The organism is Streptomyces tagetis (assembly GCF_018069565.1).
Taxonomy (GTDB): Bacteria; Actinomycetota; Actinomycetes; order Streptomycetales; family Streptomycetaceae; genus Streptomyces; species Streptomyces tagetis.
Map to the genome: position 1 here is coordinate 228141 of NZ_JAGPNL010000003.1, position 454687 is coordinate 682827.

Genomic DNA, 454687 nt, shown 5'->3' on the forward strand with positions numbered 1-454687 from the left:
ACCCCGTGCTCGTCGAGCCCGACCGGCAGCGCGCCCGCGCTGTGGCACAGGTCCCACACCACCTGCGCCCCCGCCGCCCGCACCGCCGCCGTCAGCGCGGGCAGGTCGTGCAGCTCGCCGGTGCGGTAGTCGACGTGGTTGAGCAGGACGGCGGCGGTCCGCCCGCCGAGCGCCGACGGCACCTCGGCCGGCGTCACCGGGCGCAGCGTGCGGCCGGTCATGCGGGCCGCCGACGCGGCGATGTACCCGTCGGTCGGGAAGGTCGTCGCGTCGACCAGGATCTCGTCGCGGTCCTCACCGGCCATGCGGACGGCGGCGACCAGCGCCTTGAAGACGTTGACGCTGGTGGAGTCGCCCACCACGATCTGCCCGGGGGCGGCGCCGACCAGCGGGGCGATCCGGTCGCCGATCCGCTCGGGCGCGGTCCACCAGCCGCTCTCCTCCCAGGACCGGATGCGCAGCTCGCCCCACTCGCGGGAGACCACGTCGGCGATCCGCGCGGGGACGTGGGCGGGCAGCGCGCCGAGCGAGTTGCCGTCCAGGTAGACCGTGTCGTCCAGGGCGAAGCGCCCGCGCAGGGTGGCCAGCGCGTCGGCGGCGTCGAGTTCGTCGGCCCTGCTCCTCAGCTCAGACATGGGACCGCGCCGTCCACAGCTCGGGGAAGACCTGGTTGCGGGCCCGCTTCTCCAGCCAGGCCACCCCGGCCGAGCCTCCGGTGCCGGTCTTGGCGCCCATCGCGCGGCGGGTGGCGACGAGGTGGTCGTTGCGCCAGCGCCACACCAGTTCCGCGACGTCGGTCAGCGCCTCGCCGAGGCGGACCTCCTCGCTGTCCTGGTCACCCGCGTAGACGGCCGCCCAGGCGGCCTCCACCTGCGGCGACGGCTCGTGGCGGCGGCTCGTGTCCTGGTCCAGGACGGCCTGCGGGACCTCGTGGCCGCGCCGGGCCAGCAGCCGGATCACCTCGTCGTACAGGCTCGGCTCGTGCAGCGCCTTCTCCAGCTCCGCGTGGACCCGGGGGGCGCCGCGGTGCGGGACGAGCATGGAGGCGGACTTGTCGCCGAGCAGGAACTCCATCCGGCGGTACATCGCCGACTGGAAGCCGGAGCCGTCGCCGAGGGCGCCGCGGTAGGCGTTGAACTGGGCCGGGGTGAGCTGCCCCAGCGGCTTCCAGGAGGCGTTCAGCGCCTCCAGCTCCCGCACCGACCGCCTGAGCGCGTCGACCGCCGGCGGGACGCGGTCCTCGCGCAGGGCGCGCGCGGCGGTCTCCCACTCGTGGACGATGACGGTGAACCACAACTCCATGACCTGGGTGGTGACCAGGAAGACCATCTCTCCGGGGTCGTCGGAGAGGGTGTGCTGGAGGTGGGTGAGCACGTCCGCCTTGACGTAGTCCTCGTACGGCGTGGTGCCGGCGAAGTCGAGATGCGGAGCCTCGGGCTCGTGGGCCTCCGGGGGCGTCGTCTGAGCCTGGTGGGACATCGCTGTCTCCTGAAGTGCACTCCGGGTAGCGGTCCGCCCTGCCGTAACCGGCACGGGGCCCCGGTCCCCACGGGCATCCTCCGTAATCGTGCCCGCACCTCGCAAGACCCGCCCGCCCGGCTGCTCCCACCGGGCGACACCGGCCCCGGGAAACCTCCCGGGACCGGTGCGCCGTGCCGGCCGGCGGCCTCCGGCTAGCCGAGCACCTCGGCGGCGGACGGCGAGGAGTCCTTCAGGAACTGGCTGCAGCGCTCGTACTCCTCCTCCTCGCCGATCTCCCGGGCGGCGCGGGCGAGGGCGTGCAGGGCCCGCAGGAAGCCGCGGTTCGGCTCGTGCTCCCACGGCACCGGGCCATGGCCCTTCCAGCCGCTGCGGCGCAGCGCGTCCAGGCCCCGGTGGTATCCGGTGCGGGCGTAGGCGTACGACTCCACGACGCCGCCCCGTTCGTACGCCTCGTCGGCGAGGCGGGCCCAGGCCAGCGAGGAGGCCGGGTACTTCGCGGCGACGTCCGTGGCGGAGGACCCGCCGGCCAGCATCTCGCGCGGCCCGGGGTCGTCGGGGAGGTGGGTCGGGGGCGGTCCCCCGAGGAGGTTCTCGTGAATGGCCATGGCTCCAGTCTGCGCCATCGCCCCCGCACCCCGGCCCGCGCAGGGCGGTCCCCGAGGGGGCGGCCCGCGTCAGCCCCCCCGGCTCACCCGCCGGCCGGCCCCGGTTCGCTCGCCGGCCGGCCCCGTTCCCCTTCCAGCGGGGGGACCGCGACCGAGCCGTGGGTGCGGCACTCGGGCCGGCGGCAGCCCGGCGCCGGGCGGCGCACCGTCGTGAAGGCGATCAGCGAGCCCACCACCAGCACCCCCGCGCAGATCGGCATCGCCGAGCCGAACGCCGCGTCGAACAGGTGCGGCGTCCGGTACGCGTCCTGCCCCATCCCGGTGAGCAGCGGCAGCGCGGCCACCGCGACCAGCCCCGCCGCCCGCGCCGTCGCGTTGTTGACACCGCTGGCCAGACCGGCGCGCGCGGTGTCCACGGAGGCCAGCACGGTCGCCGTCAGCGGCGCGACCAGCGTGACCATCCCCATCCCCATCACCACCAGGGCGGGCAGCACGTCCGCCGGGTAGGAGGCACCCGGCCCCACCCGCAGCATCAGCAGCATCCCGAGGGCGCACAGCAGCGGGCCGACGGTGAGCTGGAGGCGCGGGCCGATCCGCTCGCCCAGCTCCCCGGAGCGGGCGGAGAGCAGCAGCATCAGGACCGTGGTCGGCAGCAGCGCGGTCCCCGCGGCCAGCGCCGACCAGCCGACGACCACCTGGAGCTGGAGCGCGGTCAGGAAGAAGAAGCCGCCGAAGGCCGCGTACACGCAGAGCGTGACGACGTTGACCGCGGTGAACTGGCGGGAGGCGAAGACGTCCGGCGGCACCATCGGGTCCGGCCGGCGCCGCTCCACCATGACGAAGGCGACGGCCGCCGCCACCCCGGCCACCGCGGCGATCCCCACCGCCCACGACGCCGAGCGCGCCTCGATCAGCGCGAAGGTGATCAGCGCCAGGGCCACGGCGCCCAGGACCGCGCCGAGCACGTCGAAGCGGGCGTGGGCCCGCTCGTCGGAGGACTCGGGCACGTGCCGCAGGGCGATCGGCGCGCACAGCAGCGCCAGCGGCACGTTGAGCAGGAACACCCAGCGCCAGCCGGGCCCGTCCACCAGGAAGCCGCCGAGGAACGGCCCCACCGCCGCGCCGACCCCGCCGAACCCGGACCACAAGCCCACCGCCCGGCCCCGGTCGTCGGGGTGGAAGGTCGCCTGGATGAGGGCGAGCGAGCCGGGCGTCAGCAGCGCGCCCCCGGCCCCTTGCAGCGCCCGCGCGGCGATCAGCACCTCGGCGGTGGGCGCGAGCCCGCACAGCAGCGAGGCCGCCGCGAACCACACCACGCCGAGCACGAAGATCCGGCGCCGGCCGAACCGGTCGCCGAGGGCGCCGCCGAGGAGGATCAGCCCGGCCAGCGTGACCATGTAGGCGTTGACCGTCCACTGGAGCGCGGCGAGGCCGGTGCCGAGGTCGCGGCCGATGTGCGGCAGGGCGACGTTGACGACGGTCGAGTCCAGCAGGGCCATGCTGGAGCCGAGGACGGTGGTGAGCAGCACCCAGCGGCCTTGCGTCGAGGCCAGCCGTACGTCGGGCATGCCCCAGGTATACAGCGAGCCCGGCGCGCGCGGCGCCGGGCTCGTGTGGGTCGGCCGGGTGACGGCCGGGGTGCTACTTGATCCGCGTACCGGCGGAACGCAGGTGACCGCAGGCCGAGACGACCCGGGCGGCCATCGACGCCTCGGCCAGCTTGCCCCACGTCCGCGGGTCGTAGGTCTTCTTGTCGCCGACCTCGCCGTCGACCTTCAGGACGCCGTCGTAGTTGCGGAACATGTGGTCGGCGACCGGACGGGTGAAGGCGTACTGCGTGTCCGTGTCGATGTTCATCTTCACCACGCCGTTGTCCAGCGCGGTGGCGATCTCCTCCTCGCTGGAGCCGGAGCCGCCGTGGAAGACGAAGTCGAACGGCTTGCTGCCGGCCGGCTGCCCGTACTTGGCGGCGACGCCCTCGTTCAGCTCCTTGAGCAGCTCGGGGCGGAGCACCACGTTGCCCGGCTTGTACACGCCGTGCACGTTGCCGAAGGAGGCGGCCAGCAGGTAGCGGCCCTTCTCACCGAGACCGAGCGCCTCGGCGGTGCGGATCGCGTCCTCGACGGTGGTGTAGAGGGAGTCGTTGATCTCGTGGGAGACGCCGTCCTCCTCGCCGCCGGTCGGGGTGATCTCGACCTCCAGGACGATCCTGGCGGCGCGGGCGCGCTCCAGCAGCTCCTGGGCGATGGAGAGGTTGTCCGCGAGGGTCTCGGCCGAGCCGTCCCACATGTGGGACTGGAACAGCGGGTCGCGGCCGGCCTTGACGCGCTCCTCGGAGACGGCGATCAGCGGACGCACGTAGCCGTCCAGCTTGTCCTTGGGGCAGTGGTCGGTGTGCAGGGCGATGGTGACGTCGTACTTCGCGGCGACGATGTGCGCGAACTCGGCGAGGGCGACCGCGCCGGTCACCATGTCCTTGCTGTGCTGGCCGCCCAGGAACTCGGCGCCGCCGGTGGAGATCTGGACGATTCCGTCGCTCTCCGCCTCCGCGAAACCGCGCAGGGCCGCGTGCAGCGTCTGGGAGGAGGTCACGTTGATGGCCGGGTAGGCGAACTGTCCTGCCTTCGCCCGGTCCAGCATCTCGTTGTAGACCTCGGGAGTTGCGATCGGCATCTGTCCGCTCCTTGTGTGCGCGGGTGGGCACGTACGGATGGTGTCGTGTACGTCTTACGGCCCTGACCTGAACCTTGGGTGCGACGTCATCGTCGTGCCCCATCTTTCCAGACGAAGCGGGATACTCCGAGTGGACCCGGAGGGACCTAGTCCAGCCCCAGCTCGTCCTTGCCGTACGCGTAGAGGTACGGCACTCCGGCCCCCGCCCGGATCTTCTCGTCGGCGCCGGTGGCCCGGTCGACGATGGTGGCCACGCCGACGACCTCCGCGCCGGCCTCGCGGACGGCCTCGACCGCGGTGAGCGGGGAGCCTCCGGTGGTGGAGGTGTCCTCGACGACCAGCACGCGGCGGCCCCGGATGTCCGGGCCCTCGACGCGCCGCTGGAGCCCGTGGGCCTTGGCGGCCTTGCGGACGACGAAGGCGTCGAGGCGGCGGCCCCGCGCGGCGGCGGCGTGCAGCATGGCGGCGGCGACCGGGTCGGCGCCCATGGTCAGCCCGCCCACGGCGTCGAACTCCAGGCCCTCGGTCAGGTCCAGCAGCACCTGGCCGACCAGCGGGGCGGCCTCGCCGTCGAGGGTGACGCGCCGCAGGTCGACGTAGTAGTCGGCTTCCAGACCCGAGGAGAGGGTCACCTTGCCGTGCACGACGGCCTTGTCCTTGATCTGCTGCAGCAGCGCGCCGCGTACCTCACTCATGACCGCCAGCTTAGAGCCGGCGCCAGCTCCAGGTCGTATGGGCCTCCAGCGGCTCCAGGGGCGTGACCAGGCGCGGGTGGGTGTTCAGCCCGTCGGGCGGGCCGGTCTGCGGTTCGACGCAGACGGCGGCGTCCTCCTCGTCGTAGACGACGACCCACGGCTCGCGGCTGGTCACCCGCAGCTCCAGGCGCTCGGGCCAGGTCAGGGTGACGTCGACGCCGTCGGGCATGCCGAAGCAGTCGTCCCGGGGGCCGGGGAGCGGGTCGATCCGGCGGCCGGTGGGCAGGTGGTCGGCGCCGCGCTCCTCCTGCCAGGCGGGCTCGAAGGCGATCCGCACGCCCTCGCAGGTGCCGCCGAGGGTGCGGTCGAACCACGGGTGCCAGCCGACCTGCGCCGGGAAGGAGGACTCGTACGTCTCCACCGAGAGGGTCAGCGTCAGCGCGTCCGGGGCGAGCGCGATCACCTGGGTGACCCGGCCGGGGTAGGGCCAGGGCGCGGTGAGGTCGTGGGTGAGCACGGCCTCCGTCGCGTCGGCGCGGGCGGTGCGCCAGACGCCGTCGCGGGCGGTGCCGTGGATGGCGTGCGGCGGGGAGTTCAGCGGCATCTGGTGGACGTCGGCGCCGTCCCGGAAACGGCCGTCCCGGATGCGTCCGCACCACGGGACCATCGGGAAGCTGCCGTAGCGGTCGCCCTGGCGGAGCAGTTCGGTGCCGCCGACGCGGAGCCCGCCGATCCGGCCGCCGTTGCCCGGCAGCACGGTCGCCTCCGCGTCACCCGCGGTCAGCGTGATGGGTGTGTCACTCACGCCCCGACCCTACTGGGGTGATCGACTTCGGCGCCCGCTCTTCCGCCGACGGGCTTCCCCGGGGCCCCTTTCCCGCAGGCTCCGTCAGCGGCGGCGGCGCAGGGCGCGGCCGACGACGATCGCCGAGGCGACGACCAGGGCGGCGGCGGGGGCGGCCCAGCGCAGCGGGGTGGTGGTCGCGGCGGCTTCGGGGGCGGGCACGGGCGCGTACCGGCCGCGCGGCGGGGCGTGGTCGACCTCCTCGGCGCTGCGCCCGATCATCGTCCGCCGGGCGTGGGCCGCCTCGGCGGGGGGCTCGGTGCCGGGGGGCTCGGTCAGCTCCGGGGTGTCCGGGGTCTCGGTCAGCTCGGGTACGTCGGGGGTGTCGGGGACCTCGGGGAGGTCGTGGTCGTGGTCGTGCTTGCCCTCGTCGGCGTCGGCGTCGGCGTCGGCGCCCGTGTCCGTGTCGGCGCCCGTGCCCGGGGTGCCGTCCGTACCCGCCTCCTCGCCGGTGTCCGGAGCGAGGGCGGACGGCGGGACCTCGGTGTCGAAGACCGAGGCGGGCCGGTCCTGGGCCGCGGCGGCGCCCGCGTTCTCCGCGAAGCGGGTCAGCAGCCGGGCCGCCGCGGCGGCCACCGCGTCCCCGTCCAGCTCCGTGACCCGGCCGTCGGCGACGGCCGTGCCGTCGAAGACGAGGGCGCAGCCGCCCTCGGCGTCCCGCAGCCGCAGCGTCAGCGCGAGCGAGACCGTGCCGCTGCCGCGCGCCTCGGTGGCCTCGCCCTCGACGTCGTAGCCGCCGTCGGTCCGGGCGGTGACGCCGAGGGAACCGCGGTAGGTGATGGAGTGGCCGCCGACGCGCAGCTTCAGCCGGCCCGTGCCGGGACCGGCACCGGCGTCCTGCTGGAGCCCGGGAACCGCCCGCGCGACCCGGGCCGGATCGGCCAGCACGCCCCTGAGCCGCTCGGCCGCCACCGGTACGAACACCTCATGCTCCATGTCTCCGCACCCTACCCACCCCACCCCCGCCCCACCCCTCACCGCGGAGAAGTCGCCCCCTGCCGGGGATGTCCGGGCCCCCTTCAGTACCGGGGGTGGACCAGGGTCGAGGGCGGCAGTCCGGGGACCCGGGTGGGCCCGGCGGAGCGGGCCGCCTCGGCGAGGGCGGCGGGGGTGAGGGTGCGGGGGCGGGGACCGGCGCGGTCCACCCGCAGGGCGGGCGAGGCGCGGGCGGCCAGGACGAACCCCCAGTCGGCGGGGGCCGCGGCGTTGCCCGGGGCGCCCGCGGTGCCGGGAGCTGAGCCGGGGCCCCGGCCGTCGACCCGGTAGGGCAGGGTGCGCAGGCCCGCCGCGCGCAGCGTCGAGTCCACCGTCCAGAAGGCCACCGGGTGCGAGGCGAGGGGGCCGCCGTGCACCACCAGCCGCCCCTGGGGCGCGAGCACCCGCCGGACCAGGGCGTAGAACTCCTGCGAGTACAGCTTCGTACTGGCCGTGAGCCCCGGGTCCGGCAGGTCCGAGATCACCACGTCGTACGGGGCCGCGGGCTCCCCGCGCAGCCGGCGGAAGGCGTCGGCGGCGGTGACGTGGACGCGCGGGTCGCCGTAGGCGTGCTCGTTCAGGGCGGACAGTCCCGGGTCCTGCCGGGCCAGCTCGACGAGGGCGGGGTCGAGTTCGAGCACGTCGACCCGGCGCACGTCCGGGTGGCGCAGCACCTCCCGCGCGGCGAGCCCGTCGCCGCCGCCGAGGATGAGCACGCGCGCGTGCGGCCCGGTCATGGCGGGGAAGACCAGCGCCTCGTGGTAGCGGCGCTCGTCGTCGCCGCTGACCCGCAGCCGCCCGTCCAGGAAGAGCCGTAACGGCCGGCCGTCGGTGCCCCCGGCGAGGACCACCTCCTGCACGTCCGTCCGGACGGCCACGCGGACGTCCTGGCCGTAGACGGCGTGGCGGGCGGCGCGTTCGAAGTCGTCGGCGAGGACGGTGGCGGCGGCGAGGACGGCGAGCACCACGATGTTGACGGTCACCAGCAGCCAGCGGGCCCGCCGGGTGAGGTCGCCGCGGAAGAGGCCGAGCACCAGCGCGGCCCCGACCACCGCGTTGACCGTGCCGGTGACGAGCGCGCCGGTCAACTGGCCGAGGAAGGGCAGCAGGACGAAGGGGAAGGCGAGGCCGCCGACGAGCGCGCCGACGTAGTCCGCGGCGAACAGGTCGGCCACCGCGCCGCCCGCGTCCTGCCGCCGGATGCGCTGGATCAGCTCCATCAGCAGCGGCACCTCGGCGCCGATCAGCAGGCCGATGGTGAGCGAGAAGGCGACCAGCAGGACGTGCGGCCCCTCGGCCCACAGTCCGCCCCAGCCGCCGGTCCAGGCGAAGACGGCGTACAGGGCCATGGCGCTGGAGCCGCCGACCAGGGCGAGGACCGCCTCGACGGCGCCGAAGCCCGCCGCGGCGAACCGGCGCAGCCGTTTGGCGGCGAGGGACCCGATGCCCATGGCGAAGACCATCACGGAGAGCACGACGGACGCCTGGGTGACCGAGTCGCCGATCAAGTAGGAGGCGAGGGCGACGAGTTCGAGTTCGTACACGAGCCCGCAGGCCGCGCAGACGAACACGCCCGCCAGGACCAGGAACCGCCCGGTGCCCGGCCGGACCGGCAGCCCGGCCGCCGATGCGGGGGCGACCGGGCCGGGTGCCGGGCCCGGGGCACCGCCTGGGCGGCCCCAGGACGGCGGGGAGCCGGGAGGGGCGGGCACTTGCGGTTCGATCACGCAGTGACGTTACGTCACACACCGGTCGCACATCGTCACCCACACGTGTGAAACTACCGGACAGGTGAGCCCCAGAGGTTTACGCGGCTCACACTCCGGACGGGCTGAGCTGCGGCGACGGCACCCGGACACCCACCCGGGTCCGCGTCGCCACCAACTGACCGTCCTGTGGATAGGCGTGCCAGGTCCGCCAGTGCACCTGCCCCTCGTGCCGGCGGGCCATCAGGGCGGTGAAGGCGTGGGGGCTGCCGGGGAAGACTCCGGCCAGCCCGTGCGGATGGTCGGCGACCAGTGCCAGCAACTCCTGGGCGCGGCCCGCGAAGGAGCCCGGCGTCATCACCTCCACGCGGGCGGCGAACTCGTACTCCCAGTCCCCGACCCGCTTGGCGACGCCCAGCGGGAGGGGGGTGCTGCTGCCCGGGATGCAGGCCACCGTCTCCGAGCAGACGCCGCGCTCCTCCTCCAGCAGGACTTGGTGCGAGGCGCCGAGGAGCCGCAACTGCAATCTGGCTCCGGCGAGTTCGAGGTCGAGAGCGGCCAGCGCCGGCAGCGGTTCGCGCCCCAGGGCCCAGGCCAGGTCGGCGGCGCGCGTGTCGGTGTAGGCGGTGTTCAGGGTCGTGAGCATGGATCGGCTCCGCAAGCGCACATGGTGAGGAAGGTGTGGGCCTGCCCCCGGTCGGTGCCCGGGAAGGCGGCCCGGTCAGCCCAGTCGGCCGGCCGGAAGGAAGTCGAGAGGTGGCCGAGGGGCTGCGTCGGTGAGGAGAGCGAATCACGAACTGGGCCGCTGCCACAGCGTTTTTACCCAACTTCGTGGTGTTTCCATCCCTCAGAGGGCCTCACAGTTCACCTGTTCAACAACACGGCACGCAGGGCTCGCACACGGCCGGCCGCGCGCCGGTACGCGAAAGCGCCCGCCGGCCATGTTCCGGCGGGCGCTCCCCTGGTCCGGGTCCCGGTTCCCGGGCTCGGGGCCCGTGGTGCGGACGCGGTTCCCCCTGGCAGGAGCTCAGCTACCCCGTGCTAGCTGCCTCCACCGCATCCCCCTCCCCCGCAGGACGACCCGCCCGAGCAGGACGAGCCGCCGGAGCAGGAGTGGCCTCCGTGGTGGCCGCCGGACGAACCGCCGTCGCCGGCCCACCAACTGTGTCCGCCGCTGTCCCCGCCGCCCCCGGCGTCGCCCGAGGACCCGGCCCGCCGGCCACGAGCCGCCCCGCGGCCCGGACCGGCCGGACGCCGGGGTGCCGGACGGCGGGCCGGGCCGTGACGGCGACGGCCGGACAGCACGCCCCAGCCGGTCAGCGCGGCGACGGCGAGCAGGACGATGACGATGCCCATGGCGCACCCTCCTTCCGATACCCCCCTCGGCCGGAGCCCGGAGGGTCCCGAAGCGCCCCCCGTGGGTGCCTCGCTCGGTGCGTGCCCGGGACATGCCCCCGCCCGAACCGCGTCAAAGCAGAGTTGAGGAACTCCAGAGCTTGGGCGCAGGATGGCCGTCATGACCTCCAGTACCCGCCCGTACCTCAACCGCCGGCTCGCCGAGTTCGGGACCACGGTCTTCGCCGAGATGTCCGCCCTGGCCGCCTCCACCGGGGCGATCAACCTGGGCCAGGGCTTCCCGGACACGGACGGCCCCGAGGAGGTCCGGGAGGCGGCCGTACGGGCGCTGCGCGACGGACGCGGCAACCAGTACCCGCCGGGTCCGGGCGTACCCGAGCTGCGCGCCGCCGTCGCCGGACACCAACGCCGCCGCTACGGGCTCGGCTTCGACCCCGACACCGAGGTCCTGGTCACCGCCGGCGCCACCGAGGCCATCGCCGCCACACTGCTCGCCCTGGTGGAGCCCGGCGACGAGGTGGTGGCCCTGGAGCCGTACTACGACTCCTACGCGGCCTGTGTCGCCATGGCGGGCGGCACGCGCGTGCCGGTGACGCTGCGCCCGCGGGAGGGCGCCTTCCGGCTCGACCTGGACGAGCTGCGCGACGCGGTCACCGACCGCACCCGCCTGCTGCTGATCAACACCCCGCACAACCCGACCGGCACCGTCCTGACCCGCGAGGAGCTGACCGCCGTCGCCGAGCTGGCCGTGGAGCGGGACCTGCTCGTCGTCACCGACGAGGTCTACGAGCACCTGGTCTTCGACGGCGCCGAACACCTCCCGCTCGCCTCCTTCCCCGGGATGCGCGAGCGCACGGTCACCATCAGCTCCGCCGGGAAGACCCTCTCCTTCACGGGCTGGAAGGTCGGCTGGGTCAAGGCTTTTTCGCCTGCCTATTGGACGCTGGCCGCGTGAACGCCTTGCCGGGCATCGGCCAGGATGGTCTTCGAAGGATCGACGGACACCCAGGTGAGGACGGTGGAGACATGAGCGGCAGGCCGCTGCTGAACCGCAGGCTGAACGGACTCGGGACGACGATCTTCGCGGAGATGTCGGCACTGGCGACCGCGACGGGCGCGATCAACCTGGGCCAGGGTTTTCCTGACACGGACGGGCCGGAGTCCGTACGGGAAGCGGCCGTGCGAGCGCTACGGGAGGGCCACGGCAACCAGTACCCGCCGGGACCGGGTATCCCGGAGCTGCGCGCGGCCATCAGCGACCACCAGCGCCGCTTCTACGACCTGAGCTTCGACCCCGACACGGACGTCCTGGTCACCGCAGGGGCAACGGAGGCGATCGCCGCGACCATGCTCGCCCTCCTCGAACCGGGAGACGAGGTGATCGCCTTCGAGCCCTTCTACGACTCCTACGCGGCCTGCATCGCCATGGCCGGCGCGAAGCGCGTACCACTCACCCTGCGGGCCCCGTCCTTCCGCCCGGATCTGGACGAGCTTCGAGCGCTGATCAACCCGCGGACCCGTCTCCTTCTCCTCAACACCCCCCACAACCCGACCGGGATGGTCCTCACCTCCGACGAGCAAAGCGCCATCGCCGCACTCGCCGTCGAACACGACCTGCTCGTAGTCACCGACGAGGTGTACGAGCACCTCGTCTACGAAGGCGTACACCGCCCCATCGCGGCCCTGCCCGGCATGCGTGAGCGCACCGTATCCATCTCGTCCGCCGGCAAGACCTTCTCCTTCACGGGATGGAAGGTTGGCTGGGTGACGGCGGACGGCCCGCTCATCGCCGCCGTCCGCACGGCCAAGCAATACCTGACCTACGTCAGCGCGGGCCCCTTCCAGTACGCGGTCGCCGAAGCGCTGCGTCTGCCAGACACGTACTTCGACAATTTCCGCACCGACCACCGACGCAAGCGCGACCTGCTCGGCGACGGCCTGCGCGCGGCCGGGTTCGAGGTCTACCAGCCCCAGGGGACGTATTTCATCACCACCGACATCACCCCCTTGGGCGAGAAGGACGCCTACGCTTTCTGCCGCGCCCTCCCCGAACGCTGCGGCGTCGTCGCCGTCCCCAACTCTGTCTTCTACGACAACCCGGAAGCCGGCCGCAGCCAAGTCCGCTTCACCTTCTGCAAGAGGGAGGATGTTCTCGCCGAGGCCACCAGCCGCCTGCAACACCTGGCGTCCTCAACTCGCGACCTTGAGGCATGAAGAACCAGCAGAATATGCATCGCCCACCGGGCTGAGAGAGTCTCAAGGAGAAACCTCGGCCCGGGTTACCCTCGCGCTTTCACGCAGCGGGCTGTCCGGTAGTTGATTAAGGGGAAGCTTCAGCTTCCGGAAACCTCTTCGCCTGTACCGCCGCCCTGCCTATGCTGCGCCCCGACCCCTTCCTCGACTGACGAGGCCGACATGCAGCAGTCATGGAACAGCGACCGCCGCCGCACCGCGATCGGTCGCTCCAGCCTCTCCGTGCCGGCGCGCCAGGCTCTGGCCGACCGCCAGCTCAACGCGGACCGCACGATCCTCGACTACGGCTGTGGCCGAGGCGGCGACGTCGCCTCCCTCCAGCGCCTCGATTGCAAGATCACCGGTTGGGACCCTCACTACAGCTCGAGCGCACCGGTGGCCCCCTCCGACGTCGTCCTCCTCACCTACGTCCTGAACGTCATCGAGGACCCCGTCGAGCGTCGGCAGACGCTCAAGGAGGCATGGAGGCTCGCCACCTCCGTACTCATCGTCTCGGCTCGCCTCACCTGGGAGCGGTCCAAAGTCCGCGGCCAGGAGTACGGCGACGGCCTCCTCACCAGTCGGCAGACGTTCCAGCACCTCTTCAGCCCGGACGAGCTACGGATCTACGTCGAGGAGGTCACAGGAACACGCTGCATATCAGCGGCCCCCGGCATCGTGTACGCCTTCAAGGACGACTCAGCCCGACTGGGCTACCTCGCACACCGCATCGTCCCCGACGCCGAGTGGCTCGCTTCAGCCGATACCACTTCCGCTATCGCCTCGCTGGTCGACTACGTCGAACGACGTGGCCGCCCGCCCCGTGTCGACGAGATGCCCCGGCCGATGGCCGAACAGCTCGCCCACCTGAAACCCGGCGAACTCAAGCGCCTCATACGCGACTCCGCCGACGCCGAGAAGGTCTCCGAGGGCGCCAAGCGCACGACGCTGAACACGCTACTGTTCCTCGCCGTCGAGCTCTTCAACGGCCGAGGTCCGTTCAGCAGCCTCCCCCTCGGCGTCCAGCTCGACGTCCGTTCGTTCTTCACCTCGTACAAGGAAGCCTGCCAGCGCTCCGACCGTCTGCTCCTCAAGCTCCGGGACGACACCTATATCCGGGGCGCCATGAACGCATCCGCCGTCGGCAAGATCACCCCGACCGCGCTGTACGTGCACCGCCGGGCGATCGACCGGATGCCGACAGTCCTGCGCCTGTACGAGCACTGCGCCTCCGTCGCCGCCGGCCGCCCTCAAGAATGGACCATCGCCAAGCTGAAGCACCAGGGGCGAGCCGTCAGCTGGCTCGACTACCCGGAATTCGACAAGGACCCACACCCGCGGATCACGTCCTCGTACCTCGTAGATCTCAAGACCCTGGAGACCTCGCACATGTCCTACGCGAACTCCGCCAACCGTCCTTTGCTCCACCGCAAGCACGAATTCCTGGCGCCTGACGACCCAGACGTGCTGCGTTACCGCCGTCTGACCGAGTCCGAGCTACGCGCTGGCCTCTACGAGAATCCACACCTGATCGGCACCGAGAATGGCTGGGAGGCCGAACTGATCAGGTGCGGTCGCATGCTTCGGGGACACCGGCTGGTCCGGCGCCCCGAAGGCTGAGCAGCTCAAACCGTCAGGGAGCATCCGGTTGCATGTAAGCAATCGTCTCCGCCAAGCCCTCTGGGTCGAAGCCCGAGACCTGCCCGGGGAACCACGAGAAGCGGAGGCCATTGGTGGCCACCTCCTCCGGGAGGCCCATTGCGGTCAGCACGTGGCTCGGCGTGTACGAGGCGCTGGTGCATGCGGAACCGGTCGCCACGGCCACCTGGTCCTTGATCCGTACGATCAGGGCTTCGGCGTTGAGCCCGTCGAAGGTCACATTGAGGATGTGCGGGACCGTGTGGTCGGTATCGCCGTTGATCTGGAAGCGGGTTCTTTCGAGCACGGCGAGCAGCCGCTCCCGCATCTCCTTCGCGTCCCGCTCCCAACGCGACCAGTTCTCCTGGAAGACCTTGGCTGCTTCGTACAGCCCCATGATCAGTGGCACGGGGAGCGTCCCGGGGCGCAGCTTTCGTTCCTGCCCGCCGCCGAACATGATCGGCTCCAACGGCACCTTGTCCCAGCCTCGACGCCGGGTCACCAGAACGCCGATCCCCTTGGGTGCACCGATCTTGTGGCCGCTGATGCTGATCAAATCGATGGGCGCCTTCAGGTCCTCGGGAACCTTCGCGTACCCCTGCGCGGCATCGACGTGGAGATAAGTCGGGGTTCTCTGGAGCTTCTCCGCCAGCTCGGCCACGGGCTGGATGACGCCCGTCTCATTGTTCACGTGCATCAGCGAGACAAGCAGGGTGTCCGGCCTCAACTTCTCCAGCACGGCCTCCGTGGAGATCCGCCCCGAGGGGCCGGGCTCCAGGAAATCGACCTCGAACCCCTGCTTCTCCTGCAGATGCAGCAGGGGTTCGATGACCGCCTTGTGCTCGATGGCGGAGGCGATGATGTGCTTCCGGCCGTGCTTCTCACCGTACGGGGCCATGCCGAGCAGCGCGATGTTGTTGGACTCCGTCGCTCCACTGGTGAAGATGACCTCTTCAGTCCTCACACCGACTGTCCCGGCAAGGAACGCCCTGGCCTCCTGGACCGCTTTCTTTGCCCGGGCTCCGTACTCATGGGTACGGCTGCCGGCGTTGCCGAAGTCTTCGGTCATCCAGTGGAGCACCACGTCAGCCACCCGCGGCTCCACACGGGTCGTCGCCGCCACATCCAGATACGCCACCACTGCGCTCACCCATCCCAGAGCAATCATCCCGTTACCGGGTACGTCAAACCGTTAACGTACACGCATGCTCGACTGACACACAGCGCGGCGTCTCAGAGTCGTCGACGCAGACATCGACGTACGCCCTCCCGGGCAGGAGCGCCCTTCGCGCGAGCCGGGCGTACCCTCAGACATGCCGGTACGTCTTACGTACGTGAAGGGTACGTAACTTCCGCAAGCTTCGTACGTTAAACGGGTGACGTACGCTAAAGTTGCCGGGTGAAGATCGAAGCAGCGACACCAGCAACCAGAGTCGTAGCTCCGCACACCTCGACGGGGTTCGAATACATGTTCCCTGCGATCCGCGGCATCCAGGCAGGGCGCGAGTATTACGTCTCGATGTGCCCCCTGCGCCTCATTCCAAAGATCTTCATCTTCGACGAAGACGAGCTCTCGCCGGAACTGCGTGCCCAGCGGATCCTCAACAAGGGACGCCTCCCGGCACTCACGAAGTACATTCTGGACAATCCAGAGGATTACGTCTTCAGTGCTTTGACCGCATCCGTCGACGGCGACATGGAGTTCGACCCTCTCGGCTCCGACGGCAACGCCTTCCGTACCGGGCAGCTGCGCATCCCCATGGACTCCCGCTTCCTGATCAACGACGGCCAGCACCGGCGCGCAGCCATCGAGCAGGCCCTCAAGGAGAACCCGGATATCGGCAACGAGACGATCGCCGTCGTCTTCTTCCATGACGCGGGGCTCGCCCGCTCGCAGCAGATGTTCGCGGACCTCAACCGGCACGCGGTGCGTCCGGCCCGGTCTATCGGCGTCCTATACGATCACCGGGACAGCGAAGCCCAGGTCGCACGCACACTGGCTGGCCAGTGCAAGGTCTTCAAGGGCTACGTCGAGATGGAGAAAAGCACCCTCTCCGCCCGCTCCCGGATGATGTTCACCTTGAGCGCTCTCTACTACGGCACCCAGTCCCTCCTCCAGGGCATGGAGATCGAGACAGACGCCGCAGCCGAGCTGGCACAGGAGTACTGGGAGCACATCGACACGACGCTTCCCGAGTGGGAGATGGTTCGCAAGCGAGAGCTTTCGGCACCCGAGATGCGACGCGACTTCATCCACAGTCACGGAATCGCACTGCACGCTCTCGGCCGCATCGGAAATTCCCTACTTCGGGAATCCACCACGCCCAGCAAATGGAAACGGAAACTCTCTCCCCTGAAAAAGGTCGACTGGACTCGGTCGAATACAGACTGGGAGGGCCGCGCCATTGTCGGTGGCCGCGTTTCCAAAAGCCACCAAAATGTAACTCTTACAGTCAACTACCTGCGCAATCACCTGCGCCTCGGCCTCAGCGCCGAAGAGCAGCGGGTAGAGGACGCATACCTGCGAGGCGAAGCATGAGCACCATCCCTCTGCAACTCGGCATCACGCCGGTCCGGCGGAAGCCGTTCGACGGGCAACCCCTCGAAGAGGTCATCGCCAAGCTCTCAGACGAGGTCCGTGAGCTCTACACCGCCGACCAGGTGCCCTGGGTCATCGGATACAGCGGCGGCAAGGACTCCACCGCGGTCCTCCAGCTCGTATGGAACGCCATCTCCGCTCTGCCGGCGGAGCAGCGCACCAAGAGGGTCCACGTCATCAGCACCGACACCCTCGTCGAGAACCCCGTCGTCGCGGCGTGGGTGACGACGTCCCTGGAGACCATGGAGAAAGCCGCCGCCGAGCAGGGCCTCCCTATCGAGCCTCATCGCCTGACGCCGGAGATCAAGGACACCTTCTGGGTCAACCTGATCGGTCGGGGCTACCCGGCGCCACGCCCCAAGTTCCGCTGGTGCACCGAGCGCCTCAAAATCAAGCCCTCCAACTCCTTCATCCGGAACGTCGTGGCAGCACATGGCGAGGCGATCATGGTGCTCGGTATCCGTAAGACCGAGAGCCAAGCGCGCGCCCGTGCCATGGAGAAGCACGAGAAGCGGCGCGTCCGTGATCGTCTCTCCCCCAATGCGAACCTTCCCAACTCCCTCGTCTACAGCCCGGTCGAAGACTGGACCAACGACGATATCTGGGAGTACCTGATGCAGAAGCCCAACCCGTGGGGCTACAACAATCAGGATCTCCTCACCATGTACCAGGGCGCCTCCGGAGATGGCGAGTGCCCGCTCGTGGTCGACTCGACCACTCCCTCCTGCGGTTCCAGCCGCTTCGGGTGCTGGACATGCACGCTCGTCGAGCAGGACAAGTCGATGTCGGCGATGATCCAGAACGACGAGGAGAAGGAGTGGATGAGACCGCTCCTGGACCTCCGCGACAAGCTCGACGCCCCGTTCGGCTACTTCGAAGAGGGCGAGGAAGGTCTCCCCGTCGGCCGGAAGCTCCCATACCCCCGCCCTGACCAGCCGGCCCGAGACTTCCGCCGTATGAACGGCAAGGTCATGGTCTACACACGCCGGACCGACGGCGAAGAGGTCCCGATCCACGGCCCGTACCTGCAGAAGTTCCGCCAGGAATGGCTCAAGGACCTGCTGGACGCCCAGACCTGGATCCGCGCCAACGCGCCGGAGCACGTCAAGAACATTGAGCTGATTACCCTCGACGAGCTGCACGAGATCCGCCGCATCTGGGTCTTCGACAAGCACGAGGTCGAGGACTCCCTCCCCCGTATCTACAAGGAGTCCACGGGCAAGGACTTCCCAGGCGGACCTCTGGACGAGCAGCTCGTCATGGGCGCGGACGAGATGGAGCTCCTGAAGGAGCTCTGCGGGGACGACGACTTGCACTACGACATGGTCCGCGAGCTGCTCTCCGTCGAGCGTAAGTACCGGACAATGTCCCGACGCGCTGGCCTCTTCCAAGCCCTGGAGACCGCCGTAAAGAAGGGCTACTACGAGAACAGCACCGACGCCATCGACTTCGCGCAACGCAAGAACAAGTGGCGTAAAGAATCGCCGACCCACCTGACCCTGGACGAAGAAACCAACATCGATGCTCCTGCGTAAGATCACTCTCGAAGAGTTCGGGGCTTACCGCGGCACCCAGTCGCTGGATCTGACTACCAAGAAGAACAAGCCGATCGTCCTCATCGGCGGACTCAACGGATGCGGCAAGACGACCCTTCTCGACGCTATCCAGCTGGCGCTGTACGGGCCGCGAGCACGTTGCAGCGGTCGAGGCAGCAAGTCGTACGAAACGTACCTCCGCGAAAGCATCAACCGGCAGGCCGACCCGACCCGCGGTGCACAGATCATCCTGGAGTTCACGGTCACGGTGGACGGCACGGAGCACTACTACAAGGTGGTCCGCAGCTGGCACACCAGCGGCAAGACAACGCTCAAGGAATTCGTGAACGCGTTCGTCGACGAGGAGTACGGCTCCAGGTCGAAACCGGGGCGACGCGTCGAACCTGAGCTGAAGTACAGCCGAGTTCTCAGCCAGGAGTGGGCCGATCACATCGAAAGCCTGCTCCCCCTCGAAGTCGCCTCGCTGTCGTTCTTCGACGGAGAGAAGATCGAATCGCTCGCCGACCCTGAGCGCGCGGCATCGGTCATCGAATCGGCCATCCACTCGCTACTCGGTGTCAACACCGTCCAGCAGCTCCGCACAGACCTGCTCGCGCTCCAGCGCCGGCAGAAGTTGTCGGACGAAGAGCAGCACCTGATGGACAAGATCCACGCGGAGGAGCAGGAACGGCAGACGGCCGACGCCGCTCTGGAGAACGCAGAACAGCAGGCCGCGCAGCGCAACATCGAGCTCGGCAAAGCTCGGCGCACTCTCGAAACGCTGGAGGCTGCCTACAAGCACGAGGGCGGAAACCTCTTCGAGCGCCGTGTCGAGATCGAGCGCGAGTACGCGCAGGTTTCCGCTCGCCTCGCCGAAATCCGCAGCTCTCTCGTCCAGTTGGCTGCAGGCCCGCTTCCACTGCTCATGATGGGAAGCCACCTCAAGGAACTGCGCAAGCAGGCCGGTCGCGAGCGGACAGCAGCCGAGTCTCACCAGGTACTGGGGGTACTCGAAGAGCGTGACCAGTGGCTGCTGGACATGCTCCCTGCCGAGGCGAAGGCCGCCGTAATGGAGAAGCTGGAGGCTGACCGCGCCAAGCGCGCCAAGTCTGCCGGCCTCAATGTGGATCTCGGCCTCTCCCCGGACACGCTCCCCCAGATGTCGGCACTCGACGAGGCACTCAGTCGCGACAAGACACGATCTGCCGAGCTCCTTCAGCAGGCTGCCGAAGCCGCTGAAGAGCATGTGCAGCTGGAGCGCCAGCTGGCAGGTGTACCGGCCAAGAGCAAGGTCGAAGCCATCCAGAAAAAGCGCGAATACCAGCTCCAGGAAGTCGCACGGCTGGAACAAGAGCACGAGAACAGCCTCAACAACGTTGTTGAGTTGAAGCGCCGCCTCGAATACGTCTCTGCCTCCCTGCAGCGTGCCCACGAAGAATTCGTCCGCACCAAGGTGAAGGCCGAAGAGGTCGAGCGGATCATCAAGTACTCGGAGAAGGCCCGGAAGACGCTGGAACAGTTCGGCGATGCCCTCCTCAAGCGTCACATCAGCCGCCTCGAGGTAGCAATGCTCACAAGCTTCCAAACCCTCATGCGCAAGCAGGGTCTGGTGAGTGACCTCCGTATCGATACCGACAAGTTCACGCTCACCCTGGCCGACTCCGACGGCGAGCTGATCGACCCCGGCCGTCTCAGCGCGGGCGAGCGCCAGCTACTCGCGATCTCTCTCCTCTGGGGTCTGATGAAGGTCGCCGGCAACCACCTGCCCAGCGTCATCGACACGCCGCTCGGCCGACTCGACAGCCGGCACCGCGAGCACTTGGTGGACCGGTACTTCCCGTACGCCAGCGACCAGGTCCTCCTCCTCTCCACCGACGAGGAGATCGACGAGTACCTGCTGGGCCGCCTCAAGAAGTCCGTCGCCCACACCTACACCCTGGTTCACGACGACACCACCTTCACCACCAGCGTCGTCGAGGGTTACTGGTGGAACGCAGGAGCCAGCAATGCCGCTTGAGAACATCCGCCTCGCCACAGCGAGCAAGGACCGTCTGATCCGCCTGAAGCGCACCACCGGCATCACCCAGTGGAACGTCCTGTGCCGCTGGGCTCTGACCCTCTCCCTGTCGGATGCCTCCACCCCCCTGGTCCGTGAGGTCGTCACCGACTCCAACGTCGAGATGTCCTGGAAGACCTTCGCCGGGCCCCACGGCGACCTTTACCTCGCACTGCTCAAGCAGCGCTGCGTGGCCGACGGCCTGGAGCCAACGGACGAGAACGTCTCCAAGACGCTGACGATCCATCTAGCGCGAGGGATCGGGTACTTGGGGGCAGACAAGGAGATGACCTCGATCGAGGGGTTGATCGGGGCCGTGGCAACCGCATGAATCATTAGCCTCGCCGTTTCGCTCGGGTACGGCTGACTTTGGGGCGGAAACGCGAAAGTGCCTTCCTGACCTGGGACGATGAACCTTGCTGAGGGGTTCTGTCGGTCCAGGCGGAGGGCACTTTCTACGTGCAGGCTATCGGGTTGCGTCCCAGGGTCCATGTCAGTGCCGATGGTTCGGGGTGGCCGGGCATGCCGGGGCACGGTTGCTGGCGGATCTCGCTGACGCCCCAGGGCTGACCACCGCGTACTCCGCCGCTCTCAGGCCACTTCGGCCACGCGGTACCGGACATGATCCGGGCCGGGCCGCCGTCGATCTCGCGGTGGTGCTCGCCGACGGCGGCGAGGCGATCGCCGATCTGGCCGTGCTGCGGGACCAGGGCGAGATGTTCGGCCCGGTCGCCTCCACACCCACAGCCTGGCGTCTGCTCGCCGACACCGATGAGGCCGCACTCGCCTCACTGCGAGCGGCCCGCGCTTCAGCCCGGGAAACCGCCTGGAGGCAGGCCGCCGAGACCGGCGAGGCCATACCTGCTGTCCGGGCCCGCGGACGAGAGCTTCCCGGCCTGGTTCTGGACCTCGACGCTACGCTGATCACCTGCCACTCGGAAAAGGAACATGCCGCCCCCCACCTACAAGGGCGGCTTCGGCTTCCACCCGCTGCTGTGCTTCCTCGCGAACACCGGCGAGGCCCTGTCCGGCCGGCTGCGACCCGGTAACTTTGGAGCCAACACCGCCGCCGACCACATCACGGTCCTCGACCAGGCGCTCGCGCAGATCCCCGACGCCCACCGGCACGGCACCGACATCCTCATCCGCGCCAACAGTGCCGGATCCGCGAAAGCCTTCCTCGCCCACGTCCGCGACGTGAGGAAACGAGGAATCCGTACCTTCTTCTCGGTCGGATACGCCATCACCGAGCCGGTCTGCCGCGCTGTCCGGGCTATCCCCGACCGCCTCTGGCATCCCGCCCTGGACCAGGACGGCACTCTGCGGGACGGCGCCGAGGCCGCCGAGCTGACCGGCATGGTCGATCTGGCCGGCTACCCGGCCGGCACCCGCATCATCGTGCGCCGCGAACGGCCGCACCCGGGAGCCCCACTGTCCCTGTTCGACCAGGACGAGGGCCTGCGCCACCAGGTATTCCTCACCGACACCCCGTACTCCGGGGGTGGCTCCGCACAGCTCCTGGAGGTCCGCCACCGCGGACACGCCACCGTCGAGGAGCACATCCGGTGCGGCAAGACCACCGGCTTCGGCCGCTTCCCCTCCCGCCACTTCGGCGTCAACACCGTCTGGCTCGAACTCAGCCTCACCGCAATCGACCTGCTGGCCTGGGCCCGCTTCCTGCTACTGGACGGCGAACTGGCCGCCGCCGAGCCCAAGAAGCTCCGCTACCGACTGCTGCACGTCGCCGCACGCCTCACCCGCGGCGGCCGCCGCCTGCACTTGCGGATCTCGGCGACCTGGCCCTGGAGACACGAACTCGCCACAGGCTTCCATTGCCTCGCCGCACTGCCCCGTACCGTCGGCTGACCGGCGAACCCCGACCGCCCACGACCCAAAGGACCTTGAAGAACCCGACCACCGCGCCGGGACTCTGCCATGTCCGAGCACCGAGATCACGTCGGCCACCCGACAGCGGCCCCTCAGCGACGCCTCATTGCCTCAACCGAAACGGCGAGGTCAGTGCCTGCCAGGTCCTGGAGGGCCCGTGTCCACACGCCTGATCGTCCCAGCCTCTTACGGAGGGACAGACGGTCCAGGCGATGGCGCGTGTGCAGACCTACTTCGACAGCGTGGGCTGGACCGCGCGTCACGTTTCGACGGACCCGCGTGCATCATTCCGATTTCAAGCCCGAAGCGGCATTCGACACCAGCCGGTTGCTCATTATCAGATTCCTGACCCTCGCGCCGGAAAATCACTATAACTCTATCGGTCCCAGCGATTTTCGGCCGACACTCTCTGTAACGAAACCCTTCCATCGGCACATCATGAGGGTTTCCGATTTGCAACACAGGGGATCCGGACATCATTCTGAATGAAATCGGAACGAAGAGTTCCGAGGCTCAGGATAGTCTTCGCGCGCACCACTCAGTACTTGAATGAAGTCACCCTCACGAGGTGTGGCTTCACTGCCTGCGCGCACCATCGTCCGGACCAGCAACTTTAGGGTAACAGTCGAGGGAATCGAACCTTCCACATTTCCACGACTGCCGCTAGAAGCTAAGCCGTATCGTTCGCGAGGCGCACTGCAACTTAGTGCACTGCTGCACGAGCATGCTTTGCGCACGTCGCAACCGTGTGTCGGATCCATGGAGCTTGAATTTATGAATCAAAGACTGTGACTGACGGTTAAGGATAGCTGTGGGCGAGAACGTCCCGTTCCAAAGCGGTAGGTGACTCCGATGGTGTCAGAGTTACCCCGTCACGGTCGTTCCTCTTCCCCTTGGATCGCTACAGCTGAGGGGGAGAGGCAGTCGGGCTCAGCCGTCACCTGCTGCCTAGCAACCGAATGAGCCCGATGAGAGGAGCAAAGTGCACAATCCGCTTGACGACAATCACCGCTGCACCTCGGCGTGCCTGCGGGATGAGGGCCAGAGCACGTCCGATGGTCAGAGCAGCGAGGGACCCCCGAAGGGGCGTATGACTCCGGAGACAATCACGGCTGTTGCCACCCTGATCACTTCCCTGGCTGCACTGATCGCTGTTTTTCGGTAGCAACAGCTCTACTGCAGCAATAGGGACACGCCGCCAATTCGTGTATGAGTTGCAGGTGATGCCGGCTTATCATCTGGGATCACCTTCAGCATCTTGTCAAGAATCGCACGACTGCCGAGCCCTTTGGCCCTCTCGGTATCAGCGGGTCAAAGGGCATGAAGCGCTCCGGTTCTAATGGAGGCTTGATTCCTTGAGCGGATCGAGTCATGGGCCCGCCCGTCCCCTTACCCTGCCGAGCTTCGCGAGCGCGCGGTACGCATGGTCGCGGAGATCCCTCATACTGAGCTTGAACTCGTGATGTCGTCTTCGGTGATCAGGGGTTGATGGTCAGTCCCGTCTCGGTAAGGCAGCCGTCTATGAGGTGGCTGCGGTACTGGATGTGGCGGAGACCGCGCCGGATGCGCTGGACGAGGTGTTCGGGGGTGCTGAAGGCGACGTTGGAGAGCCAGCCGCGTCGCAGGAGCGACCAGATGCCTTCGACGGGGTTGAGGTCGGGTGCGTAGGGCGGCAGGTAGTAGATGGTCAGCCAGTCCCGGGCTGCCGCCCATTCCCACAGGTCGGCGGCCTTGTGGACGTTGAGGTTGTCCCAGACGAGCACGATCGGGCCACCGAGTTGCTGGTGTGCTGCGATCAGCAGGTCCCGGTAGTCGCGCCAGGAAAAGCTCTTTCGGCCGTCGCGGTTGCCGTCGTCGCGGCGGGGCCGGTAGATCAGCCTTGAGCGGTGGCCGGGTTTGTAGCAGGTCAGCGCCGCGATGGAGATGCTTCTGCGTGATCGGCCCCGCACCCGCACCACTGGGGTGCGGCCGCGCTGTGACCAGGTCTTGGCCTGCGGCGGCGTCATGGAGAATCCGGTCTCGTCCTCGAAGACCAGCCAGGCCCCACGGGCCGCCGCGAGTCTTCCGCGCAGGGCCACACCTCCTTGACCCACCCGGCCACCGCCTCGTCGTCCCGCTCCATCGCCCGTCGGGCCGGGACCTGGCAGGACCAGCCGTTGCGCACCAGGAGCTTGCGCACGCCCTGGATGGTGTAGGTGAGGTGGAAGCGCCGTCCGATCACCGTCTTCACACGGCTCAGGGTCCAGCGCTGGTCCTCCCAGCCATGCGCGGCCGGCCCCTTGGCCAGTTCCGCCTCGAGCTGGGCGAACTGCTTTCCGCTCAGCCTCGGCAGCGACGCCGGCCCCTGTGACCGCAGAGCCCGCGGGCCGCCCTCGTCCCACATCTGCCGCCATCGCTGCACGGAGCGGACGCTGACCCGCAAGTCCCTGGCGATCACCGAGCTCGCGACACCCTGAGCGAACCTCTCGGCTGGCTTCAGCCGTAACTCTCCGCGGAACTGCTGCCGTTCGGCGGTCAGCCCGCCCCCTTGTGGATACCGCATGCCCCGGTGATACCGCATGGATGACGAAGTGTCAGCCCCTACGACTCCACGAGTTCAAGCTCAGTAACTACCCCACCGAATGGACCGTGCATGAAAGCGGTCACCGCGAACCTGGGCATCGGCGCCACGGCCATCGCAGAGTGGGTCGACTGGTTCAACAATCAGCGACTCCACACCGCCATCGGAGATATTTCGCCCCACGAACACGAGATCAACTAATACGCTCCGCATCCGCCCCAATCGGCGGCTTGAGTCAACGCATAAAGCCCCCAGCGATTCCGGAGCAATTCATCCCCTATGACACCGACCTCAGGGAGCAGTTCGCGCTCACCACCGTGGGAGGAAGCGATTCATAGCTTGCCCGGTACTACCTGAGCACCCTGGAGACAACAAGTCGAAAGGAGTCCCAGCCGGAGTTCTTTCCCAACAGCAACCCGAGCCAGGTCAACCTGGAACATATTTTCCCGCAGAACGCCAAGGAAGCCGACGGGGAGACTGCGTCAAGAAAAGCGGGGCAAACAGGACGCTTCCAGCTGGGTCTACCGCATTGGCAACGTGGTGCTCCTGCAGACTGGAGTGAAACTCCAAGATCGGGAACAAGTCGTTCGCCGAAAAGATCGAGGTCTTCAAGGCGTCGGGCTTCGAGCTGACCAGAAAAATCAGCGAGAAGAGCGAGTGGACCCCGGACAGCATCCGACTTCGGCAGTCCGTCCTTGCCGAACTCGAGGCCAAGACCTGGTCGCGCTGACGCAGGGCTCACCGGGTGTGGCAGCCGAACGACTTCCGGCCGCCACACCCCCTGGCCTGGGGAAGCGGCTTTACCAGTCCAGATCAGCGCTGGCGAGGATGTCGCCAACGTCGTCCTTCTCTTCCTCCGGCGGCGTCCTAAGCCCTTCGAGGACGAGGTTCGAGATGATCGTGTCAAGGTCCTGGTCGGACTGACGGTTTATAAGGGTCTGCAGGTGGGACAGGCCGGCGTTCGCGTACTCCTCGAAGATGAGGACCCGCTCAGGCTGACGGTCCGCGCTGAGGATCTTCGGGTCGTCGGGGCACTCGACGGCTCCGAGCATGTCGAGGAGCACCTCCCCGTAGTCCCGGCTCTCCATGAGTGCGAGGCGGATCGGCTCATCAACCTGGTCGAACGGCTTGCGCTCGCCTCGGCGATGGCCGAGCAGCGCGGCGAACATCATCGCCTCGACCATGGTCGCGAACGTCCCGGTCTTTCTGTCGGTGAGCTTACCTAGCAGGTCCTCATGCTCTTGGGGACGGCGGAATCGGTCCGTGTAGGCCATCAGAAGGTCACCTTCTCCAGAACAGTGTGCTCGAAGTCGCCGTGTGACACGTACGGAACCTCACGGTTGTTGATCACGATCGTCTCTTCGCCCGCTGACTGGTTCGGCGTGTAAGAGCGCAGTACGTACATCTGATTGGCAGCCTGCTGAAGGTTCTCCAGAACCTTGCCCCGCGCCTGCGACTGCGAGAGCAGGGTGATGATCTGGGATGTCAGCGCCGGGAGGGCCTTAGAGATCTCTTCCTGATAGGTCAGGTCGAGGCTGCCGAAGGGGGCATCCATGACGACCGGGTAGACACCGCCACTGCCGGTCTCGATAGTCGCCTCCCCCCTGTTCTTCTTTCGGGCACTGATGTTCCTGGCAACCTCGGAGACCGCGCCAACGAAGCTGAGGCCAAGGATCTGGTTCTCACCGGTGGAACGGATGGCCACTCCGCTCGCGGTGTGCAACTCCAGCTCGAAGTCGTCGTTCAGCTCGGGTACGTAGCTCTTGATGAAGATGCGGGAGAAGACCTCCTTGACCTTCTTGTCGAGCTGGTCCCGGACCTCCTCGGTCTTGATCTCGAGGATCTCCTTCAGCGCGGCACGCACCTTCTCGACGAGCTCGACCTGCTTCTGAACCTTGCGGGCCTTCTCGCTCTTGACCTCAGCATTCCGGTACTGACGGCCTGCGGCCTCTGCCTCCTGCTTGATCGAGGTGACCTTGTTCTCAGCCTCCTTGTGCGCGACGCGGGCGTCGGTCTCCTTAGCGGCATAGTTCTTCCGGCGCTCGATGAGGCGCTGGACGTTCTGGACGTTCACGCCTTCCAGCTGCCGATCGACATCGGAGCGTTCCGCTTCCAGCTCGCTGATCTCGGCGTCTGCCTTCTGAATATCGGAAGCGTTGAGGGTGAGCTGCTCCAGAATCTCCTGGCGCCTCTCCTCCAGGTTCTTCATCTTGCCGCTGACCCGCATCCAGCTCTCCTGGACGTCCTCGAGACCGGCGTTGTACTTGCGCTTGTCCAGCTCCTCGTACTCCTGGGTCCCCTCGCGGACCTCACGGCCGCACATGCACAACTGGGCTTCGAGGATGTCCTCGATGAAGCTGCGCTGAATGCCTGCGGGCAGCTGGCGGCGCTCTCGCATCTCGTCCGCGAGCTCAATCACCTTGGTGTCGATCCCGCTGGTCAGAGCCAGGAAGCCGTGCCGCGACAGCATCTCGCGCTTGCGGCTCTTGTACTCCATATGCCGGTCGTGCGCGGCCTTGATTCGGCGGGTCAGCGAGTCCCGCTTCTTCTGGAGCGGCTCCGCCTCCCTGTTCTGGAGCAGGGCGCGGTCAATGGACTGGACTTCCTTCTGGAAGGCGCTGATCTCGCCGGAGAGGCGCAGCATCTCTGCCTCCTCTTCCTTCTCGCGGATGGCGAGGTGGTCCATATGGTCGGACAGCTGCTTCAGTCTGCTGTCCTCCTTGGAGTCGATCTCGCTGGCGAGCTTTCGGGAGACCTTCGGCAGGTCCTTCAGAGCACGCTCGATGGCTTCCAAGTCCAAAAGGGTCTTGATCGCCTTCTGGACCTCCTGGTTCTTGCCTTCGCCTTCCCGCTTCACGTCACCGGAGAACATCTTCTCCATGCGCTCACCGTTGAAGAAGAAGAACTGACGCAGGCCCTTGGGCAGGATCTTCTCGATCCGGTCCTGGCCGTTGAGGATGCTCTGGGCTTCGCCGTCTGTCCCGATCTCCGTGACCGTCAGCTCAGGATCGACGGGCTCCTGCTCTGCCTTCTCCTTGATGACAGTGACGTGCCGGACCACGGAGAACCGGGTCCCGTCGTGTTCGAAGTCCAGCCGAACCGAGGCCGTGATCTCCTCCCCGAACGCGGTGTCCGCCCATGCCTTGTCGTGAATGACGCGATGCTGCTGTTCCACGTCTTCCGAGAAGGTGCCGTAGAGGGCCCAGGCGAACGCGTTGAGCAGAGTGGTCTTGCCGGCACCGTTGTTACCGAAGATGAGGACTGCGGGCTTACCCTCCTCCACAGACAGGTCGAGAACCTGCTCACCGTAGAAGGCGCGGAAGTTCTTCAGCGTCAGCTTGAGCAGCTTCACTTGGTCAGCTCCCTCACGGCTTCGATGATCTTCGGTTCGACCTTGGTCGTCTCCCTGATGTGGATGTTCTCGGTCTCCAGGTCGATGACCTTCTGGACGAGGATCCTGGCTTCCCGCGGCAGCTCGTTCAGGACGTCGCGCACCGTTCGTGCGGGAGGCTGGTCGGTTGTTTCGTCGCTCACGGGTTACTCCTGGTTCGAGGTAGCGGGTACGGAAGGAGTGGGGGTACTTGCGGTGGGGGCTCAGGTGTCGAAGAGGCCGTAGCGCTCGCGCACGGGGCGGAGGACATTGAGGGTGTCCCCCTCGTTGTCAGCGAGGTAGGCGAACTCTTCGACGCGAGCCAGCTCGCGACGGAGCAGGCTGCGTTCGGTCTCGTACTGGATCGCGTCCCCGCCCGCAGGCGGCACGACGACGAAGTCGATGATGTCCGCGCGCTCCTTGCCGGGCGCCTTACGCAGGACGCGGCCGCGGCGCTGGATGAACTGGCGAGGGTTGGAGGAGCTGGACAGGAGGTAGGCGGTCCGGGAGGCCGGGACGTCCACGCCTTCGTCCAGGCAGCGCATGGAGGAGATGACCTGGAGGTCGTTGTTCGCGAAGCGGCGCAGGATGTCCAGGCGGGCCGAGCGCTTCGTCTCCGAGGTGTAGCGGGCAGCGGGCATGCGCAGCTCGTTGCCGACCATCTCCATGACCTGGTCAATCTGACGCGGGCCGTCGGTGCCGTGTTCGTAGAGGAGGGGGTGCTTGCCCTCGGCGCAGTAGATCAGCTGGTGGCTGGTGTCCCGGCGCTTCTCGATCTCCGCGTGGAGGATCTCCAGCTTGCCGCGGGCATGGCCGATGATGTCGGCGCGCTTCTTCAGAAGTCGGCCGAGCGGGCTGTCCCGGTCGGCGGTCTCCTTCAGGTCGGTGCCGGCCGCGATCAGGCGGGCGATCTTCGCGCTGGTCTCTGCGTACAGTTCGGCTTCTTCGTCGTCCAGCTCCACGAGGATGGGCGTGTAGGTATAGCGGCACAGGGCGCCGCGGCGGATGGCTTCGCCGATGCCCATCTCGAAGACGACTCGGTCGAAGTAGTCGGTGAGGGCGTCGGTGCCCTCCTCATCGAACCAGCGCTCCGGGGTGGCGGAGAGGCCTAGGCGGTACTGGGCGTTCTCCGGGAGACGGGTACGCAGGTGCGCGGCGCCGAGGTTGTGGGCCTCGTCAGCGACGAGGAGGAGGTGCCCCCGGTAGGAGCTGAGCAGGTTCTGGAAGGCATCGCCGCCGAAGGTGGCGTTGGTGGTGACGATGACTCCGCCTCGAGTACCGCCGAGGGCGATGTTCTGGAGCAGACTGTGAGCGCGCGGGGACCATTTGCTGGTCGCCTCGTAGGCCCGCAACGGTGTCACGCCGAACCACTCGATGTCCTTGGCCCATTGGTCGACCAGATGCTGGTACGGGGCCACGACGACGGTGAGGAGCGAGGCGGACGCATCGTTCTTCCGAAGGAGCGTGCCGAGCTGGGAGGCAGCGGAAAGTGCGGTCAGGGTCTTGCCTGTGCCTGTGGCCATGCGGAGGATGCCTCGGCACTGGTTGTGGAACCAGTTCTGGACAGCTTCCTTCTGGTAGTCGCGAACCTTCAGGCTGGGCGGGATCGCAAGCGTGCCAGGAGAAGGCAGTGGCGTGGTGCGGATGGGGGTTCCGCCGGTCGGGAGGTCGTCCAGCTCGTACCGGTCGGCGGTGGCCCGGGCACTGCGCTCGACGATCACCTTGGCGGCCTCGGTGAACGGGATGACGCGCAGCATCTGCGTGCGGTTCTCCCAGAGGTCATCGAAGTCCTTGCTTATGCGCGCGACCCGGCGTGCATCGCTCGGGTCCCAGCTCCGGTAGACCTCGATCGCCTCGAAGTTGCCGACGAGACCGGAGCGGGTCTCGTTGGCGCTGCCCTTGAAGGCGATGACGTCTCGGCCGTCCCGGAAGACACCGATCTTCTCGTGGTACATGCCGACGCGGCCACGCTCTTCGACATAGGCCAGCTTGAAATCGACTCGGTTCTCGGCGACCAGTTGTCCGAGCTTGCCGAGGCCGCGGGCTGCCCGCGCGTCCTCGACCGCCTGCTCCAGGTCACGGAGGGCGGCACGCTGGAGGACTTCGCGCAGCTCGTAGCCGTCCTCAATGTCCTTGATATCGGCCAGGTCAAGGTAGGGGGAGGCGATGATCCGCATGGTGCCGCCGCGCGCGGTGAACTTGTCGATTCCCTGCCCGAGCGTGGCAATCACGGACGCAGCGAAGTAGCCCACGGCCCGGTCGTAGGCGGTGGAGGCGGCGAGGGCAGGCAGGTAGAAGTCCTCGACAAGGTCGTTGCGGTCGCTGCGGTAGTCGGACTCCGCACCGCAGTCGCGGAGGAAAGGGGAAGCCGCCATCAGATCAGCCCCAGGTGGTCCATGAGGTCGTCCACGTCGGGGGCCTCGTCGACGGGGCGGGGCTGGTGCTCGGCCGACGCGTCGGTCTCAGCAGTGCGGGCTGCGGGGACAGCTGCTTCCTCGGAGCCAGTGTCCAGGTCTTCACCTATACGGCGGACGATCCCTCCGCGTGCGGTGAAGGGCGCAATGGACATGGCGGCCCGCAGGCTGGACTCCTTGATGTCGAAGTCTCGGCGGAGAAGCGCCACGACCTTGTCTGCCTCAACCTGGCCGCCGTGCGCATCGACCATGTCAGAGATCAGTTCCTTGATCGGCTTGTACACCGGGAGGTGCCACTCGGTCAGCGCCCACTGGTTCCGCTGACTCCGGCTGAAGCGGGCATCCCCTTCGATCTGTTGCCGGAGATACTGGATCCCGATGGTGACGCCCGTGCGCTCCTTCAGCTCCTCGGCAGTCAGCGGGGTGTCCGCCTCGCGCAAGGCGGCCTCCACCTTGTCGAGGCGCTCGCGCTCACGCTGAAGCCCGCCACGCGAGCCGACGCCGCCGACGGCCTCGGTGGTTGAGGTGGACGCTTCTTCTTCTCGGGAGGAAAGTCCCTGGGCCAGGATCGCTGCAGCGGAGGGTGCAGTCGTGTCGGAGCCGTCCTGGAGGCACCAGGCTCCCCTGGCCGTGATCGCGAAGCGCGCATCCGTGAAGAGCGCCTCTGTCACTTCTCCCTGGGGCATGACTCCGTCCAGTGCACCCTCGATGAGCGAGGTGCTCATGCCCTCAGCGCAGCCTTCGAGGAGCTGCGCGATGAGGTCTCCGGGCGACGCCTCCAGACCCGCTTCGTCGGCATCCGCCAACGTGCCTGCAAGCAGAATGGATCCGTCACTCTCTGCTTCCCTTTTTTTGACTTCTTCGGTCACACTCGAAGTGCTACTACCCTCTGTAATATTTAGCTCCGCCGAGGTTCCTTCGTCTCGCACTGCCCGACTCCGCTCGGAATCGGTGGAGCGATCCGGCACAACCCAGCCCCCACCCACCGTGAAGGTGGTGTCGCGGAGCATACGGGAGACCACTCCAAGCTCCCCGTCCGTCGTCTCCGCCTCACCAAGAATGTCACCGAGAGTAAGAGTGCTCTCGGTGTTTTTATTTACTAGGAGGAGGGCGGACAGCTGCTCGACCAACTCGAACAGCCCGCCAGAGACGACAGCGGTCTCAGTCGGCTGGGGCTTGGAGCGAGTCAATGAGATCTGGTTGCCCTCACAGTCGAGACCACAGTGGATCATCCACTGACGCAGGGTGTCGAGATCGCTGGGGACAGGCACCTGGTGTGCGTCGAGGAGAGCGGAGGCTGTCGACAGGCTCATCACCTCGTCGACATCAAGTTCAAGGGCTCTCACCGTGGCGGCGCCACACTCTTCCAGATCATTCATGAAGATCCACTGTCCGGTCGGGGACGCAGAGGTGGTCACGTCCAGCCAGCGCATGCCGGTGAACAGTCGGAGGACGGTGAGCCTGTCCCCAATGTTCTCGCCAAGCCAGGCGTGGCGGTCCAGAAACGAACTGATGAGGCAAGGTTTCCGCAGGTCAAGCTCTGCGCGCTTTATCCAGACACGCAGTATCGAATCCCCCTCAACACTGCGGTTGAACTCGTCCATGAGGAAGTTTCGGCACTGCCGCGCAGTCTCCCGAAGAAGGGCATGTTGAGAAGCAAGCTCGCTCAGCGGAACCGGAGTCTCTGCGCAGAAATGTTGCAGGACGAGGTCCCGGTTGAAGTTGCTCAGCCCCTCGTACCAACGGTCGAATGCGTTCATGGCCTTCAGAGGTAGGGGTGTACAACGGTTAGCACGCTGGGAACAGCGCCTCATCACACGCGGCGATCGGGTTGCCGGTCACCGCACGTCAAAGGCGTCATTGAGTTGTTCGTTCCAGCACACCCCTGTGCCTCTTCCCCCCCTCCTGGGACACCAGCGACAGCGCTGTCGCCTTGACGGTACAGGGGACGCCCTAAAGTCATCCATGGTTCCTCGATCTGTAGCAGAGACAGAACGATGGGCACGGCTTCCTGAAGCCTCACGCCCACCGTCCATGTAGCGAGCACCCCTCCAGATCGGGCCCGGCCTGCCCGACAGCCTGCCTTCGCCGATCAGTGGCAACCCTTCCGCTCCAGCAAAACCGGCACGCCCACGTTTCGTTCCGGTTCGCCGTCTCTCCCAGCTCTCGAGCGCAGGTGGGCATAGTCCGCGTCCGAGAGGGTCACGCGGGTGCGTTATCCACCTCGCCTCCAAAGAGGCACCTACGGGGTGCCCTGGGTTACGGCCGAACTGCGCTGCTAGGGCTGGCTGGTGAACCACAAGCCGCGTCGAGCGAATCATGCGGTAGCACGGCATCATCGGGCACAGCCAGCGCACCGGGCGGCGCAGTCTGACCCGGCAGGACTCCAAGGCCGCACTGGCACCGGACCTGATCGGGCGCGGCTTCCACGCGGACCGGCCCGACACGAAGATCGCCAGCGACATCACCTCTATCCCGACCGGTGAGGGCTGGCTCCATCTCGCCGGCTGGCTGGGTCATCCGCGAGGTGCTCGGCTTCTCGATGGCCGAGCACCACCGTGCGGGCCTGGTTGTCGACGCTCTGGATGGCCACGAACTCCAGCCGTCTCCAGCACCCAACGCCTTGCCGACAGGTGCGAGGAACTCAGCCACCCGATCTCCTAGTCGACTCAGTGGTCCGGAGCCGGTGCCCGGCGTCGGTACCCTGGAGCGCCTGTCTACTGCCCCGGTTCGCGTTCGTTTCGCCCCGTCCCCGACCGGCATGTTCCATGTCGGTGGTGCACGGTCCGCTCTCTACAACTGGGCGGTGGCACGACAGTCCGGCGGCACGTTCGTCCTCCGCGTCGAGGACACCGACGTGGCCCGGAACAAGCCGGAGTGGATCGACGGCATCATCAACGCTTTGGCCGCGATCGGCATCCACGGCGAGGACGCCGCGTTCGAGGGCCCGTACTTTCAGTCGCACAACGCCGCGCGACACAGCGAGGCCGCTCAGCAGCTGTACACGGCGGGCCGGGCGTACTACTGCGACTGCACCCGAGAGCAGCTGAAGGAGCACACAGGTTCGGAGCACCTCGGGTACGACGGGTTCTGCCGTGAGCGCGGACTCGCGTTCGAGGAGGGGCGCGCGCTGCGGTTCAAGACCCCGAACGAAGGCGAGACCGTCGTGATCGACCTGATTCGCGGGGAGCCGGCGTTCCCGAACAACGAATCGAGGACTTCGTGATCGCCCGTGGTGACGGGTCCCCGGTCTTCCTCATCGCCAACGTGGTCGACGACCAGGACGAGGGCATCACGCAGGTCATCCGCGGTGAGGAGCATCTGTCGAACACGCCGAAGCAGCAGCTGCTGTGGGAGGCGCTGGGTGCGAAGCCGTCGGTGTGGGCGCACCTGCCGGTGATCGTGAACGAGAAGCGGCAGAAGCTTTCGAAGCGCCGTGACAAGGTCGCGCTGGAGGACTACCTCGCCGAGGGCTTCCTGCCCGAGGCGATGGTGAACTACCTGATGCTCCTCGGCTGGGGCCCTGGCGACGACCGGGAGATCATGCCGTACGAGGAGCTGGAGCAGCTCTTCCGGATCGAGGACGTCAACACCGCGCCGGCCTTCTTCGACGTGAAGAAGCTCATGGCATTCAACGGCGGCTACATCCGCGCACTCTCGCCGGAGCAGTTCGCCAACGCCTGCGCGCCATGGCTCGTCGCCCCGCACGCGCCATGGGCCCCGGAGGCGTTCGACAAGGACCTTTTCGAGGTGGCAGCCCCGCTGGCCCAGACCCGACTGGCGCTGCTGTCGGAGATCACCAGCTACGTGGACTTCCTGTTCCTCTACGAGCCGGTCGAGGACGAGGCGTCGTGGAACAAGGCGATGAAGGTCGGCGCCGGCGACATCCTGACCGATGCCCGTGCCGAGCTGGCTACGGTCGCGGACTGGAAGGCGGATGACCTGAAGGCCGTGCTGCTCGTAGTCGGCGAGAAGCACGGCCTCAAGCTGGGCAAGGCCCAGGCGCCCATCCGGGTCGCGGTCACCGGCCGGACGGTCGGACTCCCGCTGTTCGAGTCCATGGAGCTGCTCGGCCGGGACCGCGTGCTGGCCCGTCTGGATGCCGCGGCCAAGAAGCTGGCTGCAGCCCAGGCGTAGCCGTACCTCAGGCGACCTTTGCGAGGAGGTCGCCCCAGGCGTTGCCGAAGTTCCATCGTGAAAGACGCGGAAGCACGGATGGATGCCCCGCCCTGGACCCCTTCGTGACATGGAAGAGGTGCCGGTGTGACGGTCCGGCCTCACTTCAGGTGTCGGGTGAAGAACCGGGTCGCGCTGTCTCCCGCGGACTGCGGGACGCCGGTGTGCCCGCCCATGTGGGCGTGCAGGGACTTCTCCTTGGAGCCGAAGGCGTCGAACAGGTCCAGGGCCGCCTGCCGGTCGTTGCCTTCGTCGTCCCACTGCAACAGGACGTGCAGGGGAATGGTGACCTGCCGGGCCTCCTCGAACATGGTGCGGGGCACGAGACTCCCGGCGAAGAGACCGGCGGCCACGATGCGCGGCTCGACCACCGCGAGCCGGATGCCGATGGAGATCACTCCTCCCGAGTACCCGACCGGGCCGCCGATCCCGGGCAGCGAAAGGAGGGCGTCGAGGGCGGCCTGCCACTCCGGGACCGACTTCTCGACCAGCGGGAGGATGAGGGCGTCGACGGTCTCGTCGCTGACCGGCTCGCCGGCCTCCAGCGCCCGGCGCAGGTCGGCGCGGGCCTGCTCGGCGGCGGGCAGGCGGGGCCGGTCGCCGCTTCCGGGAAGCTCGATGGTGGCCGTGGCGAAGCCCTCCGCCGCGGAGTGCCGGGCCCGGACCACCAGTCGGGGGTACATCCTGCGCAGTCCGAGGGGAGGGTGGCCGAGAAGGATCAACGGCACCGGTGCGGATGCGGACGCGGACGCGGGTGTCCACAGGATGCCGGGGATCTCACCGAGGGTGAATTCGCGTTCGAGGACGCCGTCGTCGAGGCGCCGCTCGGAAGTGAAACGCATGGTCGTGCCTTTCGGGGATGCGCTGGAACGGCGCTCCCGGACGACCTATCGCCCGACCGTGACCCCGGAGGGGAGCACCCATGTCGACACTGCGTTCACGGGTACCACCTCCTCGCTCTCCGGCACGGCCTCCGGAAACGTAGCAGTGGTCGCCCTCCGCACGTCAAACGGGTTTCTGCGAAGCCTCCGCGGCCGGATGCCGGGGGCCGGGCGCGGCGAGAGCCCGGTAGCGGGGTGGGGCCGCGGGGGGCGGCCCGTGCTCCGGCACCGGGCTCCTGTTTCGGGGGGACGGACTACTCGCCGTCCTGCTCTACCGGCCTGTCCGCCTGGCCGGTCTCGTCCGCCTGGCCGGTCTCGTCGGCCCCGTCGGCCTCCTGCTCCAGGCCGAGCTGCTCCACGAGCCACCGGTCGAACTCGATGGCGGCGCGGACCCAGCTCACCGTGGAGGAGACGAAGTGCTCCAGGCTGACGCCCATGCCGATCAGCATCTGCGCCTCGCCGATGAGGCGGACGGTGCCGTCGTCGTGGGTGTGCGTGTAGACCTTGGGCCACAGGGTGCGGCGGTTCCAGTCGTCGACGGACTCCAGGAGCTGCGGCTTCTCGTCGATCTGGTGGGGGCGGTCGTAGAACGTCCGCACCGAGAAGACCTGCTGGTCACCCTCGCCGCGGAACATGAAGTACGTGCGGAACTGCTCCCACGGCGCCGCGAGGTCGCCCTCGTCGTCGACGACGTACTTCAGCTCCATCTGTTCCAGGAGCTGCTTCACGAGATCCTGATCCGGGACGACGGGGCCCGCCGGTCCTTGGGGCTGCGGGTCGGGCTGGCCCCCGAAATTCGGAATCGAGGACGGGTCGATGCTCACCGTGTATTTCCCTTCGTACGGATCTGGCCATCCTCCCTCATGCGGGGAGGGGGGTGGCAAGCCCGCCGGGCGGCGGGCTGCCACGGTCTGACGTGATCCGGCCGGTCGGCGGCGGCCGGCGGCCCGCCCGTCGCCGCGAGGGGCGGGCCGCCGTGCCCCGCGAGGGGGCGCCTACAGCGTCTTCGCGCCCGCCGGGCCGACGATCAGCTCGTCGCCGACGCGGTCCACGCGGACCGTGTCGCCGTCCTTGATCTCGCCGGAGAGGATCTCCCGGGCGAGCCGGTCGCCGATGGCGGTCTGCACCAGCCGGCGCAGCGGGCGGGCGCCGTAGGCCGGATCGTTGCCCTCGTCGGCCAGCCAGTCCAGGGCCTCGTCGGTGACCTCCAGGGCGAGCCGCCGCTCGGCCAGCCGCCGGGCGAGGGCGTCGATCTGGAGCCGGGCGATCCGGCCCAGCTCGTCCTTGGAGAGCGCCGAGAAGACCACGAGGTCGTCGAGCCGGTTCAGGAACTCCGGCTTGAAGGAGGCCCGCACCACCTCCAGGACCTGTTCCTTCTTCTCCGCCTCGCCGGTCAGCGGGTCGACCAGGTACTGACTGCCGAGGTTGGAGGTGAGCACGAGGATGGTGTTGCGGAAGTCGACGGTACGGCCCTGCCCGTCGGTGAGGCGCCCGTCGTCCAGGACCTGGAGCAGCAGGTCGAAGACCTCGGGGTGGGCCTTCTCCACCTCGTCCAGCAGGACCACGGTGTACGGGCGCCGCCGCACCGCCTCGGTGAGCTGGCCGCCCTCCTCGTAGCCGACGTAGCCGGGCGGGGCGCCGACCAGGCGGGCCACGCTGTGCTTCTCGCCGTACTCGGACATGTCGATGCGGACCATCGCCCGCTCGTCGTCGAAGAGGAACGCGGCGAGCGCCTTGGCCAGCTCCGTCTTGCCGACGCCGGTCGGGCCGAGGAAGAGGAAGGAGCCGGTGGGCCGGTCGGGGTCGGAGATTCCGGCCCGGGAGCGCCGTACGGCGTCCGAGACGGCCCGGACGGCCTCGGTCTGGCCGATCAGGCGCCGGCCCAGCTCCTCCTCCATCCGCAGCAGCTTCTGCGTCTCGCCCTCCAGCAGCCGGCCGGCGGGGATGCCGGTCCAGGAGGCGACGACGTCGGCGATGTCGTCGGCGCCGACCTCCTCCTTGACCATCGTGTCCCTGGCGACCTCCTCCTCGGCCTCGGAGGCGGCCTCCAGGTCCCGTTCCAGGGTGGGGATCTCGCCGTACAGCAGCTTGGAGGCGGTGTCGAAGTCGCCGTCGCGCTGGGCCCGTTCGGCCTGACCGCGCAGCTCGTCCAGGCGCTCCTTGAGCGCGCCGACCCGGTTGAGGGACTCCTTCTCCTTCTCCCAGCGGGCGGTGAGGTGGCGCAGTTCCTCCTCCTTGTCGGCGAGGTCGCGGCGCAGCCGGTCCAGGCGCTCGCGGGACGCCTCGTCGGTCTCCTTGCTCAGCGCCAGCTCCTCCATCTTCAACCGGTCGACGGAGCGCTGGAGTTCGTCGATCTCCACCGGGGAGGAGTCGATCTCCATGCGCAGCCGCGAGGCGGCCTCGTCGACGAGGTCGATCGCCTTGTCGGGCAGGAAGCGGGAGGTGATGTAGCGGTCGGAGAGGGCCGCGGCGGCCACCAGCGCGCTGTCGGCGATCTGGACCTTGTGGTGGGCCTCGTAGCGGCCCTTGAGCCCGCGCAGGATGGCGATGGAGTCCTCGACGGTCGGCTCGGCCACCAGCACCTGCTGGAAGCGCCGCTCCAGCGCCGGGTCCTTCTCGATCCGCTCCCGGTACTCGTCCAGGGTGGTCGCGCCGACCATGCGCAGTTCGCCGCGGGCGAGCATGGGCTTGAGCATGTTGCCGGCGTCCATGGCGGAGTCGCCGCCCGCGCCGGCGCCGACGACGGTGTGCAGCTCGTCGATGAAGGTGACGATCTGCCCGTCGGAGTCCTTGATCTCCGCGAGGACCGTCTTCAGCCGCTCCTCGAACTCGCCGCGGTACTTGGCGCCGGCGACCATCGCGCCGAGGTCGAGCGAGACCAGCCGCTTGCCGCGCAGCGACTCGGGCACGTCGCCCTTGACGATCCGCTGGGCCAGCCCCTCGACGACGGCGGTCTTGCCGACGCCGGGCTCGCCGATGAGGACGGGGTTGTTCTTGGTGCGGCGGGAGAGCACCTGCACGACCCGCCGGATCTCCTGGTCGCGCCCGATGACGGGGTCCAGCCCGCCCTCGCGGGCGGCGGCGGTCAGGTCGGTGCCGAACTTCTCCAGCGCCTTGTACTGGCCCTCGGGGTCGGCGGTGGTCACGCGGCGCCCTCCCCTCGCCTTGCGGAAGGCGTCCTGCAACTTCTGCGCACCGGCTCCCTGTCCCTCCAGCACCTCACCGGCCGCGCCGCCCTTCGCGGCGATGCCGAGGAGCAGGTGCTCGGTGGAGAGGTACTCGTCCCCCAGCTCCTTGGCGCGCGCCTGGGCGTCGGCGACCACGGCGAGCATCTCACGGCTGGGCTGCGGCGGGGCGACGGTGGAGCCGGTCACGCTGGGCAGCGCGGACAGCACCCGCTCGGCGCCGGAGCGCACGGCCGCGAGGTCGGCCTCGACGGCGGCGAGCAGGTCGGTGATGTTCTCGTTGTCCTGGCCCTGGAGCAGCGCCAGGAGCAGGTGGGCGGGGGTGAGGTCGGGGTGTCCGTCGGTCACGGCGCGGCTGGTGGCCGCGTTGATCGCGTCCCGGCTCCGGTTGGTCAGCTCGGCGTCCACGTTCTGGCTCTCCTCCTCGGGTTCGGCGGTGCGCCCTGTCTCCCAGTGCTGACATGCTCAGCGTGTACAAAGTTGAGTCTATTCCACTCAAGGGGAAAACGGCACGCACCACGGGCACGAGAACGGGCCGGGCGGGCAGGAGCCGAGCGGGCAGGGGCCGAAACAGGCAAGGGCCGAACAGGCAGGGAGAGCGGGCGTTCCGGCGCCGAGGGCAGAGGGAGGCGGCCCGAGCGCCCAGGAGGGGGCGGGAGCACCGCCCGGGGCGCGCGCCACCGGACCGGTGGGCGGCGGCGGGCGGCGGCGGTCCGCCGCGCGAGTGTTTTTTCGGCCAGGCTCAGAACCGGCCGACGTCGTGACATGTCCCCGGAAAACGACAGCGGCGTCACCGTGTTCAGGTCACGGTGACGCCGCTGCGGGGGGAAGCGCCTGAGCGATCTTTTACGACGGGGGAATCGCGTCAGGCACTGCGGGGGGTGGCCGAGATGGTCCTCAGGTCGGAATCCTCCGGCTCGCCGAGCCGGTGGTCCCGCTGATCCAGGTTCACAAAGATCATTCCGTACCGGATGGCACACCGCACGGGCTGCGGCGCCCCCCGAGGCCGCCGCAGGCACCGGTACGCCCGTACGTCACCGTCCTCCTCCAGCGTGACCACGACCGGCTCACCGAAGACCGTCACCATCAGCGAGTCGCCGGCGTGGGGGAGCGCGGTGACCAGATCGATGAAGTGCCAGCCGGAACGGTAGGCCGTCGCCATCTCGCGGCGGAAGGAGCGGTCGTCAGGTGGAGTAGTCATGTCACGACCAGATGGTGTCATTCGTGATGGCACGCGCGTCCTGGCCGGCGGATGCGGCGGACACCACTGACCCGGCACTGCTCGCTCGCCCGTCGTTGTGCGCAGTGGCGAGGCCATTCAGCGTTCCGAAGGCCACAACGGCGGAGAAGGCGGCGACAAGCACCGAGCGAAGCAATCTCTTAGACATAGTCGGCTTCGTCCTCACTTGAAGGTCCCCTCTTCCCCCGTCGGATAAGACGATGGCTCATTCAGGCACGTCATGGCCACACGATCGGTGCATCATGTTCCTGCATGTTCAGGACCCTGGGGGGTGGAGATTTGACAATAAATCGGACCAACGAGACACATCCCCACAGCATTACTGAACTGTGCGGGGAGGGAGGGCGTCTCTACGCGAACGCGCTGCGCACAGGACGTATCGCCCGCGCGGACGTGGCGCCCGCCCCGTGCCTCATGGAACTCGCGCTCCTGCACCCCGACCCCGACGACGCCGACTGGCTGCGCCCGGTGGCCCCCTCGGTCGCCCTCGCCCAGCGGCTCAATCCCATCGAACAGGAGATCGCCGACCGCCGCCGCACCTCGATCGAACTGGCCGAGGCGTTCGAACCGTTCATGGCGCTCAGCGCCCAGGGCGCCACCCCCACCCACTCGATCGCCGTGCTGGAGGGGCTCGACCGCATCAACTCCGCGCTCGACCTCGCCACCAACCAGTGCACCAACGAGGTGCTGACCGTCCAGCCCAGCGCCCGCCACCCCGAACGCCGCGTCATCGAGGGCCTGGAGCGCGACAAGACCCTCACCGAGCGCGGGGTACGCATCCGCACCCTCTACCAGCACACGGCCCGCTACAGCCCCGAACGGCTCGCGTACGTCGACCGGTTCACCAACGGCAAGGCCGAGTACCGCACCATCGACGAACTCGTCGAGCGCCTCATCATCTGCGACGAGACGGTCGCCTTCATCCCCGTGCGCGACGACCGCCAGGTCGCCCTGGAGATCCGCCACCCCGGACTCGTCGGCTACCTGGCCAAGGTCTTCGAGTTCATGTGGGGCCGCGCCGTCCCGCTCAGCGCCGGCGCCCCCTACGAGACCGCCCCCGACGGCATCACCGACATCCAGCACTCCATCGCCAAACTCCTCGTGGAGGGCCACGTCGACGAGGCCATCGCCCGCCGCCTCGGCATGAACGTACGCACCTGCCGTGCTCACATCGCCAAGCTGGCCACCGCCCTCGGCAGCGGCAGCCGCGCCCAACTCGGCTACCTCATCGCCCAGTCGGGCATCCTCGAACAGGACCAGCCGGCCTCCGGCGAAGGGCGGCGCCCGTGACCGCACCGGCGCACCCCGAGGAGAGCGGTCCGCACCCGGGGCACGGCCCGGAGGACCTGTGCCCGGCCGGCACCGAGCTGTACGCACGCGCCCTTCGCGAAGGACGGCTGCCCACCGCGGAGGCCGGGGCGGCGCCCTGCCTCGCCGAGTTCGGCCTCTTGCAGCCCGCCGTGGGCGCCCCGCGGTGGGTGGAGCCGGTGGCCCCCGCCGTCGCCCTGCACCGGCTGCTCGCCGCCTCCGCGCGCCGCGTCGCCGACGAACGCCGCCGCGAGGCCCGGCTCGCCGAGACCTTCGAACCCCTGATGCGCATCGACGGCCGCCGCACCGCCGGCGAGGACACCGGCGCCCTGCGCGTCCTGAGCGGTCTGCCCACCATCAACCAGGCCATCGGCGAGGCCATGGCCGAGGCCACCGCCGAACTCCTCTGCGTCCAGCCGAGCGCCCACTACGCCGGGCGGCGCGGCGAGGTGATGCACGAGGTCTCGCTCCGCCGCGACCAGGCCATGCTCGACCGCGGCGCCCGCATCCGCGCCCTCTACCAGCACACCCAGCGCCACCTGCCGCTGGTCCGGGCCCGCTACGAGCAACTGCGCGGCGACGCCCAGGCCCGCTCCCTGGACGAGGTCACCGACCGGCTCATCGTCGTCGACCGCCGGATCGCCTTCATCCCCGCCGAGGAGGACGCCACCCTCGCCCTGGAGGTCCGCCACCCCGCGCTCATCTCCTACTTCACGACCACCTTCGAGCGCCTGTGGCGGCTCGCCACGCCCATGTACCCCCAGACGGCCCCGCTGCCCTCCCTGGGCGGCGTGACGCCCCGCCAGCGGGCCATCGCGGCCCTCCTGGTCGAAGGGCACACCGACACCGCCATCGCCGCGCGCCTCGGCATGAACGTCCGTACCGCCCGGGTGCACATCGCCAAGCTCGCCGCGACCCTCGGCAGCGAGAGCCGCGCCCAGCTCGGCTACCTCATCGGGCGGTCGGGGCTCCTCGACCCGGAAGCCGCCCCGGGGCGCTGACCCCCGCGGCCGGGCCCGGCGGACCGTCCAGGCCCGCCTGCGCGATCCGCACCCCGAGCTGGGTGCGGCTGGCCGCGCCGAGCGTCTCGGAGAGGCGGGCGATGTGGGCCCGGCAGGTGCGCACGCTGATCCCCAGCCGCTCGGCGATCACCGCGTCCTGGTGCCCCTCGGCCAGCAGCGCCGCGATGGAGCGCTCCCGGTGGGAGATGCCCTCGATGCCGGTGTCCGGCAGCGGCGCCGTCAGCGGGAGCGCCAGCCGCCACATCCGCTCGAAGACCGTCACCAGATAGGAGACGAGCGCCGGGTGCCGCAGCTCCAGCGCCATCGTGCGCTCGGCGTTGGCCGGGATGAAGGCGACCGTGCGGTCGAAGAGGATGAGCCGGTCGACGACCTCGTCCAGGGTCCGCGCCTCCACCGTGTCGCCCATCAGCTCCAGGTAGTTGAGCAGCCCCTGCCCGTGCCGGGCCACGTGCGTGTAGAGGTCCCGCATCCGCACCCCGCGCCCGCGCAGCGCCAGCGCCCGGTGCAGCCCCTCCGACAGCTCGTGCTCACGCCGGATGCCGCCCGGCTGCACGGTGAGCACCTCCGAGGCGCACGCCTCCGTCGCCTCGTCCATCGCCGCCTGGATGCGGGCCAGTCCGTCCAGCACCCGGATCGCGGTGCCCTCGGTGCCGGGCGGCGCCCCGAGCCGGCTGCCGAGGCCCGCGTACCACTCGAAGGCGGCCACCGCCGCGCCGACCCGGCGCTGGCCTGCGCTGACCTCGTCGTACACCTCGCGCAGCAGCCGGGTCATGACCTCCTGCGGGGACGTCGGCACCAGCCAGTCCATGTCGTCCGGGTCGGGGTGCAGCAGGGCCAGTTCCAGCAGGCACGGCACCGGCTCGGCGTCCCGGCGGGCGACCCGGCCGCGGCGCACGGCCCGGGAGTACACGCGGTCCCCGGCCGTGCACAGCCGGTCGGCACCGTGCGGATGCTCCTCCGTCCCGTGCCCGGCCATCGCCCATCCCACCCCCGGTTCCGGCTGCTTCCGCAGCGCAACTATGCGTGGCCGGGACCGGGTCCGCAACACGGGTCGGCAGGGGGCGGCGGCCGGTTGGCGCCGGTTGCACGGGTATGCCCGGACGGTCCGCCGCGCCGGTCCGGGCTGGTCCGCGCCGGTCCGGGCCGGTCGGCGAGGCCCGGACGGCGGGGGCCGGACAAGCGGGGGCCGGACAAGCGGGGACCGACGGGACGGGACCAACGGGACGGGACCGGTCAGCGGAGACCGGTCAGCGACGTCCGGTCACTTCAGCCCGATCTCCGTGCAGGCCGTCGCGTACTTGCCGGTGCAGATGTCGGAGATCTTGTAGATGCCGTCCGCGACCACCGTCGCCTTGATGTTCTCCTTCGTCAGCGCCACCACCGGCACCAACTGCGCCGGGATGCCCTTGTGGGTGGGGCTGTCGACCTTGTCGCGGGTGAGCGCGTCGAACTGGATGTCCCGGCCCTGCACGCGCGCCACGGCCATCTCGGCCGCGTTCTCCGCCTCGCGCGGGTAGGACTTGTACACGCTCATGTACTGCTCGCCCGTGATGATCCGCTGCACCGCCGGGAGTTCGGCGTCCTGCCCGGTGATCGGGGGCAGATCGGTCACCCCGGCGGCCTCCAGGGCCTTGATGACCCCGCCGGCCATGCCGTCGTTGGCGGAGTAGACGGCGGCGATCTGGTCCGCGCCGATCGCGGCGATCGCCTCGGCCATGTTCGCCTGGGCGTTCTCCGGCTTCCAGTCCTTGGTGTCGTACGACTTGGCGATCGTCACCTTGCCGTTCAGCTCGGAGAGCGCCCCCGCCTTGAACTGCTTGGCGTTCGGGTCGGTCGACGAGCCGTTCATCATGACGACCTTCTCGGAGCTGCTGCCGCTGACGCCCAGCGCCTCCAGCAGGGAGCGGCCCTGGACCTCGCCGACCAGCGCGTTGTCGAAGGAGATGTAGGCGTCGATCGGGCCCTCGGCGAGCCGGTCGTAGGCGATCACCGGGATGCCCGCGTCCTTCGCCTTCTGCACCCCGTCCGCGATCGCGTGCGCGTCCACCGCGTCCAGCACGATCACGTCGACCTTGTCGTCGATCATCTGCTGCAACTGGTCGTTCTGCTTCGCCGCGCTCGATTCGGCGTTGGCGTACTCGACCTTGCCCTGCTCACGCGTGAGGTCGGCGACCTTCGCCTTGAAGAAGGGGTAGTCGAACTCCTCGTACCGCGTGTTCTCCTTCTCGGGGAGCAGCAGGCCGACGGTGATGTCGTTGCCCTTCGACGGACTCGCACCTCCGCCGTTCTCGGATGCCCCCAGTACGCCGCAGGCGCCCAGTGAGACGGTCAAGGCGGACACGGCCGCGGATATGGCGATACGACGCATGCAGGAGCTCACTTCTGGTGACTTACGGACGCGGGTGCCGCATTGCAACCCAGGTGACTGAAAAGCCAACGCGTCGGCGCACCCACCGTCAAGCGGAACCACTTAACGAGATGACAACACCACGCTCCGCAGTCATGGTGAAGACGGAGCGGAACCGCCTCCCAACTCCCTTCACACGGACTCCATCAGACATGCATGTACGAGGCACGCACCACCCCCGCCCGGAAACGTGCCGGGGGCCCGGAGGTTCCGCCGAACCTCCGGGCCCCCGGGCCGTGTGTCACCGGCGCCGTCAGTCCGGCGCCTGCTGCTGCCGCTTGGGCCGCCACACCACCAACGCGCTGGTCTGCTGGACCTCCTGGTACGGGACCAGGTCACGGCGGTAGGAGGCGTGCACCGCGGCCTCCCGCTGCCGCATCGCGGTCGCCGCGCCGTCGAGGGCGGACTCCAGCTCCGCTATGCGGGACTGGAGCGCGGCGACCTGGTTCTCCAGTTCGATGATGCGCTTGATACCGGCCAGGTTGATGCCCTCGTCCTGCGACAACTGCTGCACCTGCCGGAGCAGTTCGATGTCACGGGCAGAGTAGCGCCGGCCTCGCCCGGCCGCCCGGTCGGGGGAGACCAGGCCCAGGCGGTCGTACTGGCGGAGGGTCTGCGGATGCAGACCGGAGAGCTGGGCCGCCACCGAGATGACGTAGACCGGGGTGTCCTCGGTCAGTTCATACGGGTTGCGCCGACGACCGTCCATCTCTCTCAAGCTCCCTTCGCCGCCTGGAACAGCTCCGCTCGCGGGTCCTCGTCCACGGTCACCTCGCGATACGCCTCCAGTGCGTCACGAGCCTTCCCCGTCAGCTCCGTCGGGACACTCACCTCGACGGTGACCAGGAGGTCGCCGCGGGTACCGTCCTTGCGGACCGCGCCCTTGCCCCGGGCGCGCATGGTGCGGCCGTTGGGCGTGCCCGCCGGGAGCTTCAGCGTGACGGGCGGCCCGCCGAGCGTCGGCACCCGCACCTCCCCGCCGAGCGCCGCCTCCGGGTAGGTGACCGGGACGGTGACGGTGAGGTTGTCGCCCTTGCGGCCGAAGACGGGGTGTTCCTTGACGTGGACGACCACGTACAGGTCGCCCGCGGGACCGCCCCGCTCGCCGGGCGCCCCCTTGCCCCGCAGCCGGATGCGCTGTCCGTCCGCCACCCCGGCCGGGATGCGGACCTGCATCGTGCGCGAGGACTTGGCGCGGCCCGAGCCGTGGCAGATGTCGCAGGGGTTCTCCGCGATCAGACCGCGGCCCTTGCAGTCGGGGCAGGGGTCGGTGAGCGAGAAGCCGCCCCCGGAGCCCCGCGCGACCTGCCCGGTGCCGACGCAGGTCGGGCACACCCGGGGGGTGCCGTTCTTGTCGCCGGTGCCCGAACACGCCTTGCAGGGCTGCTGGGAGGACATCCGCAACGGCACCGTGGCCCCCTCGATGGCCTCGGTGAAGCTCAGCGTGACCTCGGACTCGATGTCCTGGCCGCGCCGGGGCTGGGTCCGCGTGCCGGTGCCGGTGCCGGTCCCGGTGCGGTTGAACAGCCCGCCGAAGACGTCGCCGATGCCGCCGCCGAAGCCGCCGGCACCGCCGCCGCCCTGGCCGCCGCCACCGCCGCCGCCTCCGAAGAGGTCGCCCAGGTCGAAGTTGAAGGAGCCGCCGCCCGCGCCCGGCCCCGGGCGGTATCCGCCGCTGCCGAAGAGGGCGCGGGCCTCGTCGTACTCCTTGCGCTTCCTGGGGTCACCGAGGATGTCGTTGGCCTCGGAGATCTCCTTGAAGCGCTCCTCGGCCCGGAGGTTCCCCTTGTTGGCGTCCGGGTGGTACTCGCGGGCGAGCTTCCGGTACGCCTTCTTGATCTCGGCCTCGGTGGCGTCCTTGGGGACGCCGAGGACCTTGTAGTAGTCCTTCTCGATGAAGTCCTTGGTGCTCATCCCCGGCGTCCCTCCTCTCGTGCGTACGCGGCTGCGGTGTGCGGGGTGCCCTCGTACGACGTGACGTCAGCCCTCCTCCGGGCCACCGTTCTCCTTGTCTTCCGCGGACTCCGCGGCGTCCGCGGCCTCCGCGGACTCGGCCGGCTCCTCCGCCTTGACGGTCTGCGCGCCCGGCTGCGGCTCGGCCACCGCCACCCGCGCGGGGCGGATGGTGCGCTCGCCGATCCGGTACCCGGCCTGGAGAATCGCCACGCACGTCGTCTCGGTGACGTCGGGCGCGTACGAGTGCATCAGGGCCTCGTGGATCGTCGGGTCGAAGGGCTCGCCCTCCTTGCCGAACTGCTGGAGGCCCATCTTCGCCACGACCGTCTCCAGCGACTCGGCGACGGACTTGAAGCCGCCGACGAGTTCGCCGTGGTCCCGGGCGCGGCCGATGTCGTCGAGCACGGGCAGCAGTTCGGAGACGATGTTCGCGACCGCCATCTCCTTGACCGCGATCCGGTCCCGCTCCACGCGGCGGCGGTAGTTCTGGTACTCGGCCTGGAGGCGCTGGAGGTCCGCCGTGCGCTCGTTGAGCGCCGTACGGGCCTGGTCCAACTGGGCCACCAGGGCCGCCTTCTCGTTCGCGTCCCCGGCCGGGGCCGCCTCCTCCTGGGGGGCGGCCGTCGGCTCGGCGGCGTCAGGGGTGGCGCCGGAGGGGACGTCGGGCTTCTCCTCGAAGCCCGGGGTCTCCTCGGTCACGCCGCACCGTCCTTGCGCTCGTCGTCCACGATCTCGGCGTCGACGACGTCGTCGTCGGCCCTGGCCTGGCCCGCGTCACCGGCACCGCCGGCGGCCTGCGCGCCCTGGGCGTCGGCGTACATCGCCTGGCCCAGCTTCTGCGAGACGGCGGCGACCTTCTCGGTGGCCGTGCGGATCTCGGCCGGGTCCTCGCCCTTGAGCTTCTCCTTCAGCTCGGCGACGGCGGCCTCGACCTCGGTCTTGATCTCGCCGGGGACCTTGTCCTCGTTGTCCTTGAGGAACTTCTCGGTCTGGTAGACGAGCTGCTCGCCCTGGTTGCGGGACTCGGCGGCCTCGCGGCGCTTGTGGTCCTCCTCCGCGTAGCGCTCGGCCTCCTCGCGCATGCGGTCGACCTCGTCCTTCGGCAGCGAGGAGCCGCCGGTGACGGTCATCTTCTGCTCCTTGCCGGTGCCGAGGTCCTTCGCCGTGACGTGCATGATGCCGTTGGCGTCGATGTCGAAGGAGACCTCGATCTGCGGGACGCCGCGCGGCGCCGGGGGCAGACCGGTCAGCTCGAACATGCCGAGCTTCTTGTTGTACGCCGCGATCTCGCGCTCGCCCTGGTAGACCTGGATCTGCACCGACGGCTGGTTGTCCTCGGCCGTGGTGAAGATCTCCGAACGCTTCGTCGGGATCGTGGTGTTGCGCTCGATCAGCTTGGTCATGATGCCGCCCTTGGTCTCGATGCCGAGGGACAGCGGGGTGACGTCGAGGAGCAGGACGTCCTTGACCTCGCCCTTGAGCACACCGGCCTGGAGGGCGGCGCCGATGGAGACGACCTCGTCCGGGTTGACGCCCTTGTTGGCCTCCTTGCCGCCGGTCATCTGCTTGACCAGTTCGGCGACGGCGGGCATCCGGGTCGAACCGCCGACGAGGACCACGTGGTCGATCTCGCTGAGCTGGATGCCGGCGTCCTTGACGACGTTGTTGAACGGCGTCTTGCAGCGCTCCAGCAGATCGGCCGTGAGCTGCTGGAACTGGGCGCGGGTCAGCTTCTCGTCGAGGTGCAGGGGGCCCTCGGCGGAGGCGGTGATGTAGGGGAGGTTGATCGAGGTCTCCGTGGAGGAGGACAGCTCGATCTTGGCCTTCTCCGCCGCCTCGCGCAGCCGCTGGAGGGCCATCTTGTCCTTGGACAGGTCCACGCCGTGCCCGGACTGGAACTGCTTGACCAGGTAGTCGACGACGCGCTGGTCCCAGTCGTCACCACCGAGGTGGTTGTCGCCGTTGGTGGCCTTCACCTCGACGACGCCGTCGCCGATCTCCAGCAGCGAGACGTCGAAGGTGCCGCCGCCGAGGTCGAAGACGAGGATGACCTGCTCGTCCTTGTCGAGGCCGTACGCCAGCGCGGCGGCCGTCGGCTCGTTGACGATGCGCAGCACGTTCAGGCCGGCGATCTCGCCGGCCTCCTTGGTCGCCTGGCGCTCGGCGTCGTTGAAGTACGCCGGGACGGTGATGACCGCGTCGGTCACCTTCTCGCCCAGGTATGCCTCGGCGTCCCGCTTCAGCTTCTGCAGCACGAAGGCGCTGATCTGCTGCGGGTTGAAGTCCTTGCCGTCGAGGTTGATCTTCCAGTCGGTGCCCATGTGGCGCTTGACCGACCGGATGGTCCTGTCGACGTTGGTGACGGCCTGGCGCTTGGCGACCTCGCCGACGAGCACCTCACCGTTCTTGGCGAAGGCGACGACGGACGGCGTGGTCCTGGCGCCCTCGGCGTTGGTGATGACGGTGGGCTCGCCGCCCTCCAGAACGCTGACGACGGAGTTAGTCGTGCCCAGGTCGATGCCGACCGCACGTGCCATGGTGATTTCCTCCCGCTGACTTGAGTGGAACAGGCTCAAGTGTGCATGACGCCCTGCGCCGGGTCAACAGAGGTGAGTCGGGCGGACTCAACTCTTATCCGTTCCTTACGCGCAACGACATCGTGACCTGCGATTTCTCGCCGGGGGTGGCCTGCCGCACCGGAAAATCGGCCCGCCGAAGCGCCCCGGTCAGCGGTACGCCACGGTCGCTGAGCGGAGCGGGGCGGTTGTCGGGGAGGGGGCCGGGGTGGCCCTCGGGGAGGCGGCCCCAGTAGTGGTCGGTGTGGCCGTCGGGGCCTGCGCTCCGGTACGCGTCCCCGGGACCGGGGTACGTGCCCTCGGGGACGCCGGCGTACGCGTCACGCGCCCCGCGCCCTCCGCGCACCGGGAAGGCGCCCGTGCCGGTCGCGCCGGACGGGAGCCCGCGGGACACGCCCGTCGGGGCGCCGCTCTTGCGGAGTGCGGGCGACACGCCGTCGCGGCCGAAACGGAGCCGCCACGACACGCCGCTCCCCGCCGAGAACACCCGCGCCACGCCGATCCTTCCGTTCCGCGCCCTCCGCGACACGCCGCCACCGCCCCGCGGCGCCCGCGACACGCCGGTCGTGTCGGCAGAGTGCGCCCGCGACACGCCGGCCGTGTCGGCAGACCGTCCGCGCGACACGCCGGTCCGCGGCCCCGGGGGCGCCGCCGCCCGTACCAACACCGCGCGCGGCGACGTCCGTACCGGACGCACCCCCGTGGGCCGCGGGTCGCGCCGCGCTCCCCGGGTGCCCGCCCGGAGCACTCCCAGCACCAGGGCGGTCCAGCCGCCCGCCACCCACGCCACCGCGGTCTCCCCGGCCCCGCCGGTGTGCACGAGCACCCCCGCGACCACCCCGCAGAGCGCGCCGGCCCCGAGGAACACCACCGTGCCCTGCGCCGTGAGCCCGAGCCGCCGCAGCCGTTGCACGAGGTGCCCGGGACCGCGCGGACCGGCCCCGCGGGCGGACCGGCGCGCGAGCAGGAACAGCACGCCGTCGGCGCTCACCACGGCGGTCAGCACGAACAGCACCCCGGCGCCCGTCCCGGGCCCGTGCCCCGCCCGGGAGAAGACCGCTCCCCCGGCGAGCAGAAAACCGGTGAAGGCGGAGCCGGAGGTGCCCAGCGTGATCCGCGCGGGGTGCCAGTTGTGCAGGAGGAAGCCGGTCAGCGCGGCGGCGAGCACGCTCAGCAGCACCGCGAGCCCGTCCATCAGTTCCGCCGCCGCGCAGATGCCGACGCCGAAGGCGGTCACGACGCCGACCGTGCCCGCCGCCCCGTCGGCGTGGTCCAGCCCCCGGAAGGCGGTGGCGACCAGCGCGATCCACAGCGCCGCGCAGAGCCCGGCGGCGATCCCGGTCTCGGCGTACGGCACGGCGCAGGCGGCGGCGACGGCGGTACCGGCCAGCACCCAGCGCCGGCGCAGTCTGAGGAGGTCGGCGACCAGGCCGAGCCCGCCGACGGCCGCGGCGGCGGCGAGCAGCCGCCCGGTCCCCGAGCCGAGCGGGACGAGTCCGGCCCGGTCGCAGACGACGGCGACGAGGCAGGTGACGAGGAGGACGGCGACCCCGCCGAGCACCGGCACCGGGCGCCGGCGGCGCCGGTCGGTCAGGCCGAGGCGCAGGGCGGGGGCCCGCAGCAGTGCGGTGAGCAGCGCGGCGAGGAGGAAGGAGGCGGTGGCGGCGGCGATCCCGTAGAGCACGGGCACTAAACTAAGCCGAATATCACGATTTGCGATGAACCGCCTGCCCAGACCGGCGTGGCGGCGGCCGTCCGGAACGGCCACTCGCTGAGGCATGCCTCAGCGACGCAGATCACCGCCGCCCTGACTACAGTGCGGCAGGGGATACGGGTAGTCTCGGACCGACTGGGTAAGTTACCGCTTAGTAATCTCCGTTATCACCACACCCGTTCCCCCTCCGCCAACGCCTCAGCAGAACGCCTCGCAGGCCCGAGGAGCCCTTCATGCAACTCGCCGCGATCATCGTGTCGCTGGTCCTGACCGTGGTCGGCGTCGCATTGATCGCGCGCGCCATCGGCCAGTTCATCCGGTACTTCAAGCTGGGCCAGCCCGTGCCCGCCGGCACCCGCACCGACAACCCCTACCAGCGCAGCGTGACGCTGGTGAAGGAGTTCCTCGGCCACACCCGCATGAACGCGTGGGGCGTGGTCGGCGTCGCCCACTGGTTCGTGGCGGTCGGCTTCCTGACCCTGCCGCCGACCCTCGCCCAGGCTTTCGGCCAGCTCTTCAAGGCCGACTGGGTGCTGCCGGTCCTCGGCGGTTTCCTGCCGTTCGAGATGTACATCGAGTTCATCGGCGTCATGACCGTGCTCGGCATCGCCGTGCTCATCGTCATCCGCCTGCTGAGCCTGCCGTCCCGCCCCGGCCGCAAGTCCCGCTTCGCCGGCTCGAAGTCGGGCCAGGCGTACTTCGTCGAGTACGTCATCCTCACCATCGGCCTCGCCATCTACGTCCTGCGCGGCCTGGAGGGCGCCCTGCACGACGTGGGCCACTACGAGGCGTCGTACTTCGCCTCGTACCCACTGGTCCTCGCCTTCAAGGGCCTCGGCGTCACCACGCTGCAGAACCTGGTCTACCTGGTCGCCATGATCAAGATCGGGACCTCGTTCGTCTGGATGATCGTGGTCTCGCTCAACACCAACATGGGCGTCGCCTGGCACCGCTTCCTCGCCTTCCCGAACATCTGGTTCAAGCGCGAGGCCGACGGCGGGACGGCCCTGGGCGCCCTCCAGCCGATGACCTCGGGCGGCGAGCCGATCGACTTCACCGACCCCGGCGAGGACGACGTCTTCGGCGTCTCCCAGGTCGAGCAGTTCTCCTGGAAGGGCCTGCTGGACTTCTCCACCTGCACCGAGTGCGGACGCTGCCAGTCGCAGTGCCCGGCCTGGAACACCGGCAAGCCGCTCTCCCCCAAGCTCCTGATCATGTCCCTGCGCGACCACGCGCACGCCAAGGCCCCCTACCTGCTGGCCGGCGGCGGCAAGACCATGGAGGGCGAGGAGAAGGCGTCCGAGGAGCAGCTCGCCTCGGTGCCCGCGGCGGCGCTGGCGGAGGCCGAGCGCCCGCTGATCGGCACCGCGGAGGCTGCATCCGACAGCGGCTTCGCCGCGGGCGGCGTCATCGACCCGGACGTCCTGTGGTCCTGCACCACCTGCGGCGCCTGCGTCGAGCAGTGCCCGGTGGACATCGAGCACGTCGACCACATCGTCGACATGCGCCGATACCAGGTCATGATCGAGTCCTCGTTCCCGTCCGAGGCGGGCACGATGCTCAAGAACCTGGAGAAGAAGGGCAACCCCTGGGGCCTGGCGAAGAAGCAGCGCCTGGAGTGGCTCAAGGAGGTCGACTTCGAGGTCCCGGTCGTCGGCAAGGACATCGAGGACCTCACCGAGGTCGAGTACCTGTACTGGGTCGGCTGCGCCGGTGCCCTGGAGGACCGCGCCAAGAAGACCACCAAGGCGTTCGCCGAACTGCTGCACATGGCCGGCGTCAGCTTCGCCATCATGGGCGGCGACGAGAAGTGCACCGGTGACTCCGCCCGCCGCCTCGGCAACGAGCCCCTGTTCCAGGAGCTCGGCATGGAGAACGTCATGTCCCTCAACGCCGCCTTCGGCGAGGAGATGGACGACGACGGCAAGGTGACCGAGGAGTCGAAGAAGCCCAGGTCGGCGAAGAAGATCGTCGCCACCTGCCCGCACTGCCTCAACACCCTCGGCAACGAGTACCCGCAGATCGGCGGCGACTACGAGGTCGTCCACCACACCCAGTTGCTCCAGCACCTGGTGGACGAGGGCAAGCTGGTCCCGGTCACCCCGGTCGAGGGCATCATCACGTACCACGACCCGTGCTACCTCGGCCGCCACAACAAGATCTACACGCCGCCGCGCGAGATCATCGCCAGCGTCCCGGGCATCCGCAACGAGGAGATGCACCGCCACAAGGAACGCGGCTTCTGCTGCGGCGCGGGCGGCGCCCGGATGTGGATGGAAGAGCGGATCGGCAAGCGCATCAACGACGAACGCGTCGACGAGGCACTCGCCCTCAACCCCGACATCGTCTCCACCGCCTGCCCGTTCTGCCTGGTCATGCTGACCGACTCGGTCAACGGCAAGAAGAACGACGGCAAGGCCAAGGAGTCCATCCAGGTCGTCGACGTCGCCCAGCTCCTGCTGGAGTCCGTCAAGACCCCGGCCGACCCGGCCGGTGACCCGCAATCGGAGAACGAGCCGACGCCGGAGCCGGTGAAGTAACACCGCCCGCCCGTACGGACACCCCCAGGACCACGCCGTCCTGGGGGTGTCGGCGTCCCGGGAGGCCGCCGGTCCTCGACGGCCTCCCCGGCGGGCTCCTCGGCGGGCTCCTCGGCGGGCTCCTCAGCGGCCTCCTCGGCGGCGCTCCCGGGCGCGACTCAGGGGCGCACTCGGGGGCGTACCCGGGAAAGCCTCGGGGAGGAGCCCGTAGGGGATGTCACAGCTCGGCCGCAAACCCTCACCCGAACGGACCGCCCCCACACCTCACTCTCCGGGACCAGGTACGTTCGATGACGTGGCTGGATTCAGGATCGGACGCGGCCGGGACAACGGCGCTCCTCACGCGCGACCGCAACACCCTCCGTACGGGCAGCAGACGCCGCAGGGACCGTCGTACGGCGGCCCCGCCGCGCCGCGACCGCCGTACCCGCAGCAGCCGTACGGCGCCGGCGCCCCCGGCGGCTCGCCCTGGCCGAACGCCGGCGGGCACGGGGAGCCGGAGTACTTCGGCGACGGCGGCTACCCGCAGGGCGGCCCGCAGGCCCCGCACGGCGGGGGCGTGCCGTACGACCCGTACGCGGCCAACAACCCGGGCCACACCCAGGCGTTCTCGCTCGGCGAGGACCCCTACGGCCAGGGCGACACCTACCGCGCCGGCACCGCCCCGCAGCCCGGCCCGATCGGGCCCCGCCTGCCCTGGAAGGACCTCCTCAAGGGCATCGTCCTCTCCCCCGACCGCACCTTCCTCCGGATGCGGGACTACACGATGTGGGCCCCCGCCCTCGTCGTCACCTTCCTCTACGGCCTGCTCGCGATCTTCGGCTTCGACACCGCCCGCGAAGACGCGATCAACGCCACCCTCGCCAACGCGATCCCGATCGTCCTGATCACCGCGGTCGCCATGGTGCTCAGCGCCTTCATCCTCGGCGTGGTCACGCACACCCTCGCCCGCCAGCTCGGCGGCGACGGCGCCTGGCAGCCGACGGTCGGCCTCTCCATGCTGATCATGTCCATCTCGGACGCACCGCGCCTGGTCTTCGCCCTCTTCCTCGGCGGCGACGCGTCGTTCGTGCAGATCCTCGGCTGGGCCACCTGGGTCGCCGGCGGCGCGCTGCTGACCCTGATGGTCTCCCGCTCGCACGACCTCCCCTGGCCCCGCGCGCTGGGCGCCTCGGCCATCCAACTCGTCGCCCTGCTCTCCCTGGTCAAACTGGGCACGCTGTAGTCCGCGGCCATCCGGCACAGGGCGTCGGTGCGTCCGCACCAGCGCCGCACCGCCGTACGCGAGTTGGGGCCGTAGCGACCGGACGGCGACAGCGTGCGGCGGGACGACCGAGTGACGAGGAGGGCGCGTGCGACTCGCGCTGGACGCACTGTTCGCCGACGTGCCCGCGGAACAGGCCGAGGAGGCCCGCGCCTTCTACGCGTCGAGGAAGGCCGGGCGCGGCCCCGCCACCCCGGAGGAACTGGCGAAGGCCCGTGCGCGGCGGTCCGCGCCGCGTCCCGCCGATCCGCCCGCCGTCGAGGAGACCGCCGAGGCCGCGGGGGCGCGCGTCCCGGTGAGAATCCTCACCCCCTCCGGCGGCCCGCCGGCCGGCGTCCACCTGGAGATCCACGGCGGCGGCTTCTACATGGACTCCGCCGCCCGGAGCGACGCCGGCAACCGGCGGCTCGCGGACGCCCTGGGCGTCGCCGTCGTCAGCGTCGACTACCGGCTCGCGCCCGAACACCCCTGGCCGGCCGCGCCGGACGACTGCGAGACGGCGGCACTCTGGCTCGTCGAGCGGGCCGGGGCCCGCTTCGGCACGTCCCGGCTGACCATCGGCGGCGGCTCGGCGGGGGCCACGCTCGCCCTGACGACGCTGCTGCGGCTGAAGGACGGGGGCGCGGCCGGCGCCTTCCGCGGCGCCGCGCTCCGCTACGGCACGTACGACCTGAGCGCCCGTACCCCGGCCGGCCGCCGCATCGCCGACGAGTACTTCCTCCGGGCGTACGCGGGCCATGTGCGGGACCGTACGGTGCCCGACGTCTCCCCGGTCTACGGCGCCCTCGACGGGCTGCCCCCGACGCTGCTGGTGGTCGGCGCGGCGGACGTGCTCCTGGAGGACAACCTCGCCATGGCGGCCCGGCTCTCCGCCGCCGGCAACGACGTGGAGCTACGGGTCTACCCCGGGGCCCCGCACGGCTTCACCGGCCACCCCACGGCCCTGGCGAGGACCGCGCTGACCGGCGTGGAGCAGTGGCTGCGCGCCCGGCTCACGGACCGCTGAGCCCGGCGCGCGCCGGAGCGCTCAGACCCCTCGGAGCCTCAGAGCGCCTCGGTGTCGACCCTGGCCGTCTCACCGGACCGGTGCACGGGCGGCAGGACGCTCCAGGGGAAGTTGATCCAGTCGTCGGTGCGCTTCCAGACGTACTCGCACTTCACCAGCGACTGCGACTTCTCGTAGATCACCGCGCTGCGGACCTCGGCGACGGCGTCCAGGCAGAAGTCCCGCACCAGCTTCAGCGTCCTGCCGGTGTCGGCGACGTCGTCCGCGATGAGGACCTTCTTGTCGGAGAAGTCGATGACGTCGGGCACGGGGGCGAGCATGACCGGCATGTCGAGCGTGGTGCCGACCCCGGTGTAGAACTCGACGTTCACCAGGTGGATGTTCTTGCAGTCCAGCGCGTACGCCAGCCCGCCGGCCACGAAGACGCCGCCGCGGGCGATGGAGAGCACGACGTCCGGTTCGTAGCCGTCGTCGGCGACGCTCTGCGCGAGTTCGCGGACGGCGGTGCCGAACTGCTCGTAGGTGAGGTTCTCCCGTACGTCGCTCATACCTGGGTCCGGTGGAAGTTCTTGAAGGAACGGGACGCCGTCGGCCCGCGCTGCCCCTGGTAGCGGGAGCCGTACCGCTCGCTGCCGTAGGGGTGCTCGGCCGGCGAGGTCAGCCGGAAGAGGCAGAGCTGCCCGATCTTCATGCCGGGCCACAGCTTGATCGGCAGGGTCGCCAGGTTGCTCAGCTCCAGGGTCACGTGACCGGAGAACCCGGGGTCGATGAACCCGGCGGTCGAGTGCGTGACGAGGCCGAGCCGGCCGAGCGAGCTCTTGCCCTCCAGCCGGGAGGCGAGGTCGTCCGGCAGGCCGATCACCTCGAAGGTGCTGGCCAGCACGAACTCACCCGGGTGCAAGATGAACGGTTCGTCCCCCACCGGTTCCACGAGCCGGGTGAGGTCCTCCTGCTCGATGGAGGGGTCGATGTTCGGGTACCGGTGATTCTCGAACACCCGGAAGTAGCGGTCGAGGCGCACGTCGATGCTCGACGGCTGCACCATGGAGTCGTCGAAGGGATCGATGCGCACCCGTCCTGCGTCGATCTCGGCCCGGATGTCCTTGTCTGAGAGAAGCACGTCCCGAGGATACGCAAGGCGCGCGGCACGACGACAACCACCGCCGCACCACGCGCCGACGCCGATGGTGTAACCACCGGCTCCCGCCCCCTTCCGAGGCGGGCCACCGCTCCCGGGCGGCTAGCGCTTCCGCCCGTTCACCGGCACCGCGCTCCGCAGCCGCGCGCAGCGCGGACATCGCACGAGCCGGCAGGGGCCGAGCCGCTCGGCCTGCTGCATCGGGAACGAGGTGGCGGTGAACACGTGCCCATCGGCACAGCGGACGACGGTGCGCTCCATCAAGTCCTTCAAGTCCCTTCCCCAAGAGCCGCGTCTGGCTTGCTGCCCTGACGACAAAAGCCACATTACGGGATCAAAGGGAGGACTCTCCAGGCGGCACTCCGGCCCACGCACACCCCTCCGCGACCGCCCCACCGTACGCCCCAACTCCGGCCCACCGCAGCCGGTTCACCCCCGGAAAGCACCACGGGCCCCAACGGCACGAACACCGGGGGCCTGCGATGCGGTACAGTGAGCGAGCATCCGGACACCGACTCGAAGCGGCGTCCGTATCACGCGGGTGTAGTTTAATGGTAGAACATCAGCTTCCCAAGCTGAGAGCGCGAGTTCGATTCTCGTCACCCGCTCTGCGAAGAAGGCCCAGGTCAGAGACCCGGGCCTTTTTGCTGTCCGTCGTGATCAGTTGTCGCGTGCCAGGTTCGTGCCAGAAGGCTTGTCGCCCGCCTTCTTGGCTGCGGCAGCCCGAGCCTTCCGGACGGTGGTGTCGAGGCCGGCGGCGACCTCCTCCTGCCGCTCCTCGTCGGAGTGCTGGTAGATCAGCGCGGCCTTCTCGGAGGACTGCCCGGCGCGGACCATCGTGTCCTTGAGGGTGGCCCCGGACAGGGTGGAGAGCGTGTGCCCCGTGTGCCGCAGATCGTAGAACCGGAAGCCCTCGGGTATACCGACGCTCTCCCGCGCCCGCCGCCACTTCCGCCCGAAGGTGCTGCGCCGGAACGGCGCTCCCTTCTCGCCGACGAAGATCAGCCCATCCGGTCCCGGCTCGGCGTAGCTCTCCAGGTGCCACCGGAGCTCGCGGCGGAGGAACGCGGGAAGAATCACAGTCCGAGTTCCGGCTTCGGACTTGGTATCGCCCTGTCGGCCGGCGCACCCGCCGTCGTGGCTGACTGTCGTCGGCTGAGGTTCGTGCCACAACCGTGCGAGATGCAGGAGTCAGCTACGGTCAACACCGGTGCTCCGCGGCCGAGTGCCCGGCCCTTCCTCGGTCAGCGAATCCGCAGTTCAGCCCGTGTTCTGGCATGCGGTCGCTGCCTACTGCGCGCCAACTTGGCAATAGGGCAGATCGTTTTGCTGTTCGACATCTCTATTTTTGCCTTTTGGGGCATTTGTTGCACTAGGAGCTCGTAACACGATCTTGCTGAAACGTCCTGGTTGGCCGTGACTGGTGTGAGGATTCGGCCGTTCGTGAGCGTGTGACTACCCAGCCGTGGACCGTAGACGATGACTTGTGGGCGCTGATCGAACCGTTACTGCCGCCGTGGCCGGAGCGGTCCCCGGGGCCACGACCGGTGGCGGACCGGCTCTGCCTGCAGGGCATCCTGTACGTCCTCCACAACGACATAGCCTGGCAGCTCCTGCCCTTGGAGCTGGGTTTCGGCTCGGGGCAGACCTGCTGGCGGCGCCTGGACCGGTGGCAGAAGGCCGGGGTCTTCGAGCAACTGCACCGATTACTGCTCGCCGAGCTGAACGCGGCCGGTGAGCTCGACTGGTCCCGCGCGTGCGTGGACGGCTCCCACGTCCGCGCGAAAAGAGGGGTGCCGCGACCGGTCCGTCGCCGGTCGACCGGCGGAAGTCGGGCAGCAAACACCATCTGATCTGCGACGGCAGGGGCACCCCGCTGCACGTCATCACGACCGCCGCCAACGTCAACGACATCACCCAGACCCTGAACCTCATCGACGGCATCCCGCCCATCGCCGGGCGGCCCGGCCAGCCGCGCCGACGCCCCGACTCTGTCCTGGGCGACAAGGCGTACGACTCCCGGGCCGTCCGGCGCGAACTGCGCAAACGCCGGATCGTGCCGGTGATCTCCCGCAAGGGCGCCCCGAACATCAAGGGCCTGGGCAAACTCCGCTACGTCGTCGAGCAGACCTTCGCCCTGCTCCACCAGTTCAAAACGCCTTGCCATCCGCTGGGAACGCCTCCCCGAACTCCACGACGCCTTCCTCTCGTTGGCCAGTAGCCTGATCTGCTGGCGGCGGCTGAAGAAGACCAGATCATGAACCTGGCACAGGCTTCTAGGATTTTCGGCTCACGATTGAGTTGGCGTATGACGCGAGATCGTGGACCAAAACCTGCAGTCGCCGTCTTCTGAGCGTGCCCAGAAGCGGGAGGGCGTGCTGGTAGGTTGCTGACCAGGTGATGTTGGTGCCGCCGTGGGGTGCTCGAGCCAGGTCCACAGACCCCCGATGAGACGCGAACAGCCCGGCGGCCTGTTCGTAGCTGAACCGCTGGTCGGGAACCAGCTCAACAATGCGCTCGCGGCAGCACACCCGTCCAAGGCGGGAACGGATGGTGCGGAGGTCATCTACGCGTGCCGGTCGCTCGACCCCCGCGGGCAACTCCCACTGGACCTCGTAGTAGGAGGTCCACGCCGGCCAGGATTCTGCATCCAGGAGGGCGGCGTAGACGAGAGCGGCAGGTGCGGATGAGTGCGACGTAGCAGTAACAGCGAGGGACGACACCCGGCAAGGCTAGACCGTGTCCCGCCATGATCGTGTTACGAGCTCTAGGTGATGTCAAAACGGTTCCATCTGCAAGGTGTTGGGCGCCGGGGTGCAGACTGGGGCGATGGTCGATCCAGCAGGCGTCGCCGCTTCGTCTTTGGCGAAGGCGGTCGGCAGCATTGTCACGAAGCAACTCCAGTCCAAGGCCGGCGTTCGACTCGGTAGCAGGGACGAACGACGCCAGGTGTACGCGCGTTTCCAGCAAGCGGTGACTGAGGCGTACACCATGATTGCTGTTGTCCATTTGGAACAGCGCCTGCACACGGTTTGGTTTCGGAACGGGCGATGGCCTGTGTCGTACCGCCCGTGGGCGGTCAACGAATCCACGCGCAGGGCGTTGGCCGCGACGCGGGCCTCCCAGAGCGAAGTGCTTCAGGCGTACTTGGACCTCCGGCTCGTCGCTAACCCTGCGCCTCTGCAAGCTGCCAATCACGTCTTGGATCGCCTCAACGAGGTACTCGAAACGAGGATTGGCACCAAACTTGACGAACAGGCAGCTGCGACCAGCAGAGTTGCCGAAGCGCAGCGGGAGTTCGTCGATGTCTGCCGAGATGACCTGTGGTACCTACCAAAGCGCTGGCAGGTATATCGAGGCGCCTGGTGGACGAGTCAGAGGTGGGTGCGTCGGTTGCTTCGGAAGCCGCTTTCCTGACCGGCGCCCAGGAGCAGCGACGCCTTCAGCTTCCCAAGCTGATTTCACATGTCAGCACCGACCAGTAGCCTGCGACGATCAGCCGTGGCCACGCCTGGAGGTTCCGTGGAAGCTCTCATCAGTCCTGACCGGTTGTGGTCGGCGCAGGAGGTCTTGGTGCGCCCGAGTCCTGTCCCGGCGGCGGCAGGGGTCTACGGGTGGCACTTCAAGCAGCCGCCGCACCCAGATCTGGGCGCTGGGCGGCTGCTCTACGTCGGAATAGCCCCGCGGTACATGGCGAATCGGACTAGTACCCAGAACCTACGCAAGCGGGTGCGCTACCACTACCGGGGCAACGCGGCAGGCTCGACGCTGCGGCTCACCCTCGGAAGTCTGCTCGGACTCGAGCTGCGCCGCGTGGGTAGTGGTAAGCGGATGACCTTCGGCAAGGCCGGCGAAGCCGCCCTGAGCCAGTGGATGGCGGACAACGCACGGGTGTGCTGGATCGAGCAAAGCGAACCGTGGACCCTGGAGTCACAGCTCATCTCTCAACTCGACCTTCCGCTGAACCTCGACCAGAACCGCCACAACGCCTTCCACAGTCGCCTGAAGGAGATACGGGCCCAAGCCCGTCAGCGAGCAAGGGAGCTGCCCATCAGCTCATAGGCCGCCGAGCGAGCCACCGGGCCGTTCTCTGGGCCGTCCAAGGACGCCCAACGGCGGCCAAGGACGACGACCAAGCGCATGCGTCCACCGTGCCTGAGCAGCGAAACGCAGGTCACCAAGATCCCCGACAAGACCCAGGGCAAGAAGACAGTTCTTGACTGGCGCATGAGTTCGGTGAGCTGGCATGTCTGGCGGAGACGGTCGACCAGGTTGAATCGCAGCCTAGTCCAGTCAGCCATTCTCGTGCGGGCCGTTGACTTTCAGCAAAATCCTGCGCTGCCAACGTTCCATCCGTCAAAATACAACTACAGGCGTTCCAAACAAGGTCGGCATTCCCGGATTCCGGAAGGTGATCATGATCGGACAGGTTGCGGTAGATGAAGCGTCCATCATTCAGGCTTTGCGAAGAGTATTCCAATTCGATGAAACTCAAAGCGGAGATTTCACCCTGCATACACCTATTCGAGTAACTCGCGAGAAATCTGTAACTGGCACAAGTAGCACCGAAATATCCGCCATCGCAAAACGCCTCAACGAGGCAAAAAAGAGAGACGAAAGCTCCTTCCAATGGGAAAACGAAGCAGAGTTCTCATTGGTTTCGCTTGATCAAATCGGCGCCTTCGATAGATTCTTCGAAGACAGGGAATTTACGGGACAGGGAGACAACCCTGTGACTTTCAGATTTGGTAGGCCATCCCGAGAGTTCGCCGTCTACCTACTTTGCACCGTTATGCAAAATGATTTGTTCATGAGGTCAGGAAGAGGAAGGATGATACTGAATCGAATCAGAGGCGGCGATCATCGATCCCTGGATTTGCCGCTACGGCCTAGATCGTCGCGGCAACCGCTCGAAGTCGAATCGCTTTTTGATGTCATTGCGGAGGGTTTGCGCGCTACAACTTTGCGCATTACTGCCACCAAAGCTAACTCAGACTTTGAGACACTTGCTAACTCTTTCCTATTCCACGCCGCTTACAACATCGACGCGGCGGCCCGGATCGGCCTAGAGTCGTGGTTCCGACCCCAGACTATCCAGCGGAACCAAAGGACCCAAGCTGACACCCTTGAAGCACCTAGGCAAACGTATGACACGGACCTAGTGCACCACTATCTCATGGGCGTAGCGGCAGAAATTCCACTGCTAGAATACCTGGCCTACTACCACATCGCCGAACATTTCTTCGACAAGGTCTTTAACGAGGACTTGGTGAATCAAGTTCGATCGAGTATAGCCGACCCCTCTTTCTCGGCTCGTCGAACTAAAGACATCCAGTCGGTAATCCGGATCGTTACAAAGGTTCAGCGCCAAGTCAAGAATGAAGGTGGCGTGAACGAGCAACGGTCACTGCAATTGGTGCTCGACAGATTCGTCGATGTGCCCCGCCTTGCCGCCGACCTCGACGCTTACGACGCCACCTTGGTCGACTACTACAACAACAACGAAGCCCCCTTCGCTGGCGCAAACAAGGTGAACTTTCACGGGGCAGATGAGGATGTCACACGAGGGGCGATTGCAAAGAGGATTTATAAGGTGAGGAATGCTCTAGTGCACGCTAAAGAGGGTGAACTACCGAAATATGCACCGTTCGCACATGACGAGGAGCTGGCGCGCGAAATTCCTCTAATGCGGTTTACGGCTGAGCAGATCGTCATCGCCCATGGAAAGGTCCTGTGACTCTCCGGGCATCCTTGCGGTGCACGCTGGATGCCAGCCGAGTACTGCGGCAGTCAGCACCCGGCGATGGAGCGCTGCATGACCACCGACACACCGGCTTATCCCGAGGTCAACCCGTGCGGTCCAGCGGCCTGGTTCTCTCCCAGCGGGAGGACGATGACGGGCGGATCTGCCGGACACTGTGGAGGTGTACCGGTCGACACACCTGGTGGCGTGGGGTCGACCGGCCGGAGGAGCCATTGGAGCCCTGTTCGATGCCCCAGCAGTTGCGCTGACATCCAACGCTGACATCAACGACCCGGGACGGCGGCGACACGCCGCGCCCGCGCACGGCAATGGTGCACGAGGCGAACCATGACCGGGCCGAGGGAAGATCGAACTCCTAAAGCGGTGCTCACCTTCCACTCAGGGCCAGGGCGTGAAGTCGGCGGACAAGTTGAGGTGGAAGGGGGATCTTGAAGCCGTTGGAATCCAGCCCTCGCACAGGGCGCGTTCAATGGCTCGGGCAACGTCGGACGGCAGCACCGCTTCAGCCTCGCGCCCGATCCAGTTGCTCGGGTGCGCCTGACTGGTGGTGACCACGAGCGTTGTCCCCGGAGTGTCCGCGTGCTCGACCGCGTACGTGCACGGTGACCAGGCCAGGCCCTGAAAGTAGGTCGGCCGGCGTCGCAACCGCCAGCGGTAGGCCGTGCCATCCACGACGATGCGCCGTGCGCCCTTACGCCCCAGTGCCATGACTCCCCCTCAATATGGAGGATGCTAGCGACTCCAGCTCTGCCGTCCGTAGAGGGCAGACGTGCCAGACCCGTGCCAGATCGTGCGGGGAACCACGGGGAACACCGGGTACCGGTCCAACACGCAATCGGACGCTGGCAGCGCTCCCGCCCAGGTCATCCGGACAATCGCCCGTAGATCACCTCAGCTTCCCAAGCTGAGAGCGCGAGTTCGATTCTCGTCACCCGCTCCACGGAGAAGGCCCAGGTCAGAGACCTGGGCCTTGTTGTTGTGGGTAGTGATCAGCGGCTGCGTGCCAGAAGCGTGGGCTCCAGGAGTTCCGGGGGCTTCTCCCACCGGAAGCCGCTACCCCGTCGGCGGGCGCACAGGTGAGGTCTTCGGGCCCCTCGAAGTGCGGGACGAGCTGGCAGGACCGTATCGACCAGCTCGTCAAGGACACCACCGACGCCGACGCGGGCGTCGAGGTCGCCTTCAACGCCGTTGTCGTCGACCCGACCTCACCGACGGCACCACCAACGGCTTCAACGGCCAGGCCCAGGACGACATCGAGAAGTACGAGGCCGAGAACGCCAAGGACATCGCCACGAGGATCGCGGGAGGCGAGAAGGTCTCCGCCGCGCGACTCGCCGAACTGGACCGTGCGTTCCGGGGACAACGGCAAGAGCAGAGAATTCACGCAAACCCTCCTCAGCGGTCTTGGCGCTTCGGGCACCATCGAGCTGGCCAACCGGCTCAGCACGCTCAGCCACGGCGGCAAGGACAGGGGAACGTTCGCAGCCCTTCAGAAGGGCTTGGCCGACTCCCTGGCGACGGCGACGAAGGGTCCCGGCTCTGCTTTCTCCGAGAAGTTCCTCGCCGACATGCGGAGAGCCGGTGTCCAGAAGTTCGACCTCGACGTCGCCGCCCAGAGAGTCCCGGTCGGTGTCGGACACGGTCAGCCAGTGCGGGGCTACCAGAGCCTGGTCACTCTGATGCAAGCGGGCGACGGGTACTCCGGGCACTTCCTCAAGGACCTGGCCACCGACATCCGGGCCGTCGAAGACAAGAAGCAGGGTGGGGACCCCGACGTGTGGGACCTCAGCGGCGGCTTCGGCGGAGAGGATGTCGGCTGGTTCGCCGATGATCCGCTCGACGGAGTGCTGGGCATCATGGCCAAGGACCCTGGTACGGCGACCGGTTATCTCGACCCGGGCCCCGACGGGAAGAACGACAACCTCACGTACCTGCTCACGGAGCGGGATTGGCACCATGTCGACACCACCCGCTGGCAGGGCAAGGTCGAGGTGACGGGTGAGGACACGTTCGACCAGGACGTACGGACCGGACCGGGGCTCGCGCTGGCCGCCGGCTCCACGGGCGACGTGGCGGGAGCCGACGGAACCGCGTTCGGTCGCCACACTGCCGCGCAAGCCCGCGTCATGCACGGCACGGTCAACCTCCTGGACTACGGACACATTGACGGCACGTTCGGTGAGGACAGGAAGGAACCGCGCACCGGGAAGGCCGACGAGCTGCCGGCCCGTGAGGAGTACGCCGCCTTGCGCGGGCCCCTCTCCCAGGCACTCGCCGACTACTCACCGGATGTCGTGGAGGCCATCAACGGCGATGCCCCGGGTGGTCGCGCCGGAAAGGTGGGCGTCTACGAGAATGGCGACGATTCCCAGATACAGAACAGCCGCAGCAGTCTGATACGCATCATGCGTGGCGTATCGGAAGCAGACGATATCGGTGGACCTCTCTCTCAACAACTGGCTGGCGGGAGTACAGGTGGAAGAGGGGGCTTTGGCCAAGGAGGAGTTGAACCGGAGCAACGACGTGGCGCAGGACGGCACCGACCGCTACTTCGACAAGTGGGGCGAGGAACGAAGTCTGGCCCCGGAGATCGCCAAGGACGCGGCCGGCGAGGCCCAGCAGAGCTATGTTTCCGGACGGCAGACCGCGTACGAAGCTTTGCGGTCCCGCTGAACCCACGCCCGAGACAAGGAATCGATACGCACATGGCCACCAGTGCACGCAGGAAGAAAACACTGCTCATCACTGCGGGAGCACTGGTTTCCGTCAGCGCTCTCGTCTCGGCGCACATGTGGACGCACGGGCTGCCCTGAATTCCTCGGGCCGGGTCTCGGAAGGGCGCGTACAAAGCTCCCCCGACAAGCCGGAATTCACCTGCGTGATCGAGCGCGCCAGCCGCATCCCCGGGCATGGGGACCAGCAAATCACCCTGAAGACCGCGAACGAGCACGTGCCCTTCCCGTACACCACGCATGTGTGGAAGAAACCCGGCGCACGTTCCTACTTCAAAGGCGAGACGAACGGAGCCGTGACGCCCACCGGCGGTTACGTCGTCCTGCCGAAGTCGTGCTGGAGCAAGGTGGGCAACATACGGGGGCCCTCGCCGTCCCGCCCGACGGTGACAGTGTGTCCGCCGTCGAAGCCACCGTGACGAAGGGCGAGGCCGACCCAGAAGGGCTGGCCCGCCTTCTGACCCGGGTGGCCCGGAAGGTCGCCGCGGACGCCGGATGCGCCACTCCGGCGCTGAAGGAGTCACCGGAACTCGCCCCACCCGACGACGTGGGCACGACGGACGTCGGGAAGGTGTGCGGAGTGCCTGGCTTCTCCTTGCCCGACGACGCCGTGATCACCGGTGTCGCCGAGCCCGATCAGGAGCAGGTCAGCAAGGACGCGGAGGACGTGTGGGCGTGCGATCTGGCCCTGGCCGGCAGTGCCGGGGGCGCCGTCTCCTTTGCCGCGACCTCGGACCGGGACATGGTCGACGCGGCCCTTCAGGACACTTACGGTTTCCGCGAGCTGCCCGACGGTCACGGTGTCGCCTCCCTCGACCAAGCCGTTCTGCACTGCGCCGAAGGCGACGTGCACTTCGCCGTTCACTGGAACAGCGAGTACACCGGCGCCCTTTCCGACAGGCACGATCGGGCCTCGAAGGTTCGAGGGGACACGTTCGCCGCCTTCGTCGCCTCAGCCGCCGGCCTGTATTCCTGTCCCGACGTCACGCTTGCGGAAAGCTGAGACGGCGGAAGTGCGGGCAGGGGACGCCAGTACGTGGTCGGGTGTGAGTTCCTGACGGCGTGCCGGGTGGGGCTGAGACCGGCACGTCGGCCCTTCGTGCTCATGCCGGGTCGGGGGAGCGTGTCGGAGTACAGTGATCTTCGCTCTCGTTCCGTCGTCCATCGAGGTGGCCATGGAGTCCCCCGACACGCCCTCGGGCGGTTGTGCCGAGGTTCAGGTCACCGCCGCGTCGCCCGAGGTCGCACGGCGGGTGGCGGAGGTTCTCCGTCGTTGCTTCGCCAGTACCGAGCAGCGCAGTTATCCCGCCGGTGACGGGGGCGGGACCCGTCTCGAACTCACCGTGGACACCACGCGCGCGGCGGGGCCTGCCCGCTCCTGGCTGGAGTCCAGCCGCCGTGACGGCGACGCCGACCAAGGGCCCGGACGGGACTGAGACCGTGCCTCGCCGGGGCTTCGGAGGCCGGGCGTTTCCGGTGGGGTGCTTCCGGTAAGGGGCATTCCGCGCTGTCGGGGAGTACTCTGAGGTCATCGGGGGCTCTCTCACACCGGCTCCGCTGCCGGTCTCGTTCCCGGTGAGCAGCTCCGGGCGGGTCGTCCGCAGGCGGAGGTCCGGAGACAGGTGTCACACCATGCCCCTGAGCACTATCGCTTCCCCGCCGTCCGTCGAGCCCTTCAGGACTCCGTCCGCCCGCCTCTCCCTGAGGCAGGTGAGCCCTTCCCGCGCGCGGCCCGGTCCGGACGGCGCCTGGTGGCCGCGTACCCGCGACCTGGCGCGGGAACTCTGCGAGCTGGCCGACGTCCTCGATCCGCTGTGGGGACGGATCACCCACGTCGCCGCCAACCCCCGCCACTGGTCTCCCGTCCCGAGCGGCACCGTCCTCGTCAACGAGCACGAGGTGAGGGTCGACTGGTTCGTCCAGGGCCTGAACCCGCACCGGATCCTCCTGCGGTCCTACTCCGCCGGGCGATGGGACCTCCTCGTGGTACCGCCACGAACCGCCGCGCCGTCGGCCGCCCGGCTGATGGCCGCCGCGAGTGCGGGCCGGAAACGGAAGCCGCCGGGCCGTCGCCACGCGGATGACGGTGTGGCTGCGTGACGGTGTCGCGGTGTCGCGGACGCGGGCGCGGTTGGCGGACGGTGGCCCGCGGCGCCTCTCCGGGGCGGTGAACGCCGCACACCCGAATGCCCGGCTCACCGCCGTACCGCCTTCCTCGGAGTCGTCGCCGCCCCACGTGTCGGCGATGCGACGCGTGGCTCGGCGGGAGACCATCGGTGTACTCGTGTGCGCCGGTTTCGGCGGCGCGCACGCCCGCGATCCCGCGCGACCGTGTCACGGCTTGGAGGGCGGCATGACGGACGGTGTGAGTCGCGGGGCGGGCGACGAGCCGGGCTTCTGGCAACAGGTCGTGGAGCAACTGCAAGTCGCCGTCGGCATCGTGGACCCGACCGGACGGGTCCTCATGGTCAACCCGGCCGGCGAGCGGCTGCTGGCCCGTACCGAGGCGACGATGCGGGACAGGAACATCCACGACCTGCTGCACCGTGACACGGACGGCGGCAGAATCCCGCGTGAGAGCTGCCCCCTGCTGCGGACGCTGGCCGAGGGAACCGCGGCGAGCGGGGAGAGCGAGACCTGCCTGCGGGGCGACGGCCGGCGGGTCTCGTTGGCCTGGTCCGCTTCTCCGCTGCCCGCGGGGGGACCGGCCCGGGGCATGACCGTACTGTTCACCGACATCACGAAGGACCGAACCGCGCGTCGGGAGCGGGTCGCCTACACGAGCGCTCTGGAGGATCTCGCCGGACGGCTGACCCTGGTGGCGGAGATCACCGATGTCCTCGGTCAGACCCTGGACACCGACGAGGCCCTCAGCCGGCTCAACCGCCTCCTGGTGCCCCGGCTCGCCGACTGGGCCGCGGTGGACCTCCTGGTCGGCGCCGATCAGGTCCACCGGGTGGCGGTGACCGGTCCGGACGGCAGGGACACCGGCCAGGAGGACTGGCGCGGCGGGCTCCCCCCGGCCGGTGAGGCCGCCTCCTCCCCGCTGGTCCAGGTGCTGCACGGGGGCGAGCCCGTCCTCCAGACCCCGTCGGAGGCGAGCACCGCGCCCGGCTCTCCCCCTCCCTCTCCCCCTCCCCCTCCGTCTCCCTCTCCGTCTCCCTCTCCCCTGGCCGCGGTCCACAGCGACTTCCTGCGGGCGGTACGAGCGACGTCCGCCGTCTCCGTCCCGCTGGGAGCCCCCCAGCAGGTCGTGGGCGCCCTGACACTGGCGCGTGTCAGCCCCGACCACCCCTTCGACGCGGCTGACCTGGAGGTGGTGGCCGACATCGGCCACCGGGTGGGGCTCGTCATCGACAACGCGCGCCGCTTCGGCCGTCAGCGCGCGATCGCCGAGGCCATGCAGCGCAACCTGCTCGCTCCGCTGCCCCGGCACGGCCGGCTGCGGCCGGCCGCGCGCTATCAGCCGGCCCCGGCCGGTTCCCAGGTCGGTGGCGACTGGTACGACGCCTTCGTGCAGCAGGACGGCGCGATGGCCCTGGTCATCGGCGATGTCGTGGGGCACGATCTGACCGCCGCCGCCGGCATGGCCCAGCTCCACGGCATCCTGCGCTCGCTGGCGTGGGACCACGCCGGTTCACCCGCCGCCGTCGTCGACCGGCTCGACATCGCCCTGCCCGCCATCACCACCGTCCCCATGGCCACCCTGATCCTGGCCCGCGTCGAAGGCCCGGACACCGGTCCGTGGACGCTGCGGTGGTCCAGCGCCGGACACCCGCCGCCCCTGCTGCTGACCCCGGACGGACGGGCGCGCTACCTGGAGGCCGGACAAGGGCTCCTCCTCGGCGCCGGGCCGGGGAGGGGAGAGCCGAGGCCCGACGGAACCGAGCCCCTGCCCCCCGGCTCCACCCTCCTGCTCTACACCGACGGCCTGGTCGAAGTCCCCGGCAGCGACCTGGACACCGGGCTCGACCGACTGCGCCGTCACGCCCTCGCGCTGGCCGGCGAACCGCTGGACACGATGTGCGACGAGCTGCTCTCCCACACGCCCCCCGGCAGCACCGACGACGTGGCCCTGCTCGCCCTGCGCCTGCCGCCGGCGTGACGGCACGGGGCCCGCGCCTTCCGGACGGCGGTGGCGTCGGGTCGCTCCCCGGGGGAGGGGCGGTGAGCGCCGCCGGCACGGTGCCCGCCGTTGAACCCCTCCCCGCGAGCGTCCGTTGTCCTGTCGACGCGTGGCGACGCGTACGGGAAGCGACGAGACGGGAAGATCCTTGGCCACTCCTGCGGAACCCACGTACCGGGAAGAGGCGTTTCCGAGCATCGACGAGGCCGAGGCGGCGGCCGTCGGCGAGGGACGGAGATCCGCTTCCCCGGAACCCGACGTCAACCAGGGCGGGCACGGCGGCATCCGGGCCCTGGGGGACGCTCGCCGGATTCTGGAGAAGCCCGCTCCGTACGACTCGGTGGAGAACGAGTTCTACCGGAGGGTCCGCGCGGGCGAGTACCCCGAGTTCACCCCGGTCGTTCCGGCTTCGTACACGGCCGACCAGGTACGCGGCATGCTGGGCGGCGAGTTGAGCGCCGCGGAGAGCGCCGGGCTCGACGACGGGAACTGCGTCTACCTCCAGAACATCACCTCCGACCTGGACCAGGCCAAGACCCTCGACACCAAGATCGGCAGGTCGACGACCAGTTACCGCGAGAACCGGGCACAACAGGACAAGTCCGCCTGGGACGCCGGGCTCAAGTCCTTCAAGTTCGTCTTCGGCGCCGACCTGGTCACGGGCTCGACGCTGCGCGGCTGGCGCGTCGTCGCGGGCACGGACGCGGGCGGGAACCGTCTCCTGGACGGAATGCAGTCGCAGCAGATCCTGAGCAGGTTCTCCGACGACCCCGCGGTGTGGGACCGGATGATCGGCAAGATGAAGGAGATCAGGACGGCGGCGGACAGCTCCGAACTGGGCTTCGTCGCCGCCAGTGTCTTCTCGGTCCACGGGACGCGGAACGGCGAGACGAGGGTGGACGCCAAGCTCATCGACTTCGCCCATGTGATCGACGCGCGGAACCCCTTCAAGAGCCCCCCTCCCAGCGCCGAGAGCAGCCCGCGTCTCGGCGGAGCGCCGGCCGCCCGCGACCTGACGAGCGCCGGGAACAAGTACCGGGACCGGTTCGTCTCCGGCATGGACGCGTTGATCGCCGACGCCACCAGAATCCGCGCGACGAAGGCCGCGCGGGCGGCGATGGCCCCCGCTTCCGGGCAGACGCAGTCCTCCGCGGCGGCACCGGCCGCCGTCGCCCAGACGGCGAAGAACGTCAAGAGCACGGGCCCGAGAAGGTGACCTCCTGGATACCGCGTACGGCGGTGACCGTCAGGTGGCGGGCCCGCCCGGGGGCGCGGGGGGCGGCGGCCCGAACGGGTCCGTCATCGTGACGGACGGCGTTTCCTTGGGCCGGTGCGCCTGCGGCTTGCAGCCGGCGAAGGGGCCCTGCGGGTCCCGCAGGGAGGACATCACCGGGCCCAGGTAGTCACGGTGCCAGTTGGCGGGCCCGGTCGTCGCGGAGTCGGGCCCGGTCAGCTCCCCCCAGGCCAGCCACAGGGCGTGCAACTGGGCCACCGCCTCCGGGTGTTCCCACCACTGGCCGCACCAAGGCGCCGTCGACGTCACCTCCCTGCCGTACACCGGCAGCAGCACGTGATGCGTCCACAGGGTGAGGCGGCGCAGGGTGTCCGCGTACTCGGCGCCCTCCAGATAGAGGATGAACCTGGGCGGGGGCGGCGGAGCGGGTTCGGGGGGCGGCGCGGCTTCCCGTTCCCACTTCTGCCGCCCGGCGGAGGTCTCGGTCGTCATCGTGCTCCCGGGTACGGTGGCCCGGCGGCGGCCGGAGCGGACCCGCCGGGCGGTCTCGAATCGTGGCCCTGGGGCCGGCCCGCGCCCACCACGTGCGCGAGGGACGGCAGCCGGGCCTGTTACTTGCGGCCCCGGCCACGCTGACCGTTGCCGTTGCCGTTGCCGTTGGTTCTGGCGACGGACCCGGGCACCTCCGCACCCGTCGCATCCCCCGTCTCTCGCCCTCTTGTGCCCCTGCCGGACCCTCCTGCCGGGTAGTCGGGCGTCACGGTGGTGGGGTTTTGGGGTGTTCGTGTCGCCGGTTGCCGGGAGGACTCGCCGGGCGTGCTCCGGTCGGCCGCGTTCAGCACGCTTCCGAGCGAGAGGTCGCTGGGGAAGCTCCCCAGCGAGACCCGGGGCGGTTCCGCGGGGACCCGCGTCTGTTGCCGCTGCTGACGCTGCTGACGGCTCTGTTGATACCAGGCGCCCCCCAGCGCGGCCGACTGGATGACCGCGCCGGCCGCCTGCGCGCCGGGAGTGGGGCCGAAGCCGTAGGCCACCGATCCCGCGGTTCGTGCCGCTCCGAGGAAGGCGGCAAGGACGTCGGGCCGGTCGTTGGGATGGGGCCTGAGTGCTTTCCTGCCCTCCAGGAAGACCGTCCGCACACCGCTGGCGCCGTTCAGCGCGACGCCCCAGTTGTAGAACGAGGCGGCTCCTCGGCCGGAGTCCTGCAGTGCGGTGCCGATGCCCTGTGCGGTGACCGACGCCGGTTCCAGGGCGTCGATGGCGGCATCGATGACCGCAGGGGCCCTTTCCACCGCCCAGTTGACGGCGCCGCCGGCCCTGTCGGCCACGCCGGTCATCAACTCGGAGCCCGCGATGTAGTGGTACGCGTTCGTGACGGGACTCCACCACGGCTCCGAGGCGTAGTCCCCCGGAGGCGGGGACGGTGTCCGGGACGGCCCCCTCTCCTCGTCTCTCGATGTCTGGTTGCTCCGACTCGGAGGAGTCGTCATGGTGATCTCTCCGTCCTCGCAGTGAGTTGCTCCTCAGCACAACGGAGCCGGAGGACCCCCGGTTCAACGCGCGGCGGGGCCGGGTGCCGGCTGAACCGGGCGGGGTGACAGGCACGTTGTACCCGTCGCCAAGGGCGTGTCGTCTCGCCTGGGGGCCGCGGTCTCGCAGGGACTGCCACGAGGCATGGAGGAAACGCGAGTATGGACCGGCAACACTCCCAGCCCGACGCTCAAGAAGGACCCGAAGCCCCGCCGAGCTACAGCGAGGCGATGCGGCAGTCGGGCCCGAACCCCTTCGCCTTCCTGGTCTCAGAGGGTCAGGGCCGGGACTCCGGAGGGGACGGCCCCGGTCACGGAACCGGCGCGGGGCCCGCTGCGGCGGGCGGGGAACCGCCCCGGCGGCCGGGCCCGAACGCCCTGGACTATCTCCTGCCCGAGTCACGGGAACTCCACGACCGGATCACCGGTCACGGAACCGGCGCGGGGCCCGCTGCGGCGGGCGGGGAACCGCCCCGGCGGCCGGGCCCGAACGCCCTGGACTATCTCCTGCCCGAGTCACGGGAACTCCACGACCGGGTCACCGGCAACCGGGACGGCGCGCTCCCCGTGCCGGGAAACCAGGACATGGCGCGGGGGGTGCGGATGACGGCGCCACCCCGTGCGCCGGGCCGGCCCGCCGCGGACCCGGCGTCCGGTGCTCAGCCGTCCGAGCCTCGGTCTCGCAGGACCAGGGACGCGCACAATCCCGCGAAGAAGAAGAGGAGGGGCTGATCAGGGACGCGGACGTGGCAGGGCCGGCCCGGCGAGGAGCCGTGTGACCACGGCCGAGAGATCAGGCGTTGGGTCGCTTGCCGTGGTTGGCCTTCTTCTTCTTGCGTCCGCGTCGCTTGCTGCCTCGCTTGGACATGGCGTGTCTCCCCAATAATTCAGGACTTTTCCGGGCCGTCGTCAGTTTAGAACCGGCTCGTGGGGTCCGCATCAGCGGAGCCGGCGCCGGTGTTCTCCGCCCGTCCTCAGACCGTCCTCAGACCGCCCTCAGACCGTCCTCACCGCCCGTCGGCCGGGGCGACGGCTCGGGCCTCGGGTCCCATGCGGCGGTGGTGCGTACGTAGCCGTAGATCACCGAGGCCATCGCCAGTACGAGCAGGGGGCCGTAGAGGCGCGGGTGCCCGGCCATCTCCAGCGGCAGGAAGCGGTACGAGAGCAGGAGGGCGGTGAAGACCGCCGCCCCGTGGGCGACCAGCCGGGTTCCCGAGCGGTCCCAGCCGCGGTCGTACGAGCGCAGGGCCGCCTCGACGGTCAGCACGAACACCACCCCGGCGATGAGGTCCACGCCGTAGTGGTAGCCGAAGCCCAGGGTCGCGGTGAGGGTGGCGACCAGCCAGAACGTTCCTGCGTACCGCAGGAGGCGGGGGCCCTTGCGGGTGTGGATGAAGATGGCCACGGCCCACGCCGTGTGCAGGCTGGGCATGCAGTTGCGCGGGGTGATCCCGTCGAAGGGCATGGGGTGCGGGGTGCCGACCGGCGGCAGCGTCCGAGGCCACAGGTCGGCCACCGCCCACTGCGCGCTGGACGGGATGTCCGGCGCCCAGAGGCTGACCTGCGCCCAGTAGTCGGTGCCGGTGCCGTAGGCGAAGAGCGGTCCGACCACCGGGAAGATCATGTAGAAGGCCGGTCCCAGGAGGCCGATCACCAGGAAGGTGCGCACCAGGTGATGGGCCGGGAAGCGGCGCTCGGCCGCCACCCCGCGCAGTTGGTACAGCGCGACGACGACCGCGGCCACCGCGAGCTGGCCGTAGACGATGTCGAGGAAGTTGAAGCCGACGGAGCCGGTGGCCGCGACCGCCCGCCCCACCAGCCAGGACGGTTCGCCCAGCGCGTGGTCGGCCGTGGCCACGTACTGGTCGAGCACGGTCGGGCGGGTCTTCGAGGTGATGAGCAGCCAGGTGTCCCCGGTCTTGCGGCCGGCCACCAGCAGCAGGCCCAGCCCGGCGCCCTTCAGCAGCAGGACGCGTTCCTCGCCGGTGCGGCGGGTGACCGCGACGGCCGCGCAGCCGAGGATCACCCACAGCGCGCCGTTGCCGAAGGGGTGGCCGCCGGTCGTCTCCACGTCCGCCGCCCACCGGACCAGCGTGAAGACGAGGTCGAGACCGATCGCCGCGCCCGCCGCGAGGAACCGCTGCCGCCAGGTGAGGACCACCATCGTCAGCGCCAGGGCGGCGTACAGCAGGCCGCCCGACTTGGGGGCGCCCAGCAGCTCCCGCGCCTGGCCGGCGATCGGCCCCGGCAGGCCGTGGCGGCGCGCGGTGAACTCCAGCGCGATCAGGAATCCGACGGCCGCGACACCCGCGGCGGCCCAGAGTCCCGCCCGGGGCGGCGGGCTCGCGGAGAACACGGATCTTCGGCTTGTCGGCGGGGCGTCCCGCGGCGGTATGGGTATCAACGTGTGACTACTTTGTTAGATATTGACCATTTAGGGCGGGGTTCAGCTCGTCACTTGCGACCGGAACTGCTCATTCCTCGCAAAGAGCTGCCCACAGAAGTAAGACGCACGATCACGGCCGGGGTTGCGGCGGGACCGCCACCGTCCTGCCGAGCCACCCCCCGGCCGGCGCCCGGTGAAAGTAAGCATGGGGATCTGTGCAGGTCAAGAGGTATGCGGGCAGGGGGAAGGCCCGAGTCGTGGGACCCGGGCCTCCCTGTGTCCTGCTGACTGCCGCCTGTCGTGGTCGGGTGGCGCCCGTCTGATCCGGGCGCCGGTGGGTCACCAGATCAGGGCGTCCTCCATGGTCGCCTGCCAGTACGAGACGCCGATCGAGTCGTCCACGTACACGCCCTTCGCCGGGAGCGCCGGGCGGGCGGTGCCCGCGCCGTCGTTGAAGAAGACCTGGAGGGACGTGGCGGTGTAGCCGTGGGAACCGCTGCCGTCCGCGGCCGAGAGCAGGACGCTCGCGTAGCCGGACTCGCCGGGGGCCAGCGTGACCACCGCCTGCGGCTTGGACTCCTCGAAGGCCGGCGGTACGGACTGGGCCTCGCCGAAGCGGACCGCCGGGTAGCCGACGAGGTCGCAATTCTTCGTGCCGGTGTTGGTGACGGTCAGGAGCAGGTGGTTCAGGGGGCGGGTGACCTCCGCGGCGGTCACCCGGGTGGAGGTGCCGGTGCAGGGCGTCGAGGCGGACGCCGAGTCCTTGGAGCCCGTGGCGCCGGTCGAACCAGCGGAGCCCGTGGAGCCCGTGGTGCCGGTGGTGCCCGTGGAGCCCTTCCTGCCGTTCGCGCCGGCCGCGGCCTCTCCCGAACCCCCGGAGGCCCAGCCCGCCTGGCCCGCCTCGCCCGACCCCGAGGCTCCCCCGCTCGCCTGGGGCGAGGACTCGGGCGCCGACGGGAACGCGGAGCCGGCCGAGGCGGCCCCCTCGTCGTGGAGGCCCTCTCCCTCACCGCACGCCGTCAGCGTCAGCGCGGCGGCGGCGAGCGCCGCGGCGGCGAACAGGCGGGTGCGGTGGGTGCGGTGGATGCGGTGGGTGCGGTGGGTGCGAGTGAACATGTGATCCCCCTTGGGTGGTGCACGTGGTGGTCATGGCCGCTCGCCCGGTGGCCGGGAGCGGCGTGCTTGGATGTCCCCAAGCTTGTGCGGCGTTCCGTCCCGGGCACCACGGCTGACGGGGCATCCGGGACGCTGGAACGCCTTCGATGGCCCTGACCTGGGGGAATGACCTCCCCCTGGGATGGGGTCCCGGGACGCGGGAAGGGAACGGAACAGTGGCGGGGGACGAATTCTCCGAGTTGTTGGGCCACTTGAAGGAGCGGTCCGGGCTCAGTTACGGGGTACTCGGGAAGCGACTGCACACGAGTACGTCCACGCTGCACCGGTACGTCAACGGGGAGGCGTTACCGACGGACTACGCGCCCGTGGAACGGTTCGCGCGGGTGTGCAAGGCCACGCCCGCGGAACTGGTCGAACTGCACCGGCGATGGGTGCTCGCGGATGCCCGGCGCGGGCAGAGGGCCGGCGGGGCCGGCAAGGAGAAACCGCGGACCCGGGAGGCGGCCGAACCGGCAGCGCCGGACATGGTGGTCGAGGCCGGGCCCGGGGGTGAGCCGCGGCCCTCGGCGAAGCGCCCCGTGGCCCGGCGGCGTACCGCCGTCCTCGCCGGGGCCGCCGCCCTCGTGTCGGTCGCGCTCGCCGCGGGTCTCGTCCTCGGCCGGGACGCGGACGACCCGGACGGACAGCGGTCGGTGGGAGCCGTCTCCCGCTCCGCCGACGCCACCGCCGAAGGCTCCGGCGCCTCCGGGCCGGCCGACGCGAAGGACCGGTCGGCCTCGCCGTCCGCCTCGCTCGGCGGCAGCGCGGCGCCGTCCGTCTCCGCCTCCGCGACCGGGGCGGGCGGGGCGGCCGGGGCGGACCGGAACGGCGGGGCCGTGGACGGGGCCACCGCGCCCGCCGTCGCCGTCAACCCGTACAAGTGGGAAGGGCCGTGCAGCCAGCACTACCTGGTCGACCGGAAGCCCGAGCGGGTGTCCCCGCCGCCGAGTGAGCCGGACGCGCGCGGGTGGGTCACCGCGCTGGGCGGGGTCGCCGGCGGGCAGCAGTTGCTCGCGCTGACCGTGCAGGGCACCGGCGGCGCCACCGTCGTCCTGGAAGAACTGCACGTGCGGGTGGTGGAGAAGAGCGCGCCCCTCGCCTGGAACGACTACGTGATGGGCGTCGGGTGCGGAGGCGGCGTGGAGACGACGGCCTTCGAGGTGGACCTCGACGCCGGGCGGCCCGCGCTCTCCCCCAGGGCGGGCCAGCGCGACTTCCCGTACAAGGTGAGCGAGTCCGATCCGGAGGTCTTCTACGTCTTCGCCGACGCGCGGGCGCACCACGTGAGCTGGTACCTGGAGCTGACCTGGTCCAGCGGCGACCGGCGGGGCACGGTGCGCGTCGACGACAACGGCTCGCCCTTCCGGACGAGCGGCAACGTGGGCCGGCCCGCGTACACCTACCCGCTCGGCTCCTCCGAGTGGGGGCGGGACGAGGTGTACCCCGACGTCGCCGGCTGAGCGCGGTCGGGCGCGCGGGCGGGGCCCGTCAGTTCAGGCCGCGGGATTCCAGGGCGGTGCGCAGGCTGCGGAGGGCGTAGTAGACGCGGGACTTGACCGTGCCCTGGGGGACGCCGAGGGCGTCGGCCGCCTGTTGGGTGGTGTGGTCGGCGAAGAACGTGGCGTGCAGGACCTCGCGGTGGGCCGGCGTCAGCTCCTCCAGGGCGTCGTGGACCACCATGGAGGACAGCATCCGTTCGATCTCGTCGGCCTCCGCGCCGAGTTCGGTCAGCCAGGTGGCGCCGCCGACCTCCGGCGGGCGGGCACTGCGCGTGCGGTGCGCGTCGATCACCAGGTTGCGCGCGACGCGGAACATCCAGGGCCGGACGGCCATCCCCTCGTCGTCCGCGAGGTTCTGCTTGTTCCAGCAGCGCAGCAGCGTCTCCTGGATGACGTCCTCCGTGCGGTGCGTGTCCCCGCCCAGCAGGCGCAGCACGTACGCGTAGAGCGCCGGGCCGTGTTCCAGGTAGAGGTCCCGCAGTGCCCGTTCCTCGGGGGAGACCGCGCTCGCCGATCCTATGACCGTCACGTTCATGGTGTGCTCCTGCTCCTCGGGGTGGCCGGCGGCGGCCCGGTGAGGGCAGGCCGTCGGCTTCCGGCGGAACGGAGTGTTCCGACGCAGGTTCCACGTTCGTTTGACGCTTGGTGTACGGATCGATGGACGTGCTGGTCAGACGTACGCCTCCAGGGCCTCGACATGGCCGCGGACCCGTTCCGCCAGGGCCACCTGCTCGGGCGAGAGGCGTCCGCGCGCGTCCAGCCGCCCCCACATGTGGAGCAGTTCCCGGCCGTGGATCACCACGGCCCGGTCGTCGTCCAGGTGCTGCCAGGCCGCCGCCGCCCGCGCCACCTCCTCCGGTGCGCGCCGGTCACCCGCCCCGCACCGGATGCGGGCCACGCCCAGGGCCAGGACGGTCGCCTCGCGGGGGTCGCCGCGCAGGTGGGCGAGGTACGCCGCCACGGAGCGGGCCTCCAGCGCGTTCGGGTGCGCGGCGCCCACCTGGGCGGTCATGGTCTCGCGCAGCTCGGTCGCGTCGTCGAACGCCTCGTCCAGCCGGCCGGCGGAGGCCAGCACGTTGATCCTGGCGATGCGTTCGGCCAGTTCGGGGGCGAGGTCCACCGCGACCACCGGGGCGGAGAGTTCGTCGATGACGTCCCTGCTCGTTCGCGGTTCGTCGGGGGCGCCTTCGGGCTCGGGTGTGTCTTCCGGCTCCGGTGCGTCTTCGGGGCGCGGCTCGGGGCGCGGATCGGGGTGCTCGGGGGCCGGGTTCGGGGGTGGGGTGCGGGCTGCCGCCGTGGCGCGGGCGCGGGCCACCGCCGTGGCGATGGCGGAGGCGGGGGCCTCGGGTTCCGGGGCGGTCGGTTCCTCCGGGGCCGCCGCTTCCTCCGGGGTCTCCTCCGGGACCAGGACGCGGCTGGAGCCGTCGGGGGCGACCTCCAGGACGAAGTGGGTCTCGCCCGGCCCGTCGGTCACCGTCGCCTCCACGGAGGTGCCGTACCGCTCCGCGTGCCGTTGCAGGCGGTCCAGTACGGCCTCGTGCACCGACGCGTCCGGTGCGGGGGCGAGGGGGTCTCCGTCGATGTAGGCGAGCCCATCGTCGGACATGTACACATCGAAGCGGGTCATGGCTGTCCTTCTCCTGCGGCGGTGGCCGTGTCGGCGGGCTCGGGACCGGCGGTCTCGTCGGGGCTGGGCGTGACGCCCGGGGTGGCGCCGTCGGGCGGGGCGGCGATGCCCGCGTACTTGGCGAACTGGGCGCGGACGGTGGCCAGATAGCCCTGGGCGTCGTCGGTCTGCGGGACGCCCTTGGCCTCGACGACGGTGTCCATGCCGACCTTGTAGGCGGCCAGGGTGATGTCCAGGACCGACCCCTCGACCTTCTCGGCGTCGATCGCGCTCTTCGCCTGCTCGGCCAGCGCGCACATGTAGCGGCCCAGCGCCATGATCGAGTCCGCGGTGTCCAGGGCGTCGACCTTGTCGTTGTCGTCGTCGTCCTCGCCGTACTCCGCGAAGACGTCGGGCGGCAACTGTGCGACGCCCTGCTCGCCGTGGGGGCCCTTCATCCCGGCGTTGAAGCCGGAGGCGGACTCCAACTGCGAGGCGATGACGATCGGGCCGATCTCCGCGCACAGGTCTCCGGCCTTCTTGACGCTGTCCACCAGGTCGTCCGGGACGGTGTTCTCGTCCAGGTCCTGCTTGCCGTCGCCGTGGAAGACCTCCTCGATCTCGTAGCCGAGGTCCTCGTTGGCGGCGTCGCTGCCCCCGCCGCCGCCGAACAGCAGGATCAGCGCGATCAACGGAGCGAGCAGTACGCCGAATCCGCCGATGACGATGACGATCGCGGCGCCGCCCACCAGGACCACCGGCGACATCAGGCAGCCGCAGCCGACGCCCGCCGCGGCCACGTTGCGGACGGTGTTCGCGCCGCTGCCTTCCGATTCCGCGCTCATCGGGCGCCGCCTTCTTCCCTTCGCCTTGAACCGCCGTGCCGGTCGGCCCGTTGTGCTGTCCGACGGGCTCGGGAGATCAAACGGGGCCCGGGGCAAAGAAGTTCAAACCGGTGGAAACCAGATGAGCCAGAGCAGCGGAACCACGAGCCATGAGGGGGGCGGGGAGCGCATGGGGACTCCTTCGGCACCGTCGTCGGACCTGCGGGGGTGGGTACGGGGGCCGAAGCCCGCCCGCCCGGGGGCCGGTACGGACGCGGCCGAGCCGGAGGGGCGCAAGGCCGCCGCGGTCCCCGCGGAGACGGTCCCCGCGGAGGCGGTCCCCTCGGAAACCGCCTCCACGAGGACGCGGCCGGCCCGGCAGGCTCCGCCGCCGGCCCGGCCTCAACCCGCCGCTCGTCCCGCCCGGAAGGCGGCACTGCCGGTCACCGCCAGGACCCCGGCCACCGCCAAAGCCCCCGCCACCCCGAAAGCCCCGGCCCCACGCGCGACCCCGGCCACGCCCAGGAAGCCGGCCCCGGACAGGACCCCCCGCACCACCCCGCCCCCGCGCCGCCCCGCCCCCGGCCGCCCCGCCCGGACCGACACGCCCCCCTGGGCCGACGACGACGCGCCCCGCTCGACCCGGGCGAAGTCGCCGGAGGACATCGGGTGGGTCAAGGCACACGGCGGGGCCGGCGCGACCTCGTTGTGCGAGGTCCTCGGCGGCGTCGACGTGGGCGCCCGCTGGCCCGAGCCCGCGAAGGGCGAGCCCCGCCGGATCGTCATCGTCGGCCGGACCAGCGCGCGCGGCATCCGCTCCGTCTCCCGGGCGCTGGGCGCGCTGCGCGAGGGCAAGGCGCCCCAGGGCCTCGACCTGGTCGCCGTCGTCCTGGTCGCCGACGCCCCGGCCCGGCTGCCGCTCGGCCTGTTGCGCCGTATCCGGGTCATCCGTTCCGTCGTCCACGTCCACCGGGTGCCGTGGATACCGGCCTGGCGTGTGGGCGGCCGGCCGCGCTCGACACCCCGGAACCTCACCAAGCTCGCCCGGTTGGTGGGCGCCGACATCCGCCCCGGGGGAGCCGCCTCATGAACCCACTGCTGTTCCCGGGCCACCTGGCGGCCGGCTTCGACCCGACCGTCGGCGGCGGCGCGATGACCATCCTCCGGCTCCTCGCCTGGTGCGCCTCGGCGGCCGGGGTGGCCGGGCTGATCATCGTCGGCATCAACATGTCGATCCAGTTGCGCCGCGGCGAACCGGGCGAGGGCGGCTCGCACTTCCGCGGGGTCTTCTACATCGTCCTCGCCTCCCTGGTCGCCACCTGCGCCGCGCCCCTCGTCGAGTTCCTCGGCGACCTGTCGCTCCACTGACCCCGGGCGACGGTCCCGACCCCGCACCGCCCGTCCCACCGCTCACCACCTGCCCCGCCCGCCCACCGGGCCGGGCACCCGACTCTCGGAGAACCCCATGTCCTCCTCACTCCTTCTCAAGGCATCGGTCTTCCTCGCCTCCGACGTGCCCAACCCCACCCGGAAGGCGCCGGGGGACCTGACGGAGAAGGTCAACACCGTGCTCGGCATAGCCGCCTGGGCCGGTACCGCCGCCGGGGTGGCCGGGGTGCTGATCACCGGCACGATGATGTCCATCTCCCTGAAGCGGGGCGAGAGTTCGGAGCACATGAGCCGGCTCGGCATGGTGCTCGGGGGCTGTGTCCTGGTGGCCACCGCGGGCCCGCTGATCTCGTTCGTCTTCAACTGACCGGCGGTCGTCCGAGATGCTCACACGCAGGCAGCGGCGGCCCGAGGAGGCCGGACCGTACTGGCGCCAGCGCGGCTGGCAACTGTCGGCCGGCTTCCTCGCCGCCGCGGTGCTCCTCGGCGGGGTCGTCGCGCTGACCTCCGGCGGCGACGGTTCCGGCCGGTCGGCGGCGGGCCCGGTGCCGGTCGCCGCACACGGGCGCCCCGGCGACTGCCGTACCGACGACAGCGCCGGCGACGCCCTGCCCGAGGCCGCGCCCGAGGACGTCGCCTGGCGCATGATCGGCGCCGTGCGCGTGCCCGTCTCCCCGACGGCCGGACCGGTGCGGACCGGCTCCACGCCCTGGTGGTGCTTCGCCCACACCGCCGACGGTGCCGTGATGGCCGCCCACGTCATCACCTCCCAGATGGGCATGGCCGACTGGGAGTCCGTGGCGGAGCGGCAACTGGTGCCGGGGCAGCCGCGCGAGATGTTCGTCTTCAAGCGCCGGACCATCGAGGACGCCCCGTCGCAGACCGCGGACCGGGCCTCCGTCGCCACGTACACCGGCTTCTCCGTCGGCTCGTACGCCGAGGACGCGGCCAGCGTGAACCTGCTGATGCGCAGCGGCGACGGCTTCACCGGCACCACTGTCAACCTGCGCTGGCAGGAGGGGGACTGGAAGGTCCTGCCGTACGGCAACGGCAGCCTCTACTCCACCGTGCGCGCGGTGCAGAACACCACCGGCTACCTGCTGTGGGGGTCCTGACATGGCGTCGTGCAGCAGTACCGGGGTGCCCGTCCTGGACGCCCTGGTGGGGTTCTTCAAGTTCCTGGGCAACCCCATCGGCACCATCATGGAGGCGGTCGCCGACTTCGTCCTGGGCGCCGCGATCGAGGTGTTCGGGTCGCTGGTGACCTCCATCCCGACGCTGACATGGAGTGAGAGCCAAGGCGGGGGCGAAGGGGGCAACCCCGCCTCCACGATCAACCAGGCCTCCCAGTGGATCGTCGTCTACCTGGCGGTCGGCTCCCTCCTCTTCGCCGCCGCCCGGATGGCGCTCGAACGGCGCGGGGACGCGGGCCGGACCGCCCTGAAGGGCATCCTGCGGGTCGTCTTCGTCTCGGCGGCGGCCACCACGGTCCTGACGGCGGCGGCCGGGGTGTCGGACCGGTACGCGCAGTACCTCTTCGACGAGGGGGCGAAGCGGCAACTGGAGCACATCGGGCGCTGCACCACGGGCGACACCCTCCAGTCGTTCCTGCTGCTGGTGCTCGCCTTCCTGCTGCTCATCGCCGGCATCATCCAGACGATCCTGCTCTACATCCGGCTCGGCATCATGATCCTGCTGCTGGGCACCCTGCCGATCGCCGCCGCCGCGTCCATGACGGACTGGGGCGCCGGCTGGTGGCGCAAGCACATCGGCTGGATGATCGCCTGGCTGTTGTACAAACCGGCCGCGGCCCTGGTGATGTACGCGGGCTCGGTGCTGGTCAGTTCGGACAACGGCGAGGTCAGCATCCACGAACGCATCGCGGGCATCGGCATCATGCTGCTCTCCGCGGTCTCGCTGCCCGCGCTGCTGCGGCTCGTCATGCCGGCCACGGCCGCGCTCGGCGGGGCCGCGGCCACGAACGGCGCCATGTCGGCGGCGGGCGGCGCCCTCGCCTCCGGGGCCCGTTCGGTCGCGGGCGGCTCCGGCAGCGGCGGCCGGGCCGGGCAGTCCGGGCCGGCCGGTGCCTCCCGGGCGGGCTCGGGCGGCGCCGCCGGCGCGTCCGGGGCGTCGGGGGCGTCGGGCCTCTCCGGCGGGGCCGGTGGGACCGGCAAGGGCGGTCCCAGCGGTGCCGTCGGCGGGAGGGGGGCCGGCGCGGGCGGCGGAGGCTCCGGACCCGGCGGGGCGGCGGCCTCCGGGGCCGCGGGCCGGGCCGCCGCCGCGGCCGGACCGGCCGGGGCGATCGCCGGAGCGGCGATCACCGCGGCCCAGGTGGTGACCAGTACCGCCGCGGGCGCGGTGGACGACGCCGACGGCGACCGGGGGCACAACCACTGACCACCGGGCCGGCGGCGCCCCCCGCCACCGGCCCCTTCCCCCCGAACGGCCGCCGGGCTCCCGCACCCCCCAAGGGAGCCCGGCGGTCCCGTCCCCCCGTCCCCCCCTTCGTACGGCCGCCGTCCTCCCTCACTCCCCGAAAGGAGTCCAGACCCCCATGAGCGCAGAAGCCGCCTCCCACCCGACCTACGGAAACTGGCGCCGCCCACGGCGTCCGGGGCTCGGGCCGCTCGGGCTCGTCGGCACCTTCGGTGTCTTCGGCGGGCTCGTCATCACCCTCCTCGCCTCGCTGATCTCGCTGTACGCCGCGCTGGTCGTGCTCGTGCCGGCCGTCGTCCTCCTGGTGCCGCTCGCCATCCGCACCCAGGACGGCCGCAACGTCTACCAGTTGACGACGTTGCGGATCGGCTGGTGGCAGCGGAAGTCCAAGGGCGCCCACCTCTACGTCTCCGGGCCGCTGTCGCCCCGGCCGGGCGGCCGGTTCCGTCCGCCGGGCCTGCTGAACAAGGTCACCGCGACCGAGGGCCGCGACGCCTACGACCGGCCGTTCGGCGTGCTGCACCACCCGGCGCGCAACCTGTACACGATCGTCCTGGGCTGCGATCCCGACGGCGGTTCCCTCGTCGACCCGGACCAGGTGGACGTGTGGGTGGCTCTGTGGGGCGAGTGGCTGGCCCGGCTGGCCCACGAACCCGGCCTGCGCGGCGCCTCCGTCGTCGTGGAGACCGCCCCCGATCCGGGCACCCGGCTCGCCCACGAGGTGCTGCCCCGCATCCACGCCGACGCGCCCGAGGCGGCCCGCGCCGTGATGGAGGAGGTCGTCGAGCGCTACCCGACCGCCTCCTCCGAGATGCACACGTACATCACGCTGACCTACGGCGTCCCGGCCGCCCAGCGGCGCCAACGGGACGACGTCGTCACCGACCTGGCCATCCGCATCCCCGGCCTGCTCAGCGGGCTCGTCGCGGCCGGCGGCGGGGCCGCGTACGCGCTGTCGGCGGAGCGGATCGCCGAGGTGGTCCGGGTCGCCTACGACCCGGCCGTCGCCGCCGACGTCCTCGACGCCCGCGCGCAGCACGGCGGTACGGGCCTGGAGTGGGAGGACGCCGGTCCGGCCGCGGCCGTCGAGACGGTGGGCAGCTACCAGCACGACTCGGGCGTCTCCCGGACCTGGCTGATGACGCTGGCCCCGCGCGGCACCGTCCGCTCCTCGGTGCTGCGCGGCATGCTGGAGGCCGCCCCCGGCACCCGACGCAAGCGGGTCGCGCTGGTCTACCGGCCCATCGACCCGGCCACCTCGGCCCGGATCGTGGAGGCCGACCGGCGCAGCGCCCAGTTCATGGCGACCTCCGGGCGCGGCATGGTGCAGGCCCGTGCCGCCTCGGAGATGCGCGCGGCGGAGCAGACGGCGGCCGAGGAGGCGTCGGGCGCCGGTCTCGTCGAGTTCTCGCTGATGCTGACCGTCACCGTCGACGACATCGCCGAACTCGCCGACGCCAACGTGTCGGTGCGCAACCTGACGGCGGCCTCCCGGGTACTGATGCGCCCCGCCGACCGGATGCAGGCCGCCGCGTTCACCTGCACCCTGCCCGCCGGAATCCTCCCCTGGGAGCAGACCCTCATCCCGCACGAACTCCAGGAGGCGCTGTGAGCCGCCGCGGCGAGGAACGCAGGGCGGAGCGCGCCGACCGGCTCGCCGAGGAACGGGCCCTGGCCGCGCTCACGGCCGGCGAGGCCCCGTACGACCCGTCCTGGAAGCGGGTGCCGGAGCGCCCCGGGAAGACCGGCCGCAAGGCGGAGTCCGGCACGGGGGACGGGCGGAAGGCGGCGCCGCGCGCCCGGCGGCCGTACGTGCCGCCGCGCGGCTGGTACGGGGTCGGCGGCGGGCGCGTCGGCTACCTGGACCCGCCCACCATGTGGCGGGCGACCACCGTGCAGGCGTGCGGGATGTGGCCGTTCACGGCCGGGTCCGGTTCGCCGATGACCGGGGTGCCGCTGGGCCAGCACCTGTACACCGGGGCCACGGTCTGCGGGGACCCGCTGAACTGGTTCACCCGTGCCCGCTACATCTCCAACCCGTCGCTGTTCATGCTGGGGATGCCGGGTCTGGGCAAGTCGACGCTGGTCAACCGGATGCTGATCGGACTGGCCGCGACCGGTGTCGTGCCGCTGGTCCTCGGCGACCTCAAACCGGACTACGCCGACACCGTACGGGCGCTGGGCGGCCAGGTGATCTCCATCGGGCGGGGCCGGGGCGGCATCAACGTGCTCGACCCGGGCGCCATGGGCGCGGCGGCGGACCAGATCGGCGGCGAGGCGGGCGAGGTGCTGAAGGCCGAGACGCACGGCCGGGTGCTGAACATGGTGGCCGCCCTCGTCACCATCGTGCGCGGGCGGCCAATGGACGACCACGAGCAGTCCGTGCTGTCGGCCGTCCTGCACCACCTGCGCGAGCGCACCCCGTCCGGGCGGGCGCCGCTCCTGCCCGATCTGCTGCGGGTGCTCACCGAGGGGCCCGACCGGGTGCGCGCGGTCACCCTCGACCGCGGCTCCGACACCCGGTACCGGGACGCGGTGGACCCGCTGCACCGTTCGCTGCTGGGCATCCTCGACGGGCCCCTCGGCGACACCTTCGCCTCCCCCACGTCGACCAGGATCGACCCGCACGCGCCCGCCGTGTGCATCGACATCTCCGGCATCGGTGAGGCGGACACGCAGCTCACCGCGGCGGCGATGCTGGCCGCCTGGTCCGACGGGCTCGGCACGGTGGCCGCCTCGCACGCGCTGGCGGACGCGGGACTGATGCCCCGGCGCTGGTTCTTCACCGTCCTCGACGAGCTGTGGCGTCCGCTGCGCGCGGCCTCCGGCATCGTCGACCGCATCGACGCGCTCACCCGGCTCAACCGGTCCCTGGGCCTCGGTGACGCGAAGATCACCCACACCCTGAAGGACGCCGAGGCGCTGGGCACCGACTCCGACCGGGCCAAGGCCCGCGGTTTCGTCGAGCGGGCCGGGATGGTGGTCTGCGCCGGGCTGCCGAAGACCGAGATGGAGGAGCTGGGCAAGGTGGTGGGCCTGTCCCGGCGCGAGATCGACCTCGTCTCGTCGTGGTCGTCGCCGCCGGGCTGGGGCGTCGCCGGCGAGCACGAGGAGCCGCCCGGCCGGGGGCGTTTCCTCATCAAGGTCGGCGGGCGGCCCGGTATCCCCATCAAGGTCGCCATCACCGACGCGGAGCGCCGCCTGCACGACACCAACACCCGCTGGACGCCGAACGAGGAGCCCGTCGAGCAGGCGGTCCGGCGGGTCACCGAGCGGGTGCGGCGGGCCGCCGAGGCGGGCACGCCGCCGGTCCCCGCCGACGGCCGTCCGGGCCCCGGCGGCCCCGGCGTTCCCGGCGTTCCCGGCGACCCCGCGGGGCTCGGCGGGGCGGGCGGGCCGGGGAGGTGGACGGCGTGAGCGGGCGCGGTCCCGGCGGCGGCGACCACCACCCCCTGCTCTCCTGGGCCATCGTGGGCATCGCCGCCGCCGTCCTCGTCGTCTTCACCCTCGCCTGGGCCGGCGGCACCCTCGGCGCCTGGGTCGCCGGACACGGCTGGGACGCCCCGCCGTTCGCCCTGTCCACCCTCGGCGACCTGGTCTCCTCGGGGGCCTCGGGCCCGTGGCCGGGCGTGCCGGCGGCGGCCGTGTACGGGGGGATGCTGGCCCTCCTCGCCCTGCCGGCGCTGCCCGGCGCCCTCACCGTACGGGTCCTGCTGGAGCGGGCCGGCCGGCAGAAGGGCCTCGCCGGACGCGGCGACCTGGCCGCGATGTGCCCCAAGGGGATCGCGGCCCGCGCCCGCGAACTGCGCCCCTCACTCGAAGGACGCGACCGGCTGCACGCCGACGAGACCGGCAACCTCCTCGGCGACCTCATGCCCAACGGGCCCGAGCTGCGCAGCAGTCACGAGGACGTGGAGCTGGACCTGATGGCGCCCCGGGCCGGCAAGTCCACCGGGATCGCCGTGCCCCGGGTGCTGCGCGCCCAGGGCGCGGTGCTGCTCACCTCCAACAAGTCCGACGTGTACGCGGTGACCCGCGCCGAGCGGGAGAAGGCCGGCACGGTGTGGACGTTCGACCCGCAGGGCATCGCCCACTCCCCGCGCGCCATGTGGTGGAACCTGCTCGGCGAGTGCCACACCACCGAGGGCGCCCGGCGGCTCGCGGGCCACTTCGTGGCCTCCGTCAACGACGACAGCGCGAAGAAGGACTTCTGGATCTCCGCCGCGCAGAACACCCTCACCGCCCTGTTCCTGGCCGCCGCCCGCGGCGGCGCCCCGGTGCGGGAGTTGCTGGGCTGGCTCGCCGACCCGGCCGACCGCACCCCGGTCGACCTGCTGCGCGACGCCGGACTCGTGGCCATGGCCGAGCAGTTGCAGGGCACCGTGCGCGGTGCGGTGGAGACCCGCGACGGCATCTACGAGACGGCCCGGCAGACCGTCTCCTGCCTCCTCGACCCGGAGATCCTCGCCTGGGTGACGCCCGACCCCCGGCTGCCCGAGTTCCGCCCGGAACGGCACGTGCTCGGCCACGACACGCTCTACCTGCTGTCCAAGGACGGCGGCGGCTCGGCGGCCGGGGTCATCGCGGGACTCGCCGACGCGACGATGCGGGCGGGGGTGGTCGCCGCCGAGCGGATGGGCGGCCGGCTCGACCCGCCGCTGACCGCGGTCCTCGACGAGGCGGCCAACGTGTGCCGCATCTCCGATCTGCCCGACCTGTACTCGCACTTCGGCTCCCGGGGCATCAACGTCGTGACCCTGCTCCAGAGTTACCGGCAGGGGGCGCGGGTGTGGGGCGAGATCGGGATGGACGCGCTGTGGAGCGCGGCCACCGTCAAACTCCTCGGCGCGGGCCTGGACGACGCCGACTTCGTGCAGAAGATCTCCACTCTGGTCGGCCAGTACGACGTGCGCACGCCGACGGTCTCGCGCGGCAAGGAGGGCACGTCCCGCTCGTACTCCTACCGGCAGGAGTCCGTGCTGCCGCCCGACCGCATCCGCGCCCTGCCCAAGGGCACCGCGCTGCTGCTGGCCACGGGCGTGCGGCCGGCGCTGATCCGGCTGCGCCCCTGGTACAAGGAGCCGGGCGCGGGCGCCATCTCGGCGGCGGCGAAGGCGGAGACCGCGGCCATCACGGAGCGGGCCGCGGCGCGGCTTCCGGGCGGTCTGGGCCTGGAGCAGGCCGGCCGGGACGCCGCGCCCGCGTGAGCGCGCGCAGCAGCCACTCGGCGGGTCCGTACCGGACGTGGGGCGCGAGGCGGGCGCTCACGGCGAGCTGGGCCGCGTACAGCGCGAGGCAGCCGAGCAGGAGGGCGGCGCTGCCGACCCGGCCGTACCGGGCGAGTCCGGGGCCGGTGAAGACCCAGGCGAGGACCAGCGACTGGGTGAGGTAGTGGGTGAGCGACAGGCGCCCGGCGGCGGCCAGGACCCGGCCCGCCGCCGGGCCCACCGCGTCCAGCAGCAGGAGCAGCCCGCAGGCGTACGCGGCGGCGAGGGCCGGCCCGGTGAGCACCGACACGGCCCGCCCGGCCAGGAACCACCGGCCGTCCAGCGGTCCGGCGGTGCAGCACGCGGAGAACGCCCCGCCGGCCAGGCCGACCGGCAGCCACCGCACGACGACCCGCCGCTGCCACTGCCGGTCCCGGCCGCGCCGCTCGGCCAGGGACCACTTCGCGGCGGCGAGCCCCGCCAGGAACCCGGCCAGCTTGTGCGGCGCGTACAGCAGGGCCGTGGCGAACGCCGCCGCCGGCCCCGGCGGGCCCCCGGCCGGAGCAGGCGTGGGGGCGGTGGCCGGGTCGGTGAGGGCGACGGTGAGCAGCCCGTAGGCGAGCAGCAGCGCCGCGAGCCCGGCGAGGAGCCCGGCCGCCAGGCGCAGCGCGGCCCGCGGGGAGAGCCCGCGCAGCCCGTACAGCACCAGCGCCAGCACGGCGTACGTGGTGAGGATGTCCCCGGGGTACAGCAGCACCGCGTGGACGAGCCCGATGCCGAACAGGCCGAGGACGCGCCGCAGATGACGCGGGGCGAAGGGGACGCCCGCCTGCCGGGCGGAGCGCCGCTGGAGGGCGAAGCCGTAGCCGAACAGGAAGGAGAAGAGGAACGAGAACTTGCCGGCGACCAGCGCCGTCAGCAGCCAGGCCACGACCCGGTCCGCGAGCGGCGCCCCGGGGCCGCCGCCGGTGAGCGGGTACGGGCCCGCCATCAGCTCCGCGTTGACCAGCAGGATGCCGAAGAGGGCGAAACCGCGCAGGACATCCGGTTCCCGCAGCCGCCGGACGCCGCGCTCCGGCAGCGCGCCCGCGCTCACCACGCCACCAGGACCCCGGCGGCGAACGACGGCGCCGCGCCGAGGAACCAGCCGAACGACCACGCCGGCAGATGGCCGGGGCGCCACAGCCGGGACACGGTGGGCCGCTCACGCCGGCAGAGAACCGGCACGCTCCCGCCGGCCGGGGGCAGCCCGTACAGCGGCCCGAACCGGCCCGGATCGAGGGCCCGTTCACGGCGTCGGTGGTCCCGGACGCGGGCCGGCCCGCCAGGGTGCGGGTCGGCCGGCGCGCAGTGGGTGCCGACGCCCGTGACCCGCACCCCCCGTACCCGCGGGCCGAGCGGGGTCAGCGCCGCCCCGACCGCCGCCGGCAGGCAGCCGGTGCCGAGACCGAGGCACGGCGCGAGCAGCACCACCTCACTGGACATACCGCTCCTTCGCCGGCCGGCGGAGACCCGCGGCGCCGGGTGCCGGCCGCCTCCACCGCCACAACGGGGGCCGCCCCGGGCCCGGTTCATCCCCACCCCTCTTGAACCGCGCGTGTCACGGCCCCCGTTGTGTGGATGCCCCGCCCCCACAGCCCCTGTGGGCACACGAACCCCCTGCGGGGCACACGAGAGGAGCCCCGGCCCCGATGACACGGACCCCGCGCGCACCCGGCAGGCGGACGGCCGCGGCCGTCGCCCTGGTCTGCGCGCTGACGGCGACGGTCCAGGCGCCCGCACGGGCCGACCCGGAGCCCACCACCCTGACCGGGATACGGGAGCGCGTCGAGCGCCTGTACCACGACGCCGAGGCCGCCACCGACCAGTACAACCTGGCCGGCGAGAAGGTCACCGCCAAGGAGAGACGCGTCCGCGAACTCGACGCCGAGGTGGCCGCCGCCGAGGCCCGGCTCGCCCGCCTCACCACGCAGGCCGGGGCGGCGGCCCGCGCCCAGTACCGGGGCGGCGGACTCCCCGCCGAGGTGCAGTTTGTCCTCTCCGGCGACCCCGAACGCGCCCTGGACACCGCCGCCGTGGCCCGCCAGGCCCAGCAGTCCACCCGGCGCGTGCTGACCGCGCTGGCCGAGACCCGCGGGGAGCTGGAGGAGCGCCGGGCGTCCGCCGCCGCCGAACTGCGCACACTGCGCTCCGAGCGCGAGAAGAAGGCCGCCCACCGCGCGACCGTCGAGAAGCGCATCGCCGCCGCCGAGGCGATCGAGGCCCGCCTCGCGGAGGACCAGCGCCGCAGGCTGGCCGCGCTGGAGAAGGAGCGGGCCGACGCCTCCCAGGAGGAGTGGGAGCGCACCGGCGTCCTCGACCGCGCCCCCGCCGCCACCTCCGACGCCGGGCGCGAGGCCGTCGCGTACGCCACCCGCCAGCTCGGCAAGCCCTACGTGTGGGGTGCGGTCGGCCCCGGCTCCTTCGACTGCTCGGGGCTCACCTCGAAGGCGTGGCTGGCCGCGGGCGTGCCCATCCCGCGCACCTCGCAGGAGCAGTGGCGGCTGCTGCCGCGCGTCCCGGTGGAGGACATGCGCCCCGGCGACCTGATCATCTACTACGCCGGTGCCACCCACGTCGGCCTCTACATCGGCGACGGAAAGATCATCCACGCCCCGCGCCCCGGCCGTTGGGTGACCGAGGCGCCGGCGGGCTCGATGGAGATCCTGGGGGTGGTCCGGCCGGACGCGGGGTGAGCGGGCCGGGGGTCACCTGGACAGGGCGGACGCGGGGTGAGCGGGCCCGGGGTCACCTGGACGGGCCGCCCGGCGACCTGGCGGGCCCCGCGACCACGGGCCGGGTGGGTGCGGCGGTGTCGCGCGGGGCCGCCGACGGTTCGCGGGGTCCGCGGGTCTCGCCGGCGGACCTCAGTCCCTCCCGGCTGAGCAGGGCGTGCGGGACCTCGGGGCTCACGGGGACCGGCGGGCCGGAGGGGGCGAGGGATTCGGCGGGGGTCAGGGGGCTGGGCGGGGTGGGCGGGGTGGGGCGGGTGAGGTCGGTGGTGGGGGTGCCGGTGGGGGTGTTCCCGGGGGTGGTGGCCGGGTCGATTCGGGACGGGTCCGATGGCTCGGGCGGGGCCGCCATGAAGGCCAGGGCGTCGTAGGACTGGGTGCCGTCCACCGGGTCCAGCCGGGAGCCCTCGGGGAGCGCGTCCACGCGCAGCCGCTCCGACAGCACCGGGTCGGGGGTCATCGCCGCCCACCGGGCCAGGGACTCCGGCGGGGAGGAGGCGAGGAGGTCCGCCCGCTCCTGCCCAAACGACGGAGGCTCCGGGGTCCGGTGCCGCTGCCCCTGCTCTGTCGACGTGGCTTCCGCCGACCGCCGTTCGGCTACCGGTGCGGTGGTCGCGGGAGTGTCGTGCCGGGCCTCCCGAGCCTCGCGGACGAAGCGGGCGCCGAGGGGCGCGGGCCGCGCCGCCTGCCGCGCCGCCTCCTCCCGGGCGCTGTCCCGCAGGGCCTTGCGGGTGTGCGCGTTGGCGACGTACTCGGCGACGAGCGGCATGCTCTCCGGGGACCGCTCGAACCGTCTCCGCCACGTCCCGGACGACACCACCAGCTTCATCAAGGCGTCCTCGAACGCCTCGTGTTCGCGGTGGGACGCACGCCGCCTGCCGTCGATCTCGGACCGCAGCCGGGTCAGTTCCCCGGGCTCCCGGCCACCGTTGTGCGGAACGGCGCCGGCCTGCCCGTACCCGCCCTGCCCGTACCCGGGTTGTCCTCCCGCGCCTTGCCCGTACCCGCCCTGCCCGTACGGTTCTCCCCCGTCGCCTCCGGCGTCGAAGGGGGCCGGGCCGCCCCGGTCGTAGCCGCGCCGGGACCGGCCGGTGAGGTCGCGCCAGGCGTTCCGCAGGGCCCGCCACAGGCGCTCCCCGGCGTCCGGTCCCCGCGCGCCGCGGCGGCTGCCCGCGCTCAGCTCCCACTCGGCCCGGAGCAGGTCCCGGGCGAGTCCGGCCGCGCTCCGCCGCCTGGTCAGCCGGTTCGGTTCTCGGGGAACGGGTCGGCTGTCGGCCATGGTCGCCCTCTCTCCTCGGGTGGCTCTCCGGGCCGGACCTTCCGGGTCTCCGGCACGGGACACGACGGGCGCCCCCGGCGAACGGTTCAACGCGACGGGGGTTCTCCCGCCGCCGCGTCCGGGGACGGTGAACCATCCGCCGCGCGCATCCGTCGTGCCTGCGCAAGCGAAACCCGATCGTCCACGACGCGCACGCCCGACAGGGGAGACACCTTTCTATGCGCAGACGCACATCGATTCTGCTGGCGCTGCTCCTGGTCGTCGTCGGTGTGACCGGCACCGCCTGGGGCATCCAGGCCCACCGGTCCGGCGGCGAGACCCTCGACGGCGCCCCGGCCGGCGGCACCGCCGACCACACGCTGACCTTCCGGAACGAGACCGGCGCCACCCTCTGGATCGGCAGCACCGTCAACGCCGACGGCTCGGCCGCGCTCACCGGCCTGCCGGTGCTGGAGCCGGGCCAGGCCGCCACCATCGCCGTCCCCGAGCACGAGGGTGCCGGGCACTGGCGGGGCACGTTCTTCGCCCGCCAGGGCTGCTCGGGCGAGGAGGGCTCCACCTTCCACTGCGAGGTCGGCGACTGCGGACCGTACGCCGACCACTGCACCACCGGCGAACAGCCCACCGGGCTCGCCGAGTTCAACTTCGACCCGGCCGACCCGCTGGCGCCCTGGTACGACGTCAGCTACGTCAACGCCGTCGCCGCGGCCGTGACCATCACGCCGGACGGCGTCGACGCCCCCGACGGCGGCGAGTGCGCCCCGATGGGCTGCGTCGAGGACCTGCTCTCCGGCTGCCCGCCCGACAACCTCGTCAAGGGCGCGAACGACCAACCGCTCGTCTGCGTCAACCCGGACCGGGACGCCAAGACGCCCTACAGCGACGCCATCAACCAGAAGTGCCCGACGGCGTACGCCTGGTCGAAGCAGGACGCCGAGCCGGGCAACCAGGTCATGCGGCAGTGCGCGCGCTGCCAGGGCATGACGGTCGCCTTCCACGGCACCGGCACCGGCGGCGCCGCCGGGCAGCAGCCGGCCGCCGAGCCCACCGCGACCCCGCGGACCGAGGCCCCCCGGGACCCCGTCTCCGCCCCGGCCCGCAAGGGCGTCAGCCTCAACCCGGTCGACGGCGCCGCCCAGGCCCTGGCCGACTCCCGCGCCTCCTGGTACTACAACTGGACCTCCTCCACGGGCCCGGTCACCCGGCCGGAGGGCGTCGACTACGTCCCGATGATCTGGGGCCCCGGCTCGGTCACCGACGCCGAACTGGGCGCCGCCGCGGCGGAGGGCAGGGAACTCCTCGGCTTCAACGAACCCGACATGGCCGGCCAGGCCGACATGAGCCCCGAACAGGCCCTCGACCTGTGGCCCCGGCTGGAGGCCACCGGCCTGCGGCTCGGCGCACCGGCCGTCGCCTTCGGCGGCGACGTCGAGGGCGGCTGGCTGGACCGCTTCATGAAGGGGGCCGAACAGCGCGGCCTGCGCGTCGACTTCATCCCCCTGCACTGGTACGGGGGCGACTTCGGGCCCGACGCGCCGAACCAGCTCCGCCGCTACCTGGAGGCGGTCCACGAGCGCTACCGGAAGCCCATCTGGCTCACCGAGTACGCGCTCACCGACTTCTCCCAGGCCACCCCGCGCTACCCCAGCCCGCGGGAGCAGACCGACTTCGTGACGTCCTCGACGCGGATGCTCGACAGCCTGGACTTCGTGGAGCGCTACGCCTGGTTCACGCTCTCCACGCGGACCAGCCCGACCGGCCTGTACGACGGGGCGACCGCGAACGCCTCCGGTCAGGCATACCGGGACGCGGGCCGGGCGCGGGATTGAACCGCTCCCGGTCCGCGTCCGTTGTGCGGGTGCCACCTCGCCGTGACCCGACCGGGGCCACGGCGAGGCCGTGACCGGGGGGAGGCGCATGTCACGCCGTCCGCCGTGCGGGGCCTTCGCCTGCGCCGGGGTCCGGAACGCCGGTGTCCCGAACGCTGGTGTCCCGTACGGCGTCATCCCGTACGACGGCTTCGGGTCCGGGGGCGTCCCGTACGGCGTCGTCCCGTACGGCGTCGTCCCGTACGGCGTCGTCCAGGCGGCGGAGCTTGACCCGGACCTCCTCGGCGTCCGGGTGGTCGAACTCGGCCAGGATCGCCAGGGCTTGGGACCAACTGGACCGCGCGGACTCCGTGTCGCCCACCGACAGCCGGACGTCGCCGAGGTGGCCGAGGGTGTGGCCCTCGCCCCAGCGGTTGCCGATGTCCCGGTGCACCGCGAGCGCCTGCTCGTAGTGGGCGACCGCCTCCTCGGGGTGGCCCAGCCGGTGGTGGACGGTGCCGAGGATGTCGAGGGCGACGCCCTCCACCCAGCGGTTGCCACCGGCACGCAGCACCTTCAGCGCCTGCTCCAGGCAGTCGATGGCCTCGTCGAACCGGCCGAGCCGCTGGTAGGCGTCGCCCAGGTTGCTGAGGGAGATCCCCTCGCCCCACGTGCTGCCGAGCGCCCGGTCCACCGCCAGTCCCCGGCGGCTGTACTCGACGGCCTTCTCCAGCCGGCCGGCCTGGAGGTAGGCGTCCCCCAGGTTGCCGACGGCGCGGAGCCGGCCCTCGGCGTCCCCGAGGTCGCGGAAGGCGACCATGGCCTGGAGGTAGTGGTCGATGGCCTCGTCGTGGCGGCCCAGGTTGCGCAGCGCGGCCCCGGTGTCCAGCAGGGCGTGGGCCTCCCCGTCGCGGTCGCCGGCGGCGCGGGCCGCGCCCAGTCCGGCCTTGCCGGTGTCCAGCCAGTCGAGCGAGTGGCTGCGCAGGTAGAAGAAGCCCCACAGGGCGGCCGGGAGCCGCCAGGCGATGCCCGACAGGCCGGAGGCGGCGGCCCGGTGCACGGCCGCCACCAGGTTCGGCCGTTCCGTCTCGCACCACTCCAGGGCCTCGTCGTGCCCGGTGAACTCCAGGGGCGTGAAGCCGGGCGGCGCCGGTTCCAGCGGGACCCGGCCGCGGCGCGGGGCGAGGTGCGCGTAGGCGGCGTCGGCGGTGTGCAGGTACCAGGAGAGCAGCCGCTCGACGGCACGGTCGCGCTCCGCGGGGGCCTCCTCGGCCGCGACGCGTTCGGCGGCGTAGACGCGCAGCAGGTCGTGGAGGGTGTAGCGGCCGGGATAGCGCTCGGTCAGCAGGTGCGCGCGGGCGAGTTCCGCGAGCGACCCGCGGGCCTGCCGCAGCGGCAGCCCGGCGAGCCCGGCCGCGGCGGGCGCCGAGACGTCCGGCCCCGGGAGCAGCCCCAGCAGCCGGAACATGCGGGCGGCGGGCGCGGACAGCGCCTTGTACGACCAGGAGAAGACGGCCCGCACGTCGGTGGTGAGGTCGTCGCCGTCGGCGAAGGCGTCGAGGCTGCCGTGGCTGTCGCGGACCTCCTCGGCGATGGCGCTCAGCGGGAAGCCGGGGTGCGCGGCGGCGTGGGCGGCGACGATGGCCAGGGCCAGCGGCAGCCGGGCGCACCGGGCGACGATCTCGTCGGCGGCCCGGGGTTCGGCCGCGAGCCGGTCGCCGCCGAGGCGCCGGGCCAGCAGGTCGTGTGCCTCGGCGGCGGTCAACTGGTCGAGGGTGATGGGGAAGGCGCCCTCCCCGGCGACCAGGCCGGCGAGCTGGTTGCGGCTGGTGACGACGACGAGGGAGCCGGGCGATCCGGGCAGCAACGGGCGGACCTGGTCGGCGTCGCGGGCGTTGTCGAGGAGGATCAGCATCCTGCGCCGGGCGAGCAGCGAACGGTAGAGCGCGACCTGCGCGTCGAGGCTGGCGGGGATGCGGGCCGGGGGGACACCGAGCGCGTCGAGGAAGATGCGGACCGCTTCCTCGGGGGTCACGACCGTGCCGGTCGGGTCGAAACCACGCAGGTTGATGCAGAGCTGTCCGTCGGGGAACCGGTGGGCGATCCGGTGGGCCCAGTGCACGGCCAGGGTGGTCTTGCCGATGCCGGCCATACCGCCGATCGCGTTGATCACCACGGTCTCGGGCGGGCTGCCGTCGGCGGGCAGGAGGGCTTCGACGCGGCCGAGTTCGGCTTGGCGTCCCACGAACGTCGGCAGGTCGGCGGGGAGTTGGGCGGGACGCGCAGCCTGGCCGGCGACGGGGGCGTCCACGGCGTCCATGGCGTCCACGGCGGGCGGGGTGGACGAGGTGGGCGGGGTGGCTGGAGTGGGGGCTTGTGTGGTGGGGGTGGCTTGTGGGGCGGGGGTGGTTTCTGTGGTGGGGTGCGGGGACGGGTCGGCGGGCGTGGCGGCGGGCGGTGGGGCGGGCTCGGGCGACCGGAGCGAGGCCGGTGTCGGCGGCGCGGGGCGCGGAGGCGGCGGGGCGGGGACCAGGGAGGCGTCGGCCGCCAGGATGCGGTCGTGCAGGTCCCGCAGGGCGACGCCGGGTTCGATGCCCAGCTCGGCGACAAGTTCGGCGCGGGTGCTGCGGTACGCGGCCAGCGCCTCCGCCTGCCGGCCCGCCCGGTACAGGGCCAGCATGAGCAGCCGGCACAGGTCCTCGCGCAGTGGGTGACGGGCGTTGAGGGAGATCAGCTCGGCGATCGCCTCGCCGTGCCGGCCCAGTTCGACGTCGTTGTCCAGCCGGGTCTCCAGAGCCGCCAGCCGCTCCTCCTCCAGCCGGTCGCGCTCCGACTCGGCGAGCGGTCCGGGCAGTCCGGCCAGCGCCGTCCCGCGCCACTCGGCCAGCGCCGCGTGCAGCAGGTCGGCGGCCCCGGCGGCGTCACCGGCGGCGCGCAGCTTCTTCGCCCGCCCGGTCCGCCGCTCGAACAGGGACAGGTCGAGCGCTTCCTCCCTGACCCGCATCAGGTAGCCGCCGCCGACGGAGACCAGGACCCGCGGGGGCGCGTCCGGCTCTCTGTCCGGCTCCAGCACCTTGCGCAGCCGCGACGCGTAGGTCCGTACGACGGACACGGCGGCGGCCGGTGGTTCCTCCCCCCAGACGGCGGCGACGAGTTCGCCGACCGTGACGGGGTGCCCGCGCCGCAGGAGCAGAGCGGCCAGGACGGCACGCTGCTGGGGCGAGCCTAAATCCAGTTCCTCTTCACCACGCCATGCCCGCATCGGTCCCAGCACGGCGAAACGCAGGGAATTCGCATAGACGTTCACACCGCGGACTGTACTGGCCCAACACCCCCGAACAGCGGCGTTACCCGAAGGTTCACCTCCACACGCCGTTTCCCCAACCCCCTTGCCCCGCACCCGCGTTGAACCATTTCCGGCCGGGCCCCGTTGCGGTACGCGGGCCCGCCGTGGCGGCGCCCCCACCGGGCCGCACGGCCGGGAACCTCAGGGAGGAACAGGCATGAGCCGGGACGAGGAAGCGGACCAGCCGCACACGGGAGGCGGCCCCGCCGACGCCGGGGAACCGGCGCCTTCACGCCACACGGACCCCGCCGGGGAGACGCCCGAGCCGGTCCGTCATTTCGCCGTCGTCATCTCCGACGACGGCTCCGCCACCATCGACGGCGAGCCCCTGCCGGCGGACGCGGACGACGTCGACACCGCGATCCTCGACGCGCTGCACCGGCACGCGCGCGAGGACGGCGGCCCCGTGACGGCGGCCATCTCCGACCCCACGGCGGGCTACGTCGCCCACGTGGAGGTCGCCCCCGACGGCGCGAGCAGACTCCTGGAACAGCACGGGGGGCCGGCGGAGCCGGACGGGGAGGGGGCCGAGGAGGCCGAGGCGGGGGCTGCGGGGGCCGAGGTGGCGGGGGCCGAGGTGGCGGGGGCCGAGGTGGTGGGCGAGGTGGAGCGCCGCCCCACCGCCCCGTACAGCCTCAGGAAGGCCGACTTCGACGAGAGGGACGACGAGGACCGCGAGGGCCACGAACTGGAAGAACACGATGAGCGCGCCGCGGTAGACGAAGCCGACGAGGACCTGACGGACCAGGGCGACGAAGCCCCCGACGCCCCGGACGCCCCCGCCGGCCCCGAAGCCTCCGAAGCCTCCGAAACCGACCCGGCCTCCTACCGCCTCCCCGAACCCCAGGGCACCCCCGGCCCCCGCCCCGCACGCCCCACCCCCTCCGCCCCCGCACCCGGGCGCCTCTCGAAGGCCGAGCGCCGGAACCGTCCCCGCCAGTCGGACGACGAGTACGAGGGCCCCGGGCTGCTCAACCGCCCACTGGTCGTCGGCCCGGCGGCACTGATCGTGGCCGCCCTCGTCGTGATCCCGTTGGTCGTACTGGGCAGCGGTGGGTCGGACGACGGCGGGCACCAGAGCAAGGCGGCGCGGGCGACCACCGAGCCGGTACCGTCCCCGCCGGCCGGGTCGTCCCCGACGCCGACCGTCTCGGTGTCGGCCGGCACGGCCCCGCCCTCCCCGTCGCAGTCGCAGTCCCCCTCACCCAGCCCGTCGAAGAGCGAGGCCAAGCCCAACCCCAAGCACGAGCCCAAGCCCGAACCGGCCCCGGCGACCACGGTCACCGTGACCGCCGAACCGCCGCGCGTCACGACGACCGTGACCGCGAAACCCAAGCCGGCCACCGCCGCCACCGAGGTGAACCGCCTCGCCAAGAACGACCCCGGAGGCCGGCACATCTGCTACCGCGCCTACGTGGACGGGCAGGGCTGGCAGAAGCCCGTGTGCGACGGCACCCTCGCCGGGACGACCGGCAAGGGCAAGTCCATCAAGGCCCTGAACATCTCGGTGCACGGCACGGGCGGTTCGGCGGCCAACGCGGTTCTGCACAACCCGGACTCCACCGACGGCAACGGCTCCTGGCAACCGTCGTGGACGGCCATCACGCAGGACGGCAAGGACTTCTACATCGGCAACCCGAAGAAAGACGGCCCGTACATGACCGGCTTCGCCATCAACATCGGCAGCGGCCAGATCTGCCGGACCGCCGCCATCCACGACGGCGGCTGGGGCGCCCGGGAGTGCGTGGGCAAGCGTCCGGCCTTCGTCTTCGGCGGCACCATGCGCAACGACGTGGGCCTGGAGGCCGTCAAGTTCACAGTGTGAGCGGTATAGACGACGTATCCGGTGTGAACGGCATAACGAGTGTGAACAGCGCGAGCCGTGTAAACACGTGAACGGCACAAACAGCGTGAACAGCCCGAACGGTGCGAACACTGTGAACACTCTGAGCGCTGTAAGCACTGTGAGCGCGATCAACCACGTACACAGCACCATCGAGTCCACGCCACGGCATCGACGAGGGGAAAGGATTTCCCGGCCGGGGTAAACCACTGGGGCGACGGCGGCTGTATCAGGGTGTCACTGCTCTGATCCCGAAGGGGGACGCTGGAGATGGTCGAGCCTGTGGTGGTGGTCGTGGCGCTCGCGGGCGCCCGGCTGGTGTACGCGCTGGTGGCGCTGTGGACGCGCCCGGCGTGGGAGCGCGCGTGGGCGCACGCCGTGGCCACGGTGGTGCGGGCGTCCGGGCCCGGCGGCGTGGTCGAGGTCACCCGCGCCGACGGAGACAAACTCACGGCCCGCCGGGCCACGCAGCCCCCGCCGGCCACGAAGCCCGGAGCCACCACGAAGACCCGGACGACCGTGGCACCCCGGACCACCCGGACCACCCCGACCACCCGGACCACCCAGACGTCCGGAACGGACCGCCGATGACCGCCGAACCGGCCGTAGGGCCCCGCGACTTCGCCCGTGACTTCGCCCGTGACTTCGAGACCTTCTTCTCCCGCGCGTACGCGCGCCTGCTGGCCCAGCTCATCATGGTGTCCGGCAGCCGGGAGGACGCCGAGGACGCCCTCCAGGAGGCGTTCGCCGAGGCGTACCGGGCCTGGGACCGCATCGCCGGGTACGACCTGCCCGAGGCGTGGGTGTACCGGGTCGCCGTCCAGCGGGTGTGGAAGACGACGCGCCGACGCCGCAGGGGCCAAGAGCGGCTGCCGGACCTGCCGGTGCCCGTCCGGGCGAGCCCCCAGCAGAGCGCGGAGGCCCGCGAGGTGCTGGCGTTGCTGGCCGCCCTGCCACCCCGCCAGCGGATCACCATGGTGCTGTTCTGCCTGCACGGCTGGAGTCAGAGCGAGATCGCCGAGGCGCTGCGGATGACGCGGGGCGGCGTCGCCGCGAACGTGTCCAAGGCGCGCGCGACCCTGAGGGAGGCCCTCGACATGGCGGCGGACGACACGACAGGCCGGGACCCGTTCGTGGCCGCACCGGAGCCGACCGGCATGGGCCGCTTCACGGCGGCCGGACCAGCCGGACCAGCCGCCCCCGCCGACGACCCCGTCGTCACCGCCCTGCGCACCACGGAGGCGTGGCTGCGCGCGGCCCTCCAGGCGGCCCCGGAGGCCCGCGAACGGGCGCGCGCCGCGCTGGCCCGCCGGTGGGAGAAGTGAGCGTGACCGCCCTCGTGGGGTGGGTGCGAGGGCTGCTCGCGGTGGGCCTGCTCGCCGGGTTCTACGTCGTGGCGTTGGCGCTGCTCGCCGCCGACACGGTCCTGGTCGCCCTGGTGCTGTGGGCGATCCTCGAAGCACCGGCGCGGGCGGGCAACTGGTCGCTCGCCATCGGCGGCAGCATCCCGGCGGTCTTCGCCCTCGTGTACGGCATCGCCACGGTCAGCCGCGCCGAGACGCACCCGCCGGGCGCGGTCCTCGTCCGCCGCGCCGAGGCGCCCGGCTTGTGGCGGCTGGTCGAGGAACTCGCCCGGCACCTGCGCACCCGCCCGCCCGGCCGCGTCTACCTCACCCCGGACGCCAACGCCTCGGTGTCGGAGGAGGCCCGGCTGCTCGGCTTCGCCGTCGGGCGGCGCACCCTGTACCTCGGCGTGCCCCTGCTGCGGCTGGAGCCCCTGGAGCTGCGCGCCGTCCTCTGCCACGAACTGGGCCACTACGCGGGCCTGCACACCCGCTTCGGCGCGCTCACCCACCGCGGGGCGGCCTCGCTGCGCTCGACGCTGTTCCGGCTGCGGATGACCGCGCGGTCGGACGGGTCCAGGATCGGGTACGCCTGGCTGTTCCAGGCGGTGATCGGCGCCTACGCGTGGCTGTACCTGCGCGTGTCGCTCGCCGTGCGCCGGCGTCAGGAGCTGGAGGCGGACGCGGAGGCGGTCGCCCTGGCCGGACCGGCGGCGACGGCCGGGGCGCTGCGCTCGGTCCACGCGCTCGGCATCACCTGGGCCGGGTTCGTGAGCCGGTTCCTGCGGCCGGTGCAGGGGGTCGGTTTCGTCCCCGAGGACGTGTACGGGGCGTTCGGCGCGATGCTGGACGACCCGCGTGTCCGGGAGCGGACGGCGGCGCTGCGGGCGCACCCGGTCGAGGCGGGCCGCTCCCCGCTGGACTCCCATCCGCCGCTGGCCCGGCGGCTGGCGCTGATCGAGGCCCGGCCCGCGGGGGAGCCCCGGATCGCCGTCGAGGCGGGGCCGCTGCTCACCGACCGGACACCGGCGTCACGGGTGCAGCGGAAGCTGCTCGCCGAGACGGGCGGCCCGGCGACCGCGCTGCCGACGGCGGTGTGGGCCGAGGTGGCAGCGGAGGCGTTCGCCATCGAACCGGCGAGCCTCCTGCTCGACGCGGCGGGCGGCACCGACCCGGCCGAACGGCCCACCCTCGGCACCGTCCTCGACCTGCTGGAACACGGCGGACCCAGCGAAAACGGCAGGCACGACGAACACGACGGACACGGCGAACGGGCCGCCCTGCTGCGCCGCCTCACCGACGCGCCCGACCCCGAAGGACAACTGGCCGAAGCGCTCTACGCGTTGACCGGACAGGCCCTCGCCGGGGCGGGCCGGGCACGCTGGGTCCTGAGCTGGACCCGGGGCTACGTGCTGGAGTGCCCGCAGGACCCGGACGGCAGCCTGGAGGCCCTGGTCACGGCCGCGGCCCGGGACCGTACGGGGGTACGCGCGCTGCGCGGCGAGCTGGCGCGGCTCGGTCTGGACACCGGGGCGCCGGTCGTCCTGGCCCTGCGGACGGTCGCGGCACCGGCCGGGCGGACGACGACCCGGCGCACCGCCCGACGCGCCCCGGACCTGGTCGTCGAGGAGCTGCGGCGGCAACGGAGGGTCGCCAGGGTGACCGTGGGCGCGCTGGTCGTCACGGCGATGGTGTGGGTGGCGGCGCTGATCGGCGCGGACCCGTACCGGCCGGGCCCGCCGCCGTACCGTCCGGTGCCTCCGCAGGGGCCCCTCCTGCCGACGGTGTCCGCCCCGGTGCGGCTTCCGGACCCGGGCCTCGGCGACCCGCTGCCCTGGCCCAGCCTCACGGTACGGCTCCCGGTCCCGTCGGTCAGCCTGCCGATCGTGCCGCTCAGCCCGACGGGGTGACCCGGGGGCGGTGCCGGTCGGGTCAGCGACGGCGGTGGCGCCGTCTCGGCGGCGGCTCCTCGGCGGGAGGACCGGGCCGCCACCAGCCGAACCGGTCCTCCCGCCGCCAGGAACGCCCGGGGTCCGGCCCGGGTGACCCGGGTGAGGGGACGTCGGCGGCGGGGCCCGTACCCGTGCCAGGGGAACCCGGCCCGGCGCCGGGCTCCCAGGCGAAGGGGTCGGCCGCCGGGGGCGGCGGAGGCGTCGCGCCGGTGTCCGGGCGCGCGCGGAAGCCCGGCGGTTCCCCGGCCGCCGCCCGGGATGCCCCGGCCGCCCCGGACGCCGCCCCGGACGCCCGTGGGGCCGTACGGCGACGGTCGTACGCGGCCCGCCGCGCCGGGTCGAGCAGGGTCTCGCGGGCCCGCTGCAAGCGCCGGAAGGTCTCCGCGTCGCCGCCCCGGTCGGGATGGTGGGCGAGGGCCCGGCGGCGGAACGCCCGGGTGATCGCGGCCCCGTCGGCGTCGGGAGGGACGCCGAGCACGGCGTAGGGGTCGGGTTCGCCGGCCGGGGTCATCGCACCGCGACCTCGGCCCGGCGGCAGACCAGCCGCCAGGAGGCGCGGTGCGCGGGCCCGGACAGCCCCGCCCCGTGCCCCGACGCGAAGGTCACCCACCGCCGTCCGGCGAGATAGCACCAGACGTCCAGGTCGTTCTGGTCGCCGCGGTAGTGGAAGTCGCCGCGGTCGAGGACGTCGCCGTTGACGTACGGCCACTGCAACCGCGCCTGCGCCTCCTCCGGCAGATGCCCGAGGAACCCCCGCATCCGCGCCGACAACGGCACGCCGTCACCGCCGAGTCCGTCCTCCCGCCCACCCTCGCCGGAGGGCGCCCGTGACGCCTTCCGCACGACCACCGCGTGCCGCAACGAGGACGGCACGAAGGGCACCACCGTGAGCAACTGGGCGGGCCGCCCACGGTCGTTGACGGTCGGCGTGCACTCGGCGAGCCCCCGCTCCCCGAGGACCACGGCGTACGGGCGCTCGCCGCCACGGTGGCAGTACGCCCACCAGTCGACGACCGGCCCGACCCGCGCCTCCATCCGCTCGCGCACCCCCTCGCCGAGCCGGTCCCACCAGAACTCCCGTCCGGGCCGGTCGACGAAGCCGAGCACCCCGGCCTCGTACAGGGGCCCCGCGACATGCCGCTCCCCCGGAGGCCCCCCGCCCCGCCGCTCCAGGGAACCGCGCCGCCCCACCACCCCGCCCCGCCGCACCGGCCACCACGCCATCCGGCCCCTCCCCCGAAGCCCCCCGCGAACCCCCCATTCTCCCCACCCCACCCCCACCGAGAAAGAGGCCGACCGACTGCCCGGCCCTCCCGGCGTCCTCCTCAAGTCCGCTACCCGTCCCTACCGTTGGACCCCTCGGTGCCCGCCGATGCCCGGCCCGTCGCCCCGGCGGGCTCCACGCTCCCCCGGCTCGCGGCGACGCTCCCGCACACCCTGGCCCTGCTCGACCCGCGTCACGGCGCCGAGGACGTCACCCGCCGGGTGGAAGAACCGGCGGAACACCTGAATTCCCCGTGGATCGACCTGCTGGACGTGGGCGGAGACATCCTCGCCCGGGGCGACGAGCCCACCCTCGGGAGCCCGTTGGCCGACGTCCTCGCTCTGGCCGGCTGCTCCCGGGCAAACGCCCCGGTCCGGCTGCTGATCGCGGGACCGGGACTGGACGGCGAGGTCCCCTTGGACGCCCTGCGGCGGCTGCTGGGCCCCCTCGTCCACGCCTTCACCGAGCGCGACACGGAGGCCCTCGGCGGCATCCTGGACCGGCACCCCTCGGAGGCGACGGCCATGCTCGCCGCGGCGGCCCGCGGAATCCGCGGCACCTGCGAGGTACGCGACGCCGGACTCCCCGGCCCCCTGACCCGGCGTCCGGGTCAGCCGTAGACCACCGACCACGGGCGCGGGGTGCCTTCCGGGGGGCGGGCGCGGGTGGCCGTGTGGTCGCGGGCGAGGACGTCGGCCGCGAGGTCCGCGAAGCGGCGGGCGGCCGGGTGGGCGCCCCGTCCGGCGGGCCAGGCGCCGCTGATGCGCAGGGTGAGCGGGCGTCCGGCCAACGGCCGCCAGGCAACGCGGGGTTCCTTGCGGGCCACCGGACCCTGGTCGAAGGCGACCCCGTGCCCCGCCGTCACCAGCGCGAGCAGGAACTCCGGGTTGGAGGCGTGCCGCAGCCGCCCGGGGACGAAGCCCCCGGCACGGCACACGTCGAGGACCCGGTCGTACCAGCCGGGCGCGTGGGCGCGCGGGAAGAGCACCAGGTCGTGGCCGGACAGCTCGCCGAGCGACACCTCCGGCAGCCGGGCCAGGGGCGAGGTGCGCGGCAGGACGACGCCCAGGTCGAGGGAGACCTCGGGCCCCAGCCGCAGGTCGGTGGCGTCGACGGGGTGGTGGACGAGCCCGGCGTCCAGCCCGCCCGAGGCGAGCAGCCGTACCTGCTCCTCGGTGGAGACCTCCTGGAGGTCGACGGTGAGTCCGGGGGCATGCTCGGCACAGGCGGCCAACAGGGCGGAGAGCACGGCGGCCGTGGTGTCGGGCGGCACGCCCGCGCGGAGGGTGCCCAGCGCGCCGTCACCGGCGCGGCGGGCCAGCGCGCGCAGCCGTTCCTCCCGGGCGAGGAGGTCGTGGGCCTCCTCCAGCAGGGCCGCCCCGGCGGCGCTCAGCCGGACACCGCGCTGCGAACGGTCGAACAGCTCCGCGCCGAGGTCCCGCTCCAGCCGCCGGATCGCCTGACTGAGCGGCGGCTGCGCCATCCCCAGTCGCTCGGCGGCCCGGCTGAAGTGCAGCTCGTCGGCGACGGTGACGAAGAGACGCAGGTGGCGCAAGAGATCCACGCCCGGGATCGTACGGGGACCACCTCCGGGTGGCCAGCACGACGCACCCACGCACCCACGCACCCACGCACCCACGCACCCACGGAACGGCCCATCGACGGCAAGGAGTTCACAGTGACCGAGGAACGCATCCGGCAGGTCTTCACCGGAGCGGGCGCCGAGGGACAGGTGCACGTCCTCCCCATCGAGGGGCCCGCCGACGCGCAGGGCGAGAGACGCGCGGAGCCGGAGGACGGCCCGGAGGTCGCCGTGGGCGCCGACACCCCCGTCGTGATCGCCTCGATCTTCAAGGTGCTGCTGGTGCTGGAGTTCGCCCGGCAGGCCGCCGCCGGCCAGCTCGACCCACGGGAGCGGGTACGGGTGACCGCGGCCGACCGGCTCGGCGGCTGGGGCACGGCCGGCTGCCTGGACGACGTCGAACTGTCCCTGCGCGATCTGGCCCACTTCGCCCTGTCGGTCAGCGACAACACCGCCGCCGACCTGCTGCTGGACCGCGTCGGCCTGGACACCGTACGGCTGCTCGCCGCGAGCCTCGGGCTGGAGCGGACCCGGATCACGGGCGGCCCGCGCGACCTGCTGGAGTCGATGCTCGCGGAGGTCGGGGCGCGCGACGAGGCCGAGTTCGCCGTCCGCTACCCCGCCCTGCCCGACGACCGCAAACGGCGGCTCGCCGTACTGGACCCCCGCCACACCACGGCGAGCACCCCCCGCGACATCACCCGCCTGCTCCGCCTCGTCTGGAACGACACCGCCGCCCCACCCGAAGCCTGCGCCCTCGTACGTGACTTGATGGCTCGTCAGGTATTCCGGCACCGGCTGGTGTCGGGCTTCCCGGATGACGTCGCGGTCGCGGCCAAGACCGGCACCCTGCCGGGGCTGCACATGGAGGCGGGCGTCGCCCGCTACCCCGACGGAGCGCACTACGCGATCGCCGTCTTCGCCCGCACCCACGACCTCGCCGCCTCCCGCGCCACGGTGGACGCCGCGATCGGCCGGGCCGCGGGCATCGCCGTCGGCCACCTGCGGGACGGCGGCCACCGCCGCTGACCAGGGCACATATGCGTTCGCGTATCACCTGGGGCCGATTCCGGTCTTGGACAGGCGTGTTCACGCCCTGGTCTGCTCCTCCCATGACTCAGGACACCCACGTCACGGGCGGACCGGACGCCCCCTCCCGCCGCGGGCTCGGCCGCCGGATGCTGCTGCGCGGTGCCGCGCTGGGCGCGACCGCCCCGCTGATCGCGGCCTCGGCCGCCACCGCCACGCCCGCCACCGTCACGCCCGCCGCCCCGGCCGGGAGGGGCGGGCGGGGCCCGGCCGCCGGCGCGGCGTCGTTCCGCTGGCTCGGCACCGCCGGCTGGCGGATCGACGTGGGCGACCGGACCGTCCTCTTCGACCCGTACCTCACCCGCTTCCCCACGGGCCTCTTCACCGGCGGCTTCGACCCGAAGACGCCGCTGCTCTGCAAGCCGGAGACCGTGGACGCGCACATCGGCCGCCCCGAACTCGTCCTGGTCAGCCACTCCCACTGGGACCACCTCGCCGACGTCCCCCACATCGCCAAGACCACCGGCGCCCGCGTCGTCGGCACGGAGACCACGTACCACCTGCTGGTGGCCCTGGGCGTCGACCCGGACCGGATCTCCGTGGTGAAGGGCGGCGAGGTGATGGACTTCGGCGGGATCACCGTCGAGGCCGTACCGAGCCTGCACAGCCGCAACAAGGCGTACTCCTACTTCGCCCCGGGCACCCTGCACGCCCCGCCCGCGACCGCCCCGAGCACCATCGCCGACCTGCCCGAGGGCGACACGCTCGCCTTCCAGGTGACCGTCGGGACCGACGGCCCGTCGGCCTTCCTCATGGGGGCCAGTGACTTCGACGAACGGGCGGTACGCGGCCTGCGCCCCGACCTCGCCATGGTCGCCGTCCCCGCCGGCACCGTCACCCCCCGCTACGTGCCCCGCCTGCTGAAGGCACTGGACCACCCCGGCGTCCTCGTCCCCGTCCACTGGGACAACTTCGAGGTCCCGCTGAGCGGTACGCCCCCGCGCGACCCGGCGATGGACCTCGACGCCTTCCTCACCGAGGCCGGCAGGACGTCCCCCGCGACCCGGATCGTCGTCCCGGACTACCGGACGGTCTACGACGCCACCCTGCACCCGACGACGGACTGAACAGGGACGGGGCGGCCCCGGGCCCAACGGCGAAGCGCCGAACGGGGGCCGACGCCTCGCGTCGCCACTCGGGCTCCTCCTCGTCCGTCCGCGCGAGGATCACGCCCGGACGGGGCCGTTCGTCCAGCCATGCCCCCAGCCCTGTGACGTCACCGGTGATGACGGCCGCGAGCAGGCACGCGTGGCACTCGCTCTCTTCCCCAACGCGCGCCGGGATGCGTCTCGTCGTCGCCTTCCAGCCCGACGCGCCAGGTCGGCCGTGCGGTCATCCGCCCACACAGTGGGGCAGTTGTCGCCGTTGGTGTCGGGGCCCTCGCCGAAGACAGTAGAACCGTGATCCGGGCCCCTGCCTACTCGGTTGTGCCCTGTTGCATGAGCCTCCCGCCACGCCTGACGAGCGTCCAGGGTGACCCCCGGCCACCATGGATTGTCGGCCGGCCTCCCTGAATCCCAACTGGTCGCCCTCAGCGGGACTGGGTACTGCCGAGCCGTCGGCCCTCGCCCCGCGCCGGGTGGACAGACCAGGGCGGGGGCGCGGAGAATCGGGGGCGGGTCCGTGCCGCACCGCTCCGTGTCCGTGCGGTCCGTCCCGTGAGGTGAGGACTCCACGGCGGCTCCACCAGAACGGATGGTCAGGGCACTGGACGGTATAGCGAGCGCCGGGTCCTTCGATGCTCGGGGGCGGGTCCCGGCCGCCACGCCTGTCCACGCGCCGCGGGTGGCTCTGGTCGGGTCCCTGGTGGTCGCGTTGCTCCTGGGGGCGTTGTCGCTGCTGGTGCTGTTTCCGGCCGCCCAGCACCTGCGGTCCCTGCGGGGCGGTGAGCGGGTCGAGGCGACGCTTGTCCGGCAGGGCGGGTGCATGGCGGGCAACTGCCAGGTCGAGTTCGAGGCGGCCGGGCGGACCGTCGTGGCGGACCTGCCGGTCGGCAGCGGCGCCGGCAAGTCGTCCGTCGGCACGCGGCTGCCCGTCCGGTACCGGGCGGACGATCCTCAGGTGGTCGCCCTGGACGGGGACGTCGGCGGTGGCGGAGCGGCCGTCGGGGCGGTCATGTCGGCCGGCGGCGCCCTGCTCTTCCTGGCCGTGTCCGTCCTGGCGGGGATCTCCCTGCTCCGGCAGGGCCGCCCGGACCCGGCGGACGGCCCGGCGACGTCGCCGGACGAGCCGCATGCCGGTGAGTAGCGCGGGCGCCGTATCCGCCGAGAGCGGCCCGGCGTCGTCCGTACCCGCTCCCGGCGGTGCCCGGCCGGTCACCGGCGGAACGGCGTGGGGTGCCGGATGAGACCGGTGAGTTCGCGGACGGCCGTCCTCGGGTTCTTCATGGCCGTCGGAGGGCTCGCGGGCGGGCTGCGCGGCGCGGTGGACGGGGAGGGCGTCTGGGCCGTCCTCGGCCTCTTCGCACTGGGCCTGCTCGGTGTGCTGCTCGTCGTACGGTACTTCGTCCGCCTCGACGGACGGCGCTGAGCCACCGGCCTCCCCTTCGGCGGGAGCCGGTCGCCCCCGGGGTCACCTCACGTCACCCTCGCCGGGAAGCCCCGACCGGCCCCCCTCGGCGCCCCCGCCCCGGCCGCACCGTACGGACGGCGTAGGCCAGGGCGAGGGCGAGGGCGACCACCGCGAGCGGAGCGGTGGCCGCCAGCCAGGGCGGGGTGCCGGACGGGGCGGAGGCGGTCAGCAGGACCGCCACGGCCGCGGCGGCGGCCAGCCCGGCGGCCAGGACCGCCGCGACACTCCCCCGCCCACCCGCCGGGCCGGCCTGGGGACGGGGCCGGCCCAACTGGGCCCAGGTGAGGGCCGTTTCGCGCGCCCCGCGCCGACGGTGCACCGCCGCCCGCGCCGCGAGGCCCGCCGTCAGCGCCGCGCCCGCCCCGGCCACCGCCCCGGGTGTCCACCAGCCGTCGGCGACCAGGAACAGCAGGGCGAGCGCCGCGGCCGTGCTCCAGCCGCTGAGGCAGGCCGCCGCCGCACTGCGCGCCGGGACGGGACGGTCGGTCCCGGCGCGCAGGTCGGCGAGGGCGGGGACGTACCAGACGCAGCCGGAGGCGGTCACCACGGCGGTGCCGAGGGCGAGGACGGGGTGGGACACGGTCACTTCACCGCCTCGATGGCGGCGATCTCCGGGTGGTGCAGGTCGAAGGCGGGGGACTCGGAGCGTATGCGGGGCAGGGAGGTGAAGTTGTGCCGCGGCGGCGGGCAGGAGGTCGCCCACTCCAGCGAACGGCCGTATCCCCACGGGTCGTCGACCTCGACGGGCTTGCCGTACTTGGCGGTCTTCCAGACGTTGTAGAAGAACGGCAGGATCGACAGGCCCAGCAGGAACGACCCTATCGAGGACAGGGTGTTGAGCGCCGTGAAGCCGTCGGCGGCCAGGTAGTCGGCGTACCGGCGGGGCATGCCCTCGGTGCCCAGCCAGTGCTGGACGAGGAAGGTCAGGTGGAAGCCGGCCGTGAGCGTCCAGAAGGTGATCTTCCCGAGCCGTTCGTCGAGCATCTTGCCGGTGAACTTCGGCCACCAGAAGTGGAATCCGGCGAACATGGCGTACACGACGGTGCCGAAGACCGTGTAGTGGAAGTGCGCGACGACGAAGTACGAGTCGGAGAGGTGGAAGTCCATCGGCGGCGAGGCCAGGATCACGCCGGTCAGACCGCCGAAGACGAAGGTGATCAGGAAGCCCGTCGTCCACAGCATGGGTGTCTCGAAGGAGAGGCTGCCCCGCCACATGGTGCCGATCCAGTTGAAGAACTTCACTCCCGTCGGCACCGCGATGAGGAACGTCATGAAGGCGAAGAAGGGCAGCAACACCCCGCCCGTGGTGTACATGTGGTGCGCCCAGACGGTCACCGACAGACCCGCGATGGAGATCGTCGCGCCGATCAGGCCCATGTAGCCGAACATCGGCTTGCGGGAGAAGACCGGGATCACCTCGGAGACGATGCCGAAGAACGGCAGCGCGAGGATGTAGACCTCCGGATGGCCGAAGAACCAGAACAGGTGCTGCCACAGCAGCGCGCCGCCGTTCGCCGCGTCGAAGACGTGGCTGCCGAACTTGCGGTCGCACTCCAGCGCGAACAGGGACGCCGCCAGGACCGGGAAGACCAGCAGGACCAGCAGCGAGGTCAGCAGCACGTTCCAGGTGAAGATCGACATGCGGAACATGGTCAGGCCGGGCGCCCGCATGCAGATGATCGTGGTGATGAAGTTGACCGCGCCGGCGATCGATCCGAAGCCGGAGAGCGCCACGCCCATGATCCACAGGTCGGCGCCGAGGCCCGGCGAGTGCACCGAGTCGGAGAGCGGCGCGTAGAGGAACCAGCCGAAGTCGGCGGCCCCGCCCGGGGTGAGGAAGCCGGCCGCGGCGATCGTCGAACCGAACAGGAACAGCCAGAAGGCGAGCATGTTCAGCCGCGGGAACGCCACGTCAGGGGCGCCGATCTGCAACGGCATGATCCAGTTGGCGAACCCGGTGAACAGCGGCATGGCGAACATCAGCAGCATGATCGAGCCGTGCATCGTGAACGCCTGGTTGAACTGCTCGTTCGACATGATCTGCGTGCCCGGACGGGCCAGCTCCGCGCGCATCACCAGCGCCAGCACACCGCCGACGACGAAGAACACGAACGCGCTGACCAGGTACAGCGTGCCGATCTTCTTGTGGTCGGTGGTGGTCACCCAGTCCACCCAGGACGCGCGCGTGGCCCCGGGCGCGGCCCCTCGTACGGGCGCGGGCGCCTCATCGGCCACGGTGACCGCGGAGGTTGCCCCCGCGGCCTCCTTCTGTCGTCCCTGCCCCTCGTCCACCGACGGTGCCTTCCTTCCGATCCTGTCCGTCACACGGATCTCCGTGTCGTGGACGGCGGGGAAGTGCCGCGTGGCCGGGAGGGAACGCGGCACTTCCCGGCCGCTGTCACATGATCGGTGCGGGGGTACGGGGGCCGGACAGGGCCGAACAGTCCCTGCCGGGTCCCGGTCGCGGGGGCCCAACGTCCCTCGTGGGCGGGGACGTCGGAAAGGGGCGGCCGTTTCACGGCGGTGTGCGGGGGTTTGACGGGTGAGCGGACTCTCAGCGGATGTCGTCCACCGCGAGGTCGGTGCCGACGACGAGCGTCACCACGCCCGCGGTGGCCTCCGCGTCCTGCTGGGTCCGCACACCGGGCAGCCGGCCGGCGAGGACCGCGGCCCGCCGCTCCAGGCCGGGCGGGTAGGCGACCGTCGTACGGCCGGTCTTCTCGGCGTTGCCGGTGCCGACGACACCGATCCCGGCCGCGGTCAGCTTCTCGGCCACGGCGGCGGCCCTGCCCGGGACACCGGTGCCGTTGAGGACCTGGACGCGCACCTGGGAGGCGTAGACGGGGTCCTTCGCGTCCGCCTCCACCCGCTTCTTGTCGATCTCCTCGTCCTTGGCCAGTGCCGTGAACACCTCGCCGGCCTGCGGGTACTGCCAGACGACGTTGGCCTTGTCGCCCGGCACGTCCGCCTCGCGCGGGTAGTTGGGCACGGTGAGGAAGGTCAGCCGGTCGCCGGGGATGTCCTTCAGCTCGGAGGCGAGGCCGGAGAGGGGCTTGATGCCGGCCAGGGCCTCGTCGGTGGTGAGGGACTTGGTGGCGGACTGGAGGAAGCCGTAGAGGGCGCTCGGGCTGGTCAGCTTGGAGCGGGCCTTGTCGGCGAGGGCCTGCATGAACTCCTGCTGGCGGCCGATGCGTCCGACGTCGGAGCCGTCGCCGACGCCGTAGCGGGCGCGGACGTAGCCGAGGGCCTTCTCGTCGCGGACGGTCTGGCAGCCGGCCTCCAGGTCGAGGTGGGCCTTCTCGTCGTGGATGGCCTTCTCGGGGCAGATCTCGATGCCGTCCAGGGCGTTGACCATGCCCTTGAAGCCCTGGAAGTCGACGGAGACGAAGTGGTCGATGCGCAGGCCGGTGTTGGTCTCGACGGTCTTGATGGTGCAGGCGGCGGCCCCGGCGACCTCACCGGCGCTGCCGCCGATGGCGAACGACTCGTTGATCTTGAAGTGGTGCGGGTCGGAGGTGCTGCCGTCGCCCTTGTCGCAACTGGGTATGCGCACCCAGGAGTCGCGGGGCAGGGAGACGACGGCGGCCCACTTCCGGTCGGCCGGGATGTGCAGCACCATCAGCGTGTCGGACTGCATGGTGGTCAGGCCCTTGCCGTACTTGGCGTTGTCGCCGTCGCGGCTGTCGGAGCCGACGACGAGGATGTTCTTCGAGCCGGGGCTGAGGTTGACGGGACGGTTCCCGCCGAGCTTGTCGTCGAGGTCGGCGGAGTGGATGTTGTCGTTCAGGTCGTTGTAGACCCAGGCCCCGACCCCGGCGACGCCGAGGACCAGTGCGGAGCACACGCCCGCGCCCCACAGCAGGTATCTGCCCCGCTTGGTCAGCCGGGCCGGTCCGTCTCCCGTGGCAGCGCGCCGCCGCCTTCCGCTACCGCTCACTGAGGTACGTCCCTCTGTCCGGCCGGTCCCAGCCCGCTTCACGTACGGGCGTCCGACGCTCTTTCCGACGAACAAGCGAACTCTACAGTCATGTAGAACGGGGGTGGAGGGGTTGCCGAGGGTGAAGGTGTACGGAAGGACCAGCGGGGGCAGAAGGGCGGGCCCGCCCTCCGCCGCCCTCCGCCGGGCTCGCCGGTTACCGACGGTCACCAAAGGCCGCCCCGGCAGGCTCAGACCCCCCGCGGGTGCAGGCCCCCGCGGCCCCGGCCCCCCGCCGCGTCACAGCGGCGCCGCCGCCTGGAGCACGAAGAACATCGTCACCGCCGAGTTCGCCGACGACATCGCCGACACCGCCGTCCCCGCCGCCGCCGCCCACGCCGCCAGCCCCACCGACGTGAACACCGACCGGAACACCGAGGGCCAGGCACGCGCCGCCGGAGCCGGGCCGAGCAGCGCCGCCACCCGGCGCGGGACCGGCCCCGGACCCGCCAGCCCGGCCAGCGTCGGCACCGGGGTACCCCGCGAGACCAGGGCCGCCTTGCCGATCGCGCGGGCCACCACCCGGCGGCTGCCCACCTCCCGCGCCGCCTCCTCGTCGGCCCACCGCTCCGCCGTGTACGCCACCGCCGTGCGCAGCGGGCGCAGGAACGGGTTGGCCAGCGCCGCGAGCCGCACGGTCAGCAGGAACCGGTGGTGCCGGGCGGTGAGATGGGCCCGCTCGTGCGCGAAGAGCGCCCGCCGCTCGGCGGACTCCAGCCGCTCCAGCAGGGCGGTGGTCACCACCACCCGGTCCCGCCGCCCGCCGGGCAGCGCGTACGCGTACGGCACCCGGTCGGGCAGCACGGCCACGGAGGTGTCCGGCAGCCCGGCCAGCGCGCGCTGGGCCCGGCGCCGTACCCGCCCGTGCCGCCACAGCGCCCGGACGCACGCCACCAGCACCGCGCAGAGCGCGGGTATCGCCGCCTTGCCCGCCACCTCGTCGTACGGCACCGCCTCGCGCACCTGCGGGTCGGACCAGCCGTCGGGCAGCGGGTTGCCCGGGAGCTGGGCGGTGCCGACCACCATCACCAGCGCGAGGGAGACCGTGCTGCACAGCGCCATCACGGCGGCGACGCCGGTCAGCAGTCGGGTCGCGGTGCGCGGGTGCAGGTGCTGCTCGGCCAGCCGGGCGATCGGCCACGCGGTCAGCGGCAGCACCAGGGGCAGGAAGACGAAGACCCCCATGAGGCGTCAGTCGTCCCCCGGGCCGTGCGCCTGCCCCAGGAGCTCCCGCAACAGCCGTTCGTCGGCCGGCCCGAGGCCGGTGACGAAGCTGGCCAGCACCGCTTCCCGGTCGCTCTCGGCGTCCAGGACCTTGCGCATCTTCCGCGCGGCCAGGCCCGCCTGGTCCGCCGCCGCCGTCCAGGTGAACGACCGGCCGGCACGCTCCCGGCTGACCGCGCCCTTCTCCAGCAGCCGCGTCAGGATCGTGATCACCGTGGTGTACGCCAGATCGCCGCCGAGGCGTTCCTGCACGCCGCCGGCGGTCTCCGGGGCCTGCGCCTCGCGCAGCGCCGCCAGTACCAGTGCCTCCAGCTCGCCCTGGCCGCGCCGCCGCGGACGCGGGTGATCCGTCACGCCGAGCCTCCTTCCGCCACCGCCCGCACTCCGGGCGGACATCGTATAGACGCCCGGTTCCCCTCCCCGCCCGCCGTCAGGCCCGCGGCCGGTCCCGGCCACATCTTCTACACAAGTGTAGAAGCCAGGCTTCCCGAGCACGTCATGGGAGACAGGACATCGTGAGAGGAGTACGGAAGAGATGGGTGTCATCGCCTGGCTGGTACTGGGACTGCTCGCCGGAGGGATCGCCAAGCTGATCCTGCCCGGACGGGACCCCGGCGGCTGCATCGGGACCACGTTCATCGGGATCGCGGGCGCCTTCCTGGGCGGCTGGCTGTCGGCGCGGTTCCTGGGGCGGCCGGTGCAGCGGGAGTTCTTCGACGCGGCGACCTGGGGATCGGCCGTCGTCGGCGCCCTGGTGCTGCTGATCGGCTACCGCCTGCTGTTCGGCAGCTCGCGGGAGTGAGGCGGCCGACCGGCGCGCGCCGTCACCGTTCCGGCCGGGGGCCGAGGGACTCGGTGGCGGGCTCGGTGGCGGCGGGCACGGGGAGGCCCGGGAAGGGGGTGGGGGCCTGGGAGGCGGAGAGGGAGGGGGTGGGACGGGGGTCCGCTTCGGACGGCGCCACGATGAGGTCGGACGGGGAGGGGGACGGGTCGGCCGGGCCGGTGGCGGGCGGTGGCGCCAGCGGCACCACCGGCCGGGTGGCCGGCGATTCGACGGACCGGTGCAGCGGCAGCGCGACGAGGACGGCGGCGGCGCAGGCCACGGCGGCCCCGGCGGCGGTACGGAACAGCCGCCGGCGGGCGGCGGCCCGGCGGACCGCCTCGTAACGCCCGGGGGACGGGCTCAGCCGGTCGCCGCCGGGGCGCAGGACCACCAGCAGCGGATCGTCGGGGCCGAACTCCGGGTCGTCGTCACAGCGTGTGGTCAAGGCTCCTCCTCAGGTGGACGCGGAGCAGTTCGCGGGCCGCGTGGAGGTCGGCCTTGACGGTCCCTTCCTTGCGCCCGGTCAGCGCGGACACCTCCCGGATCGGCATGTCAGCGTAGTAGTGGAGGAGGATCGGCACGCGCAGCCGCTCGGGCAGCGACTGCACGAGGAGCCGCACCGACGGGTCGGCCTGTTCGGTGTGCGGGCGCACGGCCGCCTCCACGGTGACCCGGCGGACGGCCCGGCGCTCGCGCTCCAGCTTGCGCCAGTGGTCGCGGACGAGGTTGGCGGCGGTGACGTAGAGGAAACCGCGGGGCTCCTCCACGGACGTCCAGCGCGCCCAGAGCCGGGTGAACGCCTCGGAGGCGATCTCGTGGGCCGTCTCGTCGTCGTCGACCAGCCTGCGGCACCAGCCGGCCAGGCGCGGGTAGAGCACGCCGAACAGCTCGGACGCCTCCGTGGCACGGGACCGTTTCACCGTCTCAGCGCTCTTCGGGGTCGTCGTCGGGGACGCCGGCCGTGCGGTGGGGCGGGCCGGAGGCGCCGTCCGGGGCCGTGAGCACGGCGAAGACGATCACGTTGTCGCGGTAGCCGGTGCCGGAACGGGGGCCGCCGCAGGTGACGAGCCGCAGTTCGGGGCGGTCGACGTCGCCGTAGACGTCGTCGGTCGGGAACCGGGACTTGGGGACCGTACGGACCTCCGTGACGGCGAAGGGGGCGGTGGTGCCGTTCTCCAGGCGGGCCAGGACCCGGTCGCCGGGGCGCAGCCGGTCCAGCCGGCGGAAGACGCCGTCGCCGTGGGTGCCGACGGTGACGTGGCCGAGGAGGACCGAGGGCCCCCTCTGGCCGGGGGTCGGCGAGTGCCGGTACCAGCCGGCCGGGTCGTGCGCGGTGAGCGGCGGGACCTCCACCGTGCCGTCCGGGTTGAGCCCGAGCCGGGTCACGGGGGTGTCGACGCCGATCGCCGGGATGCTCAGGCCGACCGGCTCGGACCGCGCGAGCGGCCGTGCCGGGGGCCCCGCGGCCGTCACCGACGGCGCCGCCGTACGGGCGCCGGGCGCGGCCGGGGACGCGGGTGCGCCGGAACCGGCGCAGCCGGCGAGCAGCGAGGCCAGGGCGAGGGCGGCGAGGGCCCGCCCGGAGAACGGGGTCACGCGCCGGTCGCCCGCCGGCGCCGTACGACGTAGACGGAGGCGCCGGCCGCGAGGAGCGCGGCGGCACCCACACCGGCGGCGCCCGCGCTGGGCCCGGAGGCGTCCCGCGCCACGGCACCGGTGTCGGGGGCGCCCTCGGGGACGGCGGAGACCTGGGCGTCCTCGGGCACGGCGGAGAGCTCGGCGTCCTCGGCGGGCGCCTCGGCCGCGTCCGGGGAACTGACGGACGGCACCGGCGTGGGCTCGGCGGGGGTGGCCGGGGCCAGGGTGGGCGAGGGGGCCTGGCCGGGGACCGTGTCGTCGGCGAGGGCGGGGGCGGTGGCGGCCATGACGGCGGCGCACGCGAGGGCGGCGGCGGACAGCAGGGTTCGGCGCATCGGATCGCTCTCTCTCGGGGTCGATCCGCCCGGCCACGACGGCCGGACGGGTCCACGGAATCGAGCGGAGAGACGACCGGCGAACGGGCCGGGTTGCAAAGAGACGGTAAAGCTCCGCCGGGGGCCGGGGTGGGCGCCTCGGCGGGAAGCGGTCATGGGGCCGCGGCCGGGCCCGGGACGCACGAAGGGCCCGCACCGTGCGGTGCGGGCCCTTCGTCGCGATTCACCCGTGCGTTACGCGGGGGTGATGTTCTCCGCCTGCGGGCCCTTCTGGCCCTGCGTGACGTCGAAGTTCACCCGCTGGCCCTCCTGGAGCTCGCGGTAGCCCTGGGTGGCGATGTTCGAGTAGTGAGCGAAGACGTCGGCGCCGCCGCCGTCCTGCTCGATGAAACCGAAGCCCTTTTCGGCGTTGAACCACTTCACGGTACCGGTGGCCATGTCATTAACTCCTAGGCAGTGCTGGAGACCCGCACTGTGCGGATCTTCCCATCGCTGCGATGATCACCCGCCCGGAAACCCGGTAACGCATACGGCAACCACAACTGCAACTACCGACGACCATAACACCGTCGAAGCCCACGCATTTCAACCGGCGGGCGGGAAAATAATCGCCCGGAATAACACTTGGTGAATGCCGTCGAAATGACTCTCCGGCCGTCGGGGAATATCTGTCCTGTCGGGGACAGATATTCACCCGCCGTTCGGACCGGCCGCCGCGCGCAGCTCCTCGTTGGCGCGCAGGGCCGCGTCCAGCTCGTCCTCCAGCCCGACGATGCGGCAGGCGACCTCGACCGGCGTGCCCTGGTCGACCAGCTCCCTGGCACGGGCGGCGCGGCGCAACTGGCGCCGCGAATAACGGCGGTGACCGCCGTCCGACCGCATCGGAGTGATCAGCCGCGCCTCACCGAGGGCACGGAGGAATCCGGGCGTGGCACCGATCAGTTCGGCGGCCCGGCCCATCGTGTACGCCGGGTAATCGTCGTCGTCGAGCCGGTCGGCGGCCTGCGGCCGACCTTCGGCGTCCGGCCTGCTCTCCGGGGTCATGCATACCTTCCCGCGGACCGCTGGGGACACGGCCCGCCGCAGGGAATCCTCCTCCCCCGCACCAGAATTCTAGTCGCGCCCTCGGCATACCTGTCCCGGCGAACACAGTTCCACCCGTCCGGCCGCCTCCCCCACGGAAGACGGCCCGGACGCGTCCGCTCAGCCCGCGGCCGACGCGGCCTCGGGCACGGCCCGCCGGGGGGCCGGACGCTCCAGCGCGCTCACCACCGAGCCGTGGAAGCGGTGCACGGCGTCGTCGACGCTGCGGATGAACCCGGTCTCGGCCTTGCCCCGGGCGTTGCCCATCCCCTTGAAGAGGGAGAGGCGGAAGCCGGTGATCCGGTCGCCGTTCTTCGGCAGCATGTCCCCGGGCTCGGGACGCAGCCGCTCCAGGGTGCCGCGCGGACCGCCCGCGTCGCCGTCGACCAGCGTCTCGACGTGCAGGTCGGCGGGGGCCTCGGCCAGCCGCTTGACCAGCCGCTTCGCCCAGGTCAGCGGGTAGCCCTGGTCGGGCGCCGGGACGTCGACGGAGGTCCGCAGCCGGCCGGTGCGCAGATCGGCGGTGATCCCGAGCACGCCGGGGGTTCCCTCGATGCGCAGTTCGGCGTGGAGCCGGCCCTCGGTGCACAGCCGGTCCGCCATCCGCGCCCGGCGGGCCCCGGGATCGGCGCCGCGCTGGGCCCGCCGCACGGGGAGCACCCGCTGGCCGAGTTCGCCGCCGAGGCCGAGGCAGACCTGCCGGATGAGCCGTTCCCAGCTCTCGACCACCTCCAGCAGGTGCGGGTCGCCCTGGCTCAGGGTCTCCTCGTCGATGCCCCGGCGGACGGGGACCCAGGCGGCGCCCATGTTCTGGAAGCCGTGGCAGCCGGAGTTCTCGTGCTGGAGGTAGTGCAGCAGTTCCTGGAGGAGCCAGGCGTGCGCGGCGTTGCCGACGCCCTCGTGGCGCAGGAGCATCTGCGCCTGGTGGGCGACCTCGGCCCAGGACAGGTGCCAGAGGGCCACCTTGTGCTTGCGCCGGCGGTCGATCTTGACGTCGACGAGGGGGCTGCCCTCCAGGGCGACGTCGTTCGAGAGCGTGATGACGGCCTCGTAGCCGCGCCGGGCGGCGATGTCGGCGTACGCCTGCACCTGCTCGGGCTTGAGCGGGTTGCCGTTGGTCTTGGTCTCCATCAGCGCGGTCCAGAGCTTGCCGGCCCGCTCGACGCGGATCACGCCGTCCGGGCGGCGCGGGGTGTCCCCGTGGGGCAGCGAGACCTCGGTGAAGGTCTCCATACGTCCGGCCGGGGAGCCGAACCCGGCGGTGAGCCGCCGCCCGAACTCCGGCACCTGCGTCATCACCGACAGCAGCACCGAGGTGGCGCGCGTCTCGCGGTCCCGGTCGCTCTTGAGTACGGAGACGGGGAAGAGCCGGGCCCGCCGCCAGGAGTCGTTGTCCGCGAGGGACCTCCGGGGGGCCTTGGGCAGGGTGACCTTCTTCTTGGCGGTACGCGGCCGGGCGGCGGCGACGCGGGCGGGTTCCGTGGCGTCCCCGGCCTGCCGCGGGGCGGGCACGGCGGGCGGCGCGGCGGCGGGCTCGGGCTCCGGCTCCTCCGGCGGGGCCACCCGCTCGACCGCCGGGGCGGGCGCCACGGGGGCACTGGGAGTGTCGGTGGCCTCGGCAGTATCGGCGGCACCAGCGGCACCAGCGGTTTCGACGCCGGATGGGATCGCCTCGACGGCTTCGACGGCTTCGACGGCCTCGACCGCCCCGCCGGCCCCTTCCGCCCCGCCCGCCTCTTCCGCCCCGGCAACCTCAGCGACCTCGGCAACCTCAGCGGCTTCAGCCGCCTCCGCCGCCTCCGCCGCCTCCGCCGCCTCCGCGTCGTCGTCGATGTCCACGCCGAAGTCCGTGGCCAGCCCGGCCAGTCCGTTGTCGTACCCCTGGCCGACGGCCCGGAACTTCCACTCCTCGCCGCGCCGGTACAGCTCGCCGAAGATGACGGCGCTGACCGCCCCCGCGTCCTCGATCGAGAACCGCAGCAGCGCGTCCCCCGAGGCGTCCGACAGCGTCACCCGCAGGTCGTCCAGCTCCCCGAAGCCGGCGCCCTCGTAGCGGCTCGCGGCGACGACGATCCGCTCGACGCCGGGCGCCACAGCCGTCAGGTCGAAGCCGATCCGGTCCTCGCTGCCCTCACCGCAGGGTGTCTTGCCGAGCAACTGCACGCTGCCGTCGGCCGCCACCGGGTTGTTGTAGAAGTGGAAGTCGGCGTCGCCGCGCACCTTCCCGCGTCCGTCCAGCAGCAGGACGGAGACGTCGGCGTCGCCCTCGCCGGTCGGGCTGGACCAGCCCAGACTCACGAACACGGAGCCGACGTCCTCGCTCAGGGCCGCCAGTGAGACGTTGGCGCCCTTGACCATTTCGCGCACGAAACCCCCCAGATCCCTTTCCGCGTGCACGGGTCGGGCCCCCCGGCCCGCCCGTCGTGTGGCGCTCTGTGACGCGTCGCACACGCTGCGCACGGCGGCACTCTAATGCGTACCGGCGCCCGGGTGGGCCGGGTCGGGGGAGGGGGCCGGTCAGGGGGCCGTCGGGGCGGGGCCGACCAGTTCGGTCAGGACGTCCTCCATCGTCACGAAGCCCAGGACGGCGCCGCTCTCGCCGGTGACGGCGGCGAGGTGGCTGTCCTCGGCGCGCAGGGCGGTGAGGGTGTCGTCGAGGGGGGTGTCGATGCCGACCCGGGTGACGCGGTGCAGCGCGGCGCGCGGGAAGGGACGGTCGCGGTCGGTCAGGCCCAGGGTGTCCTTGACGTGCAGGTAGCCGAGGACGGTGCCGCCGGGTCCGGTGACCGGAAAGCGGGAGTAGCCCGCCTCGGCGGCCAGGCGTTCCAGGCCGGCCGGGGTGATGGTGTGCGGAGCGGTGCGCATCCGGGGGACGGGGACGAGGATCTCGCCGACCGGGCGGGTGCCCAGTTCCAGCGCGTCGCGCAGGCGTTCGCCGTCGGCCGGGCTGAGCAGTCCGGCCTCGCTGGCGTCGACGACCATGCGGGCGAGCTGGTGGTCGGTGAAGACCGACTCGACCTCGTTCTTCGGCTCCACCCGCATCAGCTTGAGCAGGGTGTTGGCGAAGGCGTTGATGCCGAAGACGACCGGCCGCAGCGCCCGGGTGAGGGCGACCAGCGGCGGGCCGAGGAGCAGCGCGGTGGGCGCGGGGGCGGCCAGCGCGATGTTCTTCGGGATCATCTCGCCGATCAGCATGTGCAGGTAGGTCGCCAGGATCAGGGCGATGGCGAAGGCGACCGGGTGGACCAGCCCCTGCGGCATGCGGACGGCGGCGAAGACCGGCTCCATCAGGTGCGCGATGGCCGGTTCCGCGACGGCGCCGAGCACCAGCGAGGAGACGGTGATGCCGAGCTGGGCGGTGGCCATCATCGCGGAGAGGTGTTCCAGGCCCCACAGGGTCATGCGGGCCCGTTTGTCACCTGCCTTGGCGCGCGGCTCGATCTGGCTGCGGCGTACGGATATCAGGGCGAACTCGCCGCCCACGAAGAAGGCGTTGGTCACCAGCGTCAGGGCGCCGATCAGGAGCTGGACGGCGGTCATCGGGCCGCCTCCGGCTCACGGCGGGCGGCGGGGCCGGCCTGCGGACCGGGCACGGCGGCTCCACCCGGTGCCGGCCCGGTGGCGCCGTCCGGCACCGCGGGGGCGCCGGACGCGGCCGGGGCGGGCGCGGTGACCCGGACCCGGTGGGCGCGGTGGTGGTCGACGCCGAGGACCTCCAGGCGCCAGCCGTCCAGCTCGACCACGTCGCCCACGGCGGGGATGCGGGCGAGGTGGGTGGCGACGAGCCCGGCCACGGTCTCGTACGGGCCCTCCGGCGCGGTGAGGCCGGTGCGGGCCAGCAGGTCGAGGCGGAGCGAGCCGTCGGCCACCCAGGCCGGCGGCGCGTTCCCGGCGGCGGGGACGGGCATGAGGTCGGGGGTCTCGGCGGGGTCGTGCTCGTCGCGGACCTCGCCGACGACCTCCTCGACGATGTCCTCGACGGTCGCCACGCCGGCGGTGCCGCCGTACTCGTCGATGACGACGGCCATGGTGCGGCTCGCGCGCATCCGCTCCAGGAGCCGGTCGGCGGGCAGGCTGTCGGGCACCAGCAGCGGCGGGGCGGCCAGCTCGGTGACGGGGGTGGCCGCGCGCCGCTCGGGCTCCAGCGCCAGGACGTCGCGGATGTGGACGGTGCCGATGACCTCGTCCAGCGTGCCCCGGTAGACGGGGAAGCGGGAGCGGCCGGTGGCGTGGCTGAGGTTGGCCGCGTCGGCGGCGGTGGCGTGGGCCTCCAGGGCCTTGACGTCCACGCGCGGGGTCATGACGTTCTCCGCGGTCAGTTCGCCCAGGTGCAGGGTGCGGACGAAGAGTTCGGCGGAGTCGGCCTCCAGCGCGCCGAGGGCGGCCGAGTGCTGGGCGAGGGCGACCAGTTCCTCGGGGCTGCGGGCGGAGGCCAGTTCCTCGGCCGGTTCGAGGCCGAAGCGGCGCACGACGCGGTTGGCCGTGTCGTTGAGGTGGTGGATGAAGGGCCCGAAGGCGGCGGTGAAGCCGCGCTGGGGGCCGGCGACCACCTTGGCGACGGCCAGCGGGCGGGAGATCGCCCAGTTCTTGGGGACCAGTTCGCCGACGACCATGAGCACCACGGTGGAGACGGCGACGCCGAGCACCGTGGCGACGGTGGGCGCGGCGCCGTCCAGGCCGAGCGCCGTCAGCGGTCCGCGCAGCAGCACGGCCAGGGACGGTTCGGCGAGCATGCCGATGACCAGGGAGGTCACGGTGATGCCGAGCTGGGCGCCGGAGAGCTGGAGGGTCAGCCCGCGGACGGCCTTGAGGGCGCCCTCGGCGCCGCGCTCGCCGGACTCGGCGGCGCGTTCGAGGTCACCGCGCTCGACGGTGGTCAGGGAGAACTCGGCGGCGACGAAGACGGCGCAGGCGAGTGTGAGGAGGAGGGCCAGCAGGAGCAGCAGGACCTCGGTCACCGTGCCACCCCGCTTCCCTCACGCACGGTGCGCAGGGGGCACGTGGACGGTGCGGGTGACGGGCCGGCCGCGTCGCGGCCGGTACTGGGAGGCTCCATTACGGAACGGGGCTCCTATCGAGGTCGGCGGGGGGCCGGGGGGACCGGCCGCCCGAGGACGGTCCCCCCATGGTAAAGGACGCGCAAAGGCAGGCGTCCGGGTCTTTCGTCCCGACTTCTCCACGGCGGTTTTCGGCCTTTCCGGGGCCGGGGACCGCGCCCGGCGGCGGACACCCGCCGGAGCACGCCGACGGCGGATCTCCCCGCCCTATGCTTCTACCCGCTTGCGCGGGAACCGCCGGTGACCTGCCGACGTTCCCCGTACGCGCTGCACGGACGCACTCGGGAACACGAAGGAGTGAGCGCCGCGATGGTGTTCAAACGGCTGCTCGGTTCGCTCGGCGTGGGCGGGCCCACGGTCGACACGGTCCTCGATCCGGGCGCGGCCCGGCCGGGCGGCGCGCTGTCGGGCCGGGTCCACCTGGTCGGCGGGGCGTCCGACGTCGAGATCGAGCACGTCACGCTGGAACTGGTGGCGCGGGTGGAGGCCGAGCACGAGGGCGGGGAGAGCGAGGGCGTGGTCGCCTTCGACCGGCACGTGATCGCCGGCGCCTTCCGGCTGGCGGCGGAGGAGCGCCGGGAGGTGCCGTTCACGCTGGCGCTGCCCTGGGAGACGCCGGTGACCGAGCTGTACGGGCAGCCGCTCGGCATCGTGCTCGGGGTGCGCACCGAGCTGGCGGTGGCCGGCGCCCGTGACAAGGGCGACCTGGACCCGCTGACCGTGGCGCCGCTGCCGGCCCAGGAGGCGATCCTGGAGGCCCTCGGCCAACTGGGCTTCGGCTTCCGCTCGGCCGACCTTGAGTACGGCCGGATCGGCGGTACGGGGCAGCAGCTCCCCTTCTACCAGGAGATCGAGCTGAGCCCGGCGCCGCAGTACGCCCACCAGGTCAACGAGATCGAGCTGACCTTCCTCGCCACGCCCGCCGGGCTGGAAGTCGTCCTGGAGGCGGACAAGCGCGGCGGCCTCTTCTCCGACGGGCACGACGCGCTCAGCCGCTTCACGGTCCCGCACGACGGCATCGCGCCGAAGGACTGGAACGCCCTGGTCGACGGCTGGGTCCGCCGGCTCGTCGAGCACCGGGCCTCGTACGGCTCGCACGCGGTCTACGGCCACGAGGCGGGCCACGGCCACCACGGCGGACACGGCGGACACGGCGGGCGCTCCGGCATCGGCACCGCCGTGGCGGCGGGCGCGGCCGGGCTCGCGGTCGGCGTCGTGGGCGGGATGGTGGCCGCCGAGGTGATCGACGAGGTCGGCGACTTCTTCGAGGGCGACGACGAGAGCGACGACGGCGGTGACGAGGAGTGAGCGGCGCCCGTGACGGGAAGGCCGACCTGATAACTTCTACAGAACTGTAGATATCCGCCCGCCGGGGTGAACCACCTCTCGACCTCACGGAGTTCGCATGGCCCTCTGGGATCGTTTCAAGGAATCCGCATCGCAGATGCAGAACCAGCTCGTGGCGAAGAAGAACGACCTCAAGAGCGGCGCCTTCCGCGACGCGAGCATGGCGATGTGCGCGCTGGTCGCCGCCGCCGACGGCTCCGTCGACCCGGCGGAGCGCCGGCGGGTGGCGCAGCTCATCGCCGGCAACGAGGTGTTGCAGAACTTCCCGGCCGACGACCTGCGCCGCCGCTTCGAGGGCTACCTGGACAAGCTGACCGCCGACTTCGACTTCGGCAAGGTCAGTGTCCTCCAGGAGATCGCCAAGGCGAAGAAGAAGCCCGCCGAGGCGCGCGCGGTGGTGCAGATCGGCATCGTCATCGGCGGCGCCGACGGCGACTTCGACCAGACCGAGCGGGCCGTGGTGCGCGAGGCGTGCTTCGCGCTCGACCTGCCGCCGCACGAGTTCGACCTCTGAGCCGTCCTCCCACCGGGCACCCGGCCGCCGCCCTTCGGCCGGGGCTCCGGCCGGGCCCGCGACGGGACCTTTCCGGCCCTCGGCCGGTCGACCGCCGGCCCCTGTCTGCCGTAGATTCCGTCCGGGCCCGCGGGTGCGGGTCCGGACCGCATGCCACCCGGGGAGCAGCGTCGTGTTCGGACTGAGCGAACTCGCGATCATTCTCATCGTCGTCATAGCCGTGCTCGCCGCCAAGAAGCTCCCCGAGCTGGCCCGCTCGGCGGGCAAGTCGGCGCGCATCCTCAAGTCGGAGGCGCGCGCGCTCAAGGAGGAGCAGGGCGCCGCTGCGGCGCCGCCGCCTCCGGCCGAGGAGGCGCCCCGCGAGCCGGCGCCGGACGGCCCGGCCTCGCCCCGGGTGATCCAGGGCGAGGTCGTCGACCGGGACGAGCGGCGGCCCGGCACGGAGCCCTCCCGGGACTGACCACCGCACCCGGACCCACCGCGCGCCCGTGGACCGGCCGCCGAACCCTGGACCGCCCGCCCGCCCATGGACCGACCACCGGACCCGGGGTCGGCCGCGTGCCCGTGGACCGACCACCGGACCTGACCGCCCGCGTGCCCGTGGACCGACCGCCCGCCCGTGGGCTGACCACCCGCCCGTGGACCGACCACCCGCCCGTGGGCTGATCGCCGGTCCTCCGACCTGCGCGGATCGGCGATCCGGACATACCGGGAGCTTTCTCTCCGTTTCGGGTACATAATCAGAACATGAGTACGGCAACGTATGTCCTTCAGGCCGCTCCCGACGCGCTCGCGATGACCGGGGCGTTCGTCGGTGGCCTGGTGATCGTGGGTGCGTTGATCCTGGCCGTGCGGATCGGTATGCGGGTCATGGACCAGGAGCCGACCCGGCCGCGCGCCGACGAGCAGCCCACGCTCCCCGCCACCGGCGCCGTCCGCGAGGAACGCGAGATGCGGGAGCCCGACGAGATCCCGCTGACGTCGGACGGGAGCCCACGGCTGATGCCGTACCAGCTCCACCACGCCGGGAGCCGACGGGGCGCCGACCAGACCCGGCGCCGCTGGCTGCCCGGATCGAGCGGCGCCTTCGGCAGCGGCGGCCCGGGACACGTGTGACCCTCGGCGACCGCCGGTGAACCCCGGGTGCGCAACGGCCCCGGGGCAGGGGGAGTACGTACCCCCGGCCAAATCCGTCGACCCCCGCGCGGCCCCCGTGTTACGGCCGCCCCGCTCCGTTCGTTCCCCTGCCCCGGGCCTTCCGTACCCGGGAGAAGAGGCTTTGCGCCCCGGCCCGCGCCGAGCGCGCCTCGCAGCACCGCCTGACCGGCCCGGTCCTCGACGCCGTCCCCCGCGGACGGTGACCGGACGCCGCCTCGCGGCGCCCTGATCCCTCGCCGAGGCGCTCGGCCTGCTCTTGCCATCACGCGGACTTCCTCGGCAAGGAGCCCCCGGGTGTCCCACCCGCACGACCCCCGCGCCGCCACGTTCACCTGCGCCTGGTGCGGCCTGACGGTGTCCTCCGCCGCCGACGGCGGCGCCCCGCGCAACCACCACCGGCCTCGCCCGGGAGGCACCGCGCGTGCTGTGACGCGACCCCCGGGGCGGTGACCGGCGACGGTCCACCGCCCCGGGGGAAGCTCCCCGGGCCCGGTGTGCGGCCTGCACAGTTTCCCGTCCCGGACCGGTCCTCGTGCCCACTGACCCGTGTCATCCGGGCGCTTACCTTCAGCGGAATGTTCCGTTCCCAGCCCGGGAGACGCCATGGAATCCACCGCTGAACAGCACGACGACTACGCCCTGAGCCGGGTGCCCACCGGCCGGCGGCACCACTGGTTCTCCATCGCCGTACAGCGCTTCGGGATGCTGAGCTCGCTCGCCAGCTTCCTGATCGGCGCCACCCTCGGCTTCGGGATGACCTTCTGGGACGCGGTCCTCGCCATCACCTTCGGCGCGGTCGTCCTGGAGATCGTCACGATCTTCACCGGCATCGCCGGACAGCGCGAGGGGCTGTCCACCTCCGTCCTGGCCCGCTGGACCGGCTTCGGACGGGCCGGCTCCTCCCTGATCGGCCTGGCCATCAGCGTCTCGGCGCTCGGCTGGTTCGGCATCCAGAACGCCGTCTCCGCCCAGGGCCTGGTCAGCCTGATCGGCGTCCTGCCGCTGTGGGCGTGGGCCCTGGTCTTCGGCCTGACCGTCACCGGCATCGTGATGCTCGGCATCGGCTCCATGGCCTGGACCGCCTACATCGCCGTGCCCGCGTTCCTCGCCCTCGCCGGCTGGTCCATCATCAGCGAACTCTCCCGGCACGACCTCGGCGACCTGCTCCACGCGGCACCGGCCGGGCCCCAGCTCAGCCTGCTCCAGGGCACGTCCATCGTGGCCGGCGGATTCATCGTCGGCGCCGTGATCACCCCGGACATGAGCCGCTTCAACCGCACCTCCGGCGACGTGGTCAAGCAGACCGTCGTCGGCATATCCCTCGGCGAGTACGTCATCGGCCTGATCGGTGTCCTGCTCGCGCTGGCGCTGCGCACCAACGACGTGGTCGCCATCGTCACCTCGACCTCCGGGTTCCTCGGCACCCTGGTGATCATCGCCGCCACCCTCAAGATCAACGACTGGAACCTGTACGCCGCCTCGCTGGGCATCGTCAACTTCGTCGACCAGGTCTTCGGCCGGCGCGTCCACCGCACCCTGGTCACCCTCGTCGTCGGAATCCTGGGCTCCGTGCTCGGCGCCGTCGGCATCCTCGACCGTTTCACCGATTTCCTGGTGCTGCTCAGCGTGGTCTTCCCGCCCATCGCGGGCATCATGGTCGCCGAGTACTTCCTCGGCCGGGTCTGGCGCCCCGAGCTGGACGCCTCCCGCGAGCGCGGCGCGCTCCCGGACACCGCGCCGACCTGGGTCCCCGCCGCCCTGGCGGTGTGGGCCTGCGCCTCCCTGATCGGTCACTTCGTCGAATGGGGCCTGCCGTCCGTCAACTCCGTCGTCGTCGCAATGGTCCTCTACCTGGCCCTGGCCCGGCTGGGCCTCGTCCGGGGCGTCGGCCGGTCCGCCACCCACCTGCCCCCCACCACCCCGTCGACGGCGGCCGGGCGCCGCGCGTCGGCCGGGTGAAGCCGACCGAAAGAGAACGAGACACCATGCTGAGACTGGGAATCGACGTCGGAGGCACCAACACCGACGCCGTCCTCATCGACGGGAACCGCGTCCTGGCCGCCACCAAGGCGCCCACCAGCCCCGACGTCACCACCGGAATCGTCACCGCGATCGCCGGCCTCAAGCAGGCCGCGGAGTTCGACCCCGCCGCCGTGGCCGCGGTGATGATCGGCACCACCCACTTCATCAACGCCCTCGTCGAGGGCGACCGGCTCGCCCCCACCGCCGCCATCCGCTTCGGGCTGCCCGCCACCAGCGCCCTGCCGCCGCTGGTGGACTGGCCCGACCGGCTGCGCACCGCCATCGGCGAGCACAGCCACCTGTGCCACGGCGGCCACGAGTACGACGGCAGCCGGATCGCGGACTTCGACGAACGGGAGTTCCGCGCCGTCCTGGAACGGGCCGTCGAGGCGGGCGCCCGCTCCTTCGCCCTCTCCTCCGTGTTCTCGCCGGTCAACGCCGAGTTCGAGCAGCGCGCCGCCGAGATCATCGCCGAGGAGCTGCCGGGCCGCCCCATCAGCCTCTCCCACGAGATCGGCCGGATGGGCCTGCTCGGCCGGGAGAACGCCACCGTCATCAACGCGGCCCTGCGCGAACTGGCCGAGCACGTCGCCGCCGGACTCACCCGGACCGTGGCCGAGGCCGGCATCAGCGCCCCGCTCTTCCTCAGCCAGAACGACGGCACGCTGATGGACGTCGACTACGCCCGCCGCTACCCGGTCGCCACCTTCGCCTCCGGTCCCACCAACTCCATGCGCGGCGCGGCCTTCCTCTCCCGGCAGGCCGACTGCGCGGTGATGGACGTCGGCGGCACCACCACCGACGTCGGCATCCTGCAGAACGGCTTCCCCCGCGAGGCGTCCACCGACGTCTCGGTCGCCGGGGTGCAGACCAACTTCCGGATGCCCGACGTGCTCTCGGTGGGCATCGGCGGCGGCAGCCACGTCACCCACGAGGGCGGACCGCGGGTAGGCCCGAAGAGCGTCGGCTCCCGGCTCACCGAGCGGGCCCTCGTCTTCGGCGGCGACCAGCTCACCGCCACCGACCTCGCCGTCGCCGCCGGACTCGCCGACATCGGCGACCGGGACCGCGTCGCCCACCTCGGCAAGGACCTCGTCCGCGCGGGCCTCGACCACATCGCCGAGCGGATGGCCGAGGTCGTCGACCGGATGCGGATCTCCCCCGACCCCGTCCCCGTGGTCGCGGTCGGCGGCGGCAGCATCCTCGTCCCCGACCGGCTCGCCGGCGCCTCCCGCGTCGACCGCCCCGAGCACTACGCCGTGGCCAACGCGATCGGCGCGGCCATCGCCGAGGTCGGCGGCGAGGTCGACCGGGTCTTCTCCGTCCAGCCCGGCCGGCGCGACGCCGTCCTGGACGAGGCCCGGCAGGAAGCCGTCGACCGGACCGTCGCGGCCGGCGCCCGCCCCGGCTCCGTACGGGTCGTGGACATCGAGGAAGTGCCGCTCGCCTACCTGCCCGGGAACGCCACCCGGGTCCGCGTCAAGGCCGTCGGCGAACTGAGCCTGGGAGACAGCCTGGGAGAGCTGGGAGACAACGATGCGTGAGATCACAGTCGACGACCTGCCGGACATGGCGCGCGGCGCCGCCGTGCTCGGCACCGGCGGCGGCGGCGACCCGTACATCGGGCGGCTGCTCGCGCAGCAGTCGATCCGCCGCAACGGACCGGTCACCCTCGTCGACGCCGACGAGGTGCCCGACGACGCCGTGGTCATCCCCACCGCGTTCATGGGCGCGCCCACCGTCATGCTGGAGAAGCTGCCGGCGGGCACCGAACTCACCGCCGCGCTGCGGGCCCTGGAGAACCTCATCGGGCGGCGTGCCACCCACACCGTCTCCATCGAGGCGGGCGGGCTCAACTCGATGATCCCCTTCTCCGCCGCGGCCGAACTCGGCCTGCCCCTGGTCGACGCCGACGGGATGGGCCGCGCCTTCCCCGAACTCCAGATGCTGCTGCCCACCCTGGGCGGCGTCTCCGCGACCCCGATGGCCCTCGCCGACGAGCGCGGCAACAACGTCAGCCTGCGCACCCTCGACAACTCCTGGGCGGAGCGCTTCGCCCGCTCGGCCACCATCGAGATGGGATGCAGCGCCGCCGTCAGCCTCTACGTCCTCACCGGAAGACAGCTCAAGGACCTCATGGTGCACGGCACCATCACCCTGTGCCGGCGCATCGGCGCCGCGATCCGCGAGGCCCACGAGCGCCACGCCGACCCGGTCGCCGCAGCCGCCGGCGAACTCGGCGGACGCACGGTCTTCCAGGGCAAGCTGGTGGACGTGCGGCGCACCACCGAGGGCGGATTCGCCCGCGGCCACGCCGTCCTCGACGGGCTCGGCACCGACCTCGGCGGCCGTATGGACGTCTCGTTCCAGAACGAGAACCTGGTCGCCGAACGCGACGGCACGGTCGTCGCCAGCGTCCCCGACCTCATCTGCGTCCTCGACACCGACACCGGGGAGCCGGTGACCACCGAGACCCTGCGGTACGGGCTGCGGGTCAGCGTCGTCGTCGCCCCCTGCGACCCGCGCTGGCGCACCCCGGAGGGACTGGCCCTGGCCGGCCCCGGCTACTTCGGGTACGACCACGCCTACGTGCCGGTGTGAGACCCGGGGCGACGTCCCGCGGGGTCACCGACGGGGTGGTCCCCCGGGTGAGCGCCCGTACCGCGCGCCCCGCCGCCGGTGCGATGTCTGCGATCATCAGGATATGACGCGTTTCGGGCCCGATGTGCTCCGCGGTATCGCCGTGGAGCACATCGACGCCCTGGCCGCGGGGGCGGCCCTGCTCGGCTCCGGCGGCGGCGGGGACGTCGCCCTCGGCAGTCATCTGCTGCGCCGCGCACTGGCACCCGCCGGGCGCCGGGTCGAGGTGGTGCCGGCCGCCGGGCTCCCGCCCGGCGCCCTGGTCGTCCACGCCGGCGTCGTCGGCGCCCCCGACGTGCTCGCCGAACGGCTCCTCGCCCCCGGCGACCTGGCCCGCGCCGTCGAGGCCGTCGTCGGCCACCTCGGCGGCGACCTCGCCGCGGTCGGCGTGATCGAGATCGGCGGGCTCAACGCCGTGGCCGCCGTCCTCACCGCCGCCCACCTCGGCGTGCCCGTCGTCGACGGCGACCTCATGGGCCGGGCCTTCCCCGGCATCAACCAGACCACGGCCGCCGTCGCCGGCCACCCGGCCGCCCCGCTCGCCCTGGTCGGCCCCGCCGCCGACACCGTGGTCGTCCCGGCCGCCTCCCCCGCCATGGCCGAAGCGCTCATCCGAAGCTGCGCCGCCACCATGGGCGGCGCGGCCTCGCTCGCCATGTACCCGCTCACCGCCGCCGTGCTCGCCGCCCACGGCGTCCGCTCCAGCCTCAGCGCCTGCCACGCCCTCGGCACCGCCTACCTCACCCGCGACCCGGCGGCCGGCGCCCGCGCGCTGGCCGCCCGGCTCGGCGCCCGGCTGCTCTTCGAGGGCCGCGTCGACGAGATCCGCCCCCCGCTCGCCGGCTCGCCCGGCTGCACCACGCTCACCTCCCCGGACGGCGGCGCGACCGCCCGCCTCGACCACCAGGAGGAGTTCCTCGCCGTCACCCTCGACGGCGTCACCGTCGCCGGCACCCCCGACATCATCGTCGCCCTCGCCGTCGGCAGCGGCGCCCCGCTCCGCGCCGACCAGCTCCGGCCGGGCCACTCCCTGGTCCTGCTCGGCCTGCCCGCCCTGCACACCTGGCCGCCCGGGACCGCCGCGCTGGTCGGCCCGCCCGCCTTCGGCCTCGACCTGGAGGCGGTGACGACCCCATGACCGGCCGCCCCCGGGTCGCGGACCTGCTGCACGACCCCGTCCTGCACGGCGTACGGACCGTGGCCGGCGCCGCCGGCACCGAACGCGTCGTCGAGGACGTGCGCTGGTACGAGGGCGACCTCGACGACGTCGACGGCCACCTGCTGCTGTGCGGCGAGGCCGACGTGACCCCGCTGTACCGGCTCGACGCGCTGGTCCGCCGGGCCGAGGAGGCCGGGGCCGCCGCCCTCCTCGTCATCGCGGGCCCGGCCCGGCCGCTGCTGTCCAGCGTCCGCCTCGCCGACCGGCTCCGCATCCCCGTGCTCTGGCTGGCGGAGGACCACCCGGTCCGCCTCGTCCAGGAACTGACCGCCCGGGTCCGCGCCCCCCAGCAGGACCGCGCCCGGACCGTGGAACGGCTGCTGCGCCAGCTCGGCACCAAGCGCACCGGACAGGAGATCCTGGCCGCGGCCGAGGCGGTGCTCACCGCCCGGCTCTCCCTGGTCACCTCCGAGGGCGACGCCGTCCTCGGCGACCCGGTCCCGCCGGACCCCGCGCTCCGGCCGGAACGCCCGGTACCGCAGCGCGGCGACCACGTCCTGGTCCACCCCGTCCTCGACCCGGACGTCCACCGGGTCGCCGCCTGGCTCGCCTGCCCCTACGAACGCGCCGCCGAGGCCCGGCTGGAGACCCTCGCCATCGGACTGGCCGTGACCGAGCCGTTCCTGCGCTCCTGGCTCTCCGCGCAGCGCGCGCAGACCGTCCGCGACTCGGTCTTCCAGACCCAGTTGCTCTCCGAGATCCTCACCGGCGGCGACTCGGTCAGCCGCGACGTCGTCGAGGGCGCGGTCTCGCTCGGCTGGCAGCTCCAGGGCTGGCACGTCGGCGTCCACCTGGTCGCCGACCCGCCCGGCCGGGCCGGGGCCCGCGACCCGGTCGTCGAACGGTTCCGGGCCGGGCTCGCCGCGCACGGCGTGGAGCCGGCCGGCGCCGTCCACCGGGGCAACGGCTGGGCCCTGTGGACCAGTACGGACACCGAACCGGCGCCCGAGGACGCCCGCGCGACCCTCGACGCGGTCCGCCGGGTGATCGCCGCCCTGCCCCGCGACCGCGACCTGGCCGCGGGCATCGGCCGCCCGCACCGCGGGCCGGGCGGCCTCGCCGAGACCCTCGCCGAGGCCCGGGACGCCGCCGAACTCGCCCGCAGCCACGACTACCGGCCCGCCGTCGAGCACTCCGACGAACTCGGCGTCGCCCGGCTGCTGGCCACCTGGCAGCGCTCCGAGGTCACCCGCGCCTTCGCCGACACCTCCCTCGCCCCGCTGCGCGACCCCGCCCACGCCCACCTGCTGACCACCCTGCGGGCCTACCTGGAGAGCGGCGGCTCCGTCGTCCTCACCGCCCAGGCCCTCGGCGTGCACCGCAACACCGTGACCGCCCGCCTCCAGCAGGTCCGCGAACGCCTCGGCGTCGACCTCGACGACCCCAGCCGGCGGCTCGCCCTCCAGGTCGCCTGCCGCGCCCTCGGCGTCTGACGGCGCCCACCCGGCCGGACCCGGCACTCTGCACAGGACACCGGGCTCCACGGGGCATCCCGCACATTCCCGGACCTTCCCCGGCTGCCTAGTCTCCCCGTACCGCTACCCAAGGAGACGACATGCGCATTCGGGTCATCCTCCCCGTGATCGGCGACGCCCTGATCGACCACGTCCGTACGGAGGTGACCGGCTGGGCCGCCGCCGGCACCGAGGTCGACGTGGTGTCGCTGGAGCGGGGCACCGCCAGCATCGAGTCCGAGTACGACGAGGCGCTGGCCGGTCCCGGCATCCTCCAGCGGGTCGAGGAGGCCGCGGCGGACGGCGTCGACGGCGTGTTCATCACCTGCTTCGGCGACCCGGGGGTGCACGCGGCCCGCGAGATCATCGACGCCCCGGTGGTCGGCGGTTTCGAGCCCGCCATGCTCACCGCGCTCAGCCTCGGCGAGACCGTCGGCATCGTCACCGTGCTCCCCAACGTGCTGCCGATGCTGCGCTCCCTGGGCCGCCGCTACGGCATCGAGGGGCGGATCGGCGCCCTGCGCGTCGTCGACCTGCCGGTACTCGGCCTGGAGGACCGTGAGGTCCTGCTCGACCGCCTCGCCGAGCAGGCGTCGGACGCGGTCGCCCGGGGCGAGGCGGACGTCATCGTGCTCGGCTGCACCGGGATGCTGGGCGTCGCCGCCGAACTCCGCGACCGGCTGGCCGCCGCGGGCCACGCCGTCCCGGTGGTCGACCCGACCGGTGCCGCCGTGACCTGGCTGGAGAGCAGCGTCCGCCTCGGCGTCACCCCGAGCCGCACCACGTACATGCCGCCGCCGGCCAAGGCCCGCTCCGTGTGAGGGGACGAGGGACGAGGGACGGGGGACGGGAGGCGGGAGGCGGGAGGCGGGGGACGGGAGGCGGGAGGCGGGAGGCGGGCCCGGACCGGCCGGCCGCGGGCCGACGCGCGCCCGCCCGCCCGCCGGTCCGCTCTCCGTGGGTACGGGCGCGCGCCCGCGCGGTGAGCGGTCCGCGCGGGCGCGCTGCCGGGCACCGGGGCCGGGACCCGGGAGTCAGTCGCCGGGAGCCGGGACCCGGGGCGTCGCCGCCCCGGCCGGTGCCCGGCCCGGCTCAGGAGCCGGCGGCGTTGCGGCGCCGGGTGGCGACGACGATCGCCATACCGCCGATGAGCAGCACCGCGGCGCCGATGGCGACCGGGCCGGTGTTGCTGTCGGCGCCGGTCTCCGCGAGGTTGCCGGTGCTCCCGTCGGGGGTGACGTCCGAGCCGGCGACCGGCTGGGAGGCCGAGGCGGACGGCGTGCCGTCGGGGGCCTCGGAGGGCGCCCCGGCCGACGGCGTACCGCTCTCGGGGGTGTCCGACGGCGTGGCGGGCGCCGGCCGCGTGGTCTCCGGGGTGCCCGGCTGCGACGTGTCCGGCTGCGGGGAATCGGTCTTCTCGCCGGCCGGGGTCGTGCAGTCCTTGGTGCCGCCGTTCCAGGCCGCGATCAGCTTGTCCTTGATGACCGGGCGGTCCGGTCCCTTGGGCAGCTCACCGTGTTCGAAGCCGTCGTCGGCGCCGGTCTTGCCGTCGAAGCGGACGGCGCCCCGGTACAGGTCGATCTGGGCGAAGCAGCCCGCGTCCGGCACGGCGATGTCCAGGGTGCCGGTCTCGCCCGGCTTGACCGTCGCGGTGGAGAAGTCCACGAAGACCTGCTCGCCGGAGGTGGCGAAGGTCGGGCCGTGGGCGAGGAACGAGGAGAGCGAGGCGGTGCAGGAACCGGCGCCCCGGGCCGCGCGGACCCAGACGCGGACCTTGCCGTCCTGGGTGGGCCGCAGGCTCTGGTCGTCGACCTCGACCGAGTCGCGGAAGTCGGTGCCGTCCAGCGAGAACTGGCAGCGGTCCTCTCCGGTGGCCGTCCCGGCGCCGCTGCCGGGCTTGTAGGAGCCGCCCTTGTTCCAGCCGTCGCCTCCGGGCGTGCCGTGGGCGAGGGCGCCGGAGGCCCCGGCGACGGAGGCGGCGCACAGGGCGAGGCTCGCGGCGCCCGTCCCCAGCAGGCGGCGCATGGTGACACGTCGTGCTATCGACATGCGGGTCCCATCTTGGCGTGTGCTGCACCCGGGTGACGGCGGCAGGGCAGCGACCGAGCGCGCGCCGGCCGTACCGGGGTGAGTGAGTGAGAAGGACTGGGCCCTTCGATCACGCGGGCCACAGTGGGAGCCATCGTGGTCCTGACGTCGAATACTGTCAACTTGCGATTATTTCAAGGCAGTTCCTGACCGCTCACCGCTTCGCCACAGAGGGAACGTTCCGTTCCGCACGGTGACACGCCCTCACGTTCCGTCGCGGGGGACTCGCCCCGCTTTCCCGCCCGGGGGCCCTCGGGTGAGGGCGGGCTAGAGCGGCGGCTGTGCGGGCGCGGGGCCGAGGGTGGTGGTGCCGGGGGCGGTGCGGTGGCCGAGGCCGGTGCGGTAGGCGTCGAGGGCGGCCTCCACCCGGCCGGTACGGCGCAGCAGGTCGCCCAGGAGCCGGCACAGGTCGGCGAGGTCCCCGGCGGCGCCCGCGCGCTCCAGCAGGCTCAGCGCCCGTACGTAGTGCTCCTCGGCGGTCTCCGTGTCCCGGGCGTCCTCGGCGATGATGCCGAGCAGCCGGTGCGCGCCCGCGGAGTGCACGGCGCCGCGTTCGGAGGACAGGTCGTCCAGCACGCCGCGCAGGAGACCGGCGGCCTCCTCGGACTTGCCGCGCCGGTGGAGCACGTCGGCCAGTTCGACGGCGACCTGGCTGCTGTAGAGGGCGGCGCGGGTGGCGGAGAGCATGCCGAGGGCCTCGCGCAACTCCTCCTCAGCGCGGGGAAGTTCCCCGTTCTGGGCGTAGACGTAGCCGCGCATCCAGTGGCAGTTGGCCAGCTCGGTGCGCAACTGGAGCGTGCGGTACAGCTCGGCCGCCTTGGCCAACGAGGCGTCGGCGTCGGCGAGGCGCCCCTCGGCGAGCAGGGTGCGGGCGACGGACCGGTGCATGCGCGCCACCAGCGCCGGATCACCGGCCCGGGGGGCGAGCGCGAGGGCGTACTCGGCGGCCTTGGCGGCCCGCGCGTGCGCGCCCATGTCCATGTAGGGGCCGATCACGCTGGCGTAGAGCAACAGCAGCGCGTCGGGATCGTGCAGCCCGCCCCGGTTCAGCTCGTCGAGCGCCGCCTCCAGCAGGTAGACCGCGTAACGGAGTTCACCGGCGAGGTAGTGCGTGACGGCCCGTCCGCGCAGCGCCGGGACCCGGGCCGGCAGCGGGGCGTCCGCCAGGCACGCCTCGGCCTTCTCGAAGTGCTCGTGGGCGGCGCTCAGTTCGCCGGTGTCCACCGCGCACTCGCCGAGCCCGAGCAGCGCGGCGGCCCGCTCCTCGTCCAGGTGGTACGCCTCCGCCTCCGCGAGCAGCCCGCCGTACAGCTCCGCCGCCCGCCCCGCCTCCCCGGCGGCCAGCGTGCGCTGCGCCTCGGTGAGCCGGAGCCGCAGATCGGTGGCGAGCCGGGCGGGACGTCCGGTGACCAACTCCTCGTAACCGACGCCGAGCCGGTCGGCGATGTGCCGCAGGGCGTCGTCCGAGGGGCGGACCCGGCCGGCCTCCAGGGTCGAGATGTAGGCGGGCGTGTACGCCGGTTCCGCGAGCTGGCGCTGCGTCATACCGCGCTCCACCCGCAACCGCTGCACCCGTCGTCCGATGGTGCCCCGGTCGTCACGGTCCCCCACTGCCAACTCCCCCTGTGCCTCTTGCCGTTAGGCTCCGACGGCCCTAGGTTAAACCGCGAATTAAGCGCGCTTAACAGCGCTTGACACGATCCCGCAGAGGACGCCGTGGCCACACGCACCCGCACCGCCGAACGGTACGCCAGGGGCCTCGCCGCCGCCGTGGCGGCCGTGGCCTGCCTGTTCCTGGCCGGAACCGCGGGCCAGTCCCGTACGGCCGAACCCGCCTCCCCGGCTGCCCCGCCCCAGAGAGACACGGCCCCCATGGCCGACTCCCTGACCCCCCTGAACCCTTAAGCCGCCCCGCCCCCGCGGCCCGGACCCGGCGCGTCGCGGCGGTCGCCGAACGGGATTCACTCCGACGAGGGGCCTCGGTCACGAAAGGCGCTCTCGCCATTCCCTGGAACCGGTCGCCGCGGGCATAACGCGTCGATCCCCTCCCCCGGTCCGCGCCCGGCCACCGCCGTACGACCCGCTCCCCGGACCCGCGCGCCCCGGACACCCGGTGCGGACCCCTGGGCCTCCAGCGGCCCGCGGACGTACGTGGCCATCGCGCCTCCGGGAGGTGAGGACTCCTCGTCACCGGAATCCGACGGTAGAGCGTCTCCCGGCCCCACGGGAAGGGAATCCAGGGGTGGTACTCCTGCCGCCGGGCGGAGGAAACTCCTGGTGGCGGCCTCGGACCGGCGCCCGCACAGCCGGAGCCGACCCGGCCCGGGGCCCCCTGGGTCAGGGGTGGGCCTGGAGGCGGTGGAGTTCTCGGTGCACGTGGGCGAGGGCGCCCTCGCGGCGGCCGGGGACGTGGCTTCGGAGGGCGGCGAGGGCGGTACCCAGTTCGCGGGCCCGAGCGGGGACGGTGATGCGGCCCCACTGGTGGTGGGCACGGTCGACGGCGGCCTCGACGGCGGGCGCGTCCGGTGCCTGGCCGGCCCGGAGGCGGGCCTCGGCGACGGCCAGCCAGGCACGGCAGCTCCGCACCGGGTCACCCGCGAACATCGCCAGGTCGGCCCGGACCTCCGCCCAGTGCAGGGCGTCCTCCGAGGCGGGCCCGTGGACGTGCGCGGCGGTCCGTTCGTGATGGGCGGCGAGGGCGTCGGCCTCCGTGTGCCGGCCGGAGCGTACGGCGTCGGCGACCCGGGCGTGGGGATCGCCGGCCGCGGGTCCCGGCGCCGTGAGCACCAGGCCGGGGCCGGTCGCCGCGTCCTCGGCGGCGAGACGGGCCAGCACCTGCTGGTGGAGCTGGTCCGGCGGCGGGCGGTGTCCGCTGCGCAGGATCGTGGCGAGGGTGCGCATGTACGTCGGGGTCCCCACCGTCCGCCGGGAGGGCGGGGGTGCGATACGGCCGTAGACGGCGTTGTTCCTCCCGGAGTCGAGGGGGAGGGGTGGGGTGGGGTGGGGGGCGGTGGGTCGGGGTGGGGTGCGTCGGGGTGGGGTGGGTCGGGGCGGGGTGGGCTGGTGTGAAGCGGGCTGGGGGGCGGGGGGCTGGTGTGAGGCGGGCTGAGGGGCGGTGGGCCGGCGTGGGGGTGTGAACCCGTTGGGGGCTGTGAACTCGGTTGCCGGTGTTGACGCGTGATCGGTCGCGGGGCTCCGCGCCGCTGTGAACCCGGGTGGGACTGTGAACTCGGGTGAGGCTGTGAACTCGGTCGTGGCTGTGAACCCGTGTACCGGGGCGTCGCCCGGGGGCGCTGTGAATTCAGGTGTCGCTGTGAACCCCGGCGCCGGTCCCGGTGCGGAGGGTGCCGCTGTGAACCCGGGTGGCGCCGTGAACCCCGGCCCGGAGGGTGCCGCTGTGAACCCAGGTGGCGCCGTGAACCCCGGCCCGGAGGGTGCCGCCGTCTGCCCGGCGGAGGCTGTGAACTCCGGTGGTGGTGTGAACTCGTGTGCCGGTGCCGGGCCGGACGGTGGTGTGAACTCCGGTGGACCTGTGAACCCGCCCGGCGCACCGCCTCCCACCGCCACGCCCCCGAACGCCACCGCCCCCTCCCCGGCCGCCCCGCCCCCCGCCGCCGATTCCCGTTCCCGGAGCCACCGCCACGTCTCCTGGTCCGCGTGCAGGTCCAGGAACAGTGTCGTCGCCCCGCTCGGCCGCAGGCGCAGCTCCTCACGGACCCAGTGCCACGGCAGCGCCGTGTACCGCATCGTCGCCGCCGTCGTCCGGGCCAGCGCCAGGTGCGGCAGGCGCTGGCGCCGGTCGAGCTGGAGCTGCCCGGCGATGTACACCGTCAGCGGGCCCGGTGCCGCCGCCGCGGCGCGCAGCCGGGTCAGGACGGCCTGCGGGTCCAGCGGGTCGGCGAGTTCCACGACGTTCGCCGTCTCCGTGCCGGAGAGCACGGCGGGCGGCACGGCCGCGAGCACGGGGAGGACGGACGCCGCGTCCACCAGGCACCCCCGGCCCACGGGCGACGCCGCGAGCAGCAGCACGGTTCCGGACAACGGACCCTCCCCCGATCGATCACGTACATCAGCACGTTAACCGCTCGTACCCCACCACGGGGTGCTCACTTCACGACCCGCCGCACGGCGAAGATCGTGGTGTCGTCGACCAGCAGCCCCCGGCAGTGCCGCAGCGTGCCGTCGCGTACCAGGGCGACCAGCCGCTGCGGCGCGACGACGCCGTCCGGGTCGACGGCGAGGGCGCGGACGATGTCCTCGGCCGGCTGGTAGAAGCGGCCCTCGGGATCGCGGGCCTCCGTCACCCCGTCGGTCATCAGCAGCAGGGTCTCGTCGCGGGCGAGGGTCACCCGGCACACCGGCGGCAGCACACTGGGCGCGATGTCGGCCATGCCGAGCGGCAGACCGGCCTCGGATTCCAGCCTCCGGACGCCTTTGGGGCCGACGACCAGGGGAGGTTCGTGGCCGAAGACCACGGCGTCCACCGCGTCGGGCAGGTCGTCGGAGAAGCCGACCAGCACGGCGGTGGCGAAACGGTCGCCGTCGCCCCCGGAGTAGCCGAGCCCCTGGGTGTGCTGGCGGTGGCGCAGGAGGCGCTGGTCGAGCCGTTCGGCGACCGTCAGCAGGTCCGCCTCGTAGTAACCGGTCTCCCGGAAGGTGCCGAGCAGCGCGGATGCCGTCTCGACCGCGCCCAGCCCCTTGCCCTGTACGTCCCCTATGAGGACGCGGGTGCCGTGCGGGCCGAGCTGGATGTCGTAGAAGTCGCCGCCGACGCGGGCCTCGGTGTCCGCGGCGAGGTAGACGGCGGCGTGGTCGAGGCCGCCCCAGCCCTGCGGGATCGGGCGCAGCACGGTGCGCCGGGTGGTGTCGGCGATGTCCCGCATGTGCAGCATGCGTTCCTCGCCGCGCACCCGGACGCTGGAGGCCACCACGGCGATGACGCTGCCGAGCAGCACCAGGACGAGTCCGGGCAGGCCGGTGTGGTTGTGGTCCTGCCAGACGAGGTCGGCGAGGAGGTAGACGCACACCGCGAGCACCCCGAGCCCGGCCGTCGTCCAGACTCCGCAGATGGCGGCGGCGATGCCGGGCACGAGAACGGTCCAGGAGATCACCTGGAACGCGCCGGTGGTGACGTCGATGACGGCGATGACCGCCAGCAGCGCCAGCGGGAACAGCCAGGAGATGCTGCGCCCGCGCACGCTGAACAGTTCGTGCCGCAACTCGACGTCGGTCCGCCCGACCAGCCGGCCGACGAACTTCCATCGGCCGGTCACCCGCCTGTGGACACGACCCCTCACGCGCCCCAGCGAAACACGCGGGCACGTCCCCCGCATCCCGGACTTGCCAGGCGGCCGATCCGGGTGTGCTCTGGTAGCCGAGGCGACGAGGAGAGGAGTCCTCTCATGGCTCACCAGGCACTACCGACGTCCGGTACCTCTGGCACCTCACGCGGCACACCTGCGGGGCCGCGCAGGACACCCGACATCTTCGGCGAGCGCGCCCATCTGGCGGCCCACTGGATGCTCCCCGTCGTCCTGGGGCTGGTCTACGGCTACTGGGTGGCGGCCAACCGCCGTTTCGGCGGACCGATCACCGGCTGGAACATCTTCTACGGCTTCATGACGGCGCTCGCCTTCGCCGTCCTCTACGTGGCGGTCCGGGCGGTGGCGCAGCGGCTGCCGCGCGAGGGCCACGCGGCGCTGTGGGCGGCGTTCACAGGCAGCGCGCTGGGCTTCCTGTACACACAGACCGGCGTGGCGATGTTCACCTGCATCGGCCTGTCGCTGGTGGTGGCGGCGGCGACGTTCCTCGTCCTCTTCTACCGGTACTACACCCACGAGGACGCGGAGGGCCGCCGTACGAGCTGACGGCGGGCGGCGCGCGGGGCGGTGGCGTGCCGCGCGCCGGGCGCACGTTCGGCGGGGCGGGGAGGGCCATATGCAGTCACGCGGCTCGCCCGTCCCGCGCGCGGGGCGTTGTCTGGGAGGGTGTCCCCTCGTCTGCGGAGCCGCCTGTCGGCCGTCCTGATCGTCCTCGCCTGCCTGCTCGCCCCGTGCGGCGCGCTGGCCGCGTGGGCGGCGTACGGGCTGGGCGACACGGGCCGTTACGTCGCCGCGATGGCACCCCTGGCCACCGATCCCCACGTACGGGAGGCGGTGGCCGACGCGGTGGGCGAGGGCGTCCTGGAGGAGGTGGAGACGGCCGCCGCGCGGGACGGCGGCGTGCCGGGCGCCGGGGAGGCCGTGCCGGCGAGCGACAGCGTGCGCCTGTTCGTACGGGACGCGGCGCGGTCGTTCACCCGGACGGCGGCGTTCCGCGCGGGCTGGGAGACGGCCAACCGCACCGTGCACGGCGCCGTGCTGCACGCCCTGCGCGACGACCGGACGGCCGGCCGCGCGGTCACCGTCGACCTCGCCCCCGTCACCGCCCGCGTCCGCAGCCGGCTGGCCGAGGACCACGTGCCCATGGCCGACCGCATCCCCGTCCGGCCCACCCCGGTCACCGTGCTCCCGGCCCACGACGTGGACCGGCTCAGGAAGGGCTACCACGTGGTCGACGTCGCCGCGTTCTGGCTGCCGCTGGCGGCCGTCGTCTTCGCCGTGGCGGGCATCGCCGTCGCCGCCTGCCGCCGCCGGGCGGTGACCGCCACCGCGCTCGGCACGGCGCTCGGGGGCGGGCTGCTCGCGCTCGCCGTCGTGGTCGGCCGGCGGCTCACCGTCGCGGGCCTGCCGGGCCCGGTGGACGGCCCAGCCGCAGGCGCCGTCTACGACGCGCTCACCACGACCCTGCGTACGGCGGCCTGGGTCCTGGTGGGCCTCGGTCTCGCGGTCGCCGTGCTCTCCTGGCTCGCGGGCCGCCTCCACACCCGCCGCCAGGGCCCCACCGGACCCGCCGTCGGCCCGGCCCCGAGCCGCGCCCGCCTCTGACCTGCCGCGGAACGCCCCGCAGCCCGGCCGAAGCGGCGGCCTGCCGGAGGCCGCCCCTCGAACCCGCCGATCCGCCCCAGGGCCAAAACCCGCCCCCGCCCGCCCCGGACGGGAACCTTCCGCCCACCTCCCCCGTCATCCGGGCGGAAGGGCACGGAGACTGGAGGGGGCCGGCGGCCCGGACGGACCCCGGACCGAACGGACCCTCGGGCCACGGCCCGGACGGCCCACCCCCAGGCGGCGTGCCCGGCGAGCGGAAGGCGGCATGTGGACACCGACACGGCGACCGGCGAGTGGACGGAGGAGCCCGGCGCACCGCGTCCGGAGCACCGGCCGGGGCGGGGGCCGCGGGCCTGGTGCGGCGGGCTGCTCTTCGCCGGGGTGAGCGCGGTCGTCGGCTGCCGGGCGGCCGACACCGACGGCGTCACGCCGGTGCCGCAACTGCTCGCCTTCCTGCCCTGGCTGCTCGTCCCGGTCGGCCTCGGCCTGCTGCTGGCGCTGCGCGCCCGCTGGTGGACCGGCCTGGTGTGGGGCGTGGCGCTGCTGGGGCTGCTCGCCTGGTACACCGGGCCGTACGGGAAGACCGGCGGTCCTCCGGCCGGGCCGCCCGTCGCCGAACTGCGGGTGCTGACCTCGAACGTGGAGTTCGGGCAGGGCACGACCGCGCTGATCGCCACCGTACGTGGCGAGAAACCCGACCTGATCTTCGTACAGGAGTGTGACCCCGGGTGTGAGGCGGCGCTGCGCAAGGAGCTGGGGGCCGACTACCCGCACCGCCGTGCCGTCTCCGGCGGCGGCTCCGAGGGGTCCGTCATCCTCAGCGCCCACCCGCTCACCGCGGCGCCCGGCGTCCCCGCCACGATGGGCATGCCCGCGGCCGTCGCCGACGTGCGCGGCCACGCCGTACACCTGCGGCTGGCGCACCCGATGCCGCCGCTGCCGGGCCAGGTGAGCCTGTGGCGTACGGAGCTGGGGGCGCTGCGCGCCGCCGCCGCCGGGGACGGCGGGGGCCCCGCCATCCTCGCCGGCGACTTCAACGCCTCCCAGGACCACGCCGCCTTCCGGCGCCTGCTCGACACCGGGCTGACGGACGCGGCCCGCCTGGCCGGGGCCGACCGCGCGCCGAGCTGGCCGTCCCGGAGCACCCCGGCGTTCGGCGTGCAGATCGACCACGTGCTGGTCTCGGAGCACTTCACCGCGCACCGCGCCCGGTTCCTGCGCCTGGCCGGCACCGACCACCGGGCGCTCGTCGTCGACCTCACCCTGCACGGCGACGGCTGATCCGCCGCCGCCCGGCCGCCACCTCGCCGCCCCGGGGCTCCTCCGGCTCAGACGCCGATGTCGGCGCCGTCCGCGCGCCACACCACCACGACCGCCGGGCGCACGATCCGGCCCGGTCCGTCCGGCCAGGTGCTGGCCGGCTTCTCGACGGAGGCGCCGTCGACCTCGCCGGGGTGCTGCACGGCGACCAGGACCCGGCGGTCCTGGATGAGCGGGCCGCAGGTCTCCGCGCCGGTCGGCACGGTCAGGAACTGCTTCAGCTCACCGCGCCGGCTGCCCGTGGTGGCGACGCCGAAGAGGCCGTCGTGGGTGCCGAGCGCGTTGCCGTCGGTGGAGATCCACAGGTTGCCGTGGTCGTCGAAGGCCACGTTGTCCGGGCAGGAGATCGGGCTGACGGCGTCCTTCGGGAAGCCCGCGAAGTAGGTCGACGGGTCCTTCGGATCGCCCGCGACCAGGAACAGCGACCAGGCGAAGGTGAGGCTCTCCGCCTTGTTGCCGCGCTCGGTCAGCTCCAGGATGTGGCCGTGCTTGTTGGCGTTGCGCGGATTGGCCTCGTCCGCCGCGGGGTTGGAGCCGACGCCGCGGTTGGTGTTGTTGGTGAGGGCGACGTAGACCTTGCCGGTGCGCGGCGAGGGCTCGATGTCCTCGGGGCGGTCCATCTTGGTCGCGCCGGCCTTGTCGCCGGCGAGCCGGGTGAAGACGCAGACCTCCTCGGCGGTCATGCCCGCGACGTGCGAGACGGCGCCCCGGGCGGTCGCGGTGACCAGCGGAATCCACCGGCCGCTGCCGTCGAACTCGCCGTCGCGCGGCAGCTTCCCCGTGCCGTCGATGTCCCCGGCCGGGGAGTCGCCGGTCAGCTTGGCGACGTAGAGGGTGCCTTCCTCCAGCAGCGTCAGGTTGTGGCGGCGCGCGGCACGGCCGGTGCCCGGCATCATGCGCTTGCTGCCGACGAACTTGTAGAAGTAGTCGAACCGTTCGTCGTCGCCCGAGTAGACGACCGGGCGGCCGTCCCGGGTCATGCGCACGGTCGCCGCCTCGTGCTTGAAGCGGCCGAGCGCGGTGTGCTTGCGGGGCGTGGAGGTGGGGTCGTACGGGTCCAGCTCGACGACGTAACCGAAGCGGTGCACCTCGTTGGGCTCGCGGGCGATGTCGAACCGCTTGTCGAAACGCTCCCACTTGCGCTCGGTGGCGCCGGTGCCGATGCCGTACCGCTTGTCCGTCGCCCGGTCGCCGCCGGTGAAGTACTGGTTGAAGTTCTCCTCGCCGTGCAGTGTCGTGCCCCACGGGGTGGTGCCGCCGGAGCAGTTGTTGAGGGTGCCGAGCACGGTGGTGCCGGTGCGGTCGGCGGAGGTCTTCACCAGGGCGGAGCCGGCGGCGGGGCCGGTGAGCCGGAACTCGCTGGTGGCGGTGGACCGGCGGTTGAGGGGGTGGCGGGGGACGGGGGTGAGGTTGCCGGTGCGGCGGTCCTCCTCCACGACGACGGTGGACAGTCCGTGCGCCGCCCACGCGATCTCGACCTGCTCGCGGGTGGGGTTCTCGGGGTCGTAGCCCCGGAACATGAGGACCTCGTCGGTGTACTCGTGGTTGGCGACGAGGACCTGGCGGCCCCGCTCCCCGGGCAGCGGCAGCAGCGCGAGGAAGTCGTTGTTGTACCCGAACTGCCCGGCCTGCGCCCTGGCGGTCTGCCGCTCCGGGTCGAAGGCGGGTGCCCCGCGCAGGATCGGGTCGCCCCAGCGGATGACGACGTCCTGGCGGTAGCCGTCCGGGATCACCACGGCGTCGCGGGTGTTGGGGGCGACCGGGGTGAAGCGGAGCCCGCGCGCGGCCTTCGGTTTCGGCGGTTTCCCGGTGCCGTGGCCATGGCCCTTGCCGGCGGCGGGGACCGCCTGGGCCGGCGGCGCGAGGGCGGTGCCCACGGCGCCGGCCCCCGCGGCGGCCACGGTGACGACGGCGGCGGCGCGCATCATCGAACGGCGGCTGAGCGCGCCCGCGATGACGTCGCCGACGTACTCGTTGGAGCTGGTGTTGGGTACCTCCTGGAAACAGGCGTCACCACACCGGAAACGGCAGGTCATGGCGGACCGTCCGCCGGGATGCGTTCCGGACGGCGTTCCGATCAGCGGCAGCATCTTGCGCACTTCGTTCTCCCCTGGCAGACCCTTGGTGTCAGCGCGACCGTAGGGGCACATACGTGCGGGAGCCGGGCGGCGGAGTGAACGCCGGATGAACCCGTGGCAGCCGGAGGGAAGTTGATCGCCGGCCCGGCCGGATCGGCCAGGACGGCTCGTTACCGCTCTTGACGCGCCCTGACTTCCATGGCAGACCCTGCACAAGATCACAAGCCGGGGCCGCTAACCTTACGTGTCCGTCCTGGCCAGGGATTGACGGGCATCAACTCACGCGAAGGGTTGCGCACATGGGCATTCTCACTCTCCTGCGGAACGCGTTCGGTCGGTCACGCAAAGCAAGGACCGCCCAGGCGGAGGGTGTGACGCCGGAGACGGCGCCGCCGACCGCCCCCGACGACGACGCCGCACCGGCCACCCCGGAGCCGAAGCTCCCCTCCCAGTCCACCGCCCCCACCTCCACCTCCACTTCCACTCCCACTCCCACCCCCGCTCCCACTCCCGCAGCCGAACCAGCCGCCCCGGCCGCCCAGGTCCCCGAGCCCCGGCCGGCCACCCCGGAGGAGCAGGATGGCGGGGAGCACGAACTCGTCACCGCCGCCTTCGCCAACATCACGGTCCCCCACCCCACCTCGCCCCACGACTCCGACCAGCCCACCCCGGCGGAGCAGCCGAAGCCCGAGGCGGCGACGGAAGCCACTCCGGCCACCGAGGCAGAGGCGAAGCCGGAGCCGGAGCCGGAGCCGAAGGCAGAAACGGCGGCAGAGCCCGAGCCGGAAGCATCTCCGGAACCGACCCCCGAGCCGGAACCGACGGCTGAAGCCCAGCCGGACCCGGCCCCCGCCCCGGACCCGGAGCCGGAGCCGGACCCGGACCCGGAGCCCGCGGCGGAGGCGACCCCCGAGCCCGCGGCCGAGACGCCGACCCCGGCAGCCGGGGAACCGACGCCCGAGCCGGAACCGGCACCCGAGCCCGAGGCGGCCACCGAGCCGGAGCCCGAGCAGCCGGCGGAGGAGCCCGCCCCGGAACCCACGGCGGCAACGGAGCCGACCCCGGCCCCGGCGCCCGTGACCGAAGCGGAGCCCGAGCCCGCGGCCGACACAACCCCGGAGCCCGCTGCCGAGGCGGCCCCCGACCCGGAGCCCACGCCCGAGGCCGAGCCGGAAGCCACCCCGGAACCGACCCCCGAGCCCGAGCCCACGGCCGAAGCCCAGCCGGACCCGGCCCCCGAACCCGCAGCCGCCCCCGAGCCGGCCCCGGAACCGGCCCCCGCCCCCGCCCCCGCCCCCGACCAGGAACCCGCAGCCGCCGACGGCGAGGACACCCCACAGGCGGCACCCGCACCCGACAACGCATCCCGCACGGGTGGTGCGGGTGGGAACACCCCGGCCGAAGGCGAAGCCGAGGCCACCCCCGCCCCCGCCGGAGGCGACACCGCCGCCGCCTCCCTCCACACCCACGCCCTCACCGGCACCCGCGCCAAGGTCTACCTCGTCCTCGACCGCTCCGCCTCGATGCGCCCGTACTACAAGGACGGCTCCGCGCAGGCGCTCGCCGAGCAGACCCTCGCCCTCGCCGCCCACCTCGACCCGGAGAACACCACCGTCCCGGTCGTCTTCTTCTCCACCGAGGTGGACGGCACCGGCGAGCTGACCCCCGCCGCGTACGAGAACAAGATCGACGAGCTGCACGGCTCGCTGGGCCGCATGGGCCGTACCAGCTACCACGCGGCCGTCGAGGCGGTCCTCGCGCGGCACGACGAGGAGCCCGCCGGCACACCCGCGCTGGTGGTCTTCCAGACCGACGGCGCCCCGGACGCCAAGACACCGGCCACCCAGGCGCTCACGGCCGCCGCCGAGAGCCACCCCGGCGTCTTCTTCGCGTTCGTCGCCTTCGGCGACCCGGAGAACAAGGCGTTCGACTACCTCCGCAAGCTGAAGTCGCCGAACACGTCGTACTTCCTCGCCGGCGAGACCCCGCGCGAGCTGACCGACGCGGAGCTGTACGAGGGCGTCCTCGCGGGCTGGCGCCCCTAACCGGAAACGCCCCCCGCGAAAGCGACCCCGTCCACACCCCCGTCCGCCCCCCGGAGCCACGGCCCACCCGCCGCCGCCGGGGGGCGGACCCGTTCCAGCCCCCGGAACGCGGGTGAGGCGACCCCCCGCGGACCAGTAGGATTTCGCCCATGGCGGCCACTGGAACCGAGAAGCAGGGTGGCAAGGCGTTCTACGTCAGCACCCCCATCTACTACGTCAACGACGCTCCTCACCTGGGCCACGCCTACACGACCGTCGCAGGGGACGTGCTCACGCGCTGGCATCGTCAGCGCGGCGAGAAGGTGTGGTACCTCACCGGCACGGACGAGCACGGTCAGAAGATCATGCGTACCGCGGAGGCGAACGGCGTCAGCCCCCAGGAGTGGGCCGACAAGCTCGTCGACGAGGCGTGGAAACCCCTGTGGGACCACCTCGACATCGCCAACGACGACTTCATCCGCACCACGCAGCAGCGGCACACCGACCGCGTCCGGGAGTTCGTGCAGGACCTGCACGACAAGGGCGAGATCTACAAGGGCGGCTACGAGGGCCCGTACTGCGTGGGCTGCGAGGAGTACAAGCTCCCCGGCGAGCTGCTCGACGGCGAGGGCGAGTACGCCGGCCAGAAGCTGTGCCCGATCCACAAGAAGCCGGTGGAGATCCTCGCCGAGGAGAACTACTTCTTCAAGCTGAGCGAGTACGGCGACAAGCTCCTCGCGCACTACGAGGCCAACCCGGGCTTCATCCAGCCCGAGTCCGCGCGCAACGAGGTCGTGAACTTCGTCCGCCAGGGCCTCCAGGACCTGTCGATCTCCCGCTCCACCTTCGACTGGGGCATCCCGATCCCCTGGGACGACAAGCACGTCATCTACGTGTGGGTCGACGCGCTGCTGAACTACGCCACGGCGGTCGGCTACAACGAGAACCAGGAGAAGTTCGAGGCCACCTTCCCGGCCGACGTGCACCTGGTCGGCAAGGACATCCTCCGCTTCCACGCCGTGATCTGGCCGGCGATGCTGATGGCGCAGGGCCTGCCGCTGCCGGGGAAGATCGCCGCCAACGGCTGGCTGATGGTCGGCGGCGAGAAGATGTCGAAGTCGAACCTGACCGGTATCAAGCCCCAGGACCTGACCTCGCACTTCGGCGTCGACGCCTACCGCTGGTACTTCCTGCGGGCCATCGCCTTCGGGCAGGACGGCTCGTTCTCCTGGGAGGACTTCTCCGCCCGCTACACCAGCGAGCTGGCCAACGACTACGGCAACCTCGCCTCGCGCGTCACGGCCATGGTCGGCAAGTACTTCGACGGGGCCCTGCCGGAGGCGACCGCGGACGGCGACGCCGAGCGGGCCGTCCACGAGGCGCTCTCCCAGGCCGTCGCCGAGTCCGACCGGAAGATCGGCGAGGAGCTGGACTTCCAGGGCGGCATCCTGGCGATCTTCGACTTCGTCAAGCGGGTCAACGGCTACATCACCGAGCAGGAGCCCTGGAAGGTCGCCAAGGACACCTCCGAGGAGGGCCGCGCCCGCCTGGCGACGATCCTGTACACGGCCGCCGAGTCGCTGCGCGCGGTCGCCGTGCTGCTGAACCCGGTCATGCCGGAGACCAGCGCCAAGCTGTGGGAGTCGCTGGGGGCCGAGGCGTCCCTCGGCGCGCTCGCGGACCAGAAGGTCGGCGAGGCCGCCGACTGGGGCCGGCTGCCGGCCGGGTCCACCGTCACCAAGGGCGCGGTCCTGTTCCCGCGTCTCGAGGAGAAGCCGAGCGCGTAACGGCTCTGCCGCGACCGGGGCCCGGGAGGGGCGTTTCCCCCTCCCGGGCCCCGCGCTCTTGCGAGGATCGCGGTACGGCGGCCGGCCGGCCGCCGCGACGCACCGGGGGAGTCACCCATGGCACTGTTCGGCAACGCGCACGGCATCGACCCGGCACAGGCGCAGCAGGAGTACGCGCGTCTGCTGGGCCACGGCGAGCAGGTGCGGACCGCCTACCTGCTGATCCGCGACACGATCCTCTTCACCGACCGGCGGCTGCTGCTGATCGACAAGCAGGGCCTGACGGGGCGGAAGACGGAGTACCACTCGATCCCGTACCGGAGCATCACGCACTTCTCGGTGGAGACGGCCGGGCATCTGGACCTGGACGCCGAGCTGAAGATCTGGATCTCCGGCACCTCGGAGCCGGTGGAGAAGACCTTCACCAAGGGCGTCGACATCTACGAGGTGCAGGCGATCCTCACCGAGTTCGTGGCCCGGTAGCGCGCCCGCGGCCACGGCGAACGGAGGCGGGCGGGGCCCGGCGCCGGTGAACCGGTGCCGGGCCCCGCCCGCTGCCTCTTGTGGCCTGCCGTCCGTTACTTCGGCTACTTCGGCTGCGGCTTGCGCACCGTCAGGTGCAGTTCCCTCAGCCGGGCCTCGTCCAGCTCGCTCGGGGCGCCCATCATCAGGTCCTGGGCGTTGCCGTTGAGCGGGAAGGCGATCGTCTCGCGGATGTTGGGCTCGTCGGCGAGGAGCATGACGATGCGGTCGACGCCCGGGGCGATGCCGCCGTGCGGCGGGGCGCCGAAGCGGAAGGCGCGCAGCATGCCGGCGAACTCGCGCTCGACGGTCTCGGCGTCGTACCCGGCGATCTCGAACGCCTTGAGCATGATCTCCGGCTCGTGGTTCCGGATCGCGCCGGAGGACAGTTCGACGCCGTTGCAGACGATGTCGTACTGCCAGGCCAGGACGTCCAGCGGGTCCTGGTTCTCCAGGGCCTCCAGACCGCCCTGGGGCATCGAGAAGGGGTTGTGGGAGAAGTCGATCCGGCCGGTCTCCTCGTCCTTCTCGTACATCGGGAAGTCGACGATCCAGCAGAAGCGGAAGACGTTCTCCTCGAAGTGGCCGGCCCGGCGGGCGGCCTCGACCCGCACCGCGCCCATGATCTTGGAGACCTCGTCGAACTCGCCGGCGCCGAAGAAGACCGCGTGGCCGGCGGCGAGCGAGAGCCGCTTGGTCAGCTCGGCGACGTTCTCCTCGGTGAGGAACTTGGCGATCGGGCCGGTCAGCGAGCCGTCCTCGCCGACGCGGACCCAGGCCAGGCCCTTGGCGCCCTGCGCGATGGCGTAGTCGCCGAGCTGGTCGAAGAACTTGCGGGTCTGGCCGGCGACGTCCGGCACCGGCAGGGCGCGCACGTGCTTGCCGGCGAACGCCTTGAACGCGGAGCCCTCGAAGACGTCGGTGATGTCGACCAGCTCCAGGAGGGCGCGCAGGTCCGGCTTGTCGGAGCCGTACTTGACCATCGCCTCGCGGAACGGGATGCGCGGGAAGGGCGAGGTGACCTCGCGCCCCTCGCCGAACTCGGTGAACAGCTCGGTCATGAGCTGCTCGATCGGGCGGAAGATGTCCTCCTGCTCGACGAAGCTCATCTCGACGTCGAGCTGGTAGAACTCGCCCGGCGAACGGTCGGCGCGGGCGTCCTCGTCGCGGAAGCACGGCGCGATCTGGAAGTAGCGGTCGAAGCCGGAGACCATCAGCAACTGCTTGAACTGCTGGGGGGCCTGCGGCAGGGCGTAGAAGCGGCCCGCGTGCAGCCGGGAGGGCACCACGAAGTCGCGGGCGCCCTCGGGGGAGGTGGCGGTGAGGATGGGCGTCGCCATCTCGTTGAAGCCGAGGGCCACCATCTTGTGGCGGATGGCCGAGATGACCGCCGTGCGCAGCATGATGTTGCGGTGCATCCGCTCGCGGCGCAGGTCGAGGAAGCGGTACTCCAGGCGCCGCTCCTCGTTGACCCCGTCCTCGGTGTTGATGGTGAAGGGCAGCGGCTGGGCGGCGCCGAGCAGCTCGACCTCGCCCACCTCGACCTCGACCTCGCCGGTGGGCAGCTCGGGGTTGATGTTCTCGGCGCCACGGGAGACGACCTTGCCGTCGACGCGGACGGTCGACTCCTTGGTCATCCGGTCCAGCGCCTCGTACGCCTCCGTACCCGGACGGGCGACGAGCTGCGTGATGCCGTAGTGGTCGCGCAGATCGATGAAGAGGATGCCGCCCAGGTCGCGCCGATTGTGCAGCCAGCCACTCAGCCGGACGTCGGTGCCGACGTCAGAGGCGCGGAGCTCGCCGCAGGTGTGGGACCTGTACCGATGCATCGTCGTTCATCCAGTCTTCGCGGATCGGGGTCTGGGGATCACGGTGTCTCACGGTGCCGCACGGCCCATGCGCTCACGGTCCGTGTTTCACGTGAAACAACCCCAGCGTACCGGGGACTCGCGGCCTGCTTCCTCCCGCTTGTCGAGGGGCCGAGCGGTGGCAGCCTTCGATCACCTCTTCCTAAAGTGGGGCAATGCGCACTGGTGAGCCCCTGCCCGACGTGGGGGACGTCCTGGCCGCTCTCGCCACCGGCCTGTGGCAGTGGGACACCGCCGCCGGTGAGGTCACGGTCGACGCGGAGGCCGCCCGGCTGCTCGGGCTGCCGGCCCGCGGCGCCCTGCTCACCGAGGCCCAGGTGCGGGCCCGCGTCCACCCCGAGGACTGGAACGAGATCACCGGCGTGGTCCGGCTCGCCGCCGTCGAGGGCACGCTCGCCGAGGTCCGGCTGCGGATCATGGACGAACGGGACCACGTCGTCCGGGTGGCACGCAGCCGCTCCCGGCCCACCTTCAATCCCGGCCGCAAGTCGTACGAGCTGATCGGCACCCTCCAGGAGGTCGCCCAGCCGGAGCCGGGCACCCCGGCGGGGCGCCGGGCCGTCACCGGCGACTGGCGCCGCTCCCGGGAGGCGTTCCTGCTGGACGCGGGCCGGGCGCTGGCCGAGGCCCGGTCGACCAAGGAGGTGCTGCGGGTCGCGGCCGGACTGGCGATGCCGGGCTTCTCCCCGGAGGGGCTCGCGGTGTTCGGGGTGGAGGGCGACCGGCTGACCGTCATCGGCCACCACGGGCAGCAGGAGGGCGACGAGGGCCCCTTCGCCGACATGCCGCTCGACACCGCCTATCCGGCGGCCGAGGTGGTCCGCACCGGCCGGGCCGTCTACCTCTCCTCCCCCGAGGAGTACCGCGCCCGCTACCCGCTCACCTGGCCGCTCGCCGAGCCCTTCGACCGCCGCTCCTGGGCCTTCCTGCCGCTCACGGTGGCGGGACGCACCATGGGCGCCTGGATGGCGGGCTTCACCTACCCGGTCGGTTTCACCCCGGACGAGCGCTCGGTGCTGACCACCGTCGCCCGGATGCTGGCGCAGGCGCTCTCGCGGGCCGGGGCGGCGGAGACGCAGCGGGAGCTGACGGACGGGCTCCAGCGCTCCATGCTCCCGGTGCTGGGCCCCGACATCCCCGGCGTGGACATCGCCGCCCGCTATGTGCCCACCGGCGGCGGGCTCCAGGTCGGCGGCGACTGGTACGACCTGATCCCGCTGCCCGGGGGCCGTTTCGCCCTGGTCATCGGAGACGTCCAGGGGCACGACGTGCGGGCCGCCGGGCTGATGGGCCAGTTGCGGATCGCGCTGCGCGCCTACGCCTCCGAGGGCCACCGCCCGGACGCGGTGCTCACCCGCGCCTCCCGCTTCCTGTGCGGGATCAACGGCTCGGACGACGACCCCGGCGACGCGCGCTTCGCCACCTGCCTCTACGTCGAGGTCGACCCCCTCACCGGGACCGCGCAGAGCGCCCGCGCCGGGCATCTGAACCCGGTGGTGCGGATGGCGGACGGGACGGCGCTGATCCGGGCCACGGCGGGCGGGCTGCCGCTGGGCATCGACGCCGACGCCGACTACCCGACCACGCGGCTCGCCCTGGAGCCGGGCGACACCCTGATGCTCTGCACCGACGGGCTGGTCGAGACGGGCGGGCACGACCTCCAGAGCGGCTGGGTCCGGCTGCGGGACGTCCTGGAGCGGCACACGGGCGACCTGGAGGCGCTGGCCGACGCCCTGGTCGGGGTCGTCCACGGCCCGACCTCGTACTACACGACCGGTCCCCTCGTGGACCGGCGCGAGGACGACATCGCCCTGCTGCTCCTCTGCCGCCAGGACGTGGCGGCCGGGGCCCCGCCGCGGCGGGGGGCGCCGGCCCGGCGGACGATGCTGACGATCGCGCAGGCCGAGCCGGAGCGGATCGCCGCCGCCCGGGAGCACCTGCGCGACCTGCTGTACGACTGGCCGGACGGGGAACAGCGGGACGCGGCGGTGCTGCTGCTCTCCGAGATGCTGGCCAACGTCCTGGTCCACACCGACGCCGACGCCCTGCTGGTCGCCGAGGTGACCGGGGAGCCCGGCGAGCGGCGCATCCGTGTCGAGGTCAGCGACTCCGGCAAGGAACTGCCGCACAAGCGGCGACCGGGCGAGATGGCGTCCTCCGGGCGCGGCCTGGTGCTGATCGAGATGCTCGCGGACGCCTGGGGCGTCGCCCCGCGCGGCACGGGCAAGAGCATCTGGTACGAGGTCTACGAGTCCGGTCCCCCGGCGGAACCGGAGGACGGTCCGGGCGGCGGCGGGGCCGCGTAACGGTCCTGGAGTTCGTGCACGATGGCGAAGGCCGCCGCGGTGAGCGGCACGGCGAGGAGCACGCCGAGGATGCCGGCGACGGCGGCGCCCGCGGTCAGCGCGAGCAGCACCACCGCCGGATGCATCTGCACGGTCCGGCTCTGGACCACCGGCTGGAGCACGTGCCCCTCCAGCAACTGCACGGCGACCACCACCCCGAGCGCCCACAGGGCGACGACGAACCCCCGGTCGGCGAGGGCCACCAGCACGGCGACGGTGCCCGAGATGAAGGCGCCGAGGTAGGGGATGTAGGCGCCGACGAAGACCAGGGCGCCGAGCCCGAGCGCCCCGGGGACGCGCAACACCAGCAGGCCGATGGTGATGCAGAGGGCGTCGATGAGGGCGATGAAGGTGGTGCCGCGCATGAAGCCCTCGACGGCGCCGTAGGCCCGCCGGGCCATGGCCTCGACCGTGTCGGCGCTGTGCGGCGGGGCGATGGCCCGCACCGTGGCGACGGCGCGGTCGGAGTCGCGCAGGAAGAAGAAGACGAGGAGGAGGGCGAGGACGGCCACGGCGATGGTCTCGCCGACCACGCTCACCCCGTTGATCACCCCGGAGGCGGCCGTGCCGCCGAACTTGCCCAGCAGCTCGCGGGCGTTGGAGGCGACGTCGTCGAGGGAGGTGCCGGCCGCCCCGAAGTGCTCGGCGATGCCACGGGCGGCGTGCCGCAGCGAGGCGAGGATCTGGGCGCCGCTGTCGACGAGCGCGGCCACCACGATGTAGACGGCGCCGCCGACCACGGCGACGACGGCGACGCAGGTCAGCCCGGCGGCGAGCGAGCGCTGTACGCGGGCCCGCACGAGCCGCCGGTGCAGCGGCCGGAGCAGGGCGGTGCCGAGCAGGGCCAGCAGGACGGGGGTGACGGCGGTGCGCAGTTCGACGCAGATCCGGATGGCGACCCAGGCGACACCGCTGGCGAGCAGGAGGACCGCGCACCAGGCGGCGAAGCGTCGTACCGGGCCGGGGAGGAGCTGCACACCCCCAGCCGATCACGCATCGGCGCCCCTGTCCTGCGCGGACGGCCCGCCCGGGTGACGCCACGTCAGAAGCGGAAGCCTTGGGCCGGGCCCGGCCACCCGGCACGGGCGACGCCCCCCCCGGGCGGCCCCGGACCGCCGGGCACGGCGGCGGCCTCTTCACCGCGCCCCCGCCCGGACCGGCACCGCCTCGACTAACGCTCCGGCGGGCAGCCGTGAGCCCGGGTGACGGGCCACCCGCCCGCCCTCGGTTTCCCAGACCGCCTCCCGGAGCCTGTCCCCGAGCCCGTCCGCGAGTCTGTCCGCGAGCCCGTCCGCGCCGGCCGCCTCCTCCGCCCCGGTCCGGAAGGCGTCGGCCTCCCGGAGCAGAGCGCTCGCCGTGAGGCTCCGCGACGGGTCGCCGGCCGCGGCCATCAGCCAGGCCGCGGTGGCCGGGTCCGTCTGCGGCGGGATGATCAGCAGGTCCCAGCGGCCGACGGTGTAGGAGAGCAGCAACAGCTTGTGCGGGTCCTGTTCGGCCCTGAACCAGCCGACGCGCACCACGTGCCCCGACACGGGCACCCTGGGCGGGACGACCGGCCAGAAGGAGGGGTTCACCGTCACCCGCGTGATCCGCCCCCAGAGCGGGTCGAGTGCCTCGACGAGCGCCGGAAGCTCCGCCGTCAGGTCGCGGGAGCGGGGCCACCAGGCACCGTCGACGAGTGCGGGCGCGCTGCCGACCGGTGCCAGCGCGAACCGGGGCGGCCGAGCGGAAGGAGGGACCCGGTCTTGGACGCCGGGCGCGAGCGGGACGGTCGTGGTCATGAGGAGGACCCAACCCCGGGCCGGTCGTGGCCGGCCCGATCTCGTGGATCACCGCGAACGACGCCGGCGTGGAAGCCGGCGTACGGAGTGCTCTCGGTCATCACCCAGCGTACTCCTCGCCCTCCTCCGACGGGGGGCCGCGGGCCGCCGGCCGGCCGGGAGGCTCCGCGTCCGCCGCCGCGCGCGGCCCGCGCGCTCTCGGCACATGATGGAAATCCGGCCGAACACGCGGAGCTGACGATGACCGGGTGGCATGTGAGGGACTACGCCCAGGACGACCTGGAAGCGGTGATCCGTGTCGACGCGGAGAGCCGCCCGGCCGAGGAGCCGCCGCTCTTCCCGCTCGCGGACGCCGTGACGGCGCTCCAGAACCTCCATCCGGCGGTGGTGGCCACGGCGGACGACGTGGTGGTCGGCGCGGCGGTGAGCAGGGCGGAGGGCGACCGGGCGTGGATTCTGCGCATCTGCATGGCACCGGAGTGGCGGCACCAGGGGCTGGGCAGTGCCCTCATCACCGCCCTGGAGCACCGGCTCTTCTCCGCCGGCGTCCGCACCGTGCAGGCGGTCCTGCCCGAGGGCGGGACGGGTGCCGCGGCCCTGCACCACTGCGGTTTCGGCGCCCGCTCGGGGCTGGTCGTCTTCGAGAAGCGCGGGCCGGTGTCCCCTCAGGCGGTCGGCATGCTCTCCTCCCTCGGGGCCGAGCTGCCGCGCGGGGGGCTGTGGCAGAAGGTCTCGGGCATGCAGCGCGAGAAGCGGCTCATCGAACGCCGTCTGGTCCTGCCGCTCGCCCACCCCGAGCTGGCCGCCCAGCACGGGGTGGAACTGCCCCGGGCGGTGATGCTCTTCGGCCCGCCCGGCACCGGGAAGAGCACGTTCGCGCACGCGATCGCCGACCGCCTGGGGTGGCCCTTCCTGGAACTGTTCCCGGCCCGGCTGGCCGCCGAGTACGGCCTGGCGAGCGGGCTGAGCCGGCGTTTCGACGAGATCGCCGAACTCGACCACGTGCTCGTCTTCATCGACGAGGTCGAGGAGGTCGCCGGGGCCCGCAGCGGTGCGGACGCCACCGCGGTCGGCGTCGTCAACGAGCTGCTCAAGGCGATCGTCCGGTTCCGCGGCCAGGACGGGCGGCTGCTCGTGTGCGCCACGAACGACGTGACGACGCTCGACCCGGCCTTCCTGCGCCACGGCCGCTTCGACTACGTGCTGCCCATCGGACCACCCGACCACACCGCCCGGACCGCGCTGTGGGAGAGCTACCTGACGCGGTCGGGCGCGGAGGCCGACAGCGCGGTGCTCGCCTCGGCCAGCGAGGGGTTCACCCCGGCCGACATCGCCCATGTCGCGCGGACCGTGTCCCAGTTCCGCTTCGAGCGCACCTTCGACACCGGTACCCGGACCGTGCCGACCACGGACGACTACCTGGCGACGATCCGCGACACCCGGCCCACGGTCGACGCGGCCACGGCGCGCGAGTTCGCCGAGCAGACGGACACCTTCGCCCGCATCTAGGGGCGTCGACGAGGCCGGAAGGCGCGGTCAGAGCCAGTCCTTGCGCCTGAAGGTCAGGTACAGCAGGAGGGACACGATCACGATGAGGGCGCCGGAGGAGAGGAGCCCGGACTCGCGGCCGAAGCCGGGGTAGGGCAGGTTCTGGCCGTAGTAGCCGGTGATCGCGGTGGGCACGGCGATGATCGCGGCCCAGCTCGTCACCTTCTTCATGATGAGGTTCATGCGATTGGCCTGGACCGAGAGGTTCGTCTCCATGACCGAGGCCACGAGGTCCCGCAGTGACTCGGTCCACTCGGTGGCACGCAGCACGTGGTCGTAGACGTCCTGGTAGTACGGGACGAGCGGGTCGGTGATCAGGTGGAGGCCGGGCCGCATGAGGGAGTTGACGACCTCCCGCATGGGGAGCACGACCCGGCGCAGCCGGACGAGCGACTTGCGCAGGGCGAACGTGCGGCGCTGCACGGCCTCGATCTGCCGTCGCCCGCCCTCGAAGAGCAGGCTCTCGACCTCCTCGATGCTGTCGTCCAGTTGCTGGACCGCGGCGAAGTGGCCGTCCACGACGTGGTCGAGCAGGCCGTGCAGCAGGAATCCGACGCCGTGGCCGGCCAGGTCCGGGCTCTCGTCCCAGCGGGCGACGACGCCCTCGATGTCGAACCCGTCGTCCTTGCGGACGGTGATCATCGCCTGCCCGGTGAGGAACACGGCGATCTCGCTGTACGTCAGCTCCGCACCGTCCGGGCTGACGGTGACGGCGTACGCGTTGAGGAACGCGTGGGTGCGGTAGCGGTCGAGCTTCGGCCGCTGCCCGCGCTGCGAGGCGTCCTCCAGCGCGAGTTCGTGGATGCCGAACTCCTCGCCGAGCAGCGCGAACTCCTCGGCGCCGGGGCGGTACAGGTCCAGCCACACCACCGACGCCGGATCGGTGAGATGCCCGGAGACCTCACGGACCGGGACGTCCTCGCTGACGAGAGTGCCGTCGTGGTACAGCCGGGTGCGCGTCACCATGGCCCGAGGCTAATGTCTCCCACCCGGTTCCCAACGATTCGCCCGCCTCCCAGCGCGGCCGGAGCTCCCAGCCGAAACCCTTCCCGGTCGTTCACGACGAACGGACCGCAGTGCGCCATCGGCTCCCGCGGTTCACATGGATCACGACCACACCCGCCCTGCACGCTCGGTACCGTCTCGAATGGCGGTTTCGAGCCCGGCCCGAACGTGACGCGGATCAAGGGGAGTTCAAGTGACTGACGTGCGGCCCAGCCAGCGGATGCGGGACCTCGGAGTCGTCCAGCTCGGCGCCGGCGTCCTCGCCGAACCGGCCCGCGCCTTCGATCTGCCCGCCGAGCGCGACGAGGCCGAGCGCATCACCGACGAGTTGTTCGCCGCCATGGAGCGGATCGGCCAGGTCCACCCCTTCGCCAAGGGCATGGGCATCGCCGCCCCGCAGATCGGCATCGCACGCGCCGCCGCAGTCGTCCGGCCGCCCGGCGACGCCCCGGCCGTCATCCTGCTGAACCCGCACATCACGGACTGCTCCGGGGAGACGGACGAGCAGTACGAGGGCTGCCTCAGCTTCTTCGACGTCCGGGGCCTCGTCCCCCGCCCGTTGAGCATCACCGTCGAGACCACGACCCTGACCGGCGAGCCCGTCACCACCGGGTACGCACGCGGCCTCGCCCGCCTCGTCCACCACGAGATCGACCACCTCGACGGGCTGCTGTACACGGCTCGCATGAGGTCCGGCGTCGGCCCGATCCCCGTCGAGGAGTACCGGCAGACCGGCCGGGCCTGGGCCTACGAGTAGGCCCAGGCCACCGACCCGGCCGACGAAGAGGCCCGTGGTCCGGCCGACGGAGGCCTCGGTCTGGAGCTTGCTCGTAAGCTCGGCCCCCTGTAATCCCACTCCCAGCACGTGCTTGCTCCAGCAGCATCAGGAGAAACCAGCGATGAAGGCCGAAGGCCGAGGCGATGAAGAACACTCTCGATGGCAGATGCATGCTCACGCCGAGGGGGAGGGGCGCGTGTATCAGGCCGGCCGCGATCAGCACCTGACGGTGCACGTTCACGATGGGCGGCCACAGCCCACCTCGGCTCGGGACCTTCGCACTGCCCTTGCGCCGCTCTACGTACTACTTGGGTTCGTGGGCTTTGCCACATTGGCAGTCGGTGGCCTCACTGCCTGTCTGGTGTTCCGGGGCTCCGGTTTAAGCATCATGTTCTTCCAGTCCTGCGGGATTGCTGCCGCGGGACTGGCACTGACGATGATCGTGGAGCGGAGCTTCACCGGGCGTTGGCACAGGTGGTCCCGCAACCGTCGACGAGCACGGCGCCGGTAAGCGGGAGGCTGATTGCCTGCCCCCGACTGACCAGGTCGAAGCCCGACAGCAGGTGCGTACGAGCCCGGACCAGAACCGGACCGGGCTCGTACGCATACGGAACACGCCCGCCGAGGCCCCCTACAGACCGCCCTCCGTCATCCCGTGGACGGCCGGGATCGAGCCCAGGCGGCCCTTTTGGAAGTCCTCGAAGGCTTGCTGGAGTTCCTCGCGGGTGTTCATGACGAACGGGCCGTAGTGGGCCATCGGCTCCCGGATCGGCCGGCCGCCGAGCAGGACGATCTCCAGGTCGGGGGTGTGGGAGTCCTGCTTCTCGTCCGCGCGGACGGTCAGCGAGGAGCCCGCGCCGAAGACGGCGGTCTGGCCCAGGTGGACCGGGCGCCGCTCGGCGCCGACGCTGCCGCGGCCGGCCATGACGTAGGCGAGGCCGTTGAAGTCCTCGCGCCAGGGCAGGGTGACCTCGGCGCCCGGCGCCAGCGTCGCGTGGATCATGGTGATGGGGGTGTGGGTGATGCCGGGGCCCTCGTGGCCGTCCAGCTCGCCCGCGATGACGCGCAGGAGCGCGCCGCCGTCGGGGGAGGTCAGGAGCTGGACGCTGCCGCCGCGGATGTCCTGGTAGCGCGGGGCCATCATCTTGTCCTCGGCCGGCAGGTTCACCCAGAGCTGGAGGCCGTGGAAGAGGCCGCCGGAGACGACCAGTTCCTCCGGCGGGGCCTCGATGTGCAGGAGGCCGGAGCCGGCCGTCATCCACTGGGTGTCGCCGTCGGTGATGGTCCCGCCGCCGCCGTGGCTGTCCTGGTGGTCGAAGGTGCCGTCGATGATGTAGGTGACGGTCTCGAAGCCGCGGTGGGGGTGCCAGGGCGTTCCCTTGGGCTCGCCGGGCGCGTACTCCACCTCACCCATCTGGTCCATCATGATGAACGGGTCGAGATGGCGGTAGTTGATCCCGGCGAACGCGCGGCGCACCGGGAAGCCCTCCCCCTCGAAACCGCCGGGCGCGGTCGTGACGGTGAGCACGGGACGCGCGACGGCGTCGGCGGGCGCGGATACACGGGGCAGCGTCAACGGGTTCTCGACGGTCACTGCGGGCATGTCGGTACCTCCTCGGGTACGACCACTTTAGTTGAGCGTTGAACTTCTTGCCACCCCCAACCGAGAGAGCCCGGAGGGCATTCCCTCCGGGCTCGCTTCGAGTGGGGCACGTCAGCCGCGCGTCCGGCGCGTCATCCGTACATCCGGCGCATGGCGAAATCGACCATCTGTTCGACGGCCTTGGCGTCGAACACCATCCGGTGCTCGCCCTCCATGTCCAGCACGAAGCCGTACCCCGTCGGCAGCAGGTCGATCACCTCCGCGCCGGTGATCACGAAGTACTTGGACTCCTTGCCCGCGTAGCGGCGCAACTCCTTGAGCGAGGTGAACATCGGGATCACCGGCTGCTGTGTGTTGTGAAGGGCCAGGAAGCCGGGGTTGTCGCCGCGTGGGCAGTAGACCTTCGAGGTGGCGAAGATCTGCTGGAAGTCCTCGGCGGCCATCTGCCCGGTCGTGAAGGCGCGCACCGCGTCCGCGAGCGAAGGCGGGGACGGCTCGGGGTACAGCGGCGGCTGTTGCCCGTATCCGCCGGACATCGGCTGCTGCGGCGGGGCGTACTGCTGCTGAGGGCCCGCGGTCTGGTCGTAGCCGTACATGCGGCAAAGAGTAACGAGTCACAGATGGACCGCTTGGGGTTGCTTCTTATTACCGACGGGTAGCATCATCGAAACACCAATCGGAACGTGTACGGACGCGAGGAGACAGTGCCTCGCCGATCTCTCAACGGAGCCATCGCCATGGGGCACTACAAGCCGAATCTCCGGGACATCGAGTTCAACCTCTTCGAGGTGCTCGGCCGCGACAAGCTGTACGGCACCGGCCCGTTCGCGGAGATGGACACCGACACCGCCCGCAGCGTCCTGGAGGAGCTGACCCGGCTCGCCGAGAACGAGCTGGCCGAGTCCTTCACCGACGCCGACCGCAACCCGCCGGTCTTCGACCCGGAGACGAACACCGCTCCGGTCCCCGCGTCCTTCAAGAAGAGCTACCAGGCCTTCATGGACTCCGAGTACTGGCGGCTCGGCCTGCCCGAGGCCATCGGCGGCACCACCGCGCCGCCCTCGCTGATCTGGGCCTACGCCGAGCTGATCCTGGGCGCCAACCCGGCCGTGTGGATGTACTCCTCCGGCCCCGCCTTCGCCGGCATCCTCCACGACGAGGGCACCGACGAGCAGAAGAAGATCGCCAAGATCGCCGTCGAGCGCCAGTGGGGCTCCACCATGGTCCTCACCGAGCCCGACGCCGGCTCCGACGTGGGCGCAGGCCGCACCAAGGCCGTCCGGCAGGAGGACGGCTCCTGGCACATCGAGGGCGTGAAGCGCTTCATCACCTCGGGCGAGCACGACATGTCCGAGAACATCCTCCACTACGTCCTCGCCCGCCCCGAGGGCGCCGGCCCCGGCACCAAGGGCCTCTCCCTCTTCCTCGTCCCGAAGTACCTCTTCGACGCCGAGACCGGCGAGCCGGGCGAGCGCAACGGCGTCTACGCCACCAACGTCGAGCACAAGATGGGCCTCAAGGCGTCCAACACCTGCGAGATGACCTTCGGCGACCGCCACCCCGCCAAGGGCTGGCTGATCGGCGAGAAGCACGACGGCATCCGCCAGATGTTCCGCATCATCGAGTTCGCCCGCATGATGGTCGGCACGAAGGCGATCTCCACCCTCTCCACCGGCTACCTCAACGCCCTGGAGTACGCCAAGGAGCGCGTCCAGGGCCCCGACCTGGCCAACTTCATGGACAAGGCCGCGCCCAAGGTCACCATCACCCACCACCCCGACGTGCGCCGCTCGCTCATGACGCAGAAGGCGTACGCGGAGGGCATGCGCGCGCTGGTCCTCTACACCGCCTCCGTCCAGGACACCATCGCGGTCAAGGAGGCCGAGGGCGAGGACACCAGCGCCGACCACGCCCTCAACGACCTGCTCCTGCCCATCGTCAAGGGGTACGGCTCCGAGAAGGGCTACGAGCAGCTCGCCCAGTCGCTCCAGACCTTCGGCGGCTCCGGCTTCCTGCAGGAGTACCCGATCGAGCAGTACATCCGCGACTCCAAGATCGACACCCTCTACGAGGGCACCACGGCCATCCAGGGCCAGGACTTCTTCTTCCGGAAGATCGTCCGCAACCAGGGCGCCGCGCTCAACTCCCTCGCCGAGGACATCAAGAAGTTCCTCGCCCTCGCCACCGGCGGCGAGCAGCTCTCCGCCGCCCGCGAGCACCTGGCGAAGGCCGCCGTCGAGCTGGAGGCCCTGGTCGGCCTCATGCTCACCGACCTGGCCGCCACCGAGCAGGACGTCAAGAACATCTACAAGGTCGGGCTCAACACCACCCGCCTGCTGATGGCCTCCGGCGACGTGATCGTCGGCTACCTGCTCCTCAAGGGCGCCGCCGTCGCCGCCGAGAAGCTGCCGACCGCCTCCGCCAGGGACCGGGCCTTCTACACCGGCAAGATCGCCGCGGCGACGTTCTTCGCCGCCACCGTCCTGCCCGGCGTCACCCTGGCCCGCAAGGTCGCCCAGGGCGTCGAGCTGGACCTCATGGAGCTGGACGAGGCCGCCTTCTGACCCCGGTCCGGGCCGCGCGCCCGGACCCCCGAAGGGTGCCTCCACACTCTCCTCACGGGGCCCGCTCCCACCGACGGGAGCGGGCCCCGTCCCGTCGTTAAGGTGAACCCATGAGCGAACCTCCCCGTTTCGACCGCGGTCACACCGACGACCTGATGTCCTTCCTGGCCGCCAGTCCGACGCCGTACCACGCCGTGGCCAACGCCGCCGAACGGCTGGAGAAGGCCGGCTTCCGGCAGGTCTCGGAGACGGCCTCCTGGGACGAGTCGGCGGAGGTCTCCGCCGCGGGGAGCGGCGGACGGTACGTGCTGCGCGGCGGCGCGATCGTGGCCTGGTACGTGCCCGAGGGCGCCCGGCCGCACACCCCCTTCCGCATCGTCGGCGCGCACACCGACTCGCCCAACCTGCGGGTCAAGCCCCGCCCGGACAGCGGGGCGCACGGCTGGCGCCAGGTCGCCGTGGAGATCTACGGCGGACCGCTGCTCAACTCCTGGCTCGACCGCGACCTCGGCCTCGCCGGCCGGCTGAGCCTGCGCGACGGCACCACCCGCCTGGTCGACGTCGCCCGGCCGCTGCTGCGCGTGCCCCAGCTCGCCATCCACCTGGACCGCACGGTCTCCGCCGAGGGCCTCAAGCTGGACAAGCAGCGCCACCTCCAGCCCGTGTGGGGCCTCGCCGACACCGTCCGCGACGGCGACCTCGTCGCCTTCCTGGAGGAGGAGGCGGGGATCGCCCCGGGCGAGGTGACCGGCTGGGACCTGATGACCCACCCCGTGGAGCCCCCGGCGTACCTGGGCCGCGACCGCGAGCTGGTGGCCGGCCCGCGCATGGACAACCTGCTCTCCGTGCACGCCGGGGTGGCCGCGCTGACCGCCGCCGCCTCCTCCGGCGGGCCGCTGCCGTACGTCCCCGTCCTCGCCGCCTTCGACCACGAGGAGAACGGCTCCCAGTCGGACACCGGCGCCGACGGCCCGCTGCTCGGCGGGGTGCTGGAGCGCTCCGTCCTGGCACGCGGCGGCTCCTGGGAGGACCGGGCGCGGGCCTTCGCGGGCACCGTGTGCCTCTCCTCCGACACCGGGCACGCCGTCCACCCCAACTACGCCGAGCGGCACGACCCGACGCACCACCCGCGCGTCAACGGCGGCCCCATCCTCAAGGTCAACGTCAACAACCGCTACGCGACGGACGGTTCGGGCCGGGCGGTGTTCGCCGCCGCCTGCGAGAAGGCGGGCGTGCCCTTCCAGACCTTCGTCTCGAACAACTCCATGCCCTGCGGCACCACCATCGGCCCGATCACCGCGGCCCGGCACGGCATCCAGACCGTCGACATCGGCGTGGCGATCCTGTCGATGCACAGCGCGCGGGAGTTGTGCGGCGCCGAGGACCCCCACCTCCTCGCCGAGGCGCTGACGGCGTTCCTGACGGGCTGAGGCGGGCCGGGGCGGGCCGGGGTGTTGCCGGGGCGTACCGCTGCGGCTCGCGTCGGCAACACCCCGTCGCCGCATGGGTGTTCCGCCCGGGGGTACCCGAACGGACCGGATCGGCCGGAGAGTCCGGCCCGACCGGACCTACAGGGAGGCGACGCTCATGGGCCTCGGCGGATGCATCATCCTCATCGCCGTGGGAGCCATCCTCACGTTCGCGACCGACTGGGAGATGCGGGGCGTCGACCTCGACCTGGTCGGCGTCATCCTCATGGTCGTCGGACTGATCGGGGTCGCCACGTTCGGCAGCATCGCCCGGCGACGCCGGGTGGTGATGCCGCCGGCGACCCCGATCGTCGAGGACCGGCCCCACCACCACCCCCGCGACGGGTACGACGACGGCTACGGCGTCTGATCCGCGCCGGCGCCGGCTTCGGCGTCCAGTCCGGCGAGGACCAGCGGCAGCCGCGTGGCGCCGGACGCGGTCAGCCGGACCGGGACGCCCCAGTCCTGCTGGTGGACGTGGCAGGCCGGGTACTCGTTGGCCGGGTCGTCGTCGCAGGACGCGGCCATCGCGGAGACGTGCAGGACGCCCTCCGGCACCCCGGAGTCCAGCTCCAGGACCCGGCGGAGGTCGGTCCCCGCGCCCTCCCCCGAGCGCAGCAGCTCGGGCGGGGTGGCGGAGACCAGCAGCCGGGTCGAGGGCCCGTAGCGGGTGTCGAGCTTCTGCCCGGCGGGCGCCTGGAAGACCACGTCGAGCCGGAGGGTGCCCGGGGCCACCTCGGTCGCCTCGCGCCGCGTGCGGTGGGCGACCGCCTCGACGCGGACCGCCTCCTCGGGCAGCCGCAGCCGGGTCAGCCGGTGCCGGGCCGACTCCACGACCACGATGTCGTCGCCCACGAGGACGGCGTCGCTCGGCTCGCGCAGGTCGGTGGCGAGCGTCGTCACCTGCCCGGTCGCCGGGTCGTAGCGGCGCAGGGCGTGGTTGTAGGTGTCGGCGACCGCGACCGAGCCGTCGGGGAGCACGGTGACGCCCAGCGGGTGCTGGAGCAGGGCCTGGCCGGCCTCCCCGTCGCGGTGGCCGAAGTCGAACAGGCCGGTGCCGACGGCGGTGTGGACGGTGCCGTCGGCGTCCACGAAGCGCAGGGCGGAGGTCTCGGAGTCGGCGAGCCAGAGCCGGTCGGCGCCGGCCGCGAGCCCGGACGGCTGGGCGAACCACGCCTGGGCGCCGGGTCCGTCGACGAGCCCCTCGTTGGTGGTGCCGGCGGTGACGCTCACACGGCCGTCGGCCGGGTCGTAGGCCCAGAGCTGGTGGACGCCGGCCATGGCGATCCACACCCGGTCCCGCCACCAGGCGACGTCCCAGGGCGAGGAGAGGCCGACCTCGCGCCCGGGGCCCTCGGTGGGCTCGCCCTGCATCCACTGGCGGCCGGTGCCGGCCAGGGTGGTGACCTCGCCGGTCGCCGGGTCGAAGCGGCGCAGCGCGTGGTTGACGGTGTCGGCGACGACGACCGTGCCGTCGGGCAGCGCCGCGAGGCCCTGCGGCTCCTGGAAACGGGCCCGGTCCGCCGGGCCGTCGGCCAGCCCCCGGGTGCCGTCGCCGATCCGGCGCAGGACGCTCTCCCCGTCCTCGGCCAGCTCGACGAGCTGGTGCCGGGTGGTGTCGCTGACCAGGAAGGTCCCGGTGGGCAGCAGCAGCGCCTTGCCGGGGAAGCGCAGCACGGTCGGCTCCGGCTCCGGCGCCACATAAGGCCCGTCGCCACGCCGCAGGGTGCCCTTCGCGGCGTGCTCCGCCTCCAGCTCCTCCACCAGCTTCTCGATGGCGTGCGCGTGCCCCTCGCCGGCGTGCTGGGCGACGATGTGGCCCTCGGGGTCGATGACGACCAGCGTGGGCCAGGCCCGCACCGCGTACTGCTTCCAGGTGGCCAGCTCCGGGTCGTCGAGCACCGGGTGCTCCACGCCGTACCGCTCGACCGCGTCGACCACCGCCCGGTGCTCGGCCTCGTGCGCGAACTTCGGCGAGTGCACGCCGACGATCACGAGGGTGTCCCGGTGCTTCTCCTCCAGCTCCCGCAGCTCGTCGAGGACGTGGAGGCAGTTGACACAGCAGAAGGTCCAGAAATCGAGCACCACGATCCGGCCTCGGAGCTCCGCGAGGGACAGCTCCTTGCCGCCGGTGTTGATCCAGGACCGTCCTCGCAGCTCAGGGGCGCGGACGCGGGCACGTCGGGGCGCGGGGGTGGGCGCCGGAGCATCGTTCATGCTTCAAGCTTGCCACCCTGGTATGAACGTCGGATCACACCCGTACGGCGGGGGGCGCGACGAATGGACGAATGGCTGCAGGCGGGAACGAAACGACTATCCGTGAGACAGCGCCCGGCGCTGTGTAGCCAGGGCGGCGCAGACCCCGGGGTTGCATGGTTCTCACCTGAGTGTCTGCAGGGCGCTCGTGATCAGCCCGCGGGCCTTCACGCCGTAGACGGCCATGTCGGCGAGTTCGGTGAACGTGTCCGCGTACGCGGCAACCTCACTCGGCTGGGTAAGCGTGAGGTAGCCGGAGACCAGCTCAACGTTCACCTGTCCGGTGTCGAAGATCCAGAACCCTTCCACCGGCATCCGGGAGCGTTCGGTTCGTGTGGGGACCACGCCCAGGCTGACGCTGGGCAGTGAGCCGACCGTGAGGAGGTGGCGGAGCTGTTCCTCCTGCACGTCCGCCCCGCCGAGCCCGTTCCGCAAGACCGATTCCTCAACCAGGAAAGCAAACCGCCGGTCACCTTCGTAGAGGACGCGCTGACGTTCCATGCGGACGGCGACCGCGTCGGCCACGTCGTCCACCTCCACGCGCCTCCGCTGGACGGCACGCAAAACCGCTTCGGTGTAGCCGTAGGTCTGGATCAGGCCCGGAATGAACCACGAGGAGTAGGAGCGGAACCGGCGGGTTCGCCCGAAGAGCGGAAGACGGGCTTCCTGTGCCTGCTTGAGCCCGGCGCGTTCCATGCGCCGCCACCCGACCCACATGCCTTCGACGGTACGCAGCGAGGCCAACAGGTCTTCCGTTTGATCTTCCGACCCGCACGCCTGGCACCACGCCCGGATGTCGTCAGCGGACGGAGGCGTGCGCGCGTTCATGATCCGTGACGACTTGGACGGGTGCCAGGAGCACAGACGGGCGATGTCCCGTCCAGTGAGGCCGGCATCCCGGCACAGCTCGGCGAGTCGATTCGCCAGATCCTGCCGGGCCTGCTGTGCGCTTGATGAGGGTGAGATGGCCATGGTGGTGACAGCTCAGCGCGGTCGATACTCCTCGTGCGGAACGGCCCGTTGCCAGGCTGCTTCGAAGGCGAGGGCGCACAGTTTCACCCGCTCGGGCTCGTCCGTATACTCCCGCCCGTCCTGGTCGAGTTGCCTGTTCCCGGTGAAGTGGTGGAACAGCGCTTGCCCACTGTCGAACAGCCAGAAGTCAGTACCCGGCAAGGCCAAGTCCGTGGTCTGCCGCCGTGGCAGCCACCGGACCAGTTCACCCGCCGCGATGTTCGTGAAAGTGCAGTCGTACTCGTACCACACGTAGTCGCTGATCGGCTCCGACACGATCCGAAGCCGCCGGACCACGACCCCTCGGGCCGTCGCTTCGCTTACCGCGTCGTGCCAGCCGCCCCACCACGAAGAACGGTCAGCGGGGTCGAGGCGCTTCCCCTGCTGCCACGCAATGAACTCGGGGTCATCGAGCATGTAACTGTCACGCATCTCAAGGAACACCGCCGAGTTCTGTGCTCGTGCCAGTGCATGACGGGCGGGTGGCTGCACGACCTGCCTCTCAGTTGTCGTCCGGGCGCGGGATGTACTTCAGCATCACCGCGGGCAGCCGGATGATCGTCTCGTGATCCGGAACGTCCGTGGAGTGGCCCGGGATCGAACCGATCTCCTGGCACGCCTTCACCTCGTCCTCGGTCGCCTTGTACGACTGAATCAGAAGGTCGCCGGTCTCCTCGTGAAGCCAGATCGTCGGAAACTCGTCAGTCGGCGTGTTCGGGATGATGCCGAGGAACTTTAGGGTCATGGCCGCTCCCGCCGTCGAGTGGGTTGCACCAGCATGCACGAGCCTCACCCCCTGCGGTTGAGCAAGGCAAGAGGGCATTCCGACAAAGTGGTTGGGGTGCCTGCGAAGGGACGGGAGCGCTCGCGGTCCCGATCAGGGGGCTCCGCCCCAGCCGCGTCTCTGGTCGCCCAGACGATCCGGCAACGCTCGTCACCGTTGAACCTCACGCCCGCCCTGCCTCGCCGGATTGCGGGGCCAAGGCGTTCGTGTCTTCCAGCCGCACCGTCGGCTCCCCGCACCCGCCCGCCCCGGCCGCCGGCAGGCCCGGTGGTGCGCCGTCGGTGTGGTGGGCCGGGTTCCGGGGGGACGGACGGGGAAGCGATCCGGCATGAGATTCCTCGTGTACGACCGGCTCCTCGGCATCGGCGACGACTACTGGATCGAGGACGCCGACGGCAACAAGGTGTTCCTCGTCGACGGCAAGGCCATGCGGCTGCGCGACACCTGGGAGTTGAAGGACACCCGGGGCCGCGTCCTGATCGACATCCACCAGAAGATGTTCGCGCTGCGCGACACGATGGTGATCGAGCGCGGCGGCGAACCGCTCGCCACCCTCAAGCGCAAACGGCTCTCCCTGCTGCGCAACCACTACCGGGTCGCCATGGCCGACGGCACCGAACTGGACGTCAGCGGCAAGGTGCTCGACCGCGAGTTCGCCATCGAGTACGACGGTGAGCTGCTCGCGGTCGTCTCGCGGCGTTGGCTGACCCTGCGCGACACCTACGGCGTGGACGTGGTCCGCGACGACGCGGACCCCTCGCTGCTGATCGCCCTGGCGGTCTGCGTGATCCACCTGGCGGAGAAGGAACGGGAGGACTGAGGCGGCGGCCCCCGGTGTCAGGCGCGGGGGGCCGGTCGGTCCAGGCCCAGGACGCGGTCCTTGAGGGCCGGGAAGCGCTCCCGGGTCCGGCCGACCTCCGCCGGGTCGAACTCCACCGTGAGGACCTCCTCGCCGGAGCCCGCCTCGGCCAGCACCTCGCCCCAGGGGTCGACCACGATCGAGTGGCCCGCCTGCGGCATCCCGGCGTGGGTCCCGGCCGTACCGCAGGCCAGGACGAACGCCTGGTTCTCCACCGCCCGCGCGCGGGCCAGCAGCGTCCAGTGCGCGCGGCGGCGCTCCGGCCAGCCCGCCGGCACCACGAGGGTCTCGGCGCCCGCGTCGACCAGGGCGCGGAACAGCTCGGGGAAGCGGAGGTCGTAGCAGGTGGCCACGCCGAGGGTGGTGCCGGGCAGGGCGACCGTCACCAGCGTGTCGCCCGCGCTCATCAGCACGGCCTCGCCCTTGTCGAAGCCGAACCGGTGGATCTTGCGGTAGGCGGCGGCCAGGTCACCGGAGGGGGAGAAGACGAGGGAGGTGTTGTAGAGCGCGCCCCGCTCGTCCCGCTCGGGGAAGGAGCCCGCGTGCAGCCAGACGCCGGCCTCGCTGGCGGCCTTCGCCATCGCCTCGTACGTCGGCCCCTCCAGCGGCTCGGCCCGCGCGGCGAACTCCTCGAAGGCGAACGCCCCCGTGGTCCACAGCTCCGGCAGCACCACGAGGTCGGCCCCCGCCTGGGCGCGGACCAGCGACGCCGCCCTCAGGCGGCGGGCTTCGGCCGTTTCGTCCTCGTTCACGGCGATTTGGATCAATGAAGCGCGCACACTACCACCGTCCTGGCATACGAGTCGTTCACTCGGGCCTACGATCGTCACACGAAAGCACTGCCGGGGTGCCGCACAGCAGCGTAACTTGGGGGTCCCTCCCGGCTCGAGCGGAGGCGAGAGCTCGGGGGGCCCACGACGCCCGACGACCGCAGCCACTCCCACTGGCACCGCCGCCACCACCTGCCCGTGTACCGACCGCCGAGGGGTCCCGTTCCGTGAGTCTGCATCCCACCCTCCAGCCCTACGCCGACGCCTGGACTCACTCCATCGAGGCGATATCCGCGCTGGTCCAGCCGCTCGTGGAAGCAGATTGGAACCGTCGAACCCCCTGCCCGGGGTGGTCCGTGCGGGACATCGTCTCGCACGTGATGGGCCTGGACTCGGAGATGCTCGGCGACCCGCGCCCGATCCACGCCCTGCCGCGCGACCTCTTCCACGTCACCAACGAGCACCAGCGGTACATGGAGATGCAGGTCGACGTGCGCCGCCACCACACGGCGCCCGAGATCACCTCCGAGCTGGAGTACATGATCATCCGGCGCAACCGGCAGCTCCGGAACGAGAACCGGCTCCCGACGGCGACGGTGCGCGGCCCCCTCGGCACCGAACTGACGCTGGCGGAGTCCATGCGCCGGCACGCCTTCGCGGTGTGGGCGCACGAGCAGGACCTGCGCGCGGCCCTCGGCGTGCCGGGCAACCTCGACTCCCCCGGCGCGTACGTCGCCCGGGACGTGCTCCTCGCCGAGCTGCCGCGGGTCGTCGCGGACGACGCGCAGGCGCCCCGCAGTTCGGCCGTCGTCTTCGACGTGAGCGGCCCCGTCGAGTTCCTGCGCACGGTCCGGGTCGACATCCAGGGCCGCGGCACCCTGGAGACCTCCCCGGCGCTCGGCCCGGCCGCGAGCCTCGCCCTGGACTGGGAGACGTACGTGCGCCTGGCCTGCGGCCGGATCACGCCGGAGGCGGCGGGGGACCGGGTCAAGACCGACGGTGACCCGGAGCTGGCGGCGGCGATCCTGCGGCACTTCACGGTCACCCCGTAGCACCACGGCCCGCGCCGCCTCTCCCGTGCCCGGTGGCCGGGGAGGCGGCGCCGCCGTCAGACGGGGACGTGCACCGTCTCCACGCGGCTGGCGACCAGCCGTTCCCGCTCCCGGCGGACGGCCCGGCCGCGCAGGCGCAGGATCTGCGAGAGGCCGAGCGCCTGGAGCACGAAGACGGAGGAGAAGGCGACGGCGTAGTTCTGGCCGGTCGCGTCCAGCAGCACGCCCACGGCGAGCAGCGTCGTCATGGAGGCGACGAAACCGCCCATGTTGGTGATGCCGGAGGCGGTGCCCTGACGTTCGGGCGGGTTGGCGGGGCGCGCGAAGTCGAAGCCGATCATCGACGCCGGTCCGCAGGCGCCCAGCACCACGCAGAGCACCACCAGCAGCCACATCGGGGCGTGGTCGGCCGGGTAGAGGAGGGTCGCGGCCCACAGGGCGGCGGTCGTGCCGATTGTGCCGAGGACCAGCGGCATCCGGGCGTCGTGGTGCCGGCCGACGATCTGCCCGTAGACCAGTCCGACGCTCATGTTGGAGACCACGACGAGGGTCAGCAGTTCGCCGGCCCCGGCCTGGGAGAGGCCCTGCGCCTCCACGAGGAACGGCATCCCCCACAGCAGCAGGAAGACCATCGCCGGGAACTGGGTGGTGAAGTGCACCCACAGCCCGAGCCGGGTGCCCGGCTCCCGCCAGGACGTGGCGATCTGGCGCCGGACGTACGCGGCGCCGTGGTGCGGCAGCGGCTCCGGCTCGTGGCCCTCGGGGTGGTCCTTGAGGAAGAGCAGCAGCAGGACGAGGACGACCACACCGGCGAGGGCGCTGCCCGCGAAGGCCGCGGTCCAGCCGACGCCGTGCAGCAGCCGGGCGATGACGAGCGTGGAGACGAGGTTGCCGGCCATGCCGACCAGCCCGGCGAGCTGGGCGACGAGCGGCCCGCGCCGCGCGGGGAACCAGCGCGAGCCCAGCCGCAGCACGCTGATGAAGGTCATGGCGTCGCCGCAGCCGAGCAGGGCGCGCGCGGCCAGCGCCATGCCGAAGCTCGGCGAGAAGGCGAAGCCGAGCTGGCCGGCGGTGAACAGCACCACGCCGATGCCCAGCACCTTCTTGGTGCCGAGCCGGTCGACGAGCAGGCCGACGGGTATCTGCATGCCCGCGTAGACGAGCAGTTGGAGGATGGAGAAGGTGGACAGGGCCGAGGCGTTGACGTGGAAGCGGTCGGCGGCCTCCAGCCCGGCCACGCCCAGCGAGGTGCGGAAGATGACGGCGACGAAGTAGACCGCGACGCCGACGCCCCAGACGGCGACGGCCCGGCGCCCGCCCGGCGGATCACCGGGGAGCGCGCGCCGGCGGGCGGGCCCGGAGGGCCGCGCGGGGTCCGCCGGGCTCATCGCACTTCCCCGCGGGCCAGGTGGGAGAACCAGCCCACGTGCCGGTGGACGACGCCGACGGCCGCCTCCGCGTCGCCGTCGCGCAGCGCCTGGAGGATCTCGCCGTGCTCGACGAGGGTCTTGGCGATCCGGTCGGGGTGGGAGTGCATCACGGCGACGCCCATGCGCAGTTGGCGGTCGCGGAGCTGGTCGTAGAGGCGGGAGAGGATCTCGTTGCCGCCGCTGCGCACGATCTCGGCGTGGAAGCAGCGGTCGGTGACCGCGGCGGCGGCGAAGTCCCCGGCGGCGGCCTGCTCGCGCTGGCGTTCGAGGAGTTCCTCCAGCCGGTCCAGGAGTGCGGGCGGGGCCGGTACGGCCTTGCGGGCCGCGTGCTCCTCGACGAGCAGCCGCGTCTCCACCACGTCGGCGATCTCCTGCGCGGAGACCGGCAGCACCAGGGCGCCCTTCTTCGGGTAGAGCCGGAGCAGTCCCTCGGCCTCCAGCCGGAGCAGGGCCTCGCGCACCGGGGTGCGCGACACGCCCACGGCCTCGGCCAGCTCCCCCTCGGTGAGCAGGGTGCCGCCCTCGTAACGGCGCTCCAGGACGGCTTGCTTGACGTGGGCGTAGACGCGGTCGGCGGCGGGGGGTTGCTTCACGGCCAGGGACATGCCGACAGGATAGATACAACAGGGGTGCAAGGAGGCCGCCGTCCACCATGCGGACGGCCCGCACCCGACCTGGGACGCCGCGATTTCCCCCGCGCGGGGCGCAACCATCCGGGCCTCTGAGGTGTCGCACTGTTGCGGACCCTTCCGCTCACATCCGTTCACACCCACAACCCGGCCGCCCCGCAGGCGACTTCAGACAATCGGGGTAAATCTCTTGATCACTGGCATTCCGGGCACCCGTCTCCGCAGAGCCGCCGTCGTCGCCGTGACCACCGGCGCCGTGCTCGCCGGCGGAGCCCTCGCCACCGCGCCCGCCCAGGCCGCCACCGCGCCGACGATCGCCGCCAAGGGCGGCTTCGTGATGAACGACGCGAACGGCTCCGCCCTCTACACCAAGGCGGCGGACACCAAGCTGTCGACCGGCTCCACGACGAAGATCATGACCGCCAAGGTCGTGCTCTCCCAGCCCAAGCTGAACCTGGACCGCAAGGTCACGATCCAGATGGCGTACAGCGACTACATCGTCTCGAAGAACGCCTCCTCCGCCCGGCTGATCGTGGGCGACAAGGTCACCGTCCGGCAGTTGCTCTACGGGCTGATGCTGCCCTCCGGCTGCGACGCCGCCTACGCGCTGGCCGACGCCTACGGCACGGGCTCGACGCGGGCGGCCCGGGTGAAGTCGTTCATCGGCCAGATGAACACCACCGCCAAGAACCTCGGGATGAAGAACACCCACTTCGACTCGTTCGACGGCATCGGCAACGGCACCAACTACTCCACCCCGCGCGATCTGACGAAGCTCGCGAGCAACGCGATGAAGAACGCCAACTTCCGCGCCATCGTCAAGACCAAGTCGTACACCGCCAAGACGACGACGAAGACCGGCGGCACCCGCACCATGGCGGCCTGGTCCAACACCAACACCCTGCTCGGCAGCTACAAGGGCGCGACCGGGGTGAAGACCGGCTCGGGCCCCGCGGCCAAGTACTGCCTGGTCTTCGCCGCGACCCGGAACGGCAAGACCGTGATCGGCACCGTCCTGGCGTCCTCCTCCGCCGACCAGCGCGGCAAGGACGCGACCCAGCTCATGAACTACGGCTTCGCCCGGCTGGGCTGACGCCCGCACCACCCCACGAAGGGCCCGTCGCCTCGGCGACGGGCCCTTCGGCGTTCTCCGAGCCCTGCCGGTCCCGGAGCCCACCCGCAGCCCTCCCGGAATGGAGCGCATGGTGATAGTGTCAGTAGCACCATGCTGCTGAGTCTCGACAAGAACGACACCCGTCCCCTGCACGAGCAGGTCGCCGGAGCGATCCGGCGGGCCATCGCCGAGGGCGAGTGCGGGCCCGGCGACCGCCTGCCGTCGGCCCGCGACCTCTCCGAGGCCCTGGACGTCAACGTCAACACCGTGCTGCGCGGACTGCGCGGACTGCGGGACGAGGGCCTGCTCGACTTCCGCCGGGGCCGGGGCGTCACCGTCGCCGAGGGCGCCGACGCGCGCTCCGTGCTGCACCTGCGGACACGGGAGCTGATCGCCGAGGCGGCCCGGCTGGGCTACAGCAGGAACGATGTCGTCGACATGATCAGGGGGCTGCCGTGACGGACAGGACGAAGGGGACGCCGGGCGCGAGGCGCGGACCCAGGACCCCGGCCGCGCCGAGGACGGCCGGCCACGGTCCGGGCGGGCCGGCCGGCGCCGGGACGGGCGGGCTCGGCACCGGGAGCGGGACCGGTACGGGCAGCGGGGGCGGCACCGCCGCGCGCCGGGCCGGTCCGGTGTGGCCGGCCTGGCTCTGGACGGCCGGGATCACGGCGGTGCTCGCCGGGTCCCCGCTCCTGGCGCGCGAGCGGCTGCCCGACCGTCTCGCCACCCACTGGAACTCCTCCACGCCGGACGGGTCGATGCCGCTGTGGGCGGCCTCCGCCGTCCCCGCGCTGGTCTGGCTGGCGATGGCGGTGGCCGTGATCCTGACCGCCCGGCGGACCCCGGGACTGTGGCCGGCCGTCCTGCTGCCGACCGGCGTCGTGCTGGGCGGGGCGCAGGCCGCCATCGTCCGGTCCAACCTCGACGTCGCCGACTGGCACCAGGCGCGGATGCCGGGCTGGTGGGTCGCGGCGGTCCTGATCGGCGCGACGCTCGCCGGGGTGGCCGGCTGGCTCCTCGTCACCCGGCGCCACACCGGCGGCCGGGACGGCGGGGACGGCACGCCGGCGCTGGAGATCCCCGAGGGCCGGCGGATGGTGTGGTTCTCCCGCGCCGCCAACCCCTGGCTGCAACTGCTCGCCGCTCTGACCGGCCTCGGGGCGGTCGCCACGCTCGCCGCGCTCGCCGGGGGCGTGGCCGAACCGGACGCGCTGTGGGGGCTGTTCGCCGGGCTGGCCGTCGCCTCGCTCGCGGGGGGCCTGTGCTCCTCGGTGCAGGCCCGCGTCTCGGAACGGGGGCTGGAGGTCTCCTTCGGCCCCTTCAACTGGCCCCGGCGCCGCTGGCCCGCGGCCGACATCGTCACCGCCCGCGCGGAGCGGCGCAGTCCCTCGCAGGTCGGGGGGTGGGGGTACCGCTTCAGCGGCCTGGGCACGACGGTGATGCTGCGCGCCGGGGAGTGCCTGGTGGTACGGGCCCGGGGGCGCCGCTCGGACTTCGCGGTGAGCGTCGACGACGCCGAACGGGGCGCGGCCCTGCTCAACGCGCTGGCCGGCCGCACCGGCTGACCCGGTCCGGCGTCGTACCACCGCGCCATCCGACCACTGCGGACACCGGAACGCCGGGGCAGCCCCACTGGGCCGCCCCGGCGTTCCGTGTCCCGTCCTGCGCTCAGCCCCAGGTGAGCAGGCGCTTGGGGCGCTCCAGGATCGCCGCCACGTCGGCGAGGACCTTGGAACCCAGCTCCCCGTCGACCAGGCGGTGGTCGAAGCTCAGCGCCAGGGTGGTGACCTGACGCGGCTTCACCTTGCCCTTGTGCACCCACGGCTGGAGCTTGATCGCGCCCACCGCGAGGATCGCCGACTCCCCCGGGTTGAGGATCGGCGTACCGGTGTCGACGCCGAAGACGCCGACGTTGGTGATGGTCACCGTGCCGCCCTGCATCGCGGCCGGGGAGGTCTTGCCCTCCCGGGCCGTCGCCACCAGGTCGCCCAGGGACTCGGCCAGTTGCGGCAGGGTCCGGCCGTGGGCGTCCTTGATGTTCGGCACGATCAGGCCGCGCGGGGTGGCCGCGGCGATGCCCAGGTTGACGTAGTGCTTGACCACGATCTCCTGGTTCGCCTCGTCCCAGGAGGCGTTGATCTCCGGGTTGCGCCGGATGGCGACCAGCAGGGCCTTGGAGATCAGGAGCAGCGGGTTGACCCGCAGACCCTCGAACTCGCGGTCCTGCTTCAGCTCCTCGACCAGCTTCATGGTCCGCGTCACGTCGACGGTCACGAACTCCGTGACGTGCGGCGCGGTGAAGGCCGAGCCGACCATCGCGGCGGCCGTCGCCTTGCGGACGCCCTTGACCGGCACGCGGGTCTCGCGCGCCGTGTCGTACGACACCGCCGCCGGGGGCGCGGCGGCCACCGGCGCGGCCGGGGCCGGTTCGGGGGCGGGAGCGGCGGCCGGTGCGGGCGCCGCCGCGGCGTGCACGTCCTCGCGGGTGATGACGCCGTCCGGGCCGGAGGGCACCACGGTCGTCAGGTCGACGCCGAGGTCCTTGGCCAGCTTGCGCACCGGCGGCTTGGCCAGCGGGCGTTCCCGGGTGGCCGGGGCCTGCCCGTTCGCCCCGGCGGGGGCGGCGGGCGCGGGCGCGGCGGGGGCGGCCGGCGCGGTGGCCGGTTCCTCGGCGGCCGGGGCCGGGGCGCCCTTGCGGGGGCGGCGGCGGGTCGAGGAGGTGGCCACCCCATAGCCGACCAGGACGGGCTGGCGGCCCTCCTTGCGCGGCTCCCCGGCGGCCTCGGCCGGCGCGGCGGCCGGCTCCGGCGCGGGCGCGGGCGCGGTCTCCTCGGCGGGGGCGGGGGTCTCCGCGGGTGCGGGCACCGCCGCGCCGCCGCCGACGGCGACCGCGATGATCGAGGTGCCCACGTCGACCGTGGCGCCCTCGGGGAAGTGCAGGGCACTGACCACGCCGTCGTAGGGGATGGGGAGTTCGACGGCGGCCTTCGCCGTCTCGACCTCGCACACCACCTGTCCGTCGGTGACCGTGTCACCGGGCTTGACGTACCACGTGAGGATCTCGGCCTCGGTCAGCCCCTCGCCCACGTCGGGCATCCTGAACTCGCGTACCGAGCTGTCGGTCATCGTCGTCACGGCCTCTCCTCAGTACGCCAGCGAGCGGTCGACGGCGTCCAGCACCCGGTCCAGATCGGGCAGGTACTCCTCCTCCAGGCGGGCCGGCGGGTACGGGGCGTGGTAGCCGCCGACCCGGAGCACCGGGGCCTCCAGGTGGTAGAAGCAGCGCTCCGTGATCCGGGCGGCGATCTCCGCGCCCGAGCCGAAGAAGACGGGCGCCTCGTGCACGACGACCAGCCGGCCGGTCTTCTCCACCGACGCCTGGACGGCGTCGAAGTCGAGCGGGGAGACCGAGCGCAGGTCGAGCACCTCCAGGGAGCGGCCCTCCTCGGCCGCCGCGTCGGCGACCTCCCGGCAGAGCTTCACCATCGGGCCGTACGCGGCGAGCGTGAGGTCGGTGCCCTCGCGGACCACGCGGGCGGTGTGCAGCGGGCCGGGGATGGCCTCCGTGTCGACCTCGCCCTTGTCCCAGTAGCGGCGCTTGGGCTCGAAGAAGATCACCGGGTCGTCGCTCTGGATGGCCTGCTGGAGCATCCAGTAGGCGTCCGACGCGTTGGACGGGGAGACCACCTTGAGGCCCGCCACGTGGGCGAAGAGCGCCTCGGGGGACTCGGAGTGGTGCTCGACCGCCCCGATGCCGCCGCCGTAGGGGATGCGGATGACGACCGGCAGCTTGACCCTGCCCAGCGAGCGGGCGTGCATCTTGGCGAGCTGCGTGACGATCTGGTCGTAGGCCGGGAACACGAAGCCGTCGAACTGGATCTCCACCACCGGCCGGTAGCCGCGCAGGGCCAGGCCGATGGCGGTGCCGACGATGCCGGACTCGGCGAGCGGCGTGTCGATGACGCGGTCCTCGCCGAAGTCCTTGTGGAGCCCGTCCGTCACCCGGAAGACGCCGCCGAGCTTGCCGACGTCCTCGCCCATGACGAGGACCTTCGGGTCCGTCTCCAGCGCGCGGCGCAGCGACTCGTTGATCGCCTTGGCCAGGGCCAGGTTCTTCACCGTCTGCGACATCTCAGACCCCCTCGGAGTCCGCGAACGACGCCTGGTAGGCGGCGAACTGGGCCCGTTCCTCGTCGACGAGCGCGTGCCCGTCCGCGTACACGTTCTCGAAGACGGCGAAGCGGTCCGGGTCCGGCATGGCGCGGACCACCTCGCGCACCCGCCTGCCCAGCGCCTCGCTCTCGGCCTCCAGCTCGCCGAAGAACGCCTCGTCCGCGTGGCCGTCGGCCTCCAGGTGGCGGCGCAGGCGCAGGATCGGGTCCTTGGCCTCCCAGGCGGCCCGCTCGTCGTCGTGGCGGTAGCGGGAGGGGTCGTCGGAGGTGGTGTGGGCGCCCATGCGGTAGGTGAACGCCTCGATGAGCGCCGGGCCCTCGCCGCGCCGGGCCCGGTCCAGGGCCCAGCGGGTGACCGCGAGGGAGGCGAGCACGTCGTTGCCGTCCACGCGGACGCCGGGGAAGCCGAAGCCCTGGGCGCGCTGGTAGAGCGGCACCCGGGTCTGCTTCTCGTTGGACTCGGAGATGGCCCACTGGTTGTTCTGGCAGAAGAACACGACGGGGGCGTTGTAGACCGCGGCGAAGTTGAACGCCTCGCTGACGTCGCCCTGGCTGGAGGCGCCGTCGCCGAAGTAGGCGATCACGGCCGAGTCGGCGCCGTCCTTGGCGACGCCCATGGCGTAGCCGGTGGCGTGCAGCGCCTGGGAGCCGATGACGATCGTGTAGAGGTGGAAGTTGTTGCCGTTGGGGTCCCAGCCTCCGTTGTTGACCCCGCGGAACATGCCGAGGAGGTTGGTCGGGTCCACCCCGCGGCACCAGGCGACGCCGTGTTCGCGGTAGGTGGGGAAGACGTAGTCGTCCTCGCGGGTGGCCCGGCCGGAGCCGATCTGGGCGGCCTCCTGGCCGAGCAGCGAGGCCCACAGGCCCAGCTCGCCCTGGCGCTGGAGGGAGGTGGCCTCGGCGTCGAAACGCCGGGTCAGCACCATGTCGCGGTAGAGGGCGCGCAGCTCGTCGGCGGTGATGCCGTCGACGTACGACGCGTACTCCGCGTCGGCGGCGTTCTTGACGCGCTTGCCCTCGGGCGTCAGCAACTGCACGAGCTGCGTCTCGGAGCCCTTCTTGGCGGTGGTGCGGGTGGTGCGTTTGGTGCCGGTGGTACTGGCCTTGCCTCCGGCGCTGCGTCGCGGCTTGCGCGCGGCAGTGCTCTCCACGGTCACGTGTGCTCCTCCGTCGGTCCGGCGCCCGGGTTCGCCGGGTGCTGGGATTCCCCCGGCTCCGTTCAGGAGATGGGGGAGCGGCTCGCCCGAGCTCCTCCGACGCACAGGGTGGGTGCGGACCGGACGGAGTCAGGCGTGACAGGTGCCCCGGCGAGCGCCCTGCACAAGGCACGTTACCCAGTGCTCCACATTTCTGTGAAACCCTGCCTGACCTGCGTTTTTACTTGGGTTTCCAAGTAAATCGGCACAGTCCGGAACAGTGCTGGTCAACAGCCTTGCAGGGGGCCGGAACAACGGCACGTTATCCCGGGCACCCCGGGCACGGGAAGAGTCGGTGTGTGAGACTGACTCCGTGCGCGAATGTGAACAAATCCGGGTATTCCTCCTTGATGACCACGAGGTGGTCCGCCGGGGGGTGCACGAGTTGCTCGCCGGCGAGCCCGACATCGAGGTGGTCGGCGAGGCCGGGACGGCGGCCGACGCCCTGGCGCGCATCCCCGCCGCCCGCCCCGACGTGGCCGTGCTGGACGTGCGGCTGCCGGACGGCAGCGGGGTGGAGGTCTGCCGCGAGATCCGCTCCGGCGACGAGTCCGTGCGGTGCCTCATGCTCACCTCCTTCTCCGACGACGAGGCCCTCTTCGACGCGATCATGGCCGGGGCGGCCGGCTACGTCCTCAAGGACATCCGCGGCACCGAGCTGCTCTCCGCCGTCCGGGACGTCGCCGCCGGCCGGTCGCTGCTGGACCCCTCGGCCACCGCGCGCGTGCTGCGCCGGCTGCGGGAGGGCGAGCGGCGCGGCGACGACCGGCTGGCCCGGCTCACCGGGCAGGAGCGGCGCATCCTGGAGCTGATCGGCGAGGGGCTCACCAACCGCGCCATCGGCGAGCGGCTGCACCTCGCCGAGAAGACCATCAAGAACTACGTGTCGAGCCTGCTGGCCAAACTGGGGATGCAGCGGCGCTCCCAGGCCGCCGCGTTCGTCGCCCGGATGCAGGCCGAACACCGCTGACCGGGCCGGCCGGTCCGCCGTACGGGTGCCGGCCACCCGCCCGGTCCGCCGCATTCGGGACTTACGTCCCCCCGCACCGGGGGCGGGCGACTCTGTGCGAAACGCGTCCGCTCACGCACAGTGAGTGCATGCGTTCCGACGAACAGCTCGCGGTCGGCCTGCTGGGCCGCACCGCCTACGGCCGGGCGGCCACCAGTCTGCGCGCCCTGCCCACCCTCGCCTTCGCGCGGCACATCGTGGCCGACGGCCACGTCCTGCTGCGCATGCCCCGAAGCTGCGGATACCACGAGGTCTGCGCCGGGAGCGTCGTCGCCTACGGCTCGGACAACCTCGGCTCGGCCCGGCCGGGCGAGGGGCTGTGGGCCGCGCAGGTGGTGGGCCGCTGCGAGCCGCACGAGCCGACCGCCGCCGAGATCGAGCGGTTCGGGCCGGCCCCGCTCCAGGTGGACGGCGAACCGTACGACCCCGTCTACCTGCGCATCGAGCCCCGCTTCGGCACCGTGCACGCCGCGGACGGCGTCCCGGAGCAGCAGTGCGCCTCCGCGCTGCGGCCCGCCGCCCCCGGCGAGCGCTGAGCGCCGTACACCCCCCGACGCGCCGCGCGCGTGCTCCCCGTCGTCGGGGCGCACGCGCGCGGTGGGCGGTTCGGGTACGGCGGGCTCGGATCAGCCGCCGCCGGGGTTCTCGACGCCGCCGCCGGGGTCCTCCTCGCCCTCACCCGGCGGGGTGACCGGCGGCGAGGGGTTCGAGGTCTGGCCGCCGCCCGGCTGCTCGTTCGACGGCGAGGTCGGCGGCGTCTGGTCGTCCGGCACGTCGTCGCTCGGCTCCTGCGTGGTGGGCTGCGTCGGCGGGTAGGACGGCGTGTACGGCGGGGTGTAGCCGCCGCCGTAGCCGCCGCCGTTGCCGCCCTGGCCGGCGTTGGGGTCGGTGGTGTGCTCGGTCGCCTCGTCGCTCGGCGTCTCGCTGGGCTCGTCGTTCCGGGCGGTCGGCGAGGTGGTGGGCGACTGGCTGGTGCCGGTGTCGCCGCTCGTGCCGTCGCCGCCGTTGTTCAGCGCCAGGGCGACTCCCGCGACCACGGCGATCACCGCGAGCACGGCCAGCACCCACAGCTTGCCCCGGCCGCCGCCCGCGTTGCCGTGGCCCTCGAAGCCGCCGTCGTCGCGCCCGCCGTAGCCGGCGGGGAGTATCGGCTGGGGGATCTGCGTGGTGCCCGCGCCCATGTCCGGGTGGGGCAGCGCGGTCGTGCCCGCCATGCCGCCCGCCGGGGTGTGCCGGCCGTCGTGCATGTCGACCGGGCCGGTGTTCCAGGTGCCGGTGTGACCGCCCTGGTCGTAGAGCATCTGGAGCGCGTACTGGATCAGACCGCGCATCTCCTCGGCGGTCTGGAACCGGTCGTCCGGCTCCTTCGCCAGCGAGCGCATGACGAGCCCGTCCAGCTCCGGCGGGCAGGCGTCGGAGACCTCGGAGGGCGGCGTGGGGATGTCCTGGACGTGCTGGTAGACCACCGACAGCGGGGTCTCGCCGGTGAACGGCGGGCGCAGCGTGAGGAGTTCGTAGAGCATGCAGCCGGTGGCGTACAGGTCGGAGCGGCGGTCGACCGGCTTGCCGAGGGCCTGCTCCGGGGAGAGGTACTGCGGGGTGCCCATGACCATGCCGGTCTGCGTCATCGTCGTCGACGCCCCGTGCAGGGCGCGGGCGATGCCGAAGTCCATGACCTTCACGGCGCCGTTGTGCGTGATGATCACGTTCGCCGGCTTGATGTCGCGGTGCACGATGCCGTGCTGGTGCGAGTAGGCCAGCGCCTCCAGGACGCCCGTGACGATGATCAGGGCCTGCTCGGGGCCGGGCGCCTCGGCGTTGAGGAGGAGGTCGCGGATGGTGCGCCCCTCCACGATCTCCATGACGATGTACGGCACGGACTGGCCGCCGACCATGTCCTCGCCGGAGTCGTACACCGCCACGATGGCATGGTGGTTGAGACCGGCCACGGACTGCGCCTCGCGCGTGAAGCGGGCCTTGGAGGTGGGGTCCTCCGCCAGATCGGCACGGAGCAGCTTCACCGCCACGGTGCGCCCGAGCCGCACGTCCTCGGCGGCGAACACCTCGGCCATGCCGCCCCGGCCGAGTCTGTGCGTCAGCCGGTACCGGCCGTCGCCGACCAGTCCGCCGTTCCCCCAGGCCTCCGGCGCGTCAGACGTACCGCCGCCAGTCGCCTCGGGGTCGGACGGGCCCTGGGCGCGCTGCTGCTGTGCCATCAGTCCTCGCCGTCGTTTCTGCCCGCGATGCGCGCGGTGTTGTCACGGTCTCCGTCGGCCACGCTACAGCCTTCGCAGGGGCCTCCGGTCCGAGATGGGCGCCAGGACCGGCACGAGACGGACCGGTCATGAAACCCCGCCCCCGCGCCGTCGTGCAAATCCCGCACACCTGCCGTGTGCCCGCTGTAACGCTTCCGCGACGCTTCATTCGCGTACGGTCACGGAACGGGCACCGCGCTTGACGTGTCGGTGCCCTGGGGCAGACTTGGCCCGGAATAACACTTTCGATCAACGAGCGCTCGCGTCGCTGCCTCCGGCGCCGGAGCGCCGACGGGGGACACGGATCATGAGCCAGGACGGCGGACAGGGCCGTTACGCGGGGCGCGCTCTCGCCGGCGGCCGGTACCAGCTTCGCGACTTGCTCGGCGAAGGCGGCATGGCCTCGGTCCACCTGGCGTACGACGCGGTGCTGGACCGGCAGGTCGCGGTCAAGACCCTCCACACCGAGCTGGGCCGCGAGCAGGCGTTCCGCGAGCGCTTCCGCCGCGAGGCCCAGGCAGTGGCGAAGCTCACCCACACCAACATCGTCTCCGTCTTCGACACCGGCGAGGACGACGTCGACGGACTGACCACGCCGTACATCGTCATGGAGTACGTCGAGGGCCGCCCGCTCGGCTCCGTGCTCGACGAGGACATCCGCCGCCAGGGCGCCATGCCCGTCGACCACGCCCTCAAGGTCACCGCCGACGTGCTGGCGGCCCTGGAGATCAGCCACGAGATGGGCCTGGTCCACCGGGACATCAAGCCGGGCAACGTGATGGTGACCAAGCGCGGCGTGGTCAAGGTGATGGACTTCGGCATCGCCCGCGCCATGCAGTCCGGCGTCACCTCGATGACGCAGACCGGCATGGTCGTCGGCACCCCGCAGTACCTCTCGCCGGAACAGGCCCTCGGCCGCGGCGTGGACGCCCGCTCCGACCTGTACTCGGTCGGCATCATGCTCTTCCAACTGGTCACCGGGCGGCTGCCCTTCGACGCGGACTCGCCGCTGGCCATCGCCTACGCGCACGTGCAGGAGGAGCCGGTCGCCCCCTCCTCGGTGAACCGCTCGCTGCCGCCCGCCGTGGACGCGCTGATCGGCCGCGCGCTGCGGAAGAACCCCAACGAACGCTTCCCCAGCGCCGAGGCGATGCGCTCCGAGTGCCTGCGGGTGGCGGCCTCCGTCCAGGCGGCCCCGCCGAGCATCGTCCCGGGCGCCGCCACCGGCAGCGGCGCGGGCGTCGGCTCCGCCGTCTTCCCGCCCGTCGGCCAGGGCACCCCGGCGCCCACGGGCCCCGTCCAGACGCCCTACCAGCCGGTCCCGCCGCAGCACCCGTACGGCACCCCGGCGCCCGCGCCGTCCTACGGCTACCCGCAGCAGGGCGGGTACCCGACGCCGCACCCCGCGGGCTACCCGCAGCAGGGCACGCCGACGCCCCCGCCGTACGCCGTCGGGCCCCCGCCCCGTGGCGGCGGCCGGAGCGGCAGGGGCCTGCTCGTCGGGCTGGTCGCGGGGGCCGTGCTGGTGGCCGGCGGCGTGGTCGGCGCGGTGCTGTACGCCAACGGGGACGGCGGCGATGACTCCGGGGCCGGGGGCGAATCCGCCTCCGCGTCCGCCCCGGCGTCGAAGGCCGAGGGCTACCGGGGGCCGGACACGAGCAAGACGATCGACTCCGACAAGTGCACGGAGCCCGACGAGTCGTACAACGACCCCGACAAGGTGAAGGTCCCCGACTTCACCTTCAAGCACATCGACTCGGTCAAGGAGTGCTTCCAGGCCGCGGGCTGGCAGATGAAGATCGTCCACGTGGACGAGAACACTTACGGCGAGGGCTCGGTCCGGGACCAGTTCCCCTCGGCGGGCACGGACGTCGACCCCGACGAGATGCCCGAGATCCAGCTCAAGGTCTCGACGGGCAACCCCGCCTCCTGACCCTCCCGCCCACGACGAAGGGCCCGGCAGCCTCGGCTGCCGGGCCCTTCGCACACGCGGGTGCGGTGGGGGTGTCTCAGAGGTAGGGCCCGCCGGTACGACCGCCGGGGTGGGGCTCCTCGCCGTCGTGCCCGGCGCCGGGCGGCAGGGCACGGCGCATCTGCTCCAGTTGCGCGCGGGCGGCCATCTGCTGGGCGAACAGCGTGGTCTGGATGCCGTGGAAGAGCCCCTCCAGCCAGCCGACCAACTGGGCCTGGGCGATCCGCAGCTCGGCGTCGGTGGGTGTGGCGTCGTCCGTGAAGGGGAGCGAGAGCCGCTCCAGCTCCTCGACCAGCTCGGGCGCCAGACCGTCCTCCAGCTCCTTGACGGAACTGGCGTGGATCTCCTTGAGCCGGACCCGGCTCGCCTCGTCCAGCGGCGCGACCCGCACCTCTTCGAGCAACTGCTTGATCATGCTGCCGATCCGCATGACCTTGGCAGGCTGCTCGACCTGTTCCGTCACCGGGATCTCCCGATCCTCGCCGCCGTCACCGCCGCCGCTCAGCGCCATACCGTCCTGGCCGACGACCAGGATCTGGGGCTTCTCCGGCGACCTGTCGTTCCTCGGCATCTCCATGCCTCCATTGTCGCGCACCCGGCAGGCCGGTTCACGTGGCGCCCCCCGGGCCGGAGACCTTCTCGCGTTCGGCGGCATCCGGAATGCCGCGAGGTCCGGGGAATGTGACGCTTGTCCCGTCGACCGCGCCGACGGACCGGGGTCGACCACACCGACGGACCGGGAGGGGTCCCCGCATGACTCCATGGCGCCGCACCCTGCACGCGACGGGCCTCGCGGGCGCGCTGACCTTGGGCAGCCTCCTGACGGCCCCCTTTCCGGCGGAGGCCCACGGGGCGGGGGCTCTGGTGGGCGGGGCTGGGGCTGGGGCCGGTGCCGGTGTGGTGCGGGTCGGCGGGTCGGCCGGGGCTGCCAGGGCTGCCGGGGCTGCCGGGGCTGCCGGGGCTGCCGGGTCGGCCGGGTCGGCCGCGGGGGTGCCGTCGCCCGGCGGTGCCGCCCCGCACGCGGTGGGCACGGCGGCCGGGGACGCCGACGGTGGCGGCCAGGCGGGCCGGGAGGAGGCCGACGGCCGGGACGATCCGCCGGGTCCCGGGGACGGCGGCGGCACCGGAGTCGCCGAGGACGGGGACGGCGGGAACGGCGGGGACGAGGGCGCCGGGCAGGACGGTGACGGTACGGACCCCACCGCGGCCCCCGGCGGCGGACCGGCCCACGCCCCCGGGCCGCCGTCCGCCGACCCCTCCGCCTCCACCGCGTCGCCGTCCGCCCCGGCCGAGCCGTCCCGGGCGGGCAGCCGGCCCGGCGAGGGACGACAGCGGCCGGGACGCCCGGAACCGGAGGAGAACGACGACACCGGAGACGACACCGGAGACGACACCGGCGACGAGACCGAGGACGGCGACGCCCAGGGCGGCGGCAGCGGCTTCCCCGACGACCCGGACACCGCCGTACCGCCCTCCGCGGCGATCCACGTACCCTCCGAGACCCCGCGGGCCACGGACGTACGGACCGCCACGCCCGCCGCGGCCACCGCGCCCGTCCGGCGGCTGCTGCCGCTCGGCACCGGACTGGTCCTCGTCGGCCTCGGCCTGGCCCTCGCCTTCGTCGGCCTCCGCCTGCGCCACCCTCCGCACCGCCACTAGGGCCGGTCCGTGTTGTCCCGCCCGGCCGTGTGCCGTGCGATCGCAGGGCGGACCCGACGCCGCGAGCCCCGCCCCTACGGCCCCGGCCCGCCCGGCACAGCCGCTACGAACCGGCGATCAGCAGCACCTTGCCGATGTGCCCGCTCTCCTCCAGCACCCGGTGCCCGTCCGCCGCCGCGCTCAGCGGCAGCTCGCGGTCGATCACCGGACGCACGTGGCCCCCGGCGATCAGCGGCCAGACGTGCTCCCGTACGGCCGCCACGATCGCCGCCTTCTCCTCCAGCGGGCGGGCCCGCAGCGAGGTGGCGCTGACGGCGGCGCGCTTGGCCAGGAGCGCCCCGATGTTCAGCTCGCCCTTCACGCCGCCCTGGAGACCGATGATCGCGAGGCGGCCGTTGACGGCGAGGGCCCGCACGTTGCGGTCGAGGTACTTGGCGCCCATGTTGTCGAGGATGACGTCGGCGCCCGCGCCGCCGGTGGCCCGCTCGACCTCGGCGACGAAGTCCTGCTCCCGGTAGTTGACCAGGATGTCGGCGCCCAGCTCGGCGCACCGCTCCAGCTTGGCCGCGGTGCCCGCCGTGACGGCGACCTTCGCGCCGACGGCCTTGGCGAGCTGGATCGCCATGGTGCCGATGCCGCTGGAGCCGCCGTGCACGAGCAGCGTCTCCCCGGGGCGCAGGTGGGCGACCATGAAGACGTTCGACCAGACCGTGCAGACCACCTCGGGCAGCGCCGCCGCCTCCGTCAGGCCGACGCCCTCGGGCACCGGCAGGAGCTGTCCGGCCGGGACGGCGACCTTCTCGGCGTATCCGCCGCCCGCGAGCAGCGCGCACACCTCGTCGCCGACCGCCCAGCCGGAGACGCCGGTGCCGATCGCGGCGATGCGCCCGGAGCACTCCAGGCCGGGGTAGGGGGAGGAGCCGGGCGGCGGGTCGTAGAAGCCCATGCGCTGCATGAGGTCGGCCCGGTTGACGGCACTGGCCGCCACCTCGACCAGGACCTCGCCCTCGCCGGGCACCGGATCGGGGACCTCGGCCCACACCAGCGCCTCGGGGCCTCCGGGTTCGGGAATCGTGATCGCATGCATGGGGCCGACGCTACCCTTCCGCCACGTTCCGGGAACCGGCGTGGCGGAAGGGACGCCCCGTCAGTCGCGGGGCAGCGGACGGATGTCGGGCGTCACCTGCCGGCCCGGCGTGGCCCGGACGATGGTGATCAGGCGGTCCGTCAGTTCCAGTCCGCCGACGGCCGGATCGTCGTAGCCGAGCACCCGGTGTCCGCGCAGGACGCTCACCACGAGGTCGTCCAGCTCGCGCGGGTTCCGGCCCACCTCGGCCTTTATGACGGGCCGTTCGACGAGGTCGAGCCCGGTGCCCTGGTGGATGAGGTCCTCTATCACCATGCCGGCGGCGGGGCTGAGCACGGAGAGCCCGAGCAGCCGGCCGGCGGCGCTGGCGCTGGTGATCACCGCGTCGGCGCCGGACTGCTTCAGCAGCGGCGCGTTCTCCTCCTCGCGGACCGCGACCACGATCTTCGCGCCGCGGTTGATCTGCCGGGCGGTCAGCGTCACCAGGACGGCCGTGTCGTCACGCTGGGTGGCGATGATGATCTGCCGGGCCCGCTGGACCTCGGCCCGCTTCAGTACGTCGCTGCGGGTGGCGTCGCCGACCACCCCGGCGTAGCCGTCGTTCGTGGCGGCGTCGATCGCCTTGCTGCTCGGGTCGACGACGACGACCTGCTCCTTGCGGAGCCCCGTCGCGCAGACGGTCTGGAGCGCCGAGCGTCCCTTCGTACCGAAGCCGACGACGACGGTGTGGTCGCGCAACGCGGACCTCCAGCGGTTCAGGCGCCATTCCTCCCGGGTGCGTTCGGTGAGGACTTCCAGCGTGGTGCCGACGAGGATGATCAGGAAGAGCACCCGCAGCGGCGTGATGACGAGGATGTTGGTCAGCCGGGCGGCGTCCCCGACCGGGGTGATGTCGCCGTACCCGGTGGTGGAGAGGGTGACCGTGGCGTAGTAGCAGGCGTCGAGGAAGTCGACGGAGTCGCCCGCGCCGTCGTGGTAGCCGCCCCGGTCGGCGTAGACGATCACCGAGGTGACCATCAGGACGAGCACCGCCATCGACAGCCGCTTGGCGACCTGGCGGAACGGCCGTTCCACCGCCTTCCTCGGGAGTTTCACCCGGTGGGTCACGAGGTGTTCGTCCGCCTGGCGGGCGATCGCGTCCTGGCCCGGAAGTTTCACGTGAAACACACTCCGATTCCACCGGCCGCCCAGGGCAGGTCGAGGATCTCGGTCTCCTGCCCCGGCGGCACGCCGCCCGGCGGGACGACCGCCAGGGCGTCGGCCGCCGCGATACCGCGCAGCATGGCCGGACCGTTGTAGTGCAGCGGCAGAGCGCCGCCGCCGCGCAGTACGACGGGGACCAGCCGGGTGTCGTACGGATGGCCGGGCACCGCGTCCCGTACCGGCAGCGCGCAGGGCTCGGGGGCGGGCCGCGCGGCGAGGGTGCGCAGCAGCGGCTCGGCGAGCGTGAGCAGGCCGGAGACGGCGGCGAGGGGGTTGCCGGGCAGCCCGACGAGGTACTGGGCCTCCCCGGTCCGGGCCAGCAGCATGGGGTGCCCCGGGCGCACCCTGACGCCGTCCACCAGCAGGTCGGCGCCGATGCGAGCCAGGACCGGGTGGACGTGGTCGACGGGGCCCGCGGCGGTGCCGCCGGTGGTGACGATCAGGTCGGCGGCCGATTCCGTGATCGCCCGGTACAGGGCCTCGGCGTCGTCGCCGATCCGGCGGACCGTGCCCGTCTCACCGCCCAGGGCCCTGAGCCAGGGGGGCAGCATCGGGCCGAGGGCGTCCCGGATGAGGCCGTCGCGGGGCAGTCCGGAGGTGAGCAGTTCGTCGCCGAGGACGAGGAGGTCGACGCGGGGCCGGGGGACGACGTCGAGGGCGTCGTAACCGGCCGCCGCCGCCAGCCCCAGCACGGCCGGGGTGACCAGGGTGCCGATGGACAGCAACTGGTCGCCGCCCCGGCACTCCTGGCCACGGGGGCGGATGTCCTGGCCGTGCACGACCTCGCGGGTGGCGTGCAGCCGGTCGGGCCCGTCCGCGCGCCGGGGCTCGGTGGCTCCGTGCCCGGTGCGGCCCGGCTCGGCCCGGCCCTGCTCCGTACGGTCCGTACGGCCGTGTTCGGTGCGTCCGTGCTCGGTGCGCAGGACGGCCGTGGTGTCCGGGGGGACGCGGGCGCCGGTGGCGATGCGGACGGCCTCGCCGTCGGTGAGGGGCGGGGCCGCCGTGTGCCCGGCGAGCACACCGTCCTCGCGGACGGTCCAGGGACCCGGTCCGGCGACCGCCCAGCCGTCCATGGCGGAGGTGTCGAAGGAGGGCAGGTCGGTGAGGGCGGGCAGGGCGGCGGCCAGGGTGAGGCCGAGGGCGGCGTCGAGGGAGACGGGAACCGGGGCGCGGCCGGCCGCGCGGACGGCGGCGCGCGCGGCGCGCTCGGCGGTCGCGCGGGCCTCGGGCCAGGGCATGGCGCGGTGGCGGGAGTCCGGCGTACGGGCCGGGGTGCCGCGGGTGTGCGGGCGGGGGTTCTCCTGCACCAGGGCGAGTGCCTCCTCGGCGCCGAGATCGTCCGCTTCCTCGCCGGCCCGCGTGCCCGGGGCGGACATCAGAGGTCCGGCTGGCTGTCGGGACTCGCCCCGGTTCCGTTGCCGCCCGGCGGGACGGCGCTCGTGGCCTGGCCGGGGGGCGCCGTCTCCGCCGCCTCCTCGGCCCAGCGCAGGGCGAGTGCCTCGGCCTTGCGGACGGCGTCGGCGACCGCCTGCGGTCCCCCCTCGGCCCGCCCCGCGGCGTAGCCGACGAGGAAGGTGGTCAGCGGGGCGGCCGGGCGGGCGACACCGTGCGCGGCGTCGCGGGCGAGGTCGAGCAGGAGGGGGATGTCGACGTCGAGGTCGATGCCCAGCTCGTCCTTGGCTGCGGAGATCCATTCATCCAACACGTGACCATGCTCCCTGATACGTGCCCTTGCGGTGGCGATGTCGTCCCAGGTGTCGCAGTCGAAGGACGCGACGGCGTCGGGGACGCGGCTGAGGTGGAGTGCGGCGGTGAGCCGGCGCAGGGGCAGCCCGGCCAGACCGCCGTGGTCGTCGGCGAGCCCGGCCAGGACACGGCGCACCGCGCGTGCGCGGTAGGCGGCGACGAGGGGCTGGTCGCGGCCCTCGGCGTCGGTGAGCAGCACGGCGTCGGCGGGGCCCGCGGCGAGTTCCGCCAGCAGCCGGCCGACGACGGCGGCGTCGAGGAAGGGCAGGTCGGCGGAGACCACGAGGACGTGCTCGGCCGTGGTGTGCCGCAGTCCGGCGGCGAACGCGGCGAGCGGTCCGCCGCCCGGCGGGTCCTCGCGCGCCCAGACCACGGGCCGGGCGGTGGGGCGGGGGTCGGCGACGACGACGGTGGTGCGCGCCCCGGCGCCGGCGGCGAGCACCCGGTCGAGCAGGGCCCGGCCGCCGACGCGGAGACCGGGCTTGTCCGCGCCGCCGAGCCGCCGGGCGGCCCCTCCGGCGAGCACGACGGCGTCGTACGCGACGGCCGCCGTCCCCGGCGCGGGGGCGGGGCCGGCTCCTGGGTCACCGGGCGATTCGTACGCGGTCACCCCCCGAGTATGCGTGTCCACGCGATCACAGGGAACGCGGGGGCGACTTCCTCCCGGGGCCGGGTCCGTGACGCGGGGTCGTCCACCCCACGAGCGGGACGTGGCACCGTGCACGCGCGGTCACCCGGCGAGGGCATCCGCGCACCGGACACGCGGCGAGGGATCGCCCACGTACCGGTCACCCGGCGGGCGGCCCTGGCGACGCCAGGACACGCGGACCGGGCCCAGCGAGCCGGACGGGCCTCGCGGACCGGCCCCCACGGGCGACAGAGGCCAGCAGGCCGGCGCCCCCGTCACAGCACGCGGGACCGCCCACCTACCGGGCACCCGGCGAGGGGACGTCCGCGTACCAGCCGCCCAGCGCGCGTCCCGGCGACGCCATGAACGAGCGGACCGGAGGCCGCGAGCCGGGCAGGACACCGCAGACCCGGCCCACAGTGACGGGCAGCAAAGGCGACCGGACCGGCGCCCCCGTCACAGCGCGAGCAACCGCCCGCGTACCAGCCGCCCGGCGAGCGGCTCGGCGACGCCCCCGACGCACAAGCCGCGCGCCGCGAGCCGGACGGACCGTCGTGGACCGGCCCACGACGACGGGGCGCCAAGGCGACGGACCGGCGCCCCCGTCACAGCACGCGGGGCCGCCCGCCCACCGGGCACCCGGCACGCCGCCCACCCCCGGCGCGCGGGCCGAGCCCCGCCCGCCGTGCCGGCGCCCCCGTCACAGCGTGCGCAGGAGCACCGCCGGCTGTTCCACGCAGTCCGCCACGTACCGCAGGAAACCTCCCGCGGTGCCGCCGTCGCAGACCCGGTGGTCGAAGGTGAGCGAGAGCTGTACGACCTGGCGGACCGCCAGCTCGCCCTCGTGGACCCAGGGCTTGGGGACGATGCGGCCGACGCCGAGCATGGCCGCCTCGGGGTGGTTGATGATCGGGGTGGAGCCGTCGACGCCGAAGACGCCGTAGTTGTTGAGGGTGAAGGTGCCGCCGGTCAGCTCCCCGGGGGTCAGCCGTCCGGCGCGGGCGGCCTCGGTGAGCCGGGCGAACTCGGCGGTGAGCCCCTCGGCGTCCCGCGTGTGCGCGTCCCGGACGACCGGCACCACCAGGCCCCGGTCGGTCTGGGCGGCGAAGCCGACGTGGACCCGGTCGAGGCGGACGACCTCCCTGGCCTGGGTGTCGACGGTGGAGTTCAGCTCGGGGAAGCGGGCGAGGGCGGCGGTGCAGATCCGGGCCAGCAGAGCGACGAGGGAGATCTTCGGGCCCCCCGCGGCGTTCATCGCGGTACGGGCCCGCATCAGCTCGGTCGCGTCGGCGTCCACCCAGCAGGTGGCGTCGGGGATCTCGCGCCGGCTGCGGGAGAGCTTGTCGGCGACGGCGCCCCGGACGCCCTTGAGCGGGGTCCGCGTCCCCTCGGCCGGCGGCGCCGCCGCGACCGGCACGGCGGGGCGCGGCCCGGTCTCCGCGGCCGGGGTCCGCACCCCCTGCGCGGCGGCGGCGCGCAGGGCGTACTCCACGTCGGCGCGCAGGATCAGCCCGTCGGGTCCGGAGCCGGTCATCTCGCGCAGGTCGAGGTCGTTCTGCCGGGCGAGCCTGCGCACCAGCGGGGAGATGACGGGGACCGGCCCGTCCGGCTGCTCGGCGGGGACCGGGCGGCCGTCGGCCCGTACGGGCGGACGCGCGGTGGGACCGGTCCGCTCCGGCCGCACCCGGCGCCGGCGGGCGGGCGCCTCGGAGGTGCCGTAGCCGACCAGGACGTTGCCCGAGCCCTCGGCGGGTGCCGCCTGCCCGCGCTCCGTGTCCGTGCCCGGCGCCCGCTCCCCGTCCGGGGCCGGCCGCGCGTGGTCCGCACCCGTCTCCGGGCCGGTCGCCGGCGTCCCGTCCGGGGCCGGCTCGCCCACCGCGACGGTGATCAGCGGCGCCCCGACGGGCAGCTCCGTGCCCTCCTCGCCGAAGCGGGCGGTGACCACCCCGGCGTAGGGGCAGGGCACCTCGACCATCGCCTTGGCCGTCTCCACCTCGACGACCGGCTGGTCGACGGCGACCGGTTCGCCGACGTCGACGAGCCAGCGCACGATCTCCGCCTCGGTGAGCCCCTCACCGAGGTCGGGGAGCTTGAACTCCAGCACCTGTGCCATCAGCTCTCGGCCTCCCACTGCAGACGCCCCACGGCGTCCAGGATGCGGTCCACACCGGGCAGGTGGTGGCGCTCCAGCATCGGCGGCGGATACGGGACGTCGAACCCGGCCACGCGCAGCACCGGCGCCTCCAGGTGGTGGAAGCAGCGCTCCGTGACCCGGGCCGCGATCTCGCCCCCGGGGCCGCCGAAGGCGTGCGCCTCGTGGACGACGACCGCGCGTCCGGTCCGCCGCACCGAGGCGCACACCGTCTCGTCGTCGAACGGCACCAGCGAGCGCAGGTCGACGACTTCGAGGTCCCAGCCCTCGGCTCGGGCCGCCTCGGCGGCCTCCATGCAGACGGCGACCGAGGGCCCGTACGTGAGGAGCGTGGCGCTCCGGCCGGAGCGCCGCACCACCGCGCGGCCTATCGGCTCAACGGGCGAGGGCCGCTCGGGGTTCCAGGCGTCCTTCGACCAGTACAGCCGCTTGGGTTCGAGGAAGACGACCGGGTCGTCGGAGGCGATGGCGGCGCGCAGCAGCCCGTAGGCGTCGGCGACGGTCGCGGGCGTGACGACATGGAGCCCCGGAGTCGCCATGTAGTACGCCTCGGACGAGTCGCTGTGGTGCTCGACGCCGCCGATGCCGCCGCCGTAGGGGATGCGGATGGTCAGCGGCAGGGGCAGCGCGCCGCGGGTGCGGTTGCGCATCTTGGCGACGTGGCTGGCGAGCTGCTCGAACGCCGGGTAGGCGAAGGCGTCGAACTGCATCTCCACGACCGGGCGCAGCCCGTACATCGCCATGCCGACGGCGGCGCCGAGGATGCCGGCCTCGGCGAGCGGGGTGTCGGCGCAGCGGTCCTCGCCGAACTCGGCGGCGAGCCCGTCGGTGATCCGGAAGACGCCGCCGAGGGTGCCGACGTCCTCGCCGAGGACGTGCACCGCGGGGTCGTCGGCCATGGCGTCGCGCAGCGCCCGGGTGAGGGCCTGCGCCATGGTGGCCGGCTTGGCGGCGACGGTCGTCGTCATCGGGGTCCTTCCGTGATCACGGCGGTCTCGGTGGTCTCGGCGGCCTGGGCGGCCTCGACGGCTTCGGCCTCGGCCGCCAGCTCCGCCCGCAGCAGGTCCCGCTGCTCGCGCAGGTGCGGGGTCGGCTCGGCGTAGACGTGCGCGAACAGGTCCATCGGGTCCAGGCGCGCGTCCTCGTTCATCCGCGCGCGCAGGTCGGCGGCCATCGTCTCGGCGTCCTCGCGCGCGGTCCGCACGGCGTCCTCGGTGAGCAGCCCGCGCCGGGTCAGCTCCTCCTCCAGCAGGGCGATCGGGTCGTGCCGGCGCCAGGTCTCGACCTCCTCGTCGCCCCGGTAGCGGGTGGCGTCGTCGGCGTTGGTGTGGGCGTCGACGCGGTAGGTCAGCGCCTCGACCAGGGTGGGGCCGCCGCCCGCGCGCGCGTGGCGCACGGCGTCGGCGAGGACCTCGTGCACGGCGACGGCGTCATTGCCGTCGACCAGGCGGCCGGGCATCCCGTAGCCGACGGCCTTGTGGGCCAGCGAGGGGGCCGCGGTCTGCTTGGCGAGCGGGACGGAGATGGCGAAGCCGTTGTTCTGCACGAGGAAGACGACCGGGGCCTGCCAGACGGCCGCGAAGTTCAGCGCCTCGTGGAAGTCGCCCTCGCTGGTGCCGCCGTCGCCGACCATGGCGAGCGCGACCACGTCGTCGCCCTGGAGGCGGGCCGCGTGCGCGAGGCCGACGGCGTGCGGAAGCTGGGTGGCGAGCGGCGTGGACAGGGGGGCCACCCGGTGTTCACGGGGGTCGTAGCCGGTGTGCCAGTCGCCGCGCAGCAGGGTGAGGGCCTCGACGGGGTCGACGCCGCGGGCGATGACGGCGAGGGTGTCGCGGTAGCTCGGGAAGAGCCAGTCCCGCTCGCCCAGGACGAGGGCGGCGGCGATCTCGCACGCCTCCTGGCCGGTGCTGGACGGGTAGACGGCGAGCCGGCCCTGCTTGGTGAGGGCGGTGGCCTGCGCGTTGTACCGCCGGCCCTTGACCAGCTCCGCGTGGAGCCGGAGCAGCAGCGCGGGGTCGGCCCCGGCGGCGGCGTCGGTCCCCAGGACGCGGTGGGGTTCCGCGTCGGGCAGCAGGGGCGCGGGATCGGTACGGGGCTGCCAGGCGGGCGGCGGTGTGGGCCGGTAGGCGCCCCGCTGCTCCATGACCGTCATGACGGCACCTCCTCGTGGGAGCGGCTTCGGGCTCGCCACGGGTGTGACGGGCCTCACCTACCGATTGTTCGGTCGCCGGTGCATTTTGGCTACAGGCGGCCCCAGGCTGTGGACAATCGGTTCTCCACAGCCTGTGATGGACGCAGTACGTCCATGGTAGGAAGGCGGGGGGACATGGCATCTGAACAAATGGCCGAGCGCCCGGAGGAGTCCGGCGCCCCGCCGCCCCCGCGCCCGCTCGACGCGGTGGACCACGACATCCTGCGCATGCTCCGCGCGGACGGCCGCGCCTCGGTCCGCTCGGTCGCCGAACGGGTGCACGTCTCGCGCGCCAACGCCTACGCGCGCATCAACCGGCTCGTCGAGGACGGCGTCATCCGCGGCTTCGGCGCCCGCGTGGACCACGAGCGGGCGGGCCAGGGCACCTCGGCCTACATCACGCTGAAGATCGTCCAGAATTCCTGGCGCACGGTGCGCGAGCAGCTCAGGCAGCTCCCCGGCGCCTCCCACATCGCCCTGCTGGGCGGTGACTTCGACGTCCTGCTGCTGGTGCACACGCAGGACAACCGCGCCCTGCGCGAGCTGGTGCTCACCCGCATCCAGGCGATACCGCAGGTGCTCAGCACCCGCACGCTCCTGGTGTTCGAGACGGAGGACCTGGAGCCGCAGGGCTGAGCCTGCGCGGCGGGTCAGGCCGTCCGGTCGCCGCGGAGTCCGCCGAAGACCAGCCGCGCGACGGCGTCGGCCACCTCGCGGGCGCCCGCGCCGCGGCCGTCGGGCCGGTACCACTCGACAATCGAGTTGATCATGCCGAAGACCAGCCGGGTGGCGAGCCGCGGCTCCACGTCGCCGCGTACGTCCCCCTCGGCCGCCGCGGCCTTCATCAGAGCGGCGACCCGGTGGTCGAACTCGCGCCGCCGCTCCAGCGCCCACCGCTCGGTGCCGGTGTTGCCCCGCACCCTCAGCAGCAGCGTCACGTAGGGCAGTTCGGCCAGCAGCACCTCGACCATGCGCCGCACGACGTGCTCCAGGCGCTCGGCGGCGCTGCCCTCGCGCGCGTGCTCCTCGTCGAGGATGCCGAAGAGGCCGTCCAGGGCGCGGCTGACGGCGCGTCGCAGCAGCTCCTCCTTGCCGGAGACGTGGTGGTAGATCGACGACTTGGAGATGCCGGCGGCCTTGGAGAGGTGCTCCATGGAGGTGCCGTCGTAGCCGCGTTCGTTGAAGACCCGGACGGCGACGGAGAGCAGCGTCTCGGGCGTGTACGTGTCGCGCTTGGCGGTGGTCATGGGGAACTGCCCTCCGTTGCGTCGCAGGCGTGTGCGTGGCGGTGGAGCGCGAGGGACGGGACGCAGCGCCCCGCGGGGTCGCGCCGGTGCACCTCGGTGAGCAGGGCGTGGGCCCATCGGCGGCCGAGCCGGTCGCCCCACGCGAAGGGACCGAGCGGGTAGTTGACGCCGAGGCGCATCGCCGTGTCGACGTCCTCGCGCGTGGCGACGCCCTGGGCGACGGCGTCGTGCGCCAGGTCGACGATCCGGGCGACCGTACGGGCGACGATCATGCCCGGGACGTCGCCGACGACGCTGACCTCCTTGCCGAGCGCCTGGAACAGGCCGGTGGCCTCGGCCAGGGTGCGCGGCGCGGCGCCCGGCCGGCCGGCCAGGGCGATCCGGCCGGCCGCGCGGTAGTCGAGCGCCAGGTCGAACTGGACGGCGTCCCCGAGTTCGGCCGAGGTGCGCCCGTCGGCGAGCCGGAGCCGGCCCCCGCCGGGCAGGAGCAGCGCGCCCGCCCCCTCCGTTCCGCCCTCGCGGACCTCGATCCCGGCCTCCCGGAGCAGTCCGGGCAGGTCGGCGGCGGGGCCCAGGTCGCCGGTGACGACGACGTGCGCGGGCGGGTCCGCCGGCGCGGCGGTGTGCGGTGCCGGGCGCTCGGCGCCCTCCCCGTACGCGTACCAGCCCCGGCCGCTCTTGCGGCCGAGCCGGCCGGACTCGACCAGCCGGCGCTGGGCGAGGGACGGCGTGAACCGCGCGTCCCGGAAGAAGGAGCGCCACACGGAGTGCGTGACGGACTCGTTGACGTCCTGCCCGATCAGGTCGGTCAGCTCGAAGGCGCCCATCCGGAAGCCGCCCGACTCGCGCAGCACGGCGTCCACGGTGGCCGGGTCGGCGCCGCGCGCCTCGTACACCGCGAACGCCTCGGCGTAGAAGGGCCGGGCGATGCGGTTGACGATGAAGCCGGGCGTGTCCGCGCAGTACACGGGGGTCTTGCCCCAGGCGCGGGCCGTCTCGTACGCGCGCGTGGCCGCCGCCGGGGCGGTGGCGAAGCCGGAGACCACCTCGACCAGCGGGAGCAGCGGCGCCGGGTTGAAGAAGTGCAGGCCGACGAAGCGCTCCGGCCCGTCGAGGGCCCCGCCGACGGCGGTGACCGACAGGGAGGAGGTGTTGGTGGCGAGCAGGCACCCCTCGCCGACGACGGACTCCAGCGCGCGCAGCAGCTCCTGCTTGGCGTCGAGCCGCTCCACGACGGCCTCGACGACCAGACCGCAGCCGGCCAGCTCCGCGAGGCTCCCGGCGGGCGCCAGACGGGCACGCGCCGCGTCCCGCTCGGCGCCGCCGAGCCGCCCCTTCTCGACGAGCCGGTCGAGCCGGGCGCCGATCGCCTCGGCCGCCTGGCCGGCCCGCCCGGGGACGGCGTCGTGGAGCCGCACGGGATGCCCCGCGACCAGCGCCACCTGGGCGATCCCCTGCCCCATGGTGCCGGTGCCGACCACGCCCACGGGGCTGTCGAGGTCGAGTGCTGTCATGGCGGAATCCTCCCCCACGGGGTTTTCCACAGAAGCGGCGGACCCCCTTGTACCGACCGATCGTTCGGTTACTCTAGCCCTGTCCGCCCGTTCCTGCCCAGGCCGTGCCGGGTCGTGGACACCGTGAACACCGTGGAGGCTGTGAACACGGTGCCCGCGGTGAGCCCGGCGACCGCGCGCGGACCCACGGCGTACGCAGCCCGCACCGCCCCGACGCAGAGCCGAGACGAGGAGTTGGTCCCGCATGGCCGCCGCACTCACCGCGCCCGAGCTGACCGCCCAGCACCGGTCCACCCTCGACCGGGCGCTGGAGACGATCCGCACGCGCGCGTACTGGTCCCCCCACCCCGAACACCCCAAGGCGTACGGGGAGGGCGGCAGCCTCGACCTCGCGGCGGGCAAGGCCGCCTTCGACGCGCTGCTCGGCACCCGCCTCGACCTCGGCCAGCCCGGCACCGACGACTGGGTGGGCGGCGAGGTCTCCCCGTACGGCGTCGAGCTGGGCGTGACCTACCCGCACGCGGACGTCGACGTGCTGCTGCCCGCCATGCTGGCCGGCCGGCGGGCCTGGCGGGACGCGGGCCCCGAGCTGCGCGCGATGGTCTGCCTGGAGATCCTGCGGCGGATCGCGGACCGGACGCACGAGTTCGCGCACGCGGTCATGCACACCTCGGGACAGGCGTTCATGATGGCGTTCCAGGCGGGCGGCCCGCACGCCCAGGACCGCGGCCTGGAGGCGGTGGCGTACGCCTACGCGGAGCAGGTCCGCACCCCCCGGACGGCCGAGTGGACCAAGCCGCAGGGCAAGCGGGACCCGCTCGTGCTCACCAAGGAGTTCACGGCGGTCCCGCGCGGCATCGGCCTGGTCGTCGGCTGCAACACCTTCCCGACGTGGAACGGCTACCCGGGCCTCTTCGCCTCCCTGGCCACCGGCAACGCCGTCCTGGTCAAGCCGCACCCGCGGGCGGTGCTGCCGCTCGCGCTCACCGTGCGCATCGCGCGCGAGGTGCTCGGCGAGGCGGGCTTCGACCCCAACCTGGTCGCGCTCGCCGCCGAGCGGCCCGGCGAGGGCATCGCCAGGACGCTCGCCACCCGCCCGGAGATCCGGATCATCGACTACACCGGGTCCACCGAGTTCGGCGACTGGCTGGAGGCCCACGCCCGCCAGGCCCAGGTGTACACGGAGAAGGCCGGCGTCAACACGGTGATCGTGGAGTCGACCGGGAACTACCGGGGCATGCTCGCCAACCTGGCGTTCTCCCTCTCGCTCTACAGCGGCCAGATGTGCACCACCCCGCAGAACCTGCTGGTCCCCCGCGACGGCATCGCCACCGACCAGGGCCCGAAGAGCTTCGACGAGGTCGCCGCCGACCTCGCCGCGGCGGTGGACAAACTGCTCGGCGACGACGCCCGCGCCACTGGAATCCTCGGCGCGATCGTCAACCCCGGCGTGAGGCAGCGCCTGGAGGACGCCGCCGGTCTCGGCGAGGTCGCCCTCGCCTCCCGCGCGATCGTCCACCCGGAGTTCCCGGACGCCACCGTGCGCTCCCCGCTCATCGTCAAGCTGGACAGCGCCAAGCCGGCGGACGAGGCGGCCTGCGCCACCGAGTGCTTCGGCCCGGTCTCCTTCCTCGTCGCCGTCGACTCCGCCGAGCACGCGGTGGAGCTGCTGCGCCGCAGCGTCCGGGAGCAGGGCGCGATGACCGTCGGCGCCTACACCACCGACGCCGGGGTCGAGGAGGCGGTGCGCGAGGCGTGCCTGGACGAGGCGGCCCAGCTCTCGCTGAACCTCACCGGCGGGGTGTACGTCAACCAGACGGCCGCCTTCTCCGACTTCCACGGCTCGGGCGGCAACCCGGCGGCCAACGCGGCCCTGTGCGACGGCGCGTTCGTCGCGGACCGCTTCCGGATGGTGGAGATCCGCCGGGAGGCGTAGGCACCCCCGGGCAGGACGCCCAGGGCGCCGTGGCGGTCCGGTGGCACGACGGCGGGGCGCCTGAGGGCACACCGGCCCGGTGCGCACCGGGTACGGGCGCCAGGACGGCACAGCGGCACCGTGGCACAGCGGCACCGTGGCACGCCGGCACCGTGGCACGCCGGTCACGGCCCGTCGTGCCGCCCGTTCACCCGCCCTGGGCCGGAGCGCCCGGCACGGGGCGGGCGGCCACGGCGGGCCCCCCGCCGGGGCCGTCCACGGCGCTTCCCGGAGGGCCGCCGGCCGTGGCGCTCCAGTGGTAGAGGGCCATGGCGACACTGGTCGCCAGGTTGTAGCTGGAGACCTGCGGGCGCATCGGCAGCGCCACCAGATGGTCGGCCCGCGCGCGCAGCTCGGGCGTGAGGCCGCTGCGCTCCGAGCCGAAGGCCAGCAGCGCGTCGTCCGGCAGGAGGGTCCCCCGGATGTCCTCGCCCTCCGGGTCGAGCGCGAAGACCGGGCCCGGCGGCAGCTCCGCCGCGGTCAGCCGTTCCACGACCGTCGCGTAGTGCAGCCCCGCCCCGCCGCGCACCACCGTGGGGTGCCAGGGGTCGAGGGTGCCCGTGGTGACCACGCCGGTCGCGCCGAAACCGGCGGCGAGCCGGATCACGGCCCCCGCGTTGCCGAGGTTGCGCGGCTGGTCGAGGACGACGACGGGCGCGGTGCGCGGCAGCGCCGCCAGCCTCCGCAGCCCCTCCTCGCGCGCCGGGCGCACGGCCAGCGCGGCCACCGCGGTCGGGTGCGGACGCGGCACCAGCGCGGCGTACGCGTCCCGGTCCACCGGCACCAGCAGCCCGTCCAGGGCGTCCCGTACGTCCGGCGCCAGCTCGTCGGCGAGGGCCAGGGCGCCCGCGCGGTCGGCGGTGACCGCCACGGGGACCTCGGCGCCGAAGCGCAGCGCGTGCTTGAGGGCGTGGAAGCCGTCCAGCAGCACGCAGCGGCCGGCGTGGCCGCGCCAGGCGGCCAGGGCCTCGGAGGCGGGGTCGGTCATGCCGGGAAGCCTACGCGCGCCGCCGCGTCCTCCTCCCCGGAGCGCGGGGCGGGCACCTCGGCGGGCGGCCGTTCCCCGTCGCCGGTGCGCCGGGCGAGGCGGGCCACCCGGGCGCCCAGGCGGCGCAGGAAGGACGTCGGCAGGAAGACCGCGTCGGCCGCGATCATCGCCAGCGAGAAGAACGGCAGCCCCAGCACCACGGCGATCACGGCGTGCTCGGTCATCATCACGGCCAGCAGGAGGTTCTTGACCCGCCGGTTGAAGAGCGTGAACGGGAAGGCGACCTGCACCACGACGGTGCCGTAGGTGATGAGCATGACCATGGTGCCGCTGGCCGCCAGCACCTGCGACAGGGCGGGCCACGGGGCGAAGTAGTCGAGGTGCAGCGGGTAGTAGACGGCGGTGCCGTCCTGCCAGCGCGAGCCCTGGATCTTGTACCAGCCGGCGGTGGCGTAGATCAGGCATGCCTCGGCCATGATGACCAGCAGGGCGCCGTTGTGCACCACGCGGGCGACGACGTCGAGCAGGACGCGCGGCTCGTCGCTCCGCGCGCGGCGCAGCACGGTCCACCACAGGGCCTGCGCGAGCCACACCGTCCACAGCAGGACCGGGACGAGACGGTCGCCGTCGAGCCGCCCGGCCAGCGTCACCGCGACCAGCACGCAGCCGAGCACGGCCCACAGGACGGGCCCCGTCCGGTCGGTGACGCGCTCGCCCCGCGCGCGGGCCGCCTCCGCGCGCCGGGCCCGGCACGCGTCCAGGGACCACACCTGGGCGCACCGCGTGAACACCAGGTAGATGCTCATCAGGTGCAGGACGTTGTCGCCGCCGTCGCCCATGAAGATGCTGCGGTTCTGGAGCGAGAGCACGCCGATCATGAACAGCACCGACGTGGTGCGGGTGCGCCAGCCGAGCAGCAGCAGCACGCTCGCCAGGACGGCGAGGACGTAGACCGCCTCGAACCAGAACCGGCCGTCCCACCACAGGAGCGCCGTGAAGGCGCCGTTGTCCGCGATCAGTTGCTCGGCGAGATCGCGGCTCCAGGGGCCGTCGGGGCCGTACAGCTCGTGCCGGTGGGGCAGTTCGCGCAGCAGGAAGAGAAACCAGGTGAGGCTGAAGCCGATCCGGATCACGGCGGTCTGGTACGGGCCGAGCGCGGACCCGGTGACGCGGGCGATGCCGCGGGAGAGCGAGAGGGCGAGGCCGTTCACGCGGCGCCCCCTTCCGTGTCGCGGGCGGGCATCGGCCACCAGGGCAGCTCGCGGTGGTCGGGCCGCTGCGCGGAGACCTTCTCCCCGCTCCACGGGGGCGGCGCGACGGCGGTGGTGCGGGAGCGGTACTGGACGCGGTCGACCGAGCCGCCCGGACCGGCGACGCCGTCGCGCTCCAGGCGCAGGGCGGCGATGCGCAGCAGGTAGCTCTCGGAGAGGGCGCCCCTGAGGCCCACGGGGCGGTTGTCGGAGTCGTGGGTGGCGAGGAAGAAGTCCCAGGCGCGGCGGAGTTCGTTCTGCTGGGTGTGGCTCGGCAGCGGGTTGCCGCGGATGGCCAGGCCGTCCTGGGCGGAGAGGTCGTACCAGCCGGTGGTGCGCACCCCGCCGTCCGCCGTGCTCACCTCGGCGCGGACCTGGACGGAGATGTTCTGCTGGAGCGGGTTGGGCGCGAACAGCTTCCAGTTCTGCTCGAACTCCGGGTAGATCCACTCGTCGACCACGGCGCCGTGCTGCTTGGTGAGGGTGTTCGAGGGGGCGACGTGCAGGAACATCAGGCCGACGTGGACACAGACGACGACGGCGACGACGGCGAGCGCGAGCGCGGCGCCGACCTGGTAGCGCGGGGACAGCGCGTCGACCCCGGCGCGGGGCCCTGCGGGCGGCGGGTCGGGCGGTGAGGCGGGGTCCTCGGACGGCTGGTCCTGGGCCTCGGGGGTCTCAGGGGCCTCAGGAGCCTCGGGGGTCTCAAGGGCCTCGGGGGTCTCAAGGGCCTCGCGGGCCTCAGGAGCCTCGCGGGCCTCAGGAGCCTCGCGGGCCTCAGGAGCCTCAGGAGCCCCGGACGCCTCCTCGGCACCGGGCGAGCCACCCGGCGGGCGTATCCGGTCGGCAGGGGCCTCGCGCGCCTCGGGGCGCACGTGCCCCGCCGGCCCGCCGGACCCGCCCCGCCCGGCGTTCGAGCCTGTCTCGTCCGCGTCCATTCCCGCCCCGTCCCCGGTCTCGGTCGCCGGTACCGATCCGTCGTTCCGTCCGTTCCCCGGCGCTCGAACGCGAACGGTACTCAGGACCGCCCGTCCGCACAGCCCCGGGCGGACCACCCGCACCGCGGCCCCCGCCCGCACCGCCCGCCGGACCACGCGCCCGGACCAAGCGCCCGGACCAAGCTCCCGGAGCACGCGCCCGGGACCGGACAGGGCCACGACCTGACCCCGACCGGGCCCCGACCGGATCTAGAGAACGTGCCCCGGCTCGCCCCGCTCGTCCCGGACGGGCCGGCCCGCCGCGGCCCAGCTCTGCATGCCGCCGTCGACGTTCACCGCGTCGATGCCCTGCTGGACGAGGTACTGGGTGACCTGGGCGGAACGCCCGCCGGAGCGGCAGATCACGTGCACGCGGCCGTCGGCCGGCGCGGCCTCGGTCAGCTCCCCGTACCGGGCGACGAACTCGCTCAGCGGCAGGTGCAGCGCACCGTCGGCGTGACCGGCCCGCCACTCGTCGTCCTCGCGGACGTCCAGCAGGAAGTCGTCGTCCTTGAGGTCCGCGACCTCGACCGTGGGGACACCAGCTCCGAAACTCATGCCCCCGACGCTACCGGAGCCCCTCACACCCGCCCGCGTCACTCCCGCCCGGTCACGCCTGTCCGAGCACGGAGGCCAGTTCGTCCTCCCGCTCGCGCACCTGCTGCGTGAGCTGCTCGCCGATCTCGTCCAGCAGCCGGTCGGGATCGTCCGGGGCCAGCCGCAGCATGGCGCCGATCGCGCTGTCCTCCAGCTCCCTGGCGAGCACGGTGAGCAGTTCCTTGCGCTCGGCGAGCCACTCCAGGCGGGCGTACAGCTCCTCGCCGTGGCTGGGCCGCCGCTCGGGCACCGGACCGGCCTCCCACTCCGCGGCCAGTTCGCGCAGCTCGGCGGCGTCGCCGCGGGCGTAGGCGGCGTTGACGCGGGTGATGAACTCCTCGCGCCGGGCCCGTTCCCGCTCCTCCTGGGCGAGGTCGGGGTGGGCCTTGCGGGCCAGCTCGCGGTAGAGCTTGCGGGCCTCCTCGCCGGGCCGCACCCGCTGCGGGGGCCGTACCGCCTGGTCGGTGAGCATCGCGGCGGCCTCCGGGAACAGCCCGTGGCCGTCCATCCAGCCGTGCATCAGCTCCTCGACCCCGGGTATCGGCATCAGCCGGGCCCGTGCCTCGTCGGCGCGGCGCAGGTCGTCGGGGTCCTGGGTGCGGGCGGCGCGGGCCTCCAGGATCTGCGCCTCCAGCTCCTCCAGACGCGCGTAGACCGGGCCGAGCCGCTGTTCGTGCAGGCGAGAGAAGTTCTCCACCTCCACGCGGAAGGTCTCCAGCGCGATCTCGTACTCGATGAGTGCCTGCTCGGCGGCGCGAACGGCCCGTTCCAGGCGTTCCTCGGGCCGCGGCGCACCGTTACCGGGCGGCGCCGCCGAGTCCGCACCCGCGCCGTCGCCCCCCTGCTCAGCTTCCGGGGTCGTCACCCGGACAGCGTAGGCCACGTTTCCGGGGCCCCGGATCGTCCCCGGGGGCCCCGGCACGCCGCCCAGGCCGTTCGCCGGGGCCCTCAGACGCCGGTCTCGGCCGCGACCCGCCCGGAACGCACCGCCGCGAGCAGGACGGCGTGGTCCGCCTCCGTACGGTCGGCGTAGGCGACGGCGAAGGCGGCCACGGCCGCGTCCAGTTCCCCGCTCTTGCCGCAGTACCCGGCGATCAGGCGCGGGTCGGCGCTGTGCGCGTGGGCGCGGGCCAGCAGGGCGCCGGTCATGCGGGCGTAGTCGTCGATCTGGCCGGCGGCGAGCGCGGCGGGGTCGACGCTGCCCTGGCGGTTGCGGAACTGCCGTACCTGGAAGGGCCGCCCGGCGACCGAGGTCCAGCCCAGCAGGAGATCGCTGACCACCTGCATGCGCTGCTGGCCCCGTACGACCCGGCGGCCCTCGTGCTCGGGCCCGGGGACGGCGAAGCCGGCGGTGGCGAGGTGGGGCAGGAGGACGGAGGGCCGGGCCTCCTTGACCTGGAGCACGAGCGGTTCGCCGCGGTGGTCCAGGAGCAGCACCACGTAGGACCGGGTGCCGACGCTGCCGGTGCCGACGACGCGGAAGGCCACGTCGTGCACGGCGTACCGGGCCAGCAGGGGCAGCCGCTCCGCGGGCAGCGTGGCCAGGTACCCCTCCAGGGAGGCCGCGACCCGCGCCGCCTCCGCGTCCGGCACCCGGCGCAGCACGGGCGGGGCGTCGGTGAAGCGCCGTCCGCCGTCCTCGGTGGCCTCGGTCGACCTCGCCGCGAAACGGCCGCTGGTGTTGGCCCGCGCCTTCACGGAGACCCGCTCCAGCGTGCCGAGCAGGTCGTGGGCGTCGGTGTGGGAGACGAGTTCCTCGTCGGCGACGGCGTTCCAGGCGTCCAGCACGGGGAGTCTCGCCAGCAGCCGCATGGTGCGCCGGTAGGAGCCGGCCGCGTCGTGGGCGGCGGCGCGGCAGGTGTCCTCGTCGGCGCCCGCCTCGCGGCCCGCGAGCACCAGCGAGGCGGCGAGCCGCTTGAGATCCCACTCCCAGGGGCCGGGAACGGTCTCGTCGAAGTCGTCGAGATCGATGACGAGGCCGCCGCGCGCGTCGCCGTAGAGGCCGAAGTTGGCCGCGTGCGCGTCACCGCAGAGCTGGGCGGCGACCCGGGTCGCCGGAGTGCGGGCCAGGTCGTACGCCATCAGACCGGCCGAGCCGCGCAGGAAGGCGAAGGGCGTGGCCGCCATCCGCCCGGCGCGCAGCGGGGTCAGCTCGGGTATCCGGCCGCGGTGGGACTCCTCCAGCGCGCTCACCGCGTCCGGCCGGCCGGGGTCCACGTCGAGGACGGCGTGCGCGGAACGCGGCACACCGCGGCGCAGCGCCTTGCCCTCGGCCCGCGGCGATCCGGTGCCCGGCCACCGCGCGAACCCGGGAACGACCGGCAGCCGCACCGGACCAGCCCCATCCGCACGCGAACCGCAGTCCGCACCCAGACCGGCGCCCGAACCCGGACCGGTACCCGAACCCGGCCCGATACCCGGACCCGCACCCGAACCAGCGCCCTTACCCGTCCCGACGCCCGCACCCGCACCCGAACCCGCACCCGCACCCAACCCGGCGCCCGTCCGCATCCTTGCCCTCGCCTCGGTCATGGTGACCGTCCTCCCCCCGGCGGCCCCGACGGCACCGCCGCTCGTCGGCCCGTCCGTTCCCTGTCGCGCACCGGCACCGGCGCAGACGCTACCGCCCGCGGCCCCCGCCGTACACGCCCCGCGACCAGCGGGAACACCCCCGTGCGAGGCGCCCTCGCGGCACCGCCGCGTCCCCGCATAACGCCGGGCAGGGGGCGGGCCGGGAGGTGCCGCGGCGCCGGACGGCGGGCTTACGGTTCCGGCGACCGCCCACGGAGCGCGCCCCCGGACCACAGCGGCCTGCCCCGCGTCCCGGGGGGCGCGCTCCCCCGCGAGCGCCCGTCATGCACACCCGTCCACCCTCCCCGGGGGCTCCCCCCGCCGGGGAGACCGAGGAGAACGAGGAACCGCCATGACACCCACCACCCCCGGCGACCCCGGCGGCATCAGCCGCAAGGCACTGCTCAGGGCGGCCCTCGCCGCCGGCGCCGCCGTCCCGCTGCTGGCCGGCGGCGGCAGCGCCCTGGCCCGGGACGCCGCCCGCACCCCGGGCCGGACCCTGGCGCCGACCCCGTACTGCGACGACGGCGACGACCCGACGCCCGACCAGATGGAGGGCCCGTACTTCAAGCCGAACTCACCGCTGCGCACCGACCTGGTGACGCCGGGCACCCCCGGCACCCCGCTCACCGTCGGCGGCTACGTCTTCGGACGCGACTGCGCCCCGCTCCCCGGCGTCCTGCTCGACTTCTGGCAGGCGGACACCACCGGCGCCTACGACATGACCGGCTACGCCTTCCGCGGCCACCAGTTCACCGACGCCACCGGCGCGTTCACCCTGCGCACGATCGTCCCCGGCCTCTACCCGGGCCGCACCCGGCACCTCCACGTCAAGGCGCAGGACCCCGGCAAGCCGGTCCTCACCACCCAGCTCTACTTCCCTGGCGAGCCGCGCAACGCCACGGACACGCTCTTCGACCCGGACCTCCTGATGACCGTCCGGGACGCGGGCGGCGGCAGGCAGGCCGGCTTCGACTTCGTGCTCGACGTGGAGGGCGGCTCGGGCCCCGGCCCCACCGACCCGCCGACCGACCCGCCGTCCGGCACCTGGGCGGCCGGCCACCCGTACGCGGCCGGCGACCGGGTCACGTACAACGGTGCCTCCTACCGCTGCCTCCAGGCGCACACCTCGATGGCCGGCTGGGAGCCCCCCGTCGTCCCGGCCCTGTGGCACCGCGAATAGGGCCGGGCAGGTCACCAACTCCACCGAGAGCACACGGACTTGCTCTCCCACGCCGCCGAGTCCGTGAGCGGGCCGGGACACCGCCGTCCCGGCCCGTCCCGTCATGAGAGGTTCCTCACACCCCCCGCCGGCGGTCCACCGGCCCCGGCCGGGAGCGAGGAGACGAAAAAAGAGGGCGGCATCGCCTCAGCGATGCCGCCCTCTTCATGGTGCGCGAGGGGGGAGTTGAACCCCCACGCCCTTGCGGGCACTGGAACCTGAATCCAGCGCGTCTGCCTATTCCGCCACCCGCGCATTTGGGTGTGTCGTCCGGCTCCGTCCCCTTCGGTCCGGCGCCTTCCGACACGAGAACATTAGCACGCTGGACGGGGTGCCTTCACATCCCTTTTCCCCGGGTTCCCCAGGCCCCACAGGGCGCCGGAGGGCTCCCCGGGCACTCTTCCCGGCCCCGGCGCGTTCACGTATCAACCTCGTACCGGTCGGGCCCGTCTCCCCCCACGACGGTCGGGGTCCACGGCCCGGTGCGGGACACTGGTCGTCGGGCGCCTCTACGATCCTGGGCACGAGGACGCGCGCGAGCGCGCACCGACGGAGCCGAGGAGTTCGAGGGGAGGCTCCACCGGGAACTCCGAGAGGCGTCGACACCCGTCGACCGGGCCGACAGGGGGAACCAGCCGATCGACCGGCGCGTGGATACGATCAGTAAGCAGTACCAGGTAGGCAGTGCGCGGACATCCGGCACGGCACGCAGTACGCAAGGCAGTGGACAGGGCGGCAGCGACGGAGGAGGTGCCCCATGGGAGTCCTGAAGAAGTTCGAGCAGCGTCTCGAAGGTCTGGTCAACGGCACCTTCGCGAAGGTGTTCAAGTCCGAGGTACAGCCTGTGGAGATCGCGGGAGCGCTTCAGCGCGAGTGCGACAACAACGCGACCATCTGGAACCGCGACCGCACCGTCGTGCCCAACGACTTCATCGTGGAACTGAGCACGCCCGACTACGAGCGGCTCAGCCCCTACTCCGGGCAGCTCGGCGACGAGCTGGCGGGCATGGTCCGCGACTACGCCGGCCAGCAGCGCTACACCTTCATGGGCCCCATCAAGGTCCACCTGGAGAAGGCGGACGACCTCGACACCGGCCTGTACCGGGTGCGCAGCCGTACGCTCGCCTCCTCCTCCAGCGGCCAGCCGGGCGGCCCCGCCCACCCCGGCGCCGGCACACCCCCCGGACGGCCCCCGGGCCCCGCCGGCGGACAGCCGGGCGGCTACGGTTACCCGCCCGCCTCCCCTCCCGGCGGCGCCCCGCCCATGCCGGCCGCGCCCCCGCCGGGCGGCGGCTACGGCTACCCTCCCGCCGCGGGCGCCCACCGCCCCGCCGGCGGACGCACCCGCCACTGGATCGAGATCAACGGCAACCGCCACCAGATCTCCCGCGCGACGCTGGTGCTGGGCCGCAGCACCGAGGCGGACGTGCGCGTCGACGACCCCGGCGTCTCCCGCCGGCACTGCGAGATCCGGACCGGAACGCCCTCGACGATCCAGGACCTCGGGTCCACCAACGGCATCGTGGTGGACGGGCAGCACACCACCCACGCTACGCTCCGCGACGGCTCGCGAATCGTCGTGGGCAGCACCACCGTTATCTACAGGCAAGCCGAAGGGTGATCCGGGGGCAATGTCAGAGCTGACCCTCACGGTCATGCGGCTGGGTTTTCTCGCCGTACTGTGGCTGTTCGTCATCGTGGCCGTGCAGGTCATCCGCAGCGACCTGTTCGGGACACGGGTCACCCAGCGCGGCGCGCGGCGCGAGGCCGGACGGCCCCAGCAGTCCGCGCGCCAGGGCCAGGCGCCCCCGCAACAGCGCCAGCAACCGGGCGGGCGGGCCCGCCGCAACGCCCCCACCAAGCTGGTGGTGACGGAGGGGACCCTCACCGGCACCACCGTCGCGCTCCAGGGCCAGACCATCACCCTGGGCCGGGCGCACGACAGCACGATCGTGCTGGACGACGACTACGCCTCCAGCCGGCATGCCAGGATCTACCCCGACCGCGACGGCCAGTGGATCGTCGAGGACCTCGGCTCGACCAACGGCACCTATCTGGACCGGTCCCGGCTGACGACCCCGACACCGATTTCGCCGGGGGCGCCGATCCGCATCGGCAAAACCGTCATCGAGCTGCGGAAGTAGTGCTACACCAATGAATCAGCGCGAGCGGAGCGAGCACGCGGAGGCGGCCGTCACCCCCGGCCCCGGCGCGCTCCCGACCGGAGGGTGGGCAGTGTGGCTCGACACGACCGGCTGCATGCGGAGCCGACGGGCGAGGTGCGCATGAGTCTGTCACTGCGCTTCGCCGCCGGATCGCACAAAGGCATGATCCGGGAGGGCAACGAGGACTCCGGTTACGCCGGTCCCCGGCTGCTCGCCATCGCGGACGGCATGGGCGGCCAGGCCGCCGGCGAGGTCGCCTCCTCCGAGGTGATCTCCACCATCGTCGCCCTCGACGACGACGTGCCCGGCTCCGACCTCCTCACCTCCCTCGGCACCGCCGTGCGGCGGGCCAACGACCAGCTCCGGCAGATGGTCGAGGAGGACCCGGCCCTGGAGGGCATGGGCACCACGCTCACCGCCCTGCTCTGGACCGGCCAGCGCCTCGGCCTCGTCCACGTCGGCGACTCGCGCGCCTACCTGCTGCGCGACGGCGTGCTGACCCAGATCACCCAGGACCACACCTGGGTGCAGCGCCTGGTCGACGAGGGGCGCATCACCGAGGAGGAGGCGGGCACCCACCCGCAGCGCTCCCTGCTCATGCGCGCCCTCGGCAGCGGCGACCACGTCGAACCCGACCTCTCCATCCGCGAGGTCCGGGCCGGCGACCGTTACCTCATCTGCTCCGACGGGCTCTCCGGCGTCGTCTCCCACCAGACCCTGGAGGAGACCCTCGCCAGCTATCAGGGCCCCCAGGAGACCGTCCAGGAGCTGATCCAGCTCGCGCTGCGCGGCGGCGGACCCGACAACATCACCGTCATCGTCGCGGACGTCCTCGACCTCGACACCGGCGACACGCTCTCCGGGCAGTTGTCCGACACGCCGATCGTGGTCGGCGCCGTCGCGGAGAACCAGCTCCAGGTCAACGACAACGGCATCATGCAGACCCCGGCCGGCCGCGCCGCCGGCCTCGGCCGCCGGGGACAGCGCCGCGGCGGCGGCGAGTTCGGCCCGCCCGGCAGCGGCGACGCCGCCGGCTACGCCCCCGCGGGCGGCTTCGGGGAGTACGACGAGGGCGACTTCGTCAAACCCCGCAAGAACCGCCGCTGGCTCAAGCGGTCCTTCTACAGCGTGCTCACCCTCGCCGTCATCGGCGGCGGGCTCTACGGCGGCTGGCGCTGGACCCAGACCCAGTACTACGTGGGCACCAACAACGACCACGTGGCGCTCTACCGGGGCATCAGCCAGGACCTCGCCTGGGTCTCGCTCTCGAAGGTCCAGAAGGACCACCCCGAGATCGAACTCAAGTACCTCCCGCCCTACCAGCAGAAGCTGGTGGAGTCGACCATCGCCGAGGGCGACCTGAACGACGCCCGCGCGAAGATCGAGGAGCTGTCGGTACAGGCGTCCGCCTGCCGCAAACAGGCCGAACGGCGGGTCGCGGAGAGCGAGAACGCCAAGTCCGGCGAGGGCCAGGCCGGAGGCACCACGGGAACCACCCCGGCCTCCCTCACGTCCAAGGCCACGGCCGCCCCGACCGCGCCCACCGCGTCGGAGCCGCCCTCGGAACCCGGATCGACCACGTCCCCGTCCACGACCGCACCCACTTCCAGCCCCGGCCCCAGCCTCTCGGAGGAGGAGCAGAAGGTCGTCTCGCTGTGCGGTAAGCAGTAGGCAAGCCGTGAGAGGCCCCGTCACACGATGAGCAGTACTACGAACTCGCCGACGCACCACACGTCCACGATCGGTGCCATCGGCGCACCCAGCCGCCGCAACACCGAACTGGCCCTGCTGGCCTTCGCCGTGGTCATCCCGGTCTTCGCCTACGCCAACGTGGGCCTGGCCCAGCACGGCGAGGTGCCCACCGGGCTGCTGAGCTACGGCCTGGGCCTCGGCCTGCTGGCCGGCGTCGGCCACCTGGTGGTGCGCAAGTTCGCCCCCTTCGCGGACCCGCTGCTGCTGCCGCTGGCCACGCTGCTCAACGGGCTGGGGCTGGTCGCCATCTGGCGGCTGGACCAGTCGGAGCTGCTCCAGTCCATCCACCAGGCCGGGAACGCGGCCCCGCGGCAGCTCATGTACACCGCGATGGGCATCGCGCTCTTCGTCGTCGTGATGGTCTTCCTCAAGGACCACCGCGTCCTCCAGCGCTACACGTACATCTCCATGGCCGGCGCGCTGGTCCTGCTGCTGCTGCCGCTCGTGCCGGGCCTGGGCCTCGACGTCTACGGCGCCAAGATCTGGATTCAGATCGGCTCGTTCAGCATCCAGCCCGGCGAGTTCGCCAAGATCGTGCTGGCGATCTTCTTCGCCGGCTACCTGATGGTGAAGCGGGACGCGCTGGCCCTGGCCAGCCGCCGCTTCATGGGGCTCTACCTGCCCCGTGGCCGCGACCTCGGCCCGATCCTGGTGGTCTGGGCGATCTCGATCCTGATCCTCGTCTTCGAGACCGACCTCGGCACCTCGCTGCTCTTCTTCGGCATGTTCGTGATCATGCTGTACGTCGCCACCGAGCGGACGAGCTGGATCGTCTTCGGTCTGCTGATGTCCGCGGTCGGCGCGGTCGGCGTGGCCAGCTTCGAACCGCACATCCAGACCCGTGTGCAGGCATGGCTCGACCCGATGCGCGAGTACCAGCTCAGCCGGTCCGGCGCCACCGACGGCATGGTCCACTCCGAGCAGGCGATGCAGGCGCTGTGGGCCTTCGGCTCCGGCGGCACCCTCGGCACCGGCTGGGGCCAGGGCCACTCCGAGCTGATCCGCTTCGCCGCCAACTCCGACTTCATCCTCGCCACCTTCGGCGAGGAGCTGGGCCTGGCCGGCATCATGGCGCTGCTGCTGCTGTACGCGCTGATCGTGGAGCGCGGCGTGCGCACCGCCCTCGCCGCCCGCGACCCCTTCGGCAAGCTGCTCGCCATCGGCCTCTCCGGCGCCTTCGCCCTCCAGGTGTTCGTCGTCGCCGGCGGTGTGATGGGCCTCATCCCGCTCACCGGTATGACGATGCCGTTCCTGGCGTACGGAGGCTCCTCCGTCATCGCCAACTGGGCCCTGATCGGCATCCTGTTGCGGATCAGCGACACCGCTCGCCGCCCGGCCCCGGCCCCCGCCGCCAACCCCGACGCCGAGATGACCCAGGTGGTCCGACCGTGAACAAGCCCCTGCGCCGAATCGCGATCTTCTGCGGCCTCCTGGTGCTGACCCTGCTGCTGCGCGACAACTGGCTCCAGTACGTCCAGGCCGACACCCTGAAGAACGACGAGAACAACCGCCGCGTCGCCATCGAGCGGTACGCCAGCCCGCGCGGCGACATCATCGTGGACGGCAAGGCCATCACCGGCCACGCCACCACCAAGGGCGACTTCAAGTACAAGCGCACCTACAAGGACGGCGCCATGTGGGCGCCGGTGACCGGCTACGTCTCCCAGGCGTACGGCGCCACCCAGATCGAGGCCATCAACGACGGCATCCTCACCGGCAACGACGACCGGCTCTTCTTCCGCAACACGCTCGACATGCTCACCGGCAAGAAGCGCGAGGGCGGCAACGTCGTCACCACCCTGAACGCCGCCGCCCAGAAGGCCGCCTACGAGGGCCTGGCCAAGCGGGGCGGCAAGGGCGCCGTCGCGGCGATCGAGCCGTCCACGGGCAAGATCCTCGCGCTCGCCTCGTACCCGTCGTACGACCCCTCGGTCTTCGCCGGCGGTTCCAACGCGGACGGCGAGGCGTGGAACAAGCTCCAGAAGAAGAACGACAAGAACGACCCGATGCTCAACCGCGCGCTGCGCGAGGTCTACCCGCCCGGCTCCACCTTCAAGGTGGTCACCGCCGCCGCGGCCCTGGAGAACGGGCTGTACTCCTCGGCCGAGGAGAAGACCGACTCGCCGCTGCCCTGGACCATGCCCGGCACCACGACCGAGCTGCCCAACGAGGGCAACATCCCCTGTGAGGACGCCACCCTGCGCGAGGCGCTGCGGGTCTCCTGCAACACCGTCTTCGGCAAGATCGGCTCCGACCTCGGCAACGAGAAGATGCTGGACCAGGCGAAGAAGTTCGGCTTCACCGAGGAGCAGTTCGTCCCGGTCCGCTCCAGCGCCTCGGTCTTCTCCGACGACATGAACCAGTCGCAGACCGCGCTCTCCTCCATCGGCCAGTTCAACACCGCGGCGACCCCGCTCCAGATGGCCATGGTCACCGCGGCCATCGCCAACAACGGCACGCTGATGAAGCCGTACATGGTCGACGAGCTGCAGGCGCCGAGCGTGGACACGATCGAGAAGACGGACCCGCAGGAGATGAGCAAGCCGCTCTCCGCGCAGAACGCCCAGATCCTCCAGTCCATGATGGAGACCGTGGTCAAGGACGGCACGGGAGCCAACGCGCAGATCCCCGGCGTCACCGTCGGCGGCAAGACCGGTACCGCCCAGCACGGTGTGGACAACAGCGAGAACCCGTACGCCTGGTTCATCTCCTACGCCAAGGGCGCGGACGGCAGCTCGCCGGTGGCCGTGGCCGTGGTGGTCGAGGACGAGGCCGCGGTCCGCGACGACATCTCCGGCGGCGGCCTCGCGGCGCCGATCGCGAAGAGCGTGATGCAGGCCGTGCTCAACGGCAAGAGGTGAGCGGGGACCGGACGGGACGTGACTCCGGTCACGCCGCCTCCACATCGGCGCACGTTGCGATACCGGTCCCGTATCGGCTGACAGGCTTGGCCGGGTGACGCAAAGCGAGCCGGGTACGGTAGGCCGGACGGCAGCCTCCGACCGTACAAGCAGGCCGGTCGGGACCGACGGAGAGGGCTGGTAGGTAGCTATGGAAGAGCCGCGTCGCCTCGGCGGGCGGTATGAGCTGGGCCAGGTGCTCGGCCGTGGAGGCATGGCCGAGGTGTACCTCGCCCACGACTCCCGGCTCGGCCGCACCGTGGCGGTGAAGACGCTGCGCGCGGACCTCGCGCGCGACCCGTCCTTCCAGGCCCGGTTCCGCCGGGAGGCCCAGTCGGCCGCCTCGCTCAACCACCCCGCGATCGTCGCGGTCTACGACACGGGCGAGGACTACATCGGCGAGGTCTCCATCCCGTACATCGTGATGGAGTACGTCGACGGGTCCACCCTGCGCGAGCTGCTCCACTCCGGCCGCAAGCTGCTGCCCGAGCGGACGCTGGAGATGACCATCGGCATCCTCCAGGCGCTGGAGTACTCGCACCGGGCCGGCATCGTCCACCGTGACATCAAACCGGCCAACGTCATGCTCACGCGCAACGGCCAGGTCAAGGTCATGGACTTCGGCATCGCCCGTGCGATGGGCGACTCCGGCATGACGATGACCCAGACCTCCGCCGTGATCGGCACCGCCCAGTACCTCTCCCCGGAACAGGCCAAAGGCGAGCAGGTGGACGCCCGCTCCGACCTGTACTCCACCGGCTGCCTGCTCTACGAACTGCTCACGGTCCGGCCGCCGTTCGTCGGCGACTCCCCGGTCGCCGTGGCCTACCAGCACGTGCGCGAGGAGCCGCAGGCGCCCAGCGTCTTCGACCCCGAGATCACGCCCGAGATGGACGCCATCGTCCTGAAGGCGCTCGTCAAGGACCCCGACTACCGCTACCAGTCGGCCGACGAGATGCGCGCCGACATCGAGGCGTGCCTCGACGGCCAGCCGGTCGCCGCCACCGCCGCGATGGGCGCCGTCGGCTACGTCGGCTACCCGGGCGAGCAGCCGACGACGGCGATGCGCGCGGACTCCGGCGCGGCCACGACGATGCTGCCCCCGGCCAACCCGGACGACGGCGGCTACGGCTACGACGACCGCCCCGACCGGCGGCGCCAGAAGAAGTCCTCCTCCAACACCTCCACGATCCTGCTGGCCGTGGCCGGAGTGGTCGTCCTCGTCGGCGCCATCCTGATCGGCAAGTGGGTCTTCAGCGGCGACCAGGCCGACAACGACAAGCTCGCCGTGCCGGTCTTCGTCGGCCTGTCGAAGAGCGACGCCGAGAGCGCGGCGACCAACGTCGACCTGGTGGTGGAGTTCACCGAGAAGCCCTGCGAGGACCAGGCCAAGGGCAACATCTGCTCGCAGGACCCGAAGCAGGGCACCGAGGTCGAGAAGAACTCCACGGTCAGCCTCGTGGTCTCCACGGGCGCCCCCAAGGTCGCCGTGCCCAACGTCATCGACAAGAACGTCGACGACGCCACCCGGCGCCTGGAGGAGAAGGGCTTCAAGGTCGAGACCAAGCAGACCGAGTCCTCCCAGACCGAGGGCACCGTCCTCAGCCAGGACCCCGACCCGAGCACCGAGCTGGAGAAGGGCTCGACGGTGACCCTGGAGGTCGCCAAGCCGGTGGCGAAGTCGACCGTGCCCGACGTGATCAACCGCACCTGTGACGAGGCCAAGGCCCAGTTGCAGGGCAACAACCTCAAGGGCACCTGCTCCGAGGAGGAGACCGGCGACCCGAACCAGGTGGGCAAGGTCATCCGCACCACGCCGGAGCGCAACCAGCAGGTCGACCCGGGCTCCGAGGTCCAGATCGTCATCGGCAAGGCGGCGGCGAAGGCCAAGGTCCCCGAGGTCCGCGGCTCCACCGTGGCGCAGGCCCGGCAGACGCTCCAGTCGCAGGGCTTCACCAACGTCCAGGCACCCGGCGCCCAGGACGACAACGCGGTGGTCGTCGGCCTCGACCCGCAGCCCGGCACCGAGGTGGACGACCCGGGCGGCACGCAGATCACCCTCCAGACCGCGGGCGGAGGTGGCGGCAACGAGGGCGGCGGCTTCATCGGCGGACTCAACGGCCGCCGCAACTGAGCCCCGCGGCCACCCGCTCACGACGGAGCCCCGGCACCCCTCACGCGAGGGGGCCGGGGCTCCGTCGTGCGGTCCCGGTGGCGGCCCGGTGGGCCGGCCCGAGGGGATCGGTCCCGGTGCGGCCACGGGGGCCGCCCCGGACGGGAGCGGGTGAGGCTCAGCCGAGTTCCTTCGGCGGCGTCCGGTCGCCGTCCACCTTCTCGGTGCGGACCAGCTCGCCCCACACCACGTACCGGTACCGGCTGGTGTACACCGGCGTGCAGGTGGTCAGGGTGATGTAGTGGCCGGCCTCCTCGCGGCCGGACTCCTCCGGCACCGGGGCGAGGACGTCGACGTTGTACTTCGAGGTCTCCGGGAGGATGCCGTAGACCTTGTAGACGTACCAGGTGTCCTTCGTCTCGAAGACGATCGGGTCACCCTTCTTGATCTTGTGGATGTCGTGGAACTTGGCGCCGTGCCCGTCGCGGTGGGCCGCCAGCGAGAAGTTCCCCTTCTCGCCCGAGGCCGGCAGCGTCGCCTCGACGGGGTCGGTGTAGTAGCCGGCCACGCCGTCGTTCAGGATCTCGCTCGACGTGCCCTTCTCCACCAGGACCTCGCCGGCGCCCATCGCGGGCACGTGCAGGAAGCCGATGCCGGCCTTGGTGTCCAGCGCGCCCGGCCCGGACGGCCCGGCCTCGCGCGCCCAGGTGTCGCGGACCCGCTCCGCCTGCCGGTCGGCCGCGCGGTCGGCGACCACGTTCGTCCACCACAGCGAGTAGGCGACGAACAGGCCGAGCACCAGGCCCGCGGTGATGAGAAGTTCACCGAGGAAGCTGACGGCCAGGGCGGCGAGGCGTCCCGCACCGCGTCTTCGGCCCGCGGGCGGCGGTGTGCCGGGCGCGGCGGTGTGCTCTTCGTGGTCCGTGTCGGTGGTCGCTGCCACTGGTCTTCCGCCCTTTACCTGACGAGCGCATCCGGCTTGCCCTTGCTGCGCGGCCGTTCCTCGACCATCTTGCCCCAGACGATCATCCGGTACTTGCTGGTGAACTCCGGGGTGCACGTGGTGAGCGTGATGTAGCGGCCGGGCTCGGTGAACCCCGCCTCCGCGGGCACCGGGTCGAGGACGCTGATGTTGCTCGGCGGGGTCACCGGCAGGATGGACGCCATCTTGTACACGAAGTAGGTGTCCTGCGTCTCCACCACGATCGGGTCGCCCGGATCGAGCTTGTTGATGTACCGGAACGGCTCGCCGTGGGTGTTGCGGTGGCCCGCCAGGCCGAAGTTCCCGCTCTTCTCCTCGGGCATCGCGGTCTTCAGCGCCTCCTCGGCGTAGTGCCCGACCATGCCCCGGTCGAGCACCTTCTTGCTGTCGATGCCCTCGGCGATCGGCACGACGACGTCCAGCTTGGGGATGTGCAGGATGGCGAAGCCCTGCCCCGGTTCGAAGGCGCCCGGGTTGCGCTTGCCGTTGGCCCAGTCGTCCTGGAGGCTGCTGGTCGCCTGGTCGGCCTGGGCGTGCGCGCGCACGTTCGTCCACCAGAGCTGGTAGGTGACGAAGAGCAGCATCAGCACGCCGGTGGTGATGAACATCTCGCCGACGACCCGGCTGACGACGGCGGCGGCGCCCGGCTTGCGGGCCCGTGCCCGGCGGCGGGCCTCGACGCGCGAGAGGGGCCCCTCCGGCTCCTCTCCGCCCTCCGGGGCTGCCGGGACCTGTCCCCCGCCCGCGCGGCGCCCCTGACGCCGTCTGGCCGCCTTCCTGCGGGCCGCGCGCCCGCCGCCCGGGAGGCCGTCCTCGTCGGGCGCGGCGGCCGGGGCCGGTTCGGGGGGTGCCTCCGGGAGGCGCAGGGCCATGGTCTCGTCGTCGGCGACGGGCGGGTACGCGGCCTGCGCCGGGTACGTGTCCTGCGCGCCGGGGTGCCCGTAGGGGCCGCCGGGGTGGGGCTGACCGCCGGGGGGATGTCCGTGGGCCGGGTCGGAGTAGCCGTGCGCCCCGCCGGGGTGGCCGGGGTGACCGCCCGGGTGACCGGGGCCCCCGCCGGGGTGGCCGGGGCTTCCTCCCGGGTGCCCGTAGGCCCCGCCGGGAGGGCCCTGGACCCCGCCGGGATGACCGTGGCCCCCGCCGGGCGGGCCCTCCGCGCCGGGCGGATAGCCGCCGGCCGCCCCGGCGTCCGCGTACCAGCCGTCCCCGAGCGCACCGGACCCCCCGTACGTCTGCGCGTACGAGGCCGTCTGGTCACCTGTCGCGCCGGACGCGCGCTCGGGGCGCAGCGCGGTCACGCCGTGGCCCTGCCCACCACCGGGGCGAGCCCCGCCGACCTCGCCACGGCTCCCTCGTCACCGCACGCCGCCAGCCAGTTGGCCAGCATCCGGTGGCCGTGCTCGGTCAGCACCGACTCGGGGTGGAACTGCACGCCCTCGACGGGCAGTTCGCGGTGGCGCAGGCCCATCACGATGCCGTCGGGGGTGCGCGCGGTCACCTCCAGCTCGGCGGGGACCGTCTCGGGCCGCGCGGCGAGCGAGTGGTAGCGGGTCGCGGTGAACGGCGACGGGAGCCCCGCGAAGACGCCCCCGCCCTCGTGCAGCACCGGCGAGGTCTTGCCGTGCAGCAGCTCGGGGGCCCGGTCGACCACGCCCCCGTACGCCACCTGCATCGACTGCATGCCGAGGCAGACGCCGAAGACGGGGACCCCGCCGGCGGCGCAGTGCCGGACCATCTCGACACAGACCCCGGCCTGTTCGGGGGTGCCGGGGCCGGGGGACAGCAGCACGCCGTCGAATCCGTCCCGCGCGTGCGCGGTGGACACCTCGTCGTTGCGCAGCACCTCGCACTCGGCGCCGAGCTGGTACAGGTACTGGACCAGGTTGAAGACGAAGCTGTCGTAGTTGTCGACGACGAGGATGCGCGCGCTCACTGGTTGTCCACCGTCACATCGTTGAAGGGAAGCAGCGGTTCGGCCCATGGGAAGACGTACTGGAACAGTGCGTAGACCACGGCCACGACGAGCACGAGCGAGACCAGCGCCTTCGCCCACGCGTTCCCCGGCAGATGCCGCCAGATCCAGCCGTACATGCCGTCCCTTCCGTCGCACCACGGCACCAGACTCACGCCGTACGAGACCAGACTAACGGCGAGAGGCCGTCCGGAAGGGCGTCACTGGACAGGCCGTGCGTAGTGCAGGTCCACTGTGCCCGAGTAACCGGGCAGCGTCACCGTCCCCTGGTCCTCGACCTTCCAGCCGAGGCCGTAGACGTTGACGTAGACCATGTAGTTCTGGATCGCCGCGGACTCGGCGAGGGCCCGCTTCAGCCGCTTGGGGTCGCCGACCGCCTGGATCGTGTACGGGGGCGAGTAGAGACGGCCCTGGAGGATCAGGGTGTTGCCCACGCAGCGGACGGCGCTGGTGGAGATCAGCCGCTGGTCCATGACCTTGATGCCCCGGGCGCCGCCCTGCCAGAGCGCGTTGACGACGGCCTGGAGGTCCTGCTGGTGGATGACGAGGTAGTCGGGCTGGGGCTCGGGGTAGCCGGGGAGCCGGGCGGTGGCGCCGGGCGGGGCGTCGTCGAGCGTGACGGTGAGGGCCTCGCCCTTGACCGGCTGGGTGCCGGCCCGGTCCTCCAGCTCGGCGAGCTTGGCGTCCTCCGCCGCGGTGCTGCCGTCGTCGCGGCGGGCCAGGGAGTCGACGTCCCGGCGCAGGGCGGCGTTGGCCTCCTCCAGCTCGCCGTTCTTGCGGTTGCGGTCCTGGACGAGGTCGGAGAGGCGCAGCAGCGAGGCGTCGGTGCGGATGTTGGTGCCCTTGGCGGTGTCGAAGCTGGTGAAGAAGATGAGCCCGGCGAGGGCGAAGACGGCCGCGGTGAGCACCCGCACGGGCCGGAAGCGGCGCCCGGGGCCGGGGCCGGCGCCCGTCCCGGGGGAGTCGGCAGAATTGCTCAACGTACCCTTATCTCCTTCGGCGCCACGGAAGCACTACGCTAACGGACGCCCGGGGGAGCGCTCAGAGTCCCCTTGTCCACCGCCCCCGAGCCCGACCCGTTCCCTGCGCGGTCACGCAGCGCATCGACAGGAGAGACCCTCGTGCCGAAGTCACGTATCCGCAAGAAGGCCGACTACACGCCGCCGCCCGCGAAGCAGTCCACGGCCATCAAACTGAACAGCCGCGGCTGGGTCGCGCCGGTGATGCTGGCCATGTTCGTCATCGGCCTCGCCTGGATCGTCGTCTTCTACGTGACCGACGGTTCGCTGCCGCTCCAGCAGCTCGGCAACTGGAACATCGTGGTGGGCTTCGGCTTCATCGCCGCCGGGTTCGGCGTCTCGACGCAGTGGAAGTAGCTCTGCGCAGCGCTCTCCCCTGAGTTATCCACAGCAGTTTTCCACATGGGGAAAAGAAAGACGATCTGTGGATAACTTACGGGAGGTTGACGCCGGTACGACGGACATACCGGTAACCGAAAACGCATTCGCCCCCTGCCTGACCTGCGGAAACGCCGGTCATCGGCAGGGGGCGCCGCCGTGTCCGCACCCTATGCACAAGATCCGCGACACGCTGTGGACAACTGGCGCGCTCAACTGAGCTGGACGGTTCTCACCAGGGTGAGGACGAGGACGGCCACGAGGACCAGTCCGCAGACGCCGTACTGCACCAGAGCCCGCCGCTCGCGCGGGGCGTGGAGCATGCCGTAGCCGATCACGACACCGGCGGCGAGACCGCCGATGTGCGCCTGCCAGGCGATGTTCCCCACGGTGAAGGTGAAGATCAGGTTGATCGCCAGCAGGACCATGATCGGCCGCATGTCGGCGTTGAGCCGGCGCAGCAGCATCGCGGTCGCGCCGAAGAGCCCGAAGACCGCGCCGGAGGCACCGAGCGAGGGCTGCACCGGCGAGGCGAGCAGATAGGTGAGCGCGCTGCCGGCCAGACCGGAGACCAGGTAGAGCGTCAGGTACCGGGCCCGTCCGAGGGCCGCCTCCAGGGGGCCGCCCAGCCACCACAGGCTCAGCATGTTGAAGGCGATGTGCCAGATCTCCTGGTGCGCGAACATCGAGGTCACCAGGCGGTACCACTGGCCGCCCGCGACCCCCTCGGTCGCCGTGAAGGGCGCCGGGGGCCAGCGTCCGATGAGGACCAGATCGGCCACGAGGGACTCGTGGACCTGGATGGCGAGGAAGACCGCCACATTGATCCCGATCAGGATCTTGGTGATCAGCCGGGGGTCGGCGGCGATGGTGCCGCCGGCCAGGGTGCGCGGCCGGGATGCCTCGAAGTGGGACCCGGAGCCGGACCGGCCGCGGACGCACTCGGGGCAGTGGAAGCCGACGGCCGCGTCGACCATGCACTCCGGGCAGATCGGCCGCTCGCAGCGGGTGCAGCGGATTCCGGTCTCACGGTCCGGGTGGCGGTAGCAGCCGGGCAGACTGTGCGCGGGCGTCGGTGCCTGGCCTCCGGGGCCGTCCGGCGTCCCTGGTGTGCCCGCTCCCTGGTCCATGAGGTCCCCTCAGTCGTGTCCGTCCGTGTCCGATGTCCGCCCCTGTCCGGAACGTGCACCGCCCCGCCCATCCATACGGACGAGCGGGGCGTTTGGTTCCCCGGGGCCACGCCTCTCAGGGCGTCGGGGAGCCCGCGTGCGCGGGTCAGCCCTCGCGGGTCTCGACGACGACCGACTCGATGACGACGTCCTTGACGGGACGGTCGGTCCGCGGGTTGGTCTGCACGGCGGCGATGGCGTCGATGACCTTCTGGCTCGCCGCGTCCGCCACCTCGCCGAAGATGGTGTGCTTGCGGTTCAGCCACGTCGTCGGGGAGACGGTGACGAAGAACTGCGAGCCGTTGGTGCCCGGACCGGCGTTGGCCATCGCCAGCAGGTAGGGCTTGTCGAAGGAGAGGTCCGGGTGGAACTCGTCCTCGAACTGGTAGCCGGGACCGCCGGTGCCGTTGCCCAGCGGGTCACCGCCCTGGATCATGAAACCGCTGATCACCCGGTGGAAGACCGTACCGTCGTAGAGCTTGTCCGTGGACTTCTCACCCGTGGCGGGGTTGGTCCACTCACGCTCGCCCTTGGCGAGCTCGACGAAGTTCTTGACCGTCTTGGGGGCGTGGTTCGGCAGGAGCCGGACGTCGATGTCGCCGTGGTTGGTCTTCAGGGTGGCGTAGAGCTGCTCAGCCACGATGTGCCTTCCGTCGTCTTGTTGTGCCCCCCGATCCTCGCACGCCGGACGGCGTGCGTAGGCCAACCGGGAATTCCCGTTCCGTATCCGCCCGAATCGCTTGCGGAATCCCTGCCGGGTACCCACGGATCACGGACCCGCTCCGCCGCCGTGACCCGGATGCGCGTCCACGCATGCCCGGCGGCGCCGTGGCAGGCATGATCCGGAAAAGGGAGGAAAGTCGAATGACCGTACGCCACCGAGGAGGAGGAACCGTGACCCGCATCGACAGCGTGCGCGCCGCGACCGGTTCGGCGAAGGACAGCGTGCTGCACGCCGCGGACGTGGTGGCGCCCTACGCCGACACAGCCAAGGACAGGGCCGCGCACTACGCACACGAGGCGCGCGTACGGCTGGCGCCGAAGGTGTCCCAGGCGGCCGATCAGGCCCGCCTCCAGTACGGCGCCTATGTCGCGCCCAAGCTGGAACAGGCCCGTACGTATGTGCCGCCGAAGGTGGACCAGGCGGCTCAGGACGCCGCCGTCCGCGCCCGGATCGCCGCCCGGCAGGCGGCCGACTACTCCCGCCCGAGGATCGAGCAGGCGGTGGCCGTGGCCGGCCCCGCCGGGAACGAGGCCGCCGCCCGGGGCGCCGCCGCGGTCGCCGCGCTGCGGTCCGGGGTGACGGCCCGGGACATCCACAAGCTGGCCCACCGGCAGCGCTGCCGGGCCAAGGCGGGCCGCGTCGCCCGCTTCGTCGCCCTGGCGGGTCTCGTCGCGGGCGGGGTGGTCGCCGCCTGGAAGTGGTGGGACAAGCAGGCCAACCCGGACTGGCTGGTGGAGCCGCCCCAGGCGACGGAGGTCCCCGAGTCCGGGCGGCTGACGTCGGTGGACGGCACCGGCCCGTCGGCCCTGGACCCCGACGTACGGTCCTCGCGGGACCGGGAGGACGGCGACGAGCCGCGCTGATCCCCGGCGCCGCGACCGCGCCCGCCGCCGAGGGGGCGGAGGACCCACCCGGGTCGTCCGCCCCCTCGGCGATGTTTCACGTGGAACACCGGCTGCGGCGACCGGCCGGGCCGGCCGTCGGGGGAGGCGTCCGGGTCAGCGGCCGTAGCGGCGTTCGCGCAGCGAATAGGAGCGCAGGGCGCGCAGGAAGTCGATCTCCCGGAAGTCGGGCCAGTAGCACTCGCAGAAGTAGACCTCGGCGTAGGCGGACTGCCAGAGCAGGAAGCCGGAGAGCCGCTGTTCACCGCTGGTCCGGATGATCAGGTCCGACTCCGAGCGCGCCTTGGAGTAGAGGTGCTTCGAGATGTGTTCCATGGTGAACGTCTCGATGAACTCGTCGATGTCGCCGCCCTGGGCGCTGTGCTCGGTGAGGGCGGAGCGCACCGCGTCGACGATCTCCCGCCGGCCGCCGTACCCGACGGCGACGTCGACCTTCGTCCCGCCTTTGCGTCCGTGGGTCGCCGTGGTCGCGTTCTTCAGCCGGGCCGCCGACTCGGCCGGCAGCAGGTCCAGGGCGCCGACCACCTCGACGGGCCAGGGGTTGCCCGGGGCGGCCAGGTGTTCCACCACCTCGGCGATGATGTCGATGAGCGGGGTGAGCTGGTCCTCGGGGCGGCGCAGGTTGTCGTCGGAGAGCATGAAGAGGGTGACGTGCTCGATCTGGGCGGAGTCGCACCAGCGCAGGAAGTCCATCACCTTGGCGCCACCGGCCCGGTAGCCCTCGCGGGGGTCCTCGATCCCGGACATCTTGGCCCAGCGGCGGTTGCCGTCCAGCATGATGCCGATGTGCTGAGGTCGTGGGCGCCCGTCCAGTTCCCTGACGAGACGCTTCATGTACAACGCGTCGAGAGCGGCCCGTACCTTCGCCCGCATGGTGTTCCCCTTCCAAGCTCGTCGGCGGCGGTCGCAGGCGCCGACGGCGATGAGCCACGTGGCGCCGCCCCGCAGGGGTGTGGCGCTGGTGCCCTGTGGAGTGACGATATCAAGAGCAGACAGCCCCGCTCGGGCGCCGATCGGCCGTCTGCCAAGGGCCTGTTCAGGCCCACGCGACCGCTTTGGACAAGGGCCCGGCGCCCTCAACCCGCCTGCCGGCGAACACCGTTGTCCAGCGGCCCGGCACGGCCCCGCCCCGGCCGACCCGCACGGGCGCACCAGCCTCCCGCCGCCCCGCCCACCCCCCGGCGCGGCCCTGCCGCCACCCTCCGTCACGCACGGCCGCCCCGACGCCAAGAGCCCGTCCGACCTGCGCGGACGCAGGAGGAACGGGCTCTTCGGGAGTGGAGCCTAGGGGAGTCGAACCCCTGACATCTGCCATGCAAAGACAGCGCTCTACCAACTGAGCTAAGGCCCCGGAGAAGGAAGCGTCCGGTCGGAGGAACCGCCGGCCGGCGGACACCGCAGACCAGAGTACCGGGTCGTCCCCGATATCTCACAAATGATGGGGGGTCCCCGTGGACGACCACGCTCCGTAAGATGCTCGGCGTGGTTCGCTGGAGCGAACTGCGGTTGATGGGGAAGCGATGGGGAGACGCAATGGACGCCGCACAGCAGGAAGCCACCGCAAGAGCGCGGGAACTGCAGCGGAACTGGTACGGGGAGCCGCTGGGGGCGCTCTTCCGCAAGCTCATCGATGATCTCGGTCTCAACCAGGCGCGTCTCGCGGGGGTCCTGGGACTGTCGGCGCCGATGCTGTCGCAGCTCATGAGCGGCCAGCGCGCCAAGATCGGCAACCCGGCGGTGGTCCAGCGGGTGCAACTCCTCCAGGAACTGGCGGGGCAGGTCGCGGACGGCCGGGTCAGCGCGGCCGAGGCGACCGAGCGCATGGACGAGATCAAGAAGTCGCAGGGGGGCTCGGTCCTCGGCAACACCGCGCAGAGCACGAGCGGTTCGGGGGCGCCCACGGTCAAGCGGGTGGTCCGCGAGATCCAGTCCCTGCTGCGCTCGGTGGCAGCCGCCGGCGACATAATCGACGCTGCGGACTCCCTCTCCCCCTCACACCCGGAGCTGGCGGAGTTCCTCCGCGTCTACGGCGCCGGCCGCACCTCCGACGCGGTCGCGCACTACCAGTCCCACCAGAACTGACCCGCCGGGCCCGGCCGCCGCACGGGTCGGCGGCCGGGCCCGCGGACGTGGCGCGAGGGGGAGGAGCGGCACACAGCCATGGGTGAGGTCTTCGCCGGCCGGTACGAACTGGTCGACCCGATCGGCCGGGGCGGGGTGGGCGCCGTCTGGCGGGCCTGGGACCACCGCCGGCGGCGCTACGTGGCGGCCAAGGTGCTCCAGCAGCGGGACGCCCACGCGCTGCTGCGCTTCGTGCGCGAGCAGGCCCTGCGGATCGACCACCCGCACGTGGTGGCCCCGGCGAGCTGGGCCGCCGACGACGACCAGGTCCTCTTCACCATGGACCTGGTCACCGGCGGCTCCCTCGTCCACCTCGTCGGCGACTACGGCCCCCTGCCGCCGGTCTTCGTCTGCACCCTCCTCGACCAGTTGCTCTCCGGCCTCGCCGCAGTGCACGCGGAGGACGTCGTGCACCGCGACATCAAGCCCGCCAACCTGCTGCTGGAGGCGACCGGTGCGCGCCGGCCCCGGCTGCGGCTCTCCGACTTCGGCATCGCCATGCGGCTGGGGGAGCCCCGGCTGACGGAGACCGACCTGGTGGTGGGGACGCCGGGCTACCTCGCGCCGGAGCAGTTGATGGGCGCCGAGCCGGACTTCGCCGCCGACCTGTTCGCCGCGGGGCTGGTCGCCCTGTACCTGCTGGAGGGGGCGAAGCCGGACGCCAAGGCGCTCGTCCAGCACTTCGCCGAGCACGGGACGCCGTCCGCGCCGCGGGGGATACCCGACCCGCTGTGGCAGGTCGTGGCCGGCCTGCTGGAGCCGGACCCGTCGGCGCGGTTCCGTACGGCGACGGGGGCGCGCAAGGCGCTGGCGGCGGCCGTGGAGCTGCTGCCGGAGCCCGGTCCGGACGACGAGCTGATCGAGATCTTCGACCAAGTCGGGCCGCTCCCACCGGGGTTCGGGCCCAACGGCCCCCTGGCTCGGGCCCCGTCGTCGGCTCGGGCCGCCACCGCGTCGCCGACCGCGTCGCCCGCCCCGGCCGCCGGGGTGGACGACGGGGCGGCCGATCCGCCCCGCCCCTCGGCACTGGCCCCGCCGGTCCCGCCGCTCCCGCCGACCCCCTCAGTCCCATCGGCCACAGGAGCCCCAGTGGCCTCACCGGCCCCAGTGGCCTCGCCGGTTCCTCCCGTCGCGGACCGGCAGGCGACGCCCTCCACACCGACGCCGGGCCACGGCGGGGGGCCGCCGGCCGGGTGGGAGGGGCTGCCGCCGGTCCCGTCGGTCCCACAGGGCACACCGCCGGGGCCGGGATCGGAATCGGGATCGGGGCAAGGTCCGGGTCCGGGGCAAAGTCCGGGCCCGGGTCCGGGTCTGATCCCGGCCCCGTTCTCTCCCTCTCCGTCGGACACCGGAAGCTTCCCGCTGCCGCCCCCGCAGCCCACGGTCACCTCTCTCCCGTCCCCCGCGCCCCAACCACCCCCTACGCCACCGGAACAACCGGCGTCCGTACCCGCGCCCCCGCCCCTTCCCTCACACCAGCCTCAGCCGCATCCGCCGACGCAGGCACCGCCGTACGCCCTCCATCCCCACGCCGGACCGGGCACCTCCCCCGCCCCGCCCCCGTGGCGGACGGCCGAGGCCCCCACCGCCGCCTACACCGCACAGGACCCCCGCACACCCCCGCCCGTCCCGGGCCGCGCCCAGCACCGCGCGGCACGGCGCCGTCGCCCCGGTCCCCCGGCGTCGGTGGCGGTGCCGCTCCTGCTCCTCGCCCTGGCCTGCTACGCCGTGGGCTTCTGGGCCCTGACCCGCATCTGACCCACGCCCCGCGGGTACGTCCCGCGCGCCGCGGGCCCGGACGCCGCTCGGACGGGGTCCGTACGGGGCCCGCCGCCCCGCCGGAGGCCGGACAGGTCCGCCGGGTCACGTACGGACGCTGCCGCCCCTCCGGGCCACCGCCGTCCACACGCCGAGGGCGAGCAGGAGCGCGGTGCCGGTGGCGAGGCCGCCGGCCGCGACCGCCCGCATGACGGGATCGCCGCCCGGGTCACCCGCGCCCGCCGCCGGCCGGTCGCCCGCCGACACCTCGAAGGCCCCCGGCGGAACGGGCTCGCCCGCGTACTCGGGACCGGAGCGGGCCGCCCCGTCGACCCGCACCCGCAGGGTCACCGTGAACGGGCCCTCGCCGAAGTCCTCGGCCACCTGCGCCGCGAGGTGGACCACGAGGTAGTAGCGGCCCGCGATACGCATCGCGCTCGCCGTCCGGCCGCCGGCGTGGCGGTTGGCGTGGTCGACCGGCGGCAGCGCGGCGAGGCCGACGGAGATCCGGCGGCCGGCGTAGCTGCGGGCGGCGGCGTCGACCTCGCCGCGCACCGGGTCGTGGAGCGCCAGGCGCAGCGCGCTGGTGGCGAAGCCGGTCCCGCCGTCGGTGGCGTCGAGTTCGGCGGTGGCCGACAGGCGGCGACCCCAGTCGAGGGGGACGGCGTAGAAGAGGGTCTGCCCGGGGCGCACGCCGTCGCGCCAGACCCCCTGCCCGAGGGGGGTGGCCTCGGCGAATCCGGCGCCGCCGGGGCGGTTCACCGGCTCCCCGGCGAGGGGTTCGGGCGAGGAGGAGTCCCAGGCGCCGGGTGTCTCCGCCGGGCCGTCCTGCCGGAGCGGGGGCTCGGTGGCGGTGGTGAGTTCGAGGTCCCAGGCGTCCGGCGGGGGGTCCTGCGTCCGGGAACGTTCGACGACGAGGTCGTACGTGCCGGCGTCCTGGCAGCGGCTCCGGCCGGAGGAGATCTCGCGCAGGGCGAGGGCGGTGACCGGGCGGGGGCTGCGGGCGGCGCCGAAGGTCGCGCTGACGGAGGAGCAGGAGCCGCCGGCCGCGTCCTGGAGGGAGACCCGGATGCCGTCGGCGGCGGCGCCCTCGGTGCCGGGGGCGGGGACGGCGGTGACGGAGACGTAGGCGGTCGAGGAGGCGTCCAGGTCGAGGCGGTAGTGGACCGGGCCGCCCGGTGGCAGGGAGCTGCGGTAGACGGCGCCGGGTTCCAGCGCCACGGCGTCCGCTGGGTCGCCCGCGCCCTCGACAGGCAGGGCGTCACCGGCGAAGGCGTACTCCGGCCGCGCCCCGGCCGCGAGGGCGGCTCCGCCCGGCAGCACCGCGGCCGTGGCCAGCGCGGCGGCCACGGCGACCAGCCGTACGGGCCCCCGCGCGCCCGCGCGCCCCGACGCCGCTCCCCGGCGCACCCCGTTGACCCGCCCCATCACCGCCACCCCTCGCGCTCACCGTCGCCCCGGACCGGAACGGGCCCGCCGCCGGACCATCCTGCCGCGCGCCGCGCCGCCACCGGGCCGCTTCCGGACAACACAAAACCCCGACCGTATGACGGCCGGGGTCTGTCGGGACCGGATGTGCCGGTCGTGCTCAGGAACCCGTGGGCACGGAGTCAGTCGCCTCCGTCCACAGATCCTGCTCGGCGCGATCCGCCTGGATCTGGCGGTACACGAGGAGCCCGCCGATGGCGGCCAGTGCGACCAGGAGAAGCTTCTTCACCGCGCGACCTCGTCTTTCTTGACGTAGGGGACCTCTGGCGCCCGACTATACACACCGGCCGATACCGATCAGTGACCTGATGGGCTTGTCAACTGGCCGTCTTCGAACCCCAGTAGACCGGCACCCCGCCCGTTCCGATCGGAGGGTGATCACACCTCCACGGACGGTGACTTCACCCTCTTTCCTCCCGCCTGCACCCCTTTTCGGCCCTCTTGCGGCCATCCGAGTGGTGTTCATCTGAACATCGCGGCGGCGCGGGCGTCGGTCCACCACTTCGCGGTCCACATACACATCATGAGGAAAGTACGCAAATCGCCCAACCCGAAAGTGAGGGACCATGGCCCGGAACAAGGTCATGACGCTGTGGACCGCCATCGTCACCGCCTTCCTCGCGCTCTTCGCGGCGCTCGGCTTCGTCTCGACGACCGCCGCGGCGGCCGTACCGCAGACCAAGACCCACAGCAACACGGAGCGCGCGGCCGAGCGGACCGCTCCCGCGGCGGCGTCCCGGCCCTGGTCCCGACCCGGTTCCCTGCCCCCCACGATGAAGCAGCGCATCCGCGCCGAGGCCCACGGCTCGGCCCCCCGGTGCCGCCACATCCCCCCGGCCGACGCGGCCAGGTCCGCCGGCCTCCTGTGCGACGTCCCCGAGTCCCCGGCCCAGCACACGGCACCGCTCCAGCGCTGAGTCCCCCGCCGCGGACCCCGTCCGCACCCGACGCCCCGGCGATTGCGTACCCCGACCCACGCGTCCAAGGCCCGGCAGCTCCCAGAGCCGCCGGGCCTTCGCCGTGCCCGAACCCGCCGACCGTAGGCCGCCGCCATGCCCCTGTTCCGCCTACACTGCCGCAGCGGCCCCGAAGGGAGCCACGGAACACATCCGCCCCCGCCGGTTCCCCGTCCACCAAACCCCTCCCTGCGAAAAAGGGGACAACGTGCTGATGGCTTCGATGGGCATCCTGCTGCTCTTATGCCTGGTGACCGCGGCGGCGAGCATCGTGGCCGTTCTCCTGATGCCGGCCGACCCTCCCCTGCCTCTGCCCAGGCTCTGTGCCGTTCTCGCCCTGCTCTTCGGTTCCACGGCAGCGGCCGTGTACTGCCACGGCTGGTTCTCCGTCGTCCTGGGAGGACCGTTCCCCGACCTGTGCGAAGCCCGGAACGCCTCCGGCGCCGAACTGTCCGCCATCGAGCAGACCTACTGGCCCCTTCGCAACGCCTGCCTCTACTCCGACGCTACGACGGTGGAACACATCTCCATGACGGTCAACGTCCTCGTCTGCCTCTCGGCAGCTCTTGCCACCGCCCTGACCTGCGCGAGCGCGGCCCTGCGCGGGCGGGTCCGATCACCCTTGAAACGACCTCATGGCAGCGAGGTCATTCCCCGGAGCGACCGCAGTCGAGTCCGATGAAGTGGCACCGGCACGCCCCGACAAAACGCACAACAGCCACCACCTGCGGACGGCCGGGCCACTTCGTCATGCCCCTGCTCTCGGGCTCATGGATCGCGCTGTACGCCCCCTCGTCGCCACTGCGATCCGTAGCCCGGCCGCCCACCTCCAGTGAGGAGCACGGGGCTGTTTTCTTCATGCCCGGGGGTTCAGCGCGCGTCGGGCCCGGCCGATGACGTTCTGCGCGTCGACCCCGTACACCGCGGACTCGCTCAGGGTGTCCCACACTCGCTGATACGTGGCGATGGAGTCAGCGTCATCGAGCCACAGCTCCGCGTGCCAGTCCTCCACGACAACGCGCCGGTCGTCGTAGATCCAGAACGAGTTGCCCGCGTAGATCTTCAGGGGCGCCGAGAACGGGACGACGCCGAACTCCACCGTGTCCAGACCGATGACGCTGGTAAGGCGATCGAGTTGCGCGGCGAGCACTGCGGGCGGACACACCAGGGCGAAGCAGGCGGCCTCCCACATCAGAATCCGGTACGTGCGGCCTGTCTTCCACAAGCCGTCCTGCCGACGGACGCGGGCGCGCACTGCCTCTTCGGTGTCCCGGGGGGACCGCATCAGGTTGGCGTGCCGGGTAAGGACATGGCGGGCGTAGTCGGCGGTCTGAAGCATGCCGGGGATGAGGTTGTTCTCCCAGATGGTGAGCACGCGCGTGCGGTCGTGCTCCGCGGTGATGGCCTCCTGTACAGGACGGTGACCGGAGGCTAGCTGCCGCCGCCAGGAGCGGATGCGGGACTCGAAGCCCCGCAGTTGGGCGAGCAGACCGTCATACATCTCGGGCCGGCCGGTGGCTTGGGCCCAGGCCCGTAGCTCGCTGGCGTCGGCTGTCTGCCGACCGTTCTCCAGCTTGGACACCTTGGACTTGGTCCAGCCCTCGCCAAGACGCTCGGCGAGAGCGGCACCGGTGAGCCGCCCCTCAGGGCAGGAAAGCCGCAGCTCCCGGAGCCTGAGTCCGAGGGCTTCTCGTGCCTGTTGGTAGTCAGTGCTCACCGGGCCTCACATCATGTGCGATTGATCTCGAACTTGGCATACGGAGTGGCATAGTGCCAGGCCGCGTCACGCACCTGGCAGTACCGGTTCACCGCCGCCGGTTCGGTGATCAACTCGGCGCCGGTCATCTGATCGTCCTCGTCGAAGAGCAGCCGGGCGACGAGGCGGGAGTCGAACAGCCAGAAGTCCTCGGCCGGAAGGCGCAGTTCGTCGGCCTGGGCGCGGGAGAGGTTCGGATGTCCTCGCCCGCGGCGCAGTTCCGGGCCGCGTTGCTGCGGAGGTACAACTGCCCCGGGGTGATGGGGTCATCGACCAGGCGCACGCGCTCGATCCGCTTGCCCTGCGCGGTCTGGGCACGGACGTTGCGGCACCACTCGTCGTCGTAGTCCCAGTCGATTGCCTGGCCGGCCTCGAACTGCTGCCACTGGTCGGTCGCCTCGTCGCTGGCGAACCGGCGGCGAGTCTCCAGCCTCCAGGCCGTGTGGGCGAAGGTGGCGAAGAGGCGGTCGAAATCCTCGTCCGCGTTGATGAGCCGCGGCTCGTCGTCACGCGGGCCGAAGTCGACCAGGGTGTTGCGGGGGACGACGACGGCAACTTCGCCCTCGTTGAAGTGCTGGAGCTGGCCGAGGTCGGCGGGGTCGGTGAGCGGCGGCCCATGGACGATGACCTCGCCGCTCTCCAGATCCTCGTGTACGGCCGGGCATCCGCCCCCGCCTGAACCGGTGCCGTTTAAGCGAAGTCGTCGCATGGTTGTGCCTCTCCCGAGAGTGGTCTGTGTGCGCAGCCAGCCTCCCCGACGCCCCGGGCCTCAACACTCTGCCAAGAGGTCCCGCAGGGGAAACATCGCGCAACACCGCGGCGCGGTCAAGAAACTTCACGAAACACCGGGTGCTCCAAGCCACTTCCCGTCCTTACCGTTCCGTGCATGGCCAACACCGTGTCGACCGAAAGCGACCCCTTAACAGCCGTCGAATCCTTACGCACAGCCCTCCACAGCGCCGGGATCTTGCCGTCCCTCGCCGCCGACGCCGCGTCACCGAGCCTCGCACTGGTCGACCTCGCCCGCGTCCGCGCGGATGTCGCCCTGCGGCTGGCGACCGAGCTTCAGAGAAGGGCCGCGGCATGACCACCAGCACAGGCACCATCCCCGCCGGCGTCCTGGCCGTCCTCGCTCTACCCGACCCGGCGGCCCTCGCGGAGGACCCGCTCCGCGGCGCCCTGTGTGTCTGGTGCGCGGGGCCGCTCACGCTGGCCACGGCCGTCAACCTCGGCGAGTTGGACAGCCCCAGGGGCCGCTGGTGGCCCCGCGCCTGCCCGGCCTGCGCCGGCACCCGCGCACACCGCGCCCTCTTCAACCACGCGCCGGAATGCGCCGACTGCCAGGCCATCCCTGCCGACGGCCAGAGCGCCCCCTGCGACACCGCCCGCCACCCGTACCGCCTCGTACGCCAGAGCCTCCGATGACCCGCTGCGACACCTGCGGACAGCCGATCGAGGGCAAGCCCCACGTCATCATCATCGACTCCCCGTCAGGCGCCACACCCAACCTGACCGTCCGCCCCGAGCCCTGCCGCACGAACCCGCCCCGGACAGGTCGAGCCTGGGGCGAGGGCGGCCAGGAGGTCGATGACCTCGCGTACGTAGCGATAGACCGTCGCGGTGCCGATGCGGAACCCGGCGGCGAGCTGGGCATAGGTATCGCCGCACCGCAGGTGGGCCAAGGCGAGCAGGGCCTGTCGGCCTGCCGGCAGACGCCGCCGGCGTGCGAAGACAGGTTGGAATCAGCTCAAGAAATGTGTATGGGCGCTTACAGTGCGCGACCATCGGGGAACGGGGTCGCGTCCCGGGCCGCGCGATGCGCGGCGACCCGTGGCGCGTCAACTCGTGGCGTGCCGAGGGGAATTGTAGGTTCTTCAGGTTGTTGCTGTGTTAGCGTGATCAGGCTGAGTCGATAAATGTGCGACTTTGGTGGAGGGTGCGCCCGAGGGTATGTGTGGACCGACACCTTTTGACGGCGTCCTGCGGGGTCGGACCACTCGCAGTCAACCTTCTGGGAATCACATGTGTGAAATGGGGAAAATTGAAGTCTTCTCGCTTCCGTAAGATCACCGCTGCGGCCGGCGTCACCGCGGCTGCCGTGATGATGTCCATCGCCGGTACATCGAGCGCGTCGGCCGTGGTCATTCACAAGGAAGAAATCCTCACCGCCGAGGTGTGCGTCATCCGTGGCAACGGAATGGTCGCCAACGGGACCGCCATCGGGTTCACCTGCAACCCGAAGCGCGAGCCGGTCTGGATTCTGACCTGGTGGTAGGGCGCGTCGGAGGCGGGCTGCCCGTCCGGCAGGGAAGAATCAGGGGGCGCGCCTGACGCGGCTGCGTTTCCTTCAGCCGTGGTGAACGGTCCATCGACTCGGTCGGTGGACCGTTTCACTGAGCTCACTGGAGGAGACGTCGAACGTCACGAGCATCACCAGCAGGGCCCCACGCCGTTGAACAAGTGACCTCGCGCTCTGGACACGTGATCACTGCGAGTCGCCGTTGGCCTGCCCCGTTGGCGCACACAGACTCACCCGATGACGCTGAACGTCGACCTCGGCAACCCGGACGGTGATCTGATCGCCCTCGCGCACGAGCTGGTCAGGGGTCACTGCTGGCCGGCTCGTCATCTCGGACAGGTGAAGGAGCCCTTCCACGTCCGGGGCGAGGCGCACGAATACGCCGAATGGGACGATCTTCGTGACAGTGCCGCGGAGGACCTGGCCCGATTGATCAGAGAACTCGATCAGAGGGTTTTTCTGCAGGGCCTTCATCGAGATCGCGACCTGTCCCTGACGCGTTTCGGCGATGAGCACCTCGGCGGTGATCCTCTGGCCGGCCTCGACCGCTTCCGAGGGGTGGCTGATCCACGACCAGGTCAGTTCGGACACACGGATGAAGCCAGTGCGTAGCCCGTCGGGCTCGCCGTCGAGATGGACGAAGACGCCGAAGTTGTGAACCTCTGACACGGTCCCGGAGACGATCTTCCCTGGCTGGAGCGCGAGCAGGAAGGTCCGGAGCTCGGGGTTCTCGCAGGCGCGGGCGGACAAGTGCAGTTCTCCGCGGCACCGTCCGATCTCCTCGGCATCGAGTTCCTGGCCGATCTCGAAGACCTCAGACGGGTGGTCGATGCGGCGCATCGACGCCTCTTCCCGGGAAATCCGGCCGGCTTCGTTGTTCCTCTCGCTTGATGCCTTGAGCGCGACCAGGACGTCTGACCCGTCGAAGCCGGTGACGGTCACCCTGCGGACCGGACCGGGACGGAGCGTGTCGAGGAGCGGCTGCAGGCGAGGATCGGAACCGGGCTCGGACATGGGCGGAGCCTAGCCCGAGTGCCTCCCGGGCGCAGCGGACACGCACCCCACCAGGCACCACTTCCGTTCGGTGGTGGGCACGCGTCCCTCGCCGTTAGGCTCCGGGAGCGAGCGAGAGAAGACCACGTATGGACCCCCGCCTGCCCCGCCTGCGCAGGAAGCTCGCCCAGATCCCCTTCAACCCTCTTCGCAGCCACTCCTTCGGCGAAGAGAAGCATCGCTTCCAGCTCGGGCGAACCGTCAGCGCGGCGACGATCGACGCCTTCGAGACCGACCACGGAGTCGTGCTTCCTGCCCCCTACCGCGACTTCCTGACGTTCCTTGGCGCGACCGGGGCTTCCCCGTTCTACGGGCTCCTGCCCCTGAGCCGGTGCATGCTGTTCACGATGGATTCGAAGAGGTCCGAGGATGGGGCCCCGCGGGGCTTCACCACGGTCGAGGATCGTGCACGTCCAGGCGACAGGTTTCTGAACATCATCGAAGCAGGGTGCAGCGACGTGGTTCTACTGGGAGTCACGGGACCGCTGACCGGCCGCATCGTCACGGGCAACTCCGATGGCTTCTGGGGCCCCGACCTCTCGTCGGCCCCCGACTTCATCGCCTGGTACGAACTCTGGCTGGACGAGATGGCGGCAGGTCACGACAGCCGGGCGCTCGAACTGACCTCGCCCGCCGGCCGCAGCGCTGAAAGACGCGCGCGTCCCACCTCACAGCAGCTCCGGACGGCATCCGAGGACATCGGTCCTCACTGACATTGATCAAGAAGATCGTGCGTCAGTGAGCCCTTTCCAACCTGCCATGTCGATGGGGCAGTTGGCGTGACAGAGGAGTGAAGCCCCTGGAGGCACGGGTTCACCACCAAGCTCACCCGTGCCTCCAGAGGCTTCACTTGTGTGTCCACCCGTCCGGACTGGACCTGCCCAGCTCGCAGCCGGATTCGGCATCGGCACCACCACGGCCTACCGGTACATCACCGAGGCCGTTGATCTCCTGGCCGCCCTGGCGCCCACGCTCGACCGCGGGGCAGCAGGCCGTGAACCGGTCGCAGGCCAAGATCCGGGCCCTGGTCGAGCCCGCCGTCGCCAGACGCAAGACCTGGCGGCTCCTGCGCAAGCTTCGGTGCTCGACCACCCGCATCACCAGCCTCGTCCAGGCGGTCCTCGCCCTCCACCTCACCCGCGCAAACCGAGGTTGTAAAAGGCTCACTGGACCGGGCGCACGCCGAGGCCCTCACGGACCAGGCGCTCGCGTACCTGGCGACGAGCGCGCAGAAGCCGGCCGACGCGCCGCCCCGCTGATGTCCCCGTGGACGTGAAAGACCCCCAACCGGTATCGACTGGGGGTCTCTTCGCTGGTGGGGCTAACAGGATTTGAACCTGTGGCCTCATCCTTATCAGGGCCTGGGTCAAATTCAGCGTCACCGCTGGTGAGGGACGGCCCTGGTCACACGCCATCTACACGGGTCTACACCCTCCACCCTCACGCGACCCCCACCCGCCCTACTCCCGATCCGGACTCGTCCCGGACTCCGTCGGACTCCACCGTCACCACCCTGAGCTGGGCCTGATCGGGCGAAGCTCCCTCAAGCGCGGCGAGCACCTGGCCCGCGTAGTCCGCCGAGGCATGCGTGTAGAGCCACGTCACCTCGCCCGCCCGCTCGTGCCCGAGGATCTCCTGCGTGATGGCCTCCGGCACTCCGAGCGCGTGCAGGCGCGAGGCGAAGGTGTGCCGCTGGTCATGGAAGTCCGGCCACCAGTCCGTCCGCGCCCTGTCCTCCTTCTTCACCCGCCCAGTCTCAGGGTCCTCAACCTCCTCGGTCCACGTCTTGACGACCTTGCGGGCGATGCCGGCCTTGTCGATCGCGTCGACCCACCGGCGGCGGACGCTGCTGCGGCGCAGCGGGGCCCGGTACCGCTCCCCCTCGCTGCCGTTTATCTTCGAGCCGCGGCGGATCGCGTTCCGGCCGTGGAAGACGAGCTCCTCCGTGCGCAGCCCGTCGTCCGGTTCGGACACGGCCCGGCTCGCGTCCGGCTCGGCATCCCAGAGCTCGCGCAGCAGTTGCACCGCGGTGTCCGTCAGCGGCACGGTGCGCAGGCCCGCGTCGCTCTTCGGGTACGCCTTCCTCTTCACATGCCCGCGCGGCTCGATCAGGACCTCCCGCACCTGGAGCCGCCGGGAGGCGAGGTCGATCCGGCACCAGCGGAGGCCGGCCAGCTCGCCGAAGCGCAGCCCCGTCTCCTCGGCGAGCTGCTGCACGGGCCGGAGGTAGTCGGGGAGCTTCTCGCGGACCAGGGCAAGCTGGTTGGTCGTCGGCGGCCGTCGATCATCGGGGTGCTTCCCCCGCCCGGACGGGAGCTTGATGCCGTCGCAGGGGTTGAAGGGGATGCGCCGGTCGCGGAGGGCGGCGGTCATCATGCGGTCGAGGACCTGGAATGCCTTTGTCACCGAGCTAGCTGCGAGGGGTCCGCCGGTCCCGTCCCAGATGGAGTTCACCCAGTTCTGGACGTCGAGCCAGGTGATGTCGACCAGGCGTACGGTGCCGAAGCGCTTCTGGACGTGGTTGCGCCACGACCGGCTGTCGCGGTCGATGGTGTTCTCCTCAAGCTGCGCAGTCTGCGACTTCCACCAGAGGGTGTGCCACGCGGTGAGGGTGATCTCGCCGCGGGCGGGGTCGATCCACCGGCGCTCACGGATCTCGGTGCGGGTGCGCTCAAGGAAGTGGATCGCCTCGGTCTCGGTGCTGAAGTTCACGGCCCGCTCGCGCTGGCCGGGTGGCGTGTACCGGGCCTGCCAGCTACCGATGCAGTTCGTCGTCTTCGGCCGGGCCCCGGGGTACTTGTCCAGGCATGCCTTGCAGCCGCAGCGCTTGCTACGGACTTGACGTGGATTTGTTGGGGTGCTCCTACGGCCCACGGGGGTCTCCTGATCAGAGATGCGGGGCGCCAGCCAGAGCAGCGGGTATGGCGAGCTCGCGCGGGAGCGGGACGCGCTCTCCGCAGAAACACGCGAGGCCGGCGCCGGGTACGTACGGGGCGCCGAGGTCGATCGTGAGGATCGCGTGGAGCTCTCTGATCAGGTCGTGGGGGTGGGTGCCCCTGTCTACGAGGATGGTGACCTCGTCTGGGTCCCAGGTGGCGATCGTCGGAAGGTCGTCGACGACGGCGATGCGGATGCACACAGGTGTCCCCCCATGGATGTGCAGCACGGGATTGGTCCGCTCCGGGAGGACAGCGGGTGACTGATCGTACCTGTGTGTGTAGATGCTGTGTAGGTGATCGGCATATTCGGCGGGCTTTTGTTTCGTATCGAACTATCGCCGCGAATTTTCCGCCTTTTAGGCAACCCTAAGTTCACTGGCCGACGCTTTGCCCGACCCTGACCACCTTGAACATCACCTCGGCGTCCTCGACCAGCAGACGTTGCTGCCGGTCCGGGAGTTGCCGGTAGAACCACAGGAGTCGGGCCTCGCGCTCCTCGTTCGACGGCCCGGGTGCCGGGCGCCCCACGGCGGCGAAGAACTCGCGCGGAGTGGTGGTCACCCCCCACTTCCGGAAGGTGCCGGCGAGCGCGCGTAGCCGGTCCGGGTCGATCCTGCTCGTGCCGCGAGTGCGGTTCGCCCACGCGTTCAGGGTCTGGTAGGAGATGCCGGCCTCGCGGGCGAGGTCCTTCTGCGTCTTCCCCTCGGCCTGCGAGAGGAGACGCTCAAGCAGTGCCGCCAGGTCCTCACCGCGGGCGAGGTCCTCGGCGACGTCTTCGCCGGGGTGGTTCTGGTGGCTGGTCACGCTCACAGGGTCCGGCATTGCATCTACATGCGCAAGTAGATCGGGGGCCGATGACCTGTATTTGACGCTGCCCCGGCGCATCTACACACCCCTGTGCACCCCTGTACGGCACATCAAGACCCTTATGCGCCACCCTTGACGCGATCCACATCTACATGCAGACTGTAGATCGTGCAGGTCACTCGGACCTGGCACCCCTAGCGGCCATGTGCCGGAGGTTTCACCATGCGACGACTGGACAACGGTGCCCCGCTGCGGGCCGCCATGGCGGCGGCCGAGCTGGACATCCCGCGCCTCGCCGCCAAGACGAAGGAGATCGACCCGGCCGGTAAGGGCATCTCGAAGTCGCTGGTCGGCTTCATCGTCGGCGCCGGCCGCACCGCCCGAGACGAGTGCAGCGACCGCGCCGCCGAGCTGATCGCCACTGCCCTCGACCGGGAGGTCAACGACCTCTTCGAGACGCCCGTCATCACGCTCCCGGAATCTACATCTACACGTGGTCCCGGGATGGCGAATCGGCAGAAGCGGCTGCCGGAGCGGCTCATGAACCAGCGCGAACTGGCCCAGTTCCTCCGCAAATCGCCGTCGTGGATCGACGCCCAGATCACGGAGGCGCGGAGACGCGGCCAGGTCTGGCCCGGCCTGATCTACGTCGGCGGCAGCCGCCGTTTCGACCCGCACGCCGTGCTCGACGGCCAGAAACGGCAGCGCGCCGCCTGACACACCGAGGGCCGCCCCGGACGCGACCCGGAACGGCCCCCCTCACAACCCAAAACCCCTACGTCAAAAGGAGAGATGGCTGTGTCTTCACAGGCTAACGCCATGATCACCCCGCCGGGGAGTGTGGTGACCGACGTAGTCACCCGCGCCGCCGGCGGCGACCGGGAGGCATTCGCCTCCCTCTACAACGAGCACCGCGGCGAGGTGTTCCTGTTCCTCGTCCGCCGGACCGGGGACCGGCTCCTGGCCGAGGACCTCGCCAGCGAGACGTTCGTGCGGGCCCTGCACCGCATCGAAACGTTCTCGGCCGACCGCTCCAGCGGCCGTATCGGCGCCTGGCTGTGCGTCATCGCCCAGAACCTGGTCGCGGACCACTTCAAGGCGCCCCAGCGCCAGCGCGAGGTGCTGGTCGACGACCTGCCCGTCCCGGCCGAGCAGAGCTGGAGCGCGGAGGCGGCGGCCATGCGCCAGCTCGACATCGAGATGGCAGCCGAGACCGTGACGGCCGCGATGGCGACGCTCACCGCGTACCAGCGGGACTGCCTGCGGATGCGGTTCCTGGAGGGTCTGTCGGTCTCGGAGACGGCCGCCCGGCTGGGCAAGGGCGCCGGCGCCGTGAGGACGCTCCAGTTCCGCGCGGTCGCCACGATGCGCGCCGTTCTGGCCGCCGAGGCGGTGGCCGCGTGATCCGGGAGCTGACGGACCTGGAGCGGCAGGCGCTCGCCTGGGACGCGGCGTGCGAGCGGGCCAACCGGGTCGCGGCCGACATCGCGCTGCGCCTCAGCGAGGATTCGCCGCTGCACCGGGTGCAGGTGGACGGCGACCAGCTCCTGGTGGCGCTGTACATCACGGCCCAGTCCCAGTGGGCGGCCTGGCGGCGGTATTTCGGGATCACGCACGCCGGGGAGCGGGCGCTGCCGTACGTCGTCTGCGCTGACGGTCACCGTGGCGGTGTCCAGGTGTGGGTCGCAGCGTACGACCTGCCGGAGACGCGGGCTCGGGAGGCTGCGTCCGCTCGGCGTCCGTTTGAGCTGGACGGGATCGTGTACGACCTGGCGGTGCCGCTCGGGGACACGCAGGGCGACACGTGGTTTTTCCAGGGCGAGGTGCGTGCGGACGGGATGCCGCTGCTGTCGCAGGACGGTCGGCCGGAGCGGTGCTCGCTGGCGAACATCGTGAGCCAGGCGGGGCCGCTGACGCGGGTCAGGGACACGTCGGCGGACCCGGTGATGCCCGTGCTCGCCGAGGGTGCCGAGGGTGGTGGCGCGGCGTGAAGACACACATCGCTGTGCAGGCGGCCGTGGTCACGATGCTCGTCGCCAAGCGGCCCGCCTTGGCGGACCTACCCATCCGGTGGGAGCTGGCGGGCGGCCGGGTCGAGATCCGCCAGGACGCGCTCACGTCGAAGGACGACTCCGTTGTGCCGCAGATCGCGGCTGAGCTGGCGCGCGCCATGCGTGGCGCCCGCACGCACTCCTACGTCCTCCCGGCCGAGGACGGCACCAGCACTCGCTGCTGCGAGGTCGCGGCCCGGGTGTCCGGCGTCGGGGTCAGGTTCGTCGGCTACCAACGGGGCCTCCGTCTGGACGAAGTCGCCGGGCACGAGCGGCTGGCCGACGAGCCGGACGCGATCACGCGCCTGATCGCCCCCACCCAGGCCCTCCGCTACGACACGGAGGCCGACGAATCGTGAGCGCGTACAGCACCGCCTACCAGGCCCTCACCCGCGGCCGTCCCCTCCGCCCCGCAGAAGCCGCGCAGCTCCTCGCCGCCCTCCGCCGCGAGACCGGCGAGGAGCTGGCCGACGCCGTCGAGCGGGACCTGTCCGGCACGTGCCGCCGCGGCCCGCAGGACACCGACGCGGAGTTCCGCCGCCGGCGCCGCGACTTCGGCGCCGCCATGCGCGTCGTCAACGCGGTCCGCAACGCCGCCGCCGCTACCGCCCCCCTCCCGCACCAGCGCAACCGGAGCACGTCATGACCACCTTCTCCTTCGCCCCGGCCACCCGCGAGACCGCCAAGGCCCGTATCGCTCTCCAGGGCCCCGGCGGCTCCGGCAAAACCAAGACCGCCCTCCGCATGGCCGAGGGCCTCGCCAAGGGCGGGCAGATCGGCCTCGTCGACACCGAGCGCGGCTCCGCCCTCAAGTACGCCCCCGTCCCGGGCCGCCCGGACATCGAGGCACACGAGTTCGCCCACCTCCCGATGGCGTTCTGCTCCCCGGAGAACCTCATCGCCGCGGTGAAGGCCGCCGAGGAGGCCCGGCTCGCCGTCCTGATCATCGACTCCTGGTCGCACTTCTGGGCGGGCAAGGGCGGCCTCCTCGCCCGTGTCGAAGAGGAGGGCAAGAAGATCTCGGGCGGCAAGTTCTCCGCCTGGGACCCGGTCAACCGCATGGAGCAGGACATGCTGGACGCCCTGCTCGGCTTCCCCGGCCACGTCATCGTCACCATGCGGACGAAGAACGACTACGAGCTGGCCAATGGCAAGGTCACGAAGCTGGGCGTCAAGACCGTGCAGCGTGAAGGCGCCGAGTACGAGGTCGATGTCGTGATCGACATGGTCGAGGGCGTCGGCACCGTCACCAAGACCCGGTACTCGGTCCTGACCGGTGCCCGCGTCCACCACCCGGGCGAGGAGTTCGCGGAGGCGATCCTGGACCAGCTCGGCCAGGGCGTCGACCCGGTGCAGGTCATCGTGGATGAGCTGCTGGGCGAGGGGCTGACGTACCGACGGGCGCTGGAGCTGCACGCTCGGGCCCAGGCGCGGAACCTCCTCGGCGCCGACCTCCTGCACCCGAAGACCGGGGAGCCCGCGAAGCTCGGGGACCTGATCCGGGAGTACGGGCAGGCCGTGAAGCCCGCCACGACGGGCGTCACGAGTCCTTCTGCACGGGCCGCTGACGCCGAGGCTGCTGCCGCTGCCTACTCCGGCGACCCGGAGCCGTCCGACGACATGCCGGGGACCTCGGCATCCGCGCCGGCGCCCGTCTCCGCCCCGCAGATGCGGATGATGCACGCCTGCTTCGCCAAGGTCGGCCTCGGAGCGAAGGACGCCCGCGAGCAGCGACTCCGCGCGACCGCGCTGATCATCGGCCGCCAGATCGGCTCCGCCAACGAGCTGGCGAAGGACGAGGCCCAGACCCTGCTCGACACCCTCGCCAACTACGGCGAGCGCGAGAACGGGCCCGCCGACTTCGCCGAGATGGTCCAGGGCCTGGAGGACGACGCCGCCCAGGCCGCGGCCGCCGACGCCGCCTGAGTCCACCACTGACCGCGGGCCCGCCCCGACTTCCCCCCTGCGGGGCGGGCCCGCACCCCGAAAGGAGCTGCACCCCAGTGGTGACCCCCAGCATCAACGCCATGGCCCTGTACCTGTGCTCATGGCTGCACGACCCACAGAACCCGACGCCCTTCCTCGAAGAGGCACGCGAGACCGTTTCCAGCGCCCGCGAGACCTTCGCCCGCCGTGGCATGACGATCGACGACAGCCTCCGCCTGTCGTACGAGGAGGGCGTCGCCGCGGACGGCCTGGACCAGGAACTGCTCGCGTGGGCCACGCGCACGGCGACGGCTCTGGACAGCGGCTCGCTGCCGCGCGACCCGGAGCACCGCGACGCACCCAGCTCGCACTCGTACCGCGGATTCCAGTTGACCTACGGCGATCTCGAAGAGATCTACGGCGCCGACCTGCCCGACGGAAGCTGAGAGGAGGAAACCCCCAGTGGTGACCCCAACCGCCGAACAGGCCGAGGCGATTGACGCCTACGGTGACGGCCTCGACCTCGTCCTCCAGGCCGGCGCAGGCTGCGGGAAGAGTCGAACGCTGCGGATGATCGCCGAGAGCGACCCGCGGCGCCGGATGACGTACGTCGCCTACAACACGGCGATCAAGAACGACGCCGCGAAGTCCTTCCCGGCCACAGTCGCGTGCAAGACGGGCCACGGCCTCGCCTTCGACCCGAAGTACGGCCGGCGGCTCCAGCGGCCCCGGCAGACCGCGCACGAGGCCGCCCAGGCCCTCGACGTCCGGTCCATCCTCGGCATCATCGGCTCCACCCCGGCCATCGCCACCGACCTCGGCGGCCAGAAGGCCATGACCGGCAAGATCATCATGCGGTGCGCGCTCGACACCGTGGCCCGCTGGTGCCACAGCGCCGACACCGAGATCACCGACCGGCACATCCCGGTCTACGACGGCCTCACCAAGCCGGAGCCGCGCGCGCAGCTCGCCCAGCTCGTCCTGCCCGTCGCGAAGGCCGCCTGGACAGACCTGGAGAAGGACGAAAGCGTCCTGCGCCTCACCCACGACCACTACCTGAAGATGTGGGCTCTCTCTGAGCCCACCATCCCGACGGACGTGGTCCTCCTCGATGAGGCCCAGGACACCAACGACGTCCTGTCCGGCGTCCTGCTCGCCCAGGAGCACGCGCAGCGCATCGCAGTCGGCGACTCCGCACAACAGATCTACTCCTGGCGCGGCGCGAAGGACGCGCTTGAGGGCTTCGTCCGTGAACTGGGCTGCCCTACCTTGAACTTGTCGCAGTCGTTCCGGTTCGGGCCGGCCGTCGCCGCCCGCGCCAACGTCTGGCTGCGCCTCATCGACGCCCCGCTGCGGCTCACCGGCTGGGACGCCGCCGCGTCCACCGTCGGGCCGCTCGACGCTCCGGACGCGATCCTCTGCCGCACGAACGCCGGCGCGATGGGGATCGTCATGAAGGGCCTCGCCGCGGGCCGGAAGGTCGCGCTGGTCGGTGGCACCACGGACATCAAGCGGCTCGCGTGGGCTGCGGAAGCCCTCCAGGAAGGTCGCCCGACCGACCACCCGGAGCTGATGGGCTTCCCCTCCTGGGACGCGGTCCGCGAGTACGCCGTCGAAGAGGACGGTTCGCTGGAGGTCCTCGTCAAGCTGATCGACGAGCACGGCACCACGGACATCCTGGCCGCGGCGGACGGGCTGTGCTTCGAGGCCCAGGCCGAGCTGGTGGTGTCGACCGCGCACCGCTCGAAGGGCCGCGAGTGGCCGGCCGTCCGCATCCACGCGGACTTCCGGGCGCCGAAGCCCGACCAGAAAACGGGGCTGGTGATCTTGCCCCGGGAGGAGGCCCGCCTGGCCTACGTGGCCGTCACCCGGGCCCGGGAGCAGCTCGACGACACTGCTCTGGCGTGGGTCCGGGACGTGACGGCGGTGGCCGCATGACGACCTTCATGGCCGTTCCCGGCACGGTGCCCGGCCGCGCCCGGGACTGGATTCCGGTCACCACCCTGGCCGTCCCCACGGTGTGGATGGCGACCTCGGACGGGCTGGTCTGCATCGACCTGATCGCCGTGGAGCGCGCGATCAACGGGACGCGTCGGGGCTGGACGCTCAACGCGGACGAGGCCCGGTACGCAGCCAGCCTCGGGTTCGCCGCCGGCTTGACGTACTCGCTCATCGGGACGCGGATCGGCGTGAGCGCACAGACGATGCAGAGCTGGTTCCCCGAGCTGGCCGCGCCGAAGACCGAGAGGCAGGCACGCCCCCGTCCCCGATCGCGGCCGGAGCCGGTGCCTCGGCAGCCGGTCAGGTGCGGTACCCGGGTCGCGTACCAGCGGCACATCCGCCGCGGGGAGCCGACGTGCGCGCCGTGCAGGGCGGCCAAGAGCGCCGCGGACCGCTACTACCGGCGGCACGGCACGTACGTGATCCCGGAGGGGGCGTCGTGACGGCCACCGAGGATTGGGAGCCGCGGGCGATCTGCCGCTCCATGGACACCGAGGTCTGGTTCAGGAAGGCGGACCGGGCCCGTGCCCGCGCCCTGTGCGGCGGCTGCCCGGTCTCAGAGCAGTGCCTGGCTGCCGTGCTACGCCGCGAAGACGGCCTGCGCCCGGGGCACCGGCACGGCATCTTCGCCGGGCTGACCGGCCCCGAGCGGGCCGCGATCGACCGCGCCGAGCGCGCCTCCAGCGGCGAGGCCCCGGAGGAGCCGCGCCGCCAGACGAAGCCGCGGGGCCCGGGCCATAAGCCCTCGCCGTGCGGCACCCGGGCTGCGTACCAGCGGCACCTCAGCAAGGGGGAGCCGGTCGACGACGCGTGCCGGGCCGCGAACGCGCTGGCCAAGCGTCAGCACTCCCGGACCGGCAGCAGCGTCCTCCCGGCCGGCCGATAGACGCCGGGGGCCCGGCGGATGAGACCGGCCGCCGAGCCCCCGGTCACCAACTGAGCGATGAGAGAGGCACCACCGAATGGCCTGGGTCCGCTTGTCAGACGACTTCTACGACCACCCGAAGTTTCAGCGGGTGGGCGCGCTGGGGGTTGCCCTGTGGACCTCATCTCTGGCCTGGTCCAACCGGAATTTGACCGATGGTGTGGTGCCCCGCGGTGTGGCCCGTCGCCTCCTCGACTTCGAGGACGTGGTCGCCGCGATCGCCGCCGCCGGTAACGCGATCGGTAACGGCGTTACTAACGGTGCCGGTAACAGGGGTGGTAACCCGGCCGGTAACCCCGACGATCACGCTTTCACCGCCGCCGCCCTCCGCACCGCCACGATCAGCACACTTATCGCCGCAGGGCTCTGGCGTGAACACCCCGACGGCTACCTCATCCATGACTACCTCGACTACCAGAAGTCCGCCGAGCAGATCCACGCCGAGCGAGACAAGAACGCTGCACGTCAGAGGGCTTTCAAGGAGCGTCGGAAGCAGGCCCGGAAGCCTCCGCCGGCCGACGGTAACGACCCCGGTAACGGTGAAGGTAACGGCGTTACCAACCCCCCAAGTAACGGCGACAGTAACGGCATTACTCACGACGTCACTAACAGCCCGGTAACGGATGCTCCCAACCCCAACCCCAATACTCCTTCCTCTTACGAGGAAGGAGGAGAACGTCCGGGATCGGAGATCCCCGACGACACCCCCGAACGCGAAGACATCGAACAGGTCTGCCTCGCCCTCGCCGACGCAGTCGAAGCCAACGGCTCCCGCCGCCCGAACATCACCAAGACCTGGCGACGCGAAGCCCGCCTGCTGATGGACAAGGACGGCCGCACCGTCGACCAGGTCCTCACCGCCATCGCCTGGTGCCAGGCCGACCCGTTCTGGCGGGCCAACGTCCTCTCGCTGCCGAAGCTGCGCGAGAAGTACGACCAGCTCCGCCTCGCCGCCCAACGCCAACAAGTCGCCGCGACTCGTCCGCCCGCTGGCCAGTCCGCCGGCCCGGGCTACGACCCCACCACCGGCACCGACCTCTTCGACCGCGCCATGGAGCGCGCCGAAGCCCTCATGAAGGAGGATCAGTGACCCCCAAGGAAGCCGTCCTCATCGCGAAGTACGTCGCGACCCTCTGCCCCCAGCAGAAGTTCAACGAGTTCACGCCGAACGCCTGGGGGAACGTCCTCGCCCCGTACGCCTTCGAGGAAGCCCAAGCCGCTGTCGACGCGGTCTCCTCCAGGCAGGCATTCGTCTCCCCGTCCGAAATCATCACCGAGATCAAGGCCCGTCGCGCCGAGCGCATCGAGCTGGCGAACGTCGTGTACGACGGCGACCCGCTGGAGACCGGCGCCGAGTCCGCCGCCGCCCTCCGCGAGATCATCCGAGCCGCTGGAGACGGCCTCACGGGCCCCAGCAGCATCCGCGCGTCTCTCGGTGCCGGTGATCGCCTCGCACTGCCCCCTGGCGCCGATCACGGCCCGTACGAGGGCCGTGCAGCCGCCATCCGCGCCTCCATCGGCAAGATGCCCCCGCGCGTCCGTGAGGGCGTGGTCAACCCCCGCGGCATCCCCTGCCAGACCTGCGGAGCACTCCCCGGCGCCAGTTGCACCACCCGCGGGCGCCGCCGCCAGGACGTCCACCCCAGCCGCCGCGACGACGCCGTCCGCGCCGCCGCCGGCCTCCCCCCGGTCGACGCCGCCGAGGCCCTTCAGGCGCAGGCCCGCATCCAGGCCGCCTCGGCCGCCGCCCTCGTCCGCGAGACCGAGCAGGACCTGGAGGCCGAGGCGTCATGACGCGCATCCCGCAGCCCCGCCGCCGCTACCGGTTCCCGCAGATGGCCGTTCGGTGTCCCTGGTGCCGGGCCGCCGTCGGCGAGCTGTGCACGAACCCTCGCGGCACGAAGGTCCGCCGAGCGGACACGCACGACGCCCGCCGACTCGCCTGGGCCATGACAACCAGGTGCGCTGAATGCCACGCCGCCCCCGGCCAACCCTGCACCACCAACCACGAAAGGCGACCCGCATGAGCTACCCCACGATCTTCACCACACCCGGCCTCCGCGCCATCGCCGAGGACATCGATGCCGAACGCCAGCGGCAGCTCGCCAAGTTCGGCGACCAGCACCACCCCGACGGCACCGGCTACAACGGCAGCACCCAGCACGCCGACTTCTGGCGCCAGAGCTGTCAGGCCGCCTTCTCCGACGGCGAAGGCACCTGGGGACACGTTCTCCTCGAAGAGGTCTACGAGGCGCTCGCCGAGAAGGACCCGGCCGCGCTGCGCAACGAGCTGGTCCAGGTCGCCGCCGTTGCCGCCGCCTGGATCGCGGACATCGACAGCCGCCCCACCACCGTCTGACCCGCCAGCCAACGCCCCGACACCCACCACGTCATGAAGCGACTCCTCGCCTGCCGAGACTGCCGCCGCCCCGTCCTCTGGACCATCACCGAGGCCGGAAAACGCCTGGCGGTCGACCCCGACCCCGACCCCGCCGGCAACACCGCCATCCACCGCGACGGAACCGGCGCCTGGCGCTCCCGACGCCCCACCACCGAACTCCCCCTCACCGGCTGGGAGCGACTCCACAAGCCGCACATCGCCACCTGCCCCACCCGCACCCAGCAGCTCCCCCTCCCGCCCGGCGTAACCAGCCTCGCCGCCCATCGTCGGAAGGGGAGGGCCCGATGAAGGTCGTTCGCTGCAAGTACTGCCCTCAGCTCCTGCTCACGCCGGAGTCGCGGGCCCGCGGCTACGGCCTCGTCTGCGGCCGAAAGCGCGGACTGATCCCTCCACCGACGCCCCGTCACACCCGGCTGGCGACGCCCGTCACGGCCGTCACCACGCCCGACCTCCACCCCGACCAGCTCGCCATCCCCCTGGAGCCCGAGATGAGGAACCCCGAACCCGACAAGGCCCGCGCGCTCCCGCAGATCAACGTCGAGTGCCCGACCTGCTCCGCGGCCCCCGGCGACCTCTGCACCAGCCACGGCGGCACCCGCCCCCGCCGGCACGACGTCCACCAGGCGCGCACCGCCGCCTGGAACCGCCACACCACGAAGGAGAACTGACCGGCATGCTCCCCACCCTGACCGGTGTCGGCCGACTCACCGCCGACCCCGAGCTGCGTTTCACCCAGTCCTCGAAGGCCGTCGCCTCGATCGCGCTGGCGTTCAACTCGCGGAGGAAGAACCCCCAGACCGGCGAGTGGGAGGACGGCGACGTCTTCTTCATCCGCGGCACCGCCTGGGAACGCCTCGCCGAGAACGCCACCGAAACCCTCGCCAAGGGCATGGAGGTCCTCGTCACCGGCGAGGTGCGCACGGAGTCGTGGGAGAAGGACGGCCAGAAGTACGAGCGGCCGGCGCTCCTCATCCGCTCCATCGCGCCGAACTTGGCCTTCGCGGTCGCCAAGGTCTCCAAGGACGCCGCGAGCCAGCAGAACGCCCAGGGCGGCGGGCAGCGCACCGGACGCCCCCAGCAGGGCCAGACCCAGCGCACCCGCCCCACCAGCCCGCCCGCTGACGACCCCTGGGCCGTCGACCAGGCCAACGGCTACAGCAACGAACCCCCGTTCTGATGCGGGCCCTCCGCACCCTCGCGGCCACCACGGTCGCAGCCGTACTGCTCGTTGCCTGCCACCCCGCAGCCGACGCAGTACCCGCGCCCTCGCCCCAGGCCGCACCCGAACCCCCAGGACAGACCTGATGGCCGCGCTCCTGCGACTCCCCGGCGGCGCAGGGGACGCCTCCGAACTCGTGGAGGCCCTCCTCGTCGCCGCCCAGGCCCGAGAGGCCACCGCACCCGACCTCGCCGCCCGATGGCGCCGCATCGCCCACGACATCAGCGACGCACTCGACGCACTGCCCGCACCACGACACACCACCTGACCACGCGGACAGGGGCCCCACGCAGGGCCCCGCCCCGGCCACAAACCGGAGCATGTCCATGACCATCAAGAACCCCACCAAGTACCCGGCCCCGCACCCGGTTACCCCCTGGTTCGCGCGCCTGTTCCGCCGCCGCCCGACGCCCGCGCAGACCGCCCGTAGGGCCCTGGCGAGTGCGGACCCCGCCAGTGCCCTCGTGGCCGGGATGCGCCAGGCCGATGACCTTCGTGCAGCGCGTGAGGAAGTGGCCCGTTGGAAGGAGCACGCGGACTCCTACGCACGTGAGCGGGACGACGCCCTGCGTGAGGGCGCGCAGCTACTTGCCTGGATCGCCGCTCTCCACCCGGCCAGCGCCGTGATTGCCCCGGCGCACGACGTCGAGGAGTCGCAGGACCTGTACCTGGTGGCCGGCGGATGGCAACTCTGCTGGCCCGTCCGCTACGAGGACGCGGACCTGTTCGGGCACGTGACCGCTGTGGACGTGACCGACGTTCGGGCGCAGTGGGACGGGCACGGATCGGAGCAGCGGGGGCAGCGGCTGCGGAACCACGTCCGGCTGCTCGCCCTGGACACGCTGGCCGCTGACGGGGTGTTGACGCCCGTCACCGACGCCTCGCCGACCGCCGTTCAGGGCCGCCAGGGCGGCTCGGAGGTGCGCAGTGCCTGACGCCCAGCACCCCATCGCCTTCCTGGACTGCGAGACCACCCACCTCGACGCTGAGATCGGCGAGGTGTGGGAGGTCGCCGTCATCCTCCGCGAGCAGGAGGACGGCGGGCAGCCCGTCGACACCGAGTTCGTCTGGCAGTTCGCCGTCGACGAGGCTGCCGCCGACCCCGAGGCCCTGCGCATCGGCCGCTTCCGCGAGCGCCACGTCGTCGACCCCACCTGCGGGGCCGCCTGGACCGGTCCCGGCCCAGTCATCCCGCTCAGCCGCGAGAGCGCCATCGACGCGATCGTCTACGTCCTGTCCGGCGCCGTCTTGGTCGGCAGCAACCCGGGCTTCGACGACCGCCACCTCCGCAAGCTCCTCGGCCCCGGCGGCGCGCACTGGCACTACCGGCCGTACGACATCGTCCAGCTCGCCGCCGCGAAGATCGGCGTCCGGTCGGCCGGCCCGCTGCCGTGGCGCGCGCACGTCCTGTCCCGGGCCGTGGGCGTCGAGCCGCCGGCGCCGGAGGTCGCGCACACCGCGCTTGGCGACGCCCGCTGGGCCCGCGACGTCCACGACGCCGTGATGGTCCGGGAGCGCTTCCCGATGTCCTGGGAGGGCCGCGCCCGGCACGCCATCGGCATGTACACCCAGGCCGCGATCGAGCTGGAGGACACCCGCCGCGACCTCGCGGCCAGCACGGCCGCGATCGAGCGCGTACGCCGCCTGTGCGAGCTGACCATCGCAGCGTCCGTCCGGGTGCAGGCCATCGACCAGGCCCGCGACACCCTCACTGCCCTTGACGGCACGTCACGGCCCGTCAACGCCGACACCGAGGGCAACCCGGGCAGGGGGAACCTGTGACCGAGCAGACCGCAGTCGACCAGTGGAACTCCCGCTACCCGATCAGTACCGCCGTGGTCGCCTACCCCGGCGCTCGCCCGGAGGACGACCCGACCGGCGAGCGTCTCATCACCCGCACCCGTAGCGAGGCGTCCGTCCTCGGCGGTCACACCGCCGTCGTCTGGGTCGACGGGCACAGCGCCTGCATCGCGCTCACCCACGTCGACCCCGTCCAGCCGGCCGACACGTACACGCCGCCCGCCAAGTACGTGCGGTCCGACGGCGTCGACTGCTGCCCGCATGCCACACCGGTCGGCCCGGGGTCGTGTGAGCACTGCTGGGACCTCGTGAAGTGGGACGCCGTGGACGCGCCCGCCACCTCGCCCGTCTGACCGTGCCTGGCCGCCCGCGGCGCAAGCGCGGGCGGCCAGGCACCCCCGATCCCACCACACCCACCAGGGAGGACACCATGCCCACCCCCGCCCACGACCTCCGCGCCGCTGCCGAGACGCTGCGCGCGCTCGCCACCGCTGCCAGCGTTGACCCCGACGGCACCCCCACCGCCCACTGGCACTACGAAGACCGCGGCCGTGGCCGTGGTCATCTCTACGGCGACCACCTCACCCGTGAGGACGACCGCTGCATCTCCTGGCCGCACCTCCTGCGTGGGGGATCACTCCAGCGGCCCACGTACATGCACGTTCAGCACGCCGCCTACGCCGCGGCGATGGGCCCTGTCGTGGGCCTTGCCATCGCCGACTGGCTGGAGGAGGCCGCGCACCGCTACGAGTGCAGCGTCCAGGCCGCCGGCGACGCGTTCCGCGACGACCCCGCCGGCCGCGACGCGTTCCTCACCACCGGCCCCGGCGCCCCCTCGCCCCACGCCCTGGCCGTGGCCCAGCAGATCCTCAGGGCGCGGCGATGACCGCCTACCCGATCGGCGTCGAGGTCGCCTGCGACGGGCCCGACGAGCAGACCGACTGCCCGGACAGTGCTGCGGTCCGCGCGCGGTTCACGTCCCGGACGGCCCGGCAGGTCCGGTCCGACGGCCGCCGTGACGGCTGGGTGCGGCGTCGCCGAACCGGCCGCCTCCTGGACCTCTGCCCCGGGTGCGCCGCCGGCGCGGAGCAGGACGGAGCGCAGCCGTGATCGCTCTCCTCGCCTACGCGGTCGTGACGCTCGTGGGCTTGGTCATGCTGGCCTTCGTCGCCGCCGACACGTGGCAGACGGTCAGGAACCTGACCGCGCGCCAGCGACACGAGCCCGCCGCCGGGGCCGAGCAGGACGGGGCGGGGGCGTCATGACGGGCGTCGCCGCCTACATCGCCCTCGTGATCGTCCTCGCCGCACTCCTCTGCGGCCACCAGAACCAGACCATCCCCCGCCCCGGCCGCCGCCGCCGATGACCACCGTCCTCGTCGGCCTACTCGCCCTCGCCACCGGCTGGTGCTGGGGCCACCGCACCGCCCGCATCCGCCACATCCCGATCGGCGCGCTCGCCGCCGAGGACCAGGCCGCCATCCTCACCGCCGACCGCCAGCGTTTCGAGCAGCTCGTGGCCGGCCTCGACCTCAACCCCGACAACCCCGGGAGCACCCCGTGACCGACCACCCCGAGCCCACGTCCACGGGCCCCGAGCAGCCGCCCACCCCGACCGAGACCGAGCAACTCCGCGACACCGTAACCGCGCTCCAGGCGATCGTGAACCGCGTCCGCGAAGCCCTCGCCACCGACGCGCCCACCGACAAGGACGAGCGGAGCACCGGGCGCCGGGCCAACATCTGGTCCCAACTCGACCGCGTCGGCCGCGGCATCACCCTCAGCCCCAGCACCGCCGAGCTGCTACGCAACCAGGTCGAGGCCGAACTGCGGCTGGGCGACCAGGCACACGACCGCTGGAGGGCGCTGGAGGCCGCCGAGCGCTACCGGCAGGCTGCCGCGGACACATTCCAAGGCCGCCTCGCCGCCATCCGGCAGCAGACCGCCGAGGGCCTGGTCGCCGGGTTCGAGGAGTTGCAGCAGGACGCCGAGCGGTACAAGGCCGACTACCTCAGCGCGTGCGCGACGATCGCCGCCATGCACGAGGCGGCCACCGGCCGTACCGGCCTGGGACCGATCCGGGGTGTAGTCGAGGACGTCGCTGACATGCGCGTCCGCGCCGAGCAGGCGGAGTCCGCCATCGCCCGAACCCGTCGCATCGCCAAGGAATGGCGCGCGCGAGCAGACGAGAACCCCGCGACCGCACAGGTGTGGGCATCGGTCGCCAACGCGGTGCTCACCTCGACCAGCACGGAACTCCGCACCGACCGGCCCGCCCCGACAGCGACCGACACGGCCGAGTTGGAGAAGACCGCCCGAGTCCTCTCCGCCCTCCACCGGTCCGCCGAGGAGACCGTCACCCGCGTCATCGACCTTTACGAGCGGTGGGCGAAGGCCGGGCCGCCGCCGGCCGGGGTGATCCTCGCCCGCTGGTGGGACGCCCGGCTGGTGGAGCTGCACGACGCCGTCGCCGACCCGCTCGCCGACCAGCCCGTCGAGCAGGCGACCGAGTCGTGCCCGCACTGCCTCGGCGCCCCGACCCACCAGCTCGAAGCCCACATCGCCGAGCACCACCCCCACCACACCACGGAGGACTGACCCATGGGATGGGGCTCCGCCTACAGCATCTTCAACACCGTCGCCGACGCCCTCATCGAGGCCGAAGCCTCCGAGGAGGTGAAGGAAAACGCACTCACCAAGGTGATCCGCAGCCTCCAGGAAAATGACTGGGACACCGAGTTGGACTCACTCCAGTCGTACCTCAACGACCCCGCGATCGTGCGGGCCTTCGCCAACAACGGCATCACCTGGAAGGACTGACCTCATGACCGAGAAGCCCACCGCCGTGACCTACTTCATCGAGTCCCGCCCCGCCCCCACCCAGCCTTGGCGGCGGGCGCCGGGGGTTCGTGTCGGCTGGGAGTCCAAGGCCACGGCGCTGGAGAAGCTCGCCTGGCGGCGCGAGCAGCAGCCGAACTGGGAGCACCGGCTGATGGAACGGATCACCACGGTCACCGAGCGGCCGTCGGACCTGTCATGACAACCCGTCTGGAGATCCTCGGCGACGATGGCCGGTGGCACGAGGTGCCCGGCGTCGTCTCCGTCGAGCTGCGCCACGAGCAGCCCGACGACCCGCGCGACGAGGTGTACCGGCGTCACGACGCCTTCGACTCTCTCGTCTTCTCCATGCCGCGCCTTGCCGGCCGCATCGAGCTCAGCAACTGGATCGCGCGCTTCAGGGAGGCGTGCGATCGCGCGGAGGAGGAGACGCGGCGGGTCACCGCGGCCAGCGTCGTCGATCAGGACGGCCGGCCGATTCGGCGCCGGGACCGGCCCGCCTGGCAGTCCCCGTACGGACCCGCCCGAAGGAGCCGCTGACCATGCCCGAAGAGCCCTGCCCGTTCTGCGAGATCGTCGCCGGCCGCGCGCCCGCGACGATCGTCCGGGCCTGGCCCGACGCCCTCGCCATCGTCCCGCTCAACCCCGTTCGCGCCGGCCACACCCTCGTCATCCCCCGCGAGCACGTCACCGACTTCCTCGTCGACCCGGACGTGTCCGCCGCGACCATGCGCCGCGCCTCCCAGTTCGGCGGCGACTACCCCGCCGGGGCCATGAACCTGATCACCAGCCGGGGCAGAGCCGCGACTCAGAGCGTCTGGCACCTGCACCTGCATCTGCTGCCCCGCACCGAGGGCGACGGCCTCGCGCTGCCCTGGTACAGCGGCAAGGAAAGGAAGCACTGACCCATGACCATCGCCATCGACTTCGACGGTGTGATCCACGCCTACAGCAAGGGCTGGGCCGACGGCAGCATCTACGACCCGCCCCTGCCCGGCGCCCTCGACGGCCTCCGCCAGCTCATGGCCCAGGACGCCGTGTTCGTCTTCACCGCCCGCAACACCGAGCAGGTCGCCGACTGGCTGTTCGAACACGGCGAGTTCAACATCACGTGGGAGCCGCCCGGCGAGGCCACGTGCGAGTTCTGGAACGACCGGGACCGCATCCTCGTCACCAACCGGAAGCTGCCCGCGACCGCGTACCTCGACGACCGGGCCGTGAAGTTCACCGACTGGGGCCAGGCCCTCGCCGACCTCAGCCCCTCCCGGTGACCGCGCAGCACCGCTGCTGAGCAGCACGAAGGGGCGCGCTTCACGTCTCGCCAGACCAGCGCGCCCCCGGCAGTGATCACCGTACCTTCGCCACCCCGGGAGTCACGATGACCACCGCCACCCACCTCCACACCGTGATCAACCACTGGGCTGATCTCCAGCAGTCCCTCGCCACCAGCCAGGCCGACACCTGGCCCCCCGTCATGGGCATCGCCCGCCTCCACGACCACCTCAAGACCGACGAGGCCGCCACCGAGCTGCGCGCCCTCGAACGCTCCCCCGACCAGATCGGCACCACCGCCGCACCCCTCCGCATCGCCATCCTCGACACCATGACCGCCCTCGACCAGCAGCTCGTCGACGTCGCCGACCAGATCGCGTCCGCCGTCCAGCGTCCGCCGGCCAGCCGCGTCCGCTCCGCCAGCTCCGGCGACGACGTGGGCCTCCAGCTCGCGACGCTGATCCTCACGGACGAGGCCGACGCACGCCGCTGGTCGTACACCAACCCGAGGCTGCGCACCGCACCCTTCGCCGCGGCATGGCTCCTCGCCCGCCATGACGGGGCGCCCGGCCCCTTCCGCAAGCTCACCGGCGTCCACCACGACCAGATCACGGCCGCCGCGGTGTGGGCCGCCCACCAGGTCGACCAGGCGCTGGAGATGGCCCGCCGCACCCAGGTCCTGGAACGCCTATGCCCGCACTGCCGCGGCGTCCTCCGCATCGAGGGCGGCGACGGCAGTACGCCGGCAGTCCGCTGCCGCGGCTGCGGACGCACCTGGACCGGCCAGGAGGCGGCATGACGTTGCTCGTGCTCCAGGCTTGACCGTGGCACGCTGAGGATTGCGGTCCGGAAGGCCGGGTAGCGACCGGCGCCGGTGGGATATGGGAGCCCGCCCGGACCGCGCTGAGCAGCACGAGGCCCGCCGTCCCCGAGGGGCGCGGCGGGCTCACCCATCTCGACTGTGATGCAGGTCACGACTCGTGTGGTCCTGAGGCCCCGACACGGCGCACCGCCTCGACCAGCCTGGAACCCGACGACCGAAGGGATGCCAGCCGTGCCCGTGCTCCGCCAGCTCACCTCATGCCAGGCCCCCGCCACCATCACCGTGACCCACCGCACCAGCCGCAGCACCCTGGCCTGGCAGGTGTCCGTCTGCCACCGCCACCGCTGGGTAGCCATGCGACTGACCGGCGCATCCAGCCTCAACCACAAGGCCACCCGCCGCATCGCGGGGAATAGCGAGGCGCCGCGCTGCGGCACCATGCACGACCACCAACCCATCGACCGGGCCCTCCAGACCCACGCCCGGATGTGGCTCCAGGCCCCCGCCGAGCCCGGCGACACGTGGCCCGTCCAGCTACGGAACGCTGCGGACCACGCTGCCACTGTCGGCGCCCCGGGTGCCAGCACGATCACCAAGGCCGCCCAGCTCGGCGGGACCGGGCCCGACGACCCGGCCGTGCAGACCCGCGTGCTCGAACTGCTGTCGCGAGCCGAGAGCAGCTCGCCGGCCGTGGCGGCACGGCGGTAGTTCAGTAGGCCCTGTGCGCCAGGCCGAGGATCGTCCTGTCCACCCGGACACGCTGGCCGCCCTGCTCGTCGGGCGGGTACATGATCACCGGTGGCGGGCTCATGCCGTTCAGACTCGCCCCGGCCGCGAGCAGGCGCAACGGTGGGCTACTCCAGCCGCGAATGACGGAACCGGCCCCGAAGCCAACGCCCGGCCGGTAGCGTCCTGGGCGTGCCGTACTGCTACCGCTGCCGCCGACGGCCGCCGCCGCGGCTCCAAGGGCGAAGCCCGAGCCGACCGCGCCGACCACCGCGACCGGGCGCACCACGGCCTCGCTCCCGACGACGACATTCTCCACCAACCCGGTCTCCTCGCCATCGGCGTGCACCGGCTGCTCGACCGGCTCCTGGCCCGGCTGGAGCGGCGGTGAGCGGCCCCCGCGTCTACGGCCACGACCACGACGACCCCCAGCAGGGCCCGCAGCCCGGCCGCGAGTACGTCGAGCTCCACGGCGGCCCGCTCGACGGGCTGCTGTACGACGTCACCGGCATGAGCGTCGCCGACCAGCGCGACGGCGCGCTCCTCATCACCGAGCACGGCGCCCACGGGCCCGGCGGGAGGGCCGACTACGCCCTCGCCGCCACCGCCGGCCGGTGGGAGTGGCGCGGCGACATCCCGTAGACACGCCGATGCCCCCGCCTCGCTGAAGGACGGGGGCATCGGCGCGCGCGGGCTACGGCCGCCATTCCTCGCGGTAGCCGGACCGGTCCGCGTAGGGCAGGGCGAGCAGGCGCAGCGTGGTACAGGGCCACGAGAGTTCGGGGAACTGGAGGTTCGGTTCACAGGACCGGCACACGGTCTCCGTGTCGAAGTGCTGCGCGCCTCCTCCGGCTCGCAGGACCGCCCGCCCGTGCAGCTTCACGAGTTGTCGCTTGGCGTCGATCTCGCGCAGCACCCGCGCCGGCCGGTGCATCATGATGTGCCGCTCGTCGGCCGCCATCTCAGGGTCGAAGCTGCCGATCCGGGTGAACACGGCGGACAGTTCGGCATCAGCTGCCCGCGCGACCTGCTCATCAGCGTCGAGCTGAGCGCCCAGCCACTGCACCAGCTCATCCATCACAGGTTCCGCGCCGCGATGATGTCGGGGTCGGCGTCGACCAGGGCGTGAGCCTCGGCCCGGACGTCGGCAGGCAGCCGGTCGAACGCCTGCTGGTAGCCGTGCCGCATAACGCGGCCCCGGATGTCGTCCGGCATCGATGTGAACGCCGCCGGCGCCATGGCGCTCGCGAGGTCGCGCATGGTGATCGCCGCGAGTAGCAGGGCCGCAGCAGCGTCGATCAGCGCTGCTCGGTCGGTGGCGGGGGATGCAATCGGCATGTCCGCTCCTTCATCTTGGGGGGCGAGGTCGGTCCGCTTGCCCTGCTGAGGCGGGTTCGAGTCGAACCATGCGGCCACCTCATCAGCGCGGTAGAGGATCTTCGTGGAGCCCTCGACCGGGACCGGCTGAGGGAAGGTGGGCCTGCGCCGGTAGTTGTGCAGCGATGACCGGCCGATCCCGTGCTCCTGCTCGATCTGCTTCAGAGTGATCAAGCGGCTCCCCTCGCCTTCAGGGTTCGTGGGCACGGCTACATCCTCCCTGAACTTCTGGACAATGTCCACAAGTTCTGTCACTGTGGAACGGCACCAACGGAACGGCCCCGGTGCGAGGTGCGAACTCGCCCGGGGCCAGCCATCCCACCTGCATCACCAGGAGGAACGACCGTGACCCACGGTATCCGCACCACCCACCCCCAGCACAGCCCGACCGCCGAGGAGAAGGCCGCCGCCGCGCTGCTCGCCAAGGGCCGCGCCCGCGACGCCAGCCAGGCCGCCGCGATCGTCGCCGCCGGCACCGCCCTCGTTCTCGCCCCCGTCGACCCGGCCGTCTTCCGCCCGGCCGCGCCCGTACCGGCGCCCACCGTGCCCGGCTGCACCGCGATCCTCCTCGCCCACGCCACCCTCCGCGCCCAGGCCGACACGACCGCGCGGGTCCGCGCGCACCTCGGCTACCACCCCGCCTGGACGCCCCGTGCGCACCTTGGCGAGACGTCCAGGCGCATCCAGGCGTGGGACCAGCGCGAGCTGAACGCCCTGCACGAGCGCCTCGGCGGCGAGGTCACCGCCCGCGAGGTCACCCGCACCGCTGGCCGCACCACCTGGACCGCCACCGAGATCACCCTGACCGTCGACGTGCCCGGCGTCGGCCCGGTCACCGTCTCCACCGACTGGGACGAAGAGAGCGGCGGCCACGACCTGCCCCTCGCCCGCGGCCTGGCCCTGCCGACGGTGACCGTCTGATGGCCGACCAGCACACGCAGCCCCACAACCCGCGTACCTGCCAGCTCTGCGGCGTCCTCCGGCACCCCGCGCAAGCCAAGGCCGGCCGCGACCTCACCGCGCACCTGGAGAAGAGCCCGTTCCCGCAGCAGAAGGGCGGCCGGCGATGAGCGAGACAACGCCCGTCGACCAGGACGCGAACGCCACCGCGGCGCAGCTCCAGCAGCGGGCCGCCGCCGACCGGGCCGCCGCACAAGCCGCAGCCGCCGCGAAGGCCGCCAAGGGCGGCACCGGCATCCGCGAGGGCATCCTCCCCGGCGGTCCCCGATGAGGGGCAGCGCCTGGGACCTCCTCGGGCTGCTCCTGTCGTTCGCCGCCGGAGTGTTCGCCGTCATCTGGATCGCCACCCACTAGCCGCCGTCTGACGGCTGCCCGATCCGCCCGGCACAGCCGGGCGGTGAGGAGAGCCGGACAGCCCGGCCCCCGACCCGGCAGGAGACCCCCATACGCCGCCACTTCCGGGCCCCGCTCGCACGGTGGGGCTTCACGACCCTCGCCGCCATCGCCCTTGCCACGGCGCAGCCCGGCCCGTTCCTCGTCACCGCCGCCGTAGCCGCCTACGCCTGGCACAGCCGCCCCGGCCACCGCCGCTGACCCCCGACGGAAGGACCCTGATGAACCGCGCCCGCCTCGACGTGTTCGCCATCGTCGAGAAACTCCTCACCCTCGCCGCGCTCGCCCTCGTCGCCATCACCGTCGGCGGCCAGCTCGGTCCCATCCTCGGCCTGCACGGCACCCTCGGCCAGATCGCCGGCTGGTCCATCGCCCTCGTCTACGACGCCCTCTGGATCGGCGCCCTCCGCATGTCCGAGGTCGCGATCCGGCAGCGCTCCCGCATCGGCACGACCGTCATGCTCGGCCTGTCCGCCGCCGCGCTCGGCGTCTCCACCGGAACGCTCCTGATCCTCGGCCACGCCAAGGTGTTCGCGTTCGTCCCGGTCGCCGCCGCCGCGTTCATGAGCCTGCGCCTCTTCGTCGGCAACGTCCTCGCCGACAGCGCCACCGCCACCGAGATCGCCGACCAGTCCGCCGCCGACCGCAACGCCCGCGCCCGCGCCGCCGCCCGCGCCCGACACCTCCGCTCGACCGCGGTCACCGACGTCGTCACCGAGACCGCCGGCCACCTCGGGGAGATGGAGCGCCAGATCGCCCGCGCGCAGACCCTGACGAAGGGCGAAGCCCGCATCGCGAAGGCCCGCGCGGAGGCTGAGGACCGACTCCGGAAGGCCGACAAGAAGCACGGGCCGAAGGCGACCGCGTTCGCGGCACGGACCCTGACGCTGGCCGTGCCGACCCCCGGCACGCCCGCCCTTCCCACCGGCACGGCACCCGGCACACCCCGTGCAGTCACCGCTCCAACCCCGGCCGTCGAGGACACCCCCGGCACGCCCGACGAGCAGCCCGTCACGGACTCCGGCACGCAGGTCAGCACCCCTGCCAGCGCCGACCCCGGCACAGCCGACACGCCCCCGGCACACCCCGTCACGCTCACCGACCTCGCCACCGTCGCAGGCGTGCCGACCCCCGTGCCGGGCGAGCCCCTCACCGACGCGCAGCTCGACGTCGCCCTGCGACACCTGCGCTACACCGACGACCCGCCCCGCTCCTACCGCAAGGCCCGTGACGACTTCCGTGACGCCGGATTCGTCGGCAGCGAAGCACGCGTCCGCCGCGTCTGGGGCGCCCTCCTGACGCACGAGGAAACCACCCCCACAGGCGAGTAGCCCGGCGTCCGGCACCACCAGTGAGCGCCAGCACCAGCCGGTTCTGGCCCTCGCTGCGACTGCCGGAAGCAGTCACCCAGAGACGGCGAGTGACCCGGCGAGCAGCACCCCTGCAGACCCGGCAAGCAGACCCCAACCTGACCACCCTCACCCGACCCGACCCGCGACCCAGAGGACCGCCATGACCAGCCAGGGCGCCGACGAGCACCGTATCCGCAGCCTTCTCATCGGCATGGGCGTCGGTCCCACAGCCGCTACAGCCTCGGCCCCGGAGCCCGCCGCCCCCGCCCCGGCCATGCCCGCGGGGGCGCCCCCCGACGCCTGGTGGAACGAGCTGTACGCCGACAAGGAGCCGGCCGCCCCCGCGCCTGAGCGGCGTCCGACGCCACGGCTCCCGGACTGGTGGGCAGCCAAGCCCGAGCGCCTCCCCGGGCCGCCCCCGGAACTGCCAGCCGAGACAGCGCCCACACCAGCCGTCACGGAGACCGACACGCCTCTGACCGGCACTTCACCGGCCGTCACGCCGCCGCCCGCCGCCGACGACACGCCCCCGGCACACTCGGCGGCACACCCCCCGGCACGGCGGCACACCCCACCCCAGTCCCTCCTCGACGCCTGGGCCGCCATCCGCCCCCGCAGCCGCTGGCTCATCCACCACGCCACCGCCGCGACCGCCGGATGGCCCCTCGGCCTCGTCGACTGGGGCACCAACACCGCCGCCTGGTACGCCGCCGGCCACTGGACCACCCCCTCCGCCTGGGTCCTCTACGGCCTCGGCCTCTGCGCCATCTCCCTCTACCGGCGCGCCCGCACCTGGCCTTGGCCACTCGCCTGGGCCGCCACCATCCCCATCTCGTCTGTCTCCGTCGGCCTGCTGCTCTACGGCACCGGCGCCTGAGCCCCGAAGGACTCTCGTGGACTCCCTGTTCGGCAACCTCGGCATCGTCGGCCTCGCCGTCGCCCTGACCGTGCTGCTCCTCTTCGGCATCAAAGGCGGCGGCAAGGTCAAACCGTTGGGCTGGTGGCCCTGCCTCATCCTCGGCATGCTCGCCGGATCGGCCTACGCCGCGGCCGGCGGCATCTTCAAGCTCGTGCCCGACCTCGTCGGCTCCCTGCTGGACATGACGCAGAGCATCGTGCCGGGCGTCACGATGCCCGCTGTCGCCCTGGTCCTCGCCATCGTGATCTTCTTCAAGAAGCTGTCGACGAAGCAGGTCGCCCTCCTCGGGATCGTGTTCTGGTACGCGGCGTCCGGCGCGGGCGGCCTGTGGGGCACCGTGTCCAAGGCGATCGCCAACCTCGGCCAGCAGGTCGCCTGATGATCACCCGAACTGCGGACAAGGTCCGCGCCCTGCTCACGCTGCTGGGGCCGCTCGGCGCCGGCTCGCAGGCGCTGCTGCTGCGGTTGATCGGCCGGTTCGGCTGGCAGGGCGTACTCACCGCTGGCGTGGTCGCCGTGTACGCGGTGGCCCGGTACCGGCCGGCGATCGCCTGGCTCCTCACCGCATGGTGCGTCGCCGCGTGGATGCACACCCCACGCGAGGAGGACGAGGAAGAGCCCGAGGCTCCTGCCGAGAAGGCAGGGGAGGAGCCCTTCGCCGAGGCCCCCGCGGATGCGCTCCCGGGGCTGCTCTGGGCCCTCATCGGGGAGGCCCCCGGAGTCCACATCAAGACCCTCGCCGCCCACCTCACCGCAGCGGCCCCTGATACCCCCATCGACCGGCCTGCCGTGAGGGCCGCCCTCACCTCCCGCGGCATCCCCCTCCGGGGGTCCGTTCGGGACGCCTCCGGAAAGGTCAACGAGGGAGTCCACCGAGACGACCTGGAGTGCTGGGAACAGGCCCTCTCCGGCCCCTCTCTCGACCCCCACCCTGGGGCCCGTGGCAACCCCGTAGCTACGCCCCTGACCAGCGATGTAGCAGACGCCGCTACAGCCGTAGCTACGCCTCCTACCGCCGCCGACTGACTCCGCCTGGAAGGACCCCCGTCATGCCCTACGAGTACTGGTGCCGCCAGTGCGAAGCCGTCTCTCCGGAGCAGCGCGACCGTCGCGCGGACGCCGAGGACGAGGTCATCGAGCACCGGCGTGCCGCACACGGGGGGCTGGCGCCGGCGGCCGGTGACGGGGTGCGGCGGGTGCACGACGAGACGCGGCACGGCTGCTCGGGCTCGCTGCTGTTCATCGCGTTTCTGGTCTTCGCGGTCCTGGCGAACTGCTGGGGCCGCTGAGCCTCAAACCTCCGGAGAAGCCCGCTCGGGACCACGGAAAGGACATCCACATGGACCACGACATGAGCACCGAGGACCTGTTCACCGGCGACGAACTGGCCGCGATGGACCGCGACGACGAGCTGCGCATGGACGCCGCCGACGAGGCCCGCTACGCCACCGAGGACGACACGCAGCCGGGCGACGACGCGCCCTTCGAGGGCCTCGCGGACGGCGAAGAGCGCTGACCCGCTGACCCCGGGGCGGCCGGCTTGCTGGCAGGCGGACGGCCGCCCCGGTCCCCATCCCGCAACACGAGACAGGAGCATCATCATGGGCCTCTTCGGCCGGAAGACCGAGACCGACAAGCTGAACGCCGTCGTCGACCGGCTGCCCCGCCGGGCCGCCGACTGGACCCCGGAGCAGCGCGCCGCATTCACCGCCCAGTCCGACCGGGCCATGCGTGAGCAGAATGAGCACAACCGGCGGCGGCCGTAGCGCGGTGCCACACTGATTCCGGGTCCCGCCGCGTACCCCCGTCGCGGCGGGACCCACTGCGAATGGACACCTGTCGATAGCTACCGGAATCCACTACCGAGAGTGATCATCTGGGGTGGGCCGGACGGCCGTACCAACCGTCCCCACTGGGGTGAAATCACCAAACGTGACCGAGTTGGCACCCTTAATCAGCTCCAAACCGGGTATTGTTCTTAGTGCTGGAGCCCCTTGGTGGGCTGCCGGGATCAGGTCGGAACCAGGCAACTGGATCCCTCCACCCTAGAGGTGGTTGTGGCCCCCGGAGCCCTCCGAGGGGCTTCGCTTCGTTACTGCACGCTCCACTTTGACCACCAGCAGCGCTGCGTGATGAACGCGGGAGACCCCATCACCTTCACGCCGTATCCGAGCAGAGCGCCGCGCGGAGACCGATAGAGCTGGTGCTTGCACAGCAACAGGTTCTCAGCACACCGCCCGTCGGAAGCATCACCGGTGAGCGCGACGTTGAGCAGGCCGGCATGGATGTCCGCCAGCTGCACGCCATCCCAGTCAGTGCCGGTCCAGGTGACCGGCCACCGGATGTACGCCCAAGGGACCGTCCACGGCGTGTAGACAGCGCCGCTCCGGACGTAGTTCAGGTACTTGAGCGTGTCCTTGTGGTCCATGTTCTTGACCGCGCCAAGGCGCACGATTGCGAGGCGGGCACCACCCGGCCACCCGTAGGCGGCGTACGCGACACGCTCCAGCAGAAGGCGAGTCGTGTAGTTGTAAAAGCGATCTTTGTCGGCCATGCCGGGGTAGTTCCGCACAGCCACTTTCGGGACGACGACGTGCACCACTTTCGCCGACGGCATCGCCGCGAGAGTGACCGCCGCCCGTTGGCGACGGTGCTCGTGCTTTTTCCGAAAGTGCTCTTTCCAGTGAAGAGGTCTCGTCGTGTCTGGGTTGCTCACGTGGATCATCGCGCGCAGTCCACCTGCGGCGACCTTCACGGTCCAGTCGTCCTCGGCGGGGACGAGCAGTGCCGTCATCGCGAAGAACGGCGAGCTGGCGTTGCTGACGCCGCGGTCGCCCGTCTCATCGACGTAAACGCTGAGCTTTGGCAGGGCACCGAGCTCAGCCTGGGTGAGCGGCGCGGGAGTCATCGTCCGGATCCGCTGCTGCGGGCGCGGGGATGCGCGCTGCGGGTGGTTTGCGCCACGGGAGGCTCGTTCTCCTCTGGTTCTGTACCCCCGGCGGCCTGGACCCCGCCGGGGGTGTTCTGTACTTGTCGGCCGTCCGCGAGCCCCCTGGTCCACACGTCCGGTAACACAACGTTACACCTGATGACCGGAGTGCTCGCTCGCCCTTTTGGAACCGGTGTGAAAGCGGCCAAACGGGTGAGGCTGTTCCGCTTAGTTGGCCTTTCTCCGACTGCGGTCCCACCCCTATCCACAGCCCGCCGCAGGGCCGGGACCCGTCCCCTCCGCCCGGAGTAGCGCAGCGTGCGCCCACCCACGCCCCGGGGTGAATCTGGACAGCATGAGCCCGGCGCCCGTGATCGTGTATCCGCCCGACGAGTCCGGTGGCCGGCGTGTCCGGGTGGACGTGACGATCCTGGGCCTAGCGCACGGTGTGCGGGACGTCGCCGCGTTCCTCCAACAGGCGGGGCTTCAAGGGTTCGACGAGATGGACGTGGTCCGCACCGACCTGATCGAGTGGCGAGGGGGCGGGCCCGACGTCTGGACCGCCCCCAACTGATCACCTGATGCCGCGCTGGTGCGCCTCCCGACGAATCCATGCGGCCTTCGCCGCCGCCCGACCTGCCAGCTCGCGCTGCTCCGGCGTGAGGTGTTGGGGCATCGGGCGAGGTGCGCCGCCCGGCTCTAGAAGCAGGTCGGCCTTCCGAGTAAGCGGGTAGATGTCGGCGGCGGCGTAACTGTCGTCCCACGAGATGCGGTGCCCGGTGGGCGGGCACACGCGGTCGGCGTAGGCGACAGCAAGAAGGTGGTGCGCGGGCTCGCCACCGAGTTCGACCTCATGCGGGTCGGGCAGATGACGACTGATCCACTTGGCAGCGTTGACGTGGCGGGGGTGGTGCATAAGCCCTCCCGGACTCGCTCCTGGACTGATTCAGGCCCCGCGCCTGGGCACCATTGTGCCGCACGCCGCTGACAGCCGCCCCAGCTCCAGGGCAAGCCGCGATCACCCCGCCATCACCCCAGACGCGTCCGCGGCCGGTGGAGTACGCCATCGGCCGCTCGACCTCACGCGAACGTCACAGAACCACCACAATGGTTCACGCCATCCCCACAACCGCCATGATGCTCGTCTGCCCAACCCACCGCGTTCCAGGGGGAACCATGCGCATCCGCTACGCCGCTGCCACCGCCCTCGCCGCCTTCGCCCTCGCCGCCTGCACCAGCAGCGATCCGGCGCCCGACGCCAAGCCCTCGGCCAGCCCGAGCACCGACCTGGGCGCCGCAGAGAAGGGCGCCGGCATCCCGCCCGTCCCGACCGGCGCCGACCGCGCCGAGCTCCTCCGGGCCCTCGCCGCAGCCAACTCGGACATCGTGAAGTACGAGGACAAGGCCATCGACGCGGCCCGCAACCAGTGCAGCGCCGTCAACGGCGAGGGCGTGAAGCGCGTCGACTGGCTGGCCAGCCAGCGCTTCACCTACAAGGACGTCACGACGACCGAGGCACAGGGCGCACAGATCAACCAGGCCCTCCGGGACATCGGCTTCTGCCAGACGTGACCTGCTTGCGTTCCGGGACGGCATGATCCATCCTGGGGCCAAGTCCGGCGTGCCCGGACACCACAGACGCATACCGCGCCCCTCGGCGCACAGGAGGCCCGCCACCGTGCGGGCCTTCGTCATGTCCCGGGGGGTGAGCCGTCATGGCGAAGGCCCGTCCGGTCACCGACACAGAGCGCGCCCGCGTCCGCGACCTCCACGCCCAGGGCAAGGGCCGCAACGAGATCGCCGAGATCCTGGAGCGCTCCGGCCGCACCATCAGCAAGATCGCCGCCAGCTTCGACCCGCCTCTCTCCTTCGCCAGGGCCGCCGAGGTCCGCGTCGCCACCGAAGTCCGCCAAGCCGACCTCGCCGACCGCCGCGCCGCCCTCGCCCAGCGCCTCCAGGACGTCGCCGAGCGCGAACTGGAGAGGGTCAACGCCCCGCACAAGTACTTCGACTGGGGCGGCAAGGACCACAATTACGACGAGCGTTGGCAGGACGAGCCAACCCCGGCCGACAAGCGCGCGCTGCTCGGCGTCGTCGCCACCGCCATCGACCGGTCGCTGAAGCTCTCCCCGCCGAAGGACGAGACCGGCACTGAGGAGGGCATCGCGCTGATCACCAACCTGATGTCCGGGCTGACCGCCGTCTACAAGGCACAGCAGGGCAAGGAGGCCGACGAGGGGGCGTGATGCTCCAGAACGTCGACCTGCCCCTCTCCCGGAAGCAGATCGCAAGCATCGTCGAAGCGACAGCTCGCATCAACATCTGGCACGGAGCGATCCGATCCGGCAAGACCATCGCCTCCTTGATCGCGCTGCTCGCCGCGATCGCCACCGCACCCCGGGCCGGCCTCATCCTCATCACTGGCCGCACCCTCGACACCATCGGCCGCAACATCATGGAGCCGCTCGTCGACCCCGGCCTGTTCGGGGCGCTGGCAAAGCTGATCGTCTGGACGCCCGGAGCGAAGACCGCGGTCATCCTGGGGCGGACCGTGCACCTGATCGGCGCGAACGACCGCCGCTCTGAGGGAAAGATCCGCGGCGCGACCGTCTCCCTCGTCTACTGCGACGAAGTCAGCCTGTTGCCGAAGGACTTCTTCCGCCAGCTCCTCGGCCGCCTGTCAGTCAAGGGCGCCCGGCTCATGGGCACCACCAACCCCGACAACCCCGGGCACTGGCTGAAGAAGGAGTACCTCGACCGCGAGGGCGAACTCGACCTCCGTTCCTGGCACTTCAACCTCGACGACAACCCGTCGCTGGACGAGGACTATGTCGCCTCGCTGAAGAAGGAGTACGTCGGCCTCTGGTACCGGCGCTTCATCCTCGGCGCTTGGGTCCAGTCCGAGGGCGCCGTCTACGAGATGTTCGACCCGATCCGGCACATCGTGAAGGACCTGCCGCGGATCGATCGCTGGCTGGCCGACGGCATCGACTACGGAACCGTGAACCCCTTCGCGGACGTGCTTGTCGGCCTCGGCTCCGACCATCGGCTGTACGTGGTGAGCGAGTACCGGCACGACTCCCGTATGGCCCGCCGGCAGATGACCGATGCGGAGTACTCGCGGGCGCGTCGGCAGTGGCTGGCGAAGGTCCGGCAACCCCATGCGGCGGTGGTCGGGGTACAGCCGGAGTGGACGGTTGTCGACCCGTCCGCGTCCAGCTTCATCGAGCAGCTACACCGCGATGGCGTGAGCGGTGTGACGCACGCCGACAACGCGGTGCTGGACGGAATCCGAACCGTGTCGTCGCTGCTGGCGACCGACGATCTGCGGGTCCATGAGTCGGCTGTCGGCCTGATTGATGAGTTCCCGGGCTACTCCTGGGATGACACGGCGGCCGAGGCCGGCGAGGACAAGCCGATCAAGGAAAACGATCACTCGCTTGATGCGACGAGGTATGCCATCCGCACGACCGAGCCGCTGTGGCGGCCGTACCTACCGACCCGCCTGGAGGTGGCCGCCTGATGGCTCAGCTTGGCCCGGTTCCGGGCTTGCCGCGGTGGACCGGCGTCAAGGCCGTGGTGGGTCCGCTGTCCCAACACGAAGTGACCCACCGCGCCGACGGCCGCACGTCCCTCGAAGTGCCGGTGTCTGTACAGCTCACACGACGCGCCCGTTTCTGGGCGCGCTGGCGCATGCTCACGGGGAGGTGGCCGTCTGATGCCGCTGCCGACGCGTAACGTGCCTTGGCCGCCGCCCTACCTGAAGCCCGCTCTCGACGACATGCGGACCTGGGACACCTGGTGGTCCGGCGACCCCGACCGCCTCGAAGCCCTCTACGGCGCCGGCGGTGGCGGCTTCGGCCCCGACCCCAAGCCGATCCAGTACTCGACCGGCGTGGCGGGGCGGATCGCCCGCTGGTGGTGGGGCACCCCGACCGCCCCCGGCGAGCGCCGGACGAAGTTGCACGTGCCGATCGCGGGCGACCTCTGCGGCGGCAGCGCCAACCTGTTGTTCTCCGAGCCGCCGACGCTCACCGTCGCCGACGAGGCCACGCAGAAGCGACTCGACGCTCTCGTCGATGAGGGCATGCTCGCCACCCTCCAGACTGCCGCCGAGGTCGGCGCTGCGCTGGGCGGCGTGTACCTGCGGCCCGTGTACGACACCGATATGGCGGACCGGCCGTGGCTCGATGCCGTCCACGCCGACCGCGCCGTGCCGGAATTCCGGTGGGGCCGTCTGGCTGCGGTCACCTTCTGGCGGATCGTCCACGAGGAAGACGGTCAGGTGTGGCGGCACCTTGAGCGGCACGAGCCTGGCGTCATCGAGCACGGCCTGTACCAGGGCACGAAGGAGAAACTCGGCCGGCCAGTGCCGCTGGAGGACCACCCGGCCACCGAAGGCTACGCCGAGACCGTCGACGACGAGGGCCGAATCGACACCGGGTTCGACGGCCTGGACGTCTCGTACATCCCGAACGACGCCTCTCGCCGCTGGCGCTGCGATCCGGTGCTCAAGGACCTCGGGCGCAGCGACCTGGACGGTGTCGAGCCGCTCATGGATGCGCTCGACGAGACGTACGCGTCGTGGATGCGGGACATCCGGCTGGGCAAGGGCCGCATCGTCGTCCCGGACGCGTACCTCCAGTCCAACGGGCCCGGCCGCGGGGCCTCGTGGAATCCGGATCAGGAGGCGTTCGCGGGGATCAACATGCTCGCGCGCGGCGACGGGGCGATGCTGACGGTCGCCCAGTTCGCGATCCGCGTGCAGGAGCACCGGGACACTGCTGAGGACCTGGTCAACCAGATCTTGCGCAGCGCCGGCTACTCGGGGCAGACGTTCGGCATCGGTGGCGACGTCGCAGTGACGGCGACGGAGTCCAACGCGAAGGAGCGCCGGTCGATGACGACCCGCGGCCGCAAGATCCTGCGGACGCGGCCCGGCCTAGGCAACGCGACGCACGCCCTCCTCGCCGTCGACCAGTATGTCTTCGGCAGCAAGGTGGTCCCGCAGCGGCCGGGCATCGAGTTCTACGACTCGGTGCAGGAAGACCCGCTCAGCCTGGCCAACACCGCCGACGTCCTCAAGCGCGCTCAAGCCGCCTCCACCGAGACCCTCGTCCGCATGGTCCACCCCGAGTGGAACGACACCCGGGTCCAGGCGGAGACGAAGAAGATCCTGGCGGAGACCGGGCAGGCCGTCGAAGACCCGATGCAGGCCGGCCTACTGCCGTAAGGGGAGAACGTGCCTGTCTCGCCCGAGCTCGCCGAGGACCTGGCCGCCGCCGTCGCCGACCTCTACGAGGCCGCCGAGGGCACCCTCGTGCAGATGATCCGGCGGGCGCTCGCCGAGGGCATCGACAGCCCGGTGTGGATAGAGCTGAAGCGCGCCACGCTGGGGAACCTCCAGGCCGCGATCGACGAGGTCCTGGCCGCCCTCCAGGCCGACGCCTCTGGGGCGATCGGCCAGGCCGTCGCGGAGGCGTACGAGCGCGGGCAGCAGGCGGCCGTCGCCGAGCTGGGGGCGCTCGGAGTCGGGCAAGCTGCGGCGGCAGTGGAGGTCCTGCCGACGGCGCCGGTGGTGGACCGGCTCGCCGCAGCGGTCGTGGCCGACACCCGGCCGCTGCATCTGCGGATGCTGCGGCAGAGCATGGACGTCTACCGCGAGGTCGTCGCCCGCGCGTCTGCGGCGCCGCTGCTGGGGGTGCAGACGCGGCGGCAGGCGGCGCAGGAGGCGTTCGACCAGTTCGCGGGCCGCGGTGTCCGGGGGTTCGTTGACCGGTCCGGCCGGTCGTGGGAGCTGCGCAGCTACGTGGAGATGGCGACGCGCTCGGCCGTGGGCCGCGCCGCGATCGAGGCCCACACCGATCGGCTCGGCGCCGCCGGCGTGGACCTGGTGCTCGTGTCCCAGTCACCGGAGGAGTGCGAGCGGTGCCGGCCGTGGGAGCGGAAGGTGCTCTCCCGCACGGGCGCGGCCGGCGCGCGCGAGGTGCAGGTGGAGCACGCGACGGAGGACGGGGAGATGGTCACCGTGGCGGTGGCAGGGTCGCTGGACGAGGCGCGGGCGGCGGGGCTGCTACACCCGAACTGCCGCCACTCAGTGAGCGCGTACCTGCCGGGCGTCTCCCGGGTCCCGAAGGCGCAACCGTCGAGGGGGACGTACGAGGACTCGCAGCGGCAGCGATACCTGGAGCGGCAGGTGCGGAAGTGGAAACGGCTGGAGGAGGCCGCGATGGACGAGGCCGCAGCGGCTGCGCGGCGGGCGCGGGTGCGCGCGTACCAGGCCCGCATCCGTGAGCTAGTCAAGGACACGGGCCTGCCACGCAAGAGCCACCGCGAGCAGCTTGAAAGCGCCCGCTAGTTGTCGCTCAGCAGCACCCCATCCGGCAACAGATCTGTCTGCCGCAGGTGGGCAGCGATCTCCCGCACCCCCTGCACGAAGCCCTCTTGGAACTTCGGGTCGGACGCTATCTGGTGGCCTTCCTCCATCTCCTCCACCCATCCGTCGATCCACTGAGCGATCTCCAGGTGATTGCGGTAGAGCGCACCGTGCTCGCCCGCGAGGGCATCCGCCGACCGCTCCTGATTCCAGTCGGCGAGGCGGGACTTGTCGAAGTCGAGCAGTTGCTCGTCAGTCTTTTCCATGACTGAACGCTAGCTCCTCTGTCCGCGACTGACCTGAAACTTCCGCCCGCCGGGTGCGGGCCGGATCGCACAACCCCCGCCAGGCGCGGGGCCGAACATTCCGACGCGCACCAGGAGTGCACGCATGCAGAAGCGAACCCTCCCCAGGCTGGCCGGTGCTGGCTGGGCACACCCCTACGGTCACGGCCCTTTCGACCCGTACCTGTACGCCGACGGCGGGGACGGAGACGACTCCGGTTCCGACAACGGCGACGGTGACGGCGGTGGGGCGGACGACGACCAGGGCGACGATGTCGGCGGGACCGGCGACGACGACGGCCAGGACGACGGCCAGGACGACGACGCGGGCAAGGCCACCAAGCCGAAGCCCAAGCCTCCCGCCAAGAAGCCGGAGGGCGAGGACCCGGCCGCGACGATCGCCCGGCTCCAGAAGGAACTGAAGACGGCGAACGGCGAGGCCGCGAAGGCGCGCACGTCCGCGAAGAAGGCGGCGGCCGACGAGGCCCGCACGGAGATCGTGCAGGAACTCGGCAAGGCCCTCGGACTGATCAAGGACGACAAGGACACGCCGCCGGACCCGGCCGCGCTCACCGCGCAGATCGAGAAGGCGACCGCGGCGCACCGGGAGACCGCGGTCGAGCTGGCGGTGTACCGGGGTGCGTCGAAGTACGGCGCCGACCCGAACGCGCTCACCGACAGCCGCTCGTTCCTGAACTCGATCAAGGGTCTCGACCCCGAGGACGAGGGATTCGCGAAGGCCGTCCAGGCCGCCATCAAGAAGGCGGTCGACGACAACCCGAAGCTCAAGGCCGCTGCGCCCGCGCCCAAGCGGACCTCCAGCGACTTCAACGGGTCCGGCGGCGACTCCGGGCCCAAGACCATCGACGAGATCCGCGCTGAGCGCCGGAAGCGCCGCGCCGGATAGAAGGAGTACGCCCCATGGGCAACACGCTGCTCACCCCCGAAGTCATCGCGAACCAGGCGCTGGCCACCCTCTACGAGACCTGCGTCATGGCGCCGCTCGTGCACCGCGACTACGAGGCCGAGTTCGCCCGCAAGGTCGGCGACGCCATCACCATCCGCAAGCCCGCGGTCTTCGAGGCCAAGGAGTACAACCGGTCGGCCGGCATCACCGTGCAGGACGCCACCGAAGCCGGCATCCCGATGGCCCTGAACCACTTCGCTGACGTGTCCTTCGCCGTGACGGCCGAGGACCTGACGCTGAAGATCGAGGACTTCGACGAGCAGCTCCTCGGCCCGGCCATGGAGGCGGTCGCCCAGAAGATCGACAAGGACCTGCTGGCGCTCAGGGACGACATCGTCCAGGAGGTCGGCGTCGTCGGCACCGACAACATCAAGCCCTGGGACGACCCGCGTGTCCTGATCGACGCGGGCCGGGTCCTCAACCAGCGCAACGTGCCGCTGACGGACCGCCGCGCCGCGGTCGGCCCGGTGACGTACGCGAACTGGTCGATGGACGAGCTGCTCACCGACACGGACAAGCGCGGTTCGACGGAGGGGCTGCTGGAGGCGTCGATCGGGAAGAGGCTGTTCCAGTTCGACGGCTACATGACGCAGCACATCGCCAAGCCCGCGCAGACCTCCGGTAACTCGACGACCGAGGTCGGCGTCGCCTTCCACCGGACCGCGTTCGCGCTCGCCTTCCGGCCGCTCCAACTGCCTCGGGGCAACCCGAACGCGGCGATCGCCAACTACAAGGGCTTCGGCCTGCGGGTGATCTACGGCTACGACATGGACAAGAAGCAGGACGTCGTGTCGGTCGACTGCCTGTACGGCACGAAGACGCTGGACGCCAACCGTGCGGTCCTGATCAAGGGCGCCAACGTCTGATCCCCCTCCGGCCGCCGCATGCACCGCGGCGGCCCCCTATCCCATCCCTCGCCATCGAGGAGCGAACCCATGGCGTACCAGCGCCGCATCATCACCGAGTCCATCCGGCTGACCGGGAGCCCGGTCGCCTCCGGGTCGTCCGTCGTCTGGCGGGCGCCCGTCCCCTGCACTGTCGTCAAGGTCCACGGCTACCGCTCGGGCGGTGCCGGAGCCGTCGTCAACGCCAAGATCGGGTCGAAGGCCGTCCTCGCGTCGAACCTCACGGCGGGAAGCAGCGTCTTCGCCTCTGCCTCTCCCGCCGGCACGGACGGCCGCATGGCCGAGGGCGCGGTCCTGGCGCTGGACGTCATCAGCGGCGACGCGACCACGGTCATCATCCAGGCGGACATCGCGATCGACGCCGACGTCAACGACCTGCCCTGATCGGAGGCGCACACCGCATGTTCGTCTACCGCAACAAGAACACGGGCGACGTCGTCCGGTACGAGCACCGTTCGGCGCGGCTGGAGATGCTTCCGAACTGGGAGACGGTCCAGGAGCCGAAGGTGCCTGCCGCCGGCCCCGAGCCGCAGGGCGGTGCAGAGACGCCGCCCGCAGAGCCACCTGGTGGAGGTGGAGGGGACGGCAGCGGGCCGGACGCGGGCGAGCGTCCGGCCCGCTCCGCGTCCAAGGCGGACTGGGTGGCGTACGCCCGTCGCGCCGCCCGCGACTCCGACGAGGAGGCCGCCGTCGACAGCCTCACCAAGGAGCAGCTCATCGACCAGTACGGAGGTGCCAGCGATGGCTGACCTGGTCACCAACATCGGCAAGGGCCGGCACGTCTACTACGCGTCCACGGCCCAGGCCGGGACCGGCGGGGCAAAGCTCACGGCCGTCGTGCTGGAGGCATCCGGCCTGGAGTCGGACGACGCCCTCCAGGACCACGACACCCTCGCGGCCCTGCTCGGCGCGAACAGTGAACAGACCGTGATGGGCCGCAAGACCCTGACCGGGGTCACCGTGACCGTGGACGACGTCGGTAACAAGGCGTCGTGGACGGCCGGGGACCTGGTGTGGACCGACGCCACGGGACCCGCCACGGGGAAGATCGCCGTCTGCTTCGACCCCACCGGCTCCAGCCCCGACTCGGGGCTGATCCCGCTGACCGTGCACGACTTCGCGGTCACCCCGGACGGGACGACGATCACCGCAAGCGTGGACGCGGACGGCCTCGGGGTCTCCGAGAACCCGTGACGAGGGGGTGGTGTCGTGGCGGTTCTGTGGTCCAAGAACTCCGACACCGAGGCGAACGGCTCCGACACCACCCTTCACGCCGGCGCGGCCCTCCAGCCGCTCGCGGCCCCGAACTTCTCCGCCATCGTCGACGACTTCGACAACGGCGTCGTGGACGAGGTCCTGTGGGCGGACTCGTACACCGACGGCTCGTACGAGGAGACCGGCGGCCGGGCCCGTGTCGTCTCCAGCACCGACTACAACGCGTTCGCGACGGCCCCCGTCTACACCCTCACGGGAAGCACCCTGCATGTGCAGGTGTTCCCGGCCGCCGTCGACGGCGCCGTCGACGAGGCATGGACTCAGGTCCTGATCATGACCTCCACGGCCGGCGTCGACCTCATCATGGAGGTCGACGCTGTCGCCAACGAGGTCAACATGGCGCTGCGCACCAGCTACTGGGACGCCGGCGCCGTCCGCATCCCGTACGACCCGGTGGCCCACGGCTGGTTCCGCATCCGCGAGGACGCCGGGACGCTGTACTGGGAGACCGCCCCGGACGGTCTCACCTGGACGACCCGGCGCACGGCCGCGACACCGGCGTGGGCCGCGGATGCGGACCTCGCGCTGCAACTGATCACGCACCGGGACGCCGGGGGCCCAGGCTTCGCGGAGTTCGACAACCTGAACACCCTCCCGTCCAGCGGGCAGGAGGTGGTCCTGCGGAAGGCCGGGGAGGTTGGGGCTGCCCGGACGGCCGCAGCGGCGAAGGGGCTCCTCTTCGGCGCGGCGCGGGATGCCCATGCGGCCCGGCCGCTGACGGCTTCCCGTACGGTCCCGCTTCGCGCGGCCCATGAGACGGTCCATGCCCGGGGCGTCGCCGCGGGCAAGGGCACGGGGGTCGGGGCCGCGCGCGAGCGATCCTCCGCTGCGGCTGTGCGCCGGTCGGTGGCGCTGCGGCTGGGCGTGGGGCGGGAGCGGGGCGCCGCGAGGCCGGTCGGGAGCGTGCGTACGGCGGGCCTCGGGCTGGCGGCCGAGGCGGCGTCCGCGCGGGCGGCCACCGGTTCGCGGGCGGCAGCCCTGCCTGCGGCACGGGCCTTCGACGCTGCTGCGGGTATGGGCGCGGCCAAGGCGCTCCTGCTCGGTTCGGCCTGGGCAGTGGACGGCGCGGCGGGCGTGCTGCTGGGCGGGGAGACCCGGCTGCGGGCGGCGCGCGGGGCGGACGCGGCGGGGCCGGTCACCGGGGCCAAGGCGGCCCTGATCGGGGCAGCTCGTACCGTCGACCGGGCCGGGCCGATGCCGGTCGGCAAGCGGGTGCCGCTGGGTCGGGCTGCGGCGGCGGTCGTCGCCCGGCTACTGACCGGGGCGAAGAGGACGGTCCTGGCGGGCACGGGTGCCCGCGCGGGCGCCCGCCCGCTCACGAGGCAGCGGCTCGTCAGTCTCGGCTCGGCCCGGGAGACGACCGCCGCCCGCCCGGTGCCCACGCGGGTGGCGGGCGGGCTGGGGACCGCTCGGGCGCGGGATACGGCACAGCCGACCAGCGGGACGAAGAGGACGGACCTCGGTACGGCTCGGACGGTCGTGATCGGCCGCCCGCTGGCCACCACCCGCACGACAAGGTTGGGCCCCGGGCGGGCCGCAGCAGCGGCGGCCGGGCTGACCGCCGACAAGACCCGGCGCCTCGCCCCGGCCCACGTTCTCGAGCGGGCGGCTGCCCCTGCGGTGTACGGCCGGGTCCGGCTCGGCACCGCGCGAGCAGCCGACGGAGGCGGACTGCTCCGGCAGCCGTTCCAGGTCCGGCGGCTCCGTGCCACCCGCCAGGTAGACCGGGCGGGCCCTGTCGCCTGGCTGATGCAGCGGCCGGCGGACCAGCTCACGGCGAGCCTGTCCGGTCCGGTGCTGGCGTCGTCCGGCAGCGGCCCGTCCCTGTTCGCGTCCGTCACCGGTCCGTCGCTGGCGGCCACGACCACAGGAGGAGGTGGCTGATGCCGGACGTGGGAGACGTGGTCACCGCCCGCCTGGTGGTGGCCCCGTACAGCCAGACGACGGAAGCTGCGCTGGTGGTGACGGCGCCGGACGGCACGAGGTCCACGCCGGTCACGTCGACTGTGGATGGTGGGCAGACGTGGACGGCGCCGGTCGTCTACACGGCGGCCGGTGTGTGGACCCTGCGGTGGGTGGTGACCGGCACCGGTGCCTCGGTGGAGAACCAGTCGGTGGCGGTCGCGCCGGAGCCCGCGACGATGGCGGATGTCCGGTCGTACGCGACGACCACCCAGCTCGCGAATGTCCTGCACGCCGCGCCGCCGTTGGACTCGGTGAAGCTGCTGGAGCGGGCGACCGCCTTGTTGGACTCGGACTTCCTGAAGGCGGCGGTGTACGACGTTGACGCCGACGGCATGCCGACCGACGCGGTCGTCGCAGCAGCCTTCGCCGACGCGGTTTGCGCGCAGGTGGAGTTCTGGGGCGAGGTCGGGGAAGAGACCGACATCTCCGGCCCGCTCCAGGGCGTCAGCATCGGTTCGGTCCAGCTCCAGTTCGGTGCGGGCACCAACAGGACCAGCCCGGATTACTACGCGCCGAAGTTGGTCCGCGCGCTCAAGGGCATCCCCGCGGAGAAGTTGCGCTGGGTCGCCTACTCGGGCGGTGGGTGATGGTCCGCCGTATTCCCCGCCGGTACTTCATCCACAAGATCACGGTGGAGCCGTACCGGGGCGAGTCCAGCGTGGGCCAGACCTTCGGGCCGCCGGTCGAGGTGCGGTGCTTCCTGGACGAGCAGACCCGCGTGGTCCGGTCGCCAGGCGGCGAGCAGGTCACCTCCACCTCGACGGTCTTCGCGGACCTGGACGCGATCGCCCCGCCTCAGTCGCTGGCCACGCTGCCCGACGGCAGGAAGACCAAGGTCATCCAGTCCAAGCGGCGCGACGGCGCGGGCCTCGGTACCCCCAACCACCTGGAGATCCACCTCGAATAGGAGGCCCGTCGTGCCGCAGAGCTTTCGACTCGACTTCGACGGGGCTGCGGCTGAGCAGGCGCTGCGCGCGGCTGCCGCCCGCGGGCTCCTTCTCGGGGCCGAGCATGTCCTCGGGGTCAGCGATGACCGTGTGCCGCTGGACGAGGCCGCGCTCCAGCGGTCTGGCACGGCCAGCGTGGACGAGGCCGACCTGACCGCGATGGCCAGCTACGACACCCCGTACGCCGTCCCGCAGCACGAGCGCCTGGACTACCGGCACGCGCCCGGCCGCGAGGCGAAGTTCCTGGAGAACAGCGTCAACTCGGAGCGGCAGCAGGTGCGCGCGCTGATCGCGGCCGAGCTACGGCGGGCCCTGCGGTGACCGGCACCCACGACGCCGACCTGCTCCAGGGCGTCGCCGAACTGCTCGCTGCCGAGGGCGTCGGCGTGTACTCGCCGGACGCCCCGCTGTCTCCCAGCGCCACGGGCATCGTGCTTGGCCGGGTACCCGACGGCCCCGACCGGGTGCTCGGCCTGACCCCGTACCCGGTCGCGGACGACGACTCGACGGACTCGGTGACCGGAATCCAGGCGCGAATGCGCGCGGGCACGAACCCGCTCGACCTGGTCCGGCTGGCGGACAACGTCTTCACCGTCCTCGACCACCGCGAGAACTACCAGGTTCGCGGGGTGCAGGTGGAGATCTCCTGGCGGAACTCCCAGGCGTGGATCGGCCAGGACGCTCACGGCCGCATGGAGCAGGTCGCCAATTTCTACTTCCGGACGGTCAGGTCCGGGCCCTATCGACGCGATTGAGGAGGACCTGATGTCCACCCCCACCCCCACCGAGGAGACCGAGCTCGCCCGCGAATGGCGACTCGAAGTAAACATGGGCACGGACGAGGCGCCGGACTGGCAGCTCTGCCCCGGCGTCCGCGCCTTCAAGCCCTCCAGCGAGCCCAACCTGGAGGACTCCGGAGACTACGACAGCGGCGGCTGGGGCGGTAACGAGAAGACGGCCCAGTCCTGGGAGGTCGCCGTCACGATCCGCCGGAAGGCGAACAAGGCCGCCAAGAAGTACCACCCCGTCCACGAGGCGATCCGCCTGGCCCACTTCGCGTACGGCGCCGCGAACAAGGTCCACCTCCGGTACATGTCCCGAACCGGGATGCCGGAGGCGTACGAGGGCAAGGCCGTCCCCAACTGGCAGCCCGCCGGCGGCGAGCGCACGGCCCTGGGCGAGGTCGAGATCACGTTCACCGGCGACGGCCCGCTCACCCCGATCGACAACCCGCTCGCCGAGGACGAAGACGAAGAGGGCGGCGCCTGATGAGCGCCGACGACTTCGAGGCCCTCGACGCCTTCCTCGACGACTACCTGAAGCTGCCGGTCAAGGGGAAGGACGGCACGGTCCGGGTGTACCGGATCGAGGACCCATCGGCCGAGGACGGCCTCCGGATCGAGCGGCTGACGTCCCTGGCAGCCCGCCTCGCCGCCGGCGGAAAGCGGCCCGAGACCCCGCTCCTCGACGACCAGGAGGAGCACGACCTGTACCGCACGTGCCTGGGCGCGGCATACGAGCCGCTCCTGCGCGAGCTGTCCTGGTCGGCCTTCAAGCACGTCGCGCTCACCGTCATGTTCTGGGTCGTCTCCGACAAGGAGACCGCCAGCCAGTTCTGGCGGACGGGCCAGCAGCCGGGAAAAGCCCCGAATCGGGCGGCCCGGCGAGCGCAGGAGAAGCACGCTGGCTCGGCGTCGGCCGAGGCGAGTACGACGAAGCAACCGGCCTCTACGAGTGGTACGAGGGCGGGCTCCCGGCGTCGTCGCAGGCGCTGACCGGCCTGACCTGGGAACGCCTCCTCGGCCAGTGGCCGCTCATCGAGGCCGATCTCCACCAGGTCTACGGGATCGACGTGGAGTCCGGCGTCCTCCGGCGCCGGACGTGGCGCTGGTTCCAGGCCCGCGTCGGTGGCCTGCTCTCCACCGAGTCCCGGTTGCACCGCCACTTCCAGCCACCTCCGAAGACCCCCGTACTCCCCAGGAGGTGAGCCGTCATGGCGCTGACCGTCGGCGAGCTGAACGCCGTTTTGGCCGTCGACGATCGTGCGGTGGCCCCTGCCCTGCGCCGCGCGGAGCAGGCGATGCGGCAGGCCGGCCAGCGCATGGGGAGCGACGCCGGCCGGGCCGGGCAGCAGGCCGGGCAGCAGCTCGGCGAGGGCGTGGTCCAGGGGGCGGACGGGCAGTGGCGGGACCTGAGCGGCGGCCTGGTCGACGCTGTGACCGCAGCAACTTCCGACGCCGAGGCGGAGGCCCGCCGTGGGGGCCAGCAGACCGGGGAGCAGCTCGGCGATGGGCTGGTCCGCGGCGCGGACGGTCGACTCCGCGATGCCCGGGGCCGGTTCCACCGGGCGGGCCGGGACGCGGGTGATGCGGCTGGCGACGGTCTCGCTGAGGGGCTCAGCGAGGGCGCCGACGAGGGTGTTGACCAGGCTGGCGGGAAGCTGGAGAAGCTGAAGGGCATCGCGGGCGGGGCAGCGCTGGCGGCCGGTGCCGCCGCCGGCGCGCTGCTGATCGATGCCATCGGTCAGTCTCTGGAGCAGGGGAAAATCACAGCGCGCCTGGGCGCCCAGCTCGGCGCGACAGGCCCGGAGGCACAGCGGTACGGCAAGATCGCCGGGAAGATGTTCGCCGGCGCGATCACGGAGGACTTCCAGGGCGCTGCGGACGCGATTCGTGCGGTCGCTGCTGAGGGGCTGCTCCCGCCGGGTGCGACGAACGCTCAGATCAAGACCATCGCCACGCGCGCCTCCGACCTTGCGACGACGTTCGATATCGACTTGGCGATGGCCGCGCAGGCTGCCGGCAATGCGGTCAAGACGGGGCTCGCGAAGAACAGCACCGAGGCGTTCGACATGATCGCCAAGGGGATGGCTGGCCTCGGCCCTGCGGGCGAGGATCTGATCGAGACCGTCAACGAGTACGGCGTCCAGTTCGCGAAGAGCGGCCTGTCGGGGCGGACGGCTTTCGGTCTGATGCGGCAGTCGATCCAGGCCGGATGGAAGGACACCGACAAGGTCGCCGACGCCTTCAAGGAGCTGGAGCTCCGAGTGACCGGCGGCGGCAAGGCGCAGGTCGAGGCCCTCAAGTCGGTCGGTCTGTCCGCCGACGAGATGATCGAGGCCGTGTCCGCGGGTGGCAAGCGTGGCGAAGAAGCCATGGCCAAGATCGTCGACGCCATTGTGGAGTTGGGCCCGGAGTCGAACGACGCCAAGGTCGCCATTCAGGACCTGTTCGGCGGACCAGGCGAGGACCTGGGCGCCGCGTTCTTCAAGCTGAACCTGCACGAGGCCGCGAAGGAGATGGGCGACACGGCCGGTGCGGCCGACCAGCTCGGCGACTCTCTGCGAAACAACGCGGCGTCGAAGCTGGAGGCGTTCAAGCGGGGCCTCCAGCAGGGGCTGGTGGACGCGACCGGCGGCGCGATCATCAAGCTCGGGGAACTCAAGGGGTACTTGGGCGGCCTCTGGGATGAGGCCGGGAAGGGCGGCGAAAAAGGCGTCGACCGGGTGGTCAGCTTCTTCGAGATCCTCGGTAAGCGGCTCCTGGACAAGGCGCAGGACCTCGCGCCCAAGGCGATCGAAGCACTCTCTGGCCTGGGCCAGAAGGCCGCCGACTACATCATGGCCAACCCGATGCAGGTCCTGAAGATCGCCGCCATCGCGGGCGCGGTGATCATGGCCTTCTCCGCGCTGCCGGCTCTGATCGGCGCGGGCATCGGCGCCACCGTCGGCCTGATCATCGCGGGCTTCGTGACGCGGCTGATCGACGGCGCGCGGGAGAAACTGCCGGAGTGGGGCGAGGCGATCGGCGGCTGGTTCGGCGGCTTGTGGTCGACGTACATCTCGGGTCCGGTCGGCCGCACCTGGGATTCGTTCATGGGGACGGTGCGTGGCCTGCCGTCGCGCGCGGTGGGGGCGCTGGCGGCCCTGGGTGGGCTGCTCGCCGTGGCCGCGGCCACGCACTGGCAGCGCTTCCGGGACGCCGCCGGGCAGAAGGCCACGGCCTTCATCGGCTGGGTGCGGGGCCTGCCGGGACAGATCTCACGCGGCGTCGGCTCCCTGTCTTCGCTCCTCACCGGGAAGGGAAAGGCCGTCGTCCAGGGCCTGTGGTCCGGGATCAGCTCCATGGGCGGCTGGATCAAGTCGAAGATCATGGGCTGGGCCCGGTCCGTGATTCCCGCGCCCGTCGCGAAGGCCCTCGGCATCGGCAGCCCGTCGAAGGTGATGGCTCGGGCCGTTGGCCGCTGGATTCCCCGCGGCATCGTCGCCGGTATCGAGTCCACCGCCGGAGAGCTCGACCGGACGATGGCGGGCCTGGTGACCACCCCGACCGCGTCCGCGTCATATGCCAGCGCGGCCAGCTCGGCCGCGGGCGGCAGCGGCACCTACGGCGCGAGGCCACCCCAGACCGTCCGGCTCGTCGCTGGTGACGCTTTCGGAGACCTGGTGATCAGCACTATCCGTACGCACGTCGGCGGCAGCGGCGGCAGCGTCCAGTTCGTCCTTGGGAGGTGATCATGGCGTTCCCGGAGGAGCCGCTGGGCCTGCGCGCGGAGATGCTGATCGATGGGGTGTGGACCGACTTCACCAAGGACGTCTACACCCGGGCACCGATCACTCACCAGCGGGGCGTCCGCAACGAGGGCACGGTCGCTGATCCGGCGTCCGTGCCCTTGACCATCAACAACCGGTCGGGGAAGTACAGTCCGCGCAACCCGATGTCGCCGTACTACGGCAAGATCGGCCGGAACACGCGGGTCCGCCTCACCCTCCCCGGGGGCACCCCCCGCATGGTGCTGCCCCCCGGCAGCATCTCGCGCGCCAGCACCCCGGACACAGCGTCGATCAACGTCGCCAGCATCGACGTTCGCATCGAGGTCAACCTCACCAACTGGGATGCTGGCCAGACCGTAGAGCTCTGCGGGAAGTACAGCATCACGGGCCTCGGCCGCGCTTGGCTGATGTTGATCACCGACCAGCGGCGCCTCGCCTTCCGCCGCAGCATCGACGGCACCGGCAACGAGGAGTACGCGTCGACCCAGACGATTCCCTTCAACCCCGGGCGCATGGCCCTGCGGTCCACCTGGCACGGGCCCACCGGCATCTACACCCACTACATCGCGCCCTCCATCACCGGGCCCTGGACGCAGCTCGGCGCCCCCTCCTTCCCGGGGACGCCCGGCAGCCTGTTCCCCTCCACGGCGCCCCTGGAGATCGGCGACGTGGCCGCCCTCGGGTTCGCGTCGCCGCAGGGATCGGTCTACGCCGCCCAGCTCCGTAACGGCATCGACGGGCCGATCGCCGTCGACGTCGATTTCACCGCCCTGGAGGTCGGCGCGGCCAGCTTCACGGACCGCACCGGGCTGCCCTGGACGCTGGCTGGCGGGGCAACGATCAGCGACCGCGAGGTGCGCTTCCTGGGCGAGATCAGTGAGTGGCCGCAGCAGTGGGCGCCCTCCGGAGCGGACGCGTGGGTGCCCGTGCAGGCCGCCGGTATCCTCCGCCGCCTCGGCCGCGGCACCAAATCGCTCGACAGCGCACTACGGCGCCGCATCCCTTCGTACGAGCCCATGGCCTACTGGCCCATGGAGGAAGGCGAGAACGCGAGCAGGGCGTACTCGCCGATCGCCGGCGTCGACCCGCTGTCCATGGCTCAGGTGCAGTGGGCGGCCGACAGCAGCCTGCCCTCGTCGGGGCCACTGCCCACCATCCAGGTCCGGGACGGTGCCGGCTTCATGTCCGGCCTGGTCCGGAACGGGTCGTGGACGAGCCTGCCTGGCTGGTCGGTGCACTGGCTGTACCGGATGCCGCAGGTCCCGGCCAGCCGGAGGACGTTCATGATGATGCGGTCCACCGGCACCGTGCGGGACTGGTACGTCCAGTCCGGGCCCGATCACTCCCGCGTCCTCGGGATGGGCTACGACGAAAACACCATCGTGGACGTGCTGATCGGCACCAGCACCGATATCTACGGCGACTGGGTGAAGTGCAGCTTCAGCGTGGAGCAGGAGGGCGCCAACGTCCGCTGGCGGGTGGTCTGGTCCACCATCACCGGCGACGCGGGCGGGTACACCGACACGGTTCCGGGCGTCACCGGCCGGCCGACCGGGGTCAGCTCGCCTCCCGGCGGCTTCTCCGCGGACCTTAACGGGATGGCCATCGGACACATCGGGGTGTGGCCCGTGGCCAGCACCGGCGCCTACACCAACGCGATGAACGCCTGGTCCGGGGAGACTGCGGGCGCCCGGATGCTGCGCCTGGCCTCTGAGGAGGGCATCCCGGTCAAGGTCACAGGGGCGGGCAACACGGAGCCGGTCGGGTATCAGGGGCTGGCGCCGGTCCTCGACCTGGTGCGTACGGCGGCGACCGCGGACGGGGGCCTGCTGACCGAGGACCCGACCGCGCTGCGGCTGCTGTACCGGCCTCGGTCGACGCTGTACTCGCAGGCCCCGGCGCTGGTCCTGGACTACGCGGCGGGTCAGATCGCGGCGCCCTTGGACCCGGTCGACGACGACACGAACATCCGCAATGACATCACCGTCAGCCGCGACCAGGGTTCGTCAACGCGCGCCGTGCTCGCCTCCGGCCCGCTGTCGGTGCAGGACCCGCCGGACGGCGTCGGCGTCTACGACGACTCCCTCACCCTGTCGTTGGCCACCGACGAGCAGACCGTGCCGCTGGCCCACTGGGAGCTGCACTTGGGGACGTGGGACGAGCCCAGATACCCGGCGGTCACCGTCAACCTGCACCGGCATCCGGAGCTGATCCCGGCGGTGCTGGCGCTCCGTGAGGGCGATGTGATTCGGCTGGTGAACATGCCGAAGTGGCTGGCGCCGGACGACGTCGACCTCATGTATCTCGGGCTCAAGGAGACGCTGCTCCCTCGGAAGTGGACTGTCACGTTCGACTGTGTGCCGGCCGGGCCGTGGTGGGTGGGGATCGTCGGGCACGGCGGGCTGGGCCGCGTGGACACGGATGGCAGTCAGCTCGCGGGGGCCGTCAGTGCGACGGCATCGTCGCTGCCGGTGGCCGTGACGGCCGGTGCGCTGTGGCAGTTCGAGTCTCCGTTCGAGGTCCGGGTGGGCGGCGAGGTGATGCGGGTAACGGGCATCACCGGCGCCAGCCCGCAGACGTTCACCGTCGTCCGCTCGGTCAACGGCATCAAGAAGCCGCACTCGGCCGGGGCCCTGCTCCGGCTGGCCACCCCGTCCGTCGTCGCCCTGTAGGAGGCCCAGTGCCCCGGTACCCGATCATCCCGCCTGGGCGGGTTCTCACGTCCGAGACGCTGGCGTCGATGCTGCCGGACATCACGTGGAAGAGCTCCGACACCGACCGGACGACGGCCACCCTCGCGGACGATCCGGAGTTGACCACGCAGCTCGCGGGCAACGGCATCTTCCACGCCCGGTTCTACCTGCTGTTCGGCGCCACCAACACGGGCCGTTTCCGCACGGTGTGGAAGGTCCCGTCAGGTGCGAGCGGGCTCCGGTCCGCCCTCGGGCCCGATCAGGGCACGGTGCTGTCGTCCGGGTCGTCCGGCGGCCCCGGCCGGTGGGGGGCGCATGTTTTCTCCACGGCCTGTATCTACGGCGTCCGCGACGGCACGGGCCTGCTGGCGGTCGCCATCGAGGAGAGCATCCTCACCACCAGCGTCGCGGGCACCCTGGCCATCCAGTGGGCCCAGCAGACCACCAACGCCACCGCTACCCGCCTGGGTGCGGGCTCGTATCTGGAGGTCCGGCGCCTCGCCTGACCCGCTGCCCGCCCCGCACGACCCGAGCCACCAGGCCCGGGGCCCTTTTCATGCCTTGGAGGCACTCATGGCCGCAGAGATCCACCCCGCCACCGCGCAGATGCTGCGGAACTTCCGCTACGACCACCTGCCCGCCCACCTCCAGAAGGTGTCCCGGCCGTTCCACGACCTGGCCCACGAACTCGCCGAGACCCTGACCGGGCCCGAGGCCACCAAGGCACTCGACGACCTCTGGAAGTCGAAGAACTGGGCGGTCGTCGCCGCCTCCAACACCGCGGGGGAGGTGGGCTGATGGCTGCCCCGCTCACCGCCGACCAACTGGTCAAGGCCCTGACGGCGGAGGGCCTGACCGTGCACGAGGTGCGCTCCTGGCGCACCCACAACCGGAACTCGAAGGGTGCCTGGGGCCCGCTGAACGGCGTCATGCTGCACCACACCGCCTCCGCCGTCGGCGAGGCCGTGTCGGTCACGGTGGCCCGCTGCTACGACGGTCGCAGCGACCTGGCCGGGCCCCTGTGCCACGGCGTCATCGACCGGCGGGGCGAGGTCTGGCTCGTCGGCAACGGCCGAGCCAACCACGCCGGCGGCGGCGACGGGGCGGTGCTGAACGAGGTCATCGCCGAGAGCTACGGCACCAAGCCACCGGCCACGCGCCAGCACGAAGGCAGCACGGGCGCCGTCGACGGCAACGCCCGCTTCTACGGCTTCGAGTGCATCAACGCCGGTGATGGCAGCGATCCGTGGCCGGATGCCCAGGTGCAGGCCATGGCGAAGGCCGCAACCGCGATCTGCCGCGCACACGGGTGGACGGAAAAGTCGACGATCGGGCACCTGGAGTGGTCCGACTGGAAGCCGGACCCGCGAGGCGCGGCGGTCGCCATGCCGACACTGCGCGGCTACATCGCCGCGGCTCTCGGGAAGAAGCCCGGCGAGTGGCGGCTGAAGGCGCCCGCGCCGGCCCCGGCGCCGTCGAGTCCTACCGCGTCCGAGCTGCTGGCCGTCGTCGAGAAGACGCACAAGACCCTCGGCGATCAGATCGCCGCCCTCCGCAAGAAGATCGGAGCCTGACCATGCTCACCAAGGCTTTCTGGACGGCGACCGCCGAGAGGTCGGTGCGCACCTTCGCGCAGGTCCTCGTCGGGTCCCTCGGTCTGGACACCCTCGGGGTCATCAACGCGGCCTGGGGCGAGGGCCTGGCGCTCGGCGCGGGCGCGGCGGTGCTCTCGGTGCTGACCGCGGTGGCGACCTCGGGCGGGGCGGAGGGGCCGGGTCTCACTGAGACGGTGCGGCGGCGGTGACGCCCGACCCGGGGGTGCATATCCCGATCGCGGAGATGTATCAGGAGCTGCGGGCCGTGAGCGGCGCCGTGACCCGGGTGGAGACGAAGCTCGATGGGATCGGCCAGGGCGTCACGACTCTCGGCACGGCGGTAGCCGACCACGAGACCCGGCTGCGCACCCTGGAACGGGGCCGGTGGCCCTTGCCCACCATCGGCGCCCTCGCCGGTGTGGCCGGCGCCGTAACGGGAGCCCTCGCCCTCGTAGCCCGATGATCACTGCCCCGCCCATCCCCCGGTGTGGGGGATGGGCGGGGCCGTTTCGTCGTTCCTGGGGTCAGTCGTTCAGCTCGATGCGGAAGTCGACGATGGTGCTGTCGCCGCGGCGCACGATTGGGTGGGCAACCTCGACGACGCGGCCGGTGTCGGCGAGGTGCCTGCGGGTGTACCGCAGGACCGGCACGCTGGAGCCGATGCGGAGCGTCGTGGCCTCGTGCTCGGTCGGCATCGCCACGGTGAACGACTCGGTGATCGCGGTGACGCGGATGCCCAGTGTGGCGAGCTGCGCACGAGTGCCACCCGGCCACGGCTCGTTGATGGGGTCGGCGACGGGCGTGCCAGCTACGTCCGACCAGCGCACATAGCTGGTCGACATCTGTGTCGGCTGGCCGTTGTCGTAGAAGACGAAGTGACGGGCCAGGAGCCGCTCGCCCACTGCGCACTCGAACAGCGCGGCCAGCTCGCTGTCGGCCTGGACCCGCTCGAACCGCTTGTCCAACCTGTACTCGGACCAACGGATGCCCTGATCCCGGGTGTATGGCGTGGACCTGGTGCCGGGCGTGGACCGGTAGCGGTCGGCGGCCATGCGGTGGATCGGCGGACGCGGCCGAACTCGGGTGCCGGCGCGGGCGCGCGTCTCGATCAGGCCCTCGTTGGCGAGCAGCCGGAGCGCGCTGCGGATGGTGGTCTCGGAGACGCCGCCATACTCGGTGCACAGAGCGGGGAGCGTAGGGATCTGGTCGCCGGGTCCCCATTCGCCGGAGGAGATACGGCGCCGCAGGTCGGCGGCGATCCGCAGGTACTCGGGCTGTGCCACCGCTGCACCCCCACGTCATGTGATCACGTCAATCTGAGTACACATACTCTCCCGTCCCCCTTGACCTGCGCCAATCCGGGCGACATTCTGAGTACAGATAGTTGCTATCCGTACTCAGATAGTGTTGCCTCCGGGGGGTCATCCATGCCCGAGTCGGGACGTTCGTGGCAGAAGGAATTCAAGGCCGAGCCCATCGAGGCAGCCCACGTCCGGCTCTGGACGGTCGGCCGCGTGCGACACCCCGACGCCCCCCTGCTGGCGCACGAGTTGTACATCGCCGTCCTCGGCTCCGGCGCCTCCGCCATCGAGATGACACTGTCGACCGCCGGGCCCCGGATTCGTGTCACCGCCCTGGGCCCCGACCCGCTGCCGCTGATCCACAGCCACGGCCCGGGGTGGACCCTCATCCGCGGCCTGGCCACCCGAGCCGGGCTCACAACCGACGAGTGCGGCCTGTGGGCACAACTGGGGGCGAGCAGATGACGTGGCCACAGCTACCGCCCGCTGCCGAGTTGAGCTACGCGCAGTACGCCGGCTGGGCCTGCTGCTGGTGCGGCGTCTCCCTGCTGCTGGGCGGCGGTAGGGCCGTCGGCCGCTCGGAGGGCCGGGCAGGCGCCCATGACCTCAGCGTCCAGGTGTATGCGTGCCCGCCGTGCGAAGCGGCGGGCCCCGTGAACTCCCGCCCCCCCGGCCGCGACAGGCCGGGACCGGGGCGGGCTGCAAGGCACCACTAGCTCTCACCCAAGGAGTGAGTATGTCTGCACCTGCCATGGAAGCCGTCTCGGCGAGGACGCTCGTCGACGAGGACTTCTTCACGCGGCTCAGCCTTCGCGTGGCCAAGAGTCACGGCCTGGACAAGGCGCGCGCCGAGGCCATCACGGACCAGGCCCTCGCGTACCTGGCGACGAGCGCGCAGAAGCCGGCCGACGCGCCGACGCTCTACATGAGCGCGGCCGTCGACCCGGCCTGGCACACCTTCATGGAGTTCACCGCCGCCTACGACGAGTTCTTCCGGCGGCCGGGCTGGCACAAGGTCCACCACGCCCCGTGCGACGGGTTCGGCGGGGCGACGTACCCCGCGCCCGAGAAGGCGCTCCCGCCGACGGTCGAGGCGATCCTCGCCGCCGGCTACACGGTGATCCCGGGGCTGTGGACGGCCATGGTCGACTGCGGCGACACCTGCGGCGACGACGGGGGACAGCCCGACCCGCTGCCCTGTGGCGACCACGGCTGACCTGGACAAGATCCGAGGTGATGTCGGCCCCCGCCCCTACAGTGGCGGGGGCCGACGCAGGGAGAGAGGAAGAGGGATGGCGAAAGGGTTGTCAGGGAGGGGCCGGGTGACGGTCTTCTCCATGCTCCACGACTGGCCAGGCCACTACTGCGTCCTCGCCTACACGGCCGCCGGCCACTTCGGCGACACCGCCGTCCTCGGCGTCATCCCCATCGAGGGCCTCGCCTTCGAGCCGGGGGACCTCTTCGCGATGGCTGGGCGTCACCAGCCGACCAGCCTGTACGGGCAGCCGCCGGAGCACGCCCGCGCGGCCTGGCTGGCCTGCACCGGTTTCTCCGCGCGGCTGACGCCGAAGCCGGACACGCTGGACATCACCGACGCCGTCTGGTCCCTGGACATGCGACAGCAGGTGACGATGGCCAAGTCCATGTACGGACACGATCACGTTGCCGCAGGACGCCTCCGGCTGGAGGACCCCGAGCTGATGGAAAAGGCGCGAGCTGTATTCCACGGCCACCTGGTGGGAGCGTAACGGCACAGATGGCCCCGCTCGTCCGATCCCCCCGTGGCGGATGAACGGGGCCTCTTAGTCGCGGACGAGATCGGCGAGGGGCATGCCGACAACGTCGGCCAGGAGCAGCAGATCGTCAAGGTTCGGCACCCGCTCGCCGTACTCCCAGCGGTGGATTGTCCGGTGGTCGCGGCCGATGCGGAGCCCCAGCTCCATCTGCGTCAGGTTCGCAGCGAGCCGAGCGGCTTGGACGCGGGCTCCGATCTCCCGGCGGCGGGCTGGCACCCAGTCGGGGAGGGGGTCGAGGGGCACCCCGCCCACGTTTCAATGATCTTCGTCCGGTGTCTTTGCCCAGCCAGGCAAATTTTTTGATCTTGTACAGTTCGAAGCTGCCGCGTCAGCCTGCTCTGCGGGGTGGCGCGGCTCCGGGGTCGGCGAGATATGCGTCCGCTGCCCCGATGAGTGCTCGCCCGTGGGGCTGAGCACGACCGCCCCGTCCTCCACGCTGGAGGGCGGGGCGGTTTACTGTGTCGAGGCGTCCCCCGCCGACGAAGACGACGGGGGACACCCTTCCGGCGAGGGACCTCCCGAGTACCCCCACCGGGCTTGCCATGGGGCTATGCGTCAGGCGTCCGGAGCCGTCACGTCCGCCTCCCCACGCGCACTGTACCTACAGCACTGTCCGATCTACAGCCTGTAGCGAAGGCGTCCACCAAACCTTCAACCGGTGGTCGCCGGTTGAAGTTACGGACTAGTACCGGACTCTCAAGATCGACAAATGTAGATGGCCGGTAGATCCAAGAGATCTACCGGCCATCTGACCTGGCGTTACGCCTTGTGGGGCTAACAGGATTTGAACCTGTGGCCTCATCCTTATCAGGGATGCGCTCTAACCAACTGAGCTATAGCCCCGCCGCGCTCTGCGGGGGCGTCCCGCGCGCTGACTCCTGAAGGTTAGCGCACGAGGTGGGCACTGCCAAAATCGGTTGTCGCGGCCTTGTCCGCCGAGGTCACTCGTCCTCGGCGAGGGTCAGCTCGACGCCGCCGACGAAGCCGGCGGAGAGGTTGTAGATGAACGCGCCGAGCGTCGCCAGCGCCGTAGCGAGGACGACGTCGATGACCGCGATGATCGTCGTGAAGAGCAGCACATTGGGCAGCGAGAGGAACGACTGCAGGTCGAAGCCGTTGGACTCGTTGGAACCCGTGGCCTCGGAGATGGTGCCGCCGACCGTCGAGAAGACGCCCATGGCGTCCATGACCATCCACAGCACCGCGGAGGCCACGATCGTGCAGACGCCGAGCGCGATGGAGAGCAGGAAGCTGACCTTCATCACCGACCACGGGTCGGCCTTGGCGACGCGCAGCCGGGCCTTGCGGACGCGGGGCGTGGTGCGGGCCCCGGTGCGCGGCCGGCGCACGCCGGCGGCCGTACCGCCGTCGCCCTGGGTCGGGTAGGCCTGCGGCGGGTGGTACGGGCCGCCGCTCGGCTGCGGCTGCCGTTCCCCCGGCAGCGGCGAGGCCGCCTGCTGGGGCTGCGGGCCTCGGGTGTCCGTCACAGTTCCCCCCTGGGGTCCGTGTGGGTCAGACGCGTGGGTGCCGCTCGCGCCGTCGTCGATCCTGCGCAGTTGAGTCGTGTGCGAATCCGTCGCACGCGCGGCGAAGCCACGGCCGCCGCCGTTGGTCTCCGTACCCGTGGGGGTACCGGCCGATCCGGCGCCCGTGGCTCCGCTCACGATGACTCTCTCCTCGTGCTACTCGGCCGAGGGCGCCTCGCCCTCGTCCGTGCCGGTGGTCGTGGCGACACCCTCGGCGGTCTCGTCGACGGCCACATCGCCGTCGACCTCCTCCGCCTCGCGTCCCGCCTCGGCGTTGCGTGCGATGCCCACGACGGCATCGCGCTTGCCCAGATTGATCAGTTGGACGCCCATGGTGTCACGGCCCGTCTCCCTGACCCCGCTGACTCGCGTGCGAATCACACCGCCCGAGAGTGTGATGGCGAGGATCTCGTCATGCTCCTCGACCACCAGCGCGCCCACGAGCGATCCGCGGTCCTCGACGATCTTGGCAGCCTTGATGCCGAGACCGCCACGCCCCTGGACGCGGTACTCGTCGACGGAGGTCCGCTTCGCGTACCCGCCGTCGGTGGCAGTGAACACGAACGTACCGGCTCGAACAACATTCATCGAGAGCAGCTCGTCCCCTTCACGGAAACTCATGCCCTTGACGCCCGAGGTGGCACGGCCCATGGGCCGCAGGGTGTCGTCCGTGGCGGTGAACCTGATCGACTGAGCCTTTCTGCTGATCAGCAGGAGGTCGTCGTCGGGCGAGACGAGTTCGGCTCCGATCAGTTCGTCATCGGAACCGTCCTCCTGCTCCCGCAGGTTGATCGCGATCACACCACCGGAACGCGGTGAATCGTAGTCCTTCAGCGACGTCTTCTTCACCAGCCCCGCCTTGGTGGCCAGAACCAGATAGGGCGCCGCCTCGTAGTCGCGGATCGCGAGGATCTCGGCGATGGACTCGTCCGGCTGGAAGGCCAGCAGGTTCGCCACGTGCTGACCGCGCGCGTCCCGGCCGGCGTCGGGCAGCTCGTACGCCTTGGCCCGGTAGACGCGGCCCTTGTTGGTGAAGAAGAGCAGCCAGTGGTGGGTGGTGGACACGAAGAAGTGGTTGACGATGTCGTCTTCCTTGAGCTTCGTGCCGCGCACGCCCTTGCCGCCGCGCTTCTGCGCCCGGTAGTCGTCGGTCTTGGTGCGCTTGATGTAGCCGCCGCGCGTGACCGTGACGACGATGTCCTCCTCGGCGATCAGGTCCTCGATGGACATGTCGCCCTCATAGGGGATCAGCTTCGTCTTGCGGTCGTCGCCGTACTTCTCGACGATCGCGGTCAGCTCGGCGCTGACGATGCCGCGCTGGCGGACCGGCGAGGCGAGGATCTCGTTGTACTCCCTGATCTTGGCCTGAAGTTCGTCGTGCTCCTGGACGATCTTCTGGCGCTCCAGCGCGGCCAGTCGGCGGAGCTGCATCTCCAGGATCGCGTTGGCCTGGATCTCGTCGATCGTCAGGAGGTCCATCAGGCCCGCGCGGGCGATCTCCACGGTGTCACTGCCCCGGATGAGCGCGATGACCTCGTCGATGGCGTCCAGGGCCTTCAGGAGGCCGCGCAGGATGTGCGCGCGCTCCTCGGCCTTGCGCAGCCGGAAGCGCGTACGGCGGACGATGACCTCGATCTGGTGGTTCACCCAGTGCCGGATGAACGCGTCCAGGGAGAGGGTGCGCGGGACCCCGTCGACCAGCGCCAGCATGTTCGCGCCGAAGTTGGTCTGGAGGTCGGTGTGCTTGTAGAGGTTGTTGAGGACGACCTTGGCGACCGCGTCCCGCTTGAGGACGATCACCAGGCGCTGTCCGGTGCGCGAGGAGGTCTCGTCGCGGACGTCCGCGATGCCGCCGATCTTGCCGTCCTTGACCAGGTCGGCGATCTTCTGCGCGAGGTTGTCCGGGTTGACCTGGTAGGGCAGCTCCGTGACCACCAGGCACTGGCGGTTCTGGATCTCCTCGACCTCGACGACCGCGCGCATGGTGACCGAGCCGCGACCGGTGCGGTACGCCTCGTCGATGCCCTTGCGGCCGACCACCAGGGCGCCGGTCGGGAAGTCGGGGCCCTTGATGCGCTCGATGAGCGCGTCGAGCAGCTCCTCCTGGGTCGCCTCGTAGTTGTCCAGGTACCACTGCGCGCCGGCGGCCACCTCGCGGAGGTTGTGCGGCGGGATGTTGGTCGCCATGCCGACCGCGATGCCGGCCGAGCCGTTGATCAGCAGGTTGGGGAAGCGGGCCGGCAGGACGGTCGGCTCCTGGGAGCGGCCGTCGTAGTTGTCCGTGAAGTCGACGGTCTCCTCGTCGATGTCACGGACCATCTCCATGGACAGCGGCGCCATCTTGCACTCGGTGTACCGCATGGCCGCCGCCGGGTCGTTGCCCGGCGAGCCGAAGTTGCCGTTGGAGTCCACCAGCGGCATCCGCATCGACCACGACTGCGCGAGGCGCACCAGCGCGTCGTAGATGGAGCTGTCGCCGTGCGGGTGGTAGTTGCCCATGACGTCGCCGACGACGCGGGCGCACTTGTAGAAGCCGCGCTCGGGGCGGTAGCCGCCGTCGTACATGGCGTACAGCACACGGCGGTGGACGGGCTTGAGGCCGTCACGGACGTCGGGCAGCGCACGCGAGACGATGACGGACATCGCGTAGTCGAGGTACGAGCGCTGCATCTCCGTCTCGAGCCCGACGGGCTCGACACGCATCGCCAGGGCGTCGCCCTCGGGCGTCGTCACAGGAGTGTTCTCGTCGGTCATTGCTGGTGAAGGTCCTTCCTGGTGCGGTCAGCCGTGACCGACTCAGATGTCGAGGAAGCGGACGTCCTTGGCGTTGCGCTGGATGAACTGGCGCCGGGCCTCGACGTCCTCGCCCATCAGCACCGAGAACAGGTCGTCGGCCTGGGCGGCGTCGTCCAGCGTGACCTGGCCGAGGACGCGGTGCTCCTGGTCCATCGTGGTGACGCGCAGTTCCTCGGCGTTCATCTCGCCGAGGCCCTTGAAGCGCTGGACGGAGTCCTCGCGGACGCGCTTGCCGGCCTGGCGGCCCATCTCGATCAGCGCGTCGCGCTCGCGGTCGGAGTACGCGTACTCGAAGTCGTCCCGGCCCCACTTGATCTTGTACAGCGGGGGACGGGAGAGGTACACGTGCCCGGCCTCGACCAGCGGCCGCATGAAGCGGAACAGGAAGGTCAGCAGCAGGGTGTTGATGTGCTGGCCGTCGACGTCGGCGTCCGCCATCAGGATGATCTTGTGATAGCGGAGCTTCTCGATGTCGAAGTCCTCGTGCACACCGGTGCCGAACGCGGAGATCATCGCCTGGATCTCCTGGTTCTGCAGGATCCGGTCGATGCGGGCCTTCTCCACGTTGAGGATCTTGCCGCGGATCGGGAGGATCGCCTGGTACTGCGGATTGCGGCCGGACTTGGCCGAGCCGCCGGCGGAGTCGCCCTCGACGATGAAGATCTCGCACTTGGTCGGGTCGTTCGACTGGCAGTCGGAGAGCTTGCCCGGCAGGGAGGCCGACTCCAGCAGGCCCTTGCGACGGGTCAGGTCGCGCGCCTTGCGGGCCGCCACGCGCGCGGTGGCCGCCTGGATGCCCTTGCGGACGATGTCCGCGGCCTCGTTGGGGTTGCGGTCGAGCCAGTCGGTGAGGTGCTCGTAGACCACCTTCTGGACGAAGGTCTTCGCCTCGGTGTTGCCCAGCTTGGTCTTGGTCTGGCCCTCGAACTGCGGCTCGCCCAGCTTGACCGAGATGATCGCGGTCAGGCCCTCGCGGATGTCGTCGCCGGTGAGATTGTCCTCCTTCTCACGCAGCAGCTTCTTCTCGCGCGCGTACTTGTTGACGAGGTTGGTCAGCGCCGAGCGGAAGCCCTCCTCGTGCGTACCGCCCTCGTGGGTGTGGATGGTGTTGGCGAAGGAGTACACGCCCTCGCTGTACCCGCTGTTCCACTGCATCGCGACCTCGATGGACAGGAGACGCTCCTTGTCCTCGGCCTCGATGTCGATCACCGACGGGTGCACCAGCTCGCCCTTGCGGGAGTTCAGGTACTTCACGAAGTCGACGATGCCGCCCTCGTAGTGGTACGTGACGGACTTCACTTCCTCCGTCACGTCCGCGCCGGCCTCGTCGGCGCCGGCGACGGCCTTCGCCGACTCGCGCTCGTCGGTCAGCTTGATCGTCAGGCCCTTGTTGAGGAACGCCATCTCCTGGAAACGCCGGGCCAGCGTCTCGAAGGAGTACTCCGTGGTCTCGAAGATGTCCGGATCGGCCCAGAAGGTGACCGTCGTGCCGGAGTCCTCGACCGCCTCGTGCTTGGCGAGCGGCGCCGTCGGGACGCCCATCTTGTACTCCTGCGTCCAGCGGAAGCCGTCGCGCTTGATGTCGACGGTCACCTTGCTGGACAGGGCGTTCACCACGGAGACGCCGACGCCGTGCAGACCGCCGGAGACCGCGTAACCGCCGCCGCCGAACTTGCCGCCCGCGTGCAGCACCGTCAGGACGACCTCGACGGCCGGCTTCTTCTCGACCGGGTGGATGTCCACCGGGATGCCACGCCCGTTGTCGATGACGCGGACGCCGCCGTCGGCCAGGATGCGGACGTCGATCGTGTCGGCGTGTCCGGCGAGCGCCTCGTCGACCGAGTTGTCGACGACTTCCTGCACCAGGTGATGCAGGCCGCGCTCACCTGTCGAGCCGATGTACATACCGGGTCGCTTGCGGACCGCGTCCAGGCCCTCGAGGACGGTGATGGCACTGGCGTCGTACGAGGTGGGACCCTCGTTGTTCGAGGTGCTCACCGCTTCGTGCACGCCGGTGTCGATGGACGGGTTGTTCTCGTTGGGGTTGCCGGAATCGGCCACGAAGCGCCCTTTCTGGCACAGCACGAGCCAGGCTCGTCGGCAGGTTGCCGGAGCGGCTGCGGCATGTTGCGTTGGTAAGCCTTGATCAGCGTTGCTCAGCTAGTCCCGGACGGTCCCCACGTTCGGGGCGGGATTCTCATCCATTCTACCGGTAGCACTGACACTGATGGGTGTTTGCCGGTACCTGAGTACGCATGTGCCGCCCTGAACCGGCCTTGTCCGACTCCCGATATGCGGATGGGGGCCTCAAGCGGCCCACGAGGGCACTCAGCGCTTCCGGGCGTCAACCCGTTGCTACGGGGGAGCCGGGTGGGGAGGAGCCCTCGATTCCGCCGAGGTGACCGGGTGCGCACAGGTCGTCCCGCGCCCCTCCGGGCGCCGGTGAATGTGATACGGATCACCGCTGCGACCAGCGGTGAAGGGGTCAGCCGTAGGTGTCGCCGGGGCCCTTGCTCCCGGGGGCGCGCAAGGGTCCGTACCGGCGCGCGGAGCCGCCCGCGCCTCCAGGACCGTGCACCTTGATCAGCCGGACCGACCCGTGCCCGAGATCCTCGTTGATCCGCGCGACGAGCGTCGGGGCGAGCAGCCGCAGGTTGGTCGCCCAGGCCGTGGAGTCGCAGCGCACGCTCAGCACGCGCTCGTCCTCGTCGTAGCGCTCCGGGACGCAGTGCTTGGCGACGTCCTCACCGACGATCTGCGGCCAGCGGCCCATCACCCCGCCGACCGCGGCCGGCGCCTCCCAGCCCCGCTCGGTGATCAGCCGGTTGATCGCCGAACCGAGCGCCATGGGGTCGCGTCCGTCGGCGCGCGCGCCGGAGCGCAGGCCGGCGCCGCGGCGCACCTGCTTGCGCTGCTGCGCCGCGTCTCCCCGCGCACGGGCCGCCTCGCGCGCCGCCCGCAGCGCCACGCGCGCCAGATCCACGCCGGAGGGCTCGGGCGCCTTCCCCGGGAGGCCGCCGGGGCCCTTCCCGGCGGCGGGGTCGACTGTCGGCTCGCCCGGGTTCACGCGCGCTCCACCGTCCCCTCCGCCACCGCGAACCGGGTCCCGGCCAGGACGTGCGGGACGTCGTCGCCGACGGCCGCGGTCACCAGCACCTGTTCGCCGGGGGCGACCAGCTCGGCCAGCCGCTCCCTTCGCCGGACGTCCAGTTCGGCGAAGACGTCGTCCAGCACCAGCACCGGCTCGTTCCCCTCGGCCCGCAGCAGGTCGTAGGAGGCCAGCCGCAGCGCGAGCGCGTAGGACCAGGACTCGCCGTGGGAGGCGTAGCCCTTGGCGGGCATGCCGCCGAGCTTGAGCAGCAGGTCGTCCCGGTGGGGTCCGACCAGGGTGACACCGCGCTCGATCTCCTGCTTGCGGACCTCGGCGAGCGCCGCCCTGACCTGCTCGAACAGGTCCTCGCGGCTGTGCGCCTCGCCGGGCGCGGAGGCCCGGTACTCCAGGACGACGGGTCCGCCGCCGGGGGCCAGTTGCTCGTACGCCTTGTCGGCCAGCGGCTGCACGGCGGCAATCAGGTCCAGGCGCTGGGCGAGCAGTTCGGCGCCGGCCCGCGCGAGGTGCTGGTCCCAGACGTCGAGCGTGGAGAGGTCGAGGGTGCGGCCACCGTGGCGGCGGGCGAGCGCGGCCGATTTCAGCAGGGTGTTGCGCTGCTTGAGGACGCGGTCGTAGTCGGAGCGGACGGCGGCCATGCGCGGGGAGCGCGCGGTGATCAGCTCGTCGAGGAAGCGGCGCCGCTCGCCGGGGTCACCCTTGATCAGCGCGAGGTCCTCGGGCGCGAAGAGCACGGTGCGCACGATGCCCAGCACGTCACGTGGTCTGACCTGGGAGGACCGGTTGACGCGGGCGCGGTTGGCACGGCCCGGGTTCAGCTCCAGCTCGATGAGCTGCTGCCGCTCGCCCTGGCGGACCTGCGCCCGGATGATCGCCCGGTCGGCGCCCACGCGGACCAGGGGGGCGTCGGAGGAGACCCGGTGGCTGCCGAGGGTCGCCAGGTAGCCGACCGCCTCGACCAGGTTGGTCTTGCCCTGGCCGTTGGGGCCGACGAAGGCCGTCACGCCCGGGTCCAGCGGGACCTCGACCCGGGCGTAGGAGCGGAAGTCGGCCAGCGACAGATGCGTGACGTGCATGGTCGTTCGCCGACCTCCGTTCCTTCGGGAGTTGCCCTACTTCTTTTCCACCGCGTGGCCGCCGAACTGGTTGCGCAGCGCGGCGATCATCTTCATCTGCGGCGAGTCGTCCTGCCGGGAGGCGAAACGCGCGAAGAGCGACGCGGTGATCGCCGGCAGCGGCACCGCGTGGTCGATCGCCGCCTCCACCGTCCAGCGTCCCTCACCGGAGTCCTGCGCGTAGCCCCGCAGCGCGTCCAGGTGCTCGTCCTCGTCGAGGGCGTCGACCGCCAGGTCCAGCAGCCAGGACCGGATGACAGTCCCCTCCTGCCAGGAACGGAAGACCTCGCGGACGTTCTCCACGGAGTCGACCTTCTCCAGCAGCTCCCAGCCCTCGGCGTACGCCTGCATCATCGCGTACTCGATGCCGTTGTGGACCATCTTGGCGAAGTGGCCCGCGCCCACCTTGCCCGCGTGCACCGCGCCGAGGTCGCCCTCCGGCTTGAGCGCGTCGAAGACCGGCTGCACGGTGGCGATGTGCTCCGGGTCGCCGCCGTACATGAGCGCGTAGCCGTTCTCCAGGCCCCACACGCCGCCGGAGACGCCGCAGTCGACGAAGCCGATGCCCTTGGCGGCCAGTTGCTCCGCGTGCCGCTCGTCGTCCGTCCAGCGGGAGTTGCCGCCGTCCACGACGATGTCGCCGGGCTCCAGCAGCTCGGCGAGGTGGTCGATGGTGGCCTGGGTGGCCTCGCCGGCCGGGACCATCACCCAGACCACGCGCGGACCCGTGAGCTTGCCCACGAGGTCTTCCAGGCTGTGGACGTCGGCGAGGTCCGGGTTGCGGTCGTATCCGACGACGGTGTGGCCGGCGCGGCGGACCCGCTCGCGCATGTTGCCGCCCATCTTGCCGAGGCCGACGAGACCGAGCTCCATCAGTTGCGTTCCTTAGGTGTGCGAGGTGGCGTGACGGCACGTCCGAACGTGTCGGATGCGTGCCGCGGCACGTTCGTATCCGCGTACGAGCCTAAACCCGGACGCTCATGCACACCTGTGGGCACATGCGCTCATACGTACGCTCTCACCTGCGACATCGTCTCGCGGAGCGCCGGTCGTCCACGGACCGCGGAGGCCCTGTGGACGACCGGGACGCCACCCGGCGGCGACGGCGGCCGGGTCAGCCGCTCAGCCGCACCGGCATGATCAGGTACTTGTACGCCTCGTCCGCCTCGGCGTCGACCGCGGGCCGCCCGCTGAGCAGCGCCGGCTTGGTGGACGTGGTGAAGGAGAGCTGGGCCACCGGCGAGTCGATGGCGCTCAGCCCGTCCAGCAGGAAGGTCGGGTTGAAGGCGATCGAGATGTCGTCGCCCTCCAACTGGGCGTCGACCCTTTCCACAGCCTGTGCGTCGTCGCTGGAGCCGGCCTCCAGGATGAGCACGCCCTGCTCGAAGCTGAGCCGCACCGGCGTGTTGCGCTCGGCGACCAGGGCGACGCGCTTGACGGCCTCCACGAAGGGGGCGGTCTCGATGACGGCGACGCTGTTGAACTCGGTCGGGAAGAGCGTCTTGTACTTCGGGAGGTCGCCCTCCAGCAGACGCGTGGTGGTGCGCCGGCCGGCGCCCTCGAAGCCGATCAGGCCCTCGCCGGCGCCCGAGCCGGACAGCGCCAGGATGACCTGGTCGCCGCTGGTCAGCGCCTTGGCGGTGTCCAGGAGCGTCTTGGCGGGCACCAGGGCGACCGCGGAGGCGTCCGGGTTCTCCGGCTTCCACAGGAACTCGCGGACCGCGAAGCGGTAGCGGTCGGTGGAGGCCAGCGTCACCGTGTCGCCCTCGATCTCGATGCGCACACCGGTCAGGACGGGCAGCGTGTCGTCGCGGCCGGCGGCGATGGCGACCTGCTGCACGGCGGAGGAGAAGACCTCGCCGGGGACGGTGCCCGTCGCGTTCGGCATCTGGGGCAGCGCCGGGTACTCCTCCACGGGCAGGGTGTGGAGAGTGAACCGCGAGGAGCCGCAGACCACCGTCGCCCGTACACCGTCTGTGGAGATCTCCACCGGCCGGTTGGGCAGGGCGCGGGAGATGTCGGCGAGCAGCCGGCCGGAGACCAGGACGGTGCCCTCCTCCTCGACCTCCGCCTCCACCGAGACCCGCGCGGAGACCTCGTAGTCGAAGCTGGACAGGCTGAGCTGCCCCTCCTCGGCCTTCAGCAACAGGCCGGCGAGGACCGGCGCCGGCGGACGGGCCGGGAGGCTGCGTGCCGCCCAGGCCACTGCCTCCGCGAGTACGTCGCGTTCCACCCGGATCTTCACCGTAAGCCGCCTCCTGCTGTTGCCGGCGCTTCTCGCCCTGCTTCGCCTTCGTCGTCTGACCCGGTGTCGCCGGCCCTCCCTGGGGGCAGGACACCGGGAACCAGTCTGACGCACCGCACTGACAGTAGGTGCCGTCCGGGGTCAAGTCATGACGAGGGGCGGTCGGGCCTCAAGGGGCGAGTTGTGCACAGGTCCCGCTTCGAAACGGATTCCGCTCTCTTACAGGTCGGGAGTAGTAGTAGGGCCTGTGGATACCGTGGATAACCTCGTTTGCCCAGGTCAGAGCAGGAATTTTGTCCACTGACCCTGTGGGCGGAGCCGGTGGACAACCAGGGCTCTCTGTGGAGAACGGAAAGTTCTGCACACGCCGTGCACAGGAAGGGGCGACTTCTCCCCAGGTGCGTCCCCAGGTTTACCCACCTTTCCCACAGCCCAACCCGGCATCCTCGTGTGACGCCTTTCACTCGTCGCGGTGAGATGCCGCGTCGCGTTGCCGAACAGTGGACAGAGGTGTGGAGAAGCGGGCGATCGCTGGGGACAACCGGCCTCAGCCTGTGGGTCACCGGTGGACAACGCGATCAGCGCCCTGGGGATGGATTCGCTGTCCACAGCCTGTGGATATCTTTTGTCCACCAATCCACAGGGAGGTGACCTGCCCTGATGATCCCTCACCTGCCCAGGCTGTGGACAAGATCGGGACAACTTCGCGGTCCCCAAGGTGTGGACGGAAAAAAGTCGCCGAATCTGTGGACGGAGACCGTAACCCGGGAGGTATTCGAACAGCGGATGACGTGGGCACGGCCGGCGCGAGACGGGCGGGAGGGGTGGGGACGGCGGTCGGACGGCGGTTGGAAGGCGGTTGGAAGGCGGTCGGAGGTCTGCCGGAAGGCCGTCGGGCGCTCACTGGAGGACTGCCGGAAGGCTGTGGGAGAGCCGTGGTCGCCGTTGCCGCGGGGTCCTGTGGCCGCCGAAACCCCGCGACCCCGCGACCCCGCGACCCCCGCGACCCCGTGGCAGCCGTCCGCCGGGCGTCGGCGGCGTCGCCGGGCGGGGGCGGCGGCTGGGGCGGGTCTCCCGCCCAGGAGCCCCTGACGGCCGCCAGGAGCCCCTTCGCGGCACACGACGGCGCCCCCGGTCCGTCGTCCCGGGGGCGCCGTCAGGTGAGCGCCGGCGTCAGCCGTTCTTGATGCGGTTGGTCAGCTCGGTCACCTGGTTGTAGATGGAGCGCCGCTCGGCCATCAGGTTCCGGATCTTCCGGTCGGCGTGCATCACGGTGGTGTGGTCCCGGCCGCCGAAGAGCGCGCCGATCTTCGGCAGCGACAGATCCGTCAGCTCCCGGCACAGGTACATGGCGATCTGCCGGGCCGTGACGAGCTGGCGCCCCCGCGAACTGCCGCACAGATCCTCGACGGTCAGCCCGAAATAGTCGGCGGTCGCGCCCATGATGGCCGTCGAGGTGATCTCCGGCGTCGAGTCCTCGCCCCCGGGGATCAGGTCCTTGAGGACGATCTCCGTCAGCCCCAGGTCCACCGGCTGCCGGTTGAGGGAGGCGAACGCCGTCACCCGGATCAGCGCGCCCTCCAGCTCCCGGATGTTGCGCGAGATGCGGGAGGCGATGAACTCCAGCACCTCCGGCGGGGCGTTGAGCTGCTCCTGGACCGCCTTCTTGCGCAGGATCGCGATCCGCGTCTCCAGCTCGGGCGGCTGGACGTCGGTGATCAGGCCCCACTCGAAGCGGTTGCGCAGCCGGTCCTCCAGCGTGACGAGCTGCTTCGGCGGCCGGTCGCTGGAGAGCACGATCTGCTTGTTGGCGTTGTGGAGCGTGTTGAAGGTGTGGAAGAACTCCTCCTGCGTCGACTCCTTGTCCGCCAGGAACTGGATGTCGTCGACGAGCAGGATGTCCATCTCGCGGTAGCGCTTGCGGAAGCTGTCGCCCTTGCCGTCGCGGATCGAGTTGATGAACTCGTTCGTGAACTCCTCGGAGCTGACGTACCGCACGCGCGTGCCCGGGTACAGGCTCCGCGCGTAGTGCCCGATCGCGTGCAGCAGGTGCGTCTTGCCGAGGCCCGACTCCCCGTAGATGAACAGCGGGTTGTACGCCTTCGCCGGCGCCTCGGCGACCGCCACGGCCGCCGCGTGCGCGAAGCGGTTCGACGCGCCGATCACGAAGGTGTCGAAGAGGTACTTCGGGTTCAGCCGCGCGGTCGGCTCGCCGGGGCCGGAGGCCGGTGCGGGCTGCGCGGCCAGCGGGCCCGGGGCGCCGGTGGCCGGACCGGGCCCGACGGGGCCGCCGCGGTGGACGTGGCCGGAGGACGAGGGGTCGGGCAGGTCGCGCCGGGGGCCGCGCCCGTCGTAGTCGCTGCGCGGTCCGTCGTAGTCGCCGCGCTGCGGCTCGTACGGCGAGCGGTCCGGCGGCTGCGGGCGGTAGTCCTGCGGGTACGGCTCCTGGCCGTAGGAGTCCTGGCCGTACGCGTCCGGGGAGTAGCCGTCCCCCGAGGGCGACGCGTACGGGTCCCGGTCCGGGAAGCCCAGGCGCTGCTGCTGCCAGCCGTACTCGTCCTGCTGCCCCGGCCGTGGCCAGGAGCCCGGCTCGGGGCGCTGGTACTCCTGCGGGTAGGCCGGGCGGGCGGTCGGAAGCTGGTCGGCGCGGCGGCGGCCGTACCCCTCGTACTCGTCGCGGCCCTGACCGGGAGCGGGCAGCTCCGGTTCCTCGTAGCGGGGCTGCGGACGGGCCGGCGGCGCGGCGGGAGCGGCTTGCTCGCCCACGGAGTCGTCGACGGTGATCGCGATGCGGATCGGACGCCCGCACTCACGGCTCAGCGTCTCGCTGACGACCGGGGCGAGGCGGCCCTCCAGCACGTTCTTCGCGAACTCGTTCGGCACGGCGAGCAGCGCGGTGTCGGCGACCAGCGCGAGGGGCTGGCAGCGCCTGATCCAGTGCTCGTCCTTGGACTCGACGCCCTGCCCGCGGCCCTCGCCGAGAAGTTGTTCCAGTACGCGTGGCCACACTGCGGCAAGATCGGCAGGTACGTCAGCCACAGGGCACGCTCTCTCACGAGTCCCTCGAAGGTGTGATTCGGGGACGGGTCGGGATGAAACTCGGATGGGGCAGGGATAGGGAACGAATCGGAGTCCAGTCACGGTAGTCAGCGCGACCGGTAGGGTTCAAGTTGTTGTCCCCAGGCTGTGGACAAGTGTCTCCCGGTCATCGTTGGTTTGACCGAATGGCGCAGTCGCACGTACCGTAACGAGGTCGAGTTGTCGATGGCTGCTGCCGCCTGCCTCCGATGGGCACGGATCACGCCCAAGGTGATCGCAAAGCGGTGCACTCGGGCGTAACGAGAGCTACTCGTGGGCGCACGGTGACAGCCAGGACGGCACCCCGCCAACCCCGATTCTTTTCTGGAGCCCCCGAGTGAGCAAGCGCACCTTCCAGCCGAACAACCGTCGTCGCGCGAAGACCCACGGCTTCCGGCTGCGTATGCGCACCCGTGCCGGCCGCGCGATTCTCGCGTCTCGCCGCAGCAAGGGTCGCGCCCGTCTGTCCGCCTGATCCCGATCAGGTCATGACATCGTGCTGCCCACCGAGAACCGGCTGAGGCGGCGCGAGGACTTCGCGACCGCGGTACGACGGGGTCGCCGGGCCGGCCGCCCGGCTCTCGTCGTCCACCTTCGAAGCGGTGCCACGGACCCGCACGCGCCTGGGGAGAGCGCTCCCCCGACACGTGCGGGTTTCGTCGTGAGCAAGGCCGTGGGCAACGCCGTGGTGCGGAACAAGGTCAAGCGAAGGCTTCGCCATCTGATGCGCGACCGGATCGCCCTGTTGCCCCCCGGTAGCCTGGTAGTCGTACGAGCGCTGGCCGGTGCGGGCGACGCCGACCACGCACTGCTGGCCCGAGACCTGGACGCCGCTCTGGAGCGGCTCCTGGGAGGGGGCACGCGATGAAGTACCCGCTGCTGGCCCTGATCAAGCTGTACCAGTGGACGATCAGTCCGCTGCTCGGCCCGGTCTGCAAGTACTACCCGTCGTGTTCCCACTATGGCTTCACGGCCATCGACCGGCACGGTGCCCTCAAGGGCACGGCGCTCACCGCCTGGCGCATCCTGCGCTGCAATCCGTGGTCGCTCGGCGGAGTGGACCATGTCCCACCGCGCAAGCGGCCACGGTGGCACGAAATGCTGCGTGACGCATGGCGCGCACGCAAGAGCGGGCCCTCCGCCGCCGACCCGGCCACCGAGGGACAGACTTCTCCTCCGAGTCCGTCCGGTCCCTCCAGCCCGGCCGCGGAGACCCCGTCCCATGCCCAAGGAGCATGATTAGTGGACACGATCGCCAGCCTCTTCAGCTTCATCACGACACCCGTCTCCTGGGTCATCGTCCAGTTCCACAGCGTGTACGGCGCCATCTTCGGCCCCGATACCGGGTGGGCCTGGGGCCTGTCCATCGTGTCCCTGGTGATCCTGATCCGCATCTGCCTGATCCCGCTCTTCGTGAAGCAGATCAAGGCGACGCGCGCGATGCAGACGCTCCAGCCGGAGATGAAGAAGATCCAGGAGCGCTACAAGAGCGACCGACAGCGTCAGTCCGAAGAGATGATGAAGCTGTACAAGGAGACGGGCACCAACCCGCTCTCCTCGTGCCTTCCCATCCTGGCGCAGTCCCCGTTCTTCTTCGCCCTCTACCACGTGCTCAACGGCATCGCGTCGAACAAGACCATCGGCGTGATCAACCAGCCCCTGCTGGAGAGCGCGCAGAAGGCGCACATCTTCGGGGCCCCGCTGGCCTCCAAGTTCTTCAGCAGTGAGAGCGACGTCACCGCCCTCAGCGCCTCGCTGACCGACGTCCGGGTCGTCACCGCGATCATGATCGTGCTGATGTCGGCCTCGCAGTTCTTCACGCAGCGCCAGCTCATGACGAAGAACGTCGACACCACGGTGAAGACGCCGTTCATGCAGCAGCAGAAGATGCTGATGTACGTCTTCCCGGTCATGTTCGCCGTCTTCGGTGTGAACTTCCCGGTCGGTGTCCTCGTCTACTGGCTGACCACCAACGTGTGGACCATGGGCCAGCAGATGTACGTCATCCACAACAACCCGACCCCGGGTTCCAAGGCCCAGGCCGCCTACCTGGACCGCCTCACCAAGCGCGTCTCCCACCACGGCGGGACCCGCGGCCGTGGTGAGCGCGCCATCGTGAAGGCGATCGTCGCCAAGGGCCGGGACCGCAACGAGTTCGAGCGCAAGTTCGTCAACGGGCTGAACAAGGCCGGTCTCGCCGCCCAGCCCGACGGCACCGTCGTGAAGAGCGATGCCGAGGCCGTCGCGCAGACCGAGGACGGCGCGGCTGTCACCGGTGCGACGCCCAAGCGGCAGCAGCCCAAGCGCCAGAGCAAGGCCCAGCGGCAGTCCGGCAAGGCCGAGCACGAGGACAAGACCTCGCTGAGCAAGTCCGATGACTCCCCGGCCGGCGGCGAGGACACCAAGTCCACCGCCGGTGCCGCCAAGAAGCCCGCGCAGAAGTCCGGCAGCGGAGGCCGCAGCAAGGCCCAGTCCGGTCAGCGCAAGGGCCCGCAGCGGCCCAAGTCCCCGTCGAAGAAGTAAGAAGGAGTCCATCCCGTGACGGAAGGCACCACCTCCGCCGCTGCCGAGGGCGCAGACACCCTGACCCGCCTGGAGCAGGAGGGCGAGATCGCCGCGGACTACCTGGAGGGTCTGCTCGACATCGCCGACCTCGACGGCGACATCGACATGGACGTCGAGGCCGATCGTGCCGCTGTCTCGATCATCAGCGACTCGAACAGCCGTGATCTGCAGAAGCTGGTCGGCCGGGACGGCGAGGTCCTGGAGGCCCTACAGGAGCTGACCCGCCTCGCCGTGCACCGAGAGACCGGGGACCGCAGTCGGCTGATGCTCGACATCGCCGAGTACCGGGCCCAGAAGCGCGCCGAGCTGTCCGAGCTGGGCGCCGAGGCCGCGGCCGAGGTCAAGAGCAACGGCGAGGCCGTCCGGCTGAAGCCGATGACGCCCTTCGAGCGCAAGGTCGTGCACGACGCGGTCAAGGCCGCGGGACTGCGCAGCGAGTCCGAGGGCGAGGAGCCGGAGCGCTTCGTCGTCGTGCTCCCCGCCTGATCGGTTCCCCGATCGTCCGGCCCCGTCTGTCGTGCAGACGGGGCCGATTTTTCTCAGCCTGATAGTTCTGGTGGTTCTGGCAGCGGCGCCCAGCGCGCGCCGTGCGGTACGGAAGGACGGTTCCCCGTGACGGAGGCAGCGGAGCTCCCGCCTGTGCCCGAGCAGGCACGTGAGGTGTTCGGCGATCGCTACGCGGACGTGATCCGCTACGCGGAGCTGCTCGCCGAGGCGGGAGTGCAGCGCGGACTGATCGGTCCGCGTGAGGTTCCCCGCCTGTGGGAGCGGCACTTGCTCAACTGCGCCGTGCTCTCGGAGGTCGTGCCCGAAGGCGTGACGGTGTGCGACGTCGGTTCGGGGGCCGGCCTGCCCGGCATTCCGCTGGCGCTCGTCCGGGAGGACCTGAAGATCACGCTCCTGGAGCCGCTGCTGCGGCGCACCAACTTCCTGACGGAGGTCGTGGAGCTGCTGGGCCTGGACCACGTGACCGTGGTGCGGGGCCGGGCCGAGGAGGTCATGGGCAAGATCCCGCCGGTGCACGTCGTGACCGCGCGTGCGGTGGCCCCGCTCGACCGCCTGGCCACCTGGGGGATTCCTCTGCTCCGCCCGTACGGGGAGATGCTCGCCCTCAAGGGCGACACCGCCGAGGAGGAGCTGAAGGCCGCGGCGGCGGCGCTGAGCAAGCTGGGCGCCGTGGAGACGTCGATCCTGCATGTCGGCGAGGGCATCGTGGACCCCCTCTCCACCGTGGTGCGGGTCGAGGTCGGGGAGAGCCCCGGCGGCGTGCGCTTCGCGGCCAAGCGGGCGAAGGCGGCTCGGACGGGGCGGACCCGCCGCCGCCGGTAGCCGACATCGGGTCGTCGAAACACCGAGGGGTCGGGGCGGCGGCGTGCCGAGGAGCGCCAGGGGTGCCAGGGGTGCGGACGGGGCGAGGGCACCGGGAACGCGGGTGAGGAAACGTACTCCACCCCAGCCTCCCCGACCGGCCTCGCCGGAGTGTCGCGGCTCCCCGGCCTCGGCCGCACTGCATCGTGTTTCACGTGAAACGTCGCTCACTGCTGCACGGCATCATCAGTCGCGGCCGCGCTGCGGCCGAACCGCGCGATCGACGGCCTCTCGGCTCCCTCGGGGAAGAGCCCGGGTCGTCGGACGCTGTATCCCTCTTCCGGGGCACGGAGTTGTCCACAGAGGTGGATTTCTCCACAGAAGGACAGACCTCACTGGTTCACGACCCCGGAGACATGGGAGGCTCTGTTCATTCCGAGCCTGAAGTCGAGGAGAGTGAATCCTTGCGGTCCGACGCCAACATCGCGGGACCGATGACCGATCCGGTCCCCGGTCCCCGAACCGAGTCGATGGGGGCGGATGTTTCACGTGAAACACCGCCTCCGATGGACGACACTCCGATCGGTCGTGCTGCCCAGATGGCGGTAGAGGCACTGGGCCGGGGCGGCGAGGGGATGCCGCGACCCGAGCAGACCCGCATCGTCGTGGTCGCCAACCAGAAGGGTGGGGTGGGCAAGACGACGACGACCGTCAATCTTGCCGCCTCGCTGGCTCTGCACGGTGCCCGTGTCCTGGTCGTCGACCTGGACCCCCAGGGGAACGCGTCCACGGCCCTGGGAATCGACCACCACGCCGATGTGCCGTCCATCTACGACGTCCTGGTGGAGAGCCGGCCTCTCTCGGAGGTCGTCCAGCCGGTGGTGGACGTCGAGGGACTCTTCTGCGCGCCCGCCACGATCGATCTCGCCGGTGCGGAGATCGAGCTGGTCTCGCTGGTGGCACGGGAGAGCCGGTTGGAGCGGGCGATCCAGTCCTACGAACAGCCGCTGGACTACATCCTCATCGACTGCCCGCCCTCACTGGGTCTGCTGACGGTCAACGCACTCGTCGCCGGCCAAGAAGTGCTCATCCCGATCCAGTGTGAGTACTACGCCCTGGAGGGCCTGGGGCAGCTTCTGCGCAACGTCGACCTGGTCCGGGGACACCTGAACCCGACGCTGCACGTGTCGACGATCCTGCTCACCATGTACGACGGCCGGACGAGGCTCGCCTCCCAGGTCGCGGAAGAGGTGCGCAGCCACTTCGGCGAGGAGGTGCTGCGGACGAGCATTCCTCGCTCGGTCCGTATCTCCGAGGCGCCGAGCTACGGGCAGACGGTGCTGACCTACGATCCAGGTTCGAGCGGAGCCCTCTCCTACTTGGAGGCGGCCCGCGAAATCGCACTGAGGGGCGTGGGCATCAGCTATGACGCGACCCAGGCCCATATCGGTGCACAGACTGATCCGACCATGGTGGAGGGGATGCAGTGAGCGAGCGACGGAGGGGATTGGGCCGTGGTCTCGGCGCACTGATTCCCGCTGCTCCGACCGAGAAGTCGGTGGCCTCGGCAGCGCTGGGGAACGCGGCGTCCGCGCCCCCCGCGGGGGTTCCCGGACTGTCGGCCGAGCGAGGTGTGGCGGCGGCGAAGGTGGCGGCACTCGCCTCCGTTTCACGTGAAACAGAGGCACCCGGCACACAGAGCGGTTCGGATCTGCCGGCGGCTCCCCTGGGCGCGCACTTCGCCGAGATCCCCCTTGACGCCATCACGCCGAACCCGCGGCAGCCGCGCGATGTCTTCGATGAGGACGCACTCGCGGAACTCGTGACCTCCATCAAGGAGGTGGGCCTTCTCCAGCCGGTCGTCGTCCGGCAGACGGGTCCTTCGCGGTACGAGCTGATCATGGGCGAGCGTCGCTGGCGGGCCTGCCGTCAGGCGGGCATGGAGGCCATCCCCGCGATCGTCCGGGCGACCGAGGACGAGAAGCTGCTGCTGGACGCCCTGCTGGAGAACCTCCACCGGGCCCAGCTCAACCCCCTGGAGGAGGCAGCCGCCTACGACCAGCTCCTCCAGGACTTCAACTGCACCCACGATCAGCTCGCGGACCGGATCGGACGTTCCCGTCCACAGGTCTCCAACACGCTGCGTCTGCTGAAGCTGTCGCCGACCGTGCAGCGGCGGGTCGCCGCCGGGGTGCTCTCGGCGGGCCATGCTCGGGCGCTGCTCTCGGTGGAGGACGCGGAGGAGCAGGACCGGCTGGCCCACCGGATCGTGGCCGAAGGGCTCTCGGTGCGGGCGGTCGAGGAGATCGTGGCACTGATGGGCTCCCGTCCGCAGAAGGCCACCCGGCCCAAGGGGCCGCGGGCCGGTGCCCTGGTCTCTCCGGCACTCTCCGACCTGGCGACCCGGCTCTCGGACCGCTTCGAGACGCGGGTGAAGGTCGACCTGGGACAGAAGAAGGGCAAGATCACCGTGGAGTTCGCCTCCATGGAGGACCTGGAGCGCATCCTCGGCAGTCTCGCTCCCGGTGAGGGGCGCGTCCTGCAGAAGAGCCTTCTGGACGGCGACTCGGAGGAATCCGACTCCTGATGTCGGACGAGGGACACCGTGATGGTGTTCCCTGTCGTCGGGGCGGGTCGTGATCCGGTACCTCACCGGATCACGACCCGCCCTTTGCCGTTCGTCGGTGTCGGTGCCACCCCATCGTCGATACGATGCGAACGAGAGGGGCGCTCGCACCCGGCAGTACCTCCGAGAGGCAGGCAGGGGCCATGCGAACGATGAGCCGCGCCGCACTGGTCAGCGCGGGAGTGGGGCTGGGCGTGGTCGGCGGGTTCCTGTGCGGCCTGCTCAGGGAACGGGACGCCCTGAGGGCCGCCCGTGCCGCGGCTGGTGAAGGAAGCGAGGATCAGCCTTCATGGGGCGTCGGCTCGTACCGCTCACGCTGGACAACCTTCAGGACCTCCCTCGGAGTTGCCGCTCGTGCGTCTTCTGGGAGTTGGACCCCGTCAGCGGCGAAGCCGCGGTAACCGGGGGCACGGCGGCCCTGGAGAAGGAGTCCTGGATCTCCGCCGTCCTGCTGGACTGGGGTTCGTGCGGTCGCGTGGTCTACGTCGACGACGTGCCGGTGGGCTTCGTCCTCTACGCTCCTCCCGCCTACGTCCCGCGCTCGATGGCGTTTCCCACGAGCCCCGTCTCCTCGGATGCGGTGCAGTTGATGACGGCGTTCGTCCTCCCCGCCTATCAGGGACAGGGGTTGGGCCGGGTGATGGTGCAGACGGTGGCCAAGGATCTCCTGCGGCGCGGGGTCAAGGCGATCGAGGCGTTCGGGGACGCCCGCTGGAAGGAGCCCGCCTGCGTGCTGCCGGCGAACCACCTCCTGGCGGTCGGCTTCAAGACGGTCCGCCCGCATCCGCGATACCCCCGGCTCCGGCTGGAACTGCGGTCGACGCTGTCCTGGAAGGAAGACGTCGAGATGGCGCTCGACCGGCTGCTCGGCGCCGTCCAGAAGGAGCCGGCGCTGCGGCCCCTGTAAGGAGCCTTTCCGTACGCCGTGACGCACTCCGTGACACCGGAAGACGGACGAAGGGGCCGACCCTGATGGGTCGGCCCCTTCGTGTTTCACGTGAAACATCAGTCGGCGATGAAGTCCTCGAGGTCGCGGACGATCGCGGCCTTGGGCTTCGCGCCGACGATGGTCTTGGCGACCTCGCCACCCTGGTAGACGTTGAGGGTCGGGATCGACATGACGCCGTACTTGGCGGCCGTGCCCGGGTTCTCGTCGATGTTCAGCTTGACGATCTCGATCTTGTCGCCGTACTCGGCGGCGATCGCCTCGAGGGACGGCGCGATCTGACGGCACGGGCCGCACCAGGCGGCCCAGAAGTCCACCAGGACAGGCTTGTCGCTCTTGAGCACATCCTGCTCGAAGGAGGCATCGGTCACTTGCTTGAGGGTGCCGGCCACGGCGGGCTCCTTAGTAACTGGTTGGGGCGGCGGGGTCAGACAGTGGTCTTCTCAGGCTCGGCCTGGTCCTCGTCGCTGAGGGCGGCGAGGAAGCGCTCGGCGTCGAGAGCGGCGGCGCAGCCGGTGCCGGCGGCGGTGATCGCCTGGCGGTAGGTGTGGTCCACCACGTCACCGGCGCCGAAGACCCCGGTCACGCTCGTACGGGTCGACGGAGCCTCGACCTGCAGGTAGCCCTCGGGGTCCAGTTCGAGCTGGCCCTTGAAGAGCTCCGTGCGCGGGTCGTGGCCGATGGCGATGAACAGGCCGGTGACCGCCAGGTCGGACAGCTCACCGGTCTTGACGTTGCGCAGCTTCAGACCGGAGAGCTTCTGGTCACCCTGGACCTCGGCGATCTCGCTGTCCCAGACGAAGGTGATCTTCGGGTCGGCGAAGGCGCGCTCCTGCATCGCCTTCGAGGCGCGCAGGGTGTCACGGCGGTGGACGACCGTCACGGACTTGGCGAAGCGCGAGAGGAAGGTGGCCTCCTCCATCGCCGTGTCACCGCCGCCGATCACGGCGATGTCCTTGTCCTTGAAGAAGAAGCCGTCACAGGTCGCGCACCAGGAGACGCCGCGGCCGGAGAGAGCGTCCTCGTTCGGCAGACCGAGCTTGCGGTGCTGGGAACCGGTGGTGACGATGACGGTCTTCGCCCGGTGGACCGTGCCCGCGGTGTCGGTGACGGTCTTGATCTCGCCGGTCAGGTCGACGGCGACGATGTCGTCCGGGATCAGCTCGGCACCGAAGCGCTCCGCCTGGGCCCGCATGTTGTCCATGAGCTCGGGACCCAGGATGCCCTCCTGGAAACCCGGGAAGTTCTCCACATCGGTGGTGTTCATCAGCGCACCACCCGCCGTGACGGCGCCCTCGAACACCAGCGGCTTCAGCGACGCGCGCGCGGTGTAGAGCGCCGCCGTGTAGCCGGCGGGCCCGGAGCCGATGATGATCACGTTTCGGACGTCGCTCACGGCTTCATTCCTCGTCTCTGGACTGCGTCTTCAGGGCCGGACGGAACTCTTCTACGGAGCTCTCATCCCACCCAACGGATACTAAGGGGCGCGCATTCCCGCTGTGTCCGGGCACACGGAAGCGGTGCCGGGACATCCGGGAGTGCCCCGGTTCGGGAAGCGACGGGACCGGACGCCGGCTCCACGGTGCCCGGAGGGCGTGGCCGTGGCAACCGTGCTCAGGGACGCGCGTAGCTGTGCTGGAGGAGGACGGTGCCCGTGCCGAGGGACGGACGGCCGACACAGGCCGAGTCGACGAGGTAGGCGGTGACCCGGCCGTCGTACGCGGGGTCGGGCAGCACGACGAGCAGCGCCTCCTTGCCCTGGTAGACACCTGCCTCCGTGGCGAGAGCCGCTTCCTCCCGACCAATGCCCTGCCGCACGCACTCGGGGACGGTCGGCTGCTCGAAGACGTGGTTCTCCGGTTCGGTCTCGGACTCCATGCCGAGGGTGTGCGGTGTTCCGGGACCGCTCCCCTCTTGCTGCCCGTCCGCGAGGAGACCCGCGACAAGGTCCTTGAGCCGGCCTTCGGAAAAGGTGTCCGCGAGCGTGGTCCGGGCCTGCGTGGCGGTCTCGGACGTGCCCCTCTCCCCCAGAGACGACACGATCACGGAGCCGAGCCCCAGGGCGGCGGCAGCGGTCACGGCGCCCAGGAGCGCGATCCTGCGCCGTCCGGCCCGCCCGCGGTCCTTGCGCCCGGGGCCGGTCGTGGAGGGCCGGGCCCGCCCCGCCGGCCGCGCTGCCGCTCCGCGTGTTTCACGTGAAACGGACGCGGGGTCGTGCGCCGGCTCCCGCGTCTTCGCCTCCGCGGCGAGAGCGGCGTCGATACGACCTGCCACGTCCTCGGGCATCGGGACCGGCTCCGGCAGGGTCCCGAGCAGGTCCCGGATCTCCAGCAGGGACGCGTGGACGTCCGCGCACGGTGCACAGGTCTCCAGATGCCGTCGCAGCAGCGTGGTCCGTGCCGGTGCGAGGAGGCCCTCGGTGAGGTCGGAGATCTCCGTGACATCAGGGTGCCCGGTCATGTCTGCCGTCGATGACGTCATGCTCGTTCACCTCCGTCCTTCACTGCGGCTGTGTCGTTCGGCTCCGCGTCCGGGGGAATCGTCGGCGGTCCCGCTGCGGGTGGGACGGATGCCTTCGGCATCCGGTTCCGCTTCCCGTCGGCCGTCTGTCTGTCACCGCTCCCGCCGGGGCGCAGATGGGTGAGCAGCGGCAGGAGGCGGGCTCGTCCACGGGCGCACCGGCTCTTGATCGTGCCGGGACGGACATCCAGGATGCGGGCCGCCTCCGCGACGGGGTACCCCTGCATGTCCACCAGGATGAGAGCCGCCCGCTGGTCGGCCGGCAGGGTCCCGAGGGCTTCCAGCAACTGCCGGTGCAGGTCGTTGCGTTCGGCGGGGGCGGAGGCCGACTCGTGCGGCTCCAGCAGATGGTCGAGGCGTTCGGTGTCGTCGACCGGGGAGGTCTTCCGGGAGGCCGCCTTGCGGGCGCGGTCCAGGCAGGCGTTCACCGTGATCCGGTGCAGCCACGTCGTGACGGCCGCCTGGCCCCGGAAGGTGTGCGCGGCCCGGTAGGCGGAGACCAGGGCGTCCTGGACGGCGTCGGCGGCCTCCTCGCGGTCCCCCAGGGTGCGCAGGGCCACCGCCCAGAGCCGGTCGCGGTGGCGGCGCACCAGCTCACCGAAGGCATCCGGGTCACCCTCCACATGCCGGGCCAGGAGGTCCTGATCGCTGGTGTCGCCGTACGCGGTGCCACCAGCCATCGGACCCCCTCCCCGCTCGTCGGTGGTGCTCAGCCCTTGAACGTGACGTCGGTGATGGCCTGCTTGTAACCGGCGCTGCTGTAGCCGTCGGCCGGTGCGTACGGCAGAGCGGTGATCCACAGCAGCACGTACCTGCTCTTGGCGGGCTCCGACGCCTTGACCGTGAGCGAGGTGCCGGTGGTGGTGGCGGTGCCGATCTCCTTCATTCCGCCGATGCCCGTCGAGGGGGACAGCGCGTCGGTGGCGTAAAGGTGCACGGTCGTGCGGTCACCGGGGTACCGGAGACCTATGGTCGCCGTCGACAGATCCTGGGTGGAACCGAGGTCGTAGACGATGCCGACACCGGGCTTGTACGGAGCGAGCGGTGGTCCGTCCTTGTAGTACTTGGTCCGCCAGAACGTGGAGGGGTCGCTGTCGTAGGTCTTGTGCACGTCCTTCGGCGCCTGGGCCGAGCCCTCGACGACGTACTCCTGGGCGCCCTGGACGGCGATCGGCTTGGTGGGCTTGTTCTGCTCGGCGTTCTTGTCGCTGCCGTCCGTCGTCTGCGTCTGGTTCTGGTCGTCGGCCTTGCCGCCGCGTTGCATGAGGAGGTCCGCGAGCTGCCAGCTACCGAGGCCGAGCGCGGCGATCAGCAGGGCGGAGACGCCCCACTTCAGCACCTTGCCGGTGCGGCTCTGCAGCGGGGGCGGCGGGGCCGGCACCGGCTGGGTCACCCCGGGATGCGGGGCCGGGCGGCTGTGGCCGCCCTTCTGGTACGCCGTGCGCTGGTAGGAGGGCGGGGCGGTGTACGCGGGCTCCGGCGGGCGGATGCGGGGCATCTCGCCGATCGCCTTCACCAGCTCCTCCGGCGTGGTGCACGGGGACTCGTGGCGGGAGGCGGTGGCGCCGTCGTTGGCGAGCGCCCGCATGGCCAGCTCCGACAGCCCGCGGTGGACTCCGGCCCGTACCTGGTCCGCGGGGAGCAGACCGACGTCCTTGGGCAGGCCGGACAGACCGTAGGCGTCGTCCTCGTACGGCCAGCGCTGGGTGAGCATGGCGTACAGCAGGGCGCCGATCGCCTCGGTGTCGGTGCGCTGGGGCGTGTCCGAACCGATGCCCCGCAGGGCGGCGTTGACGGCGAGCCCGCGGATGCGCCACTGGCCGGTCGAGGTGCGCAGGACGGCGTTGGGGTTCAGCCGCAGGTGGGCCAGCCCCTCCCGGTGGGCGGCGGCCATCGCCGAGGCGATCTGGGTGACCATCTGGTAGGCGTCGTACGGCTCCAGCGGGCCGGAGGCCAGGAGCGCGGTCAGCTCGGTGGCGTCGGGGAGCCACTCGTGCACGACGTAGACGAGGTCGTTGTCCTCGACGGCGTCCAGCACCTGGACGAAGCGGGGATCGCCGAGGAGCGCGGCGGAGCGGGCGGAGGCCAGCACCGGCCGGGCACGCGGATGGTCGGCCGGCAGGATGTGCACCCCGACGGCCCTGCGGAGCTTCTCGTCGACGGCACGCCAGCTACTGAATCCGTCCAGTCGGGTGAGGCACTCCTCAAGGCGGTAGCGTCTGGCGAGTTTGTGCCCGCTGTGCAGTTCGGGAGGCGAGGTCCTGCCGCCTTCCTCGCTCGTGGGGCTCCCTTGTGCCTCGTCGCTGTCCGTGTCCCGCTCCCGGTTGTTGGCCACCCCGTCGGCCGTGGACTGGTCCGCCTGTGCGGTCAGCGACTGCTCGTCGCTGTTGTCTGCCACGTCGACGGCAGCTGTGCTCCGTTCCGCCACCGTCGTTCCTGCCTCCCCAATCGATGCACGCCGTCCGACACCCGTCGCGTGCAGTCCGACGCCAAAACCAATTGTGCCCACAGTCCGCCGCTATGCACGACACACGACGGCGGACGATGGTTGTGCGCCTACCCCCGGTTTCAGCGTCCCAGGCGTCCGCGCACCATGCCGACCAGCGAGTTGACCTCCTCGATGCGCATGCGGCGGGCGGCCACGAAGAAGACGCCGAGCAGGACGGCGCCGCCCGCCAGCAGCGCGGCGAACGATCCGGGGACGCCCTGGCCGAGCGTACGGCTGATCCCGAAGCAGGCCGCGCCGCTGAGCAGGACGGCGGGGACGGACGCGATGCCCAGGCGGGCGTAGGTCCGCAGCACCCGGGAGCCGTCCAGGTCGCCGCCGAGCCGCTTGCGCAGCCGGCGCCAGGCGACACCGACGCCGATCGCGTACGCGAGCCCGTAGGCGGCGGCCATGCCGACCACGGCCCACCGTGCCGGGATCACGAGGTAACACACCGCCGAGGCGGCCGCGTTGACCAGGGCCACGATCACCGTGTTGTAGAAGGGCGTCCGGGTGTCCTCGTAGGCGTAGAACGCGCGCAGGACGATGTACTGCACGGAGTACGGGATGAGGCCGAGGCCGAAGGCCATCAGTATGAAGCCCATGTTCGTGGCTCCATCGGTTCCGGAGGAGCCGAAGATCAGGGTGCACATCGGGACGCCGAGCGCGATGAAACCGAAGGCGATCGGCACGATCGCGACGGCGGTCGTGCGCAGCCCCTGGGAGATGTCGTCGCGGACCGCGCCGGAGTCCTCCTCCGCCGCCGAACGGGAGATCCGCGGCAGCAGGGCGGCCATCAGGGAGACGGTGATGATGGCCTGCGGCAGACCCCAGATGAGCTGGGCGTTCGCGTAGGCGCTGAAGCCGGTGCCGGGGATCTCGGTGTCCGCGACGGACGCCGAGGCGAGCTGGGTGACGACGAGGGCGCCCGCCTGGTTGGCGAGCACGAAGAGGATCGTCCACTTGGCGAGCATCGCGGCCTTGCCCAGGCCGTGGCCCCGCCAGTCGAACCGCAGCCGCAGGCGGAAGCCGGTCTCGCGCAGGTAGGGGATCATCGCCAGGGACTGGACCACGAGGCCCAGCAGCACGCCCACGCCGAGCAGGCGCTCGCCCTCCGGCGGGATGTTCTGGACGGTCATGCCGGAGTCCGCGGCCGTGCCGTAGACCCAGATGAACATGCCCAGCGTGACGATGATGACGATGTTGTTCAGGACCGGGGTCCACATCATCGCGCCGAACCGGCCGCGGGCGTTGAGGATCTGACCCATCACCACGTGGACGCCCATGAAGAAGATGGACGGCAGGAAGTAGCGGGTGAAGGTGACGGCGACATCGTTGGCGGCGGGGTTCGTGGCGACGGAGTTCGACAGTGCGCGGACCAGCAGCGGGGCCCCGAGCATGGCCAGCGCGGTGAGCACGCCGAGCGCGACCATGACCAGGGTCAGCAGCCGGTTGGCGTACGCCTCTCCGCCGTCGTCGTCCTCCTTCATGGCGCGCACGAGCTGGGGGACGAACACGGAGTTCAGACCGCCGCCGACGGTGAGGATGTAGATCATCGTCGGCAGTTGGTAGGCGACCTGGAAGGACTCGCCCAGCAGGACGAGCCCCAGCGCCGAGACGATCATCGCGGAGCGGATGAACCCGGTCAGCCGCGAGACCATCGTGCCCGCCGCCATGACGGCGCTGGACTTCAGCAGACCGCCGCCCCGCCCGCCCTTCTTGGGGGCGACGGCCGGGGGCTCCTCCACCTCTTCGGCGGATTCGATGCTCGGGGCGACCGCGTACTGCCCCGGGGCCGGCGCGAGCGGGCCGGGTGCCGGCGCCTCGTCGAACCGTCCGGAGGCCCGGTCCCCTCCGCCCTGCTCCGGTCCCCGTCCGCCCCCGTACGGCCCCGGTGACCGCGTGGGCGCGGGCACCTGTCCGGGGTCGTCGTACGAGGGGTGGCCGCCGTTGCGCTGCTGGTCCTGGAAGAGGTGGGCGAAGGCGTCCGGCTCGGGGCGCTCCTCGCTCGCCTGGCTGACCAGGTCGTCCACACCGACGAACTGCGTCGTCCGCGGGTCGTCCCCGTACGGCAGGCGCCGCGTCGGGCCTTCCGGCTCCGGCGGCGGCGTCTGCGCCCAGACCCGCGGGTCGGGGGCGTGGGGGGACGGGGCGGGCGGGCCGTACAACGGCGGCTGCGCGGGGCCCGGGGGCGGCGGGGGGTGCGCGGCACGGTCGTACAGCGCCTCGGAGACCGGGTCCTGGGCGGAGAGGTCCTGCGCCCGGTAGGGGTCCTCGTCGTAGGCGTCCTGGAGGTACATGTCCGCGGGCGGCTGCGGCGGTGTCCCCGTGCGGTCGGGCGGCGGACCCTCGGGGTCGCCCGAGCCGTCCACGGCCTGACCGCGGTCACCGTCGTACGGCGCGTTCATGCTTACCCCACCTCATCGTCCCGGGCCGACCGGCCACGACATCCTCAACGGTCCACTCTCTCACCCGTGCCGGACGGGCCGGCGTTTTCCGTTGCGGTGTCCGGTGTCGGGTCACTCGGCTGCTCCGGGTCGCCTGCCCGGGGCTCTGCCCCGGACTCCTCGGGGAGATCTCCGCCGGGCCCGGCCGGCTTCTCCGGGCCGTCTCCGGCACGCTCCGCGTCGTCTGTCTCACTCGCTCCGGCCTGGTCTTCCTCGGTGGGGGCGGCCTGGTCCTTCTCGTCCGAGGCGGCCTCGTCCGCCTCGCGGGCCGCGGCCCGCTTGCGCTGGGTGTACATCCGGAAGCCGGCGAGGACGAGGAGCAGGACCCCGCCGCCGATGACCAGCATCACGGTGGCCGTGATCTCGGTGACCTTCACGTCGAAACTGACGGGCTCACCGTACTTCCGGCCGTCCGTCGTGTAGAGCTGGGCGATCACCGTCGCCCGGCCGTTGGCGTTGGCCGACGTGGTGAACTTCACCGACTGGCTGTGCCCGCCCGAGACGGACACCGGCTGCTCCTGGTAGGCGGAGCCGCCGATCTCCAGCCGCGTCGGATTGGTGGAGGAGAGCCGCAGGACCAGCGGGCCGACATCCTGCACCAGGTTGTTCTGCACCGTCACGGGGATCGTGGCGCTGCGGCCGGAGAGCTTGGTCTCCGACTTGTCGATCAGCCGGACCCGGCCGGCCAGCCCGTCGAGGTAGGACTCCACGCCGTCACGGAAGGACTCCGCCTCGGCGGCCCTGCCACGCCAGGAGGCGGACATGCCCCGGTTCAGGGCCCGCCCGAACGGCGTCACCACGCGGGACTCGTCCGAGAGCACGACCTTGAAGTTGCCGAGCTTGTCCTGCGTCTGCGTGATCTGCACGAACGCCGAGCGGCGCAGTTCCTTCTTGCGCAGCGACGAGGGGTAGGAGGAGGTCGCCGGCACCTTCGTGGTGGCCCGCGGGTCCGGCTTGGCCACGGCGGCGGCCGACAGCTCCTGGGACTGCGACCAGGTACCGCCCTGGAGCGCGCCCAGGGCCTCGGCCATCGCGCGGGCCTGGCTGCCCGACGGCATGCGCTGCGGGGCGACGACGATGCTGCGCTGCTTGCCGGTCTGGAGGCCCAGCTCCAGGCTCTGGGCGAGGAAGCGCTGGACCGCGAGCGTGGACGCCGAGGCCGTGTTCAGCTCGCCCTCGAACGCCGTGGACATCCGGGCGTCCGCGACGACCGCGGTCGTCCCGCCACCGATGGGCCGGGCTGCCGAAGGCGTGTACGGCAACGCGCCCGCCTCCTGGAGGCTGTCGCTGCGCGCGATCACCTTGTCGGCGCCCGCCGAGGTGGCGACCTTGACGATCGACCGGTCGACCGAGCCGTCCACGGGCCAGGCGAAATCGGTGCTCGGCTTCACGTGGAGGATCGGCTCGACCGTGTTGGCGACCACGTCCGTGGCGTCCTTGAGCTGGCTCAGCGACCCGGTGATGCCGGTGCCGTTGTGCGCGAGGGAGGCCAGGTCGGGGTCGGCGAAGGGCAGGGCGACCACCTCCTTGCCGCTCACCGCCGCCTGGAGGTCGGCCAGCCACTGCTTGGCGACCGCCTGGTGGGTGCCGGGGGTGGTCTCCTCGCCGTTCCGGACCCGGTACTTGCCCGTCATCGCGTCGACGGAGGCGAGCAGGTCCGGGTCGATCACCCAGGTGACGTCCAGGCTCTTGCCCAGCGCCACCATCTGGTTCAGGCGGCCCCCGGGGGAGATCTCCCTGGCCAGGTCGTCGTTGAGGAAGACCGGCGTCTGCTCCTCGTTCGGACCGGTCTCGGCGGCCATGTGCGTGGTGGAGACCAGCGGCCACAGGAACGTGGTCTTCGTCCTGGTGTCGGCCGCGTCCGGCTTCCACGGCAGGAAGGTCCGCTGGATGCCGAGCACCTGCTCCCACGGCTGCGCGGAGGTCTGCCCGGAGAGCGAGACGGCGAACTCGTAGACGCCGTCCCTGCCGAGGTTCAGCTCGTCGACCGGCACGGAGATGTTGAAGTGCTCGGAGACGCCGGGAGTGAGCTTGGAGAACTTCTCGGTGTACTTGTCGCCGACCTCGGGGGCGATCGAGCCCTGGAGGCTGTCCGCGTTCTTGGCGACCGCGTCGATGGCCGAGCGGGTGGCGACCTCGGGGCCCAGCCGCAGGGCGACGTGGGCGTCGGTGACCGCCCGCTTGCCGTTGTTGGTCACGGTCCCCGACACGGTCACGGTGTCGCCGTCGGTCGGCACCGACGGAGTGAGCGAGTCGACGGCGACGGCCACCGGGCCCGCGTCCGAGGCGGCCTCGGCCGTGGCCGGCTCCTGGGCGTGCGCGGGGCCCGCGGCGGGAAGCTGGAAGAGACCGGCCAGCAGGGGCGCTCCGGCGAGCAGTGCCTGGGCACGCCGCAGCCCCCGGCGGGCAGGTGAGGGACTGGTCCCCTGGAAGTCTGCCGCCTCGGCCACGCGCTCGCCCGTCCCTCGTCGTGTCAGTGGTCGTCGGAATGTGCGTCCACGCATGGTAACGATGCGCGCGGAGTGGAAGTGCCGCGGCGTACCTCACAAGATCCGGAACCACAGGGCCCGGCCGCGTATGCGGTCCATTCGGTGGGGGAGCCGATATGTGCCTCTATAAAGGGGAGTGTGCCGGGGCTGAAGGGGAGTGGACCGGGGCACGGCCGACCGGACGGGGAGTCCTCCGCCCGCACCGGCCACGTACCCTGTTCTGTTGTGCCGAACGCCAACGAAGTCCACGCCCCCGCCCCGAGTCAGGTGCAGCGCCGCGAGATGACCGAACCCCCGCGCATCGCTCCTGTCGCCGACGATCTCGCCCGCCGTTTCCAGGCGGCCGGGTTCTCCCTCGCTCTCGTCGGAGGCTCGGTCCGGGACGCGTTGCTCGGCCGGCTCGGCAACGACCTGGACTTCACGACCGATGCCAGGCCGCAGGACGTCCTGAAGATCGTGCGGCCCTGGGCGGACGCCGTCTGGGAGGTCGGGATCGCCTTCGGCACGGTCGGGGCACAGAAGGACGGCTACCAGATCGAGGTGACCACCTACCGGTCGGAGGCGTACGACCGCACCTCGCGCAAGCCCGAGGTGTCCTACGGCGACTCCATCGAGGCGGATCTCGTCCGCCGGGACTTCACGGTGAACGCCATGGCCGTGGCGCTCCCGGAGAAGGAGTTCATCGACCCGCACGGGGGCCTCGACGACCTTGCCGCGCGTACGCTCCGCACCCCGGGCACCCCCGAGGAGTCCTTCTCCGACGACCCCCTGCGGATGATGCGGGCGGCCCGGTTCGCCGCGCAGCTCGACTTCGAGGTGGCGCCGGAGGTCGTACAGGCCATGAAGGACATGGCCGGCCGGATCGAGATCGTCTCGGCCGAGCGGGTGCGGGACGAGCTGAACAAGCTCGTCCTCTCCCCGCACCCGCGCAAGGGCCTGACCCTGCTGGTGGACACCGGCCTCGCCGGGCACGTCCTGCCCGAGCTGCCGGCCCTGCGGCTGGAGAGGGACGAGCACCACCGCCACAAGGACGTCTACGACCACACGCTCATCGTCCTGGAGCGGGCGATGGCCCTGGAGGACGACGGGCCCGACCTCACGCTCCGGCTGGCCGCACTGCTGCACGACATCGGCAAGCCGCGCACGCGCCGGTTCGAGCCGGACGGCCGGGTCTCGTTCCATCACCACGAGGTGGTGGGGGCCAAGATGACGAAGAAGCGCATGACCGCGCTCAAGTACTCCAACGACCTGGTCCGGGACGTCTCCCGGCTGGTCGAGCTGCACCTGCGCTTCCACGGGTACGGCACGGGTGAGTGGACCGACTCCGCGGTCCGCCGGTATGTGCGGGACGCCGGACCGTTGCTCGACCGGCTCCACAAGCTGACCCGGTCGGACTGCACGACCCGTAACAAGCGCAAGGCCACGGCGCTGTCCCGCGCGTACGACGGTCTTGAGGACCGGATCTCGACGTTGCAGGAACAGGAGGAGCTGGACGCCATCCGGCCCGACCTCGACGGCAACCAGATCATGGAGATTCTCGGCGTCCGTCCCGGGCCGGCCGTGGGGCAGGCGTACAAGCACCTTCTGGAGCTCCGGCTGGAACACGGACCGATGGGGCACGACGCGGCGGTGGAGGCTCTCCAGGAGTGGTGGGCGGAGCAGAACGGCTGAGCTGTTCCGCCCGTGTTTCACGTGAAACACGGGCCGGGCCGCACAGGCGAAGGGCGGTGTTTCACGTGAAACACCGCCCTTGCGCGTCGAAGGCGCCGTCGCCTACTTCTTGTAGTCCTTCAGGCAGAGCAGGAAGCTCTTGCCTCGGCCGCTCTCGGTGTAGGTGTACTCGAAGTCCTTGGCCTCGGCCTCGCACTTGCTGGAGGCCAGCGAACTGGACGTGAAGGAGCCCTCGATCTTGGCGACCACCTCGTACTGGGCCTTCGAGTCCTTGCAGTCGACGACCTCCAGGTCCGGGTCGTTGTCGTTGCTGCTGCCGCGGTGCATGCAGTCCCCGACCGCCGCCGTCTTCGCGTCGTCCCGGCTGGCTATGTAACCGCCGACCGCCACACCGACGACGACCACGGCGATGACGATGTTCTTGATCGTCTTGAAGCTGACCTTGCGACGGGCCGGCTGCGGCGGCACCGGAGCACCCGGCGGGAATCCGGGCTGGCCGGCCTGGTGCGGGAAGCCCGGCTGGCCCGGGGCGAAGGGGTTCTCCCCCTGGGGCTGCTGAGCCTGCGGCTCGCCCTGCGCGAACGGATTGCCCTGGGACGGCGGAGTGGTCACTTGGGGGTCCCCCTCAAACATGGATGCGTGGCGCGAACATGTCGCGCCGTAAGACCCACGTAAGTTATCCGGCCCCACTGACATCGCCCGTTCCCCAGGCCGCTCTGTGTCATTGATGTGACACTTACTGAGGCCCGAACCGTGCCATAACCACCGCAACCGCTCCGTAGACCGCGGCGACCATCGCGATGAGCGGCACGGATCGGCCATCCGGCGGCAGTATCAGGGCAGCCACCCCCGCGGCCCCGACGAAGGCGACGTTGAACAGCACGTCGTAGACGGAGAAGATCCGGCCACGGAAGGAGTCGTCGACCGAGGACTGCACGATGGTGTCGGTCGCGATCTTCGAACTCTGGGTCGTCACCCCCAGCACGAACGCCGCGACGAGCACGGGAACGGTGGCGAACGGCAGGCCGAGCGCGGGCACCAGCACCGCCGCCGCCCCGGCGCACAACGCCATCCAGTGGCCCGGCCCGAAGCGCACCGCCGCCCACGGGGTGATCACCGCCGCCGCGAAGAAGCCGGCACCCGAGACGCCCAGCGCCAGGCCCAGCAGAGCCAGCCCCTCGTCGGTGGTCGAGGTCAGGGCGTACCGGCACAGCATCAGGAGCATGACCAGCAGGGCGCCGTAGCAGAACCGCATCAGCGTCATGGCGGCGAGCGACCAGGCCGCGTCACGGCGCGCGGGCGCGACCAGATGGCGGATGCCGGCGACCATGTCGCGTGCGGTGCCGACGAGGGCGGAGGCCAGCCGCGGCGCGGCGGACGCGCGGTCGGGTCCCAGCAGGTCCACCGCGATACGCAGCGAGGCCAGCGCGCCGCACAGGTACAGGAGGGACCCGAGCAGCACCACGGCGGCGTCCGAGTCGGCGATCACCAGGCGGACGACGAAGGCCAGCCCGCCGCCGGCCGTCGCGGCGAGGGTCCCGGCGGTCGGGGAGAGGGAGTTGGCGACGACCAGGCGCCGGTCGTCGACCACCCGCGGCAGCGCGGCGGAGAGCCCGGCGAGGACGAAGCGGTTGACCGCGGTCACGCACAGCGCGGAGACGTAGAAGAGCCAGTCCGGGACGGAGACGACCATGAGCACGGCCGTCACGGAGGCCAGCGCGGCGCGCAGCAGATTGCCGTAGAGGAAGACCTGGCGCCGGCGCCAGCGGTCCAGCAGGACGCCGGCGAAGGGGCCCACGAGGGAGTACGGCAGCAGGAGCACCGCCATCGCGGAGGCGATGGCGGTGGCGGAGGTCTGCCGCTCCGGCGAGAAGACCACGTAGGTGGCGAGCGCCACCTGGTAGACGCCGTCGGCGCCCTGGGAGAGCAGACGGACGGCGAGCAGCCGCCGGAATCCCTTCAGACGCAGCAGGATGCGCAGGTCACGGACGACGGCCATGGGGCACAGCCTCACATACCGGAAAGGTCCCCGGGTCACGCGACCCGGGGACCTCCGCAGGACGGGAGTCGGAGACTCTCAGCTCTCGGCCTCGCCCTTGATGAACTTCTCGACGTTCTCGCGGGCCTCGTCGTCGAAGTACTGGACCGGCGGCGACTTCATGAAGTAGCTCGACGCGGACAGGATCGGGCCGCCGACACCGCGGTCCTTGGCGATCTTCGCGGCGCGCAGGGCGTCGATGATGACACCGGCGGAGTTCGGGGAGTCCCAGACCTCGAGCTTGTACTCCAGGTTCAGCGGGACGTCACCGAAGGCGCGGCCCTCCAGGCGCACGTAGGCCCACTTGCGGTCGTCCAGCCAGGCGACGTAGTCGGACGGGCCGATGTGGACGTTCTTCTCGCCCAGCTCCCGGTCGGGGATCTGCGACGTCACGGCCTGGGTCTTGGAGATCTTCTTGGACTCCAGCCGGTCGCGCTCCAGCATGTTCTTGAAGTCCATGTTGCCGCCGACGTTGAGCTGCATCGTGCGGTCCAGGATGACGCCCCGGTCCTCGAACAGCTTCGCCATGACGCGGTGCGTGATGGTGGCGCCGACCTGCGACTTGATGTCGTCGCCGACGATCGGCACGCCCGCCTCGGTGAACTTGTCCGCCCACTCCTTGGTGCCGGCGATGAAGACCGGGAGGGCGTTGACGAAGGCGACCTTGGCGTCGATGGCGCACTGGGCGTAGAACTTCGCCGCGTCCTCGGAGCCGACGGGCAGGTAGCAGACGAGGACGTCGGCGCGCTGGTCCTTGAGGACCTTGACGATGTCGACCGGCTCCTCGGGGGACTCCTCGATGGTCTCCTGGTAGTACTTGCCGAGACCGTCGAGGGTGTGGCCGCGCTGGACCTGCACACCGCTGTTCGGCACGTCGCAGATCTTGATGGTGTTGTTCTCGGAGGCGCCGATGGCGTCCGAGAGGTCGAGGCCGACCTTCTTGGCGTCCACGTCGAAGGCGGCGACGAACTCGATGTCACGGACGTGGTACTCGCCGAACTGGACGTGCATCAGGCCCGGGACCTTGGCGGCCGGGTCGGCGTCCTTGTAGTACTCGACGCCCTGCACCAGCGATGCGGCGCAGTTGCCCACACCGACGATGGCTACGCGAACCGAACCCATTCCGGTTGCTCCCTGTGTGTACGAGTGAGGCCCTGACTGGGCGCTCACGTGGCGGTGTCGCCGGGCGTATCCGGCCGGGGGTCGTCCCCGGGCCGGGGCAGGTCGCCCGCCGTTCCAGATGTGGTGTCCCCACGAGCGGTCCCCTCGGCGGCGGGACCCCGCAGGTCCCGCCCCGCCCGCTCGCTCTCGATGAGCTCGTTCAGCCAGCGCACTTCGCGCTCCACGGACTCCATTCCGTGGCGCTGGAGCTCCAGCGTGTAGTCGTCGAGGCGTTCCCGCGTGCGGACCAGCGAGGCCCGCATCTTCTCCAGCCGCTCCTCCAGCCGGCTGCGGCGGCCTTCGAGTACGCGCATGCGGACGTCCCGCGACGTCTGCCCGAAGAACGCGAAACGAGCGGCGAAGGTCTCGTCCTCGTACGCGTCGGGGCCCGTCTGCGAGAGGAGCTGCTCGAAGTGCTCCTTGCCGTCGGCCGTCAACCGGTAAACGATCTTGGCGCGGCGCCCGGTGAGGGACGCGGCGGCCTCACCGATGTTCCCCGGCTCCTCGATCAACCAGCCGTTGGCGACCAGCGTCTTGAGGCAGGGGTACAGCGTTCCGTAGCTGAACGCCCGGAACACCCCCAGGGACGTGTTGAGCCGCTTTCGCAGCTCATAGCCGTGCATCGGGGATTCGCGGAGCAGGCCGAGTACGGCGAACTCGAGGATGCCGGAGCGCCGGCTCACGGTCGCCTCCTCTCTGCCGCGACCCGTGGTGACGGGTGCCGTGACGGGCTCGTTCGGGGTCCTTATACCGATCCGATGTATCGACTCGATACATCTCGACGATAGAACGCGGTCCCCCACGCGACAAGGGGGAGTGGAGTGAACGGGATCACATCAGGGTTTCATCGCATGCAAGTTGCCGGATTTGAGGCGAACTTCGGAACCCGGGGGTTTTTGCGGTGCGTAGTCTGTCCGCCATGCAAACCACTGGGAACCGAGTGACGCCAGGGGACGTCCTCGTCCCCGGTGCGGTACGGGTGAATGCGGAAGGGACCGCATCCGTACTTCGGGGGGACCGGAAACCAGCCGCCGTTTCCAGGCGCGCAAGGGTGCGCCTGCCCGAGGAGTAGTCGTTCGATGAGCGAGCACCGTCGCAAACCGCCGCAGCCGCAGGGAGGCGGACGTGCCGCGGCCCGACGCGGCCAGTCCGGTTCGTCCTCCGGTCGCCGTGCGGCACCGCGAGGCGCCACAGGGTCTCCGTCCGGCTCGTACGGTCCGGATGACGAGCGCCCCTACAGCACCCGCGCCGAGGCCCGGCGTGCGGCGCAACGAAGTGGAGGCGGCCGACGCAGAGCCGCCGAGCCGGGAGGTGGCGGCCGGCGAGCCGCGCCCGGCGGATCGGGCCGGGGCCGCGCCGCGGCGGCGTCCGGCAGCAAGCGTCTGATCGACTATCCGCGGAGCGACCGGGACGGCTGGCAGCGCTGGATGCCCTCCTGGAAGCTGGTCACCGGGCTGTGCCTCACGTTCTTCGGCGGACTGGTGGCCGCCACCGGTCTCGCGTACGCCATGGTCGGCATTCCCGACATCGCGAAGACGGCGTCCGCGCAGAACAACGTGTACTACTGGGCGGACGGCAGCCAGATGGTCGCCACCGGCGGTGAGCGCAACCGCCAGGAGGTGGAACTGTCACGGATTCCCAAGGCGATGCAGAACGCGGTCATCTCCCAGGAGAACCGCAGCTTTTACAGCGACAGCGGCATCGACCCCAAGGGCATCGCCCGAGCCGTGTTCAACATGGCCCGTGGCGGTGACACACAGGGCGGTTCGACCATCACCCAGCAGTACGTCAAGAACGCGATGCTCGACGACCAGTCGCAGACGCTCTCCCGCAAGGCCAAGGAGATGCTGGTCTCGGTCAAGGTCGGGGCCAAGGTCAACAAGCGCAAGATCCTTGAGGGCTACCTCAACTCCGCCTACTACGGGCGGGGTGCCTACGGCATCCAGGCGGCGGCGCGGGCGTACTTCGACAAGGACGCGGACGAGCTGAACGCGGGCGAGTGCGCTCTCCTGGCGGCGGTCCTCAAGGGCGCCACCTACTACGACCCCGCCGGCGCCACCTCCATCGACCCGGGCGCCACCGAGGAGGCGAACAAGAAGCGGGCGCTGCGGCAGATGCAGGACACCCTCGACAAGATGGTCGAGTACCAGCACCTGGACCAGGCGGAGCGGGTCAAGTACACCACGCTCCCCAAGGTGCAGAACCCTCGGTCGAACACCCAGCTCACCGGGCAGATCGGCTACCTCGTCGACCTGGCCAAGGCGTCGCTGATCAAGAACGACGTGATCACGCAGAAGGATCTGGAGACGGGCGGGTACTCGATCTTCACGACCTTCGACAAGAAGAAGGTCGACGAGCTCGAGAAGGCGGTCCAGAAGGTCTACAAGGAGAACATCCGGCCCGAGGACCGGCCCGACACCGACACCCACGTCCAGTTCGGCGGGGCCTCCGTGGACCCGAAGACGGGTGCCATCGTCGCCATCTACGGCGGTGAGGACGCGACCAAGCACTTCACCAACAACGCCGACGTGACCGGTGCCCAGGTCGGTTCGACCTTCAAGCCGTACGTGCTTGCCGCGGCGATGAAGTGGGGGGTGCGGGACCCCGACCTCGGTGAGACCCAGGCTCAGGACGAGCGCACCGTCGTCTCCCCGAAGAGCCTCTACAGCGGCCAGAACCTCCTCAAGATCAAGAACTACGACGGCACGATCTGGAAGAACGAGAAGGACGAGCAGTGGCGCCAGGTCAACGACGGCGACCAGTCGCTCGGTGAGGCGCCGGACTACAAGATCGACCTCCGCGAGGCCATGCGGGAGTCCGTGAACTCCGCCTTCGTGCAGCTCGGCATGGATGTCGGCCTCGACAAGGTCAAGGAGGCCGCCATCGACTCGGGCCTCCTGAAGGGCAGCCTGACGGGCACGAACTACCCGTCCTTCTCCATCGGCATCTCGGACCCCAGCGCGATCCGCATGGCGGGCTCCTACGCCACCTTCGCGGCCAGCGGCAAGCAGCGTGAGCCGTTCTCCGTCACCAAGGTGGTGAAGAAGGGCGAGACGATCTTCACGCACAAGTCCACGAGCAAGGACGCCTTCACCGCCAAGGTCGCGGACAACGTCACGGACGTGCTGAAGACGGTCGTCGACGAGGGAACCGGCTCCAAGGCCCAGCTCACGGGCCGTGACGTGGCGGGCAAGACGGGTACCACGGACGGCAACAAGTCGGCGTGGTTCGTCGGCTACACCCCGCAGTTGTCGACCGCGATCAGCATGTTCCGCTATCCGGACGACGAGACCATCAAGAACCGCACGTTCCTGGAGATGTTCGGGACCGGCGGTCAGAAGAAGATCCACGGCGCCTCGTTCCCGTCCGAGATCTGGCACGACTACATGGAGAAGGCGCTCAAGGGCGAGAAGGTGGAGAAGTTCCCGAAGCCGGAGCCGATCGGCGAGGTCATCAACAACGATCCGCCGCCGAGCCCCTCTCCGACGCCGTCCGAGACGGCGGAGCAGAGCCCGTCGCCCTCGGCGGAGCCCAGCCCCACGACGCCCAGCCCCACGGCGCCCACGCCGAGCAGCACGTGTGGTGTCTTCAACTGGAACTGTGACGACGGAGAGAACCGGGGCGGTGACAACGGCGGCAACGACGTCGGTGGCGCCAATGGAGGAGGCCAGTCACCCTCGCCCACGTCCTCGGAGACAGAGGAAGAGAACCCCACCAGAGGACAGGGTTTCTTCGCCGGCCCGAACGGCTAGCCGGCGATCTGTCCCAGATGGGTGTTTCACGTGAAACACCCGGAGGTTCCACGTGAAACAGGGGCCGCCGCACTCGCGGGTGCGGCGGCCCCCACTTGTTCCCGGACGTATACGGCAGGATGTGCCCCATGCCCAGTGCAGAAGCGACGCCAGTGAAGGCGCAGCAGCCCGAACCGGTCCAGCCGACCAGGGACGACGCGGTAGCGGCGGCCGGCAGTGAGCTGATCGGCGGCCCGCTCGGCCGGCGTGTCCTGCCGGCAACGACCTGGTGGACCCCGGTGCGGGTGATCGCGCTCGTGGCGATCGGCATGTTCGCCCTCGGGCTGGTCCAGAAGGCTCCCTGCTACAACGGGGCGTGGTTCTTCGGAGCCAGCTCCCAGTACACGCACGCCTGCTACTCGGACATCCCGCACCTGTACCAGGGGCGGGGCTTCATCGACGGCCTCGTGCCCTACTTCGACAAGCTCCCCGGCGACATGGAGTACCTCGAATACCCGGTGCTGACCGGCCTCTTCATGGAGGCGGCGTCCTGGCTCACCCCGGGCGGCGGGACCGTCCAGGCCCAGGAACAGTGGTACTGGATGGTCAACGCCGGAATGCTCATGATCTGCGCGATCGTCATCGCCGTCTGCGTGACCCGTACGCACGCCCGGCGCTCCTGGGACGGCCTGCTGATCGCTCTCGCGCCCGCGCTCGCGCTCACGGCGACGATCAACTGGGACCTGCTGGCGGTGGCCCTGACGGCCGCCGCGATCCTGATGTGGTCGCGGAGCCGTCCGCTGGCCTTCGGCGTCCTCCTGGGGCTGGCCACGGCCGCCAAGCTCTACCCGTTCCTGATCCTCGGCCCCCTGCTCGTCCTGTGCTGGCGAGCGGGCCGGTGGCGGGCGTTCGGGGCGGCCCTGGGCGGTGCCGCCGGCTCCTGGCTCCTGGTGAACCTGCCGGTGATGCTCTTCGCCTTCGACGGCTGGTCGAAGTTCTACACCTTCAGCCAGGAACGCGGCGTCGACTTCGGCTCCTTCTGGCTGATCCTGGTCCAGAACTCCGACAACCCGCCCGGCACCGAGACGGTCAACACGCTGGCCACGCTCCTGATGCTGCTGTGCTGCGGCGGCATCGCGGCGCTCACGCTGACCGCCCCGCGCCGGCCGCGGTTCGCCCAGCTCGCCTTCCTGATCGTCGCCGCCTTCATCCTCACCAACAAGGTCTACTCGCCGCAGTACGTCCTGTGGCTGGTGCCGCTGGCGGTGCTCGCCCGGCCGAAGTGGCGGGACTTCCTGATCTGGCAGGCGTGCGAGGTGGTCTACTTCCTCGGCATCTGGATGTACCTCGCGTACACGACCAGCGGGGACGCCCACAAGGGCCTGCCGACAGACGGCTACCACTGGGCCATCGCCGTGCACCTGGTGGGCACGCTCTTCCTGTGCGTGATGGTGGTGCGCGACATCCTGTGGCCGGACCGCGACCCGGTCCGCCGCAACGGCGACGACGACCCCTCGGGCGGCGTGCTCGACGGCGCGGAGGACGTCTTCGCCATCGGCCCCGCGGCACGCCCCGCGACGGGGACGGCGCACTTCGAGGGGGCGCGGGTGCGCTGGGGCACCGTCGGACGGCAGGTCGGCGGCTCGCTCTGAGGCCATGGTGCCCGGCGGCCCCGCGGGTGCCCCGAGGCAGCGAGAGGGCCGTACACGAACCTCGTGTACGGCCCTCTCGCTGCCCTGGACCGGCGGGGAGGCCCGGAAGTCTCCCCGGTCCTCAGCGGTCGACGATACGGTCGAACTGCGTGGTGGTGTGCCGCAGATGGGCGACCAGCTCGTCCCCGACCTGCGGCTCCGGGGCGTCCGTGGGCACGAAGAGGATCGAGACCTGCATGTGCGGGGGCTCCGCGAACCAGCGCTGCTTGCCGCCCCAGACGAACGGCGCCAGGTTGCGGTTGACCGTGGCCAGCCCGGCCCTGGCGACCCCCTTGGCCCGCGGCATGACGCCGTGCAGGGCCTTCGGCGCCTCCAGTCCCACTCCATGGGACGTCCCGCCCGCCACGACCACCAGGAAGCCGTCGGAGGCCGCCTTCTGCTGCCGGTAGCCGAAGCGCTCGCCCTTGGCCACCCGCGTGACGTCCAGGACCGCCCCGCGGTACTCCGTGGCCTCGTGGTCACCGAGCCAGAGCCGCGTGCCGATCCGGGCACGGAAGTGGGTCTGCGGGAACTGCTGCTGGAGCCGGACGAGTTCGTCCGCCTTGAGGTGGCTGACGAACATCGTGTGCAGCGGCAGCCGGGCCGCGCGCAGCCGGTCCATCCAGCCGATGACCTCCTCGACGGCGTCGGAGCCGTCGGTGCGGTCCAGCGGCAGATGGATGGCGAAGCCCTCCAGCCGGACGTTCTCTATGGCGGCGTGCAACTGCGGCAGATCCTGCTCGCCGACCCCGTGCCGCTTCATCGAGGACATCACCTCGATGACGACCCGCGCGCCCACCAGACCGTAGACGCCGTCGACGGACGACACCGACCGGACGACCCGGTCGGGCAGCGGAACAGGCTCCTCACCGCGCCGGTACGGCGTCAGCACGAGCAGATCGCCGCTGAAGAAGTCCTTGATCCGGGCGGCCTCGTACGTCGTGCCCACGGCGAGGATGTCGGAGCCCAGCCGTGTGGCCTCCTCCGCCAGCCGCTCGTGCCCGAAGCCGTAGCCGTTGCCCTTGCAGACCGGGACGACTCCGGGGAACTGCTCCTGTACGTGCTTGTGATGCGCCCGCCAGCGCGCGGTGTCGACGTAGAGCGTGAGCGCCATGGCCGGACCTGGGACCTTTCTCGTGGCTGTGGTGTGGTGTCAGAACGGGGACGTCCTGAAAGGGGCCTCGGGCCTGCCGGGGACTCGAGGGCCGTCAACGACGCTACTGGAGTCCGGCCCGCGGGTCAGCGGCGCGACATGTAGATGTCGAGCGCCTTGTGCAGCAGCTTGTTGAGCGGGAAGTCCCATTCACCGAGGTACTCGGCCGCCTGCCCGCCCGTGCCGACCTTGAACTGGATCAGGCCGAAGAGGTGGTCGCTCTCGTCCAGGGAGTCGGAGATGCCGCGCAGGTCGTACACGGTGGCGCCGAGCGCGTAGGAGTCGCGCAGCATCGCCCACTGCATCGCGTTCGAGGGGCGTACCTCACGGCCGATGTTGTCCGAGGCGCCGTAGGAGTACCAGACGTGGCCGCCGACCACCAGCATCGTCGCGGCCGACAGGTTCACGCCGTTGTGCCGCGCGAAGTACAGCCGCATCCGGTTGGGGTCCTCGGCGTTGAGCGCCGTCCACATGCGCTGGAAGTACGAGAGCGGACGGGGCCGGAAGCGGTCGCGCACGGCCGTGATCTCGTACAGGCGCTGCCATTCCTCAAGATCCTGGTAGCTGCCCTGGACCACTTCGACGCCGGCCTTCTCGGCCTTCTTGATGTTGCGGCGCCAGAGCTGGTTGAAGTTCTTGTGCACCTCCTCCAGGGACCGGTTGGCCAGTGGCACCTGGAAGATGTAGCGGGGCTGCACATCGCCGAAGCCGGCGCCGCCGTCCTCGCCCTGCTGCCAGCCCATGCGGCGCAGCTTGTCGGCCACCTCGAAGGCGCGCGGCTCGATGTGGTCGGCCTCGACGTCGCGCAGGCGCTTGACGTCCGGGTCCTGGATGCCCTTCTTGATGGACGTGGCGTCCCAGCGCCGGATGACCACCGGCGGGCCCATCTTCACCGAGAAGGCGCCCTGCTGCTTGAGGTGAGCCAGCATCGGCTCCAGCCACTCCTGGAGGTTCGGTGCGAACCAGTTGATGACCGGGCCCTCGGGGAGGTAGGCGAGGTAGCGCTTGATCTTGGGAAGCTGCCGGTAGAGGACGAGGCCCGCGCCCACCATCTCGCCGGTCCGGTCGTCGAACCAGCCGAGGTTCTCCGAACGCCATTCCGCCTTTACGTCTGCCCATGCCGGGACCTGCATGTGACTCGCCGCCGGCAGGCTCTGGATGTACGCCAGATGCTGCTCGCGGCTGATGGTCCTCAGGGTCAGGGTCATTCGGGGCGCTCCTCGGGCTGGTGTGTCCCCCTGGGTACAGGGGCTCCGGCTCTCGCGCGAAGCCTACTGCGCCCTGTGAGCGCCCCGTTCGGCGTACGGGGGGAAGGGGGCCCGCCGCGTGGGCGGGGCCGTGGATCAGCCTCCGCTGAACCCGCCGAAGGAACCGAAGAGCCCGCCGTGGGCCATCCCGAAGTAGAGCCCGATCGCGGAGGCGCCGAGCGCCAGGACGAGGCCGAAGCGCTCACGTGTCGTCACCGAGATGAACTGTCCGTACCCGGCGGTCAGCACACCCGCGAGTCCGGCCCAGGAGGCCACCAGATGCAGCCCCGTGAAGCCGGCCGTGATGAGGGAGAGCACCCCGAGCACCAGGGCCACGGCCATGAGCGTGTCCTGGAGCGGGTGGGGCTTGCCGTCGGTGGCCAGCAAGCCGGTCCTGGGTTTGGCGGGTCGCGTGATCTGTGCCATGGGGAACCTCCAGCCGATGGCGGTATGACTTCGCCCCACACTTCCGGTGTGTTACAGATTGCGTCCCCGCCCAGGCCGATTTCAACCGTGAGGCGATGGCCGGGTACTCTGTACCGTCCGCACCGGTGTATGCCGTCGGCCGTTCCGGCCGGGGCCGGGCCGCTCCCTCGGGAGAGGCCCGATTGTCAGTGGGCTCTGGTTCACTCGATGACATCGGTGCCACACGCATCGCAACCCTCCTGCCACGGAACGACCGTGGCCGCTGAGTCCGAAGGAGGTGGGTTCCACATGCGTCACTACGAGGTGATGGTCATCCTCGACCCCGATCTCGAGGAGCGTTCTGTCTCCCCGCTGATCGAGAACTTCCTCTCCGTCGTCCGTGACGGCGGCGGAAAGGTCGAGAAGGTCGACACCTGGGGCCGTCGTCGTCTCTCGTACGAGATCAAGAAGAAGCCCGAGGGCATCTACTCGGTCATCGACCTGCAGGCCGAGCCTGTGGTCGTCAAGGAGCTCGACCGCCAGATGAACCTGAACGAGTCGGTCCTCCGGACCAAGGTCCTTCGTCCCGAGAACCACTGAGCCCATCCGCTCAGTCGGTCCCGGGATCGAGTAGCAGCACCAGCAGCCAGCAGCAAACCCGCCGAGAGGTTCCCCCATGGCAGGCGAGACCGTCATCACGGTCGTCGGCAATCTTGTCGACGACCCCGAGCTGCGCTTCACCCCGTCCGGTGCGGCCGTCGCGAAGTTCCGTGTCGCGTCCACGCCCCGCACCTTCGACCGCCAGACCAACGAGTGGAAGGACGGCGAGAGCCTCTTCCTGACCTGCTCGGTCTGGCGTCAGGCGGCGGAGAACGTCGCCGAGTCGCTCCAGCGAGGCATGCGCGTCATCGTGCAGGGCCGGCTGAAGCAGCGGTCCTACGAGGACCGTGAGGGCGTCAAGCGCACGGTCTACGAGCTGGACGTCGACGAGGTCGGCGCCAGCCTGCGCAGTGCCACGGCCAAGGTCACCAAGACCTCGGGCCGCGGTGCCCAGGGTGGCGGCGGCTACGGAGGCGGCGGCGGCCAGGGTGGTGGCGGCGGCTGGGGCGGTGGCCCCGGCGGCGGTCAGCAGCAGGGCGGCGGCGCTCCGTCCGACGACCCGTGGGCGACCGGCGCTCCCGCCGGCGGCCAGCAGGGCGGCGGCGGTGGCTGGGGCGGTGGCTCCGGCGGCGGTGGCGGCTACTCGGACGAGCCCCCCTTCTGAGGCCGGACCGGGCCGCGAGGCTCGGCCGGGCCGAAGGACGGGCCGTACCCACACTTCTTGATCACACAGGAGAATCACCATGGCGAAGCCGCCTGTGCGCAAGCCGAAGAAGAAGGTCTGCGCATTCTGCAAGGACAAGGTCACGTACGTGGACTACAAGGACACGAACATGCTGCGGAAGTTCATTTCCGACCGCGGCAAGATCCGTGCCCGCCGCGTGACCGGCAACTGCACGCAGCACCAGCGTGACGTCGCCACGGCCGTCAAGAACAGCCGTGAGATGGCGCTGCTGCCCTACACCTCCACCGCGCGATAAGGGAAGGGTGACCGACTCATGAAGATCATCCTCACCCACGAGGTCTCCGGCCTCGGTGCCGCGGGCGACGTCGTCGACGTCAAGGACGGTTACGCTCGCAACTACCTGGTGCCGCGGAAGCTCGCGATCCGCTGGACCAAGGGTGGCGAGAAGGACGTCGAGCAGATCCGTCGTGCTCGCAAGATCCACGAGATCCAGACCATCGAGCAGGCCAACCAGGTCAAGGCCCAGCTTGAGGGTGTCAAGGTCCGTCTGGCCGTCCGCTCCGGCGACGCCGGGCGCCTCTTCGGTTCCGTCACCCCGGCCGACGTCGCCTCGGCGATCAAGGCCGCCGGCGGTCCCGACGTGGACAAGCGCCGCATCGAGCTGGGTGCGCCGATCAAGACGCTGGGCGCTCACGAGACGTCCGTGCGTCTGCACCCCGAGGTTGACGCCAAGGTCAGCATCGAGGTCGTCGCCGCCTGAGCTTCGCTCACACCGGCGTGATGCCATGGGGCCGCATTCCCCTCACGGGGGTGCGGCCCCATTGTTGTCCCCCGGGCGGTGGAGAGCCGTCGACGCGGAGATCGGTCGCGGCGTTTCACGTGAAACATCCGGTTTCCGGTGACGTGATGCCCGGCGGTCCGTGGTCAGGCGGAGGCGCCGGTCACGATCCAGCGGCCCGAGCGCGTACGCAGCCACAGCGTCAGCATCCGCATGGCCATCATCAGCGTCATGGCCGCCCACAGGGCGGTCAGCCCGCCGCCGACCGAGGGCATGAGGAGTGCCGCGGGGGTGAAGACGGCCAGCGTGACCAGCATTGCCCAGGCGAGATACGGGCCGTCGCCGGCGCCCATCAGCACGCCGTCCAGGACGAAGACGACACCACAGACGGGCTGGGAGGCGGCCACGATCACCAGCGCGGGCAGGGCGGCGTCCTTGACGGCCGAGTCGCCGGTGAACAGGGGCAGGAAGGCCGGACGGGCCACCACGACGAGCAGCCCGAGGAGCACGCCGACCGCGATGCCCCACTGCACCATCCTGCGGCACGCCTCCCGTGCCCCCTGTCCGTCACCGGCGCCCAGACAGCGCCCGATGATCGCCTGACCGGCGATGGCGATGGCGTCGAGGGCGAAGGCGAGCAGGCTCCAGAGGGACAGGATGATCTGGTGGGCCGCGATGTCGGCATCGCCGAGTCGGGCAGCCACGGCCGTCGCGATCAGGAGGATCGCGCGCAGGGAGAGGGTACGCACCAGCAGGGGCACCCCGGCCTGGGCGGAGGCCCGGATGCCGGCGGCGTCGGGACGCAGGGAGGCCCCGTGCTTGCGGGCTCCGCGGACCACCACCCCGAGGTAGACGGCGGCCATACCGCACTGGGCGATGACCGTTCCCCAGGCCGAGCCCGCGATCCCGAGTCCGGCCCCGTAGACGAGACCGACGTTGAGGAGACCGTTGGCGACGAAGCCGGCGATCGCCACGTAGAGCGGGGTCCTGGTGTCCTGCAGTCCCCGCAGGATGCCGGAGGCGGCCAGCACGACGAGCATGGCGGGGATGCCGAAGGCGGAGATGCGCAGGTAGGTCACGGCGTAGGGGGCCGCGGTGCTGGACGCGCCGAAGAGGTCCACGAGTGCCGGTGCCAGGGGGAGGAAGACGGCGATGACGGCGGCGCCGAGCAGCAGGGCCAGCCAGATGCCGTCCATCCCCTGGCGGATGGCGGAAGGCAGGTCGCCCGCGCCGACGCGTCGGGCGACGGCGGCCGTGGTGGCGTAGGCGAGAAAGACGAAGATGCTGACGGCGGTGGTCAGCAGAGCCGAGGCGATGCCGAGACCCGCGAGTTGCGCCGTCCCCAGATGGCCGACGATCGCGCTGTCGGCCATGACGAAGAGCGGTTCGGCGACGAGTGCGCCGAAGGCCGGCAGGGCCAGCGCGACGATCTCGCGGTCGTGCCGGTGGCGAACGGTCCGCGAGCGCGCGGGGGCCTGAGTCATGCGCACTAATCTAATCGTCCACAGGTAATGGATGCAAAGGCTTGGCAGTCCTTACTTTCTCTCGCGGGGCGTGCGTTCCGTTGAGCTGTTCGACGTGATCTTGAGTCGTGGGGCAAAGTTTTTCTTCTGCACAGGCCGTGGATGGTGAAACCGCAGGTCAGGGCGGTCCGAGCGAGAGCGGTGACAGCTTGTTCACAGGGCTGTCCACCGGATCGTGCACAGGTTTCCGGGGGTTCTCCACAGCATCTGGCCGGTCATCCACATGGCCTGTGGATAACCAGATTGGCTGACGGTGCCCGCGGGCCTACGGTGGTCCGGCGCCCGTCCCGTCCGCCGACTTGTGAACCGTCACAAAACCGACGCGTCAGAACCGGAGTTGGGCGTCCTATTTGTCAGTGCCGTGCCGTAGAAATGAGGCTCGGCGAGATCCGCTCGGCGGACGGGAGGAGGTGGCTCGGTGAGCATTTCCGAGCCCTTGGACGATCCGTGGGCCGACAGCGGCCCCAGCGATCGTCTGCCCGCCTCCCGACGCCGCGGCGACGGCGCCCGCAGCCGCGGCGACCAGCGCGAACGCGGCCGGGACGACGGTTCCTGGGACGACGCGGGGCCGTCGTCGTTCGAGCGGGTGCCCCCGCAGGACCTGGAGGCCGAGCAGTCCGTCCTCGGCGGCATGCTGCTGTCCAAGGACGCCATCGCCGACGTCGTCGAGATCCTCAAGGGCCACGACTTCTACAAACCGGCGCACGAGATGGTCTACCAGGCCATCCTCGACATCTACGCCAAGGGCGAGCCGGCCGACCCCATCACCATCGCCGCCGAACTGACCAAGCGCGGCGAGATCAACAAGGTCGGCGGCGCCTCCTACCTGCACACCCTCGTGCAGACCGTGCCGACCGCCGCGAACGCCGCGTACTACGCGGAGATCGTGCACGAGCGCGCGGTCCTGCGCCGCCTGGTGGAGGCCGGGACACGGATCACCCAGATGGGATACGCGGCCGACGACGACGTCGACGAGATCGTCAACCGCGCCCAGGCCGAGATCTACGCCGTCACCGAGCAGCGGACCAGCGAGGACTACCTGCCGCTCGGCGACATCATGGAGGGCGCGCTCGACGAGATCGAGGCGATCGGCTCGCGCAGCGGCGAGATGACCGGCGTGCCGACGGGCTTCACCGACTTCGACTCGCTGACCAACGGCCTCCACCCCGGTCAGATGATCGTCATCGCCGCCCGTCCCGCCATGGGAAAGTCCACCCTCGCCCTCGACTTCGCACGGGCCGCGTCGATCAAGAACAACCTGCCGAGCGTCATCTTCTCGCTGGAGATGGGGCGCAACGAGATCGCCATGCGCCTGCTCTCGGCCGAGGCGCGGGTCGCCCTGCACCACATGCGGTCCGGCACGATGACGGACGACGACTGGACCCGGCTGGCCCGCCGGATGCCCGACGTCTCCGCCGCGCCACTCTTCATCGACGACTCCCCGAACCTGTCGATGATGGAGATCCGCGCCAAGTGCCGGCGCCTCAAGCAGCGCAACGACATCAAGCTGGTCGTCATCGACTACCTCCAGCTCATGCAGTCCGGCGGGTCCAAGCGGGCCGAGAGCCGTCAGCAGGAGGTCTCGGACATGTCCCGTAACCTCAAGCTCCTCGCCAAGGAGCTGGAGATCCCGGTGATCGCGCTCTCCCAGCTCAACCGTGGCCCCGAACAGCGCACCGACAAGAAGCCGATGGTCTCGGACCTGCGTGAGTCCGGCTCCATCGAGCAGGACGCCGACATGGTCATCCTCCTGCACCGCGAGGACGCCTACGAGAAGGAGTCCCCGCGCGCCGGAGAGGCGGACCTGATCGTCGCCAAGCACCGCAACGGCCCGACGGCCACGATCACCGTCGCCTTCCAGGGCCACTACTCCCGCTTCGTGGACATGGCCCAGACCTGACCGGGCAGCCGCCGCGGGCGGTGGGTGGCCCGGTGGGGGCGGGGCGGGTGGGCCTGGGAGGATGGGGGTTCGGTCGGAGTGCGCCGGGAGGCGATGCTCTCTCGCGGCAGGAGCTCACGCACGGTGTCCCAGGAGCACGAAGAGCCGTTTCCCGACGCTGCCGGGCTCGGCCTGCAAGCGGACTGCGGAAGCTGCTTCGGGCTGTGCTGTGTCGCCCTGCCCTTCGCGGCCTCGGCGGACTTCGCGGTCGACAAGGACGCCGGCCGGCCCTGCCCGAACCTGCGGGCGGACTTCCGCTGCGGCATTCACGCACACCTGCGGCAGCGGGGTTTTCCGGGCTGCACCGTCTTCGACTGCTTCGGCGCGGGACAGCGGGTCTCGCAGATCACCTTCGGCGGAGTGGACTGGCGGCAGGCCCCGCACACCGCACGGCAGATGTTCGACGTGTTCCCCGTCATGCGCCAGCTCCACGAGCTCCTCTGGTACCTGAGCGAGGCACTGACCCTGCCGTCGGCCCGGCCCGTCCATGACGAACTGCGTCGCGCGCTGGAGAAGACCGAACGCCTCGCCGGCGGCAGCGCCCAGGAACTCACCGGACTGGATGTGCCGGCACACCGAGGCGAGGTCAACGCCTTGCTGCTGCGCACCAGCGAACTCGTGCGAGCCAAGGTCACGGGCCGGAAGAAGGACCGCAGGGGAGCCGATCTCATCGGGGCCGGCCTCCAGGGCGCCGATCTGCGGGGAGCCAACCTCCGCGGGGCCTACCTCATCGCCGCCGACCTGAGCGGCGCCGACCTGCGGTCGGCCGACCTGATCGGCGCGGACCTGCGAGACGCCGACCTGAGCGGCGCCGACCTCACGGGCAGCATCTTCCTCACCCAGGCCCAGCTCAACGCGGCCAGGGGCGACACCACCACCACACTGCCGCCGGGCCTGATGCGCCCCACGCACTGGTAGGCCGGGAACCGAGGCTGTCCGGGAGGTCGCTCGCGGGTGATCCGGCCGGCCTTCGGTGAAATGGAGTCGACGTCAGGGGCGGGGGCGGGTGGACTGGGGGGATGACGACAGATGAGCATGACCTGCTTCCCGCCACGCGCCGGGCACTGCTGCACCGGATCGCCGTCGCCCAGGCCGAAGGACGTGCGCCGTCGCTCGTCGCCGCGGTGGTCCGGGACGGGCGCACCGTGTGGCACGGCGCACGGACCTCGCGGGACGGAGACGTCCCTGACGAGAACGTCCAGTACCGGATCGGCTCGATCACCAAGACGTTCACGGCCGTTCTCGTCCTGCGGCTGCGCGACGAGGGACTGCTCGACCTCCAGGACCCGCTGGAGAAGCACCTGCCGGGCACCGGGGCGGGCCGCGCCACGATCGCCGACCTGCTGGCGCACACCGGCGGGCTCGCCGCCGAGTCACCCGCGCCGTGGTGGGAGCGCACACCCGGCACCCTGCGCCCCGAACTGGCCGACGTACTGGGGAAGGAACCCCTGCGGCATCCGGTCGGCCGACGGCACCACTACTCGAACCCCGGGTACTCCCTGCTCGGCGCGGTGGTGGAACGCCTGCGCGGCGCTCCGTGGGAGGACGTGCTGCGCCGGGAGGTGCTGGAGCCGCTGGGCCTGACCCGCACGACCACGCAGCCCGAGGCACCGCACGCCAAGGGCTGGGCGGTGCATCCGTGGGCCGACGCGCTGCTCCCCGAGCCTTCCGAGGACCTCGGGCTGATGGCGGCGGCCGGCCAGCTCTGGTCGACCACCGGCGACCTGGCGCGGTTCGCCGTCTTCCTGGCCGCCGGCGACGACCGGGTGCTGTGCGCCGAGAGCGTGCGGGAGATGCGGGCGCCCGCGGCTCCGGCCGAGGCGGCGGATGTCGGGGACGGCGTGACCTACGGCCTGGGCGTGCAGATCCAGCACCGGGACGGGCGGCTGTTCGTGGGGCACTCGGGCTCGCTGCCCGGCTTCCTGGCCAACCTGACGATCGGCATCGACGACGACGTGGCCGCGGTCGTGCTGGCCAACTGCACTTCGGGGCCGCTGACGGCCGCCGTGGGGGCGGATCTGGTGCGCATCGTCATCGAGGCCGAACCCAGGATTCCCGAGCCGTGGCGTCCGCTGCCGGAGGTCGACCCGGCCCTGCTGGAGCTGGCCGGCCCCTGGTACTGGGGGACGTCCGCCTTCGCCCTGCGGCTGTTGCCCGACGCCGGGGTCGCACTGGAGCCGCTGCGGGGCCAGGGGCGCCGCTCCCGCTTCCTCGCCGCCGGCGACGGAACCTGGACCGGGATCGAGGGCTACTACGCGGGGGAGACCCTCCAGGCCGTGCGTCGCGCGGACGGGACGGTGAGCCACCTGGACCTCGGCTCGTTCGTCTTCACCCGTCGGCCCTACGACGAGGGAGCGCCGGTACCGGGCGGGGTGGACCCGCGGGGCTGGCAGGGGGCGGGCTCGGCGTAGCCGATGTGACGGGATGCCCTGTTTCACGTGAAACGTGAGCCAGGGCATCCGTGGTGACGGCCTGTTCAGAGAGGGAGCTTGAAGCCCGTGTGCGAGGCGGAGAAGCCGAGCCGTTCGTAGAAGCGATGGGCGTCCTCGCGCGTCTTGTCGGAGGTGAGCTGCACCAGATGGCAGCCCTGCCGCCGGGACTCGGCGATCGCCCACTCGATGAGCCGGGTCCCCAGTCCGCTGCCGCGTTCGTCCGCGTGCACACGGACGCTCTCGATGATCGACCGTGTCGCGCCGCGACGGGACAGCCCCGGAACGATCGTCAGTTGGAGCGTGCCGACGACACGGCCGTCGCGGACGGCCACGACCAGGTGCTGGTGGGGGTCGGCCGCGAGCCGTGCGAATGCCGCCCGGTAGGGCGTCAGATCGTCGGGTGACTCACGCTGGGCGCCCAAGGGGTCGTCGGCGAGCAGGGCGACCACGGCGGGGAGGTCGTCCTCGGTGGTCCTGCGTATCTCAAGATCTCCCATGGGGGCAGCCTATGCAGCGGCACCGGCCGACGGTCCCCGCGGCGGCTACGCGGCCACCGGCGTCTTGAGCGTCTCGACCACCGTGACCAGCGGAGCCAGGTCGGGATGGGTGGCCGCCTCGTCGAGGGCCTCCGTGTGCCGGCCGGAGCGTACGGCGTCGGCGTCCTGCTTCATCCGGAGGTGCCCTCCTCCGCCCTCGTGCTGTCGGCTGACCAGGTGCGTGATCACGGGTTTGCTGCCCGAGGCCGCACACGACTGCGGCGTCTCGATCCCCACCGCCGGCCACCTGGCTCGGCGGGGCCGTCATCGCCGCCGGCCTCGGCTGCACCGCGCCCAACCGGGTCGGCGCGGTGCCGGCCACCACCGCCCTGGGCCTCGCCGTGCTCTCGGCCCGCTCTGGAACGGCGCGACGGCGCCCCCGCCACGGCCGCCGCGGGCTCCGTACCCCCGAGGCGCGCGTCACCGCCACCACTGATCCCCCGCCGGACCGGCCGGCGGGCGGCCCTGTGTCCCCTGCCGACCGCGCTCGACAGGCCCTCGGGTCGCCGCATGAGGGGGTGCGGTCAGCCCGCCGCCACCGTGAGCGGAGCGAACCGCCGGGCGCCGTCCCCGGGCAGTTCGGCGGTCCCGTGGGTCATGACCGCGTTGAGGGCGACCACGTCAAGGCCGCGCTCCTTCACCCAGGCCAGCAGTTCCTCGTGCCGGACGTCGATGTCGGTGCGCAGCGGCCGGCTGGTGCCCGCGGCGAGAGAGGCGACGAGGGCCTTGGCCGTCTCGGTGTCACGGGCGATCAAGGGGCCCACCACGTGGGTGTCCATGTTGGGCCAGGCGGCGGCGTATCCGATGAGGCGGCCGTCCTCCTCGGCGACGCGCAACTGGTCGACGAAGGCGGGCAGCCGCGTGAGCACATGGGTGCGGTCGGCGCCGAACACCTCCTCGTCGAGGCGGACGATCGACGTGAGGTCCTCGGCGGTGGCGGGGCGGGTGGCGACGCGGGGTCCGGCAGTCTCCGGGACGAACCGGCCGCGCAGCATCTCCGACCGGCCGATGTCCTTGAAGCCCAGTTCCTCGTAGAGCGGCCGGCCGTACGGGGTCGCGTACAGGGTCAGGGGGGTGGTGCCCCGCGCCGAGACGATGTGGCGCATCATCCGGCGCCCGACGCCCCGGCGCGCGTGCCGCTCGGCGACCAGCATCATGCCGATGGCCGCGAGCGAGGGCCGCTCGGGCGGGCCGTACTCGGTGACGGTGCAGACCCCGACGAGACCGCCGTCGGGGTCGTCGATGCCGTACCCCTTCCCGGCGGTGAGGAGAAGCCCCCACTTGTGCTCTTCGCGTGGCCACCCCCGGTCCTCGGACAGGTCGGCGCACGCGTCGAGGTCACGGAGCGTCAGACGGCGGATCGGCAGAGAGGAGAGGGAAGGAGTCGGCACGCTGGTCAGGCTGGCCGACGGAGGGCGCCCGCGTCCACCTCTTTGCCCGGCGGGTGCGAGCTTTTCGCCATGCCGTGGCCGCGCGCACAGCGCCCCGACACCTCGCGGACGCCGTGTCGGCAGAAGGGCCGGAGGCGGGTGTCAGCCGAGGTCGGGGGCGTGCAGGGCCCGTACGCCCTCGATGTTTCCGTCCAGATAGTGACGCAGGGAGAGCGGTACGAGGTGGACGGAGGCGATGCCGACCCGGGTGAACGGCACCCGGACGATCTCGTACTCGCCGGTCGGCTCGTCGACCTCGGGGCCGTGTCGCAGGGCCGGGTCCATGGATTCCAGACGGCAGACGAAGAAGTGCTGCACCTTCACGCCGGTCGCGCCCTCGTCCTCCCCGATGTGCTCCACGGTGTCCACGAAGCAGGGGACCACATCGGTGATCTTGGCGCCGAGTTCCTCGTACACCTCGCGGTGCAGGGCGTCCACGACGCTCATGTCGGCCGGCTCGACTCCGCCACCGGGCGTGATCCAGTACGGGTCGACGCCGGGCTTGGTGCGCTTGATCAGGACGAGAGCGTCGCCGTCTAGGAGGACGGCGCGTGCGGTGCGCTTGACCACGGGTCGGACGGTCATGGGAGGAATGTGGCCCCGCTGGTTCCACGTGAAACATCGCAGGGCGTATCGACCGTGCGCGCCGCGCGACCACCGGAGGCGGGCGCGGGGGAATCGGGCCGTGGGCACCGGCCTGACCCCCAGGGGAGGGGCCTTCGCATACCGGGACGCACGGCGGTCCGAGCCGTGACGGTGAGGCTCGGACCGCCGTTTACGCCTCCGTGGGCGACGAGGTCAGCCCGCCGACTCGTCAAGGGCGCGCAACAGGTCGGCCACCAGGTCCTCGGGGTCCTCCCCGCCGACCGAGAGCCGGACGAAGCCCTCCGGCACCGCGTCGCCGCCCCAGCGACCGCGCCGCTCGGCGGTCGACCGCACCCCGCCGAAGCTCGTCGCCCCCTCCACGAGCCGCAGGGCGTCGAGGAAACGGTCGGCGTGCGCGCGGGTGGCCAGGGTGAAGGAGACCACGCAGCCGTAGCGCCGCATCTGCCGGGCGGCGGTCCGGTGCGAGGGGTCGTCGGGGAGCCCCGGGTACCGCAGCCCCGCCACCTCGGGCCGGGTGCGCAGTGCCTCGGCGACCTTCAGGGCGGTGGCGTTCTGCCGGTCGACGCGCATCTGGAGGGTGGCGAGGGAACGGTGCGCGAGCCATGCCTCCATGGGGCCGGGGATCGCGCCGACGATCTTGCGCCAGCGCCGGACGGCGGCCATGGGGGCGCCCTCACGTCCGGCGACGTACCCGAGGAGGACGTCCCCGTGCCCGGTGAGCTGCTTGGTGCCGCTGGCCACGGCGAAGTCGGCCCCGAGCTCCAGCGGGCGCTGCCCGAGCGGAGTGGCGAGGGTGTTGTCGACGGCCACCAGGGCACCGCCCGCGTGGGCCGCCTCGACGAGGCGGCGTACGTCGCACACGTCCAGCCCCGGATTCGAGGGCGTCTCGATCCACAGCAGCTTCGCTCCGTCCAGGACGCCGAGCTGGGCGTCCCCGCCGGTCGGCGCGGTGCGCACTTCGATGCCGAACGCCTCCAACTGGGCGCGGACCAGGGGCAGCGCCTGGTAGCCGTCGGAGGGGAGCACGACCGCGTCCCCGGCCCTGAGCTGGGAGAACAGCACCGAGGAGATCGCGGCCATGCCCGAGGCGAACACCAGGGCCTCGACGTCGTCGCGCCCTGGTGCCTCCAGTTCGACGAGGGCCCGCTCCAGATGGGTCCAGGTGGGGTTCTCGTCGCGGCCGTAGGTGTACGGGCCGGTGGGATCGCCCGGGAGGTGGAAGTGGGCGGCGAAGACGGGACCGGGCAGGGTCGGTTCGTGCTTGACGGGCTCGGGCAGTCCGGCGCGCACCGCGCGGGTGCCGTCGCCGGGCCCGGGGAGGCCGCCCGGGGAACTCCGCCAGCCGGTAGGGGAATCGCTCATGCCACCCGTCCTTCCACATCCGCGCGGACCGCGTCGAGCAGTCCGCTGGTCGCCGCCTCCACCATGGCGAGGCACTGCTCGAAGTCGCCGGTGTCCCCGTAGTAGGGGTCCGGCACGTCCGGGTCGTCCCCGTCGGCGGCGGGGTCGTAGGACCGCAGCAGCCGTACCTTGGCCGCGTCCCGCTCCGTGGGCGCGAGCCGGCGCAGGACCCCGAGGTGGCCCGCGTCGAGCGCGACGACGAGGTCGAGGCGGTCGAACCAGGACGGCTGGAACAGCCTGGCCGTGTGGGCGCCGTCGTAGCCGTGCTCCTCCAGCACGGCGACGGTGCGGGGGTCGGCCCCCTCGCCCTCGTGCCAGCCGTCCGTGCCGGCGCTGTCGGCGTGGACCCGGTCGTCGAGTCCGGCCGCCCGCAGACGTTCACGGAAGACGGCCTCGGCCATCGGGGAGCGGCAGATGTTGCCGGTGCACACGAAGCAGACGCGGTAGGTCACGGGGTCAGTCCTTGTCCGGCAGGAACGCGTTCAGGGCCCAGGAGACGACCGAGATGATCAGGCCGCCCAGGACGGCCGTCCAGAAGCCCTCCACGTGGAAACTCAGGTCGAGCTTGCCGGCCAGCCACGAGGTCAGCAGCAGCATCAGCGCGTTGACCACGAGCGTGAACAGGCCGAGGGTCAGGATGAACAGCGGGAAGGTCAGCACCTGCACAATGGGCTTGACCAAGAGGTTCACCAGGCCGAAGACCAGGGCGACCAGGATCAGCGTGCCGGCCTTCTTGCCGGTGCTGCCCCCGGTCAGAGTGATCTTGTCCAGCAGCCACACGGCGACGGCCAGGGCGCCCGCGTTGGCGATCGTCTTGACTACGAAATTCTTCATGTGTCTGATCGTGGCAGACGCGGGCGGACACGAACGGTGAGAACAGGGGCGGGCGGAGACGATGAAGGCTTTCCGGCTGGACGAACTGGAGGCGGAGCGCGCCGCCAACGATGGCGCCTACCTGCAGTTCCTCCGGGAGCGGAACATGTCGGTGGGCCTCTACGCCCTGGACGCGGGAGCGGCCGATCCACAGCAGCCGCACGGTCAGGACGAGGTGTACTTCGTGGTCAGCGGACGTGCGGCGATCACCGTCGGCATGGAGACCACCGAGGTCGCCCGCGGCAGCGTGGTGTACGTGTCGGCCGGGGTGGCCCACAAGTTCCACCACATCAGCGAGGATCTTCGGGTGCTGGTGGTGTTCTCGCCCCCCGAGGGCTGAGCCGCCGCTCCCCGGGTTCCCTAGGGGATCGCTCAGGGGGAGACAAGGGATGCGGGAGCCCCGCCGGGGCCCGCGCGGCTCTAGCATCGAGTGCAGGACATCCAAGACTTCCGGGAAGGGTGCCGGTCCATCGGAGGATCGGCACCGGCCGGGCGGAGAGATAGGACGAGGGCGATGCGAGAGATCTTCACGGGACTCCCGTGGTGGGTGAAGTGGATCGCGGTGCCGGTCATCGCCCTGGTCGTGTTCGGCAGCCTGATAGCGACGGTGCTCAGCATCGTGATCGGACTGCTCTTCAAGGTGCTGGTCTTCGTGGCACTCGTCGGCGGACTGATCTACATCGTGCGCCGGTTCACGTCGGGTTCCTCGTCGCGCTGGTGAGGGGCCCGGGACCTCGGCAGGGGTGACGAGGGGACCTCCGGTTCCCTCGCCCGGGGGAAGTTTCCGGTACGGATGGCCGACAAGCGGTGACCGAGGGTTAGAGTCCGAGACTCCCGCGGGGTCCACCCCGCGAGCGGCGTACCCCCCACCCCGTGTTCCCCGCACGGGCCCCTCCGCTTCCCCGGGAGTGATCCTTGGCCACGGCTGACACCGCCCGAGCGGCGCTGCACGCACTCCCCGTGCAGACGCACGCGACACCGCGCACCCCGTCCCCCTCCCCCGCGGCCGAGCCGCCGCCCGCCACCCTCATCGGCTCCGTCCAGCGGGCGATGCGCCTGCTGGAACGCGTCGCCGCGCACGGATACGGCGCACCCGCCAAGCAACTCGCCCGGGAGACGGGACTCGCGCTGCCCACCGCCTACCACCTGCTGCGCACCCTCGTCCACGAGGGCTATCTGCGCCGGGAGAAGGGCCTGTTCTTCCTCGGTGAGGCGGCCGAGCGGCTGAGCCGCAGCGGCGCCGAGCAGAAACGTCGCAGCACGGTCGTCGACGCCCTGGCGAGCTGGCGGGACGCGATCGACGCCCCCGTGTACTACGCCACGTACCGCGCCGGCGAGGTCGAGGTCGTCGGCGTATCGGATACGCCGGACCATCCGGCGGTCGAGGAGTGGGCCGACTTCCGCGAGACCGCGCACGCGCACGCCGTCGGGCTCTGCCTGCTGTCGCAACTGGACGAGGCGGGCCGACGCGACCACATCCGACGCTACCCGGTGCAACCCGTCACCCCCTATACGGTGCGTGACAGGCACAGCCTGTTGACGCGGCTGGAGCGGCTGCCGAGGATGGCTCCGGTGACGGAACACCAGGAGTACGCCCTGGGGTACGTTTGCGCCGCGATCCCGCTCACCGTGGGCTCCACCGCGGCTGCGGTGGCCCTCTCCCTCCCCGCTCACCAGGCCGGGCGACTGCTTCCGACGGTGCGTCGGCTGCAGCACGAGATGGGCCGGCTGCTGGGTCCGCTCGCGCCCTCTATCACTATCTGAAAACTCACTCCTTGTGATCTGGTGTGTACGTTAAGCAAGATGCCACCAGTGTAAGAAGTTTGGTTCCAGGTGTGATTTTCCCGGACAGTCGACGGCGAATGACGGGGTAGGCGAATGGGCGAGTCTGTGCAGGCAGAGGTCATGATGAGCTTTCTCGTGTCCGAGGAGCTGTCGTTCCGCATTCCGGTGGAGCTGAGGTACGAGACCTCCGATCCCTATGCCGTGCGGCTGACGTTCCATCTCCCCGGTGACGCCCCGGTGACCTGGACCTTCGGCCGGGAGCTGCTGGTGGACGGTGTCGCCATGCCGTGCGGCGACGGCGATGTGCGCATCGCGCCGGTCGATCCGGAGCCGCTGGCGGAGGTGCTGATCCGGCTTCAGGTCGGCAGCGACCAGGCGTTGTTCCGCTCCTCCGCGGCGCCCCTGGTGGCCTTCCTCGACCGGACGGACAAGCTGGTGCCGCTGGGGCAGGAGGGCGCGCTCGCCGACTTCGACGCGCACCTCGACGAGGCCCTGGACCGCATCCTGGCCGAGGAGCAGAGCGCCGGGTGAACGGCAACGGCGCCCGGGTGGCGGTGACCTAGGCCGCGGCGGGCCGCCGAACTGTGCAGGAACGCTTCTTCCGGTTCCTGTGGCTTTCCGGTCCCTGTTGCTTTTCCGGTTCCTGTGGCGGCGGCGGCCTCCCGGCCGTCGGCCCTCGCCATCGGCCCCGAAGACCGTCGGCCTCGAAGACCGGTGGCCCGTGGCTGGGAAGCCACGGGCCACCGCCGTACCGCCGGGACACCCCCCAGGGGACCCGGCGGATCAGCGCTTCCGGCGACGCCCCCGCCCGCTGCCGCGCCCCTGCGCTCCGGCCCCGGAGGACCCGGTACCGCCGGCGACGGCCGGTGCCGCCTCGCCCGCCTGCCGCCGGTCGGCGGAGACGACCAGGGCGGCGAGCGCCGTGGTGACCGGGACCGAGGCCACCAGGCCGATCGAGCCGACCAGGGTGCGCACGATCTCCTCCGCGACCAGCTCGCTGTTGGCGACCGCCCCCACGCTGCTCTGCGCGATGGAGAACAGCAGCAGCAGAGGGAGCGCGGCGCCCGCGTAGGCGAGGACGAGCGTGTTGACGACGGACGCGATGTGGTCGCGGCCGATGCGGATGCCCGCCCGGTAGAGCCCGCGCCAGCCCATCGTCGGGTTGGCCTCGTGCAGTTCCCAGACGGCCGACGTCTGGGTGACCGTCACGTCGTCGAGGACACCGAGCGAGCCGATGATCACCCCCGCGAGCAGCAGACCGCTCATGTCGATGTGCGGGTACAGGCCGTGGATCAGGCCGGTGTTGTCGTCCGTGTTGCCGGTGAGCGCCGCCCAGCCGATGAACAGTGAGCCCAGGAGCCCGATCAGCAACAGCGAGATCAGGGTGCCCAGTACGGCCACGGAGGTGCGGGCGGACAGTCCGTGGCACAGATAGAGGGCGATCAGCATGATGGCGCTGGACCCGATGACCGCCACCAGCAAGGGGTTGGAGCCCTGGAGGATCGCGGGGAGGATGAAGAAGTTCAGCAGCAGGAAGCTGATGGCGAGGGCGACCAGCGCCATCAGGCCGCGCAGCCGCCCGACGACCACCACGGCCAGCGCGAAGATGCCGGCCAGCAGGGCCAGCGGCAGCCGGCGGTTGACGTCGGTCACCGAGTACTGCAGGTCCTTCGGGGCGGAGGGCTCGTAGGCGACCACCACCTGCTCGTCCTGGTGGAGCTGGCGTGACTGGTCCGGCTGCACGATCTCGGTGAACGTACGGCCCTTGTCCTTGCCGGTGTCGACGCGGACCGTCGCCCGCTTGCAGGTGCCGTTGGCCTGCTGGAGTGCCGAGGAGCCCTCCGCGGTGGAGGTGTCCCCGGTCGGGACGGCTCCCGAGGCGTTGACGGACGAGCAGCTCACCTCGACCACCTTGGTGACGGTGGCCTCCTGGGTCTGCCGGTCGAAGCCGACCCCGGTGCGCTGGTGCGGCGGTGCTCCGCCCGGCCAGAGCACCGTGAGGCCGACCAGCACCGCCGCGGCGAAGGGGATCAGGATCGCGGCGATGACCTTCCGCAGATGGCGGGAGACCGGCGTCGCGGGACCGTGGCTGTGCCCGTGGGAATGCCCGTGCCCGCCACCGGAGCCGTGACCGCCGCCGCCGTGCCCACCCGGCCCGCCACCGCCCGTCGGCCCGCCGTGGGAGTGCTCCCGTCGGGAGCCGGGGTTCGTGTCGAAGGCCCAGTCCTGCCTGCGGTCCGTCCCGCGGCGGCCGTCGTCTTCGGCACCCGGCCCACGGCGGGGGTCGTGCGGCGGAGGCGGAGGATGATGCGTCGTGGTCACCGCCCGATCATCGCAAGAACGGAAGGGGCCCTCTGGTCACCGCGCCCGAATTGACGCTAGCGTGGAGGCACCTTTGTACACGCGGGAGCTCGGAGCACCGGGCTGAGAGGGCGCTGACCTCCGTCCCAGCGACGTTTCACATGAAACATCACCGAAGCCGAGTGATGTTTCACACGAAACGTCGGCAGACGGAAGCCGCTGCGTCGACCGCCGAACCTGTTACCGGGTAATGCCGGCGTAGGGAGCTTGGTCTCATGGCCATCAAGGACGCACGCACGCCTGCCTCCACGCGGAACCGCACGGAGTCGACGACGGAGACGAAGGGACCGGAGTCGAACGCCGGGGAGGCCGGGAAGTCCATCGGCTGGCACAAGGCGTATGTCGAGGGTTCGCGCCCCGACCTGCGGGTGCCGGCCCGTCAGGTGCATCTCACCAACGGAGAGTCGGTCACGCTCTACGACACCTCGGGTCCGTACACCGACCCGCTCGTCGAGACGGATGTCCGCAGGGGCCTGTCGCCGCTGCGGGAGAACTGGATCGTCGCCCGCGGCGACACGCAGGAGTACGCGGGCCGTCCCGTCCGTCCCGAGGACGACGGAATCAAGCACACGTCCCCGCGCGGGGGGCTGCGCAACCTCGACGCGGTCTTCCCCGGCCGTCCGCGCCAGCCGCGCCGGGGCCGTCCCGGCACCGCGGTGACGCAACTCGCGTACGCGCGCCGGGGGGAGGTCACGCCCGAGATGGAGTACGTGGCCATCCGGGAGAACGTCTCGCCGGAGGTGGTCCGCGAGGAGATCGCCGCGGGCCGGGCGGTGCTGCCGGCCAACGTCAACCACCCGGAGACCGAGCCGATGATCATCGGCAAACGGTTCCTCGTGAAGGTCAACGCCAACATCGGCAACTCCGCGGTGACCTCCTCCATCGAGGAGGAGGTCGAGAAGATGACCTGGGCGACCCGCTGGGGCGCGGACACCGTGATGGACCTGTCCACCGGGCGCAACATCCACACCACCCGCGAGTGGGTGCTGCGCAACTCGCCCGTCCCCATCGGCACCGTGCCGCTCTACCAGGCGCTGGAGAAGGTCGACGGCAAGGCCGAGGAGCTGAGCTGGGAGATCTACAAGGACACGGTCATCGAACAGGCCGAGCAGGGCGTCGACTACATGACCGTCCACGCCGGCGTCCGCCTGCCGTACGTGCCGCTCACCGCGAACCGGAAGACCGGCATCGTCTCGCGCGGCGGCTCCATCATGGCCGCCTGGTGCCTCGCGCACCACAAGGAGTCGTTCCTCTACGAGAACTTCGAGGAACTCTGCGAGATCCTCGCCGCCTACGACGTCACCTACTCGCTGGGCGACGGACTGCGGCCGGGCTCCATCGCGGACGCCAACGACCGGGCGCAGTTCGCGGAGTTGCACACGCTGGGGGAGCTGAACCGCATCGCCAAGCGCCACCACGTGCAGACCATGATCGAGGGGCCGGGCCACGTCCCGATGCACAAGATCAAGGAGAACGTCGACCTCCAGCAGGAGATCTGCGAGGAGGCCCCGTTCTACACGCTCGGCCCCCTGACGACGGACGTCGCCCCGGCGTACGACCACATCACCTCCGGCATCGGCGCCGCGATGATCGCCTGGTGGGGCACGGCCATGCTCTGCTACGTCACCCCCAAGGAGCACCTGGGCCTGCCCAACCGCGACGACGTCAAGACCGGCGTCATCACCTACAAGATCGCCGCGCACGCGGCCGACCTCGCCAAGGGGCACCCGGGCGCGCAGGAGTGGGACGACGCGCTGTCGGACGCGCGCTTCGAGTTCCGCTGGGAGGACCAGTTCAACCTGTCCCTCGACCCGGACACGGCACGGGAGTTCCATGACGAGACGCTGCCGGCCGAGCCCGCCAAGACGGCGCACTTCTGCTCGATGTGCGGGCCGAAGTTCTGCTCGATGAAGATCAGCCAGACCATCACCGAGCGGTTCGGCGGTGATCTGGCCGACGGCGCCACGGCCGAGGAGGTGGCCGACGGCATGATGCAGAAGTCGAAGGAGTTCGCGGCGAGCGGGAACCGGGTCTACCTGCCCATCGCCGACTGAGGTCCGTCCGGACCCGGTCGACGGGGAGGGGGCGGCCTGGCCGGGGCCCGCCCCCTACCTTCCGCGGGGACCGGGCGTCAGGGCCCGCCCCGCCACTCCCGTTCGCCGGGACCCGCTCGGCACACTGGTCCCATGACAGCCACATCTCTGGGCAAGGGCGCCAACCTCGCCGTCGACTCCCCCGCGGTCCGCGTCGAGCTGGCATGGTCGGCCGGTCCGGGCGTGCCCGGGGTCGACGCCTCGGCGTTGCTGCTCACCTCGGCCGGCCGGGTCCGCGGCGACGAGGACTTCGTCTTCTCCGGCCGGCCACGTCACGCCTCCGGCGCGGTGCGGCACCTGGGGCGCGGTTCCGCGGACGGGACCACGGCCGACACCGTCGAGGTGGACCTCCCTGCGCTGGAGCCGGAGGTCGAGCGGGTGGTGCTGTGCGCCTCGGCCGGCGGCGGGACCTTCGGCCGGGTGCCGGGGCTGTCGCTGCGCCTGCTGGACGCCGGGACCGGGGCGGAGCTGGCCCGGTTCGACATGACGGCCGGTGCGGAGGCGGCGCTGATCGGGGGCGAGCTGTACCGCCGGCAGGGCCGGTGGAAGTTCCGCGCGGTCGGCCAGGGCTATGCCACGGGGCTCGCGGGGCTGGCCACCGACTACGGCATCACCGTCGACGACCCGGCCCCGGCGCAGGCCCCCACGGCTCCGGCTCCCCCGGCGCAGGCCCCCACGGCTCCGGTCGCCCCTGCACCCGCCCCACCCATGCCCCCGGCTCCCCCGGCCGCCCCCACACCCCCGCCCACGCCTCACCCAGGGCGAGGAGCGCCTCCCCGTGGACATGCGCAAGCGCCTGTCGCTGCGCAAGGAGCAGGTCGCCGTCAGCCTGCGCAAGCACGGGGCGGCCGGTGTCACCGCGCGCGTCGTCCTGGTCCTCGACGCCTCCGGGTCCATGAGCCCCCTCTACACCAAGGGCGTGGTCGCCGACGTCGTCGAGCGTATGGCGGCCGTCGCCGCGCAGGTGGACGACGACGGCGAGATGCAGGCATGGACCTTCGCCTCGAACCCGGCCCGCCTGCCCGACCTGCGCCTGGGCGAACTCCCCGAGTGGCTGCGCCTGCACGTGCGCGTGGGGGAGATCGGCCTCTTCCGGCGCGGCAGGAAGAAGGGCCTCCACCCCGACCAGGTCGACATGCGCGCGGTCGGCATCCAGAACGAGGAACAGAAGGTGATCGCCGAGGTGCGGGCCTTCGTCCGGGAGAACCCGGCGCCGGACCCCACCCTGGTGCTGTTCTTCTCCGACGGCGGCGTCTACCGCGACACCGAGATCGAGCGGGAGCTGCGCGAGGCCGTGGAGGAGCCCGTCTTCTGGCAGTTCGTGGGCATCGGCCGCGCCGGCTATGGCGTGCTGGAACGGTTCGACACCCTGCCCGGACGGCGCGTCGACAACGTCGGCTTCTTCGCGGTGGACGACATCGGCGCCGTCCCCGACCCGGAGCTGTACGACCGCCTGCTTTCCGAGTTCCCGTCGTGGATCACCGCCGCCGGGCGGGCGGGCATTCTCTGACCCCGCCCGTCCGGTCCCGGCGGCTACTCCGGCTGGTGTTCCGGACCGCCGAAGTCCGGGCTGCTGAAGTCCGGGCTCGAGTACCGCGGACGGTGGTCCGCCGTGGCCCCCTCTCCGGGGCTGGAGAACCCCGGCCGGCCGTAGCCGAGCTGCGGCATCCGGCCGGACTGCGCCGCCGGGCCCGCGTGCAGGACGGTCGCCGTACGCGGATCGTCCAGCGCCTCCCGCAGGAACGGCAGGATGCCCCGGTGCAGGAGGGCGTCGTGCCAGGCGTCCCGGGCACGGGCCAGCTCGCCGTGGGGATCGGCGTGGCGGGCGGCCTCGGCGGACGGCCGGTTGCGCAGGGCCGTCATCAGCAGTCCGGCGGTGGCGACGAGGATCGCCACCGCCGTGACCGCGCCGAACACCCACCCCGTGGTGAGCAGGGTCTGGGCGAACACCTGCTCCGGGGCGAGCACGCGCAGGACGTAGCCGACGAGCAGGAAGATGGCCGCGGCGGTGCCGGCCAGGACGGGTGCCAGGACGGCGATCACGGCGACGGCGCCCGCGCCGTTCGCCTCGGCGACCTCGCCCATGGTGGCGGCGAGTTGCGCCGCGCCGGTCTCCGGCTCCTCGGTGCCGGCGGTGTGGGAGGCGGGGGCCGCGGCGGCCTGGGCGGGCCGGCGCAGTTCCTCGCGGACCTTCACGTAGTGCTGGTACTCGGTGGCTGCCGCGGCCGTGATGAGCGCGGTCGCGTTCAGCGCCAGGGTGCGCAGTTGTTCGGTGGTGAGCCGTTGACCGGCGGGTGCCGGCTCCGGACGCGGTGGTGCGGAGCGCAGCGCCTCATCGAGGACCCGCTCGTATTCCTGGCGGTCCTCGGGCGACAAGTGCTGCGGAACGCTGTTCATGTGCATCCCCCGATGCTCCGTAGGGCTTGGGGCTCGCATGCCAACGAGCCGTCGGGCAGAAACGGAGGGGAGCCTGCTACGGATAAGCCGATGGTAGAGCGGGGACGGCGCGTGGTGACAGGGGGTTTCCAGAAATTGGGTGCCGGGCCCCGCGGAATCGGTGGCGGCCCGGCCCCTCCGTCGAACGGTCAGGAAGCGAGCGGCAGTTGCTGGACCAGCAGTTTCCCGGCCATCGTCACCCCACCGTCCATGGCGATGGCCAGACCGTCCGCGTAGACGTGCGGGCCCTCGACCGCGGGCCGGGGTTCCTCCTCGCCGTCCTCGGAGCCGACCTCGCCGGTCAGGTACGGGATGGGGCTGTGGCCGTGGACGATACGGGTGCCGCCGTAGGTCTCCAGCAGCGAGCGGACGGCGTCGGCGCCGCCCTCGTCACGGAAGGAGAAACGCTTGGTCAGCTTGCGGAACAGGTCCCAGACCTCCTCCACGTCGTTGCGGGTGAGCGTCTCGCGGACGGTGTCGTTGACCTCTTCGATGGAGCGTCCGTAGTCGAGGTACGTGGTCGTGTCGGAGTGGACCAGGAGGTGGCCGTCGACCTCTTCGAGGGCGTCGAGGCGGGCCATCCACTGGAGGTGGTGGTCCTGGAGGCGGTCCATGTCGGTCTTCTGGCCGCCGTTGAGCAGCCACGCCGCCTGGAAGGTCGCGGTGCCGGCTCCGGAGTTGACCGGCGTGTCGCCGAACCGCTTGGCGCCGAGCAGGAGCAGCTCGTGGTTGCCCATCAGCGCCTTGCAGTACCCGCCGGACGCGGCGGCCTCGGCGGAGAGCCGCATCACCAGGTCGATGACGCCGATGCCGTCCGGGCCGCGGTCGGTGAAGTCGCCGAGGAACCAGAGGCGGGCGGTGCCCGCGTTCCAGTGGCCGGCGTCGTCGATGAGGCCCTTCTCACGCAGCGCGGACTCCAGCTCGTCGAGGTAGCCGTGCACGTCGCCGACGACGAAGAGCGGGCCGGGGCCGGCGGTGGAGTGCGCGGCGGGCGCGGCCTCGGGGTCGACGGTCACCTGGACCGTGTCGCCCCGGCGGATGACGGGCAGGTCGCGCTGGGTCGGGGTGTACCCCTCGGGGTGGCCCTCCTCGCCGGGCGGGACGGCGTTGCCCGGATGCGTGCCGGGGGCGGCGTACGGAGCGGTTTCGTGGACGTAGGCGGGCACCCGGAAGTCGCGTACCGTCGCCGTCCGCTCCACCGCGGGTCCCTGACCGGCCCCCTGAGTCATCGACCCCTCCACCATCGCGCCGCATCTGCACCGCTTCGGACTGCCTGGTCGCAGCGGCCCGCGGTGTGTGGGCCCATCATAGGAATGCGGATCGCGCCGTGTGATGACCCAGGGGTGGTGAATCGGGACAGGACACCGGATCGCCGTCGCTTTCGCCCCGATTGGGCCGTGCTTGGCCCGGCCGCCGCCGTGGCGCGGCCGGCCGTGTCGGTGCCGGTGTCGCCCCGCCGGCCGGGGGCAGGTGCCCTCCTTCCGGATCGTGCCGCGGGCCGTGGGGGCCGGCCCGCACCCGAAAGAGAGGGCCTAGAGACCCCCGGGCGACCGCGGCGGGCTCACCGTGGTCCGTGGCGGGCGGCGCTGCGACGAGGTGCGCACGATCAGTTCGGTCGGTATCACCTGCTCGACCGGCTGGTCCGAGTCGAGGCCCTCGATGGCGTCGATGAGGAGTTGGACGACGGCCGTGCCGATGCGGCGGGGCTTGAGCGACAGGGTGGTGATGGGCGGCTCGGTGTTGGCGTACACGGTGGACTCGCTGCAGCAGACGAGCAGGAGGTCCTCCGGGACGCGCAGCCCGTAGCGGCGGGCGGCGGCCAGCAGGTCGGTGCCGTTCGGGTCGAAGAGTCCGTAGACGGCGTCCGGCCGGTCGGGCCGGGCGAGGAGCCGGTCGGCGGCGACGGCGCCGGCGCATGGATCATGGGCGGGGTAGGACTCGTAGACGGGGTCCTGACCGACGCGTTCGCACCAGCGCAGGTAGGCGGTGGTCGAGAGGTGGGTGTACGTGTCCGTCGTGGTGCCGGTGAGCAGTCCGATCCGCCGGGCGCCGGCGGCGGCCAGATGGTCGAGGATGCCGAGGACGGCGGCCTCGTGGTCGTTGTCGACCCAGGCGGTGACGGGGAGCGCGCCGGCGGGGCGGCCGTCGGAGACGACGGGTAAGCCCTGGCGGATCAGTTCGCCCACGACCGGGTCCTGGTCGGAGGGGTCGATGACGACCGTGCCGTCCAGGGCGACGTTGGACCACACGTCGTGGCGGGAGGTCGCCGGGAGGATGACGAGGGCGTAGCCGCGGGCGAGCGCGGCGGAGGTCGCGGCACGTGCCATCTCGGCGAAGTACGCGAACTCGGTGAAGGTGAAAGGTTCATCCCCGTACGTGGTCACGGTCAGACCGATGAGGCCGGACTTGCCGGTACGGAGTGTGCGGGCGGCGGCTGAGGGACGATAGCCGAGCCGGTCGGCGACCTCGCGGACATGGCGCCGGGTGGCGTCCGGGAGTCGCCCCTTGCCGTTGAGGGCATCGGAGACGGTCGTGATGGAGACTCCGGCGGCGGCGGCCACGTCCCTGATGCCCGCCCGACCCGGCCGGTTGCCTCGGCGTGAGGTTTCCGCGCGGCTCACCTGGTGCTTCCCTGCTGCTGTCATGGCGAGCCGATAGTAGGGCTCATGCGGTGGGGTAGGGCGGGCGCATATGCACGCGTTGACAGGCACGTTTCTGCATGGTCGGAAGACCATAACAGCCTCTGAAATAAAGGAAGTTGGTGGGGCGCACCCCAGTACGTTACGTGTCTGTGAGCGGCGGCCTGCCGCAGGGGCGATGTTGCGAAGAGGTCTCAACTCACCTGCACGAGGGATGCGCGCCACGGCGCAAGCCACCGGCGCGTAGATATATGTGCGATGCGCCCCCCGAATCGGGCGGAAAAGACCTCTGATGCCCGTGATGCCTATGTGACGGATGAGGTGGGTCCGGGCCTATTCGCAGGGGCGCCGAATCCTCATAGGGTGAGAAGCATTCGATACCGGTGGTGGTCACGAGGAGGACTGCGGTGAGCGAGACGAGCCCCAAGCTGCGCGCCGAGCTGGAGGGGATTCCCACCTACAAGCCGGGCAAGCCCGCCGCGGCCGGTGGGCCGGTGGCCTACAAGCTGTCCTCGAACGAGAACCCCTACCCGCCGCTGCCGGGCGTGATGGAGACGGTGACGGCCGCGGCCTCGTCGTTCAACCGCTACCCGGACATGGCCTGTACGGGGCTGATGAACGAGCTGGCGGAGCGGTTCGGGGTGCCCGTCGGCCACCTGGCCACCGGCACCGGTTCGGTCGGCGTGGCCCAGCAGCTCATCCAGGCCACCGCCGGCCCCGGCGACGAGGTGATCTACGCCTGGCGTTCCTTCGAGGCGTACCCGATCATCACGCGGATCAGCGGGGCGACGCCGGTCCAGGTGCCGCTGACCGACGGCGAGGTCCACGACCTGGACGCCATGGCGGCGGCGATCACCGACCGGACCCGGCTGATCTTCGTCTGCAACCCCAACAACCCGACCGGCACGGTGGTCCGCCGCGAGGAGCTGGAACGCTTCCTCGACCGGGTGCCCCAGGACGTGCTCGTGGTCCTCGACGAGGCGTACCGAGAGTTCATCCGCGATCCCGAGGTGCCCGACGGCGTCGAGATCTACCGGAACCGGCCCAACGTCTGCGTGCTGCGCACCTTCTCCAAGGCGTACGGTCTGGCCGGCCTCCGGGTCGGGTTCGCCATCGCCCACGAGCCGGTGGCGGCGGCGCTGCGCAAGACGGCGGTGCCCTTCGGCGTGAGCCAGCTCGCCCAGGAGGCGGCGATCGCCTCGCTGCGGGCCGAGGACGCGCTGATCGGCCGGGTCGGTTCGCTGGTGGGCGAGCGGACCCGGGTGGTCGACGCGCTGCGTGCCCAGGGCTGGACGGTCCCGGAGACGCAGGCCAACTTCGTGTGGCTGCGGCTGGGGGAGCGCACGGTGGACTTCGCCGAGGCGTGCGAGCGGGCCGGTGTGGTCGTGCGGCCGTTCGCCGGCGAGGGGGTGCGGGTGACCGTCGGGGAGGACGAGGCCAACGACATCTTCCTGAAGGCGGCGGAGGCGTTCCGCACGCAGCTCTAGCGGGGACGCGGGCGCCCGCCGCCCGTGGCTCCCACGGTGACCCGTCACTCCGGGCGCTCGACCGCCAGGGGTGACGGGTTTCACGTGGAACCAGCACGTCAGCGCATACGTACGGTCCTGGATTCAACATTTTGTCGAATCCGCCTCGCGGGGGCGATGTCACAGGGGACCCCCCTTCCGGTGGCGAAAAGCAGTACGTCATAATTGCTTGTGAATGTGAACGCGTTCACAAGCTCGTCTGTTTGCTCCCCGGATGGTGTGATCCGCACGGGGTGTGACGGACTCGCGCAAATTGCCGCGACCACGGCGATGTAAGGAGACCGACGACGTGGACATGGCTCTGGCACCCGAGACACTGGCGCGATGGCAGTTCGGCATCACGACCGTCTACCACTTCCTGTTCGTCCCGCTGACGATCTCGCTGGCCGCGCTCACCGCCGGTCTGCAGACCGCCTGGGTCCGGACCGACAAGGAGAAGTACCTCAGGGCGACCAAGTTCTGGGGCAAGCTCTTCCTGATCAACATCGCCATGGGTGTCGTCACCGGCATCGTGCAGGAGTTCCAGTTCGGCATGAACTGGTCGGACTACTCCCGCTTCGTCGGTGACGTCTTCGGCGCTCCCCTCGCCTTCGAGGCGCTCATCGCCTTCTTCTTCGAGTCGACCTTTATCGGCCTGTGGATCTTCGGCTGGGACAAGCTGCCCAAGAAGATCCACCTGGCCTGCATCTGGATGGTCTCGATCGGCACGCTGCTCTCGGCGTACTTCATCCTGGCCGCCAACTCCTGGATGCAGCACCCCGTCGGCTACCGGTTCAACGAGGACAAGGGCCGGGCCGAGCTGACCGACTTCTGGCTGGTGCTCACGCAGAACACCACGCTGAACCAGGTCTTCCACAGCTTCGCGGCGGCCTTCCTCACGGGTGGCGCCTTCATGGTCGGCATCGCCGCCTTCCACCTGATGCGCAAGAAGCACATCCCGGTCATGCGGACCTCGCTGCGGCTCGGCCTGGTCACCCTGACCGTCGGCGGACTGCTCACCGCGGTCAGCGGCGACACGCTCGGCAAGGTCATGTACGAGCAGCAGCCGATGAAGATGGCCGCGGCGGAGGCGCTGTGGGACGGCGAGAGCCCGGCACCCTTCTCCGTCTTCGCCTACGGCGACGTCGACAAGGGCCACAACAAGGTGGCCTTGGAGATCCCCGGCCTGCTGTCCTTCCTGGCGCACAGCGACTTCCACTCCTACGTGCCCGGCATCAACGACACCAACAAGGCCCTCCAGGAGGAGTTCGGGCCCGGCGACTACCAGCCCATCATCCCCGTCGCCTACTGGAGCTTCCGCTGGATGATCGGCTTCGGCATGGCGTCCTTCTCGCTCGGTGTGCTGGGGCTCTGGCTCACGCGGAAGAAGTTCCTGCTGCCGTCCGCAGCCCGGACCGGGGAGGACGAGGTGCCCCACCTGGTCCTGCTGAAGGAGCCGCTGCGGCCGAAGCTCACCCGGCTGTACTGGCTGCTGGCGCTCTGGACGACGGCGTTCCCGCTGATCGCCAACTCCTGGGGCTGGATCTTCACCGAGATGGGCCGTCAGCCGTGGGTCGTCTACGGGCTCTTCCAGACCCGCGACGCGGTCTCGCCCGGCGTCTCCCAGGCCGAGGTGCTCATCTCGATGACCGTCTTCACCCTGCTCTACGCCGTCCTCGCCGTCGTCGAGGTCAAGCTGCTGGTCAAGTACGTCAAGGCCGGCCCGCCGGAGCTGACCGAAGCCGATCTCAACCCGCCCACGAAGATCGGCGGCGACTCCCGTGACGCCGACAAGCCGATGGCCTTCTCCTACTAGGCCGAGGGAGCTGCACAGTCATGGAACTGCACGACGTCTGGTTCGTCCTGATCGCCGTCCTGTGGGTCGGCTACTTCTTCCTGGAGGGCTTCGACTTCGGGATCGGCGTGCTCACCAAGCTGCTCGCCCGTGACCGGACCGAGAAGCGGGTGCTGATCAACACCATCGGACCCGTCTGGGACGGCAACGAGGTGTGGCTGCTCACGGCCGGCGGCGCGACCTTCGCCGCCTTCCCCGAGTGGTACGCCACGCTCTTCTCCGGCTTCTACCTGCCCCTGCTGATCATCCTGGTCAGCCTCATCGTCCGGGGTGTCGCCTTCGAGTACCGGGCGAAGCGGCCGGAGGAGAACTGGCAGCGGAACTGGGAAGCGGCGATCTTCTGGACCTCGCTGATCCCGGCCTTCCTGTGGGGCGTGGCCTTCGGCAACATCGTCCGCGGGGTGAAGATCGACAGCGAGATGGAGTACGTGGGGACCTTCTGGGACCTCCTCAACCCCTACGCCCTCCTCGGCGGGCTGGTCACGCTGACGCTGTTCACCTTCCACGGGGCGGTGTTCGCCGCGCTCAAGACGGTCGGTGACATCCGGGAGCGGGCCCGCGCGCTCGCCACGAAGGTCGGTCTCGTCACGGCCGTGCTGGCCCTCGGCTTCCTGCTCTGGACGCAGGCCGCCAACGGTGACGGCAAGAGCCTGGTCGCCCTGGTGGTGGCCGTCGCCGCCCTGGTGGCCGCGCTGGGGGCCAACCGGGCGGGCCGGGAGGGCTGGGCCTTCTCCTTCTCCGGCGTCACCATCGTGGCCGCCGTGGCGATGCTCTTCCTGACGCTCTTCCCGAACGTCATGCCCTCCACGCTCGACGCGGAGTGGAGCCTCACCGTCACCAACGCCTCCTCCAGCCCGTACACCTTGAAGATCATGACCTGGCTGGCCCTGATCGCCACTCCGGTCGTCATGCTCTACCAGGGCTGGACCTACTGGGTGTTCCGCAAGCGGATCGGCACCCAGCACATCGCCGACCCCGCGCACTGAGTCCGCGGTGGGGTGTTTCACGCGGCGTGTTCCACGTGAAACACCCCCTTCGGACGGGAGGGCATGTTTCACGTGAAACCCATCGATCCACGTCTCCTGCGCTACGCCCGCGCCACCCGGTTCTTCCTGATCGCAGTCGTCGTCCTGGGTGCCGCGGGCGCCGGACTCGTCGTCACGCAGGCGATGCTCATCGCCGAAATGGTGGTGGATGCCTTCCAGCACGGCCTGGCGCCGGCCGAACTCCGTACCCCGCTGCTCCTGCTGGTGGCCGTGGCCTGCGGGCGGGGTCTGGTCGGCTGGCTCACCGAACTCGCCGCGCACCGGGCGAGCGTGGCCGTCAAGGCCGAGCTCCGCGGACGTCTGCTGGAGCGGGCCACCGCGCTCGGGCCCGGCTGGCTGAGCGGACAGCGGACGGGATCGCTGGTCGCCCTGGCGACCCGTGGCGTCGATGCCCTCGACGACTACTTCTCCCGCTACCTGCCGCAGTTGGGCCTCGCCGTCGTGGTCCCGGCGGCGGTGCTGGCGCGGATCGTCACCGAGGACTGGGTCTCGGCGGCCATCATCGTCGCCACCCTGCCGCTCATCCCGCTCTTCATGATCCTGATCGGCTGGGCCACCCAGTCCCGGATGGACCGACAGTGGCGGCTGCTCTCGCGGCTCTCCGGTCACTTCCTGGACGTCGTCGCGGGGCTGCCGACGCTCAAGGTCTTCGGCCGGGCCAAGGCGCAGGCCGAGTCCATCAAGCGCATCACCGGCGAGTACCGGCAGGCGACCATGCGCACCCTGCGCATCGCCTTCCTCTCCTCCTTCGCGCTGGAACTGCTCGCCACGCTCTCCGTGGCCCTCGTCGCCGTGACCATCGGCATGCGGCTCGTCCACGGCGACATGTCCCTCTACGACGGTCTGGTCGTGCTGATCCTCGCCCCCGAGGCGTACCTGCCGCTGCGCCAGGTGGGGACGCAGTACCACGCGGCGGCCGAGGGCCTGGCCGCCGCCGAGGAGATCTTCGCCGTCCTGGAGACGCCCGCGCCGCCACGGGGCACCGCTCCCGTACCCGCGGACGGCACCCTGTCCGTCGAGGGCGTGACCGTCCGCTACCCCGGCCGGTCCGCGGACGCCGTGACCGACGTGAGCTTCACCGTCGCCCCGGGGGAGACCGTCGCCCTGGTGGGACCGAGCGGCGCGGGCAAGTCGACGCTGCTCGGCGTCCTGCTGGGCTTCGTCCGCCCGGCCGGGGGCCGGGTCCGCGTCGGCGGGACCGACCTCGCCGACCTCGACCCGGCCCAGTGGCACGACCGGATTGCCTGGGTGCCGCAGAACCCGCACCTGTATGCCGGGACCATCGCCGAGAACGTACGGCTGGCCCGGCCCGGCGCGGAGGACACCGCCGTGCGGCAGGCGCTGCGGGACGCCGGAGCGCTGGACTTCGTCGAGGCGCTGCCCGAGGGGACCGCCACGGTGCTCGGCGAGGGCGGGACCGGGGTCTCCGCCGGGCAACGGCAGCGGATCGCGCTGGCGCGGGCCTTCCTCGCGGACCGGCCGGTCCTGCTGCTCGACGAACCGACGGCCGCCCTGGACGGCGGGACCGAGGCCGAGGTCGTGGCCGCCGTCCGCAGGCTCGCGCGGGGACGCACGGTGCTGCTCGTGGTGCACCGCCCGGCGCTGCTGGAGACGGCCGACCGCGTGGTGCGGCTGGAAGCCCCGGCACCGGTCCCCGCCGGAGAGCCCGGCCCCGCTCCCGTACCGGACCGGCGGACGCAGGAGGAACCGGCCGCTCCCGCACCCGACCGGACCCCGGACGTCCCCCGTCCCACCGAGGCGCGCGGCGGTGTCCTCGCCAGGGTGCGCGCCATGTCCGGCGCCCGGCGCGGACGGCTCGCGCTCGCGCTGCTCCTCGGCAGCCTCGCCCTCGGCAGCGCGGTCGGCCTGATGGCCACCTCCGGGTGGCTGATCTCGCGCGCCTCCCAGCAGCCGCCGGTGCTGTACCTGATGGTGGCCGTCACCGCGACGCGGGCCTTCGGCATCGGACGGTCGGTGTTCCGGTACAGCGAGCGGCTCGTCTCGCACGACGCCGTGCTGCGCATGCTCGCCGACACCCGGGTCGCCGTCTACCGGCGGCTGGAGCGGCTCGCCCCCGCCGGGCTGCGCCGCAGCCGCCGGGGCGATCTGCTGACGCGTCTCGTCACCGACGTCGACGCGCTCCAGGACTACTGGCTGCGCTGGCTGTTGCCCGCCGGCACCGCCGTGGCCGTCTCCGCGGTGTCCGTCGGCTTCACGGCCTGGCTGCTGCCGGAGGCCGGCGCCGTGCTCGCGGCCGGTCTGCTGGCCGCCGGGGCCGGTGTCCCGCTGATCACCGGCGCGGTGGCGCGGCGGGCCGAGACACGGCTGGCCCCGGCCCGCGGCGTCCTCTCCACCCGGGTCGCCGACCTGCTCACCGGCACCGCCGAGCTGACCGTCGCGGGCGCCCTGCCCGCGCGGACCGCGGAGGCCCGCCGGGCCGACACCGTGCTCACCCGCCTCGCCTCCCGTGCCGCCACCGCCACGGCGCTCGGCGACGGACTCACGGCGCTGATCTCCGGCCTGACCGTCGCGGGCGCCGCGCTCGCCGGGGCCCAGGCGGTCGCCGACGGGCGACTGGCCGGAGTGGCGATGGCCGTCGTGGTCCTCACCCCGCTCGCCGCCTTCGAGGCCGTGCTCGGCATGCCGCTCGCCGCCCAGTACCGGCAGCGGGTGCGCCGCAGCGCCGAGCGCGTCTGCGAAGTGCTCGACGCCCCCGAGCCGGTACGGGAGCCGGAGCGGCCCCGGCAGGCACCCGACTCCCCCTTCCCGGTCGTCCTGAAGACGCTCACCGCGCGCCACCCCGGTCAGGGCCGGGACGCCCTCGCGGGCCTCGACCTCACCCTGGAACGGGGCCGGCGGATCGCCGTGGTCGGCCCGTCAGGTTCCGGAAAGACGACGCTGGCGCAGGTGCTGCTGAGGTTCCTCGACCCGGGCACCGGCTCCTACACGCTGGGCGGCGTCGACGCCGAGGCCCTGGCCGGGGACGACGTCCGGCGGCTCGTCGGACTCTGCGCGCAGGACGCGCACCTCTTCGACAGCTCGGTCCGCGAGAACCTGCTCCTGGCGCGGAAGGACGCCACCGAGACCGAGCTGCGCGACGCGCTGGCGCGGGCCCGGCTGCTGGAGTGGACCGACAGCCTGCCCGACGGGCTCGACACGCTGGTCGGCGAGCACGGGGCCCGGCTGTCCGGCGGGCAGCGGCAGCGGCTGGCCCTCGCGCGGGCGCTGCTGGCCGACTTCCCCGTGCTGGTCCTCGACGAACCGGCCGAGCACCTCGACCTGCCGACCGCCGACGCGCTCACCGCCGATCTGCTGGCCGCCACCGAGGGCCGCACCACCCTGCTGATCACGCACCGGCTGGCGGGGCTCGGGGCGGTGGACGAGGTGCTCGTGCTGGACGAGGGCAGCCTCGTGCAGCGCGGCCCGTTCGCGGAGCTGGCCGCCGTGCCGGGTCCGCTGCGGACGATGGTCGAGCGGGAGGCGGCGGCGCAGGCCGCGACCGCACCGCGGTCGCCGGTGACGGCACGGTGACCGGCCCACGCGGCCCAGGGCCCTGACAGCCCCTCGTACGGTGCGGCCTCCCGCCTGGGACGGCGGGAGGCCGTGGCGCGGAGCGCGGGGGAGGACAACGCCGGCCGTGGCCCGCACAGCGTGCGACCCCTTCACCTCGTAGATCCGACTTTCCGGAACAAACCACCCTTACTAGGCTCGGCGCATGCCCGTACCTCCGCCTCCTGGTCCGCCACCGCCCCGCCCGGTGATTCCGGTCGAGTTGCCAGCGCGGGTGCCGAAACTGCTGGACGCCATGCGGTCCGTCGGCGCCGGCCTCGACCTGCGGGCCACCCTGCACCGGATCTGTGAGACCGCGGCCGGTCTGACGGACGCCCGCTACGCGGCCATCGGCGTGGTCGCCGAGGACGGCGACGGCCTCGCCGACTTCGTCCACCATGGCATCGACGAGGCCACGGCCCGCCGGATCGGGCATCTGCCCGACGGCCGCAAGGGCCTGCTCGGGGCCCTCATCCGCGATCCGGAGCCGGTCCGGCTCACGGACCTCGCCGGCGACCCGCGCTCCTGCGGCTTCCCCGCGCACCATCCGCCGATGAGCGGCTTCCTCGGCGTCCCCATCCGCGTGCAGGGCGAGGTCTTCGGCAACCTCCACCTCACCGACAAACGGGACGGCGAACCGTTCACCGACTACGACCTCGCCATGGTCCGGGTGCTGGCCGCGGAGGCCGGCATCGCCCTCGGCAACGCCCGGCTCCACGAGTCCGCGCGACAGCGCGAGCGCTGGATCGACGGCTCGGTCGCCGTCATCACCGCGCTGCTCTCCGGCGGCGACACCGACGACGCCCTCCAGGTCGTCGCCGAACAGGCCCGCGCGCTCTCCGGATCGGCCCTCGGCATCGTGCTGCTGCCGGCGGAGGCCGGCGGTATGGAGATCGCGGCCGTGGCCGCCGCCCACCCCACGGACGTCCTCGGCCGGGTCATCCCGCCGGACAACGGCATGGTCGCGGAACTTCTCGCGGGCCGCCCGGTGTTCGTGGACGACGCGGCCACCGACCCGCGGCTGCACGAGGGCCCGGTGCGCGCCTACGGGCCGATCATGCTGCTCCCCCTGTGCAGCGACGGGCGGGTCCTGGGCGGGCTGGTGATGCTCCGCGACCGCGGGGAACGGCCCTTCACCCGGGCGGAGCGCGCCCTCGGCGACCAGTTCGCCGCGCAGGCCGCGCTGGCGCTGATGACGGCCGACGCGCAGCGCGACCGGGAACGGCTCGCCGTCTACGAGGACCGCGACCGCATCGCCCGGGACCTGCACGACCTCGTCATCCAGCGGCTGTTCGCCACGGGCATGATGCTGGAGAGCGCCCAGCGCCGGTCGGTCGTGCCGGAGGTCAGGGACGGAGTGGGCCGGGCCGTCGACGAACTGGACGTCACCATCCAGGAGATCCGCTCGGCGATCTTCGCCTTGCAGCAGCCCGCGGAGTCGCCGGCCATGCTGTCCACGAGGGTGCTGCGGGAGATCACCATGGCCTCCGTGCCGCTCGGTTTCACCCCCGCGCACCGCTTCTCGGGCCCCCTCGACGAGGCGGTCGGCGACCTCACCGGCAAGAACCTCGTCGCCGCCCTGCGGGAGGCCCTGTCCAACGCGTTCCGGCACGCGGGGGCCACCCGGATCGACGTCGTCGTGGAGGCGGGGGTGGCCCTGTCGGACGGGCGGCCGGGGGTCCGGCTGACCGTGGCCGACGACGGTGTCGGCGTGCCCGAGGGCGGGCGGCGCAGCGGTCTGCGCAATCTGGAGCGCCGGGCGGAGTCGCTCGGCGGGTCGAGCCGGCTCGGTCCGGGGCTCGCACCCGGCGGAGGCGGGACGACGGTGCTGTGGGAGGCCCCGCACTGAACGCGCGGGCAGGCGCCGTACCGACTCGTGACGGAGGTGTACGGGTCCCGGTGGCGGTGCCGCACGGACCTGGGCGGTGGTGCCGTACCGGCCCGGCGCTCCCCGGCCCGCCCTCAAACCGGTGCCCCCCGCGCTCACCCGTACGTGGCAACGGCCGTGCTCCGTGTGCGGCAGTGATCGCCCGGCCGTACGAGCTGAACAGGGCCGTGGACCGCCGTCCGCGACAGGATCGCTGACATGCCCTCACCTCGCCCGCGCTCGACGGCCGTTCCGGTGGTGCTCTGCGCGCTCGCCGTGCTCGCGGCCCGGCCCTCGTCGTCCCCGGACCCCGGCGGCCCGGCGGAGGAGGTGGCCCGGCTGTACGAGGCGGCGGCCGACGCCGCCCGGCAGTACGAGGACGGCCGGCGGGCGGCCGAGGAACAGCGGGCGAAGGCCCGGCGCTACGAGGAACGGCTCGACCGGCAGCGCGTCCGGAGCGCCGCACTCCACGAGGATCTGGGCCGGCTCGCCCGCGCGCAGTACCGCGGCGGCGGGGGACTGCCCCTCGCGGCGGGGATGGTGCTCGCCGACGACCCCGACGCCCTGATGCGCGGTCAGCGGATCGCGCACCGGACGGACCTGGCCGTGGACAAGGCCGTGACGGAGAGCCGGCGGGCCGAGGAACGGCTCGGCGCCGACCAGGCCGAGGCGACGGCCGCCTGGAAGGCCCTGGAGAAGCGGAACGCGCGGCTGGCGGAGCTGAAGAAGGAGATCGAGGCGGACCTGCGCACGGCGCGGTCGCGGCTGGAGGGCCGGGCGGACGCCTCGGTCACCGCCGGTTCGGGCCCCGGCGCGGCGCGCACCGGTGCTCCGGAGCGGCGCTCGGGGCGGACCTGGGTGCTGCCGGTGGAGTCGTACGAGCTGTCGGCGTCCTTCGGCAGCGGCGGCGCGCGGTGGGCGCACCGGCACACCGGGCAGGACTTCGCGGTGCCGGTGGGCACGCCGGTGCGGGCGGTCGGCGCGGGGAGCGTGGTCGCGGTCTCGTGCGGGGGCCCCTTCGGCATCCAGGTCGTGCTCCGGCACGCGGACGGCTACTACACGCAGTACGCGCACCTCGCGTCCGTCGCCGTCGACCAGGGGGACCGGGCCGGCGCCGGGCAGCGGATCGGGCAGTCCGGCAGCACCGGCAACTCCACCGGCCCGCACCTGCACTTCGAGGTGCGGGTCACCCCGGAGCCGGGCTCGGCGGTGGACCCGGTGCCCTGGCTGTCCCGGCGCGGGGTGTCGGTGTGAGGGAGCGGAAGGACCGTTACGGCATGTCGGCCAGCATGCGTTCGATGACGATGGCGACGCCGTCCTCGTTGTTGGCGACCGTCCGTCCCGAGGCGGCGGCGAACGCGGCCGGGTGGGCGTTGCCCATCGCGTAGGAGCGGCCCGCCCAGGTGAGCATCTCGACGTCGTTCGGCATGTCACCGAAGGCGACGACCTCCTCGTGGGAGATGCCGCGCTCGGCACAGCACAGGGCGAGTGTGCTGGCCTTGGAGACGTCCGGGCCACTGATCTCCAGCAGGGCGCTGGGGCTGGAGCGGGTGACGTTGGCCCGGTCGCCGATGGCGAGGCGGGCCAGTGTGAGGAAGGCGTCCGGGTCGAGGACCGGGTGGAAGGCGAGGATCTTGAGGACCGGTTCGCCGGCGGCCCGGCTGTCGGGGGCGAGGATCTCCTCGGCCGGCGCGAGGTCGTCCGGGATCTCCAGGTGCATCCTCGGGTAGGCCGGCTCCTGGTGGAAGCCGTAGGTCTGCTCGACGGCGTACACCGTGCCGGGCGCGGCGTCCCGCAGCAGCCGGACGGCGTCCAGCGCGTTCTCCCGGGCCAGTTCGCGGACCTTGACGAAACGGTGGGCGCCGGGGCCGCCGTGCAGGTCGACCACGGCGGCGCCGTTGCCGCAGATGGCGAGGCCGTGACCGTGGACGTGGTCGCTGACGACGTCCATCCAGCGGGCGGGACGGCCGGTGACGAAGAAGACCTCGATGCCGGCCGCCTCGGCGGCGGCCAGCGCGGAGACGGTGCGCGAGGAGACCGACTTGTCGTCGCGCAGCAGGGTGCCGTCGAGGTCGGTGGCGATGAGCCGCGGGCGGAGGGGCGCGGCCTGGGTCTCGGGCTCTCGGGTCGCTGAGGTCACCCGGCCATTGTCGCGCATATGCCCGCACGATCGTGCGGGACTCCGCACATCTGTGAGCTACGGCTCTCGGCGCCGTCCCGCCCGCCCCGTCCGTGGTCGGCTTGCCCGGTAATCACCGCAGATGCGCCGGGGCCTCCAGGGCGATGCGCTCGAAGACCTTCTCGTCCGCCGCGAAGTCCGACCCGGGGATCGGCCAGTGGACGACGATCTCGGTGAAGCCCAGCTCCCGGTGGCGCCCGGCGAAGTCCACGAACGCGTCGACGGACTCCAGCGGGGTGTTGCGGTCCGGGGTGAAGCCGTGGAGCAGGATCTTGTCCAGCTCGCCGACGTCCCGTCCGATCTCCGCGCACGCCGCGCCCAGCCGGTCGACCTGCCCGGCCAGCGCCGCCCGCGACTGCTCCGGGGTGCCCTCCTCGAACAGCTTCGGGTCACCGGTCGTCACCCACGCCTGCCCGTACCGCGCGGCCAGCTTCAGCCCACGCGGCCCGGTGGCGGCCACCGCGAACGGCAGCCGGGGCCGCTGCACACAGCCGGGGATGTTCCGTGCCTCGTGCGCCGAGTAGAAATCGCCCTCGTACGAGACCGCGTCCTGTGTCAGCAGCCGGTCGAGCAGGGGGACGAACTCGGCGAACCTGTCGGCCCGTTCACGGGGCGTCCACGGCTCCTGGCCGAGCGCCGTGGCGTCGAAGCCGGTGCCGCCGGCCCCTATGCCGAGCGTGACCCGGCCGTCCGAGACGTCGTCCAGGGAGATCAGCTCCTTGGCCAGCGTCACCGGGTGCCGGAAGTTCGGCGAGGTCACCAGCGTGCCCAGGCGCAGGCGGTCTGTCACGGTCGCCGCGGCCGTGAGGGTGGGGAGCGCGCCGAACCAGGGGCCGTCGCGGAAGGTCCGCCACGACAGATGGTCGTAGGTGTAGGCGGTGTGGAACCCCAGTTCCTCGGCCCGCCGCCAGGTCTTCTGCCCTTCGCCCCACCGGTGGATGGGGAGGATCACCGTACTCAGACGCATGCCGCAGACGATACGCGCTGCCTGTCGGGAGACGGCGCCTGCGAACGCGGTCGTCCGGTGCCGCATATGGAGGGGCCGCCATCCCGACTGTCCTGTTTCACGTGAAACGTACGGCTGGAGCAGGCAGGCCCAGGTCACTCCGACCGGGCCCTGCCGGTGCGGCCCCCGCCCCCAGGCTCAGCGCTTTCCGTCCCGGCTCACCTACCGCGCCGGGACGGTCCGGGTGAGCCAGACTCCGTTCGCGCCGACGCGGAAGACGTGACCGTCGCGGTGCATGGCGGCGGCGTCGACCGAGAGCACCACGGGCCGGCCACGGGCCCGGAACCCACGTCCCGGGAACGCGCCGACTCGGACCCCCCACCCTCGGAACGCATGACCCCAGCCTGCCTGAAGAGACACACCTCACGCGATTTCTTTACGCGGAGAGGTTTGATCCACAGCAAGTTCGGTTGTCCACAGGCTTGTTGGGCCTTTCTGTGGAAACTACAGCGGAGGATTCCGCCGCGCGAGCGACCGCAGCGCCCCCGGCAGGAAGCGGGAGACGAGGTGGGCCCCCCGGGCCTCCGGAGTCACCGGCACCACCGCCCGGTCGCGCACCACCGCGTCCAGGATCGCGTCGGCCACCTTCCGCGGCGGGTAGCCGCGCTTGCCGTAGAGCCGGGCGGCGCGCTGCCGCCGGCGCCGTTCCTCCTCGGCGTCGACCCCGGTGAAGCGTGCCGTCGAGGTGATGGCGGTGTCGACGATGCCGGGGCAGATCGCGGAGACGCCGATCCCGCGGCCGGCCAGTTCGGCGCGGAGGCACTCGCTCAGCATCAGCACGGCCGCCTTCGAGGTGCTGTAGGCGGGCAGGGCCCGGGAGGGCAGGAAGGCGGCGGCCGAGGCGATGTTGACGATGTGGCCGCCCTGGCCGCGCTCCGCCATCCGCCGGCCGAACAGACGGCAGCCGTGGATGACGCCCCACAGGTTCACGTCGAGGACCGTGCGCCAGTCCTCCGGCGTGGTGGTGAGGAAGGAGCCCGACAGGCCGATCCCCGCGTTGTTCACCAGGACGTCGACCACCCCGTGCCGGGCGGCGACCTTCGCGTCGAGCTTCTCCATGGCCTGCTCGTCGGAGACGTTGACGGTCTCCGCCCAGGCCGCCCGCGCACCGGCCGACCGGGCCAGTTCCGCCGTGCGGGCCGCCGAGTCGCCGTCCCGGTCGACCGCGACCACCCGCGCCCCGCACGCGGCGAAGGCCAGGGCCGTCGCCCTCCCGATGCCGCTGCCCGCACCCGTGACGAGCACGAGCTGCCCGCCGAAGCGGTCGGCGTGCCTCCCCTCCGCCGTCACCTCGGGACGGCCGCTCTCGACGCCGCTGTGGCCGCCCTCCACGCCGGTGACGAACTCCGCGACCCACTCCGCCAGCCGGTCGGGCCGGGTGCGCGGCACCCAGTGCCTGGCGGGCAGCGTGCGCCGGGTCAGCCGGGGGACCCACTCCTCCAGCCCGTCGGAGAGCCGCTCGGAGAGGAAGGCGTCGTCGAGCGGGGTGATGAGCTGCACCGGCGCGTGCGCGTGGGCGTCCTCGCGGGGCCGGCGCAGCCGCTCGCGGACGTTGTCCCGGTACAGCCACGTTCCGTGGGCCGCGTCCCTCGGCAGGGAGCCGGTCGGATAGCCGTCGCCGGGCACCTTCTCGACGCGCCGCAGGAGAGCAGGCCAGCGTCTGCCGAGCGGACCGCGCCAGGTCAGTTCGGGCAGGACCGGCGTGTGCAGCAGGTAGACGTACCAGGACTTGGCGCCCTGGCCGAGGAGCTGGCCGGCCCGGCGCGGGGTGGGGCGCCTGAGCCGCCGGCCGATCCAGTGCCCGAAGTGGTCGAGGCTCGGCCCCGAGACCGAGGTGAAGGAGGCGACCCGGCCCTCGGTGCGCCGCACGGTGACGAACTCCCAGGACTGCACCGACCCCCAGTCGTGGCCGACGAGGTGCACGGGCCGGCCGGGGCTGACGGCGTCGGCCACGGCGAGGAAGTCGTCCGTCAGCTTCTCCAGCGTGAACCCGCCGCGCAGCGGGTGCGGCGCGCTGGAGCGGCCGTGGCCCCGGACGTCGTAGAGCACCACGTGGAACCGGTCGGCGAGGCGGACGGCGACCTCGGACCAGACCTCCTTGCTGTCCGGATAGCCGTGCACGAGCATCACCGTGGGGTGCTCGGGCGAGCCCAGTTCGGCGACGCACAGGTCGACACCGCCCGTCCGTACCCGGCGCTCCCGCGCTCCCTCGAGTACCGTCATCGCTCCTCCGTCCGGTGCCGGTGCCCCGTACTCCCCCGCGCCCGCCCCCGGAGGGCACCGACGGCCGCCCCGCCCGCGGACACGCGGGCCCGCGCCACATGACGCCAGGCCCGTGGACCCGCGGGCCCGTGCCACACGACGCCGGTCGTTGGACGCGTGGACCCGCGCCACATCACGTCGCCGAATCTCCCAGTTGTTAGACCCATCGTCAATAGGCGGCGCGCGCCCGCCCACCCCGATGTCCGTACCCCTCCGGAAGGGCGTCCCCTACGGGCTCCTACGACCTCAGGGGGACGCCAAGACGGCTCTCCGGTCTGACGACCGCAGTGGCGGGCGTCACTACTGTCGTCAACGTGACTGTGATCGCGACCGAAAGCCTGAGCAAGCGGTTCCCCCGGGTGACCGCGCTCGACCGGCTCTCCATGGACATCGGACCCGGTGTGACCGGACTCGTCGGAGCCAACGGCGCCGGCAAGTCGACCCTGATCAAGATCCTGCTGGGTCTGTCCCCCGCCACCGAGGGCCGCGCCGAGGTCCTCGGACTCGACGTCGCCACCGAGGGCGCCGCCATCCGCGAGCGGGTCGGGTACATGCCGGAGCACGACTGCCTGCCTCCCGACGTCTCGGCCACCGAGTTCGTCGTCCACATGGCGCGCATGTCGGGACTGCCGTCGGCCGCCGCCCGCGAGCGCACCGCCGACACGCTGCGCCACGTCGGCCTCTACGAGGAGCGCTACCGGCCCATCGGCGGCTACTCGACCGGCATGAAGCAGCGCGTGAAGCTGGCGCAGGCCCTCGTCCACGACCCCCGACTGGTCTTCCTGGACGAGCCGACCAACGGCCTCGACCCGGTCGGCCGCGACGAGATGCTCGGTCTGATCCGCCGCATCCACACCGACTTCGGCATCTCGGTCCTGGTCACCTCCCACCTCCTCGGCGAACTGGAGCGCACCTGCGACCACGTGGTCGTCGTCGACGGCGGCACCCTGCTGCGCTCCAGCTCCACCACGGACTTCACCCAGACCACGACCACCCTCGCCATCGAGGTCACCGACACCGACGAGCACCCGGACGGCACCCGCGCGGTCCGCGAGGCGCTCGACGCGCGCGGGGTCACCGTCGAGGACGGCAGCGGACTGCCGGGCGCGGGCCGCGTCCTGCTGCTCACCGCGGCGGGCGAGGAGACGTGTGACCTGGTCCGCGACGTCATCGCGGAGCTCGGCCTCGGCCTGGTGCGCATGGAGCAGCGCCGCCACCACATCGCGGAGGTCTTCAAGGACGGCGACGCGACACGCAAGGAGGCCGTCGGACATGGCCGTTGAGCAGCCCACCCGGACCCAGGACGCGACGCCGCCCGGGGACCAGACCCGCATCCACGACATCGGCTACCGCTCCTACGACGGCCCCCGCCTCGGCCGCGCCTACGCCCGCCGCTCGCTGTACTCGCAGTCCCTGCGCGGCGCCTACGGCCTCGGCCGCTCGGCGAAGTCGAAGGTGCTGCCGATGCTGCTGTTCGTCGTGATGTGCCTGCCCGCGGGCATCATGGTCGCCGTCACGGTCGCCACCAAGGCCGGCGAACTGCCGCTGGGCTACACCCGCTACGCGATCGTCATGCAGGCCGTGATCAGCCTCTACGTCGCCTCGCAGGCACCCCAGTCGGTCTCGCGCGACCTGCGCTTCAAGACGGTGCCGCTCTACTTCTCGCGGCCCATCGAGACCTCCGACTACGTGCGCGCCAAGTTCGCGGCGCTCGCCTCGGCGCTGTTCCTCCTCACCGCGGCCCCCCTGCTGGTGCTCTACGTCGGGGCGCTCCTCGCCGAGCTGGACTTCGCCGACCAGACCAAGGGATTCGCCCAGGGGGTCGTCTCCGTGGCACTGCTCTCGCTGCTCTTCGCCGGACTCGGCCTGGTCATCGCCGCCGTCACCCCGCGCCGCGGCTTCGGCATCGCGGCCGTCATCGCCGTCCTGACCATCAGCTACGGAGCGGTCTCCACTCTCCAGGCCATCGCCTACGTCCAGGACAGCACCTCGGCCATCGCCTGGATCGGCCTCTTCTCGCCGGTCACGCTGATCGACGGTGTGCAGTCCGCGTTCCTCGGCGCCTCCTCCGCCTTCCCCGGCGGCGTCGGACCGAGCACCGCGGAGGGCGTGGTCTACCTCCTCGTCACGCTGGGCCTGATCGCCGGCGCCTACGGGCTGCTGAACCGCCGCTACCAGAAGGCGGGACTGTGACCCCGCCCGTCCTCTCCCCGCCATCCCCCCTTCTCAGGAACGGGCCGCGCCCATGAGCACCCTCACCATCGACCACGTCTCCCGCTGGTTCGGCAACGTGGTCGCCGTCAACGACGTCACCATGACGATCGGCCCCGGCGTCACCGGGCTCCTCGGCCCCAACGGCGCGGGCAAGTCCACCCTCATCAACATGATGGCCGGCTTCCTCGCCCCCTCCACCGGCACCGTCACCCTCGACGGCCGCCCGGTGTGGCGCAACGAGGACATCTACCGGCACATCGGCATCGTCCCAGAGCGGGAGGCGATGTACGACTTCCTCACCGGCCGCGAGTTCGTCCTCGCCAACGCCGAGCTGCACGGACTGGGCGCCAAGGCCGCCCAGGAGGCGCTCGCCACGGTCGAGATGGAGTACGCCCAGGACCGGAAGATCGCCACGTACTCCAAGGGCATGCGCCAGCGCGTGAAGATGGCCTCCGCCCTGGTCCACCAGCCCTCGCTGCTCCTGCTCGACGAGCCGTTCAACGGCATGGACCCGCGCCAGCGCATGCAGCTCATGGACCTGCTGCGGCGGATGGGCGACGAGGGCCGCACGGTCCTCTTCTCCTCGCACATCCTCGAAGAGGTCGAGCAGCTCGCCTGGCACATCGAGGTCATCGTCGCCGGCCGGCACGCGGCCAGCGGCGACTTCCGCCGCATCCGCCGCCTGATGACGGACCGGCCGCACCGCTACCTGGTCCGCTCCAGCGACGACCGGGCCCTCGCGGCGGCGCTGATCGCCGACCCGTCGACCTCCGGCATCGAGGTCGACGTCGCCGAGGGCGCGCTGCGCATCCAGGCCGTCGACTTCGGCCGGTTCACGGCCCTGCTGCCACGCGTCGCCCGCGACCACGGCATCCGGCTGCTCACGGTCTCGCCCTCGGACGAGTCCCTCGAGTCCGTCTTCTCGTACCTCGTCGCGGCGTAGGAGGCCGAAGTATGTACGACCCCACAGTCGCCCGGCTCACCTACCGGGCCCTGCTCGGCCGCCGCCGGGCCCTCATCCTCGGCGCGCTGCCCCTGCTGCTGCTCGTCATCGCCGTCGCGGTGCGCGTGCTCGCCGGGGCCGACGACCAGACGACGGCGGACGTGCTGGGCGGGTTCGCGCTCGCCACCATGGTGCCGATCATCGGCGTCATCGCCGGCACGGGCGCCATCGGCCCGGAGATCGACGACGGCTCGGTGGTGTACCTGCTCTCCAAGCCGATCAAGCGCCCGACGATCATCTTCACCAAGCTGATCGTCGCCATCGCCGTCACGATGGTCTTCTCCGCCGTGCCCACCCTGCTGGCCGGCCTGATCCTCAACGGCAACGGACAGCAGGTCGCCGTCGCCTACACCATCGCCGCGCTGGTCGCCTCCATCGCCTACGCCGCGCTCTTCCTGCTGCTGGGCACGGTCTCCCGGCACGCCGTCGTCTTCGGCCTGGTCTACGCCCTGGTCTGGGAGGCCCTGTTCGGCTCCCTGGTGCCCGGGGCGCGCACCCTGAGCGTCCAGCAGTGGTCGCTGGCGGTGGCGGAGAAGGTCGCCGACGGGAACCTGGTGACGTCCGACGTCGGGCTGCCGACGGCGACGGTGCTGCTGGTCGCGGTCACCGTGCTCGCCACCTGGTACGCGGGGCAGAAGCTGCGGTCGCTCACGCTCGCCGGGGAGGAGTGAGCCCGGCCCGGCCCCACGGGCCGGACGCCACCGGTGCCGCGGGGCGTGCCCGCGGTTAATCGGTGGCGTCCGGCGTGCCGCACGGGCACTGTGGTGGGTGCACGAGGCCGACGGCGTCGGCGTCGGGGACGGCCGCTTCGAGCACGCGGGACGACCGCGTGGGCCGGCCCCCGGGGGACGCCGGTGCCGTCGGCCGCGCGCTCAGGGAGCCAGTCGCTCCAGGACGGCCGCGATGCCGTCCTCGTCGTTCGAGGAGGTCACCTCGTCGGCCACCGCCCGCAGTTCGTCGTGGGCGTTGGCCATGGCCACGCCGTGCGCGGCCCAGCCGAACATCGGCACGTCGTTCGGCATGTCGCCGAAGGCGATCGTGTCCGACGCCTTCAGACCGAGGCGCCGGGCGGCCAGCGACAGGCCCGTGGCCTTGGAGAGGCCGAGCGGCAGCAGTTCGACGACGCCGGCACCGGCCATGGTGACCGAGACGAAACCGCCCGCGGCCTGCCGGGCCGTCTCGGCCAGCTCGTCGTCCGACAGGGTCGGGTGCTGGATGTAGATCTTGTTCAGCGGGGCCGACCACAGGTCCGCGGCGTCGGTGAAGGGCACGGCGGGCAGACCGCCGCCCACCTCGTACCCGGGCCCGACCAGGACCTCGCCGTCCAGTCCGTCGCGGCTGGCCGCCAGGAAGAGCGGGCCGGTCTCCGCCTCGATCTTGGCCAGCGCCACCCCGGCGAGCTGCCGGTCCAGCGTGACCGAGGTCAGCAGGCGGTGCTCCCCGGCGTGGTAGACCTGCGCGCCCTGCCCGCACACGGCGAGGCCCTGGTAGCCCAGGTCGTCCAGGATGTAGCGGGTCCACGGCACCGCGCGGCCGGTCACCACGATGTGCGCGGCACCCGCGGCGGTGGCCGTGGCCAGCGCCTCGCGGGTGCGCCCGGAGATCGAGTGGTCGGAACGGAGCAGCGTGCCGTCGAGGTCGGTGGCGACCAGGCGGTACGGGAATCGGGCGGCGCCCCCGGCGTCCGTGCCGGGGGCGGGTGCGAGGCCGGTCACCTGGCCACCGGTTCCAGGACCTTCCGGCCGCCGAGGTACGGGCGCAGCGCCTCGGGCACGTGCACCGAGCCGTCGGCCTGCTGGTGGTTCTCCAGGAGGGCGACGATGGTGCGCGGGACGGCGCACAGCGTGCCGTTGAGCGTGGCCAGCGGGCGCACCTTCTTGCCCTCACGGACCCGGATGGACAGCCGGCGGGACTGGAACTCGGTGCAGTCCGAGGTCGAGGTCAGCTCGCGGTACCGGCCCTGCGTCGGGACCCACGCCTCGCAGTCGTACTTGCGCGAGGCCGAGGCGCCCAGGTCGCCGGTGGCGACGTCGATGACCCGGAACGGCAGCTCCAGCGAGGTCAGCCACTGCTTCTCCCACTCCAGCAGGCGCTGGTGCTCGGCCTGCGAGTCCTCGGGGAGGACGTAGGAGAACATCTCGACCTTGCTGAACTGGTGCACCCGGAAGATGCCCCGGGTGTCCTTGCCGTGCGAGCCCGCCTCGCGGCGGAAGCAGGGCGAGAAGCCGGCGTAGCGCAGCGGCAGGCGCTCGGCCTCCAGGATCTCGTCCATGTGGTACGAGGCGAGCGGGACCTCGGAGGTGCCGACCAGGTACAGGTCGTCGCGCTCCAGGTGGTAGACGTCCTGCGCGGCCTGGCCGAGGAAGCCGGTGCCGGCCATCGACTGCGGGCGGACCAGCGCCGGGGTCAGCATCGGGGTGAAACCGGCGGCCGTGGCCTGGGCCATCGCCGCGTTGACGAGGGCCAGCTCCAGGAGCGCGCCGACGCCGGTCAGGAAGTAGAAGCGGGAGCCGGAGACCTTGGCGCCGCGCTCGACGTCGATGGCGCCGAGGATCTGGCCCAGTTCCAGGTGGTCGCGGGGCTCGAAGCCCTCGGCGGCGAAGTCGCGGGCGGTGCCGTGCGTCTCCAGGGTGACGAAGTCCTCCTCGCCGCCGACCGGGACGTCGGGGTGGACGAGGTTGCCGAGCCGCAGCAGCAGCTCCTGGGTCTCCGTGTCGGCGGCGTCGCGGGCGGCGTCGGCCGCCTTGACGTCGGTCTTGAGCTGCTCGGCCCGGCGCAGCAGCTCGCTCTTCTCGTCGCCGGTGGCCTTGCCGATGAGCTTGCCGAGGCCCTTCTGCTCGGCACGCAGCTCGTCGAAGCGCACGCCGGACGACCTGCGCCGCTCGTCGGCGGAGAGGAGGGCGTCGACGAGCGCGACGTCCTCTCCACGGGCGCGCTGGGACGCGCGCACACGGTCGGGGTCCTCACGGAGCAGGCGAAGGTCAATCACGGGGTCAAGGCTACCGGTGTGCGCTGACGGTCCACGACTCACTATTGCCGCGACGGTCCGTGCGTTCCGTTATGGGGGAATTGTGGTGGATGCTTCCCGATGTCAATAAAAGGCGGCCCAATCCCCGGAAGGAAGCAGGAGAACGGCGGCGCCTTGACTCGACTCCCTTGTGCGGAGAGGGACTTGGCGGCCCTTCGTCCACAGCGATCCACAGTTCGGAAAAGTTATCCACAGGCTGTGCGAAAGATCTGTGGACTCCGCGAGCGATCTTTCCGTTATCGGGCATCCAGGGGCGTCCGGGGCGCGGAATTCTTGATCCAAACGCCGCGCATACGCACTTTCGAGTGGAATCGGGTCGCCCTGGGGGAGGTGGGGCAAGAGACAGGTGAACGAAGGGTGACCTGTGCCCCTGTGGACGAAGTGGGTCCCCAGGGGCGATTTGTCGATGGAATGGCGCTTCCATGTCGACTTGTCCTCAGGTCGAGATGCTGACCTGTGGATAACTTCTGTGGATAACGAAAATCGGCCGGTACGACGAGTCGCCGAGGCCGTCAGAACCGGCCGTCCTGGCAGCGCGCCACCCAGTCCGCAGCCGCCACGAACTCCTCGTCCGAGGTCCCCGGCCGCAGCGCGCCCACGTCCTTCGGGGTGGTCTCCGCGCGCGGGTAGGACCCCAGGTATCGCACCTTGAGGCAGATCCGCTTCAGCCCCATGAGCGCCTCGGCGACCCGGCGGTCGGAGATGTGCCCCTCGGCGTCGACGCAGAAGCAGTAGTGGCCGATGCCGGCGCCGGTCGGCCGGGACTGGAGCAGCATCAGGTTGATGCCCCGGGTGGCGAACTCGCCCAGCAGGTCGCGCAGGCCGCCGGGGTGGTCGTCGCGCTGCCAGATCACGACGGAGGTCTTGTCGGCGCCGGTCGGCGCGGCGGGCCGGGCGGGGCGTCCCACCAGCACGAACCGGGTCTGGGCGTTCTCCGCGTCGTGGATGTCGGACTCCAGCACCTCCAGGCCGTAGGGGCCCGCGGCGAACTCCCCGGCGAAGGCGGCGTCGTACCGGCCCTCCTGGACCAGGCGGGCGCCGTCCGCGTTGGAGGCGGCCGACTCCCAGGCGGCGTCGGGCAGGTGGGCCTTGAGCCAGTTGCGCACCTGGGGCTGGGCGGCCGGGTGGGCGGTCACCGTCTTGATGTCCGACAGACGGGTGCCGGGGCGGACCAGCAGCGCGAAGGTGATGGAGAGCAGCACCTCGCGGTAGATCATCAGCGGCCGGCCGGACACCAGCTCGTCGAGGGTGGTGGTGATGCCGCCCTCCACGGAGTTCTCGATCGGCACGAACGCCGCCTCGGCCTCCCCGGAGCGGACCGCGTCGAGCGCGGACTGGACGGAGACGTAGGGGACCAGTTCCCTGGTGGCCGCCTCCGGAAGTGTGCGCAGGGCGACTTCGGTGAAGGTGCCTTCGGGGCCGAGATACGCGTAGCTGGCTGGCATGAACTCACCCTAATGGGCCTGGGCGGACCCGGCGCACGCGCGCGGGAGCGCTCACCCTTGGGGGCGATCACCCTGCCCTCTTCCGGGGCGGGGTGCCCTCACCCCTCCAGCAGCCGCTGCCCCACGTACTCGCCCTCCGCGGCGCCGCCCGGCACGGCGAACAGGCCGCTGGACTCGTGCCGGATGTACCGGGACAGCGCGTCCCCCCGGTCCAGCTTGCGCTGCACCGGCACGAAGCCCCGCAGCGGATCGGCCTGCCAGCAGACGAAGAGGAGCCCGGCGTCCGGGGTCCCGTCGGCGTCCATGCCGTCGTGGTAGGAGAAGGGGCGCCGGAGCAGGGCGGCGCCGCCGTTCTGGTCGGGGCGGGTGATGCGGGCGTGGGCGTTGATCGGCACGACCGGCTTCCCGGACCCGTCCGTCTTCTCCAGGTCCATCGGGGTCGTCTCGCCGCCCCCGGAGAGCGGCGCCCCGTCGGACTTGCGGCGCCCGATGACGTGCTCCTGGGCGGTGACGGAGAGCTTCTCCCAGTCGTCGAGGAGCATGCGGATGCGGCGGACGACGGCATAGGAGCCGTGGGCCATCCACGCGGGGGACCCGTCCTGGGGGACGAAGACCTTCGTGGCGAAGTCGGTGTCGGCGGGCTTCGGATTGCGGGTGCCGTCGATCTGGCCCATGAGGTTGCGGGTGGTCATGGGGTGGGCGGTGGCGCCCGGCGAGCGGTTGAAGCCGTTCATCTGCCAGCGGACGCGGGCCGCCTTCCCCGCGTCCCGCTGGATGGCGCGCAGCGCGTGGAAGGCCACCAGCGCGTCGTCGGCGCCGATCTGGACCCACAGGTCCCCGTCGCTGCGGGACGCGTCGAGGCGGTCGGCGGAGAAGTCGGGCAGCGGGGCGAGCGCGGCCGGCCGCCGCGCCTCCAGACCGGTCCGGCCGAAGAAGCTGTACCCGAACCCGAAGGTGACCGTCAGCGAGGACGGGCCGGCGTCCCCGGCCACCCCGGTGTCCCCGGACCCGGCCGGTTCCCCCGCCATCAGCCGGCGAGCCGTCTCCGACCAGCGGCGCAGCAGCGCGGCGGCCTCCCGGCGCCCGGCGCCCGCCGCCAGGTCGAAGGCGACGAGATGGCCGACCGCCTGCATCGGCGAGGTGATGCCGGGCTGATGTTTCCCGTGAAACATCGCCTCGCTCCCGCCCAGCGAGGTCAGGGGAGTGGCCGGGGCAGGAGCGGCGGCGTACCCGGCGGCACCGCCCGCGGCGCCGAGTACGAGCCCGGTGGCGCCGGCGGTACCGAGCAGCCGGCGCCGCGAGATGCCCTCACGGGCGGCGCCGCCGGACGTGTCCGAGGCGGCCCCGGCGTCCGCCTCGGGGGCCCGGGTCTCCGGAAGGGACTGGTCGGTCATGGTGCGGTTCAGCCGATCTGCGCGTTCTTGGAGACGGTCACCTGGTCGACGTCGGAGGTCCGGATGGTGACGGCGACCTCCCAGTCGCCGGCCATCGGGATCTGTACGCCGCCCGCCGACCAGTGTCCGGTGGTGATGCGGTCCGGGGCCACGGGCAGCGGCCCGATGTCCTGGGACTTCAGGGTCAGGGCGACCTTGACCTCGGGAAGGTCGAAGGGCTTTCCGTCGGGGCGCTCGGCGAAGAGGTGCAGGGTGTTGCCGCCGACCCGCGCCGGGTCGACGTCGACGCGCATGACGCCCTTGCCGTCGGCACCGCCGGTGTCGAAGGACATGTCCAGGGTGAGGGCACCGGAGGGGACGACGGGCGAGGAGGCCGAGGACGACGCCCCGGGGTTCTCGCCCTGGGCCGTGCGCCCCGGCTCGGTCTGGGTCAGGGCGGTGGTGACCGCGAGCAGGACGACCGCGACGCCCGCCTCGGCGAGGACCGAGCGGCGCAGCCCCAGGCGGTGCGGGTCGGCGTCGCGCAGCCGCTTCTGCCGCGCGGTGTCCATCGCCGCCCGTTGCCGGGCGAGCTGGGCGGCGCGCTGGGAGCCGCCCGTACCGCCCTTGCCCTTGCCGCCGCCCGCGCCCGCCGCGCCGCCGGAGCCCTTCTTCGTGCCGGTCCCCTGGGCCTGCGCGCCGCTGCCCTGGGCGGCCGGGGCGCCGGTCCGCTTCTTCCCCTTCCCCTTCTCCTTCTCCCGGGGCCGGGGCACGACGGCCGCGGTCTCGGCGAGCCGCGCCGTCCACCGGCGGGAGAAGAAGGCGATGCCGACCACCACGGCCACGAGCAGGACCTTGGCGAGCAGCAGTTGCCCGTACGCGGTGCCGGTCAGCGCCGACCAGGAGCCGAGCTGGCGCCAGGACTGGTAGACGCCGGTGGCCACGAGGGCGACCACGCTGCCGAAGGCGACGTGCGAGAAGCGGCGTACCGCCGAGGTGGGCACGGGCGTGTCCGCGGGCGCCCGGTAGAGGGCGGCGAGCAGGGCGACGAGCCCGCCGAGCCAGGCGGCGACGGCCAGCAGGTGGACGATGTCCACCGGCATGGCGATCCCGGCCTGGAGGCCGACGGAGGCGTGCTCGGACATCGCCCAGCTCGCGGCGATCCCGGCCGCCACGACGGTGCCGCCGGCCGCGAGCCCGAAGGTGAGGTCCCGCTTCTCGGTGCCCTCGCGCTTGTCGTAGGCGCCGAAGAGCACGGCGACGAAGAGCGCCCCCGCCGCGAGCAGCAGCAGCCGGGAGACCAGCGCCGCCCCGGTCTTGGTCTGGAGCACCTGCCCGAGGAGGGCCAGGTCGACGATGTCCCCGGCCTTCCCGGAGGTGGTGTATGCGCCGCGCAGCAGGAGCAGTACGAGCGTGGAGCCGGTCAGCGCCAGCCAGCCGGAGACGACGAGCCGTTGCAGGACCCGCACCCCGGCGCCGCGCGGCCAGCAGGCCAGCACGAAGGCGGCCCCGCCGACGAGCACGGTGAACCCGGCGTACGACACGTACCGCCCGATGCCGTACAGGGTGCCGACGAACCCGCCGCCGGCCGCCGGGACGGAGGTGGACACCGTGGTCTCGGAGGGGGCGCCGATGGAGAAGGTGTAGGCGCCGGCCACCGGGTGGCTGTCGGCGGACACGATCTGGTAGGCCACCGTGTAGGTGCCGTCGGCCAGGTCCGGCTTCAGCTTGACGGCGTAGGTGGTGCCGCCGGTGCCGAAGGGCTTGCCGTCGTCGACGCGGGCGCCCTGGGGGTCGAGGACGCGCAGGGAGTCGGCGTCCGTGGAGACCGTCTCGGAGAAGGTGAGCGACACCTGGGCCGGAGCCTCGTCGACCACCGCCCCCTGCTGGGGATCGCTGCCGGTCAGAGCGGCGTGGGCGGAGGCCGGGGCGGCGCCGGCGAGCAGCGCGAAGAGCGCGGCCAGCAGCAGCGGTACCAGGGTCCTCAGCCGTGGGGCGATGGTCTGCGTCAAGGTGGTCCCTCCCTCAGTGTCCGGAGTGTCCGTCCGCGGGGCGGTAGGTGGCGGACTTCACCGGCATGGTGACCGTGACGGGGTCGGAGTGGGCGAAGCGCAGTTCGACGGTGACCGTCTCGCCTTCCTGGAGGCGGCGCGTCAGCTTCTCGAACATCAGGTGGTTGGCGCCGCTTTCGAGGACCAACTCGCCCCGGGCCGGGATGGGGAGGCGGTCGGCCGCCTTCATCCGCCCGTCGACGGTCCGGTGCACGCTGACCTCGCCGGCCTCGCTGGTGACGGAGGTCAGTTCGTCCTCGCCCTCACCCTTGTTGGTGATGGTGAGGAACCCGGCGGCCATGGAGTCGGAGACCGGCTGCGGTATGTAGGCGGAGCCGACGGAGAGGTCGGGCGCGGCGCCGGAGCCGCCGCCGCATCCGGCCAGGAGCAGGGCGCCCGCGAGTACCGCGGCGGCAGCGGCGGGGCGTCTCACGGGTTCTCCCCCTTGACGATCCGGGGGAGGTCCTTGGTGTAGTCGTCGACGGTGGCGTCCTCGCCGTAGAGGACGTAGCCCGCGTCGGTCTTCGGGGAGAAGGCGACGACCTGGGTGCCGTGCGACGAGACGATCTCGCCGTCCTCGTCCTTGGTGGCCGGCTCGATGGTGATGCCGAGGGTGCGGGCACCGGCCTGGATGGTGTCGAAGTCGCCGCTCAGCCCCACGACCGTGGGGTCGATGCCCTTGAGCCACTTGCCCAGTTCCTCGGGGGTGTCCCGCTCCGGGTCGGTGGTGACGAACACCACGCGCAGCGCGTCCTGGTCGGCCTGGGAGAGCTGCTGCTTGGCCACGGCGAGGTTGTTCATGGTGAGCGGGCAGACGTCCGGGCAGTGGGTGTAGCCGAAGTAGATCAGCGTCGGCTTGCCCGCGGTCTGCTCGCGGAAGTCGTACTGCTTGCCGTCGGTGCCGGTGAGGACCAGGTCGGGCTTCTCGAAGGGCTTGTCGAGGACGGTGGCCGCCTGCCGGGCGGTGTCCTCGGAGACCATCGTGACCGGCGGGTCGTTGTCGGCGCCGCTGCCGCAGGCGGACAGGGTCAGGGAGGCGGCGGCGAGCAGGGCAGCCGCGGCGAACGTCTTCTTGCGCATAAGGAAATGTCCCAGATGTGAAGTACCCCGGCGGGCACCGGGGTCCCCGGAGAGGGACCCCGGCACCCACCGGACTGGTGGGTGCGTCACCGCCGCGGCGGCGGCGCACCGGCGGGCGTGGTTACGCCGACGCCCCGGAGTCGCGCCGGCGTCCGGCCAGCACGCCGTAACCGATGCCGGCGGCGCCGACGACGATGCCGACGATGCCGAGGACGCGGGCGGTGGTGTCACTGCCGTCACCGGAGGCGGATGCCTCTGCGGCGGTGTTCTTCTGGTCGGAGGCGGCCTTGTCGTCGCCCTTGTCGTCGGACTTGGCATCCGACGCGCCGTGGCCGTGGCCGTCGCCCTCGGGGGCGGACAGCGTCAGGACGGGCGCGGGGGTGTCGGGCTCGTCCTGGCCCTCCTGCGGCACCTCGATCCAGCGCACGACCTCCTTGTTGGAGTACGTCTGGATCGCCTTGAAGACCATCTGGTCGGCGTCGGCGGGCAGGGTGCCGACGGAGACCGGGAACTTCTGGAAGAAGCCCGGCTCGATGCCCTTGCCGTCCGCCGTCCAGGTCACCTTGGTGACGGCCTCGTCGATCTGCTTGCCGTGCACCTCCAGCGGCTTGTCCAGCTTGGACTTGGTGACCTCGGCCTTCCAGCCGCTGACCGGCTGCGGCATCACGGACGCCAGCGGCTGGTCGGCCGGGAAGGTGATCTCCAGCTTGGTGGTGGAGGCGTTGTCACGCTCGTTCGGCACCTTGAAGGCGACGACCGCGTAGCCGCCCTTGGCCGCGGTGCCCTCGGGCTGCACGGTGACGTGCGCGAACGCGGGGACGGACAGGGCGAGGACGGCGATGCCGGAGACGGCGCCGACGGTGGCGATACGGGAAACCTTCATGGACGGAGTGCTCCGCTTCGGATGAGGCCCGGTGCTGTACCGGACGGATGGAGGGGGAGCGCGCGGGCGCGCGCGGGCCGCACGACGGCGGCCCCCTCCGGCTCCGCGCTCGGGCGGAAGCGGGGCGGTGGTCGCGTCGTGTCAGGCGGCGAGGGCGACGGCGCCCGGCGGTCCCCGCCGGATCACCGAGTGCTGGAGCACGACGGTGTGCGGCACCGGCGGCGCGCACCGGGCCGGACGCGCCGGACGCGGCCCCGTACGGGGCACGCCCGCCAGCCCGGCGTGCAGTGCGCGCACCAGCGACAGTGCCACCCGCAGCGCCCGGACCAGGGCGCCTTCGGCCACCGAGTGGGCCGAGTGCGCCGACAGGGCGATCAGCCGTGTCATTGCCAGGTCGCCGCGCCGCAGCAGCCACCCGGCGGCGAGGGCCGCGAGGGCGTGTCCGAGCAGCATCGGCAGGGAGGGGAGCAGGGCGGCGGCCGGGCTCCCGAGGGCGTCCGCCGCGGAGTGCCCGGTGCCCGTGCCGGGGGCCGGGACGAGCCGCGCGTCGGTGAGGATGCGGTGCGCCTGGGCCGGGCTGATGGCCGCCGCGGTGGTCCCGCACACCAGGCGGGCCGCCTGCTGGACGAGGGAGGCGTCGGACATCGCGCCGCCCGCCGCGGCGGAGGACGCGGCCGTCGTACCGTGCTGGCCCAGCCCGAACAGCGCGTGCAGCGCGGTCTGGCCGGCCGTGAGCAGGGCGGTGATCAGGGCGAGGGAGCGCTCGCGCCCGGCGAGGGGCGCGGCGACCAGGACCGCTCCGAGGAACCCGGCGCCCAGCGTCCACAGCGGGACGGCCGCGCAGGAGGCCAGGGTGTGCCCCGCCGCGGCCAGCACGACGCAGACCGCGGCGAACACCGCGGCCCGCAGGAACCGGAGGTCGGCTCCGGAGCGCGCCGTAGGCGGGTGGGGGGCAGTCATGGCGGGCCCATCATCCCACTGGCCCCCCAGGTCCCGTACGGCAGGTCCACAAGATGCGGTACGACCGTATGGTCACCCTCTGGCCGGGGGTGCCCGGCATACACCGATCACCATGGGCACGCATCCGCCGTATGGGCGCTTCGGCGTACGGACCGCGCTTATGGCCCGGGGTGAGGGGCAATACGTAACCGTATGTCGAGCCGCGGCCGGGAGGCTGGAGCATGAGCATCTGGTGGTCACTCCATTTGCGGCGCGAGGCCGCGAGCGTCCCCCTGGCACGCCGTCTGCTGGTCGGCACGATGGAGACCGCGGGCGTCGACCCCGACATCTCCTTCGACCTGTCCGTCGCCCTCAGCGAGGCGTGCGCCAACGCGGTGGAGCACGGCGGCCCGGACGGGCCGGGCGGCCCCTCGCAGGCGTACCGCGTCACCGCCTACCTCGACGGCGAGCGGTGTCGGATCGAGGTCGCCGACTCGGGGCCCGGCTTCCCCGGCCGACCGGTCCGCGCGGCCTCGCCGGACGCCGAGCACGGGCGCGGCCTGTGCCTCATCCGGGAACTCGCCGACCACGTCCACGTCGGCAGCGCGCCGGGCCGGACCGGCGCGGTGGTCAGCTTCGACAAGATCCTCAAGTGGCGCGAGGACGTCCCGCTGGCGGCGGTGTGACCACCGCGAGGACCCCACGGCACGCCGACGGCCGGGTACGAGGGACGTACCCGGCCGTTCACCTGCGTGGTGTCAGCCCTTCAGGGAGGCCATCCACCGCTCGACCTCGTCCGAGCGCCGGGGCAGCGCGGCGCTGAGGTTCCGGTTGCCGTCGTCGGTGACGAGGATGTCGTCCTCGATGCGGACGCCGATGCCGCGGTACTCCTCGGGCACGGTCAGGTCGTCGGCCTGGAAGTACAGGCCGGGCTCGACGGTGAGCACCATGCCGGACTCCAGCGTGCCGTCGACGTAGCTCTCCACGCGGGCGGCGGCGCAGTCGTGGACGTCCATGCCGAGCATGTGGCCGGTGCCGTGCAGCGTCCAGCGGCGCTGGAGGCCCAGCTCCAGCACCCGCTCGACCGGGCCCTCGACGAGGCCCCACTCGACCAGCCTGGCGGCCAGCACGCGCTGCGCGGCGTCGTGGAAGTCGCGGTACTTGGCGCCCGGCTTCACCGCCGCGATACCGGCCTCCTGGGCGTCGTACACGGCGTCGTAGATCTTCTTCTGCAACTCGGTGTACGTGCCGTTGATCGGCAGCGTGCGGGTGACGTCGGCCGTGTAGTACGTGTGCGTCTCCACGCCCGCGTCGAGCAGCAGCAGGTCGCCGGAGCGGACCGGGCCGTCGTTGCGGACCCAGTGCAGGGTGCAGGCGTGCGGGCCGGCGGCGCAGATCGAGCCGTAGCCGACGTCGTTGCCCTCCACGCGCGCGCGCAGGAAGAAGGTGCCCTCGATGTAGCGCTCGCTGGTCGCCTCGGCCTTGTCGAGGACCTTCACGACGTCCTCGAAGCCGCGGACGGTGGAGTCGACGGCCTTCTGCAGCTCGCCGATCTCGAACTTGTCCTTGACCAGGCGGGCTTCGGAGAGGAAGACGCGCAGTTCCTCGTCGCGCTCGGCGGTGACCTTGTCGGTCAGCGCCTCCTCGACCCCGGCGTCGTGGCCGCGCACGACGCGCACCGGGCCGGTGGCCTCGCGCAGCAGGCCGGTCAGCTCGCGGACGTCGGAGGCGGGGATGCCGTACCGCTTCTCGGCCTCGGTGAGGGAGTGGCGGCGGCCGACCCACAGCTCGCCCTGGCCGTCGAGCCAGAACTCGCCGTTCTCCCGGTCGGAGCGCGGCAGCAGGTACAGGGTGGCGGCGTGGCCCTCGCCCTCGGGCTCCAGCACCAGGACGCCGTCCTCGGTCTGGTTGCCGGTGAGGTAGGCGTACTCGACCGAGGCACGGAAGGAGTACTCCGTGTCGTTCGAACGGGTCTTCAGGTTGCCGGAGGGGATCACCAGCCGCTCGCCGGGGAAGCGGGCGGAGAGCGCGGCGCGGCGGGCCGCGGTCTCGGCGGCCTGGGCGATCGGCTCCAGGTCGTGCAGCTCGGTGTCGGCCCAGCCCGACCGCATGTTCTCGGCCAGCTCGTCGGACACGCCCGGATACAGGCCGTTCTTGCGCTGCTTGATCGGCTCTTCCTCGGTGCCTTCCGGGGTCTCCGGGAGCTGCTCCGTCACGGTCTTCCTCCTTGTCGCGGCACTGGACCACTCCCATCGTACGGTCGTGCGGAAGGGGGCACAGGGCTGCAGTACCGCTTACACCGTGCATCACTGTCCGATATCCGGACGGAAAGGGCGTCTCGGAGACGTGGCGAGGGCGCCGGTACGGAGGTTTTCGGCCGATCCGCGCGGGAGTGGCATCCGCGCGGGAGCGGCGCGGCACCGGCGCGGGCCGGGCACGTGTGAGGGGTGCGGGCCGCGCCATGGGGGCGGCGGGCGGGTACGCGCGGGGTGCGGCGCCACGCGCGGGGGTGCGGCCCGCTACTCGAAGCGCACCGCCAGCAGGACGACGTCCTCCTCGCTGTCCGCACCGCCCGCGCCGTCCGGCAGGACCGTGCGCAGCACGTGGTCGGCGACGGCGTCCGGGTCGTGCCGCGCCGAGCGGGGGACGCCCGCCGCCGCGGCGTGCAGCCGGGCGAAGGCGCGGTCGGCCGGGTCGCCGGTGCGGTGCAGCAGGCCGTCGGTGTAGAGCAGGACCGTCTCGCCCGGCTCGGCCTGGAGCTCCACGCTGGGCGCCTCCCAGCAGGCGAGCATGCCGAGCGGCGCGGAGACCGAGGTCTCCACGAACTCGGTGCGGCGTTCGCCGACGAGCAGCGGCGGACTGTGCCCGGCGCCGGCCAGGGTGATCCGGCGCAGCGCCGGCTCGCAGTAGCCGAACAGGGCGGTGGCCGAGCGGGCGGGCTCGGTGAGCCGCAGCAGCAGCTCCAGATCGGACAGGACCGCGACCGGGTCCTCGCCCTCCATCACCGCGTACGCCCGCAGCGAGGCGCGCAGCCGCCCCATCGCGGCGACGGCGCTGGGCCCGGACCCGGTGACGGAGCCGACGGCCAGGCCGAGCGCGGCGTCCGGCAGCGGCAGCGCGTCGTACCAGTCGCCGCCGCCGCGCGGTCCGGTGCGGTGCCGGACGGCGAGCTGGACGCCGGGGACCCGGGGCAGGCGGGAGGGGAGCAGTTCCTCCGCCATCGTCGCCATCGCCGTGCGGGTGCGTTCCAGTTCGAGGAGCCGGGCGAGGTGCTCGGCGGCGCACCGGACGTACAGCCCGGCCAGATGCCGCTGCCGTTCGGCCGGTTCGGCGGGTTCGTCGTAGAGCCAGACGGCGGCGCCCAGCCGTCCGCTGCCCAGGGCGGTCAGCGCGAGCGCGTAACTCGCGGCGTAGCCCAGGCGGGCGGCGACCTCGCGGTGGCGGGGGTCGAGCCCCTTGGCGGCGAACAGGTCGGGCTCGGCGAGGCCGGCCTCGGCGGGCGGGCCCGGCGGCGCCTCCAGGAGCCGGCCGTGGGGCAGGGCGGCGCGCGGCACGGTTTCGAGGAGGCCGAGGTCGGCGCGGGCGAGGCCCAGTCCGACGGTGGTGCGCGGACCGTGTCCGTCGGCCGGTTCCAGGACGACCAGGCCGCGCCGGGCGCCGACCAGGGCGGCTCCGGCGCGCAGCACTTCCTGGAGGGCCTCGGGGAGGGAGCAGGTGCGGTTCAGCCGCTCGGTCAGGTCGTGGAGGGTCGTCAGGTCCGAGATCCAGCCGGCGAGGCGGTCCTGGAGCAGGGCGCCCGGTGTCTCCACCGGGGCGGGCGGCGCGGCCGGCGCGTGTTCCGGGCCGACGGGCGCGACAGTGTGGGCGGGGGAGGGAACCGTCGAATCGATTCCGGCCACTTTCGCGGGGTGTGGGGCGGTCATGGCGTCCGGCTTTCCGACCGGTGTTTACTGCTCAAAAGCATCGCAAACCCCCATGTTGTTCTGCGCCGCAGCAGTGTCTCCACATGTACACGCACTCGTGAGGAGATGTCCAGCATTGTCCTGCGGGGATTCCTGGTGTCCGGGTGGGGTGGGAGACCTTCTCCCCGACCTCTTGCGGAAGAGTGAAGTTGGCTCGAAACTGCCCCAGAGGACCTCTTGTTGCGGTCGACTGGGGGTGCTCCACGGAGCGTCACAACGGTCGTGATGGGTACGTACTTCGGTGAAGGCCAGGGGTGGCTGGGTCCACCCGGAACCTGGCGACGGACCCGGGCGTCCTATCCACCGACGGCCGTGCCCCATCCTCCCGCGGCGGAGGCGAAGAGAACCACGCGGAACGGCAAACGCCAGACTTCGCCACCCCGCGCCACGCCCATGCTCGTGATCGACGCAGTATGGACGCAACCGCCGCGGACGCAGTCAGAGTTCGGCCCAGAGGGGTGCCCCCTGCCCGGAGCAGGGGTGTGATGCGCGAACAAGCTCCGCAAGCGAAGTGATCGACACATGGTGTGATGTGACCACGGTGTTGCCAGGCGTGCAACGGAAAGGAACGAGCGCTCATGCGCGAGATCCTCGGAAAGCGACGCAGGCTCCTGTCCCGGCGCGACGACGACGGGCGGCCTGAGCTGATCGGCGCGGCCCTGACCTACGCGACGCAATGGCAGTGGCCCGTCCTCCCCGGCGCGGCGCCGGACCCGGAGGCGCGGTCGCGCTGCACCTGCCCCGACGCGGAGTGCACGGTGCCCGGCGCGCACCCCTTCGACCCCGGCCTGCTCGCGGCCACCACCGACGGGCGCATGGTGCGCTGGTGGTGGAGCAACCGGCCGACGGCACCGATCGTGCTGGCCACCGGGGGCGGCGCCCCGTGCGCCGTCTCCCTGCCCGCCCTGCCGGCCGCCCGTGCCCTGGCCGCGCTGGACCGCGCCGGGATGCGGCTCGGCCCGGTCGTCGCCTCGCCCTCCCGCTGGGCGGTACTCGTGCGGCCGTACACCATGGAGCAGTTGGGCGAACTCCTCTACGCCAAGGACCACGTCCCCGGCTCGCTCCGCTTCCACGGGGAGGGCGGTTACCTCGCCCTGCCCCCGGGCGAGACCGGCACCGGTGAGGTCCGCTGGGAGCGGGCGCCGCTGCCCGGCTCCGCCGCGCCCTGGGTGCCCGACGTGGAGGCCGTGGTGGACGCGGTGGTCGACGCCCTCACCCGGACGGGTGTGAGCGCGCCCGAGCTGTAGGGAGTGTCGGGCGCGGGCGGCCTGTGGGCGGGCCCGCGCTCGTTATCGTCCGCCCCATGTCGCTTGATGCCGCGGGCAACCGCCGCGCCGCGAGACCCCGCCGGACCGCACCGCTGTCGAGCCGCCGCGCCCCGCGCCGGTACGCCTTCCTCGGTGCCGTACTGGGCGCGGTCGCGCTGTCCTGTGCCACGGCCTGCTCCGGAACCGGGGGAGACCTGACCGACGACGCCCCACCGGCGGTGCGCACCCTCGCGCCGCACACCGGCGTCACCGTGTCCGGGGCCTCCTCCCCGGCCGGGGAGCCCGACGAGGGGGACCGCTCCCCGCTGCCGCCCGACGACGGGGGCCGCTCCCCGCTGCCGCCCGGTGCCGCCACCGCCATGCGCTGCGGTCCCGGACTCAACGCGCCCGGGGGCCTGGAGGCGCGGACCTGTGTGCTGACGCAAGGGGCCGAGACCTGGGCGCGGACCTCCTACCGCAATGCCACCGGACGCCCGCTGGAGTCGGTGCTCCGCCTGACGGGGCCCGGCGGCCAGGCCGTACGGGCGCGGTGTCCGGTGGGTGCCGGGGACGCCCCCGACGTGTGCGAGACCTCGCGGCAGCCCCTGCGGGGCGGTGCGGCGGGGTACGAGGCGGTCGCCGAGTTCACCGAACGGGACGGCGGCGGGACCCTGCTGCGGTCCGGGAGCAACTTCACCACGGCAACGGGTGGTTGAGCAGCGAACGCGGTGCGTGAGGGGCCGGTCGCACAGAAAGACCCGGTTGCTGGCGACGGGGGATGCACCAGCAACCGGGCTACTGGAACGGTAACAAGAGATCGGCGGTTAGCAAATTCGATCTCAGTTTTCCGGTCACCGACTCGCCTGTGACATAGGGGAGTTAGGAGCGGAGCGCTCCGGTCCACATCGGTCGGCCGGTCCGGCCGGGAGGCGGCCGGACCGGTGCCGCGCGGCCGGGTCAGCTCAGCGTGACCTGGCGGTTCGTCAGCCCGCCGCGCGCCCGGCGCTCCTCGGCCGTGAGGGGCGCCTGCGCCGCCAGGGCCTCGGCGAGCCGCTCGGCGAACTCGGCCGCCGGCTTCTCCACGTCCTGCGCGCCGACCCCGCTCGGCAGGTCCCAGACCGGGACGGTGAGCCCGTGGGCCCGGAAGGAACCGACCAGCCGCGTGCCCTCGCCGAGGGAGGACCGGCCCGCCGCGTGCAGCCGGGCGAGCGCGTCCAGAAGCCGCTCCTCCTCGTGCGGCATGACCCAGCGCAGGTGGTTCTTCTCCGGCGTCTCGCACCAGTAGGCGGCGTCCACGCTCTGGAGGCGGACGGTCGGCAGCGCCGCGGCGTTGGCCCGCTCCAGGGAGGCGGCCACCTCCGGCGTCGCGTTCTCCGCGTCCGGGACCCAGAACTCGAAGCCCGTGTGCACCACCGGCTCGAAGGCGCCCTCCGGGTCCAGGAGGTCCTGGAGCCGCGGGCCGTCGGCCGGGACGCGGCGGCCCTGCACCGGCGTGCCCGGCTCGGCGGTCAGCGCCCGCCGGAGGGTGTCGACGAGGTCGCGGCTGATGTCGCCGGAGGCCGTGTCGTTCTGCAGGCCGAGGAGGACGGAGCCGTCCTCGCGGCGCAGCGCCGGCCAGGCCATCGGCAGCACCGTGGCCAGCGTGACCGACGGGACGCCCTCGGGCACTCCGTCCGCCAGGGTCAGCTCGACGGTGGCCGCGGGGACCAGCTCGCGCAGGGCCACCCAGTCGCACTCGCCGGGCAGTCCCTCGAAGGGGCGCTGCACCAGCTCGGTCGTGGCCTGCGCCGCGGCCCGGCCGTGGCACGCCTTGTAGCGGCGGCCACTGCCGCAGGGGCAGGGCTCACGGGCTCCGACGACCGGGATCGCTCCCTCGTCGAGCCGGGGCCGCCCGGCCTTGGTCTGGGATCGCTTCTTGGCCATCGTGGGTGTCTCCCGGTTGCGGCTCTTCTCGTACGGCGCGAGCCTAGCCGTTCGCCCACCGGCCGGCCGGACCCTGTGGACAACCGGGCGGCGGGCCGCCGGGGGAGCGGGTGCCGGGGGCACCGGGGGCCTTGGGAGGCCGGGTTGACCGGGTGCCGGGGCACAGGGGCGCCGGGCAGCCGGGACACCGGGGCGGAACCCCGCCCGGTCCTGAGGGGCAGGTTCCGTACGAGAGGGCGAGGCACCCGCCCGGGACGCCGTCCCCCGTGAGCGACCGTGCGGCCCGCCCCGGTCGGGGCAGGCCCGTACGGCCGGCTCTCCCGGCGCGGCCGGAGTGGCCGGAGTGGCCGGTCAGCCCGCGTCGTCGAAGGCTTCCGCGAAATCCAGGCCGGGCAGGTGCGACACCGCCGGTGCCACGACCCGGCTGACGAAGTCGTCGCGCCGGTGCCCGGCGTCCGGGTCGTACACGTCGGTGTGGACGACGACCCAGACCGTGACCTCCCCGCGCACGTCGTCCCGTACCCCCCAGTCGTCCGCGAGGGCGGTGATGATGTTCAGCCCCCGGCCGCCGTGCGCGGTGACCGACGGGGTCGCCGGGGCGGGGCGGGTCGGACCGCCGCCGTCCGTGACCTCCACGAGGAGCCGACCGGCCGGGTCCACCCGCCACGCGGCGCGCACGGCACCGTCGCCGACCGCCACGCCGTCCAGGGGACGGCCGTGTTTGCACGCATTGCTCAAGAGCTCCGAAAGAACCAGTACGGCGTCGTCGATGACCGATTCCGCCACGCCGCCTCCGCGCAACTGCTCACGCATCCGCTGTCGTGCTTCCCCCACGCCCGCAGGGCCATGGGGTACGGCCATGCTCGACGACGTGGGCACCTCCTGTGCCACCACCAACGCCACCCCCGAGACCTCCTTCGCCCCACGCCACGGTGTGGATGCCCCACCGGCCTGGGCCGGAAACCGGTCGATCCCCCCGTGGTGACGCATTCGACACGGCGGGACACGCACCGAACGCGCCGGTGCACCACCTGTCGTGTACGGCTCACGCAAGGGCGTGGCCGCCCGCGGCTCGGCGCCCGGTCGCTCCGGCACCGCCGGCGAGGCTCAGCGCCCCAGCCGCTCCAGCACCGCGCGCGGCCGGTTGGTGATGATCGCGTCGACGCCCAGTTCGACGCACCGGTCCACGTCCACGGGCTCGTTCACGGTCCACACGTGCACCGGGTGGCCGGTCTGCCGCAGCCGTTCGACGTAGGCCGGGTTGTTCCGCACGATCCGGATCGAGGGGCCCGCGATGCCGACCCCGGGTGGCAGCCTTCCCTCGCGCAGCCGGGGTGTGACGAACTGCATCAGGTACACCGTCGGCAGCGTCGGCGCCGCCGCCCGCACCCGGTGCAGCGAGCGGGCGGAGAAGCTCATCACCCGCACCGGGGACTCCTCGGGCGAGGCCGGGGCGTCGAGCCCGAACCGTCGCAGCAGCTCCAGCAGCCGTTCCTCGACCTGTCCCGCCCAACGGGTGGGGTGCTTGGTCTCGATGGCCAGTTCCACGCGCCGCCCCGCGTCCGCCACGAGTTCGAGCAGCCGCTCCAGGGTCAGGACGGAGGTCTCCTCGCGGTCCTCGGGCCGGTGCACCCAGTCCGGTTCCTCACCGCGCCGCCGCCAGGACTCGCGGCTCCTGCGCGAGCCGAAGTCCAGCGCGGCCAGATCGGACAGCTCCAGGGCGGAGACCGCGCCGCGCCCGTTGGACGTACGGTTGACCCGCCAGTCGTGGACGCAGACGAGGTGGCCGTCGGCGGTCAGGCGCACGTCGCACTCCAGGGCGTCCGCTCCCTCCTCGATCGCCTTCCGGTAGGCGGCGAGGGTGTGCTCGGGCGCCTCCTCCGAGGCTCCGCGGTGGGCGACGACCTGGATCGGTTGCTGTCGTGCGTGGGTCACCGCGTCATGGTGCCACCGTGTGCGGGTAGATGGGCGAACGGATGCGACGGCCTCACGTCCGTTTAGTCTTGGATGACCTATATAAAGAAGAATCGTGGACGCACAGCGACCGCTTACGGTGCTCTGACGGCCCGTGGGAAAAGCTGATGGCATACGACGAAACCCGTATCCCGGCACCCGCGCCGGAGCGTGGAGCAGCCCGCGTGAACGTGGCCGGGCGCGTGAGCCGTGCGACCGGGAGACAGCCGTGGATGGACCGAGGAGAGAAGCTGTGAGCACCGAGAACGAGGGCACCGCGGTACCCCCGGCCCCGTCCGCACCTCCCGTGCGGGTGGATTCTCCCGCAGCCTCCCCGCACCCGGCCGCGCCCGACGACGGCGGCCCGCACACCCCCGCGCCCGCGGCGCCGTACGGCGCCTCCGACCCGGAGCACGCGCCGGGTCCGCACGGCGCTTTTGACCCGCACGGCGCTCCGGAGGCGCCCGCCGCGCCGCCCAGCGCGCCGTCGTACGCGCCCCATCAGGCCGGTGACGCTCCGGGGAGCCAGGCGCCCGACGCCTCCTGGCCGCCCCCGCCCCCGCCGCCGTCCCTCCCCTCCTACGGCGGCGGGGACGGCTCCGGCGGCGGATGGGGCGGTTCCGGCGGCGGATGGGGTTCCTCGTACCAGCCGCCCGCCCCCAAGCCCCGCGGCCGGGGCGGTCTGGTCGCCGCGATCCTCGTCGCCGCGCTGGTCGCGGGCGGCCTGGGCGGCGGCCTCGGCTACACGCTGGCCAGGAACAACGACGAGACGAGTTCGACGACGGTCGCCGCCTCGGACACCGGCGGCTCCGTCAAGCGCGACCCCGGCACGGTCGCGGGTGTGGCCGCCAAGGCGCTGCCGAGCACGGTCACGATCGAGGCCGCGAGCACCAACGGCGAGGGCGGCACCGGCACCGGGTTCGTCTTCGACAAGCAGGGCCACATCGTCACCAACAACCACGTGGTGGCCGACGCGGTCGACGGCGGCAGACTCAGCGCGACCTTCCCCGACGGCAAGAAGTACCAGGCCCGGGTGGTCGGCCACGCCCAGGGCTACGACGTGGCGGTCATCAAGCTCGTCGACGCGCCGTCGGACCTCGTGCCCCTGCCGCTGGGCGACTCCGACAAGGTCGCCGTCGGCGACAGCACCATCGCCATCGGCGCCCCCTTCGGCCTCTCCAACACCGTGACCACCGGCATCATCAGCGCCAAGAACCGCCCCGTGGCCTCCAGCGACGGCAGCGCCGGCAGCAAGTCCTCCTACATGAGCGCCCTGCAGACCGACGCGTCGATCAACCCGGGCAACTCCGGCGGACCGCTGCTCGACGCGCAGGGCAACGTCATCGGGATCAACTCCGCGATCCAGTCCACGAGCAACGGCGGTTTCGGCACCGGCCAGGCGGGCTCCATCGGCCTCGGCTTCGCCATCCCGGTCAACCAGGCGAAGTTCGTCGCCCAACAACTGATCAAGACGGGCAAGCCGGTCTACGCGAAGATCGGCGCCTCCGTCTCCCTGGAGGAGACGACGAGCGGCGCCAAGATCACGGAGCAGGGCGTCAGTGGCTCGGCGCCCGTCGAGGCGGGCGGTCCCGCGGCGGCGGCGGGGCTGAAGCCCGGGGACGTCATCACCAAGCTGGACGACCGGGTGATCGACTCCGGTCCCACGCTGATCGGCGAGATCTGGACCCACAAGCCCGGGGACAAGGTGACGGTCACCTACGAGCGCGGCGGCAAGCAGCACACCACCGACCTCACCCTGGGCTCCAAGACCGGCGACGAGTGACCCGGCCCGCGCCACGGGGCCTGCCCGGCAGGGGGCGCCCGGGGTGCGGCACCGCGGGGCAGGCCCCGTGCGGCGGGGGCGCCCGGAGCGCGGCCCGTGGCCTTGGCCGCCTCCGGCGGGCGGACGTCCCGTTCGCCGGAGAACGGGAGGGAAGCCCTCCTACGAGCGGCGCGGAAAATCCCTCCGGGCGATGCGATGCAGGCCGATGACGAGGAGTGCGGCGGAACCCGTCCAGGACAGCGTGTCGGACGTCTCGGCCGCCGGCCAGGCCCACCAGTGCGCCGACTGGTCACGTCCGTAGCCGAAGACCGAGACGGCCAAGGCCGCCAGCGTCGGAAGCACGGTCGAGGCGTGGTCCCCGAGGACCGTCCTGCCGAGGAGGGCGAGTCCGGTGTAGCAGGCCAGGTTGCGGAGGGCCGCCTCGGCCGTGGAACCGTCGAGTCCGGTGAGCCATCCGGCGATGAACGGGAGTACCGCGGCGGCCGTCAGCGCCACGATCCCGGCGGCGAGCAGCGCGTCGAGGGCGGCGGCACGCCGGACCGCGGTCGACTCGACGGACGTGGGTGACCCGCAGCAGGCGTTCAGGGCGATGGCCGGTGCCAGCGGGGTGAACAGGACCAAGGGGACGCTCACCGAGGTCGCGCCCCCCAACTGCGGCAGGGCGACGCCGCTGTCGCCGACGGCGAGGACGACGGCCCAGAAGCCGGCGGTCACGCCCATGAGCAGGGCGACACGGCGTGTGTGGAGCCACCAGGTCATCGCGGCATGCACCGCGCACGGGCGAGGGCGGACCGGTACCAGTCCTTCTGGGTCTCCACGCCGTCGGCGAGGACGGGCGCGACGGATTCCCCCACAGAGGGGTCGACGCGGTGACGGGCTTCCTCCTCGCTCGCCCCGGCGTGCGCGGAGAGCCAGACACGGAGACCGTCCTCGGCTTCGAGAGCCCGCTGTACGGCGACGGCCTGGTCCGCCGGGCAGTTCCCGGGGTCCGCCCCTTCCGCGGTGTCGACCAGGAGCCGGCTGAGGTCGGAGACGAGCCCGGACCGGATGTCCTGGCCGGTGAAGCCCGGATCTTGCCGGACCGTGACCGTCCACCGCTTCGCGGAGGTCCGCCGGCCGTCTTCGGTGACGACGTCCGGTGCGGTGATCCCGACGCGGCTGAGCCCCGCGACGGCCGTGGTCACGATGCCGGTGGTCTCGGCCAGACGGGCCCGGTGCTCGGGCCACACGCACACACGGGTGCCCTCGGCGTCGGCGCAGACGAGGTCGGACGCGGGACGCGCACGGACCGCGTCGGGGCCGAGCCCGTCCACGAGGGCGACGCTCCCCGTGGTGGTCGCCACGGTGGTGAGCAGAGCCACCGCGCCGCCGGCGTACGCGGCGGGGCCGGGGAGAGCGCCCAGGCGCGGGGCGTGCGGGGAAGCGGCCACGGCGCCGACGGCGAGGGCGGCCAGGCCCGCGGCCAGAAGGGCGGGGCCCACGATGCTCGCCGGGTCGGCGACGGCGGCGTTCATGCAGCAGCCGAACGCCGGCCCGGTGAGATGGCGCAGCCACACGGGTTCGAGTGCGGGCGGGTAGACGTTCCACAGGTAGTCGCCGACCAGGACCACCGGGACGGCGGCCACCGCGGGCAGCCACATGCCGACCGCGTAACCGGCCAGGGTGTGGGCGACCAGGACGACCGCGGCGGAGGCGAGGATGGGGAGATCGGGCCACCCCCCGGGCGACTCCATCTGCATCCGCACTCCGGCGAGCGACACCCCCAGGGCGACGAAGCCCAGTGCCATGACCGGTACGAGGGCGGCGGCGCCGATCCGCCACCCGTTGCGCGTGGGAGTCCTGTTCCCGATTCGGGCGCTGCGGAGCCTTCCGGCTTCCCAGGCGGCGCATGCCGCGGTCACCGGAGCGATGAACATCAGCGTGGAGGCCGCCTTCGCCGTGGCGGACGTCCAGTATCCGTCCAGGTTCCCGGACACCTCCGCCGAGAAGACATAGAGGAGGACGATGCCCAGGAGCGGCGGCGCGGCGAGGACGGCCGAGTGGGCGCGCGGGTGGAAACGGAACATCACCACGCCTCACCCCCGCCGAGCACCGCCGCGTAGGCGCCTTCGGCCCAGCGGCCCGAGGCGGTGTCCGCCGGCGCCCGGGCGTGGAACTCCTTCACCGTGCCGCTGAAACGGATCGTTCCCTCCGACAGGACGACGACGTGGTCGTACACCTCGGAGAGATCCTCGGTCTGATGGGTGGAGACGATCACGTCCGCGCTCTCGGAGAGCTGCTCGACCACCTTGCGGAAGACGCCCCTCTGCGCGGGGTCGAGACCGGCTGTCGGCTCGTCCAGGAGGACCAGCCGGGAGTCGTGGACCAGCGTCTGCGCCACGCCGACGCGTCGGAGCTGCCCGCCCGACAGCGCCGAGGCCCGCTGGTCGGCCTTCTTGGCGAGCCCCACCCGCCCCAGCGCCTCCACGGCCGCTCCCCACGCCTCGCGCCGCGTCATGCCCTTGAGCCATCCGGCATAGGCGACCTGTTCCCGGCACGTCATGCCGGGAACGGGGGCGATGTGCTGGGGCATCCAGCCGACTTGGCGCCGGTAGGCACGTAACTGGCCACGTATCGCCGGGTCGAGGCCGGCGAAGGCGACGGTGCCGGCGCGGGGCTGCAACGCGGAGGCCGCGATGGCCAGGAGCGTGGTCTTGCCGGCCCCGTTCGGCCCCAGGAGCACCGTACGTCCCGAGGGGAAGCCGAAGCTGAGCCCGTCGAGGACGACGGGACCCCGCCGGTACCGGTAGGTGCAGGTGGCGAACGCGACGGACACAGCCTCACAGCCTTCTTGCGGGAGCTGACGTGACGTGCGGTGCCCCGCCCTCCGTCACGTACGGCCCTGGACCGCGACGGCGACGACGACACACGCAGACCGATGATCACCCAGACCGGCGATCACCACCGCGGATCACGAAAACTCGCCGCGAAGGCGCCCGGTTCCGATGGGACCGGTGCCCGCGGACGAAAGAGCGCCCGCGGACCGAGCCCCCGACCGAGCCCGGAGACCGGTAGGCTGTACCCCGCTCCGCCCCAGGGGGGCCGGACGCCGGGGTGGGTTGCCCGAGCGGCCTAAGGGAACGGTCTTGAAAACCGTCGTGGCGCAAGTCACCGTGGGTTCAAATCCCACACCCACCGCCAAGTCAGAGAACGTGCTGATCAGAAGGGGTGCCCCGACCAGGGGCACCCCTTCGTCATGGGGGGCCTGTCTCACCCTGAACCGCCTGTGTGCCGCTTTGGATCATGGTGTGTGGACCAGGGGTGGACCGCCGTGCGCGCTTCAGGTGGAGGGGAAGGGAATCGGGCAAAACCCCATGCACCAGCCGTAGTTACCTGGGTAGCATCACGAATCGCAAGGAGCGTTCTGCACAGGGAGCATCGGTGGACCTTCATCGTCACACGGCTACCAGTTCGGCCCCTGATGGCGATCGCGCCCGATCCTCGGCCGGACCTAGCGAGCTGAGCCTTCTTACATACGCGGACCTTGCCGAGGAATGCAAGATCGCGCTGGCTCGTGCGAACAGCCCCCAGAAGAAGCAGGCTTGGGGGAACCTCCTCACTCTGATCGAAGAGATCAGGGGAACAGGGAGAACCGATGCATGGGATCCTACGAGCGGTCCTTCATGGGACCTCGTTTCACTGAGGATCGAGGGGTTTCAGGGCGCGACTGTTCCTTTTTCCTTTCAGTTTGACCCGACGCCGGGTGTGACTATCCTTCACGGGCCCAATGGATCTGGGAAGTCGAGCATCTCTGATGGGATCCGAACGGCGCTTTCGGGCCGCTCGGACTGGTGGGCGGCAGTTACTCCGGCGAATGCGAGAAGCGGGAAGAGTCCACTGTGGGAGAAAGTAAACTGCGCCCGCGATGCGGAAGAATCAACGGTTGAAGTCGTTCTGATGCGAGGTGATGAGTCGCTTCGACTCACGGCTCGAATCGGCAAGGACGGCCAGGTTAGCAACTTCGATTCTCTCCGTGAGGTTTCGGGTGGAGAGGCTGCGAGTTTCGAAATATCGGAGACCTCATGGCATTACGCCGTGGAATCTCACCCGCCGGTATTTTCGTATGCCGATGTAGAGAGGCGTGTGCAGCAGCACGAAGATCTGCAGAGGTATATTGAGAATCTGCTTGCACTCGGTGGCTGCTTTGATCACCTGGAACGTCGTGTTGAGGAGATCAGCTCCTCCGCAACTGCTAGTCGTAAGCGTCTCGCAGCCGCACTCAAGGGCGCTAAGGAGAGGGTGGCAAGGGTAGATGCCCACTTCTTTGAACTCGAACCACAGCACCATCTTCCAGATGTGTCTTGGAGCGAAGATGTGCGCGACGTGCGGGTCTGGCTGACTGAGAACGGACTCACCGAAGTCGGAGCAACGCTACCTGAGGTTACGGCGGCTGGAATCGAAAGGCTGGCTGCTTCGCTGCGCGACGTCGACCGTGATCTGGAGTTGGTGCTAGGGGACGTTCCTACGGTTCACCATCGGTTGGCGGTTCATCTTACTTCTCTCCATTCGGAGGTCGAGCAGGTTGCCAACAGCGGATATATCTGCCCGGTCTGTGACAGTGAGGTTTCCGATTGGGTGAAGCGTTTGGCTGACAACTTGGCGAATGTTGCCGAGACCGCACCAAGGAGAAATGCGGCAAACGCCTCACTGAAGGCGCTTCGCGGAGCCATTGAAATCATCCCGACGGTTCTCGACATCGTCTCAGGGCTAGAAGAGTTCGATGAATCACTGCTCGATAGTCTCCGATCGGAGTACGCGGCTCTACTGGCGGCATTCGAGGCGTACGGCGAGCAGCCTATCGCCCCTGTAGTAACAGGGTTCCTCAGCATTCGAGCGGAACTTTCAGGGGAAGCCTGGAAGAGTCTTTCGAGTAAGGCGATCGAGCTGAGTGATATTTCTGCTCAGTGGCGACGGGGTCGTAGAGCGACCCTAGAGCTGTACATCGCGGCCTGGGAACAGGAACATGAGGAAGCTGAATCTGCTCCCCTCTGGGAGGCGACGCGCAAGTCTATCGGTGAACTTGAGGACCGCCTTCGCACTGGGCGGACTGTGCGTTTCGAAGGTAAGGCCGGCGTGCAGGTGGAGCGTCTCCTGAAAGATGCTGGAATCGTCCTGGAGTCGGTAAACCTCAAGCGGACGCGGGCTGAAATTTCCGTACAGGGAGCTGATGGGAACAAGCTGGAACTTGCCATGCTGAGCGCAGGGCAGAGGAATGCTTTCTTGCTTGCTCCGCTGTTTGCGACGACTGGTTCTGGACCCTTTAATTTCCTGATCCTAGACGATCCCGTCCATTCGTTCGATGAAATTAGGGTCGACAGGCTGGCCGCCGTGGTTTCCGATCTGGCGAAGGTTAGGCGCGTCATCGTTCTAACTCACGATGAGCGTTTGAAAGAGCATCTTCTAGCGCGGAGCCAGGTGTGCGATGCATGGGTCGTAAGCCGTGACGGGATCCGGGGAGAGATCTCTGTTGAGAAGACCGACGAGCTTTGGCGAGTCCTTATTAAGGATGCCGAATCGGTATGGCAGTTCTCGCCCAAGGTGTCTTCTACCGGATACCTCAGTGAGGTGCAGATAATTCGAGGGCTGCTGCGGCAGGCATTGGATGACGCGCTGAGGCAGTGTGTCGTCCGGTATTCACTTTACTCAGGGGAGAATGTGGCTAAGTCGCTGGGGCTCCTGGATGAAGCAATGACAACCGTCAAGCGACTCGATGTGGCTAAGCAGATCATCTCTTTGGATCCGGCTCTTCCTCACCCTGTCGACAAGGCCCGGCAGGCATGCGGGCATCACGTTGCCAAGTGGAACAGCGCTGCACATGGGGGAGAGGAAGTGAAGGCTGATCTGAAGTTGGAGATCAGGGCAGGTCTTGATGCTTGCTCGACCCTGGGGGAGTGGGATTTCTGAATGGATGTGGCCGACCTCTCGTTGCGCAGAATCAAGGTTCTGGAATTGAGGTTGCGAATCGAGAGGGTTTCCTTTGACGCCTATAAGCTAGTGTCCAAACCGGATCGGCCTCCGACTGCCTCAAGCGAGGCGGATGCTCAACTGGCCTTTGTGCTTGGCCTTGTGGGGCAGGATAGATATGGAGAGGTTCTTGGTGTAATTAGGCTATCTCGCCATATCTACAAGAAGTCATCGGACATTCTGCATGGTCGCTCAGGTCTTTTGAATGCTTCTTCCGTTGTGCTTGAAGAGTGGGAATTGGTTGTATCCCGGTTGGAGGGTTTTCTCGACCAGTACCTTGAGGGGCCCGAGGTGGATGGGGAATCGGCCATCGCCATTCCTGTTCCGGCTGGAGAGGCGAGCGGTCAGATCGCGTCGAGGTGACGCTAGAGCAATCGACTCTCTATCAGAGCGTTGGCTCTGTCTTGAGATCCATGTATCGCCTTGGCGTAGAAGCGGAAGAGGACCGCGATGCTGTGGCCGGCTCGGCGGGCGACCTCGGCGGGCGTGACACCGGAGTCGAGCCAGAGGGAGACGCCCGCGTGCCGGAGGGAGTACGGCACGTCTGCCAGCGGGGAGGCGACCTCGGCCTCGGTCAGGACCTCTTTGCGGGCAGCCTGCCAGATCTCGCCGTACTCCTTCGAGAGCAGGTGGCCTCCCTGGACCGCGCGGAAGAGGCGACCGTCCTCGGCTGTGCCGAACTCCTTGATGTGGTCACGGACCAGGCGGACGAGGACCGGAGGGATGGGCACAGAGCGGGTGGCCTTGCGAGCCCGCTCCTTGAGACCCCGGGCGTCGAAGGACTCGCCGGTGTCTGTCCAGCCCGATCCCACACGCGGGGTGCTGGTCGAGAGGATCAGCCCTCCCCAGCCTTCTTCCGGGAGGAGGAAGTCGTTCTCGCGCAGCCCGGTTGCTTCCCCTGGGCAATCAGCCGGTGCACGAGACCTCCTCCGGGGCGTCTTCCCAGGTGTGCTGCTTGGCGTGGTCGGCGAACAGACAGCAGCCCTCACCGTCGGGCCCCGGGGCGACCACCGGGCAGTCCGACAGCACGACAAGTTCCGCCTCGTCCGTCCCGTGCCAGCGGAGCCACAGCGCAGTCCCGTACGCCCCGGCGTCGGTGAGGAGACCGAAGTGCTCACCCTCGTCGTGCGCGGACAGCTGGCACTGCACCGCCCTGTCGATGTACGCGGCGGCCGACCTCTCCCGCGCTTCCCGTGTCAGGTCGAGGGGCACCCAGCGCCAGTGCGCGCAACGCATCACGACACCATCCGGAAGGACGCGACGGCAATCCGGGCTTGCTTCGAGCACCGGAGGCAGACGCACGGCGGGTAGCGGCCCGGGTTCTCCGGGACCACCGGGTCCTCGCCCACGCGTACCTCCGTGAGAGGCCCCCACGTCTGGCCGGAGTCGCGGGAGACCCGCAACGTCATCCGTACGTCTTCATGTCCGTTCGCCATGGTCAGGAGCATCGCGATCCACGGACCCGGCCAGAAAGGCCAAGCGGATTACCCAACTTGGGTAACATCACCCTCGGTTGACCAAGTGCAGCGATCCGTAGTCCTCACGCCGGAGCGTGCCCGATGCCCGAGCCATCTCGCTCGAAGGAACTCCCGGTCAGCCTGCTCACGGACCCAGTCGTGATCGAGGCATGCCAGGCCAGAGACTTCGGCCGCATCTTTCAGCTGGTCAAGGCACGAGCAGGCATTTATCCGTCCATGATCGCGCGCCGCTGCGACCTGACCCCGAGCCGCGTGGGTGAGGTGATCGCCGGACGGCGGCAGTTGCTGCACATGGACGTGATCGAACGGATCTCTGACGGGCTACGCATCCCCGGACACATGCTCGGACTTGCCCGACGCTCCTGGGAGACGCCACCCAGCCTGACGGTCACACCCCGCCAACCGGCCGAGGTACCGGCCTCAGCCGTCGAACCGCTGGTCGCCGGACTACCGGGGGCGGACGTCGACAGCATCCTCGCCCTTGCTGCCGAGCGGGATCTCAGCGCCTCGACGCTGGACGCGTTGCACTCGTCGATCGCGGACTACTGGCGCCGGGACGACGAGCACGGCGGCGAGACCTTGCGGCCGGCGGTCGTCGGCCAGCTCCGCTACGTCGTCGACCTCCTCAAAGAGCAGCGTCCGGTTTCTTTGCGGGACGGCCTGCACAGCATCGCGGCCGAGCTGGCCCGGCTCACCGGATGGACCTATTTCGACGCCCGCCAGTACAACCAGGCGCGCGCCTACTTCACCGAATCCCTCGGCCTGGCCAAGGCCATCGACGACCGCCAGTTCATGGCCAACGTTCTCGCCTGCATGAGCCTCCAGGCCACCTACCAGGACAAGCCCGGCGACGCCCTCGCACTCGTCACGGCCGCCCAGGACAAGGCCCGAGCAGCCGCAGGGACGACACCGCGCGTACTGGCCATGCTCGCGATTCGTGAAGCCTTCGCCCACGCCACCCTGGGCAATCACGGGGCGACCCACACCGCGATCTCGGAAGCTCACACCCAGTTCGGACGGATCGGCACCAGCGATCCGGACCCAGCCTGGGTCGCTTACTTCGACGAGCCGAAGCTGATCGTGGACACCGGCATTGCGCACGGCCGCCTGGGCGAAGCCGCCCTCGCAGAACCTCTGATTGCGGACGCTCTGCGCCGAGAACACCAGACGAACCACCGAGGCCGCGCCTTCCACGCCTTCTGGCTCGCCCGCACCCAGCTCCAACGCGGCAAACTGGACGAGGCGTGCCACACGGCCATGGACGCCCTGGCCCCAGCGGCGGCCGTCAGCTCGCAACGAGTCGCCGGTCACCTCCGGGAGTTCTACGAGCAGTTGGGGCCCTTCCGTCGGGAACCGGCTGCGGTGGCGTTCGAGTCCCGGCTCCGGGAAGCGTTGCCCCGTCAGGTCAGCGGATTGCCTCGTCCATGAGCACGTAGAGCAGCCCGACGAGGGAGCCACTGCTGACGATCTCGCGCCGGTCGATCATGCCCCGCACATCGGTCAGCGGGATCCACTCGATGCGGTCCGACTCGTTCTTCTCGGTCGGCGGGCCCTCGTACGTCGCCGCGTCGGCGCGGAAGATGTGGTGCTGGGAGTCGGTGATGCCGTTGGCCGGCTCGGCGTAGATCAGCGGCGTGATCGGCCCAGGCCTCCAGCCAGTCTCCTCCAACACCTCACGGGCCGCCGCGTCGGCCGGGGTCTCGCCCTCCTCGACCAACCCCATGGGTAGCTCCCACGCCCACGCGTTCGTGATGAACCGGTGTCGCCACATCATCAGCACTTCGCGCTGCTCGTTGACGACGGCTGCCACAGCCAGGTGGCGGAGCTTGACGACGTGGTGCTCCCAGCGGTTCCCGTCCGGCGTCTCGACGTCGGTGAGCCACAGGTTCACCCAGCTGTTCTCGTAGATCGGACGTTCCCCGTGGATCTTCCACTGCATCGCTGCGGCCCCTCTCGATCGGCCTCCAGCATCGCAGAGCTACAGCCACAGACTGCCAGGTTCAATCAAATTCACGTCATAGTGACGAATAGGTGGCCGGTCTGAGGAGACGCGGATGGTAGTGATTGGCCCTCGCCCAAGACCGTGAGCGGGGGCCAATCTGTTGTCAGCCAGTTACGAAGCCAGGGCTAGCTGTTGTTGTCTTCCTGACGACTGCGGCGACGCCACCGTGCGAGTGCACTCCGGCCCGCCAATACGCCGATAGTTGTCACAGTGCTTGCCGCCAGATTGGCGAGGATGTCGATGAGGAAGCCCTGCATGTGCTCTCCATGGGCAGCTTGAAGCTACCCACCGGATGAGCGGGCTTGCGGCGAACGTCACGTACGTGACTGGAAAGTGACCCCGTCCTCGCCCAGGGACTGCCCTATCCATACGGCAGCAGGCTCATGGTAGCAACGAGACGTCCAACTCGGTGAAGCCCGCAGCTCGCATCTCGTCTACGAGCTGCCACCACCTTGTTGCTTCAACCTGGGGCGTACGCGGGCATGCTGGGCACCTGAAGATGTATGAACTGCGACCCATCATGGACCCAGGCTCGGCGTCCCGCATGGGTGACGCGAAGTATCTGAAGGCATGGGTCATCCCATGGCTGCCATCAGCTTCGCGTCGGGCCATCGTCAGACGGACTCGCGCGTGCTGGCCCCTATCGGTGCATACGATCCCGACTCGGTACTCCTTGGCCATACCGACAGTCTCCTGTAACTCTCTTAAACCGTATGCCCACGTAACCTTCGGCAGCGATGCTTGAGAGTTCCATCGCTGCAGTCGGAGTGCTGATATGCCCAATCAGGAGCAGGTCCTCTCGTACGCTCGCTCACTGGCCCAGACGTTGCAAGAAGGTCTGGTGTGGAAGCCCGGTCGGAACGGGGACGGCCGGGGCTGGTGGCAGATATCGGACCATCAGGAGCTTCCTGCTCTGATGGCCAACGCGTTCGCGGGCATGGAGTTTCTGCGCCAGTACGCCGGTGAGGACAGCTTCTGGACCTCCCGTGCTGCTGAGGTGTACCAAAGCAAGGGAGATAACCAGTCCACTGAGTCGGGAGCTCGCGCCGTCGGTGATGTCCTGCTCACCTGGGTTCGCCAGGTGGAAGCAGGCGTCAGCGAAATCGTGGGTGCTCGCGCTTAGTCGGAGGTCGGCCTGATCAGCACGGACATGATGGGCCAGGTACGGCGGCTACTGAATGACAAGCAGACCCATCCTGCTGCGGCCATCGTGCTGTGCGGTGCAGCATTGGAGAGCGCACTGCGGGCGCTGATTGAGGCCCGCGGGCTTGAACTGCCCGAGCGCCCCTCGCTCAGCACGTACTCGCAGCTTCTCCGTCGGGAGGAGCTGATCACCAAGCAGGAAGCGAAGGATCTTGAGCAAGTCGGGGGACTCCGGAATGCGGCGGCTCATGGTCAGTTTGAGGAGCTGAGCCGAGAACGCGCCGGCCTCATGGAGCAGCAGACCAACCTCTTGCTCAGCAGGATCTCTGAGCTTCGCCTGTAGGGCTGCTGGGGACGGTGCGATCGCGCCCGTGCTGGTCGCAGTGGACCCGGCGTGGACCGCGTGGCCCCACAAGGGCTGATGGTGGGGTCGAGTATGCACGTCAGGTGCGTTCGAGGGGCTTCCCCCAGCACTCTCTTGAAAACCGTCGTGGCGCGAGTCACCGTGGGTTCAAATCCCACACCCACCGCTTCGCAGGTCGGAGGCTTGCAGGTCGGAAGGGGTGCCACCTGGGTAGGTGGCACCCCTTCCGCGTGCGCCTTGTTTCACCCCGATCCGGGGGTGTCCCGCGTTTGACCAGTGCGTATGGGCCATCTGCGGGCCAGGAATCACGGCCCGTCGGCCTCGTGCTCGTGCTCCGCCAATCCTTCCTCGATCAGTCGGACCCGTTTCGTCCTCGTGGCCCTCGCCCCGGTGACCGTGGCTGGATGCCGTGGTCACCGGGGTGAGGGGCGGGCCGTCAGGTGGTGCGGCGGCGGCGCTTCGTCAGGGCCAGGGCCGCTGCGCCGATGAGCAGCAGGCCGGCGGCCATGGCTGCCACGCCGAACAGCGTGGTGCCGGTGCGGGCCATGATGCCGGAGAGGCCGCCGGGCGGCTGGGGAGCGGCGGGCTTGGCGGGCACGCCGGGTGCAGCCGGGTCGTCCGGTACGGCGTCGACCGTCGCGGTGGCCTCGGGCGAGGTCACCTCGGTGGTGCCGGCCCGGCCGGAGGCGGTCGCGGTGTTGACGACCTTTCCGCTCGCCGCCTCCTCGGCGGTGATGGTGTGCGCCCGGGTGGTGCACTCCATCGTCTCGCCCGGCGCGAGGCTGGTCCTCGGGCAGGTCACGTCACCGGCGGTGGGGTCGGAGACCTTGATGTCGGTGACGGTCAGGGTGCCCTGGTTGGCGACCTGGAGCTTCCACGCGATGCGGTCCCCGGCGTCCGTCCTGCCGTTGTGGTCGGCGTCGGTGACGTCGGCCGTCTTGGTGAGCGCCAGCCGGGCCTGCCCGTCGGAGGGCACGGTGATCTCGGAGGGCGGGGAGACCGGCGGTTCGCCCGAGGGCGGGGTGCCGGTGGCCGTGGCCGAGTTGGTGACGGTACCGGCGTCCACGTCGGCCTGCGTGACCGTGTAGGCGGCCGTGCAGGTGACCGTGGCTCCGGGTGCCAGGGAGGCTGCTTCCTCGGGGCAGTTCACGGCCTCCAGTTCACCGCTTCCGGTGAAGTCTCCCTCCTTGACCTTGACGTCCTTGACCGTGACGTTTCCGGTGTTGGTGACGGCGAACCGGTAGGTGATCTCCTCCCCGGCGACCAGCTTGCCGGGGTTCTCCGTGCCGGCCGACTTGACCACCGACAGCGCCGGCTTCGGCTCCTGCGGCACGGTGACCTCGGAGGGCGGGGAGACCGGCGGTTCGCCGCGGGGCGGGGTGCCGGTGGCGGTGGCGCTGTTCTTCACCGAACCGGCGTCCACGTCGGCCTGCGTGACGGTGTAGGCGGCCGTGCAGGTGACCGTGGCTCCGGGTGCCAGGGAGGCTGCTTCCTCGGGGCAGTTCACGGCCTCCAGTTCACCGCTTCCGGTGAAGTCTCCCTCCTTGACCTTGACGTCCTTGAGGGTGACGTTGCCGGTGTTGCGCACCGCGAAGCTGTACGTGATCTCCTCCCCGGCGACCAGGTTCTCGGCCGTGCCGCCGGTGGCGGACTTGACCACGGACAGGCCGGGCTCGTTGGGAGCGGTCACCGTCGTCCCGGAGGACGGGGAGACCGGCGGTTCGCCGCGCGGCGGGGTGCCGGTGGCGGTGGCGCTGTTCGCCACCGAGCCCGCGTCCACGTCGGCCTGGGTGACCGTGTAGGCGGCGGTGCAGACGACCGTCTTCCCCGGGGCGAAGGAGGCTGCGTCCTCGGGGCAGACGACGTCGCCCAGGGTGCCCTTCCCGTCGAAGTCGCCTTCGTCGACCGTCACGTCCTTCAGCGTGACGTTTCCGGTGTTGGTGACGGCGAACCGGTAGGTGATCTCCTCCCCGGCGACCAGTTCGTCGGCCGAGGCGGTCTTGACCACCGTCAGTGCGGGCTCCTCCGGCGCCGGGACGGTCGTCTCGGACGGCGGGGAGACGGGCGGTTCACCGCGCGGCGGGGTGCCCGTGGCCGTCGCGGAGTTGGTGATCGAGCCCGCGTCGATGTCCTGCTGGGTCACCGTGTAACCGGCGGTACAGGTCATCGAAGCGCCCGGAGCGAGGGACGCGGCCTCCGTGGCGGGGCAGACGACGGGGTCGAGCGTGCCGTGTCCGCTGAACTCGCCCTCGTCGATCTTCACGTCCGTGATGGTGACGTTGCCCGTGTTGGTGACCACGAAGTCGTACGTGACCTCCTCACCGAGGATCAGCTTGCCGGGCTCGCTGCTGTGGCCGGTCTTGACCATCGACAGGCCGGGCTCCTGCGGCGGGGTCACCGTCGCCTCGCTCGGCGGGGAGACCGGCGGTTCACCGCGCGGCGGGGTGCCGGTGGCGGTCGCCGCGTTGGTCAGGGAACCCGCGTCGATGTCCTGCTGGGTGACCGTGTAGGTCGTCGTGCAGGTCACGGTCTCGCCGGGGGCCAGGGACTCGGCCCCGTCCGGGCAGACGACGGGGTCGAGCGTGCCGTGTCCGCTGAACTCGCCCTCGTCGACCGTCACGTCCTTGAGCGTGACATTGCCCGTGTTGGTGACGGCGAACGTGTAGATGATCTCGTCCCCGACGGCCGGGTTCGCCGTGGAGGCGGACTTGACCACGGACAGGCCCGGGTCGTCGTCGGTCTTCACGGTCGTCTCGGACGGGGGCGACACGGGCGGTTCGCCGGAGGGCGGGGTACCGGTCGCCGTGGCGGTGTTCTTCAGTGAGCCGGCGTCCACGTCGGCCTGGGTGACCGTGTAGGTGGCCGTGCAGGTGACCGTGGCTCCGGGGGCGAGGGAGGCGGCGTCCTCGGGGCAGACGACGTCGCCCAGGGTGCCCTTCCCGTCGAAGTCACCTTCGTCGACCGTCACGTCCGTGATCGTGACGTTGCCCGTGTTGGTGACCACGAAGCTGTACGTGATCTCCTCACCGGCCACCAACTGCTCGGCGGAGGCGGACTTCACCACCGCCAGTCCGGGCGCCGGAGGCTCGGTGATGGTGACCTCGCTCGGCGGTGACACCGGAGGTTCGCCGGAGGGCGGGGTTCCGGTGGCGGTGGCGGTGTTCTTCAGTGAGCCGGCGTCCACGTCGGCCTGGGTGACCGTGTAGGTGGCCGTGCAGGTGACCGTGGCTCCGGGGGCGAGGGAGGCGGCGTCCTCGGGGCAGACGACGTCGCCCAGGGTGCCCTTCCCGTCGAAGTCACCTTCGTCGACCGTCACGTCCGTGATGGTGACGTTGCCCGTGTTGGTGACCACGAAGCTGTACGTGATCTCCTCACCCGCCACCAGGCTGTCGCCGGAGGCCGACTTGACCACCTCCAGGCGCGGGTCGGACGGCGCCGGGACGGTCGTCTCGGAGGGCGGCGACACCGGCGGCTCACCGCGCGGCGGCGTACCGGTGGCCGTCGCCGAGTTGGTGATCGAGCCCGCGTCGATGTCCTGCTGGGTGACCGTGTAGGTCGCCGTGCAGGTCACGGTCTCGCCGGGAGCCAGGGACTCGGCCCCGTCCGGGCAGACCACGGGGTCGAGCGTGCCGTGTCCGCTGAACTCGCCCTCGTCGATCGTCACGTCCGTCAGCGTGACGTTGCCGGTGTTCTCGACCGCGAACTCGTACGTGATCTCCTCACCGAGGATCAGCTTCCCGGCCTCGCTGCTGGAGGCGGACTTGACCACGGACAGGCCCGGGTCGTCGTCGGTGTCCACCGTCGTCTCGGACGGGGGCGACACGGGCGGTTCGCCCGAGGGCGGGGTACCCGTCGCCGTGGCGGTGTTCTTCACCGAGCCGGCGTCCACGTCGGCCTGGGTGACCGTGTAGGTGGCCGTGCAGGTGACCGTGGCTCCGGGGGCGAGGGAGGCGGCGTCCTCGGGGCAGACGACGTCGCCCAGGGTGCCCTTCCCGTCGAAGTCACCCTCGTCGACCGTCACGTCCTTCAGCGTGACGTTGCCGGTGTTGGTGACGACGAAGCGGTACGTGATCTCCTCACCCGCGACCAGCGCGCCCGCGGAGGACGACTTGACGACCTTCAGCGCGGGGTCGTACGGCGCCGGGACGGTCACCTCGGAGGGCGGGGAGACCGGCGGTTCGCCCGAGGGCGGGGTGCCGGTGGCCGTGGCCGAGTTGGTGATCGAGCCCGCGTCCACGTCGGCCTGCGTCACCGTGTAGGCGGCGGTGCACGTCATCTGCGTACCGGGGGCCAGGGCAGCCGCCCGGTCGGCGGGGCACTCCACGACCGGCGGCGAACCGGTACCCGTGAAGGTGCCCTCCTCGACCTTCACGTCCGTGATCGTGACGTTGCCGGTGTTGGTGACGACGAAGCTGTACGTGATCTCCTCGTCCGCGACCAGCTCGTCCGGGCTGCCGCTGTGACCGGACTTGACGACCGTCAGCGCCGGGTCGGCCGCCACGTCGACCGTCGCCGAGTCCGGCGGGGACGTCGTCGGGGTGGTCTCGTCCGGCGCCGTGCCGTGTCCGGTCGCGGTGTTCTCGACGGAGCCCGCGTCCAGGTCGGCCTGGGTGACGGTGTAGGTGCCGGTGCAGGTCAGCGTCGCGCCCACGGCCAGCGGACCGGCCGGGCAGTCGATCGCCGGCGGCGTACCGGTGCCGGAGAACGCCGTCTCGGTGACGCCCGGGTCCGCCAGGTCGACGTTGCCGGTGTTGGTCAGCAGGAAGGAGTACGTCAGCTTCTGCCCGACCGCGTTCACCGTGTCGGGGGCGGCCGTCTTCTTCACCGTGAGGGCCGGTTCCACGGCGCAGCTCGTCACCGAGGACTGGTTGTTGCCCGTACCGGGGTCCTGCTCGTTGGCGAGGACCGCGCCGGTGTTGGTGACGCAGCCGGTCATGCCGGCGGGGCTGTCCGCGGTGACGGTGACGGTGTTCTCGGCCCCGGCGAGGGTGCGTCCGCCCACGCAGGTCACCGCGTTGCCGGAGACGGAGCAACCCGGCGTCGTGGTTTTGACGTTCGTCAGCGGTGCCGGGACCGTGTCGGTCACCGTGTAACCGCTGGAGTTGCCGGGCCCGTTGTTCTTCACCTTCAGGGTGTACGTCACGGTGGAGCCGGGCTTGAACTGCTCCGGGCCCGTCTTCACGAGCGAGAAGTCCGTCGGCAGACCGGGCGAGGCCGCGCCGTCGTTGTTGCCGCTGGCCGGGCCGGGCGACGTCGAGACGAGCGTGAACGTCGGGTTCGCCGCCGCCGGGTTGGTGATCCGGAACTGGGTGACCCGGCCGGTGACGTTGTCGGAGAGCCCGATGTTGCCGTTGCCGAACGTCCAGGCCGCGCCGTACGGGGCGGACGGCAGGAACGGCGCCGCGAAGTACGTGACCGTCTTGGTCGCGCCCGCGCCGAGCAGGTCGACCCGCACGACGCGACCGTCGTTGGTACCACCCCAGAAGTAGCCGTCGGCGAAGGTGAGGTCGGCGGCGTTGGGTGTCGCGGACAGTGTGATGGTCGCGAGGACCTTGCCGTTGGCGGGGTTGATCCGGTGGGCCGTGGTGTTCCCGGAACCTCCCACGTAGAGGTTGCCGTCGGAGGCGAAGCTGCCCCAGTTGGTACCGCTGGGCACGGTCTCCGTGCCCACGCGCGTGACGACGCCGCCCTGGCCGATGCGGATGACCGAGGAGGGCGGGATGCCGCTGCCCGTGGTTCCGCCGACCCCGTACAGGTAGTTGTCGGCGGTGTTGTAGCCGATGGAGTTGTAGGTGATGGGGGAGGCGGCTCCCTCGGGCTGGAAGGTGACGCTGCCCGAGGCCCCCGTGACCGCCTTGTAGAGGCGGGTCGGTATCTCCTGGCCGACGAAGACGGTCGGGTCGGCCGGGTCGAACGGGCCCCCTGGCGCGGCCTGCGTGCGCGACGCGGTGACGAGCGGTGTCACGACCGCGCCCGCCGTGAGTATCAGCGCCATCACCAGCAGGCCGATGAACGAGCGTCTCGGGCGCCTTCTGTGCCGTGCCGAGCGGTGGCGAACTGCGGCGGTCATTCAGCCCCTCCGGATTCCGCCGCGGTATGCCCCGCGGCATGTGCGCTTCGTTCGGCCGGCTCTCCGTGGGGCTTTCGGCCGCCCGCTCCCGGTCCGGGCCGCCCGAACAGCCCTCTTCCGGGTGCGGGCTCCGCGACGCCAGGCCCTCTCCTCATGCAGTTCATGCCGGAATCTCCCTCCAGAACATGACCAATGGGCGCATCTGTCGTAATTCGCTGCACACGCACCGGAGTCAAGCAAAGGAGACCTGACGCTGAAAGGAGAACGGATCACCATTGCCGGGGTGTCTGCCGTCTTTCATCACTTTCCATGAGGAGCCGCGCCGCGCCGGGTCAACCGAACGATGGAGCCCTGCCGGCCGGTGGGGCGGGCCGGTGCCGTAGGGGTCGTCGGGGTCGGCGCGACCGGTCGCCGGGGCGTTCCGGACGGGCCGTCAGGGGGCCGAGGGCCGGGCTGTCCGACCGTACGCGGCCACGTTCTGTGAACGTCGGCTCGGCTGGGCCTCTCCGGAGGGAGGCGCCGCGTGCCGCTGTGACAGGGCTGTGACCGGAGGTGTGGCTTCCGTCACGGTCGTCCGGGAGGTGTGCTGGTGGGGTGGGGCGATGCGTACCCCGAAGCCTCTCGTGGTCACCGGCGCCCTGCTCGCCTCCCTTGTGCTCGGTGCCTGCGGTACCCAGACCACCGCGCAGGGGGGCGGGGGCGGGGAGACCGATGCGGCTGTGACTGCGGCGCAGTGTGGTGCGGTCGTGACCACGGATGCTGCCGGGGCGCCTGTGGGCGATGAGGTGGACGGGGTGCGGATCACCGGCGTGTCGGGGGTACCGGCGGGCGGATCGTCGCCGCGCGTCGGCGGGTCGCCCGGACCGGACGGCGGAGCGGGCGGTGAGCGACCCGGCACGGTCGGCCTCGGGGACGTCTCCGTCACCGCGGACCCCCTGCCGGAGACCGGCGGTCCGGCGGACACGGGCCGGCCTCGCTGCACGGTCACGTACACGGTGACCAACCCCGAGAAGGAACCGTTCACTTACACCATCACCTTCGGTTTCCACTCCGAGCGGGAGCCCGCCGGGTCCCGTACCCCTCGGGCGGTCGTCGAGGTGGAGGCCGGGGGCACCCTGCGGCGGACCGTGGAGGAGAGCGCCCCCGACCTCGGGTTCGACCGGGTGGGGATCAGCGACGTGAAGCGGGTGCCGACCGCGCAGGCGCCCGCCGTCGGAGGTCCCTGCCCGGCCTCCGGGCTCCGGCTGACCGCCGACGACGGGACCGCCGCCGCGGGGCTGCGCGTCGTCGGACTCCGCCTGGAGAACTGCGGCTCGCACCCGTACTCCGTCGAGGGCTACCCGGTGCTCGACCTGCTCGACTCCGCCCACAAGCCGGTCGAGGGCATCCGGATCGTGGAGGGCGGCGAGGGCATCGCGCTGGTGACGGGGTTCGACGACCCGCCCCGGCCGGTGACCCTCAAGCCGGGTGAGGCCGCCACCGCGGGCCTGATGTGGCGCAACACCACGGAGTTCGGCGACGCGGTGACCGTGCCGTACGTCAGGGTCCGCGCCCGTGACGGCGCCGACCCGGTGATGGTGACGCCCCACCTCGACCTGGGCACCACGGGCGCGCTGGGCGTCAGCGCCTGGCGCGAGGCGAACGAGCAGAACGAGGGGGACGAGGGGAACGGGGACAGCGCGCCGGCACAGCCGTGACCGGGCGGGGGTGCTGGGAGCCGAGAGCCGAGCCGATGGGCCTCTGGCGGGCTCTGGGCCCCGCACGGGTGAGCTACGCCCGGCCCCTTCATGCCGCCCACGGCCACCGGCCGGGGCACCGCTCGCCGCTCGCCCGTATCAATCGATCCGTATCAGTTGGCCCGTATCAGTCGGGCCGTACGGGGGCGCGGGTCGCGGCACGCGCCCGTACGTGTGCTGCCACCGCCGCCTCCGGGCCCCCACGGCGGTGACCGGAAGGGGCGGCTCCGGCGTACTGGTTCGCGGTGGCGGGGCAGGTGCGCGGCGACGGGCCCGTCGGCCGGTGAGGAGCGCTCGGCGGTGGGCTCGGGCGCCCCGGTGCGCCGGTCGGCGGAGGGTCGGGGCCGGGTAGTGCTCCAGGGAACCGGCCCTGCCCCAGGTCGCCACTGCCCGGCGGCCACGGTGAGGCGCCGGTGGGAGCGGATGGGGTTGGGCAGGCCGGGCGCCGGCAGTCCCCGGGCGATCCGGGGTCATCCCGGGCAGCCCCCGGGCCATCCCGGGTGGCTCCCGGGCCACCCCCGCGCCGGACGGAGGAGGCGGAGGCATGTCGTCGACGAGGCAGAGTCGTGGTGCGGTGGGCCGGTCGGGCCGGGTCAGGGTTGACGGCCGGTCAGGCGGGCCGCCGAGGCGAGGGTCGCGCGGGCCTCCCGTTCGGTCAGGCCGGTGTGGAGCGCGGCGGCGGTCAGCGGCTCGCGGAGGGCGGGGCCCATGCCGTTCTCGTAGGCGCGGCAGGCCGCCCAGAACAGGCGGGTGTTGCGCTGCCCGGCGTGGGCGGACCGTACGAAGCGGACGAGGCCCCGGCCGTGGCCGCCGTCCGCCGAGGGGCCGGGTCGGGGCGGCGGGACGAGGAGGTGGAGCAGGGTGGAGGGGCACGCCGCCGGGGCGAGGTGGGCCGTGCCGGGGGCGACGGTGTAAGTGCCGCGCCGGGTGCGGGAACCGGGGCCGACGAGGTACCCGCCGGTGCCCCGGACGTCGACGCCGGGTGCGAGACGGCCCGCCGAGTTGGGGACGGCGACGCCGGGCGGGCCGGTCAGCCACAGGTGGCGGCCCCCGCTCGGGGTGCGGACGACCATCGTGGGCGGAATCGCGAACAGATGCCGCAGCGCCTCTTCCCGCAGGCCGGCCGAGGCACCGGCGCCCGCGACGATGTCCACGTCGATGCCGATCAGGTGGTGCGGGGGCCTCCCGCAGGCGATGCCGTAGCCGGTCGCCCAGGGTGCGGCGGCGAAGAGCCGGCGGACGCGGGCGGGGTCGGCGGAGGCGTCGTGCACGCCGTGTCCGAAGCGTCCGCACTCGCCGTGGCAGGGGGCGGCGTCCGGAGCGTCGCGGTGCGGGGAGTGCAGTGCCGGGAGCTTCGTCCGGGACAGGGGGAGGACGGCCAGGCCGCGGGCGGCGGCGGCCAGCGCGTGCGCGAGGGCGGGCGTGGTGGCCTGCCGGTCGATGGTGGCCATGACCCCATGGTCGTACATACGTTCGAAAAAGGGAAGGGGGCTCGCGCGCGGCGCACCGGGGGTGGCGGGTGGGGCGGGAAGGTGCCGGAACGCTTCACCTCTTGCGGTGCTTGAGGTGGTGATGCCGGAAGTGCCCCTTGGTGGGCAGACAAGGGGCGTGAAGGGGTTTATCGGCATGTCGTCACGCTTGAGGGCGAATAGTGGCGTCCGGGTGGTTCGCCGGGGGGCCGTCGGGCAGCCTGATCGTGCGACGTCGTCCACACGTCGAGGGGGTCGGCCAACTTCCTTGACACGCAAGCTCGTTCACAGAGTCATCCGTCATTTTCCCACTTCTCGCGCCGTCGGCAGGAAGCCGGTGCGCACCTTGTTCTGGAGGAACAACATGGCAAGCATCCGTACCGCCCGCGTCGTCGCCGCCGTCGCCGCCCTGCCGCTGGCCGCCGCCCTCTTCGGCGGGATCGCGACGGCCGACAGCGGTGCCCTCGCGGACGACGGATCGCGCGCGACCGCCACTGAGGCGTACTCGGGCATCCTCGGCAGCGGCGTCGGCAGGGACAACTCGGGCAACTCGGCCACCACGCAGCAGCAGGCGGTCGGTTCGGGCGCCTCGAACCAGAGCAACACCGCGCAGGTCGACGGCTCCGCGTTCACCGCCGTCAACCAGGGCAACGCGAACGTCGTCATCGGCTTCTCCCCGCTCTGGTGGTGAGCTGAGGGCCGGCGTCCACGCTCCGGCGCCGGTCCCTCGTTCTCCACTCGGGTGTGCTTCATGGGGTCGCAGGGCGTTCGGGCGGCGGTGCTCCGGTACCGTCGCCCGAACGTCTTCCCGTACCGCCCCCGGACGCCCGCCCACTCGCCCTGGGGCGCCCGCCCGCTCGCCAGGTGCGCCGGCCGGCTCACCCGGTGCGCGGGCCCACGCACCCAGGCCGTCGACCCGCCCGACCGGTGCGCCGAGCCGCCGGCCACGGCAGCGCAAGGGGGCGTACCCCCGTACCACCCGCAGGGGTGAACCCGCAGTCACCCCTCTCCACCCGTCCACCTTCAGGAGGTGCAGCCAACCCCACCCCTACAACCTGAGGCGGACTCCGCTTCGGGACCTGCGGCCGATCCGCCGTACACCGGCCCGCTCATAGCGTTGAGACATGACCACACCCGTCTGCACCAGCGCTTCCCAGGCCGCCACGGCAATGACGCGGACCGTTTCGTACCCCTCGTTCTCGTCGTACGTGCAAGCCCGGCAGCCGATGCTGCTGCGCACCGCCCGGTCGCTCACCGCGAACCCGAGCGACGCGGAGGATCTGCTGCAGACCGCGCTCACCAAGACCTACGTGGCCTGGGAGCGCATCGAGGACCACCGCGCCCTCGACGGCTACGTGCGCCGCGCCCTGCTGAACACCCGCACCTCGCAGTGGCGCAAGCGCAAGGTCGACGAGTTCGCCTGCGACGAGCTGCCCGAGCCGGAGCCGCTGCCCTGCGGTGACGACCCGGCGGAACGGCAGGCGCTGCGGGACGCGATGTGGCGCGCGGTCATGCGGCTGCCCGCCCGGCAGCGGGCCATGGTCGTCCTGCGTTACTACGAGGACCTGAGCGAGGCCCGAACGGCCGAAGTCCTCGGGGTCTCCGTCGGCACCGTGAAGTCGGCGGTGTCCCGGGCGCTCGGCAAGCTCCGCGAAGACGCTGAGCTGGGGTTTATTCGATGATGGGGTGATATGTGACGGTACGGTGGGAGAGTCTGAGGGCTCCGGCAGGTGATCGATCACCCGGACCTAGTGACATACCGCGCGGTATGTGCGCAGAATCGGCGCACCCCTTACCGCCGCGTAGGCAATGTCGCCCCGGGAGGACACCGTGCTGAGCACGATGCAGGACGTACCGCTGCTGATATCGAGGATCCTGGCCCACGGGTCGACGATCCACGGCACTTCCCAGGTGATCACGTGGACCGGTGAGGGCGAGCCGCAGCGCCGTTCCTTCGCCGAGATCGGCGCCCGCGCGGCCCAACTGGCCCACGCCCTGCGCGAGGACCTCGGCGTCCGCGACGACCACCGGGTGGCCACCCTCGCCTGGAACAACGCCGAGCACGTCGAGGCGTACTTCGCCATCCCCTCGATGGGCGCGGTCCTGCACACCCTCAACCTCCGCCTCCCCGCCGAGCAGCTCGCCTGGATCGTCAACCACGCGGCCGACCGGGTGGTGATCGTCAACGGTTCGCTGCTGCCCCTGCTCGCCCCGCTGCTGCCGCACCTGAAGTCGGTCGAGCACATCGTCGTCACCGGGCCGGGCGACCGCTCCGCGCTCGACGGTGCCGGCGTCCCGGTGCACGAGTACGAGGAGCTGATCGCCGGGAAGCCGGACACCTACGACTGGCCCGAGCTGGACGAACGCACCGCCGCGGCCATGTGCTACACCTCCGGCACGACCGGCGACCCCAAGGGCGTGGTGTACAGCCACCGTTCCATCTACCTGCACTCCATGCAGGTCAACATGGCGGAGTCGATGGGACTGACCGACCAGGACACGTCGCTCGTGGTCGTCCCGCAGTTCCATGTGAACGCCTGGGGGCTGCCGCACGCCACCTTCATGACCGGCGTCAACATGCTGATGCCGGACCGCTTCCTCCAGCCCGCACCGCTCGCCGAGATGATCGCGGCGGAGCGGCCGACGCACGCCGCCGCCGTGCCCACCATCTGGCAGGGACTGCTCGCCGAGCTGACCGCACGGCCGCGCGACGTCTCGTCCCTCACCCAGGTCACCATCGGCGGTTCCGCGTGCCCGCCCTCCCTGATGCGGGCCTTCGACGCACTGGGCATGCGCGTCTGCCACGCCTGGGGCATGACCGAGACCTCCCCGCTCGGCACCGTGGCCCGGCCGCCGGCCCACGCGATCGGCACCGACGAGGAGTTCGCGTACCGCGTCACGCAGGGCCGTTTCCCGGCCGGCGTCGAGGCCCGCCTCACCGGACCCGGCGGCGAACGCCTCCCCTGGGACGGCGAGTCCGCCGGCGAGCTGGAGGTCCGCGGCGCCTGGATCGCCGGCGCCTACTACAACGGCCCGGACACCGAGTCGCTGCGCCCCGCCGACAAGTTCAGCGAGGACGGCTGGCTGAAGACCGGCGACGTGGGCACCATCTCCCCGGACGGGTACCTCACCCTCACCGACCGGGCCAAGGACGTCATCAAGTCCGGCGGCGAGTGGATCTCCTCCGTCGAACTCGAGAACGCCCTGATGTCGCACCCGGAGGTCGCGGAGGCCGCCGTCGTCGCCGTCCCCGACGACAAGTGGGGCGAGCGCCCGCTGGCCACCGTCGTCCTCAGGGAGGGCTCCACCGCCGACTTCGCCTCCCTGCGCGCCTTCCTCGCCGACGAGGGCAAGATCGCCAAGTGGCAGCTCCCGGAGCGCTGGACGATCATCGAGTCGGTGCCGAAGACCAGCGTGGGCAAGTTCGACAAGAAGGTGCTGCGCCGCCAGTACGCCGCCGGAGACCTGGACGTCACCCGGCTCTGACCGGTCGGCTCTGACCGGTCGGTCCGGCCCGCACCACGGCCGGCCGGGCCTCACCGGAAGCCGCGAGCCGCACCCCGCCCCCGGCCGAGCCGCACCCCACCACTGCCCCGCCCTCGCCGATGGCACCGCCCGCGGCGGGGGCGGGGCAGGGTCAGTTGGTCCCGATGCGCGAGAGCAGGTCGACGATCCGGGTCTGCACCTCGTCGCTGGTGGAACGCTCCGCCAGGAACAGCACCGTCTCCCCGGACGCCAGCCGCGGCAGGTCGGCCGGCCCTATGGCGGCGGTGTAGACGACGAGGGGGGTGCGGTTGAGCTGCCCGTTGGCGCGCAGCCAGTCGACGATCCCGGCCTGGCGCCGGTGTACCTGCATGAGGTCCATGACGACGAGGTTCGGCCGGAAGTGCCCGGCCAGCGCCACCGCGTCGGTGTCGCTCGCGGCGCGCGCCACCTGCATCCCGCGCCGTTCCAGCGTCGCGGTCAGGGCGAGCGCGATCTCCGCGTGCTCCTCGATCAGCAGGACGCGCGGCGGGTGCTGTTCGCTGTCCCGGGGCGCGAGCGCCTTGAGCAGGACGGCGGGATCGGCGCCGTAGGCCGCGTCGCGCGTGGCCTGGCCGAGCCCGGCCGTGACCAGCACCGGCACCTCGGCGGCGACCGCCGCCTGCCGCAGCGACTGGAGCGCGGTCCGCGTGATCGGCCCGGTCAGCGGGTCCACGAACAGGGCGGCCGGGAACGCCGCGATCTGCGCGTCGACCTCCTCGCGGGAGTGCACGATCACCGGCCGGTAGCCGCGGTCGCTCAGCGCCTGCTGGGTGGAGACGTCCGGCGCGGGCCAGACGAGGAGGCGGCGGGGGTTGTCCAGCGGCTCCGGGGGGAGTTCGTCGTCCATCGGCTGCGGACGCGGCGGGTCCGCCACCTCCACGGCACCGCCGGGCCCGTCGAGGGGCTCGGGGCCCTCGGCGGCGTTCTCGTCCGGCGCCCCTATGGCGTACGACCGTCCGGGGCCCTCGCCCGCCGGAGCGGGACGGCCCTGCGACCCTCCGCGAGACGGCGGGGGCGGAGTCTCCGGGCCCGGCCCGGGTGCCTGGACCTGCGGCTGGGGCTGGGCGGTGCCCGGACGCTGCGGGTGCGCGGACTGTTCGGGGCGCCCGGCCGCGGCCGGGTCGGGCGGGGTGCCCAGCTTGCGGCGCCGTCCGGAACCGCCCGGCTGCTGCGGGGCGGGCGTGGCCGACGGCTGCTGCACCTGTACGGCCTGACGGTTGAACGGCACGCCCTGGCCGAGCGTCCGTACGCTGATCGCCCGGCTCTGGGTCGCGTGGGCGTCCGCCGGAGCGGCGGCTTCCGCGGGGAGGGGCTGGGCCGCGCGCGGCGTGTTCTCCGGCGGGAGCGGGGTGCCCCGGCTCGGCGTGAGGGCCGGGGCCGGTGCGGGCTGGGGCGCGGGGGCCGCGACGCCATGCGGCGCTACGGGGGTGCCGGCGTCCGGAGTGTCGGCGGTGGCGGGCCACGGCTGCGGGGCCGGGGTGCGCTGCGCGGCGGCGGCCGGCTGCGCGGGCTGGGCGGCGGGGGGAGCCACGGCAGGCCCGGCGGGCTGCGGGGCAGCGGCCGGTACGGGCTGCGCGGCGGGCGCCGGCTGCGCGCCGGCGGCGACGGCGGGGGCCACGGCGCCCGGAGCCACGGGAGCGCCCGGTGCCGGCGCGGACTGCGCCGGAGCCGCCGGTACGGGGGTGCCCTGGGCGGCGGGCGGGGCGGCCACGGCCCGGCGACGGCGGCCCGTCGGGGCCTCGGTCGGATGGGGCTGCGGCGGCGTGTGGTCGTCGTCCTGGTCGTGCGCCACGGAGTCGTGCCGTCCGTCATCGCCCGGCGTGGCACCGGGGGCGGCCGGCACGGGCGCCGCGGCGGGCAGCGGAAGCCCGCCCGCCGGCACCGGCACGGGCCCCTGACCCACCGGGGGTACGGGCCCCGCCTGTCCCACGGGCGCCGCCGGTCCGGGCATCGGGACCCGGCCCGTCTGCCCCGCCGGAAGCGGAGCCGGAGCCTGACCGGGCACAGGAACCTGCCCCGGTACGGGGACCTGCCCCGGCACGGGAACCTGACCGGCCACCTGCCCCGGCACCGGGAACTGCCCGGCGGGCCCGGCCACGGGCGGCAGAGGCGCCCCCACCGCACCGGAGGCCCCGGCCACCGCACCCGAGGACCCGGCGGCGACGCCCGTACCCGGCGCCACGACACCCGCGGCACCCACGACGTTCCCGGGCCCCCCGGAACCGCCCGCACCCGCCGCGACACCCGCACCCGGCTCCGCCGGAACCTCGGCTGGCCGGTCCGCCTCGGCGGGCGGCAGGGCGAAGACCTGGCGGGGAGCCGCCTCCTGCGCGGCGGCCCGCTCGTTCGCGGAGGCCAGCGCGCGCCGCCGGCGTCCGGTCGGCTGGGAACCGTCGGCCGGGACCGCCTCGCCGGCCTGCGCGGGCAGCGCCGGGGGCAGCGCCTGCTGCGCACCGTCGGCCTGCCGCGCCCGGCGCCCGGTCCCCGCCGGCACACCCTGCGCGGGCGCGGGTACGCCCTGCGGGGGCACGGCGGTGCCGCCGAGCCCGGTGTTGGAGGCCGCGGCACCCGCCGCGTGTTCGGCGGCCGTGACGACGGCCCCCTCGGACACGCCGCCGGCCACCGCCGGGAGCGCCGGCACGCCGGAAGCGCCCGCGTCCTCCGCGGGCCGGCCGCGCCGCCGCCCCGTACCGCCGGCACCCTCGCCCGGCGTCGCCTGGGCCGGGACCGGCGCCGTCTCCTGGCCGGCCGCCCTGCGCCGGCGCCGCCCGGTGGGCGCGGTGCCCTCCGTCCCGGGACCGTCGGCCGGGGTCTCGCCCTCGCCGGACGCGCCCCCCACCTCGCTCTCCAGGAAGGCGTCGACGGAGGACCGCCGGGCCCGCCGCCGCCCGCCGCCCGCCGGAACCTGCCCGGCATCGGCCTCCGGCCCCTCCACCACACCCGGAGCCGCCACCGGGGCCACACCCGGCGCCACACCCGAAGGGGCGACCGGCGCCACACCCGGGACCGCACCCGGAGCCACGTCCGGGGCCGCCCCTGTCGGAACCGCGGCCCCCGCCGCGTCCGGGACGGCGACCGGGGCGCTCTCGATCGCGGCCGGGGCGGGTGCCGCGGAGGGCGCGACGGTGCCCGCGCCGCCGCCGATCGGCACCTCCAGGACGTAGGCGCTGCCGCTCATGCCGGGCACCTCGTGCGTCTGGAGCACCCCACCGTGGGCGCGCACGATGCCGCGCACGATCGGCTCGTGCACCGGGTCGCCGCCGGCGTGCGGACCGCGCACCTCGATGCGCACGACCTCGCCGCGCTGCGCCGCCGCCACGACGACGGTGTTGTCCAGGTAACCGCCCGCCGACAACTGCGTGTTGCCGGTCGCGTCCACGCCCGCCACGTCGGCGACCAGGTGCGCGAGCGCGGTGGCGAGCAGCCGGGGGTCGACCTCGGCCTCGATGGGCGGCGCGTGCACGGCGAACTGCACCCGGCCCGGCCCGATCAGCTCCACGGCCCCGTCGACGCCCGCGGCGACGACCGCGTCGAGCATGACCTTCGTACGGGCGATGGTCTCGGCGCCGGTGTCGAGCCGCTGGTAGCCGAGGACGTTGTCGATGAGGGTGGTGATCCGCGAGTAGCCGGCCGTCAGGTGGTGGAGCACCTGGTTGGCCTCGGGCCAGAGCTGCCCGGCGTCGTCGGCGGCGAGCGCGGCCAGCTCGTGGCGCAGCTCCTCCAGCGGGCCGCGCAGGGAGGTGGCGAGCAGGGTCAGGAGCTGGTCGTGCCGGGCGGCGAGGGCCTCGTAGCGGTCCTTCTCGCGTTCGCCGAGGGCGGCGTAGCGGTCCTCGTGGGCGGCCAGTTCCTCGGCGTGCGCCTCCTGGAGGTCCTCGATCTCGGAGACGTGCTGCTGGCGCAGCGCGGTCAGCTCGGAGCCGTGCTCCTCGGCCAGCCGCTCCAGTTCCTCGGCGTGGCGCTCCTCGGCCTCCTCGTGCTCCTTGACGAGTTCGTCGTGGGGCCGCCGGTCGGTGAAGGTCATCACGGCACCGACGAGCTGGTCGCCGTCCCGGACGGGCGCGGTCGTCAGGTCGACGGGGAGCTGGTCGCCGCTCTTGGAGAACAGCACCTGCCCGCGCACCCGGTGCTTGCGCCCGGAGCGCAGCGTGTCGGCGAGCGGCGACTCGGCGTACGGGAACGGGGAGCCGTCGGCGCGGGAGTGCAGGACGAGGGTGTGCAGTTCGCGCCCGCCGAGGTCGCTCGCGCGGTACCCCAGGATCTGGGCCGCGGCCGGGTTGACGAGGACGATCCGCCCGTCGGTGTCGGTGCCGACGACGCCCTCGGAGGCGGCCCGCAGGATCATCTCCGTCTGGCGCTGCGAACGGGCCAGTTCGGCCTCGGTGTCGACGGTGCCGGAGAGGTCGCGGACGACGAGCATCAGCAGTTCGTCGCCGGTGTAGCCGGAACCGTCGTACGCCTGCTGGCCGTTCTCCAGGTTGGCGCTGGCGACCTCGACGGGGAACTCGCTGCCGTCGGTGCGACGGGCGACCATCCGCGTCGGCTTGGTGCGTGCCCGGGGGTCGACGTGGTCCGGCCGGCGCATGGACCCGGGGATGAGCCGCGAGTCGAACTGCGGCAGCAGGTCCAGCAGCCCGCGTCCGACCAGCGCCGTGCCCGGCGCCTCGAACGCCTCCAGGGCGATGGAGTTGGCGTTGACGACGGTGCCGTTGGCGTTGACCAGGACCAACGCGTCCGGCAGGGCGTCCAGTATGGCTGCGAGGCGAGCAGCGCCTCGGGATGGCCTGCTGCTCACGAGACGCTTCCCTCCTGGTTACCGCACTTTCCGACCGCCTGGGCCATCTTGCCAACCGGCTCGCGGCGTGTCACGCGAGGGAGTCTATGCGGTGGGCCACGGAGCGCGGCGCGGGATGAGAGGGAGGTCGCACGACGAAGTGAGGCAGAAGGTGTGACCGGACGCCCGCCGGGGCGCGCGCCGCGAGCCGGTACGCGCCCCCTGTGCCCCGGCGCCCCGTCCCGCCGCTACGCCCCCGCCCCCGGCGCACGCAGATCGGGCAGCAGCGGCACCATGCGGTCCCAGCGGGAGATCTCGCAGCCGTTGCTCCGGTCGTACGTGGCGTCGACCGCACGCCCGTCCCAGACACCGGTGACGTGCGCGGTGGCGGGGCCTCCGTACTGAAGGGTGCAGAAGCTGCCCTCCGGCACCGGCGCGAAGGTCTCCTGCCCCCAGCGCGCGTTCCCGTCCACCACGGCGCAGGCGCCGTCCGGGTCGGGGTGGCTGCCGCCGCCGGGCCGGCAGTACAGCTCGTACGTCCCGTCCGCGCCGGGGCCGGCGCCGCGCACGGTGATGGTCAGATGATCGCCGGCCGGCTCCTCGTCGCGCAGGTGCGGCGGCACCGGCGACCAGACGCCGGCACCCGTCCCGGCGAGGAGGCCGGCGCCGACACCGGTGACGTGGCCGGAACGGTGCCCGGTGAAGGGCCCGGCGTCGGCGTACGCGGCCGAGGAGAGGGAGGCGAGCGCGGCGACGGACACCACGACGGTGCCGAGGCGGCGGACGGCGGAGTGAGAGATGAGCTGCACCATGCCCTGATCAACGCGCGGGCCTGCCGGACGTTGCGGGGGACCCCTCCATAAGGGCTTTGCCGTGCGGCCTGCCTGCCAGTACCGTAGGGGTCGATTGGTGACACCCCGCTCCACTGTGTCATCATCGGCACGCACCACTCGCGCTCGTGCGCGAAGGGTGATGCGTCTGGAGGCGTCGCCTAGTCCGGTCTATGGCGCCGCACTGCTAATGCGGTTTGGGTTTTAACACCCATCGAGGGTTCAAATCCCTCCGCCTCCGCACCGCACACCGAAGCCCCGGCCCCACGGCCGGGGCTTCGGCGCGTCCCGGGCTTGCCCACAGCGCCCGCGGAGCCGTTTTCGCAGGTCACAAGGGGTGTGGCCAATGGATTTCACATGACGGCGGCAGTCATGTAATGTTCTTCCTGTCGCCGCGAGCGGGCCGAAAGGACCAGGAACCGGCGAAATAACCGAAGAAGACACGCACTCGTAGCTTAACGGATAGAGCATCTGACTACGGATCAGAAGGTTGCAGGTTCGAATCCTGCCGAGTGCACAGCACGTCAGAGGCCCTGTGGAGGAATCCACAGGGCCTCTGGCTTTTGGCTTGACGGCAGACTTTGACGGCAACCGCCTTCGGGAGCGAATCAGACGGCTACCGGGACACCGGCCGCACCGTCGTCATCGTCCGGCTTGTTGCCGTCACCCCTCAGCGCATCCCCGACCCGATCGAACGCCGAGCGCTGCGAGTCGAGCCGCACGAACGTGTAGATGTCCATGGTCACGCGGATCGAACTGTGGCCGAGGACTTCCATGATCATGCGGGCGTCGGCGCCCTGTTCGTGGAGGAGCGAGGCGCAGGTGTGGCGCAGGTCGTGGAAGCGGACCTTGCGGACGCCGGCGCGGACGCACAGCACCTCGAAGGAGCGGTTCAGGTTGCGCGGCTCGATGGGGGTCCCGTTCTTGGTCGTGAAGACGAGGTCCTGACCTGTGCCCTTCCAGTTGTCCCCCGCGCCCTTCCGGTCGGCGATCTGCTGGGCACGCTGAGCACGGAGCGCCGTCACGCACTCGGCCGGCAGGGCCACGCGACGGGCCGAGCGCTGAGTCTTCGGCGCGACGAGCAGCAGTTCCCCGCCGACGCGCTGTAGGGCCTGCCGAACGGTGAGCACGCCTTCGTGAAGGTCCACGTCCGACCAGCGCAGCCCCAGCAGCTCACCGCGCCGCAGGCCGATGCGGACCGCCAGTTCGTACGTGGCCCACAGGCGGTTGTCCCGTGCTGCCGCCAGGAGCTGACGCCCCTCCTTCGCGGTGAGCGGTTCGATCTCGCGCTTCGTTCCCATGCTCAGCTCCACGTTCCGGGCCACGTTGCGGGGCAACTCGTCTTCGCGAACGGCGTGCTGGAGAGCGGCACGCAGGATCACCAGCAGGAAGCGCACGGTTCGGTCAGACGGGAGCTTCTTGCAGCACTTCCGAAGGGCGCAGCAGCGCCGCTTGTGCTCCGGCCGTTTCTTGTCCTTGCCCTGCGCGCAGCACTGGCAGGTGACCGCCGTCTTCGCGAGGAAGGCGCGGATGTCGCGGGTGGTGAGCCGGACCAACTTCTTCTTGCCGAACTCCGTGGTGACGTAGTTGCGCACGAGGGATTCGTAGTTGACGTAGGTCGTCCTGCGGACCTTGCCCTTGGCGACGTTCGTCAGCCAGTACGTCAGGTACTCGGCGATCGTCATCTTGTTGGTGGCGACCGGCAGGCCGTTGAGGGAGTCGGCCTTGAGCTTGGTCAGCTTCTCGTGAGCCTCGTCCCAGGTCTTGCCATAGACGCTGCGCCGCTTGTACGTGCCGTCCGTCGTCAGCACGTATGCACTGCCCTCCCAACGGCTGTCCTTGCGTTGGTAGATGGTGCCCTCGTTGTTGGCGTTCTTCTTCGGCGTGGCCATCAGGCAGCTTCCTGTTCGGTCTGGAGGGATATGTAGGCGTGCACGGCGGATTCGCTGATACGGCGGCAGCGGCCGATCTTGAAGGAGGCGAGTTCGCGGGAGCGGATCAGGTCGTGGACCTTCCAGCGGCTGATGCCGAGGCGCGTCGCGACCTGGTCCACGGTGAGTACGGCTGTAGTCATGCAGGCTCCAGCCCTTCGTGCTTGCGGCGTTGGGCCTGGTAGATGTCGTGGCGGGTCTGGTTGGCGAGGAGTTCTTCGCCGGGGCGGTAGCCCGAGGCGAGGTAGGCCCAGGAGGCTTCGGTGACGAGGACGGTGTCCAGGGTGGGTGCGGGGTGGCCAGCGCGGGTGCGGGCGGCTTCGGCTTGGGCGAGGTGCCAGGCGCGGCGTACGTCGCGGAGGGCGCCGAGGGTGGTGGAGTAGGCGCGGGACTTGGTGGAGAAGTGGCCGCGGAAGCCGAGCATGTGGGCCCACTTGCAGAGCTTGAGGTCCGCGAATTCGGGCAAGCCACCGAGGTCCCAGGCGGTGCGGATCATCTGGCGAACGTGCTGGTGGACGGGCAGGTCCCGCAGGGGTTCGGCCTGGCGAGTGCCTTCGCAGTCGGGGCACAGGTCCCGAATACGGCCGCCGACGGTGCCGTGGCCGGAGCAGGCGCGGCAGACCAGGGAACGGTCGACGGTGCCGGAGTCCTCAGCGCTCTTGGTGGCGTACTTGGCGACGTATCCGGCCACGGCGGCGTCGGTGAGTTCGCCGTCGCCGAGGGCGGTGATCTCCTGTACGTCGAGCATCTGTCCCCAGCGGATCTCGTGGTCTCCGACGGTGTCGGAGGCGACGGTGAGCGCGGTGCGGGGGACGGCGGTGCGGATGCCGTGGGTGAGGTCGTCCACAGTGGCCCAGGCTGGTGGGGAGCTGGTGTGGCCGTCGGGGCCGTCGATGCGGATGACGGCGTGGAAGTGGACCAGGCCGCGCTTTTGGTACTCGGCGACCTTGGCGAACGACACCCGCAGAACCTGTTTCATGTCCTTCTGCGTGATGCCGAAGTGGGCGGCCAGGGCCCGGCGGAGGTTGAGGGTGAAGCGGGCCCACAGGGCTCCGGCGTGGGCGTTCCACAGCACGGCGCCGGTGTAGTCGTAGGAGGCCGGGTGCAGCGGTGTGCCGAGTTCGGGGGCGTCGTCTGCGTGGCGCTGGCCGCAGCGGCAGGCGCGCGGCTTGCCGGCCTTGGTGGTGGCCCGGTTGTGGACGGGGCCGAACGAAGGGGCGGTGAGCGTGGCGAAGACGCGAGGGTGGGTGCGGACGGTTTCGGGGACGTTCTTGCCCCCGGAGAGTCCGGCGCGGATGAGCTGGTAGGTGTCGGCTGCGTAGACGCGGGAGCAGGTGGCGCAGCGGGAGGCGCGGCGGTTGCCGCAGGTGGTCAGCAGGCGTCCCGTGGGTTCGGCGCTGGTGGAGTACGAGCGGGATCGTTTCGCCGGTGGCTGTGTCGCGGGTGCGGGTGTGGCCGACGAGGTTGACGGGGCGGGTGCAGCCGCGCAGGCGGGAGACCTGGTCGCGAGTGCGGTCGAAGTCGCCGAGGTTGGCCAGCTCGATCAGGTCCCGGACAGCGGGGCTGATCACGTGCCGCAGGTCGAGGTCGCGGGGCATCGGCAGGTGCATCCTTTCCGCTGATGGAGGGCCCCGGGCAGCACCGAGGCGGGGGCCGGGTGCTGCCCGAGGGCGTGACGGGTCAGGCCCAGGGGGCCAGGGGGCCAGGGAGGGAAAGTGCCGGGAGGCCGGCGGGAGGGTCAGGCGGTCAGGGCCGCGTGTACGGCGGTGGCCAGAGGCAGGCTTACGCCGAGGCGAGCCTTGAGCTGGGCCGCGGTGATCGGCTGGCCGTGTGCGGCGCGGTGGGCGTCGGCGATCTCGCGGGCGGCGTCGAGCAGGGCCGGGGCCACCTTGACCGGCGAATGTGGCGCAGCCACTGGAGAGAGGGCGGGGGCCACCGGGGCGGGAGCCGGGGGCATCGCCGGTTCGGGGGCAGGCTCCGGGGCAGGAGCGGCTTCGGTTGGGTCGTCCTTCGGCACGGTTTCCCTGCTCGGCTCCGGAAGGGCGACGGGGGCAGGGGTGGTGACGGCGTGGAAGTGGCGCAGTAGCGCGGGGCCGACGGCACCCCAGCCGAGGAGGAGCAGCGGGGCGACGGCGTCGACGCAGGCGCGGCCGTAGTGCCCGGCGATGATGGGTTCGGCGATGTTGAGGGCGAGGGTGAAGAAGCCGGAGGTGTGCATCAGCCGGTTTGCGCCCTTGAGATCTTCGGCGGGGACGCCGCGCAGGGACAGGTGGCGCAGGGCGACCAGGAGACCGAGGACGGACAGGTCGACCATGGGGGCGATCAGGGGTGCGATCGGGTTGGGGACGCCCAGGCGCAGGGCGAGGTTCCAGACGTTGCCGAAGGAGAACACGAACGCCAGCAGGGCGATGACCGCCATGACTACGGTGATCGTGCGCTGAGTGATCCGGTCTTCTGACATGAGGGGTTTCACCTCCTTCCAGGACGAGTCGGGGGCAAGAGCAGGGGGTCAGTTGCGGTCGAGGCTGGCCCGGTGGGCGGCGTTCGGCCCGAGGTAGGTTTCCAGAACCCGGCGTTCGCTGGCGTTGGCGACGCGGTAAGCGGCGATGCCGATCCGACCGGCCTTGTCATAGTCCTGGGCGGTGATCGCCTTGCGCATGTGCCGAATGTAGATCCTTATGACGCGGTGCATGTCAGGCCGCCTTTGCCGGGGGCTCGGGGTCGGGCTTGGTGAGGTCCACGACCGGGCGCCCGGTCAGGTTCTCCAGGAGCCGGGCCGGGTGCTGCGCCAGGCGGGCGGTCTGCTCGGCGATGCGGGCGGCGTCCTCGTCGGCGACGTAGGGCGTACGGATGCGTACGAAGCCGGGGCGCCCGTGCTGGGACATGACCGCGACACCGACGTAGGCGGGATCCTGGAGATTGACCGGGCTGGCGTCGGGCCACTCACGGATGTCGTCGCCGAGCGCGGCCACGGCGGCATCCGCGGTCTTCTGCGCGAAGGACAGCCCGACCGGGCACACATCCCGGATGAAGGTGGGGATGGCGTCCCCGGTGGTCTTCTGCGTGGTCAGCACGGTCAGGAAGCCGACCGAACGACCCTTCTTCACCAGGTCCTCCGTCAAGCGGGCGTTGTCCGCCGCGAACGCGGCGAGCTTCCTGGTGGCCGGGTCGGAGCCCTTGTGATCGCGGAAGTAGGTGTGGGCTTCGTCGATGACGATGACGATCAGCGGCCAGTCGGCAGACGGGCCGACGTGCCACATGTTCTTCACGCCCAAGACGCTGCGGATGGACGCGGAACGGGCGCGGCGCAGCTGCACCAGTTCCTTCAACAGCTTGTTCGCCTGCTCCAGGTCGTCGCCGCAGAACGCGAACGCCCGCTGGACGAGGTCGGCGTAGTCGCCCTCATAGGCGTGGGAGACCTTGCCGTCGAAGAAGACGAACTGAACGGCCAGCGAGGGTGCCCAGTCGCACACCAGCCGGTTCACGCACGAGGTCTTCCCGAAGCCCGGCAGGCCGCTGACAGCCATGCCGGGTACTTCCCTGAGGGGCACGACGACGGGCATACCGAACTCGTCGACACCCAGGTCCCACTTCGCGTACTCCTCCGGCGGGCGGCCGGTGGGCACGTGCACGGTCGGCACGATCAGCGGGTCCACCCGCACCCCGCGCAGCAGGACCTGTCCGGGCCTGTCCCCGGGCAGCGCGGACACCCGCGTCATGCGCCAGGCGTCCGCCAGGTAGGGGGCGGCCTTCTGGAACTCCGCCAGACCCACCTTCGGCAAGCAGTTCGCCCACGCCATCACCCCGAAGGCGTCCGGCGTGACCTTGAGCGCCGGAACCAGGACCCGGGGCTTGGGCGGCGTGCCGTCCGTGTTCGCGAGCGAGGCCAGGGGGGTGGGCATCTTGTCTGTGACGGACAGTCCGCACATCTGCGCGAGCCGCTTCCAGCCCCAGCGAATCCGTATCGCCTGTCGGATACTGATGCGCTCCATCGGCGACGCCCGCAGGTAGCGGACGACCCAGACCACGGCCCACAGGGCGATCAGTCCGAGTCCCAGCCACGTTGCTCCGCGGAGCCAACCGAACGCTTCGTTGAGGTCGTTCACCGGTCTTCCTTCGTGTCGTTCGGGAAACCGCGCGGCACCGGACGCGCGGAGAAGTACAAGGGATAGGGGCGCATGCCCCGGACGGGCAGCCGCTCCGTCGATGAAGATTGCGAGCGGGCGGCTGCCATCTGGGGTCTCACCCCAGCCGTGCGGGGAGCGGCGTCACGCCGCAGCGGGCTCGGGCGCGGCCACGTCCTGCTGCACGTGCGAACCGTCGACGAGCTCCAGCGCAGAGCAGCGGTACGCCACGCCCTCCTGAAGCTGATCGTTGAAGATCCGCGCCCACGGGCTCGCGAAGAGGTCCACCGGGCGGACGAACCGGCCCTGGTGCAGGCCGTTGGGCAGACCGGTCTGCGGGACGGTCACCTTGATCGCCTCGGCGCGCTCACCCTCCATCACGAAGAGGGTCAGCGTGCACAGCGGCGCACCGGTCTCGAAGTCCACCGCGCGGACCCCGTTCTCCTGGTCCTTCCACTTCGGCACCGTCGGCGTGCCGACCATGACGTTCGTGGAGTCCAGCACGTGCACGCGGATAACGGTCCTGGCCATGACAGTGAGGCCCTTTCTGCAGGGGGTGACCGGTGATCTCCGGCCAGGAGCAGATACAACCACATGTTTCAGTTGGCTGCAACGCTAGGCAACTGAAACGCTGAGGGTGGGAGTTTGCTGGTACTCCCGCGTGATCTAGCTGGGTGGCCGTATCCTGCGGCCATGACACTGCCCCTCGATCGGGACCACCGGCCCCCCTACGTGCAGGTCGCCGAGTACCTGCGACGCCAGATTCAGATCGGCGTCCTGAAGCCCGGTGACCAGATCCCCCCGTCGCGGGAACTTCAGGAGAAGTTCGGCATCGCCAGCGCCACCGTGCAGAACGCGTTCCGCATGCTCAAGAACGAGGGGCTCATCTATGGCGTCCAGGGCAGGGGCAGTTTCGTGCGCCGGCCCGAAGGTGAACCCGAGCAGGCTCAGGACGAACAGGTCGAGGGTGCACCCGAGAGTGCGCCCCCCAAGCCGACGCCTTCCGAGACTCGCTACTTCAACCTCGCCATGGACGTTGAGGAGCTGAAGCATGAACTGGCGAGCCTGAAGCAGGACATGGCCAAGATGTTCACTCTGATGCAGAAGATGGCAGACCACATCGAAGGGCAAGAGAGTTGAGTTCCCGCGCCGCCTGCTGCATGAGCTCCGCGAACTCAGCTATCTCGCCAGCCAGTTGCTCCACGTCCGCTTCTAGCGCTGCGATCTCTGGCTCGTCCACCGTTTCCCCGTCCATCGCTGTGCTGTTCTTCCGTATGGCCTCGTAAAACCCCTCGGTGGCCCGTCCTGGTGAAGCGCGCGTGCACCATTCGGCCGCTCGTCCGGGAAGCCTGCTGAAACCGGGCTTCCTGCCGCAACCCAGGTGCCCGCCGGGCGGGAGCGGGCAGGGAAATCCCTCGTGACTTCCCGTCGCGCGGGCGGCGGAGCCGCAGGACCGCACCGCCTGACGGGAAGCATTGAAACGGTGATATCGCCGACGAACCATGATGAACACGTCAAAGCAGCCCACCGCCTACCGGCCGAAGCGGCCGAAGGGGCGAGCTGTCCAAAGTTTCTTCACTGGATCAAGGCGGCCCGCTGACGCGGGCCGCGCGGCGCGGCGGCCCCAGGCCGCCGCTGGCTCCATGTCTCCGCCACCGCCCGCGACGGCCCCCGTCCGCTCGCGCCGCAAAGCCCGAGAAGCGGTCAGCCGGACCCCGCGAAGAACCTTGCCAGTCACCCCAGGGCGCGCACGGCCGACAGGGGCGAGGCGCTCGCCAAGTTCACGTGGGACACCGCGAATTGCTGTTAAACCAGTTGTGGCTGGGCGGCTGGCCTCAGCGCCGCAGACCGAGTCCATGCATCAGCCGCAACGCCGACGGCGCGCCGAGGCCGGTGTGATGCGGAGGCCCGTGACGTTCGAAGAAGCGTGGCTGATGCCGGTGGGGGGTTGCTGGAGACACACGTGGCGGGTGCGTGTTCGGCGCACCCGCAGCCGTGGCTGACTTTCGGTGGCTCAGGGCAGACCCTTCTCCAACTCGATGACAGGGAGCCGGGGTTGAGCGGCACCCGTGTCAGAGCACGCCAACCGCCCCGGTGCCATCGGCACCGGGGTCCTTACCAGGGATTCTGCGACTGGACCACCCGGATTGCCGTCCCGGCTGAGGGGTGGTCCGGTCTCCAGTTGTTGGCGTTCCCTTGGGGAAGCCGTACCGTCCCCGGGGGGTGAGGACCGTACGGCGGGCTTATGGCAGCAGTTCGAGTTCGATGGCGAGCGCGCCGAGCGCTTCCTTCTCCGCGGAGTAGATCTCGCGGATGTTGGCGAGCTGCTGCTCACGGGAGGACGCCGGGTTGACGTTCGCCGGGCCCTCTCCGTCGAGCAGTTCGTCGAACGTCTTGTACTCCGTGACCCGCTTCACCAGGACGTCGCACGTCTCGTCCGTGCCCTTGATCCGGAAGCGGATGACGTTTCCGGCGGCCAGGTCTTCGAGGTGGGGGTACTTGACCCGCACCTCGATCGTCTTCTGACCGGCGGCGACGAGGTCGAAGTACCGGCGGTAGAGGTTCAGCTCGCGAACGTGGGCGGCTGCGGTTTCCGTCATGGGGCGGGAACGCTCCTAGCTGTTGCGGTGGTCATGAGTCGGCCGAGTTCACCGGCCGAATACGAGCGGAAGAAGTGGCGAGGGTCGGCGAGTAACACGTCAGTCAGACCGAGCAAGCGGTCGACGTATTCAGCCAACGAGCCCGGCCACTCTCGGGTGTCGAGCATCCACGGGGCCGCACCGTCGGGCAAGGGCGCTCGCCCCTCGCGGATAAGAGACTTGGACAACTTCGCGCCTGTGTCCGTGACGACCTGGGGGCAGAACAGCCGGGCGGGCAGCTGCCCGCGGGTGAGGCCGACGGCCTGTAGCGCGCCGTCGACGAGGATGCAGCCGGGCATCCAGTCGCTGCCTTTGACCATGACGTACAGCGTGCCGGCCGATCCCGTGATGGCCAGCTCCTTGACCAGGTTCCGGTACAGCGTGGCCAGGTCCAGGTAGCCACCGTTGGCCGGTTCGATGATGACCTCGTATTCGCCATGGTGCAGGCACACGGCCGAGACGGTTGCGCGCTCGAAGCCGTCGTCACGGACGTGGGTTCGCTCCGCGTACTTCTCGGCCCACCCGCAGCCGGGACGCGGGCAGGGGACACGGACGTGTGGGACGCCGGACGACGGAGACAGGTGCCAGCGGGCGGCGTCCATGCGGGGCAGCACGCGCAGCCAGGTACGGCGGAAGTGCTCGCCCGCCTGCTGCTGACTGTAGGTCTCGACCGAGTACGACACGTGCAGGCGCTCGGACAGGGCCGTGAACAGCGGGCGGTACAGCTTGTCGACTTGTTCCGCGACGCCGGCCGCGCCCAGGGCGTGCGCGTAGGCGCGCTGGTAGCGGTGACCGGTTTCCTTGTCGGTGACGATGGCATATGGCGCGTTGTCGAGGGCGCCGAACTGGACTTCGGCCTGTACACCGAACTTGTCGCGGATGCGCGCCGCGGTGGCGAACGTGAGCGACTGAACCAGGGACGTTCCGACGTGCGGCGCTCCGTTGATCTGAGTTCCCACCACGAACACGATCCGCTCCGGAGCTGCGTTGACGAGGTGCGGCCTGAGCAGGTCCTCAGCGCTGGTGAGCGCGTTCGCCAGCACGGTGTTCGGCGATACGGGATAGGTGGTCACCGCGTCTTCCCCTCGGTAGATGGGCAGGATTGCGCCGCGGAGCGGCGGGTGTGCGTTTAGCGGGAGAGCTCCGGTTGGGTGGCGGGCCCGCCCCCGCGCCGGGGGTCATCGGGGCGTGCGCCTCCCCGTGGCCTCCGGTGGCGGCCGGTCCCCGCCGGGGAGTGGGGTGGGCACCGGGCGGGGGCTTGCGGGGGTGCCGGGCGGCGTGTGGGCAGCGGGTACACCCGGAGGGAGTACCGGGCGTCGTAGTCCGTCACCGCGAACACGAAGGCGCGACCTGCGGCGAGGGTGCGTAGCGCGTGCTCGTACGCCTGGTCACTGTCGGCCCACGCGCGCAGTTCGGCATCAGGGCGAGAAACGTCCGGCCTCGTGATGATGAGCGGCGCAGCTCGGAGGAACGCGGCCCCGGGATCTGGGGACAGCAGCCGAGCGAGGCGGAATGCCTGGGCACGCAGCCAGCGGGCGGCGAGACGCGGGGACCGGCCGCGGTAGGCGGCGAGCAGGACTTCGCGGGTGCCGCTGAGGTCGTGGGCGGTCGCCTCACAACGGAAGGCGATAGGCGACCGCATCGCGGGACGTGCAGAGGCCGGCGGAGCGAGCGTCAGCACGGCCGGGGTCACCGCACCTGCTCCCGAGCCGATTCCCTGGCTTCGATGAGCTGACCGAGCTGGATGTAGTACAGCTCGACTTGCGCCGGGGTGAGCACCAGCATGCTCTCGCAGGTGCCGCCGTCCTCGTAGTGCACGGTGGCCGGCAGCGCGGCCTGCTGTGCGCGGTGGTCGTAGACGGCGTCCCTCTTCATGGGCGTGACGTGCGTGACCGGCACGGGCACGGGGCGCAGGGTCTTTCCGTCGTTCCTGGCCCGCCAGTCCTCTCCACCACCGGGCGGACGCAGTTGGTACGACGCGGAGCTGTCGCTCGGCAGGGCGACGACCACCCCGATCTTCCCGCCCTTGGCGAGGTCAAGGGCGAGGTCGCCGAGACGGGGGTGAAACGGGGCGCCGGGCGTTAACTCGGCGCCAAGCGAGGGCAGTTGATGCGAGCTCTGTTTGGACATGTTCCGAAGCTAGGAGGAGCTCCGAGGCCCAATATGAACCGCAGGAATACGACCCTCATCCGTCGAGGTGGAAGCGGTCTGACATGCGGCGCAGCTTCTCACGGGTGGTAGCCCGCTCGGCGTACACGATGCTGCGCAGAGTTGACCGGGCGATGGGGTGGTTGCGGACGAGCTGGGGCGCGATGTGCTCGGCCTTCTCCAGTTCCGTCAGCGCCTTGTCGCGGTTTCCGTCCCACAGCCAGGCACGCGCCAGGTCCATGTGGTGGTGGCCGCGGCGGGAGTTGGGAAGCGCGTCGACCACGGCCGGGCCTGTGCGGCGGTTTATCGAGAGCGCCTTGCGTTGCTCGTGCATCTCCAGCGCGACGCTGATCGCGTGAATCTGCACGTTGCCCGCCGAGAACGTCAGGCTGTGACGGTCGTAGACCGGGGGACCGCCGTACTCCGTCAGCCGTTCCGCTGCGGCCCGTGCGTGGTCAATACGGTCCTCGGCTTCCGCAGTGCGACCCGCTCGGGCCGCGGAGACAGCGGCACGCAGTTGGAGCGTGCCCCACGCGCGGACCGCCAGCGGCTTGCCCTGGTCGTAAGCCTGCTGCACGGTGCGGATCGCCTTGTCCGACAAGGCGATGGAGTCTTCCCAGTCCGCCGTGGCCCACATGTCCCACACGCGCATCCAGTCGGCGACGGCGGGCATGACGGGGTCGGCGGACTGCTGAGCGGACCAGGCGGCCCGCTCGCATGCCATGGCGATCAGCTGAGGGTGTCCGAGGGCGTGTGCGGCGGTGTGGGCGAACTTGCAGCACACGGCGTAGATGGCGAACGCCTCTTCCCGCTCGTGCCCCGTCGCGACTTCGGCGAGGGCTCGTGCCTCACGGAGCAGGTCAGGGAGAATCTGCATGATCGCCACGTTGGCGGCAGCGTCCCGCAGACGGTGCAGGCGGGTGGTGTCCTGCCAGAGTTGACGGGCAGGTCGAGGGGTTCCGTCAAAGACGGGGGCGAGGTCGTAGCGGCGCAACTCACGCAGGATCGCTGCGGCCGAGACCTGCCACTGGTTCTCGGCCGGGGAGCTGTTGTACGGGCGCCCGATCAAGTCGTTCGGGTGTACGTGCAGCTCCGAGGCGAGCAGGTTGAGCAGGCTGACGCGGTCCAGCTCGATGAGCCCGCGTTCCATCTTGGAGACCCATCCCTGGGTCTTGCCCAGGGCGGCGGCGAGGTCGGGCCTGAGTCATGCCGAGGCGGAGCCGTGCGCGGCGTACGCGGCGGCCGATCTCTTCAGCTTCTTCCAGCATTAGCGCGCCCCCCTGTAGGTGAGGCGCCGGCAGTCGAGCGGGCGGCGGGACATCGGTGCTCCGTCCGTAGAGGCTTCTCCTCACGAAGGTACCCAGAGTGCGCGCCGGGTGTGCAGCACTGGGCCGGGGACCGCCCGCCACGACGAAGGCGTCAGGGGATCGCTGCGTCCATGAGTAGTTGAGAGGAGGCCGACGAAAGATCCGCGGCTGACGATCTCTCCGCGCACCTCGCTGAGGGGAATCGGCTCGAATCGGTCGGAAACGAGCAGAGTGGAAGTTCGTCAGAGCGACGAGAAGGGAGTCATGTGGCGTGGTGGTAGTCAGCGGCGGGGTGCGGCGTGCTCCACCTGGAGGCTGCCGCTGGGGAAGGAAGCAGCGGCTGAACTGACGTTGTCCAGACCTCCCTGCGCGTCGCTGCGTAAGCTGGGCTCCCACCAATCAGTAAGGCGCGATAGCGGGGGATAGGGCAGCATGGACGACCGGCTTCGCGACTTTGCGAAGGGCTCACCCAACTTCGGGGTGCTGTATCAGCACCAGCCGCTGCTCTCCCTGTACGGGGCTTCCGCCGAAGCGACCGTGTTCACAAACCCCAATTCCTCGCTGGTCCAGGCGGGCCAGTTCGGCGAGGTCCTCGCCGAGGAACTGGTCGCCCGTATCGGGATGCGGATCGAGGGCGATCGGCAGATCGACCGGCTGACCGCGCTGACCAGGGCTGGAGTCCTTGTCCCGGAGATCCGCGACGACTTCGACCGGCTGCGCCGCGACCGGAACAAGGCCGCCCACAGTCACCTCTTCGACACGGCGCGGGCCCTGGCCGCCGTACGGATCTGCTACCGGCTCGGCCTCTGGTTCCACGATGCCATCGACGGCCGGCGGACCGTCGCCGAGTTCGTGCCGCCCACGGATCCCGGTGACAGCGCTCAGATCACGGACCCTGCCGAGCTTGCCGAGCTGCGCGAGGCCCTCGACGGCCACCGTCAGGCGCTCACGCAGGCCCGTATGCGGCTTGCCGAGGCCGACGACGCGCTGGAGGCCGAGCGCAGGGCGCGAGCCGAGGCCGAGAACCTGATCGCCAGCGCCGATGCCAACAAGACAGAACTGCTTGCACGAGTCGAGCAGTTGAGCACTCAGATCGAAGATCTGCGCGCTACCCAGCAGGCGAAGTACGAGGCCGCTCGCAGGCAGCCGCGCCCGGTCGATGCCAAGCGGCGCGAGGCGATCATCCATCGTGCGCAGAGGCCCGCCGCACTCAACGAGGTGCAGGCCCGCGAGGCCATCGACGAGATGCTGCACGCGGCGGGATGGGTCGTCCAGGACCGCGACCAGGTCAACCCGGGAGAGAGCCAGGGCGTGGCTGTACGGGAGTTCACGCTGGCCACCGGCCGCGCGGACTACGTCCTGTATGTCGACGGCAGGATCGTCGGTGTGATCGAGGCCAAGCGGGAGGGCGACCACCTCTCCAGTGCCGTGGAGCAGAACGACCGGTACGCGGCCGGTGTCCTCAAGGAGCACCGGCTCGCCGTCTGGCGGGAGACGGAGCCGTTCGCGTTCCGCTACGCGACGACCGGCACCGAGACCTATTTCATCAACCGTCTCGACCCCGACGCCCGCTCCCGCGAGGTGTTCTCCTTCCACCGCCCCGAGACGGTGGCCGCCTGGATGCGTCGCGCCGACGAGACACCGGCCGCCCCGACGTTCCGGGCAGCCCTGCGCCGACTGCCCGTGCTGGAGTCGAATGGGCTGCGTCTCGCCCAGATCGACGCCATCAGCGGCCTGGAGGAGTCCCTGAGCGAGGACCGGTCGCGGGCCCTGATCCAAATGGCGACGGGCGCGGGCAAGACCTTCACCGCCGTGGCACAGACCTACCGGCTGCTCAAGCACGCCAAGGCGCGCCGGGTCCTGTTTCTCGTCGACCGCAACAACCTGGGTCGGCAGGCGTACGACGAGTTCCGTAAGTTCACGACACCGGACGACGGCCGCAAGCTGTCCGACATCTACAACGTCGACCGGCTCGGCGCGGCGGGCCTCCAGGACACGTCGTCGGTGGTCATCTGCACGATCCAGAAGATGTACTCGCTGCTGCGCGGGGAGACCCTCGTTGATGACGAGCAGGCGGACGAGACCTCGGATAGCACGGCGTACGAGGACACGTACGCGACGGACCTGCCCATTGAGGTCTCCTACAACCCGAAGGTCCCGATCGAGTCCTTCGACCTGATCATCGTGGACGAGTGTCACCGCTCGATCTACGGCCTGTGGCGGGGCGTGTTGGAGTACTTCGACGCGCACCTGGTTGGTCTGACCGCCACCCCCACACTTCAGACCCTCGGCTTTTTCGGCCGCAACCTGGTCTCCGAATACACCTATCCGCAGGCCGTTGCGGACGGGGTGAACGTCGACTTCGACGTCGTACGGATGCGCACCGACCTGCGCGAGAAAGGCGCCGCGACCATCGAGTCGGGCACGACGGTGCGGGTGAAGGACCGCAAGACGCGGCGGCAGCGCTACCAGGAACTGGACGACGACTTCACCTACACGACTGGGCAGATAGGCCGCTCGGTGGTGACGGTGGACGAGATCCGGGCGGTGCTTACCGCATACCGGGACAACTGGCGGCGCTGGTTCCCCGGGCGGACCGAGCTTCCGAAGACCCTGATCTTCGCGGTCGGCGAGGACCATGCGGAAGATGTCCTCGCGCAGGTCAAGGAGGTCTTCGGGCGCGGCGACGACTTCGCGAAGAAGATCACGTACAAGAGCCGTCAGGCCGGCGAGGACCCGGACGAGCTGATCCGAGCGCTGCGGACCTCGCCCCGGATGCGGGTCGCCGTCACCGTCGACATGATCGCGACCGGTACGGACGTGAAGGCTCTGGAGTGCGTGATCTTTCTGCGCGAGGTGCGCAGCGCCGTCCTCTTCGAGCAGATGAAGGGCCGCGGCGCTCGCACCATCGACGCAACAGAGCTCCAGGAGGTCACACCGGATGCGGACGCGATGGTCCGCAAGGACCGGTTCGTACTCGTCGACGCTGTCGGGGTGACGGACTCCCCGCTGGTGGACGCCAAGCCGCTGGTGCCTGCGGGCGAGCGGCAGGTCTCACTGGCCAAGCTGCTGGACAAGGCCGGTATGAAATCGATCAGCGCGAGTGAGGCCGAAATTCTGGCGGGACGGCTGGCGCGGCTCAACCAGCAGTTGACGGAGGAGGAGCGCGAGCAGCTGACGCGCGCCTCGGGCGGACGGACCCTGTCTGAGATCGCGGGTGCCATTGTGAAGGCGGTGGACCCGGACCGGCAGGAGCGGGCGCTGGATCAGGGCGGCCAGACGGCGGCCCGGCGGCTCGTGGAGGACGCGATCGCTCCGCTGACGGAGTATCCCGAGCTTCGACGGCACATCATCGAGATCCGGCGGGACAAGGACTACCTCTTTGACGAGTTCACGGCCGTCGAGGTGACGGACGTCGATGAAATCCCGCGCGAGGAGCGGGCCCGGGAGCAGGTCGGCCGCTGGAGCCGACTCCTGAAGGAAGAGCGCGACCGCATCGCGGCGGTCAGCATCGCGCTGACGAGCCCCCGGTCGGTTTCCCCTGAGGAGACGTATGCCGCGCTGAAGGAACTGGCACTGGAGATCCGCCGCCCGCAGTTCGCCTGGACTCCACAGGTGCTGTGGACGTACTACGAGGACTTGGGCGCGGCGGTCCACTCCGACGGCGGCGGCCGAGAGGCCGGGGTGCCCGACCTTATCTCTCTGATCCGGTACGAGCTAGGAGTGGACGAGGAGCTGCGGCCGTACCGTGAGACGGTGGAGGAGCGCTTTGAGGGGTGGCTGCTCAAGCAACGGCAGGCGGGAGCGGACTTCTCGGATGAGCAGCTGTGGTGGCTGCGGTCCATACGTGATGTGGTAGCGAGCGACGTCGGGATCAGTACGGCGGAGTTCAATGCCGAGCCCTTCAAAGGGAAGGGTGGCGGGCGGGGCTTCGCGCACGCGTTTCCGGGGCGGGATGTTCGGTCGTTGTTGAGTGAGCTGAATCGAGAGTTGGCTTGAGCGGGTTGAGTGACATGGACCTTCCGCAGGGATGGGCCTGGGCCCGTCTTGACGAAATCGTAGAGGTACTTGACCATCAGCGAGTCCCGGTCAGCGCAACGGAGCGGGCACAGCGTCCTGGAGGGGTTCCCTATTACGGAGCCACCGGACAGGTAGGCTGGATCGATACCGCGCTATTCAACGAGGAGCTAGTACTCCTTGGAGAAGACGGTGTGCAATTCTTTGATGGTCGCAAGTCCAAGGCATACAGAATCTCTGGCCCCTCATGGGTCAATAACCATGCGCATGTCCTGCGAGTTCGCGAGGGTGTCACACTCAGTCGTTTTGTGGTCCACTACCTGAACAACTTCAACTATGAGGGCTATGTAAATGGAACAACTCGCCTAAAGCTCACTAAGTCTTCGATGGCTTCGATCCCAGTCCCTTTGCCTCCGCTCGCGGAGCAGCATCGAATCGTCGAGGCGCTCGAAGCTCACCTCTCCCGCCTCGACGCAGGCATCGCTGGCATGGTCTTGGCCCAAGCGAAGGCTCAGTCCTTCACTTCAGTGCTGTATGGCCGTGCAGTGTCTGGCGGTCTTAGTCGCCCCGTGCACCCTGACGAAGCTGTAGACGAGGCTTTCATCCAAGAAGCCAGCAGCTCACTGGCCGCTCGCCGCTGGAAAGCTGTACCTTGCCTCAACATTCCTGGATACACCCCTCCGGATAATTGGACGACCGTCAGCTTGGGAACTTTGTCCCATGCATCTGGGTACGGCACGTCAGCGAAGTGCGGCTACGATGCTCCAGGCTACCCTGTTCTGCGTATTCCGAACGTGCAGGGCGGATCGATTGATTTGTCTGACGTCAAGAATGCAATGGATTCTAGCCTCGATCTGAGTAAACTCTTCCTTGACCCGGGAGACCTGCTGTTCGTGCGCACGAATGGTAGTCCGAGTCTAATTGGCAGAGTGGGCGTGGTAGAGAAATCGCTACCCTATGCTTTCGCGTCTTACCTGATTAGGTTCCGGCTGACGCCAGGTACTGTCGAACCGCGCTGGGTGAAGTTGGTAACGCAAAGTCCGCTCTGGCGCAGAGTAATCGAAAGATATGCCGCCTCCTCGGCTGGTCAATACAATCTCAGCGCAGAAACCTTGAGTCAGCTTCCTGTGCCGATCCCTCCTCTGGATGTACAGCGCGAGACACTTGAGGCAGTAGATGCGGCCACAACGGGAGCCATGCGCCTTTCCACTGCCATCGACGCCGCGCTGAGGCAATCAGGCTGCCTGCGAAGCGCATTGTTGCAGCGCGCATTCACCGGTTGTCTCGTCTCCCAGGACCCCGCCGACGAGACCGCTTCCGTCCTCCTCGACCGCATTCGCGCCGACCGCGAGGCCCAGCGTGGCAAGTCCAGACGGCCCGTCCGCCGCCCCCGTAAGGCGGCTGCCACCGATGACGCACCGCCGGCACCTCCCGCGTCCTCGACTCCCTCGTCCGCCAACGCCGTTCAGCAGGAGCTTCCCCTGTGACCCCCGCATCCCCCGCCCTGGCACACGCGCAGACCAGCGCCCTGGTCGCCAAGCTCTGGAACTACTGCAATGTCCTCCGGGACAATGGCCTTTCCACCATCGAATACGTCGAGCAGCTCTCGTACCTGCTCTTCCTCAAGATGGCCGATGAGATCGCCTCCGACCCCTTCACCGAGGAGGAGGCCAAAACCGTCGTACCTGCTGAGTACGATTGGCAGTCTCTCGCTCGCCTCAAGGGCATCGACCTCGAAGTCCACTACCGCAAAACCCTCGAAGCGCTCGCCAAGAACCCCGGCACCACCCTCGGCACGATCTTCGCGAAGTCCCAGAACAGGATTACCGAGCCCGCCCTGCTCGAAAAGCTGGTCGTCGAGCTGATCGGCAAGGAGGACTGGACGATCCAGGGGACGGACCTCAAGGGCGACGCCTACGAAGGTCTGCTTGCCAAGGGCGCGGAGGACACCAAGACCGGCGCCGGCCAGTACTTCACGCCCCGCGCGCTCATCGACGCCATGGTCGACGTGATGCAACCGGGCCCCGAAGACACGATCACCGACCCGGCCTGCGGTACCGGCGGCTTCCTGATCGCTGCGCACAGCTACATCCGTAAGCACCACATGCAGCACCTGTCACGGGAACAGCGTCTCGCGCTCGGGTCCGGCAAGATCTGGGGCAACGAACTGGTCACCGGCACGGCCCGTCTGGCCGCGATGAACATGCTCCTGCACGGCATCGGTGACGCCGATGGCGATTCGCTCATCACCGTGGGTGACGCGCTTGCCGACAAGCCTGAGCGCCACGCGTCGCTCGTACTCGCCAATCCGCCCTTTGGCAAGAAGTCTGCGATCACGATCGTCGGCACGGACGGCAAGGCCGAAAAGGAAGACATCTCGTACGAGCGGGACGACTTCCGCGCCACCACCACTAACAAGCAGCTCAACTTCCTGCAGCACATCATGTCGCAGCTGGAGATGAACGGCCGTGCGGCTATCGTCCTGCCGGACAACGTGCTTTTCGAAGGCGGCGCGGGCGAGAAGGTACGCCGCCGCCTGCTGGAAGAGTTCGATCTGCACACGATCCTCCGCCTGCCGACCGGCATCTTCTACGCGGGCGGTGTCAAGGCCAACGTCCTGTTCTTCGAGAAGAAGCCGCCCCGCAGCGGGGGCGCCCACAACACCTCGAAACTCTGGGTCTACGATTTCCGTACCGCCAAGCACTTCACCCTCAAGCAACACCCACTGACCCGCGCGGCTCTTGACGAGTTCATCGAGGCGTACCTGCCGGGTAAGCCGCGCAGCGAGCGGGTGGAGTCCGAGCGTTTCAAGTCCTTCGACTACGACGAACTCATCGCCCGCGACAAGGTGAATCTGGACATCACCTGGATGAAGGACCCGGCACTCGACGACGCCGACAGCCTTCTGCCGCCCGAGGTGATCGCCCAGGAGATCGTCGAGGACTTGCAGGCCGCGCTGAGCGAGTTCGCGGCCATCGCGGAAGCCCTCGGTGGCGAGGTCTCGGCCGACACCGACGTGATTGAGCCAACTGAGAGTGATTGATCCACAACTGGGTTGCCCCTCCCCCGTCCCGCCGGAATCCTGAATTCTCAGACCAGCGAGACGGGGGAGTTCCATGCCGGCCGCACAGCCGCAGACGCGCGAGTTCCGGGCGTTCCTGACCAACCTTGAGTACGCACGGAAGATGATCGTGGCGGGTCAGAGCCTGGCTGCTTTCCAGTCCCCTGTCATCGACATTGGCGACTTCTACCGGGCCGCCTGGGTACAGGCCGTCAGCGCCATCGACCACTGGTTCCATGAGGAGCTGTACCGGCGCGTGGCCGAGCTGGCCGCCGAGGACAGCCCTCAAATGCCCTACCAACTGACGAAGTTCGAGCTGCCCCTGGTCAAGGTGGAGGAAATCCGGCGCGGTACCACCACGCTCGCCGACGCCGTCTCTGAGCATGTCAAGGCGAAGTGGGGCAATGCGGCACTGCAAAACCCTCGCAAGATCAGCGAGGCGCTGAAGCTGGTGACGGAAGAGGACATCTGGGCCAAGGCCGCCGTCCAGCTCAATGAGTGGAACCACGGCCGCACGTCCATGAACGCGCAGACGCTGAAGCAGAAGTACAACTCCATCACTGATCGCCGCAACAGGATCGCCCATGACGCGGACCTGCTAGACGGCGACCTCAAGCGTCGCCGCCCCATCTCCGACGCCGACGTGACCGATGCGATCGACTGGATCGAGCGAATCGCCCTCGCCATCGCCACTGTGCTGGGATGAGTCAGCCACCGTCATTGCGGCGAAGCCACCGTTCGGAGTTGACGGCAACTCTGACGGCAACGACGGCACACAGACGCACATGATCGCTAACCTCGGCGATCGGATCAGTAGGCCGCCGGCACTCCTCATCACCTGCTGCCCGATCCTACGGATCAGAAGGTTGCAGGTTCGAATCCTGCCGAGTGCACAGCAGACCGGGAACCCTGTGGAGAGATCCACAGGGTTCCCGGTGTTTGTCCTGACGGCGGTGTTCAACAGCCCGCTCGTGATCAGGGGGACCGGGTCGTGAGTGCGGCGAGTTCTCCCAGGACCCGGGCGGCCGGCGCCGGGTCGGTCAGCCACTTCAGGTGGCTGCCTTCGAGGGTGCGGACGTCGTACGGGTTGTCCGGGGTCAGCGCGTCGCCCTCGCGGATCAGCCGGTCCTGCAGGGCGAGCGGCAGACTCGCGTCGTCGGCCAGGCGTATGTAGGTCTTCGGGATGCTGCCCCAGGTCGCGGCCTGCGCCCGGTCCGCGGAGGTGCCGACGTCCAGGTTCTCGTCGGGCTGGAAGGTGTTCAGGAAGGTCAGGAACTCCTCGTCGGTGCCGTCGGCGAGGAAGGCCGCCTTGAGCGCTGCGAGGGCGTCCGGGTCCGCGGTGCGGAAGTTGACGCGCAGCAGGCCGAGTTCGGCCGGGTTCCCGGCCAGCGCCAGACCCAGTGAAGCGGCGTCGACGGTGGCCATCTCCGGTTCGGCGTAGTAGTCCGCGACGTCCATGTCGACCGGGCACCAGGACGCGACGTAGACGATGCGGTCGATCAGGTCCGGACGCGCGTTGGCCGCGGCGGTGGCGGTGGCGCCGCCACGACTGTGCGAGACGAGGACGACCGGCCCGTTTCGCTTGGCACGTTCCAGGATTCCGATCAGGTGCGCGGCGTTGTCGGCGAGCGTGACACCGCTGATCGAGCCCGGTGTGACGGCGAGATCTTCGAGATCCTGCGGTGCCTGATAGGCGCGCGGATAAGTCGCCGCGAAACCGTGGCCGGGCAGGTCGACAGCGACCGACCGGTGGCCGAGAAGGCCCAGTTCGGCCTGGAGCGGCGCGAAGGAAAAGGAGTTCGCGAAGGCTCCGTGAACCAGTACGAACGTCGGTCGCATCTGTCTCCCCACCGTCTGGCCTCCTGCCTCGGCGAGGAGCCGAGGAGGGGGCACGTCGTCCCGCACCGCCGGCCCCGGAGAGGCCCCCCGACACCCCGTGGGGAAGGTACGCAGCGAAGATCACCGGTGCAACAGGTATTACCGGCAATACCTGTGCGAGGCGGCCCGGCGGCGTGAAGTGCCCGTGGCCCGCCGTGTCCGGCGTGGTGGAGCATGGGGGCATGGTGGTGGAGGTCGTGGCCGGGGTCGGGGTGCTGGCCCTGTTGACGGTGGTGCCGGGGCCCGACATGGCCGTGGTGACCAAACGGGCCGTCGCGTGGGGGTGGCGGGACGGGCTGCGGACGGTCGGCGGGATCGTCTGCGGGCTGCTCGTCTGGGGCGTGCTCACCGTGGTCGGGCTGGCGGCCGTGCTCGCCGCGTCGGCCACCGCCTATACGGTGGTGAAGCTGGCCGGCGCCGCCTACCTGGTCTTCCTCGGCGCGCAGTCGCTGCTCCGGAGCCGACGGGGCCGTGCCGTACCGGCGGCCGTGGCGCGGGCCGGTGCCGCGAAGGGGAGCCCGTGGCGGACCGGGCTCGTCAGCAACGTCGTCAATCCGAAGATCGCCGTCTTCTACACCGGGCTCCTGCCGACGCTCGCCCCCTCCGGCATGCCCCCGCAGGCCGGGATGGCCCTCCTCGTGCTGCTGCACGGCGTCCTCACCCTGCTCTGGCTCGGCGGCTACGTGCTGGTGCTGGCGAAGGCCCGGGTCTTCTTCGAACGGCCCGCGGTGCGGCGGGCGATGGAGCGCCTCACCGGGGTCGTCCTCATCGGGTTCGGGGTCAAGGTCGCCGCGTCCCAGCCGTGACCGTTCCGGGGCCACGTGGGCTGGTCGCCCGGGGGTGGTTTTCGGGTTCTGGTTCCCGTCCGGGTCTGCCTCGGCCCGGCGCGGGCGGCGGCTGTCGCCGTGCGGGCCGTGGTCGCCGTCCGGGCGTACGAGGAACGGGCTGCCGGGAGCTGCCGACGGCGGGGCGCTGCGGGACCGTTGGTGGGCGGCCCCGTTGGCGACCGGCGTTGTCAGTGGCTCCCTCTACTCTCGGGGTGATGGGACGGGTGTGGACGTGTGCCGGGCTGCGGTGGGCGGAGCGGGGGCCGGAGCTGTGCTGGGTCGGGGGGCGGCGCTCGGCGCTGACCTGGGGGAAACGGGTGGCCTTCGCGGTCGCCGGGGGAGGTGAGCGGACGTGCAGGGGAGCGCGGGGGCATCCCTGTCCGCTGCGGGCGCCGGTGCCGGGGCGGAGCACCGGGGCGCGGTGCGAGGAGTGCGCGCGGCTGGAGCGGGCGCACTCGGTGGCCGCCGACACGGTCGCCGACGACCCGCGGCCGTACCGGGTGTACCTGGCCTGGTTCGGGCCCGGCCTCGTCAAGGTCGGCATCACCGCCGCCGCGCGGGGCCCGGCGCGGCTGCTGGAGCAGGGCGCGGTCTGTTTCACCTGGCTCGGGGAGGGGCCGCTGATGGCGGCGCGGCGCACCGAGGAGATGCTGCGCGCCGCGCTCGGCGTGCCCGACCGGGTCCCGTACGCCCGCAAGCGCGCCGTGCGGGGCGCGCTGCCGCTTACGCCGGGAGAGCGGGCGGCGGAGATCGCGGAGCTGCACGCGCGGGCGGTCGCGCTCGCCGGCCGGCCCGAGTCGTTGACGCCGGAGCCCTTCCGGGCCGTCGACCACGCCGGGGCCTTCCGGCTGGCCGAGGCGGCCGGGGGCCCCGCGGCCGTGGGGGAGGTGGCGGAACTGGTGCCGGGCGGCGCGGTCGGGGGCGAGTTGCTCGCGGTCGCCGGGCCTGACCTGCACCTGGCGACCGAGCGCGGCACCGTCGTCCTCGACGCGCGGCTCATGCCGGGCTGGGAACTGGTGCCCGCCGAGGGCCGGCCGTGCACGGTGCCGGTCAGGGAGTTCAAGGAGGCGGGCGGCGTGCAGGACGGGCTGTTCTGAGCCGTACGGTGGACCCGGCACCGGTCGCCGGGTGATCGTGGACGGCATGAGTGACCACCACACCGTGCCGGTGGGCCCCGGACCGGACGAGGCCCCCGGTCGCCAGGACCGTCACCCCGTGCCGGTGGGCCCCGGCCCCGATGAGGCTCGCGGACGTCAGGGCCGCCATCCCGTGGCGGTGGGCCCCGGACCGGACGAGGCCCCCGGTCGTCAGGACCGTCATCCCGTGTCGGTGGGCCCCGGACCGGACGAGGCCCCCGGTCGTCAGGACCGTCATCCCGTGTCGGTGGGCCCCGGCCCCGACGAGGCCCCCGGTCGTCAGGACCGTCATCCCGTGTCGGTGGGCCCCGGCCCCGACGAGGGTCACGGTCGCCAGGACCGTCATCCCGTGGCGGTGGGCCCAGGACCGGACGAGGCCCACGGCCAGGCCCACCGTGCCGTGCCCCGGAGCACGGCCCCCGCCGGCCCCGGCGAAGCACACCGCCACGCCCACCACACCGTGCCCCAGGCCACCGGCGGGCGGCCGGTCCCGGGCCGCCCGTGTCACGAACGGACCGGACGCCCCGACGAGGTCCGGCAGGTGCGGGGTTTCTGGGAGGGGCTTGGGCTGCCCGGACTCGTCGACGTCCACACCCACTTCATGCCCGAGCGCGTGCTGCGCAAGGTCTGGAGGTACTTCGACGCGCTCGGCCCGCTGACCGGCGGCGTCGAGTGGCCCATCACCTACCGGCACGAGGAGGACGAACGCACCGCGCTCCTGCGGGCGTTCGGCGTACGGGCCTTCACCTCCATGCTGTACCCGCACAAGCCCGGCATGGCCCGCTGGCTCAACGGCTGGGCCGCCGACTTCGCCCGGCGCACCCCCGACTGCCTGCACACCGCGACCCTCTTCCCCGAGCCGGACGTCGAGGCGTACGTCCGCGAGGCCGTCGAGGACGGGGCGCGGATCTTCAAGGCGCACGTGCAGGTGGGGGCGTACGACCCGGCCGACGCCCGGCTCGACGCGGCCTGGGGGCTGCTCGCCGAGGCGGGCGTCCCGGTCGTGATCCACTGCGGCTCCGGGCCCGCCCCCGGCGCGCACACCGGGCCGGGACCCGTCGCGCGGGTGCTGGCCCGCCATCCCCGGCTGCGGCTGATCGTCGCCCACCTCGGCATGACCGAGTACGAGGAGTTCCTGGAACTGGCCGAGCGGTACCCGGAGGTCCGGCTGGACACCACCATGGCGTTCACCGACTTCAGCGAGAAGCTGGCGCCGTTCCCCCGCCGGGCGCTGCCCCGGCTGGCCGCGCTCGGCGACCGGGTCCTGCTCGGCACCGACTTCCCGAACATCCCCTACCCCTACCCGCACCAACTGCGCGCCCTGGAAAGGCTGGAGCTGGGCGACGCCTGGCTGCGGGCCGTCTGCCACGACAACGCCGCCCGGCTCTTCGGCCTGGCCCCCGTCCGGACGGCGCCCGGTGGTGCCTGAGCCCGGAGGACGCCCCTGAGGCGGGGACGTCAAGGCAGCGCCCCCCGTTTCTCAGGGAAATCACAGGATGGCGAAAGAGCCCTCTCAGAGCCTCCCGGCAGCGTGTCCGGCATGACCACGACCTCGCCCCAGGGGCGTACCGAACTGCTCAGGCCGGACGGGAGCCCCGTCCGCGTGCTCGTGGTGGACGGCGAGCAGTCCATCACCGACCTGTTGTCCATGGCCCTGCGGTACGAGGGCTGGCAGATCCGCAGCGCGGGCGACGGGCTCGGTGCCGTCCGGACGGCGCGGGAGTTCCGGCCGGACGCGGTGGTGCTGGACATGATGCTGCCCGACATGGACGGGCTGAGCGCCCTGGGGCGGCTGCGCCGCGATCTGCCCGACGTCCCGGTGCTCTTCCTCACCGCCAAGGACGCGGTGGAGGACCGGATCGCCGGGCTGACCGCGGGCGGCGACGACTACGTCACCAAGCCGTTCAGCCTGGAGGAGGTCGTCGCCCGGCTGCGCGGGCTGATCCGCCGTTCCGGCGCCGCCGACCGCCGTTCCGGCTCCCTGCTGGTCGTCGGCGACCTCACCCTCGACGAGGACAGCCACGAGGTCACCCGGGGCGGGCTCGGCATCCACCTGACCGCCACCGAGTTCGAGCTGCTGCGCTTCCTGATGCGCAATCCGCGGCGGGTGCTGAGCAAGGCGCAGATCCTGGACCGGGTCTGGTCCTACGACTTCGGCGGCCAGGCCAACGTCGTCGAGCTGTACATCTCCTACCTGCGCCGGAAGATCGACGCCGGCCGGGAGCCGATGATCCACACCCGCCGCGGCGCCGGTTACCTGATCAAGCCCGCCACGCCCTGACCACGCGGCGGCCCGGCG

414 protein-coding genes, 7 tRNA genes and 15 pseudogenes (1 of these 436 running past the window's edge) are annotated in these 454687 nt (G+C 71.5%); 232 read left to right on the top strand and 204 right to left on the bottom strand.

Translation table 11 applies throughout. The features are described 5' to 3' along the window. The 11 genes from kynU to J5Y05_RS13150 all read right to left on the bottom strand — a co-directional run. Positions 1 to 635 carry the 5' portion of a kynureninase gene (kynU, locus tag J5Y05_RS13100; RefSeq protein ID WP_210871833.1) on the bottom strand. Its footprint begins 577 nt before the window's first position, so 635 of the gene's 1212 nt are visible here — the first part of the coding sequence; the start codon lies at positions 633 to 635; its stop codon lies beyond the left edge, outside the window. Then, complete coding sequence (locus J5Y05_RS13105; RefSeq protein WP_210871835.1) at positions 628 to 1479, bottom strand: tryptophan 2,3-dioxygenase family protein; 852 nt, start codon at positions 1477 to 1479, stop codon at positions 628 to 630. The genes kynU and J5Y05_RS13105 overlap by 8 nt, the downstream gene beginning before the upstream one ends. Positions 1480 to 1673: 194 nt before the next feature. After that, positions 1674 to 2087, bottom strand: coding sequence for a DUF3151 domain-containing protein (locus J5Y05_RS13110; RefSeq protein WP_210871837.1), 414 nt, complete (start codon positions 2085 to 2087; stop codon positions 1674 to 1676). An 83-nt stretch (positions 2088 to 2170) separates the two neighbouring features. Further along, entirely contained in the window at positions 2171 to 3655 is a 1485-nt protein-coding gene (locus J5Y05_RS13115) for an MFS transporter (protein WP_210871839.1), read from the bottom strand. A gap of 73 nt (positions 3656 to 3728) precedes the next feature. Next, a complete protein-coding gene (gene fbaA, locus J5Y05_RS13120; RefSeq protein ID WP_210871842.1) occupies positions 3729 to 4760 on the bottom strand; it encodes a class II fructose-bisphosphate aldolase in 1032 nt (343 codons plus the stop codon). A 146-nt stretch (positions 4761 to 4906) separates the two neighbouring features. Next, positions 4907 to 5455, bottom strand: a complete 549-nt coding sequence (gene pyrE, locus J5Y05_RS13125) for an orotate phosphoribosyltransferase (protein ID WP_210871844.1) — start codon at positions 5453 to 5455, stop codon at positions 4907 to 4909. Positions 5456 to 5465: 10 nt separating this feature from the next. Next, a complete protein-coding gene (locus tag J5Y05_RS13130; RefSeq protein WP_210871846.1) occupies positions 5466 to 6260 on the bottom strand; it encodes an aldose epimerase family protein in 795 nt (264 codons plus the stop codon). A gap of 84 nt (positions 6261 to 6344) precedes the next feature. After that, on the bottom strand, positions 6345 to 7235 hold the full coding sequence (locus J5Y05_RS13135; protein WP_210871848.1) for an SRPBCC family protein: 891 nt from the start codon (positions 7233 to 7235) through the stop codon (positions 6345 to 6347). 83 nt (positions 7236 to 7318) lie between these two features. After that, complete coding sequence (locus J5Y05_RS13140; protein ID WP_210871850.1) at positions 7319 to 9001, bottom strand: polyamine aminopropyltransferase; 1683 nt, start codon at positions 8999 to 9001, stop codon at positions 7319 to 7321. 88 nt (positions 9002 to 9089) lie between these two features. Next, positions 9090 to 9626, bottom strand: coding sequence for a DUF2617 family protein (locus tag J5Y05_RS13145; protein ID WP_210871852.1), 537 nt, complete (start codon positions 9624 to 9626; stop codon positions 9090 to 9092). A gap of 395 nt (positions 9627 to 10021) precedes the next feature. After that, positions 10022 to 10336 (bottom strand): hypothetical protein, encoded by a 315-nt coding sequence (locus J5Y05_RS13150; RefSeq protein ID WP_210871854.1) that lies wholly within the window; start codon positions 10334 to 10336, stop codon positions 10022 to 10024. A gap of 151 nt (positions 10337 to 10487) precedes the next feature. Here J5Y05_RS13150 and J5Y05_RS13155 point away from each other — a divergent pair. The 3 genes and pseudogenes from J5Y05_RS13155 to J5Y05_RS13165 form a co-directional block, all read left to right on the top strand. Further along, positions 10488 to 11279, top strand: a pseudogene (locus J5Y05_RS13155) (aminotransferase class I/II-fold pyridoxal phosphate-dependent enzyme); the annotation flags it as partial. A gap of 83 nt (positions 11280 to 11362) precedes the next feature. Beyond that, the gene (locus J5Y05_RS13160) at positions 11363 to 12550 is read left to right on the top strand and encodes a pyridoxal phosphate-dependent aminotransferase (protein WP_210871856.1); all 1188 of its coding nucleotides are present in this window, start codon (positions 11363 to 11365) and stop codon (positions 12548 to 12550) included. A 201-nt stretch (positions 12551 to 12751) separates the two neighbouring features. Then, positions 12752 to 14188: a DNA phosphorothioation-associated putative methyltransferase gene (locus tag J5Y05_RS13165; RefSeq protein ID WP_210871857.1), complete on the top strand. Its 1437-nt coding sequence runs from the start codon at positions 12752 to 12754 to the stop codon at positions 14186 to 14188. 13 nt (positions 14189 to 14201) lie between these two features. On the opposite strand, the gene dndA is transcribed toward J5Y05_RS13165, so the two are convergent. After that, a complete protein-coding gene (dndA, locus tag J5Y05_RS13170) occupies positions 14202 to 15356 on the bottom strand; it encodes a cysteine desulfurase DndA (RefSeq protein ID WP_307853890.1) in 1155 nt (384 codons plus the stop codon). A 249-nt stretch (positions 15357 to 15605) separates the two neighbouring features. On the opposite strand from dndA, the gene dndB reads away from it, so the two are divergent. The 5 genes and pseudogenes from dndB (at position 15606) to J5Y05_RS13195 (ending at position 22262) form a co-directional block, all read left to right on the top strand. Beyond that, a complete protein-coding gene (gene dndB, locus J5Y05_RS13175) occupies positions 15606 to 16745 on the top strand; it encodes a DNA sulfur modification protein DndB (RefSeq protein WP_307853891.1) in 1140 nt (379 codons plus the stop codon). Next, on the top strand, positions 16742 to 18340 hold the full coding sequence (dndC, locus tag J5Y05_RS13180) for a DNA phosphorothioation system sulfurtransferase DndC (protein ID WP_210871861.1): 1599 nt from the start codon (positions 16742 to 16744) through the stop codon (positions 18338 to 18340). Before dndB ends, dndC begins: the two co-directional genes overlap by 4 nt. Beyond that, a complete protein-coding gene (dndD, locus tag J5Y05_RS13185) occupies positions 18327 to 20357 on the top strand; it encodes a DNA sulfur modification protein DndD (protein WP_210871862.1) in 2031 nt (676 codons plus the stop codon). Before dndC ends, dndD begins: the two co-directional genes overlap by 14 nt. Next, on the top strand, positions 20347 to 20727 hold the full coding sequence (dndE, locus tag J5Y05_RS13190) for a DNA sulfur modification protein DndE (RefSeq protein ID WP_210871864.1): 381 nt from the start codon (positions 20347 to 20349) through the stop codon (positions 20725 to 20727). Before dndD ends, dndE begins: the two co-directional genes overlap by 11 nt. Before the next feature lie 98 nt (positions 20728 to 20825). Then, positions 20826 to 22262, top strand: a pseudogene (locus tag J5Y05_RS13195) (IS1380 family transposase). 1499 nt (positions 22263 to 23761) lie between these two features. On the opposite strand, the gene J5Y05_RS32740 reads toward J5Y05_RS13195, so the two are convergent. Then, a protein-coding gene (locus J5Y05_RS32740) for an IS630 family transposase (protein WP_443742827.1) occupies positions 23762 to 24825 on the bottom strand; the annotation gives its coding sequence in 2 pieces (ribosomal slippage) (positions 23762 to 24379 and positions 24382 to 24825; 1062 coding nt in all). 90 nt (positions 24826 to 24915) lie between these two features. Between J5Y05_RS32740 and J5Y05_RS13210 the strand changes: the two genes are divergently transcribed. Both J5Y05_RS13210 and J5Y05_RS32615 read left to right on the top strand, forming a co-directional pair. After that, positions 24916 to 25044, top strand: coding sequence for an IS3 family transposase (locus tag J5Y05_RS13210; RefSeq protein ID WP_210871868.1), 129 nt, complete (start codon positions 24916 to 24918; stop codon positions 25042 to 25044). 370 nt (positions 25045 to 25414) lie between these two features. Further along, a complete protein-coding gene (locus J5Y05_RS32615) occupies positions 25415 to 25573 on the top strand; it encodes a GmrSD restriction endonuclease domain-containing protein (RefSeq protein ID WP_210872744.1) in 159 nt (52 codons plus the stop codon). 70 nt (positions 25574 to 25643) lie between these two features. On the opposite strand, the gene J5Y05_RS13225 is transcribed toward J5Y05_RS32615, so the two are convergent. From J5Y05_RS13225 to J5Y05_RS13245, 5 genes are read right to left on the bottom strand one after another with little or no spacing between them, the layout of a single operon-like run. Beyond that, positions 25644 to 26117, bottom strand: coding sequence for a DNA phosphorothioation-associated protein 4 (locus J5Y05_RS13225; RefSeq protein ID WP_210871870.1), 474 nt, complete (start codon positions 26115 to 26117; stop codon positions 25644 to 25646). Beyond that, on the bottom strand, positions 26117 to 28195 hold the full coding sequence (locus J5Y05_RS13230; protein WP_210871872.1) for an AAA family ATPase: 2079 nt from the start codon (positions 28193 to 28195) through the stop codon (positions 26117 to 26119). Before J5Y05_RS13230 ends, J5Y05_RS13225 begins: the two co-directional genes overlap by 1 nt. Then, positions 28192 to 28377: a hypothetical protein gene (locus tag J5Y05_RS13235; protein WP_210871874.1), complete on the bottom strand. Its 186-nt coding sequence runs from the start codon at positions 28375 to 28377 to the stop codon at positions 28192 to 28194. Before J5Y05_RS13235 ends, J5Y05_RS13230 begins: the two co-directional genes overlap by 4 nt. Before the next feature lie 60 nt (positions 28378 to 28437). Beyond that, positions 28438 to 30588: a DEAD/DEAH box helicase family protein gene (locus J5Y05_RS13240; RefSeq protein ID WP_210871876.1), complete on the bottom strand. Its 2151-nt coding sequence runs from the start codon at positions 30586 to 30588 to the stop codon at positions 28438 to 28440. After that, a complete protein-coding gene (locus tag J5Y05_RS13245) occupies positions 30588 to 32387 on the bottom strand; it encodes a hypothetical protein (protein ID WP_210871878.1) in 1800 nt (599 codons plus the stop codon). The genes J5Y05_RS13240 and J5Y05_RS13245 overlap by 1 nt, the downstream gene beginning before the upstream one ends. Positions 32388 to 33388: 1001 nt before the next feature. Here J5Y05_RS13245 and gltX point away from each other — a divergent pair. Further along, positions 33389 to 34764: pseudogene (gene gltX, locus J5Y05_RS13250) on the top strand (glutamate--tRNA ligase). 140 nt (positions 34765 to 34904) lie between these two features. On the opposite strand, the gene J5Y05_RS13255 reads toward gltX, so the two are convergent. The 4 genes from J5Y05_RS13255 to J5Y05_RS13270 form a co-directional block, all read right to left on the bottom strand. Next, positions 34905 to 35645, bottom strand: a complete 741-nt coding sequence (locus tag J5Y05_RS13255; protein ID WP_210871880.1) for an alpha/beta hydrolase — start codon at positions 35643 to 35645, stop codon at positions 34905 to 34907. Between the two features lie 293 nt (positions 35646 to 35938). Then, the gene (locus J5Y05_RS13260) at positions 35939 to 36508 is read right to left on the bottom strand and encodes a YbjN domain-containing protein (RefSeq protein WP_210871883.1); all 570 of its coding nucleotides are present in this window, start codon (positions 36506 to 36508) and stop codon (positions 35939 to 35941) included. Between the two features lie 171 nt (positions 36509 to 36679). Next, complete coding sequence (gene clpB, locus J5Y05_RS13265; RefSeq protein WP_210871885.1) at positions 36680 to 39277, bottom strand: ATP-dependent chaperone ClpB; 2598 nt, start codon at positions 39275 to 39277, stop codon at positions 36680 to 36682. A 457-nt stretch (positions 39278 to 39734) separates the two neighbouring features. Then, complete coding sequence (locus tag J5Y05_RS13270) at positions 39735 to 40070, bottom strand: Rieske (2Fe-2S) protein (protein ID WP_210871887.1); 336 nt, start codon at positions 40068 to 40070, stop codon at positions 39735 to 39737. A 291-nt stretch (positions 40071 to 40361) separates the two neighbouring features. On the opposite strand from J5Y05_RS13270, the gene J5Y05_RS13275 reads away from it, so the two are divergent. After that, entirely contained in the window at positions 40362 to 41399 is a 1038-nt protein-coding gene (locus J5Y05_RS13275) for a helix-turn-helix transcriptional regulator (protein WP_210871889.1), read from the top strand. Continuing rightward, positions 41396 to 42418, top strand: a complete 1023-nt coding sequence (locus tag J5Y05_RS13280; RefSeq protein WP_210871891.1) for a helix-turn-helix transcriptional regulator — start codon at positions 41396 to 41398, stop codon at positions 42416 to 42418. Before J5Y05_RS13275 ends, J5Y05_RS13280 begins: the two co-directional genes overlap by 4 nt. Here J5Y05_RS13280 and J5Y05_RS13285 read toward each other — a convergent pair. From J5Y05_RS13285 to J5Y05_RS32620, 7 genes are all read right to left on the bottom strand, one after another. Continuing rightward, a complete protein-coding gene (locus J5Y05_RS13285; protein WP_210871894.1) occupies positions 42369 to 43415 on the bottom strand; it encodes a helix-turn-helix transcriptional regulator in 1047 nt (348 codons plus the stop codon). The genes J5Y05_RS13280 and J5Y05_RS13285 overlap by 50 nt on opposite strands. Before the next feature lie 285 nt (positions 43416 to 43700). After that, positions 43701 to 44819, bottom strand: a complete 1119-nt coding sequence (locus tag J5Y05_RS13290) for a sugar ABC transporter substrate-binding protein (protein WP_504740148.1) — start codon at positions 44817 to 44819, stop codon at positions 43701 to 43703. Positions 44820 to 45099: 280 nt separating this feature from the next. Then, the gene (locus J5Y05_RS13295; RefSeq protein ID WP_210871897.1) at positions 45100 to 45555 is read right to left on the bottom strand and encodes a heat shock protein transcriptional repressor HspR; all 456 of its coding nucleotides are present in this window, start codon (positions 45553 to 45555) and stop codon (positions 45100 to 45102) included. 5 nt (positions 45556 to 45560) lie between these two features. After that, a complete protein-coding gene (gene dnaJ, locus J5Y05_RS13300; protein WP_210871899.1) occupies positions 45561 to 46760 on the bottom strand; it encodes a molecular chaperone DnaJ in 1200 nt (399 codons plus the stop codon). Between the two features lie 66 nt (positions 46761 to 46826). Continuing rightward, entirely contained in the window at positions 46827 to 47501 is a 675-nt protein-coding gene (gene grpE, locus J5Y05_RS13305) for a nucleotide exchange factor GrpE (RefSeq protein ID WP_210871901.1), read from the bottom strand. After that, entirely contained in the window at positions 47498 to 49339 is a 1842-nt protein-coding gene (dnaK, locus tag J5Y05_RS13310; protein ID WP_210871907.1) for a molecular chaperone DnaK, read from the bottom strand. The genes grpE and dnaK overlap by 4 nt, the downstream gene beginning before the upstream one ends. A 94-nt stretch (positions 49340 to 49433) precedes the next feature. Then, the gene (locus J5Y05_RS32620; protein ID WP_210871909.1) at positions 49434 to 51062 is read right to left on the bottom strand and encodes an MraY family glycosyltransferase; all 1629 of its coding nucleotides are present in this window, start codon (positions 51060 to 51062) and stop codon (positions 49434 to 49436) included. 263 nt (positions 51063 to 51325) lie between these two features. Between J5Y05_RS32620 and J5Y05_RS13320 the strand changes: the two genes are divergently transcribed. The 3 genes from J5Y05_RS13320 (at position 51326) to J5Y05_RS13330 (ending at position 55902) form a co-directional block, all read left to right on the top strand. Next, on the top strand, positions 51326 to 53632 hold the full coding sequence (locus J5Y05_RS13320; protein ID WP_210871912.1) for a (Fe-S)-binding protein: 2307 nt from the start codon (positions 51326 to 51328) through the stop codon (positions 53630 to 53632). 214 nt (positions 53633 to 53846) lie between these two features. Beyond that, positions 53847 to 54857, top strand: a complete 1011-nt coding sequence (locus J5Y05_RS13325; RefSeq protein WP_210871914.1) for a Yip1 family protein — start codon at positions 53847 to 53849, stop codon at positions 54855 to 54857. A 127-nt stretch (positions 54858 to 54984) separates the two neighbouring features. After that, on the top strand, positions 54985 to 55902 hold the full coding sequence (locus J5Y05_RS13330; protein WP_210871916.1) for an alpha/beta hydrolase fold domain-containing protein: 918 nt from the start codon (positions 54985 to 54987) through the stop codon (positions 55900 to 55902). 38 nt (positions 55903 to 55940) lie between these two features. Here J5Y05_RS13330 and J5Y05_RS13335 read toward each other — a convergent pair whose 3' ends face one another. The 3 genes from J5Y05_RS13335 to J5Y05_RS13345 form a co-directional block, all read right to left on the bottom strand. After that, complete coding sequence (locus tag J5Y05_RS13335; protein ID WP_210871918.1) at positions 55941 to 56450, bottom strand: phosphoribosyltransferase; 510 nt, start codon at positions 56448 to 56450, stop codon at positions 55941 to 55943. Further along, complete coding sequence (dcd, locus tag J5Y05_RS13340) at positions 56447 to 57022, bottom strand: dCTP deaminase (RefSeq protein WP_210871919.1); 576 nt, start codon at positions 57020 to 57022, stop codon at positions 56447 to 56449. The genes J5Y05_RS13335 and dcd overlap by 4 nt, the downstream gene beginning before the upstream one ends. A gap of 120 nt (positions 57023 to 57142) precedes the next feature. Further along, positions 57143 to 57313: a hypothetical protein gene (locus tag J5Y05_RS13345; protein ID WP_247614623.1), complete on the bottom strand. Its 171-nt coding sequence runs from the start codon at positions 57311 to 57313 to the stop codon at positions 57143 to 57145. A gap of 264 nt (positions 57314 to 57577) precedes the next feature. Here J5Y05_RS13345 and J5Y05_RS13350 point away from each other — a divergent pair. Beyond that, positions 57578 to 57648, top strand: a tRNA-Gly gene (locus tag J5Y05_RS13350). Positions 57649 to 57700: 52 nt separating this feature from the next. Here J5Y05_RS13350 and J5Y05_RS13355 read toward each other — a convergent pair. Then, positions 57701 to 58153 (bottom strand): annotated as a pseudogene (locus J5Y05_RS13355) (site-specific integrase); the annotation flags it as partial. A gap of 338 nt (positions 58154 to 58491) precedes the next feature. Here J5Y05_RS13355 and J5Y05_RS13360 point away from each other — a divergent pair. Then, positions 58492 to 59301 (top strand): annotated as a pseudogene (locus J5Y05_RS13360) (IS5 family transposase). A 15-nt stretch (positions 59302 to 59316) separates the two neighbouring features. On the opposite strand, the gene J5Y05_RS13365 reads toward J5Y05_RS13360, so the two are convergent. After that, positions 59317 to 59763, bottom strand: a complete 447-nt coding sequence (locus J5Y05_RS13365) for an SRPBCC family protein (RefSeq protein WP_210871922.1) — start codon at positions 59761 to 59763, stop codon at positions 59317 to 59319. Positions 59764 to 59869: 106 nt separating this feature from the next. Between J5Y05_RS13365 and J5Y05_RS13370 the strand changes: the two genes are divergently transcribed. The 3 genes from J5Y05_RS13370 (at position 59870) to J5Y05_RS13380 (ending at position 62777) form a co-directional block, all read left to right on the top strand. After that, positions 59870 to 60457 carry a hypothetical protein gene (locus J5Y05_RS13370; protein ID WP_210871924.1) on the top strand — a complete coding sequence of 196 codons (588 nt, stop codon included), beginning with the start codon at positions 59870 to 59872 and terminating at the stop codon, positions 60455 to 60457. A 105-nt stretch (positions 60458 to 60562) separates the two neighbouring features. Next, on the top strand, positions 60563 to 61102 hold the full coding sequence (locus tag J5Y05_RS13375; protein WP_372450485.1) for a GIY-YIG nuclease family protein: 540 nt from the start codon (positions 60563 to 60565) through the stop codon (positions 61100 to 61102). 253 nt (positions 61103 to 61355) lie between these two features. Continuing rightward, positions 61356 to 62777 (top strand): hypothetical protein, encoded by a 1422-nt coding sequence (locus tag J5Y05_RS13380; RefSeq protein WP_210871926.1) that lies wholly within the window; start codon positions 61356 to 61358, stop codon positions 62775 to 62777. A gap of 405 nt (positions 62778 to 63182) precedes the next feature. On the opposite strand, the gene J5Y05_RS13385 is transcribed toward J5Y05_RS13380, so the two are convergent. Continuing rightward, positions 63183 to 63512, bottom strand: coding sequence for a hypothetical protein (locus tag J5Y05_RS13385; protein ID WP_210871928.1), 330 nt, complete (start codon positions 63510 to 63512; stop codon positions 63183 to 63185). Between the two features lie 368 nt (positions 63513 to 63880). On the opposite strand from J5Y05_RS13385, the gene J5Y05_RS13390 reads away from it, so the two are divergent. The 6 genes from J5Y05_RS13390 (at position 63881) to J5Y05_RS13410 (ending at position 70878) form a co-directional block, all read left to right on the top strand. Continuing rightward, positions 63881 to 65617: a DUF6571 family protein gene (locus J5Y05_RS13390; RefSeq protein WP_210871930.1), complete on the top strand. Its 1737-nt coding sequence runs from the start codon at positions 63881 to 63883 to the stop codon at positions 65615 to 65617. A gap of 313 nt (positions 65618 to 65930) precedes the next feature. Continuing rightward, positions 65931 to 66539, top strand: a complete 609-nt coding sequence (locus tag J5Y05_RS13395; RefSeq protein WP_210871932.1) for a hypothetical protein — start codon at positions 65931 to 65933, stop codon at positions 66537 to 66539. A 172-nt stretch (positions 66540 to 66711) separates the two neighbouring features. Then, positions 66712 to 66972: a hypothetical protein gene (locus J5Y05_RS31815; RefSeq protein WP_247614699.1), complete on the top strand. Its 261-nt coding sequence runs from the start codon at positions 66712 to 66714 to the stop codon at positions 66970 to 66972. A 196-nt stretch (positions 66973 to 67168) separates the two neighbouring features. Continuing rightward, a complete protein-coding gene (locus J5Y05_RS13400; protein WP_210871934.1) occupies positions 67169 to 67636 on the top strand; it encodes a DUF5994 family protein in 468 nt (155 codons plus the stop codon). 253 nt (positions 67637 to 67889) lie between these two features. Continuing rightward, positions 67890 to 69641: a SpoIIE family protein phosphatase gene (locus tag J5Y05_RS13405; protein ID WP_210871937.1), complete on the top strand. Its 1752-nt coding sequence runs from the start codon at positions 67890 to 67892 to the stop codon at positions 69639 to 69641. Positions 69642 to 69810: 169 nt separating this feature from the next. Then, a complete protein-coding gene (locus J5Y05_RS13410) occupies positions 69811 to 70878 on the top strand; it encodes an inositol polyphosphate kinase family protein (RefSeq protein WP_210871939.1) in 1068 nt (355 codons plus the stop codon). Positions 70879 to 70908: 30 nt separating this feature from the next. Here J5Y05_RS13410 and J5Y05_RS13415 read toward each other — a convergent pair whose 3' ends face one another. The 5 genes from J5Y05_RS13415 to J5Y05_RS13430 all read right to left on the bottom strand — a co-directional run bounded on the left by J5Y05_RS13415 (position 70909) and on the right by J5Y05_RS13430 (position 75924). Continuing rightward, on the bottom strand, positions 70909 to 71388 hold the full coding sequence (locus J5Y05_RS13415) for a DUF4913 domain-containing protein (protein WP_210871941.1): 480 nt from the start codon (positions 71386 to 71388) through the stop codon (positions 70909 to 70911). Positions 71389 to 71507: 119 nt separating this feature from the next. Then, complete coding sequence (locus J5Y05_RS13420) at positions 71508 to 72221, bottom strand: hypothetical protein (RefSeq protein ID WP_210871943.1); 714 nt, start codon at positions 72219 to 72221, stop codon at positions 71508 to 71510. Between the two features lie 994 nt (positions 72222 to 73215). Next, positions 73216 to 73290 (bottom strand): 50S ribosomal protein bL37, encoded by a 75-nt coding sequence (locus J5Y05_RS32625; RefSeq protein ID WP_138044330.1) that lies wholly within the window; start codon positions 73288 to 73290, stop codon positions 73216 to 73218. Positions 73291 to 73407: 117 nt separating this feature from the next. After that, the gene (locus J5Y05_RS13425; protein WP_210871945.1) at positions 73408 to 74778 is read right to left on the bottom strand and encodes a phosphatase PAP2 family protein; all 1371 of its coding nucleotides are present in this window, start codon (positions 74776 to 74778) and stop codon (positions 73408 to 73410) included. A gap of 369 nt (positions 74779 to 75147) precedes the next feature. Then, on the bottom strand, positions 75148 to 75924 hold the full coding sequence (locus tag J5Y05_RS13430; protein ID WP_210871947.1) for a DUF4232 domain-containing protein: 777 nt from the start codon (positions 75922 to 75924) through the stop codon (positions 75148 to 75150). A 215-nt stretch (positions 75925 to 76139) separates the two neighbouring features. Between J5Y05_RS13430 and J5Y05_RS13435 the strand changes: the two genes are divergently transcribed. Beyond that, positions 76140 to 77423, top strand: a complete 1284-nt coding sequence (locus J5Y05_RS13435) for a helix-turn-helix domain-containing protein (protein ID WP_307853893.1) — start codon at positions 76140 to 76142, stop codon at positions 77421 to 77423. A gap of 28 nt (positions 77424 to 77451) precedes the next feature. On the opposite strand, the gene J5Y05_RS13440 is transcribed toward J5Y05_RS13435, so the two are convergent. The 3 genes from J5Y05_RS13440 to J5Y05_RS13450 all read right to left on the bottom strand — a co-directional run bounded on the left by J5Y05_RS13440 (position 77452) and on the right by J5Y05_RS13450 (position 79913). Beyond that, positions 77452 to 77997 (bottom strand): sigma-70 family RNA polymerase sigma factor, encoded by a 546-nt coding sequence (locus J5Y05_RS13440; protein WP_210871951.1) that lies wholly within the window; start codon positions 77995 to 77997, stop codon positions 77452 to 77454. Between the two features lie 135 nt (positions 77998 to 78132). After that, positions 78133 to 79089, bottom strand: coding sequence for a hypothetical protein (locus J5Y05_RS13445; protein WP_210871953.1), 957 nt, complete (start codon positions 79087 to 79089; stop codon positions 78133 to 78135). Further along, positions 79086 to 79913 carry a lysozyme family protein gene (locus J5Y05_RS13450; protein WP_210871955.1) on the bottom strand — a complete coding sequence of 276 codons (828 nt, stop codon included), beginning with the start codon at positions 79911 to 79913 and terminating at the stop codon, positions 79086 to 79088. The genes J5Y05_RS13445 and J5Y05_RS13450 overlap by 4 nt, the downstream gene beginning before the upstream one ends. 685 nt (positions 79914 to 80598) lie before the next feature. Here J5Y05_RS13450 and J5Y05_RS13455 point away from each other — a divergent pair. The 8 genes from J5Y05_RS13455 (at position 80599) to J5Y05_RS13490 (ending at position 88924) form a co-directional block, all read left to right on the top strand. Further along, positions 80599 to 80982, top strand: coding sequence for a hypothetical protein (locus J5Y05_RS13455; protein WP_247614624.1), 384 nt, complete (start codon positions 80599 to 80601; stop codon positions 80980 to 80982). Next, entirely contained in the window at positions 80979 to 81260 is a 282-nt protein-coding gene (locus J5Y05_RS13460; protein ID WP_210871957.1) for a hypothetical protein, read from the top strand. Before J5Y05_RS13455 ends, J5Y05_RS13460 begins: the two co-directional genes overlap by 4 nt. A 97-nt stretch (positions 81261 to 81357) precedes the next feature. Next, positions 81358 to 81648 carry a hypothetical protein gene (locus J5Y05_RS13465; RefSeq protein ID WP_210871959.1) on the top strand — a complete coding sequence of 97 codons (291 nt, stop codon included), beginning with the start codon at positions 81358 to 81360 and terminating at the stop codon, positions 81646 to 81648. 16 nt (positions 81649 to 81664) lie between these two features. Then, positions 81665 to 82396 (top strand): DUF8175 domain-containg protein, encoded by a 732-nt coding sequence (locus tag J5Y05_RS13470; RefSeq protein ID WP_210871961.1) that lies wholly within the window; start codon positions 81665 to 81667, stop codon positions 82394 to 82396. A gap of 1 nt (position 82397) precedes the next feature. Continuing rightward, entirely contained in the window at positions 82398 to 83678 is a 1281-nt protein-coding gene (locus tag J5Y05_RS13475; protein WP_210871963.1) for a hypothetical protein, read from the top strand. Positions 83679 to 83835: 157 nt separating this feature from the next. Next, the gene (locus J5Y05_RS13480; protein WP_210871965.1) at positions 83836 to 85329 is read left to right on the top strand and encodes an SCO6880 family protein; all 1494 of its coding nucleotides are present in this window, start codon (positions 83836 to 83838) and stop codon (positions 85327 to 85329) included. 200 nt (positions 85330 to 85529) lie between these two features. Continuing rightward, entirely contained in the window at positions 85530 to 87134 is a 1605-nt protein-coding gene (locus J5Y05_RS13485) for a putative type IV secretion/conjugal transfer ATPase (protein ID WP_372450492.1), read from the top strand. Further along, on the top strand, positions 87131 to 88924 hold the full coding sequence (locus J5Y05_RS13490; RefSeq protein ID WP_210871968.1) for a type IV secretory system conjugative DNA transfer family protein: 1794 nt from the start codon (positions 87131 to 87133) through the stop codon (positions 88922 to 88924). Before J5Y05_RS13485 ends, J5Y05_RS13490 begins: the two co-directional genes overlap by 4 nt. On the opposite strand, the gene J5Y05_RS13495 is transcribed toward J5Y05_RS13490, so the two are convergent. Then, the gene (locus tag J5Y05_RS13495) at positions 88848 to 90020 is read right to left on the bottom strand and encodes a DUF418 domain-containing protein (protein WP_307853894.1); all 1173 of its coding nucleotides are present in this window, start codon (positions 90018 to 90020) and stop codon (positions 88848 to 88850) included. The genes J5Y05_RS13490 and J5Y05_RS13495 overlap by 77 nt on opposite strands. Beyond that, on the bottom strand, positions 90017 to 90409 hold the full coding sequence (locus J5Y05_RS13500; RefSeq protein ID WP_210871970.1) for a hypothetical protein: 393 nt from the start codon (positions 90407 to 90409) through the stop codon (positions 90017 to 90019). Before J5Y05_RS13500 ends, J5Y05_RS13495 begins: the two co-directional genes overlap by 4 nt. A gap of 206 nt (positions 90410 to 90615) precedes the next feature. On the opposite strand from J5Y05_RS13500, the gene J5Y05_RS13505 reads away from it, so the two are divergent. Further along, positions 90616 to 91659, top strand: a complete 1044-nt coding sequence (locus J5Y05_RS13505) for a C40 family peptidase (protein WP_210871972.1) — start codon at positions 90616 to 90618, stop codon at positions 91657 to 91659. Positions 91660 to 91711: 52 nt separating this feature from the next. Here J5Y05_RS13505 and J5Y05_RS13510 read toward each other — a convergent pair whose 3' ends face one another. Next, positions 91712 to 92974, bottom strand: a complete 1263-nt coding sequence (locus J5Y05_RS13510; RefSeq protein ID WP_210871973.1) for a hypothetical protein — start codon at positions 92972 to 92974, stop codon at positions 91712 to 91714. Positions 92975 to 93192: 218 nt separating this feature from the next. Here J5Y05_RS13510 and J5Y05_RS13515 point away from each other — a divergent pair, with 218 nt between their 5' ends. Continuing rightward, the gene (locus J5Y05_RS13515; protein WP_210871975.1) at positions 93193 to 94803 is read left to right on the top strand and encodes a glycosyl hydrolase; all 1611 of its coding nucleotides are present in this window, start codon (positions 93193 to 93195) and stop codon (positions 94801 to 94803) included. A 91-nt stretch (positions 94804 to 94894) separates the two neighbouring features. Here the strand turns inward: J5Y05_RS13515 and J5Y05_RS13520 are convergent, their stop codons facing one another. Then, positions 94895 to 98089, bottom strand: coding sequence for an AfsR/SARP family transcriptional regulator (locus tag J5Y05_RS13520; protein WP_307853896.1), 3195 nt, complete (start codon positions 98087 to 98089; stop codon positions 94895 to 94897). A 196-nt stretch (positions 98090 to 98285) separates the two neighbouring features. Here J5Y05_RS13520 and J5Y05_RS13525 point away from each other — a divergent pair, with 196 nt between their 5' ends. The 4 genes from J5Y05_RS13525 to J5Y05_RS13540 all read left to right on the top strand — a co-directional run bounded on the left by J5Y05_RS13525 (position 98286) and on the right by J5Y05_RS13540 (position 103224). Continuing rightward, positions 98286 to 99953: a hypothetical protein gene (locus tag J5Y05_RS13525; RefSeq protein WP_247614625.1), complete on the top strand. Its 1668-nt coding sequence runs from the start codon at positions 98286 to 98288 to the stop codon at positions 99951 to 99953. A 288-nt stretch (positions 99954 to 100241) separates the two neighbouring features. Then, positions 100242 to 100562, top strand: a complete 321-nt coding sequence (locus J5Y05_RS13530) for a hypothetical protein (protein WP_210871977.1) — start codon at positions 100242 to 100244, stop codon at positions 100560 to 100562. Continuing rightward, positions 100559 to 101296: an RNA polymerase sigma factor gene (locus tag J5Y05_RS13535; RefSeq protein WP_210871979.1), complete on the top strand. Its 738-nt coding sequence runs from the start codon at positions 100559 to 100561 to the stop codon at positions 101294 to 101296. Before J5Y05_RS13530 ends, J5Y05_RS13535 begins: the two co-directional genes overlap by 4 nt. 2 nt (positions 101297 to 101298) lie before the next feature. Then, entirely contained in the window at positions 101299 to 103224 is a 1926-nt protein-coding gene (locus tag J5Y05_RS13540) for a M48 family metalloprotease (RefSeq protein ID WP_210871981.1), read from the top strand. 22 nt (positions 103225 to 103246) lie between these two features. Here J5Y05_RS13540 and J5Y05_RS13545 read toward each other — a convergent pair whose 3' ends face one another. Continuing rightward, the gene (locus J5Y05_RS13545) at positions 103247 to 103777 is read right to left on the bottom strand and encodes a J domain-containing protein (RefSeq protein ID WP_210871983.1); all 531 of its coding nucleotides are present in this window, start codon (positions 103775 to 103777) and stop codon (positions 103247 to 103249) included. Further along, positions 103774 to 104490 carry a hypothetical protein gene (locus J5Y05_RS13550; RefSeq protein WP_247614626.1) on the bottom strand — a complete coding sequence of 239 codons (717 nt, stop codon included), beginning with the start codon at positions 104488 to 104490 and terminating at the stop codon, positions 103774 to 103776. Before J5Y05_RS13550 ends, J5Y05_RS13545 begins: the two co-directional genes overlap by 4 nt. 135 nt (positions 104491 to 104625) lie before the next feature. Here J5Y05_RS13550 and J5Y05_RS13555 point away from each other — a divergent pair. Next, positions 104626 to 105129, top strand: a pseudogene (locus tag J5Y05_RS13555) (DUF1152 domain-containing protein); the annotation flags it as partial. Between the two features lie 11 nt (positions 105130 to 105140). Here J5Y05_RS13555 and J5Y05_RS13560 read toward each other — a convergent pair. After that, a complete protein-coding gene (locus J5Y05_RS13560; RefSeq protein WP_307853897.1) occupies positions 105141 to 106094 on the bottom strand; it encodes a LysR family transcriptional regulator in 954 nt (317 codons plus the stop codon). A 114-nt stretch (positions 106095 to 106208) separates the two neighbouring features. On the opposite strand from J5Y05_RS13560, the gene J5Y05_RS13565 reads away from it, so the two are divergent. From J5Y05_RS13565 to J5Y05_RS13580, 4 genes are all read left to right on the top strand, one after another. Further along, positions 106209 to 107141: a serine hydrolase gene (locus J5Y05_RS13565; protein ID WP_210871987.1), complete on the top strand. Its 933-nt coding sequence runs from the start codon at positions 106209 to 106211 to the stop codon at positions 107139 to 107141. 83 nt (positions 107142 to 107224) lie between these two features. After that, complete coding sequence (locus tag J5Y05_RS13570; RefSeq protein WP_210871989.1) at positions 107225 to 108268, top strand: MBL fold metallo-hydrolase; 1044 nt, start codon at positions 107225 to 107227, stop codon at positions 108266 to 108268. A 718-nt stretch (positions 108269 to 108986) separates the two neighbouring features. After that, on the top strand, positions 108987 to 109448 hold the full coding sequence (locus J5Y05_RS13575; RefSeq protein WP_307853898.1) for a DUF3592 domain-containing protein: 462 nt from the start codon (positions 108987 to 108989) through the stop codon (positions 109446 to 109448). Positions 109449 to 109553: 105 nt separating this feature from the next. Beyond that, positions 109554 to 109730, top strand: coding sequence for a hypothetical protein (locus tag J5Y05_RS13580; protein ID WP_210871991.1), 177 nt, complete (start codon positions 109554 to 109556; stop codon positions 109728 to 109730). A 52-nt stretch (positions 109731 to 109782) separates the two neighbouring features. Here the strand turns inward: J5Y05_RS13580 and J5Y05_RS13585 are convergent, their stop codons facing one another. The 5 genes from J5Y05_RS13585 to J5Y05_RS13605 all read right to left on the bottom strand — a co-directional run bounded on the left by J5Y05_RS13585 (position 109783) and on the right by J5Y05_RS13605 (position 115368). Continuing rightward, positions 109783 to 110358 carry a hypothetical protein gene (locus J5Y05_RS13585; RefSeq protein ID WP_210871993.1) on the bottom strand — a complete coding sequence of 192 codons (576 nt, stop codon included), beginning with the start codon at positions 110356 to 110358 and terminating at the stop codon, positions 109783 to 109785. Beyond that, on the bottom strand, positions 110355 to 112064 hold the full coding sequence (gene ctaD, locus J5Y05_RS13590) for an aa3-type cytochrome oxidase subunit I (RefSeq protein ID WP_372450493.1): 1710 nt from the start codon (positions 112062 to 112064) through the stop codon (positions 110355 to 110357). Before ctaD ends, J5Y05_RS13585 begins: the two co-directional genes overlap by 4 nt. Positions 112065 to 112326: 262 nt before the next feature. Next, complete coding sequence (locus tag J5Y05_RS13595; protein ID WP_210871995.1) at positions 112327 to 113709, bottom strand: LCP family protein; 1383 nt, start codon at positions 113707 to 113709, stop codon at positions 112327 to 112329. A 279-nt stretch (positions 113710 to 113988) separates the two neighbouring features. After that, entirely contained in the window at positions 113989 to 114933 is a 945-nt protein-coding gene (locus tag J5Y05_RS13600; RefSeq protein ID WP_210871996.1) for a M56 family metallopeptidase, read from the bottom strand. A gap of 6 nt (positions 114934 to 114939) precedes the next feature. Next, positions 114940 to 115368, bottom strand: coding sequence for a BlaI/MecI/CopY family transcriptional regulator (locus J5Y05_RS13605; RefSeq protein WP_247614627.1), 429 nt, complete (start codon positions 115366 to 115368; stop codon positions 114940 to 114942). 139 nt (positions 115369 to 115507) lie between these two features. Here J5Y05_RS13605 and J5Y05_RS13610 point away from each other — a divergent pair, with 139 nt between their 5' ends. Next, a complete protein-coding gene (locus J5Y05_RS13610; RefSeq protein WP_210872001.1) occupies positions 115508 to 115774 on the top strand; it encodes a GlsB/YeaQ/YmgE family stress response membrane protein in 267 nt (88 codons plus the stop codon). A 22-nt stretch (positions 115775 to 115796) separates the two neighbouring features. Here J5Y05_RS13610 and J5Y05_RS13615 read toward each other — a convergent pair whose 3' ends face one another. From J5Y05_RS13615 to J5Y05_RS13655, 9 genes are all read right to left on the bottom strand, one after another. After that, positions 115797 to 116240: a hypothetical protein gene (locus J5Y05_RS13615; protein ID WP_210872003.1), complete on the bottom strand. Its 444-nt coding sequence runs from the start codon at positions 116238 to 116240 to the stop codon at positions 115797 to 115799. Next, positions 116224 to 116715 carry an RNA polymerase sigma factor gene (locus J5Y05_RS13620; protein WP_210872004.1) on the bottom strand — a complete coding sequence of 164 codons (492 nt, stop codon included), beginning with the start codon at positions 116713 to 116715 and terminating at the stop codon, positions 116224 to 116226. Before J5Y05_RS13620 ends, J5Y05_RS13615 begins: the two co-directional genes overlap by 17 nt. 4 nt (positions 116716 to 116719) lie before the next feature. Continuing rightward, positions 116720 to 117391 carry a class F sortase gene (locus J5Y05_RS13625; RefSeq protein ID WP_210872006.1) on the bottom strand — a complete coding sequence of 224 codons (672 nt, stop codon included), beginning with the start codon at positions 117389 to 117391 and terminating at the stop codon, positions 116720 to 116722. Then, positions 117388 to 117768 (bottom strand): Tat pathway signal sequence domain protein, encoded by a 381-nt coding sequence (locus J5Y05_RS13630; RefSeq protein WP_210872008.1) that lies wholly within the window; start codon positions 117766 to 117768, stop codon positions 117388 to 117390. The genes J5Y05_RS13625 and J5Y05_RS13630 overlap by 4 nt, the downstream gene beginning before the upstream one ends. Positions 117769 to 118002: 234 nt before the next feature. Beyond that, entirely contained in the window at positions 118003 to 118206 is a 204-nt protein-coding gene (locus tag J5Y05_RS13635) for a cold-shock protein (protein WP_030421025.1), read from the bottom strand. Positions 118207 to 118458: 252 nt separating this feature from the next. After that, on the bottom strand, positions 118459 to 118812 hold the full coding sequence (locus J5Y05_RS13640; RefSeq protein ID WP_210872010.1) for a MerR family transcriptional regulator: 354 nt from the start codon (positions 118810 to 118812) through the stop codon (positions 118459 to 118461). Positions 118813 to 118971: 159 nt separating this feature from the next. Continuing rightward, positions 118972 to 121209 carry a TerD family protein gene (locus J5Y05_RS13645; protein ID WP_210872760.1) on the bottom strand — a complete coding sequence of 746 codons (2238 nt, stop codon included), beginning with the start codon at positions 121207 to 121209 and terminating at the stop codon, positions 118972 to 118974. A 159-nt stretch (positions 121210 to 121368) separates the two neighbouring features. Further along, on the bottom strand, positions 121369 to 122391 hold the full coding sequence (locus J5Y05_RS13650; RefSeq protein WP_210872012.1) for a hemolysin family protein: 1023 nt from the start codon (positions 122389 to 122391) through the stop codon (positions 121369 to 121371). Continuing rightward, positions 122388 to 123809: a hemolysin family protein gene (locus J5Y05_RS13655; protein ID WP_210872014.1), complete on the bottom strand. Its 1422-nt coding sequence runs from the start codon at positions 123807 to 123809 to the stop codon at positions 122388 to 122390. Before J5Y05_RS13655 ends, J5Y05_RS13650 begins: the two co-directional genes overlap by 4 nt. Positions 123810 to 124217: 408 nt before the next feature. On the opposite strand from J5Y05_RS13655, the gene J5Y05_RS13660 reads away from it, so the two are divergent. From J5Y05_RS13660 to J5Y05_RS13705, 10 genes are all read left to right on the top strand, one after another. After that, positions 124218 to 125216: a sporulation protein gene (locus J5Y05_RS13660; protein ID WP_210872015.1), complete on the top strand. Its 999-nt coding sequence runs from the start codon at positions 124218 to 124220 to the stop codon at positions 125214 to 125216. 97 nt (positions 125217 to 125313) lie between these two features. Further along, positions 125314 to 125769, top strand: coding sequence for a tellurite resistance TerB family protein (locus tag J5Y05_RS13665; protein ID WP_210872017.1), 456 nt, complete (start codon positions 125314 to 125316; stop codon positions 125767 to 125769). Positions 125770 to 125941: 172 nt separating this feature from the next. Continuing rightward, a complete protein-coding gene (locus J5Y05_RS13670; RefSeq protein WP_210872019.1) occupies positions 125942 to 126229 on the top strand; it encodes a twin-arginine translocase TatA/TatE family subunit in 288 nt (95 codons plus the stop codon). A gap of 287 nt (positions 126230 to 126516) precedes the next feature. Next, positions 126517 to 126885: a DUF6479 family protein gene (locus J5Y05_RS13675; RefSeq protein ID WP_210872021.1), complete on the top strand. Its 369-nt coding sequence runs from the start codon at positions 126517 to 126519 to the stop codon at positions 126883 to 126885. A gap of 645 nt (positions 126886 to 127530) precedes the next feature. Beyond that, positions 127531 to 128886, top strand: coding sequence for a purine-cytosine permease family protein (locus tag J5Y05_RS13680; RefSeq protein WP_210872023.1), 1356 nt, complete (start codon positions 127531 to 127533; stop codon positions 128884 to 128886). Between the two features lie 26 nt (positions 128887 to 128912). Then, positions 128913 to 130493, top strand: a complete 1581-nt coding sequence (locus tag J5Y05_RS13685; protein WP_247614628.1) for a hydantoinase/oxoprolinase N-terminal domain-containing protein — start codon at positions 128913 to 128915, stop codon at positions 130491 to 130493. Then, the gene (locus tag J5Y05_RS13690) at positions 130486 to 131550 is read left to right on the top strand and encodes an S-methyl thiohydantoin desulfurase family protein (RefSeq protein WP_210872024.1); all 1065 of its coding nucleotides are present in this window, start codon (positions 130486 to 130488) and stop codon (positions 131548 to 131550) included. The genes J5Y05_RS13685 and J5Y05_RS13690 overlap by 8 nt, the downstream gene beginning before the upstream one ends. 103 nt (positions 131551 to 131653) lie before the next feature. After that, positions 131654 to 132727 (top strand): S-methyl thiohydantoin desulfurase family protein, encoded by a 1074-nt coding sequence (locus tag J5Y05_RS13695; RefSeq protein WP_210872026.1) that lies wholly within the window; start codon positions 131654 to 131656, stop codon positions 132725 to 132727. Then, positions 132724 to 134241: a PucR family transcriptional regulator gene (locus J5Y05_RS13700; RefSeq protein WP_210872028.1), complete on the top strand. Its 1518-nt coding sequence runs from the start codon at positions 132724 to 132726 to the stop codon at positions 134239 to 134241. The genes J5Y05_RS13695 and J5Y05_RS13700 overlap by 4 nt, the downstream gene beginning before the upstream one ends. A 122-nt stretch (positions 134242 to 134363) precedes the next feature. Next, positions 134364 to 135083, top strand: a complete 720-nt coding sequence (locus tag J5Y05_RS13705; protein ID WP_210872030.1) for an aspartate/glutamate racemase family protein — start codon at positions 134364 to 134366, stop codon at positions 135081 to 135083. Positions 135084 to 135354: 271 nt separating this feature from the next. Here the strand turns inward: J5Y05_RS13705 and J5Y05_RS13710 are convergent, their stop codons facing one another. The 5 genes and pseudogenes from J5Y05_RS13710 to J5Y05_RS13725 all read right to left on the bottom strand — a co-directional run bounded on the left by J5Y05_RS13710 (position 135355) and on the right by J5Y05_RS13725 (position 141623). After that, on the bottom strand, positions 135355 to 136311 hold the full coding sequence (locus J5Y05_RS13710) for an LAETG motif-containing sortase-dependent surface protein (RefSeq protein WP_210872032.1): 957 nt from the start codon (positions 136309 to 136311) through the stop codon (positions 135355 to 135357). Between the two features lie 306 nt (positions 136312 to 136617). Further along, entirely contained in the window at positions 136618 to 137961 is a 1344-nt protein-coding gene (locus J5Y05_RS13715) for a helix-turn-helix domain-containing protein (RefSeq protein WP_210872034.1), read from the bottom strand. Between the two features lie 726 nt (positions 137962 to 138687). Continuing rightward, positions 138688 to 139335 (bottom strand): annotated as a pseudogene (locus J5Y05_RS31820) (hypothetical protein); the annotation flags it as partial. Between the two features lie 638 nt (positions 139336 to 139973). After that, a pseudogene (locus tag J5Y05_RS31825) lies at positions 139974 to 140391 on the bottom strand (hypothetical protein); the annotation flags it as partial. Positions 140392 to 140456: 65 nt separating this feature from the next. Beyond that, the gene (locus tag J5Y05_RS13725; protein WP_307853901.1) at positions 140457 to 141623 is read right to left on the bottom strand and encodes a PP2C family protein-serine/threonine phosphatase; all 1167 of its coding nucleotides are present in this window, start codon (positions 141621 to 141623) and stop codon (positions 140457 to 140459) included. A gap of 129 nt (positions 141624 to 141752) precedes the next feature. On the opposite strand from J5Y05_RS13725, the gene J5Y05_RS13730 reads away from it, so the two are divergent. The 3 genes from J5Y05_RS13730 (at position 141753) to J5Y05_RS13740 (ending at position 144557) form a co-directional block, all read left to right on the top strand. Continuing rightward, a complete protein-coding gene (locus tag J5Y05_RS13730; protein WP_210872040.1) occupies positions 141753 to 142217 on the top strand; it encodes a hypothetical protein in 465 nt (154 codons plus the stop codon). A 120-nt stretch (positions 142218 to 142337) separates the two neighbouring features. Further along, complete coding sequence (locus J5Y05_RS13735) at positions 142338 to 143276, top strand: hypothetical protein (protein ID WP_210872042.1); 939 nt, start codon at positions 142338 to 142340, stop codon at positions 143274 to 143276. 267 nt (positions 143277 to 143543) lie between these two features. Then, positions 143544 to 144557: an endonuclease/exonuclease/phosphatase family protein gene (locus J5Y05_RS13740; RefSeq protein ID WP_210872044.1), complete on the top strand. Its 1014-nt coding sequence runs from the start codon at positions 143544 to 143546 to the stop codon at positions 144555 to 144557. A 47-nt stretch (positions 144558 to 144604) separates the two neighbouring features. Here J5Y05_RS13740 and J5Y05_RS13745 read toward each other — a convergent pair whose 3' ends face one another. Further along, positions 144605 to 146695 (bottom strand): PhoX family protein, encoded by a 2091-nt coding sequence (locus J5Y05_RS13745; RefSeq protein ID WP_210872047.1) that lies wholly within the window; start codon positions 146693 to 146695, stop codon positions 144605 to 144607. A gap of 278 nt (positions 146696 to 146973) precedes the next feature. Here J5Y05_RS13745 and J5Y05_RS13750 point away from each other — a divergent pair, with 278 nt between their 5' ends. From J5Y05_RS13750 to J5Y05_RS13760, 3 genes are all read left to right on the top strand, one after another. After that, positions 146974 to 148719, top strand: coding sequence for a VWA domain-containing protein (locus J5Y05_RS13750; protein WP_210872049.1), 1746 nt, complete (start codon positions 146974 to 146976; stop codon positions 148717 to 148719). Between the two features lie 149 nt (positions 148720 to 148868). After that, on the top strand, positions 148869 to 150485 hold the full coding sequence (gene metG / locus J5Y05_RS13755; protein WP_210872052.1) for a methionine--tRNA ligase: 1617 nt from the start codon (positions 148869 to 148871) through the stop codon (positions 150483 to 150485). A gap of 117 nt (positions 150486 to 150602) precedes the next feature. After that, positions 150603 to 150968, top strand: coding sequence for a PH domain-containing protein (locus J5Y05_RS13760; RefSeq protein ID WP_210872054.1), 366 nt, complete (start codon positions 150603 to 150605; stop codon positions 150966 to 150968). 104 nt (positions 150969 to 151072) lie between these two features. On the opposite strand, the gene aspS is transcribed toward J5Y05_RS13760, so the two are convergent. Beyond that, positions 151073 to 152836, bottom strand: coding sequence for an aspartate--tRNA ligase (gene aspS, locus J5Y05_RS13765; RefSeq protein WP_210872056.1), 1764 nt, complete (start codon positions 152834 to 152836; stop codon positions 151073 to 151075). Between the two features lie 194 nt (positions 152837 to 153030). Here aspS and J5Y05_RS13770 point away from each other — a divergent pair, with 194 nt between their 5' ends. Continuing rightward, entirely contained in the window at positions 153031 to 155181 is a 2151-nt protein-coding gene (locus J5Y05_RS13770; protein WP_210872058.1) for a SpoIIE family protein phosphatase, read from the top strand. On the opposite strand, the gene J5Y05_RS13775 is transcribed toward J5Y05_RS13770, so the two are convergent. Together J5Y05_RS13775 and J5Y05_RS13780 are read right to left on the bottom strand one after the other, a co-directional pair. Continuing rightward, positions 155121 to 156197 (bottom strand): AI-2E family transporter, encoded by a 1077-nt coding sequence (locus tag J5Y05_RS13775; RefSeq protein WP_210872060.1) that lies wholly within the window; start codon positions 156195 to 156197, stop codon positions 155121 to 155123. The genes J5Y05_RS13770 and J5Y05_RS13775 overlap by 61 nt on opposite strands. Positions 156198 to 156356: 159 nt before the next feature. Then, positions 156357 to 157001, bottom strand: coding sequence for a DUF5994 family protein (locus J5Y05_RS13780; RefSeq protein ID WP_210872062.1), 645 nt, complete (start codon positions 156999 to 157001; stop codon positions 156357 to 156359). Positions 157002 to 157241: 240 nt separating this feature from the next. Here J5Y05_RS13780 and J5Y05_RS13785 point away from each other — a divergent pair, with 240 nt between their 5' ends. Further along, on the top strand, positions 157242 to 158510 hold the full coding sequence (locus tag J5Y05_RS13785) for an ATP-binding protein (protein ID WP_210872064.1): 1269 nt from the start codon (positions 157242 to 157244) through the stop codon (positions 158508 to 158510). Between the two features lie 27 nt (positions 158511 to 158537). Here the strand turns inward: J5Y05_RS13785 and J5Y05_RS13790 are convergent, their stop codons facing one another. Next, entirely contained in the window at positions 158538 to 159515 is a 978-nt protein-coding gene (locus tag J5Y05_RS13790; protein ID WP_247614630.1) for a magnesium transporter CorA family protein, read from the bottom strand. A gap of 232 nt (positions 159516 to 159747) precedes the next feature. Between J5Y05_RS13790 and J5Y05_RS13795 the strand changes: the two genes are divergently transcribed. After that, complete coding sequence (locus tag J5Y05_RS13795) at positions 159748 to 160311, top strand: peptide deformylase (RefSeq protein WP_210872065.1); 564 nt, start codon at positions 159748 to 159750, stop codon at positions 160309 to 160311. A gap of 652 nt (positions 160312 to 160963) precedes the next feature. Here the strand turns inward: J5Y05_RS13795 and J5Y05_RS13800 are convergent. Then, entirely contained in the window at positions 160964 to 161935 is a 972-nt protein-coding gene (locus J5Y05_RS13800) for a pirin family protein (protein WP_210872067.1), read from the bottom strand. A gap of 131 nt (positions 161936 to 162066) precedes the next feature. After that, positions 162067 to 162531, bottom strand: coding sequence for an SseB family protein (locus tag J5Y05_RS13805; protein ID WP_030421053.1), 465 nt, complete (start codon positions 162529 to 162531; stop codon positions 162067 to 162069). 141 nt (positions 162532 to 162672) lie between these two features. On the opposite strand from J5Y05_RS13805, the gene J5Y05_RS13810 reads away from it, so the two are divergent. From J5Y05_RS13810 to J5Y05_RS13820, 3 genes are all read left to right on the top strand, one after another. Next, positions 162673 to 164499: an acyl-CoA dehydrogenase gene (locus J5Y05_RS13810; protein WP_210872069.1), complete on the top strand. Its 1827-nt coding sequence runs from the start codon at positions 162673 to 162675 to the stop codon at positions 164497 to 164499. A 110-nt stretch (positions 164500 to 164609) separates the two neighbouring features. Continuing rightward, on the top strand, positions 164610 to 165929 hold the full coding sequence (locus J5Y05_RS13815; RefSeq protein WP_210872070.1) for a M18 family aminopeptidase: 1320 nt from the start codon (positions 164610 to 164612) through the stop codon (positions 165927 to 165929). A 157-nt stretch (positions 165930 to 166086) separates the two neighbouring features. Further along, on the top strand, positions 166087 to 166338 hold the full coding sequence (locus tag J5Y05_RS13820) for a DUF6458 family protein (RefSeq protein WP_210872072.1): 252 nt from the start codon (positions 166087 to 166089) through the stop codon (positions 166336 to 166338). On the opposite strand, the gene J5Y05_RS13825 is transcribed toward J5Y05_RS13820, so the two are convergent. The 4 genes from J5Y05_RS13825 to J5Y05_RS13840 form a co-directional block, all read right to left on the bottom strand. Beyond that, on the bottom strand, positions 166326 to 168185 hold the full coding sequence (locus J5Y05_RS13825) for an NHL domain-containing thioredoxin family protein (RefSeq protein ID WP_210872074.1): 1860 nt from the start codon (positions 168183 to 168185) through the stop codon (positions 166326 to 166328). The genes J5Y05_RS13820 and J5Y05_RS13825 overlap by 13 nt on opposite strands. Positions 168186 to 168347: 162 nt before the next feature. After that, positions 168348 to 169196, bottom strand: a complete 849-nt coding sequence (locus J5Y05_RS13830) for a helix-turn-helix domain-containing protein (RefSeq protein WP_210872076.1) — start codon at positions 169194 to 169196, stop codon at positions 168348 to 168350. 12 nt (positions 169197 to 169208) lie between these two features. Beyond that, a complete protein-coding gene (locus J5Y05_RS13835) occupies positions 169209 to 169667 on the bottom strand; it encodes a DUF6879 family protein (RefSeq protein ID WP_210872767.1) in 459 nt (152 codons plus the stop codon). 70 nt (positions 169668 to 169737) lie between these two features. After that, positions 169738 to 169980 carry a hypothetical protein gene (locus tag J5Y05_RS13840; RefSeq protein ID WP_210872078.1) on the bottom strand — a complete coding sequence of 81 codons (243 nt, stop codon included), beginning with the start codon at positions 169978 to 169980 and terminating at the stop codon, positions 169738 to 169740. A 367-nt stretch (positions 169981 to 170347) separates the two neighbouring features. Between J5Y05_RS13840 and J5Y05_RS13845 the strand changes: the two genes are divergently transcribed. Continuing rightward, positions 170348 to 170839, top strand: a complete 492-nt coding sequence (locus tag J5Y05_RS13845) for an LURP-one-related/scramblase family protein (protein ID WP_210872080.1) — start codon at positions 170348 to 170350, stop codon at positions 170837 to 170839. Positions 170840 to 170856: 17 nt separating this feature from the next. On the opposite strand, the gene J5Y05_RS13850 is transcribed toward J5Y05_RS13845, so the two are convergent. After that, on the bottom strand, positions 170857 to 171657 hold the full coding sequence (locus J5Y05_RS13850) for a carbon-nitrogen family hydrolase (RefSeq protein ID WP_210872083.1): 801 nt from the start codon (positions 171655 to 171657) through the stop codon (positions 170857 to 170859). Positions 171658 to 171875: 218 nt separating this feature from the next. Between J5Y05_RS13850 and J5Y05_RS13855 the strand changes: the two genes are divergently transcribed. Continuing rightward, positions 171876 to 172700, top strand: a complete 825-nt coding sequence (locus tag J5Y05_RS13855) for a maleylpyruvate isomerase family mycothiol-dependent enzyme (protein ID WP_210872085.1) — start codon at positions 171876 to 171878, stop codon at positions 172698 to 172700. A gap of 56 nt (positions 172701 to 172756) precedes the next feature. On the opposite strand, the gene J5Y05_RS13860 is transcribed toward J5Y05_RS13855, so the two are convergent. Next, on the bottom strand, positions 172757 to 174088 hold the full coding sequence (locus tag J5Y05_RS13860; RefSeq protein ID WP_210872087.1) for an MFS transporter: 1332 nt from the start codon (positions 174086 to 174088) through the stop codon (positions 172757 to 172759). Next, positions 174085 to 174735 (bottom strand): GntR family transcriptional regulator, encoded by a 651-nt coding sequence (locus J5Y05_RS13865; RefSeq protein ID WP_210872089.1) that lies wholly within the window; start codon positions 174733 to 174735, stop codon positions 174085 to 174087. Before J5Y05_RS13865 ends, J5Y05_RS13860 begins: the two co-directional genes overlap by 4 nt. Positions 174736 to 174949: 214 nt before the next feature. Between J5Y05_RS13865 and J5Y05_RS13870 the strand changes: the two genes are divergently transcribed. From J5Y05_RS13870 to J5Y05_RS13880, 3 genes are all read left to right on the top strand, one after another. Next, on the top strand, positions 174950 to 175852 hold the full coding sequence (locus J5Y05_RS13870; protein WP_210872091.1) for a D-alanyl-D-alanine carboxypeptidase family protein: 903 nt from the start codon (positions 174950 to 174952) through the stop codon (positions 175850 to 175852). A gap of 132 nt (positions 175853 to 175984) precedes the next feature. Beyond that, positions 175985 to 176332, top strand: a complete 348-nt coding sequence (locus J5Y05_RS13875) for a GntR family transcriptional regulator (protein WP_210872093.1) — start codon at positions 175985 to 175987, stop codon at positions 176330 to 176332. A 176-nt stretch (positions 176333 to 176508) separates the two neighbouring features. Beyond that, on the top strand, positions 176509 to 177441 hold the full coding sequence (locus J5Y05_RS13880) for an SdpI family protein (protein ID WP_210872769.1): 933 nt from the start codon (positions 176509 to 176511) through the stop codon (positions 177439 to 177441). Positions 177442 to 177544: 103 nt separating this feature from the next. On the opposite strand, the gene J5Y05_RS13885 is transcribed toward J5Y05_RS13880, so the two are convergent. From J5Y05_RS13885 to pdhA (J5Y05_RS13895), 3 genes are read right to left on the bottom strand one after another with little or no spacing between them, the layout of a single operon-like run. Then, a complete protein-coding gene (locus J5Y05_RS13885) occupies positions 177545 to 179011 on the bottom strand; it encodes a dihydrolipoamide acetyltransferase family protein (RefSeq protein WP_210872095.1) in 1467 nt (488 codons plus the stop codon). Between the two features lie 9 nt (positions 179012 to 179020). Beyond that, complete coding sequence (locus J5Y05_RS13890) at positions 179021 to 180007, bottom strand: alpha-ketoacid dehydrogenase subunit beta (protein WP_210872097.1); 987 nt, start codon at positions 180005 to 180007, stop codon at positions 179021 to 179023. A gap of 1 nt (position 180008) precedes the next feature. Next, a complete protein-coding gene (pdhA, locus tag J5Y05_RS13895) occupies positions 180009 to 181205 on the bottom strand; it encodes a pyruvate dehydrogenase (acetyl-transferring) E1 component subunit alpha (protein WP_210872099.1) in 1197 nt (398 codons plus the stop codon). 352 nt (positions 181206 to 181557) lie between these two features. Between pdhA (J5Y05_RS13895) and J5Y05_RS13900 the strand changes: the two genes are divergently transcribed. Beyond that, positions 181558 to 182214 (top strand): response regulator, encoded by a 657-nt coding sequence (locus J5Y05_RS13900; protein WP_210872101.1) that lies wholly within the window; start codon positions 181558 to 181560, stop codon positions 182212 to 182214. 128 nt (positions 182215 to 182342) lie between these two features. Next, positions 182343 to 182789 carry a pyridoxamine 5'-phosphate oxidase family protein gene (locus J5Y05_RS13905; RefSeq protein WP_210872103.1) on the top strand — a complete coding sequence of 149 codons (447 nt, stop codon included), beginning with the start codon at positions 182343 to 182345 and terminating at the stop codon, positions 182787 to 182789. A 90-nt stretch (positions 182790 to 182879) separates the two neighbouring features. Here the strand turns inward: J5Y05_RS13905 and J5Y05_RS13910 are convergent, their stop codons facing one another. Then, positions 182880 to 184469, bottom strand: coding sequence for a protein kinase domain-containing protein (locus tag J5Y05_RS13910; protein WP_210872105.1), 1590 nt, complete (start codon positions 184467 to 184469; stop codon positions 182880 to 182882). 346 nt (positions 184470 to 184815) lie between these two features. On the opposite strand from J5Y05_RS13910, the gene J5Y05_RS13915 reads away from it, so the two are divergent. Next, positions 184816 to 186441, top strand: a complete 1626-nt coding sequence (locus J5Y05_RS13915) for a protein kinase domain-containing protein (RefSeq protein WP_210872107.1) — start codon at positions 184816 to 184818, stop codon at positions 186439 to 186441. A 76-nt stretch (positions 186442 to 186517) separates the two neighbouring features. On the opposite strand, the gene J5Y05_RS13920 is transcribed toward J5Y05_RS13915, so the two are convergent. After that, positions 186518 to 187057, bottom strand: coding sequence for a bacterial proteasome activator family protein (locus J5Y05_RS13920; RefSeq protein WP_210872108.1), 540 nt, complete (start codon positions 187055 to 187057; stop codon positions 186518 to 186520). Between the two features lie 413 nt (positions 187058 to 187470). On the opposite strand from J5Y05_RS13920, the gene J5Y05_RS13925 reads away from it, so the two are divergent. Further along, positions 187471 to 188139 carry a hypothetical protein gene (locus tag J5Y05_RS13925; protein ID WP_210872110.1) on the top strand — a complete coding sequence of 223 codons (669 nt, stop codon included), beginning with the start codon at positions 187471 to 187473 and terminating at the stop codon, positions 188137 to 188139. A 103-nt stretch (positions 188140 to 188242) separates the two neighbouring features. On the opposite strand, the gene J5Y05_RS13930 is transcribed toward J5Y05_RS13925, so the two are convergent. From J5Y05_RS13930 to pdhA (J5Y05_RS13960), 7 genes are all read right to left on the bottom strand, one after another. Then, positions 188243 to 189226, bottom strand: coding sequence for an NAD(P)H-quinone oxidoreductase (locus J5Y05_RS13930; RefSeq protein WP_210872112.1), 984 nt, complete (start codon positions 189224 to 189226; stop codon positions 188243 to 188245). Between the two features lie 60 nt (positions 189227 to 189286). Next, positions 189287 to 190384, bottom strand: coding sequence for a potassium channel family protein (locus J5Y05_RS13935; protein ID WP_210872114.1), 1098 nt, complete (start codon positions 190382 to 190384; stop codon positions 189287 to 189289). Beyond that, entirely contained in the window at positions 190381 to 191805 is a 1425-nt protein-coding gene (locus J5Y05_RS13940; protein WP_210872116.1) for a molybdopterin molybdotransferase MoeA, read from the bottom strand. Before J5Y05_RS13940 ends, J5Y05_RS13935 begins: the two co-directional genes overlap by 4 nt. Next, positions 191805 to 192785, bottom strand: a complete 981-nt coding sequence (locus J5Y05_RS13945; protein ID WP_210872118.1) for an NTP transferase domain-containing protein — start codon at positions 192783 to 192785, stop codon at positions 191805 to 191807. The genes J5Y05_RS13940 and J5Y05_RS13945 overlap by 1 nt, the downstream gene beginning before the upstream one ends. Before the next feature lie 718 nt (positions 192786 to 193503). Continuing rightward, entirely contained in the window at positions 193504 to 194916 is a 1413-nt protein-coding gene (locus tag J5Y05_RS13950; protein ID WP_210872120.1) for a dihydrolipoamide acetyltransferase family protein, read from the bottom strand. After that, the gene (locus J5Y05_RS13955; RefSeq protein WP_210872122.1) at positions 194916 to 195923 is read right to left on the bottom strand and encodes an alpha-ketoacid dehydrogenase subunit beta; all 1008 of its coding nucleotides are present in this window, start codon (positions 195921 to 195923) and stop codon (positions 194916 to 194918) included. Before J5Y05_RS13955 ends, J5Y05_RS13950 begins: the two co-directional genes overlap by 1 nt. Beyond that, complete coding sequence (gene pdhA / locus J5Y05_RS13960; protein WP_210872125.1) at positions 195920 to 197107, bottom strand: pyruvate dehydrogenase (acetyl-transferring) E1 component subunit alpha; 1188 nt, start codon at positions 197105 to 197107, stop codon at positions 195920 to 195922. The genes J5Y05_RS13955 and pdhA (J5Y05_RS13960) overlap by 4 nt, the downstream gene beginning before the upstream one ends. A 174-nt stretch (positions 197108 to 197281) precedes the next feature. Between pdhA (J5Y05_RS13960) and J5Y05_RS13965 the strand changes: the two genes are divergently transcribed. After that, entirely contained in the window at positions 197282 to 197782 is a 501-nt protein-coding gene (locus J5Y05_RS13965) for an Lrp/AsnC family transcriptional regulator (protein ID WP_372450489.1), read from the top strand. 14 nt (positions 197783 to 197796) lie between these two features. Here J5Y05_RS13965 and J5Y05_RS13970 read toward each other — a convergent pair whose 3' ends face one another. Both J5Y05_RS13970 and J5Y05_RS13975 read right to left on the bottom strand, forming a co-directional pair. Continuing rightward, positions 197797 to 198393: a TetR/AcrR family transcriptional regulator gene (locus J5Y05_RS13970; protein WP_210872126.1), complete on the bottom strand. Its 597-nt coding sequence runs from the start codon at positions 198391 to 198393 to the stop codon at positions 197797 to 197799. Further along, positions 198390 to 199907 carry a 3-hydroxyacyl-CoA dehydrogenase gene (locus tag J5Y05_RS13975; RefSeq protein ID WP_210872128.1) on the bottom strand — a complete coding sequence of 506 codons (1518 nt, stop codon included), beginning with the start codon at positions 199905 to 199907 and terminating at the stop codon, positions 198390 to 198392. Before J5Y05_RS13975 ends, J5Y05_RS13970 begins: the two co-directional genes overlap by 4 nt. Before the next feature lie 244 nt (positions 199908 to 200151). Between J5Y05_RS13975 and paaN the strand changes: the two genes are divergently transcribed. Then, positions 200152 to 201843 (top strand): phenylacetic acid degradation protein PaaN, encoded by a 1692-nt coding sequence (gene paaN / locus J5Y05_RS13980; protein WP_210872130.1) that lies wholly within the window; start codon positions 200152 to 200154, stop codon positions 201841 to 201843. Between the two features lie 187 nt (positions 201844 to 202030). On the opposite strand, the gene J5Y05_RS13985 is transcribed toward paaN, so the two are convergent. From J5Y05_RS13985 to J5Y05_RS14010, 6 genes are all read right to left on the bottom strand, one after another. After that, positions 202031 to 202870, bottom strand: a complete 840-nt coding sequence (locus tag J5Y05_RS13985; RefSeq protein ID WP_210872132.1) for a TrmH family RNA methyltransferase — start codon at positions 202868 to 202870, stop codon at positions 202031 to 202033. Next, the gene (locus J5Y05_RS13990; RefSeq protein WP_210872133.1) at positions 202867 to 204081 is read right to left on the bottom strand and encodes an HTTM domain-containing protein; all 1215 of its coding nucleotides are present in this window, start codon (positions 204079 to 204081) and stop codon (positions 202867 to 202869) included. Before J5Y05_RS13990 ends, J5Y05_RS13985 begins: the two co-directional genes overlap by 4 nt. Further along, the gene (locus J5Y05_RS13995; RefSeq protein ID WP_210872136.1) at positions 204078 to 205058 is read right to left on the bottom strand and encodes a DUF5819 family protein; all 981 of its coding nucleotides are present in this window, start codon (positions 205056 to 205058) and stop codon (positions 204078 to 204080) included. Before J5Y05_RS13995 ends, J5Y05_RS13990 begins: the two co-directional genes overlap by 4 nt. A 249-nt stretch (positions 205059 to 205307) precedes the next feature. Then, positions 205308 to 205655 (bottom strand): rhodanese-like domain-containing protein, encoded by a 348-nt coding sequence (locus tag J5Y05_RS14000; RefSeq protein ID WP_210872138.1) that lies wholly within the window; start codon positions 205653 to 205655, stop codon positions 205308 to 205310. Between the two features lie 52 nt (positions 205656 to 205707). Then, a complete protein-coding gene (locus J5Y05_RS14005) occupies positions 205708 to 206559 on the bottom strand; it encodes a hypothetical protein (protein WP_210872140.1) in 852 nt (283 codons plus the stop codon). Positions 206560 to 206642: 83 nt separating this feature from the next. Continuing rightward, complete coding sequence (locus J5Y05_RS14010; protein ID WP_210872773.1) at positions 206643 to 208205, bottom strand: DUF2252 domain-containing protein; 1563 nt, start codon at positions 208203 to 208205, stop codon at positions 206643 to 206645. 412 nt (positions 208206 to 208617) lie between these two features. Here J5Y05_RS14010 and J5Y05_RS14015 point away from each other — a divergent pair, with 412 nt between their 5' ends. Next, on the top strand, positions 208618 to 209448 hold the full coding sequence (locus J5Y05_RS14015; RefSeq protein WP_210872142.1) for a dioxygenase family protein: 831 nt from the start codon (positions 208618 to 208620) through the stop codon (positions 209446 to 209448). 207 nt (positions 209449 to 209655) lie between these two features. On the opposite strand, the gene J5Y05_RS14020 is transcribed toward J5Y05_RS14015, so the two are convergent. Next, positions 209656 to 209742, bottom strand: a tRNA-Leu gene (locus tag J5Y05_RS14020). Positions 209743 to 210244: 502 nt separating this feature from the next. Here J5Y05_RS14020 and J5Y05_RS14025 point away from each other — a divergent pair. The 6 genes from J5Y05_RS14025 to pknB all read left to right on the top strand — a co-directional run bounded on the left by J5Y05_RS14025 (position 210245) and on the right by pknB (position 218438). Further along, positions 210245 to 211108: an FHA domain-containing protein gene (locus J5Y05_RS14025; RefSeq protein WP_210872144.1), complete on the top strand. Its 864-nt coding sequence runs from the start codon at positions 210245 to 210247 to the stop codon at positions 211106 to 211108. A gap of 10 nt (positions 211109 to 211118) precedes the next feature. Next, positions 211119 to 211631: an FHA domain-containing protein FhaB/FipA gene (locus J5Y05_RS14030; protein WP_210872146.1), complete on the top strand. Its 513-nt coding sequence runs from the start codon at positions 211119 to 211121 to the stop codon at positions 211629 to 211631. Between the two features lie 141 nt (positions 211632 to 211772). Next, on the top strand, positions 211773 to 213323 hold the full coding sequence (locus tag J5Y05_RS14035; RefSeq protein WP_210872148.1) for a Stp1/IreP family PP2C-type Ser/Thr phosphatase: 1551 nt from the start codon (positions 211773 to 211775) through the stop codon (positions 213321 to 213323). A 27-nt stretch (positions 213324 to 213350) separates the two neighbouring features. Further along, positions 213351 to 214796, top strand: a complete 1446-nt coding sequence (locus J5Y05_RS14040; protein ID WP_210872150.1) for an FtsW/RodA/SpoVE family cell cycle protein — start codon at positions 213351 to 213353, stop codon at positions 214794 to 214796. Beyond that, complete coding sequence (locus tag J5Y05_RS14045) at positions 214793 to 216265, top strand: peptidoglycan D,D-transpeptidase FtsI family protein (RefSeq protein WP_210872152.1); 1473 nt, start codon at positions 214793 to 214795, stop codon at positions 216263 to 216265. Before J5Y05_RS14040 ends, J5Y05_RS14045 begins: the two co-directional genes overlap by 4 nt. 190 nt (positions 216266 to 216455) lie before the next feature. Further along, on the top strand, positions 216456 to 218438 hold the full coding sequence (gene pknB / locus J5Y05_RS14050; protein WP_210872154.1) for a Stk1 family PASTA domain-containing Ser/Thr kinase: 1983 nt from the start codon (positions 216456 to 216458) through the stop codon (positions 218436 to 218438). Between the two features lie 157 nt (positions 218439 to 218595). Here pknB and J5Y05_RS14055 read toward each other — a convergent pair whose 3' ends face one another. From J5Y05_RS14055 to J5Y05_RS14075, 5 genes are read right to left on the bottom strand one after another with little or no spacing between them, the layout of a single operon-like run. After that, positions 218596 to 219360 (bottom strand): class E sortase, encoded by a 765-nt coding sequence (locus J5Y05_RS14055; RefSeq protein WP_210872156.1) that lies wholly within the window; start codon positions 219358 to 219360, stop codon positions 218596 to 218598. A gap of 14 nt (positions 219361 to 219374) precedes the next feature. After that, a complete protein-coding gene (locus J5Y05_RS14060) occupies positions 219375 to 220697 on the bottom strand; it encodes a class E sortase (RefSeq protein ID WP_307853903.1) in 1323 nt (440 codons plus the stop codon). Further along, the gene (locus J5Y05_RS14065; protein WP_210872158.1) at positions 220694 to 221332 is read right to left on the bottom strand and encodes an aminodeoxychorismate/anthranilate synthase component II; all 639 of its coding nucleotides are present in this window, start codon (positions 221330 to 221332) and stop codon (positions 220694 to 220696) included. The genes J5Y05_RS14060 and J5Y05_RS14065 overlap by 4 nt, the downstream gene beginning before the upstream one ends. After that, positions 221329 to 221526 carry a hypothetical protein gene (locus tag J5Y05_RS14070; protein WP_210872815.1) on the bottom strand — a complete coding sequence of 66 codons (198 nt, stop codon included), beginning with the start codon at positions 221524 to 221526 and terminating at the stop codon, positions 221329 to 221331. The genes J5Y05_RS14065 and J5Y05_RS14070 overlap by 4 nt, the downstream gene beginning before the upstream one ends. A gap of 45 nt (positions 221527 to 221571) precedes the next feature. Beyond that, positions 221572 to 222351 (bottom strand): DUF881 domain-containing protein, encoded by a 780-nt coding sequence (locus J5Y05_RS14075; protein WP_210872160.1) that lies wholly within the window; start codon positions 222349 to 222351, stop codon positions 221572 to 221574. A 141-nt stretch (positions 222352 to 222492) separates the two neighbouring features. Between J5Y05_RS14075 and crgA the strand changes: the two genes are divergently transcribed. Then, positions 222493 to 222747, top strand: a complete 255-nt coding sequence (gene crgA, locus J5Y05_RS14080) for a cell division protein CrgA (RefSeq protein ID WP_210872162.1) — start codon at positions 222493 to 222495, stop codon at positions 222745 to 222747. A gap of 233 nt (positions 222748 to 222980) precedes the next feature. Here crgA and J5Y05_RS14085 read toward each other — a convergent pair whose 3' ends face one another. Further along, on the bottom strand, positions 222981 to 223898 hold the full coding sequence (locus tag J5Y05_RS14085; protein WP_210872164.1) for a rhomboid family intramembrane serine protease: 918 nt from the start codon (positions 223896 to 223898) through the stop codon (positions 222981 to 222983). A gap of 145 nt (positions 223899 to 224043) precedes the next feature. Then, a complete protein-coding gene (locus J5Y05_RS14090) occupies positions 224044 to 224577 on the bottom strand; it encodes a peptidylprolyl isomerase (protein ID WP_030421105.1) in 534 nt (177 codons plus the stop codon). 254 nt (positions 224578 to 224831) lie between these two features. Between J5Y05_RS14090 and J5Y05_RS14095 the strand changes: the two genes are divergently transcribed. Further along, positions 224832 to 225524 (top strand): DUF5324 family protein, encoded by a 693-nt coding sequence (locus tag J5Y05_RS14095; RefSeq protein ID WP_210872166.1) that lies wholly within the window; start codon positions 224832 to 224834, stop codon positions 225522 to 225524. Between the two features lie 135 nt (positions 225525 to 225659). On the opposite strand, the gene J5Y05_RS14100 is transcribed toward J5Y05_RS14095, so the two are convergent. After that, positions 225660 to 226436 carry an isoprenyl transferase gene (locus tag J5Y05_RS14100; RefSeq protein ID WP_210872168.1) on the bottom strand — a complete coding sequence of 259 codons (777 nt, stop codon included), beginning with the start codon at positions 226434 to 226436 and terminating at the stop codon, positions 225660 to 225662. Between the two features lie 405 nt (positions 226437 to 226841). After that, positions 226842 to 226914: transfer RNA gene (locus J5Y05_RS14105), tRNA-Ala, on the bottom strand. A gap of 182 nt (positions 226915 to 227096) precedes the next feature. Here J5Y05_RS14105 and J5Y05_RS14110 point away from each other — a divergent pair. After that, positions 227097 to 227645: a helix-turn-helix domain-containing protein gene (locus J5Y05_RS14110; RefSeq protein ID WP_210872170.1), complete on the top strand. Its 549-nt coding sequence runs from the start codon at positions 227097 to 227099 to the stop codon at positions 227643 to 227645. Between the two features lie 78 nt (positions 227646 to 227723). Then, positions 227724 to 229442 (top strand): serine/threonine-protein kinase, encoded by a 1719-nt coding sequence (locus tag J5Y05_RS14115; protein ID WP_210872172.1) that lies wholly within the window; start codon positions 227724 to 227726, stop codon positions 229440 to 229442. Positions 229443 to 229547: 105 nt separating this feature from the next. Here the strand turns inward: J5Y05_RS14115 and J5Y05_RS14120 are convergent, their stop codons facing one another. Beyond that, positions 229548 to 230870 carry a hypothetical protein gene (locus J5Y05_RS14120; protein ID WP_210872174.1) on the bottom strand — a complete coding sequence of 441 codons (1323 nt, stop codon included), beginning with the start codon at positions 230868 to 230870 and terminating at the stop codon, positions 229548 to 229550. A gap of 160 nt (positions 230871 to 231030) precedes the next feature. After that, positions 231031 to 231159, bottom strand: coding sequence for a DLW-39 family protein (locus J5Y05_RS14125; RefSeq protein ID WP_003999697.1), 129 nt, complete (start codon positions 231157 to 231159; stop codon positions 231031 to 231033). A gap of 337 nt (positions 231160 to 231496) precedes the next feature. On the opposite strand from J5Y05_RS14125, the gene J5Y05_RS14130 reads away from it, so the two are divergent. Continuing rightward, positions 231497 to 231847 carry a DUF6344 domain-containing protein gene (locus J5Y05_RS14130; RefSeq protein WP_210872176.1) on the top strand — a complete coding sequence of 117 codons (351 nt, stop codon included), beginning with the start codon at positions 231497 to 231499 and terminating at the stop codon, positions 231845 to 231847. Between the two features lie 247 nt (positions 231848 to 232094). Further along, entirely contained in the window at positions 232095 to 232568 is a 474-nt protein-coding gene (locus tag J5Y05_RS14135; RefSeq protein WP_210872177.1) for a hypothetical protein, read from the top strand. A gap of 174 nt (positions 232569 to 232742) precedes the next feature. On the opposite strand, the gene J5Y05_RS14140 is transcribed toward J5Y05_RS14135, so the two are convergent. Further along, positions 232743 to 233603, bottom strand: a complete 861-nt coding sequence (locus J5Y05_RS14140; RefSeq protein WP_210872179.1) for a helix-turn-helix domain-containing protein — start codon at positions 233601 to 233603, stop codon at positions 232743 to 232745. 11 nt (positions 233604 to 233614) lie between these two features. Next, a pseudogene (locus J5Y05_RS14145) lies at positions 233615 to 234351 on the bottom strand (DUF6879 family protein). 177 nt (positions 234352 to 234528) lie between these two features. Between J5Y05_RS14145 and J5Y05_RS14150 the strand changes: the two are divergent. After that, positions 234529 to 234729, top strand: coding sequence for a hypothetical protein (locus J5Y05_RS14150; RefSeq protein ID WP_210872181.1), 201 nt, complete (start codon positions 234529 to 234531; stop codon positions 234727 to 234729). Then, entirely contained in the window at positions 234726 to 235067 is a 342-nt protein-coding gene (locus J5Y05_RS14155; RefSeq protein ID WP_210872183.1) for a hypothetical protein, read from the top strand. The genes J5Y05_RS14150 and J5Y05_RS14155 overlap by 4 nt, the downstream gene beginning before the upstream one ends. A gap of 137 nt (positions 235068 to 235204) precedes the next feature. Here the strand turns inward: J5Y05_RS14155 and J5Y05_RS14160 are convergent. Next, positions 235205 to 235366, bottom strand: a pseudogene (locus tag J5Y05_RS14160) (helix-turn-helix domain-containing protein); the annotation flags it as partial. 302 nt (positions 235367 to 235668) lie between these two features. Here J5Y05_RS14160 and J5Y05_RS14165 point away from each other — a divergent pair. Then, positions 235669 to 235917, top strand: a complete 249-nt coding sequence (locus J5Y05_RS14165) for a hypothetical protein (RefSeq protein WP_210872184.1) — start codon at positions 235669 to 235671, stop codon at positions 235915 to 235917. A 210-nt stretch (positions 235918 to 236127) separates the two neighbouring features. Here the strand turns inward: J5Y05_RS14165 and J5Y05_RS14170 are convergent, their stop codons facing one another. Continuing rightward, entirely contained in the window at positions 236128 to 236955 is an 828-nt protein-coding gene (locus J5Y05_RS14170) for a S1 RNA-binding domain-containing protein (RefSeq protein ID WP_210872186.1), read from the bottom strand. A gap of 128 nt (positions 236956 to 237083) precedes the next feature. Between J5Y05_RS14170 and J5Y05_RS14175 the strand changes: the two genes are divergently transcribed. The 3 genes and pseudogenes from J5Y05_RS14175 to J5Y05_RS32635 all read left to right on the top strand — a co-directional run. Further along, positions 237084 to 237707, top strand: coding sequence for an SMI1/KNR4 family protein (locus tag J5Y05_RS14175; protein WP_210872188.1), 624 nt, complete (start codon positions 237084 to 237086; stop codon positions 237705 to 237707). Between the two features lie 166 nt (positions 237708 to 237873). Then, positions 237874 to 237960 (top strand): annotated as a pseudogene (locus J5Y05_RS32630) (transposase family protein); the annotation flags it as partial. A 13-nt stretch (positions 237961 to 237973) separates the two neighbouring features. Beyond that, positions 237974 to 238144: pseudogene (locus J5Y05_RS32635) on the top strand (IS5/IS1182 family transposase); the annotation flags it as partial. 290 nt (positions 238145 to 238434) lie between these two features. On the opposite strand, the gene J5Y05_RS14185 reads toward J5Y05_RS32635, so the two are convergent. The 3 genes from J5Y05_RS14185 to J5Y05_RS14195 form a co-directional block, all read right to left on the bottom strand. Next, complete coding sequence (locus J5Y05_RS14185; protein ID WP_210872190.1) at positions 238435 to 239868, bottom strand: site-specific integrase; 1434 nt, start codon at positions 239866 to 239868, stop codon at positions 238435 to 238437. A 13-nt stretch (positions 239869 to 239881) separates the two neighbouring features. Further along, entirely contained in the window at positions 239882 to 240160 is a 279-nt protein-coding gene (locus J5Y05_RS14190; RefSeq protein ID WP_307853904.1) for a hypothetical protein, read from the bottom strand. Positions 240161 to 240305: 145 nt separating this feature from the next. Next, complete coding sequence (locus J5Y05_RS14195; protein ID WP_307853905.1) at positions 240306 to 240737, bottom strand: helix-turn-helix domain-containing protein; 432 nt, start codon at positions 240735 to 240737, stop codon at positions 240306 to 240308. Positions 240738 to 240962: 225 nt separating this feature from the next. Between J5Y05_RS14195 and J5Y05_RS14200 the strand changes: the two genes are divergently transcribed. The 33 genes from J5Y05_RS14200 (at position 240963) to J5Y05_RS14355 (ending at position 258703) form a co-directional block, all read left to right on the top strand. After that, positions 240963 to 241457, top strand: coding sequence for a hypothetical protein (locus J5Y05_RS14200; protein ID WP_210872194.1), 495 nt, complete (start codon positions 240963 to 240965; stop codon positions 241455 to 241457). A gap of 81 nt (positions 241458 to 241538) precedes the next feature. After that, on the top strand, positions 241539 to 242144 hold the full coding sequence (locus J5Y05_RS14205; RefSeq protein WP_210872196.1) for an RNA polymerase sigma factor: 606 nt from the start codon (positions 241539 to 241541) through the stop codon (positions 242142 to 242144). Beyond that, a complete protein-coding gene (locus J5Y05_RS14210) occupies positions 242141 to 242731 on the top strand; it encodes a BN159_2729 family protein (RefSeq protein WP_210872817.1) in 591 nt (196 codons plus the stop codon). The genes J5Y05_RS14205 and J5Y05_RS14210 overlap by 4 nt, the downstream gene beginning before the upstream one ends. After that, positions 242728 to 243150 (top strand): NUDIX hydrolase, encoded by a 423-nt coding sequence (locus J5Y05_RS14215; RefSeq protein ID WP_210872198.1) that lies wholly within the window; start codon positions 242728 to 242730, stop codon positions 243148 to 243150. Before J5Y05_RS14210 ends, J5Y05_RS14215 begins: the two co-directional genes overlap by 4 nt. After that, a complete protein-coding gene (locus J5Y05_RS14220; RefSeq protein ID WP_210872200.1) occupies positions 243147 to 243437 on the top strand; it encodes a hypothetical protein in 291 nt (96 codons plus the stop codon). The genes J5Y05_RS14215 and J5Y05_RS14220 overlap by 4 nt, the downstream gene beginning before the upstream one ends. Continuing rightward, positions 243434 to 244717 carry an AAA family ATPase gene (locus tag J5Y05_RS14225; protein ID WP_210872203.1) on the top strand — a complete coding sequence of 428 codons (1284 nt, stop codon included), beginning with the start codon at positions 243434 to 243436 and terminating at the stop codon, positions 244715 to 244717. The genes J5Y05_RS14220 and J5Y05_RS14225 overlap by 4 nt, the downstream gene beginning before the upstream one ends. Before the next feature lie 77 nt (positions 244718 to 244794). Beyond that, positions 244795 to 245163 carry a hypothetical protein gene (locus J5Y05_RS14230; protein ID WP_210872205.1) on the top strand — a complete coding sequence of 123 codons (369 nt, stop codon included), beginning with the start codon at positions 244795 to 244797 and terminating at the stop codon, positions 245161 to 245163. A gap of 16 nt (positions 245164 to 245179) precedes the next feature. Then, positions 245180 to 246655 (top strand): UvrD-helicase domain-containing protein, encoded by a 1476-nt coding sequence (locus J5Y05_RS14235; protein ID WP_210872207.1) that lies wholly within the window; start codon positions 245180 to 245182, stop codon positions 246653 to 246655. Continuing rightward, a complete protein-coding gene (locus tag J5Y05_RS14240) occupies positions 246652 to 247161 on the top strand; it encodes a hypothetical protein (protein ID WP_210872209.1) in 510 nt (169 codons plus the stop codon). Before J5Y05_RS14235 ends, J5Y05_RS14240 begins: the two co-directional genes overlap by 4 nt. Next, positions 247158 to 247604, top strand: coding sequence for a WhiB family transcriptional regulator (locus J5Y05_RS14245; protein WP_210872211.1), 447 nt, complete (start codon positions 247158 to 247160; stop codon positions 247602 to 247604). Before J5Y05_RS14240 ends, J5Y05_RS14245 begins: the two co-directional genes overlap by 4 nt. 91 nt (positions 247605 to 247695) lie before the next feature. Continuing rightward, positions 247696 to 248733, top strand: coding sequence for a phage replication protein O (locus J5Y05_RS14250; protein WP_210872213.1), 1038 nt, complete (start codon positions 247696 to 247698; stop codon positions 248731 to 248733). Next, a complete protein-coding gene (locus tag J5Y05_RS14255; RefSeq protein WP_210872215.1) occupies positions 248730 to 249437 on the top strand; it encodes a zinc finger domain-containing protein in 708 nt (235 codons plus the stop codon). The genes J5Y05_RS14250 and J5Y05_RS14255 overlap by 4 nt, the downstream gene beginning before the upstream one ends. After that, on the top strand, positions 249434 to 249670 hold the full coding sequence (locus tag J5Y05_RS32745; protein WP_443742828.1) for a zinc finger domain-containing protein: 237 nt from the start codon (positions 249434 to 249436) through the stop codon (positions 249668 to 249670). The genes J5Y05_RS14255 and J5Y05_RS32745 overlap by 4 nt, the downstream gene beginning before the upstream one ends. Next, on the top strand, positions 249667 to 250002 hold the full coding sequence (locus J5Y05_RS14260; RefSeq protein WP_210872217.1) for a hypothetical protein: 336 nt from the start codon (positions 249667 to 249669) through the stop codon (positions 250000 to 250002). The genes J5Y05_RS32745 and J5Y05_RS14260 overlap by 4 nt, the downstream gene beginning before the upstream one ends. A 33-nt stretch (positions 250003 to 250035) precedes the next feature. Then, positions 250036 to 250332, top strand: a complete 297-nt coding sequence (locus J5Y05_RS14265) for a hypothetical protein (protein WP_210872219.1) — start codon at positions 250036 to 250038, stop codon at positions 250330 to 250332. Continuing rightward, entirely contained in the window at positions 250329 to 250712 is a 384-nt protein-coding gene (locus J5Y05_RS14270) for a zinc finger domain-containing protein (protein ID WP_210872221.1), read from the top strand. The genes J5Y05_RS14265 and J5Y05_RS14270 overlap by 4 nt, the downstream gene beginning before the upstream one ends. Positions 250713 to 250717: 5 nt before the next feature. Continuing rightward, positions 250718 to 251221, top strand: a complete 504-nt coding sequence (gene ssb / locus J5Y05_RS14275) for a single-stranded DNA-binding protein (RefSeq protein WP_210872223.1) — start codon at positions 250718 to 250720, stop codon at positions 251219 to 251221. Between the two features lie 127 nt (positions 251222 to 251348). Then, complete coding sequence (locus J5Y05_RS32250; protein WP_210872225.1) at positions 251349 to 251531, top strand: hypothetical protein; 183 nt, start codon at positions 251349 to 251351, stop codon at positions 251529 to 251531. Positions 251532 to 251583: 52 nt separating this feature from the next. Then, positions 251584 to 252198 (top strand): hypothetical protein, encoded by a 615-nt coding sequence (locus tag J5Y05_RS14285; protein WP_210872227.1) that lies wholly within the window; start codon positions 251584 to 251586, stop codon positions 252196 to 252198. Continuing rightward, on the top strand, positions 252191 to 253045 hold the full coding sequence (locus J5Y05_RS14290) for a 3'-5' exonuclease family protein (protein ID WP_210872229.1): 855 nt from the start codon (positions 252191 to 252193) through the stop codon (positions 253043 to 253045). The genes J5Y05_RS14285 and J5Y05_RS14290 overlap by 8 nt, the downstream gene beginning before the upstream one ends. Beyond that, entirely contained in the window at positions 253042 to 253416 is a 375-nt protein-coding gene (locus J5Y05_RS14295; protein ID WP_210872232.1) for a hypothetical protein, read from the top strand. The genes J5Y05_RS14290 and J5Y05_RS14295 overlap by 4 nt, the downstream gene beginning before the upstream one ends. A gap of 77 nt (positions 253417 to 253493) precedes the next feature. Next, positions 253494 to 253949: a hypothetical protein gene (locus tag J5Y05_RS14300; protein ID WP_210872234.1), complete on the top strand. Its 456-nt coding sequence runs from the start codon at positions 253494 to 253496 to the stop codon at positions 253947 to 253949. Further along, complete coding sequence (locus J5Y05_RS14305) at positions 253946 to 254173, top strand: hypothetical protein (RefSeq protein ID WP_210872236.1); 228 nt, start codon at positions 253946 to 253948, stop codon at positions 254171 to 254173. The genes J5Y05_RS14300 and J5Y05_RS14305 overlap by 4 nt, the downstream gene beginning before the upstream one ends. Then, entirely contained in the window at positions 254170 to 254328 is a 159-nt protein-coding gene (locus J5Y05_RS14310; RefSeq protein ID WP_210872238.1) for a hypothetical protein, read from the top strand. The genes J5Y05_RS14305 and J5Y05_RS14310 overlap by 4 nt, the downstream gene beginning before the upstream one ends. Before the next feature lie 97 nt (positions 254329 to 254425). Next, positions 254426 to 254626 carry a hypothetical protein gene (locus tag J5Y05_RS14315; protein ID WP_210872240.1) on the top strand — a complete coding sequence of 67 codons (201 nt, stop codon included), beginning with the start codon at positions 254426 to 254428 and terminating at the stop codon, positions 254624 to 254626. Continuing rightward, the gene (locus J5Y05_RS14320; protein WP_210872242.1) at positions 254623 to 255660 is read left to right on the top strand and encodes a hypothetical protein; all 1038 of its coding nucleotides are present in this window, start codon (positions 254623 to 254625) and stop codon (positions 255658 to 255660) included. The genes J5Y05_RS14315 and J5Y05_RS14320 overlap by 4 nt, the downstream gene beginning before the upstream one ends. Before the next feature lie 3 nt (positions 255661 to 255663). Continuing rightward, positions 255664 to 255882: a hypothetical protein gene (locus tag J5Y05_RS14325; RefSeq protein WP_210872244.1), complete on the top strand. Its 219-nt coding sequence runs from the start codon at positions 255664 to 255666 to the stop codon at positions 255880 to 255882. 4 nt (positions 255883 to 255886) lie between these two features. After that, entirely contained in the window at positions 255887 to 256102 is a 216-nt protein-coding gene (locus J5Y05_RS14330; RefSeq protein WP_210872245.1) for a hypothetical protein, read from the top strand. Next, positions 256099 to 256440, top strand: a complete 342-nt coding sequence (locus J5Y05_RS14335) for a hypothetical protein (protein ID WP_210872247.1) — start codon at positions 256099 to 256101, stop codon at positions 256438 to 256440. The genes J5Y05_RS14330 and J5Y05_RS14335 overlap by 4 nt, the downstream gene beginning before the upstream one ends. A gap of 2 nt (positions 256441 to 256442) precedes the next feature. Continuing rightward, on the top strand, positions 256443 to 256805 hold the full coding sequence (locus tag J5Y05_RS14340; protein WP_210872249.1) for an HIT family protein: 363 nt from the start codon (positions 256443 to 256445) through the stop codon (positions 256803 to 256805). A gap of 3 nt (positions 256806 to 256808) precedes the next feature. Beyond that, on the top strand, positions 256809 to 257171 hold the full coding sequence (locus J5Y05_RS14345; protein WP_210872251.1) for an HAD family hydrolase: 363 nt from the start codon (positions 256809 to 256811) through the stop codon (positions 257169 to 257171). Between the two features lie 107 nt (positions 257172 to 257278). Further along, positions 257279 to 257971 carry a zinc ribbon domain-containing protein gene (locus J5Y05_RS14350; RefSeq protein ID WP_210872253.1) on the top strand — a complete coding sequence of 231 codons (693 nt, stop codon included), beginning with the start codon at positions 257279 to 257281 and terminating at the stop codon, positions 257969 to 257971. A 255-nt stretch (positions 257972 to 258226) separates the two neighbouring features. After that, positions 258227 to 258703, top strand: a complete 477-nt coding sequence (locus tag J5Y05_RS14355) for a hypothetical protein (protein WP_210872255.1) — start codon at positions 258227 to 258229, stop codon at positions 258701 to 258703. 1 nt (position 258704) lies between these two features. On the opposite strand, the gene J5Y05_RS14360 is transcribed toward J5Y05_RS14355, so the two are convergent. Continuing rightward, positions 258705 to 259040, bottom strand: a complete 336-nt coding sequence (locus tag J5Y05_RS14360) for a hypothetical protein (protein ID WP_210872819.1) — start codon at positions 259038 to 259040, stop codon at positions 258705 to 258707. Positions 259041 to 259108: 68 nt separating this feature from the next. Here J5Y05_RS14360 and J5Y05_RS14365 point away from each other — a divergent pair, with 68 nt between their 5' ends. Beyond that, entirely contained in the window at positions 259109 to 259363 is a 255-nt protein-coding gene (locus tag J5Y05_RS14365) for a hypothetical protein (protein WP_210872257.1), read from the top strand. Positions 259364 to 259415: 52 nt separating this feature from the next. On the opposite strand, the gene J5Y05_RS14370 is transcribed toward J5Y05_RS14365, so the two are convergent. Both J5Y05_RS14370 and J5Y05_RS14375 read right to left on the bottom strand, forming a co-directional pair. Further along, positions 259416 to 259799, bottom strand: coding sequence for a DUF6221 family protein (locus J5Y05_RS14370; RefSeq protein WP_210872259.1), 384 nt, complete (start codon positions 259797 to 259799; stop codon positions 259416 to 259418). Further along, on the bottom strand, positions 259799 to 260272 hold the full coding sequence (locus J5Y05_RS14375; RefSeq protein WP_210872261.1) for a helix-turn-helix transcriptional regulator: 474 nt from the start codon (positions 260270 to 260272) through the stop codon (positions 259799 to 259801). The genes J5Y05_RS14370 and J5Y05_RS14375 overlap by 1 nt, the downstream gene beginning before the upstream one ends. A 171-nt stretch (positions 260273 to 260443) precedes the next feature. On the opposite strand from J5Y05_RS14375, the gene J5Y05_RS14380 reads away from it, so the two are divergent. The 10 genes from J5Y05_RS14380 to J5Y05_RS14425 all read left to right on the top strand — a co-directional run bounded on the left by J5Y05_RS14380 (position 260444) and on the right by J5Y05_RS14425 (position 265488). After that, a complete protein-coding gene (locus J5Y05_RS14380; RefSeq protein WP_210872263.1) occupies positions 260444 to 261019 on the top strand; it encodes a hypothetical protein in 576 nt (191 codons plus the stop codon). Next, a complete protein-coding gene (locus J5Y05_RS14385; protein ID WP_210872265.1) occupies positions 261019 to 261168 on the top strand; it encodes a hypothetical protein in 150 nt (49 codons plus the stop codon). Before J5Y05_RS14380 ends, J5Y05_RS14385 begins: the two co-directional genes overlap by 1 nt. Beyond that, on the top strand, positions 261165 to 261329 hold the full coding sequence (locus J5Y05_RS14390) for a hypothetical protein (protein ID WP_210872266.1): 165 nt from the start codon (positions 261165 to 261167) through the stop codon (positions 261327 to 261329). Before J5Y05_RS14385 ends, J5Y05_RS14390 begins: the two co-directional genes overlap by 4 nt. Positions 261330 to 261672: 343 nt before the next feature. Next, a complete protein-coding gene (locus tag J5Y05_RS14395) occupies positions 261673 to 262782 on the top strand; it encodes a hypothetical protein (RefSeq protein WP_210872268.1) in 1110 nt (369 codons plus the stop codon). A gap of 181 nt (positions 262783 to 262963) precedes the next feature. Beyond that, positions 262964 to 263680: a hypothetical protein gene (locus tag J5Y05_RS14400; RefSeq protein WP_210872270.1), complete on the top strand. Its 717-nt coding sequence runs from the start codon at positions 262964 to 262966 to the stop codon at positions 263678 to 263680. 16 nt (positions 263681 to 263696) lie between these two features. Further along, positions 263697 to 264101: a hypothetical protein gene (locus J5Y05_RS14405; protein WP_210872272.1), complete on the top strand. Its 405-nt coding sequence runs from the start codon at positions 263697 to 263699 to the stop codon at positions 264099 to 264101. Continuing rightward, positions 264101 to 264748 carry a hypothetical protein gene (locus J5Y05_RS14410; protein ID WP_210872274.1) on the top strand — a complete coding sequence of 216 codons (648 nt, stop codon included), beginning with the start codon at positions 264101 to 264103 and terminating at the stop codon, positions 264746 to 264748. The genes J5Y05_RS14405 and J5Y05_RS14410 overlap by 1 nt, the downstream gene beginning before the upstream one ends. Before the next feature lie 23 nt (positions 264749 to 264771). After that, entirely contained in the window at positions 264772 to 265011 is a 240-nt protein-coding gene (locus tag J5Y05_RS14415; RefSeq protein ID WP_210872276.1) for a hypothetical protein, read from the top strand. 50 nt (positions 265012 to 265061) lie between these two features. Next, the gene (locus J5Y05_RS14420; RefSeq protein WP_210872278.1) at positions 265062 to 265238 is read left to right on the top strand and encodes a hypothetical protein; all 177 of its coding nucleotides are present in this window, start codon (positions 265062 to 265064) and stop codon (positions 265236 to 265238) included. Positions 265239 to 265323: 85 nt separating this feature from the next. After that, on the top strand, positions 265324 to 265488 hold the full coding sequence (locus tag J5Y05_RS14425; protein WP_210872280.1) for a hypothetical protein: 165 nt from the start codon (positions 265324 to 265326) through the stop codon (positions 265486 to 265488). Positions 265489 to 265814: 326 nt separating this feature from the next. Here the strand turns inward: J5Y05_RS14425 and J5Y05_RS14430 are convergent, their stop codons facing one another. Further along, a complete protein-coding gene (locus J5Y05_RS14430; RefSeq protein WP_210872282.1) occupies positions 265815 to 266630 on the bottom strand; it encodes a DUF3800 domain-containing protein in 816 nt (271 codons plus the stop codon). 376 nt (positions 266631 to 267006) lie between these two features. On the opposite strand from J5Y05_RS14430, the gene J5Y05_RS14435 reads away from it, so the two are divergent. After that, positions 267007 to 267225 (top strand): hypothetical protein, encoded by a 219-nt coding sequence (locus J5Y05_RS14435; protein ID WP_210872284.1) that lies wholly within the window; start codon positions 267007 to 267009, stop codon positions 267223 to 267225. Here the strand turns inward: J5Y05_RS14435 and J5Y05_RS14440 are convergent, their stop codons facing one another. Beyond that, complete coding sequence (locus J5Y05_RS14440; RefSeq protein WP_210872285.1) at positions 267226 to 267567, bottom strand: hypothetical protein; 342 nt, start codon at positions 267565 to 267567, stop codon at positions 267226 to 267228. It abuts the gene before it with no gap. A 260-nt stretch (positions 267568 to 267827) separates the two neighbouring features. Here J5Y05_RS14440 and J5Y05_RS14445 point away from each other — a divergent pair, with 260 nt between their 5' ends. The 5 genes from J5Y05_RS14445 to J5Y05_RS14465 all read left to right on the top strand — a co-directional run bounded on the left by J5Y05_RS14445 (position 267828) and on the right by J5Y05_RS14465 (position 273009). Beyond that, complete coding sequence (locus J5Y05_RS14445; protein WP_210872287.1) at positions 267828 to 268223, top strand: hypothetical protein; 396 nt, start codon at positions 267828 to 267830, stop codon at positions 268221 to 268223. Between the two features lie 143 nt (positions 268224 to 268366). Continuing rightward, entirely contained in the window at positions 268367 to 268897 is a 531-nt protein-coding gene (locus J5Y05_RS14450; protein ID WP_210872289.1) for a helix-turn-helix domain-containing protein, read from the top strand. After that, positions 268897 to 270174: a PBSX family phage terminase large subunit gene (locus J5Y05_RS14455; RefSeq protein WP_210872291.1), complete on the top strand. Its 1278-nt coding sequence runs from the start codon at positions 268897 to 268899 to the stop codon at positions 270172 to 270174. Before J5Y05_RS14450 ends, J5Y05_RS14455 begins: the two co-directional genes overlap by 1 nt. A 195-nt stretch (positions 270175 to 270369) precedes the next feature. Beyond that, positions 270370 to 271884, top strand: coding sequence for a phage portal protein (locus tag J5Y05_RS14460; RefSeq protein WP_210872293.1), 1515 nt, complete (start codon positions 270370 to 270372; stop codon positions 271882 to 271884). A 9-nt stretch (positions 271885 to 271893) separates the two neighbouring features. Next, the gene (locus tag J5Y05_RS14465) at positions 271894 to 273009 is read left to right on the top strand and encodes a phage minor capsid protein (protein ID WP_210872295.1); all 1116 of its coding nucleotides are present in this window, start codon (positions 271894 to 271896) and stop codon (positions 273007 to 273009) included. Here the strand turns inward: J5Y05_RS14465 and J5Y05_RS14470 are convergent. Continuing rightward, positions 273006 to 273293 (bottom strand): hypothetical protein, encoded by a 288-nt coding sequence (locus tag J5Y05_RS14470; RefSeq protein ID WP_210872296.1) that lies wholly within the window; start codon positions 273291 to 273293, stop codon positions 273006 to 273008. The two genes, J5Y05_RS14465 and J5Y05_RS14470, sit on opposite strands and share 4 nt — an antisense overlap. A gap of 124 nt (positions 273294 to 273417) precedes the next feature. Here J5Y05_RS14470 and J5Y05_RS14475 point away from each other — a divergent pair, with 124 nt between their 5' ends. The 19 genes from J5Y05_RS14475 (at position 273418) to J5Y05_RS14565 (ending at position 288673) form a co-directional block, all read left to right on the top strand. After that, a complete protein-coding gene (locus J5Y05_RS14475) occupies positions 273418 to 274218 on the top strand; it encodes a hypothetical protein (protein WP_210872298.1) in 801 nt (266 codons plus the stop codon). Between the two features lie 14 nt (positions 274219 to 274232). Beyond that, the gene (locus J5Y05_RS14480) at positions 274233 to 275144 is read left to right on the top strand and encodes a P22 phage major capsid protein family protein (protein WP_210872300.1); all 912 of its coding nucleotides are present in this window, start codon (positions 274233 to 274235) and stop codon (positions 275142 to 275144) included. Positions 275145 to 275213: 69 nt separating this feature from the next. Beyond that, positions 275214 to 275567: a hypothetical protein gene (locus J5Y05_RS14485; protein WP_210872302.1), complete on the top strand. Its 354-nt coding sequence runs from the start codon at positions 275214 to 275216 to the stop codon at positions 275565 to 275567. 17 nt (positions 275568 to 275584) lie between these two features. After that, entirely contained in the window at positions 275585 to 275932 is a 348-nt protein-coding gene (locus J5Y05_RS14490; protein ID WP_210872304.1) for a hypothetical protein, read from the top strand. Beyond that, a complete protein-coding gene (locus J5Y05_RS14495) occupies positions 275925 to 276377 on the top strand; it encodes a hypothetical protein (RefSeq protein WP_210872306.1) in 453 nt (150 codons plus the stop codon). The genes J5Y05_RS14490 and J5Y05_RS14495 overlap by 8 nt, the downstream gene beginning before the upstream one ends. A gap of 15 nt (positions 276378 to 276392) precedes the next feature. After that, positions 276393 to 278342: a hypothetical protein gene (locus tag J5Y05_RS14500; RefSeq protein ID WP_210872308.1), complete on the top strand. Its 1950-nt coding sequence runs from the start codon at positions 276393 to 276395 to the stop codon at positions 278340 to 278342. After that, on the top strand, positions 278342 to 279010 hold the full coding sequence (locus tag J5Y05_RS14505; protein ID WP_210872310.1) for a hypothetical protein: 669 nt from the start codon (positions 278342 to 278344) through the stop codon (positions 279008 to 279010). Before J5Y05_RS14500 ends, J5Y05_RS14505 begins: the two co-directional genes overlap by 1 nt. Beyond that, on the top strand, positions 279010 to 279330 hold the full coding sequence (locus tag J5Y05_RS14510; RefSeq protein ID WP_210872312.1) for a hypothetical protein: 321 nt from the start codon (positions 279010 to 279012) through the stop codon (positions 279328 to 279330). Before J5Y05_RS14505 ends, J5Y05_RS14510 begins: the two co-directional genes overlap by 1 nt. 10 nt (positions 279331 to 279340) lie before the next feature. After that, positions 279341 to 279691 (top strand): hypothetical protein, encoded by a 351-nt coding sequence (locus J5Y05_RS14515; RefSeq protein WP_210872314.1) that lies wholly within the window; start codon positions 279341 to 279343, stop codon positions 279689 to 279691. Continuing rightward, the gene (locus tag J5Y05_RS14520; RefSeq protein WP_210872316.1) at positions 279688 to 280125 is read left to right on the top strand and encodes a minor capsid protein; all 438 of its coding nucleotides are present in this window, start codon (positions 279688 to 279690) and stop codon (positions 280123 to 280125) included. The genes J5Y05_RS14515 and J5Y05_RS14520 overlap by 4 nt, the downstream gene beginning before the upstream one ends. Positions 280126 to 280135: 10 nt before the next feature. Further along, on the top strand, positions 280136 to 280639 hold the full coding sequence (locus J5Y05_RS14525; protein ID WP_210872319.1) for a phage tail tube protein: 504 nt from the start codon (positions 280136 to 280138) through the stop codon (positions 280637 to 280639). After that, positions 280639 to 281145 (top strand): DUF7426 family protein, encoded by a 507-nt coding sequence (locus J5Y05_RS14530; protein WP_210872321.1) that lies wholly within the window; start codon positions 280639 to 280641, stop codon positions 281143 to 281145. The genes J5Y05_RS14525 and J5Y05_RS14530 overlap by 1 nt, the downstream gene beginning before the upstream one ends. 218 nt (positions 281146 to 281363) lie before the next feature. Next, complete coding sequence (locus J5Y05_RS14535) at positions 281364 to 283883, top strand: phage tail tape measure protein (protein ID WP_210872323.1); 2520 nt, start codon at positions 281364 to 281366, stop codon at positions 283881 to 283883. Positions 283884 to 283885: 2 nt separating this feature from the next. Beyond that, positions 283886 to 286594, top strand: coding sequence for a hypothetical protein (locus J5Y05_RS14540; protein ID WP_210872325.1), 2709 nt, complete (start codon positions 283886 to 283888; stop codon positions 286592 to 286594). A gap of 68 nt (positions 286595 to 286662) precedes the next feature. Then, on the top strand, positions 286663 to 287121 hold the full coding sequence (locus J5Y05_RS14545) for a hypothetical protein (protein ID WP_210872327.1): 459 nt from the start codon (positions 286663 to 286665) through the stop codon (positions 287119 to 287121). A gap of 67 nt (positions 287122 to 287188) precedes the next feature. Further along, positions 287189 to 287413: a hypothetical protein gene (locus J5Y05_RS14550; protein ID WP_210872329.1), complete on the top strand. Its 225-nt coding sequence runs from the start codon at positions 287189 to 287191 to the stop codon at positions 287411 to 287413. After that, a complete protein-coding gene (locus J5Y05_RS14555; RefSeq protein ID WP_210872331.1) occupies positions 287413 to 288189 on the top strand; it encodes a peptidoglycan recognition protein family protein in 777 nt (258 codons plus the stop codon). The genes J5Y05_RS14550 and J5Y05_RS14555 overlap by 1 nt, the downstream gene beginning before the upstream one ends. Positions 288190 to 288191: 2 nt before the next feature. Continuing rightward, on the top strand, positions 288192 to 288419 hold the full coding sequence (locus tag J5Y05_RS14560; RefSeq protein ID WP_210872332.1) for a holin: 228 nt from the start codon (positions 288192 to 288194) through the stop codon (positions 288417 to 288419). A 56-nt stretch (positions 288420 to 288475) separates the two neighbouring features. Continuing rightward, on the top strand, positions 288476 to 288673 hold the full coding sequence (locus tag J5Y05_RS14565) for a hypothetical protein (RefSeq protein WP_307853911.1): 198 nt from the start codon (positions 288476 to 288478) through the stop codon (positions 288671 to 288673). A 61-nt stretch (positions 288674 to 288734) separates the two neighbouring features. Here J5Y05_RS14565 and J5Y05_RS14570 read toward each other — a convergent pair whose 3' ends face one another. Beyond that, entirely contained in the window at positions 288735 to 289493 is a 759-nt protein-coding gene (locus J5Y05_RS14570; RefSeq protein WP_210872334.1) for a GntR family transcriptional regulator, read from the bottom strand. A gap of 144 nt (positions 289494 to 289637) precedes the next feature. Here J5Y05_RS14570 and J5Y05_RS14575 point away from each other — a divergent pair, with 144 nt between their 5' ends. The 3 genes from J5Y05_RS14575 to J5Y05_RS14585 all read left to right on the top strand — a co-directional run bounded on the left by J5Y05_RS14575 (position 289638) and on the right by J5Y05_RS14585 (position 291259). Continuing rightward, on the top strand, positions 289638 to 289976 hold the full coding sequence (locus tag J5Y05_RS14575) for a hypothetical protein (RefSeq protein WP_210872337.1): 339 nt from the start codon (positions 289638 to 289640) through the stop codon (positions 289974 to 289976). Positions 289977 to 290247: 271 nt separating this feature from the next. Beyond that, positions 290248 to 290727, top strand: a complete 480-nt coding sequence (locus J5Y05_RS14580; RefSeq protein ID WP_210872338.1) for a hypothetical protein — start codon at positions 290248 to 290250, stop codon at positions 290725 to 290727. Between the two features lie 106 nt (positions 290728 to 290833). Next, a complete protein-coding gene (locus J5Y05_RS14585) occupies positions 290834 to 291259 on the top strand; it encodes a hypothetical protein (RefSeq protein WP_210872340.1) in 426 nt (141 codons plus the stop codon). Between the two features lie 54 nt (positions 291260 to 291313). Here the strand turns inward: J5Y05_RS14585 and J5Y05_RS31840 are convergent, their stop codons facing one another. From J5Y05_RS31840 to dnaA, 10 genes are all read right to left on the bottom strand, one after another. Continuing rightward, positions 291314 to 291559 (bottom strand): helix-turn-helix domain-containing protein, encoded by a 246-nt coding sequence (locus J5Y05_RS31840; RefSeq protein WP_307853912.1) that lies wholly within the window; start codon positions 291557 to 291559, stop codon positions 291314 to 291316. A 517-nt stretch (positions 291560 to 292076) separates the two neighbouring features. Beyond that, a tRNA-Ile gene (locus J5Y05_RS14595) sits at positions 292077 to 292150 on the bottom strand. Between the two features lie 98 nt (positions 292151 to 292248). Continuing rightward, on the bottom strand, positions 292249 to 292971 hold the full coding sequence (locus tag J5Y05_RS14600) for a DUF3566 domain-containing protein (protein WP_210872345.1): 723 nt from the start codon (positions 292969 to 292971) through the stop codon (positions 292249 to 292251). A gap of 18 nt (positions 292972 to 292989) precedes the next feature. Continuing rightward, the gene (gene gyrA / locus J5Y05_RS14605; protein ID WP_210872347.1) at positions 292990 to 295587 is read right to left on the bottom strand and encodes a DNA gyrase subunit A; all 2598 of its coding nucleotides are present in this window, start codon (positions 295585 to 295587) and stop codon (positions 292990 to 292992) included. Positions 295588 to 295629: 42 nt separating this feature from the next. Further along, positions 295630 to 297690 (bottom strand): DNA topoisomerase (ATP-hydrolyzing) subunit B, encoded by a 2061-nt coding sequence (gene gyrB / locus J5Y05_RS14610; RefSeq protein ID WP_210872348.1) that lies wholly within the window; start codon positions 297688 to 297690, stop codon positions 295630 to 295632. A gap of 424 nt (positions 297691 to 298114) precedes the next feature. Further along, entirely contained in the window at positions 298115 to 298696 is a 582-nt protein-coding gene (locus J5Y05_RS14615; RefSeq protein WP_210872350.1) for a DciA family protein, read from the bottom strand. After that, positions 298693 to 299814 (bottom strand): DNA replication/repair protein RecF, encoded by a 1122-nt coding sequence (recF, locus tag J5Y05_RS14620; protein ID WP_210872352.1) that lies wholly within the window; start codon positions 299812 to 299814, stop codon positions 298693 to 298695. Before recF ends, J5Y05_RS14615 begins: the two co-directional genes overlap by 4 nt. 36 nt (positions 299815 to 299850) lie before the next feature. Next, positions 299851 to 300726 (bottom strand): phosphogluconate dehydrogenase (NAD(+)-dependent, decarboxylating), encoded by an 876-nt coding sequence (gene gnd / locus J5Y05_RS14625; RefSeq protein WP_210872354.1) that lies wholly within the window; start codon positions 300724 to 300726, stop codon positions 299851 to 299853. 241 nt (positions 300727 to 300967) lie between these two features. Further along, positions 300968 to 302098 (bottom strand): DNA polymerase III subunit beta, encoded by a 1131-nt coding sequence (gene dnaN / locus J5Y05_RS14630; protein WP_210872356.1) that lies wholly within the window; start codon positions 302096 to 302098, stop codon positions 300968 to 300970. 1173 nt (positions 302099 to 303271) lie between these two features. Beyond that, positions 303272 to 305137 carry a chromosomal replication initiator protein DnaA gene (gene dnaA, locus J5Y05_RS14635; protein WP_210872358.1) on the bottom strand — a complete coding sequence of 622 codons (1866 nt, stop codon included), beginning with the start codon at positions 305135 to 305137 and terminating at the stop codon, positions 303272 to 303274. Positions 305138 to 305513: 376 nt separating this feature from the next. On the opposite strand from dnaA, the gene rpmH reads away from it, so the two are divergent. The 9 genes from rpmH to J5Y05_RS14680 all read left to right on the top strand — a co-directional run bounded on the left by rpmH (position 305514) and on the right by J5Y05_RS14680 (position 312582). After that, positions 305514 to 305651: a 50S ribosomal protein L34 gene (gene rpmH / locus J5Y05_RS14640; protein WP_003956500.1), complete on the top strand. Its 138-nt coding sequence runs from the start codon at positions 305514 to 305516 to the stop codon at positions 305649 to 305651. A gap of 21 nt (positions 305652 to 305672) precedes the next feature. Further along, positions 305673 to 306044, top strand: coding sequence for a ribonuclease P protein component (gene rnpA / locus J5Y05_RS14645; RefSeq protein WP_210872359.1), 372 nt, complete (start codon positions 305673 to 305675; stop codon positions 306042 to 306044). Further along, complete coding sequence (gene yidD / locus J5Y05_RS14650; protein ID WP_030420045.1) at positions 306041 to 306415, top strand: membrane protein insertion efficiency factor YidD; 375 nt, start codon at positions 306041 to 306043, stop codon at positions 306413 to 306415. The genes rnpA and yidD overlap by 4 nt, the downstream gene beginning before the upstream one ends. A gap of 3 nt (positions 306416 to 306418) precedes the next feature. Next, positions 306419 to 307699, top strand: a complete 1281-nt coding sequence (gene yidC, locus J5Y05_RS14655) for a membrane protein insertase YidC (RefSeq protein WP_210872361.1) — start codon at positions 306419 to 306421, stop codon at positions 307697 to 307699. Between the two features lie 15 nt (positions 307700 to 307714). Further along, positions 307715 to 308227 carry a Jag family protein gene (locus J5Y05_RS14660; protein ID WP_210872363.1) on the top strand — a complete coding sequence of 171 codons (513 nt, stop codon included), beginning with the start codon at positions 307715 to 307717 and terminating at the stop codon, positions 308225 to 308227. 126 nt (positions 308228 to 308353) lie between these two features. Further along, on the top strand, positions 308354 to 309070 hold the full coding sequence (gene rsmG / locus J5Y05_RS14665) for a 16S rRNA (guanine(527)-N(7))-methyltransferase RsmG (protein WP_210872365.1): 717 nt from the start codon (positions 308354 to 308356) through the stop codon (positions 309068 to 309070). 395 nt (positions 309071 to 309465) lie between these two features. Beyond that, positions 309466 to 310539 (top strand): ParA family protein, encoded by a 1074-nt coding sequence (locus tag J5Y05_RS14670; protein WP_210872781.1) that lies wholly within the window; start codon positions 309466 to 309468, stop codon positions 310537 to 310539. Further along, complete coding sequence (locus tag J5Y05_RS14675) at positions 310536 to 311636, top strand: ParB/RepB/Spo0J family partition protein (protein ID WP_210872367.1); 1101 nt, start codon at positions 310536 to 310538, stop codon at positions 311634 to 311636. The genes J5Y05_RS14670 and J5Y05_RS14675 overlap by 4 nt, the downstream gene beginning before the upstream one ends. Before the next feature lie 328 nt (positions 311637 to 311964). Continuing rightward, positions 311965 to 312582: a GNAT family N-acetyltransferase gene (locus J5Y05_RS14680; protein WP_210872369.1), complete on the top strand. Its 618-nt coding sequence runs from the start codon at positions 311965 to 311967 to the stop codon at positions 312580 to 312582. A gap of 98 nt (positions 312583 to 312680) precedes the next feature. Here J5Y05_RS14680 and trxA read toward each other — a convergent pair whose 3' ends face one another. The 7 genes from trxA to J5Y05_RS14715 all read right to left on the bottom strand — a co-directional run bounded on the left by trxA (position 312681) and on the right by J5Y05_RS14715 (position 322523). Continuing rightward, complete coding sequence (gene trxA / locus J5Y05_RS14685) at positions 312681 to 313013, bottom strand: thioredoxin (protein WP_210872371.1); 333 nt, start codon at positions 313011 to 313013, stop codon at positions 312681 to 312683. Positions 313014 to 313048: 35 nt separating this feature from the next. Further along, positions 313049 to 314017, bottom strand: a complete 969-nt coding sequence (gene trxB, locus J5Y05_RS14690) for a thioredoxin-disulfide reductase (RefSeq protein ID WP_210872373.1) — start codon at positions 314015 to 314017, stop codon at positions 313049 to 313051. 218 nt (positions 314018 to 314235) lie between these two features. Next, positions 314236 to 315102, bottom strand: coding sequence for an anti-sigma factor family protein (locus J5Y05_RS14695; RefSeq protein ID WP_210872375.1), 867 nt, complete (start codon positions 315100 to 315102; stop codon positions 314236 to 314238). After that, entirely contained in the window at positions 315099 to 315821 is a 723-nt protein-coding gene (gene sigM, locus J5Y05_RS14700; RefSeq protein WP_210872377.1) for an RNA polymerase sigma factor SigM, read from the bottom strand. The genes J5Y05_RS14695 and sigM overlap by 4 nt, the downstream gene beginning before the upstream one ends. A 29-nt stretch (positions 315822 to 315850) precedes the next feature. After that, positions 315851 to 317569, bottom strand: coding sequence for a protein kinase family protein (locus J5Y05_RS14705; protein WP_210872379.1), 1719 nt, complete (start codon positions 317567 to 317569; stop codon positions 315851 to 315853). A 140-nt stretch (positions 317570 to 317709) separates the two neighbouring features. Beyond that, the gene (murJ, locus tag J5Y05_RS14710) at positions 317710 to 320034 is read right to left on the bottom strand and encodes a murein biosynthesis integral membrane protein MurJ (RefSeq protein ID WP_210872381.1); all 2325 of its coding nucleotides are present in this window, start codon (positions 320032 to 320034) and stop codon (positions 317710 to 317712) included. A gap of 44 nt (positions 320035 to 320078) precedes the next feature. After that, complete coding sequence (locus J5Y05_RS14715) at positions 320079 to 322523, bottom strand: DUF6049 family protein (protein ID WP_210872383.1); 2445 nt, start codon at positions 322521 to 322523, stop codon at positions 320079 to 320081. Between the two features lie 264 nt (positions 322524 to 322787). Between J5Y05_RS14715 and J5Y05_RS14720 the strand changes: the two genes are divergently transcribed. Further along, entirely contained in the window at positions 322788 to 324233 is a 1446-nt protein-coding gene (locus J5Y05_RS14720; protein WP_210872385.1) for a CCA tRNA nucleotidyltransferase, read from the top strand. A 102-nt stretch (positions 324234 to 324335) separates the two neighbouring features. On the opposite strand, the gene J5Y05_RS14725 is transcribed toward J5Y05_RS14720, so the two are convergent. The 4 genes from J5Y05_RS14725 to J5Y05_RS14740 all read right to left on the bottom strand — a co-directional run bounded on the left by J5Y05_RS14725 (position 324336) and on the right by J5Y05_RS14740 (position 328115). Continuing rightward, a complete protein-coding gene (locus J5Y05_RS14725) occupies positions 324336 to 324845 on the bottom strand; it encodes an LppU/SCO3897 family protein (protein ID WP_210872387.1) in 510 nt (169 codons plus the stop codon). Positions 324846 to 324969: 124 nt separating this feature from the next. Next, positions 324970 to 326232, bottom strand: a complete 1263-nt coding sequence (locus J5Y05_RS14730; RefSeq protein WP_210872389.1) for an MFS transporter — start codon at positions 326230 to 326232, stop codon at positions 324970 to 324972. 78 nt (positions 326233 to 326310) lie between these two features. Further along, a complete protein-coding gene (locus J5Y05_RS14735) occupies positions 326311 to 327393 on the bottom strand; it encodes an inositol-3-phosphate synthase (RefSeq protein ID WP_210872391.1) in 1083 nt (360 codons plus the stop codon). Between the two features lie 44 nt (positions 327394 to 327437). Continuing rightward, entirely contained in the window at positions 327438 to 328115 is a 678-nt protein-coding gene (locus J5Y05_RS14740; RefSeq protein ID WP_210872393.1) for a PadR family transcriptional regulator, read from the bottom strand. Positions 328116 to 328511: 396 nt separating this feature from the next. Here J5Y05_RS14740 and J5Y05_RS14745 point away from each other — a divergent pair, with 396 nt between their 5' ends. Then, positions 328512 to 331184 carry a transglycosylase domain-containing protein gene (locus tag J5Y05_RS14745; protein ID WP_210872395.1) on the top strand — a complete coding sequence of 891 codons (2673 nt, stop codon included), beginning with the start codon at positions 328512 to 328514 and terminating at the stop codon, positions 331182 to 331184. A gap of 119 nt (positions 331185 to 331303) precedes the next feature. After that, positions 331304 to 332815, top strand: coding sequence for a glycosyltransferase family 87 protein (locus tag J5Y05_RS14750; RefSeq protein WP_210872397.1), 1512 nt, complete (start codon positions 331304 to 331306; stop codon positions 332813 to 332815). Positions 332816 to 332936: 121 nt separating this feature from the next. Here J5Y05_RS14750 and J5Y05_RS14755 read toward each other — a convergent pair whose 3' ends face one another. From J5Y05_RS14755 to J5Y05_RS14765, 3 genes are all read right to left on the bottom strand, one after another. After that, entirely contained in the window at positions 332937 to 333968 is a 1032-nt protein-coding gene (locus J5Y05_RS14755; RefSeq protein WP_210872399.1) for an alanine racemase, read from the bottom strand. Positions 333969 to 334093: 125 nt separating this feature from the next. Next, positions 334094 to 335215 (bottom strand): peptidoglycan bridge formation glycyltransferase FemX, encoded by a 1122-nt coding sequence (femX, locus tag J5Y05_RS14760; RefSeq protein WP_210872401.1) that lies wholly within the window; start codon positions 335213 to 335215, stop codon positions 334094 to 334096. A 135-nt stretch (positions 335216 to 335350) separates the two neighbouring features. Further along, on the bottom strand, positions 335351 to 335680 hold the full coding sequence (locus tag J5Y05_RS14765; RefSeq protein WP_210872403.1) for a hypothetical protein: 330 nt from the start codon (positions 335678 to 335680) through the stop codon (positions 335351 to 335353). A 288-nt stretch (positions 335681 to 335968) separates the two neighbouring features. On the opposite strand from J5Y05_RS14765, the gene rpsF reads away from it, so the two are divergent. From rpsF to rplI, 4 genes are all read left to right on the top strand, one after another. Then, the gene (rpsF, locus tag J5Y05_RS14770) at positions 335969 to 336259 is read left to right on the top strand and encodes a 30S ribosomal protein S6 (protein WP_210872405.1); all 291 of its coding nucleotides are present in this window, start codon (positions 335969 to 335971) and stop codon (positions 336257 to 336259) included. A gap of 76 nt (positions 336260 to 336335) precedes the next feature. After that, positions 336336 to 336923, top strand: coding sequence for a single-stranded DNA-binding protein (locus tag J5Y05_RS14775; RefSeq protein ID WP_210872406.1), 588 nt, complete (start codon positions 336336 to 336338; stop codon positions 336921 to 336923). A 79-nt stretch (positions 336924 to 337002) separates the two neighbouring features. Further along, positions 337003 to 337239 carry a 30S ribosomal protein S18 gene (gene rpsR, locus J5Y05_RS14780; protein WP_003949403.1) on the top strand — a complete coding sequence of 79 codons (237 nt, stop codon included), beginning with the start codon at positions 337003 to 337005 and terminating at the stop codon, positions 337237 to 337239. Between the two features lie 18 nt (positions 337240 to 337257). Then, complete coding sequence (rplI, locus tag J5Y05_RS14785; RefSeq protein ID WP_030420071.1) at positions 337258 to 337704, top strand: 50S ribosomal protein L9; 447 nt, start codon at positions 337258 to 337260, stop codon at positions 337702 to 337704. A 164-nt stretch (positions 337705 to 337868) separates the two neighbouring features. On the opposite strand, the gene J5Y05_RS14790 is transcribed toward rplI, so the two are convergent. Beyond that, positions 337869 to 339206: an MATE family efflux transporter gene (locus J5Y05_RS14790; protein WP_210872408.1), complete on the bottom strand. Its 1338-nt coding sequence runs from the start codon at positions 339204 to 339206 to the stop codon at positions 337869 to 337871. A gap of 457 nt (positions 339207 to 339663) precedes the next feature. Between J5Y05_RS14790 and dnaB the strand changes: the two genes are divergently transcribed. From dnaB to J5Y05_RS14805, 3 genes are all read left to right on the top strand, one after another. Next, positions 339664 to 341145 carry a replicative DNA helicase gene (gene dnaB / locus J5Y05_RS14795; RefSeq protein ID WP_210872410.1) on the top strand — a complete coding sequence of 494 codons (1482 nt, stop codon included), beginning with the start codon at positions 339664 to 339666 and terminating at the stop codon, positions 341143 to 341145. A gap of 93 nt (positions 341146 to 341238) precedes the next feature. Then, entirely contained in the window at positions 341239 to 342102 is an 864-nt protein-coding gene (locus J5Y05_RS14800) for a pentapeptide repeat-containing protein (RefSeq protein WP_210872412.1), read from the top strand. A 101-nt stretch (positions 342103 to 342203) separates the two neighbouring features. Beyond that, complete coding sequence (locus J5Y05_RS14805; RefSeq protein WP_210872413.1) at positions 342204 to 343595, top strand: serine hydrolase domain-containing protein; 1392 nt, start codon at positions 342204 to 342206, stop codon at positions 343593 to 343595. 65 nt (positions 343596 to 343660) lie between these two features. Here J5Y05_RS14805 and J5Y05_RS14810 read toward each other — a convergent pair whose 3' ends face one another. The 7 genes from J5Y05_RS14810 to J5Y05_RS14835 all read right to left on the bottom strand — a co-directional run bounded on the left by J5Y05_RS14810 (position 343661) and on the right by J5Y05_RS14835 (position 348423). Beyond that, entirely contained in the window at positions 343661 to 344113 is a 453-nt protein-coding gene (locus tag J5Y05_RS14810) for a GNAT family N-acetyltransferase (RefSeq protein ID WP_210872415.1), read from the bottom strand. 45 nt (positions 344114 to 344158) lie between these two features. Next, positions 344159 to 344287 carry a hypothetical protein gene (locus tag J5Y05_RS32255; RefSeq protein WP_281730748.1) on the bottom strand — a complete coding sequence of 43 codons (129 nt, stop codon included), beginning with the start codon at positions 344285 to 344287 and terminating at the stop codon, positions 344159 to 344161. A gap of 389 nt (positions 344288 to 344676) precedes the next feature. After that, the gene (locus tag J5Y05_RS14815; RefSeq protein ID WP_210872417.1) at positions 344677 to 345543 is read right to left on the bottom strand and encodes a GNAT family N-acetyltransferase; all 867 of its coding nucleotides are present in this window, start codon (positions 345541 to 345543) and stop codon (positions 344677 to 344679) included. Positions 345544 to 345684: 141 nt separating this feature from the next. After that, complete coding sequence (locus tag J5Y05_RS14820) at positions 345685 to 346167, bottom strand: NUDIX domain-containing protein (RefSeq protein WP_210872419.1); 483 nt, start codon at positions 346165 to 346167, stop codon at positions 345685 to 345687. Positions 346168 to 346380: 213 nt separating this feature from the next. After that, positions 346381 to 347550, bottom strand: a complete 1170-nt coding sequence (locus J5Y05_RS14825; protein WP_210872421.1) for a cystathionine gamma-lyase — start codon at positions 347548 to 347550, stop codon at positions 346381 to 346383. Then, entirely contained in the window at positions 347547 to 348041 is a 495-nt protein-coding gene (locus J5Y05_RS14830; protein WP_210872423.1) for a low molecular weight protein-tyrosine-phosphatase, read from the bottom strand. The genes J5Y05_RS14825 and J5Y05_RS14830 overlap by 4 nt, the downstream gene beginning before the upstream one ends. A gap of 4 nt (positions 348042 to 348045) precedes the next feature. Then, complete coding sequence (locus J5Y05_RS14835) at positions 348046 to 348423, bottom strand: phage holin family protein (protein WP_210872426.1); 378 nt, start codon at positions 348421 to 348423, stop codon at positions 348046 to 348048. Between the two features lie 61 nt (positions 348424 to 348484). On the opposite strand from J5Y05_RS14835, the gene J5Y05_RS14840 reads away from it, so the two are divergent. From J5Y05_RS14840 to J5Y05_RS14855, 4 genes are all read left to right on the top strand, one after another. Next, on the top strand, positions 348485 to 348802 hold the full coding sequence (locus J5Y05_RS14840; RefSeq protein ID WP_210872428.1) for a cupin domain-containing protein: 318 nt from the start codon (positions 348485 to 348487) through the stop codon (positions 348800 to 348802). Between the two features lie 174 nt (positions 348803 to 348976). After that, entirely contained in the window at positions 348977 to 349183 is a 207-nt protein-coding gene (locus J5Y05_RS14845; protein ID WP_210872430.1) for a DUF5326 family protein, read from the top strand. A 194-nt stretch (positions 349184 to 349377) separates the two neighbouring features. Next, complete coding sequence (locus tag J5Y05_RS14850; RefSeq protein WP_247614638.1) at positions 349378 to 350226, top strand: IclR family transcriptional regulator; 849 nt, start codon at positions 349378 to 349380, stop codon at positions 350224 to 350226. Positions 350227 to 350340: 114 nt separating this feature from the next. After that, positions 350341 to 350778: an SsgA family sporulation/cell division regulator gene (locus J5Y05_RS14855; RefSeq protein WP_030420089.1), complete on the top strand. Its 438-nt coding sequence runs from the start codon at positions 350341 to 350343 to the stop codon at positions 350776 to 350778. A gap of 252 nt (positions 350779 to 351030) precedes the next feature. Here J5Y05_RS14855 and J5Y05_RS14860 read toward each other — a convergent pair whose 3' ends face one another. Next, on the bottom strand, positions 351031 to 352569 hold the full coding sequence (locus tag J5Y05_RS14860; protein WP_210872432.1) for a YibE/F family protein: 1539 nt from the start codon (positions 352567 to 352569) through the stop codon (positions 351031 to 351033). A 254-nt stretch (positions 352570 to 352823) separates the two neighbouring features. Here J5Y05_RS14860 and thiC point away from each other — a divergent pair, with 254 nt between their 5' ends. Both thiC and J5Y05_RS14870 read left to right on the top strand, forming a co-directional pair. Continuing rightward, positions 352824 to 354662: a phosphomethylpyrimidine synthase ThiC gene (gene thiC, locus J5Y05_RS14865; protein WP_247614639.1), complete on the top strand. Its 1839-nt coding sequence runs from the start codon at positions 352824 to 352826 to the stop codon at positions 354660 to 354662. Between the two features lie 132 nt (positions 354663 to 354794). Next, positions 354795 to 356211, top strand: a pseudogene (locus J5Y05_RS14870) (VWA domain-containing protein). A 23-nt stretch (positions 356212 to 356234) separates the two neighbouring features. Here the strand turns inward: J5Y05_RS14870 and J5Y05_RS14875 are convergent. The 3 genes from J5Y05_RS14875 to J5Y05_RS14885 form a co-directional block, all read right to left on the bottom strand. After that, positions 356235 to 357104: a hypothetical protein gene (locus J5Y05_RS14875; RefSeq protein WP_210872434.1), complete on the bottom strand. Its 870-nt coding sequence runs from the start codon at positions 357102 to 357104 to the stop codon at positions 356235 to 356237. Positions 357105 to 357286: 182 nt separating this feature from the next. Next, positions 357287 to 358381: a metallophosphoesterase gene (locus J5Y05_RS14880; RefSeq protein WP_247614640.1), complete on the bottom strand. Its 1095-nt coding sequence runs from the start codon at positions 358379 to 358381 to the stop codon at positions 357287 to 357289. Between the two features lie 288 nt (positions 358382 to 358669). Further along, entirely contained in the window at positions 358670 to 359782 is a 1113-nt protein-coding gene (locus tag J5Y05_RS14885; RefSeq protein WP_210872438.1) for a LacI family DNA-binding transcriptional regulator, read from the bottom strand. 401 nt (positions 359783 to 360183) lie between these two features. Between J5Y05_RS14885 and hisC the strand changes: the two genes are divergently transcribed. The 6 genes from hisC (at position 360184) to J5Y05_RS14915 (ending at position 370852) form a co-directional block, all read left to right on the top strand. Further along, positions 360184 to 361263: a histidinol-phosphate transaminase gene (gene hisC, locus J5Y05_RS14890; RefSeq protein ID WP_210872440.1), complete on the top strand. Its 1080-nt coding sequence runs from the start codon at positions 360184 to 360186 to the stop codon at positions 361261 to 361263. A 328-nt stretch (positions 361264 to 361591) separates the two neighbouring features. After that, complete coding sequence (locus J5Y05_RS14895; protein WP_210872442.1) at positions 361592 to 363097, top strand: cytochrome ubiquinol oxidase subunit I; 1506 nt, start codon at positions 361592 to 361594, stop codon at positions 363095 to 363097. A gap of 20 nt (positions 363098 to 363117) precedes the next feature. Next, positions 363118 to 364122, top strand: a complete 1005-nt coding sequence (gene cydB / locus J5Y05_RS14900) for a cytochrome d ubiquinol oxidase subunit II (protein ID WP_210872444.1) — start codon at positions 363118 to 363120, stop codon at positions 364120 to 364122. Positions 364123 to 364194: 72 nt separating this feature from the next. Beyond that, on the top strand, positions 364195 to 367713 hold the full coding sequence (gene cydD, locus J5Y05_RS14905; RefSeq protein ID WP_210872447.1) for a thiol reductant ABC exporter subunit CydD: 3519 nt from the start codon (positions 364195 to 364197) through the stop codon (positions 367711 to 367713). Between the two features lie 184 nt (positions 367714 to 367897). Next, positions 367898 to 369580 carry a sensor histidine kinase gene (locus J5Y05_RS14910; protein WP_210872449.1) on the top strand — a complete coding sequence of 561 codons (1683 nt, stop codon included), beginning with the start codon at positions 367898 to 367900 and terminating at the stop codon, positions 369578 to 369580. A 237-nt stretch (positions 369581 to 369817) separates the two neighbouring features. Beyond that, positions 369818 to 370852: a M23 family metallopeptidase gene (locus J5Y05_RS14915; protein WP_210872451.1), complete on the top strand. Its 1035-nt coding sequence runs from the start codon at positions 369818 to 369820 to the stop codon at positions 370850 to 370852. Between the two features lie 16 nt (positions 370853 to 370868). On the opposite strand, the gene J5Y05_RS14920 is transcribed toward J5Y05_RS14915, so the two are convergent. The 3 genes from J5Y05_RS14920 to J5Y05_RS14930 all read right to left on the bottom strand — a co-directional run bounded on the left by J5Y05_RS14920 (position 370869) and on the right by J5Y05_RS14930 (position 375006). Next, positions 370869 to 371756, bottom strand: a complete 888-nt coding sequence (locus J5Y05_RS14920; RefSeq protein WP_210872453.1) for an HAD-IIB family hydrolase — start codon at positions 371754 to 371756, stop codon at positions 370869 to 370871. Positions 371757 to 371850: 94 nt separating this feature from the next. Next, positions 371851 to 372744, bottom strand: coding sequence for an LLM class flavin-dependent oxidoreductase (locus J5Y05_RS14925; protein ID WP_210872455.1), 894 nt, complete (start codon positions 372742 to 372744; stop codon positions 371851 to 371853). A gap of 483 nt (positions 372745 to 373227) precedes the next feature. Continuing rightward, positions 373228 to 375006, bottom strand: a complete 1779-nt coding sequence (locus J5Y05_RS14930; protein WP_210872457.1) for an SDR family oxidoreductase — start codon at positions 375004 to 375006, stop codon at positions 373228 to 373230. Positions 375007 to 375365: 359 nt separating this feature from the next. Here J5Y05_RS14930 and J5Y05_RS14935 point away from each other — a divergent pair, with 359 nt between their 5' ends. Genes J5Y05_RS14935 through J5Y05_RS14950 form a run of 4 tightly spaced genes read left to right on the top strand, consistent with a single transcriptional unit; the run spans position 375366 to position 378933 of the window. Next, positions 375366 to 376328, top strand: a complete 963-nt coding sequence (locus J5Y05_RS14935; protein WP_307853929.1) for an ABC transporter ATP-binding protein — start codon at positions 375366 to 375368, stop codon at positions 376326 to 376328. Next, entirely contained in the window at positions 376318 to 377238 is a 921-nt protein-coding gene (locus J5Y05_RS14940) for an ABC transporter permease (RefSeq protein ID WP_210872460.1), read from the top strand. Before J5Y05_RS14935 ends, J5Y05_RS14940 begins: the two co-directional genes overlap by 11 nt. A gap of 52 nt (positions 377239 to 377290) precedes the next feature. Next, positions 377291 to 378202: an ABC transporter ATP-binding protein gene (locus tag J5Y05_RS14945; RefSeq protein ID WP_210872462.1), complete on the top strand. Its 912-nt coding sequence runs from the start codon at positions 377291 to 377293 to the stop codon at positions 378200 to 378202. An 11-nt stretch (positions 378203 to 378213) separates the two neighbouring features. Then, positions 378214 to 378933: an ABC transporter permease subunit gene (locus tag J5Y05_RS14950; protein ID WP_210872464.1), complete on the top strand. Its 720-nt coding sequence runs from the start codon at positions 378214 to 378216 to the stop codon at positions 378931 to 378933. Between the two features lie 201 nt (positions 378934 to 379134). Here the strand turns inward: J5Y05_RS14950 and J5Y05_RS14955 are convergent, their stop codons facing one another. The 9 genes from J5Y05_RS14955 to J5Y05_RS14995 all read right to left on the bottom strand — a co-directional run bounded on the left by J5Y05_RS14955 (position 379135) and on the right by J5Y05_RS14995 (position 389082). Then, a complete protein-coding gene (locus tag J5Y05_RS14955; RefSeq protein WP_210872466.1) occupies positions 379135 to 379977 on the bottom strand; it encodes an HAD family hydrolase in 843 nt (280 codons plus the stop codon). Continuing rightward, on the bottom strand, positions 379974 to 381251 hold the full coding sequence (gene serS / locus J5Y05_RS14960; RefSeq protein WP_210872468.1) for a serine--tRNA ligase: 1278 nt from the start codon (positions 381249 to 381251) through the stop codon (positions 379974 to 379976). The genes J5Y05_RS14955 and serS overlap by 4 nt, the downstream gene beginning before the upstream one ends. Positions 381252 to 381802: 551 nt before the next feature. Then, positions 381803 to 382735 carry a prephenate dehydratase gene (pheA, locus tag J5Y05_RS14965; RefSeq protein WP_210872470.1) on the bottom strand — a complete coding sequence of 311 codons (933 nt, stop codon included), beginning with the start codon at positions 382733 to 382735 and terminating at the stop codon, positions 381803 to 381805. Positions 382736 to 382833: 98 nt separating this feature from the next. Further along, the gene (efeB, locus tag J5Y05_RS14970) at positions 382834 to 384129 is read right to left on the bottom strand and encodes an iron uptake transporter deferrochelatase/peroxidase subunit (protein WP_210872472.1); all 1296 of its coding nucleotides are present in this window, start codon (positions 384127 to 384129) and stop codon (positions 382834 to 382836) included. An 8-nt stretch (positions 384130 to 384137) separates the two neighbouring features. Next, positions 384138 to 386120, bottom strand: a complete 1983-nt coding sequence (locus tag J5Y05_RS14975) for a copper resistance CopC/CopD family protein (RefSeq protein ID WP_210872475.1) — start codon at positions 386118 to 386120, stop codon at positions 384138 to 384140. A gap of 13 nt (positions 386121 to 386133) precedes the next feature. Next, positions 386134 to 386592: a copper chaperone PCu(A)C gene (locus J5Y05_RS14980; RefSeq protein ID WP_210872477.1), complete on the bottom strand. Its 459-nt coding sequence runs from the start codon at positions 386590 to 386592 to the stop codon at positions 386134 to 386136. Next, the gene (locus tag J5Y05_RS14985) at positions 386589 to 387239 is read right to left on the bottom strand and encodes an SCO family protein (RefSeq protein ID WP_210872479.1); all 651 of its coding nucleotides are present in this window, start codon (positions 387237 to 387239) and stop codon (positions 386589 to 386591) included. The genes J5Y05_RS14980 and J5Y05_RS14985 overlap by 4 nt, the downstream gene beginning before the upstream one ends. A 121-nt stretch (positions 387240 to 387360) precedes the next feature. Continuing rightward, a complete protein-coding gene (locus J5Y05_RS14990) occupies positions 387361 to 388122 on the bottom strand; it encodes a YcnI family copper-binding membrane protein (protein ID WP_210872481.1) in 762 nt (253 codons plus the stop codon). Positions 388123 to 388263: 141 nt separating this feature from the next. Then, the gene (locus J5Y05_RS14995) at positions 388264 to 389082 is read right to left on the bottom strand and encodes a hypothetical protein (RefSeq protein WP_210872491.1); all 819 of its coding nucleotides are present in this window, start codon (positions 389080 to 389082) and stop codon (positions 388264 to 388266) included. Positions 389083 to 389303: 221 nt separating this feature from the next. Between J5Y05_RS14995 and J5Y05_RS15000 the strand changes: the two genes are divergently transcribed. Further along, complete coding sequence (locus J5Y05_RS15000; protein ID WP_210872493.1) at positions 389304 to 389747, top strand: ATP-binding protein; 444 nt, start codon at positions 389304 to 389306, stop codon at positions 389745 to 389747. A gap of 72 nt (positions 389748 to 389819) precedes the next feature. On the opposite strand, the gene J5Y05_RS15005 is transcribed toward J5Y05_RS15000, so the two are convergent. Together J5Y05_RS15005 and J5Y05_RS15010 are read right to left on the bottom strand one after the other, a co-directional pair. After that, positions 389820 to 391277 carry an aminopeptidase P family protein gene (locus tag J5Y05_RS15005; protein WP_210872495.1) on the bottom strand — a complete coding sequence of 486 codons (1458 nt, stop codon included), beginning with the start codon at positions 391275 to 391277 and terminating at the stop codon, positions 389820 to 389822. A gap of 303 nt (positions 391278 to 391580) precedes the next feature. Then, positions 391581 to 392984 (bottom strand): PP2C family protein-serine/threonine phosphatase, encoded by a 1404-nt coding sequence (locus J5Y05_RS15010; protein WP_210872497.1) that lies wholly within the window; start codon positions 392982 to 392984, stop codon positions 391581 to 391583. 617 nt (positions 392985 to 393601) lie between these two features. Here J5Y05_RS15010 and J5Y05_RS15015 point away from each other — a divergent pair. Together J5Y05_RS15015 and J5Y05_RS15020 are read left to right on the top strand one after the other, a co-directional pair. Then, positions 393602 to 394270, top strand: a complete 669-nt coding sequence (locus J5Y05_RS15015; RefSeq protein ID WP_210872499.1) for a bifunctional DNA primase/polymerase — start codon at positions 393602 to 393604, stop codon at positions 394268 to 394270. Positions 394271 to 394326: 56 nt separating this feature from the next. After that, the gene (locus J5Y05_RS15020; protein ID WP_247614642.1) at positions 394327 to 394986 is read left to right on the top strand and encodes a hypothetical protein; all 660 of its coding nucleotides are present in this window, start codon (positions 394327 to 394329) and stop codon (positions 394984 to 394986) included. A gap of 241 nt (positions 394987 to 395227) precedes the next feature. Here the strand turns inward: J5Y05_RS15020 and J5Y05_RS15025 are convergent, their stop codons facing one another. The 3 genes from J5Y05_RS15025 to J5Y05_RS15035 form a co-directional block, all read right to left on the bottom strand. Next, positions 395228 to 396193, bottom strand: a complete 966-nt coding sequence (locus tag J5Y05_RS15025; protein ID WP_210872501.1) for a DUF5926 family protein — start codon at positions 396191 to 396193, stop codon at positions 395228 to 395230. A 351-nt stretch (positions 396194 to 396544) separates the two neighbouring features. Continuing rightward, positions 396545 to 397183, bottom strand: coding sequence for an ATP-binding protein (locus J5Y05_RS15030; protein ID WP_210872792.1), 639 nt, complete (start codon positions 397181 to 397183; stop codon positions 396545 to 396547). A 117-nt stretch (positions 397184 to 397300) separates the two neighbouring features. Next, positions 397301 to 398128, bottom strand: coding sequence for a glycerophosphodiester phosphodiesterase (locus J5Y05_RS15035; RefSeq protein ID WP_210872503.1), 828 nt, complete (start codon positions 398126 to 398128; stop codon positions 397301 to 397303). 271 nt (positions 398129 to 398399) lie between these two features. Here J5Y05_RS15035 and J5Y05_RS15040 point away from each other — a divergent pair, with 271 nt between their 5' ends. Beyond that, entirely contained in the window at positions 398400 to 399929 is a 1530-nt protein-coding gene (locus J5Y05_RS15040; RefSeq protein WP_210872505.1) for a S1C family serine protease, read from the top strand. 159 nt (positions 399930 to 400088) lie between these two features. Here J5Y05_RS15040 and J5Y05_RS15045 read toward each other — a convergent pair whose 3' ends face one another. The 3 genes from J5Y05_RS15045 to J5Y05_RS32260 are packed head-to-tail and all read right to left on the bottom strand — an operon-like array spanning position 400089 to position 402744. Then, positions 400089 to 400688 (bottom strand): hypothetical protein, encoded by a 600-nt coding sequence (locus J5Y05_RS15045; protein WP_210872507.1) that lies wholly within the window; start codon positions 400686 to 400688, stop codon positions 400089 to 400091. Then, positions 400685 to 401995 carry a DUF7224 domain-containing protein gene (locus tag J5Y05_RS15050; RefSeq protein WP_210872509.1) on the bottom strand — a complete coding sequence of 437 codons (1311 nt, stop codon included), beginning with the start codon at positions 401993 to 401995 and terminating at the stop codon, positions 400685 to 400687. Before J5Y05_RS15050 ends, J5Y05_RS15045 begins: the two co-directional genes overlap by 4 nt. After that, complete coding sequence (locus J5Y05_RS32260; RefSeq protein WP_210872511.1) at positions 401995 to 402744, bottom strand: ATP-binding cassette domain-containing protein; 750 nt, start codon at positions 402742 to 402744, stop codon at positions 401995 to 401997. The genes J5Y05_RS15050 and J5Y05_RS32260 overlap by 1 nt, the downstream gene beginning before the upstream one ends. A 277-nt stretch (positions 402745 to 403021) precedes the next feature. On the opposite strand from J5Y05_RS32260, the gene J5Y05_RS15060 reads away from it, so the two are divergent. The 3 genes from J5Y05_RS15060 to J5Y05_RS15070 all read left to right on the top strand — a co-directional run bounded on the left by J5Y05_RS15060 (position 403022) and on the right by J5Y05_RS15070 (position 406295). After that, positions 403022 to 403109: transfer RNA gene (locus J5Y05_RS15060), tRNA-Ser, on the top strand. A gap of 240 nt (positions 403110 to 403349) precedes the next feature. Then, positions 403350 to 405872: an AAA family ATPase gene (locus J5Y05_RS15065; protein WP_210872513.1), complete on the top strand. Its 2523-nt coding sequence runs from the start codon at positions 403350 to 403352 to the stop codon at positions 405870 to 405872. Next, the gene (locus tag J5Y05_RS15070) at positions 405873 to 406295 is read left to right on the top strand and encodes a hypothetical protein (protein WP_210872515.1); all 423 of its coding nucleotides are present in this window, start codon (positions 405873 to 405875) and stop codon (positions 406293 to 406295) included. It abuts the gene before it with no gap. A 2-nt stretch (positions 406296 to 406297) separates the two neighbouring features. Here the strand turns inward: J5Y05_RS15070 and J5Y05_RS15075 are convergent, their stop codons facing one another. Together J5Y05_RS15075 and J5Y05_RS15080 are read right to left on the bottom strand one after the other, a co-directional pair. Then, on the bottom strand, positions 406298 to 406663 hold the full coding sequence (locus tag J5Y05_RS15075) for a site-specific integrase (protein ID WP_307853920.1): 366 nt from the start codon (positions 406661 to 406663) through the stop codon (positions 406298 to 406300). Between the two features lie 175 nt (positions 406664 to 406838). Next, entirely contained in the window at positions 406839 to 407168 is a 330-nt protein-coding gene (locus J5Y05_RS15080) for a hypothetical protein (RefSeq protein WP_210872516.1), read from the bottom strand. A 323-nt stretch (positions 407169 to 407491) separates the two neighbouring features. On the opposite strand from J5Y05_RS15080, the gene J5Y05_RS15085 reads away from it, so the two are divergent. Continuing rightward, the gene (locus J5Y05_RS15085; RefSeq protein ID WP_210872518.1) at positions 407492 to 408838 is read left to right on the top strand and encodes an NsdA family TPR-like regulatory protein; all 1347 of its coding nucleotides are present in this window, start codon (positions 407492 to 407494) and stop codon (positions 408836 to 408838) included. On the opposite strand, the gene J5Y05_RS15090 is transcribed toward J5Y05_RS15085, so the two are convergent. Next, positions 408816 to 409349 (bottom strand): NUDIX hydrolase, encoded by a 534-nt coding sequence (locus tag J5Y05_RS15090; RefSeq protein WP_210872520.1) that lies wholly within the window; start codon positions 409347 to 409349, stop codon positions 408816 to 408818. The two genes, J5Y05_RS15085 and J5Y05_RS15090, sit on opposite strands and share 23 nt — an antisense overlap. A gap of 838 nt (positions 409350 to 410187) precedes the next feature. On the opposite strand from J5Y05_RS15090, the gene J5Y05_RS15095 reads away from it, so the two are divergent. Then, a complete protein-coding gene (locus J5Y05_RS15095) occupies positions 410188 to 410535 on the top strand; it encodes a hypothetical protein (protein ID WP_210872522.1) in 348 nt (115 codons plus the stop codon). A gap of 27 nt (positions 410536 to 410562) precedes the next feature. Then, positions 410563 to 410898 (top strand): DUF4145 domain-containing protein, encoded by a 336-nt coding sequence (locus J5Y05_RS15100; RefSeq protein ID WP_210872524.1) that lies wholly within the window; start codon positions 410563 to 410565, stop codon positions 410896 to 410898. A gap of 457 nt (positions 410899 to 411355) precedes the next feature. Here the strand turns inward: J5Y05_RS15100 and J5Y05_RS32265 are convergent, their stop codons facing one another. Next, positions 411356 to 416989 (bottom strand): CLIPPER-2 domain-containing protein, encoded by a 5634-nt coding sequence (locus J5Y05_RS32265; RefSeq protein WP_210872526.1) that lies wholly within the window; start codon positions 416987 to 416989, stop codon positions 411356 to 411358. Between the two features lie 746 nt (positions 416990 to 417735). Here J5Y05_RS32265 and J5Y05_RS15110 point away from each other — a divergent pair. Further along, on the top strand, positions 417736 to 418686 hold the full coding sequence (locus tag J5Y05_RS15110) for a DUF4232 domain-containing protein (RefSeq protein ID WP_307853921.1): 951 nt from the start codon (positions 417736 to 417738) through the stop codon (positions 418684 to 418686). 632 nt (positions 418687 to 419318) lie between these two features. Here the strand turns inward: J5Y05_RS15110 and J5Y05_RS15115 are convergent. Beyond that, the gene (locus J5Y05_RS15115; protein WP_210872530.1) at positions 419319 to 420176 is read right to left on the bottom strand and encodes a bifunctional DNA primase/polymerase; all 858 of its coding nucleotides are present in this window, start codon (positions 420174 to 420176) and stop codon (positions 419319 to 419321) included. Between the two features lie 382 nt (positions 420177 to 420558). On the opposite strand from J5Y05_RS15115, the gene J5Y05_RS15120 reads away from it, so the two are divergent. From J5Y05_RS15120 to J5Y05_RS15130, 3 genes are all read left to right on the top strand, one after another. Continuing rightward, entirely contained in the window at positions 420559 to 420885 is a 327-nt protein-coding gene (locus tag J5Y05_RS15120; RefSeq protein ID WP_210872533.1) for a hypothetical protein, read from the top strand. A gap of 433 nt (positions 420886 to 421318) precedes the next feature. Next, entirely contained in the window at positions 421319 to 421876 is a 558-nt protein-coding gene (locus J5Y05_RS15125; protein WP_210872535.1) for a SigE family RNA polymerase sigma factor, read from the top strand. 127 nt (positions 421877 to 422003) lie between these two features. Beyond that, positions 422004 to 423680 carry a long-chain fatty acid--CoA ligase gene (locus tag J5Y05_RS15130; RefSeq protein ID WP_210872537.1) on the top strand — a complete coding sequence of 559 codons (1677 nt, stop codon included), beginning with the start codon at positions 422004 to 422006 and terminating at the stop codon, positions 423678 to 423680. Between the two features lie 151 nt (positions 423681 to 423831). Here J5Y05_RS15130 and J5Y05_RS15135 read toward each other — a convergent pair whose 3' ends face one another. Both J5Y05_RS15135 and J5Y05_RS15140 read right to left on the bottom strand, forming a co-directional pair. Then, positions 423832 to 428511, bottom strand: a complete 4680-nt coding sequence (locus tag J5Y05_RS15135; protein WP_210872539.1) for a PAS domain-containing protein — start codon at positions 428509 to 428511, stop codon at positions 423832 to 423834. A 227-nt stretch (positions 428512 to 428738) separates the two neighbouring features. Next, positions 428739 to 429302: an SSI family serine proteinase inhibitor gene (locus J5Y05_RS15140; RefSeq protein ID WP_210872541.1), complete on the bottom strand. Its 564-nt coding sequence runs from the start codon at positions 429300 to 429302 to the stop codon at positions 428739 to 428741. Positions 429303 to 429470: 168 nt separating this feature from the next. Here J5Y05_RS15140 and J5Y05_RS15145 point away from each other — a divergent pair. Together J5Y05_RS15145 and J5Y05_RS15150 are read left to right on the top strand one after the other, a co-directional pair. Then, positions 429471 to 429561 (top strand) — tRNA-Ser (locus J5Y05_RS15145). A 203-nt stretch (positions 429562 to 429764) separates the two neighbouring features. Further along, positions 429765 to 429837, top strand: a tRNA-Arg gene (locus J5Y05_RS15150). 91 nt (positions 429838 to 429928) lie between these two features. Here J5Y05_RS15150 and J5Y05_RS15155 read toward each other — a convergent pair. From J5Y05_RS15155 to J5Y05_RS15185, 7 genes and pseudogenes are all read right to left on the bottom strand, one after another. Beyond that, positions 429929 to 431212, bottom strand: a complete 1284-nt coding sequence (locus J5Y05_RS15155; protein WP_210872543.1) for a site-specific integrase — start codon at positions 431210 to 431212, stop codon at positions 429929 to 429931. Further along, on the bottom strand, positions 431212 to 431394 hold the full coding sequence (locus J5Y05_RS15160; RefSeq protein WP_210872545.1) for a helix-turn-helix domain-containing protein: 183 nt from the start codon (positions 431392 to 431394) through the stop codon (positions 431212 to 431214). Before J5Y05_RS15160 ends, J5Y05_RS15155 begins: the two co-directional genes overlap by 1 nt. Then, positions 431391 to 432849, bottom strand: a pseudogene (locus tag J5Y05_RS15165) (replication initiator). The gene J5Y05_RS15160 and the pseudogene J5Y05_RS15165 overlap by 4 nt, the downstream one beginning before the upstream one ends. Before the next feature lie 140 nt (positions 432850 to 432989). Then, positions 432990 to 433712, bottom strand: coding sequence for a DUF2637 domain-containing protein (locus J5Y05_RS15170; RefSeq protein WP_210872547.1), 723 nt, complete (start codon positions 433710 to 433712; stop codon positions 432990 to 432992). A gap of 48 nt (positions 433713 to 433760) precedes the next feature. Further along, a complete protein-coding gene (locus tag J5Y05_RS15175) occupies positions 433761 to 433910 on the bottom strand; it encodes a hypothetical protein (protein WP_210872549.1) in 150 nt (49 codons plus the stop codon). A gap of 34 nt (positions 433911 to 433944) precedes the next feature. Continuing rightward, positions 433945 to 435357 carry an FtsK/SpoIIIE domain-containing protein gene (locus J5Y05_RS15180; RefSeq protein WP_307853922.1) on the bottom strand — a complete coding sequence of 471 codons (1413 nt, stop codon included), beginning with the start codon at positions 435355 to 435357 and terminating at the stop codon, positions 433945 to 433947. A 162-nt stretch (positions 435358 to 435519) separates the two neighbouring features. Continuing rightward, entirely contained in the window at positions 435520 to 435906 is a 387-nt protein-coding gene (locus J5Y05_RS15185; RefSeq protein ID WP_210872551.1) for a hypothetical protein, read from the bottom strand. A 162-nt stretch (positions 435907 to 436068) separates the two neighbouring features. Here J5Y05_RS15185 and J5Y05_RS15190 point away from each other — a divergent pair, with 162 nt between their 5' ends. After that, positions 436069 to 436515, top strand: coding sequence for a GntR family transcriptional regulator (locus tag J5Y05_RS15190; protein ID WP_210872553.1), 447 nt, complete (start codon positions 436069 to 436071; stop codon positions 436513 to 436515). A gap of 1103 nt (positions 436516 to 437618) precedes the next feature. On the opposite strand, the gene J5Y05_RS15195 is transcribed toward J5Y05_RS15190, so the two are convergent. From J5Y05_RS15195 to J5Y05_RS15210, 4 genes and pseudogenes are all read right to left on the bottom strand, one after another. Then, entirely contained in the window at positions 437619 to 437975 is a 357-nt protein-coding gene (locus tag J5Y05_RS15195) for an ASCH domain-containing protein (RefSeq protein WP_210872554.1), read from the bottom strand. Further along, positions 437972 to 439087 (bottom strand): hypothetical protein, encoded by a 1116-nt coding sequence (locus J5Y05_RS15200; RefSeq protein ID WP_210872557.1) that lies wholly within the window; start codon positions 439085 to 439087, stop codon positions 437972 to 437974. The genes J5Y05_RS15195 and J5Y05_RS15200 overlap by 4 nt, the downstream gene beginning before the upstream one ends. Positions 439088 to 439703: 616 nt before the next feature. Further along, entirely contained in the window at positions 439704 to 440144 is a 441-nt protein-coding gene (locus J5Y05_RS15205; RefSeq protein ID WP_210872559.1) for a hypothetical protein, read from the bottom strand. Between the two features lie 55 nt (positions 440145 to 440199). Further along, positions 440200 to 441430 (bottom strand): annotated as a pseudogene (locus tag J5Y05_RS15210) (helix-turn-helix domain-containing protein). A 471-nt stretch (positions 441431 to 441901) separates the two neighbouring features. Here J5Y05_RS15210 and J5Y05_RS15215 point away from each other — a divergent pair. The 4 genes from J5Y05_RS15215 to J5Y05_RS15230 all read left to right on the top strand — a co-directional run bounded on the left by J5Y05_RS15215 (position 441902) and on the right by J5Y05_RS15230 (position 449253). Then, positions 441902 to 445468 (top strand): type I restriction endonuclease subunit R, encoded by a 3567-nt coding sequence (locus J5Y05_RS15215; protein ID WP_210872561.1) that lies wholly within the window; start codon positions 441902 to 441904, stop codon positions 445466 to 445468. 14 nt (positions 445469 to 445482) lie between these two features. Then, positions 445483 to 446973 (top strand): restriction endonuclease subunit S, encoded by a 1491-nt coding sequence (locus J5Y05_RS15220; RefSeq protein ID WP_210872563.1) that lies wholly within the window; start codon positions 445483 to 445485, stop codon positions 446971 to 446973. Continuing rightward, on the top strand, positions 446970 to 448529 hold the full coding sequence (locus J5Y05_RS15225) for a type I restriction-modification system subunit M (RefSeq protein WP_210872564.1): 1560 nt from the start codon (positions 446970 to 446972) through the stop codon (positions 448527 to 448529). The genes J5Y05_RS15220 and J5Y05_RS15225 overlap by 4 nt, the downstream gene beginning before the upstream one ends. Positions 448530 to 448602: 73 nt before the next feature. Further along, positions 448603 to 449253, top strand: coding sequence for a HEPN domain-containing protein (locus J5Y05_RS15230; RefSeq protein ID WP_210872566.1), 651 nt, complete (start codon positions 448603 to 448605; stop codon positions 449251 to 449253). 269 nt (positions 449254 to 449522) lie between these two features. On the opposite strand, the gene J5Y05_RS15235 is transcribed toward J5Y05_RS15230, so the two are convergent. Further along, positions 449523 to 450386, bottom strand: a complete 864-nt coding sequence (locus J5Y05_RS15235) for an alpha/beta fold hydrolase (RefSeq protein WP_210872568.1) — start codon at positions 450384 to 450386, stop codon at positions 449523 to 449525. Positions 450387 to 450607: 221 nt separating this feature from the next. On the opposite strand from J5Y05_RS15235, the gene J5Y05_RS15240 reads away from it, so the two are divergent. The 4 genes from J5Y05_RS15240 (at position 450608) to J5Y05_RS15255 (ending at position 454669) form a co-directional block, all read left to right on the top strand. Continuing rightward, the gene (locus J5Y05_RS15240) at positions 450608 to 451231 is read left to right on the top strand and encodes a LysE family translocator (protein ID WP_210872570.1); all 624 of its coding nucleotides are present in this window, start codon (positions 450608 to 450610) and stop codon (positions 451229 to 451231) included. A 236-nt stretch (positions 451232 to 451467) separates the two neighbouring features. Beyond that, positions 451468 to 452349 (top strand): DUF2797 domain-containing protein, encoded by an 882-nt coding sequence (locus tag J5Y05_RS15245; protein ID WP_210872572.1) that lies wholly within the window; start codon positions 451468 to 451470, stop codon positions 452347 to 452349. 580 nt (positions 452350 to 452929) lie between these two features. After that, positions 452930 to 453817 carry an amidohydrolase family protein gene (locus tag J5Y05_RS15250; protein ID WP_307853930.1) on the top strand — a complete coding sequence of 296 codons (888 nt, stop codon included), beginning with the start codon at positions 452930 to 452932 and terminating at the stop codon, positions 453815 to 453817. A 111-nt stretch (positions 453818 to 453928) separates the two neighbouring features. Continuing rightward, positions 453929 to 454669, top strand: coding sequence for a response regulator transcription factor (locus tag J5Y05_RS15255; protein WP_210872574.1), 741 nt, complete (start codon positions 453929 to 453931; stop codon positions 454667 to 454669). Positions 454670 to 454687: the final 18 nt, after the last annotated feature.

Coding starts and splice junctions, on each gene's coding strand:
- J5Y05_RS14485 (WP_210872302.1), top strand. CDS start 275,214: ATGGCGTACCAGCGCCGCATCATCACCGAGTCCATCCGGCTGACCGGG.
- J5Y05_RS13975 (WP_210872128.1), bottom strand. CDS start 199,907: ATGACAGCACTCGACCTCGACAGCCCCGTGGGCGTGGTCGGCACCGGC.
- J5Y05_RS13460 (WP_210871957.1), top strand. CDS start 80,979: ATGAACCCACTGCTGTTCCCGGGCCACCTGGCGGCCGGCTTCGACCCG.
- J5Y05_RS15090 (WP_210872520.1), bottom strand. CDS start 409,349: ATGCAGTGGAAGATCCACGGGGAACGTCCGATCTACGAGAACAGCTGG.
- J5Y05_RS13610 (WP_210872001.1), top strand. CDS start 115,508: ATGGGTGTCATCGCCTGGCTGGTACTGGGACTGCTCGCCGGAGGGATC.
- J5Y05_RS14510 (WP_210872312.1), top strand. CDS start 279,010: ATGGTCCGCCGTATTCCCCGCCGGTACTTCATCCACAAGATCACGGTG.
- J5Y05_RS13675 (WP_210872021.1), top strand. CDS start 126,517: ATGAGTACGGCAACGTATGTCCTTCAGGCCGCTCCCGACGCGCTCGCG.
- J5Y05_RS13415 (WP_210871941.1), bottom strand. CDS start 71,388: ATGACGACCGAGACCTCCGCCGGGCGGCAGAAGTGGGAACGGGAAGCC.
- J5Y05_RS13730 (WP_210872040.1), top strand. CDS start 141,753: ATGGCTCACCAGGCACTACCGACGTCCGGTACCTCTGGCACCTCACGC.
- J5Y05_RS14545 (WP_210872327.1), top strand. CDS start 286,663: ATGCTGCCGGACATCACGTGGAAGAGCTCCGACACCGACCGGACGACG.
- J5Y05_RS13440 (WP_210871951.1), bottom strand. CDS start 77,997: ATGAACGTGACGGTCATAGGATCGGCGAGCGCGGTCTCCCCCGAGGAA.
- J5Y05_RS13225 (WP_210871870.1), bottom strand. CDS start 26,117: ATGGCCTACACGGACCGATTCCGCCGTCCCCAAGAGCATGAGGACCTG.
- J5Y05_RS13840 (WP_210872078.1), bottom strand. CDS start 169,980: ATGACCCTAAAGTTCCTCGGCATCATCCCGAACACGCCGACTGACGAG.
- J5Y05_RS14455 (WP_210872291.1), top strand. CDS start 268,897: ATGCTCCAGAACGTCGACCTGCCCCTCTCCCGGAAGCAGATCGCAAGC.
- J5Y05_RS14450 (WP_210872289.1), top strand. CDS start 268,367: ATGGCGAAGGCCCGTCCGGTCACCGACACAGAGCGCGCCCGCGTCCGC.
- J5Y05_RS15185 (WP_210872551.1), bottom strand. CDS start 435,906: ATGGCCAGGACCGTTATCCGCGTGCACGTGCTGGACTCCACGAACGTC.
- J5Y05_RS14385 (WP_210872265.1), top strand. CDS start 261,019: ATGGCCGACCAGCACACGCAGCCCCACAACCCGCGTACCTGCCAGCTC.
- J5Y05_RS32265 (WP_210872526.1), bottom strand. CDS start 416,989: ATGACCGCCGCAGTTCGCCACCGCTCGGCACGGCACAGAAGGCGCCCG.
- J5Y05_RS14680 (WP_210872369.1), top strand. CDS start 311,965: ATGGGGCGTCGGCTCGTACCGCTCACGCTGGACAACCTTCAGGACCTC.
- dndD (WP_210871862.1), top strand. CDS start 18,327: ATGCTCCTGCGTAAGATCACTCTCGAAGAGTTCGGGGCTTACCGCGGC.
- J5Y05_RS15125 (WP_210872535.1), top strand. CDS start 421,319: ATGACCACACCCGTCTGCACCAGCGCTTCCCAGGCCGCCACGGCAATG.
- J5Y05_RS13805 (WP_030421053.1), bottom strand. CDS start 162,531: ATGTACGGCTACGACCAGACCGCGGGCCCTCAGCAGCAGTACGCCCCG.
- J5Y05_RS14410 (WP_210872274.1), top strand. CDS start 264,101: ATGATCACCCGAACTGCGGACAAGGTCCGCGCCCTGCTCACGCTGCTG.
- aspS (WP_210872056.1), bottom strand. CDS start 152,836: ATGCATCGGTACAGGTCCCACACCTGCGGCGAGCTCCGCGCCTCTGAC.
- femX (WP_210872401.1), bottom strand. CDS start 335,215: ATGACCCTGACCCTGAGGACCATCAGCCGCGAGCAGCATCTGGCGTAC.
- J5Y05_RS14010 (WP_210872773.1), bottom strand. CDS start 208,205: ATGCGGACGGGCGCCGGGTTGGGTGCGGGTGCGGGTTCGGGTGCGGGT.
- J5Y05_RS13660 (WP_210872015.1), top strand. CDS start 124,218: ATGGTGTTCAAACGGCTGCTCGGTTCGCTCGGCGTGGGCGGGCCCACG.
- J5Y05_RS13695 (WP_210872026.1), top strand. CDS start 131,654: ATGACGCGTTTCGGGCCCGATGTGCTCCGCGGTATCGCCGTGGAGCAC.
- J5Y05_RS15140 (WP_210872541.1), bottom strand. CDS start 429,302: ATGGTGCAGCTCATCTCTCACTCCGCCGTCCGCCGCCTCGGCACCGTC.
- J5Y05_RS14735 (WP_210872391.1), bottom strand. CDS start 327,393: ATGGGTTCGGTTCGCGTAGCCATCGTCGGTGTGGGCAACTGCGCCGCA.
- J5Y05_RS13505 (WP_210871972.1), top strand. CDS start 90,616: ATGACACGGACCCCGCGCGCACCCGGCAGGCGGACGGCCGCGGCCGTC.
- J5Y05_RS13275 (WP_210871889.1), top strand. CDS start 40,362: ATGTTCAGGACCCTGGGGGGTGGAGATTTGACAATAAATCGGACCAAC.
- J5Y05_RS13545 (WP_210871983.1), bottom strand. CDS start 103,777: ATGACCCCGGCCGGCGAACCCGACCCCTACGCCGTGCTCGGCGTCCCT.
- J5Y05_RS14470 (WP_210872296.1), bottom strand. CDS start 273,293: ATGGAAAAGACTGACGAGCAACTGCTCGACTTCGACAAGTCCCGCCTC.
- J5Y05_RS14260 (WP_210872217.1), top strand. CDS start 249,667: ATGAGCTACCCCACGATCTTCACCACACCCGGCCTCCGCGCCATCGCC.
- J5Y05_RS15015 (WP_210872499.1), top strand. CDS start 393,602: ATGCGCGAGATCCTCGGAAAGCGACGCAGGCTCCTGTCCCGGCGCGAC.
- J5Y05_RS14270 (WP_210872221.1), top strand. CDS start 250,329: ATGAAGGTCGTTCGCTGCAAGTACTGCCCTCAGCTCCTGCTCACGCCG.
- J5Y05_RS14840 (WP_210872428.1), top strand. CDS start 348,485: ATGAAGGCTTTCCGGCTGGACGAACTGGAGGCGGAGCGCGCCGCCAAC.
- J5Y05_RS14315 (WP_210872240.1), top strand. CDS start 254,426: ATGACCACCGTCCTCGTCGGCCTACTCGCCCTCGCCACCGGCTGGTGC.
- J5Y05_RS15190 (WP_210872553.1), top strand. CDS start 436,069: ATGACACTGCCCCTCGATCGGGACCACCGGCCCCCCTACGTGCAGGTC.
- J5Y05_RS15030 (WP_210872792.1), bottom strand. CDS start 397,183: ATGCGTCACCACGGGGGGATCGACCGGTTTCCGGCCCAGGCCGGTGGG.
- J5Y05_RS13470 (WP_210871961.1), top strand. CDS start 81,665: ATGCTCACACGCAGGCAGCGGCGGCCCGAGGAGGCCGGACCGTACTGG.
- J5Y05_RS14775 (WP_210872406.1), top strand. CDS start 336,336: ATGGCAGGCGAGACCGTCATCACGGTCGTCGGCAATCTTGTCGACGAC.
- J5Y05_RS14130 (WP_210872176.1), top strand. CDS start 231,497: ATGGCCCGGAACAAGGTCATGACGCTGTGGACCGCCATCGTCACCGCC.
- J5Y05_RS13680 (WP_210872023.1), top strand. CDS start 127,531: ATGGAATCCACCGCTGAACAGCACGACGACTACGCCCTGAGCCGGGTG.
- J5Y05_RS14930 (WP_210872457.1), bottom strand. CDS start 375,006: ATGACGGTACTCGAGGGAGCGCGGGAGCGCCGGGTACGGACGGGCGGT.
- J5Y05_RS14030 (WP_210872146.1), top strand. CDS start 211,119: ATGTCAGAGCTGACCCTCACGGTCATGCGGCTGGGTTTTCTCGCCGTA.
- J5Y05_RS13105 (WP_210871835.1), bottom strand. CDS start 1,479: ATGTCCCACCAGGCTCAGACGACGCCCCCGGAGGCCCACGAGCCCGAG.
- J5Y05_RS14695 (WP_210872375.1), bottom strand. CDS start 315,102: ATGACGTCATCGACGGCAGACATGACCGGGCACCCTGATGTCACGGAG.
- J5Y05_RS13145 (WP_210871852.1), bottom strand. CDS start 9,626: ATGCTCACGACCCTGAACACCGCCTACACCGACACGCGCGCCGCCGAC.
- J5Y05_RS14325 (WP_210872244.1), top strand. CDS start 255,664: ATGGGATGGGGCTCCGCCTACAGCATCTTCAACACCGTCGCCGACGCC.
- J5Y05_RS13400 (WP_210871934.1), top strand. CDS start 67,169: ATGCCCCTGAGCACTATCGCTTCCCCGCCGTCCGTCGAGCCCTTCAGG.
- gyrA (WP_210872347.1), bottom strand. CDS start 295,587: ATGACCGACGAGAACACTCCTGTGACGACGCCCGAGGGCGACGCCCTG.
- J5Y05_RS13240 (WP_210871876.1), bottom strand. CDS start 30,588: ATGGCGGCTTCCCCTTTCCTCCGCGACTGCGGTGCGGAGTCCGACTAC.
- J5Y05_RS14400 (WP_210872270.1), top strand. CDS start 262,964: ATGACCAGCCAGGGCGCCGACGAGCACCGTATCCGCAGCCTTCTCATC.
- J5Y05_RS15160 (WP_210872545.1), bottom strand. CDS start 431,394: ATGACTACAGCCGTACTCACCGTGGACCAGGTCGCGACGCGCCTCGGC.
- J5Y05_RS13710 (WP_210872032.1), bottom strand. CDS start 136,311: ATGTCGATAGCACGACGTGTCACCATGCGCCGCCTGCTGGGGACGGGC.
- J5Y05_RS14345 (WP_210872251.1), top strand. CDS start 256,809: ATGACCATCGCCATCGACTTCGACGGTGTGATCCACGCCTACAGCAAG.
- J5Y05_RS13550 (WP_247614626.1), bottom strand. CDS start 104,490: ATGGCGTGGTGGCCGGTGCGGCGGGGCGGGGTGGTGGGGCGGCGCGGT.
- J5Y05_RS15195 (WP_210872554.1), bottom strand. CDS start 437,975: ATGACGGAAACCGCAGCCGCCCACGTTCGCGAGCTGAACCTCTACCGC.
- J5Y05_RS32255 (WP_281730748.1), bottom strand. CDS start 344,287: ATGAAGCAGGACGCCGACGCCGTACGCTCCGGCCGGCACACGGAGGCC.
- J5Y05_RS13845 (WP_210872080.1), top strand. CDS start 170,348: ATGAGATTCCTCGTGTACGACCGGCTCCTCGGCATCGGCGACGACTAC.
- J5Y05_RS13955 (WP_210872122.1), bottom strand. CDS start 195,923: ATGACGACGACCGTCGCCGCCAAGCCGGCCACCATGGCGCAGGCCCTC.
- J5Y05_RS13325 (WP_210871914.1), top strand. CDS start 53,847: ATGTCACAGCTCGGCCGCAAACCCTCACCCGAACGGACCGCCCCCACA.
- J5Y05_RS13295 (WP_210871897.1), bottom strand. CDS start 45,555: ATGGACGGTCGTCGGCGCAACCCGTATGAACTGACCGAGGACACCCCG.
- J5Y05_RS13830 (WP_210872076.1), bottom strand. CDS start 169,196: ATGGCCATCTCACCCTCATCAAGCGCACAGCAGGCCCGGCAGGATCTG.
- J5Y05_RS14885 (WP_210872438.1), bottom strand. CDS start 359,782: ATGACAGCAGCAGGGAAGCACCAGGTGAGCCGCGCGGAAACCTCACGC.
- J5Y05_RS15240 (WP_210872570.1), top strand. CDS start 450,608: ATGGTGGTGGAGGTCGTGGCCGGGGTCGGGGTGCTGGCCCTGTTGACG.
- J5Y05_RS13385 (WP_210871928.1), bottom strand. CDS start 63,512: ATGGCACTGGGGCGTAAGGGCGCACGGCGCATCGTCGTGGATGGCACG.
- J5Y05_RS13245 (WP_210871878.1), bottom strand. CDS start 32,387: ATGAACGCATTCGACCGTTGGTACGAGGGGCTGAGCAACTTCAACCGG.
- J5Y05_RS14755 (WP_210872399.1), bottom strand. CDS start 333,968: ATGGCGCTCACGCTCTACGTCGACACCGCGCGCTGGCGGGCGCATCAC.
- J5Y05_RS15095 (WP_210872522.1), top strand. CDS start 410,188: ATGCCCAATCAGGAGCAGGTCCTCTCGTACGCTCGCTCACTGGCCCAG.
- J5Y05_RS14155 (WP_210872183.1), top strand. CDS start 234,726: ATGACCACCAGCACAGGCACCATCCCCGCCGGCGTCCTGGCCGTCCTC.
- J5Y05_RS13705 (WP_210872030.1), top strand. CDS start 134,364: ATGCGCATTCGGGTCATCCTCCCCGTGATCGGCGACGCCCTGATCGAC.
- pyrE (WP_210871844.1), bottom strand. CDS start 5,455: ATGAGTGAGGTACGCGGCGCGCTGCTGCAGCAGATCAAGGACAAGGCC.
- thiC (WP_247614639.1), top strand. CDS start 352,824: ATGGCCATCAAGGACGCACGCACGCCTGCCTCCACGCGGAACCGCACG.
- paaN (WP_210872130.1), top strand. CDS start 200,152: ATGGCCGCCGCACTCACCGCGCCCGAGCTGACCGCCCAGCACCGGTCC.
- J5Y05_RS14175 (WP_210872188.1), top strand. CDS start 237,084: ATGGACCCCCGCCTGCCCCGCCTGCGCAGGAAGCTCGCCCAGATCCCC.
- J5Y05_RS14990 (WP_210872481.1), bottom strand. CDS start 388,122: ATGAAGGTTTCCCGTATCGCCACCGTCGGCGCCGTCTCCGGCATCGCC.
- pdhA (WP_210872125.1), bottom strand. CDS start 197,107: ATGACGGTCATGGAGCAGCGGGGCGCCTACCGGCCCACACCGCCGCCC.
- J5Y05_RS14855 (WP_030420089.1), top strand. CDS start 350,341: ATGGGCGAGTCTGTGCAGGCAGAGGTCATGATGAGCTTTCTCGTGTCC.
- J5Y05_RS14800 (WP_210872412.1), top strand. CDS start 341,239: ATGCTCTCTCGCGGCAGGAGCTCACGCACGGTGTCCCAGGAGCACGAA.
- J5Y05_RS14985 (WP_210872479.1), bottom strand. CDS start 387,239: ATGCGCAAGAAGACGTTCGCCGCGGCTGCCCTGCTCGCCGCCGCCTCC.
- J5Y05_RS14100 (WP_210872168.1), bottom strand. CDS start 226,436: ATGCGGGCGAAGGTACGGGCCGCTCTCGACGCGTTGTACATGAAGCGT.
- J5Y05_RS14340 (WP_210872249.1), top strand. CDS start 256,443: ATGCCCGAAGAGCCCTGCCCGTTCTGCGAGATCGTCGCCGGCCGCGCG.
- J5Y05_RS14460 (WP_210872293.1), top strand. CDS start 270,370: ATGCCGCTGCCGACGCGTAACGTGCCTTGGCCGCCGCCCTACCTGAAG.
- J5Y05_RS15115 (WP_210872530.1), bottom strand. CDS start 420,176: ATGGCCACCATCGACCGGCAGGCCACCACGCCCGCCCTCGCGCACGCG.
- J5Y05_RS14425 (WP_210872280.1), top strand. CDS start 265,324: ATGGGCCTCTTCGGCCGGAAGACCGAGACCGACAAGCTGAACGCCGTC.
- J5Y05_RS14550 (WP_210872329.1), top strand. CDS start 287,189: ATGGCCGCAGAGATCCACCCCGCCACCGCGCAGATGCTGCGGAACTTC.
- J5Y05_RS15100 (WP_210872524.1), top strand. CDS start 410,563: ATGATGGGCCAGGTACGGCGGCTACTGAATGACAAGCAGACCCATCCT.
- J5Y05_RS13750 (WP_210872049.1), top strand. CDS start 146,974: ATGGGCATTCTCACTCTCCTGCGGAACGCGTTCGGTCGGTCACGCAAA.
- pheA (WP_210872470.1), bottom strand. CDS start 382,735: ATGCCAGCCAGCTACGCGTATCTCGGCCCCGAAGGCACCTTCACCGAA.
- J5Y05_RS13940 (WP_210872116.1), bottom strand. CDS start 191,805: ATGTCCGCCCCGGGCACGCGGGCCGGCGAGGAAGCGGACGATCTCGGC.
- J5Y05_RS13820 (WP_210872072.1), top strand. CDS start 166,087: ATGGGCCTCGGCGGATGCATCATCCTCATCGCCGTGGGAGCCATCCTC.
- J5Y05_RS15175 (WP_210872549.1), bottom strand. CDS start 433,910: ATGCGCAAGGCGATCACCGCCCAGGACTATGACAAGGCCGGTCGGATC.
- J5Y05_RS13335 (WP_210871918.1), bottom strand. CDS start 56,450: ATGAGCGACGTACGGGAGAACCTCACCTACGAGCAGTTCGGCACCGCC.
- J5Y05_RS14265 (WP_210872219.1), top strand. CDS start 250,036: ATGAAGCGACTCCTCGCCTGCCGAGACTGCCGCCGCCCCGTCCTCTGG.
- J5Y05_RS14305 (WP_210872236.1), top strand. CDS start 253,946: ATGACCGCCTACCCGATCGGCGTCGAGGTCGCCTGCGACGGGCCCGAC.
- J5Y05_RS14445 (WP_210872287.1), top strand. CDS start 267,828: ATGCGCATCCGCTACGCCGCTGCCACCGCCCTCGCCGCCTTCGCCCTC.
- J5Y05_RS15235 (WP_210872568.1), bottom strand. CDS start 450,386: ATGCGACCGACGTTCGTACTGGTTCACGGAGCCTTCGCGAACTCCTTT.
- J5Y05_RS13700 (WP_210872028.1), top strand. CDS start 132,724: ATGACCGGCCGCCCCCGGGTCGCGGACCTGCTGCACGACCCCGTCCTG.
- J5Y05_RS14035 (WP_210872148.1), top strand. CDS start 211,773: ATGAGTCTGTCACTGCGCTTCGCCGCCGGATCGCACAAAGGCATGATC.
- J5Y05_RS15070 (WP_210872515.1), top strand. CDS start 405,873: ATGGATGTGGCCGACCTCTCGTTGCGCAGAATCAAGGTTCTGGAATTG.
- J5Y05_RS13785 (WP_210872064.1), top strand. CDS start 157,242: ATGACCGGGTGGCATGTGAGGGACTACGCCCAGGACGACCTGGAAGCG.
- J5Y05_RS13515 (WP_210871975.1), top strand. CDS start 93,193: ATGCGCAGACGCACATCGATTCTGCTGGCGCTGCTCCTGGTCGTCGTC.
- J5Y05_RS14025 (WP_210872144.1), top strand. CDS start 210,245: ATGGGAGTCCTGAAGAAGTTCGAGCAGCGTCTCGAAGGTCTGGTCAAC.
- J5Y05_RS14765 (WP_210872403.1), bottom strand. CDS start 335,680: ATGGCACAGATCACGCGACCCGCCAAACCCAGGACCGGCTTGCTGGCC.
- J5Y05_RS14750 (WP_210872397.1), top strand. CDS start 331,304: ATGTGCCCCATGCCCAGTGCAGAAGCGACGCCAGTGAAGGCGCAGCAG.
- J5Y05_RS14170 (WP_210872186.1), bottom strand. CDS start 236,955: ATGTCCGAGCCCGGTTCCGATCCTCGCCTGCAGCCGCTCCTCGACACG.
- J5Y05_RS14575 (WP_210872337.1), top strand. CDS start 289,638: ATGCCCGAGTCGGGACGTTCGTGGCAGAAGGAATTCAAGGCCGAGCCC.
- J5Y05_RS13835 (WP_210872767.1), bottom strand. CDS start 169,667: ATGCGTGACAGTTACATGCTCGATGACCCCGAGTTCATTGCGTGGCAG.
- J5Y05_RS13465 (WP_210871959.1), top strand. CDS start 81,358: ATGTCCTCCTCACTCCTTCTCAAGGCATCGGTCTTCCTCGCCTCCGAC.
- J5Y05_RS13920 (WP_210872108.1), bottom strand. CDS start 187,057: ATGGAGATGCCGAGGAACGACAGGTCGCCGGAGAAGCCCCAGATCCTG.
- J5Y05_RS14085 (WP_210872164.1), bottom strand. CDS start 223,898: ATGGACCAGGGAGCGGGCACACCAGGGACGCCGGACGGCCCCGGAGGC.
- sigM (WP_210872377.1), bottom strand. CDS start 315,821: ATGGCTGGTGGCACCGCGTACGGCGACACCAGCGATCAGGACCTCCTG.
- J5Y05_RS13480 (WP_210871965.1), top strand. CDS start 83,836: ATGAGCGCAGAAGCCGCCTCCCACCCGACCTACGGAAACTGGCGCCGC.
- J5Y05_RS14995 (WP_210872491.1), bottom strand. CDS start 389,082: ATGACTGCCCCCCACCCGCCTACGGCGCGCTCCGGAGCCGACCTCCGG.
- J5Y05_RS13320 (WP_210871912.1), top strand. CDS start 51,326: ATGCAACTCGCCGCGATCATCGTGTCGCTGGTCCTGACCGTGGTCGGC.
- J5Y05_RS13285 (WP_210871894.1), bottom strand. CDS start 43,415: ATGGCCGGGCACGGGACGGAGGAGCATCCGCACGGTGCCGACCGGCTG.
- J5Y05_RS13115 (WP_210871839.1), bottom strand. CDS start 3,655: ATGCCCGACGTACGGCTGGCCTCGACGCAAGGCCGCTGGGTGCTGCTC.
- J5Y05_RS13685 (WP_247614628.1), top strand. CDS start 128,913: ATGCTGAGACTGGGAATCGACGTCGGAGGCACCAACACCGACGCCGTC.
- cydB (WP_210872444.1), top strand. CDS start 363,118: ATGGAACTGCACGACGTCTGGTTCGTCCTGATCGCCGTCCTGTGGGTC.
- J5Y05_RS15155 (WP_210872543.1), bottom strand. CDS start 431,212: ATGGCCACGCCGAAGAAGAACGCCAACAACGAGGGCACCATCTACCAA.
- J5Y05_RS13910 (WP_210872105.1), bottom strand. CDS start 184,469: ATGGCACAGCAGCAGCGCGCCCAGGGCCCGTCCGACCCCGAGGCGACT.
- J5Y05_RS15000 (WP_210872493.1), top strand. CDS start 389,304: ATGAGCATCTGGTGGTCACTCCATTTGCGGCGCGAGGCCGCGAGCGTC.
- J5Y05_RS13780 (WP_210872062.1), bottom strand. CDS start 157,001: ATGACCACGACCGTCCCGCTCGCGCCCGGCGTCCAAGACCGGGTCCCT.
- dndC (WP_210871861.1), top strand. CDS start 16,742: ATGAGCACCATCCCTCTGCAACTCGGCATCACGCCGGTCCGGCGGAAG.
- J5Y05_RS13965 (WP_372450489.1), top strand. CDS start 197,282: ATGGCATCTGAACAAATGGCCGAGCGCCCGGAGGAGTCCGGCGCCCCG.
- J5Y05_RS13640 (WP_210872010.1), bottom strand. CDS start 118,812: ATGACCCCGGAGAGCAGGCCGGACGCCGAAGGTCGGCCGCAGGCCGCC.
- J5Y05_RS14915 (WP_210872451.1), top strand. CDS start 369,818: ATGCCCTCACCTCGCCCGCGCTCGACGGCCGTTCCGGTGGTGCTCTGC.
- J5Y05_RS15170 (WP_210872547.1), bottom strand. CDS start 433,712: ATGTCAGAAGACCGGATCACTCAGCGCACGATCACCGTAGTCATGGCG.
- J5Y05_RS14415 (WP_210872276.1), top strand. CDS start 264,772: ATGCCCTACGAGTACTGGTGCCGCCAGTGCGAAGCCGTCTCTCCGGAG.
- J5Y05_RS13570 (WP_210871989.1), top strand. CDS start 107,225: ATGACTCAGGACACCCACGTCACGGGCGGACCGGACGCCCCCTCCCGC.
- J5Y05_RS14805 (WP_210872413.1), top strand. CDS start 342,204: ATGACGACAGATGAGCATGACCTGCTTCCCGCCACGCGCCGGGCACTG.
- J5Y05_RS14560 (WP_210872332.1), top strand. CDS start 288,192: ATGCTCACCAAGGCTTTCTGGACGGCGACCGCCGAGAGGTCGGTGCGC.
- J5Y05_RS14555 (WP_210872331.1), top strand. CDS start 287,413: ATGGCTGCCCCGCTCACCGCCGACCAACTGGTCAAGGCCCTGACGGCG.
- dndE (WP_210871864.1), top strand. CDS start 20,347: ATGCCGCTTGAGAACATCCGCCTCGCCACAGCGAGCAAGGACCGTCTG.
- dnaJ (WP_210871899.1), bottom strand. CDS start 46,760: ATGAGCACCAAGGACTTCATCGAGAAGGACTACTACAAGGTCCTCGGC.
- J5Y05_RS13690 (WP_210872024.1), top strand. CDS start 130,486: ATGCGTGAGATCACAGTCGACGACCTGCCGGACATGGCGCGCGGCGCC.
- J5Y05_RS14015 (WP_210872142.1), top strand. CDS start 208,618: ATGACACCCACCACCCCCGGCGACCCCGGCGGCATCAGCCGCAAGGCA.
- J5Y05_RS15050 (WP_210872509.1), bottom strand. CDS start 401,995: ATGTTCCGTTTCCACCCGCGCGCCCACTCGGCCGTCCTCGCCGCGCCG.
- J5Y05_RS15230 (WP_210872566.1), top strand. CDS start 448,603: ATGCCGGCCGCACAGCCGCAGACGCGCGAGTTCCGGGCGTTCCTGACC.
- J5Y05_RS14000 (WP_210872138.1), bottom strand. CDS start 205,655: ATGAGTTTCGGAGCTGGTGTCCCCACGGTCGAGGTCGCGGACCTCAAG.
- J5Y05_RS31815 (WP_247614699.1), top strand. CDS start 66,712: ATGGAGTCCCCCGACACGCCCTCGGGCGGTTGTGCCGAGGTTCAGGTC.
- J5Y05_RS14540 (WP_210872325.1), top strand. CDS start 283,886: ATGGCGTTCCCGGAGGAGCCGCTGGGCCTGCGCGCGGAGATGCTGATC.
- J5Y05_RS14910 (WP_210872449.1), top strand. CDS start 367,898: ATGCCCGTACCTCCGCCTCCTGGTCCGCCACCGCCCCGCCCGGTGATT.
- J5Y05_RS13150 (WP_210871854.1), bottom strand. CDS start 10,336: ATGGGCATCGTCATCGTCCTGCTCGCCGTCGCCGCGCTGACCGGCTGG.
- gnd (WP_210872354.1), bottom strand. CDS start 300,726: ATGGAGCTCGGTCTCGTCGGCCTCGGCAAGATGGGCGGCAACATGCGC.
- J5Y05_RS14745 (WP_210872395.1), top strand. CDS start 328,512: ATGAGCGAGCACCGTCGCAAACCGCCGCAGCCGCAGGGAGGCGGACGT.
- J5Y05_RS13860 (WP_210872087.1), bottom strand. CDS start 174,088: ATGAGCCCGGCGGACCCCGCGCGGCCCTCCGGGCCCGCCCGCCGGCGC.
- J5Y05_RS13110 (WP_210871837.1), bottom strand. CDS start 2,087: ATGGCCATTCACGAGAACCTCCTCGGGGGACCGCCCCCGACCCACCTC.
- J5Y05_RS13445 (WP_210871953.1), bottom strand. CDS start 79,089: ATGACCCGCTTCGATGTGTACATGTCCGACGATGGGCTCGCCTACATC.
- J5Y05_RS13905 (WP_210872103.1), top strand. CDS start 182,343: ATGCGTTCCGACGAACAGCTCGCGGTCGGCCTGCTGGGCCGCACCGCC.
- J5Y05_RS13475 (WP_210871963.1), top strand. CDS start 82,398: ATGGCGTCGTGCAGCAGTACCGGGGTGCCCGTCCTGGACGCCCTGGTG.
- J5Y05_RS13800 (WP_210872067.1), bottom strand. CDS start 161,935: ATGCCCGCAGTGACCGTCGAGAACCCGTTGACGCTGCCCCGTGTATCC.
- J5Y05_RS14535 (WP_210872323.1), top strand. CDS start 281,364: ATGGCGCTGACCGTCGGCGAGCTGAACGCCGTTTTGGCCGTCGACGAT.
- J5Y05_RS14580 (WP_210872338.1), top strand. CDS start 290,248: ATGTCTGCACCTGCCATGGAAGCCGTCTCGGCGAGGACGCTCGTCGAC.
- J5Y05_RS14845 (WP_210872430.1), top strand. CDS start 348,977: ATGCGAGAGATCTTCACGGGACTCCCGTGGTGGGTGAAGTGGATCGCG.
- rplI (WP_030420071.1), top strand. CDS start 337,258: ATGAAGATCATCCTCACCCACGAGGTCTCCGGCCTCGGTGCCGCGGGC.
- J5Y05_RS14505 (WP_210872310.1), top strand. CDS start 278,342: ATGCCGGACGTGGGAGACGTGGTCACCGCCCGCCTGGTGGTGGCCCCG.
- J5Y05_RS13995 (WP_210872136.1), bottom strand. CDS start 205,058: ATGGACGCGGACGAGACAGGCTCGAACGCCGGGCGGGGCGGGTCCGGC.
- J5Y05_RS14530 (WP_210872321.1), top strand. CDS start 280,639: ATGAGCGCCGACGACTTCGAGGCCCTCGACGCCTTCCTCGACGACTAC.
- J5Y05_RS13645 (WP_210872760.1), bottom strand. CDS start 121,209: ATGGTCAAGGGCGCCAACGTCTCACTGGCGGCCCTGAGCGAGGACGTC.
- ssb (WP_210872223.1), top strand. CDS start 250,718: ATGCTCCCCACCCTGACCGGTGTCGGCCGACTCACCGCCGACCCCGAG.
- J5Y05_RS14790 (WP_210872408.1), bottom strand. CDS start 339,206: ATGACTCAGGCCCCCGCGCGCTCGCGGACCGTTCGCCACCGGCACGAC.
- J5Y05_RS13815 (WP_210872070.1), top strand. CDS start 164,610: ATGAGCGAACCTCCCCGTTTCGACCGCGGTCACACCGACGACCTGATG.
- J5Y05_RS15205 (WP_210872559.1), bottom strand. CDS start 440,144: ATGTCCAAACAGAGCTCGCATCAACTGCCCTCGCTTGGCGCCGAGTTA.
- J5Y05_RS13255 (WP_210871880.1), bottom strand. CDS start 35,645: ATGCGTTTCACTTCCGAGCGGCGCCTCGACGACGGCGTCCTCGAACGC.
- J5Y05_RS13500 (WP_210871970.1), bottom strand. CDS start 90,409: ATGTCCAGTGAGGTGGTGCTGCTCGCGCCGTGCCTCGGTCTCGGCACC.
- J5Y05_RS14200 (WP_210872194.1), top strand. CDS start 240,963: ATGCGACGACTGGACAACGGTGCCCCGCTGCGGGCCGCCATGGCGGCG.
- J5Y05_RS13650 (WP_210872012.1), bottom strand. CDS start 122,391: ATGACCGCCGTCCAGCTCCTGATCGGCGCCCTGACGCTGGTGACCAAC.
- J5Y05_RS13605 (WP_247614627.1), bottom strand. CDS start 115,368: ATGTCCGCCCGGAGTGCGGGCGGTGGCGGAAGGAGGCTCGGCGTGACG.
- J5Y05_RS14300 (WP_210872234.1), top strand. CDS start 253,494: ATGCCCACCCCCGCCCACGACCTCCGCGCCGCTGCCGAGACGCTGCGC.
- J5Y05_RS15120 (WP_210872533.1), top strand. CDS start 420,559: ATGGCAAGCATCCGTACCGCCCGCGTCGTCGCCGCCGTCGCCGCCCTG.
- recF (WP_210872352.1), bottom strand. CDS start 299,814: ATGCACGTCACGCATCTGTCGCTGGCCGACTTCCGCTCCTACGCCCGG.
- J5Y05_RS15215 (WP_210872561.1), top strand. CDS start 441,902: ATGGACGACCGGCTTCGCGACTTTGCGAAGGGCTCACCCAACTTCGGG.
- J5Y05_RS14395 (WP_210872268.1), top strand. CDS start 261,673: ATGAACCGCGCCCGCCTCGACGTGTTCGCCATCGTCGAGAAACTCCTC.
- J5Y05_RS14820 (WP_210872419.1), bottom strand. CDS start 346,167: ATGACCGTCCGACCCGTGGTCAAGCGCACCGCACGCGCCGTCCTCCTA.
- J5Y05_RS13890 (WP_210872097.1), bottom strand. CDS start 180,007: ATGTCGCAGACGGTGAAGAACCTGGCCCTGGCCAAGGCGATCAACGAG.
- rpsR (WP_003949403.1), top strand. CDS start 337,003: ATGGCGAAGCCGCCTGTGCGCAAGCCGAAGAAGAAGGTCTGCGCATTC.
- J5Y05_RS15255 (WP_210872574.1), top strand. CDS start 453,929: ATGACCACGACCTCGCCCCAGGGGCGTACCGAACTGCTCAGGCCGGAC.
- J5Y05_RS13760 (WP_210872054.1), top strand. CDS start 150,603: ATGGCACTGTTCGGCAACGCGCACGGCATCGACCCGGCACAGGCGCAG.
- J5Y05_RS14475 (WP_210872298.1), top strand. CDS start 273,418: ATGCAGAAGCGAACCCTCCCCAGGCTGGCCGGTGCTGGCTGGGCACAC.
- J5Y05_RS13530 (WP_210871977.1), top strand. CDS start 100,242: ATGGTCGAGCCTGTGGTGGTGGTCGTGGCGCTCGCGGGCGCCCGGCTG.
- J5Y05_RS13510 (WP_210871973.1), bottom strand. CDS start 92,974: ATGGCCGACAGCCGACCCGTTCCCCGAGAACCGAACCGGCTGACCAGG.
- J5Y05_RS14225 (WP_210872203.1), top strand. CDS start 243,434: ATGACCACCTTCTCCTTCGCCCCGGCCACCCGCGAGACCGCCAAGGCC.
- efeB (WP_210872472.1), bottom strand. CDS start 384,129: ATGACCGACCAGTCCCTTCCGGAGACCCGGGCCCCCGAGGCGGACGCC.
- J5Y05_RS14110 (WP_210872170.1), top strand. CDS start 227,097: ATGGACGCCGCACAGCAGGAAGCCACCGCAAGAGCGCGGGAACTGCAG.
- J5Y05_RS15085 (WP_210872518.1), top strand. CDS start 407,492: ATGCCCGAGCCATCTCGCTCGAAGGAACTCCCGGTCAGCCTGCTCACG.
- pknB (WP_210872154.1), top strand. CDS start 216,456: ATGGAAGAGCCGCGTCGCCTCGGCGGGCGGTATGAGCTGGGCCAGGTG.
- J5Y05_RS14335 (WP_210872247.1), top strand. CDS start 256,099: ATGACAACCCGTCTGGAGATCCTCGGCGACGATGGCCGGTGGCACGAG.
- J5Y05_RS15010 (WP_210872497.1), bottom strand. CDS start 392,984: ATGACCGCCCCACACCCCGCGAAAGTGGCCGGAATCGATTCGACGGTT.
- J5Y05_RS13790 (WP_247614630.1), bottom strand. CDS start 159,515: ATGGTGACGCGCACCCGGCTGTACCACGACGGCACTCTCGTCAGCGAG.
- yidD (WP_030420045.1), top strand. CDS start 306,041: ATGAAGTACCCGCTGCTGGCCCTGATCAAGCTGTACCAGTGGACGATC.
- J5Y05_RS15130 (WP_210872537.1), top strand. CDS start 422,004: ATGTCGCCCCGGGAGGACACCGTGCTGAGCACGATGCAGGACGTACCG.
- J5Y05_RS13915 (WP_210872107.1), top strand. CDS start 184,816: ATGAGCCAGGACGGCGGACAGGGCCGTTACGCGGGGCGCGCTCTCGCC.
- J5Y05_RS14920 (WP_210872453.1), bottom strand. CDS start 371,756: ATGCGCGACAATGGCCGGGTGACCTCAGCGACCCGAGAGCCCGAGACC.
- J5Y05_RS14825 (WP_210872421.1), bottom strand. CDS start 347,550: ATGAGCGATTCCCCTACCGGCTGGCGGAGTTCCCCGGGCGGCCTCCCC.
- J5Y05_RS14430 (WP_210872282.1), bottom strand. CDS start 266,630: ATGACTCCCGCGCCGCTCACCCAGGCTGAGCTCGGTGCCCTGCCAAAG.
- J5Y05_RS15080 (WP_210872516.1), bottom strand. CDS start 407,168: ATGCGTTGCGCGCACTGGCGCTGGGTGCCCCTCGACCTGACACGGGAA.
- J5Y05_RS14950 (WP_210872464.1), top strand. CDS start 378,214: ATGTACGACCCCACAGTCGCCCGGCTCACCTACCGGGCCCTGCTCGGC.
- J5Y05_RS14115 (WP_210872172.1), top strand. CDS start 227,724: ATGGGTGAGGTCTTCGCCGGCCGGTACGAACTGGTCGACCCGATCGGC.
- J5Y05_RS14040 (WP_210872150.1), top strand. CDS start 213,351: ATGAGCAGTACTACGAACTCGCCGACGCACCACACGTCCACGATCGGT.
- dnaK (WP_210871907.1), bottom strand. CDS start 49,339: ATGGCACGTGCGGTCGGCATCGACCTGGGCACGACTAACTCCGTCGTC.
- J5Y05_RS14875 (WP_210872434.1), bottom strand. CDS start 357,104: ATGCACATGAACAGCGTTCCGCAGCACTTGTCGCCCGAGGACCGCCAG.
- J5Y05_RS13635 (WP_030421025.1), bottom strand. CDS start 118,206: ATGGCCACCGGTACCGTGAAGTGGTTCAACGCCGAAAAGGGCTTCGGT.
- J5Y05_RS13370 (WP_210871924.1), top strand. CDS start 59,870: ATGGTCGATCCAGCAGGCGTCGCCGCTTCGTCTTTGGCGAAGGCGGTC.
- J5Y05_RS14495 (WP_210872306.1), top strand. CDS start 275,925: ATGGCTGACCTGGTCACCAACATCGGCAAGGGCCGGCACGTCTACTAC.
- J5Y05_RS13160 (WP_210871856.1), top strand. CDS start 11,363: ATGAGCGGCAGGCCGCTGCTGAACCGCAGGCTGAACGGACTCGGGACG.
- J5Y05_RS14525 (WP_210872319.1), top strand. CDS start 280,136: ATGTCCACCCCCACCCCCACCGAGGAGACCGAGCTCGCCCGCGAATGG.
- J5Y05_RS13630 (WP_210872008.1), bottom strand. CDS start 117,768: ATGCGCCGAACCCTGCTGTCCGCCGCCGCCCTCGCGTGCGCCGCCGTC.
- J5Y05_RS14670 (WP_210872781.1), top strand. CDS start 309,466: ATGGGAGGCTCTGTTCATTCCGAGCCTGAAGTCGAGGAGAGTGAATCC.
- J5Y05_RS14945 (WP_210872462.1), top strand. CDS start 377,291: ATGAGCACCCTCACCATCGACCACGTCTCCCGCTGGTTCGGCAACGTG.
- J5Y05_RS13875 (WP_210872093.1), top strand. CDS start 175,985: ATGCTGCTGAGTCTCGACAAGAACGACACCCGTCCCCTGCACGAGCAG.
- J5Y05_RS14480 (WP_210872300.1), top strand. CDS start 274,233: ATGGGCAACACGCTGCTCACCCCCGAAGTCATCGCGAACCAGGCGCTG.
- J5Y05_RS15245 (WP_210872572.1), top strand. CDS start 451,468: ATGGGACGGGTGTGGACGTGTGCCGGGCTGCGGTGGGCGGAGCGGGGG.
- J5Y05_RS32250 (WP_210872225.1), top strand. CDS start 251,349: ATGGCCGCGCTCCTGCGACTCCCCGGCGGCGCAGGGGACGCCTCCGAA.
- fbaA (WP_210871842.1), bottom strand. CDS start 4,760: ATGCCGATCGCAACTCCCGAGGTCTACAACGAGATGCTGGACCGGGCG.
- J5Y05_RS13450 (WP_210871955.1), bottom strand. CDS start 79,913: ATGAGCGCGGAATCGGAAGGCAGCGGCGCGAACACCGTCCGCAACGTG.
- J5Y05_RS13985 (WP_210872132.1), bottom strand. CDS start 202,870: ATGACCGACCCCGCCTCCGAGGCCCTGGCCGCCTGGCGCGGCCACGCC.
- J5Y05_RS13770 (WP_210872058.1), top strand. CDS start 153,031: ATGCGCACTGGTGAGCCCCTGCCCGACGTGGGGGACGTCCTGGCCGCT.
- J5Y05_RS14350 (WP_210872253.1), top strand. CDS start 257,279: ATGACCACCGCCACCCACCTCCACACCGTGATCAACCACTGGGCTGAT.
- J5Y05_RS13270 (WP_210871887.1), bottom strand. CDS start 40,070: ATGACTACTCCACCTGACGACCGCTCCTTCCGCCGCGAGATGGCGACG.
- J5Y05_RS13810 (WP_210872069.1), top strand. CDS start 162,673: ATGGGGCACTACAAGCCGAATCTCCGGGACATCGAGTTCAACCTCTTC.
- J5Y05_RS13535 (WP_210871979.1), top strand. CDS start 100,559: ATGACCGCCGAACCGGCCGTAGGGCCCCGCGACTTCGCCCGTGACTTC.
- J5Y05_RS14880 (WP_247614640.1), bottom strand. CDS start 358,381: ATGGTGGAGGGGTCGATGACTCAGGGGGCCGGTCAGGGACCCGCGGTG.
- J5Y05_RS14330 (WP_210872245.1), top strand. CDS start 255,887: ATGACCGAGAAGCCCACCGCCGTGACCTACTTCATCGAGTCCCGCCCC.
- J5Y05_RS14730 (WP_210872389.1), bottom strand. CDS start 326,232: ATGGCCGTCGTCCGTGACCTGCGCATCCTGCTGCGTCTGAAGGGATTC.
- J5Y05_RS13525 (WP_247614625.1), top strand. CDS start 98,286: ATGAGCCGGGACGAGGAAGCGGACCAGCCGCACACGGGAGGCGGCCCC.
- J5Y05_RS14285 (WP_210872227.1), top strand. CDS start 251,584: ATGTCCATGACCATCAAGAACCCCACCAAGTACCCGGCCCCGCACCCG.
- murJ (WP_210872381.1), bottom strand. CDS start 320,034: ATGAACGCGCCGTACGACGGTGACCGCGGTCAGGCCGTGGACGGCTCG.
- J5Y05_RS14390 (WP_210872266.1), top strand. CDS start 261,165: ATGAGCGAGACAACGCCCGTCGACCAGGACGCGAACGCCACCGCGGCG.
- J5Y05_RS13430 (WP_210871947.1), bottom strand. CDS start 75,924: ATGTTCACTCGCACCCACCGCACCCACCGCATCCACCGCACCCACCGC.
- J5Y05_RS13930 (WP_210872112.1), bottom strand. CDS start 189,226: ATGCATGCGATCACGATTCCCGAACCCGGAGGCCCCGAGGCGCTGGTG.
- J5Y05_RS14435 (WP_210872284.1), top strand. CDS start 267,007: ATGAGCCCGGCGCCCGTGATCGTGTATCCGCCCGACGAGTCCGGTGGC.
- J5Y05_RS13405 (WP_210871937.1), top strand. CDS start 67,890: ATGACGGACGGTGTGAGTCGCGGGGCGGGCGACGAGCCGGGCTTCTGG.
- J5Y05_RS13210 (WP_210871868.1), top strand. CDS start 24,916: ATGAAAGCGGTCACCGCGAACCTGGGCATCGGCGCCACGGCCATCGCA.
- J5Y05_RS14810 (WP_210872415.1), bottom strand. CDS start 344,113: ATGGGAGATCTTGAGATACGCAGGACCACCGAGGACGACCTCCCCGCC.
- J5Y05_RS13600 (WP_210871996.1), bottom strand. CDS start 114,933: ATGGGGGTCTTCGTCTTCCTGCCCCTGGTGCTGCCGCTGACCGCGTGG.
- J5Y05_RS14925 (WP_210872455.1), bottom strand. CDS start 372,744: ATGCGTCTGAGTACGGTGATCCTCCCCATCCACCGGTGGGGCGAAGGG.
- J5Y05_RS13825 (WP_210872074.1), bottom strand. CDS start 168,185: ATGAACGATGCTCCGGCGCCCACCCCCGCGCCCCGACGTGCCCGCGTC.
- J5Y05_RS14240 (WP_210872209.1), top strand. CDS start 246,652: ATGACGACCTTCATGGCCGTTCCCGGCACGGTGCCCGGCCGCGCCCGG.
- J5Y05_RS15020 (WP_247614642.1), top strand. CDS start 394,327: ATGTCGCTTGATGCCGCGGGCAACCGCCGCGCCGCGAGACCCCGCCGG.
- J5Y05_RS14490 (WP_210872304.1), top strand. CDS start 275,585: ATGTTCGTCTACCGCAACAAGAACACGGGCGACGTCGTCCGGTACGAG.
- rpsF (WP_210872405.1), top strand. CDS start 335,969: ATGCGTCACTACGAGGTGATGGTCATCCTCGACCCCGATCTCGAGGAG.
- metG (WP_210872052.1), top strand. CDS start 148,869: ATGGCGGCCACTGGAACCGAGAAGCAGGGTGGCAAGGCGTTCTACGTC.
- J5Y05_RS13970 (WP_210872126.1), bottom strand. CDS start 198,393: ATGACCACCGCCAAGCGCGACACGTACACGCCCGAGACGCTGCTCTCC.
- J5Y05_RS15045 (WP_210872507.1), bottom strand. CDS start 400,688: ATGACCTGGTGGCTCCACACACGCCGTGTCGCCCTGCTCATGGGCGTG.
- J5Y05_RS14440 (WP_210872285.1), bottom strand. CDS start 267,567: ATGCACCACCCCCGCCACGTCAACGCTGCCAAGTGGATCAGTCGTCAT.
- J5Y05_RS13950 (WP_210872120.1), bottom strand. CDS start 194,916: ATGGCACAGGTGCTGGAGTTCAAGCTCCCCGACCTCGGTGAGGGGCTC.
- J5Y05_RS32745 (WP_443742828.1), top strand. CDS start 249,434: ATGACGCGCATCCCGCAGCCCCGCCGCCGCTACCGGTTCCCGCAGATG.
- J5Y05_RS13865 (WP_210872089.1), bottom strand. CDS start 174,735: ATGTCCCTGGCCGTGAAGCAACCCCCCGCCGCCGACCGCGTCTACGCC.
- J5Y05_RS14940 (WP_210872460.1), top strand. CDS start 376,318: ATGGCCGTTGAGCAGCCCACCCGGACCCAGGACGCGACGCCGCCCGGG.
- J5Y05_RS15220 (WP_210872563.1), top strand. CDS start 445,483: ATGGACCTTCCGCAGGGATGGGCCTGGGCCCGTCTTGACGAAATCGTA.
- J5Y05_RS13165 (WP_210871857.1), top strand. CDS start 12,752: ATGCAGCAGTCATGGAACAGCGACCGCCGCCGCACCGCGATCGGTCGC.
- J5Y05_RS14370 (WP_210872259.1), bottom strand. CDS start 259,799: ATGGATGAGCTGGTGCAGTGGCTGGGCGCTCAGCTCGACGCTGATGAG.
- J5Y05_RS14835 (WP_210872426.1), bottom strand. CDS start 348,423: ATGAAGAATTTCGTAGTCAAGACGATCGCCAACGCGGGCGCCCTGGCC.
- J5Y05_RS14420 (WP_210872278.1), top strand. CDS start 265,062: ATGGACCACGACATGAGCACCGAGGACCTGTTCACCGGCGACGAACTG.
- J5Y05_RS14150 (WP_210872181.1), top strand. CDS start 234,529: ATGGCCAACACCGTGTCGACCGAAAGCGACCCCTTAACAGCCGTCGAA.
- J5Y05_RS13135 (WP_210871848.1), bottom strand. CDS start 7,235: ATGGAGCATGAGGTGTTCGTACCGGTGGCGGCCGAGCGGCTCAGGGGC.
- J5Y05_RS15025 (WP_210872501.1), bottom strand. CDS start 396,193: ATGGCCAAGAAGCGATCCCAGACCAAGGCCGGGCGGCCCCGGCTCGAC.
- J5Y05_RS14120 (WP_210872174.1), bottom strand. CDS start 230,870: ATGGGGCGGGTCAACGGGGTGCGCCGGGGAGCGGCGTCGGGGCGCGCG.
- J5Y05_RS13665 (WP_210872017.1), top strand. CDS start 125,314: ATGGCCCTCTGGGATCGTTTCAAGGAATCCGCATCGCAGATGCAGAAC.